Origin of the sequence: Bradyrhizobium sp. B120 (assembly GCF_049075665.1) — a bacterium.
Lineage (GTDB): Bacteria > Pseudomonadota > Alphaproteobacteria > Rhizobiales > Xanthobacteraceae > Bradyrhizobium.
In genome coordinates, this window is the sequence record NZ_CP185242.1 from 8,476,192 (window position 1) to 8,933,055 (window position 456,864).

Genomic DNA, 456,864 nt, shown 5'->3' on the forward strand with positions numbered 1-456,864 from the left:
GCCCCTGGATGCCGACCAGCGGATTGAGTGCCAGCGTATTCCTCGACGCCGCCTCGGACATGTCAGACGCCGAGGACTCCGGGCTGCGATTTTCCGTGCTCATTGCTTTGCTCCCGCCGCGGGAATCAGAAGGGCCAGCGTTTCGGCGATCAGCGCCGGCTTTTCGGAACCTTCGACCTCCAGCGTGTTGAGGGTTTTCATGATCACCTGGCCGCCGTCCCTCGGCTCAATGCCGGACAGCACGACCCGCAGCCGCACCCGCGCGCCTGATGGCACCGGCGCCAGGAAGCGCACCTTGTCGACGCCGTAGTTCAACCCGGCGGCGGCATCGCGCGGGATGATGCCGACCTGCATCGCCAGCGGCGCCACCATCGCGAGCGTCAGATAGCCATGCGCGATCGGACCGCGGAACGGACTCTCCCGTTTCGCTCGCTCGACGTCGACATGGATCCACTGGTGATCGCCGGTGCAGGACGCGAACGCGTCGATGCGTTGCTGATCGATCGTGACCCAATCGGAGAGCCCGAGCTCCTTTCCGAGGTGTTCGCCCAGGCCGGCAAGTGTGAGGTTGCTCATGACATCGTCCTCCACGATCTTTTCTCGACTGCACTCGAGCCGTCACATGTCGCCGTACAGCTCGCGGAGCTCCTTCTTGTTGATCTTGCCGACGCTGGTCTTGGGAATGCTGTCGATGAACAGGATCTTGCCGGGGATGCCGTATTTCGAGATCACGCCCTTGTCGGCGAACAGCTTGAGATGATCCTTGATGGCCTCGTCGCTGAGGCCGTCGGCACCCGACGGCTTCTTGACCACCAGCGCGAGCGGCCGCTCGCCCCATTTCTCGTCCTTGACGCCGATCACCGCGGCCTCGGCCACGCCGGCGCATTGCGAGATCAGATCCTCGATCTGCAGCGAGGAGACCCATTCGCCGCCGGTCTTGATCACATCCTTGATCCGGTCGGTGATCTGGACGTAGCCGCCCGGGCTGACCACGGCGATATCGCTGGTGTGCAGATAGCCGCCTTCCCAGAGCTGCTCCGAGCCTTCGGGGTTGTTGAAGTAGCCCTGGGTAAGCCAGGGCGCCCGCAGCACGATCTCGCCGGGCGACTTGCCGTCATGCGGCACGTCCTTCATGTCGGGATCGACGATGCGCAGGTCGACCAGCGGGCCGGCCATGCCGGCGCGGGTGCGGAATTCGACCTCGCCGTCAGGATCGCCGCTGAGATCCCTGGATTGCACATGGGACACCGCGGCAAGCGGACCGGTCTCCGACATGCCGTAACCCGCGAAGATGTCGATGCCGGCCTCCATCGCCTGCTTGGCCAGCGCCTTCGGCAACGCAGAGCCGCCGATCACCATCTTGAGGCCCTTGAGATCGACCTTGGCCGCAGCGGCGGCGTTGAGCAACATCTGCAGGATGGTCGGCACGCCGTGGGTGAAGGTGACGCCTTCGCTCTTGATCAGCTTGACCAGCATCGCCGGCTCGTAGCGGCCGGGATAGACCTGCTTGGTGCCGGCCAGCGTCGCCGACCATGGAAAGCCCCAGGCATGAACGTGGAACATCGGCGTGATCGGCATGTAGACGTCGTCGCGCGAGAAGCGCCCCTGCGACCCGGCCATGCCGAACAGTGCGAGACCGGCGATCGTGTGCAGCACGAGCTGGCGGTGGCTGTAATAGACGCCCTTGGGCAGACCGGTGGTGCCGGTCGTGTAGAAGGTGGTGGCCTGGGTGTTCTCGTCGAAATCGGGAAAGTCGTAATCCGGCGATGCCGCCGCAAGCAGGTTCTCATATTCGCCGATGAAGGACAGGCTGCCGGTCTGCGGCGACGGCTTGTCCGACATCACGATCATCCGCTTGACCTTGGGCAACTGCGCCTTGATGCCCTCAAGCAGTCCGACGAACTCCTCATTGACCAGCAGCGTCGACGCGCCGGCGTGATCGATCGTGTAGGCGATCTGCTCCGGCGACAGGCGGACGTTCACCGTCTGCAGCACGGCCCCCATCATCGGGATCGCGAAGAAGGCTTCGAGGAAGCGATGGCTGTCCCATTCGAGTACGCCGACGGTGTCGCCGGGCTCGACGCCGGCCTTGCTGAGTGCCGAGGCGAGGCGGCCGATCCGCTCTCGGGTCTGTCGATAGGTCTGACGCTTGAGATCGCGATAGACGATCTCCTGGTCCGGCGCCTGCACGCTCGGCGTGTGCCAAAGCTGCTTGAAGATGAGCGGATAGTGATAGGCGGATTGGGCAGTCTGAATCAGCCTTCCGACCATGGAAGCCTCCCTCGACCTGGCATGTCCTCCGACCGTTGCGTCCGCAGTTCTAAACGAGCGGATCGTGTGGTCTGCCGTGCTGCATCACGACGGTCTGACCGTGTGACATTAGGACGAAGCCTCGCGTGACGCCCGAGATTTGTGAAGGTCCGAAACGGACATCGGCGGGGTCTCAACCGGACAAGGTGCAATGGCGACGGTCTTGCTGCTGCGCAGCAAGGGAGGCCCATTGATGAGTCTTGGGTTTTGGCGCGAACCGGCTATGTTCCGAGGGCTCGCGAACGGAAATCCACCCGGGCCAGGTTTGCGGCGCACTGCTTTCCGACCGAAGGAAAGGCTGGTTCACTTTGCAACCAACCACGCGACTGAAGAGGCCTGTGGGCTCCCGCAACGATATCCTGACCGTCGGCACCGGCGACAAGGTCTATGAGACGACCAAGCTTGGCGCCGTCTTCGACATGCTGGCCGGCGCCGGCGTCCCGGCCGACGCCATCCTGCGCGACACCCGCATTCCGCTGGCCGATGTCCACTCACCGCAGGCGCGGATCTCGCTGACGCAGCTGATGACGGTTTGTCAAAACGCGCGGCGCCTGTCGACCGACCGTCATTTGCCCTATCGCATCGGCGCATCGATCCACATCTCGACCTACGGAATGTACGGCTATGCGCTGCTGTGCTGCCCGGACTTTCGCAAGGCAATGGAATTTGCGATGCGCTACCACGCGCTCGCCGCGCCGCTGGCGACGATCGAATTCAGCGAGGACAAGGCCCATGCGAGATGGATCATCGAGCCCAATCTGCACGCACTTTCTGATTCCGCGCTGTACCGGTTCGTCGCCGAGATGCAGATCGGCATCCACATTTCGCTGATGCGCGACATCATGGGACCAAGCTTCGCTCCCCTTGAAATCACGCTCGCCTATCCGCAGGCGCAGGACTTCGATCTTCCGCTCGATCATGTCGGGTGTCCGGTGCGCTTCGATCAGCCGGCCAACCAGATCGTGTTCAAGGCGCAGTTGCTGGACCGGAGAGCGGATCTCGGCAACAAGACGACGTATCCGACCATCGTCGCGCTCTGCGACGACTTGCTCGGAGACTTGAGATTGCGGACCGGCATTGCCGGAAAAATCCGCGCCATCCTGCTCCGCGACATCGCAAACCCGCCGACCTTCGAGGCCATCGCCAAGCTGCTCGGCGTGAACGACCGGTCGTTGCGCCGCCAGCTTCGTCAGCAGGGCTTTTCCTTCCGGGGACTGCACGACGAGCTGCGAACCCAGATTGCGCTGAAATATCTCCGCAGCACGACGCTGGCCAATGACGACATCGCATTGGCGCTCGGCTTCAGCGATGCGGCAAACTTCCGGCGCGCGTTTCACCGCTGGACCAACAAGGCCCCAAGCGACATCCGCGGCGAATAGCGTTCGTGCCCGCACGCTTTCAGGGGTGCCGGTCCTAAAACGCGTAGGAGTTCGTGTTGGGCTGTACCGTCAGGCGGAAAGCGACGTCGGTCGAACCGTCCATCCTCTCGAGGACTTCATGGCAAACCAGGCATAGAAACTCGCCTGCCGCGCCGCCCTTCGACGTCAGTTCGATCCGGCGATAGCCGGCTTGGCATTTTGGACACGTCACATCGGATTTACGCATGAAGTCAGCAAGCGGTTGAGAATCAGTAAGCGATTGCCGTCTTCATTTTCCCATACGCCACCATCGGAAATGTGACGAGTCGCATCACCAAGATCGAGCATCATCGGACATCGACGATCGTCACCGACGTCCGACCGGCGACGTGTAGACCGGCGCGGCCGGGCGATACGGAAACGCCGAGACCCCGAAGTTGCGGCCATATTGCTGCTGCACCGCCGGGATGTTGACCACGCCCACCTTGAGATCCTGCGATTTCGCGTCGATCGGCGGCGTGTTGGTGACGGGCGGATTGACCTGGTCGACCTGCTTCTTCAACCGCTCGTTGATGCAGCCAAGCGAGGCCGCATCGCCGCAGCCCCCGGCGGGCGCGCCGGCGGCGCTACCTCTTGCCGCGGCCCGGCCGGTGCCGCCACTGGTGTCGCGGTTGAGGTTGAGCGCCGGCGGCGGTGTGCCGACGACAATTTCCGGCAGCGGCGTGTGTTGCTGCGTCTGCGTCTGCGCCTGCGCCTGCATCGCCGACAATCCGGCAACGGCAATCGCCAACATGATCACTTTCATCGGTGCTGCTCCTTGCAGGACCAGAATTGTTCCAAACGATAGGAAGCCAAGGGCGGATATCAAGCGAGGATATCAAGGTAACGGTATGAATTCGGGCAGCCCGGCCTTGCTACTTCCCTCCCCGGACCTGGATCACAAGCGCGTTGAGCCGCGTGTTGAGTGCGACGAGATCGACGCGCCCGATGCGTCCGCCGCCGCCGAGGCATTTGCGGCCACATCCGCCGCCACCGCCGCCGGCACGGCCCGGTTCGCCGAAGGTCGCGACCGGCACGGTGCCGGTCACCCGAAAGCCGCGGGCAAACAGCCGGGCGCGCACCGCCACGCAATAATTCACCGACAGATAGGAGAAGCGGGTCTCGCCATGACCTGCGCGGTACTTCATGACCGCGGTGCACAGGTCGCCGCCGGCAAGGCGCCATGCCTGCGCAAGATACATGACGCCGAAGTGAATGTTGTTTTCGGGAATCGCGAGTTCGGCAAGCGAGCCGGAAAAGCCGAGCATGCGCGCGGTCGACGGCAGCAGCTGCATCAACCCGATTTCGCCGACGCCGCCGATCACGTCGGGATTGTAGCCGCTCTCGACGCCCATCACCGCCTCGGCGATCTCGGGCGCAAGCCCGCTTCCCGCCGCCTCCTTCTCGATCAGCGCGCGATAGCGCATGCGCGCGTCCGACACCGCGGGCTGGCTTACTGGCGGAGGCGGGAGCGTTTTCCCGCCGGCGTCCTTCGCCACATCTTTGGCCGGCACGGCCGGCTTCGCCGTGGCCTCGGCCGGCGGCTTTGCCGTGGCGTCGGCTGAAGGGTCGGCCGACTCGACGGCGGCAAAGCGCGTGCTGAAGGACGACGCCGGCCTCTCTCCCTCGGCATGGGCAGGCTGAACAAGACAAAGCGCGAGCACAATGCCGCCGGCTGCGATGCGGCTGCCCCGGTGACGAGCAGGATCGCGCCGCTTCCGCCATCGGCTGAAGCTGCTCGCCTTCATCGTTGAGGCGCCGTCATTCATCGGTCGCTTACGGCCCTGATCGTCGCGTGTCCGCATGATTTACTGGATGGTGGGAACTGCCCCCGCTTCCGCGGCGTGCTCATGCGCCGGCTGCTGGGCCGGCGCACTCGGCTGCGGGACAGCCGCCGCGCCATTGCGGGCGACGATCTTCGGCAGCTCCTCGCGCAGATAGGCGATCAGCTCCTGAACCAGCCGGTCCCAGACCTCGATCTGCGCCCGTACAAAGTCCGGCGCCACGCCGCCGGCCACGGAGACATCGAGGCAGAACATCAGGAACGGTTGGCTGAACTGCAGCCGCCCGAACCGCCGCGTCGTGTTCCAGCGATTGACGAGGTCGAGCGGCAGCTCGCCCTGCACCTGAAGCGTGGTGACCAGCGTGGCGTCGACAAAGCTGTGCTCCTCGCCGACGAGCTGGTTACCCGGCCGGATCTCGAAGCCGAGCCCCGCCGTCGCCGAGCGCAGATAGGTCGTGTTGGCGACCGGATCGGTCAGCGTTTCGACGCGATAGCCGACATTCTGGAAGCTGTCGCGCAATCCGTCGATGGTGAGCTTGGTGATGATCTCGGACATGTTGGTCTCCGTATTACTTTTTCGACGCGTCGAGCAGGCTCGACAGGGCAAGCTCGTTGAGGACGGGCGGATGTTGCTTCAGCAACTCGGCGAGATAGGCCCGCCGCATCATGTTCGACCGCTCGGAGCGGATCTGCAGCACCAGCTGGTCGCGCACTTCCGGCAAGGTGCGGGTATAGGACGCCTTGGTGTCGAGCAGCTTGATGATGTGCCAGCCGTCGTCGAGCTTGATCGGCTCGGACACGCTGTTCTTGGCGAGCCCCATCACCTGGTTGCGGATCTCCGGACGGATTTGGCTCTCGGCAACCCAGCCGAGGTCGCCGGCATCCTTGGCGGCGTTGTTGTCGCCGCGCGCGATCGCCGCGAAGTCGGCTCCCGGCGCCTTCAGCTTGCGCTGCACGTCGTCGAGCTCCTGCTTCGCCTTGTCCTCGGCGGCCTTGTCGCCCTCCTTCGGAGCGGCGACGAAGATCTGCGCGAGCTGGAACTGCCGCGGCATCAGGAATGCGGCGCGATTGGCCTCATAGACCTTCTGCAGATCGTCCTCGCTCGGAAAGTTCGCCGGCGGCGTCGACACCGATTGCAGGTAGAGCTCGACCACCGCGCCCTCGCGCGCCCGGTCGAGTTGCGCGGCGACGGCGGGTTGCTGATCCCACTTCTTCGCCACCGCCTCCTGCAGTACGAGGCGGTTGGCGAGCAGCAGCCGGACCGCCTGGCTCAGCATGGCCGGATCCTTGGCCAGCGCAGCCTGCTCGCGCGGGGCGAGGGCTGCGACATAGCTGCGGAGATCATCGGCCGAGATGTTGGTCTCGCCGACCCGCGCGATGACATTCTCGGGCGCGGCGGACTTCGCCGCAGCCGCGACCGGAGCCGGCGCGGGTGTGGCGGCGGCTTGCGCCTGCGCCGCGGGCTGGGGCTGCGGCTTCCTGACCGGAGCCTGCACGGCGCGCGGCGCGGGAGCCTGGGTCTGGGCCTGCGCCGAGGCATCGAGCGGCGCAACGAAAGCCGCAATGGCGACGGCGAGACCGATCGACCGGAGCGGCTTCACGATAGTGGCGGTCGTCATGGATTCACCTTCTGATCGAGGAACTTATCGGTGCTGTCCTGCAGCTGGTTCTGGATTTCGACGCGGCGCTGCTGAATCATCGGCTCACGCGAGACCACGATCTCGCCGATGGTCAGGTCCTTGTAGCGCTGCACCATCTCCTTGCCGGCCTTGATCAGCTGGGTGTTCTTGGCGACGCAGCTCTTGGTGCTGGCCTTGTAGGCGGTGGCCTCACCTTCGAACTTGGCGCGCTCGGCGTCCTTGGCGCGGGCAACGGTGGCCGCCTCCTCATAGGCCGACTTCCACTTCTCCAGCGTCTCGTCACGTTCGGCGAGCCGTTGATTGAACTCGTCGACGGCGTCGCGATGCTCCTTGTCGGCTTTCTTCAGCTGCGCCTTGAGGTCGTCGACCTCCTTCTTGGCCGCCGCCTTCTCGCGATCGGCGTCGGCGACCTTGGCCTGCAACGCCGTGCGCTGGTCTTCCAGCGCACGGGTCTGCGCCGTCGCGCTGCGCAGGGCGTCGCGCAGGCGGTCGGTCTCGGACTGGGCGAATGCGGTGCCGGAGCTCAATGCTCCGATCACCATCATCAGGACGAAGAGTGCGATGCGCATGGTCAGAACTTCGCGTTGAGGTCGACTTGCAGGACGTCGACGGCATAGGGGTTGCCGGCGATGCTGTTGGCGCTCATCCAGCGCAAGGTCGCCCAGACATTCTCGCCGAGACCGATATTGCCGCCGACGAAATAGCCCTTGAGGTTGGTGCCGCCGAGACCGAAGTCGGAGTCGGCGAAAGCATCGATGGTGGCGTCGGATTCGAGGTATTTGTAGCCGGCGTGGACGTTCCAATCCCAGAGATGCTTGATCTCCCTGTCGCCGACGGTGACGCGGCCGAGCCAACCCTGATTGCCGCCGTTGAACGCGCCGGGCGTGTTGCCGCCATCCGGGCTCGGCCCGCGATTGTTCACCGCCGCAGCGTTCATGAGGGAACGGCTGAACGCGGTGTTGTTGACGTATTCGCCGTCGAGCACGATGTGGGTCGGATGGAACTGTCCGAGATCGAGCTGTCCGCTGACGACCACCGGGCGATACTGGCCGACCAGTCCGAAATACTGGTACTTGAAGCTGGTGCCGCCATTGTTGCCCGTGCCAGGGGGATCGGGGATGATATTACGCAGCGCGAAATAGCTGTTTCCCTTCTGCGCAAAGGACGGCCGGGTCAGGTCGGTATCGCAAACGTCGGCTGCAACCTCGACGATGCAGGGACTGGAAAGCTGGCCCTGCACATTGTCGAAGTCGTAGTAGGCGACGCCGAACCGGAATGCATAGTCCTGATTGAATCGCGCATTGAAACCGACCTGGCCTCCGAACAGCCACTTGTCGTGGCTCGCGAACTTGGTTGGCGGAGTCGTCAGATTGATTCCGGCGTTGAAATCGGTGTTATAGATCGGGAATGCGCCGGCCACCGCGAATGGCGTGAAGCCCTCCCACACCTCGTGCTTGGCCTGAACGGCAAAACCGTCGAATCCAAGTTCGCGGTACCAGACCAGATCGGTCGGCGACCAGAACGGATTGTCGAAACGGCCCGCGGAGATTCTCAGATCGTCGCCCCAAGTCTGCCAGTTGATGTAGCCGCGATCCAGCCAAACGTCATATTTCGAGAAGTTGCCCCCGCTGCTGCCAAGCGTCTGATTGGTCGACACCGGCGAGTTGTTTTCGCCGGACGCAATGCGCAGGCCGGCCGTGAACCCGTATAGCAGGTCCGCTTCCATGCCGAGGCGGCCGCGGAACCGGAACTGGTTGCGATCCTGCAGGGCGTCATAAGTCGGCGCGGAATAAGGGTTCGTGATCGACGAAAGGTCGTACGGCGAACCGGTATTGATGGCGTTGAAATTGATGGCGCCGGCCTGGTCGTTGCCGGTCGGGAAATAGTTGCCCTGATAGCGTACGCGCGCATCGCCGTAGAAGCGGATGCGTTGCGCCCACTCCGGGTAGGTTCCGGGCGACGCCCAGTTTTCCTTCTGTGCCTTGGCCATCACCTCCTGCTTAATCTCTTCCCGTAACTGTCTTTTGACGACTTCGGGAACGTAGGTGACGTGCCTGGTGCCGGGCGGCTGCGCCGCCGCCGCGGCAGCGGTTGCGGCCTTGGTGGCATCGTCGGCCTTGGTGGTGGCATCCTTGGCGGCCTGGCGGGAGACATAGGCCTCGTCCTCGGCCTGCTTGATCAGCGCCTGGGCCTGCTCTTCCTTGAGGACACCCTGCTGCACCAAGAGATTGACGAGGTTGACGGTGGCATTCGACGATGTCGGCTTGGTGCTCGACACCTTTGGCTTCCTGGCATCGGTCCGCTTCGCCGCGGCGGCGGGACCCTGCTCGGCGGCCTGGTCCGCGGTCTGGGCCACGGCCGGCGTTGCGCAGGCGAGCGCGCTCAGCGACACCGCAAGCGGCAACGCGCGCCATTCTGCGTGAGCTCGTTTCTTAAACATCAGTCCCCCAGTTCTCACTCGCACATTGAAGTTCGTAGGTTGGTCGTTCGAATGTTGGTCGTTCGTCAGTCGGTCTCGTCAGCTCGGCCGTCGCGCGGTGACGCGCGTGACCACCGGCATCGGCATGTCCTTGGGTGGCGGCTCGCGCAGCGTCAGGCTGCCGATCACCTCGTTGCGAAGCGCCGCATCGATCTCCGGATTGCCGGAGGACGGCGTCAGGACGACGCGGGTGACGTGGCCGGAGCCATCCACCCACAGCCGCACCTGGATCTGCGTCGCCATGTTGCGGGTCTTCGGATTGGCGCGGATCGCCGCCTCGACCTGCGAGGTGATGATCGTGGTGTACCAACCCCAGCGGCTGCCACCGCCGCCGCCTCCGGCATACGGGTTGCCGCCGGGCTTGCCGCCGAGATTGAACAGATCGCCGGGTCCCGTCGGCTTGGCATCGAGCGACAGCGGACCGGGCGGCTCGTCGTTCTTGGCGTCATTGGCCGGCTCGTCCTTCGGCTTGTCGACCGGCTTCTCTTCCTTGAACTCGGGCTCCGCCATCTTGGGCTGCTCGATCATCTTCTGCTCGGGCTGCGGCTGTGGCGGCGGAGCCGGAGGTGGCGGCGGCAGCGTCACATTGACGATGGTGAGATCGCGCACCTGACGCGGCGGCGGCAGATCGTCGTGACCGAGAAAGAAGTAGACGATGCCGCCAAGAAACAGCGCGACCACCGCCACCACCGCGCCGTAGCGCAGCAGTGCACTGCGCTCGCCCTTCCGGGCGGCCGTGTTGCGGGCAGCCGTCGGCGGCGCCGCGGCTGTTGCGGGCGCGACGACACCATCGTGATCGTCGGCTGACGGCGCGGCACGCGCGTTCTGGTCCCGCATCGGCGCGTTCATGGCGCGGCCTCCAGCGAGGCGCGGTCGAGCAGCCTGTCATTGACGTATTGCATGACGAAGCTGGCAAGCGCGTCGAAGTCCGTGGTCTTCAGGATGACCTTGGTGTCGGGGCCTGCTTCGATCGCTGCGTGGAAGGTCTCAACCTCGCTCAAATAGTCGACATAGGCCATCGCGTCGATCGACAGGCGGGCCCACGGGCATCGCGAGATTGTCAGCCGCAGCGGGTTGTCGGCGGGCTCGCGGCCCGCGACGTGCCGGCGCAGCACATCGGCGAGCTTGACCAGCAGGGCCTCGCCATGAACGGGAAATGCCACCACCTCGCCGCGCGGCTCTTCGCGCACGTCCGCGGCGACCGGTACCACACCGAGTTCCGCGCCAATACCGGCGCGGATCGACACCTGCGAAGCGGGCTCGGCGCGCGTGACGTCCGCTGCACCGCAGCCGTGATCGAATGATCGCATCATGCCGCTCAGCCACGACCGCAACGTCCTGCGCTCGGTCAGCGGGAAAGGTGATGGCTGCGTGATCATGGCGTCGCTTCCCGACTGGCTCACTTCACGAGCGGCTTGGTGGCGAGCCCGACCTGGCTCAGGCCGATACGGCTGAGCAGATCGAACACATCCATGACGCTCTGGTACTGCGCCTGCGCATCGCCGCGCAGCACCACCGGAAACTCCGGCGTCAGCGCCTTCTGCTGGATCAGCCGCTGCTCGAGCTCGGCCAAGGTCACCGGTACAGTGTCGAGGAAGATCTTGCCGTCATTGGCGACTGTGATCGCCTTGGTGGTCTGGGTCGCAAGGCTCGGCGCCGCCGAGGCCTTCGGCAGATTGACCTTCTGGCCCTGCACGGTCGCCGTCGTCATGATGATGAAGATCACCAGCAGCACGTAGGCGAGGTCCAGCATCGGCGTGATGTTGATGTCGTCATAGGGCTTGGAGTCGGCCTGGATCTGCATGGCCGTTACTCCGCAGCGATGCGGTGTTCGATCGGGTCCGGCCGGTCGGCGGAATAGAATTCCGCCATCTTGGTCACGAACTCGTCGACGAAGACCTGGATGTCGTTGGTCAGGTCCTTGATCCGGGAGATCAGGTAGTTGTAGCCGAACAGCGCCGGGATCGCGACGCCGAGACCGGCGACGGTTGCGACCAGCGCCGCAGCGATGCCGGGCGCGATCGCGTTGACGTTGACATCGCCGCTCGCCGCGATCGCCGCGAAGGTGATCATGACGCCGACCACGGTGCCGAGCAGGCCGAGGAACGGTCCGCCTGATATCGCGATGGTCAGCACCACCATCAGGCGGTTGAGGCGCTGCATCTCCTTGACGACGCCGCTATCGAGCGCCGCGCGGATCGCCGCGATCGAGACCGCCGACAGCACCGGCGCGCGCTGCGAGTTGCTGAAGCGGTGACGGATTTCCGCGGCGCCGATGTGGTAGATGCGGTACAGCGAGGACGAGCGCATCATCTTGGCGTCGGCCTCGGTGAGGCGTCCGCCCAGCGTCGAGATGTCGTCGGCGTCGCCGCGATCCAGCATGGTGAGATCGGCCGCGATCTCGCGGAACCCCTTCATGAACTGGGCATTCGCCTTGGCCTGCTTGCTGAGATACGAGGCCCTGTCGAACATCACTACCCAGCTGACCGCGGCCATGATCAGGAGAATGCCGATCACCACCCAGCCGTCGAGCGTCACCGACTTCAGGATCACCGCGAAGTAGCCGGACAGCCAGCTTGCAGTCTCCTCGTCGACGCTGAAAGCCATCAGCTTGGCCTGGTCGGGGCCCTGCCCGATCGCCATCACCTTGATCAGTCCGGCGGGCCGCGCGACCTTGCTGATCTGCAGTTCGTCGATGTCGCCGACGAAGCCGGCCATCGCGGCGGCTACAGGCGCAGGCGCAGGTGCCGGCGTTGCCGCCGCATCCGGCGTCGCCGCGGGCGCGGCGCCACCGTCCGCAGCCGGCGCATCAGGGGGCACTGATGGTGTTGCTGCGGACGGGGCCGTCGCAGGCGCGATCGGAGAGGCACTGGAGGTCGACGAGTCTCCTCCGATCAGGCCAACGGTATTGAGGGCGGGCAGGCTCGCGCTGAGCGCGGCGTAGGATACGCCGTCGAGATAGAGCGTGACCTGACCGTTTCCGGCAACGACGGCGACATGATGCCAGCTGCCGGCCGCCACCGGCGCTCCGGCGCTCGTGCGCTGCACGGAGCCCGCATTGGTGACCTCCACAAACGGGCTGCCGTTGTCGACACCAACCACCAGCGCGTTGGCGCCGTCACGCCGGCTGAACAGCGCGGCGTTGGGCTGCAAGGCGGCCGGCTTGATCCAGGCCGACCACGTCAGCGCGGCACCATCGGGCGATGCGAGCGACGGCGAGGCCGGCATGGTCACCGGCGCGCGGCCGTCGAGCCGCAAGCCTGTCCCGATCAGCGAACCGTCCGCCGGCTGGCCGACGCTTTGGGCGTTATTGGCCCACACCGAGGAATCGATCGCCGGCGTGCCGCGCTCGTTGAAGTGATAGACCGTCAACGTATCCGGATCGTAAGTGCCCTTGGGATCGCTGGTCGCGAGCGCTTTCTTGTTTCCGTAATAGAGCCAGATATCGGTCCGCGCGCCCGGCGCGATGTTCGGCACCGCGACCCAGACCAGGCCTTCGCCGAGCAGCGAGTCGAACTTCTCGATGTGATGCTTCAGCGGCGTCTTGTCGTCACCGGCGACGAACCGCAGATCGCTGCCGTCGTCCTTCGCCGAGCTGAAGCGGAAGTTACCGACATGCAGCCGCACCAGCACCGGCACCCCGCCGATCGGATCGGTGACGTTGGCGCCCGACGCGCTGACGTCGACGGTGATCTTCTTGCGCAGCGACCATTCGTCGTTCCACCACGCATTGGCCGGCGCGAGCGACGCCACCAGGGCGACGAGCCCGAACAACAATGCCGTCGCGGCGTTCGCGATGCCTCGGCGCAGCGCCGGCCGGCGCGTGCCCCGCTCGAGAGTAAGACCCATCCCCATCAGAATTCACCCCAGATTCGGAAGTTCACGCGCGGACTGTTTGCGTGCGTGTATTGTTGAGCGACCCCAGGCACCGAAAGCGCGACCATGCCGTTGAAATACTCGAAGGTCTTGAATCGGGTGCCGAGGCCGTAGCTCCATGCGACGAATGACGATTGCTGATCAGGCAGCGGCTGCTGGATCGACGCGTAGCCGGCATCGAAGAACGTGAAGAAGCGCCAATCGTTGAAGGTGATGAAGCGCGGCTTGCCGTCGCCGGTTTCGCTCTTGAGCTCGCCTTGCAGCATGCTGCCGACATTGGGCGTGCGCAGCTCGAAATTGGCGACTGCGCCGTTGTCGCCGAGCACCTCGGATTCGAGATAGCCGCGAACGGTATCGAGGCCGCCGAGGCTGAACTGCTCGCTCGAGACCAGCGGGCCGTCGGCAATCTGGCCCTGCACCTTGCCGTAGAGCTGGAAGCCTTCCGGCAGTTCCTGGGTATGCGAGACGTCGAGGTTGAGGTGGGTGAAGCTCGGCGAGGCCTTGAAGCGCTTCGCGTCGAACTCGTCCCACGGGCTGCTCAGCGTCCGGATGTTGTAGGTGACGCCGGCATTGAACTGCGTCGTGAACTTCTCTTCCTGGAACGTCGCGCCATAGGTCGCGACGACAGGGTAGTAAGTGACAGGCGACGAGAACCCGTCGGTACCGAGCTTCACGGTCTGGTCGAAATGCTTGTAGTCCATGCCGACCGACAGCGTGTGGAACAGGCCCTCGCGCGTCGGCAGCGTGATCACGGCGCGCTCGCCGATGATCGTGCCGGGACCGACCACGTTGGTGCCGCCGATCGTCGCGACATTGCTGTTCGACTTGACGCTGTAGAACAGCAGACTGAGCCAATCGGCGTTCGGTATCCGCGCCATATACGAGCCGGAGAACACCTCGGCATCGCTCGGGCGTTCCGGCGCGACCTGATAGGTGAAGCTCAGGGAATGGCCGAGCTGCCACAGATTGTCGTAATGCACAGTGGCGGAGACGCGGCTCGCCGTGGTGGACGGCGATTGCCGGTTGTTGGCTTCGAGGCTGGCGTGGAACGGCGCCTTGTCCTCGACATTGAGGTCGACGTCGACGGTGCCCGGCGCGACGCCGGCGCGCAGCGCCGGAGTCACGCGGCGATCCGGCCACTGGTTGAGCGACACGATATCCTTGGTGACGTCACCGAAATTGGGAACGGTGCCCTCCTTCAGCGAAGGCGCACTGTCCTTGATCCGGTCGAGATCGAAATAACGCGAATTCTTCACCCGCAGCCGTCCGACCTTCAGCTCGGTCACCTTGAGGGTGACCACACCGCCGGTCACGTTCTGCTGCGGGACCGCGACGCTGACGGTCTGGAGGCCCTTGTCGTGATACGCCTTCTCCAGCGCGGCCCGCGCCTTCTCGACGTCCTCCGAGGTCTTGCCCGGACCGAGGAACGGATAGATCGCCTCCTCGATCTCGACCTGCGGCAGCTTATCGGCGCCCTGTACGGCGAAGTCGTCGATGTCGAAGCGCTGCAGCGGCGCCGACGGCTTTTGCGCCGGTGCATTCGCCTGCGCCGGCTGCTTGCCCGCCGCCGGCGCTGCGGCCGCCGCAGCGGCATCCTTCGCTGCTTCCTTCGCCGCACGCGCCGGAACGATGGCCGCCACGGAGCCAACCACGGTGAGTGCCGCAGCCGACACGCGCAACCCGATCCGGCATCGCTGACGATGCCCGAAAACCCGATGATCTCTTCGACTACGCACAGACGTCCCACTTACTTCGCGCAGACGCGCGCCATCGCGACAGGAAGGCCGCGATGACGACGCCTTACTCTGAAGACGATTGGGCGAACGCAAACCCGCAAAAGAATCTGCGGCGGCGCAAAAGAAATTTTTGGTTTGTTAGGAAATCGAGCGCGCGGCGCCGATTCGTTCGACTTTAGTCAGCTCATCAGCACCACACCGCCGGGCAGCGATGTGATCCGCGCGCCGAACAGTTGCTCGACCTGGGCGACGAAATTGTCGAGCTTGTCGACCTGGAATGTGCCGTTGACGAGCCGGCGTTTCAGTTCCGCGTTGGTAATGATGATCTTTCCGGCGCGGTACCGGTTCACTTCGTCGACGACGCTCGCTAGCGGCCGGTCGCGGAAGATCAACAATCCGGTCTGCCAGGCCGCGACCTGCTTGGCGTCGACCGGAAGCGATGCCTGTAGTCCCGCGCGCGAATAGGTGACCTGTTCTGCCTTGCGAAGCTGCACCGAGCGGCCGTCCTGCTCGACGGTGACGATGCCATCGAGGCATGTCACCGAGACGACGCCATCGAGGCAGCGCGCGTTGAAATCGGCCTGCAGCGCGCTGATGCGCCCGTCGCGCGCCAGCATCACCAGCGGCGTCGACGACGACCTTCGGGCGACCACCGAGGCTTCGCCCGAAATCAATTCGACCCGCGTTTCGTTCGGCGTGGGCCGCAGCGCCAGGCTGGTCTGGGTGTTCAATTCGACCGAAATGTCGGGCGCCAGCATCACCTTGCGCTGTTCGCCCTTTCCGGTCCGGTAATCGGCCGAGAGCTCGTCGATCGACGGCCACATGTCGAGTGGCGGGCGGATCATCACATAGCCGGCTGCGGCGGCGATCGCGCCGCCGAGCACGATGCGGCGCGTCAAGAAACGTGATGGCCGGGGCGGCAACGCCACCACGGGGGCCGCGGCGGCCTGCTCATCGGCGAGTTCCTTCGCCGCGGCGCTGGCGCTGCGGAGCAGCCGGGCAGCCGCCCTGAAAGCATCCTCGTGGTCGGGACTTTGCGCGCGCCAGCGTTGCAACGCGTCGACGTCGGCGCGGGTCGGCGCGCCGGCTTTCAGCCGAACTACCCAGTCAAGCGCCTCATCCAGCAACGGATCGGGCCCGGAAGTGCGGGTCGGCTCGGTCACGACGGATTGCTCATCACCCTGCTCGCCAAACCTCAACCTCCCGATCGCGTCGAGCACATAGCGAAGGACGCTATATAGACGATTCCGACGGCAGCAGGGCACCGCAATCGGCCGTTGCGCACAACGCAAGCAGAAACATCCGGCAATCGCAGCTTGCGCCGCATCGCACGCCAGGAGGCGGCGCGATGCTCGCATGCCGGGCCGATCAGGTCCGAACGTGTTTTCAAGCGGCGCAACACTTCCGGCGAACCTTTCCCAGGCACCCAAACGGTCCTTATGAGATCGCTCTCTACCCTATAGACGACGGAAAGCCCGCTATCCCGCAGAACAGAGGTTGAAAATCCTGCAGCTTGTGCCCCCTGATTTCAGGTCAAGCGTCTGCAGTTGTTGGAAATAGTTCCGGCAACAAATTTCGACGGCCGGCTGCGCGTGACCGCGCGCGTCGCGGCCGCGGCGAATGCGATCACGTACGGGGACGAGGACCGCCGAGACGACGGATCAGAGTATAGTCGAGGCAATCGGCACAATGGCTCAGGGCCAATTTCAAATCGCTTTCCACCGTTCGCACGCTGACACCGAGGCGGGTTGCCACGTCGCTCGGCGTCCGTCCCTCGATCGTAATGCTATAAAGCACATCGCGCGGCCGCTCCGGCAATTCGGCCAACGCCCGCTTGAAGGCATCAATATCGGAGCGCGCCTCGACGATTCGCGCCGGGCTCGGTCCGTCGTCGCTGACGTCGAGCAATGAATCGATTTCGGCCGCGCTGACGCGCAGATTCTGCGCCTTCTGGCGATCCCGGGCGATGTTGATCGCGATACGGAAGATATAGTCGGCGGGGCTGCGGATCGGCACCGCGTCAGTGACCCGCTCCAGCCGCAGGAACGTCTCGTGCAGGGCTTCGTATGCGAAGTCCGACGATCCCAGACGGCGGGTCAACTTCTTGACCAGCCCGTCGTAATTATCTGCAAGCTGGCCCCGCAGCCGCACTCGATTGATTTCAGCCACGTTCCGCGGCCTCCCAGACACCAGCCCGATATCCAGATTGAATTGTTCTTGAAGCTGCCCATCTCGTAACGGCCGCGCACAACACATTTATGACGGCAACAAGTCGACACCGAACGACGCGCAGGCTGGTGCATCGCGGTCACATCCAACCAATGAACTAGCGCTCGCGCGCTTGCGAAGCCGAGCAGGACCGCGCAACTGGATCAGGCCGGGTCGAAGACCAACGTGATCTGAATATTGAGCCGGTCGGGCAGCGCCGACGGGATCAACGGCAGCGGCTGCGCCCGCCGGATCGCGTCGACCGCAGCCTTGTCGAGCACGGCCTGTCCGGAACTGGTCTTGACCCAGACCTCGAGCAGGGTGCCGTCCCGCTGCATGGAGAACAGCGTTTCGACCGCCCCGTGCAACCGACCGAGCCGCGCCGCGTTCGGATAGCGCTGGTAGCGTGCCACGTGACGAAGCAGCGCCTGCTGAAATTTCACGGCGGCACTGTTGGGCGGCGCATCGGCGGGCGACGGCGTCGGACGCAGGCTCGGCACGGCCGGCTCCGCCGGCATCGGCTCCCGCGCCGGGGCCGCGGTCAGATTGTCGAGCGGCGGTTCGGAGTTCTCCGGTGACACGTCGGTCCGGCTGGCGACGGTCGCGGTTTGCGGCTGCGACACCGGTGCAACCGGAATCGGCGCAGGCGACGGGCTCGGCAGCAACCGAACCTGGACGATCGAGCTCTGCTCCCGGCTTGCCGGTCCAGCCGGCGGCTGCAGCCGGATCCAGTAGATTCCGCCGACGAACAACAGGGCCGCGATCGCCGGCACCAAGAGCAGACGCAGCACCTCGCCCGAGGTCCACGCGCTCGGATCCTCGGGATGAAACAGCAGCGTCATCGGCCTCAAGCCGCGCACGCCATCCGCTCCGCTGCTGTCGTTGTGAATCATTGGAACGATTTCACCCGGATCGCGATCCGCACCGGCTGCGACGCATTCGCAGGCGTCGTCCGGCTGACGGTCAATCCTTGCAGCGCCGCGGTCACGGCGGCATCACGGTTCTGATCGCCGGTCGATCGCAACAGCTGGGTTCGCTGGATCGTGCGCGAGGGATCGATCCACAGATCGACAACGAGCTGATAGCTGCCGCCGCGAGGTCCGATATTCTTCTGCAACACTTTTTGAATGTCGAGCTGCAGGCTTTCGCTGTAGTCGCGCAGCGCGCCGGTATCGTTGCCGTCACTGCTCGCGCGCACCTGCAGCGTGCCGAGCGACAGATCCGCGGTCGCAAGCGGGCTCGCCGGCGGATGGTCGGCGCGCGCGGCGCGCGAAGCAAGCGTGATGGCATCCGGGCGAATGTACTGGACCTTCAGATCGGTTCCCGCCAGCAGCACATTCAATGCATCCTCGGGCGTAAGGCTGCCTTCAACCGATGTCGACTTCCGGCCCGTCGCAGAATTGCTCTCATAGAGCACCTGAACGCCGGTTCGTTCGCCATAAGCCTGCAGCGCGCTCGCAAGCTGCTGGGCCGGGATGTTGAATTCGATCGCTGCGGGCGCCGTGACGATGTCGCGCTGCTGCGCGGCGACCGCGCAGATGCTGCCGATCAGCAGCGCAGCACAAATCCCGAACAGATACCGCGACGTTGCGGAGGCTCCCGGAGCGCCAGCGCCGATCGCAGCGCCCGCGCGTGCACCATATGATCCAACTGCCGTCATAACCTTGCTTCGGCCCAAAGTGACCGTGGGTGAAATTCGGCCAGCATGTCTGTGCGGTTGACCTTCCGGCCAGCGAGCCTGCGTTCTTTATATCTGGAATGTGACGGCCGTCTAACCGGCAACATGATCGGCCGGAGTGCCGGGAATTTGTGCTGACCTTTCAGCGCGAAAAGTTCCCGAACCGCGCCGGAGCGGCGCGCGGCTCCAGGCCAGCGACGCGGCGCGGGCCAAAAAACGAGCGAGCGCTCTCTCAGAAAAATTGATCATCCCCCTTTTCCGAACGGCAGTTCGTGGGCTAGGAATTGAGCAAGGGCGCAAAGCCCGGCCCGGATCGGCAACCAAATCAATGGTCCGGGGACATAGCCAGGGAGGCAACGTGGGTCTCGCGCGTCAGCGGCCGGGGACGAATGCGTTCGCGATGGACGTGCTTTGCGCACGCATTCTCGAACGTCATCGGGATTCCATCCGGGTCCAGAAGCCGCATCTCGCCGTTCCGAACCTCACGCGCATCATCGGCGCGACGCTGACGCTGTCCAACAAGCACGGCTTTCACGCCACCACGCTGCGCCAGCTCGCGGAGGCCTCCGGCCTCAGCATGGGCGGCCTCTATACTTATTTCGACAGCAAGCCGACGCTGCTGTCGATGATCCTCGGCGAGGTCGCCGAAACGGCCGCCGAGGTCCTCACCGCACCGCCCGCCAGCGTGAAGCAGGATGCGCGCAAGCACCTGCACTGGATCATCGCCACCCATGTTCGCATGAGCGAGGCGATGCAGCCCTGGTTCGTGTTCTCCTTCATGGAAGCAAAGTCGTTTCCGCCCGCGGAGCGCCAGCGCGCCATCGAGATGGAGGTGATGACCGAGAAGATCATCGCCGACGTCCTCAAACAAGGCGTCGCCAGCGGGGTGTTCGCCATCGACCAGGTCACGCTGACGGCCTCGCTGATCAAGCCACTGCTGCAGGACTGGTACGTCAAGCGCGCGAAGTACCGCAGACGCGGCACCTCGATCGAGGCCTACATCAACGCCGTCGGCGCCTTCGTCGACGCCGCGGTCGCCGGCAGGACGCGGCCCGGCCGCGTCACGACCGGCTCGCGCACGAGATCCAGGCCGACGGCGCAGCCATAGCAGCAGGAAGGACGAGGAATGAAGCGATTGCGGTTCAATCAACAGGAGATCGTCTTCGCCGTATTCGCCGTGCTTTTCCTGGCGTTCTCGATCTTCCTGCGCGGCTTTCTGACGCCGGAGAACATGCTGACGCTGCTGCAGAACGTGGCGGTGCTCGGCATTCTCGGGCTCGCCATGGCGCTGGTCGTGATCGGGCGCGGCATCGACATCTCGCTGATCGCAGCCCTCGCGGTCCCTCCGGGGCTCGTGCTGCAGATGGTGCAGAACGGCCACTCGCTGCCGGCCTCGCTACTGACGGCCGTGCTGCTGACGATCGCGTTCGGCCTGGTCAATGGCTGGCTGATCGCCTACGCCGAGGTGCCTTCGCTGTTTGCGACGCTGGCGACCGGCCTGCTGCTCGCCGGCCTCGGACAGGCCGCGCTGTTTCAGCTCGACGTCGTGCAGTGGAGCGACGGCATGCAGGGCTTCGAGCGGCTCGGACAAGGCACCATCCTTGGTATCCCGACCTCGATCGTGATGTTTGCGATCGCCTGCGTGGTGGTCGCCTTCCTGCTGCGCCAGACGCGCTGGGGCGCCTATATCTACGCGATCGGCGACAATCCCTATGCGGCCCGCGTCACCGGCATTCCCTCGCGGCCGATCATCGTGCTGCAATATGTCGTCGCGGCCCTGATCGGCTGCTTCGCGGGCCTCGTGATGGCGGCGTCGGTCAACTCGATGCCGACTCGGGTTTTCAATTCGACCCTGATCTACGACGTCATTCTCGTCGTCGTACTCGGCGGCATCGGCCTGTCGGGCGGCCGCGGCGGCGTGCTCAACGTCATCATCGGAACGCTGCTGATCGGCACCATGCTGAACGGCATGACCATCATGGACATCTCCTACGCCGGACAAAACCTCGTCAAGGGCGTCGTCCTGCTGCTCGCCGTCATCACGGATTCATTCCTGAATCCGCGCAACGAAGAAACCGCACAGCAGGGCGACATCTGAACCAGGCCACAAAAAGATCAATCACGACCAAGGAGGAAGCAATGAAGTACGCTGTCAGGACTGCCAAGGTGATCGCCGCAGCGCTCGGACTCGCGGCCATCGCCGCCCCGGCTCTGGCCCAGCAGGGCCTCGACGAGCCGTTCCAGAAGCCGTTCAAGGAGGCACTCGCCGGCAAGACGGTGGCCTATGTTCCGGTCGCCATGAACTTCGACCTCACCGAAGGCTGGTACGCCGGCATGAAGAAGGAGCTCGAACCGCTCGGCGTCAAGTTCGAGATCCGCGATCCCAACTGGAACACCAATGCCGGCGCGCAGGCGGTGACCTCGCTGATCTCGGAGAAGCCGGCCGTGATGGTGATCCACAATCCGGACGTGCAGACCTACGCCAAGCTGCTGCAGCGCGCCGAGAACGAAGGCATCTACGTCATCCAGATCAACATGGGATCAGCCTATCGCTCGTCGGCCTTCGTCGGCGCCAACTGGATCGAGATCGGCGAGAAGGACACTGAGGCCGTGGTGAAGGCCTGCCAGGGCAAGTCGAACAAGATCGCCATCGTGCAGGGTGCGCTCTCGGCGGCGGCCAGCGCCTACACGCTCAAGGGCGTCGAGAACGTGCTCGCCAAGCATCCCGAGATCAAGGTGGTCTCGAGCCAGGCCGCCGACTGGGATGCGGCAAAGGCCAAGGCGATCACCCAGACGGTACTGAAGCAGAATCCAGATCTCTGCGGCATCGTCGGCTTCTGGGACGGCATGGACATCGGCACCGCGGCGGCAGTCAAGGAAGCCGGCCTGACAGGCAAGGTGTTTGTTGCCACCTCAGGCGGCGGCGAGCGCAAGGGCGCCTGCGAGCTCGTGAAGTCCGGCGCCTTCGACCTCAACCTGAGCTACGACGTGCCGACCCAGGCCGCGCAGATGGCCGGCACGATCAAATGGCTGCTGTCGTCCGGCGCCAAGGCCGGTTCGATCAAGGGTTCGGAATACACCACCCTGATTCCGATCACCAAGGAGAACGCGGACAGCCAGACCGCGTGCTGGAATCTCAGTGACCTGAAGAAATAGCCCGGCCACGTCCGCTCGACGTCCCGGGCGCGCTCCGCCCGGGACGTCGATCTCCCGAAATCCAACGCCCTGCTGGAATGCCGATGCGCGATACCCTGACGAGCCTGCGTTACCGCTATTGGCCGGATCATCTCCTCGGCGAGATCCTGTCCAAGCGTTGGACCGAGACTGCCATTCCGGTGATCCTGCTCTTGATCGTCGGCTTCGCGCTGAGCCGCTCCATCGATCACTTCCTCTCGCCCGCGAGCCTTGCCGACACGGCGCGGCAGGCCGGCGAGATCGGCTTCATCGGGCTCGGCATGGCGCTGGTGGTCATCGTCGGCGGCATCGATCTGTCGGTCGGCTCGATCTTCGCGCTGACGGATTTCTGCGCGCTCTATCTGCTCGACGTGCTGAACTGGCCGGTGCCTGCGGTGGTGGTCGCCACCCTGCTCTGCGGCGCACTGCTCGGCGCCGTCAACGGCGTCCTGATCGGATATCTGCGGCTCCGCGCCTTCATCACAACGCTGATCACGTTGATCATCTACCGTTCCGCGTTCGATCTTCTGATCCAGCGCTACTCCAATTCGATCGCCGCGGCCTTTCCCGACATCCCGTCCTGGAATTTCATCGGCGGCGGCGACGTGTTCGGCATTCCGAGCGTCGCTTTGGTCTACATCGCGATCGCGATCTTCGGCCATATCTTCATGACGCGGCTGCGCCCGGGCTGGCACATCACCGCGATCGGCGGCTCGCGCCGTTCGGCCTACAATTCCGGCATTCCGGTTCGCCGCACCATCGCGCTCTGTTACGTCGCGAGCGGCGTGCTCACCAGCATCGCCGCATTATTCTTCGCGGCAAGGCTCGGCACCGTCGGCGGCGACATCGGCGTCGGCCTCGAGGTGATCGTGCTGACCGCGACCGTGCTCGGCGGCATCACGCTCGGCGGCGGCAAGGGCTCGGTCGCCAAATCGCTGGTCGGCGTGCTGATCGTGCTCCTGATCACCAACGGCCTGACCACGCTCAATGCGCGCGGCGGCATCAACCGCATGGCGCTCGCAGGCATCCTGCTGATCGCCGCGATGGTCGACATCCGCTGGCAGAAGAACCGCACCCGCATCATCAGCAAGGTCTATGTCGCGCCGACCTATCACGCGCTGCCGCCGCCCCCGGCCACCGAGATCGGCCAGGGCGGCCCGTTCGAGCAGAACGACAAGCTGCGCGACGTCGAACTGATCGGCCTCGGCCGCATCGAGGCGCCGGAAGACGTGATCCTCGATCGCAACAACAATCTCTACGCCGGCTCGCGCCATGGCGACATCATGCGCTTCTTCGCGCCCGATTATCAGCGCATGGAGGTGTTCGCCCATATCGGCGGTCAGCCGCTCGGCATGGCGTTCGACCGGCAGGACAATCTCTATGTCTGCATCGGCGGCATGGGCCTGTACCGGATCACCCCCGACGGCACCGTGGAAAAGGCGACCGACGAGACCAACCGCAGCATGCATTCGGTCAACGACGACAGCCGGCTGCGGCTCGCCGACGACCTCGACATCACCGATGACGGCCTGATCTTCTTCTCGGAAGCCACCGTGCGCTACGAGATGGACGAATGGCCGATCGACGGCCTCGAGGCGCGCGGCAACGGCCGCATCATCTGCTTCGACACCAAGACCGGCGCGACGCACACGGCGCTGCGCGGCCTCAAATTCCCCAACGGCATCTGCGTCGCCAGCGACGGCCAGTCGATCCTGTTCGCCGAAACCTTCGGCTGCTCGATCAAGCGGCTGTGGTTCGCAGGGCCGAAGAAGGGCCAGGTCGAGGTCGTGATGGACAATCTGCCGGGCTATCCCGACAACATCAACCTCGCCTCCGACGGCAATTACTGGCTGGCGCTGGTCGGCATGCGCAGCCCCTCGCTCGACCTCGCCTGGAAGATGCCGGGCTTCCGCCGCCGCATGGCGAAGCGCGTCCCGGTCGACGAATGGCTGTTCCCGAACATCAACACCGGCTGCGTCGTCAAGTTCAACGAGCAGGGCAAGATCCTCGAATCGTTCTGGGACCTGCGCGGCGAGAACCATCCGATGATCACCTCGATGCGCGAGCATCGCGGCTACCTCTATCTCGGCGGCATCATGAACAACCGGATCGGCCGTTACAAGCTCGACAATGCCGATCCGAACTTCGTGCAGTATGACAAGCGCTGGGGGAAAGCGTCGTGATCGCGGCCGTCAGGGAATTCGCCAACCGCTTTCTCGGCCGCGGCGAGGCCACCATCACCGTGCCGTCGTTCGACGGCGCGCTCAAGCCCAACCAGAAACTGGAGGCCGCGACCACCTTGCTGGAGTGCGAGGCGCTCGAGGATCTCGCAACCGATGGCCGCAATCTTTATGTCGCCGACGGCCGCCGCCTGCTGCGCCTCGACGGCGGCACTGCGACCGAGCTGCGCAGCTTCGAGCAGCCGATCTCGGCGCTCTGTGCACTCGCGGACGGCGGCCTCGCGGTCGCGCTCGGCGGCCGCGAGGTGCGCCTCTATGCCAATCCTTCGGCAGGCGAGCCAAGTGTGACGTTCAGCGACGCCACCTTTAATGCGATCAATGCACTGTCGCTGGCGGACGATGGAGCCTTGATCGCAACCGACGGCTCGACAAGCAGCGGCGTCGACGATTGGGCGCGCGATCTGTTGGAGCTCAACCGGAACGGCCGCGTGTTCCGGCTCGATCCGAAGACCCGATCGGTGAAGCCGCTGGCCTCGAAGCTCGGCTACGCCTTCGGCGCCTGCGCGCGCGGCGATGGCGTGCTGGTCAGCGAGAGCTGGCGGCATCGTCTCGTGCTGGTTGCGGATGGCAGGCCGCCGCAGATCGTGCTCGGCCACCTTCCGGTCTATCCGTCGCGGCTGTCGAAGGCTGCGGGCGGCGGCTACTGGCTCACGGCGTTCACCGCACGCACCCAGCTGATCGAATTCGTGCTGCGCGAGCCCGCCTACCGTCGCCGCATGATGGCCGAGATCGAGCCGGCCTATTGGGTGGCGCCGCGGCTGCGCTCGGGCTTCTCGTTCAAGGAGCCGATGCAGGGCGCGCACATCAAGACCATGGGTGTCATCAAGCCGTGGGCGCCGCCACGCTCCTACGGCCTCGTGATCCGGCTCGGCGAAGACGGCAAGCCGCTCTATTCGCTGCACAGCCGGGTCGACGGCGTCAATCACGGCGTCGTCGCGGCGCTCGAGCTCGGCAGCGACCTGGTGCTGATCGCCAAGGGACCGGGTCGCGTGCTGAAACTGCCCCTCGCCGGGCTCGCCGAGGAGGTCGGCTCATGAGCGACACCGTGCTGTCCCTGCGCAAGGCCACCAAGCTCTACGCCGGCGTGCCCGCCATCGAGGGCGTGGACTTCGAGCTTCGCCGCGGCGAGATCCACGCCCTGGTCGGCGAGAACGGCGCCGGCAAGTCGACGCTGACCAAGGTGATGGCAGGCGTCGTGACATTGACGTCGGGCAGCATGACGGTCGACGGCTCCGACGTCGCGCCGCGCACGCCGCTCGAGGCGCGCAATCTCGGCATCGCCATGGTGTTCCAGGAGAACAGCCTGGTGCCGACCATGACCGTGGCGCAGAACCTGTTTCTCGGGCAGGAGAAGTTCTACAACCGGCTGCGTGGCATCTACATCGCCGCCCAGCAATTCCTGCAATCGCTCAATTTCGACGTGACGCCGACCGCCACCGTGGGCGGGCTCGGCGCGGCCAAGAAGCAGATGGTGGAGATCGCGCGCGCGGTCCTGCACAAGGCCAAGGTCATCATCTTCGACGAGCCGACCGCGTCGCTGACACCCGAAGAGAAGAAATACTTCTTCGACCTCGTCCGTGACCTCAAGAAGCGCGGCGTCTCGATCATCTTCATCTCGCACGCGCTGGAAGAGGCCTTGCTGCTCGCCGACCGAATCACCGTGCTGCGCGACGGCAAGCACGTCGTCACCGACGATGCGGCGAAATTCGATCGCGCCGCGATCGTGCAGGCGATGGTCGGGCGCGACCTCTCCAACACGCTATACGGCGCGAGGAAGACCAGCGTGCGGCCCGCCGGCGCGCGCGTGCTCACGGTGCAGAACCTCAAGATGGCGCCGATGGTGAAGAACAATTCGCTGTCGGTGTTTGCCGGGCAGATCACCGGCGTGTTCGGCCTGGTCGGCGCGGGCCGCACCGAGACCTTCAAGATCGTATCCGGCGTGCTGAAGCGCGACTTCTTCCACGGCGGCGAGATCCTGTTGCATGACAAGCCGGTGCGCTACCGGGTGCCGGCGCCGGCGGTGAAGGCCGGCATCGCCTATGTGACCGAGGATCGCAAGGTCGAGGGCTTCTTCGAGACCGCCTCGATCGCCCGCAACATCTATCTCGGGCTGCTCTCGAAATTTCCCGGGGGCCGGATGATGTTGTCGCGGCGCGAGACCAACACGGTGGGCAAGACCTGGATCCAGCGGTTGAAGGTTCGCGCCATCGGCGACGAGGCCAGGGTGGTCGAGCTGTCAGGCGGCAACCAGCAGAAGGTGGTGATCGCCAAATCGTTGGTGCAGGAGCCGGAGCTGATCATCTTCGACGAGCCGACCCGCGGCGTCGACGTCGGCGCCATTGTTGAGATCCACGAGCTGATCAACCAGCTCGCCGATGAGGGCAAGGCGGTGGTGGTGATCTCATCCTATCTGCCCGAGATCATGGCCCTCTCCGACCGCATCCTGGTCTCGCGCCAGGGCAAGGTGGTCGAGGAATTCTCCGGGGTCGAGGCGACCGAGGAGAAGATCATGTACGCGGCGATCCATTGATGAATAAAGCGCGATGCGATTTTTCGTCATCGCGCTTTAGTCTGGTTATCTGAGCATGATCTCCGCGCAAACGCCTTGGTTTGTCGCGAGGGAAGACCGCTTCACACTCTTCCGGATCATGCTCATCGGGCGGACGGCCGCCTTGCGCGGAGCCTGCGCGTCAAACTGCGCTTGCGGCCCGCGTTGCAACATCTAGCACACCTGAATTGGCGGACACGCGCGTGCGTCGCGCGGGTGGCTGGGCTGGAAAGCAATATGCGCCATCTCGTTCAAGCAGGTGTGGCGCGGAAGGTCGCGCCCGCTGCGATCCCGGTCACATGCTCCTTTGGGCCGATGGTTCCGGTCACCTTCAATCGCGCCGACCGCACCCAACCCGAGACGTCGTTGCTCGTCCCCGGATTGAGATACATCACCGACGACCAGCCATCATTGGTCTGCGCGTAGGCAACAAGCGCATCGTTCGGAATGACGAACACGCCACTGATCGGGCAGTGAAGATTCGGTGCCGAGTAGAATTGCAGCCGTCCCTTGCCCGTCACCACATTGGCGAGCGGCGGCGACAGCATCGGGACGCGGCTGGTGCCCGTCCGCGGCTCCTTGCAGCTCGACGGCGTCTGCGCGTGCACGGTCGCACCGAGGGCCCCCAGGATCAGGGCACTACAGACGATGCAGGCGAGAATAAACCTGTCCGACATCACTCAATCTCCTGGACCGCCGGAACGCGATCATCGGTCATTCCAGGATGTTTGTCGTCGGACGATGCGGGCAGGTTCTGCGAGATGCGACGAAAGTCTGCGCGGCTGCCAAGGGCAATGAAAGTCCGCACAGGGCAACACTTCGCCAGTTGCGACAACTGACGAAGCGGCCGGCTCAGCTATTGCCCGCGATGACGACGAGGTTGTTCAGTACGGGCGTCGAACAGAAGGCGACGACGAGCGCGATGTTGTAGACGTTGTTGCTGCGCCAAAGCAGCCACGTGACGAGGAACGTCAAACCGAGCTTGGGGACCAGCCACCACACGCCGAACCATGTCTGCGCCAGATGCATGAACGGGTTCAACTCACCCAATCCGAGATCCAGGATCACATTGGTCGACACCAGGTCGGCGTATCCCAGCAACAACGCGAGGAACACCAAAAGACCTTTAACCCAATTCATTCCCAGACTCCCGATGGCGAAGATGCCGGATTGGCCAGATCACACTGTTGACAATGTCCACTCGCTCGGCAGGCACCAGGCCCGTTGCAGGATACTCGTCCGGCTTCGGCACCCAAGCTGTGCCGAACAGAATGTCCAGGAGTGGGAAGAAGGCTGCAAAGTTCTTGTCGCGATGCTCGGGATGGATCGAGTGATGGATCCGGTGCCATTGCGGATTGTTGACCCAGGTCACAAACCGGCCGAGCGGGATGCGGACGTTGAGATGGGCACATGAATCGGGGATGAAGAAGATAAATCCGACAGCTATCGCCATGTCCGGCGGGACGCGAAACAAGATCGCCATAATCGGAAGGAAGGCGTCGGACAGCACCCTCTCAAACCAGAAATGCCGACCGCCGGTAATGAACGTAACGCCGTTCGCGCTGTGATGGAACGAGTGCATCGCCCAAAGAAACGGGATCGCGTGTTGGAGGCGATGGTATGTGTACTTGTAGAGATCGAGCGCGACCACGACGATTGCGAGAGAGACGTACCACCAGTAACCGTCGGTCGGTAACTTGATCCAACCGACACCAGCATAGTTCGCAATTGCGCCCGCGCTGATCGCCGCGGCTGGAGCGAGCATGTGCGACAACCCGAGGCTTACGATCACCGCGAGCCAATCATCACGAAACTCGGGGTAAGGAACGTCCGCAATCGGCCACCTTTTTTCCAGGATGCGACTGCCATAGACGATGCCCAGAAATACCGCCGCGTAAAAGACGGCGTTTGCGATGTCACTCGGCATGAGGGATGACTCGCCGATTCAATAGGATGGACAAAAGGAATAAAAACACTCCGTCCCCTATAAGCTAAAAACCTTATTTTTTCTCAACGGTCGGGCGCGCGCAAGCAGGGTTTTTTACGGGCGTCCGCCTCGCCCTTGAGCCCGATTCCGACGGGCCGTCGCGGCTGATGCGGCTGCTGCCTGCTCGATCAAAAATGTCGGACGCGTTTGCTGCTTCTGCGGCGGCTACGGCAAACCGTTGGCCCGGAGATAACGGAGCTGATCGTTCTACGCGCGAGCTCAATTCTGTTTAAGCACGCCGCGACTTGTGCGGGACGAAAAAGCCCGCAACGTCGTCGCGGGCTCTCTCCAAGGTTCGGCGATGCCGGTTAGTGCAGCGAGCGGTCCGCCCGGACCGAAGCCCGTGCAGTCGTGACCTTGCTTCGCGGCGTCAGGACGTGGAGCTGATGCGGCGTGGCCGCCGTCGCTTCAGCCGTTGCCTGCTCGTGGACGTTGGCGGCGCCAAGCACGCCAGCCTGCACCGGCGAGATCGGCAATCCAGCGGCCTCGAACGTCGGAAGCTCGGCGGCGGACGCGACCGTTGCACTCGCGATCGCGAGGGTGGCGGCAATGATGGAAAGGGAAATCTTGGTCACTTGAAGGCTCCTCGATGGGTCTTGAGGAGCAGAGGTAGGCTCACTTTGTTGCAACGCAATAAAGATGATGCCGCATCGCACAAATATTTGATGGCCGCGACACCCCGACAGCTGGAAATCGCGGCGCGGCCAATGCACTTGCCGGGCAGCAAGCCCGGCACGCACCGCGAAAAACCCAATGGAAACAAAGTTGAATGGCGCGCCCGGAACGATTCGAACGTCCGACCCTCAGATTCGTAGTCTGATGCTCTATCCAGCTGAGCTACGGGCGCATTTTCGCGGTGGGCCTAAAACCCGCACGGCTCCGGGAGCCCCGGAGCGTCGCGAAAGAGCGCTCTAGCTACAGGCTCCCGGTCCGGTTGGCAAGGTCTGCAAGCGCCAATTTCGGCCGTGGTTTTAGCCGCGCCGGGTTACCGGAATGGCCTCAGGCCCTCGCCCGCTCACTGCGGACCGACAGCAGTTCCACCGGGCGATCCGGGATCGAGATCTGGAACGTGGCGCCGATGGTGCCCTCGACCAGATGGATATGGCCGCCATGGGCGCGGATCAGCTCGGCGGCAATCGCAAGGCCGAGCCCGCTGCCGCCGGGGCGGCCGGAGGTCTGGAACGCCTCGAACAGATGCTCGCGCGCCTTGGCCGGAACACCGGGACCGGTGTCGGAGACCTCGATGATCGCAACCGTCCCCTCGCGGCGGCCGGTGATGCGGATCTGCTGGGCACCGCCATCGCTGTCCGGCCGGCTTTCCAGCGCCTGCGTCGCGTTGCGCACCAAATTGAGCAGCACGCGGAACAGCTGGTCCGGATCGGCGTCGATGGTGAGGCCGCGCTCGATCGCGCAGATCCAGGTGATCGAGACATCGGTCGCAAGCCCAGCAGACTCGCGCACCTCGGCGACCGCAGGCTCCACCATGATCACGCGGCGGTCGGGTGCCGCCTCCTGCGCGCGGCCATAGGACAAGGTCGACTGGCAGAATGCGATGGCGCGCTCCAGCGAGCGCAGCAGTTTCGGCGCGAAGCGCTGCACCCGCGGGTCGGGCACACTGGCGAGCTGGTCCGACAGCAATTGCGAGGACGCCAGCAGGTTGCGCAGGTCGTGATTGATCTTGGAGACGGCGAGCCCGAGCGCGGCAAGCCGGCTCTTCTGATGCAGCATCGAGACGAGGTCGCGCTGCATGTCCGACAGTTCGCGCTCGGCAACGCCGATCTCGTCGCCGCGCTGGCTGGGCACGATGATTCGCGCCGAACTCTCCGGATTCTCGTGGAAGCCGACCAGGCTCGCGGTCAGCCGCCGCATCGGGCGGACGAACAGATAATGCAGCGCCAGATAGACCAAACCGGCGGTCAGGCCGGCGATCAGGAGCGCGACCACCAGAACGTTGCGCGAGAAACGGTACATCGCCTGGCGCAGCGGTTTCTCGTCGATCACGACCTCGATGAATTGCGCCTGGCCCGGCGCGGGTCCGACCACGCGGATGGTCTGGTCACCGTGCTCGAGCATGATCTCGAAGGCATCGACGATCGCCGACCACACCGTCATGGCCCGCATGTCGACATCATGGTCGATCGCGGCTGGCAGGTCAGCGCTGGCGAGCAGGCGGCGCTGCTGGCCAAGCTTGATGGCGACGGCGCGGGCGCCGATGCTGGTCAGTATCTGCCGCGCCAGCGAATCCGGCACCAGGCCGGAGGGGGCGGCATCGAGCACCAGCGCCGCGGTGTTGGCGGCAGCCAGGCGGTCATTGAGCCGGTTCATCCGGAAGTTGGCGATCGCCGGCACGTAGATCAGGAGCCCGGCGATCATCACCAGGGGGATCGTCAGCAGCAACAGCTTGCCGGACAGCCCGAGCCGAAGGGGCGGCTTGGGCCGCTGCTTCTGCGCGGTCGCCTGATCGTCAGTTAGAGCCACAAGATAAGGCCTTGTTGGGCTTAGGGGTCGGAAGATGCGGCCCGGCCCCCAAGCCGGTCAAATTACGGATCGCTAATGTCGGCGGTTCCCCGAACGCCCCAAAGCGCTCCTCACCGTCAAAAACCCCGCGAAAACAGTTATATTCGCCCCAATTGCGACGTTTCAAAGAAGCCTCTTTGCGACGCCCTGCGACATTGACGAAAACAGGGCGCTCGCTTATAAGCCGCGCCAACTGTCCGCGATGGCCCGGTTCTTGACCGGGGGCGGCTCATTTGGGGCCGTAATCGGCTCGCTTGGGCCTGCCAGCATCATCGGACTCCATCTCAATACAACGGCAAATTGCCCGGTCAGCGGAGAATTACCCGTGAAGCGGACTTATCAACCCAGCAAACTGGTGCGCAAGCGCCGTCACGGCTTCCGCGCCCGTCTCGCCACGGCCGGCGGCCGCAAGGTCCTCGCTGCGCGCCGTGCGCGCGGCCGCAAGCGCCTGAGCGCCTGAGCCCGGACGTCTCCTCTCCGGAGATACCCATTATGGATCGGCTGAGGCAGCGGGCGGATTTCCTCGCCGTTGCCAATGGCGCACGGGCGAATACCACAGCTTTTGTGCTGCAGGGCCGCCGTCGCGACGATCAGGGCCCGATCCGCGTCGGCTATACCGTCACCAAGAAGAACGGCACCGCGACCGAGCGCAATCGCATCCGCCGCCGACTTCGCGAAGTGATAAGACGGGTCGATGCCGTATTCATGCGGCCGCACCATGATTATGTGCTAGTCGGCCGTCGTGACGCGCTGACCCGCGACTTTGCGACCATGATTGACGACCTGCGGTCGGCGCTGCGCCGCCTCGACCGGCCTGCGCCCAAAACTGGTACCAACAAGACAGGTACCAATAAGACGGGTACCAACAAGGCGGGTAACAAGAGCGCTCCCAATCCGAATGGAATGACGAGACCCTAAGAGATGTCCGACAACCGCAACACGATCATCGCCGTCATTCTGTCGGGCCTCGTCCTGATCGCCTGGCAATATTTCTATAACGTGCCGCAGATGGAGAAGCAGCGCGAGGCGCAGCGCCAGGCCGAGCTGTTGAAGCCGGCACCGCAGGCGACCCCTGGTGCTGCTCCCGGCGCCGCGCCCGGAAGCTCGGCGACGCCCTCCCCGGCAGCACCGGGCACGCCCGGCGCCGACGCTCCGGTGGCGAGCCGCGAGACGGTGCTCGCGGCCGGCCCGCGCATCAAGATCGAGAGCCCGCGCGTCATCGGCAGCATCGCGCTGAAGGGCGCCCGGATCGACGATCTGGCGCTGGTCCAGTTCCGCGAGACCGTCGACCCCACATCTCCGGCCGTCGTGCTGCTGTCGCCGTCGGGCACCGCCGAGCCTTATTATGCCGAATTCCTGTGGCTGACCGCCAACGGCTCGTCGGTGAAGACGCCTGATGCCGAAACCGTCTGGCAGCAGGAAGGATCGAACAGCCTGTCGCCGAGCACCCCGGTGATTCTGAAATATGAGAACGGCCAGGGCCTGACCTTCCGCCGCACCATCTCGATCGACGATCGCTACCTCTTCAGCATCAAGGATGAGGTCAACAATCAAGGCAGCGCGCCGGTGACGCTGTATCCGTTCGGCCTGATCTCGCGCGGCGGCAAGCCGCCGGTCTCCGGCTACGCGATCCTGCACGAAGGCCCGATCGGCTATCTCGGCGAACAGGGCCTGCAGGAATACACCTACAAGAACCTCGACGAGGCCAAGACCCCGACCGGCGGAAATTCGCGCGGCGTCGTGTTCTCGAAGGTCACCGACGGCTGGCTCGGCATCACCGACAAATATTGGGCCACCGCGCTGCTGCCGGAAACCAATGCGACGCTGGACACCGCCCGCTTCACCACCGGCGACAAGCGCTATCAGGCCGACTACATGCTCGGCGCGCAGACCATTCCGATCGGCGGCACCGGCGCTGCCAATGCGCGGCTGTTCGCCGGCGCGAAGGAAGCCGCCACGGTCGGCCTCAACTTCCCGCTGGTCGGCTTCGGCGGCTACAACAAGCAGCTCGGCCTCAACCATTTCGATCTCCTGATCGACTGGGGCCATTTCTACTTCATCACCAAGCCGATGTTCCTGGCGCTCGACTGGTTCTATCGCCTGGTCGGCAATTTCGGCATCGCGATCCTGCTCGTGACGGTGATCGTGAAGCTGCTGTTCTTCCCGCTCGCCAACAAGTCCTACGCCTCGATGGCGAAGATGAAGTCGGTGCAGCCGCAGCTGGCCGCACTGAAGGAGCGCTATCCTGACGACCGCGTGAAGCAGCAGCAGGAGATGATGGAGATCTACAAGAAGGAGAAGATCAACCCGATCGCCGGTTGTCTTCCCGTCGCCTTGCAGATCCCGGTGTTCTTCTCGCTCTACAAGGTGCTGTTCATCACCATCGAAATGCGGCACGCGCCGTTCTTCGGCTGGATCAAGGATCTCTCCGCGCCCGATCCGACCAATCTGTTCACGCTGTTCGGGCTGGTTCCATTCGATCCGATCGCGCTGCTCGGACCGCATTTCGGCGCCTATCTGGTGATGGGCATCTGGCCGATCATCATGGGCATCACGATGTGGGTCCAGATGAAGCTCAACCCGGCGCCGCCGGATCCGACCCAGAAGATGATCTTCGACTGGATGCCGCTGATCTTCACCTTCATGCTGGCCGGCTTCCCGGCGGGTCTCGTGATCTACTGGGCCTGGAACAACACGCTCTCGGTGCTGCAGCAGAGCTTCATCATGCGCAAGAACGGCGTGAAGGTGGAGTTATTCGACAATCTGAAGTCGACCTTCGCCAAGAAGCCGACTTAACTTCCGCTGCTTATCCCGTCATTGCGAGGAGCAATGCGACGAAGCAATCCATTCTTCCCGTGCTGAGGAATGGATTGCTTCGCTCCGCTCGCAATGACGGCCAAGCCGCTTGCGCCTTGATGGGATCCTTCGCATGACCGCCGAACCTGATGCGGAGCTGATCGAGCAGGGGCGAAAGCTGTTCGCCGGCGACTGGCGCTTCATCTGGGCCTCGCCTTCGATCGAGACGCTGCCGCCGATGGCCGGCCTCGAGGTCGCCTTTGCCGGCCGCTCCAATGTCGGCAAGTCGAGCCTGATCAACGCGCTGACCGGCCGCAATGCGCTCGCTCGCACCTCGCATACGCCGGGCCGCACCCAGGAACTGATCTTCTTCGAGGGCCCGGAAAACGCCGACATTCGTCTCGTCGACATGCCCGGTTACGGCTACGCCTCGGCGCCGAAGACCAAGGTGGCGTCATGGACCGCGCTGATCCACAAATTCCTGCTCGGGCGCGCGACGCTGGCGCGGGTCTATGTGCTGATCGACGCCCGCCACGGCATCAAGGACGTCGATCAAGACGTGCTGAAGACGCTCGACAAGTCCGCGGTCAGCTACCAGGTCGTGCTGACCAAGGCCGACCAGGTCAAGGCCGGCGAACTCAAGACCGTCACCGCCGAAACCATCGCGACGCTGGCAAAACATCCCGCCGCGTTCCCAGAAGTGCTGGTGACCTCGTCTCGCACCGGCGACGGCATGCCGGAGCTGCGTGCCGCCATGGTTCGCCTGATCGAGGAGCGGCGCCGATGAACGCCGCATCCCGCCTCCTGATCGGCCTTGCCGCCATCATGGGCGCCTGCGGCGTGATCTTGGCGGCGGCCGCGGCCCATTTGCCGGACGCCACGCGACTGGCGGCAGCGTCCTCAATGCTGCTGTTCCATGCCACTGCCGCCATCGCGACCATTGCGGTCGCCGAGCGCGCGATCGTTCATGCAAAGCTCGGCATCGCGGCGGCGGCAGGCTTCGTCATCGCCGCGTCATTGTTCGCGGGCGATCTCACGCTGCGCCAATATGGCGGCCATGGCCTGTTTCCGATGGCGGCTCCATCAGGCGGAACGCTGCTGATCCTGAGCTGGCTGGTGCTGGCGGTTTCGGCCATGTGGCCGAGGCGCTGACCCGTAGCCCGGATGCAGCGAAGCGAAATCCGGGAATCGTGCCGCGGATGCGGGCCCCGGATTGCGCTTCGCTCCATCCGGGCTACGAATACCTCTCCCACTTTGCGCCCTGCCCGGCAATCAGATAGAAACGCGCCCGTCCCTCCGCTGACGTGAGACCAGCCCCATGACCGACCAGCACATCAGCCCGCTCGATCAGGCCCGCATCCTGTCCGAGGCGCTGCCGCACATGCAGGAATATGACGAGGAAACCATCGTCATTAAATATGGCGGCCATGCCATGGGCGCCGAGGACACCGCCAAGGCGTTCGCGCGCGACATCGTGCTGCTCGAGCAGACCGCGATCAATCCGGTGGTCGTGCATGGCGGCGGGCCGCAGATCGCGACCATGCTGAAGCGCCTCGGCATCCAGTCGGAATTCGCCGCGGGCCTGCGCATCACCGACGCCGCGACCATCGAGATCGTCGAGATGGTGCTGGCGGGCTCGGTCAACAAGCAGATCGTCGGCTACATCAACGAAGCCGGCGGCAAGGCCGTCGGCCTCTCCGGCAAGGACGGCAACATGGTGAAGGCGTCGAAGACGACGCGCACCATGGTCGATCCCGATTCCAACATCGAGAAGGCGGTCGATCTCGGTTTCGTCGGCGATCCTGAAAAGGTCGATCTCACGCTGCTCAATCAGCTGATCGGCTATGAGCTGATCCCGGTGCTGGCGCCGCTGGCGACCTCGCAGGACGGCCAGACGCTGAACGTCAACGCCGATACCTTTGCCGGCGCGATCGCGGGCGCGCTGAAAGCCAAGCGCCTGCTGCTGCTAACCGACGTGCCCGGCGTGCTCGACAAGTCCAAGAAGCTGATTCCGGATCTGTCGATCAAGGAAGCCCGCAAGCTGATCGCCGACGGCACGATTTCCGGCGGCATGATCCCGAAGGTCGAGACCTGCATCTACGCGCTCGAACAGGGCGTGCAGGGCGTCGTCATCATCGACGGCAAGACGCAGCACGCCGTGCTGCTCGAGCTCTTCACCAACCAGGGCACCGGCACGCTGATCCATAAGTAATGGCAAGGACGGCAACGCGCATATGGGCCGTCATGGCCGGGCTTGTCCCGGCCATCCACGTCTTGTTCGCCGGCCGAGAGAAAGACGTGGATGCCCGGGACAAGCCCGGGCATGACGACCAGAGGACGCCGCGACGTCGCCGCTCCGCGCTGACACGCATTCTGATGCCGCTGCCAGCTACTGCGGCTTCGTTCCTGTTCTCGGCCGCGCCGGCGCATGCCGATCTCAAGCTCTGCAACCGCATGAGCTATGTGATCGAGGCCGCGATCGGCATCGACGACAAGGCCGCGACGGCGACCCGCGGCTGGTTCCGGATCGATCCGGCGACCTGCCGCGTCGTGGTGCAGGGCGCGCTGACCGCGGACCGCGTGCTGCTCAATGCCCGCGCGCTCGGCGTCTACGGCGCGTCGCCGATCCCGCAGAACGGCACCGACACGCTGTGCGTCGCGCAGGACAATTTCGTGATCGCCGCCGCGCGCCAATGCCGCTCCGGCCAGACACCGGCGCAGTTCACCCAGATCACGCCGACGCAGAGCGATGACGGCAATCTTGTCGCCTACCTCGCCGAAGACAGCGAGTATGACGACGAGCAGGCCCGGCTCGCCGGCATCCAGCGTCTCTTGGTGATCGCAGGCTACGACGCGGCGCCGATCGACGGCGTCGACGGGCCGAAGACCCAGAGCGCGCTGTCGGCCTTCCTCAAGAGCCGCGGGCTCGGCAGCGACATCGTGCAGGCGCCGAACTTCTTCACCACCATGGTCGACGCCGTGCAGAAGCCGTCGCCGTCGGGGCTGACCTGGTGCAACGACACGCCGCACAAGGTGATGGCCGCGGTTGCGACCGACGACGGCAAGATGGTGACCAGCCGCGGCTGGTATCGGATCGACCCCGGCAAGTGCCTGCATCCCGACGTGTCGGGCACGCCGAAGCAGATCTATTCCTTCGCCGAAGCCGTCGACGGCGACAACCGCGCCATCCGCATCAAGGACAAGCCGCTGAACTGGGGCGGCGGGGTGCAGCTCTGCACCCGCGAAAGCAAGTTCGAGGTCAACGAGCAGGGCGACTGCGCCACCCGCGGCCTCACCGCGCTCGGCTTCACCACCGTCGACATGACCAGCGGCGGCAAGACGCTGCGCTTTGCGATGCCGTGATCGTTTCTTTCGTCGTCCCTGCGAAAGCAGGGACCCATAACCACCGGCCGGTGTTTTGTAGTTGTCTGCGGCCCCAAGCGAAGGTTACTTCCATCTTGCTCAACAATATCAGGCACGGCGTATGGGTCCCTGCTTTCGCAGGGACGACGCGTGGAGGAAGCCGATCATGAAAACTCCCCGCAGCTTCGGCCATGTCGAGACCTGGGTGTTCGACCTCGACAACACGCTGTATCCGCATCACGTCAATCTGTGGCAGCAGGTCGATGCGCGGATCGGCGAGTTCGTCGGCAACTGGCTTAAGATCTCGCCCGAGGAAGCACGGCGGCTGCAGAAGGACTATTACCTGCGCTACGGCACCACGATGCGCGGCATGATGACCGAGCACGGCGTGCAGGCGGACGACTATCTCGCCTATGTGCACAAGATCGACCATTCGCCGCTGCAGCCGAATCCGGCGATGGGCGCTGCGATCGCAAAACTGCCGGGGCGCAAGCTGATCCTGACCAATGGCTCGGTCGACCATGTCGATGCGGTGCTGGGCCGGCTCGGCATCTCCAACCATTTCGACGGCGTGTTCGATATCATCGCCGCCGATCTCGAGCCGAAGCCGGCGCCGCAGACCTATCAGAAGTTCCTGAGGCTCCACGACGTCGATCCGACCAAGGCTGCGATGTTCGAGGACCTCGCGCGCAATCTGGTGGTGCCGCATGAGCTCGGCATGACCACCGTGCTTGTGGTGCCCGACGGCAGCCAGGAGGTGGTGCGCGAGACCTGGGAGCTCGAAGGCCGCGACGCCGCTTATGTCGACCACGTCACGGACGATCTCACTGGATTCTTGCAGCGGCTGAAGCCCTGATCTCTCCCCACGTCGTCCCGGCGTAGGCCCCAAATCTACGCCTGGTTACGCGCCGTGGCCCCAGCGTGCCGCAACACTGGCATTCGTGGTTATGGGTCCCGGCTCGCGCTTCGCTTGGCCGGGACGACGGAGGAGAGAGGTCGCTCCGCCGGGAGAGGAGTTTGCCTTGACTCCACAGCCCCAAATTCCGAAAAAGCCCTGCAAAATTCCCTCATATCCCCGATACGCCCAAGGATTGTCCCGATGTCGCTGTCCGCCCTCGAAACCACCGTCAACACCGCGTTCGACGCCCGCGATGGCATTTCGACCTCGACCAAGGGTGAGGTCCGCGAGGCCGTCGACCACGCGCTGGAGCTGCTCGACAAGGGCGAGGCCCGCGTCGCCGAGCGCGAGGCCAATGGGAAGTGGAAGGTCAATCAGTGGCTGAAGAAGGCGGTGCTGCTCTCGTTCCGTCTCAACGACATGGGCCAGATCGCGGGCGGCCCGGGCCAGGCCTCGTGGTGGGACAAGGTGCCCTCGAAGTTCGAGGGCTGGGGCGAGAACCGCTTCCGCGACGCCGGCTTCCGCGCCGTGCCGGGCGCGATCGTCCGCCGCTCCGCCTTCATCGCGCGCAACGTCGTGCTGATGCCGTCGTTCGTCAATCTCGGCGCCTATGTCGATGAAGCCACCATGATCGACACCTGGTCGACCGTCGGCTCCTGCGCCCAGATCGGCAAGCGCGTGCACATCTCCGGCGGTGTCGGCATCGGCGGCGTGCTCGAGCCGCTGCAGGCCGAGCCCGTGATCGTCGAAGACGACTGCTTCATCGGCGCGCGCTCAGAGGTCGCCGAGGGCGTGATCGTGCGCAAGGGCGCGGTGCTGTCGATGGGCGTGTTCCTCGGCGCCTCGACCAAGATCGTCGACCGCGAGACCGGCGAGATCTTCGTCGGCGAGGTCCCGGAATATGCCGTCGTGGTGCCGGGCACGCTGCCGGCCAAGCCGCTGAAGAACGGCCAGCCCGGACCTGCCACCGCCTGCGCCGTGATCGTCAAGCGCGTCGACGAGCGCACCCGCGCCAAGACCAGCATCAACGAGCTGCTGCGGGACTGATCGGTCTTCCGCCGCAACAATCACCGTCACCCTGAGGTGGCCGCTTCTTCAGCGGCCCTCGAAGGGTCGACGGCCCGACTGTGGCCGTTCACCCTTCGAGACGCGCTACGCGCTCCTCAGGATGAGGGGCCGAGAGAATCGAACCAAATTCCATCTGACGCCGACAAAACTCCGGGCCGCGAAACATTGCCGCTGTCCGGAGTTTTTTCATGGATTGGGCCAATTACCTGTTCGGCTTCAAGGGCCGCGTCAACCGCGCCAAGTTCTGGCTCGCGGGGCTGATCATCGTGTGCTGGATGATTTTCCTTGCCGCACTGGTGATCTCAGCCGGCCTCGGCGGCAAGCATGGGTCGTTCGGCTTCAATGTCGACGACATCTTCCGGGCCTTCGACCCGGACAGCTACAAATCGCTGACCTCTGCCCGATTGCCCGCGCTGCTGGTCAAGGCCAGCGGAACGGCGTTGTTCGTCTGGGTCTATATCGCGGTCTCGATCAAGCGCCTGCACGACCGCGACAAGAGCGGCTGGTGGATGGTCCCGTTCTTCGCGATCCCGGGTCTCATGAGCCAATTCTCGGACCGGCTTCCCGATGAGTCCTATTGGGTGATGGCCGCGGGCGCGATCGTCTTCGTGCTCTATATCTGGGGCTTCATCGAGCTGGCGTTTCTGCCCGGCACCTCTTACCCCAATCGCTACGGTCCCAATCCGCTTGGAAAAACCCATGTGCGGCAAGGCGGCGACCGCGGCAACGGGTCGCGCTCCAGGCAGGGCTGGGATCAGCAGAGCGAGCTCGAATGATGCCGCGCAAAGCTGGTCCACCTACGGTGTGACGTGTTAAGCGAGGCGCATGAGTGATGCTGTCTCGATTGCCCGCGATCTGGTTCGCTGCCCCTCCGTCACCCCGGCCGACGCCGGCGCGCTTGGCGTTCTTGAAAATTTGCTGAAAAGCGCAGGGTTCGACGTTCACCGCGTGACGTTCTCCGAGCCCGGCACCGCCGATATCGACAACCTTTATGCCCGCATCGGCTCTTCGGCGCCGCATATCACTTTCGCCGGCCACACCGACGTGGTGCCGCCCGGCGATGAAGCGGCGTGGACGCTCGGCGCGTTCTCCGGCGAGGTCAAGGACGGCTATCTCTACGGCCGCGGCGCCGTCGACATGAAGGGCGGCATCGCCTGCAGCGTTGCCGCCGTGCTGCAATATCTCGGCGACCATGGTGGTAAGCCGCAAGAAAATGGCAACGGCTCGATCTCCTTCCTGATCACCGGCGATGAGGAAGATGTCTCGATCAACGGCACCGTCAAGCTTTTGAAATGGTGCGCCGAGCGCGGCGAGAAATTCGACCATTGCGTGCTCGGCGAGCCCTCCAACGTCGAGGTGCTCGGCGACATGATCAAGATCGGCCGGCGCGGCTCGCAATCCGGCACGCTCATCGTCGACGGTGTGCAGGGCCACGTCGCCTATCCGCACCGCGCCGCGAACCCGGTGCCGGATATCTCGCGGCTCATCGTGGCGCTGAGCGACGAGCCGCTCGATCACGGCAGCGCGCAATTCCAGGCCAGCAACCTCGAATTCACCACGGTCGATGTCGGCAACACCGCGAGCAATGTGATCCCAGGCCAGGCACGGGCGAAGTTCAACATCCGCTACAACGACAACCACACCCAGGAGAGCCTGCGGCAGCTGGTCGACGCGCGGCTGGCGAAAGCCTGCGGCAACCGCATCCGCGCCCACATCGATTGGCAGCCGTCGAACTCGAACGTGTTCGTCACCCAGCCCGGCCCGTTCACCGACCTCGCCGTCGCCGCGATCGAGGAGGTCACCGGCCGCAAGCCGGAGCTGTCCACCTCCGGCGGCACCTCGGATGCGCGCTTCATCTCGGGCTATTGCCCGGTGATCGAGTTCGGCCTGGTCGGCCAGACCATGCACCAGATCGACGAGCGCACGCCGGTGGCCGATCTGGAGAAGCTGACGAAGGTCTATCGGGGCGTGCTGGACCGGTATTTTGCATAGTCCAGCCGCTCGGCTGGACCAAAACATCGAAAACAACCCCATGCACAGTAGGGATTGGGGTTACGAGTAGTCCACCCGCACCAGATGCAGTCCGTAGGATGGGTAGAGCGCAGCGAAACCCATCCTACGAGATCATTCACACCGCCTAGTAATCCACCCGCATCAGATAGAGCCCGTCCGGCGGCGCCACGGGGCCGCAGGCGGCGCGGTTGCGGGCGGCGAGCGCACCAAAGAGATCGTCCGGGCTCCAGCGGCTTTCGCCGACCCAGACCAGCGAACCGACCATCGAGCGCACCTGGCTGTGCAGGAACGAGCGCGCCGACGTCACGATGTTGATGGCGTCGCCCTCGCGGGTGACGTCGAGCTGATCGAGCGTCTTCTCCGGCGACTTGGCCTGGCACTCGGTGTCGCGGAAGGTGGTGAAATCGTGCTTGCCGAGCAGCCGCTGCGCGGCCTCATGCATCGCGCCCGCATCGAGCGCGCGCGGCACGCGCCAGACGCGACCGATGTCGAGCGCGAGGTTCGCGCGGGTGTTGGTGATGCGATAGAGGTAGTGCCGCTTGATCGCCGAGAACCGCGCCTCGAAATCGTCGGGCACGATGTCAGCCGCCAGCACGCCGATCGGATTGGGCCGCAGATGCGCGTTCAGCCCGTCGCGAAAGCGGCCGGGCGGAAAATGCTTGGCGATGTCGCAATGCGCGACCTGGCCGCGCGCATGCACGCCGGCATCGGTACGCCCGGCGCCATGGACGCGCACGTCCTCGCCACAGATCGCCTTGACTGCCGTCTCCAGCGCGCCCTGCACGGTCGGCGCGGTGTCCTGGATCTGCCAGCCGGAGAACGGCGTGCCGTCATATTCGATGGTGAGCTTGTAGCGGGGCATCAGGCGAGCCGCGCCGGCGGCTTCAGCGGCGTGCCGCGCAGGAAGTCCGCGGCCTTCATCGGCGCCTTGCCGGCGCGCTGCAGTTCGAGGATCCGGACCGCGCCATCGCCGCAGGCGATCGCAAGATTGTCGTCGAGCACGTCGCCCGGTCGGCCCGAGCCTTTCGCCAATTCGCAACGCAGGATTTTCAGCCGCGCTGGCTCGCCGTCGCCCGCGAGCTCGCACCAGGCGCCGGGGAACGGCGAAAGCCCGTGAATGTGCCGCAGCACCGCGTGCGCCGACTGCTTCCAGTCGATCCGCGCCTCGGCCTTCTCGATCTTGGCGGCGTAGGTGACGCCGGCCTCGCTCTGCTTGGTCAGCTGCAAGCCGCCACGCTGCAGCCCGCCCATCGCGCGCACCATCAGATCGGCGCCGAGCGGCGCCAGCGCGTCGTGCAGGTCGGATGCCGTCATGCTGTCCGAGATCGGCAGCCGCTCGGCCATTGCGACGTCGCCGGTGTCGAGGCCGACGTCCATCTTCATCACCATCACGCCGCTTTCGGCATCGCCCGCCATGATGGCGCGGTTGATCGGCGCGGCGCCGCGCCAGCGTGGCAATAGCGAAGCATGCAGGTTGAAGCAGCCGAGTTTTGGTGCGTCGAGGATGGCCTGCGGCAGGATCATGCCATAGGCAACGACGACCGCGGCATCCGCGTCATGCGCGCGAAACTCCTCGAGCGCTTCCGGTGTCTTGAGGGTCTTCGGCGTCAGCACTGATATGCCGAGGCGGCGCGCCTCCTGCTCGACCGGCGTCGGCTGCAATTGCAGGCCGCGCCGCCCGCCCGGCTTCGGCGCGCGGGTATAGACCGCCACGACCTCGTGGCCATGGGCCACCAGCTCCAGCAGCGTCGGCACCGCGAAATCGGGCGTGCCCATGAAGATCAGGCGAAGAGGCATCAACAGCACTCGCTGCGTTCCCTCCCCCCTTGTGGGGGAGGGTTAGGGAGGGGGGTAGCCGCAACGGCGGTGTTTGCGGCTACCCCCCTCTCCAGCTCTCCCCCACAAGGGGGGAGAGAGCGCATCGTGCAAGCGGAAACGCTATTCACGCCACTCACTCCGCCGCGCGCTTGGCGGCCTTCTCGAATTTCTTGAAGACGCGGTCGCGCTTCAGCTTCGACAGGTAGTCCACGAACAGCACGCCGTTGAGGTGGTCGATCTCGTGCTGGATGCAGGTGGCATAGAGCCCCTCGGCATCCTCCTCGTGCAGCTTGCCGTCGAGGTCGGTGAAGCGCAGGCGCACCCGCGCCGGGCGCTCGACCTCCTCGTAATATTCGGGGATCGACAGGCAGCCCTCTTCGTAGACCGACAGCTCTTCCGAGTGCGAGATGATCTCCGGATTGATGAATACCCGCGGCTGCGGCGTGGTCTCGCCGTTCTCGTCGCGCTTGGCGAGGTCCATCGTGATCAGCCGTAGCGGCTGCGCGACCTGGATCGCCGCCAAGCCGATGCCCGGCGCGTCATACATGGTCTCGAGCATGTCGTCGGCGAGCTTGCGGATCTCCGGCGTCACCTTCTCGATTGGTTTCGACACCAGACGCAACTGCTTGTCCGGCAGGATGATGATTTCTCGTAATGCCATGGCGGCGATTTAAGCTGCTGACTTCATGGGGTCAATGCGCTCAGGAACCGGTTAACGCAGCCTTAACCACGTTTCTTCACGGAAGATTAACCAAGGAATTTAAGGGACTGTTTACCATAAATGTTCCCTTTTCGTTCGGTGGCGGCGCCGAATCGGCTACAACTGCCGGCATGAACGAGATTCTGCTCACGATCGGCGACCTTCCCCTCCGTGTCTCCGACGCGCTGATCGGCCTTGGCACGCTGGCGCTGGTCCTGCTGCTTGCCATCGCAATGGTGATCGCGCGCGCCAGCCGGCGCGGCGCGGAACTCGCGATGGCCCAGGCCATTCGCGCCGACGAGCTGGAGGAGCGGCTCGCCGACATGCTGCGGGCCCAGAGCGAGGCCTCAGGGCGGGTCGACGCGATGGGGCAGGCACTGGCCGGCCGCCAGGCGGAGATGGCCCGCGCGGTCAACGAGCGGCTGGATTCGGTGACCCACCGGGTCGGCCAATCGATGGAACAGACCACCCGCAACACGATGGATTCGCTGCGCGTGCTGCACGAGCGGCTCGGCATCATCGATCACGCCCACAAGAACCTCAACGAGCTCACCACCCAGGTCACGACCTTGCGCGACGTGCTCGCCAACAAGCAATCGCGCGGCGCGTTCGGCCAGGCGCGGATGGAGGCGATCGTCCAGGACGGCATGCCGAAGGGCTCGTTCGAGTTCCAGTACACGCTGACCACGGGCAAGCGGCCGGACTGCGTCGTGTTCCTGCCCGACCAGCGTCCGCTCTGCATCGACGCGAAATTCCCGCTGGAGGCCATGACCGCGCTGCACGATGCGCGCAGCGACGAGGAACGCAAATTTGCCAGCCAGCGGCTGCGCGCCGACGTGCTGAAGCATGTCAGCGACATCGCGGAGAAGTACCTGATCCCGGGCGAGACCCAGGACACCGCGCTGATGTTCGTGCCGTCGGAATCGGTCTATGCCGAAATCCATGACGGCTTCGACGACGTGATCCAGAAGGCCTATCGCGCCCGCGTCGTGCTGGTGTCGCCCTCGCTCTTGATGCTGGCGATCCAGGTGATGCAGCAGATCCTGAAGGATGCCCGCATCCGCGACGCCGCCGACCAGATCCGCAACGAAGTGATGCATCTCGGCGACGACCTCAGCCGCCTGCGCGAGCGCGTGCTCAAGCTGCAAAATCACTTCGGCCAGGTCAACGAGGACGTCAGGCAGATCCTGATCTCCGCCGACAAGATCGAGAAACGCGCCGGCCGCATCGAGGAACTCGACTTCAGCAAATCCGAGACCCCCATCGAGGTCCCGCGTTTCGTCAAGCCCGCCGCCACCGACCTGTTCCCCGCCCCGCGCAAGCTGCAGGCGGGGGAGTGACCATGATGCGTGCGCGGGTGATGACACCGCGCTTTTGACATCTTGAATCGAGAACCATCCTCATCGTCGTCCCGGCGCAGGCCGGGACCCATAACCACAAATGGTTTGTTGTGGTGCGGCGCTGGAACGGCGAATCCCGATTACAACATCCGCCGCGGCGTATGGGTCCCGGCCTGCGCCGGGACGACGCGTGAGGGGACCGCCCGGTATGCGTATTGGAGGTCACCCTTGCGTTCACCCGGGTCGCCCGGTCAAGCCGGGCGATGACACCGTCTTTGCGGCTCGAATCTGCTAACAGGGGGTATGACCGCGCCCGAAGCGACCGCGACAAAGCCGGAAAAGACCGCCCCCGCCGCCACCTCCTGGCGCGACAGCTTCGCCGTGTACTTGCAGCCGCGCGTCCTGATCGTGCTGCTGCTCGGCTTCTCCTCGGGCCTGCCGCTGGCGCTGTCGGGCTCGACGCTGCAGGTGTGGATGAAGGAGGCAGGGGTCGATCTCGGCACCATCGGGCTGCTCGCGCTGATCGGCACGCCATACACGCTGAAATTCCTCTGGGCGCCGCTGGTCGATGCGCTGCACGTACCGCTGTTCACGCAAGTGTTCGGTCGCCGCCGCGGCTGGCTATTGCTCTCGCAGCTGTTGCTGATCGCGACGATCCTGGTGCTGGCGCTGGCCGACCCGGCGCGGTCGCCATGGTTTGCGGCGTTCGCCGCGCTGATGGTCGCAACCGCCTCGTCGACCCAGGACATCGTGGTCGATGCCTTCCGCGTCGAAAGCCTGCCGGAGAGCGAGCAGGCCGCCGGCATGGCGTCCTATGTCGCGGCCTATCGTATCGGCATGCTGGTCTCGACCGCCGGCGCGCTGTTCATCGTCAGCGGTTTCGAGTCCGCCGGCCTTGCACGCCCGTCGGCGTGGATGTGGGGCTATGTGGTGATGGCCGCGCTGGTCGTGATCGGCATCGTCACGGCGCTGGCTGCGACCGAGCCGGCGCAATCGAAAGGCGCGGAGGCCGCCACGCATGCGCAGACCGCGGCCGAACGCGTGCTGCACGCGGCGCTCGGCGCGTTCTCCGAGTTCCTCAGCCGCAAGGACGCATTGGCGGCGCTCGCCTTTGTGGTGCTGTTCAAGTTCACCGACGCGTTCTCGGGCACCATGACGGCGCCGTTCGTGATCGACATCGGCTTTTCCAAGGTCGATTACGCCGCGATCGTGAAGGGCGTCGGCCTTGCCGCGACCTTGATCGGCGGCTTCGCCGGGGGCTTCGTGGCGCGGCGCTATTCGCTGGCGACCAGCCTGTGGATCGGCGGCGTGCTGCAGGCGGTCGCTAACCTCTCGTTCTCCTGGCTCGCGCATGTCGGCGTCGATCAATGGGCGCTCGCGCTTGCGATCACCGCGGAGAATTTCACCAGCGCGATCGGCACCGTGATCTTCGTCGCCTACCTGTCGGCGCTGTGCCGCAATCCGCTGCACACCGCGACCCAGTACGCGCTGCTCACGGCGCTCGCCGCGGTCGGCCGCACCTATCTGTCGTCGGGCGCGGGCTATGTGGCGAAGGCCGTCGGCTGGCAAATGTTCTTCGTGATCTGCGTGCTGGTCGCGATCCCGAGCCTGATCCTGCTCGCCTGGCTGCAGCGACGCGGGCATTTCGATGAATTGGGGCCGGTCAGGGTTTAGCCCAGCCGACGTAGCCCGGATGAAGCGAAGCGCAATCCGGGGAAGTCTCTCAATTTGCAAAACTGTCCCGGATTTCGCTTCGCTCCATCCGGGCTACGGGCTCCCTCCGTGCGTCGTCCTGGCGAAAGCCAGGACCCATACCCCAAATGCAAATTGTTGCGCGACGTTGAGGCCACAATCCATCCGACAACCAAGGCCGGTGGTTATGGGTCCTGGCCTTCGCCAGGACGACGATGAGGATGGGTCGCAACTCAAGAAACAGCGCGGTGTCATCACCCGCGCAGCCGGGAGCCGCAATTGGGGCAGCTACTTCGCCACCACGCTCCACTTGGTGACGATGGCTTCGCTCATCTCGCCGGCGTCCTGTGCGCAGGCAATCTCGTCGACCTTCACCGAGATGGCCTTGCCGGAGAGGCTCTTGAGCTGCGCGGCCTGGGCGTCGTTGGTCGGAACGAGCTGAAAGGTTTCCGGCCCGGTTTCGAGGTTGCAGAGACCGTTCGGCGGCGGCAATCGGCGCGGCTCGCTGGTGATCTGGTAGGTCGCGACGCGCTTGCCGCGGTTCTTGGTGTCGCGCACCTTCATGACGCCGAGTTCCCCCGACAGTACGTCGCCGGCCCGGATCATCTTGCCGGGCTTCTGCGGCGCGTCGCTCTGCTGCGCGAGCGCGCACGGCGCGGCGAATGTGGCCGCCAGAAGCGCAACGGCCAAGCGTACGCCGAATCGGTGTGTCGTCATTTGCAGTGGTTCCGTACTTGATTCGTCAGAGCGTGGATGACCGTCCCCAAATCGTCATCCACCCTATCATTTTGTTTCGGCGCGATCTTTTTGGATTGTCGCCGATCGCCTGGCGAACAATGCCGCGTCCGGCTCCCGGATCGCTTGCTAGAACAGCGTCCGCTGCCGCATCGCAGCCGATAGCGTACCTTCGTCGAGGTAATCAAGCTCTCCGCCGACCGGCACGCCATGCGCCAGCCGCGTCACCCGCACGTTGGCCTCCGACAACAGGTCGGTGATGTAATGCGCGGTGGTCTGGCCATCGACGGTGGCATTGAGCGCCAGAATGATCTCGCTGACCTCAGGCGCATGCGCGCGCGCCACCAGTTGATCGATGGTGAGGTCCTGCGGGCCGACGCCGTCGAGCGGCGACAGCGTTGCGCCGAGCACGTGATAGCGTCCATTGGTCGCATTGGCGCGTTCCAGCGCCCAGAGATCGGCGACATCGGCGACCACGACGATGATCGAGGGATCGCGGCGCGGATCGGTGCACACCGTGCAGGGGTTTTGTGTATCGATGTTTCCGCAGGTCTTGCAGACCTGGATCTTGTCGATCGCGACCTGCAGCGCCGCGGTCAGCGGCGTCATCAGGGCTTCGCGCTTCTTGATCAGATGCAGCGCCGCGCGCCGCGCCGAACGCGGCCCGAGCCCGGGCAGCCGCGCCAGCAGCTGGATCAGGCGTTCAATCTCGGGGCCGGCAACGCTCGAAGCCATTTAAGTCGGACCAAATCCCGGCGGCAGGCCGAGCCCGCCGGTGAGTGCCATCATCTTCTCCTGCATCGCCGTCTCGGCCTTGCGGCGGGCATCGCCATGCGCGGTGACGAGCAGATCCTCGAGCACCTCGCGCTCCTCCGGCTTCATCAGCGACGGATCGATCTTGATGCCCTTCACTTCCATCTTCGCGGTCATGCGCACGGCGACCAGGCCGCCGCCGGAGATGCCCTCGACCTCGACATTGCCGAGTTGCTCCTGCATCTCCTGCATCTTGGATTGCAGCTGCGCTGCCTGTTTCATCATGCCGAGAAAATCAGCCATGCGTGCGTTCCTATCGCCAGATCAATCGTCGTCGCTGTCGGAAGTTTCAATCGGGTCTTCGCCGGTGGCATCCGCGACCGGAACCTCTGCGGCAAGGCGGCGGACCTCGACCACCTTGGTGCCGGGGAAGCGCGCCAGCACCTCCTGCACGCGCGGATCGGCCTCGGCAGTACGCTGATGCTCGCTGCGCGCCAATTCGTTCTGCGAACGCACCGTGGGCTGGCCGGCCGCGTTGGAGATGATCACGGTCCAGCGCCGCCCGGTCCATAGTTCGAGCTTGCGCGACAGATCGGTGACGAGCGCGCGCTGCGCCTTCGGCTCGAGTGCGATCTCGAGCTGGCCATCCTCGATGCGCACCAGCCGCACATCGGCCTCCAGCGCGCTCTTGGTCATGATGTCGCGCTTCTCGCCGGCGAGCGCGATCAATTGCGGAAAGCTGGTGATGCGCAGCGCCGGCGCGGCATCGGCGACCGGCGCGGCCATCTGCGGACGCGCGGCGAGATCGGCGCGCGGCGCACCCTGCGGCGCGCGCGCCGGCACTGAGGACATCGCCGACATCGTCGAGGCGGGCGCGCCGCGCGGCGCTGACGATGCGACGGAGCCCGACGTCGCGGCAGCCGCGCCGCCGCCATTCTGCTCGATCATCATCCGGATCGCCTCATCCGGCGTCGGCAAGTCGGCGACATAGGCGATCCGCACCAGCACCATCTCGGCGGCAGCGGCCGGCCGCGTCGCGGTCTGCACCTCGGCGATGCCCTTGAGCAGCATCTGCCACATCCGCGACAACACCCGCGTCGACAGCTTTGCGGCGAATTCGCGCGCGCGCACCCGCTCGGTCTCGCCGAACGCGACGTTGTCCGCGGTTCCCGGCACGAATTTCACGCGGGTGACGAAGTTGACGAACTCGGCAAGGTCGGACAGCACCACCACCGGATCGGCGCCGACATCATACTGCGCGCGGAATTCGGCGAAAGCTGAGGCGAGATCGCCGCGCGCCAGCGAATCGAAGAGATCGATGACCCGGGTGCGGTCGGCGAGGCCGAGCATCTGCCTGACCGCATCGGCCTTCACGAGGCCTGCGGCATGCGCGATCGCCTGGTCGAACAGCGACAGCGAATCGCGCACCGAACCTTCGGCCGCGCGCGCGATGATGCCGAGCGCCTCGGGCTCGACCTCGACGTTTTCCTTGGCCGCGATGTTGCCGAGATGCTTCATCAGCACGTCGGCCTCGACCCGGCGCAGATCGAAGCGCTGGCAGCGCGACAGCACCGTGATCGGAACCTTGCGGATTTCGGTGGTGGCGAACACGAACTTGGCGTGCTCCGGCGGCTCCTCCAGCGTCTTCAGGAAGGCGTTGAAGGCCGCCGTCGACAGCATGTGGACTTCGTCGATGATGTAGACCTTGTAGCGCGCGCTGGCCGGCGCATAGCGCACGCTGTCATTGATCTGGCGGACATCGTCGACGCCGGTGTGGGAGGCGGCGTCCATCTCCAGCACGTCCATGTGCCGGCTTTCCATGATCGCCTGGCAGTGCACGCCGAGGTCGGGCATGTGGATGGTCGGCCCCTTCACCGAGCCGTCGGGCTTTTCGTAATTCAAGGCGCGGGCGAGGATGCGCGCGGTGGTGGTCTTGCCGACCCCGCGGACGCCGGTGAGGATCCAGGCCTGCGGAATCCGCCCGGTCTCGAACGCATTCGAGACGGTACGGACCATGGCCTCCTGGCCGATCAGATCCTCGAAGCTGGAGGGGCGGTATTTGCGGGCGAGAACGCGGTACGGCTTGGCCGCATCAGGCGCGCCACCCAAATCAAAGCCGCCGTCAAGGCTTGCTTTGCCTGCGCCGTCGGACGGTTGGGAGGGGTCGCCAGCGTCATTCATGCATCGATCCGCAACTAGGGAATTGTCTCTTCGGCCGGCGTGCGGATAGGAGCCAAAATCGAGCGCCGGGCGCGGAGACCGCCATTCCAGCGCGATTCGCTCGGAAAAACAGGTAGGAGACTGACGAGCGACCCGATCCGGACCTCGTTAGGGCTGCTTCCTTCCGGACCTGACCCGGTTGGCGAGTGGCTCGTCCACCGCCAATCTCCCGGTCCCTATTTGGGGCCAAAACCGTCGGAAAGCAAGCGGCCTGACCGGCTTTGTAAGGCTGGCTTTGTGGGGCTTGTCTGGGAACACGGAAAGGCATTACTTGCCCCTCATGCCCGCCTCCAACTGGTCGCTGCATTCGCAGCTCAAGAAAGACACCATCGACATCGGCGACCTGCCGCTGTGCAAGGTGCTCGTCATCAAGGATGCGCATTATCCCTGGCTGCTGCTGGTGCCGCGGCGCGACGGCGCGGTCGAGATCATCGACCTCGACGAGGTCGAGCAGGCGCAGCTGATGACGGAGATCACCCGCGTCTCGCGGGCCCTGAAAGAGGTCACCAAGTGCGACAAGCTGAATGTCGCAGCCCTCGGCAACCTCGTCCCGCAACTGCACGTCCACGTCATCGCGCGCCGTACCAGCGACGCTGCATGGCCGCGTCCCGTTTGGGGCGTAATGCCGCCGCTGGCGCATGACGCCGAGGAAGTGCAGAATTTCATCAGCGCGCTTCGCCGCAAGATCTGGTTGGGTTGATTTTCGATGTCTGCATCCGATTCTTTTCCGCTCGGCCAGCCGGCCTTCGTCACCCATGTGCTCGACCGCGCCGCGCATCTGCGCGGCAATGACGAGAAGCTGTTCGCGCTGGAAGGCCACCGCGAGGCCAGAGCCTACGTGATCTATCGCGACTCGCTGGTCGTGAAGCAGGAGGACGGCGGGGCCCGCGCCCTGCTCTCGCTGGAGGAGGCCCGCGGCTTTGGCGCCAATCCCGGCACGATTTTCCTCGGCCTGCGCGATGCCGCGCCGATCTTCGGCATGGGGATCGCGCCGCAGGCGGCCGAGAAGCTGGTCGGGCGTCCTGATGTTGCGATCACCGAATTGCGCGGCATGGCGATGCAGGGCGTGGTGCCGCCGGAGCAGCTTTCGGCCATCGCGATGGCGAAATCGATGGTGACCTGGCACCAGCGCCACGGCTTCTGCGCGAACTGCGGCACCCGCACGGCGATGAAGGAGGGCGGCTGGAAGCGCGAATGCCCGAGCTGCAAGGCCGAGCACTTTCCGCGCACCGATCCGGTCGTGATCATGCTGGTCACCTCGGGCGACAAGGTGCTGCTCGGCCGGCAGAAGCAGTTCATGCCCGGGATGTATTCCTGCCTCGCCGGCTTCGTCGAAGCCGCCGAGACCATCGAGGATGCGGTGCGGCGCGAGATTTTCGAGGAGTCCGGCATCCGCTGCACCGACGTCAATTATTACATGACGCAGCCCTGGCCCTACCCGTCATCGCTGATGATCGGCTGCACCGCGCGGGCGACCAACGAGGACATCGTGGTCGACCGCACCGAGCTCGAGGATGCACGCTGGTTCGACCATGCCGAGGCGACGCTGATGCTCAAGCGCCAGCATCCCGACGGCCTGGCCGGCCCGCATCCGTTCGCGATTGCCCATCATTTGCTCGGCCGCTGGGTGCACCACCGAAATCCGTTGGACCAATAGCGGGAACCGGACATCGTTCTGCCGATTAGACCTGCACACAGCTTGTGGCAGTTGACGGAACCATTGCGACGGACCCCTTCATGAATTTTCAAGACGGTGCCCCGAAAGTCCCGCCCCGCATCCTCTGCATCGGCCTGCCGGTGCGCGACCTGACCTTCCGCGTCAATGTTCCGGCGCGCGGCTCCAAGGAGAACGCCACCCATTTCGACGAGATCTGCGGCGGCAACGCGCTGAACGCCGCCATCGGCATCGCCCGGCTCGGCGGCCGCGCCTCGATCTGCGGGCCGATGGGCGATTCGCGGGAGACCTCGAGCCGCTTCATCTTCGACAAGATGGCCGAGGAGGGCATCGAGACCAACCATCTCATCCACATGCCGGACCTGGTCACCCCGATCTCGGCGATCATGATCGACGACACCGGCGAGCGCACCATCGTCACCTTCCGCGATCCCGAGCTCTGGAAGGTCAAGCTGCCGCCGACCGAGCTGCTGCTGGAGGATTGCGCGGCGATCCTGACCGAGAGCCGCTGCGCGCCGTTCTGCACCGAGCTGTGCGCCGAGGCGGTCAAACGCGGCATTCCCGTGGTGGTCGACGTCGACCGCGCGATGTCGATGCGGGAAGGACTGCTCACCGCCTCCACCCATCTGGTGTTCTCCAGCGAGCCGCTGCAGCAGACCGCCGACGTCACCGACGACGGCCAGGCACTGCAAAAGCTCGCCAAGCTCACGCCGTCCTTCCTGGCCGGCACCCGCGGCCCGAAGGGCACGATCTGGCTCAACGAGAAGGGCGGGCTCGAGGAGACGGCGGCCTTCCCGGTGCATACCGTCGACACGCTGGGCGCCGGCGACGTCTTCCACGGGGCGTTTGCCCTCGCCATCACCGAGAAGCAGGAGTTGCGGCAGGCGCTCCGCTTTGCCTCGGCCGCTGCAGCGCTGAAATGCACCCGCTTTGGGGGCGCTTATGCCGCACCGCAACGTACTGAAGTTGAAGCGTTTTTGGGCGAACACGCCGACGCGCGGCCGGCCTGACCGGCCACGACCCGCTTGATTTGGAAGATTTTTCTCTATATGAGGGAGTTTGAACCTTCATGTGGAACTTTCTTCTATGACCGATGTCGCCATTCAGCTTCATGACAACAGCCGCCGCCTCGACGCCATCGATCGCAAGATCCTGACCGTGTTGCAGGAGGACGCCTCGCTCTCCGTCGCCGAAATCGGCGACCGGGTCGGGCTGTCGTCGACGCCGTGCTGGAAGCGCATCCAGCGGCTCGAGGCCGACGGCGTCATCCTGCGCCGCGTGGCGCTGGTCGATCAGAACAAGATCGGGCTCGGGATTTCGGTGTTCGTCTCGGTCGAGAGCGCCGACCATTCGGAAGCCTGGCTGCGCAAATTCGCCGACGCCGTCAGCGCCATGCCCGAGGTGATGGAGTTCTACCGGATGGCCGGCGACGTCGATTACATGTTGCGCGTCGTGGTCGCCGACATGCAGGCCTACGACGTGTTCTACAAGAAGCTGATCTCGGCCGTGCCGCTGAAGAACGTCACCTCGCGCTTCGCGATGGAGAGGATCAAATCGGTGACGGCGCTGCCGGTGCCCGCGGCGTAAGTGCCACGCACAATCCCACGATAGTCGATACGCCCCCAGGTAGTCCGCCTGTCCGGCATTTACCGGAAGTTAGCGCCAGCGGCGGTATTCTGCTGCGATGGAGCCGGGGGAGATCATCCCAGCGAGGCGACGGCCCGCATGGCCAGGCGCGGCTGCATTGCTGATTGCGAGCTGGATCGCGATCGCGATGTTGTCGTTGCAGGTGCGTGCGGGCACCGACGTGGTGGCCGTGGCTTTTCCGCCGTGGTGGCGTGCCGAGCGCGCACTGGCGGCCGCCGCTGCCGCCAATGCGTCGATCGTTCGGATGACCGCCATTCCGGCCCTGCTGGTGGTGCGGCCTGACCGCGATGGCGGGCTGAGCCGGCTGTATGAGGCGGGCGCCTTGCTGACCATGGATCCGCAGGCGATCGCTGGCTGCTTCAAGGCGGACGACGATCTGGAGGTTGGGAATGACCTTCGAAGGCGATGAAATGGCCACGCTGCGCGAGACGGCCAGCAAGATCCTGCTCGTGGTGCTGTGGCTGCACGTTCCGATCGCGGTCATCGTCGGCATGACGCTCCACACCGACTGGCTGATCCCGGCCGGCTTCATGGTCGCGATGGCGCTCGCCGCGACGGTGTCGTGGCGGATGTCGGGCAACGGCGTCTCAACGCAACTGATCGTTGCCGTGGCCTTGATGGCCGGCGTATCGATGCTGGTCTACCAGTTCGCGGGCCACCGCTGGCAGGTCGACATGCACATGTACTTCTTCGCCGCGCTGGCGTGCCTGGTCGCCTATTGCGACTACCGGCCGATCGTCGCCGGCACGGTTGCGGTTGCCCTGCACCATTTGACGCTGAATTTCGTCCTGCCGGCCGCGATCTATCCCGGCGGCGCCGATTTCGGCCGCGTCGTTCTCCACGCCGTGATCCTGCTGATCGAGGCCGGCGTGCTGGTCTGGCTCGCGCACACGCTCGCCGAATTGTTCAAGACGTCGGCGCTGAAGGCGGCGGAGGCTGAGGCTGCGAGTGCCGCCGAAGCGCGCGCCAATGCCGAACGCATCGAGGCCGAACGGGCCAAGCACGACCGTGATGCCGCGCGGCGCGAGCTCGCCTTAGGCTTCGAGCGCAAGATCGGCGAGGTCGTCGAGGCCGTCGCGGTTGCGGCGAACGCGATGCAGGGCCTGTCGGCGACGATGGACGGCAGCAACGCGGAAACCATTCGTCAGGCAACGGCTGCCGCCTCCGCATCGACGCTGGCATCGAGCAACGTGGAAACCGTGGCGTCGGCGACCGAGGAACTGACGGCCTCGATCAACAACATCGCCGAGCAGGTGACGCGCTCGGCGCGGATCGCCGCCAAGGCCGCCGACGAGGCGCGCCGCACCAACACCGTGGTGCAAGGTCTTGCCGCCGGCACGCAGAAGATCGGCGAGGTGGTGACCCTGATCCAGAGCATCGCCAGCCAGACCAACCTGCTCGCCCTGAACGCAACCATCGAAGCGGCGCGCGCCGGCGAGCATGGCCGCGGGTTCGCAGTCGTCGCGAGCGAGGTCAAGGCGCTGGCCAATCAGACCGCAAAGGCGACCGAGGAGATTGCGGTTCAGATCCAGGATATCCAGAGCGCGACCGGCGCTGCCGTCAGCGCAATCGGCACTATCGGGACCACCATCGCGGAAATCGACCAGGTCTCCGGCGAGATCGCGGCCGCCGTCGATCAGCAGGGCGCGGCGACCCGCGAGATCTCCAGCAATCTGCAGCAGGCCGCCGATCGCACCCGCGACGTCAACAAGGGCATCCTCAACGTCAACCGCGCGTCCGAGCAGGCCGGCGGCGCCACCGCGCAATTGCTCGATGCGGCGAACGGCCTGTCGTCGCAGTCGGAATGGCTGAAGACGGAGCTCGACCGCTTCCTGGCCTCGCTGCGGGCGGCGTGAAGCCGTGTAGATAGGCCGTCACACGCGGGCTTGACCCGCGTGTCCATCGATCTTCACAAGAGTCGTTCGAAGATGGATTGCCGGGTCAAGCCCGGCAATGACGATCGGCGAGCAGTGCGCTCAAATCTTCTGATTGTATTCGCCGACCTCGGGGTGCGTGCGCAGCACCGAATCCATCGCCTCGAACATGTCGCGCATGCGCTGCTCGCTGACCGGGCTTTCCACCACGACCACGAGCTCCGGCTTGTTGGAGGACGCGCGCACCAGGCCCCAGCTGCCGTCCGCGACCGTGACGCGCACGCCGTTGACGGTGACGAGATCGCGGATGGTCTGGCCCGCGACCTGCGCGCCCTGCTGCTGCAGCGTCTCGAAGTGCTTCACGACAGCGTCGGCCACGCCGTATTTCGCCTCGTCGGCGCAATGCGGCGACATGGTCGGCGACGACCAGGTCTTCGGCAGCGCGTCCTTCAGGTCGGCCATCGACTTGCCGGGGGCGCGGTCGAGCATCTCGCAGATCGCGATCGCCGACACCAGGCCGTCGTCATAGCCGCGGCCGAACGGCTTGTTGAAGAAGAAGTGGCCGGACTTCTCGAACCCGGCGAGCGCGCCCAATTCGTTGGTGCGGCGCTTCATGTAGGAATGGCCGGTCTTCCAATAGACGGTTTTCGCACCCTGCTTCTGCAACACGGGATCGGTCACGAACAGCCCAGTCGACTTCACGTCGACGACGAACTGCGCGTTGGCGTTGATCGCCGACATGTCGCGCGCCAGCATGACGCCGACCTTGTCGGCAAAGATCTCCTCGCCGGTGTTGTCGACCACGCCGCAGCGGTCGCCGTCACCGTCGAAGCCGAGGCCGACATCGGCCTTGTGCGCCAGCACCGCATCGCGGATCGCGTGCAGCATCTCCATGTCTTCCGGATTCGGATTGTATTTCGGGAAGGTGTGATCGAGCTCGGTGTCGAGCGGGATCACCTCGCAGCCGATCGCCTCCATCACCTGCGGCGCGAACGCGCCCGCGGTGCCGTTGCCACAGGCCACCACGACCTTCAGTTTGCGCGTCAGTTTCGACCGGCTGGTGAGATCGGCGATGTAGCGCGCCGGAAAGTTTTCATGGAATTGATAGGAGCCGCCGGCCTTGTTGTTGAAGTCGGCGTTGAGCACGATCTCCTTCAGCCGCATCATCTCGTCGGGGCCGAAGGTGAGCGGACGGTTGGCGCCCATCTTGACGCCGGTCCAGCCATTGTCGTTGTGCGAGGCGGTGACCATGGCGACGCAGGGCACGTCGAGATCGAACTGCGCGAAATAGGCCATCGGCGTCACCGCGAGCCCGATGTCGTGCACCTTGCAGCCCGCCGCCATCAGGCCTGAAATCAGCGCGTATTTGATCGACGCGGAATAGCCGCGGAAATCGTGACCGGTGACGATCTCCTGCCTGACGCCGAGCTCCGCGATCAGCGCGCCGAGCCCCATGCCCAGCGCCTGCACGCCCATCAAATTGATTTCTTTGTTGAACAGCCAGCGCGCGTCGTATTCGCGAAACCCGGTCGGCTTCACCATCGGCTCGGATTCGAAGGCATAGGTGTTCGGGACCAGCGCGGATTTCGGCTTGGGAAACATCAGAAACGGCCTCGTGGAAATGCGGAGGAACAGTGCCGCTGGCTTTAGCGAATGCATCGCCGCAGCGGAAGGCAGGATTGACGGCTTGTGGCTAATAATTGCGGCAGATTTGGCGTCGGCGAAAGACCTGCACGCCGGCGCGATACGCCACGCTGTTGCGCCCTACGAGCCGCTTGACATCCAATCGCTCAGACCCAGCATCGTTTCTGCAGGGGTGGCGCCAGGCAAGGACAGGCATTGCCGTGCGGTTGTTATTTCAGCGGCTCCCGGCGCTCTGCAATCTGCGCGTCGAACAATGCGCGTCGAACAATTGACACGTCGGGCAACTCACCGGTATATTTTCATCGTCGCAACAATTGAGCCCGCACCGGAAAATCCGCTGCGGGCTTTTTGAATCGGACAGGCCGCTGTCGGCCAATCCATTGCCGAGCGCGCCGAGATTGGCCGCCGCAGCGAACCGAACTGGCTGACAGCCAGGGCCGACCCCGCCGACAGACGGACGCCCGGCAAAGACGATCGGCAAGCCGAACCGGAAGCGACACTTCCGCGCCGCCGCGCAAGCCAATCCTTCAAGCACTCGCCTTCAAACACAGAACGCCAACCCAGCCCTCTCCGCGAGGTGCGGTCACGCACGCACTCGCCCGAAGGCGTGCGCATATCTGTAGGTGATGATCAATGCCTGATTACTCTCTGGTGCCGGTGGACCATCAGCCGGATTTCGATGACTGCTCGCTCATTCCGGTTGACCACGATCCGTTCGCCGCGGATGGCGTAATTCAACAGGTGCAGATTCAACAGCCACCGACACCAACTCAACTAGCGCAGGAGCCACAGCCGCAAACCCAACAGCAACAGCCTTCGACCGGAGCCGGTCAGCCCGGCGTCAACGGGCCGGCGACTGGCAACAGCTCCAGCGGATCGGGTGGCATCGCCGGCATCAAGCGCTTTGGCGGCGCCGAAGGTGGCGACTATCCTAGCCGCAATGCGGGGATCGGGTTCGAGAGCGCGGAGCGCGCATGGGATGCTGCCCGTAAGGAAATGCTAGACCTTGGTGCCCAACATTACCCGGAAGAGACCAAGAGCAGGGGTTTTATCCCCGAACTGGGCGTGGAAATTCATAAGCGCGGCGGACTATATTACTTCGATCAGATCGCGCGCGGATTCCAGGACGGAGCGCTAGGCGGCGGTGTGGGGTTTGGCGATAGCGGTGCGGCGGCACGTGGGCACATGCACTGGGATAATCAGCTCGAGAGCGATGGAGATCGAGACAATGCGAAGGCTTATTCCCAGAAAACTCCAGATTATCGAGCGTGGGTTGGATCTTGGGATGGGAGCTATTTGTATTGGCATGACGGCAAGCCAACGGGGTCGAGAATGCCTGATTGGAATCGATACAAATATTGAGTGATGCCGATGAAAATGTTCGCGTTCGCGGGAGCCTTATGCCTTCTCCTCTCCAGTTCAACGGTATGCAAAGCAAACTCCGGCCCCTGGTGTAAGCCGGATGTCGTGACTTTGACCTTCAAAAATCAACAAGGCGGGGATCTTGCGAGGATCGAACTTCGCACCCTCAAGGCAGTTTGCGACCGAAACCCGGAAAAGAAAGGGTTTGGGGCAGGCTTGGAACGGTCGATGCGCATCGAACAGAATGGGCAATGGACTGATGTGCCGAAAGAGTGCCTATCCGTTTTTCCCTTTGGGGAAGATGAGGTGTCGCTATCGGGCGACGGTGCCGGCCTGGGCATAGCTATTATTGGGAAACCGACGGAGAAAGGCGAGCGTTTAAAAGTCTCGATATTTAAGCTGCATGATGAGATTTCATGTTCTGAGGTAGTGCGCTGCCCAAATGTCGGCGATCCGCCCGACTATATTAGAGAGTGCGCTAGGGATTTACGGTGAGCACGCCGGGAGGCCGGCTCGACACTCTGCGCAAGCGCTTCAGGTCCGATGTTGCCCGCGAACGTCCGGCGGACGGATATCCGACCAATGACCTATCTCAAGGTGAAATGGATTCACGCGCACGCCGATGAACCAGTGCTTATCTACAGTGAGTTGGATGACGAACGTTGGGAGCTTCGTAACGTCGAAATCTTTCCCGACGGAAGGATGCTGTATGCCGATACTGAAGTCGAGTTCGAGGAAACGGGCCTAGGTCAGATGCCATTGCCGTCCGTTGAGGAGATCGCCGCCAATCCCGTGGTCGAGCCGGAAGTGATATCGACGTCCGAGTTCGAAAAAATCTGGGCAATGGCGACGGCGTAAACGGGTTGCGCTGCTGCACGGCACGATCCGCAAGCACGGCCAACAGATCAAGACGGCGCGGCTTCGCAACGCCGCCGGCATTTAGCGAGTGCACCGCCGCAGCGGAAAGGTATCCGGCCTATGACCTATCTCAAGGTGAAATGAACTCTTCCGCTTTTGGCGCAATAGTGGACGTGGTCCGAACTCCTCCGATCTGGGGATATGGTCCGCATCACAGGCGAAGACATTGAGAGGTCTCATGAAGCTTTCGAGGACCGGGATACTCGCACTTTCGCTAACCGTGACATCGGCCGTTGGGTTCGCTGCGGATTACGAGTTTTCCGCTGAGTTTGCGACTGTGGAAACTGGGGTAAACCATTATGCTGTCGAACGCCTCGACCACAAGAACCAGAAGCTTCAGCATTGCACCGCAGTCCTCGACGCCGAGACCAAGCAATTGACCGGTCAATGCACCGAGAGGCCCGGCTTTCCAGAGAAACCAACCGGCAAAGGACCTAACGTACAGGGAGGGATTTCAAACATTTTTGGCGGATTGCCAGTGTTAGGCTCTTGGAAAATCGATCAGATTACCGGGAAAACTGAGTTCTGTATTACAGACCCCGCTCAGTGTGTGGAGGTAACTCCGCAATAGAGATTTACGGTGAGTCCGCCGGGAGACCGGCTCGACACTCTGCGAAAGCGCCTCAGGTCTGACGTTGCCCGCAAACGTCTGGCGGAAATGCCGCGCCGTTGCGAAGATCGACTCGACTATCCTCTCATTCCCGAAATGTGAACAAGCAGCGCCCTGAATTCCCTCGCGGTGCGAAAGTGCTGCCTATTGCTCCAGCAACAATTTGCCGTTGGCGTATTCGAAGCGCTTCAGCTTGGACAGGAAGGACAGGCCGAGCAGGTTTTCCGACAGCGCCTCGTCCGGCAGCACCAGGGCGTCGACGTCGCGTACGGTGATGCCGCCGATCTCGACCATGGCGAGGCGGGCTCGCGCGGCCTTGATGGTACCGTTCGCGGTGGTGACCCGCGAGGTGTAATCGCCCGGCACCGGGCGCAGGCCGAAGCGCGCGGCCGAGGTCTCGTTCAAAGCCACCACGGAGGCGCCGGTGTCGACCATGAAGTTGATGTGCTGGCCATCGATGCGGCCGTCGGTCGCGAAATGACCGCGCGGATCGGGCGCGATGCTGAGGGTGCGGGCGGCGCTGGCCTGCGCCATCGTGACGGCGGGGGCGATGGTCTGCTTCGTGGTGGTCGCGGCGGCGGGCGCCATCTTGCTGGCCATCTGGGCCATGAAGGTGCCCAGCCCGATCAGGATGGCCGCGAAAATCATCAGGTTACGCATGACACCATACTCGGAAAACCGAACACGCAATTTCACCACGCCGCCCGCCCCGCCGCGAGCGAGGGCGGGCGCACGAGCCTGCCATTTTGGCGAAAAGGATGAGCGAAGGGTTAAGATGACATGCGAGAGGCGGCCGAATGTCATCGGCCGCCTGCCCGGAGACGAATTTGCCGGCCCTCAGGCGGTCTTTCAGGCCGTTCTGGCGACCGGGCTCGGCATCGCCACCCGCAGCGCGTAATAGACCGCGCCCGCGATGGCGACCCCGAAGAACCAGCCATAGACCGCCCACCACGACGGCAGGATCGAGGTGAAATTCGGCAGCACCGACGAGAACAGCGCGCCGATCGCGGCCGCGATCAGGGCGCTGACGTTCCAGCCGTTCTGGAAGCGATATTCGCCGTCCTCCTGGTACAGCGCCGGCACGTTCACGCGACCTTTGGCAATCAGATAATAGTCGACCATCATGATCCCGTAGATCGGCCCCATGGTCGCGCCGATCAATCCGACGAACGAGGCGGCGCTGCCCTCCCAGGGCGCGAACGGATAGAGCGCGAGCGCGATCAGCGCCGCAATGTAGCCGCCCTTCTTGAAGTCGATATGGCGCGGAAACACGTTGGAGAAATCGAACGCCGGCGAGACGAAATTGGCGACCACGTTGATGCCGAGCGTTGCCACCGCGAAGGTGACCGCGGCGAGCAGCGCCAGGAACCAGCTGTCGAACTTCGCCGAGATCTGGTCGGGATGCAGCAGCACCTCGTGATAGACGTTGAACGCCGCGATCGTGGTGACCCCGGCGACCAGCGAGAACAGGATCAGGTTGACCGGCAAGCCCCAGATATTGCCCTTGCGCAGCGCGTGCACGTCGGGCGCGTAACGCGAGAAGTCGCAGAAGTTGAGATAGAGCGCGGCGAAATAGGTGATCCAGGTCGCAGCGACGGCGCAGAGCGCCGGGAACGAGCCGGGCACGCCGGGCACGCCGGCCTCCTTGGTCTTCTCCAGCAGCACGTCCTGCGGGATCGGCGCCGTCAGCGAGATGCCACCGGCGGCGATGCAGAGATAGATCGCAAGGACCAGCATCATCAGCCACACCGCGGGGCCTGCCCAATCCTGAAAGCGCCGCACCGTCTCCATGCCGCGCTGGATGATCAGGAGTTGCAGCGCCCAGATCACCACGAAGCAGATCACTTCGAGCCCGGAATGGCCGAGCACATGGCTGGACTGGTGGAACGCCTTGAAGCCGTCGATGCGCGTCAGCAGCGCGACGATCGCGCCCGAGGCCGCCGCGGTCTGCGCGCCGTACCAGAAGCAGGCGACGATGGCGCGCACCAGCGCCGGAATATTGGCGCCCCAGATCCCGAACGAGGCCCGCGCCAGCACCGGATAGGGCACGCCGGTCCTGACGCCGGCATTGCCGATCAGGCTCATCAGCACGAAGATCACCAGCGAGCCGGCGCCGATTGCGATGACGAAGTTGACGAAGCTGCCGCAGAGCAGGAACAGGCTGGCGGCGAGATAATAGCCCCACAGGCTGTGGACGTCAGAGGTCCAGACATTGAAGATGCTGAAGGCGCCCCAGTTGCGTTCTTTGGCCGGCGCGAGGTCTTCATTGTACAGCGACGGCGATGCGTTCTTGATCTCCAGATTCTTGAAGTCCATGGCGGCCTCCCCAAACTGCGAGCCCGTGATCCCATCCCAGCATGCAAATCTAACCACCGTTTGCCGACGCTCGCCAGCGCAACCGATCAGGCGTGAACGGGAAAAGAGAGACTCAGTGTCGTCCCGGCGAAGGCCGGGACCCATAACCACAAGTGTCTCTTATTGCGCGATGTTGGAACGACGAGTCCCGTCCACAACACCGGCCGCGGTGTATGGGTCCCGGCCTTCGCCGGGACGACGAATGAGAAACAACGCTGCGCGCTCGCGCTGATATCAAGTCCCGCGCGGCTTCACGCGCCGGGTCGGCATCGCGCTGGCGGGATCTTCCGGCCAGGGATGGCGCGGATAGCGGCCGCGCAGATCGGAACGCACGGCGGCGTAACTGCCGCGCCAAAAACCCGGCAGGTCGCGCGTCACCTGCACCGGCCGCTGCGCCGGCGACAGCAGTTCCAGCACCAACGGCACCGCACCCTTCGCGATCGAGGGATGGGTGTTGAGCCCGAACAGCTCCTGCAGCCGCACCGCGATGGTCGGGCCCTGCTCGGCCTCGTAGTCGATCGCAAGCTGCGTGCCGGTCGGCGCCTCGAAATGCGTCGGCGCCTCGCGCTCGAGCCGCGCCCGCAACTCCCACGGCAACAGCGCCATCAACGCGTCCGACAGGTCGCCGACGGACAGATCCTTGAGCGCGGTCTTGTCATAGAGCGCCGGCACCAGCCAGTCGTCGGCGCGCGCGGCAAGTGCCGCGTCCGACAGATCGGGCCAGCTTTCGTCCTCGGCCTTGCGCAGGAACATGATTCGGTCGCGCCACTGCTTGGAATGCTTCGACCACGGCAGCCGGTCGAGCCCGGCCGCGATCAGGCCGTCGGCGAAGACGCGCGCGGTCTCGGCCGATGGCTTGAGCGACATCGGCGCCTCCGACAGCGTGATCGCATGCAGCGAACGCCGGCGGCGCGCGCGCAACGCCATCGCGCCGCGGTCGAACGTCACCTCTTCGACGTTTTCGATCTGGTCGGCGAAGCGCTGCTCGATCTCGTCCTGGGTGATCGGCGCCGCCAGCAGGATGCGGCCGTTCGCAGCCGTCCCCGTCAGTTCGGCGACCGCGATATAAGGCAGCCGCGCCAGCGCCGCGGTCTGCTCCACGGCAGCGCCGCGGCCATTGGCCAGCACGAAGCTGCCATTGCCGCGATTCTTCGCGACGCGATCGGGAAACGCGAAGGCCAGCATGACGCCGGTGGAGAGATCCTTCGGCTCGCTCACCGCCACCTTCACCTGCGCAGCCCAGCGCGCGGCCATGCTGCGCGCGCTTGATGCCCGCTGCGAGCGGTCGCGGCGGAACTGGTCGAGCCTGTGGTCGAGATCGACGCTGTCGCCGCCGAGCCCGCGCTCGCTCAGCACGGCGGCGATCTCGGCCGCCTCCTCGCCTGCGCCGAAGCGCGCGGAATCCACGATCATGCGCGCCAGCCGCGGCGGCAGCGCCAGCGCGCGCAGGCTCTTGCCCTCCTCGGTGATACGGCCGTCGCCGTCGATCGCACCGAGCTCGTCGAGCAGCGATCTTGCTTCCTTCAGCGCCGGCCCGGGCGGTGGATCGAGGAAGGCCAGGCTTGCGGGATCGCTGACGCCCCATTGCGCGAGGTCAAGCACCAGCGAGGACAGGTCGGCGGAGAGGATCTCGGGCGCGGTGTAGGCCGGGAGCGATGCGGTCTGCGGCTCGTCCCACAGACGATAACAGACGCCGGGCTCGGTACGGCCGGCGCGGCCGCGCCGCTGATCGACCGCGGCGCGCGAGGCCCGCACCGTCTCGAGCCGGGTCAGCGCAATATCCGGCTCGTAGCGCGGCACCCGCGCCAGGCCCGAGTCCACCACAATGCGGACGCCCTCGATGGTCAGCGACGTCTCAGCGATCGAGGTCGCCAGCACCACCTTGCGGATCCCCGTCGGCGCCGGCGCAATGGCGCGATCCTGCACGGCGGCATCGAGCGCGCCGAACAGCGGCACGATCTCCACCGAGGCGTCATGCACGCGCTCGGCGAGAAATGTCTGGGTGCGGCGGATCTCGGCCGCGCCCGGCAGGAAGGCAAGCACCGAGCCGGCATCGGCGCGCAGCGCGGTCGCGATCGTCTCGGCCATCTGCCGCTCGACCGGCGCATCGACCTTGCGGCCGACATAGCGGGTCTCGACCGGAAAGGCGCGGCCCTCGCTCTCGACCACAGGCGCGTCGCCGAGCAGTTTTGCGACGCGCGCGCCGTCGAGCGTTGCCGACATCACGAGGATGCGCAGATCCTCGCGCAGGCCGGTCTGCGCGTCGCGCGCCAGCGCCAGCCCGAGATCGGCATCGAGCGAGCGCTCGTGGAATTCGTCGAACAGCACCGCGGCGACGCCGGTGAGCTCGGGATCGTCGAGGATCTGGCGCGAGAAGATGCCCTCGGTCACGACCTCGATCCGCGTCGCGCGCGACACCTTTGAGCCGAAGCGCACCCGATAGCCGACGGTCTCACCGGGACGTTCGCCGAGCGTCTTCGCCATCCGCTCGGCGCTGGCGCGCGCGGCGATGCGGCGCGGCTCCAGCACGATGATCTTCTTCCCCTTGGCCCAGGGCGCATCGAGCAACGCCAGCGGCACGCGCGTGGTCTTGCCGGCGCCGGGCGGCGCGACCAGCACGGCGGCATTGTGGCGATCGAGCGTGCGGTCGAGCTCATCGAGCACGGCATCGATCGGCAGCGGGCTATCGAAATGGTGCGGCAAGGAGTCTCATGCGGCAGCGGCGCTCGGCCGACCTGCGTCCTGTGGTTAACGAAGCACGGCTTCTTCTAGGATTTCCGGGCCTCTTAGACCATTCGCCTGTTGCAGGGAACCGGGGATAGGGCCGGCTTCGGCGGCACATCATTTGTATGGGTAAAGGAGAAAGCAAGAGATCGGGCCGATGATGCGCCCAATCACGCCGGAACGGGACAAGGATGACCACAAACGGCACAAAGGCTGCGACAGATCGTTCCGTTGATCGATCACTTGATCGATCACTTGGGAACGCGGCCGCGCGCGTCGATTGGGTCGACTATGCCAAGGGCATCTGCATCGTCATGGTCGTGATGATGCATTCGGTGCTGGGGGTCGAGAAGGCCGCCGAGCAGACCGGCTTCATGCATTATGTCGTGATGTTCGCAAAACCGTTCCGGATGCCGGACTTTTTCCTGATCTCGGGCCTGTTCCTGTCGGTCGTGATCGATCGCGACTGGCGCACCTATCTCGATCGCAAGGTGATGCACTTCGCCTACTTCTACGTGCTGTGGGTGACGATCCAGTTCGGCTTCAAGGCGCCGTCGCTGGCCGCCGAGGCCGGCTGGGCTGCGGTCGGGCTGCAATATCTCGAGGCCTTCATCGAGCCGTTCGGCACGCTGTGGTTCATCTATCTGCTGCCGATCTTCTTCGTCGTCACCAAGCTCACGCGCAACATCCACCCGCTCGCGATCTGGCTGATCGCGGCAGCTCTGGAGAGCGCGCATGTCGTGACCGGCTGGACCGTGATCGACGAGTTCTGCGCCCGCTTCGTCTACTTCTTCACCGGCTATGTGCTCGCTGCCTACGTGTTCGCGCTGTCGGACCGCGCGCGGGCGCGACCCGCATTTGCGCTGCTCGGGCTTGGGCTCTGGGCGCTCGTCAATGGCGGCCTGGTTGCGCTCGATATCAGCGAATGGCCGGTCGTCTCGCTGGCGCTCGGCCTCGCCGGTGCCTGCGCGATCATCGTGACCGGCACGCTGCTGGCGCGCGCGCACTGGCTCGGCTTCCTGCGCTTCTGCGGCGAGCACTCGATCGTGATCTACCTCGCCTTCTTCCTGCCGATGGCCGCGACCCGCACCCTGCTGCTGCGGTTGGATGTCATCCACGACATCGGCTGGGTCGCGCTGATCGTGACCGCGGTCGGCGTCGCCGGCGCGCTCCTGATCTGGCGGCTGGCGCTGGCGGCCCGGGCCAATTTCCTGTTCGAGCGGCCCGATGCGTTCTGGATTGCCCCGAAAAAGGCAGCGCCCGCTCTGCAAGCGGCCGAATAGTGCCAAAAGTCACGGCCCGGATTGGTTCCGACAGGGGCAAATCCGGCCGTTCGAATTTCCGCACATTGAAATAACTGGCTTTTTGGACCCGAATGTTTCGTCGCCAGGGCCGCGACGAAACAATTCTCCCGGTCACGAAACCATTTTCCACTTTTCGCGCAGACATCCGGAAACGGGCGCTAACTAACAATTCTCCCAACGAACCGCCGCCCAACGGCGAACTGGGAGCCTGTCATGCCGAACGTCATCGCCATCAACTCTGCAGCCAAGAAGCACATCGACGCTGCACGCGCGACCTCGGATGAAACGCTGCTCGCGCATATCGCCAAGAATAACCGCACCTCGATGCACACGCTCTATGCCCGTCACAACGTCCGGGTTTACCGCTTCGTGCTCCGCATGGTGCGCGACACCACGATGGCCGAGGACCTGGTCAGCCAGGTGTTCCTGGACGTCTGGCGCACCGCGGCCCAGTTCGAGGGCCGCTCGCAGGTCTCGACCTGGTTGCTGTCGATCGCCCGCTTCAAGGCGCTGACCGCGCTGCGCCAGCGCCGGCATGAGGACATCGACCAGGACGACGTGCTGGAGATCGCCGACGGCGCCGATACACCGGAAACCTCGCTCGATCGCGCCACCACCAGCGAGATCCTGCGCGCCTGCGTGGCCAAGCTGTCGCCGGCCCACCGCGAGATCATCAATCTGGTCTACTACCATGAGAAGTCGGTCGAGGAGGCCGGCCAGATCATCGGTATCCCGCAGAGCACGGTGAAGACCCGCATGTTCTATGCCCGCAAGCAGCTCGCCGACCTCCTGAGGGGCGCCGGCGTGGACAGCGTCGCGGCCTAAAGTAAAGCAAATTCAATAATTTAGGAGGAGATCAAGCAACCCGGGCAATTGTCCACGAAGCCAAAAAAGTTCGGCGACGAAACAATTGAAACAATCGACGACATCACCCGGAAAAACGCGATCTCTATACCCATATCCAACGACGCAACCCCAACCCCAATTCACTGACCCAGGTTTCGATACCTCCTTAAGTTCTAACCTCCCAAGTAACCTCCAACGACCCGGCCGGGATGCCCCCCAGCCGGGTCGCTCTGTTTTTGGCGCGCGGTCGTGAGGCCGATCACAATTCGTCTCACACGGACGTGACGGCGCTTGGGATCGCTCGGCTGTAACGGCCCACGCCGTCCTCGCGAAGAACATCAGGTGTACCCGGCACGGCCCTCTGGCGCGCCGGGAGTTCTGATGGACGGACGACGATGCTCAGCCTTGCCCTCGCCCTGCTTGCCGGTGTCGCCACCGTCGCCGCTCCTTGCACCCTGCCGATGCTGCCGATCCTGCTTGGGGTATCGATAGGCCAGACCGGCAAGGCGCGGCCCGCGATGATCGCGCTCGGCTTCGTGATGTCATTCTCTGCGGTGGCGTTGCTGCTGAGCGCGATCACGCGCGCCTTCGACTTCGATCCGAACCTGCTGCGGACCGGCGCGGCGATCCTGCTTGCGGGCTTCGGTCTGTTGATGATCTGGCCGGCGCCGTTCGAATGGCTGTCGATCCGGCTGACCGGCGCCGCCGGCAGCCTCGGTCAAGCCGGGCCGTCGCCGAGCCTGTTCGGCGGCTTCGTGCTCGGCTCGACGCTCGGCCTGGTGTGGACGCCGTGCGCCGGTCCCGTGCTCGGGTCGATCCTGACCATCGTCGCGACCTCGAAGGACACGGCGTGGGCGAGCCTGCAGCTCGTCACCTACGCGATCGGCGCCGCCATCCCGATGCTTGCCATTGCCTATGGCGGGCAGGCCGTCACCACCCGCGTGCGCAGCATGGCGCGGATCGCGCCGCGGCTCCAACAGGGATTCGGCGTCGTGATCATCGCCTTCGCCGCGCTGTCCTACCTGCAATACGACACGCTGATCGTGGCGTGGCTGACCCAGTTCTATCCCAACGGCCAGATCGGCCTGTGAGCTCATAAGGAGAGATCGATGTCCCTGCGCTTGATTGCTGTATCCACCCTGGTGGCGGGCCTTGGCCTCGGCGGCGCCGTCATCCCCGGCCTCTGCACCGAGTCCAACGCGCCGGCCGTGCCCGTTCCGATGGCCACCGCGATGACCACCGCGCAGAGCCAGACCGCGCCCGAATTCGCCGGGATCAGCAACTGGTTCAATTCGCAGCCGCTCAAGCTCGCCGATCTGCGCGGCAAGGTCGTGCTGGTGGACTTCTGGACCTATGGCTGCGTCAACTGCGTCAACACGCTGCCGCACGTCACCCAACTTTATTCAAAGTACCGGGATCGCGGCCTCGTCGTGATCGGGGTCCACACGCCGGAATTCCCGTTCGAGCATTCGGCCTCCAACGTGCAGGCGGCGCTGAAGCGGCACGGCATCCTCTATCCCGTGGCCCAGGACAACAATTCGCAGACCTGGAACGCCTACGGCAACCAGTATTGGCCGGCGCAATACATCATCGACCAGAACGGCAAGATCGTGTTCCAGCACGCCGGCGAGGGCCAGTACGACGAGATCGACCGTACCGTCGCCCGGCTGCTCAACGCCAATAGCTGATTGGACAATCCGCCCTGTGTCGTCGTCACACCTGGCGTGGTAAGGTCCACGCCAGGTCGACGGCAGGTGGTGGATCATGTTCGAAGGCTGGGATGCGGTCGTACTCGCCCGCGCGCAATTCGCTTTCACGATGTCGTTCCACATCGTGTTTCCCGCATTCTCGATCGGGCTTGCGAGCTATCTCGCCGTGCTCGAAGCGCTGTGGCTGGCCACCGGGCGCGAGGTCTACATCAACCTGTTCAATTACTGGCTGAAGATCTTCGCGGTCGCGTTCGGCATGGGCGTGGTCTCGGGCATCGTGATGTCCTACCAGTTCGGCACCAACTGGTCGTCGTTTGCCGACAAGACCGGGCCGGTGATCGGCCCGATGATGGCCTATGAGGTCTTGACCGCGTTCTTCCTCGAGGCCGGCTTCCTCGGCGTCATGCTGTTCGGGCTGGAGCGCGTCGGCCCCAGGCTGCATTTCGTGGCGACGTTGATGGTCGCGATCGGCACGCTGATCTCGGCGTTCTGGATCCTGTCGGCCAATTCCTGGATGCAGACGCCGACTGGCCATGCCGTCAATGCCGACGGCCAGTTCGTCGCCGCCGACTGGCTGAAGGTGATCTTCAACCCGTCATTCCCCTATCGCCTCGTACACATGGTGCTGGCGGCGTATCTCACCACCTCGCTGGTGGTCGGCGGGGTCGGCGCCTGGCACCTGCTGCGCGACCAGCATCTGGCCGGCCCGCGCGTGATGTTCTCGATGGCGATGTGGATGGCGACCCTGGTGGCGCCGATCCAGATCCTCGCCGGCGACCAGCACGGCCTCAACACGCTGGAGCACCAGCCGGCCAAGGTGATGGCGATGGAAGGCCATTACCAAAGCCACAAGGACGGTGCGCCGCTGATCCTGTTCGGCTGGCCCGACCAGCGTGAGGCGAAGGTGAAATATGCGATCGAGGTGCCGAAACTGTCGTCGCTGATCCTGAAGCATTCGCTCGATGCACCGCTCGCCGGCCTGGACACGGTGCCGCGTGAAAACTGGCCGCCGGTGCCGATCACCTTCTGGTCGTTCCGCATCATGGTCGGGCTCGGCTTCCTGATCCTCGGGCTCGGCCTGTTCAGCCTGCTGATGCGCTGGCGCGGCATGATGTACCAGTCACAGCTGCTGCATCGCTTCGCGGTCCTGATGGGCCCGGCCGGCTTCATTGCGGTGCTCGCCGGCTGGATCACCACCGAGACCGGGCGGCAGCCGTTCACCGTCTACGGGCTGCTGCGCACCACCGATTCGGTATCGCCGCTGGCGGCGCCGGCGGTGGGCTCCTCGCTGATCGCCTTCATCATCGTCTATTTTGCCGTGTTCACCGCGGGCGTGATCTACATCCTGCGGCTGATGGCGCAGCCGCCGCATCCCGGCGAGCAGGGCCCGACAAAAGACCTTCCCGCCCGTGCGGCCGGCATCACGCCGGCGGCAGGTGCAGCCGTGGGAGGCGCGCAATGAGCATTCCCATCGACCTCGCCACGATCTGGGCCTTCATCATCGCCTTTGCCGTGTTCGTCTATGTCGTGATGGACGGCTTCGACCTCGGCCTCGGCATCCTGTTTCCGCTGTTCCCGCAAAAGACCGATCGCGACGTCATCATGAACACGGTGGCGCCGGTGTGGGACGGCAACGAGACCTGGCTGGTGCTCGGCGGCGGCGGCATGATGGCGGCGTTTCCGCTGGCCTATGCGGTGCTGATGCCGGCGCTCTACACGCCCATGATCGCGATGCTGCTCGGCCTCGTGTTCCGCGGCGTCGCCTTCGAATTCCGCTGGCGGACCCAGAAGGCGCGCAACAAATGGGACCTCGCCTTCGCCGGCGGCTCGCTGGTCGCGACGCTGGCGCAGGGCATCGCGCTCGGCGCCATCCTGCAGGGCATCCATGTCGAGGGACGCCACTATGCCGGTGGCTGGTGGGATTGGCTGACGCCGTTCAGCGTCCTGACCGGCATTGCGCTCGTGATCGGCTATGCGCTGCTAGGCGCGACCTGGCTGGTGATGAAGACCGAAGGCGAGCTGCGCGAGCGCGCCTATCATCTGAGCTGGATGTTGTTGGTCGCGATGCTGTGTGCGATCGGCGCCGTCAGCATCGCAACGCCGTTCCTGGCCGTGCAGTACACCCAGCGCTGGTTCGCCTGGCCCAACATCATCCTCACCGCGCCGGTCCCGATCGCGGTCGCCGCCGTCACCGCGCTCTTGCTGCGCGCCCTCAGCAACAAGAACGACCACCAGCCGTTCTTCCTGACGCTCGCCCTGTTCGCACTGTCCTATGCCGGGCTCGGCATCAGCATGTATCCGTACATCGTGCCGCAGAGCATCACGATCTGGCAGGCGGCGTCGCCGGCGAACAGCCAGATCTTCATGCTGTTCGGGGTCTCGATCCTGGTGCCGCTGATCCTCGGCTACACCGCCTGGGCCTATTGGGTGTTCCGCGGCAAGGTGCGCCCCGGCCACGGATACCATTGATGCCGTCACCGGGCCCGAATCAGCGGCCGCTTGGGCAGCGTCTGCTGTGGTTCGCAGCGCTCTGGCTCGGCGGCGTCGGCACTGTGACCCTGGTCTCTTTCGCGTTGCGACTCTGGATTGCGCCGAAATAACGCAGCCCACGCGGCGTGCCATCGCCCCAATGACAAAAAACAGAAGCATTACAGTGATATAGTGTGATGCCCGCCCTAAACTTGCCATCAAGCTGCCGCTGAGATTTGATGCCTACCGCGATTTGGGTGGAGCAACCATTGGCCGCGCGCCACAAGGAGAGCTTTGCATGACGAAACTTCGTCACCTGGTCTGGATGTTGATCGCCACGGGCGCACTCGTGCTGTCGACGTCGCAAGGCTTTGCCCAGAGCCGCCCGGATGCCGACGAGCCGGGGCTGGTCGCCGACGACAGCTACGAGCTCGATCCGGAATGGCAGAAGCAGGTCGTGTACTACCGGACCAACGAGGCGCCGGGCACCATCATCGTCTCCACCGCCGAACGCCATCTCTACCTCGTGCAAGGCAACGGCCGTGCGCTCCGCTACGGCATCGGCGTCGGCCGCGACGGCTTCACGTGGCAGGGGCTGGTGACCATCACCCGCAAGGCCGAGTGGCCGGATTGGACCCCGCCGCCGGAAATGATCGCCCGCCAGCCCTATCTGCCGCGCTTCATGGCGGGCGGCCCGGGCAATCCGCTCGGCGCGCGCGCGATGTATCTCGGCACCACGGTGTACCGCATCCACGGCACCAACCGGCCCGACACCATCGGCACCGCGATCTCATCCGGCTGCTTCCGCCTGGTCAATGCCGACGTCGCCGATCTCTACAACCGCGTTCCCGTCGGCACCAAGGTGATCATCCGGCAGAAGCCCGAACTGTAATCTCGACCCACCCGCCTTCGATATCCGACCTGTTTTTCCCCGATCATTCGCGAGAGAGAACCCATGCGTACATTTCGAGGCGGCCTGACGATCGGGCTCGCGGTCGCCGCGCTGGTTGCGGCCGCCGCCATCACCTATGAGCGTTACGACACCCGCACGCTGAAGCGCACCGTCCGCCGCGGCGACGTGCTGTGCGGCGTCAACAAGGGCCTGCCGGGCTTCTCGATCCCGGACGACAAGGGCAACTGGACCGGCTTCGACGTCGACTTCTGCCGCGCGGTGGCTTCGGCGATCTTCGACGATCCGTCGAAGGCGAAGTTCGTTCCGCTCGACGCCAGCGAACGCTTCAAGGAGCTGCAGAACCGCAAGGTCGACATCCTCTCGCGCAACTCCACCTGGAGCATGTCGCGCGAGACCAATTACGACCTCTATTTCCCGGCGGTCGCCTATTATGACGGCCAGGGCTTCATGCTGCCGCGCTCGCGCAACATCGATTCGGCGCTCGACCTGAACGGCAGCAAGGTCTGCGTGCAGGCCAACACCACGACGCAGCTCAACCTCGCCGACTATTTCCGTGCCAACAACATGAAGTACACGGAGATGAAGTTCGACAAGCTGGAGGATGTCGTGAAGGCCTATGACACCGGCCAGTGCGACACGCTGACGTCGGACGCCTCGCAGCTCTATGCGCTGCGGCTCAACCTCGCCAAGCCGAGCGACCACACCATCCTGGCCGACATCATCTCCAAGGAGCCGCTGGCGCCGGTGGTGCGCTTACGCGACGACGACTGGATGATGATCGTGAAGTGGACGCTCTACGCCATGATCAACGCCGAAGAACTCGGCATCACCTCGAAGAATATCGACGAGGCGCTGAAGTCGAAGAAGCCGGAAGTGATGCGGCTGGTCGGCACCGAGGGCTCCTATGGCGAGGATCTCGGCCTGACCAAGGACTGGGCCGTGCGCATCATCCGCCATGTCGGCAATTACGGCGAGGTCTACGACCGCAACGTCGGCGCCGATTCCAGGCTGAAGATTCCGCGCGGCATGAACCAGCTCTGGAACGCCGGCGGCGTCCAGTACGCGCCGCCGATCCGGTAAACGGCGCGTAGCCAGGCCACAGCCGCCACCACACACAACGCCGTCGTCCCTGCCTAGTGCGCAATTGCGCACTAGGCAGGGACGACAGCGAATATGCTGCACGGCTTCGGTGTCATCGCCCGCGAAGGCGGGTGATCCAGTACGCCGCGGCCCATCGGCTCAAGCACAACCGCCTCTGGAATACTGGATCGCCCGGTCGCGTCTACGCCAAGGCTTCGACGAGGCTTTCGCTTTCAGGCGCGCCGAAGCTTTAGCGGAGGCGGCGAGTCGGGCGATGACAGTGTGTTGCGTGGCGATGACGGTGAGTTGCGCGGCGGCGCCGGCGCCCTCGCTCAGTAGCCCTTGCCGCTCGCAAGCTGGTCGGTGTGGAAATTGCTGTCACCGAACAGCTCCTGGCAGACGCGGGCGCGCTTCATGAAGAAGCCGATGTCGAACTGGTCGGTCATGCCCATGCCGCCATGCATCTGCACACCTTCCTGGACGGCCAGCGTCGCGGTGGTGCCGGCGCGGGCCTTGGCGACCGAGACCGCATTGCCCGCCTTGCCCAGATCGGCATCCAGCGCCTGCAGCGCCTTGAGAACGGCGGCGCGGGTGATCTCGATATCGATGTAGAGCTCGGCGGCGCGGTGCTGCAGCGCCTGGAATTCGCCGATCGCCTTGCCGAACTGCTTGCGCTCCTTCAGATAGGCCACGGTGCGGCCGAACACCTCGTCGGAGAGACCGACCATTTCGGACGCGACCGCGCCACAGCCGATATTGAGCACGCCCTCGAGCAGCCCAAAGCCCTGATCGACTTCGCCGAGCACGCTGTCGGCATTGACCTCGACATTGTCGAACACGATGCGCGCCGCATTGTGCGAATCGACCATCGCAGTGCGCTCGACCGCGAGGCCCTTGGCCTTCGGATCGACCAGGAATAGGGTCAACCCGTTCCTGTCACCGCCGCTGCCGGCCGTGCGCGCCGCGACGACCAAGAGATCGGCGGTGTGGCCGTCGACGACGAAGGCCTTGTCGCCGGACAGCTTGAAGCCGTTGCCGGAACGCGTCGCCTGCAATTTCGTCTGCAGCGGGCGATGCTTCGCGCCCTCATCGACCGCGAGCGCCGCGAGCAGCGAGCCGTCGGCAATTTTGGGCAGATGCTGCGCCTTCTGCGCCTCGCTGCCGCCGCGCGACAGCGCCGAGGCCGCAAGCACCGAGGTCGCAAGGAACGGCGAGGGCATCAAGGTGCGGCCGATCTCCTCCATGACGATCCCGGCCTCGACGCAGCCGAGCCCGCTGCCGCCGAACTGGTCCGGCACCAACAGGCCGGAGAAGCCCATCTCGGCAAAGGTCTTCCAGAGCTCGCGCGAGAAGCCGGTGGAGTCCTTGCTGTCGCGCAAGGCGCGCAGATGCGCCACCGGCGCCTTGTCGCTGATGAGACCGCGCGTACTGTCGCGCAGCATGGATTGTTCTTCGGTGAGGACGAGGGCCATAGGGAATCCGATCTAACGTTCGAAGCTAATATGTCTAAGTTCGTCATTCCGGGATGGCCCGAAGGGCCAGGCCCGGAATCCATAACCACGATCGGGGTTATGGATTCCGGGCTCGCGACTGCGTCGCGCCCCGGAATGACGGGGTGGTGAAACGGTGCCTCACGCCCCCGGCAGATCGAGGATGCGCTTGGCGACGATGCCGAGCATCACCTCCGAGGTGCCGCCCTCGATCGAGTTGGCCTTGGTGCGCAACCAGGCGCGCGGACGGGCGCCGCCCCTGGAGCGGTCGCTCTCCCATTCCAGCGCGTCGATGCCGCCCGCCGACATCAGGATCTCGTAGCGGCGCTTGTTGAGCTCGGTGCCGTAATATTTCATCGCCGACGAGAACGCCGGATGCGACTGGCCCGCCTTGGCGAGATCGACCGCGCGCTCCGCCGCAGCAGCAAGCGCGGCCTCGTCGACCTCGAAGCTCGCGATCTGGCTGCGCAGCTGGGCGTCGTCGAGCTTGCCTTGCGCGTCCGCGCCGACCGAGTCCGCCGCGATCTGGCCGAGCGGACGGCCGACGCCGCGCTCGCCCATGCCCGAGATCATCGCACGCTCATGCTGCAGCAGGTATTTCGCGACATCCCAGCCGCGATTGACGGTGCCCACGACATGCGACTTCGGCACGCGGACATTATCGAAGAAGGTTTCGCAGAACGGCGAATAGCCGGAGATCAGCAGGATCGGTTTCGTGGACACGCCCTTCGAGGTCATGTCGAAGAGAATAAAACTGATGCCGTCGTGCTTCTTGGCCGCGGGATCGGTGCGCACCAGGCAGAAGATCCAGTCGGCATAGTTGGCGTAGGAGGTCCAGATCTTCTGGCCGTTGATGATGTAGTCGTCGCCGTCGCCGACCGCGCGGGTCTGCAGCGAGGCGAGGTCGGAGCCGGCGTTCGGCTCGGAATAGCCCTGGCACCAGCGGATCAGGCCCGCGGTGATCTTCGGCAGATGCTCCTTCTTCTGCTCCTCGGTGCCGTATTGCAGCAGCGCCGGTCCGAGCATCGAGATGCCGAACGAGGTCAGCGGCTGGCGCGCGCCGATCGCCGCCATCTCCTGGCGCACGATCTTGGCTTCCTCGCCGTCGAGGCCGCCGCCGCCATATTGCTTCGGCCAATGCGGCACGGTCCAACCCTTGTCGCGCATCCGCTCGAACCAGACCCGCTGCGCGTCCGACGAGAATTTCGCGTTGCGGCCACCCCAGAAGGTGTCGCCGTCGGAGGTCATCGGTTTGCGCATCTCCGCCGGGCAGTTCTGCTCCAGCCAGGCGCGGGTCTCGGCGCGGAATTTCTCGAGGTCAGCCATGGTGCGTTTCCAGTCAAAATCGTCGAATTGGAATCGACCTTAGCCCTGCGCGGCCGCCGAGTTCAATATGCCTCGCAGCCGCGCCATGCTCTGGCGTCGCTACTCACCTTGCGCGATCGGGTGTATCGCCGAAGTGGGGTAACGATTGAAAAACAAGAGGAAACGGACATGCGGCTGAAGCTGCTTTCGCCTAGCGAAATGAACCCCGCCCAGAAAGAAACCTACGACGAGTCGATCTCCGGCAAGCGCGGCGCGCCACCGGCGCCGATGATGGCCTGGCTGAACAGCCCGGAGATGGCGCGGCATGCCACGCGGCTCGGCGAGGTGCTGCGCTTCGACACGGTCTTCCCGCCGAAGCTGTCGGAGATCGCGATCCTCGTCACCGCCCGGCACTGGACCGCGCATTACGAATGGTATGCCCACAAGCGCCTCGCGCTGAAGGGCGGCCTCGATCCGAAGATCATCGAGGACATTCGGGTGCGCCGGACTCCGACTTTTGACGATCCCAAGGCCAAGATGATCTACGACGTCGCCAAGGCGCTGCACGAAGGTCATGGCCTGCCGAAGGGACTGTATGACGAGGCGGTCGAGGTGCTGAGCCTGCGCGGGCTGGTCGAGGTGATCGGCCTCTGCGGCTACTACACCATGGTGTCGATGACGCTGAACACGTTCGATTTCCAGCTGCCGGGCGGCGAGTTGTCGGAGCTCTGCTAAAGCGCGATGAGATCAAGTTGAAACGTCATCGCGCTTTAGCTTCTTGTTTGAGCATGATCTTTTCGGAAAACCGCTTCACACTTTTCCGGATCATGCTCTAGGCTCAGCCGGCCGTGGCGCCGTTCGGAAACGCTGGGTTTCAGGATGGATTGCTCCGGCCCCGGCAAATCCGGACTATATCAGGCGGCGAAGCCTTGCCCCTGACGGCACGGCGTTGATGCCAACGGAGCCAGCTCATGCCGGAAAATCCCCCCATCATCGCGGGCACGCGGATCGGGCATGTCCACCTCAAGGTCGCCGATCTCGAGCGGGCGCTCGGCTTCTATTGCGGCGTGCTCGGCTTCGAGTTGCAGCAGCGCTTAGGGACCGATGCGGCTTTCATCTCGGCCGGCGGCTATCACCACCACATCGGCCTCAACACCTGGGAGAGCAAGGGCGGCCATCCGCCGCCGCCAGGCACCACCGGCCTGTTCCACACCGCCATCCTGTATCCGACCCGCCCGGCGCTCGCCGACGCGCTGCATCGCGTGCTGTCGGCCGGCATCCAGCTCGACGGCGCCAGCGACCACGGTGTCAGCCAGGCGCTCTATTTGCGCGATCCCGACGAGAACGGCGTCGAGCTCTATTGGGACCGCCCCGAGGCCGAATGGCCGCGCAGCGCGGATGGCAAGCTTTCGATGTTCACGCGGCGGCTGGACCTGGAGGATCTGCTGAAGCAGCGGGCGGTGTAATTCCGCAAGGCGGATTGTAGCCCGGATGAAGCGGAGCGAAATCCGGGGCTCGCTCCACGACGCGATACTGCCCCCGGATTACGCTTCGCTCCATCCGGGCTACAAATTTGTCAGACTGACGAGCCAGCCGACCGCGTAGAGCCCAACGCCGAACACCGCATGCGTCAGGAGGCTCTGCAGCCGCGCGGCCCATGGATGCGGCGTTCGGCTTGCGGCAAAGCCGGCGCCCATCGCCGGCTGCATCACCAGGAACGGCGCGGCCACGCTGGCGATCCCGACCATCAGGGCCGGAGCGATGCTGGGGTGCCGCACCCAATCAAGGCCGAAGACCGCAAGCAGCACGCCGGCAAAGCCGATCCCGATCAGGTAATGCGCCGCCCATCCGATCACCCGTTCGCCCGAGACCTGAGGCGACGCGGCGATGCGGTCGTGGCGCAGGCGCCCGGATGCGAGATGGCCGAGCCAGCGGCCGACCAGGGCATAGTCCAACGGCGGCATGCCGAGCAGGCGCTTGCGGACCCATCCCCAACTATCCATCACGACCGTCGCGCCGGTGCCGATCAGCACCGCGCGCGCCAGAAAGTCCACGGCGTCAGCCATGCGCGGCCTCCGCCGGTGCGCGTGCTGTGACCATCCAGCAGGCCGCGGTGAAGCGAATTTCATTGCCGTGGATGTAGCGATCGAAGGCGCCGCGCACGGCCTCGATCACCTGGGTGCGACGCGGCTCCTCCATCCCCTGCAACATCGTGCCGACCGGGCCGAGCCAGCTCACATAACGGGTCAGCTCCGATGCCGGAAAGCGCAAGGCGACATCGACCGGCTCGATCGCGATCGCGCCCCAGCCGCTGTCCTCCAGGATGCGCACGACCCGCTCCCGGTCGGCGAAGCCGAACTGCCCCGGCGCATCGGGACGCCGCGCCGGAAGATCCGGCAGCAGCGGCTTTGCCGCCCGCTCCGCCGTCGTCATGAATGGGTTCTCAACCGCACCGCGCCACGCGATGAAGCGGAGCGCAGCATCTGGCCGGGCCGCGCGGCGCAGATTGGCGAAGGCCTGCACCGGATCGGCAAAGAACATCACGCCGAGACGCGAGATGATCATGTCGAAGCGCGCCGGCGCAAGGCCATGGGTCTGCGCGTCGGCGCGGATGAAGTCGGTAGATAGCCCTTCCCGCTCCGCGCGGTCACGCGCCGCCGCGATCATCGGTTCGGAGATGTCGATGCCGGTGCAATGCCCCCGCGGTCCGAGGGCTTGCGCAATGGCGAATGTCGTGGCGCCCGTGCCGCAGCCGATATCCAGCACATAGCCGGCCGCGACGTCGACCACCGCCCGAACGAGCAGCTCCTCAAGCGGCTTGAACATCCCCTCCAGCACGTCGCGGGTCTCGACCCAGGCGCGTCCGGCAGCGCCGTTCCAGAGTTTGGCCTGCTCGTCCTCGGCCTGCGGTGCGATACTCATGATCTCGTCCTTTTGCGAATTGCCTGTCCTGATGCTTGCCTTCGGCAAGCGCCTGGCGGCACACTGCCAGTTCAAGTGAACTTGAGGTCAAGGCCATGCGGGACATCGACATCGCGGAGGTGGCGCAACTGTCGGGCGTTCGCGCCTCGACCTTGCGCTTCTACGAGGAAAAGGGACTGATCGCCTCGCATGGACGGCGCGGGCTGCGCCGGCTGTTCGATCCGGCCGTGCTGGACCGGCTGGCGCTGATCGCGCTCGGGCGCGCCTCCGGCTTCTCGCTCGACGAGATCGCGAGAATGTTCGCGCCCGACGGACGGCCGCGCATCGACCGGAAATTGCTGGCAGCCAAGGCCGACGACCTCGACCGCACCATCCGCCGGCTCAACGCGATGCGCGACGGCCTGCGCCACGCCGCCGTCTGTCCCGCGCCGAGCCATATGGAATGCCCGACCTTCCGCCGCCTGCTGCGGGTCGCCGCGGCCGGGAAGATCGGCGAGAAGAAGAAGGCGAGGAAGGCGCCGCGCAAGTCGAGATCGTAGCCCGGATGAAGCGCAGCGAAATCCGGGGAGTCCCTCCGCGGGTCGACCTGCCCCGGATTACGCTTCGCTCCATCCGGGCTACAGTCTTCCGCGGGTCATGATCGCCGCCGCCGCGATCAGCTCCAGGCCGATGCAGCCGTAGAACGGCAGCGTGTAGCTGCCCGAGAGGTCGTGCAGCAGCCCGATCACGCCGGGGCCGAACGCATAGGTGATCTGGTTGATCGCGGTGATCAGGCTGACCAGCACGCCGAACGCGCGCGGGTCGAACTCACGCTGCACGATCAGCGCCGGCAGCGTGATCAGATTGCCGACCGAGAAACCGAACAGCGCGCAGGCGGCAATCTGCGCGATGTCGTTGTGCACATTGATGATGATGACGAGCGCGATCGCCTGGCTGACAAAGGACAGCGCCGACGCCAGCCGCTGGTTGAGCCGGTCGATCACGAAGGAGAAGGAAACGCGGCCGACCACCGCCATCGCGGTCAACAGCGCCATCGCCACCGTGGCGCGCTCGCGGCCGATCACCTGATCGAGGTAGGCGATCAGGTGAACGATGAAGCCGACCTGGGCGAACAGCACCAGCGCGAAGGCAATCGAGACCGAGAGGAAACGGATGTCGCGCAGGGCCCGGGCGCGCACCTGGGTCGCCGACGGCGCATCGGCCGCCGCTGACGTCACTGCGTGCAGATGCACCGGCGGCCGCCCGACGAAGATCAGGATGACAGGCACCATCACCACGACGAGCGCCACCGCGGCCGCGATCATCGCACCGGAGAAGCCGAAAGCGCCGATCCCCGCCACCAGCAGCGGCACGCCGACGATGCCGCCGAAGCTCGCGCCGTTCAGCGCCAGGCTGATCGCCATGCCGCGCTTCTTGTCGAACCAGAGGCCGAGCGTGTTGGTGATGATGCCGAGGCTGGTGCCGGCCCAGCCGAACGCCAATAGCGCATCGGCGAGATAGAGCTGCCAGGGCTCGCGCACCTCGCCGATCGCAACACCAGCGACCGCCATCGCGAGGGTACCCGCGATCAGGCAGCTGCGCGCACCGAACGCCTTGATCGCCTCGCTGACAAAGGCCACCAGCGCGGCGCCGAACAGATAGAAGAAGGTGGTGCCCGACGAGATCAGCGACGCCGGCCAGCCGTGCAGCCGCTGCAGCTCGGCGACATAGACGCTCTGTCCGTAGAAGCCCAAACCCCAGCCGAAGGTCGCGAGCAGGAAGCAGACGACGACGATGCGCCAGCCCTCATAGCCGAGCGCGGATTCGTCATGCAGCGTGGGTGATGATGCGTCCATTTCTTGCTCTTGCTTCTCACATCGTCAGGACCGGATTAATCCGTTCCCACGATGTGAGCAGCCTTGCAAGCCGGTCATTTCGAAACCGGTCGAAGTGTCAGCAATTGGCAGCAGGGATCAAAGACTGAGATCCGGGATCTCTTCCACCGCACGCAATTTCGCCCGTCGCTTGGCGAATGACGCCAGCGACAGCACGGCAAGCCCGAGCAGCACCGGCGGAAACACCACCATGTTGACGGCGTTCCAGCCGTAATGCGCGAGCAGCTGGCCCGACGAGAACGAGCCGATCGCCATCATGCCGAACACGAGGAAATCGTTGAACGCCTGCACCTTGTTGCGCTCCTGCGGCCGGTGCGTCTCCAGCACCAGCGCGGAGGCGCCGACGAATGCGAAGTTCCAACCGATGCCGAGCACGAGCAGCGTCGCCCAGAAATGCGGTGCCGTGATGCCTGACAACCCGATCATCGCGGCGACAGCCTCGAGCGCCAGCCCGAGCGCGACGATGACGGGCGCACCGAACCGGGCGATCAGCGAGCCCGTGAAGAAGCTCGGGCCGTACATCGCCACGATGTGCCACTGGATGCCGAAATTGGAATCGCTGACCGACAATCCGCACATCTTCATGGCGAGCGGCGCCGAGGTCATTACCAGATTCATCATCGGATAGGCGATCACGCCGCACAGCGCGGCGGCGATGAAGCGCGGTTGCCTCGCGATCTCGCGCAGGGGGCGGCCGCCGTGCAGATCCGCCGCGGCGGGCTTCGGCGCGTCGACACCCGACAGCACCGCCATCGCCACCAGCGCGACCAGCGCCTGCATCACGAAGGAGAACGCGAACAGATAAGGCGGCCAGATGTCCATGGTCCATTGCACGAGCTGCGGCCCGAGCACGCCGGCGAATACACCGCCGGCCATCACCCACGACACCGCCTTGGGCCGGAACGCAACACTGGCGCCGTCGGCGGCGGCAAAGCGATAGGACTGCGCGACGGCACCGTAGAGGCCGCCGAGGAAGGTCGCGCCGCAGAACAGCCAGAACGACGAGTGCAGGATCGCCCAGGCGCCGAGCGCACCGGTGAGCGTGCCGCAGAAGGTGCCGACGATGAAGGCGACCCGCCTGCCATAGGCGCGCGAGATCGCGCCGGTCGGCAGCGTGCCTGCGGCAAGCCCCAGCACATACATCGAGAGCGGCACCGTCGCGAGCGAGATGTCGGGCGCCAGCGACGCACCGACGATCGAGCCGGTGGCGAAGATCACGGCCGAATTGGCGCCGGTCAGCGCCTGCGCCGCCGCAAGCCGCCACACATTGCTGCGCGCCCGCGCATCATCGCTCGCCTCATCCGCAGCCGTCACGTCGATCATCTGAAGTCCCGCCTCGAAGCCCCGGCGGGAGCCTCCAATCGCGCGCACTATGGAGAGCGGTCGCAGGCCGATCAACCGGCGCAAACGGACGTACGCCATGCGGGAGGCGCACGAGGGTTAGCCCTGCTCTCACGCGCTATCGCAGGCCCGCACTCTATTATTCCCGTCATCCTGAGGTGCGAGCGCAGCGAGCCTCGAAGGATGCACGGCCCCGCTGGTGGCCGTCGACCCTTCGAGACGGCCGCTGCGCGGCCTCCTCAGGGTGACGGTAAGAAAGTTTGTCGCTCGATGATCAATAGCCTACCGCGCAGGCTTCTTGCCCGGCCGCTTCTCGGCGCGCAGCGCGCCGGTCTTGTGAACCTTGGAGCGCGGCGCGATCGGGGCGCCGCGCGGATAGCCGCCCGGCCATTCGAGCGCGAGCGAGCTCGCAAAGCCGAAGAAGCTCGAACGGCTCATACCGAGCTCGGCGGCGCGCTTGTCGATGCGCGCGATCAGGCTCTTCGGCAGATAGACGTTCACCCGCTCGGACGGATCGGGCGGGTCGACGCCGACCATGAAGAAGGCGGCGACGTCGGAGCCCTTGGGCGGCACGATCCGCTCGATCGGCGTCGGCTCCGGCAGCGCGCGGCCCTGCTCGACCCAGCCGTCCACCGCCTGCGCCAGCGCATGCTCGGCACGCTCGATCGCCTCTTCCTGCGACTTGCCGCCGGCGACGCAGCCGGGAAAGTCCGGAAACCACGCCCCGAACGCGCCGCGCGGCCCGCGCTCCAGCACGGCCGGATAAAGCCGTCTCTTCATTCTGGCCTCCGTCGTTGGAGTATGCTATTTCACACACCTCGGTGTGTCAAATGACACAACACGCGATCGCAGGAGAGCGCGGCAATGGACCCGCAAGCCGAACTTCGCATCGTACGTGCCGCCTACGCCAGGCAGATCATGGCCGCCGCCAACATCGTCGATGCGCGGGTGATGGAGGCCTTCGCCGCCATTCCGCGCGAGGACTATGTCGGCCCGGGACCATGGATGATACTGCGATGGTGGACCCGCGACTATGTGCCAACGCCGGATGCCGATCCGGTCTATCTCTACACCAACGATCTGGTCGCTTTGCTGCCCGAGCGGCGCCTCAACAACGGCCAGCCGTCGCTGCACGCTCATCTCATGCACCAGGCCGCGCCCGCGGCCGGCGAGCATGTGGTGCATATCGGAACGGGCACGGGCTACTACACGGCGCTCCTCGCGCATCTGGCCGGACCGACCGGCCGCGTCACCGGCATCGAATACGACCCGGAGCTTGCCGCGCGCGCCCGCGCCAATCTCGCCCCCTATCCGAATGTCGAGATCATCGAGGGGGACGGCACGCGCGCATCGTTCGATCCAGCCGACGTGATCTACGTCAATGCCGGCTGCACCCGGCCGGCCGCGCGATGGCTCGACGGGCTTGCCGACGGCGGCCGCCTGATCCTGCCGCTGACATCGGATGAAGGATTCAAGGGCGGTGCGCCGGAGCAGATCGCGCGCTCCGGCGCGGTGTTCCGTGTCCGGCGCGAGGGCGCACAGTATCAAGCCACCTGGATCTCACCGGTCGCGATCATTCCCTGCGACGGTGGCCGCGACGAGGCGTCGGAAAAGCTGTTGGCCGAAGCCTTCGCGCGCGGCGGTTGGCAGAAGGTGACGCGGCTTTATCGCGATGCCGAGATTCCCGACGGACGCTGCTGGCTGCGCGGCGTCGGTTGGTGCCTGGCCTGGGACTGAGCCTCGCAACGCGCGTTAGCCGATCGGTCCGCGCAAAGCGCGGCCCGAGGATGGGCTCCTCGTCGCGCGCCGCTTTTCGCCATACCCGGGCAGGCGTCCGGTCCAGAAGGCTTTCAGCGCATCGGCCAGATCGCGCGGATTGTCTTCCTGAACATTGTGGCCCGCGCCCGCGATGCTGACGCACCGCCCCTCGCGGAAGCGCGCGGTGAATTCCTGGGCCGCATCTTCGCTGACGATGAGGCTTTCACCGCCGCGCGCCAGGAGAAACGGGACGGCGATATCCTGTACGCGTGCCTCGAAACCGGCGAGATGCTCCAGGATGGCCGCATAATCCGCCGGACGGCGCTGGTCGCGCTTCCACGTCAGGCGCCCGTCACGACCGCGCTTCAACAGGGCTCGCATCCGGTAACGAAGGCGTTCCGGATCGCTCCGCGGGCTCACCGCAAGCGCCATCTCGACCACATCGTCCACCGTCGCGGCACCGGGAAAATCCGCGATGAAGGCGCGCATCCGTGCCGTTGCGGCAAACACCGGCCGCGAGATCACATCGATCATCGCAAGGCTTTCGGTACGCTCCGGGTAGCACAGCGCAAATTCGCATCCGACCGTTCCACCGAGCGACATGCCGGCAATGTGTGCGCGCTCGATCTGCAGGCCGTCGAGGACCGCAACGAGATCCTTCGCATAACTCTCGATGGTGTAAGTGTCAGTCCAGTCGCTGGCGCCGTGACCGCGCATGTCCAGCGCAAGCAGGCGGAAATCGTCCCGTAACGCCACGGCGACATAGTCCCAGGTTTGGGCGGTGAGCGCGCCACCGTGCAGCAACACGGCCGGAGGTCCTTCGCCGCCCCAATCGAGCAGATGGATGTTCGGTCCATACGGCACGCGAAGCTTCCGCGAACGCGGTGGCGTGAGGTCGGTTGCGGCGATCCCGAGCCGATCGACTATTGTCGCCAGCGCCTCGGGATGCCATTCGTCCATGACCAATCCTCTTACTTAGGATACCCTAAGTAAGACTCACGAGATGCGGGAAGTCAATGGCCACGCGACAACGACGAACGCCGCAAGCGGCGAAGTTCGCGATCCTGGATGCCGCGGAACGGCGACTGCACGATGAGGGCCCCGAGGGCGTGCGCATCCAGCGCATCGCCGCCGATCTCGGCATGACCGATGCGGCCATCCATTACCACTTCGGCACAAGGGAAGCCCTGATGGACGCGCTCCTGCGCCGCATCGGCCGCCGACTGGTGGACGATATCGCGACGACCATCGAGTCCTGGGCGCCCGACGAGATCGACGTCGCTGCCCTCAGCCGCCTCTTTCAGCGCGCCTACGCGGACGAACGGGCCGCAAGGCTCGCGGTCTGGCTCAGCTTGGCCGGATGGCGACCAACGGGATCCGGCATGTTCAAGCCGCTGGTGGAACGGGTTCATCGGGCGCGGATCGAGGCCGCGCGCAAAGCCAAACGGCCCACGCCGAGGCTTTCTGACACGCAGTACGCCATCGCACTCCTGAGTGCGGCCCACATGCAAGCCGCATTGGCAGGCGACGCCTTGCTGGCCAGCGTCGCCGAGGACTCCAAAGGTCTCGACAATCGCGACTTCCTCAGTTTCTCGGTCGAATTGATCGCGCGTCGCCTCGCAGAAGCGTAATCAACCCCGCGCGCGCGGCTATCGCCGCACAAACATCAGGATCATGTTGTTGGCCGGCAACTCGAACGTCGCGGCCAGCTTCAGCCCGACGCTCTCCGCAAGCGTCTCGAGATCGGCGATGTCGCGGACGCCCCATTCGGCGTCGCGTTCGCGCAACGAGGTGTCAAACACGGCGTTGCTGAGCGCGGTGTGCTTGCCGCCGCGCTTGAACGGGCCGTAGAGGAACAGCCGACCGTCGGCGCGCAGATGCCGCGCGGCGCCGGCGAACAGGCCCTCGGCGACGCGCCACGGCGCGATGTGGATCACATTGGCGCAGAAGATCGCGAGCAGTTTGTCCGGACCTTTGCCGTCCGCTGGCGCCGGCGACCAGGCAGGGTCTGACAAATCGATCGGCTGCGGCGGCTGGATGTTGGCAAGGCCGGCATGCGCGCGCCAGGCTTCGATGCTGCGCAGGTGCGCGGCATGGAGGTCGCTCGGCCACCAAATGATGTCGGGCGTCTGGCCGGCGAAATAAACGACATGCTGGCCGGTACCGCTGCCGGCTTCCAGCACGTCGCCGGATCGGCCGGCAAGGTAATCCTTCAGGACCGCCCAGATCGGCTGGTGATTGCGGTGGAATGCCGCCGCGTCGAGCCGCCCATCCGCCTCGACCGGCCTGCCGTCCTTGCCGAACTCCACCACAAACTCCGCCACTACGCTTCTCCTGTTAGCCGAAAGTAGACCGCGCCGCTGCAGCCGGCAAAAGCGGAACTAGCATCGCGAAACTGCCCAACCCGTCCTCCTGAGGAGCGTGTAGCGCGTCTCGAAGGATTCACGGCCCCGATGGTGGCCGTCGACCCTTGGAGACGCCGCAAGAGCGCGCTCCTCCAGCGACAACGGCAAAGCCGTTGCGCGGGGATGACGGGTCTAATCTCGTCTGTGCTGACCACCTCTCTGGCATTAACCCCGTCGCAACGCGCCTATTCTCCGAGTTGCCAGCCGATGGCCTTTGTGCTTTCCACTCTTTATATTGCGATGGGATCATCGAGATTGAAGCCCGGGAAACGTCCTTGATCGCCACTTTCTTCAAGCCAGCCCTCGTCCTGGCGCTGCTGGCGGGTACCGCCATGGCCGCGCCCGCGCAGGCCCAGTCCGCCGCCGAGGGCCAGAAGCTCGCCTTCGACCGCGGCAAGGGCAATTGCCTGACCTGCCATGTCATCAAGGGCGGCGAGCTGCCCGGCACGATCGGCCCCGAATTGACCGGCCTCAAGGCGAAGTACAACCGCGACGAGCTGATCGCGATCGTGACCGACGAGACCAAGCGCAACCCGCAGACGGTGATGCCGCCGTTCGGCCGAAACCGGATTTTGAGCGAGAAGGAAATCGGCGCGGTGGTGGACTTCCTGCAGACGCTGTGACGCGGCGACATCAGCTTGAGGAGATTCTTTCGATGAACATCACGACCAGCGAATTTTCCGGAACGCGCCGCCTGGTGTTGAAGGGCGCGGGCGTCGCCGCGCTGATCGGCCTGGGCGTCATTCCGTTCGACGTGCCGCAGGCGCTCGCCGCCGCCAACGACAAATATCCGGAAGAGGCGTTCAAGCAGAAGAACGAGGCCGATGCGATCAAGGCGCTCTACGGCAAGACCGCCGAGCCCTCGGACAAGGTCAAGATGGACGCACCCGAGATCGCCGAGAACGGCGCTGTCGTGCCGATCTCCGCCACCACGACGCTAGCCGACGTCACCTCGATCTCGTTCCTGGTCAGCGAGAACCCGATCTCGCTGATCGCGACGTACAGGATTCCGGCCGGCACGCTGCCGAGCGTCGCCAACCGCATCAAGATGGCCAAGACCAGCAACGTCACCGTGATTGTCGAGGCCGGCGGCAAGCTCTACAGCGCCCAAAAGGAAATCAAGGTCACCGTCGGCGGCTGCGGCGGCTGAGCTCAATCAAGGGATAAACCAGATGGCATCGAGCATTCGCGTGCGCGCCACGTCAAACGGCGACACCACCGAGGTGCAGGCGCTGATCCAGCATCCGATGGATTCCGGCTTCGTCAAGGACGCCAAGGGCGAGATCATCCCGCCGCATTTCATCCAGGTGCTGACCTTCGAGTATGACGGCAAGCCGGTGTTCGTCGCCGACTGGGGCGGCGGCGTCTCCAAGGATCCCTATGTCAAGTTCGCCTTCAAGGGCGGCAAGAAGGGCGACGACCTGAAGGTCAGCTGGACTGACAACAAGGGCGCGACCGACACCACCACGGCGAAGATTCAATGACGCGGCGCTTCGCAATCCGCGCAGCAATCGCGGCGCTGGCGCTCGGTATGCTGGCGCCGGCCGCGCACGCAGCCGGCGCCGTCGATCCCGCCGCCGACAAGGCCGCCTTCCAGAAATTCTTCACCAACAAATTCCCCAAGCTGAAGCCCGAGGATTTCGTCAACGGTCCCTATTCGATGAATGAGGACCTGCACAAGCAGTGGGAAGAGAAGGAGCAGTTTCCGCCCTACGAGTTCTCGCTCGAGGCCGGCAAGGAAATGTTCTCGACGCCGTTCAAGAACGGCAAGACCTACGCCGACTGCTTCCCGAACCAGGGCATCGGCATCCGCCAGAACTATCCATATTTCGACGAGAAGGAAGGCAAGGTCGTCACGCTCGAGCTCGCGCTCAACCGTTGCCGCGAGGCCAATGGCGAGGCGCCGTTCTCCTATGTGAAGGACGACATGGCGGCGCTCACCGCCTACATGGCCTTCACCTCGCGCGGCAAGCCGATGGACATCAAGATCCCGGACGATCCGCGCGCGCTGGAGGCCTATCAGAAGGGCAAGGAGTATTTCTACACCCGCCGCGGCCAACTCAATTTCTCCTGCGCCACCTGCCACATCCAGAGCCCGGGCGAGCGGATCCGCGCCGAGGTGTTGGCGCCGGCGCTCGGCATCCTGAACGCGATGCCGATCTACCGCTCGGAATGGTCAGGCATGGGCACCACCAGCCGCCGCTTCACCACCTGCAACAGCCAGATCCGCGGCGTGCCGCTCAATCCGCAGGACGACGAGTACCGCAACCTCGAATATTACCTGTCCTATGTCAGCAATGGCCTGCCGATCTCGGGGCCGGGAGCAAGGCCATGAGCGCGGCGATGAGAGCCATCTTCGCGGCGTCGGCCCTGCTGATCGCAACGGTGACCACAGCCCTCGCCGCCTCCGAAGCCGACTACAAGGCGGCCTACGCCGCGGCTGAAGCCGCCAACAAGGAAGCAGGCCTGCTGCGCAACCAGTGGACCACGACAGCCTCGACGCTATCCGCCGCAAAAAAGGCCGGTGAGGCTGGTGATTTCGACACCGCAGTCGCCCAGGCTAAGGAGGCCGAGGCGCTGGCAAAGGCATCGATCTTCCAGGCCACCAGCGAAAAGGAACGCTGGAAAGACATGGAAGTTCGCTAAAGGCGCGCAGGCCACGGGGGCCGCGCGGAGAGAGTGATGATCATCCGCCGCCGGGATTTCCTGAAAGCTTCGGCCGCCGCGACGTTTGCGGCCGGCCTGCCCCGCCTCGCGCGCAGCGCCGATACCGCCAGCGTCTACGACTTCGAACGCTTCGGCAACGCCCGCATCCTGCACATGACCGACACCCATGCGCAGCTGAAGCCGGTGTTCTTCCGCGAGCCCGGCGTCAATATCGGCGTCGGCGCGATGGCCGGCCAGCCGCCGCACCTGGTCGGCAAGGCATTCCTCGACCGTTTCGGCATCCGGCCCGACAGCGCCGATGCCTATGCCTACACCTGCGTCGAGTTCGAGAAGGCCGCCGTCCGCTTCGGCCGGCTCGGCGGCTTTGCCCATCTGAAGACGCTGATCGACAAGCTGCGCGCCGATGTCGGCGAAAAGCGCTCGATCCTGCTCGACGGCGGCGACCTCTGGCAGGGCACCGGACTCGCCAATGCCATGAACGGCGCCGACATGGTGGAGGCCGCGAACCTGCTCGGCATCGAGGCGATGACCGGGCATTGGGAATTCACCTATGGCGAAGAGGTGCTGCGCGACAATCTCTCGCGCTTCAAGGGCGAGTTTTTGGCGCAGAACGTGTTCCTGACCGAGGAAGCCGCGTTCAACGACGCCAAGGCGTTCGATCCGGCCTCCGGGCGGGTGTTCAAGCCGTCCACGATCAAGGAGATCGGCGGCCATCGTGTTGCGATCATCGGCCAGGCCTTCCCCTATGTGCCGATCGCGCATCCCAAGCGCTTCACGCCGGACTGGAAGTTCGGCATCCGCGACGAGGAGCTGCAAAAACTCGTCGACGGCCATCGCAACAACGACAAGGTCGAGGCGGTGATCCTGCTGTCGCATAACGGCATGGACGTCGACCTCAAGCTCGCCAGCCGCGTCACCGGCATCGACGTCATCCTCGGCGGCCACACCCATGACGCGATCCCGATCCCGATCACGGTGACCAATGCCGGCGGCGTCACGCTGGTCACCAATGCCGGCTCCAACGGCAAGTTCATCGGCGTGCTCGATCTCGAACTCGCCAAGGGCAAGGTCGCCAATGTCCGCTACCGCCTGCTGCCGGTGTTCGCCGAGCTCCTGAAGCCCGATCCGGCGATGCAGACGCTGATCGACAAGATGCGCGATCCGCATGCCGACGAATGGAGCGACAAGCTCGGCACGGCCGATCGCCTGCTCTACCGGCGCGGCAATTTCACCGGCACCGTCGACCAGCTGATCTGCGATGCGCTGCTGAACGAGCTCAACGCCGAGATCGCGCTGTCGCCGGGCTTCCGCTGGGGCCTCACCACGCTCGCCGGCCAGCCGCTGACCATGGAGGACGTGCTGTCAGAAACCGCGATCACCTATCCCGAGACCTACATCGCGACGATGACCGGCAGCCAGATCAAGGATGTGCTGGAAGACGTCTGCGACAATTTGTTCAACGTCGATCCTTATTATCAGCAGGGCGGCGACATGGTCCGCGTCGGCGGCCTCGCCTACACCTGCACGCCGGGCGAGAGCGTCGGCAAGCGCATCTCCGAGCTGAAGCTCGGCAACGGCAAGCATCTCGATGCCGGCAAGCATTACAAGGTCGCGGGCTGGGCCTCGGTCAATCAGCAGACCGGCGCGCCGATCTGGGATGTCGTGGCCAAGCATATGCGCTCCGGCCGGCCGCCGAACCGCGACGAACCCGGCGTGACGCTGAAAGGCGTCGAGGACAACCCGGGCATTGCGAGGCACGGATGAGGCGGCGCGCGTTCATCGCCGCGCTCGGCCTTGCGGCGGTCGCACTGGCGACACCGCCGGCCCGCGCCCAGCTCGCGCCGTTGCAGGACAAGCCGTTCGCCGAGCACAAGGTCGTGCTGCAGCTGTCCGACAACGATCCGAAGAAGCAGGGCCTGGTCATCAGTGTCGCCAACAATCTGATGAAGCACTACGACCCCGACAAGGTCGCGGTCGAGATCGTCGCCTTCGGCCCGGGCATCGACCTGCTCAGGCCCGACAATGCCAACCGCAAGCTGGTCGAGAGCCTGGTCGCGCAGGGCGCGCGGGTCGACATCTGCCTCAACACCGTCGACACCATCGAGCGCGACACCGGCAAGCGGCCGGACTACATCGCCGCCGCCACCCCCGTGCAGGTCGGCGTCGCGCAGATCCTGCTTCTCACCGAGAGCGGCTACACGCTGGTCCGTCCCTAGGAGTCCTCCATGCTTCGCCGTCTCGTCACTGTGGCCGCGCTTTCGCTCGCCTTCGCAACCGGCGCACTCGCCGCCGACAAGCCGCACCACATCGCGATCCAGGTCGACCAGAACGACCCGCAGATCATGAATCTCGCGCTCAACAACGCGACCAACGTGATCGAATATTACCGCGCCAGGAACGAGGACGTGGAGGTCGACATCGTCACCTACGGCCCCGGCGTGCATATGCTGCGCAGCGATACCTCGCCGGTGCAGGATCGCATCAGGCGGCTCAAGGATTTCGTCTTCCCGGGCAAGATCCAGTTCTCCGCCTGCGACAACACCAGGCAGGGCATGGAGAAGGCCGAAGGCCACGCGATCTCCGTCGTCCCGGATGCCACCATCGTACCGTCAGGTGTGGTCCATCTGATGGAGCTGCAGGAACAGGGCTGGAGTTACGTTCGGCCGTGAGGCTCCAAAACTGCGGAGCATAGCCCGTCATCCCCGCGCAAAGGCTTCGCCTTTGTCGCTGGAGGAGCCGCGAAGCGGCGTCTCGAAGGATGCACGGCCCCGACGCCTCCGCGCGCTGCCATTCCTTCCGTGGAACGACCCGGGCCGTCCACCCTTCGAGACGGCTGCTGCGCAGCCTCCTCAGGGTGACGGGGCCGGGAGTCGCACGGGGATGGATTTACTTTGAATCGACCCTATCTATGGAATAATATCCTCTTCACGACTCGACCCGGAGAACAGGTAAGCCGTCATGATCTTTCGCCAGCTCTTCGACAGCGTGTCCGGCACCTACAGCTATCTGCTCGCGAGCCGCGCTGGCGGCGAGGCGCTGATCCTCGATCCGGTGCTGGAGAAGGCCGACCGCTACTGCAAGCTGCTGCAGGAACTCGACCTCCGGCTGGTCAAGGCCGTCGATACGCATCTCCACGCCGACCACGTCACCGGCCTCGGCGAGCTGCGCGACCGCACCCAGTGCATCACCATCATGGGCGAGCAGAGCAAGGCCGACGTGGTCTCGATGCGGGTCTCCGACGGCGACAGAGTGACGATCGAAGGTCTTTGCCTCGAGGCGCTGTACACGCCCGGCCACACCGACGATTCCTACAGCTATCTGATGGGCGACCGCGTCTTCACCGGCGATACGCTGTTGATCCGCGGCACCGGCCGCACCGATTTCCAGAACGGCAGCGCGCGGGCGCAGTATGATTCGATCTTCAACCGCCTGCTGAAGCTACCCGAGGAAACCCTGGTATTCCCCGCGCATGACTACAAGGGCGACACCGTCTCCACCATCGGCGAGGAGAAGCGTTACAATCCGCGGCTGCAGGTGAAATCAATCGACGACTATGTCGAGCTGATGAACAACCTCAATTTGCCGAACCCGAAGCTGATGGACGTGGTGGTGCCCGCCAACATGCATGTCGGCCTGCACCAGGACGAGCTGGCCAAGGAAGGCCTCTCTCTCAATGCGCGCGACGCCATCGCGAGCCTCGGCCGGCCCGATATCCTGCTGGTCGATCTGCGCGAGAGCGGCGAGCGCGCCAAGCACGGCACGCTCGCGGGCGCGCTGCACGCGCCCTATCCTGGGATTTGCGCCACCTTGCAGCCCGGCGGCATGCTGCGCGAAGTCGCGGCCGCGACCGGCCGCCGCGTCGTGTTCTTCTGCGCCTTCGGCGAGCGCTCCGCGATGGCGGTGGCGGCCGCGAAGAAGGCCGGGCTGGCGAACACCGCCCATATCGAGGGCGGCATGGATGCGTGGAAGAAGGCCGGCGGGCCGGTGGTGATGGGATAATCTCGTAGCCCGGATGAAGCGCAGCGAAATCCGGGGCCAATCCTTCCGCGGAACGACTTTCCCGGATTGCGCTTCGCTCCATCCGGGCTACGCGATCTACGTCGCTACCGCGTCACCCGCTTGAGTTCTTCCGTCAAGCGGTCCAGCGCATCAGCCAGCATCACGCCGCCGCACACCGTGAGCCGCTCGGGCAGCACGATGCGCTTGCTCTCCGGATAGAAGCGCTCCAGCGCCGGATGCAGCAGGAAGGCGCGGCCCTCGTCCTCGGCGCGGTCGCCGGCCTCCGACACCAGGATGAAATCCGGCCGCAGTTTCACGATCGCCTCCAGCGAAGCAAACCCGCCCGCGTCGAGCCCGAGCTCGCCGGCCGCATTGGTGAAGCCGGTCGCCGCCAGCAGCGAACTGATCAGGCTGCTGTCGCCCGAGACAAAGCCGCGCCGCTCCAGCGGCAGCACGCGATAATGATGGGCGCTCGCCACCGCCCGCGCCCGCGCGATCGCCGCATCGAGGCGCGCGATCTCGGCCCTTGCCCGATCCGGATGCTGCACCACATCGCCCATCGCACGGATCTGGTCCCTCACCTCGTCCAGCGTGCGCGGCACGGTGAACTCGACGAGGTGCAGCCCCTGCGCCTTCAAGAGATCGCGCGTCGCGCGCCTATCGAACAGGCTGACGACGACAAGGTCGGGCTTGAGCAGCAGCACATCCTCGGCCCCGCCCGACAGGCGCGGATAGTTTCGCGCTTTCTCGGCGGCCCAGGATTGCCAGGCATCGCGCGAAAAGCGGCTGAGGCCAAGGATCTGGTCCGGACCGGCCAGCGACAGCACGAGCTGGTCGCTGCAGACATTCATCGAGACGATACGCGGTCCAGCGGCGGACATGGGGCCGCACGACATCAGCCATGCCGCCGCGGCCAAAGCTGCGAGACGCCGCGTGCGCATCAGACATCCGCCCATGGCACGATGACGGCTTCGCGCTGGAATTCAGCGCGGTAGGCGCTGACCCGGAACACGCTGGCGAGAACTGCTTCCGACAACGCTTCAGCCGGCGCGCCCTGCGCCGCCAGCCGGCCCTCCGACAGCACCAGCACGTGGTCGGCAAAGCGCGCGGCGAGCCCGAGATCGTGGGTCACCACGATGACCAGCACGCCGGTGTCGGCGACGTTGCGCAGCTTCTGCATCACGTCGATCTGGTGACGCGGATCGAGCGAGGCGGTCGGCTCGTCGGCGAGGATCACCGGCGCCTCCACCGCCAGCACCCGGGCCAGTGCGACCCGGCTGCGCTCGCCGCCGGAGAGCTCGGTGACGCGGCGATCGCCGAACTCGGTGACGTCGACCGCCTGCATCGCCCGCAGCACCGCCTCGATATCCTTCGGCGACAGCCGCGCCGGATCGGTCGCGCCATGTGGATAGCGGCCGAGCGCCACGATATCGCGGGCCGGCAGCGGCCAATGCACCATGTGCCCCTGCGGCAGATACGCGAAACGCTTCGCCCGCTCGCGCAGCGGCAGCGACGCCAGCGCGTCGCCGCCGATCCTGATCTCGCCGTCGGAGGGGATCAGCCCGGCCAGCGCGCGCAGCAGCGTGGTCTTGCCCGCGCCGTTCGGGCCGACCAGCGCGACCAGATGGCCCGCTTCCAGCGATAGCGAAACATCGTGCAGCACTTCGCGGCTGCCGAGCGAGGCGTTGAGCGCGGTGGCGGACAGCAGCGTCATGCCACGCCTCCGCCGAGCGCGCGGCGTTCGCGCATGATCAGATAGAGGAAGAACGGCACGCCGATGATCGAGGTCAGCACGCCGACCTTGATGTCCGAGGTCGAAGGGATGATGCGCACCGCGATATCGGCCGCGAGCAGCAGCGCCGAGCCGGTGAGCGCGCTCGGCACCAGCAAACGCGCCGGATCGTGACCGATCAGAGGGCGCATCAGATGCGGCGCAATGAGACCGATGAAGCCGATCGTGCCTGACACCGCGACCGCGCCGCCGACGCCGAGCGCAGTCCCCGCGATCACGAGCAACCTTAGGCGTCCGACATCGACGCCGAGGCTCTGCGCCGCCTCCTCGCCGAGCGTCAGCGCGCGGAACGCGTTCGCCTGGCTGAGCAGGACGGCCGCGCCCGCGATGATGAAGGGCAGCGCCAGCGCCACGTGCTGGAAGCTGCGGTCCTCCAGCGAGCCGAGCAGCCAGAATGCGATCTCCAGCACCACGAACGGATTGCTGGAGAGATTCATCACCAGCGCCGTCGCAGCTCCGGCAAAGCTCGAGATCGCGAGTCCCGCGAGGATCAGAATCAGCAGCCCGGCATTCCGGCCGGCGATCGCGAGCAGCGCGAACACCGAGGCGAACGCGGCGATGATCGCCACCACCGGCAGTGCATAGGACCGCACATCGGCGAGGCCCAGCGCAATCACCAGCACCGCGCCGAATGCCGCCGATTGCGGCGCGCCGAACAGCGACGGCGAGGCCAGCGGATTGCGCAGCAGTCCCTGCAGCGCTGCACCCGATAGCCCGAGAATACCGCCGATCGCGAACGCCAGAATGGTGCGCGGCAACCGGATCTCGCGCACGATCACCTGCGCCACGTCGCTGCCGCCGCCGAACAGCGCCTCGATCACCGCAAGCGGCGACAGCCGCACCGGCCCGATGCCGAGCGAGAGCACCAGCAGCAGCACCACGAGCGCGAGCAGCGCCGCGGTGGCGCTCCACCGGCGCCGCGCCGCGACCTCGGCCGCCAAGGTAAAATCCTGCACGCTCATTGGATCCATGCTCTTACAGCGATCGCCGTGGCAGGCAAGCGACACCCGCCAAAAACCGTAGCCGCGCGACCGCTGCCCGACGTCCGCCGGGTTGACATTGCTGCCGAGCCGAACCCTAGATGAACATGACGGTTCTTTCACGAGATGAAAAGGGAATGCGGTGCGGGGAAACTTCCCCAACGCCGCGGCTGCCCCCGCAACTGTATGCGGTGAATCCTTCGTCAGATGCCACTGGGAATCTCGGTCCTGGGAAGGCGACGAAGGGTAACGACCCGCGAGCCAGGAGACCTGCCGTCAGCCGTGGTCACACGCGAAGATGCCGGTCGGGGAGTACAGGCATGAGCTTCACCTGATGCGAGAGCGCATGGTGAGACTGGTTCGCGGTGACGTGCCACTGACGTTACCGAGGTCTCACTTAGATGTTCTCCAACTCTTCCCCCCGGCGCCGCCGCGCGCTTTTGCTCGCGTCGACGATGATTGCGCCGACAATCGTTCCCTCGACCGCACGGGCGCAGCAGGCGCCCTCTCCCAATCAGCTGCCGGCGATCGAAATCACCAGACCCGGCGACCAGAATTTGACGCGCGCCAAGCCGGGCGCTGACGAAGCGCGGGCGCCGCGCCGCCCGGCGCCGGGCACCACGCAAGGCAACAATGTGGACAGCGGAGCAGGATCGAGCACGACAGGGACTGGACCGGCCACCGGAACGGGCGGCACAGGTGGCGGCGGCCGGCAGTTCGCCGGCATCGTCGGCTCTTCCTCGACCGTGATCACCGCCGACGACATCGCGCATTCGCCGGTGCAATCGCTGCCCGAGATTCTCGCGCAGGTACCCGGCGTGCAGCTGCAAACGCTTTACGGCGGGCCGAACGGCGCCAAGACCGCGGTCGACCTGCGCGGCTTCGGCGCGTTCGCCTCCGACAACACCCTGTTCCTGCTCAACGGCCGACGCCTCAACGACGTCGACAAGGCCGGCTTCGATCTCACTACGATCCCGCTCGATTCGATCGAGCGCATCGAGATCACGCGCGGCAATAGCGGCGCGGTGCTCTACGGCGACAACGCGGTGGGCGGCGTGGTCAACATCATCACCAAGACCGGCGCCGGCGGTCCGCCGGCCACGATCCGGGCCGAAGGCGGTTTCGGTTCGTTCAACACCCGCATGGCCGCGGTCTCCGCAGCGCTCAATGCGGGCCCGTGGTCGACCTCGTTCTACGGCAACGGCATCAAGTCCGACGGCTACCGCGTCAACAACGCGCTCGACCAGCGCAACGCCGTCGGCAACGTCAACTACACGACATCGGATCTCGCCGCCTTCCTCACCGTCACCGGCAGCGACCAGAAGCTCGGCCTGCCCGGCGGACGGCTGGTCGATCCGTCGATCGGCGTCAACGAGCTGCTCACCGATCGCCGCGGCGCCGCGACACCCTTCGACTATGCCAACCAGCAGACCGCCAGCGTCACCACCGGCTTCACCAAGACGCTGATGTATGGCGTCGACCTCATCGTCGACGGCGGCTGGCGCCAGCGCGAGACGCAAAGCGGCTTCTTCGGCACCGTGCCGACCATCAGCTTCGCCTCGACCTACAATGATGCCGCGCTGCAGACCTGGTCGATCACGCCGCGGCTCAGCGTCAAGAACGTGATGCTGGGCATGCCGTCGACGATCCTGACCGGCATCGACTATTACGATTCGACATTCCGCGAAGCGCGTGGCGCCTATCAAGGCGTCGATCCCACCCACATCTACAATATCGAGCAGCAGACCGTGGCCGGGTACTGGCAGCATACGATCGGCCTGCTGCCGACAACCGACTTCTCCTACGGCGCGCGCGTCCAGAACACCAGCGTGTCGGCACGCGATCGCTACGATCCGAGTGCGCCGTTTGCGTTCGACACACAGGCGGCGCCGCTCGACAGCAACGAGACGCAATACGCGCTGCATGTCGGCGCCGAGCATCGCTTCACCGACACCTTCTCGATGTTCGGCCGCGCCGCCCGCGCATTCCGCACGCCCGACGTCGACGAGCGCGTCGCCTCGGGTCCGTCATTCGACCCGCTGACCTTCGCCCCGATTCCGCAGAACTTCCAGCTCAAGACCCAGACCTCGCAGGACGTCGAGGGCGGCTTCCGGGTCAAGACCAACCTGTTTCAGGTGCAGACCAGCGTCTATCTGATGGATCTCGAGAACGAGATCCATTTCAACCCGGTGCTGTTCTACAACGTCAACCTCGACCCGACCCGCCGCTACGGCTCGGAGACCAGCGCCTCGCTCAGGGTTAGCGACAGCGTGACCCTGCGCGGCGGCATGGCGATCACCCGCGCCGTGTTCCGCGAAGGCATCTGGGCCGGCAACGACGTGCCGCTGGTGTCGCGCTACACCGGCAATCTCGGCGTGACCTGGAACATCTGGCAGAACTATCTGGTGTTCGATGCCACGGTGCGGGCCTGGAGCTCGCGCATCATGGACAACGACCAGGCCGGCACCCAGAGCCGGATTCCCGGCAACGCCACCGCCGATCTCAAGCTCAGCGGGCAAGTCGACCGCTTCTTCTGGTCGCTGAGCGTGAACAATCTGTTCAACGCGCTGTACTACGACTACGCCATTGCGAGCTCGTTCACGGCCGGCCGCTTCTCGGCCTATCCGCTGCCCGGCCGCACCTACATGGTCAGGGCGGGCGCGACGTTTTAGAGCTATCGGCGCGGCGGGTGTGACCCCGCCGTGCCACCTCCTCATATTACAAGCGGCCGCAAACTGGAGTAGAATTCCGGCAGATGATTTGACCCGCGCAGGGGAAACGCATGGCCAAGGCCGGAAAGAAGAGCAAGGGCAGCGGCAAGATCGACGACAAGACCGACGACAAGTCGAAAAAGCCTCCGCCTCCCGCGACGCCACAGGACGACGATTATTACGAGGACGGCGACATCGCCACGCCGAAGGTCGATCGCTACGGCAATGATGACGAGCCGTTGTGAGGGGTTGAGCGATATCCATCCCCCGTCGTCCCGGGCAAGCGAAGCGCGACCCGGGACCCATAACCACGAATGCCAATTGTCTCGCAATGCTGGGGCCACAGCCTTCTTCGACAACCCAATACTGTGGTTATGGGTCCTGGCTTTCGCCAGGACGACGTGGTGAGGTATCTCGCAGAAAATCCTCCCCCTCGATCGTCTTGATACTTGCGCGATCCAGCAGATGCGCACCGAAGCCGCCGCGCGCCAGCGATGCGGCGATCGGCGGCGATGCCAGCAGCAGCGCGGTCGTCATCGCGAGCGGTACGGCACTGAGCCAATCGAGCCGCACCGGCGTCAATTCCTCGGAGCTCGCCCGATAAAGACCTTCGCCCGCGGCGATGCGGCCACATTCCCTGATCAGGTCGCGCCGCGTGCCGTCGCGCGATGCGCTGCCGAGCAGCGCCTGCATGGCGAGATGCGTCCGCACCCCGGCACGGCCCTCGGGTAGCGGCGCCGGCGTCTCGCCCAGCGAGACGCGCAGCAGAAGATCGACCAGATCGGTGCCGGACCGGTACGCGTTGACAGGCTCGACCAGCCGCGGGTTGCAGTCGATCAGCAGCGGCGTTGCGCTGTCGAGCGGCATGATGACGTCGACCGAGAGTGCCCCGTGCCAGCCGAGCTGCGCGCCGATGGTCTCGAGCGCGGCGCGGATCGCCGGCCGGCTCACGCTCTCCTTGATCGCCTCGCCGCCGCCGACACCGGCCGCGATCTGCCGGTAGGCGTGGAAGCCGACCAGCCTGCCGCGGCAGAACACCGACTGGGCCTTCTCGACCGTGCCGGTGATGAGGTCCTGCGCCAGCACCTCGCCGGCAAAATCGCCGGCGGATTCGAGATCATAGAGCGCGCGGTTGAGATCGCCCGTGTCGCGCACGAACCAGACGCCGCGGCTTGCGGTGCCGACCGACGTCTTGACCACGGATGGAAACCGCAGGCCGTCGCGCAGTCCGTCGGCCGACGTCACGATCCGGGTCGGCGGCTGCGGCAGGCCGAGCTGGTCGAGCAGCCGGCTGAAGCCGGCCTTGCTATGCACGGCGCGATAGCTGTCGAAATCCGGCAGCGCGAGGCCGGTCCGTGATGTCAGCCGCGCCGCGGCGCGGGCGAACAGGAAGCCCTGCTCATGGGTCGGCAGCAGCACATCGAAATGCCGTGCCGCCAACAGGAGCTCGACGAAGCGGAGGAAGCCGGCCGGATCTGACCGCAGCGGCGGACAGTGATGGTATTTGCGGACAAAGCGGGAATAGCGCGCCAGGCACCAGCGCGAGGGGTCACAGACCTCGACGTGATGGCCGGCCAGCCCCAGGATCGTGATCGCCTCGCGGCCGGAGGTGCTGGAGCCCTCTGACACAAGCACCCGGAGCGGCTTTTTGGCGTCGATCATGGCCGATCATCACCGCAGGACCGCACTTTGTCGCCGCCTTTAATGCCGCATGTGTCGATCCGGCACGCCCGCGCCGGGGGCAGCCATGCGCCCGCGTTCATGGACAATTAGCGGCCAGCCTTTATTTTCTGCCGGCCCTGCCGGGCATTTTTTGACGCGTTTTCGTCACGCGAACCGGGACCACTTCGCTCGAAAACGCTTTGGAATTGGGGCTTCACTGACATGGTCGACATTCTGGCCGCACCGCAGCAAGCGAAAGCCGACAGCGCGCTGCGCACGTTGACGGGGATTTCGGTCGCCCATTGGGTCAGCCATTTCCATATCTTCGTGCTGCCGATGCTGTTCCCGTTCCTGAAGCAGCAGCTCGGCGTCGGCTATGTCGAACTCGGGTTCGCGCTGACGGTGTTTGCGGTGGTGTCGGGCCTGACCCAGGCGCCGATCGGCTACCTCGCGGACCATATCGGCGCGCGCAAGATCCTGCTGATCGGGCTGACCATCGGCGGCTGCGCGCTGATCGGGCTCGGCCTGCATCTGAGCTATACCTCGCTGATCGTCTGTGCCGTGGCGCTTGGCCTCGCCAACAGCGTCTATCATCCGGCTGACTACGCCATCCTCTCGGCCCACATGGACGAGGCGCGGATGGGCCGCGCCTTCTCGATCCACACCTTTGCCGGCTTCCTCGGCGGCGCGGTGGCGCCGGCGATCATGGCGGCGCTGGTCGCCTCGATCGGCGGCCTCGGCGCGCTGGTCGTCGCCGGCGCGGTCGGCCCGCTGGTGGCGCTGTTCCTGATGGTGCTCGGTATTCCCGATGCCGGCGCCAACAAGAACAAGCCGAAGGACGACGCAGCACCGAAGGCCAGCGTGATCACGCCGGCGCTGATGGTGCTGACGGCGTTCTTCACGCTGCTCAGCCTGTCGACCTCGGGCATCAATAATTTCGGCGTGGTCGCGCTGATGGGCGGCTACGGCGCGTCGTTCTCGACCGCCAACATCGCGCTCACCGCGTTCCTCGGCGCCAGCGCCGCGGGCGTGCTTGCCGGCGGCTATCTCGCCGACTGGACCCATCGCCACAGCCAGCTCGCCGCGGCCTGCTTCGCGGTCAATGCCGTGCTGGTGCTGCTGATTGCGCTGATGAACCTGCCGCCGGTGGCGCTCACCTTCGCGATGGGGCTCGCCGGATTCCTCGGCGGCGTGATCGCGCCGTCCCGCGACATGATGGTGCGCAACGCCGCGCCTCCAGGCGCGGCCGGCCGCGCCTTCGGCATCGTCTCCACCGGCTTCAACTTCGGCGGCATCGTCAGCCCGCTGCTGTTCGGCTGGATCATGGACCAGCACATGCCGCATTGGGTGTTCGGCGCGTCGGTCGGCTTCATGGTGCTGACCGTGCTGCTCGCGCTGGTCACCGAGCGCAAGCCGCAGGCCTCCGGGCTTGCGATCCAGGCGCAGCCCCGTTAGTCAACCCGCGCGGATCGCCTTCCGCCGCAGGACTCACCGGCCCCAGAATGGGGGCACCGTCTTGAACAGCCGCCAACTCTTGCGCAGCGTTTTCGCCATCGCGATCTGATCGCGGGCGAGCCAGCCGGCCATCGCGCCGATGCCGAGATGAAGCGCAGGCTGGTCGTCCTGCCGGATGGCATGGAGCAGCACGCGCGTGCTCCCGATGTCGCACACCCGCCCCAGACTGGTCTGCAGCCCGGCGAGCCGCTTCACGTAGCGCTTCGCCGGCGCGTGGGACACATAGAGCGGCAGGAAGAATTCCGCCGCATAGCGCAACTTCTTGAGGTTGATTCTGAGATTGTGCTGCGCGTGGATATCGAGCCGCCGGAAGCGCGCGCCGCGCTTCAATGTCTTGCGATGCAATCGTTCCAGAATTTGATCGGCGAGCACCGGCATTGGCTGCGACAGCACAGCCAGCGCTTCGCTGTCGATCTCGTTGCGCCAGCCGCGGCGTTCCACCAGATGTCCCAGCGAGAGCAGGAAGCGGCTGCATCGGGGGTCAGCCAGGACGCTTTGCAAGGTCCCGTAGCTCGACTTCCGTTGCTGTTGAACCGCCTGGCGGAGGCCATCCAGGTCGATATCCGGAACCGCGCTGACCAGGCGGTTGATCGTCGTCTCGGCGAAGACGTCCCAATCCCTCGCCTTGCCGAGTTGCCGCATCAGCCATTTTGCTTCGCCGTTGATCGCCAGGAATGCCGGCGATGGAATGTCGCGCCGGAACAGCGCGCAGATCGTCCGCAAGCGTCGCAAGGCCACGCGCATCTGGTGCACGCCCTCGGGATCCGATCCCTGCTCGGCCACCGCATGATTTCTCAGAAGATGGTGCCAGCAGGAGCCCACCAGCAGCGCGATGACGTCGTCGACCGCAAGCTCCGCGGTGATGCCCGGCAACTCGGCCTTCGCCGCCGATGGCGCGACGTCGAACGCGAGCGCATAGCCGCGTTCCGCCTTGCTGCGCGTGCCGATCTGCAGCGGTGCTGCATCGAGCAACTGGGTTCCGAGATCAAACAGGACGCCGGCATTGCCGCTCTTCAGTTCAAGCTCGATTTCCGACAGCACCTCCTGGCGCGCATCGGCCTCGATCGTCCCCTCGTCGAATGCGATCTCAACCGACGCATCGGGCAGATCGAGCTGCCGCGCGTGGCGGCGCACTTTTGTCGCGAACACCGGCACCAGCGCAACGTTGCTCAGCGCCGTCACGGGATCGCCGATCTCGTCGGCGGGGAACCGCGCCAGATCAGGGGCGATGCCTTCAACCGCCGCCTCCCATTGGCGTCGCATCAGAGGCTGCGCGCCGTTGGGCGAAAGCTTCAGCGTCTGGATGAAGGTCTTGCCGCTGCGTCGCACCCGCAGCGACATGCCATGCTGAAACAGCAGCCGCTCCGGCGTGTCGTAGTAGACCGTCTCCAGCCGGTGAAATGCGCCGCGATTGCGCGCATGCTGCACGATACAGGCTGCCTCGCGCAGTTTTTCGAGGCTTCCTTGCGGCGCAAGCAGCTTGAGTTCGATTTCCGCCTGATCGCCATGCCTGACGGCAATGGGAGTCCCCGCATCGGTCACGACCGGCCGCCGTCCATTCAATGATATCGCCCCCGCCATGGTCTATGAAGGTTTCATGACAATGACAAGGCATAACGCGCCATTGCAGCCTGCATTGGCCGCGAATTGTATCTAAAACCGCGCCTTTAAGTTGGATTTGGTCGCATCGCCATCCAAGCGCGAGAACCGCGCTGAAGCGTTATGCGCAGCAGGAATTCATTCCGATCGCCGCGACAGCACCTGCTTCAAGAGCGGCTCGATCCGCAACAACTCATCGAGATGAACCGCAGACAGTTCGACGAGATGATCGGCCGCGAGGCCGGTTAGCTTCAGCCGCACCCGCCGCCGGTCGGCGGGATCAAATTTCCGCAACGCGCAATCCCCGCGGCCAAATCATCGCCGGCGCATCCCAGAGCTTCACCGGCGATGGTTGACAGCATCAAGGGCTCACCCATGATGCCGGCAACCAAGAACAGCCCCGGGATGAAACGCCATGACCTCGACCCCAGACCTCGTGATCCGCGGCGGCAATATCGCCGACGGCAAGGGCGGCGATCTCTATGAAGCCGATGTTGCGATCTCCGGCGGCAAGATCACCGAGGTCGGCAAGGTCGCCGCAAAGGGCAAGGAAGAGATCGACGCGCGCGGCAAGCTCGTCGCGCCCGGCTTCGTCGACGTCCACACCCATTACGACGGCCAGGTGACCTGGAGCCAGGACATCACGCCGTCGTCGCAGAACGGCGTCACCACCGCGATCATGGGCAATTGCGGCGTCGGCTTCGCGCCGTGCCGGCCGAGCGATCACGGCAGGCTGATCGAACTGATGGAAGGCGTCGAGGACATTCCGGAGCCGGTGCTCTCCGCCGGCATTCCCTGGGCGTGGGAAAGCTTCCCCGACTACATGGAGTGGCTGTCGAAGCGCAGTTTCGACATGGACATCGGTGCGCAACTGCCGCACGCGGCGCTCCGGGTCTATGTGATGGGCGAGCGCGGCGCGCGCCGCGATCCCGCCACGCCCGAGGACAACAAGGCGATGGCCGCACTCGCCGGCGATGCGGTGCGATCCGGCGCGCTGGGCTTCTCGACCTCGCGCACGCTCAACCACCGCACCTCGACCGGCGACTACACGCCGACGCTGAAGGCGGGCGAGGATGAATTGACCGCGATCGCCGGCGCGATGCACGGCGTCGGCCGCAGCGTTCTGCAATTCGTGCTCGACCAGAGCACCGTGCACGAAGACCTGCCGATGATGCTGCGGGTCGCCGAGAACACGAGGTGCCCGATCTCGTTCTCGGTCGCCCAGGCCGACAAGGCGCCGCGGCGCTGGCGGCAGACCATGGACACCATCAATGAGGCCGCCGCCCGCGGCCTGTCGATCACGACCCAGATCGCGGCGCGGCCGGTCGGGCTGCTGCTCGGGCTCGAATTGTCGCGCAACCCGTTCCAGACCCATCCGAGCTATCGCGAAATCGCCAGGCTGCCGCTGGCCGAGCGGCTGACGCATCTGCGCCGGCCCGAGGTGCGCGCTGCGATCCTGCGCGAAACCGCGACCGCGACCGACGATCCGCTGTTCTTCCGGCCCAACTACGACAAGATGTATCTCTTAGGCAATCCGCCGGACTATGAGCAGCCGCCGGAAAACGCGCTCGGCCCGCAGGCGCGCCGCCAGGGCCGCCAGCCGGAAGAGCTCGCCTATGACGCGATGCTGACCGACGAGGGCCGCGGCATGCTCTATGTGCCGTTCCTGAATTATGCCGACGGCAATCTCGATGCCGTGCATGAGATGCTGCGCGAACCGAGCGCCGTGCCCGGCCTGTCCGACGGCGGCGCGCATTGCGGCATCATCTGCGATGCCAGCTTCCCGACCTATCTCTTGACGCACTGGACGCGCGACCGCAGCCGCGGCGAAAAACTCTCGATCCCGTTCGTGATCGCGGCGCAGTCGCGCAAGACCGCGCTGTCGGTCGGCCTCACCGATCGCGGCGTGATCGCGCCGGGCTTCAAGGCCGACGTCAACGTGATCGATTACGACCGGCTGCATCTGCATCCGCCGAAGGTGCATTACGACCTGCCGGTCGGCGGCCGCCGTCTCCTGCAACAGGTCGACGGCTACGATGCCACCATCGTCTCAGGTGTAGTGACCCAGCGCGAGGGCAAGGCCACCGGCGCACGGCCGGGCAGGCTGGTGCGCGGCGCGCAGGGGATGAATTGAGATAGACGCACCCTCCCCTGGAGGGGGGAGGGTCGGATCACATTGAGCGCAGCGAAATGTGAGACGGGGTGGGGTGACCTCTCAACACGGGCAGTGCCCGAATGGAGAGATCACCCCACCCCGCTGTGCATTCCGCTTCGCTACATGCTCAGCGACCCTCCCCCTCCAGGGGAGGGTCGAAGCTGCGCCCCTTACGTCGGCGACATCGCGCCCTTGATCGTGCCGGCGGGCTGCGACGTGCCGATCAGCCGCGCACGCTCGGTGTTGGGCCACAGCAGCAGCAATCCGAGCAGGCCGGAGCCGGCCATGATCGCGGCGTTGATGGTGAAGCCGCTCATGTAGCCGGCCATCGGCGTGACGGCGTGCTGGATCACACTGCCCATCACCATCGGCGCCATGATGCCCGAGATGGTGTACAGCGCGCCGTAGATCGCGATGATCGCGCCACGCTGCGACACCGGCGTGAACTCGCCGAGCATCGGCGGGCACACCACATAGATCGAGCCGCACAGGCCGGAGCCGATCACCAGCAGTGCGATCATCAGCGCGCCCGGCGGCGCATAGGGCAGCGCAGCGAGGATGCAGCCGCCGACGATCAGCGGTACCGAGCCGAGCACGCCGCGCGCGCCGCGGGTGGTGAAGCCGCGCGCCAGCATCAGCTGCGAGATCCAGCCGGTCAGGAGCACGATCGTCGCACCGAAGATCCAGGGCAGGATCGAGACGAAGCCGGCCTGCTGCTGCGAGAAGCCGAGTCCCTCGATGATGAACGACGTGAACCAGGTCAGGCCCAACGACAACGCCCAATAGGCGCCGAAGGTCGCGACCACGCAGCCGACGAAGGTGCGCGACGTCAGCAGCTTCCAGTAGGGAATCCGTGGTTCGTCGGCAACAACGGCAGCCGTCGACACCAGCGGCCCTTCCTTGCCGAGCGCGAACCAGGCGACGGTCCAGAGCAGGCCGACGATGCCGAGCGCGCCGAAAGCGTGATGCCAGCTGTGATTGACGATGATCCAGTTCAGCGCGGGCACCGCGAGGATCACGCCAAACGCCGAACCCTGCGACAGGATCGCGGTCGGCAGCGTGCGCTTCTCATCCGGAAACCATTTGTAGATCGCGTGCGCGGCGACCGAGAAGGCCGGTCCCTCGCCGGCGCCGAGGATGATGCGGCAGATCGTGAGCGTCGTGAGGCTGACGGTGCCGATCATCGGAAATTGCGTCAGCGACCAGATCACCGCCAGGATCAGCAGCACCCAACGCGTGTCGACGCGGTTGACGATGAAGCCGACCACGATCGCCGAGATCGAGAACAGATAGAAGAAGGATGAGCCGAGATCGCCGAACTGCTCCGGAGTGAGACCCATCTCCTTCCGGATCGGCACGCCGGCAAGCCCGACCACGATCTTGTCCGCAAAGTTCACCACCATGTACAGGAACAGAAGGAAGGTGATTTGCCAGGCGCCTTTGGGCGTCCCCGTTGACATCCCCTCTGACGTCCTCTTGGGCGTCGCTTGCGTCGTCATGTCTGGCTCCCCGTCGTTTCGTTTTTTGGCTCGTAAGATCGGCCCCGTCAGGCGATGCTAGCCACGCCTCGCCGCGCAACGCAACCCGCATTTGCTCGGGTTCTGTGGCCGGCGCGACACGATGGCCGGGCAAGCGCGCCCCGATCACGATCGCGTCGTCGCGGCCAGTGAAGCGGTGATCTGTCATGGGCCGGCTGCTATGCTTAGCGGCAACGAAAAGCCGAGGTTGTTGAAGGTTGGGTTATTTCATGAACAGATCGATCCTTCGCGTGGCCGCCTGCGCTGCGCTTGTATCCGCCGCACTACTCGCCGTGCCTCAAGTCCGCGCCGAGGACGCCGCCGGTCCCGACTATGCGGCGATCGTCGCCGCGCCCGATCGCAGCGATGCGGATCGCCAGGTCGACCAGCGCCGCCAGCCGGCCAAGATGCTGGCCTTTGCCGGCGTCAAACCCGGCATGACCATCCTCGACATGGCGGCGAGCGCCGGCTACAGCACCGAACTGTTGGCGCGTACCGTGGCTCCTTCGGGCAAGGTCTACGCGCAGGATTCGGCGACCGTGCTCGAGCGTTTCGTCAAGGACAAGTTCGACACCCGCGCCAAGGCGCCGGCGATGAAGAACGTCGTCCATGTGGTGCGCGACTACGACGATCCGATCCCGCCCGAGGTCAGCAACCTCGACATGATCACCTTGTTCTTTTTCTATCACGACATCAGCTATCTGCCGGTCGATCGCGCCGCGATGAACAAGAAGATGTTCGCCGCGCTGAAGCCGGGCGGCTTCCTCGTGATCGCGGACCACTCGGCCAAGCCAGGCGAAGGCGTAAGCGTCGCCAAGACGCTGCACCGGATCGAGGAGAGCACCCTGAAGCAGGAGATCGAGGCGGCCGGCTTCAAGCTGGTGGCCGAGGCCGATTTCCTGCATCATGCCGAGGACCCGAAGGACATTCCCGTCTTCAAGGCGCCGGTGCCGATCGACGAGTTCGTCCTGAAATACCAGAAGCCTTGAATGAGGCACGGCCATCGCTTCATCTGACCAGACCGCCGCGGTGCTTCGCGTCACCGGCCTGACCAAGAGTTACCGCTCTGCCGGTGAAGACGTCGCGGTGCTGCGCGGCGTCGATCTGGCCGTTGCAACCGGCGAGAGCGTAGCGCTGTCAGGCGAATCCGGCAGCGGCAAGAGCACGCTGCTGCATCTGATCGCGGGGCTCGATGCCGCCGACAGCGGCGAGATCGCCCTTGCCGATATCACGGTCTCCGCCCTCAACGATGCCGGCCGCGCCGAGCTGCGCCGCGACCGGCTCGGCCTCGTGTTCCAGCAGTTCAACCTGATCCCGAGCCTGACGGTTGCGGACAATCTCGTGTTCCAGTCGCGCATCGCCGGCCGGCACGATGCGGCCTGGCATGACGAGCTGGTCGAGCGCCTCGGGCTCAAGCCGCTGCTGAAGCGCTATCCCGAGCAATTGTCCGGCGGCCAGCAGCAGCGCGTCGCGATCGGCCGCGCGCTGGCGCCGAAGCCGCTGTTGCTGCTCGCCGACGAGCCGACCGGCAATCTCGACGAGGACACCGCCGACGAGGTGCTGCGACTGGCACGCGATCTGGTTGCTCGCACCGGCTGCGGCTTCCTGATGGTCACCCACAGCGCGCGGCTCGCCGCAACGCTCGACCGCCAGGTCACCCTGCATGCCGGGGTCATCGCATGAGACGGGCGTTGTGGATTCTTGCGGTGCTGCTCAGCCATTGGCGGCGGCATCCGATGCAGCTTGCAACGCTGCTGATCGGACTGATCTCGGCCACCGCGCTGTGGAGCGGTGTGCAGGCGCTGAACCAGCAGGCCCGCATCGCCTATGACCGCGCCGCCGCGACCTTCGGCGGCTCGCGCACCGCCATGCTGGTGAGCCGCGACAGCGCGACCTTCCCGCAAAAACTGTTCGTCGATCTGCGGCGCGCCGGCTGGCCGGTGTCACCGACACTGGAGGGCCGGATCCAGATCGACGGGCGCAGCTTGCGCCTGCTCGGCGTCGAGCCGGTGACGCTGCCGTCCGAGGTCGGTAACGCGCCGGCGGTCGGACGCGGCAGCCTGCTATCCTTCGTCACGCCGCCCGGCGAAATGCTGGTGGCGGCCGAGACGCTGCGCGATCTCGGCCTCAAGGAAGGCGAACGGCCGCAGGCCAACGGCACGAGCTTGCCGCCGCTGCGCGTGCAGGCGGAGCTCGCACCCGGCGCACTGGTGGTCGATATCGGCATCGCGCAGGACATCCTGAAGATGCCCGGCCAGGTGTCGCGCCTGCTGGTCGGCAAATCGAAAACGCCGCGCGCGACGCTTGAAAGCGTGGCCGGCGAAAAACTCCGCCTGGTCGAGCCGAGCGCCGAGAGCGACCTCGAACGGCTGACCGACAGTTTCCATCTCAACCTCACCGCATTCGGCCTGCTGTCGTTCTTCGTCGGCCTGTTCATCGTCAACTCCGCGATCGGCCTCGCCTTCGAGCAGCGGCTGCCGATGCTGCGCACCTTGCGCGCCTGCGGCGTCTCGGCGCGGCTGCTCAACACCGTGCTGGTGATCGAGCTGGTGTCGCTGGCACTGGTCGCCGGCCTGATTGGCCTGGTCTGCGGCTATTTCATTGCGGCAGCCTTGCTGCCCGATGTCGCGGCCTCGCTGCGCGGGCTCTATGGCGCGCAGATCCCCGGACAGCTTTCGCTCAAGCCCGTCTGGTGGTTCGCCGGCATCGCCATCAGCATCCTGGGCGCGCTCGCTGCCGCCGCCGCGAGCCTTGCCAAGGCGATCCGGATGCCGGTGCTGGCGACGGCGCAGCCGCAGGCCTGGCAGCAGGCGCAACGGCGTTGGCTGATGTTCCAGAGTGCTGCGGCGCTCGCGGTGTTTGCGGCCGCAGCGGCTCTCATTCAGTTCGGCGATTCCCTGATCGCGGGCTTTGCGGTATTGGCCGCGCTGATGCTCGGAGCGGCATTGATCCTGCCGATGGTGCTGCAGATCGCGCTCGCGTTCGGCCAGCGCAGCGCGCAGGCGCCGGTCGGCATCTGGTTCTGGGCCGACAGCCGCCAGCAGCTCTCGGGCCTGTCGCTGGCGCTGATGGCGCTGTTGCTCGCGCTCGCCGTCAATGTCGGCGTCAGCACCATGGTGGAGAGCTTTAGCCGCACCTTCCTGGTCTGGCTCGACGGCCGCCTCGCCGCCGACGTCTACGTCAGCGCCGCCAGCGATGCGCAGGCAAAGGGGATCAAAGCGTGGCTGCGCGACCGGCCCGAAGTCGAGGCGATCTTGCCCGGCGGCCGCGCCGATACGCAATTCGGCGGCGCGCCGATCGAGGTGCTCGGCCTGCCCGACCACGTCACCTATCGCGACAACTGGCCGTTGCTGGAGAGCACTGCGAATGCCTGGGTGCGCTTGCGTCCCGGCGACACCTGTCTGGTCAGCGAGCAGCTGTCGCGGCGGATGAAGCTTGGCCTCGGCGATCATATCGAGGTGCCTGCCCCCGCTGGCCCCTGGCCGCTCAAGATCGTCGGCATCTATGCCGATTACGGCAACCCCAAGGGCCAGATCGCGGTCAACTTCGCCGCGCTGACCCGGCGTTTCCCGCAGACGCCGCAGACCCGGCTCGGGCTCCGCGTCGAGCCGGAAAAGATCACGCCGCTGATTGTGGCGTTACAGGAGAAGTTCGGCCTCGACGACCGCAACGTTGCCGACCAGGCGACGATGAAGCGGGAATCCAGGCGGGTGTTCAACCGCACCTTCTCGGTGACCGCGGCGCTCAACGCCTTCACGCTCGGCGTCGCCGGCATCGCGCTCCTGACCAGCCTGCTGACCTTGGCCAATTCGCGGCTGCCGCAGCTGGCGCCGCTGTGGGCGATCGGCCTGACGCGGCGGCGGCTCGCGGCGCTCGAACTGTTGAAGACCATGGCGGTCGCCTTGATCACCGCGCTGTTCGCGCTGCCGCTCGGCCTTCTGGTCGCCTGGTGCCTGCTTGCGATCGTCAATGTGAAGGCGTTCGGCTGGCGGCTGCCGTTCCACATCTTCCCGTTGCAGCTGATCGAGCTGCTCGCGGTGGCACTCGCCGCCGCCTTCTGTGCGGCAGCGCTGCCGGTCGCTAGACTGGCGCGCATGCAGCCGGCCAGCCTGATCAGGATCTTCGTCAATGAGCGCTAGCAGCGCGATCACCCGCCGCGCCTTTGCCGGCGGCGCGCTGGCGCTCGCGCTCGGCGGCAAGAGCCGTGCGCAAGGCTTTGCCGGGCTCGGCGAGAATGCCGAAGGCTTTGCCGCCGTCACGCCGGGCAGGCCATTCGCATTCCCAATCGATCACGGCCCGCATCCGGAGTTCCGGATCGAATGGTGGTACGTGACGGCGAATCTCTCCGACGCGAATGGTGCGGCCTATGGCGCGCAATGGACGCTGTTCCGCCAGGCGATGAAGCCGGGCGGCCCCAGCGAGGGCTGGGCCAACCAACAGGTCTGGATGGGCCACGCCGCCGTGACCACCGCCACCACGCATCGCTTCAGCGAGACGTTTGCGCGCGGCGGCATCGGTCAGGCCGGTGTCGAGGCCACGCCGTTCCGAGCCTGGATCGACGCCTGGGAGATGCACGGGCTCGACCCGTTCGATGCGCAGCGCGTCGCGCCGCTCGAACTGAAGGCGTCGGCTGCCGACTTCAGCACCGCGCTCCGCCTCGACGCCGACCGACCGCTGGTGCTGCAAGGCGACCACGGCTACAGCCGCAAGTCGGATCGCGGGCAGGCCTCCTATTATTATAGCCAGCCGTTCTACCAGGCGTCCGGCCGTATCGTGATCGACGACAGACCGCTCGACGTCACGGGCATGGCCTGGATGGATCGCGAATGGAGCAGCCAGCCATTGGCGGCGGATCAAACCGGCTGGGACTGGTTCTCGCTGCATCTGCCCGGCGACGAGAAGCTGATGCTGTACCGGCTGCGCCAGAAGGATGGCCGCGAGAACCTGTTCGGCAACTGGTTCACGCCGGACGGCCGCTCGGCCGAGATCGCTGGCCCCGGCAACAGCATCACGCCGGTTGCAACCACCGAGATCGACGGCCGCAAGCTGCCGACGTCATGGCGCGTCGCCCTTCCGGCGCGCGGCCTTGCCATCGAGACCACGCCGGTCAATCCGAAGGCCTGGATGGGGACCAGCTTCCCCTATTGGGAAGGTCCGATCCGCTTCGCAGGCAGCCACGCGGGAATCGGCTATCTTGAGATGACCGGGTACTGAAACGCCGACAGAAGATCGGCGCGCCCAAAATCGTCCAGCCAGTCACACCGGTCGCGGCCGCCCCGTCATGACATCGGGGCCGATGAAACAAGAGGACACGCCCGACATGTACCACTACACGGCCATCGTCACCTGCCTTGCCGCCGCCTTCTATTTCTACACTTCGATCGAGGTTTCGCGCGCCCGCGTCGCCTATGGCGTCAAGCTGCCGGCGATTTCGGGCCATCCGGATTTCGAGCGCGTCTTCCGCATCCAGATGAACACGCTGGAGTGGATGCCGATCTTCCTGCCGTCGCTGTGGCTGTTTGCGATCTATGTCGGCGATGCCGCGGCGGCCGCGATCGGCGCGCTCTGGGTGATCGGCCGCATCGTCTACTTCATCGGCTATCGGGAAGCCGTGGCGAAGCGCAGCCGGGGTTTTGCCATTCAGGCCACCGCGTGCATCATCCTGTGGATCGGCGCGCTCGGCGGCGCGGTGTGGCGGCTGGTGCATTGAAGGCGCGATCGCGCCGCACACTCCGCTGTCGTCCCGGGCTTGACCCGGGACCCATACCCACAGGGTCGAGTTTTGCGATGGCTGGGGCCCCAGCGCGGCAGAATAGCTAACATCGGTGGTTATGGGTCCCGGCTTTCGCCGGGACGACACCGATATTTGTTGCCCTAGCTAGGCCTTACTTGGTCAGCGGGCAGCCGCTGTCCTTGGCGGTGAAGAACGCCTTGTCGCCCGGCACCACGGCGAGTTGCTTGTAATAGTCCCATGGCTTCTTCGATTCCGACGGCTTCTTGACCTCGAACAGATAGAGGTCGTGGACCATGCGGCCGTTGGCGAGCACCTTGCCCTTGGCAAAGGCGTCGTCGACCGGCAGCTCCTTCAGCTTCGCGGCGACCGCTTCACTGTCCTTGGTGCCGGCGGCCTTCACCGCCTTCAAATAGCTCAGCGTCGCCGAATAGGTGCCGGCATGGATCATGCTCGGCATGTGGCCGGTGCGCTTGATGAAGCGCTCGCTGAAAGCGCGCGAGGCGTCGTCGTGATCCCAGTAGAACCCTTCGGTGAGGACAAGACCCTGGGCTGCCTCCAACCCGAGACCGTGCACCTCCGACAGCGTCATCAGCAGGCCGGCGAGTTTCTGGCCGCCTCTGACGATGCCGAACTCGGCCGCCTGCTTGATCGAGTTGGTGGTGTCGAGCCCGGCATTGGCAAGCCCGATGATCTTGGCCTTCGAGCTCTGCGCCTGCAGCAGGAAGGACGAGAAGTCCGACGAGTTGAGCGGCACGCGGACCGAGCCGACCACCCTGCCGCCCTTCGAAGCGACGATGTCGCTGGTGTCCTTTTCCAGCGCGTAACCGAAGGCGTAGTCGGCGGTCAGAAAGAACCACGTGTCGCCGCCCGCTTCCGTCAGCGCCCCGCCGGTACCGACCGCCAGCGCGCGCGTGTCGTAGGCCCAGTGGAAGCTGTAGGGCGTGCAGGCATCGCCTGAAATGCGCGAGGTCGCCGCGCCCACCACGATGTCGATCTTCTTCTTTTCCTTGGACAGCTCCTGCACCGCGAGCGCGACCGACGAAGTGGTGAGCTCGGTGATCATGTCGACGTTCTCGACCTCGTACCAGCGCCGCGCGATTGCGGTCGCGAGGTCCGGCTTGTTCTGATGGTCGGCGGTGACGATCTCGATCTTCTGGCCCAGCACCTCGCCGCCGAAATCCTCGACCGCCATCCGCGCCGCCTCGAGCGAATACTTTCCGCCGTAGTCGGCGTAGACGCCGGACTGATCGTTCAGGATGCCGATCTTGACACCTTGTGCCGACGCCGGCGCCGCAAGCATCAAGCTGCAAGCCGCGACCGCAGCCAAAAATCCCGACTTCATTTTTGTGCTCTCCCAGTAACTTCTATCAGGAAAAATCGGCGCGACATTATTTTATAACCCCGCACCTGCCCATCTCTTTCCGCTCAGCCGTTAGTATGGGCTTGCCTCGTCATTCCGGGGCATCGCGAAGCGATGAGCCCGGAATCAATTTCTCCGCTTGGACATGCGGCCCGATGGATTCCGGGCTCGCGCTACGCGCGCCCCGGAATGACGGAGGAGAGGAGATGCCTCACCCCGCCACGTTCGCTGCGGGTTCCTTCGGCTTGCCCTCGTTCTTTCCTTCCGCGAGGTTGCGCACCACCATGTAGAAGATCGGCGTGAAGACGAGGCCGAACAGGGTGACGCCGAGCATGCCGAAGAACACGGCGACGCCGACCGCCTGGCGCATCTCCGAGCCCGAGCCGGTCGACAGCACCAGCGGCAGCACGCCGAGGATGAAGGCGAACGACGTCATCAGGATCGGCCGCAGGCGAAGCCGGCAGGCCTCGATGACCGCCTCCAGCCGTGGCCTGCCCTCGAGCTCGATATCGCGCGCGAACTCGACGATCAGGATCGCGTTCTTGGCGGCGAGCCCCACCAGCACCACGAAGCCGATCTGGGTCAGGATGTTGACGTCCTGGCCCATGATGCGCACGCCGATGGTGGCCGCGAACAGGCACATCGGCACGATCAGGATCACCGCAAACGGCAGTGTCCAGCTGCCATATTGCGCGGCCAGCACCAGATAGACGAACAGCACGCAGATCGGGAACACGTAGAGGCCGGCATTGGCGCCGTTGACCTGCTGGTAGGACAGGTCGGTCCATTCGAACGAGAAGCCGCTCGGCAAGGTTTCGTCGGCGAGCTTCTTGATGGTGTTGAGCGCCGTCGTCGAGCTGACTCCCGGCGCGGGCTCACCCTGCAGTTCGGACGCCGAGTAAAGATTGTAGCGTGCGACACGGTCGGGGCCCGAGATGTCCTTGAAGTCCACGACGCTGCCGAGCATCACCATGTCGCCGGCGGCGTTGCGGGTGCGCAGCCGCGAAAGATCGGTGGTCTCCTTGCGGAACGGCAGATCGGCCTGCGCGGTGACATGGTAGGTGCGCCCGAACAGGTTGAAGTCGTTGACATAGGTCGAGCCGAAATAGGTCTCGATCGTGTCGGTGATGTTGGCGATGGGAACGCCGAGCTTCTGCGCCTTGACGCGATCGATATCGACGAACAGCTGCGGGGTGTTCGCAGAGTACGGCGAGAACACCGATGTGAGGCTCGGCGACTTGCGGGCGGCCAACACCAGTTCGTCGGTCGCGGACGCCAGCAATTCGGGCCCGCGCCCCTGTCGGTCCTGGACGCGGATGGTGAAACCACCGCCGGTGCCGATACCGGGCACGGCGGGCGGCGGAATGACGATGATGAAGGCGCCCTGGATCACCGACAGGCGCTTGCGCAGGTCGGCCGTGATCGCAGTCGCCGTCAGTCCCTTCTTCAGGCGTACCTCCGGCTCGTCGAACACCGGGAACAACGCCGCGGCGTTACCCGCCTGCGTGCGCGTCGCGCCGGAGAAGCCGGCGAAGGCCGCAACGCGAACGATGCCGGGCGTATCCAGCGCGATCCGCTCGATCTCGCGCACCACAGCCGTGGTCCGCGCCAGCGACGCGGCGCCCGGCAGCTGTGCCGAGATGATGACGTAGCCGCGGTCCTGCGCCGGGATGAAGCCCTGCGAGGTGGTCGCGAGCAGCCAGCCGGCGCTGCCGATCAACACGAGGTAGATCGCGACCATCACCACCGTGTGCCGGATCACGAAGTCGGCGACCGCCGCATAGCCATGCGCCAGCCGATCGAACACGCGGTTGAACAGCGCGGTGAAGCTGTCCCAGCCGCGCGCGATGATGTTCCAGCGTGCCGGCGGGCGTTTCTCCTCGTGCGGGACCAGGATCTGCGAGGCCAGCGCGGGCGACAGCGTCAGCGAGCAGAAGCAGGAGATCGCGGTCGCGACCGCGATCGTCACCGCGAATTGCTGGAAGAACTGCCCGGAGATGCCGCCGAGGAAGGCGGTCGGCACGAACACCGCGCACAGCACCAGCGCGATCGAGACCAGCGCGCCGCCGACCTCCTCCATGGTCTTGAGCGCCGCCTCGCGCCGGCTCATGCCGTGCTCGAGATGCCGTTCGACATTCTCGACCACCACGATGGCGTCGTCGACCACGATGCCGACCGCGAGAACCAGGCCGAACAGCGTCAGATTGTTGATCGAGAAGCCGAGCGCGGCCATTACCGCGAAGGTGCCGACCAGCGACACCGGGATCGCGATGATCGGGATGATCGCAGGCCGCCATCCCTGCAGGAACACCAGTACCACGATGACGACGAGCGCCATCGCCTCGTAGATCGTCTTGATCAGCTCATGAACCGACTGGGCGATGAATTCGGTCGGGTTGTAACCGATGTTGTAGTCGAGCCCCTTCGGGAAACTCGCCTTCATGTGCTCCATCGTGTCGGAGATGCTCTTGGCGGTGGCGAGCGCGTTCGATCCGGGCCGCTGCGTCACCAGCAGCGCGACCGCCGATTTGCGCAGCAGGAAGCTGTTGGTGGCGTAGGACAGCGCACCGAGCTCGACGCGAGCGACGTCGCGCAGGCGCACGGTTCGGCCGTCGGAGCCAGCCTTCACCACGATGTCCTCGAACTGCCTGATGTCCTTGAGGCGGCCGGTGAAGACGAGGTTCGGCTGGAAGGCGCGATCGGCGATCGGCGGCTCGGCGATCTGGCCGCCCGCGATCTGCAGGTTCTGCGCCCGGATCGCCGCCAGCACCTCGCCCGAGGTCAGGCCGAGATTGGCGATCCGGTCGGGATCGAGCCACAGCCGCATCGAGTAGTCGCGCGCGCCGAACATCTGGATGTCGCCGACGCCGTCGAGCCGCAACAGCTGGTCACGGACCTGCAGCAGCGCGTAGTTGGAGATGTAGAGCTGGTCGAACGTGTCGTCGGGCGACAGCATGAACACGACCATCAGGATGTCGGGCGAGTTCTTGCGGGTGACGACGCCGTTGCGCTGGACTTCTTCAGGCAGCCGCGGCTGCGCGATCGCGACGCGGTTCTGCACCAGCACCTGGGCCTTGTCGAGGTCGGTGCCGAGCTTGAAGGTCGCGGTGATGGTGAGCTGGCCGTTCGAGGTCGCCTGGCTGTAGAGATACAGCATGTCCTCGACGCCGTTGATCTCCTGCTCGATCGGAGCGGCGACGGTGTCGGATACGGTCTGCGCCGAGGCGCCCGGGTACTGCGTGGTCACCGTGACGGTCGGCGGCACGACCTGCGGATATTCCGAGACCGGCAGCGTCGGATAGGCAATCGCGCCGACGATCAGCAGCACGATCGACAGCACCATCGCGAGGATGGGCTGGTTGATGGAGAGCCTGCCGAGATTCATGGCTTGGCACCTGCCGGGGTCTTGGCAGCTTCCGCGGGCTTGTCGCCTGCCGGAGGCTTATCGCCTGCCGGAGGTTTGGCTTCGGCCGGAGCCTGGGCCATTTTCGGCGTCACCTTGGCGCCGACGCGGGCGCGTTGCAGCCCGTCGACGATCACATGGTCCTCCGGCTTGAGGCCGTCGCGGATCACGCGCAGGCCCTCATCCAGCGGTCCGAGCGTGACCGTTCGTGCTTCCACCGTGTTGTCGTCCTTGACCACGAACACGATCTTGCGCGACTGGTCGGTGGCGATGGCGGTATCCGGGATCAGCAGCGCCTCATAGGGCGAGGAGCCGATCACGCGGACGCGGCCGAACTGGCCGGGCAGGATCGAGAGGTCCTTGTTCGGGATCACCGCGCGGCTGCGCAGTGTTGCGGTGGAGACGTCGAGGCGGTTGTCGAGGAAGTCCATCTTGCCCTCATGCGAAGGCTTGGTCTCGCCGGTCAGGGTCACCTGCACCGGGTTCGCCGTATCGCGCGAGCTCGGCCGCCGGCCTTCGAACCACAGCTTGCTGTTGCGCTGATAGGTCGCCTCGTCGACGTCGAAATAGATGTAGATCGGATCGAGCGACACGATCGAGGTCAGGAGCGTCGCTCCGCTCTCGCTGCCCTGCACCAGATTGCCCGGCGTCACCAGATGCCGGCTGACGCGGCCGGCGATCGGCGCCAGCACATGGCTGAATTCGACGTTGAGCTGCGCGGCCTTCAGCGTGCCCTCGGCCTGCGTTTCGGCGGCGCGCGCCGCCTGCAACGCCTGGCGGCGCTGGTCGACGACCTGCTCCGAGACCGCGCTGGTCTGCACCAGATTGAGCCCGCGCTCGAGATCGCGCTTGGCAAGCTCCCCCTTGGCGCGCGCGTCGGCGAGCTGGCCTTCGGCCTGCAGCACGACCGCCTCGAACGGCCGCGGATCGATGGTGTAAAGCAGATCGCCGGCGCGGACGATCGCACCATCCTTGAACTCGACACTGTTGACGAAGCCGCCGACGCGGGCACGGACCTGAACCTCCTCGATCGCCTCGAAGCGGCCGGTGAATTCGTCCCAGTCGGTGACGGTGCGCTTGACCGGCTGCGCGACGGTCACGGGCGGCGCCGGAGGCGCGGCCTGCGATTGCGCGCTCTTGTCGTCGCAGCCGCCGAGCGCCAGCGCGGCCAACAGCCCGATCGGCGCGAGGCCAAGCCGGCACGCCCTGACGAATCCCTGGCGGCGAAGCGAATGACGCTCGACACCGGTCACCGGAGCCGGACGCTCCGTTCTGTCAATCGAACTCAATTCCTTACTCCCCCAAAGACTACGAAGCACGCCGACCAAAGCAGGGCTACGAAAGTCGCAATTGAAACTTGCGGTGATTCAACACGGACGCACCACCGCAATGTCGCGGCAGCGGACGTCACAGATGTAGCCGCACCACAGTCTGTTCAAGATGGCCGCCGGATCAAGCAAATAGTTTCGTAGTCTGAAAGCCTTACGACACGCTCGCGAAGCCGGGACGACGAAAAGGGGCAGTTTGGCTGGCCTATCGAGGGCGCAAGGTCACAGACAGATCATCCCGAATCAATCACAACGCGAGTTCGTTTCACAGATTCGTCACACCGGCCCCGATTCTACTTTTGGCACAGGAACCTTTCGTCACGACCAGCCAGGCTCCCATACTCTACCTCCCGCTGCACGACGGAATCGTCGTTAACGTCGCGGTTGTCATCCGGACACACATTGACACCCGGTAGTATCGCCAATACGGTCATGGTTGCCAAAGCATGAATATTCTTGGCCGGCCGCATTTTTCTCGAACATTCATTGTGTTTTGTCGCGGCGCGAGTGTGTGAAAGCGACTACGTAAATGGCAAGCGCATTTGACCTTGCTGATGCCTCGGCTGCGCGCAGATCGCGGCTTTCCCGAATTGCAGGCGGCCTGGCGCCATCGCCGGTCGCGGCCGATCAACTTCAACGTGTGAACGGCTTCACACGTCATCGTCCCCAACAATTGTAAATATTGATCGGCTTCCACGCCGATCGCAGGAGTGCTCATGACGACCATACCTGCTTATTCAATCGGTGGTTTAACTCGCCCCGAACTTCACCTCGATCCGACCGGACATATCATTCTCGATCCGGCCGCGCAGGCGTTCGTCGACACGTATGGTCTGCAATATCTCTACCTCGGCTGCCCTCCCGGCACGCTCTGGCCGCCGGTCCAGGGCTTCCTGGCACCGCCGACCGATGCCAATTCCAGCGCCAACACGGTCGTTGAAGGCGCGGCAGCCAACACCTCGGTCGGCATCACCGCGCAGTCGAGCAGCCTGATCGGCCTTCCGGTCACCTATTCGCTGACGTCAGATTCCTCCCATGGCGGCTTCAAGGTCGATCCGAACACCGGCGTGATCTCGGTCGCCGATCCCACCAAGGTCGACTTCGAGAGCTCCGGCGGCAGCTACGTCGTCAATGTGCAGGCAACCGACGGCATCTTCGCCTCGTCGCAGAGCTTCGTGATCGCGGTCAGCAACGCGCCGCCATCGACACCGGTCGACAGCAACGCCGCCGCCAACGCCGTCAACGAGGGCGCCGCCGTCAATACCCTGGTCGGCATCACGGCATCGTCGGCCGATGTCAACGGCCCCGGCGTCACCTATTCGCTGACCGGCGATACGTCCGGCGGCGGCTTCAAGATCGATCCCAACACCGGCGTCGTCACCGTCGCCGATTCCGCCAAACTCGACTTCGAGACCGCGCCGGGCCACGCCTACACCATCACCGTGCAGGCCAGCGACGGCCATGGCGGCGTCAGCTCGCAGAGCTTCACGATCAACGTCAACGACGTTCCGGTCTCTACGCCGGTCGACACCAATCCCGCCGCCAACAGCGTCGTCGAAGGCGCCGCCGTCAATACGCTGGTCGGCATCACGGCGTCCGCAGTCGATCCGAACGGTCCCGCAAGCACCTACTCGCTGACCGGCGACACCTCCGGCGGCGGCTTCAAGATCGATCCCAATACCGGCGTCGTCACCGTCGCCGATCCGACCAAGCTCGACTACGAGAGCGCGCCCGGCCACGCCTACACCATCACCGTGCACGCGACCGCCGGTGCGACCTCGGCGACCCAGACCTTCACCATCGGTGTCACCGACGCGCCGCCGTCGGCACCCACTGATATCGACGGCACGGTCAATTCGGTGGTCGAAGGCGCCGCGATCGGCACCCTCATCGGCATCACCGCGCACGCCACCGACATTAACGGCGGCGCCGTGACCTATTCGCTGGTCGGCGATGCGCATGGCTTCACCATCGACGCTGCGACCGGCATCGTCACCGTCGCCGATCCGACCAAGATCGATTTCGAGACCGCTCCCGGCCACGCCTACACCATCACCGCGCAGGCCAGCGACGGCACGCTGACCAGCACGCAGAATTTCACCATCAACGTCACTGACGTTGCGCCGTCGACCCCGATCGACAGCGATGCCGCAACCAACACCGTGGTCGAAGGCGCAACCGCCGGCACCGCGGTCGGCATCACCGCGCATGCGGTCGACATCAATGGCCCGGCCGTGACCTATTCGCTGACCGGCGATACCTCCGGCGGCGCCTTCGCGATCGATCCGACAACCGGCATCATCACCGTCGCCGACCCGACCAAGATCAACTATGAAAGCGCGCCCGGCCACGCCTATACCGTAACGGCGACCGCCAGCGACGGCACGCTGGCGAGTTCGCAGAGCTTCACCATCGGCGTCACCAATGCCCCGCCGTCGGCCCCGATCGACGCCGACGCCACCCCCAATGCGATCGCCGAAGGCGCGGCCAACGGCTCGACGGTCGGCGTCACGGCGTCGTCGATCGACGTCAACGGCCCGCCGGTCACCTATTCGCTGGTCGGCGACACCTCCGGCGGCGGCTTCACCATCGACGCGACGACGGGTGTCGTCACCGTCGCCGACGGCACCAAGATCGATTACGAGAGCGCGCCCGGCCACGCCTACACCGTCACCGCGCAGGCCAGCGACGGCCAGGGCGGCACCAGCACGCAGAGCTTCACCATCGGCGTCACGGACGTCGCGCCATCGACCCCGGTCGACAGCGACCTCACCGCCAACAGCGTCGTCGAAGGCGCCGCCGCGGGCAGCACGGTCGGCATCACCGCGTCGGCGATCGACGTCAACGGCCCGGCTGTGACCTATTCGCTGGTCGGCGACACCTCGGGTGGCGGCTTCACCATCAACGCCGCAACCGGCGTCGTCACCGTCGCCGATCCCACCAAGATCGATTACGAAACCAGCGGCGCGGGTCACAGCTACACCATCACCGCACAGGCGAGCGACGGTACGCTGGCGAGTTCGCAGACCTTCACCATCGCAGTCAGCGACGCTGCGCCGTCGATTCCGATCGACAGCAATGCCGCCGCCAACAGCGTCGTCGAAGGCGCCGCCGCCGGCAGCACGGTTGGCGTCACCGCGTCATCGACCGACGTCAATGGCCCGGCCGTGACCTATTCGCTGGTCGGCGACACCTCCGGCGGCGGCTTCACCATCAACGCGGCAACGGGTGTCATCACCGTCGCCGATCCCACCAAGATCGACTACGAGAGCAGCGGCCCGACCCATTCTTACACGGTGACCGCGCAAGCCAGCGACGGCACGCTCACGAGCTCGCAGACCTTCACCATCGCCGTCGCCGATGCCCCGCCGTCGACCCCGGTCGATGCCGACGTCACCCCCAATACGATCACCGAAGGCGCCGCCGCCGGTTCGACCGTCGGCATCACCGCGTCGTCGACCGACGTCAACGGCCCAGCCGTGACCTATTCGCTGATCGGCGACACCTCCGGCGGCGGCTTCACCATCAACGCGACAACGGGTGTCATCACCGTCGCCGACCCGACCAAGATCGACTATGAAAGCGCGGCCGGGCACGCCTACACCGTCACCGCCCAGGCGAGCGACGGTACGCTCGCGAGCTCGCAGACCTTCACCATCGCTGTCACGGACGTCGCGCCATCGACCCCGGTCGACAGCGACGGCGCCATCAACCGCGTCGCGGTCGGCGCACCGGTCGGTTCCGGAACCGGCGTCACCGCATCCTCGACCGACGTCAACGGCCCGGCCGTGACCTATTCGCTGGTCGGCGACACCTCCGGCGGCGCCTTCACCATCAACGCGACCACCGGCAAGGTCACGGTCGCCGATCCCACCAAGATCGTCTTCAACCCTGCTAGCCCGTCTTACGACGTCACGATCGACTCCTCCGACGGCACGCTGCACAGCCAGCAGACCTTCACCATCGCCGTCGTCATCGACGCAGCCCCGGTCGTCACCGCCGGCCACACCCTGAACTACACCGAAAACCAGGTCGCGACCGCGATCGATTCGGCGATCACCGTCACCGATTCCGACAACGCCACGCTCGACCACGCGACGGTGCAGATCACCGACCACTATGTGAGCGGCGAGGACGTTCTCGGCTTCATTACTCAGAACGGCATCACAAGCTCGTTCGACACCGCAACCGGAACGCTGACGCTGACCGGCACGTCCAGCGTCGCCAACTACCAGGCCGCGCTGGCGTCGGTGACCTATTTCAACACCAGCGACAATCCGTCCGGGTTGGCGCGCACCGTCACGATCACCGCCAATGACGGCACGCTCGACAGCACGCCGGTCACCGACACCATCAACGTCACCCCGGTCAACGACCCGCCCGTCGTCACCGCCGGTCACACGCTGAACTACACCGAGAATCAGGTCGCGACGGCATTCGATCCGGCGATCACGGTCACCGACGTCGACAACACCACGCTGGCCGGCGCGACGGTGCAGATCACCGGCAACTATGCCAACGGCCAGGATGTGCTGGGCTTCACCACCATCGGCAACATCACCGGCACGTTCGATGCCGCGACCGGCAAGCTGACATTGACCGGCACCGACACGGTCGCCAACTACCAGGCCGCGCTGGCCTCGGTGACCTATTTCAACACCAGCGACAACCCGTCGGGCCTGGCGCGCACCGTCACGATCACAGCCAATGACGGCGCCGCGAACTCCACGGCGGTCACCGACACCATCAACGTCACGCCGGTCAACGATCCGCCGGTCACGTCGGCCGGCGGCACGCTGAACTACATCGAAAACCAGGCCGCGACCGCGATCGACACGTCGGTCAACGTGTCCGACGTCGACAGCGCCAACATGGCCGGCGCCACAATCGCGATTACCGGCGGCTTCGCCGCGGGCCAGGACGTGCTGGGCTTCAACCCCCAGAACGGCATCGTCGGTTCGTACAACGCTCTGACCGGCGTGTTGACGTTGACCGGCTCCTCCAGCGTCGCGAACTACAAGGCCGCGCTCGACTCCATCACCTATTTCAATAGCAGCGACAACCCGTCCGGGGCGGATCGCACCGTCAGCTTCAAGGTCAATGACGGCTCGCTGGACAGCAACACCTCGACCTCGACCATCCATGTCACGCCGGTCAACGATGCGCCGGTGATCAGCTTCGGCGCCATCGCCGGATTTACCGAACCGCCGAACGGCACGCCGGCGGCGAACTCGACGCCGGTGACGATCACGCCGAACCTGACGATCACTGACGCCGAAGGCAACAACCTGACCGATGCGACCTTCGTTCTGAACAATCTGGAGCCGTCGGACGCGCTCTCGATCGCGGGTCACGCCGGCACGAGCGGCGACATCGGCGGCATCCACTTCGACATCACCAGCACCGCCGGCACCGAAACGATCAGCTTCACGGGCACCGACACGCTGGCGCACTACAATGCGGCGCTCGACCTGATCCAGTTCAACAACACCAGCGAGAACCCCGACACCACCGCGCGCTCCTATACCCTGACCGTGCATGATGACGGCGGCACCACGAACGGCGGCAACAACACTGGAACGGCATCGACGACTGGAAGCGTGACCGCGGTCAACGATGCGCCCACCGCGACGGTGCCGGCGGACAATTCGATCGGCACCGCCTTCTCGCACACCAATCTCGCGATCTCCGGCCTGTCGGTCGCCGACGTCGACGCCGGCAGTGGCAACGTCACGGCGACGATCGCCTCAAACCACGCAGCCCTGAGCTTCGACACCACGGGGCTCGCGAGCTTCACCAACAACGCCAGCCACACCGTCACGCTCACCGGCACCATCGCGCAGGTCAACACCGCGCTGGCGACGCTGACCTACAACAGCGACGACGGCTTCACCGGCTCGGATACCGTCACGCTGAACGTCAACGACAACGGCCACACCGGCACACCCGGCGCGCAGGCCTCCGGCCCGCAGACCTTCCATGTCGGCGTCGTGCCGCAGGTGTTCTACATCGACAACTCGACGACAGGCACCAGCCTCAACCTCGGTACCCAACACGATCCCTACACCTCGATCGCCGCCTTCAACGCGGCGAATCCGGCCGGCTCCGGCGACTATGTCGTGCTCGAGCACGGCACCGGCACCTACAGCGAAGCCAACGGCATCAATCTCGCCAACGGCGTCAACCTGATCGGCGGCAGCCATACCCTGACGTTCACCAATCCGGTGACCAACCAGCTGGTCACCGCGAATGTCGGCTCCGGCACCGATCCGGTCATCCATGTCACCGGCGCCGACAACGGCATCGACCTGCTCGGCACCACGGGTCACACCATCACCGGCGTCAGCATCGACACCTCGGCCTCGACCGGCATCGGCATCAGCGACGACGGCAACAATGTCGGCACCGTCACGATGTCCGACATCACGGTCAAGACCGCCAGCGGCACCGGCATGAGCTTCACCCATGGCGGCACCATCACGCTGACCGGCACCGCCAACTCCATCACATCGGGCATCGGCACCGCGCTCGATGTCGAGAACACCCAGATCGGCTCTAACAACCTCACCTTCAAGAGCATCACCTCGAGCGGCGGCTCCGGCAACGGCATCATCCTGTCGAATACCGGCACCGCCGCCGGCAATGGCGGCCTGCACGTCACCGGCGACGGCTCGACCGCGGGCAGCGGCGGCACCATCGCCAGCAAGACCGGCGTCGACGGCAGCACCACGCAGGGCAGCGGCGTCTATCTGAACAACACCAAGGATGTGCAGATTTCCTTTGTGACGATGCACGACTTCCAGAACTACGGCATCGTCGGCACCAACGTCACCGGCTTTGCCCTCGGCAACACCACGGTGACCGGCACCAACGGCACCAGCGTCGGCGGCATCGGCGAGGGCGACGTCTACTTCACCGGCCTGTCCGGCACCGCGTCGATCACGAATTCGACCCTCACCGGCGCAGCCTTTGATGCCCTGCATGTGTTCAACGACGGCGGCCAGACGCTAAACCGCATTACCTTGACCGGCTCGACTTTCGCGACCAATTCTGCGGCCGGAAATGCGTCCAATGACGCGATCGGCTTCGAGGCCACCGGCGGCACGTTCAACGCCACGATCCAGAATTCGACCGTCACGTCCGCGCGCGGCGACATGTTCCAGCTCAATCTGCTCGGCACGGTGTCGTCGGACCTGGTCATGTCGGGCGACAATTTCAGCAACACCAACCAGAACATCGTCAGCGGCGGCGGCGGCATCACGATCGGCGGCGGCGGCCCAACCAACAATATCACGCTGACCTACGACATCGCGAACAACATCATCAAGGGCGCTCTCGGCGCCGCGCTCGCAGTCACCAAGGGCACCGGCACCGACGCGCACTTCACCGGCACGATCGACGGCAATACGATCGGCACGCAAGGCGTGGCCGGCAGCGGCTCTACTCAGGGCATCGGCATCAACGTCTTCCAGGATGGCGCGGGCACGTCGAGCACGACCATCACCAACAATCATATCTCCGGTGTCGTCGGCGGCATCTTTACCCTGAACCATAACGGCGCCGGCGGGGCGATGACCGCGGTGATCCAGGGCAACACGATCGATACGCTCGATTCGACGAACGGATTTGCCGGCATCGATGTGCAGAACGGATCGGCGACCGGAGCCGGCGGCGACAACAACCTGCTGAACGCCACGATCGGCGGCGCCGGCGCGTTGAAGAACAGCGTCGATCTCGGCGGCAACACGGGCCTCGGCCTGGTTGCCGGCGTCTTCCTCGAGCAGGAGGGCGTTTCGAAAACCGGCTTGATCGGCAGTCCCAACTATGCAGGTTCGCCCTATGACTTCACCGCGGTGGCGAACTACCTGGCGGGCAACAACACCGTGACCAACACCGGAAACGGGGCGGTCGGCACACAGGCCATCGGTGATCCCACCCATGCCGCAGGTGGCGGCTATTTCGGCGGCGCCCAGTTCATGGTCGCCGTCTCGGGCGGCGTCGAAGCGGCCTCGCCGACGGCGGGCGAAACCAACCTCACCCAGACGGAGCTGAATTCCGTCATCTCCGCGGCGATCGCGCAATGGGCCACGGCCGGTGCGACGGCAAGCCAGCTCGCCACCATGAAGGCGGTCACGTTCAGCGTCGCCAGTCTCGGCGGCAATGTCATCAGCGCGGAATCGAACGGCCACATCACGATCGATGCCGGCGCCGCCGGACACGGCTGGTTCGTCGACCCGACACCATCAGACAATTTCGAGTTTGCCCATGCCGCGACCGCGACCGACCTGTTCGCTGACCCGACCAGTGCGGCAGCCGGACATCTCGACCTTCTGACCGCGGTGGCGCATGAACTCGGTCACGTCGTCGGCCTGGCGGACGACACGACGCCGAGCCACTCCGGCGACCTGATGTACATCAACCTGGCCGATGGCGAGCGCCGGCTGCCGAGTGCCGCTGATGCCAACACGGCTGCGCCGCACGTCATGCCCACGCAGGGCACTGCGTCATCGCAGGTCAATCTGGCCACCCGTGACAGCTTCAACTTCTCGTCGTTCACCCAGTCGCCGCCGCCGACCCCGACCGGCGCAAGCCATGCGGACACCCAGAACCTGTCCGATCTGTTCAGCGGCCTTTCCAATACGGCAGCCCCGTGGTGGACCGGCCACGAGGCAGCGTTCGCTGCAATGGGCGGCATGCCGACCGACAATCACGTACACACCCAGGTGCATCACGACCTGATCGTCTGACCGGGCACCGTATCAACCACAACGCCTGCCGGATCATTCCGGCAGGCGTTGTTTGTTCAGGACGATCGAATCCGAATTGCCCGGAGCGGAGAACTCCGATCGTCGTGCACAGAGCACGCGCGCAGCTCTGTTTCATGACGCGAGTTCCGCAGTCAGCGATCGCGGTTCGCGGCTTGCGGACGCCATGCTCAACCGATGATTGAAGAAAAATTATCGGCTCGGCACAATCGTTTAGGTTGCACTCGGTGGAAAACACGCTATCGTGCACATGTTGATGACGCTGCGTCATTGTCTTGTATTTTTCACAAATCTTACGACGTATTCGCGGAGGGACTCATGGCCGATCCGTTTCTTTCCGAAATCCGCATGATGACCTTTAACTTTGCGCCCAAGGGCTGGGCGTTCTGCAACGGCCAGTTGCTTCCGCTCAATCAGAACCAACCGCTGTTTTCATTGCTCGGCACCGTCTATGGCGGCAACGGGCAGACCAACTTCGCCCTGCCCAATCTGCAGGGCCGCACCCCGATGCATGTCGGCAACGGCCATGTGCTCGGTGAACTCGGCGGCGAGCAGGCGCACACGCTGTCGATCAACGAAATGCCGCAGCACACCCACGTCGCGAACGCCACCAACACCAATGGCGCACTTCTGGTGCCGGCCAACAACGTTCTCGGCGCCTTGAACAACGCCTACGCCGCGCCCGCGGCGCTGACCGCGCTCGCGCCGGGCAGCATTTCCACGGTCGGCGGCAGCCAGGCGCATCAAAACATGCAACCGTTCCTGACGATCAATTTCTGCATCGCGCTGCAGGGCATCTTCCCTTCGCCGAATTGACGGAGACCTCTCATGCCGCAACCCTTTATCGGCGAAATCAAGATGTTCGCCGGCAATTTCGCGCCGGCCGGATGGCAGTTCTGCGATGGCAGGCTGGTGGCGATTTCCGAAAATGACGCGCTGTTCAACCTGATCGGCACCACCTATGGCGGCGACGGCCAATCGACCTTTGGGCTGCCAGACCTCCGCGGCCGGCTGCCGGTGCATATGGGCACCAATGCGGGCACCGCGTTCACGATTGGCGAAATCGGCGGCGTCGAGCAAGTCACCCTCACGACGCAGACGATTCCGGCACATACCCATACGATGCTGGCATCGCAGAACACCGGCACGAGCTCGAACCCGCAAGGCAACGTGCTCGACCAGATGAGCGGTGCGCTGCTGCTCTACAAGGAGCAAACGCCGACCACGCCGCTGAGCCCGGTGGTGATCGGACCGACCGGCGGCAGCCTGCCGCACAGCAACATCCAGCCCTTTCTGTGCATCGGTTTCATTATTTCGCTGTTCGGCATCTTCCCGAGCCAGAGCTAGGAGCGCGACACCATGGCTGACCCCTTCGTCGCCGAGATCCGCATCTTTCCGTTCAACTTCGCCCCCAACGGCTGGGCTTTCTGCAACGGTCAGCTTGTCCCGCTCTCGCAGAACACGGCGCTGTTCTCGCTGCTCGGCACCACCTATGGCGGCAACGGCACGTCGAACTTCGCGCTTCCGAACATGCAGGGCAACGCGCCACTGGCGCCAGGACAGGGACCCGGCCTCTCGCTGTACGACCTCGGCGAGAACGGTGGCTCCGACACGGTAACTCTGCTGCAATCGGAACTCGCCTCGCACCCCCACGACATGATGGCGATCAACCTGCAGGCCGACCAGGCAGCACCGGCATCGAACCGGGGCATCGCGCGATCACTCAACGGCGCGGCCTATGTCGCCGGCACTCCGACGCCCACGTTGGTGCAGATGAGCCCCAACATGATCGGACTGACGGGCTCCGGCCTGCCGCACAACAATCTGATGCCTTATCTGACGCTCAATTTCTGCATTGCGCTGCGGGGCGTGTACCCGCCGCGGAGCTGAGGTCGTTTTGACACTCGACGTTCTCTCACCCGGCGCGTGCACGTTCGGCTGGGCGCGTGCGACGCAAGCCGGCTGCGGCTTTCGCCGCCTCACGGAGGCCGATCTGCCGTTCCTCGGCCGGCTCTATGCGGCGACGCGCGCCGAGGAGCTGGCACCGGTGCCGTGGAGCGACGCGGACAAGGCCGCCTTTCTCGATCAGCAATTCCGTGCCCAACACGCGCACTACCAGCACTACTATCCGAACGCCGACTGGCTGATGATCGCGCGCAGGGATGAGGACATCGGCCGGTTCTATCTCGAGCGCTGGCCGAGCCAGCACCGCATCATCGACATTGCCTTCCTTCCCGAGCATCGCGGCAAGGGATATGGCGAGGCGCTATTGCGCGATGCGATGGATGAGGCAGCGGCCGCCGGCAAGGACGTCTCGATCCATGTCGAAAAACTCAATCCCGCGATGCGGCTCTACCGCCGGCTCGGCTTCGTCACCGAGGAAGACAAGGGCGTCTACGATCTGATGCGCTGGCGGGCGACGGGCGCTCCCGATCGTCAGGTAAAGATTGCCTGATAGCCGTTGCCGCCTCCGAGCGGACCGATCGGCACTATGAAGATCTCGATCACGCCCAGCGCTGGATGCCGCACCGGATAGATCGCCTGCGGCAACCATGCTCCCTTCGGCGTCGTGAACAGCAGCGAGAATGCACCGCCCGGCCGGCCGCTGTCGCCCACGGGCTCGACCTTGGCGAGCTTCAGCGGCACGACGCCTTCCGCCGTCTGCATCTCGAACTCCGCGCCCTGATGCGGCGTGAAGTCATCGATATGCAGTTTTGCCAGATCGACGGTGGATGACATGCGCACGTCCCTGTTGCCGTCGAGATGTAACACACGCCGCGGTGTTGCCGTCAAGATTTCTGCCGGTCATCCCGCGGTCTGAACCAAAGTGCACCCGGCTTTCGCTGCGCCCTCTGCTCAAGAGGAGGGTAAGTAAACGCAAGACTCGGGCGCATCGCGCCGCGAGGATGCGGATGTATGACATAAGCCGCGCAACATACTCCATCTCGTCCCGGGCAAGCCAACGGGTCGGCGCAAAGCGCCGCCCGATGACAGGCTCCGCGCGACCCGGGACCCATAACCACCAATGAAAGTTGTTTGGCCAGCGCTGGGGCCACAGCCCACTTCAACGACACGACCCTGTGGTTATGGGTCCCGGCCTTCGCCGGGACGACGACGGTGAACGCGGAGCCGCTGAACGTGCAACCCAGACCCCTGATGACGGCCCCGATTTCCTCCGCTAACCTCCCCGCAAAGCCCCGCCGGCAAGGCGGGCCATCTTGAAGGAGGACAGCCGCGTGCATCGAGGCCGTGTTGTATTCGGCGCCATGGACGAGGTCGTGTTCGGGCGGCCCGCCCGTGAGGCCATCGTCGAGCAACTGGACCGGCTTGGCGCCCAGCGCGCCTTCCTGATGGTGTCGGGGACGCTGAACCGCGAAACCGACGAGATTGAAAAGATCCGCGAGAAGCTCGGCCCCCGTTGTGTCGGCACCTTCGACCAGATGCCGGCGCACACGCCGCGCGCCGCGGTCATCGCGGCGGCGCAACAGGCGCGTGATGCGAAGGCCGATCTGATCGTCACCATCGGCGGCGGTTCGATCACCGACGGCGCCAAAGCGGTGCAGCTCTGCCTCGCCAACAACGTCATGACATCCGACGGCATCGACGCGATCCGCACCCGTGGCGGCGTCTCGCCCGAGATGAACCCTCCAACCGTGCGCCAGATCAGCGTGCCGACCACGATCGCCGGCGGCGAGTTCTCGTCGATCGCGGGCGTCACCAACGAGGCCAAGCGGCAGAAGGAGATGCTGCGCCATCCGCTGGTGATGCCGCGCGCCACCATCCTCGATCCGGACCTGTCGGTGCACACGCCGGACTGGCTGTTCCTGTCGACCGGCATCCGCGCGGTCGATCATTGCGTCGAGGGCATCTGCTCGCGTGAGGCGCATCCTTACGGCGATGCGCAGGCGCTGAAGGGGCTGGAGATGCTGGCGACCGGCCTGCCGCGGGTGAAGGCCGATCCGAAGGACATTTCGGCGCGGATGGATTGCCAGATCGGCACCTGGCTCTCGACCGGCCCGCTCGCCTCCGGCGTGCCGATGGGCGCGAGCCACGGCATCGGCTACGTGCTCGGCGCCGAGTTCGACGTGCCGCACGGCTACACCTCATGCGTAATGCTGCCGGCGGTGATGCACTGGAACAAACGCGACAACGCCGACCGGCAGGCCCTGGTCGCGGCCGCGATGGGACATCCGGGCGCGGACGCCGGCGACGTGCTCGACCGCTTCATCCGCGACCTCGGCATGCCGCGCAGTTTGCAGGAGGTCCACGTCGGACCCGAACATTTCGACCGCATCGCGGCGGGTGCGATGCGCACGCCCTGGGTGCCGCGCAACCCGCGCAAGATCGACGGTCCATCCCAGGTCCGCGAGATTCTGGTGATGGCCGCTTAGAGCATGATCCGGAAAAGTGCGAAGCGGTTTTCCGACAAGATCATGCTCAAACAGGAAGCAAATTAACACTGAGGGGAGATCTGAGCTTCGATGTACACCGGCAAGCATGCTTACCTGCGCCCGCTGCAACCGGCCTTCATCATGGCCGGGACCGGCGAGATCGTCACCTATCGCGAGCTCGAGGCACGCAACAACCGTCTCGCGCATCTGTTCCGCAACCGCGGCATGAAGCGGCTCGATCATTACTCGATCTTCATGGAGAACAACAACCGCTACCTCGAGGCCTGCGGCGCCGGTGAGCGTTCCGGCCTCTACTTCACCTGCGTCAATTCCTACCTCACGCCCAGTGAACTCGCCTACATCCTGACCAACAGCCAGTCGCGGATCCTGATCACCTCGAAGCTGAAGCTCGACATCGCGCGCGAGGCGCTGAAGGAGTGCCCGCAGGTCGAGCTCTGCATCGTGGTCGACGGCGACAGTGAGAGCGATCGCATCGTCGGCTTGCTGCAGGCGACCGCGGGGCTGCCGACGACACCGATTGCGGACGAATATGCCGGCACCGCGATGCTTTATTCGTCCGGCACGACCGGCCGGCCGAAGGGCATCGTGCGGCCGCTGCCCGAGCAGCCGCCGTCGCAAAACCTGCCGCTGTTCGATTTCCTGACCAAGCTCTGGCACTACCGCGAGGGCATGGTCTATCTGTCGCCGGCACCGCTCTATCACTCGGCGCCGCAGGCCGCGGTCAATCTCACCATCCGGATGGGCGGCACCGTCGTCATCATGGAGAGCTTCGATCCCGAGCGCTATCTCCAGCTCGTCGAAAAATGGGGCATCACCCACAGCCAGCTGGTGCCGACGATGTTCTCGCGCCTGCTGAAGCTGCCCGAGGAAGTTCGCAGCCGCTACGATCTGTCGACGCTCGAGATCGCGATCCATGCCGCGGCGCCCTGCCCCGCGCTGGTCAAGGACGACATGATCAAATGGTGGGGCCCGATCATCCACGAATATTACGGCGCGACCGAGGGCCTCGGCTTTACCGCCTGCAACAGCGAGGAATGGCTCGCGCATCGCGGCACCGTCGGCAAGGTGCTGCTCGGCGACCTGCATATCCTCGACGAGAACATGCAGCCCTGCCCGAAGGGCACGCCGGGCACGGTGTGGTTCAAGACCGCGACGCCGTTCGAATATTTCAACGATCCGGCCAAGACCAGCGAGGCGCGCTCGGCGGACGGCAGCATGAGCACGGTCGGCGACGTCGGCTATGTCGACGACGACAACTTCCTCTATCTGACCGACCGCGCCACCTTCATGATCATCTCCGGCGGCGTGAACATCTACCCGCAGGAATGCGAGAACCTCCTGATCACCCATCCCAAGGTCGCCGACGCCGCGGTGTTCGGCGTGCCCAATGTCGATCTCGGCGAGGAGGTGAAAGCGGTGGTGCAGCCGGTCGACGGCATCGCGCCGGGGCCTGATCTCGCCGAGGAGCTGATCGCGTTCTGCGCAAGCTCGCTGTCGCGCCAGAAGGTGCCGCGCTCGGTCGATTTCGAAGCCGAGCTGCCGCGGCTGCCGACCGGAAAACTCTACAAGCGCCTGCTGCGCGATCGCTATTGGGGCAACAAGACCTCGCGGATCGTCTGAACAGGTGATGCGGCGAGCCGGGCCGTCACAGCCGGGGACGCCCGGCGGCGTAACGGACTCGCTCCTCGCGCGGATTTCGCGCTATGCTCCAGGATCGCAAGCCAGCTTCGCCGGAGGCCGCCATGCCGTCGCCCCAGCCGCACGAGCCGGAGCCGGGACAGGCCGGAAGGCCCGAATTCACTGCCGCCGAGATCGGTGCGCTCGCCCATCTCTATCGTGGCGAGGTCTACCGCAGCACGGTCTGGCGCACCCGCCTCGACAGCTCCACCAACTGGGCGGTGGTCACGACCGGGATCGCGCTGTCGGCGACCTACAGCAGCGCGGAGGCCTCGCCTTTGCCGATGGTGCTGGTCGGGTTGCTGGTCACGGTGTTCCTGCTGTTCGAGGCGCGGCGCTATCGCTACTTCAACGTCTGGCGCGCCCGGGCGCGGTTGCTCGAAACCGATTTCTACGCGCCGATGATCCGCGGCGAAGGTCCCTCGCCGGGCTCGGCCTGGACCGAGCTGCTCGCCAACGACTACCGCCACCCGAGCTATCACATCAGCCTTGCCCGGGCGATCGGCCGGCGGCTGCGCCGGACCTATGGCTGGATCTTCGCGATCCAGGCCATCGCCTATTACGGCAAGCTGGCGATCCACCCCCTACCGCTGACCACGATCAGCGAGATCTGGGACCGCGCCGCGATCGGCCCGATTCCCGGAGCCATCGTGGTTCTGGCCGGCGTTGCCTTCCATTCCAGCTGGGCGCTGTTCGCCTTCGTCACGCATCGCATGGAGGCCGCCGACCGGCGGACGCGGCATAATCTGATCGCGATGGGGTGAGGCGGCGTGAGCCGCGTTGCCGCTGGCGGGCTTTTCCCCTAACCTCGCCTCAACAAGAAAAGTCAGGGAGGATTTGCCGATGGAAGTGATCCCACTGCGCGAGGGATTCGGAGCCGAACTGCGCGGCGTCACGCTTTCGGATGTTGCCGCCAGCGATGCCGCCTATGCGGCGGTGCGCGCGGCGTTCGAGGAACACTCGGTGCTGGTGTTCCGCGGCCAGGAGGTCAGCGACGACATCCAGCTCGCCTTCTCGCGCCGCTTCGGTCCGCCCGAGACGACCAAGGTCGGCTCGATGGGCACCGGCTCGCATTTCGTGATCCTCTCGACCTTCGGACCGGACGGCAAGGTGGTTCCGTCTGACCACCGGCAGCAGCTGCGCGCCAAGGCCAACCAGCTCTGGCACACCGACTCCTCCTTCAAGCGCGTGCCGGCGCTGACCTCGATCCTGTCCGCGCGCATCATCCCCGAACATGGCGGCGAGACCGAGTATGTCTCGATGCGCCTGGCCTTCGAGCGGCTCGACAAGGATGTGGCCAAGCGGCTGGAGAACTCGTTCGCCTGGCACTCCTACGCGCATTCGCGCAGCAAGGTGGCAACCGGGCTTGCAACGACTGAGGAGGTCGATGCACTGCCGCCGGTATGCTGGCGCATGGTCTGGCGCAATCCCGTCAACGGTCGCGGCGCGCTGTATCTGGCCTCCCACGCCTATGGCATCGAGGGTATGGATGCCGATGCCGGCAAGACGCTGATCGAGCAATTGACCGAAGCCGCCACCGCGCCCGGCGTCAGCTATCTGCATCAGTGGAAGCAGGGTGACGTCGTGATGTGGGACAACCGCGCCACCATGCATCGCGGCCGTCCCTGGCCGGCGCATGAGGGCCGCCTGATGATCCGCACCACGATCTCGGCAACCGAGGCTGATGGCGTCGCGAACATGCAGCCGCCCTCGACGCAGGCGGCGGAGTGATGCGAATGCTGCTTCCCCGTCATCCTGAGGAGCGCGAAGCGCGTCTCGAAGGATGCACGGCCACCGATCGGGCCGTGCATCCTTCGAGGCTCGCCCAGCGGCGCAATTGCGCCGCAAGGCTCGCACCTCAGGATGACGGGACGGACTTCGACGCTGCGTGGCGAGCAGAATCGGCGACAAACTGTCGCTGATAGCGAATCGCTTCACGCCGCGCACATCGGCAATAGCAATCGAATTCGAACGGAGAATAGTCCACGCATAGCAAAACAGACTGAGTTCCGTACAATCACGGTCATTATTCCCGGTCCGTAGAATTCCTAATGCTGCCACGTCATCCGAATTGCCAATCCCCGCACGGCCCTCGCTGGTTGCCCGACAGCCTCACCGTGGTATCGTCGATGCCAATCGGCCATTGAGACCGAAATTCGTGGAGGGGACCATGCGGAGCGTGCAAGCGCTGGCCGTCGCGGTGTTGTCTGTGCTGACCATCAGCGACGTTTCACGCGCAGCCGAGCCGAAATCCGGCGGCATCTTCAGGATCTATCACCGCGACAGCCCCGGCAGCGCCTCGATCCACGAGGGCGCGACCTATTCGGTGAACATTCCGTTCATGCCGATCTTCAACAACCTCGTCATCTTCGACCAGCACATCGCGCAGAACAGCGCGAGCACGATCCGGCCCGAGCTTGCGGAGAGCTGGGCCTGGAGCGGCGACAACAAGACGCTGACCTTCAAGCTGCGCAAGGACGTGAAATGGCATGACGGCAAGCCGTTCACCGCCGCTGACGTCAAATGCACCTTCGACATGCTGATGGGCAAGTCGCAGCAGAAGTTCCGACAGAACCCGCGCAAGTCCTGGTACGATCAGGTCGACGAGGTCACGACCAACGGCGACTATGAGGCATCGTTCAAGCTGAAGCGGCCGCAGCCGGCGCTGTTGTCGCTGCTCGCCTCGGGCTATTCGCCGGTCTATCCCTGCCACGTGTCGCCGGCGGAGATGCGCACCAAGCCCATCGGTACCGGCCCGTTCAAGTTCGTCGAGTTCAAGGCCAACGAATCGATCAAGCTCACCAAGAACCCCGATTACTTCAAGAAGGGCCTGCCCTATCTCGACGGCATCGAGTTCACCATTATCACCAACCGCTCGACGGCGGTCCTCGGCTTCGTGTCGGGCAAGTTCGACATGACGTTCCCGACCGAGGTCTCGATCCCGCTGCTCAAGGACGTCAAGTCGCAGGACCCCAAGGCGGTCTGCGTGGTGGAACCGAACAACGTCTCCACCAACATCATCATCAATTCGAGCGGACCACCGTTCGACAATCTCGACATCCGTCGCGCACTGGCGCTGGCGCTCGACCGCAAGGCGTTCATCCAGATCATGTTCGAGGGCCAGGGCGACATCGGCGGCACCATGGAGCCGGCACCCGACGGCCTGTGGGCGATGCCGAAGGAGATGCTGGAGCAGATTCCCGGCTACGGTCCCGACATCGAGAAGAACCGCGAGGAAGCCCGCAAGCTGATGCAGAAGGCGGGTTATGGCCCGGACAAGCACCTGCAGATCAAGGTGTCGACCCGCAACATCGCGGTCTACCGCGACCCCGCAATCATCCTGATCGACCAGATCAAGAGCATCTACATCGACGCAGAGCTCGACGTCGTCGACACCGCGCAATGGTTCCCGAAGGTCGCACGCAAGGACTATTCGCTCGGCCTCAACCTCACCGGCAACGCCGTCGACGAGCCCGATCAGTCCTTCTACGAGAACTATGCCTGCGGCTCGGAGCGCAACTACACCAATTATTGCAACAAGGACATCGAGAAGCTTTTCGACCAGCAGTCCGAGGAGACCAACCTCGACAAGCGCAAGAAGCTGGTCTGGGAGATCGACAAGAAGCTGCAGGAAGACGTCGCGCGTCCGATCATCTTCCATGCCCGGACCGGCACCTGCTGGAAGCCTTACGTGAAGAATGTCACGATCATGTCCAACAGCTCCTATAACGGCTATCGCTACGAGGACGTCTGGCTGGACAAGTAGCGAAGCGTTTTCGAGCGAAGTGGACACCGGCGCGCGTCAAGAAGACGCGTCAAAGAAGATTCGGGATCAGGGAGAGAGCCAGGGTGTTTGCCTATATCGTGCGGCGGCTGTTCCTGATGCTCGTGACCCTGTTCGGGATCTCGGTCATCATCTTCGTGCTGCTGCGCGTCGTTCCGGGCAATATCGTCGATATCCTGTTCGACGCCGCAGGCTTCGTCGACCCCGCCGACAAGGCCAATCTCGAGCGCGAGCTCGGCCTGAGCCAGCCGATCGCGATCCAGTATCTGCACTGGATCGGCGGCCTGCTGCACGGCGATCTCGGCTATTCGTATGTCTCGGAGAAGCCGGCGCTCGAGGAGATCCTGCCGCGGATTCCGATCACCGCACGGCTCGCGGGGCTGGCGCTATTGTTCTCCGCCTCGATCGGCATTCCTCTCGGCGTCATCAGCGCCGTGCACCAGGGTTCGAAGCTCGATTATGCGCTGCGCGTCGTCAGCCTCAGCGGTCTGTCGCTGCCGTCATTCTGGCTCGGCCTCTTGATCCTGATGGCCTCGGTCTCGCTGTTCGGCACCATGCCGATCTTCAATCCGAACCCGAAGACCTGGCTCGAGGCGCTGACCATCTATGCGGTGCCGGCGATGGCGGTTGGCTTCCGCAGCGCGGCGCTGACCATGCGCATCACCCGCTCCTCGATGCTGGAGATCCTGCGCCAGGACTACATCCGCACCGCGCGCGCCAAGGGCGCCTCCGAGGCCTCGGTGAACTATCACCACGCGCTCAAAAATGCCGTGCTGCCGGTCATCACCGTGATCGGCATCGAGGCCGCGTTCCTGATCGGCGGGCTTATCGTCACCGAAACCGTGTTCAACATCCCCGGCATCGCCCGCTTCCTGGTGGAGGCGCTGCGCTGGCGCGACTACCCGATCGTGCAGAACCTCGTGATGTTCATCGCGGTCGTCGTCGTGGTCGTGAATTTCATCGTCGACATGCTCTATGCGGCGATCGATCCGCGCATCCGGTTTGGGGACTAACCCGATGGCGACGATCAATTTCGACAGCGAGCTGCGCCGCGCCGGAGCCAACGCCACGGCCGGCTGGGGGCGGTTCGCGTTCCTCGCGCAGCGCCATGTGCTCGGCACCATCGGCCTGATCATCATGCTGCTGTTCCTGCTGACCGCGATCTTTGCCGACCTGATCAGCCGCTACGATCCGCTCACCGTCGATTCCGCGCACCGGCTGGCCGCGCCCTCTATGCTGCACTGGTTCGGCACCGATTCGTTCGGCCGCGACGTCTGGAGCCGCATCGTCCACGGCGCGCGGATCTCGCTTGCGGTCGGCATCGGCTCCACGACCTTGGGCGCCACGCTCGGCGTCATCGTGGGCCTCACCTCCGGCTATCTCTCCGGCTGGGTCGACCTCGTGTTCCAGCGGGTGACCGACATCCTGCAATCGCTGCCGCTCCTTGTGCTCGCGCTAGTGATGACCGCGGCGCTCGGCCCGTCGCTGCCGAACGTGATCCTTGCGATCGCAATTCCCCTGATCCCGACGGTTGCCCGCGTGATCCGCGCCAACACGCTGGCGCTGCGCGAGCAGCCGTTCGTGGAGGCCGCCAAATCAATCGGCATGAGCGAGACGCGGATCGCGCTGCGCCATGTGCTACCGAATACGATTGCGCCACTGATCGTGCTGGCCACTGCGCAGCTCGGCTCGACCATCCTGACCGAGGCGTCGCTGTCGTTCCTCGGCCTCGGCATTCCCGAGCCGTATCCGTCCTGGGGCCGCATGCTGTCGGAATCCGCCGCTGAATATGTCCGCACCGCGCCGTGGCTGGTGATCTTCCCTGGTATCGCGATCAGTCTCGCGGTGTTCGGCACCAACCTGTTCGGCGACGCGCTGCGCGACATCCTTGATCCGAGGCAGCGCGGCTGATGAGCGAGGCACCTCCGGCAGAGACGGTTCTCGACGTCAAGAACCTGGAGACGGTGTTCTTCACCAACTCCGGCCTGTTCCGCGCGGTCGACGACGTCTCGTTCTCGGTCCGCCGCGGCGAGACGCTCGCGATCGTCGGCGAATCCGGCTGCGGCAAGAGCGTCAGCGCGCTCTCGATCATGCGCCTGGTGCCCGATCCGCCCGGCCGCATCGTCGGCGGCTCGGTGACGCTCGAAGGCACCGACCTGCTGAAGCTCGACGATGCCGCGATGCGCGCCGTCAGGGGCAACCGCATCTCGATGATCTTCCAGGAGCCGATGACCTCGCTCAATCCGGTGATGCGGATCGGCGACCAGATCACCGAGGCCGTGCGCCTGCATCGGAAGATGAGCAGCAAGGAAGCCTGGAAGCAGGCGGTCGACATGCTAAAACTGGTGCGCATCCCCGAGCCGGAGCGTCGCGCGCAGGAGTACCCGCATCAGCTCTCCGGCGGCATGCGCCAGCGCGCCATGATCGCGATGGCACTGGCGTGCCGGCCGGCGCTCCTGATCGCGGACGAACCGACCACCGCGCTCGACGTCACCATCCAGGCGCAGATCCTTGCGCTGATCGTCGATTTGCAGCAGCGGCTCGGCACCGGGCTGATCCTGATCACCCATGACCTCGGCGTCGTCGCGCAGACCGCGCAGCGCGTGATCGTGATGTATGCCGGCAAGAAGGTCGAAGAGGCGACGGTCGAGTCGCTGTTCGAGACGCCGCTGCATCCCTATACGCGCGGGCTGATGGCCTCGATGCCGGCGGTGATCGCGCTCGGCGCGAAGACCGATGCGCGACTGACCGAAATTCCCGGCATGGTGCCGTCGCTGACCAATCTACCGCCCGGCTGCGCCTTCGCACCGCGCTGCAGGTTCGCGATCGACCGCTGCCTTAAGGAGTATCCGCCGCTCGACGAGGTCAAGAGCAAGCACTGGGCGGCATGCTGGCGCGCCGGCGAGATGCTGGAGGCGTCATGACCGAGCAACGCCCGCTTCTCGAGGTGACCGATCTCGTCAAGCACTACGCGGTGCGCGGCGGCGTGCTGCGCCGTCAGGTCGGCACCGTGCATGCGGTCGACGGCGTCAGCTTTTCGCTCGGCGCCGGCGAGACGCTCGGGCTGGTCGGCGAATCCGGCTGCGGCAAGTCGACGGTCGCGCGCACCGTGCTGCGGCTGGTCGAGCCGACCAGCGGCGCGATCAGGCTGGACGGCGAGGACATTGCGCCGCTCAGCAAGAGCGCGCTGCGGCCGTACCGCCGCTCAATGCAGATCGTGTTCCAGGACCCGTTCGCCTCACTCAACCCCCGCATGACGGCCGGCGACATCGTCGGTGAGCCCCTGATCGTGCATAGGCTCGCGACCGGCGCGAAGAAGCAGGAGCGCGTCGCGGAGCTGTTCCAGCAGGTCGGTCTCCGGCCCGACCAGATGAAGAACTTTCCGCATCAGTTCTCCGGCGGGCAGCGTCAACGCATCTGCATCGCGCGCGCGCTGTCGCTCGGCCCGCGGCTGATCGTCTGCGACGAGCCGGTTTCCGCGCTCGACGTCTCGATCCAGGCGCAGGTGATCAATCTGTTGATCGACCTGCAGCGCAAGCAGAACTTCTCCTACCTGTTCATCGCGCACGATCTCGCGGTCGTCGCCCATATCAGCCACCGCGTCGCCGTGATGTATCTCGGCCGCATTGTCGAGATCGCCGACAAGCACGAGCTGTTCGCCAATCCGCGTCACCCCTACACCCAGGCGCTGCTCGCCTCGGTGCCGATCGCCGCCCCCAAGGCCAGGCGGCTCGCGCCGATGATCGACGGTGACGTGCCGAGCCCGATCAATCCGCCGCCTGGCTGCGCCTTCCACACCCGCTGCCGCTACGCGATCGATCGCTGCAAGACGGAGCGTCCGGCGCTGCAAGCGGCCGGGCCGGCGCATCAGGTCGCCTGCTGGCTGAATGACGGAACGGGGCGTGCGGAGTGACTCCGCTGTCGTCCCTGCGAAAGCAGGGACCCGTAACCACGACCGCTCGATGTTGAGCGATGCTGCGGCTCCAGCGAAATCTCTCACCACATTCGGTGGTTATGGGTCCCGGGTCGCGCGGAGCCTGTCATCGGGCGGCGCTTCGCGCCGACCCGTTGGCTTGCCCGGGACGACGGCAGCTATGCCGCCGCCTCGATCTCCACCACGATCTTCCCGGTCGTCACCTGCTCGCCCTCGGCGACATCGATCGACGACACCGTGCCCGCGACGCCGGCAGTATGCACGTGCTCCATCTTCATCGCCTCCAGCGTCATCACCGGCTGGCCGGCCGCGACCTTGTCGCCGGCCTTCACCAGCACCGCGACAACCCGGCCGTTCATGGCGGCACGAACCTTGCCGTCACCGCCGGCGGCGGTCGCACTCTCCGGCGGCGCGAGCGTGAGGTCGCGCGCCGACAGTGTGACGCCGCGATGCAGGATGTAAAGCCGGTCGCCATCGCGCAGGAATTTGGCCTGCTCCATCAGGCCATCATGATGGAAGCGGATGCTGTCCCGACCGAGCTCATCGATCGTGAAGTTGAAGCGATCGCCATTGCGGGTCGCGAGGTAGCTGCCGTCGCGCTCGCGAAATATCTCGATCTCCTGCACGCCGTGGCCGAGGTCGATCCGCAAGCCGAGCGGGAATGTCGCCGACAGCGAGCGGCCGCGCTGCCATGGCGGCGCGTGCGGATTGGTGACGTAGAGCAGCAGCGCAGCGAGTGCGAGGTCGCTGCCGCGATCGGGCCGCGGCGCCAAAAGCACATCGCGGTTGTTGCCGATGAAGGCCGTGGTCGCCTCGCCCTTGGCAAAGACCGGATGACGCAGGCAATCGATCAGGAAGCCCTGATTGGTGGTGACGCCGAAGGCTGTGACCTGCTCCAGGGCGCAGATCAGCTTGCCGCGCGCCTCGTCGCGGGTTGCGCCGTAGCTGATCACCTTGGCGATCATCGAATCATAGAACGGCGGAATCTCCGAGCCTGACTGCAGCGCGTGCTCGACGCGGATGCCTTCAGGCATCCGCCACCGCGCCATCGTGCCGGATTGCGGCATGAAGTCATGCCCGGCATCCTCCGAGCAGAGCCGCACCTCGATGGCGTGACCGGAGAAGGCAATGTCCTCCTGCCTCAAGCCGAGCGGTTCGCCCCTGGCGACGCGAAGCTGCAATTCGACCAGATCGAGCCCGATAATCGCCTCGGTGACGGGATGCTCGACCTGCAGCCGCGTATTCATCTCCATGAAGTAGAAATTGCCGGCGCGATCGAGCAGGAACTCCAGCGTGCCGGCCCCCTCATAGCCGATCGCCTTAACCGCTTGCACGGCAACGGCGCCCATCCGCGCGCGCAGCTCCGGCGTCACCGCCGGCGACGGCGCTTCCTCGATCAGCTTCTGGTGCCGCCGCTGTACCGAGCAATCGCGTTCGCCGAGATGGACCGCATTGCCATAGCGATCGCCGAACACCTGGATCTCGATGTGGCGGGGATCGACGATCGCGCGCTCGAGGATGACGGTGGGATCGCCGAACGCGCCCTGCGCCTCCGACCGCGCACTGCGCAGCGCATCCGGAAACGCGGCGGCATCCGCTACCAGCCGCATGCCGCGGCCGCCGCCACCGGCCACCGCCTTGATCATGACCGGAAAGCCAATCGCCTTGGCTTCAGCCAGCATCACGGCATCGCTCTGGTCAGCGCCTTGATAGCCGGGCACGCAGGGCACACCAGCCTTCTGCATGATCTCCTTGGCGCCGGCCTTGTTGCCCATCGCCAGGATCGCCTTCGGCGACGGACCGATGAACACGAGCCCGGCATCGCGACAGGCCTGCGCAAAGTCCTCGTTCTCGGCGAGGAAGCCGTAGCCGGGATGCACCGCGCCGGCGCCGCTTGCCTTGGCGGCGGCGATGATCGCGTCGATCTTCAGATAGGATTGCGCCGGCAGCGCCTCGCCGATCCGCACCGCCTGATCGGCCTCGCGCACATGCAGGGCGTCGCGGTCGGCGTCGGAGTAGACCGCGACGACGCCATAGCCGAGCCGCCGCGCCGTATGCATGATACGCAGCGCGATCTCGCCGCGGTTGGCGATCAGGATCTTGAAGAACGGTGTCCGCTTCACGATGGTCCCGCTCATGGCCGCGCCACCGAGAACTGCATGCGTTGCGGGGAGCGTACTTCCGCCTCGCGGCAGATCGCGAGCACCTCTGACAGCACCGTCCGCGTATCGCGCGGATCGATCACCCCGTCGTCGAGCACGCGGGCGCTGGTCGAGAATACGTCCATCTGGCCGTCGAACACGCCGGTGATCTGCGCCTTCATCGCCTCCAGCTTCTCCTTCTCGATCGGCTTGCCGCGCCGGGCGGCGGCGGCTTCAGTGACGATCGCCATGGTTTCGGCGGCCTGCTCCCCGCCCATCACCGCGGTCTTGGCGTTCGGCCAGGAGAAGCAGAAACGCGGATGGAAGCCGCGGCCGCACATGCCGTAATTGCCGGCGCCGAACGAGGCGCCGCAATACAGCGTGATCTGCGGCACCGTCGCCGAGGTCACGGCCTGGATCATCTTCGAGCCGTGCTTGATCATGCCGGCCTCTTCATAGGCCTTGCCCACCATGTAGCCGGTGGTGTTGTTCATGTAGAGGATCGGCGTGCGCGACTGGCAGCACGCCTGGATGAAATGCGTCGCCTTGTTGGCGCCCGGCACATCGAGCGGCCCGTTGTTGGTGATGATGCCGATCGCCTGCCCTTCGATACGGGCATGGCCGCACACCGTCGCCGGGCCGTAATTGGCGCCGAACTCGCTGAAGTCGGAATCGTCGATGAAGCGCGCGATCGCCTGGCGCATGTCGACGGGACGCTTGTGGTCCATCGGCATGATGCCGAGCAATTCCTCGGCGTCATAACGCGGCGGCTTCACCGCAGCTGGCTCGCGCGCCGGACGGTCCCATGGCAGCTTGGCCATGATGTCGCGCGCGATGCGCAGCGCATCGCGATCGTCCTCGGCGAGATAATCGCCAAGGCCCGAGATCTGGGTGTGCATCTCGGCGCCGCCGAGCTCCTCCTCCGTCGCGATCTCGCCGGTGGCGGCCTTGAGCAAGGGCGGCCCGGCGAGGAAGGCACGGGTACGGCCGCGCACCATCACGATGTAATCGGAAAGGCCCGTCTGGTAGGCGCCGCCCGCGGTCGAGGAGCCGTGGGTGACGGTGACAACGGGAAGCCCCGCCGCCGACAACCGCGCCAAATTGCGGAAGATGTTGCCGCCGCGGACGAAATCCTCGACGCGGTAGCGCAGCAGATTGGCGCCCGCGCTTTCGACGAGCTGCACATAGGGCAGCTTGTTCTCCAGCGCGAGCTCCTGCACCCGCAGCGTCTTGTCGAGGCCGTAAGGTTGCAGCGCGCCGGCGTCGATGCCGGCATCATTGGCGCTGACCATGCAGCGGATGCCGGAGACGAAGCCGATGCCGGCAACCAGGCCGCCACCGGGCACGCTCTTGTCCGGGTCCGGCACATCGAACATATAGCCGGCGAGCGTCGACAGTTCGAGGAACGGCGAGCCGGGATCAAGCACCAGCGCGACGCGCTCGCGCGGCAGCAGCTGGCCGCGCTTGTGGAAGCGGTCCTTGGCCGCGGCGGAGGCCGCGCGCGTGCGCTCCTCCAGCCCCCGCATCCGGGCGATCAGCGCCAGCATGCCGTCGCGATTGCCCTGGAACGCGGCGCTGCCGGTGGAAATCGTGTTCTCGATGATGGCCATGATTCTAACCTTCTTCGTCATTCCGGGGCAGCCCGAAGGGCTGAGCCCGGAATCCATACTCTCGATCGTGGTTATGGATTCCGGGCTCGCGCTGCGCGCGCCCCGGAACGACGAGAATAGAGATAGCTATTATCATGCGCTATTTCCGTCGAAATATGCACTGTACTGCTGCCTCAGATCGACCTTGCGCAGCTTGCCGGTCGCGGTCATCGGCATCTCCTCGAGGATACGCACCAGCTTCGGCACCTGGAAGCCGCCGAGATGCTTTCTGCAGTGCGCCTCGATGCCGGCCTCGTCGGCCACTGCGCCGGGCTTCAGCTTGACGAAGGCGCAGACCGCCTCGCCCCATTGCGGATGCGGCAGGCCGACCACGGCGGCGTTCTGCACCGCTGGGTGCGCCAGCAACGTCTCCTCGATCTTGACGGACGCGACGTTCTCGCCGCCCGACTTGATCATGTCCTTCTTGCGATCGAGGAACAGCACCTCGCCGTTGGCGTCGATCAGGGCAAGATCGCCGGTATGGTGCCAGCCGAACTTGCGCGCCTCCTCGGTCGACTTCAGGTCCTTGTAATAGCCCATCATCACGTTGGGTCCGCGATGCACGAGCTCGCCGATCTCGCCGCGCGGCAGCAAGTTGCCGTTGTCATCCATGATCGCGGTCTCGTTGACGATCAGCGACTCGCCCCAGTAATTGCCGAAGCGGTCGAGCTGCACCTCCGGCCGCGACATCGTGGTCGCCGGGTACATTTCGGTCTGGCCGCTGGTCAGCACGAAGTTAGGGCACATGTCCGCCATCGCGCGTTCGAGCAGCGGCTTGCCCATCGGCGCCATGGTGTAGATGCAACAGCGCAGGCCCGACAGATCATATTCGCGTCGGCGCGGATGATCGAGGATCGCCAGGTACATCAGCGATAGCCCGACGAACACCGTGAGCTTGTCGCGGACGATCGCCTCCATGCAGACCACCGGATCGAAGCCGCGCATCAGCGCCATGCGGCCGCCGACCGAGAGATAGCTCAGCAGCAGCACGTGGCCGGCGCAGTGGAACAGCGGAAACTGCCCGGTGATCCCGTCGTCGCGCGAAAGCTGCATTTCGATGCAATTGCTCATGACAGCCATAACCACGGCGAGGTGACAGTGCATCGCACCCTTCGGCCGCGAGGTCGTGCCCGACGTATAGATGATCATCGCGAGATCGCGGTCGTTGATCTCGATGTCAGGCTCGATATCGGACTGCCCCTCGAGGAGGCCGTTGAACTCCTGCAATCCGGTCTTGCCGGCATTGCCGGTCAGATCGATCGCGATCATCTCCATGCCGCGCGCTTCCAGCGCGGCGCGTCGGTCGGCCTGACCGTGGAGATTGTCATCGATGACGGCAAAGCGCACCTCGGCATGGCCGAGGATATAGTCCATGTCCGTTGGGCCGAGCATGGTGTTGATCGGGACCCAGACCAGGCCGGCACGGTGGATGCCGAACAGCGCTTTGACGAACTCGACGGAGTTGTTGCAGATGGTCGAGATCTTCTCGCCCGGCTTCAACCCGCGCTGCACCAGATGATTGGCGAAGCGATTGGCGTCGCGCTCGAGCTCGGAGAAGGTGACCTGCCTATTGCCATCGGTCAGCGCGACGCGATCCGGAAACCGCCGCGCGGCGCGTTTGAGGAGATCGCCGATCGCGACCCGTCCGATGCGGCCCGGGCCGGTGACGCCGCCGGTTCCTGCGAGATTGTCCATTGTTCGTCTCTCCTCGCTGTCATTCCGGGGCAGCCCGCAGGGCTGAGCCCGGAATCCATACTCAGGATCGTGGTTATGGATTCCGGGCTCGCGCTGCGCGCGCCCCGGAATGACGTCAGTGCCTGACCCCAAAGATCTGCCGTGCCTCGGCAGGGCTCGCGATGTCGCGGCCGGCGCGGCGCGCGCAGGCGGCGAGCCCTTCGACGAGCTGCCCGTTCGACGTCACCTTGGTGCCGTCGCCGAGATAGAACGTGTCCTCGAGCCCGCTGCGCAGATGGCCGCCGAGATCGGCGGCGCGCTGGTGCAGCGGCCAGATCTCGGCGCGACCGATCGCGGTAACCTGCCAATGCGCATCCGGCGCCTTCAGCTTCAAGAGGATCGGCAACAGCTCCGGATCGGCCGGCATGCCCGAGGCGACGCCCATGACGAAGTTGTATTCGAGCGGGCCGGAATACATGCCGGTCTGCCGGTACATCCCGACGCAGCGCACGATGCCGACATCGAAGCACTCGAATTCGGGAATGGTGCCGGCCGCCTTCATCACGTCGAGATAATCCTGCACCTTCTCGACCGCGTTATCGAACATCATCGGCGGCCAGGCCCAGGTGTTGTCGGCCTTGACCTTGAGATAGTTCAGCGAGCCTGCGTTGCAGGCCGCGATCTCGGGCCTGGTCTCGCGCACGCAGTCGAGCGCGCCCTGGTAGTTCGGACCGGAGGTGCCGGTGGTGTGGTTGATGATCACGCCGGGGCAGGCCTCGCGGATCGCCTGCTGGATCTCCTTGCTGACGCCGACCTCCCATGACGGCAGGTGACCCTTGTTCGGCTGCTGTTGGCGCAAATGGATGTGCATGATGCTGGCGCCGGCGTTGAACGCGGCTTTGGCCTCGCGCGCCATCTCTTCCGGCGTCACTGGAACGTTGTGCTGCTTCGGGTCGGTAAGCACGCCGTTCAGCGCGCAGGTGATGACGGCCTTGTCGCTCATGAGTCTCTCATCCGGTTGCGGCGCACCTGCGCGGTTGATTTTGCCATGATGAGAAATTTGTCTGTGCGCCATCTTGCGTTGACTGGCTAAGTGGATGCGCTCACGACGGAATCCGCCGTCAGCCGGTTAACACAAGACGCGACGCCCACGCGGCGCATAGGCTCTGCTGTAAGCAGAAGCGGCGCAACTAGCCGGCATCACGGGGAGAAAATCATGGTCTCGATCAACCGGCGCAGATGGCTCACCGGCGCCGCCGGTGCGGGGCTTGCCGCAGTCGCGGGCCTCAAGCCCTCGCTTGCCGAAGATACGCCCGGCGTCACCGCGACCGAGATCAGGATCGGCAGCACCACCTCGCTGAGCGGCCCGGTGTCGGCGCTCGGCGTGCAGGCGCGCTGCCAGGAAGCCTATTTCAGGATGCTGAACGAGCAGGGCGGCATCGCCGGCCGGCAGATCAAATACATCTATTACGACGATGCGTTCAATCCGGCGAAGACCGTCGAGCAGGTGCGCCGCCTGATCGAAAGCGACAATGTCGCCTTCCTGTTCAACATGCTCGGCACCGCGCCGAATTCGTCGGTCGTCAAATACATCAACGCCGCCAAGGTGCCGCATCTGTTCCTGTCGGTGAACGGCGACAAATGGGGCGACTACAAGAGCTATCCCTGGACCATGGGCTTCGCGCCGAGCGCTCGGACCGAGGCGCAGGTGTTCGTCAAATATGCGCTGAGCCAGCACAAGGACGCGAAGTTCGCGGTGCTCTACCAGAACGACGATCTCGGCAAGGATTTCGTCGCCGGCACCAGGGATGTGCTCGGCGAGCGGTTCGCGACCTCAGTCGTGGTGGCCTCGCACGAGGTCACCGATCCCACGATCGATTCCCAGATCGTCGCGCTGCGCGGCGCCAATCCGGACGTGCTGATCTCGGGTACCACGGCAAAATTCTGCGCGCAGTCGATCCGCAAGATCTATGAGCTCGGCTGGAAGCCGATGCATTTCATCGCGAGCGGCGCGGCCTCGATCTCCTCGACCATCGCGCCTGTCGGCCTCGACAAGTCGCAGGGCACGATTTCGTCAGCCTATGTGAAGGACGTCGCCGATCCGGCCTGGGCCAACGACCCCGGCGTGAAGGATTTCCTCGCCTTCATGGGAAAATACTTCCCCGAAGGCAATCCGAAGGAGGGCTACAGTCTCTATGCCTACACGGTGGCGCAGGTGCTCAAGATCGTGCTCGAGCAGTGCAAGGGCAATTTCACCCGCGACAACATCATGGCGCAGGCGAACAACCTGAAAGACGTTGAGGTCCCGACGCTGTTGCCCGGCATTCGCGTCAACACCAGCCCGACCAATCACCACCCGCTGCAGCAGCTTCAGCTGCAACGGATCGAGGGGCCCGGCTGGTTGCGGTTCGGCGAGGTGATCCAGGGCGCAAATCTCTAACCGTCGTCCCGGCGAAGGCCGGGACCCATAACCACGGCCGTTCATTACTTCACGAGATCTCTGCCAGCCCGCATCACAGATAGATCACGCGGTATGGGTCTCGGCTTTCGCCGGGACGACAATTTACGTCAGCGCACGCTCCTGCCCGGTGCGATAGATCGCAAGATCCCGCGAGCCGGAGAAGATCGCGCGCGGCTTCAAGCCATAGAAGCGGCGGATCGAGTGGCTGAAATGGGTCGAGTCGGGATAGCCGATATCCTGCGCGAGATGCGCGAGGTTGATGTCCTGGTTGGCGAAGTGCAGCAGATGCCGCGCGCGCTTCCAGGCGCGGAAGGAGCGGAACGAAATTCCGGTCTCCTCCTTGAACAGATGCAGGAAACGTGACGGAGAAAGACCGGCCTCGGTGGCGCAACCTGCCGCGGTCACCGGCTCGCCGGAGAACTGCCCGATGCGGCTGATCGCGCGCACCACGCGCGGATCGAGCACACGCTGCGGCAGCGCATCGCCGAAGCACATGGTGTCGAACTCGGCATTCGCGATCGCGTCGCGATGCTGCATCTCGGCAAGCGTCGCATAGGCGTTGCGAATCCGGTTCGCGAACAAATGCGAGTCGGGTCCTTGCAGGCGGCGGGCGACGGCTTCGAGTGTGCCGTCAGGCACGCTCTCCGGCTCGATCGCAACGCAGATCGCGGATCGATATTCGCTGGTGATGGTGTGGCGCAGGTTCGGCATCGTCACCGCGAGCTCGCCGTGGGACTCGCGGCCTTCGCTGGTCAACAGATGCAAGCCGTCGCGGATCGCGACATAGACATGGAATGCGCCCGGACAGCGCTCGCGCGGGCGGCCGAGCAGCCCGGCATAGAACACCCGTTCCGGCGTGATCAGCATCCGGTGGCCGGACGGCTGGCCTGAGTTCTGGCACTTCGCGTCCACGATCGCGTCCATGGCGGTTCCTCCTCGCGCGGCTCTTTAGGCCGCTGCGGCGGAGCTACCATAGCGCAAATTCGCAAAAGCGATACGTCGTCATTCCGGGGCGATGCGACGCATCGCACCGGAACTACAGAACGTTACGGCCGCGCCCGCGGCGCAACGTTCTGTTCCTGCCCGGCTTTTTGCTCCGAAGCCACCGCGCGCTTGTAACCTTCGCGCTGTTGCAGCCGCGCCCAATAGGCCGCGACATTCGGCCCGAAATCCTTGGCGAGGCCGATATTGCTGGCGAGCCGGAGCGCGTACCCGTTGGTGATGTCTGCGGCGGTGAAGCGTTCCGCGCAGAGGAATTCAGAATTCGCGGCGGCCGCTTCCACCGCGCGCAGGCGGCCCAGGAACCATTTTGCATAGTCGCCCGAGACCTGCGGGTTGCGCCGCTCCTCCGGCTCGAGCTGACTGTAGCGAAGCACCAGTGTCTGCGGAAAGGTCAGCGTCGCATCGGAGAAATACATCCAGTTCAGGAACGCGCCATAGGCCGGCTCGTCGACACCTACGATCAGCGGCGTCGGGCCGTATTTGGTGCCGAGGTAATGGCAGATGCCGGAGGACTCCGTCATCTTCGTCTCGCCGTCGACCATGAACGGGATGGTGCCGAGCGGATTGATGCCGAGATATTCCTTGGCGAACACGCGCGGCGGGAACGGCAGCATCTTCAGCTCATAGGGCAGCCCGAGTTCCTCCAGCATCCACAGCGGACGGAACGAGCGCGCGGCATCGCAGTGATAGAGCGTGATCATCAGGCGTTTCCCTTTTGCTTCTGGCCAGGCAGCGTACCCATCATCTTGCACAATACCATCAGCATCACCTCGTCGGCGCCGCCGCCGATCGAGGTCAGGCGGCTGTCGCGATAGGCGCGGCTGACCGGCGTCTCGTTGGTAAAGCCCATGCCACCCCAATATTGCAGGCAGGCGTCGGTGAGCTCGCGGCCGAGCCGGCCGGCCTTCAATTTCGCCATGGTTGCGAGCCGCGTCACGTCCTCGCCCGCGACCAGCGCCTCGCCGGCGCGGTAGATCAGCGAGCGCAGCAGCTCGACCTCGGTCTGCATCTCCGCGAGCTTGAAGTGCACCACCTGGTTGTCGAGGATCGAGCCGCCGAACGCCTTGCGGTTGCGGGTGTAGTCGATGGTCTCGTTGATGATGAATTCATGCGCCTTCAGGCAGGCGGCCGCGCCCCACAGCCGCTCCTCCTGGAACTGGATCATCTGGTAGGTGAAACCTTGCCCCTCCTCGCCGATCCGATTGCGCTTCGGCACCCGGACATTGTCGAAGAAGATCTGCGCGGTGTCGGACGAGCGCATGCCGAGCTTGTCGAGCTTGCGCGCGACCTGCACGCCCTTGGTCTTCATCGGCACGCAGATCAGTGACTTGTTGCGATGAACCTGGCCGTCGCTGGTGTTGGCGAGCAGGCAGATCCAGTCGGCCTGGGTGCCGTTGGTGATCCACATCTTGCCGCCAGTGATGACGTAGTCGTCACCGTCGGAGCGCGCATTGGTCTTGATCGAGGCGACGTCGGAGCCGGCACCGGGCTCGGAGACGCCGATGCAGGCGACATGGTCGCCTGCAATCGCGGGCACCAGGAATTCGCGCCGCACCTCGTCGGAGCCGAACCGCGCCAGCGCGGGCGTCGCCATGTCGGTCTGCACCCCGATCGCCATCGGCACGCCGCCGCAGGTGATCGCCCCGAGCTCCTCGGCCATCATCAGAGCGTAGGAATAATCCAGCCCCTGGCCGCCGAACTCAACCGGCTTGTTGAGGCCGAGGAAGCCGAGATTGCCGAGCTTCTTGAACAGCTCATGCGCCGGGAAGATGTCGGCCTTCTCCCATTCATCGACATGGGGATTGATCTCGGCCGCAATGAATTTCTGCAAGAGCCGGCGCGGTTCGTCGTGGTCGGCGGTGAAGAACATTGTTCTTACCTCGTCATTCCGGGGCGACGCGAAGCGGCGAGCCCGGAATCCATTTCACATCGAATTTGCCGCCTGATGGATTCCGGGCTCGCGCGGAGCCTGTCATCGGGCCGCGCTCTGCGCGGACCCGTTGGCGCGCCCCGGAATGACGGCGACTGGATAGAACCGTTCACAATCCCATCTGCCTTGACGCGAGATCCTTCATGATCTCCTCGGTGCCGCCGCCGATCGCGTTGACCTTGACCTCGCGGTAGATGCGCTCGACCTTGATGCCGCGCATGAAGCCGGCGCCGCCGAAGATCTGCACCGCCTCGGAGGCGCAGTGCGCCATGGTCTGCGTGGCCTGGTTCTTCATCATGCAGATCTCGGCGACCGGGCTTTCGCCCTGGCCGAGCCGCCACGCCAGCATCTCCAGCATCGCCTGCGAGGCCGCGACCTTCTGCGCCATGTCGACGATCTTGTGCCTGATCACCTGGTGCTGGGCGATCGGCTTGCCGAACGTCTTGCGCTCCTTGGCATAGGCGACTGCTTCGTCCAGGCAGACGCGCGCATAGGCGGTACAGCCCGCCGCCATGCCCATGCGCTCGCTGTTGAAGTTCTGCATGATGATCTTGAAGCCCTGGCCTTCCTCGCCGATCAGGTTCTCGACCGGCACGCGGCATTCGTCGAAATGAAGTGTCGCGGTATCCGACGCCCACCAACCCATCTTCTTCAGCTTGGTGCGGGACAGGCCGGGCGTATCGCCCTCGATCAGGAGCAGGCTGACGCCACCGGGGCCTTCGCCGCCGGTGCGCACCGCGACCGTCAGATAGTCGGCGCGCATGCCCGAGGTGATGAAGGTCTTCTCGCCAGAGACGACATAATGGTCGCCGTCGCGCCGCGCCTTGGTGCGCAGGTTCGCGACATCGGAGCCGCCGCTCGGCTCGGTGATCGCCAGCGCGGAGATCTTCTTACCCGTAAGCACCTCCGGCAGCACCCGCGCCTTGACCTCCGGGCGGGCGGCGCGGGCGATCGGCGGCGAGCCGATGGTGTGGCTCATCAGGCTTGCGGAGACGCCGCCGGCGCCGGCGCGCGCCAGCTCCTGCGAGGCCACGATCTTCATGAACTGGTCGGCGGCGATCCCGCCATATTCCTCCGGGAAACCGAGGCCGAGTAGCCCGATTTCGGACGCCTTGGCATAGAGCGCGCGTGGAAACTCGCCCTCTTCGTCCCATTGGTGGGCATAAGGCTCGATTTCCTTGGCCACAAAGCGCCGCATCACCTCGCGAAAGGCCTCATGCTCGCTGGTGTAGAACGGGTTTGCCATCCGCGTGCTCCGTTGATTCCCACCTCCGACGATGTCCGGATTTTTCCCTGTTCACTTGCGTCGAGTGGCTGTTCGCCGGATCGGGTTTCCATCTGGCCACCCGCCAGCCACTAAACGCAAGACAGTATCCTAATACGCCCCCTCCACTGCCAATTCATGGCATCAATTGAGCCAGGAACAGGCGGCGCAAGACTGCCGTTCCGGAGGAGGGAAATTTGCCGGTTCGTTATTACGACTGGATCGCGCATCATCGCCGGCGCACGCCGGACAAGATGGCGCTTGTCGATCTCGCAAGCGGTCGCCGCTTTGGCTATGCGGAGCTCGACGAGCGCGTGTCGCGGCTCGCGGGCTATCTGCGCGACGAACTGAAGGTTGCCGGTGGCGACCGGGTCGCGGTGCTGGCGCTGAACACGACGGATACGCTGGAGGTACAGTTCGCCTGCTTCCGGATCGGGGCGGTCTTCCTGCCGCTCAACACCCGCCTCACCGTTCCCGAGCTGCGCTACATCACCGGCGACGCTTCGCCCAAGGTGATGATCCATGACGACGAGCTCGCCGAGACCGCGCTTGCGGTCGCCAAGCTCTGCGATGTCGCGTCGACCGTGCGGCTCGGCCCGGGCGGTGCCTATGAGGCCGGCATCGCGGCGGCGAAACCGCTCGAACGGTTCGAGGAGGTCACGCTCGATGACATCTCGACCATCATGTACACCTCGGGCACCACGGGCCAGCCCAAGGGCGCGATCATCACCCATGGGATGACGTTCTGGAATTGCGTCAATCTCGGCGGCCCCGCCTACATCTCGCCGGCCTCCGTGCTGCTGACGGTGCTGCCGCTGTTCCACACCGGCGGCCTGAATTGCTACACCAACCCGGTGCTGCATGCCGGCGGCACGGTGCTGATCATGCGCGCGTTCGATCCCGGCGAGGCGCTGAAGCTGATCGGCGATCCCGCGCAAGGCATCAACGTATTCTTCGGCGTGCCCGCGATCTACCAGTTCATGGCGCAGCATCCGGCCTTCGCATCAGTGGATTTCAGCCGCCTGATGATCGGCGGCGTCGGCGGCGCGCCGATGCCGGTGCCGCTGCTCAAGACCTGGGAGGCGCGCGGCGTGCCGCTGCAGCAGGGTTACGGCATGACCGAAACCTCGCCCGCGGTGATGGTGCTCGACCGCGAGGATGCTGCGCGCAAGGCCGGCTCGTCCGGCAAGCCGGTGCTCCATACCGAGGTTCGGATCGTGCGGCCCGACGGCAGCGATGCCGCGGTCGGCGAGCTCGGCGAACTCTGGGTCAAGGGCCCGAACATCACGCCGGGCTACTGGAACCGGCCGGACGCCAACGCCTCCTCCTTCACCGACGGCTGGCTGCACACCGGCGATGCCACGCGGATCGACGAGGAAGGCTTCTACTACATCGTCGACCGCTGGAAGGACATGTACATCTCCGGCGGCGAGAACGTCTATCCGGCCGAGGTCGAGAGCGTGCTGCATCAATTGGCCGCCGTTGCCGAGGCCGCCGTCATCGGCATCCCGAACGAGCAATGGGGCGAGGTCGGGATGGCCGTGATCGCCGTGAAGCCGGGCCACACGCTGACGCCGGCCGAGATCCACGCGCATTGCCAGGCCAATCTGGCGCGGTTCAAGTGCCCGCGTCTGATCGAATTCATCGATGCCCTGCCGCGAAATGCGACAGGCAAAATTCATAAGCCGACGCTGCGGCAGCAATTCAGCCAGCCGAAGCCGACTGATACCGCGGCGTGACCTTGAGCGTGCGTTGCGCGTTCCGGATCTCGCCGCGACAATTATTGCCCCGCAACCGTCTGCCGGGACCGGCTGCGGGTTCGTTGCGTAAGTCCCCAACCAGAATCAATCGAGGAAATTGCCTTTATGAAAACCACAAAATTGTCGCTGCTGGCCGCCGCCGCGGCGCTCTGCCTGCTCTCCACCCAGGCCGCCATTGCACAAAAGAAGTATGACACCGGCGCCTCCGACACCGAGATCAAGATCGGCAATGTCGAGGCCTATAGCGGTCCCGCTTCCGCCTACGGCGTCATCGGCAAGACCGAAGAAGCCTATTTCAAGATGATCAACGATTCCGGCGGCATCAACGGCCGCAAGATCAACTGGATCTCCTACGACGACGGCTACTCGCCGCCGAAGACCGTCGAGCAGATCCGCAAGCTGATCGAGAGCGACGAGGTGTTCCTGGTGTTCAACGCGCTGGGCACGCCGACCCAGACCGCGGTGCAGAAGTATCACAACGCCAAGAAGGTGCCGCAGCTGTTCCTCGCCACCGGCGCCAGCAAGTGGAACGATCCGAAGGATTTCCCGTGGACCATGGGCTTCCAGCCGAGCTATCGCGTCGAGGCGCGGATTTTCGGCAAGTACATCCTCAAGACCAAGCCGGATGCCAAGGTCGTGATCTTCTATGCCAATGACGATTTCGGCAAGGACTACCTGGTCGGCTTGAAAGAAGTGCTCGACAAGTCGAGCGTCAAGATCGTCGCCGAGGAAAGCTACGAGACGACCGAGCCGTCGATCGATTCCCACATCGTCAAGCTGAAGGACACCGGCGCCGACGTGTTCGTCAACATCTCGACGCCGAAATTCGCCGCACAGGCGATCAAGAAGATCGCCGAGCTCGGCTGGAAGCCGATGCACGTGATGACCGACGTCTCAATCTCGATCGGCGCTGTCATGAAGCCCGCCGGCCTTGAAGCGTCCGAAGGCGTACTGTCGGCCGGCTACCTGAAGGACGCGTCCGATCCGCAATGGAAGAATGACGAAGGCATGAAGAAGTTCATGGCCTTCGCCGAGAAATACATGCCTGGCGCCAATCTGTCCGACGCCAATCTGGTCTATGGCTACGCCGCGGCGCAGACCATGGTGCAGGTGCTGAAGCAGGCCGGCGACAACCTGACGCGTGAGAACGTGATGAAGCAGGCCGCCAGCCTGAAGGACTTCACGCCCGACACGCTGATCCCCGGCATCCGGATCAACACCAGCGCGACCGACTTCGCACCGGTCGAGCAACTCAAGATGATGCAGTTCAAGAACGGTCAGTGGGAGCTGTTCGGCGACATCATCAGCGCCGAGACCGGTGGCTAGCGCCAGCGGCTCGAGGAGTGAACGTTATTGCGAAGCCGCCCATTCGGGCGGCTTCGTTGTTTTGCAGGAGTGTTAGAGGCGAGGCAAAAGCGAGTGGCGCGCGCGCCCGTCTCTCTCACCGTCACCCTGAGGAGCCGCGAAGCGGCGTCTCGAAGGGTCGACGGCCCCGCCGCTGGCCGTGCATCCTTCGAGACGCGCTTCGCGCTCCTCAGGATGACGGGGCTAATTCTGTCGACGTTAACCCGGCAAAAAGATCGCAAACGGCTCGTCGATCGTGCGGCGCAGATGCTCGCGATAGAGGGCGTAGTTGGCATCATCAGTCGACACCCGGCCGAGGCTCGGCTTCGGCACGTTCTTGACAGGCAGGAACGCGATCGGCGCGGCGACCGGCGTCAGCAGCGAGCCGCGGCCGGCGAGCAGCGTCGTGATGATGCCGTACATCTCACCGGAATTGCGCGGGCGCGAGACCGTGATCACGCGATGCTGGCCATGCCGGTTGGTCACGAGATAGACAAAGCCCGATTCATTGGGCACCGCCACCTCGCCATATTGGGTGTAGTCGGCATCCTGCCGCTCGCCCTCGCGGAAGCCGAGCGCTGACGCCGCATCGTCCCAGGCGATCTCCGTCCGATAGGCATAGATCGCGCCCTGCTCACCGAACGACGGGCGCACCGTGATGTAAGTCCCTTCGATCCGCGCCACCGAGCGGCGCGAATAGGATCCGAGGCTATCGGGCGCGATCCCGCCATTGGCAGGCGCAGCCACGCTGATCACCTCCGGGAGCTTGCGCAAGGACACGCCGAGCGCCTGTTCGAGCCGCACAGTGGTCGCCAGCGTGAACGGGCGGCGGCCGCCGAGCACCTTCTCCAATGTCGACAGGCTGAGCTTGGCCTGCTCGGCCAGCGTCTGCCGCGAGATGCGGCGGCGCGCGATTTCCTCCCGAATGGTCTCGGCGACCTGCTGGCTCTGCTCGGCCGAAAGCTGCTTGTCAGGCGTCGACATCGTGGTCCTGCGCTGATTCCCGATCAATCTGCGCAGTCTAGCAGACCGGACAATCCATCACAAAACCGCACAAACCCGCCTCGGCCGGCGGCGGGCCGCGCCGGACGGCGGCCAATCATTGCCGATCATTCTGCTCGCGCCAAAACCGCCGCTCTCCATGATTGCGAAGCAGCGAAAGCCTCGCTCGGGAGTGACGAAAATGACGATTTACGATGCATGTGAGAGCGGCCCGCAGATCCGGCTGTCGCGCCGGATGCGCATTGCGCTGTTCTTCCTGGTGGAAGGTGTCGCCGCGCTGGCGATCGGCTTCGCGGCGCTGTTGGTGAGCTTTGATCCGGTGTGGTCGGCCGAGCTGCCGCAACAGGCGGTGCTGCGGCCGGGCGATGCGCGGTCCGGCTCACTGCTGTTCAAGACCGACGACGGCTATAGGGATGCGCTGAGGCTCGGCATCGATGTCGACCTCACCGTGTCGGGTCCGACCGTGCGAGCCCGCGTCACCCAGATCTTCCGCAACCCGACCAAGGACTGGGTGGAAGCGACCTATGTCTATCCGCTGCCGGCCGGCGGCGCGGTCGACACGCTGAAGATGGTGGTCGGCGACCGCATCGTGGTCGGCGATATCAAGGAGCGGCAGCAGGCCCGCGCGATCTACGAGCAGGCCAAGCAGAATGGCCAGAAGGCCGCGCTCACCGAGCAGGAGCGGCCGAACATCTTCACCAATTCGGTGGCCAATATCGGCCCCGGCGAAACCGTGCTGGTGCAGATCGAGTATCAGGAGCCGGTGCAGCAGAACGACAACGAGTTCTCGCTGCGGGTGCCGATGGTGGTCGGCCCGCGCTACAATCCGCGTCCGGTGGTGCAGAGCGTCGATCTCCGCGCCGATGGCAGCGGCTGGGGCGCCACCACGACCGATCCGGTGCCGGATCGCGATCGTATCGCCTCCGAAGTGCTCGATCCCGCGACGAATGCGCCGGTCAATCCGACCAACATCACCGTGCATCTCAACGCCGGCTTCGCGCTCGGCGAAGTGAAGAGCCATTTCCACCAGGTCAGGATCGAGGGCCCCGACAGCACGACGCGCGTCGTCAAGCTCGCCGAAGGCCCGGTGCCGGCCGATCGCGATTTCGAGCTGAGCTGGAAACCGGCCGCCGAGAAGGCGCCGTCGGTCGGGCTGTTCCGCGAGCATGTCGGCAATTCCGATTATCTGCTGGCCTTCGTCACCCCGCCCTCGGTCGAGCAGGCGCAACAGAAGGCCCTGTCGCGCGAAGTAATCTTCGTGATCGATAATTCCGGCTCGATGGGCGGCACCTCGATCATCCAGGCCAAGGCGAGCCTCATTTATGCGCTCGGCCGCCTGCAAACGACCGATCGCTTCAACGTGATCCGCTTCGACGACACCATGGACACCCTGTTCGCGTCGCCGGTCGCTGCCAACAGCACCAATATCGGCAACGCGACCTCGTTCGTCAGCGCGATACAGGCACGCGGCGGCACCGAGATGGTGCCGGCGATGCGCGCGGCGCTCTCCGACACCAACCATGACGATGCCGACCATGTCCGCCAGGTCGTATTCCTGACCGACGGCGCGATCGGCAACGAGCAGCAATTGTTCGAGACCATTAGCGCGCTGCGCGGCCGCTCACGAATCTTCATGGTCGGCATCGGCTCGGCGCCGAACACCTATCTGATGACGCGCGCCGCCGAGCTCGGCCGCGGCACCTTCACCCATATCGGTTCGGTCGAGCAGGTCGACGAACGGATGCGCGACCTGTTCGCCAAGCTGGAGAATCCCGCGGTGACCAACCTCGCCGCAAAATTCTCCGAGGCGACCGCCGACCTGACGCCGTCGGCACTGCCCGACGTCTACCGCGACGAGCCGCTGGTGCTGGCCGCGAAGCTCGACAAGCTCGCCGGCTCGGTCGAGATCAAAGGCCGCATCGGCGACCGTCCGTGGAGCGTGACGCTGCCGCTCGCGAATGCCGCCGAAGGCAAGGGCCTCTCCAAGTTGTGGGCTCGCCGCAAGATCGCGGATGCCGAGGTTGCGCGCACCACGCGGCAGGCGAGCCCCGAGGATGCCGACAAGACCATTCTTGCGCTGGCGCTGGAGCATCAGCTCGTGACGCGGCTGACCAGCCTCGTTGCGGTCGACAAGACGCCAAGCCGTCCCGAAGGCGCGCCGCTCAAACTCTCCGAACTGCCGCTCAACCTGCCCGCGGGTTGGGATTTCGCAAAGGTATTCGGCGAGCGTCCGCGCCTGCCGGCTGCACCGACCGAACGCCGCGCGGACAGAGGCGACGGCAAGCTGCAGCTCGCCGCACTGAAGCGGTCACCGGTCGCCGCGCAAGGTCCCGGCACGATCCAGCTGCCGAAGACCGCGACCGATGCCGAATTGAAGATGATCGCGGGTGTGATCCTGCTCACGGTCAGCCTTCTGCTTCTGGTGTTCAACCGGCGTCAGACGTCGTCCCACTGACGTCGGATGAAAGGAGGAGGTGCCCCCGACCTCCTCTTTCAAGAGCGCGCGCGGCCTTCTCACCCGTCCCCCGGGGGCCGCGCGCGCAGTTCTTCTCAACTGTCATTGCGAGGAGCGAAGCGACGAAGCAATCCATAGTTCCGCGCATGCAGCTCGATGGATTGCTTCGCTTCGCTCGCAATGACGAGGGATAACAAGATGCGCCGCTTCATCCTCCCCCTCCCCTTCGCCCTCATCGGCCTGATCCTGTTCGGCCAGGGCGCCTATATCCACGCCAAGGCGCTGCTCGCGCAGGTGCTGCTGGAGCGCGCTTTCGCACAGACCATCGCGACCGGACATCCCGTGAAGCCGTGGCGCTGGGCCGATACCTGGCCGGTGGCCCGGATCGAGGTGAAGCGCCTGCACGCTTCCGCGATTGCGCTTGCCGGCAGCAGCGGCCAGGCGCTGGCGTTCGGCCCCGGCCATGTCGAAGAGACCGTCGATGCCGGCGAGCCGGGCGCTGCGGTCTATTCCGCGCATCGCGACACCCATTTCCGGTTTCTGAAAGATGTCGCAATCGGTGACGAGATCGACGTCACGAGAAGCGACGGCAAGATTTTTCGCTACCTCGCCGATCGCAGTTCGGTCGTCCGCTTCGACCAGTCCGGCATCGATCCGCTCACCGACCGGTATGAGCTGGTGCTGTCGACCTGCTGGCCGTTTGACGCGCTGACATCCGGCCCCGAGCGTTATCTGTTGCACGCAACCATGATCGAACCGGATTCTCCCGAATCAGGTTCCTGATCCGCACCGATTTTGCGCCTGCCGGGATATTGCAAGCGATGCCCTGACTTGCAGCAGCGTGAGTTGCTACCCCCTTCCATCGGCCATAAAAACAATGAAAAATCGCGTTCTGCGGTGATCCGCCGTGGGCCAGAGGAAACAAGTAGAACAAGGATAAGGCAGGCTCCATGGAAGCTTTCGCAAGCACCGCGTCACATTCGTCCCGCAAATGGGCACCGCCCGCTGACGCCAGCGACATCGTCAAGAGCATCCATGCGATGCTGCACCCGCGCAACATCGTGCTGGTCGGCGCCACCGATAAGCCCGGCAACTACGCGGAACGGATCTGGAACAATCTGATCAAATACCAGTATGCCGGCGGCCTGTTTCCGATCAACGCCAAGCGCGAAACCATCTGGGGCGTCACCTGCTACAAGGATTTCGCCAGTCTTCCCGAAAAGCCCGACCATGTGCTGGTGCTGGTACCGGCCCGCTTTGCCGTGCAGGTGATCCGCGATGCGGCCGCCGCCGGCGCCCGCTCGGCGACCATCGTCACCTCCGGCTTCAGCGAGCTGCAGGACGAGGAGAGCCAGCGGCTCGCGGTCGAGCTGAAGCAGGCGATCAAGGAGACCGGACTTGCGGTCACCGGTCCGAATTGCCTCGGCAATCTCAGCGCCGGCGAGAACCTGTTCACCAATATCGACGACCGCATCGTCACCATGGAGCCGGGCGCGGTGGCGATCGCCGGCCAATCCGGCGCGATCGTGATGGCGATCCGCCAGGCGCTGGAGGATCGCGGCGTCGGCGTCGGCTACATGGTCACGACCGGCAATGAATCCGGCCTCGAGACCCCGGACCTGATGAGCTATTTCGCCGCCGATCCGAGCATCCGCGTCATCGTGGTCTATCTCGAAGGCGTCAGGAACACAAAGGTGTTCCGCGAAGCCTGCAAGGCTGCGCGCGCCGCCGGCAAGCCGGTGATCGCGCTCAAGCTCGGCTCCTCCGAAGGCGGTCGCGCCGCCGCGATGGCCCATACCGGCGCGCTGGCCGGCTCGATCGAGACATTCGATGCGATCTCGACCCGCGAAGGCGTGATCCGGGTGCGCGGGCTGGATGAATTGATCGAGACCACCGAGTGCTTCGTCCATGCCGATCCGCCGAAGGGCAACCGCCTCGCGGCGGTGTCGCTGTCGGGCGGCAAGCGCGGGCTGCTGATCGACGCGTTCTATTCCGCCGGCCTGAATTTCGCAGCCCTGAGCCCGAACGCGACGGAGCAGCTGGCGAAGATGCTCGGGCCCGGCAGCATCGTCGGCAACCCGCTCGACGCCGGCTTCGCCGCGGTGGTCGATCCCTCCGTCTACATGAAGTCGATCAAGATCATGATCGATGATCCCGATACCGACATCGTCATCATCGATGCCGAGCTGCCGAAGGCGCCGCATGAGCTGCGCGAGCGCAATCTGCGTATCGTCAACGAGATGGCGGGCCAGGCCAACAAGCCGGTGATCTATATCAGCGCGATGTCGATCGGCTTCACCGAGTTCACCAAGGGACTGCGCAAGTCGCTGCCCGATATCGCCGTCATGCAAGGTCTCGACCGCGCGGTCGGCGCGATCAAGTCGCTGATCGAATATGCCGGTCTGCGCAAGGAAGTGCCCGACATCGTGTCGAGCTCGAAGGCGTCCGCGCGCGCCGTGCTGGAGAAGACGTTGAAGGCCGCCAATGGCGCCGCCGCGCTCGACGAGGTCGCCTCGAAGCAGCTGCTCAAGGCCTACGGCATCCCGATCTCCAAGGAAGACGTCGCGCAGACCGCGGCGGAGGCGGTGAAGATCGCCAAGGCAATCGGCTTCCCGGTGGTCGCGAAAGTCGTCAGCCCCGATATCCTGCACAAGTCGGACGTCGGCGGCGTGGTGCTGAACCTCGGCAATGCAGCGGAGGTGAAGAAGGCGTTCAACGACATCACCGCGCGGGTGAAAAAGCTGAAGGGCAAGCCGAAGCTCGAGGGCATCCTGATTGCGCAACAGGTCAAGGCCGACCTCGAGCTCGTGGTCGGCGCCTCGCTCGATGCCGAGATGGGACCCGTGGTGCTGTTCGGCACCGGCGGCGTCGATATCGAGCTGCTGAAGGACGTCGCCCTTGCCGGCGCGCCGCTCGATGCCGCCGAAGCGAAAGAGCTGATCGCCAAGACCAAGGCCGGCGTCAAGCTGAAGGGCTATCGCGGCAAGCCCGCGCTGCACGAGCCGTCGGCGGTGAAGGCGCTGGTCGGGCTCTCCAACCTGATGGCCGACGCCAATGGCCGCATCGCCTCAATCGACGTCAATCCGTTCCTGATCAACAGCAAGCTCGGCGTCGCCGTCGACGGCCTGATCGTGCTGAACAACGCCGCCGCGAACAAGGCGGCGGGGCACTGAACTTCACACGGCTCGTCATAGTCTCCCCGTCATCCTGAGGTGCGAGCGGAGCGAGCCTCGAAGGATGAATCGGCCCGACTCTCGGCCGTGCATCCTTCGAGACGCGCTACGCGCTCCTCAGGATGACGGAACTACGCATCAGCGTGCGGCTCGATCAGGAAGCCGCGCTAAAAGCTCGCGCCCCACTGCAGCGCGGTCTGCATCACCCAGTCGCGATAGAGCGTGAGCGGCGTCACGCCGGTGATGCCGCCGCAGCCGGCGGTGCCGTTCGGGCCGGTGGACCAGCTCACCACGCCGACGATGACGGGGCCGCCTGGCTTGTCCTCGAACACCGGCGCACCGGAATCGCCGGTGCAGGCGCCGAGCCCGTCGCGCACGCCCTGCCCGACCGGATCGACCAGACGGATCTGCAGCGTGCCGGGCTTGCCGCTCGCGATCAGGCCGGCGACGCGAATGCTGCCGCCGCTCTTGCCGTCGCCGCGCACGGTGACACCGACGCCCGCGACGGTGAAGCGGCCGCCGACCCGGATCGGAATGTTGGGCATGCCGAGCACCGCCGGCGCCTTGCCTGCGGCCGGGTCCGCAAGCTGCAGCAGCGCGACATCGGCGGTCGCCACATGATTGGTCATCGCCTGCATCCGAAAGCCGGGATGGATCGCAACCGTCTTGACGTCCTGCAGCTTCGGCTGCCGGTCCGGCCCATAATCGACGATCTTGTAGTCGGCACCGGGCTGCACGCAATGCGCCGCGGTCAGCACCACCTTCGGCGCGATCAGCACGCCGGTGCAGAAATTGCCACGCGAGCCGACGATGGTGACGACGGCGCGCGCGACGCCATCGGTCGACGGCGCGCCACCACCGACGATCGCGAAGGCCGGCGTTACCATCAACAGGGTCAGAAAGACTGTCGCTCGAATCACGCTCGTCATGGAACCCTGTTGATCTGCATCTGTATTGAGCACATCCGAGGCGCGGCATTGCGTCGCTCACACTCGGCCGAAGAACACGCAATCTTGTACAGAGCACCCGGGCCCGCACGCGTCAATTATCTAAATATCTAGGCGTCGATCACTACGGCGTTGAAGTCGCCACGAGATTCCCTCCTGTCCCATGGAGCGCACGCGCTGCATCTCGCTACCTTGCCGCGATATCCATCACATCGTATCCTGCGTCGCGCTGCCGGCACGACGTTCGAATGTGAACTGTATCTCTTGATCACGCGCCTATCGGGGCCGTAGTTTCGACCAGATAATAATACAACCTCTGGCAGCATACCGCATACTTACCTTCATGACTTTCTGGATGCCGGTGCCGTTGACCTACAGACGGCTTTTCATCCGCCATTTCGTTGAGTTTCGAGGATAATGATGAGGATCGCGGTCGTCACGCCGATCAGGCTGTTCAGCGAGGGACTTGCCTCGAGTTTCCAGAACCACGCCGAGTTTGCCGTCGAAGCGGCGGTCGCCGATCTTGCCGGCCTGCGCGCGACCCTCGCGACCGGCAGTGTGAGTGTCATTCTGATCGACGTCACACAGGGCATCGATCTCGACGAGGTGCGCGTGATTGCGAGCGAGCATGCGGAGATCGCGCTGGTGGCGCTCGGCCTCAACGAGGACCGGCGCGACGTGGTCCGCTGCGGCCGGGCCGGATTCAGCGGCTACATTTCCCGGAATGCCAGCTTCGACGAGCTGTGCCGCGCACTGTCGGACGTGGCGTCAGGGCGGCTTGCCTGCAGCGCCGAGATTTCCGGCGGACTGCTGCGCGCGTTGTTTTGCATGGAACGTCAGGCGGATACGATCGATACCGACCAGGGACTGACGCGCCGCGAAGGCGAGGTTCTCAAGCTCATCGGGCAGGGCATGTCGAACAAGGAGATCGCGCGCGATCTCAAGCTCAGTCTTGCAACCGTCAAGCATCACGTCCATCACGTGCTGCAAAAGCTCGGCCTGCCGCGCCGGGCGCAGGCGATGCGGCGGGTCCGCGAAGCGCCGTGGCTCGCATCATCTGCGCCGGCTCTCGATCGTCGCCGCGAGCTCGACTGACACCAGCGACCTGAATTCCGTATTCGACTGACCGCAGCGCGCGCACGCATTGGTGCGCAGATGCGGCGCGGCTCTGCGCATGCGCGCCGCATCACACCGTGAGACCGATCCCGACTAAATCCTTTGATCGATCCTTCGAGGCGCAGGATCGATCTCATGGATCGGTCGATCCGTATCATCGGCCCGATCCTTTCTGATCCACCGCGGCGAATAGGCCTTTCACGGCACACCTGCCACAACAGCACCAACGCAGCGACATGCCACTCATTTCGTTCGCTGCGCGGTTGCAGATTGCCGTGGAAGACGGATCGGCTGCACGAATTCGCAGCAGACCGTCCAGGATCGATTTCATGAATCCAGTTGCCGACATCGCTGGTCTGGCTGCCTTGTGGCAGAGAACGTCGGGTGGCGACCCCGCGGTGAAGATCGCGATCATCGACGGCCCCGTCGATCTCAATCATCCCTCGCTAAGGCAGGCCCGTGTCGCCATGGGCGGCGATTTCGTCGCGCCGTCGTCATCGATCATCCAGTCCGAGCACGGCACCCATGTCACGAGCGTGCTGATGGGCACGCCCGGCAGCCCGGTGCTCGGCGTCGCGCCGAACTGCAGCGCAACCGTGTTCTCGATCTATCGCGAGAATGCTGCCGGACAGATCGAGCCGTCCTCGCAAAGCACCTTGGCGCTCGCGATCAACCAGGCGCTGGCGGTGGGCGCCGACATCATCAACATCAGCAGCGGCCAGCAATCCGCGACGGGACAGGCCGATCGCATTCTGGTCGACGCGGTGCGCGCCTGCGAACGCGCCGGCAAGCTGATCGTCGCCGCCGCCGGCAATGATGGCTGCCGCTGCGTTCAGGTGCCGGGCAGCCTCGCCTCGGTGCTTGCGGTCGGCGCGTGCGATCTGGCCGGCAACCCGCTGCCGTTCAGCAATTTCGGCGACGCCTATCTCGAGAACGGCATCCTGGCGCCGGGCGAGAACATCGCCGGCGCCTCGCCGGTCCGCAGCGTCAGCCTGCGTTCCGGAACGAGCTACGCGGCGCCGATCGTCACCGGCGTCGTCGCGCTGCTACTCTCATGCCTGCGCCAGAACGGACGCAAGGCCGATCCGCAAGCCGTCCGTGCCGCGCTGCTCGAGAGCGCAGTGCCGTGCCGCAACGATGGCAGCGCCTCGCGCTGTCTCGCCGGACGGCTCGATATTCCCGCGGCTGTCGCCGCCCTGCTTGGCGAGCAGGCGGACGCCGTCATGCCGTCGGGTGCCACGGCCGCGTCTCCCCGCTTCTGGGGAGTGTCCGCGCGCCCTTTCGTCCAACCGTCATCCGCCGCTCAGCCAACTGCAACCAGAGAGGGTTCCATGGGAGATCTATCAGCAATGTCTGCACCATCGGCTCCGCGCATATTCGGGCCGGACGGCTCGGTCCTGCGAAGCAACACCGGGATCATGCCAAGCGAGGCGCAGCCTGCCGCGCCGGCGGCACCTGCGGCCATGGCCGCTTCAGTTGATCACGGCGTCGTCGCCGCGCCGATCGCCGCACCCGCGCCTTATTATCCGTATCACGCCCCGCATGCGGGCGGCGACATGGTCTGGATGCCGGCACCGGCACCGCAGATGGTCATGCCGCCGATGATGATGCCGCAGATGGCGATGCCAACGGCCGGCATGATGCCGCAAACCTGGCTGCAGCCGCAGCAGCTGCACGCGCTGATGCCGAGCAATGCGCTTCCCGTCGCAATGCCCCAGGCGCTGCCGATGTACGAAGCCCCCGCGGTTCGAACCAGCGAGAAGAGCTGCGGCTGTGGCAACGGCATGCGTCCGCGGGGCGCTACGGCCGAGTCCACCGGACAGCTCGCCTTCCCGATCGGCCGGCTGTTCTATGATTTCGGCAAGGAAGCCCGCCTCGACTACTTCGTGCAGGCGATCGCCAACTGGCGCGACAGCCTGATCGGCCGCGGCGATCCGGCCTTCGGGCCCGAGCGCGACCACTCCGGCGATACCTCGGCGCCGTACAATCCGGCGATCATGGCGCGCTATCTGCTGAATCAGGCCGAGGGCGAGACCGCGACGCCGCCCGGCGCCGGCAACAACTTCCCCGACGCCGACGCCATCACCTGGACGATGACGATCGATTCGATCCCGATCTATGCGATCAAGCCGCTCGACGTGTTCGGTCTCGGGTTCTTCGCCGCGCTGATCCTGGCGCTGTGGCATCAGGAGGTTTCGCACGACGATCCCGCGACGACCCGCACCGTGGTGCTGGCGAATGCGGCTGCCGCCGGCGCCGACGCACGACCGATCACGCCCCCCGCATTCCCGCCGCGCGGCGGCGTCGCGCGGGTCTCGATGGCCGGTTGGGTCGACAGCACCAACACGACCAAACTGCTCAACGGCACGGTCGTTCCGACGCTGGTGACCGATTGGCGCGGCTTCTACCAGTGGGATCTCTACACGCTGTTCGGGCCCGACCCCACCACTTGGCCGGACGGCGCCGAGGGCTTCCTCGACCGGATCTACAACGAATTCCGCAATGTCGGTCTTTCGCCGCAGGATCGCGCGCTGAACTACTCGGCGATGAATGCCTACAATACGCGGAAGATCTTCACCGACGTCGCCAAGAAGGGCTTGCGGCTCGACACCGTCGAGGTCGACCAGAGCCTGATCTGCCGTCCGGAATCGATTTGCCACGACGTGACCTACCGCTTCTTCAACCCGACGCAGGTCCTGACCCAGGCGCGCGAAGTCTATCAGTACACGATCGACGTGAGCGACGTGGTGCCGGTGGCGGTCGGACCGCTGCGGCAGTGGCAGGTCTATTGACGCGATTGCTCCTCTGCGTCCGGAGGAGATCAGAACGTGGCGCGAATTAGCGTCACGTGGTCCAAGGGATCGACGCGATGAGCGATCCCCTGGGCGACGTCCAGCGACGGCTGCCCCGGTCGGTGCCCACCTCCCGTAGTTGCCGTCAATTCAAACCGAAAGAAGGAGCTGAACATGTACGCAAGGAACGACTTTGAGACCTTCGGCAGCGTGCGTAGCCCGATCCAGTGTGAGGGCATCGAGCGCGGTCCGAAGCGGATTGCCGAAGTGGCGACCAACGGGTCGGTCAACCCGCAGGGCTGGCAGGACATCCTCGGTACGGCCGTGCAGGCGCTGCCGGGCGTCCTCGGTGCCTTCGGCATCTGATCGCCAAACTCGGGGCCCGGCGCTGTCGGGCCCCACCCCTGCCCTCGAGGAGGACGACATGATGCAGAAATCCACCGCCGGCAGCCCACAGCTACAGCAGCAGAACGGTCGCCGGATCGAGCCGTCCGGAAAGATCGTCGTCTCGTCAGTCGTGACCCACGCCTCGCTGCTCGCCGCGATCAGCGACCGCAACCCGATCATCGCCAAACGCACCACATCCGACGAAGACAAATCCTGACGTCGTCGTCATCACCCAACCTATGGAGCCGATGCCATGGCAAAACCGCCCCGCAAATCCGGATCCGACAGCGCCGCCTCTCCGCCGCCCGCGGAAGCATCCGCAGCGTCAAGCCTTGCCGACGCGCGGCGCCCGTTGGAGGCGGCCGTTGTCACCCGTCCGAAGATCGCCACCACGCCCGCCCCGCCGACAACGTCGGCCTACATGGCGCCACCGCAGGGCCCCGGTGCTCCGCAGCAGATGCGCCATGATGGCTCGCCGCGTTCGGAGGAGCGGCTCAACACCGCGATGAAGATCCTGCTCGATCCCGCAGCCCGCGGGTTGCCGAGCAAGGTCTATTCCGGACAGGCGCGAAACTGGACCCGCAGATCGTAACCAGGTCCACGCACTGAGCGGCGCTTCGATCCGCTACCCGGACATGCAACGGCCGCCCGGTCCGGCGGCGCGGCCGTTGCCGCTCGTCGGAGAGAGACATGAACCAGAACGGCAATCCAAACTGCAATCCCGTTGGCATCAATCTGCGCCGCGCCGCCTGCACATTTGTGGGTCTCGGGACCCTCCTGTTTCTTGCGGCCGGCACCATGCGATGGGCCGGCGCCTGGATGTTCCTGCTCGAGATCACGATCGGCGGCCTGATCACCGAGGCATGGCTCGCCAGACATGATCCGGGGCTACTGGCGGAGCGCCGTACCGCGCGCGGCCAAGCCGGGTGGGATCGCATCATCACGACGATCATGCCGCTGTTGTGGCTGACATGGCTGCCGCTGATGGCGCTCGACGCGGAGCGCTACCAGACATCGTTCGTCCCGTTCTGGCTGCAATGCGCCGGCGCGGCGATGATCGCCGCATCGTTCTACATCGTCTACCGGACCTACCGCGAAAACAGCTACGCGGCCCCGGTCGTGAAGATCCAGCGCGAGCGCGGGCATGCTGCGGTGACCACGGGACCGTACGCCTATGTGCGGCACCCAATCTATGCCAGCGGTCTGTTGACCTATGTCGGCACGCCGCTGCTGCTCGGATCCTGGTGGGGCCTTGGCATCGTGCCTGTCATGGCGGCGCTGCTCGGCTTGCGGTCGCTGATGGAGGAGCGGATGCTCGCGGCCGAGCTCGACGGCTATGCCGAATATCTCGGGCGCGTGCGCTACCGCCTGGTTCCGATGGTCTGGTGAGCCCGTTCCGCGTGGCGGAGTTTGCCGCGAACTGGCGGCTTGCCTGATCGGCTGCAATTCCAATAAAGAAGGCTGAACGCGCGCTTCCCTGTCTTCGGCAAAACGGCCGGACGACCCGAGGCGAAGCGGCCGCTTTGCAACGGGCAGGACATCGATGATCGAGGCAGTGATCTGGGATTTCGGCGGCGTCTTGACCACCTCGCCGTTCGAGGCCTTCGCGCGCTACGAGACCGAGCGCGGCCTGCCCGTCGACATCATCCGCCGCACCAACGCCGCCAACCATCTCGAAAACGCCTGGGCCAAGTTCGAGCGCGCCGAGATCGGGATCGATGCGTTCGACGAGCTGTTCGCGACGGAATCGAAGGCGCTCGGCGCCGAGGTGCGCGGCAAGGACGTGCTGCCGTTGCTCTCCGGCGACCTGCGCCCCGAAATGGTCGAGGCGCTGAAGCGCATCAAGGCGAAATTCAAGACCGGGTGCATCACCAACAATCTGCCGTCGAATGCAATCGGCAGCCACAGCGGACGCACTCTTTATGTTGCCGAAGTGATGTCGCTGTTCGACCATGTCATCGAGTCCGCGAAGATCGGCCTGCGCAAGCCCGACCCGCGCATCTACCAGATGATGGTGGAGACGCTGCAAGTGAACCCGAAGGACTGCGTCTATCTCGACGATCTCGGCGTCAACCTGAAGCCGGCGCGCGAGATGGGCATGACCACGATCAAGGTCGCGAACGCCGCGCAGGCGATCTCCGAGCTCGAAGCGGCGACCGGCCTCACGCTGAGGTGAAGCGGCCTCGGAGCATATTCACTCCGCATTCAGGCGGCAGTCGCTAATTCTCAGCCTCCCCTTGGGTCACGGCGCGACCATGAAATCGCATCGTGATCCCATTCCTGGTCTGAGCATGACGTTCCGGAAAGGCGGACATCGCTTCTTCGGATCATGCCCGCGGAGGCACATCCCATGAAACATCTCGTCGTCGCCCTGGTCTCAGCTGGTTCGCTGCTGGTCTCGGTCGCAGCGTTCGCGCAATCGACTTCAACCCCCGCACCGGCAGCCGCGCCGGCGGCGGCTCCCGCGCAAGAGAACACGTCGGCGGCAGCGCCCGTCCCCGGTGCCAAGCGCGCGGCCTGCCAGAGCGCGGCGAAGGCGCTGAAGGGACAGGACCGGCATGACCAGATGCAGCTCTGCATGGCGCAGGCGCATCTCGACTGCCTGAAGCAGGCGATCGACCAGAAGATCACAGGCCCACAGCGCAAGGATTTCGTGAAGAGCTGCGCGGGCTAGAGGCTGCCGCTCGTCCCGTATTGCGCTCGGCGGAAATACCCCGGAACCATGCGCTAACCCCAGTCTTTACGCCATGCCTTTGCGGGCCAAACGAGCCTTGTGCTTTGCCCGCAACGGGAGCAGAACAGGTCCGAGTTCAAGGCAAATTCGGAGCTGATCCTCGTGGCTGACACCAGGCCCACCGCCTCGATCGAGGCCGTGGAAAGCGGCCTCGCCGCGCAAGGCTATATTGCGAGCCGGCAGATCGCGACGGCGGTCTATCTGTCGCAGCAGATCGAGAAGCCGATCCTGGTCGAAGGCCCTGCCGGCGTCGGCAAGACCGAGCTTGCGAAGGCGATCGCGGCCTGGCGCGGCCTGAAGATGATCCGCCTGCAGTGCTATGAGGGCCTCGACGAGGCCAAGGCGCTGTATGAGTGGAAATATGCCAAGCAGCTGCTCTACACCCAGATCCTGAAGGACAAGCTCGGCGAGGTGCTCGGCGGCGCGCAGACGCTGGCTGCAGCGCTCGACCAGCTCCACACCTTTGGCGACGTGTTCTTCTCCAAGGAATTCGTCGAGCCGCGGCCGCTGTTGCAGGCGCTGGAGCAAGAGGCCGGCTGCGTGCTCTTGATCGACGAGATCGACAAGTCGGATGCCGAATTCGAATCGCTGCTGCTGGAAATCCTCTCGGACTTCCAGGTCACGATCCCCGAGCTCGGCACCGTCTCCGCGGTGGCGCCGCCGACCGTGATCCTGACTTCGAACAGCGAACGAGACCTCGGCGATGCCTTGAAGCGGCGCTGCCTGCATCTGCATATCGGCTTCCCCGAGCAGAAGCTGGAAGAACGCATCGTCGAGAGCCGGGTGCCCGGCATCTCGCAGACATTGCGCAAGCAGATGGTCGGCTTCATCCACGAGATCCGCTCACTGGACCTGAAGAAGCTGCCCTCGGTCAGCGAGGCGATCGACTGGGCGCGCGTGCTGGTGTTGCTACAGGCCAGCGAGCTCGACACCGAGATCGTCAAGGACACGCTCAACGTGCTCCTGAAATACGAGGCCGACATCGAGGCCGCGACGCCGCAGATATCGTCCTTCATCGCCAAGGCGTCGCGCCAAGGCGTGTTCAGCTAAATCAACATGCGCGAGAACCTGCATCGCTTCTTTCGTGCGGCGCGGGGAGCCGGGGTCCGGGTCTCGCCCGCCGAAAGCATCGATGCGATGCGGGCGGTCGCCCAGGTCGGCTTTGCCGACCGCGACATCCTGCGCGACACGTTCCTGCTGACGCTTGCCAAGACCCAGGACGAGAAGCGCTCGCTCGGCGAATGCTTTGACCTGTTCTTCAGCCAGCCCGAGCCGCAGCAGGAAGGCGCCGAGCAGAACAAGGCCGACGACAGCAGCGAATCCGGCGCCAACCCGTCGGCCGATGAGCATGGCGATGCGGCGGGCGGCGCCGCCAACGAGAATGTCGGGCCGCTGGCGCAGATGCTGCTGTCGCAGGATCGCGCCGCGATATCGACGGCGATCGCCAACGCCTCCGGCGCCGCCTCGCTGCCCGACATCCGCTACTTCACCCAGCGCGGCATCTTCCAGACCCGCATCCTCGATGCGATGGGCATCCAGCGCCTGCGCGACGATATCGACGAGCAGACCACGCGCAATCCGGCGCTCGCCGAGCGGCTGCAGGAGGCGCTCAACGGCCTGCGCGGCACGGTTCGCGACGCGGTCTCGCAAGCTCTGCTGCTCTACGGGCGCGAAGAGACCGAAAATTTGCGCAACGAGATCCTGCGCAACGCCCCGCTGGCGCGGATCGAGCCGCGCCAGGTCGAGCAGATGCGCGCGCTGATCCGACAGATCGCGCGCCGGCTGCGCGAGCGCTATTCCAAGCCGCGCAAGCGTCAGCGCCGCGGCCATCTCGACGTCCGCCGCACGCTGCGCCGGAACGCGGCCTGGGGCGGTGTGCCGTTCCTCACCGCGTGGAAGCGCAAGCATCGCGACCGGCCGAAGATCATAGCGCTCTGCGACGTTTCGGGCTCGGTCGCCCGAGTCTCGGACTTCTTCCTGCTCCTGATCCACAGCCTGCACGAGGTGGTCGACGACGTCCGCTCGTTCGCCTTTTCGGGCCATTTGATCGAGGTCAGCGACATCCTGGAATCGAAATCGCCGGAGGAGGCGATGAAGGAGATCATGTCCAAGGTCGGCTTCGGCTCGTCCGACTACGGCAATTCCTTCGCCGATTTCGAGCACAATTGGATGAGCGCGATCACGCCGCAGACCACGGTGATCGTGCTCGGCGACGCCCGCAGCAACAATCTCGATCCGCGCGCCGACATCCTGCGCCGCATCGGCGAGCGCTCCAAGCGGCTGGTGTGGCTCAACCCCGAAGGCCGCATGGTCTGGGGATTTGGCGATTCAGAGATGCCGCGCTACGCGACCTTCTGCACCGTGGTGCGCCAATGCGCGACCGCCCGGCAGCTCGAGCGCGCCGTCTCCGACATCGTGTCGACATATCAGTAGACCGCCAGCCAGCCTTTAGAGCCGAAGCGAGTCGCTGTGAAATAGCCATCCGACGAACGCAACCAGCGTCAGCGCGATCGAGGCAAAGATGCTGACGAGCTTGATCGTCGTGATCGCCTTCAGGATCGAGACGGATCGTGCCGCCGCATGCGGGTCACCGCGCAGCAACAGCCAGGCCAGCAAGCAGTTCTCGATCAGGTCGCTGAGCAGATACACCGCCGGCACGACCAGGCCGAGCCACGCTGCAGTCGGATAGATCTGGTTGAGCCAATATGATGACGCCGCGCCCATTGCGCCCGCCAGCGCCAGCATGACGATGAGATCGAGCGGGAACAGGATCGGGAAGACATATTTCATCCGCAGATCGGATTGCACCAGCTCGCCGAGCTGATCGCCGCTGTAGCTCAGCGTCTTCTCCGGAAAGCGGGTGCGGAATCTGCCGACGAAAACGCGATCGGAGTAGCTGCCGACCCACCAGAACAGTCCGAACGCACTCACCACCAATCCCGCGAGAATGACCGTCACGAGAGCTTGTTGGCTCATGCCGATCCGTTCCTGTCCATGGCGTGGAAGCTACGGAAAGCAGCAGGCAAGATGATCGCGCGCACCGGCGAAATCCTGAAGGGGAGAAAAATATCGACGCGATATCGCAATGACTGACGATGAGATTTCCACCTTTTCCGAAGTGTTGCAATTGAATTCTGCGGACCGCTGTGGCGTGCGCGCACGCGCGCCCGACGCCGGCCGCAGACTCCGGAATGACAGTCGGCGTTCATGCCGCGTACACAGAACCGTCTTCAATTGGAGATTGAATCATCCCCGCGTTCTGCCGTACATTGAGGTCGCGAATTTTCACGGCGGCCGCGGGGGCAACGGATGCCGAAGGATATTGTGATTTGTTGCGACGGCACCGGCAACGAGATCGGCGCCAATATTTCCAACGTCCTGAAGCTGTTTCGCGTCGCCGATAAGGACGACCGGCAGCGGATCTACTATCATCCGGGTCTCGGCACGATCGGCCTGCAGAACAGCTGGGGCCGCTTCAAGCAGGAGGTGCGCGGCCTTTTCGGACTGGCCTTCGGCGCCGGTCTCGACGAGGACACGCTTGGCGCTTACCGGTTTTTGTGCCGGCTCTGGGAGCCCGGCGACCGGGTCTGGATGTTCGGCTTCAGCCGCGGCGCCTATACCGTGCGCACGCTGGCGGCCTTCGTCCATGTGATGGGCCTGTTGCCGATCGACCAGCTCGATATCGCGGACTACGCGTTCAACACCTACAAGAAAGCCAGCTCCGACTCCCAGAAATCGGACGGCACGTTCGACGATGCCCCGCTGAAGGAAGCCTGGCACTTCAGCCAGATCGCCGGCGGACGCAACATCGACATCGAGTTCGTCGGGGTCTGGGACACCGTCGCCTCGATCATCGTGCCGCGGCAGGACAACTTCCTGTTCGACATCCAGACGCTGCTATTCACCCGCACCAATTCCAGCGTCAGGCGATTCCGCCAGGCGATCTCGATCGATGAACGCAGGCGCATGTTTCGCCTCAACCGCTGGATTGAGCCGCAGAAATTCCGCTCCGATCCGTTCAATCCGGCAACGGAGGTGGAGCAGGACATTCGCCAGGTCTGGTTCGCCGGCGTGCACTCCGACGTCGGCGGCGGCTATCCCGAGGACCAGAGCGGGCCGTCAAAATTTCCGCTGATCTGGATGCTCGAGCAGGCCAGGTCCGCCGGGCTGCACATGGATCAGGCGCTGATCGATCATCTCGCCTGGGGGATGCCGCTGCCGCCGCACAAGTTCGACTACGTGCCGCCGAGCGCGACGGCCCCGCTGCACAATTCGCTGACCGCCGCCTGGGAAATCCTGGAATGGATTCCGAAGAGCGACAAATGGAAGGAATGGCCGGAACGGAAGTCTTTCCTCGGCTTCTATCTGCCGCGCGGCGAGCCGCGGCCGATTCCGGACGGCGCGACCATCCACGCCTCGGTGGTCGAGCGCATGGAGAAGGATCCGGCCTACCGGCCGATCAATCTGCCGAAGACCTACAAGGTCGAGCCAATGACGCCGCCGCCGGCGCCACCCGCTCCGACCGCCTGACAACGTCAGAGTTTCCTATCTTGAGGCGCTTTTCTTCACGCGAAGCGGCATCCACTTCGCTCGAAAGCGCTTTGCGCATCGATCGGCATCCTTGATCCGCGTGCGGCCGAGCTCAGCCGACCGCATCTGCGCGCGCGATAGCCGGCAGCCATTGCCTCAATTGAGTTTATCGCAGGACGGTGTATTAACACGTTTCGTTCCGGAATCGTTCGATCCGGGAACCCGAATCGCCCTCTCAGGGATCATGACTGCCCAACCAGCCCTCGATCATGCATCCGCTTCGCCTCGCGACGCGCGGTCCGTGCTCAGTTCCGTGTTCGGCCTGTCGGGCTTCCGCGGCGCGCAGGAGAAGATCGTCCGCCACGTCACCGATGGCGGCAATTGCCTGGTGCTGATGCCGACCGGCGGCGGCAAGTCGCTGTGCTACCAGCTGCCGTCGCTGCTGCGCGACGGCTGCGGCATCGTGGTGTCGCCCCTGATCGCGCTGATGCGCGACCAGGTCGCGGGCCTCACCGAGGCCGGCGTCAACGCCGCGGTGCTGAACTCGACGCTGTCCTATCAGGAAGCCTCCGAAGTCGAACGGCGGCTGCTCGCCGGCGATCTCGATTTGCTCTATGTCGCGCCGGAACGGCTGCTGACGCCGCGCTGCCTCAATCTGCTCAGCCAGGCGCAGATCGCGCTGTTTGCGATCGACGAGGCGCATTGCGTCTCGCAATGGGGCCATGACTTCCGCCCGGAATATATCGGCCTGTCCGCACTCGCCGAGCGCTTCCCGAAAGTGCCGCGCATCGCGCTGACGGCGACCGCGGACGCGCTGACGCGAAAGGAGATCGCCGAGCGGCTGTCACTCACCGACGCGCCGGAGTTCGTCGCAAGCTTCGACCGCCCCAACATCCGCTATGAGATCGTCGACAAGCAGAACGCCACCACGCAGCTGAAGTCCTTCATCAAGGAGCGCCATGCCGGCGACGCCGGCGTGGTCTATTGCCTGTCGCGCGCCAAGGTCGAGGACGTCGCGGCATCGCTGAGTGAGGCCGGGATTCCTGCGCTGCCCTATCACGCCGGGCTCGACGCCAGCGTGCGCGCCCGGCATCAGGACCGCTTCCTCAATGAGGACGGCATCGTGATCGTCGCCACGATCGCGTTCGGCATGGGCATCGACAAGCCCGACGTGCGCTTCGTCGCGCATCTCGATTTGCCGAAGAGCATCGAGGCCTACTACCAGGAGACCGGACGCGCCGGCCGTGACGGCAAGCCGTCGGCGGCGTGGATGGCCTATGGCCTTTCCGACATCGTGCAGCAGCGCCGCATGATCGACGAATCGACCGGCTCCGACGCCTTCAAGCGTGTCTCGATCGGCAAGCTCGACGCGCTGGTTGCGCTCGCCGAGACCGTGCATTGCCGGCGGCAGCGTCTGCTCGGCTATTTCGGTGAAACGCACGCGCACGAAAATTGCGGCAATTGCGACAACTGCCTGACGCCGCCGCGGGTCCGCGACGGCAAGGTGCTCGCACAGAAGCTATTGTCCTGCGTCTATCGCACCGGGCAGCGGTTTGGCGCCATGCACCTGATCGACGTGCTGGTCGGGCGGCTGACCGAACGCGTCAAGCAGTTCAGTCACGACCAATTGTCGGTGTTCGGCATCGGCCGCGAGCTCAACGAGAAGCAATGGCGCGCGGTGCTGCGCCAGCTGGTGGCGATGGGCCATCTGCGTGCCGACAGCGACGCCTTCGGCGCGCTGAAGCTGACCGACAGCGCCCGCGGCGTGCTGAAAGGCGAGACCGCGGTGATGCTGCGCGAGCAGCCGGAAGGCGCGCGCAACCGCGCGGTGCGCGGCAAGTCGCGCCGTGGCGAGCTCGCGCCCGCCGCCGACAGCCCCGGCGGGATCGCCAGCCCCGCCCTGCATGCGGCCCTGCGCGCCTGGCGCTCGGAGGTCGCGCGCCAGCGCGGCGTGCCGGCCTATGTGGTGCTGCACGATTCGACCATCGACGGCATCGCCGCGATGCGGCCGGACACGCTGGGCGAACTGCGCAACATCGCCGGGATCGGCGACAAGAAGCTCGAGCATTATGGCGACGAGCTGATCCGGATCGTGAAGGCCAACGACGACTGAACAGTCGGCCCTGGCGACTGCCCCGTCCTGGTGACGACAACGTGACGCCGGCGCGGTGCGGCCGCGCTTTGTCTCGTTGACGGCAGCCAGGCACCCGCTCATCCTGACCGCGTTTCCTTCACTCATCCACCAGAGGAGCCGAGCATGAGCAGCAAGCCGACGATCGTTCTGGTTCACGGATTCTGGGGAGGTGCGGCGCACTGGAGCAAGGTGATCGTTGCGCTCACGCGCAAGGGGTACACCGGCCTGCAAGCGGTCGAGATGCCGCTGACCTCGCTCGCCGACGATGCCGGGCGCCTGCGCAAGATGGTCAAGCAGCAGAGCGGTCCGGTGCTGCTGGTCGGCCATTCCTATGGCGGCGCCGTCATCACCGAGGCCGGCGACCTGCCCAATGTCGCGGGTCTCGTCTATATCGCCGCCTTCGCACCTGACGCCGGCGAGAGCCCAGGCGGTATCAGCCAGGCGCTTCCGCCGGCGGCGATCGCCAATCTTGCGCCCGACAGCGACGGCTATCTCTGGATCAAGCCCGACAAGTTTCACGAGAGCTTCTGCCAGGACCTGCCTGCCGACGAAGCGCTGGTGATGGCGGTCACGCAGAAGGCACCGCTTGCCAGCACCTTCGGAGACAACGTCACCGCGCCGGCCTGGCGCAAGAAGCCGGTCTGGTACCAGATTTCCAGCGAAGACCGGATGATCAACCCCGACAATCAGAAGCGGATGTCGGAACGGATGAAGCCCCGGAAGATCATCACGCTCGCTGCCGGCCACGCCTCGCTCGCTTCGAAGCCGGCCGAGGTGACCGCCTTCATCGACGAGGCCGCGACGAGCCTCGCGTGAGGCAGCGCCAGGATACCGCAGCGATCGGCACCGCGGCATAGGAGCCATACCCGGCGCGGCAACGCATGCGCTTGCGGGCCGCGCCACCCTCGCCCTAATCTTTCGGTCGTCGCGTCCAACGAGGCGCGGCCAGGACTGAACGACAAGATATAGGGAAGAGACGGGCCATGGCTCAGGAGAGCACCGCGCGCAAAGCCGCGCGCCCTGCCGAAACTGGAACGTTCGACGCCGTCGTGATCGGCGCAGGGTTCGCCGGGCTGTACATGTTGCATCGGCTGCGCGGGCTCGGCTTCACGGCGCGGGTCTATGAGGCCGGCGGTGGCGTCGGCGGCACCTGGTACTGGAATCGCTATCCCGGCGCGCGCTGCGACGTCGAGAGCCTGCAATACTCGTTCTCGTTCTCCGAGGAACTCGATCAGGACTGGAGCTGGTCGGAGAAATATTCTCCGCAGCCCGAAATTCTCGCTTACGCCAACCACGTCGCCGACCGCTTCGACCTGCGCAGCCAGATCGTGTTCGACACCCGCGTCACGGCGGCGACCTTCGACGAGCAGGCAGGTAGCTGGTCGATCGAAACCGATCGCGGCGACAAGGTCACCGCCAAATTCTGCATCATGGCGGTCGGCTGCCTGTCGGCGCCCAATCGACCCGCTTTCGCCGGGATGGCGGATTTCCGCGGGCCGATCTATCACACCGGCGAATGGCCGCATCAGGGCGTCGACTTCACCGGCCTGCGCATCGGCGTCATCGGCACCGGCTCGTCCGCGATCCAGTCGATCCCGATCATCGCGCAGCAGGCGTCCGAGCTCACCGTGTTCCAGCGCACCGCGACCTGGTCGGTGCCGGCATGGAACGAGCGGCTGTCGGCGGAGTATCTGAAGGAAGCCAAGGCGCATTATCCCGAGCTCCGCGCGAAGGCGCGCGCGCGCCCGACCGGCTTCTACTTTCAGTTCAACGCCCAGCCCGCATTGCAGGCAAGCGAGCATGAACGCGAGCGGCTCTATGAGGAAGCCTGGCAGCGCGGTGGCCTGCCCTTCCTCGGCGCGTTCGGCGACCTCTTGTTCGAGAAGGCCGCCAACAACACCATCGCCGATTTCGCGCGCGAGAAGATCCGCGGCATCGTCAAGGATCCCGCCACCGCCGAGCTGCTGTGCCCGCAAAACGTGTTCGGCTGCAAGCGGCTCTGCGTCGATACCAACTATTTCGAGACCTACAACCTGCCGCATGTGAAGCTGGTCGACGTGTCGAAGACACCGATCGAACGCTTCACCACCGAAGGCATCGTGGTCGACGGCACCGAATACAAGTTCGATGCGATCGTCTCCGCCACCGGCTTTGCCGCCATGACCGGCTCGTTCGACAAGATCGCGATCACCGGCCGCGGCGGGCAGACGCTCGCCGAAAAATGGCGGGCCGGCCCGCGCGCCTATCTCGGCCTCGCCTCGGAGGGATTTCCGAACCTGTTCATGATCACCGGGCCCGGTAGTCCGTCAGTGCTCGCGAGCATGATCCAGGCGATCGAGCAGCATGTCGACTGGCTAGCGGATTGCATCAGCCACATGCGCGACATCGGCGCCGGCACGATCGAGGCGGTCCGCGACGACGAGGACGCCTGGGTCGCCCATGTCAACGACGTCTCCACGGTCTCGCTGCGCTCGACCTGCAGCTCCTGGTATGTCGGCGCCAACATCCCGGGCCGTCCCCGCGTGTTCATGCCCTACATCGGCGGCTTCCCGATCTATGTGCAGAAATGCAATGAGGTGATGAATTCGGGCTATGACGGCTTCGTGCTGCAGGGTGCGCGCAAAGGCAACGCGCCGCCGCAGGTCCGCTTCACCGAGCGCTGGCAGGTGCCGCTCGACATCGAGGTGATCTCGCCGGCCGCGGTCGCCGCCAAGCGCGTCCCCATGGTCTGAGCCTCAGCGGTATCCCGGCCGGGATTGCGCGTGATAGTGTCCTTGCGTCCCGCGTTTCACACCGCGGGTCGCACGGGGGACGATGGCCGACACGGCATTGCAGGGATTGGTCGAGCGGATCGGCGCGGATCACGTCGTGCGCCGGCTTGGAATCGAGGCCGCGCACGAGAAGCAGCTGTTCGGCCAAGGCACACTCGTGTTCAATATCGAGAACTGGAAGCTGGCGCCGTGGGTCGTCGAAACCGCGCTCAAGCTGGCCGGCCTGCATGGCCGCGCGCGGCGCAACGCTGACCGGGTCGAGGTGCGGCGCAATCTGGTGACGTCGACACGCCTGCCGGCGGCGTTCGACGGCTTCACCATCCTTCAACTCAGCGATCTGCACGCCGACATCAGCCAGGGCGCGATGCTGCATCTGGCGGACATCGTCCGCTACATCACCTGCGACATCTGTGTCCTGACCGGCGATTATCGCGGCAAGACGTTTGGCCCGTTCGAGACCAGCCTCGCGCTGATGAAGGATCTCTGCGCGCGGATCAAGCTGCCGCTCTACGGCATCCTCGGCAATCACGACAGCATCCGCATGACGCCGGCGCTGGAAGCAATGGGCATCAGGATGCTGTTCAACGAGCAGGAGCCGATCACGCGCGATGGCGCGACGATCCATCTTGCCGGCATCGACGATGCGCATTTCTATCGCACCGACGACATTGCGAAGTCTGCCGCGGCGATCCCGCGCGATGTGTTCTCGATCCTGCTCGCGCATACGCCGGAATCCTATCGCGAGGCGGCGGCGGCCGGCTTCGACCTGATGCTGAGCGGCCATACCCATGGCGGCCAACTCTGCCTGCCCGGCGGCATCGCGATCAAGCTGGAGGCGCGGCTGCCGCGCAGGATGGGCCGGGGCGCCTGGCGCTTCCAGACACTTGCGGGTTACACGTCAACCGGCGCCGGCACCAGCCTCGCGCCGGTGCGGCTCAACTGCCCGGCCGAGATCACCGTGCACACGCTGCGGCGGCTCGGCGCGTGACTCGATAGAACGCCGCGCCAAGATCAATTCCCCGGCTTCTTCGCGCCGGCGCTTTGTTCGTTCACCTTGCACGTGACCAGGAGCGTATAGCCGCGCGCGTCCTTTGCGATCTCGGACGTCTCCCGCTTTGTCGCATCATGCCATTCGGCTACCTTGTACTGCACCGCGCTGTTGTCGAGGAAATCACGCAACGCCCCGGTCTTGATCGCGAAGTTGATGTTCTCCGGGATGGTTCCTGTTGCCCGCGCCATCCTGACCGCGTCGAGCTTGGCGGCCACCACGCCGACCACGCCGCCGCCGAAATCGAACAGCGGCCCACCGCTGTTGCCGGGCTGTACCGCGGCGCTGATCTGCAGATGACGCGTGTCGTTGAGGATGCCGCTCAGCGAAGAAACGATGCCCGTGGTCACGGTGAAATCTGACGTCAGCAGCCCGTGATAGGGGTATCCGATCGCCACCACGCCGTCGCCGACCAGAATGGCATTCTGCCTGATCTTGGCGACATCCTTGAACGGGGACGGCGCCTGCAGCAGCGCGAGATCGTTGGTCTCGTCGTCGGACACTAACCGCAATTTGACCGCCGCCGCGCCGCTCAGATTGCCCGTGATCTCGCTGCAACCATCGACCACATGATGGTTGGTGACGACGTGGCCGCTATCGCTGACGACGAAGCCGGTGCCGGTGCCTGATCTCGCCTGCTTCGCGGGCGGCGCGTTGGGTGCAGCAGCCTGCGGCGGCGCGGCCGCGGGCTTCGTCGCGACCGCAAATTCCCCGGCGCTGGCGACGCCGTTCTTCTTCACCGAGACCACGCAGTTGAGCAGTGCCGGCAGCAGCTGCGCGGTCTGATTGAGGTTGAACTGAAACAATTGCCCCTGCGCGAACGCAGTCATCTGGCGCGCCTTGCGGAACTGATTGATCAGGTTGGAGGTCACCGGCATCTCGATATTCACGAGCTTCTCGCCGAGCGGCATGCCGTAGACATTGAACGCGGGCTGGCCGTCGAAGGTCAGCGCCAGTGGAAAAGCCTCACCCGGCGACAGGCGCCAGCTTTCATGGGCAAAGCCCAGCCGCCAGCTGCCAGTCGCGGTAATCGCCACCACGAAGTAGATTCCGCTCTGATAGACGGACCCCGCCGAGCAATGCGTGAACGCACCGCTCTTGTCGTCGGTAAAGGCGCCGCCCTTCCAATTGCCGACCGTGATCGAGCCGTAGGGACCGCGGGCGCTCGATGGAGTTGCGGACGCAAACAGCCACGCGGCCACAACGGCCGCCCAGATCGCAACTCTCATGACATACACTCCCCAGCCACAACCCCTTATAGGAGGCGGAGAAATTCATCCGCAAGTGGTGCGCGGCTTGGCCTTTGGTCGAGCGGCCGCGTAATACCGCCGCGGATGAGGCAATCGCCACACCCTCTGGTTACAGATGGCATGTTCCTATTTTGTTCCTAAAATGTCAACCCGGACACATTCCAGCCGCCGCGCCAAGCGGGCGCTATTGCGGCTCCCGAACCGAAGACTGCGCCGGCGGATTTGGATCGCTGAACCAGTAGCGGGATGCCAGCCCATGAACGCCGACACCGATCAGGAAAATGCCGGCATAGAGTTCGACCGCGTGGTTCAGCGCCAACAGACGGGCGCGCAACACGGCGCCGTGGCCCGGGTAAGCCCAAAACCAATGCCCCACCGCGACGATGCCGACGCCGAGCGCGGCGATGGCTCGGCCGGCCGCATTCATCATCCTCACGCGAAGGTCTCCCGACTCGCCCGGCCTGGGCAGGATATCGGGAGAAGCTGACGCCGACCTGACGCAGTGGCGTAGCCCGGATGAAGCGCAGCGCAATCCGGGGCCAATCTCTCCGCGGCAAGAGTCCCGGATTTCGCTTCGCTCCATCCGGGCTACGAAATGAGAAGCGCCGCCCGACTCAGCCGTTCCTGAACGCGTAGGCGTAGCCGTTGAGCGCCGGCGCGCCGCCGAGATGGGCGTAGAGCACCTTCGATCCAGCCGGGAAGAAGCCCTTCTGCACCAGATCGATCATGCCCTGCATCGACTTCCCCTCATAGACGGGGTCGGTGATCATGCCTTCCAGCCGCGCGCTGAGCCGGATCGCCGCCTTGGTCTCCTCCGACGGCACGCCGTAGGCGGGATAGGCGTAGTCCTCGATCAGCACGACATCATCCTCGACGATGTCGCGGCCGAGCTCGACCAGTTTTGCGGTGTTCTGCGCGATCGACAGCACCTGTGCCTTGGTCTGCGCGGGTGTGAACGAGCCATCGATGCCGATCACGTTGCGCGCGCGCCCGTCGGCGGCGAAGCCGACCAGCATGCCGGCATGGGTCGAGCCGGTCACCGTGCAGACGATGATGTAGTCGAACTTGACGCCGAGCTGACGCTCCTGCGCGCGCACCTCTTCGGCGAAGCCGACATAGCCGAGCCCGCCATATTTGTGCACGGAGGCGCCGGCCGGGATCGCGTAGGGCTTGCCGCCCGCCGCCTTCACTTCCTCGATCGCCTGCTCCCAGCTCTGGCGAATGCCGATGTCAAAACCTTCGTCGACCAGGCGCACGTCCGCGCCCATCACGCGCGAGAGCAGGATGTTGCCGACGCGGTCATAGACTGCGTCCTCATGCGGCACCCAGCTTTCCTGCACCAGCCGGCACTTCATGCCGATCTTGGCCGCGACCGCTGCAACCATGCGGGTGTGGTTGGATTGCACGCCGCCGATCGAGACCAGCGTGTCGGCGTTGGAGGCGATCGCGTCGGGGATGATGTATTCGAGCTTGCGCAGCTTGTTGCCGCCGAAGGCGAGCCCTGAATTGCAATCCTCACGCTTGGCATAGAGCTCGACCTTGCCGCCGAGATGCTTTGACAGCCGATCGAGCTTCTCGATGGCCGTCGGCCCGAAGGTGAGCGGGTAGCGTGCGAACTTCTCCAGCATACTGGCATCCTCTTTGGTGGTCTGGAACGGCGGCCAGAACTATCACTACGGCTGCGAAAGGTGCTCTCTAAGTCAGGCCGCCCGATCGCCGAAGATTGCTGAATCTGCACCAGATGATATATTTTCTCTCACATTACTGGCTCGCAATGAGAGATTCTTCCATGTCCGCCCGGCTCGACCGTATCGACCTCAAGATGTTGAGATTGCTGCAAAAGAACGGCCGGCTCAGCAACGCCGAGCTGGCCGATCAGGTCGGCGTCAGCCCCGCCACCTGCCATCGCCGGACCCAGGCGCTGTTTGACGAGGGCTTTCTCAGCGGCGTCCGCGCCATGGTGGCGCCGCGTAAGGTCGGCATGGGCACGCTGGTGATGGTCGGCGTCGTGCTCGACCGCTCGACGCCGGAGAGCTTTGCGAGCTTCGAGCAGGCGGTGGCGAAACTCAAATGCGTGCTCGACTGCCACCTCGTCGCCGGCGACTTCGATTACTTCCTCAAGATCCGCGCCGGCGACATGGAGGATTTCAACCGCATCCATGGCGACCAGCTGATCGCGCTGCCAGGTGTGCGGCAGACCCGCACCTTCTTCGTGATGAAGGAAGTGGTGGACAATGCGGAGCTGGAGTTCTGAGCTTTAGCTGCGCTCGGCAACCTACTTCGACGCTTTGGCGATCTTGTGTGCGAGATGGCCGGTCTGATGATCTCTGCGGAGCTGGCTCAGCGAGGTCTCGTTCAGCGCAGCCAGGACATCGCCCAGCTTCTCGGTTTCGGGATAACCCGCCGCGAAACCTGGCCCGTAAACCTTGCGCAAGGTGCGGAGCAGCGTGTTTCCGTGCTTGCCGCTGATTTCGCCATCCTTGTTGGGATGCCGGTGATCGAGGCCTGCCTTGCTCATGTTGCTCTCCCTTGTACCGTTGGCCGGCAGCATCTGCCTGCGGAGATCAAATGGCAATTGAGGCCGCAAACGGCCGGGAACCCACCCAGCGCTCTCACTCATCCTTGGTCGAAGGCGAGTATTCGGTGGCTATTTGCGGCGGATTCGGTCAATGTAACCAACGTGCTCCTGCGGACTCCGGAGAGGCCTGACGCGGCCATCGAAGCAGCAAGTCGCGTCCATACGGGAAGCCACAGCTTCATTGCGTCACAGCACAGTCCTGCGTGAGAGCACCCCCAACTGCAGAGGTGGACAGATGTCATATGCCTACAAGCTGAATGAAGACGTTCACCACCGGGCTCAGGGGCCGCAAGGTCGTGCCGAGGCCGATGAGCCGGCGGTCTACACCATCATTCAACGCATGCCGATCGAAGCAGACGGGCGGCTTCGATACCGAATCAGGAGCAAGGCAGGCAATATCGAGCGCGTGGTGACGGAAGAGCAGCTGGCGTACTCGCAATAGGCAATGCGGCGCTCGAGTTCTGAGCCAGACGCGATCCCCAGCAGCTGCTGCGTCGGCCAGCCTGCCCGAGAGGAGTAGTCCTTTCATTCGACTTGATGGGCAGGGCAAATCGGCGCAGTCTCTCCCGGACTCCCCACAGAGCCGCAGGGTCGCACGCGCGGACGCGCGGGTCGATTCATCCGGGGATGACAGTCATGAACGTCACGGCGATGAGACTGGCCATACCGTTGCTGGCACTTGCGGCCGGCGGCACAGCTGCGTTCATCTTCGGCATCCACCAAACCCAGCAGATCCTGGGCGTGAACACCCGCTTGATGGCGACGGCGCCAGCGGCGACCGCGCAGGACCAAGACAAGACTGCGCTGGCAAAGACGCAGACCGAGACCGCGGCGTTGGCCAACGCTTTGGCAGGAGCCTCGCCAACACCGGGCGGCAACGCGGTGCCGGAGTTCGACGTCGTCAACATCGAGCCGACCGGTGCGACCGTTGTCGCCGGCCGGGCGCTACCCGGCGCGACGGTGGAATTGCTGCGCAATGGCGAGGTGCACGATCGCGCCGTGGCCGACAAGTCCGGCCAGTTCGTCATGGTGCCGCGCCCGCTTCCGCCGGGAAACTACGACCTCACCCTGCGCATCACGCATGACGGCAAGCAGGTGACCTCCAAGCAGAGCGTGGCAGTGGCGCTCGACGCTGCGGCCAGCGAGCGGCCGATGGTGGCGCTGATGGCGCCGGACAAGCCGATCCGCGTGCTGTCGCAACCTGCGGCGGCGACGCACGGGAAGGTGGCTGTCGAGGCCGTCGAGACCGAACCGGGCGGCAAGCTCCATGTCAGCGCTCAGGCAACGCCCGGCGCGAACGTCAGGCTCTATCTCAACGACAGTCTGATCACATCCGCGACTGCCGACGCGGCGGGGCACCTCTCGGTCACGATCAACAAGGGCGTCACGACCGGCGATTATCGGATCCGGCTTGACGACGTCGACCTTAGCTCCGGCAAGGTCCGCGCGCGTGCCGAGGTGCCGTTCAACGTTCCTGACACGACGACGACCGCATCGATCCCGGCGCCTGCGGCATCGTCCGGCCGTACGGATGGGACCACACCGCAGCTCGCGGCGGCAACCACCGCCGCATTGAGCTCACCCTCCGCCGTGATCGTGCCGAAGATCACCACGACCACCGTCGCCCGCGGCGACAGCCTGTGGCGGATCAGCCAGCGCGCATTGGGCGCCGGGCAGCGCTACGCGGTGATCTATCGGGCCAACATGCAGCAGATCCGCAATCCCAATTTGATCTATCCCGGCCAGGTGTTCGTCCTGCCGGCACGGTGACGTCGGCATTCCGCCAACGCTCATTTGCCGGGGGATTTCAGGAAGGCCACGATCCTGGCGCGATCCTCCGCCGAGCGCACGCCGGTGTACGGCTTCATGCCGTTGCCCGACACCACGGCTTCGGGATCCTCGATGAAGCGCAGCAGCGTGCGCTCATCCCAGACGATGTCCGATGATTTCATCGCCTCGGAGTAAGCAAAGTTCGCAACCGATCCGGCCTTGCGGCCGATGATGCCGTGCAGGTTCGGGCCGACACGATTGTCGCCGTCCTTGACGGTGTGGCAGGTGCGGCAGGAATTGTTGAACGCCTGCTCGTCGGACACGCCCGCATCCTGGCCATGGGACGGCGGCGACGGCAGGGACATCAGCCCGCAAACGACGACGATGAATCCTGGCCGCATCGGTCTCTCCGTCAGCGATTGCGCTAAGCAGGACAGTTTGCAACACCCTGCCCGGCCGCCATGCCGTCAACGCAGAGGCCACGTGAAAGGTCCTCATCTGGCAGACCCCACATCTGGCGCAGGCATGCCCGCCACACTAGATGTGCTGCCATGCAGCACCCCGCCCTCGAGGATTTCGTCGCCGGCCACCAGCGCCTGTTTGTCCTGACCGGGGCCGGCTGCAGCACCAATTCCGGCATTCCCGACTATCGCGACAGCGACGGCAACTGGAAGCGGACGCGGCCGGTGACGATCCAGGCATTTCTGGGTGAGGCGGCGATGCGCCAGCGCTACTGGGCGCGCAGCATGGTCGGCTGGCGGCGTTTCGGCCGCGCGGCGCCGAACGGCGCGCATCGCGCCCTGGCGAAGCTCGAACAACAAGGCCGCTGCGAGCTGCTCTTGACGCAGAATGTCGACCGCCTGCATCAGGCCGCGGGCAGCCAGCGGGTGATCGACCTGCACGGCCGGCTCGATGTGGTGCGCTGCCTCGGCTGCGGCGCGACGACGCCCCGCGAGCAGTTTCAGGGCGAGCTGGCGCGGCTGAATCCCGCCTGGCTCTCGCTCGATGCCGTCGATGCCCCTGACGGCGATGCCGATCTCGAGCAGGATTTTTCGTCGTTCGTGGTGCCGGCCTGCGAGGCCTGCGGCGGCGTGCTGAAACCCGACGTGGTGTTCTTCGGCGAGAACGTGCCGCGCGATACGGTCGCGTCGGCGCAGGCGCATCTCGAACAGGCCGACGCTCTGTTGATCGTCGGCTCCTCGCTGATGGTCTATTCCGGCTTTCGCTTCGTCCGCATGGCGGAGCAGCGCGGCCTGCCGATCGCCGCCGTCAATCTCGGCCGCACCCGCGCCGACGAGCTGCTCACGCTCAAGGTCGAGGATAGTTGCGAGACCGCGCTGGCGTTTTTGTTGTAGCGCGCCGCTCTCTCCGCGTCATTGCGAGCCAACGGGTCGCGCGAACGCACGCCCGATGACAAGCTCCGCGAAGCAATCCATCGTGCCGCACACGTTGAAGCATGGATTGCTTCGTCGCTATCGCTCCTCGCAATGACGACGAGCTAGATTATCGCCTCACGCGCGATGGCGCTGCGACTTGGCCATCGGCATGTTGGCGTTCCAGTGCGTCCAGCTGACGCTGGCGAGGCTGCCCCGGTCCGTTGCCAACGGACGACGCGTGCGGCGCTCGTACTCGGCGATGCAGCGGCCGGATTCGCCGATCTTGCGCTGCAATTCGTCGATCGTCATCTGCGTCGCGCGGCCGCAATTGGCCTTGCCGAGCTGATCGACCTCGATCGCCTTCAACGCCGCACGCAGCTTCTTCAGCTGCGCGCGCTGCCAGGCAATGTGACTGTTGCTGTCTGCTGTCATGTGGCCGCCACCATCTTCGATCGTTGCACGCCGTTGGGAACCTCGATGTCGACTTCCAACATCGAGACGAACTTGCCCCGGTCCATCCGGACCACGACCTTGTCGGGATCGACGTCGATATGCTTGGAGACCACGCCCAGGATTTCCGAGCGGAGCATTTCCAGAAGGTCCGGCGTGCCGGTCCGGCCGCGCTCATGCGAAAGCAGGATCTGCAACCGCTCCCGCGCGATGGGCGCCGATGCAGAGCGGCCGCCGAACAGCCGCATTACGTTCATCATGCCGCCCTCCGTCGCAGCAGCCGGTCCATCAGCCCCTTGCGTTCGACCGGCACAATCATCTCGACCTGCTCGCCCATCAGGCGCCGCACCGCGTCGGTATAGGCGCGCGCCGGCGCGCTGCTCGCAGCGTTCAGCGTGACCGGGCAGCCGACATTGGAGGCGCGCAGCACGTCCTGGCTTTCGGGGACGATGCCGAGCAGCGGTGTGGCAAGGATTTCCAGGATATCATCGATCGACAGCATCTCGCCGCGCGCGGCACGCGCGCTGTCGTAGCGGGTGACCAGCAGATGCTTCTCGACCCGCTCGCCACGCTCGGCGCGAGCGGTCTTGGAATCCAGCATGCCGATGATGCGGTCGGAATCGCGCACCGACGACACTTCCGGATTGGTGACGATGATGGCCTCGTCGGCGTAGCGCATCGCGAGCGTCGCGCCGCGTTCGATGCCGGCCGGGCTGTCGCACAGGATCCAGTCGAACTTGGTCTTGAGGTCGGCGATCACGCGCTTGACGCCCTCTTCGGTCAGCGCGTCCTTGTCGCGGGTCTGCGACGCCGGCAGCAGCCAGAGGTTTTCCAGCCGCTTGTCGCGGATCAGCGCCTGCGGCAGCTTGGCGACGCCCTGCACCACATTGATGAGGTCGAACACGACCCGCCGTTCCGCGCCCATCACCAAATCGAGGTTACGCAGGCCGACGTCGAAATCGATGACGACGACGTTCTGGCCCATTTGCGCGAGCGCCGCGCCAAGCGCAGCGGTGGAGGTCGTCTTGCCGACCCCGCCCTTCCCAGACGTCACGACCAATACCTTGGCCATTCTCTCTCTCCTTGTGGTCGATCAGTTCAAAGCTGTGATGCGCAGCATTTCGCCCTCGAGCCACGCCTGGGCGGGCCGGTTGCGCAAGCTGTCGGCGATTTCATCTGCGGTCTGGTAGTAGCCGTCGATGGCGAGCAGTTCGGCCTCGATCTTCTGGCAGAAGATCCGGGCCGCCGAATTGCCGTTGATGCCGGCCATCGCGCGGCCGCGTAGCGTGCCGTAGACATGGATCGAGCCGCCGGCGACGATCTCGGCGCCGGAGCCGACCGAGCCGAGCACGGTGACATCGCCCTCGGCGAACACGATCGACTGGCCGGAACGCACCGGGCTCTCCAGCAGCAGCGACGGCAGCTTGGTCTTGTCCTTGTCTTTGTTCTTTTCCTGCGCCGGCGGCGTCTTCGGCTCGACATGGGTGATCGCGCAGGCGCGGCCGCCGGTCAGAAGCGGCGGCAGGTTGGCGCCGAGCTTGGATTCGTCGACACCTTCGATGCCGAGGATGCGGATATTGCGTTCAGCGAGGCTGCCGACCAGATGCGCGATCGCCGCCTGGCTGAGGTCGACCGCCGAGAGGTCGAGCACCACAGGCTTGCCGGCGAAGAAGCCCGGCGACTTCCCGAGCGTCGCGTCGATCTCGGCGAGCCAGGACACGACCGGCACGACGGGCGAGAAAACGAACGCAACGTAGGAACGGCCCCGCATGCGGACCTGCTGACGTGCCACCTGTGGAGTTGCGTCCATCGCCTCTGACTCGGTTGTCTTGTCGAATGGTTAACAATCGGACCGCATGGTTAACCAAAGGTTAACAGAGGGGGGTGTTTTCACGGATTTGCGAGGGCCGTTCCTTTCGCACCGGTCGTTAGCGGCGACCTGTTGCCTGGACGCATGATTCTGGGACCGGCGGCGCGGATCAACGCCGCGACGACGGCGATCGCTCGGCCTGCACCGACGCATTGAACACCGCGCGGCATGACGGACTGAGCTGCTCGACTTGCGCGGCCATGCAGTCCCTGATCCGGCCGCGATCCGGAATGTAGGCGCCGCACAAGCGCACCGCGTCACCCATGCAGGCTTGGCGCTGCATCGATTCGTTTGGACCGGACTGGGCCATAACGGGCGCGATGGTTGCACCGAGAAGCACGAGGGCAAGACGAAGTTTCATGGATTCACTCTCTCACTGGCAGGTTGAAGTGTTGGTCGAGACTGGATGTCACGACAGCGGCGTGCGGCCGTTGCCGGCTGCGGGTTCGGCGTCGGCTTGCGACGGCGGAAGATGCAGAAGCGTTGCGATCGTCGTATCGAGCAGCTGCGTCCGCGCTGTCTCGGGATCGATCTCGGGCGCGAACCGGCCGAGCAGCATCGGAAAGGCCGGCGGCTGGTTGAGCGCCGCGTTGAGCAACGCAAAGAACAGCGCCGGATGGCTGCTGCGGATGATGCCCGCCGCGATGCCGGCCTCGAACAGCTCGCGCGCGCTCTCATAGGCCGGACGCAGCAGCTTTTCGGTCACCATTGCGGAGCGCTCCGGCGCTTCCGCGCCGTGGCGAACCACGAAGTCCCTCACCTGCGGATGCGCGGCATAGAAATTGGCGACGCGGATGATGAGATCGCGTAGCCGGTCGGCCAGCGAACGGCGCGTGTCGGTGGCGATCGCATGCACCTCGGCCATCACAGGCTCCGCAAGTGTCACGACGCGGTCGAGGCAGGCCTCCCACAGCGCGGCCTTGTTGCCGAAGTGGACGCGCACGAGATTCGGCGCGACGCCCGCCGCCGCAGCGACGCTGCGCAGGTCGGCGCCGTCGAAACCGAGACTCGCAAAGGCCTCGGTCGCCGCGATCAGCAGCGCCTGGCGGCCGTCGGGCATGTCCTTGCTGCGGCGTCCCTTGGGCCGGGAGGCCGGCAGCGCGGCGGCGGTCGTCGTTCCAATCATCGCTCACCAGATATGTTCAGGCGAACATATAAATTGGCAAGCCCGCATTTCAAGTTCGAGGCACGATCTAAAAGCTTATAAAATTCAGATAGATAGCTGAGATGACGCGGATGTGAGCGCGACGGCCAACCGCCAAAGAAAAAGCCGGCGTCAATCGACGCCGGCTTCATGCCATTGAGCGGATCCGAAAGGGGCAGCTCAGCTCTTGACGTCAGCAGCCCAGGTCTTCTCGATCTGCTTCACGACGCTGTCGGGCATCGGGATGTAGTCGAGTTCTTCCGCGCTCCTGGCGCCCTTATCGAAGGCGAACTTGAAGAACTTGAGCGCTTCCTTCGAGGCGGCCTTGTCGGTCGCATCCTTGTGCAACAGGATGAACGTCGAAGCGACGATCGGCCAGGACTTGTCGCCCGGCTGGTCGGTCAGGATCAGGTAGTAGCCGGGCGCGTTGGTCCAGTCGGCGTTCGACGCCGCAGCCTGGAACGCTTCGTTGGTCGGCTGAATGGCCTTGCCCGCCTTGTTGATCAACGCGGTGTAGGTCAGCTTGTTCTGCTTGGCGTAGGCATACTCGACATAGCCGATCGAGTTCTTGGCCTGCGCGATATTGCCCGCGACGCCTTCGTTGCCCTTGGCGCCGACGCCGACCGGCCATTCGACCACAGTGCCGGAACCGATCTTGCTCTTCCAATCCGGGCTGACCTTGCTCAGATAGTCGGTGAAGTTGAAAGTCGTTCCCGAACCGTCGGCGCGATGAACCACCGAAATCGCCTCGGACGGCAGCTTGGCCTTCGGATTGAGCTTCTTGATCGCGGCGTCATCCCACTTGGTGATCTTGCCGAGGAAAATGTTGGCGAGCGTCGGACCGTCGAGAACCAGATCGCCGGCCTTCACGCCGTCGAGGTTCACCACCGGAACGATCGCACCCATGATCATCGGCCACTGCGCAAGGCCGTCCTTCTGCAGCTGGTCGGACTTCAGCGGCGCATCGGTGGCACCGAAGGTCACGGTGTTGGCTTCGATCTGCTTGATGCCGGCACCCGAACCGATCGACTGGTAATTCACGCCACTGCCTGAATCCTTCTTGTAGGCGTCGGCCCATTTGGAGAGGACAGGGAAGATAAATGTCGAACCGGCACCGGTGATGTCGGCTGCGAAGCTCGGCGTCGCCATAGCCACCAGACTGGCGGCCACGATTGTCTTGACGAATTTCATGTTGATCTCCGTGGAAACGCGAGAGGTCTCGCGCGCTCGATGCTCTCGTAAGCAGCCGCAACGTTTTTTCGGAGGCCCATGACGACGGGATGACAGTGGCCGGTAACCTTCGGCCTACGTCAAAAGTTCGGAACCGCACGGGATACCGCCTGTCGCGGTTCCCCTGAGTTTGACGGAGCGGCGCGCTGGAAGTTACTCCGCCTTGATGTTGGCCGACTTGACGATCGGCCACCACTTCTCGACCTCGGCGGCCTGATGATCGCGCAGCGCAGCGGGGCTCTGTCTATCCGGTGACGGAATCTCCTGCCCGAGTTCGGCGAGGCGTTGCCGAACAACGGGCTCGGCGAGCGCCGACGTCACCGCCTTCGACAGAACAGACACGATATCGGCCGGTGTGCCCTTCGGTGCCCAGATGCCGTGCCAATACGCGATGTAGAGACCCGGCAATCCGGCTTCATCGACAGTTGGAATCTCGGGCGCCGATGCGAGCCGCGATGATGCGGTCACCGCAAAAGCCTTCACGGTTCCGCTCTTCACCTGCGGCAGCGAGTTGGTGGCCTGATCGAACATGATGTCGATATGCCCGGCCATCAGATCGTTCAGCGCGGGACCGGCGCCGCGATACGGCACGAAGGAGAAGTTCGTCCCCGTCAGCTGCTGGAAGAACACGCCCGCGACATGCGCGCCCGAACCCGGGCCCGCGGTGCCCGCGGTCGCCTTGTCGCCATTGGTCTTGAGCCAGGCGATCAGCTCTTTCAGATTCTTCGCCGGCAGATCGGGCCGTCCGATGATGAGCTGCGGTCCGCTCGCGATCAGCGCAATCGGCGCGAATTCGCGCACGTCATATTGCAGCTGATAGATCGCGCCGTTGAGGCAATGCGTGCCCCAATGCCCGATCGTGATCGTGGTGCCGTCCGGCGCCGCGCGCGAGGCGCGCAGCCCCGCGACAGTACCTGAGGCGCCCGTGACATTCTCGATGATGACGGGATGGCCGAGCGCATTGCGCATGTATTCGGCGAGGATCCGCGCCAGCACGTCGGTCGGCCCACCGGCAGCGAACGGCACGATCAAAGTGATGGGGCGCGCCATGGTCTCGGCGCGCGCGCGACGGGAAGCAAGCGGCAGCGTCGCCGCGCCGAGTGCGAGTTGCAGGAATGGCCGGCGAGACATGTTGGGCATGCGCGTTCCCCCTCATGCTGTCATAGAGCCGGCAGTGTCGCGCGGTCCAGCGTAAGACGTCAGAGACGCGATGTCCGTGCTTGAACGGCAAAAGCTTGCCGTTGCGCGGCGTCGCCCGGCCGGCGCGTCACCCAGATCAGGCAAATCCTGCAACCTTTGGATGCCGGTCAGCCCCGACCACGGTCATCGAACTCGCATGAAAGCGTCATCCCGCCGTCAATTGACCGCGACAAGTTGTCGCGGCCAGTGCAGGCGATTCCAAACTCACCGAAATTAAAGAGGGGCGAACTCATGAGTGGCTTTCGTGACTATTTCTTGTCAACTGCCGCGATAGCGGCAGCCATGCTGGCTTGCGGCGTCGCCGTCGCGCAAGCGGATGACGACAACGACCATTCGCAGCGACATGGCTACAAGCACGTCCTGCTGATCAGCGTCGACGGCATGCACGCCGTCGATTTGAAGCGTTGGGTCGAAAGCCGCCCCGGCGGCAACTTCGCGCAGCTCACCGGAAAGGGCGTCGTCTATCCGAACGCTTTGACCACCGCGCCATCCGACAGCTTTCCCGGCATGCTCGCGCAGGTGACGGGCGCTACGCCGAAGGGCGGCGGCCTGTTCTACGACGACAGCTATGATCGCACCGAATATCCGGCCAAGGCCTTCTATACCAGCCAGGGCCTTGCGGACCCCGGTTGCGTCGGCCCGGCGGGAACCGAGCTCACCAACTTCGAAGCGCTCGACAAGACCTACAATTACTCCAGCGGACTGGTAGCCGATTACACCGCCGGCGGCACGCTGGGTCAGGTCTACACGCAGCTCGATCCGGATCACATGCAGCGCAAGCTCGTGAACGGCCAGTGCGTGCCGGTCTATCCCCACGATTACGTCCGCACCAACACGGTCTTCGAAGTCATCAAGGAAGCCGGAATGCGCACGGCCTGGTCCGACAAGCATCCAGCCTATGAGGACCTTGCGGGCCCGTCGGGCAAGGGCCTCGACGAGCTCTTCACGCCGGAGATCAATTCGCAGGACACGATCGACGCGGGCGCCCAGCCCGGCGACGACTACACCAAGAGCTACACCGGTGTCCGCTCCTACGACTCGCTGAAAGTGAAGGCGGTGTTGAACTGGATCGATGGCTATGACGGCACGCGAACCCAGCGTCAGCCAGTGCCCGCGATCTTCGGCATGAACTTCCAGGCGGTCAGCGTCGGCCAGAAGCTCGCCAAGGCCGGCCACGCGGATGCCGACAAATCGCTCGTCGGCGGCTATGCCGACGGCAAGGCAACGCCCGGCAATGCGCTCACGCTGCAATTCCAGTTCGTGGACGATGCGCTCGGCAAGTTCGTCAACGAACTCAAGGCGCAAAACCTCTACGATTCGACGCTGATCATCGTCAGCGCCAAGCACGGCCAGTCACCGATCGACGTCAAGGACCGCGTGGCGATCTCCGACGCGCTGTACAGCAACGCGCCCGGTTTCGGCACCAACGGCTTCGAGATTTGCGATGACGAGGCGCTGGTCTGGTTGTCGCCGGAGCTGCAGCAGGCGACCAATCCGGCGACCGGCCATCCCTACTACGCAGATGCCAAGGCCTACATCCTCGCCCACGCCGCCGATCTGCATATCCAGAAGCTGCTCGACCGCGACGAACTGACCAAGCTCTACGAGGATCCGTTCCACAACAGCCGGGTGCCGGACTTCATCGCCATCACCGATCATGGCGTCATCTGCACCGGCGGCAGCAAGCTTGCCGAGCATGGCGGCTTCTCCAACGACGACCGCAACGTGCTGCTGCTGCTCTCTTCGCCGCACATCAAGCATGCGCGGGTCGTCGAGGAGACGGCTTTCACCACCCAGATCGCGCCGACGATCCTTCGTGCGCTCGACCTCAATCCGCGCAGCCTCCAGGCGGTTCGTGACGAAGGTGTCGAGGCCCTGAAGCTGAAGTAAAGCGCAAAGCGAGCAACGCACCGAATGGCCTACCTATCGGCGCCCCGGGCATGGGGCGCCGATATCTTTGCGGTGCGCCTCAAGAGGCGAACTTTCAGGCCGGGAAGCAGGCCGCGGCCGTCAGCGTGAACGGCGCCAGATTGAGGATCTGGGGAAACTGGAATTGATAGTTCGCGCTCACCTGGCTGCCGCACGCCGCGGCGCTGTAGGTGAACGTCGAGGACGGGAGGCTCAGTCCAAACGCTTGCTGGGTTGCGTAGGTGGCGATCGCGCTCGGATTGCCGGTCGGGCAAAGCGCGGTGTTGACGCTGGCGCATCGCGCCGTGACCGCGACCGCGTGCTGCATTCCCACCTGCGTCCACATCAACAGCCCGAACTCGATCACGCCGAACAGGAACGCGAAGAAGAGCGGCGCGATCAGGCCGAATTCGAGTGCCGACGCCCCGCTCCGGTCGGCCCAGAATGCGCGCTTCACTGCAGCCTCGCTGTCGACTGCGTGCTGATGATATAGGTGTTCGGAACGACCTGATAGTTGATGATGGTCGAGTAGCTGCCTTGCGCAGAGACGATGGTGTATGTGCCTGCCATTCCGCCTCCGGGACACACTGCCCCGCAGGTCATGCTGGTGACGCCCGAGCTGGTCGCACACCCGCAAAACTTGATCGGAACAGGCGAGGCGTTGATCACATTGGAATTCGTCGCGGCTGTCACGGCGGTCGAAATCGCATTGGCGTCGAACCCATGTGCGATGGCATACTCGACGCCTGCTTGCGACGACCCCTCCACCTGCATCTTGCGGTAGATCGCAAGGCCGATATCGGTCACCGAAACGACCATCAGCGAAAGCAGCGGAACCAGGACGCCGAATTCGATCGCCGCGACACCGCGCGTGTCTTTTCCGAACCTGCGACGGAAGAGTGTGCGGCGGCGTTGAGAACGACGCTCACTACCTATCGTGCCCGTTTTCATCTCATCCCTCCAGCTTACTCGACAAGCTGCGCTGTCGCCGTACCGATGGCATTACCGCCCATCGCAGCGCAATTGACCTGGACATTGGAATTTCCGACGATCGAGATCGTGTCGGCGATGATTTGCGTACATGTCGTGCTCGTGCCGTTACCGCCACTGAAGCTCAGCGCCGCCTTCGGCAAATAGACCGCTCCCTGCAGATTTTGCGTACCGCCGCCCGTCAGGTTGAAGCTGCTGCCGACCGGCATCCTGCGATCGCCATAGATCGCGATTCCCGAGGTCACTCCGCTCGTCGGCGCGGTGAGGCTGACATTGGCGTTGCTTCCGATCGTCGCCGAGCCCCAGTTGCCGGCCGAGCCGGTGAACACCAGGGTGACGCCGGTTCCCGTGATCGTAGCGTTGCCGGCCACCGACAAATTCGCGCCGTTGAAATAGTAGATCCCCGGATTGAATGTCAGCGTGGCACCTGCGGCCACCGAGATGTCGCCGCAATAGCTGCCCGGACTGAGGGTCGTCGTCCCCTTCACGTTGAACTTGTTCGAGTAGTCGCACCACGTCGGCATCGTGGGCGTGACGTTGGCATAGGGATCCGCGATCGCCCTGATGCCGGTCCGAATGCCATTGGTCGCCGTGATGCTGCTCGCCCCGGAAACCCCGCCGACGACGCCGACCATGGCCGCGGATATCGTTGCCGTCCCGCTGACATTGAGTGCCGAGCCGGCGTTGGAGTCGTCATAGAGATTGCAGTTGATCAGGTTGAGTTGGGTGTTGCCCTTCACGGTCACGGCAGGATTCGCGGTCGGGTCGAGCGCCAGCACGCAGCCTGTCCCGACATTGCCCAGTGCGACGGCACGGGCCGTGACCGGCACCGCCCCGGAGCCGAACAACGCCGACATGAGCCGCGCTTGCGGCTGGGTGATGATGACTTCGACCGCCTGGGAGCTGGAGGTGAAGCTTCCCGTGGACGGCGGCTGGTTCACAGTGACGGTGACGTTACCGATCCCGTTCGCGTAGCCGTAGAACGTCGTGATGGCGTTGGCTTCGGTCGCAAAATTGGTACCGGCGGTGGCTGCACTGACCGCCGCCGAGTCGGCCGCGCTCATCATGTTCTTGTGCTTGTAGAACCACCACGCGACCTCGGTACCGAGTCCTGCGGTTCCGACCAGGACTGGCATCAGCAAGGCGATGATAATCGCATAGCTGCCGGACTGGTCGCGCGCAAAGCGCTTCAGAACACCATCCGGGCACGCTTGGCACTCATCCGGTGCCGGCCTCATTTGCGAGGATATTCCAACTTCCGCCTTCCAAGTGATGAAGGCCGTCATGTTGTCCTCACGCCGCTTGTGGCAAGTCTCCCCAATTCCTACAGCGTGACAATTTAATGTCAGTTCTGCGCGATCGACGAAAATCGGACATGGCTCTTAACACTCCTTTAGCCAATCCGGGCCGTCCGATCCTCTGTCGTGCTGCAGCAAACATGACCGTCGAAGTTGGCCGCGCGCAGCTCTGCGCGCGCTCAGGAGCCGAGCTTCGCCCGTAGCATGGGGCCAAGGAGATTCGAGTAATCGTCCGTCCAGAGTGCGCTGGCGGGGTCCGGCGACATGGCGGCCCAATGCCGGGCCGCCTCGCCGACATCGTCAGGCGTGCGCGCAAGCATCACCACCCGGGACGCCGTCCTCAGCGTGGTCATGACGTCGCCGACGGGATGCCCTTCCTTGAAGAGTGCGATCAACCCTTGGGACTGCGCGATATTCGCCATGATCGGCGCGAGGTCGAGATGGCGGTTGGAGATATGTACGAGGATGACCCCGTGCGGCGCCAGCTTCGACAGATAGCCGGCGATCGCTTCACGCGTCAGCAGGTGGACAGGAATGCTATCGGACGAGAAGGCGTCCAGCACGATCAGGTCGTAGCGATCACGTGAGGCCTGCAGTGTGAGACGCGCATCGCCGAGCACGAGGCCGGCCTTCGGCGCGCAGCGCGACAGGAACGTGAAGAGGGTTGGATTGCTCGCGATCCGGATCACCTCGGGATCGATCTCGAAGAACGTCCAGTTCTCTGCGCCGCGACGGAGGCAGGCCAGCGTGCCGGTACCGAGACCGACGACCGCAACCCGTCCGAAGCTGCTGCGGGCGCTGCGTGCCGCCGCAACCCCCTCGGCCAGCGGGCTGCCCGGATAGTAGTAGCTCTGAGGCTGAGGCGCTCCGGAGACTGGCGTACCGTCGTCGTTGCGCAACCGCTCTGCGCCATGCATCGTGTTGCCGTGGAACAGCAGCCGCGCGCGGCCATCCGCGAGGTCGACCACGGTATGGACCCCGAAGAAGCTGCGCGCGGTCTCGATCGGGGCCATGCCGGGACGCCAGAACGTCGTCAGCATCAGGCCGGCGATCGCCAATCCGGCGAATGACACCGGCCGCTGGCGCAAAAAAATCATGCCGGCCGCCAGCACGACCAGCAAGACCCTGAACGGCAGCTCGAAGGAGGCCGGAAGCTGCAACTGGGTCACGTACCAGACCATGGCAAGCGCGATCGCCACCGCCAGCCACGGCGACGCCTTGATCAGCGCCTGGCGCGCGCCGCCGGCGAACATGCCGGGCAGCGCCAGCAATGCGAGCGCGATCAGGATCGGATATTCGTAGTTGCCGGAAAAGATCTGCGGCGCCAGCAGTCCCGCGAAGGCGCCGCCCAGTACACCGCCGAACGAGGTGCACAGGAAGAACTCCGTCAGCCGTTGCGGGTTCGGACGCCGGGCATAGAGTTCGCCATGACAGAGCAGCGCCAACAGCGTGAACACGACGAGATGGAGCATGATCGTCGTGAGCCAGAACACCTTGGCACCGACCAGACTGATCGCAAGCGGGGCCACGGCGAACGGAACGAGGCGCACCACGGTCGCGTGGCTGATCCACGGCCGGTCGCGGAACACGACAACGAAGGTGAACAGATAGAGCGCAAGCGGAATGACCCAGAGAAAGGGCGCTGCCGCGACGTCGGTCGTCAGATACGCGGTGACCGCGATGACCAGCCCGGACGGAATCGCCGCAAGCGCGATCCACCGCAGCCTGTCGGCCACGCTGATGACCGATGTCTCCGGCGACGGCGTCACGCTCACGGCGTCATTGCCCCGTCCGAGCACGAAGGCAACCGCCGTGATGAGCAGCGCGAGGACCGCAAAGCCGAACGACCAGATGCTCGCCTGCATATTGAGCGCCAGCAGTGGCTCGACAACGACAGGATAGGCAAACAGAGCCGCGAACGAGCCGAGATTCGACGCGGCATAGAGCACATAGGGATTGCTGGCATCGCGATGGCCGCTTCCGGCGAACCAGCTCTGCAGCAAGGGGGCGCTGGCCGACAACGCGAAGAACGGCAGGCCGATTGAGGCAGCGAACAGCCCGAACAGCCAGAGCGCGGTTCCATCTGCGGGTGGCGCACCCCAATTGGGCGCGATCGCGATCGGCAAGGTCATGGCCGTGACGGCGAGCAGCAGCAGGTGGACGAGCCCCGCGCGCTGCGGCCCGAACAACCGGCCGAGCAGATGTGCATAGGCATAGCCGGCGAGCAGGACGGCCTGGAAGAACACCATCGCCACCGACCAGACCGAGGGCGCGCCGCCAAGCTTCGGCAGCACCAGTTTCGCGAACATCGGCTGAATCAGGAACAGCAGCAGCGCAGATACGAACAACGTCGCCACGCTGAGAACCGGCAGCAGGCGCGTTTCATCGGCAGCACGCGATACCTCTGGGAGCGTGCGCTCCGGCGCGTTCTCGAAAAGTGACATCAGTTGATCCCTGCAATCCCTGCGTGCAGGGTAGATTAGCCGCGCCTAAGCAAGGGTTAATCGGAGTCAGGGAGCGTCTATCGGCCGCGGAAGGTCCGGCAATCTCGTTGAATGATAAAGTAGTCGAGCTGCTGGGAACCCATCCATTGAGCCATTGCCGGAAATACAGTTTTACCTACCGACAGGATCCTCGCCACTGGCCTTTCACTTCTTGTCCGGCGTCCCTTCAACACCGGAGCCAAATCGCACCCAGTTCTGCCCATCGAACTTCTGTAATTGCATTCGCTCGATCGGATAGTGGTCGCTCGGCGATGTCGTCAACGCGATATCCGGAAGCAGCATGTCGAGGTGCGCCCCGTTCAAAGCCTCGGCCTGCCTCATGACGTTGGCGCGCGTCAGGTCATCCCCGCATTGCTTGAGCACGTCAACCAGCGCCTGCGCAGCGTTGTATCCATAGACCACGTAAGAGTTGTCTTTGTCCTCGCCCGGCATGTGCTCGGCCATGAAATCGGAGAATTTCTTCAAGCCGGGGTCATCCTTCCAGGCCGCATCCGCGGGATCCTTGCTGTAACTTGCGGTGATGATGTCCCTGGCGTTCTCGAGGCCGGCGGGCTTCAGCACGGCGCTGATCGACTGCGAGTTTCCATGCAAAATCTGCACGGGCTTCCAGCCGATCTCTGCCGCCTTCTTGATGGCTTGCGCCGCGAATTTCGCGGAGGCGAAATTGACGAAGATGCTCGCGCCCGAGAACTTCAGCTTCACAAGCTCGGAATCGATCGTCGGTGCGCTTGTCTCATACGTGACCTCGGCGACGATGTTGCCGGCCGCTTCGCCCAGACCGTCTTTCAAGCCCTTGATGTTGTCCCGTCCGAAGTCGTCATTCGACGACAGCACGGCAATCTTTCCGTCGGGATAGTTTTCGCGCAGGTACTTCCCGTAGATGCGCGTTTCGCTCTGGTAGCTTGGCTGGAAGCCCATCGACCAGGGATATGCCTTGTGGTCGCCGAAGACGGTTGCTCCGGCCGCGATGAACAGCTGCGGCACCTTCCTGGCGTTGACATATTTGATGACCGACATGGTGGTCGGCGTACCCAGCTGATTGAAGAGCAGCAGCACCTCGTCGCTCTCGATCAGCTTGCGAGTCTGCTCGACGGTCTTCGGGGGACTATAGGCATCATCATAGGAGATGAACTCGATCTTGCGGCCGTTGACCCCGCCTTGATCGTTGATCATCTTGAAGTAGGCGGCTTCGGTCCTGGCGATGATGCCGTTCGAGGACAGCGGTCCACTGTAGGGGGCCGTGTTGCCGATCTTGATCGCCGTGTCGGATACGCCGGGATCGTAGCGCTTCTCCCCGTGAGCCGAGCCTGGCGCCGCAACGGCCAGGCCGGTCAGGATCGTCAGCGCGACACCCAAACAAGCAGATCTCGCCTCGCGCGCGTGCCGTGGCATCTCTTTCCTCGCAGTTTGGTTTTCGATCGGCAATCGGCCGGGCGCTACGCCGTCTTCAGGTCGAATTCGAAACGGGTTCCCCACGTCGTGAGCTGATCAATCGTCCACACACGCGGGCGTTGGGGAAATGCGTCGTGCCACGGCCGCGGTTCGAAAATATTGAGTTCTGGAACGAGCACGTCCATGTCGGAGTAGAGCTCGATCAGAAAGCGGCTGGGGTCATAGTGATAGGAGGCAAGGTTGTGGCCCGCGGTGTGCCGCGTCGGGCCCCAAAGCATCGGATGCCCTGTCGTCGCGAGAAAATCCGCAGCATCGTGATGCGCGGCGCGGCTGCGCAGCTCAAAGGCGAGATGGTGAACACGCGCCTCCGGTGCCGCGATGATATTGAGCACGTGGTGATCGTGGTTGCAGGTCAGGAACGTGGCTATGCCCTCGAACCAATCGGTCGCACGAAACCCGATAGCCGAACAGAATTTGATCAGCTTGTCCGCCTCCGGCGCCATCAGGGCGACGTGCCCGAGCCGCGTCGGAATGACGCCCGAGGTGCGGAAGCCAGGGCCGGGCATCGCCATCTCTGGCACGAGGTGAATCGTGTGCCCGGCGACGACGACCTCCACCAGCTCCGGAACGCCCGGCCGCGCATCGCTCTTCCTTTCGGCGGAAAGTCCGAGATCGCGCAGTGAGCGGATCGTCTCGTCGACCGTCTCCTGGCCGATCCTCAGGCCAAGCGCGGTGAGGCGTTTGTCGGACGCCGGCTTGATGGTGATGTTGTGGTGATCGACACCGAGGCTGAAATAAGTGCGGCCGTCGGAGCCGCGCTCGGTCGGCGTTGCGCCGATCACTTGATCATAATAGGCGATCTCCTGCTCTGCGGCAGGCGTATCGAGATCGACATAGGCGATTTGGAAAGCGCGGGTCATGGTTTTTCCTCCAGCGTCGCCGCGACGGCTTCTGCGTCGTAGCCATAAAGTCGGTTCATTGCCTCGGGGCTGCCGCGCACGCCGCGCGTGGCGAGGACGTGATCCCTCTCGATCTGCTGCGGTCCATCCGGCATGTGGAAGCTCGTGGAATTGGCGCGGGATCTTTCCTGCACCTCGGTCGCTCGCGGCTTGCGAAAGGCGACGTAATCCCGGAACGCCGACGGAATGTCGAAGGCGGTGTGTTTCAGGCAGGCCGCCAGCGCCGCGCCGTCCTCGATGGCCTGTGCGGCGCCTTGTGCCATGAACGGCAGCATCGGATGACAGGCGTCCCCAAGGAGCGCGATGCGCCCCTGCGTCCATTCCGGAAACGGATTGCGATCGAACAGCGCCCATTTGAATGTCTCGTCGACCGCGTTGAGGATCGTCGCAAGCTGCGGATGCCACCCTTCATAGATCTTCACGGCATCGGAGATCGAACCACGGTCGGACCATTGCTCCCGCGTCCACGTCGCCGCTTCGCTCACCGCCACAAAATTCAGAAAGCGACCGGCGGCGACGAAGTAATGGACAAAGTGTCCGCCCGGACCCACCCAGTTCGTGACATCGAGCGGCAGGTCGAGATGCGCGACGCGCTCCACAGGCGCGAGCCCCCGATATGCGATCTGCCCCGAGAACCTCGGCTTCTCCTCGCCGAACAGACACTCGCGAACCCTGGAGTGGATGCCGTCGGCTCCGATCAGGAGATCGCCGCGCGCGGACGTGCCGTCGTCAAAATGGGCAGTCACGCCATCGTCGTCTTGCGCGACATTGATCAGACGACGCCCGAGCTTGATCTCCTTGCGGCCGAACGCGTCCGCCAGGAGAGCGATGAGGTCCGCCCGGTGGAAATGGTAGTAGGGCGAACCGTAGCGGTCCTCGAGGACGTCGCCCAATTCTTCGCGCCCCAGCACACGGCCGTCCTGCCAGCGACGAAACACCACGGCGGCGGGACGAACGGCGGCTCGCGCCATGGCGTCGCCAAGCCCATAGCGGCGAAGCAGCCGGGAGGCGTTGGGGCTGATCTGGATGCCGGCGCCGACCTCGCGTTGCGCCGTCGTCTGCTCGAACAGGGAAACCTCGAGACCAGCCCGGCGCAGCGCAATGGCCGCGGCCGTGCCGCCGATGCCGGCCCCGATCACGAGAGCATGCAGCGGCTTCACCGCTCGCCTCCCCAGCCGAGAGCCGTCGCGAGGATCGCGTCAGCATTGGGTGCCTTGCCGCCCGTGCCGCGCCACGCGATGTGATGGTCGGGGCGGACCAGCAGCATGTCCCGGCCATAGACGCCCTTCAGATCGGGCTCGTCGAGTTGCAGGATCGACAGCGGAATCCGGCGTCGCGCCGCAGCGTCGACGAAGGCTGACGGGTCGGCGCCGCGGAAATCGATCAGCGTGAAATGCTGACCCAGCCGATCGTACAGCGCCGTCCCGTCCTTCAGATACGTGCTGGGCAGGCGGGCACCGGGCGTGCTCGTCGGCTTGTAGACGACCGGATCGAACGGAAACGGAGCGGCCGCGCCATCGGCGACGATCGGCGATCCCTCGTAGACGAAGCCGTGCTCGATCCCGAAAGATTCGTTCTCTGCGTTGCCAAGCCTGGCGAGCTCTGCACCGACTTCGGCGCGGCGCACCGGATTCTCGCTGTTGTCGCCTTGCAGCAGGTTTCCATAGGCTTCGGCAATCTGCATTCGCACCTGCATGTGGCGGCCGGACGCGTCGCGATTGCGCGCGGCGACTGGCCGTCGCTCGGCTTCGTATGAAGCAAGAAGACCGGGCCCGCCGAAACCTTGCAGGGTCGCCGCCAGTTTCCAGCCGAGGTCGATGGCGTCGCCGACTCCGGAGTTCATCCCGTAGCCGCCGGTCGGGATGAACTGATGTGCGGAGTCGCCGGCGAGGAGGACGCGTCCCTTGCCATAGGATTCAGCGACCAAAAGATGCGGCGTCCAGGCATTGGCGACCAGGATCTCGAACGCAAATGGCCGGCCGGCATAGGCCTCGACGAGCGCGCGTGGATCGAGCTTGGTCGCATCCTGGCCGGGCAGCACGGGAACATGCACGGTCCAGATATCATCGTCGTTCTGGGCAATCATGGTTCCAAGCGGCGACTGGTAGTGCCAGGCGACGCCCCAACGCTGCAGCAGCTCGCGCTCCGTCGATCGAAAGTGGATCATGTAGAGCTCGCCGACCCGCGACTGCCCCTCCAGCGCGATATCCAGTCCCGCGCGAACGCGGCTGGAGCCGCCGTCGCAACCGATCAGATACTGACAGCTGACCTGCTCTTGCGCGCCACTGCCCTGCTCTCGCAATGTCGCGACGACGCCATCGTCCTTCGCTTCAAAGCTTTCAAAGGCGACGCCGAACCGCACCTCGACTTCCGGACGGGCGTCGATGGCCTTCTTCAGGACAGGTTCGATCTCGACCTGCGAAACGCGCATCGGCGGTTCGAGCGGCTGGGTGCCATCGTTCCGGGTTCGGCTGTGCTTTCGAAACTCGCTCGGGCTCATGTACCGAAAACGATGCAGCTCATATCCCGCGAGGCTCGTGATCCAGGAGACGTCGAAGGGATGATCTTCCGCGACCGCGACCTTTCGCAACGCATCCGACAGGCCGAACCGGCGGAACAGCTCCATGCTGCGGCTGTTGGTGATGTCCATCTTCGGATGACGGGTCGTCGTCGCATTCCGCTCGACCAGCATGGAGCGAATGCCGAAATGGGCCAGGACGTTCGCAAGCGTCATCCCGACGGGACCGCCCCCTGCAATCAAAACCGGAACCGATTTCATTGTTTCCTCCCATAGGACCGGCGGCGGATTTTATGTTGTGTTGCCGCTTGCGCATGACACCAGATCAAGAACTGGTCTGATCGACTCCTCAACTCCGGGCAGTGTGCACCCGCGCGCAGCGATGCCGGCGAAGGTCAGGCAGCTGCGCGTACCGCATCATCGCCCTCTTGCACGATCGGATTGCGCAGCACCCCCAATCCCTCGATCTCGATCTCGCAGACGTCGCCGGGCTTCATGTAGAGCGGCGGCTTGCGTGCAGCGCCGACGCCGGACGGCGTGCCGGTCACGATCAGATCGCCCGGATACAACGTTATACCCTCGCTGATCAGCGCGACCAGCGTTGCGACATCGAAGATGAGGTCGGAGGTCGATGTCTTCTGCATCACCGTGCCGTTCAAGCGCGTCTCCAGCGTCAGGCCGTGGGCGCCGGGTGGAAGTTCGTCGGCCGTCACCAGCGCGGGCCCGAACGCACCGGTGCCGTCGAAGTTCTTGCCCATGGTCCATTGCGGCGTCCGGAACTGATAATCCCGGATCGTGCCGTCATTGAAGATCGAATAGCCGGCGACATGATCGAGCGCCGCGGACTGCGGGATATGGCGACCGCCGCGCCCGATGACTGCGACAAGCTCGCCTTCATAGTCGAGCGCTGCCGAAACCTTCGGCCGCACGATCGGCGCACCGTGCCCGATCAGGCTCGACGAGAACCGGCCGAACAGCGTCGGGTAGTCGGGCTGCTGGATGCTGCTTTCGGCGGTGTGGTCCGCATAGTTCAATCCAACACAGATGATCTTGCCGGGTGAGGACAGCGGGGGAAGGAAGGTCACGGCTTCCGGATCGAGCGGCTCGCCCTTGAGAAGCGCCGCTGCGAGATCCTTCAGTCCGTCATGCCCGCCCGCGAGGGCGCGCTCGAGCCGGCCGTGCGCGGCGCCATCATCAAGTCCCCGATATCGGCCGGCTGGATCGGCCACGGCGAGGCCGCGCTTCGCGTTTCTTTCGTAAGCGATGAACCGCATGGGGTGTTTCCTCCGTGTTCATCTGCTCTAGCACATAAAATGCACTTTGCAAATAAAAATGCATTATTATAGAAGCGTGCATATTTTGGATGACTCGGATCACCCCTTTTGTTATGGCTAAGCCCATGGAATCACCGACGAGTCTGACCCACGGGGCCTATGCCAAGCTTCGCTCGCAATTGCTGGCATGCCGCTTCGCGCCCGGAGAAAAGCTGAAGATCGACGATCTGTGCCGCCGCTTCGAGGTCGGATCGAGCGCCGTGCGCGAGGCACTGTCGCGCCTCGCTTCAGAAGGTTTTGTGGTCAGCGAACCGCAACGCGGCTTTCGCGTGGCGCCGTTGTCCGTCGACGCCCTCAGCGACCTCACCAATGTTCGATGCAGCATCGAGGCGCTGTGTCTTCAGGGTGCGATCGAGAAAGGCGGGATCGAGTGGCAGTCGCAGGTGGTCGCCGCGCTGCATCGCCTGTCGCACACGCCAGTGTGGGCCGATAAGGCCGCGCGACGCTACAGCGAAGAGTATTCGCGGGCGCACGAGATTTTTCATGAAGCGCTCGCGTCGGGATGCGGCAGCCCCTGGCTGCTCCACTTGCGCACGACACTTTACAATCACTCCGAACGCTACCGCGCGTTTTCCGGTCCTTTGTCCAAGGTGGACAGGGACCTCGACAGGGAACATCGGGAGATCGCTGAAGCCACTCTGGCGCGGGACAGCGAACGCGCCGTCACGCTGATGAACCAGCACCTGCAAACGACCACGAAGGTCATCCTCGATTCCGTATTGGCCGGGCGCGAGACGGCTCAGGAATCCGCAAAGGCGAAACCAGGCGAGGCTTATCTGCTCGAAAGCCTGCCTCGCAAACGCGGCGCGCCGGTCTGACGCGGTCGCATTTCGAACCGTTTCGGCGCAGCGTCATGGCTGCCTTCGACGCCGACCACCGTTTGGCTCCTTGCCGAAGACCATCTCCTCGACAAGCCGCCAATAGGCGGCAACAACCTTCGGGTCACCGGAGGACAGTCCGCTGGTCACCTGCATTTCGGGACCGAATTCCGAAAGCGTGGCGGTGAGACTGACCATCATGTAGTGAAACAGAATCGGGTCCGCGGCGGGAAGCAGACCCTGCTTCTGAGCCTCGGTGATCTGGGGCAATAGCCGGCCGAGAAGCGGGGCCAGGACCGCTTCTGCCACCCATTTCAGCCGCGGATTGTTGGTCAGGGTCTCCTGACGCATGAACCGATGAAATTCGGGAAATGCGACCGTGTAGCGAAACAGGGTCGTGTATTCCTGGCGCAGCCGCGCCAACGGTGATGGATCGATCCCCGCCTCCACCGACCTATCCCATTCGGCACGGATTTGCGTGAAGGCATGCTCGGCGGCGGCGCGCCACAGAATGTCCTTGCTTCGATAGTGATAGGTGATCAGCGGGTGTTGCAGCCCAAGCCGGTCGGCGATGGCGCGAATGCTGGCACCGTCGAAGCCTCGCTCGGCAAACTCCGCAATGGCGGCATCGAGGATCGCGGCGCGCGTCTCAATCGAACGCTGTTGTTCGGCCCTCTTGCGCGGCCGCTCCCGGCGTCCGGCTGCCGGCCTCGTTTTCTTCGCCATTTGGTCTTCGATTAACATGGTTCCGGACCGGCCGCCAAGCGGCGCGTCGAATGGCTTTCGCGCCGCATGAATCCCTCCGTCGCTTCAGCGCCCATCCTGCGCCGGCCTATTTTCCTTCGAAGACAAGTGTCGGCGGCTCGATGTCCTTGTTGAAGGCATCCGCCGTGCTCACAAAACCGCGCTGCGCATCCGCACCGTTATAGAGCTCCATCGCGACGTCGAGCATCACGAGGTCGGCGGCGGCGACGCCGCCGCTCGACCACGCCTTGAGCAGGGTGCGCGTCGCAGCGTATGACCTGGTCGGCCCTGTCGCGAGCTGCTGGGCCAATGCAGCCGCCGTCGCCGAAAGCTCGCTCTCGGCCACCACATGCGTCGCGATTCCGAGCGTGCCCGCTTCGTGTCCGGAGATCGGCTCGCCCAGCATCGCAAATCGCGATGCGCGAGCCCGGCCGGCGCGCTCCGCGAGCCGCTGCAGCGCGCCTGCGATCGGCAGCATCGCGGTCGTGACCTCGACGCAGCGGAAGGTGGCGTTGTCGGCCGCGACCAGAAAATCGCACGCCAACGCCAGCTCAAAGCCGCCGCCGAAGGCTATCCCCTGCACGACTGCGACCGTCGGGATCTTCAGCATCTCGATCGCCCGATAGGAGACGTTGACGTCCGCGACGAATGTTCGGAACCAGTTGATGTCCTTGCCCGGCCATTCCCGCACCTCACCGCCGAAGCTGAAATGCGGCCCCTCGGCGCGAACCACCAGCACGCGAATGTCGCTCTGACTGGCTTCATGCACCGCCGCTCGCAGGTTTTCCGCGAAGCGTGCGTCGAGGCGATTGAACGGCGGATTGGCCAGGACAATGTTGCCGACGGCGCCGTCTCGTTCAAAGCGGATCGTCTTCATGGTCGCGTTTCCTTCTATGGGGTGTCAGGCCGGACGCCGGTCGGCAGACTCGGGAATGATCGGCAGCAGCAGATGTGACGGCCGCTCCGCGTCGCGGTAGATTTTGTGAGTGACGGTCCTGCTGCTGCAGACGTGGTACGGGATGTACTCGACGTTGGTCATGGCTCCCGTCCCGGTCGGGACATCCATGGACGTGATGTCGAGGCATATCCGGTGGCCCGCCTTGAACTGGTTCGCGGTCGCCAGGATCTGGATCTGATACTCGACCACCTCGCCCGGCTTGACCGGCGCAATCGCATCCTGCGTCAGCTTGTGGAACGGCTCCCACGGCTTGGACCGCTTTTCGTCGAGCGCGCGATAGGATGCCTTCAGCCACCCCCGCGTCAGCTCGCGCTCGGGTAACGTCGACGGGACGTCCCGCTCGCCTTCCCGCGCGGTCCGAACCGAAACGTCGGGGCCGATGTCCTTGAGCACGACGATCCAGTTGGTGTCGTCCTGATCGATCGCCGCGTGAAGCGTCAGCGTGATCGGGCCGGCAACGGTGACGTCATGCGGCAACGGCTCGGTCATGTAGCGCAACCGCTCGATCTTGGTCGTGCGCGTGACGGGCATCTGGGTGAAGACGTCAGGCTCCCGTGCCGAAGCTCCGACCTCGGAGGCCGGCCGTGGCGGCTCGGTCGACAGCGTCTCCCAATGCGAGAGATAGTATTTGGTCCACTGCGTCTCCGGCAGCGGCCAGTTGGTTCCGGTTCGCCACTCGTTGGCTCCCATCAGCCAATAGCGCACCGGCGGCTCGTTCATGATGCCGGTGTCATGGCCCTTCAGCCAGTGGTCATACCAGCGGATGATCTCGTCGTGATATTGATGGAACGGCCGCTCGAGATGGGCCGGGCCGGTGAACAGCAGCTTCTTGGGTGCATCGACGTTCTGGAAATAGTGCTGCGCCCCGAGCCAGTGCAGCTTGTAGGTGTACGCATAGGCGCCGGAGCCGGTGTAGAATGGAATCTTGATCTTCTTGAAGACCTCCTCGGCGCGCTCGACAGTGCCGTCGAGCTCCCACGGATGGGTCATCATGAGATACATGACGAACGTCCGCTGCCCCTTCTGGGTGAGGATGTTGTAGAGGTTGATGTACTGCTTGAAGTCCGGATTCTGCATCGCCCGGCGCCAGAGCGCTTCTTCCGCGGCGGGCAGCTCGGCGGGACGGTCACGAGATTCGTGAACCGTGCTGAAGACATCGAGCAGATAGGGGAAGCTGTGCAGCACGCCGCCCGGATTGAAATCGCGGAATCCGAACATGCCGCCATAAGCGCTGCAGGCGTCGTAGGGGAAGATCGCCTTGAGCGCCGGATGTCCCTGGGCTGCAGCACGCCACTGTTCGCCGGCAAATCCGGAGATGCCGACCATCCCGACCTTGCCGTCCGACCAAGGCTGCTGCGTGATCCACTCGATCAGGTCGTAATGATCGGTGTCCTCATGGCCGTAATGCCCTTCCGACTTGGCTGAGCCGCGCGGCTGCGCGATCACATGGACATAGCCATTGGCGATGAAGCGCCGTGTATCGCCGGCCTCGATCGGACCGAACCAGAGCGGCGCATGCGCCGGCTGCGGCGGCAGGATGTCCGCGATGTCGGGCCCCTGGATGTCCTTGTTGTGCAGCGCTGACGCGTACAACACCGGGTACTTGCCGGTCGCATCCGGGCGGTAGACGTCGACCGCCAGCCGGGTGCCGTCCCGCATCACGACGCTGATGTCCCGCTCCTCGATCATCGTTTCTCCCCGGCGTTTCCGCGACGCTTTCCGTCGACTTCGACCATCAAAGGGAGAGGCAGGCCTCTCCCTTTGGCCGCACCAACCATCGCACTCTACTTTACGATCGTAAAGTATAATTTCCACGCCGCGGGGACCTCAAATGGAACGGTGTGTCCTGCAGGTGGAACAATTGGCGTCGGCAGACGCCGACCGATCCGTGCGGGAGGCCGCCCGCGCATTCGCGCAGCGGCGATCAGGAAGGCACCTTCACGCGTTCGGGCATCATGGGAAGTTCGCGCAACCGGCGCCCGGTCGCGTGAGCGGTTCGGCGGCGGCACCGGTGATCTCGGCGAGAACACCAATCGCTAGCCTCATTCGCGGCGACAAGCTCGCGCTCGGCGGGCGCGGCTCAACCTCCGACACCGGACTTTCGATAGCCTGACCTTGCGCAGTAATGCGTTGGTTTCGACGAGCAGATTCCCTATCCTCCGAACGGCCCTCCCGCCCAATGAATGAGGCCGCGCTCGACGGTCAGAAAAAGCCGGGCACGCTACTTGCACCCGCGACGACTTGGACGAACTCGCACGCGCCCCCTTTATTGAGAAAGCGATATCATGACCAAGAACGTGAACCTCGTCAGCCATCCCCTCGTCCAGCACAAGCTCTCGCTGATGCGCGACAAGGATCGTTCCACCAAGGGGTTTCGCGAGCTCCTGAACGAGATCGGAATGCTGCTCTGTTATGAGGTCACCCGGGATCTACCCCTGGAGATGGTCGACATCGATACGCCGCTCGCTGCAATGAGGACGCCCAAAATTGCGGGCAAGAAACTCACATTCGCTCCGATCTTGCGGGCGGGTGTCGGGTTTCTCGACGGAATGTTGGCGCTCGTCCCGTCAGCACGCGTCGCGCACATCGGCCTTTACCGGAATCCGGAAACACTTCAGGCCGTCGAGTATTTCTTCAAGGCGCCGCAGGATGTTTCGGAGCGCATCGTGATCTTGCTGGATCCCATGCTTGCTACGGGAAATTCCGCCAGCGCGGCGGCTCGCCTGCTCAAATCGCGAGGCGCGCAAGACATTCGGTTCGTCTGCCTGCTCGCAGCCCCCGAAGGAATTGCCCGCTTCCAGGACGAGTGTCCGGACGTTCCGATCTGGACCGCTGCGATCGACGAAAGACTGAATGATCACGGGTATATCGTGCCAGGCTTGGGCGATGCAGGTGACCGAATGTTCGGCACCAGGTGAGCCGTCGGCAGCGCTTTCGTGCTGAAGCGTGAACAGATGCCGTTCGTAACGGCACACGACGCCCGATGCTCAGTCGGACCCGTTTGCCGACAGTCGAGCGATGACGGCAACCGGCCCGCCACCTGGGGGTCCCTGATGTTCGGCTCCGCCGGAAACATACACAGCGCTGGTTCCCGACAAGCCGCTGATCAATCCGCCGACAGCGGCACGAGCGTGCCGGGTTGAGCTGATGTCGGTATCCTCAAGCATGATGTGACGAAATCCGCGGATGCTCCCGTTCGGCGCGGCTTCCGCCTTGGCAAAGATATTGACGAGCTGCCGCGACGCCGTCGGCGGCCTGGAGGCGTCGCCGATGTGCAGCCCCACGCTTTTCAACGCATCGATCACCGCTGCCGAATCGATGGCGTCGTTCATCACGGCGTGTCCGATCTCGAATGGAGCCGACGACGCCGTCGTATTGCCGAGCACGATGACCACGTTATGCATCAGTTCGATGCCCGCCGACGTGGAGGCGACCGACGAAAACAGATCGAACCGCCGGAGAACGTGTTCGTCGTCAATCTCGCTTTCAACCTCGCCAAGCGCGACGGCCACGCCCAGCGCTGACGCGCCACGGGAGTACGCCATCGAACCGTAAGCGCTGTTGGTCACGGTCTCATGCCCCCGCGCCACCGCTGCCTCGATGCGGTCGCTGGTCAGAAGCGGGCACTTGATCTGCACAAAATGGACGTCCTGCGGATCGACGATCCCGGCGTCGGCCATGGCGGCAGCCACCGCCGTTGCGGTTTCCCTGATCTGCACGTCGCGACCGATCTCCTCGGGCAGGAAATCCCGCGTCTGGGCCATCCCGATGCTAAGGCGTTTCCCGGAGACACCTGAATCGTGATTGGCGGCACCGTCACGCGTGAACACGGTGATATGTGGACTGAGCACACCTTCCGTCCCGCCCGACATCACGAACGCAATCCGCTGCTCAACGCGATGCGGCGGCAGATCTAGATAAGGCGCCAGGGTCGTACGGAGAGCCGAAACGGCGAACTCACGCGTGAAATCGTTGACGCCACCATTGCCCTCAGTCTTCCCCAGGATCGCGACGATCGACTTTGGATCGATCCTGCCTTGCTCGATCAGGCTCAGCAGGCCGGAGACATCACCGGGGCCCTTGGTGGAAATACGAACGACGTCGACCGATCTTGTGCGCATGCGCTTCCCCTCGGATATCTTCGGGCTCGCGAAAAGATATGGCAAGCCGGAACGTCTCCCGGCGCCCGCGGGCACGGCACCGGTTTTGATCGCATCGAGATGGCCTTGGCAAAGGGATCGACCTTCAACATCGCCTGGATCGCCCACATCCGGAACTCAAGCCTCGTAGACAGCGTATTGGCAACTGCCCCCGATCTCGGTCGGAGCGGCGCGGCCGACCTCGTCGGCCGGCGGAATCTGCCCAATTTTTGTCCGGCCTGTCGCAAGATTTGGCACATCTGTTGCATCGAAGTCCGGGTCGCGAGCCGGGGCGACAGTGTCGCTCAAGATCCCTGGCAAGACTATGCGGAATGGTGCGGATGACGACGACGGCGGCGCTCGAACTCGTGCAGTTGACCAAGATGTATGGCGGCGTCACCGCCGTTGACGCCATCAACCTCAAGATTCCGCCCGGCTCCTATTGCTGCCTGCTCGGGCCGTCCGGCTGCGGCAAGACATCGACGCTGCGCATGGTGGCCGGCCACGAATCGGTCACTTCGGGCGACATCCTGGTCGGGCCGAAGAATGTAACCGGCCTGCCCCCAGCCGATCGAAGCACGGCGATGATGTTCCAGTCTTACGCCCTGTTCCCCCATCTCTCGGTCATCGACAACGTTGCGTTCGCCTTGAAGATGAAAGGCGTCGCCAAGGTTGCACGCCATGCCGAGGCCAACAAGTTGCTGGAGCTCGTCGACATGCAGCCCTATGCGGCAAGGCTGCCAGGCCAGCTTTCCGGAGGCCAGCAGCAGCGGGTCGCCCTCGCGCGCGCGCTGATCACCTCTCCTCAAATCCTGCTCCTCGACGAGCCGCTATCGGCGCTCGATCCGTTCTTGCGGCTGCGGATGCGAGCCGAGCTGAAGAAGCTGCAGCGCGAGCTCGGACTCACCTTCATCCATGTGACGCATGGCCAGGACGAGGCGATGGCGCTGGCCGATATCGTGGTTCTCATGAACGCGGGCCGCATCGAGCAGCAGGGTTCGCCGCGTGAAATCTTCAACCACCCTCGAACCGAATTCACGGCGAAATTCATCGGCGGCCACAATGTCATTGTTGTCGGTCCCGAGACCTTCGCCGTTCGGGTTGACCGGCTGATGCTGAAGCGACTGAGCGAAGCCATCGCTGGTCCATCGGTAGCAGGCACCATCAGCGAGGTCGAATACCAGGGAACCTATGTCCGCATTGTCATTGCCGTCGAGGGTGGCTCCGAGATCTCGGCCCAGGTCACGGAAACCCAATTCGACGCGGCCAACTACGCTGTCGGTGAACGCGTCCTCGCCACATGGGACCCGACGCAGGCCAGCCTTCTCAAAACCACGAGTTCTGTAATCGCCCGATCGCCTGAAAGGGCGGCGTGACACCCAAGGAGACAATCATGAGCAAATCCTCGAAATTCGATCGTCGCATTAGCCGTCGCACCATGTTGAAGGGCGCGGCCGGAGCGGTCGGCCTTGCGGCGGGTTCGGGCGCGATTACCGGATTTCCCTACGTCCATTCAGCCGACCCGAAGGTTCTGCGCTATCTCGGAACGGCGGTGAACGAAGGTGACGAGATCTCAAAGAAGTGTCTGGAAGATACCGGAATCAAGATCGAATACATCACGGCAACCACCGACGACGTCACCAAACGTGTGATCACCCAGCCGAACTCGTTTGATGTGCTGGATACCGAATATTTCTCGCTGAGGAAGCTGGTGCCGTCGGGCAACATTTTTGCGCTGGACGCCAGGAAGATCAAGGAATTCGACAACATCACCCCGGTGTTCACCAAGGGTCAGCTGCCGAACGGCAAGAAGATCGGCGATCAGGGCACGGCGCCGTGGAAGGTGCTTTATCTTGAGGGGGCAAACTCCAAGACGTTCTCGAAGGCGCCGACCGAATTCGTGACGCTGATCCCGACGGTCTACAATGCCGATACGCTCGGCATCCGGCCGGATCTGATCAAGCGGCCTATTTCATCGTGGACCGAATTGCTCAATCCCGAATTCAAGGGCAAAGCCTCGATTCTCAACATTCCGTCGATCGGAATCATGGATGCCGCGATGGTGGTCGAAGCCAGCGGTCAGCACACCTATGCCGACAAGGGCAACATGACGAAGGCCGAGATTGATCTCACCATGAAGATCATGACGGAAGCCAAGAAGGCCGGCCAGTTCCGCGCGTTCTGGAAGGATTTCAACGAATCCGTCAACCTGATGGCCTCGGGTGAAACCGTCATCCAGTCGATGTGGTCGCCCGCTGTCACCAAGGTGCGCTCGATGGGGATCGCCTGCACATTCCAGCCGCTCAAGGAAGGCTATCGCTCGTGGGCGTCGGGGTTCTGCGTATCGAAGGCGGTTTCGGGGCCGAAGCTCGATTGGGCTTATGAGTTCGTGAACTGGTACTTGTCGGGTTGGGCCGGCGCCTATCTCAACCGTCAGGGCTACTATTCGGCTGTGCTGTCCACTGCGAAGGCCAACATGACGGCGGACGAGTGGGGCTACTGGATGGAAGGCAAGGCCGCCGTCAGCGACATCAAGGCTCCCGACGGCACGGTTCTCGAGAAGGCCGGCACCAAGCGCGACGGGGGATCCTACGAAGACCGCATGGGCGCGGTCGCCTGCTGGAACGCCGTGATGGACGAGAACGATTACATGGTGCGCAAGTGGAATGAATTCATCGCCGCCTGATGCAGGCCAAAGGAGGACAAGGCGTTTGACAAGTCCCGCTGCGCCATCACCGCGATTCACCGTTCGATGATGCAAGACCGCAAGACCTTCGTTGCCTGGCTCCAGGCTGCACCGATGATGCTCGTTTTCTCGGTGTTCTTTCTCTTGCCGCTGCTTCTTGTGACGATTGTCAGCGCGTGGGACTACAACGAGTATGAAATGATCCCGGCCTTTAGCCTGCGTGGCTACAGCGACACGTTCGAGGGATGCATCGCCGATCTACCCAACCTCTGCACCATCTTGAAGACCTATCTGAAGACGTTGAAATTGTGCCTGCTGACCTGGAGCCTGACCCTTCTGATCGGCTTCACCGTCGCCTATTTTCTCGCGTTCCACGTCCGGTCCAAAACCTGGCAGATCGTCCTTACCCTGCTTTGCACCATCCCGTTCTGGACGTCGAATGTGATCCGCATGATCGCATGGATTCCGCTGCTTGGCCGCAACGGGTTGGTCAACAGAGGCCTCGAGGGCGTCGGACTGATCCGCCAACCGCTGGAGTGGCTCTTGTTCTCGGAGTTCTCCGTCGTCCTTGCCCTCGTTCACCTCTTCACATTCTTCATGGTGGTGCCGATCTTCAACTCGATGATTCGCATCGACAAGCGTTTGATCGAAGCCGCCTATGACGCCGGCGCCACCGGATGGCAGACCCTGGTCAACGTCGTTATTCCGCTGGCAAAACCCGGAATCGTCATTGGTTCGATCTTCGTGATCACGATCGTAATGGGCGATTTTGTCACGATCGGCGTGATGGGCGGCCAGCAGATTGCATCTGCAGGCAAGATCATCGAGACGCGCCTGAATGCGCTGCAATTTCCGGCCGCGGCGGCCAATGCGGTCATCCTGCTCGGCATCACGATCCTGATCATTTCGGCGCTGACCCGGATCGTCGATGTTCGCAGGGAGCTGTGAGATGAACGAGAAGCGATCGCGATCCTTCTATCTTCTCGCCGCATTCTTCACCGCTTACGTCCTGTTTTTATACGGGCCGATGTTCGCGATCTACATCCTGTCGTTTCAGGGGCCGGATGGCGGCCTGACATTCCCCATGAATGGGGTGTCCCTGGTGTGGTTCGGCAAGGTGTTCTCCGGCTCAGGCATCGTCGACATCGCCGCGGCTTTCCGCCGATCGCTTCAGCTCGGCCTCGTCGTCATGGTGCTGACGGTCGTTCTCTCGGTTTCGGCAGGTCTGGCCTTCCGCAGATCGTTCCGCGGCGCGACCTTGCTATTCTACGTGGCCATTGCCAGCCTGATCATGCCATCGATTATTACCTCGCTCGGCATCGCCCTGGAATTCCGGCTGCTTGACGACTTCATCATCAAGAGCGGCGCCACGGATTGGACGACGGCAATGGGGCTTTTTACATCGGGCCTTGGTGCACATCTGACCTGGACCTTGCCTTTTGGTCTCCTGATCATGTTTGCGATCTTCAACAGGTTCGATGGCCGGCTTGAAGAAGCGGCACGCGACCTCGGCGCCACGCCGTGGCAGACATTTCGGCATGTTGTGCTGCCGATCATATTGCCATCGGTCGTCGGTATCGGCCTGTTCGGATTCACCTTGTCCTGGGACGAACTCGCGCGCTCGAGCCAGACCATCGGCCCTGTCAATACACTGCCCCTTGACCTGCAGGGCCTGACGACCACCGTCACGAAGCCGGATATCTATGCGCTCGGAACATTGACGAGCGCCGTTTCCTTTCTCGTCATCTTTCTGGCGCTGGTTGTCATTCTTGTGCTTCAGGCCCGGCAGCGACGTCACGGATCGGACGCGGGCAAGGGACTGGTGTAAAATCCTCACACGCATCCGGATCGTCGAATGGCACCGCCGCCTTGACCGGGAGAGAATGGCCGGGCCAGCGCCGCCATTGCAGCCGTGAGAGCCGAGATTGCCGTCGTCACGAGTTCAGGCAAGGAAGACGCCGGCCGGCAATTCGCAGCCGCCGCACAGATGTGACTGGTACGGAGATCGTTCATGAACGACGCGAACAACTCGAACCACCTGCTCGACGACGAGAGCTTTCTGCGGCACTCGTTCGCGGTTGCGCGCCGCGCGATCGGCCATGGCAATCATCCCTTCGGCGCCGTTCTCGTGAATCGCGAAGGCAGCGTCCTGCTCGAGGCCGAGAACGGCTTCATGCCGTCGCGCGACGGCACGGCCCACGCCGAGCGACTGCTGGCGACCCTGGCATGCACGACGTTGCCTGCGGAGGTCCTCGCGACTGCGACGCTGTATTCATCCGCTGAGCCGTGCGCGATGTGCGCCGGCGCGATCTACTGGGCCGGCATCGGCCGCGTCGTCTACGGACTGAGCGAACACCGCTTGCGCGAACTGACCGGCAATCACCCCGACAATCCGACGCTCGATCTGCCCTGCCGCAATGTGTTCGATAGCGGTCAACGCACAACCGAGGTCGTCGGCCCGTTGCTTGAAGACGAAGCCGCGGTCGTGCACGAGGGCATCTGGACCCGATAGTCGTGCGGCGACCCTGCCGGCCGGAATCCCGCCGTGCAGGAACGTGAAAAGTGGCGCCGCGGTGTGTCGCGGCGCCACCAGGAGCCACCCGTGGAACGGATCGGGTGGATCAGAACTTCACAGAGATACCGGAGTAGAGCGATTCTTCGGTACAGGAATGGTTGCTGACGCCTGGGGCTACGTTACAGACGACGCTCTTGGCGTGGTCGAGGCCGAACTTGTTCTGCCAATAGCGGTAGGCCACCCAGACATCCACGAAGTGCGAGTATTTCTGGCCCCAGAGCGCCTTGCTGGCGTCGAAGGTCAGACGGATCGGTTCGGAGTTGAGCTCGACCGCCGTGTTGACGTTGGTGACCGGATTGAACGCCATCGGTTCGTTCTCGGTGCCCTTCTTGCCGTACCAGCCTGCGCGACCACTGATCGAGAAGTACTGCATGCTCTCGGGCAAGAAGCCGAGATCCATGTAGTAGTTTACTTCGACGGCCCAGGTCGGCTTGAACTTGGTATTGCCGTCGCTGATGCAGCTCACGCCGGGCACACCCGGGCCGAACAGACCGCACTGGTCGAACGCATTGTGGTTATAGAACTCGTAGTACATCAACGGCGACACGTTGACGTAACCCTTGTACGGAAGATTGAACTCGAACTGAAGGCCGCCGACGACGTCGCGCTTGGCGGGCGCCAGGAAGTTGTTTTCCGTGTTGGCGTCCATGCCGACTTCGAACGAGATGTTGTTCAGCGGCCCCATGCTGAACGCCTTCGTGTTGAAGATCTGATTCCAGCCGAAGGTCGAGCGGAACAGGCCGTAGATCTCGGTCGCGCCGGCGCAGGTTGCCGGAGCTCCCGTGATGGTCACACCGACATTCGAGCACGGTGACGCCGGGTCGTTATGATCCGACTTGTACATCGAGATCGTGAAGAAGTTCTGGCCATAGGCCCAGATATCGAAGTGCGTGAACGAGTAGACTTGCTTGGCGGTCTTTCCGTTGATGCTGCCGTCAGGGCGGACGGAGAATACGCCCGGATCGGTGCCGGAGAAGATGTAGGAGTAGGTCACACGGTCGTCGATGACCAGGAAGAATGGCAGATCAGCTGCCGGCTTGGGTGCCTTGACTGGCAGATCTGCGGCGCTTGCAAGGTGAGCGACCGGCATCAACCCCAATGATAGTGCCGCGGCCGACAAGATTCGGCGGATGTTGAACATTGTGAAAGACCCCCAGGAGTGAACGCAACGAATTCGTGCTGATGCAGGAGCGTGGCGCAGCTTCGGGGCGAACGGGAAGCCCGAAGTTTCTCCACGCGCTGACGCGCGTTTGATCAACACCCTCCGCGAGATCCGTTTGATTGGGCCAGTCCTGTAGCGGTTGACGGCCGCAAAATTCGCTTCGACAGAATTCGGGATATTTCAAATTATGCCCATCATTGCTCGACTTCCGCGACATTTGCGCGCAGCGCGGGGACGTCCCGCCGGGGCGCGGAAAATCCGCTGGAATCCTGCAGCGATACGCTGCTCAACTTTGCGTCATCGTTGACCGCTCCACTTTCGAATTGGATCGACAGTCACATTTCTGCAACAACTTCCACGGACGTGGCAGCGAGGCCGACTGACAGTCGACCCCGCAAATTTACGGAGCGATTCAATCCTGCCGAAGCCTTGAGCAAGCACTGGCGCTTTTTCCCTACTTACGCGTGCGTGAAAACTGGCCCACTATTGCGGCTCCTCTCTCCACGCATGCGATATCCCGGGATGCCAGACACGACATCTGCCGCGCAGCACACAGGTGCCACGCCGCTTCTGCAGACGGTCGGCTTGACCAAGCGCTACGGTTCGTTTCTCGCCAACGACAAGATCGATCTCGATATTCGGCCGCAAGAGATCCACGCGTTGCTCGGCGAGAACGGCGCCGGAAAATCCACCCTGGTCAAGACCATCTACGGCCTGATCCAGCCGAGCGAGGGCGAGATCCGCTGGCAGGGCAGGACGATCGTGCTGTCTGGGCCATCGGATGCGCGGGCACATGGAATCGGCATGGTGTTCCAGCACTTCTCGCTGTTCGACAATCTGACGGTCGCCGAGAATGTTGCGCTCGGCCTCGACGGCAAGGAGCCGTTCAAGGACATGTCGGCACGCCTCGAGCAGGTGTCGCGTACATACGGACTTCCACTCGATCCGAAGCGGGAGGTCTGGCAGCTTTCGGTTGGCGAGCGGCAGCGTATCGAGATCGTGCGCGCGCTGATGCAGAATCCACAATTCCTGATCCTCGACGAGCCGACAGCCGTGCTGACACCTCAGGAGGCCGATCAGCTCTTCATCGTGCTCAATCGCCTCAAGGCCGAAGGCCGCGCGATTCTCTACATCAGCCACAAGCTGGACGAGGTGAAGCGGCTCTGCGACACGGCAACGATCCTGCGCGGCGGACGGAAGGTCGAGACCTGCAATCCCAGGGCTGAGACCGCGGCGTCACTTGCGCGCATGATGGTCGGCGGCGAGATCATGGAAGTGAAGGCTGCGGTGAACCGCCAGATCACCGTGCCTCGCCTGCTGGTCAACGATCTCAACCTCGCACCCGACGATCCGCACGGCATACGGCTCGAGCACATCTCGTTCGAGCTTCGGGGTGGTGAAATTCTAGGCATCGCCGGTGTTGCCGGTAACGGACAGGACGAACTGTTCGCAGCCCTTTCCGGCGAGCGGCTGGCGAAGGACCCGGGCACGATCGTGATCGACGGACACGCGGCGGGTCACCTGTCCATCACCAGGCGCCGCAAGCTGGGTGCGGCCTTCATCCCGGAGGAACGGCTCGGCCACGGCACGGCGCCGCGCATGCGGCTCTCGGAAAACGCCCTCCTGACCGGCCACGCCATCGGCAATATGGTGCTTCATGGCTTCGTGAACACGGCCGCAACCCTGAAGACCGTCGACCGCACCACCGAGACTTTCGACGTGCGCAAAGCCAAGCGCGACCCGGAGGCGGCGAGCCTGTCGGGCGGCAACCTGCAGAAATTCATCGTCGGCCGCGAAATCCTGCGCGATCCCGCCGTGCTGATCGTGAACCAGCCGACCTGGGGCGTCGACGCGGGCGCGGCCGCCGTGATCCGGCAGGCCCTGCTCGATCTTGCCGCGGGCGGCGCCGCGGTGCTGGTGACGAGCCAGGACCTCGATGAACTCGCCGAAATCACCGACCGCATCGCCGTGATGTTCCATGGCCGCCTGTCGGTCCCGGTGCCAACCGCCGAAGCCAGCCGCGAGACGCTCGGCCTGCTGATGGGCGGCAGCAGCATCGAAGCTCCGGAGGCACCTCATGCAACTCGTGCTTGAGAAGCGCGCCGAGCGTTCGGCCACGATCGCGCTCATCTCGCCGCTGATCGCTATCGGGCTGACGATCGCCACCTTGTGCATCGTGTTCGCAGTGCTCGGCAAGAATCCGATTGCCGCGCTCGCCGTTTACTTCATCTATCCTCTGACCGACGGCTACTCGCTGCAGGAAATCGCGGTCAAGGCGACGCCGCTGGTCATGATCGCGATCGGCCTGTCGTTGTGCTATCTCGCCAACGCCTGGAATATCGGTGCCGAAGGCCAATTCCTGATCGGCGCGGTGGCCGGGAGTTGGCTCGCGGTGAAGACCCAGGGCACCGATGCCGGCCACTGGGTGTTGCCGGCGATGCTCGTGCTCGGCGCGGCCGCAGGCGCGCTCTACGCACTGATTCCGGCGATCTGCAAGGTGCGGTTCGGCGCCAGCGAGATCCTGACCTCGCTGATGCTGGTCTATGTCGCCGACCTCCTGCTGGACTATCTCGTGCGCGGTCCCTGGCGTGATCCGCAAGGCTTCAACTTTCCGACCACGGCCGAGTTCGATCCGGTGGCGACCGTGCCGACGCTGATCGAAGGCGGCCGGCTGCATCTTGGCTCGATCATCGCATTGTTCGTGGTGGCCGCCGGCGCGGTGCTGCTCGGCAGGACCATCAAGGGCTTCGAGATCCGGGTCGTCGGCGCCGCGCCGCGGGCAGCGCGGTTCGGCGGGTTCAACGCCAATCAGCTGGTGCTGCTGACCTTTGCAATCTCCGGCGCGCTGGCCGGGCTCGCCGGCATCATCGAGGTAGCCGGCCCGGTCGGCCATCTGCAGCCCGGCATTTCGCCGGGTTATGGCTTCACTGCGATCATCGTCGCCTTCCTCGGGCGACTGAACCCAATTGGAATATTAATTGCAGGACTATTCCTCGCATTGACCTTTATCGGCGGCGAGCAGGCCCAGATCGCGATGAAAATCCCGTTGGACGTCACCAAGGTGTTCCAGGGCATCCTGCTGTTCTACGTGCTCGCCTGCGATTCCCTGATACTCTACCGCTTTCGGCTTATTTCCTCATCGCCAAAGGTGCAAAGTGGGGCTCATTGAGGCCATCATCCTGTCGGTGCTGGCGGCGTCCACGCCGCTGTTGCTCGCAGCCACCGGCGAACTCGTGACCGAGCGCTCGGGTGTGCTCAACCTCGGCGTCGAAGGCATGATGATCGTCGGCGCCGCCTGCGGCTTCGGCGGCGCGTGGCTCTCCGGTTCGATCATCGTCGGCGCGCTCTGCGGCATCGTCGCCGGCACCCTGATGTCGCTGATCTTTGCGCTGATGGCGCTCGGGCTCGCGGTCAACCAGGTCGCGACCGGCCTCGCGCTGACCATCCTCGGAATCGGATTGTCCGGCCTGATCGGCGCCGGCTTCGTCGGTGAACGCATCACGCCGGCACCGCATCTCTACATTCCGGGCCTCAGCGACATTCCGCTGGCCGGGCGAATCCTGTTTGGAGAGGACGGATTTGTCTATCTCTCGATTGCCCTGGTGGTCGGCGTCTGGTGGTTCCTGTATCGGACGCGGGCCGGGCTGATCTTGCGCGCCTGCGGCGACAACCACGTCTCCGCCCATGCGTTGGGCTATCCGGTGCTGCGGATCCGGCTCTATGCGGTGATGTTCGGCGGCGCCTGCGCCGGGCTTGCCGGGGCCTATTTGCCGCTCGCCTACACGCCCTTCTTCATTCCCGGCATGACGGCAGGCCGCGGCTGGATCGCGCTGGCCTTGACGGTCTTCGCGAGCTGGCGCCCGGCCCGGCTGGTCGTCGGCGCCTACCTGTTTGGCGCCGTCACCATTCTTCAGCTCCACGCGCAAGGCGCCGGCATCGGAAGTCCATCGCAGTTCATGTCGTCGCTGCCCTATCTCGCGACCATCATCGTTCTGGTTCTGCTCTCTCGCGCGCGCACCGGCGGCTCGACGGCGCCCGCTGCGCTCGGAACCGTATTCGTGCCGGACCGCTAGCTTGATGTCGGTACGTGCCGCGATGGGGCGCCCACGTTCCGAACTATGGTTCCCCTGTTTGGAGATTGAGATGAAGAGAACATTATTTGCGGCGGCAGCGATTCTCCTGGCCGGATGCATCAACAGCGGCGCCTGGGCCGCCGACAAGCTGAAGGTTGGCTTTATCTATCTCGGACCGGTCGGCGACCTTGGCTGGACCTATCAGCACGAACTGGCGCGCCAGGCTCTTGTGAAGGAACTTGGCGACAAGATCGAAACGACATTCCTCGAGAACGTGCCGGAAGGACCGGACGCCGAACGCGCGGTCGAACAGCTCGTGCGTGCCGGCAACAAGCTGATCTTCACCACATCCTTCGGCTACATGGATCCGACGCTGAAGGTCGCGAAGAAATATCCCAATGTGCACTTCGAACATTGCTCGGGATACAAGCGCGACAAGAACATGTCGACCTATTCGGCGCGCTGGTACCAGGGCCGCTACATCCAGGGCCAGATCGCGGCCAAGATGTCGAAGGCCGGCGTGCTCGGCTACATCGGCTCGTTCCCGATTCCGGAGGTCGTGTCGGGCATCAACGCGACGATGCTGGGCGCCCAGACCGTCAACCCGAACATCAAGGTCAAGATCATCTGGGTGAACTCCTGGTTCGATCCCGGCAAGGAAGCCGACGCCGCCAAGGCGCTGCTCGACCAGGGCGCCGATATGATCATGCAGCACACCGACAGCCCGGCTGCAATGCAGGTGTCAAGCGAACGCGGCAAGCTCGCATTCGGCCAGGACTCTGAAATGATCAAGTTCGGTCCCAAGGCACAGCTGACCTCGATCCTCGACACCTGGGCGCCCTACTACATTGAGCGCGTCAAGGCCGAGCTCGCCGGCACATGGAAATCCGAAGACACCTGGGGCGGCCTCGAAAGCAAGATGTTCGAGATGGCGCCCTATACCAACATGCCCGACGACGTGAAGAAGATGGCGGAGGACACTCAGGCCGCTATCGCCTCCGGCAAGCTGCATCCATTCAAGTGCCCCGTCGTCACGCAGGACGGCAAGGACGTCGAATGCAAGGGCGGCGATCACCTCGAGGACCCTCAGATCCTGGGCATGAATTTCTACGTCAAAGGGATCGACGACAAGCTCCCCGGGAAATAGACCCGATCACGACCAGGCTCGGGCTCGGGTGATCCGGCCCGAGTCTCCATGCGCGCTATCCCGCGTGCATTGCATTCGCCGCTGCGCTGTGACGTCGGATGAGGTCCGGGACATCGAGCCCGGGAATGGCTCCGTCGATCACGACCCATCTCCCTCCGACCATCACCCGATCCGCACGATGTGCGCCGCAAAGCACCAACGCGGCAAGCGGGTCGCCGGAGCCGGAGAAGCGTAGCTCATCAAGCTTGAACAGCGCGAGATCAGCCGCCTTACCGACCGCGATCTCGCCCAGTTCCGGACGGCCGACGCAGGCGGCCGAGCCCCTGGTCGCCCATCGCAACGCATCCTTGTGGCTGACCTTCGTGACGCCGTAACGGGCACGCTGCAGCAGGAACGCGGCGCGGACCTCCTGCATCAGGTTGGATCCGTCGTTCGACGCCGAGCCGTCGACACCCAGCCCGATCATCACGCCGGCCTCCTCCATCTCGCAGACCGGACAGCAACCGGACGCCAGGAGCTGGTTGCTGCAGGCGCAATGGCTGATGGTCGTTCCGGCCCCGGCCAGCCGTTTCATCTCCTGTGCATCGAAGAAGATGCCGTGAGCCAGCCAGGTCCGGGCATTCAGCCATCCGCACTGCTCGAGGTAATCGAGCGGGCGACAGCCATATATCTGCTGGCAAAACCTGTTCTCGTCCTCGGTCTCGGCAAGATGCGTGTGCAGCCGGACGTCGAGCCTCCCGGCGAGATCGGCGGTCGAGCGCATCAGCGACGTCGTCACCGAAAACGGCGAACACGGCGCCAGGGCGATCTGCACCATCGCGTCCTCGCCGCGCTCATGATGCTTCGACACCAGCCGCTCGCTGTCGGCAAGGATCGCATCCTCGTCCTGCACCACACTGTCTGGCGGCAACCCGCCGTCGCGCTGCGAGAGGTTCATCGAGCCGCGGGTGAGCAGCACACGGATACCCAGCCGCCTGGCCACCGCGACCTCGATGTCGATCGCCTCCTCGAGGCCCGCCGGAAACACGTAGTGGTGATCGGTGGTCGTGGTGCAACCGGACAGCAGCAGCTCGGACATCGCAACGATGACGCCGAGTTCGAGTGATTCCGGCGTCAGCCGCGCCCACACCGGATACAGCGCCTGCAGCCATGGAAACAGCTCGCGGTCCATCGCAGCGGGCAGCGCCCGCGTCAAAGTCTGGTAGAAATGGTGATGAGTGTTGATCAACCCGGGCAGCACGACATGGGCGCTCGCGTCGTAGACCGCAACATTCGCCGTCGTCGGCTGATGCCCGGCGCCCACGCACTCGACGATCTTGCCGCCATGAACCACAACGCCACGTTCGGCTCCGTTGGCCAGAATCGACAGGGGATCCTTGATCCAGATTGCCTGCATTTGATCCATCATTTTCGTCTCCCGAGCCGCCGAACGCCATTGCTGACCTGCAAGGACCGTCCCACGTCCCGCGAGACTTGGCGTTGCTCTTGCAGGACTTCATAGTCAATGATGCATCTCGTTGAAAGCGCTGGCGTATCCATGGACTTGAACACCATTACCGAAGTTGTCCATCCGCTCTCGCGGGCGCAACTGCCCGTTTGGACGGCAGGCGATGCCTGGCTCGCGGGCGGGACCTGGCTATTCTCGGAACCTCAGGCACATCTCACCCGCCTGGTCGATCTCGCTGAGCTGAATTGGCCGGCGCTTACGATTGATGGCACGCATCTGAGCATTGCGGCGACCTGTACGGTCGCGCAGCTCGATGCCTTGGCCTGCCCGCCGGACTGGATGGCCGCGCCGCTGATCAACCAGTGCTGCCGTGCTTTTCTCGCTTCGTTCAAGATCTGGAAGACCGCGACCGTCGGCGGCAATATCTGCATGTCGCTCCCGGCAGGACCGATGATTTCACTGACCTCGGCGCTCGATGGCGTGTGTACGATCTGGCCGGCCCGCGGCGGCGAGCGAACCATCCCGGTCATGGACTTCGTGACCGGCGATCATGCAAACGTGCTGGCCCCCGGTGACCTGCTGCGGCAAATCGATATCCCGATCGCTGCCCTGAAGCGGCGCTCGGCCTTCCGCCAGATTTCGCTGACGCCGGTCGGCCGCTCAGCCGCGCTGCTGATCGGCAGCGTCGACAACAACGGCAGCTTCACACTGACCGTCACCGCCTCGACGGTGCGGCCGGTGCAATTGTCGTTTCCGGCCGTACCCCGTGCGGACGAACTGAGCGACGCGATCCTGCGGCGCATCCCAGACCACCTCTACCATGCCGACGTCCATGGCAGACCGCTGTGGCGCAAGCACATGACGTTGCGGCTTGCCGAGGAGATCCGCGACGAATTGCAGGCACGTCCATGACGTTCGAGATCAACGGCAAGACGTTCTCGACCCACCCGCGTGCCGGACAATGCCTGCGCACGTTCCTGCGCGAGCTCGGCCATTTCGGCGTCAAGAAAGGTTGCGACGCCGGCGACTGCGGCGCCTGCACGGTGCTGCTCGACGGCGAGCCGGTCCATAGCTGCCTGATCCCGGCATTCCGCGCCGACGGCCATGCGATAACCACCATCGAGGGTTTTGCCGGCATCACCGGCACGCATCCGCTGCAGCAGGCGTTTCTCGATGCGCAGGGATTCCAGTGCGGCTTCTGCACTGCCGGCATGATCCTGACCTGTGCCTCGCTGAACCAGGCACAACGGCAGGACCTGGACGCGGCGTTGAAGGGCAATATCTGCCGCTGCACCGGCTATCGTTCGATCCAGGACGCGCTCGACGGCAAGATCAACATAGAGGATGCCACGGCCGGCACGGCCTTTGGCCGCAGCCTGCCCGCCCCCGCGGGCCCCCTGATCGTGCGCGGTGCAGCGCCCTATACCTTCGACACGACGATCGACGGCCTGCTGCACATCAAGCTGCTGCGCTCTCCTCACGCCCACGCGAGAATAGTCGCGATCGACAAGACGGATGCGCTGAAGGCCGCCGGCGTCCACGCGGTGCTGACGCATGAGGACGCGCCCGATTGCCTGTTCTCGACCGCGCGCCACGAGCGCGACTGGATGGATCCCGATGACACCAGGGTGCTCGACACCACCGTCCGCTTCATCGGTCAGAAGGTCGCAGCTGTCGTGGCGGACAGCGAAGCCGCCGCCGAAAATGCCTGCCGGCTGATCAAGGTCGCGTATGAGATCCTTCCCGCCGTGTTCGATCCCACCGAATCTATCGCCGCAGGCGCGCCGGCCATTCATCCCGACAAGACGACCGCGCATCGCGTCGCCAATGCCGCGCGCAACATTGTCGCCGAAAAGCATGGCGAATTTGGCGACGTCACACGCGGATTCGCCGAGGCGGCTGTCACCTATGAGGGGACCTTCACGACCCAGCGCGTCCAGCACGCCGCACTGGAGACCCATGGCGGGCTGGCATGGCTCGACGCCTCAGGCGTGCTCAACGTCCGTTCCAGCACGCAGGTCCCATTCCTGACCCGCCGCGCGCTGGCCAGCCTCTTCGAGCTGCCGACCGACAAGGTCCGGGTGTTCTGCGAGCGCGTCGGCGGCGGCTTCGGCGGCAAGCAGGAGATGCTCGTCGAGGATATCCTGGCGCTCGCCGCGCTCCGCACGGGACGGCCGGTCAAGCTCGAACTCACACGCGAAGAGCAATTCGCGGCGACCTCGACGCGGCATCCCATGCGGGTGACAGTCAAGGCGGGGGCAGACAAGGACGGCAATCTGACAGCCCTGCAGCTCGATGTGCTCTCGAACACGGGTGCCTATGGCAATCACGCAGGCCCTGTGCTCTTCCACGCGGTCAGCGAATGCATCAGCGTCTACAACTGCCCGAACAAGAAGGTTGATGCGATCGCCTGCTACACCAACACGCTGCCGGCCGGCGCCTTCCGCGGCTATGGTCTGCCGCAGACGCTGATCGCCGTCGAGGCGGCCATCGACGAACTCGCCAAACAGCTCGGCATCTCGCCGTTCGATATGCGCCGTCGCAATGTGGTCAGGCCAGGCGACCCGATGCTCGCGCCACCCGGCTCCGAATATCACGATGTAACGTACGGCTCCTACGGCCTCGACCAGTGTCTCGACCTGGTCGAGCGCGCGATGTCAGCGGAAACCCCGACACCGCAGCTCTCCGCCGACTGGCTGGTCGGCGACGGCATCGCGCTGACCATGATCGATACCGTACCACCCGCCGGCCACCTCGCGGATTGCAGGATCAGGCTCTGCGATGACGGGCATTTCGAGCTGACCGTCGGCACCGCGGAATTCGGTAACGGCACCAGCACGGTGCATCGCCAGATCGCGGCCACCGCGCTCGCCACTTCGGTCGATCGTATCCGCCTGAGACAATCCGACACCGCGCATGGCGGCCACGACACCGGCGCCTATGGCAGCGCGGGGATTTTCGTGGCCGGAAGCGCGACTCAGGCCGCGGCCGAGAATCTGGCGGCCGACCTGAAGGCGCTGGCCTGCCGTCTGGCCGGAGGTGATCCTGCTGCCTGCGTGCTGGAGGCCGATCACGCGGTCTGCGGCAGGCAGCGACTGCCCTATATCGAGCTTGCGCGCTCGGCGCGCGGCAGTGGCCAGGTCCTGCAAGCCAGCGGCACGTCGGAGGGAACGCCGCGTTCGGTCGCATTCAACGTGCAGGGGTTCCGTGTCGCAGTGAACAAGGGCACCGGCGCGCTCAAGATCCTGAGGAGCGTGCAGGCCGCCGATGCCGGCCGTGTCGCCAACCCGATGCAGTGCCGCGGTCAGGTCGAGGGCGGCGTGGCGCAATCGCTGGGCGCGGCACTCTTTGAGGAGTTGGTGATCGACGGCGGCGGCCGCGTGATCAATCCAAGTTTCCGGGACTATCACTTGCCATCTTTCGCAGACGTGCCGCGCACCGACGTCTATTTTGCCGACACCTCCGACAGCGTCGGCCCGATGGGAGCGAAATCGATGAGCGAGAGCCCCTACAACCCCGTCGCCGCCGCGCTCGGCAACGCCATCGCCGACGCCACCGGCATCCGCTTTACCGACGTTCCCTTCAAGCCGGACCGGCTGTTTCCGGAACTACTGAAGAAATTCGGTTAGGCTGTGTACCTATAAGCGCCACGCGGCGTGACGTGACTGGTGACGACGTCGCTTTCCCCATATAGCGACCAAGTTAGTGCGGCAGCGCAATATGTCGCGATGGGCCAAAAGCGCTAAGTTGGAAACAAATAGCCGCCCGGAATGCAGCCTCGTTTATGGCGAACCGGCTGCGACCAGCTTGCGCCGCGCCGCGACGAGGTCAATGAGCCTGGACCTGTTTTTCTTGTACGCCTTGTCGAGCTCACGAGCGTGGCCGAGCAACACCCACGGCGCCACTCTCCCCAAGTGCTCCATGACCTCAGCAGTTTGCGCCTTCCGGACAGGAGCCCGCATCTTCTGGTCGGAGAAGTAAAGCATCAGCGAATGCGAGCGGCTGGTCGGTATCACGCCGTACATCAGTGTCGTCGTCGTCATGCTATAGGCATAGAGCATGTCCGACAGCGGCATCAGTCGGAACCTGAACCAGCCCCTTTGCAACACGTGCGTGTCAGTAATCCGCACGTGGCCGCGAAGCTTCAAGGCAGATCTGGCTGTCGCAATGTCGTGCTCCAGCCGCGCGCTGAGCATTTCCAACGCATTGGCGGACTGGCTGCAGACCGCACGCAAATCGGGATGCGATGATGGCGCGTTTAATCGTGATAGTGCTCGCCCGCCGATCAAGGCAACGAGCACCAATGGTACCGCAATCAAGATCAGCACGGCCGCAACGGCGGCGGAGGTGTATTTCTCTGTGTCGAGCATGACCGGGAGGAACGCCGCGCCGGCATCGCCACTCCGCTTAACGAGGCGACTGATCCGGTCGATTGTCTCCATGTCGGCGGCAAGCAGGCCGCCGCTCAGCGCTCTCGCGTCGAGAACGCGATCCGGAGCCGCCTTGATCAAGAGCAAGCGGTCCCCGAGCTGAGCAATAGAGAATATCGCGTGGTCATATTTGTGCCGGGAGTAGACGCCGGTCGAAACGACTTTATCGGCCTGCAGCGCGACCCAGTTGCGCGATAGTTGCGGAAGACTCGTCACTGCGCGCACTTGGTCTTGCGACATCGCAACGACGCCTCTGGCGTAGTTGTCGAGAAACTGTACGTTTTCCAGCACCACCGCAGCCGCAAACGCGAGCATCAGAAGGCATGCGCCGAGCTGACGCAAGCTCGTGTTGCGTATCTGGCGCTCGACCCATGTCATGCTCATGCCTCTGCTTCCGGTCGGACCCGCCAAAAGTTCGGGCGTTTGTCTGCCTGGTCCTTCGAGGCAAGCACCCTGGGAATGTCGCGCGAATGCAATTTCCGATCGTTCGGGAAGCTCGCCAGCCTCAGCCGCGAAGCAGGCGACAAATCCGTCCACAGCCGCCGCGACGATCAATCTTCAGCGTATCGTCTTACTTCAGGACTGCTGCCGGAGACTGCCGCGCAGGCGATTAAAGCGACTTTAACGGCGGGGACCTGGCTTGGCGTCGGTCACGTTTCGATTGCTTAAACTCATAAAATTTGAGCTTTGGTCTTCCCCGCTTGTTAGAGCTCCGTTCCGATTCCATTGGAACGGAAATAGCTCCGGTGCCGGCGAGGAGGACACGATTTCGGAATATTAGAAGAATATTCCTGAGTTGCCCGACGTGTCAAGTTGCCTCGTCGAACGCCGGCAGCCACCAGCTACTTTGCATGGGGTTGTTTTCGATATTTTGGCAGCGCGCCTGCTGCGGGGTGGCCGCCGTCGACGCGGCCCGCAACGCGGGGCAGGAGCACCGGCCTACGTCCGCCCCACCGTACACTCGATCTGTCCATGAGGCTCGTCGGTGGGCAGGAAGACGTCGTTGTTGTTGTCCAGCCCGAAGGCAGAGAGATTGATCGGGATGAAGTGCATGTTTGGGCAGGCCATGCTGATCTCGGATATCTCAGGGACCGCGGCAAGCGCCGCCTCGCCCATGCGGTAAAGACTGTCCTGCACGCTCCTGCTGTAGGTCGTCGAGAAGACCCTTAGCATGGTGTCAAGGATCTTCGCGTTCGTCGCCGGATAGCTTTCGGGCTTTGCAGACCATGTCCACGACGCGACCATGCTGGTCGCGCAGATGCGATCCGCGGTCTCCGGGATCGTGGTGTAGCGATCCTTGACATAGTTCTCCCAGCCCGACTGGGTCGACTTCAGAAATGCGAATCCATCGACGCCCGAACTCAGCGTCGAGGAGCCATCACGCGTCATCGTGGCCTCGACCGTCGGGCGGCCGTTGCCATCGAGCACGAAACTGTGCGGGTGTGGCTTGCCGTCAAAACTCAGGCGGGTCCATTTGGTCTCGTGCGAGGTGATCGCGACGGATGAAACCTGCTGATAGGTGTCGAGATATTTTCTCGCCAACACCTGGCAGAACTCCTCGGCGCACAGACCGGTGTTTTCGCGCGCGACCACATTGACGATGTTCTTGATGGTGTCGGTCGAGACCGTCATGATATTGTCGGCGTCGGTGTAGGTGCGGGCGAAGTCGCCTTCGACCATCGCCTTGATGTTGAGCTGGCTGACCTCCTGCCGTTCCCCGTCGCGGTGAATCCGCATCACGCGCACGCGGCCCTTGCCATATCGGTTCTTGATCAGCGGCACGTCAAAGCCTCCAGCTATGGCCCCGGGGCTGGCATGGACCGCCGCCCGTCGTGGCCAGTATTGAGCAACGTTTGTGCCATCGGCAAGCTCGCGCCACCCACCGCGTCATGGATAGACCAGGTTCGATCACCGGGAGTGACACCCACGGTATGGCCTCGCTGCCGGAATCTTCACCATCCCTGCCGCACCTTTCAGCAGTCATCAACCGCTTGCGATTCCGTACCTAGCTTCCGCGATAGGTCGCGTAACTCCATGGCGTCACGAGGAGCGGTACATGCAAATGGCCTTCGGGTTCGCTGACTGAAAAGCGCAACGGTATCTTGTCCAGGAACGGCGGATCGGACAAGGGCACGCCACGCTTGGCGAAGTAATCGCCCACCTCGAACAGCAACTCGTACTGTCCTGCGGGAACGGGACGTCCACCGATCAAGGGGTGATCGGTGCGTCCGTCGGCGTTCGTCGCGGTACGCGTCACCGTGCGGCTCGCGCCCTGTTCGGCGAGTTCGATCAGTTCGACCGTAACCCCCGCCGCGGGCTTGCCGCTGTGAGTATCCAGCACATGGGTTGAAAGACGCCCATGCACGGCAAGCCTGTCGTCCGCCGCCACCGTCTGGTCGAGCCTCAGCGCCGCGATGCGGCAGATCTCCTCCACGGAGTTTTGCATCTCGACAGCGGCGTCGTTCGGCAGTCGGCGCGCGAAGTCACGCAGGATGGAATCCTTGGTGTGGCGGCGCACGCAGACGATGTAGGGGAAGCCGAACTTGGCGCGATAGGCACTATTGACGCGTTGAAACGCGTCGTACTCCGCCTCGGACAGCCGATCGAGCCCCACGGTGTTTTGCTCGGCATTGGACTCGCTGGTGAGGCCCGCCGCACACTGCGTCTTGTCGGCGAGATCGGGATGCGCCTTGATCAATGCCAATCGCAGTTCAGCCGGCGCGCGCTCGACGGCCGCTTTCATCGCCATGAACAATTGAGTGATGCCGGCATACGGCCGCTTCATCGAAACTTGCTCCGCAACCCAGGGCGAATGTTCGAAGACGTTGGCGAGAGCCGCGACAAAATCTTCTCGGCTGGCGTTGTTGAGATCGGGCAATGTCGTCATGGGTCGTCCGATTGTCCATTCGATGGATGACACTTCGACCTGGAGTGCGTTGGGCTGTCGTCGAAGGTGATACGCGCCGCTGTAGCGTGCCGGTCCTCCTGCTACCGCCGATCGTAGGACAAACCGAACAATCCGGTCCGCTGCGTTTCCGGCTCGGGCGGCGGCGCGGCTTGCTTGGCCTCGGCCGCCGGCGCGGCGGCCGGTGGCGGCGGCACATCCTCGCATTTCATCGAATAGACCAGCTCGCCTTTCGCAGTCCGGCCGATCGGGGCGCAAATGTCTGCTGGTACGGCCGCAGCTTTCGGAACGGCTTTGGGCGCCGGCCGCGTCTCGGCCGCCGCCGGCGAAGCGGCCAACAGCATGACTAACAAGATTTTCGTCTTCATCGGCTGTGTGTTCTCGGATGGTGCGTGCGATTGGAGTCTGCCAACGATAGACCCTGCCAAAAGTTTAGTCGCGCCCAATTATTTTGCGCACCACTTCGTGATCGCCGCCGGGCTAAGCAACGCTGTTGCAAGCACTATTTGCGGAAAACCAGGCCGAGCGATTCCTCCGGCCGGGAGCCCAAGGGAGAACCCAATGAAGAAAAACACTCGCGTTGTTTTCGCCGTTACAGCCGGTCTGCTGCTCGGATCGACCTTGCAAAGCGCCATGGCCTCGGAGCGCCATCGCAAGCCACAGGTTGCACCGGTTCAGCAATCGCAGTCCCGTCCGACCGACGCCTATGCGGCCTGGCAGCAGCCCAGGGTAAACAGCCCCGTTTCCTCTTATTACGCCGGCGGCTATTCGGCTCCGGCCGGACACTAGGCTCATTCCAGACTCTGGCGCGCCAAGACAACTTCGGCCTGATGCCTGCCCGTCCGGCCGAAGTCGCGTCCGCAACGGTTCGCTGCGCGAGCCGATCATCACCATCGCTTCACCGTCAAACATGGCTACTCTGCTTCGAGGTGGTACCACCGGAGCTTCTCACGTGTGATGCAGCGAATGGCGCGATCGGCGAGCCATTTTTTTGCAGTGCCGTACTGGACGACATGAACCGAGAAGCCGCCGCTGGGGTCTCCGAGCACCCCGACCTCCTCGACGGCTTCGCACCCAGGCCAGAGCCGGATCTCCCGAAGGCACTCCTGCACGAGCGCGGTCCGAACAACACCCGCCGTGTATCTCACAGAACCACTCCAAGTCCCGGGCGCATCGATCGGTCTATGCTCTGAGCGTCGCAGGCAGCGCGCGGCCGATCTTGTCGATGAATTGCCAGACCTGCTTCCGTCGAAGCAACGCAGGCTCTCCAGGCCTCGACGGCGGAAGTTCGCCTCGGTTCAAGCGACCCTCTCCCTCGGCTGCTCCTTTTCGTTGTGCTCACTCAGCAGCTCGAGCAGGCGCTTTCGCATGATCATTCCGGGCCGATCGGAAGGCATGTGCATTTCGAGCTTCCGGCTCATGTCGACGATCGCGTCAGGGTCGGTCGATTCGAGCATCTCGCGATCTTCTGCGATGATGGCGGCGTCCCAATCGATCAGTTCCTGGGTGGAGCAATCGGCTTCGGTATCGTTGCGGAACAGCAGCTGCACGACCTGGATCTGGCCATCGGAGATCGGCGTCGCGCAATTGAAGATGATGTGACGAATGCCGGACGGATACTCCATGTCGAGGCGGCGGCAGAACGGCATGAACCATTTGTTGCGCTGATGACGCTTCGTGGTTGGATCGGTTGTTCCGCTGATCCGGAAAGCGTTCGGCGGATTGCGGATGGTGATGATCGTCTCGGCGTCGAAGCCATCCTCGGTTTCGGTGATCTCGTACTTCTCGGGCTTTGGCTGATTGATGTCGCCGAACGTCCCCTTGTGCACAAATGCGAAATGGGCATTGTCGAACGAGTTTTCCATCAGGCGGAGCGCCGCCGTGTCCCACTTTTGATAAAACTGATGGATGCGGCGGTAGCCCGCCTCGTTCTCTTCGGCAATGTCGGGAATGCCGCGCAGCGGCTCATCCAGAGCGACCCAGACATAACCATACCGTGCGCTGGCCCGGAACGAGCGCGCCCTGGCGTCGGGAATCGGCTGCTCGAAGGGAAACTGCGGGACCATGACCAGCTTGCCGCCGCGGTCGTACTCCCAACCGTGATAGCCACAGACGATATTCCCGTTGTTGCACCAGCCTTTCGACAGCTTGGCGGTGCGATGGCAGCAGCGATCCTCGAGCGCGGCCGGCTCGCCATTGGCATCCAGGAACAGCACGATCGGCTCCCCGAGCAGGGTGAAGGGCTGCGGGCCCTCCCTGAGATGGTCGACGGGCATCGTTGCGTACCAGAAGCGGCGCAACACGGGTTGCTTGGTAGCGAGCATCATTTCCTCCGCGGTTCAGGCAGCCAGACGCGAGACAACGCGGGCCGCATCGAATTTCAGCTTCTGCATGTCGAGGCCGGGAATCGCGCCGTCCTCGACGACCGGGCGACCACCGACCAGCAAATGGCGAACGTGCGCCGAACCTGCGCACGTCACCGGCGCGATCATGGGATCGTGCATGCCGAAGTGGCGTGGCTGGTCCAGGCTGAAGATGGCGATATCGGCCTGCTGGCCCGGCGCCAGCGTACCGATCCGCGGCAGGCCCAGCACGCGCGCACCTCCCGCCGTGGCCCAATGCACCACGTCTTCCGCGGTCACCGCGTCGGCTCCCTTCACGGCGCGATGTGTGTGCCAGCAACTATGCATCTCGCTGATCATGTCGGCCGCCTCGTTGGAGGCTGCACCATCCACGCCGAGCGACACCGCGCCGCCCAGCCGGGCCATCGCGTCCGCCGGCGCGACACCGGAGCCGAGGCGGCAATTGGATTGCGGACAATGCGCCATGCCGGTGCCGGAGCGGGCCAGGATCGCCACCTCCTCCGGATCGAGATGTACGAGGTGCGCGAACCAGACGTCCTCGCCGAGCCAGTCGTGCTCCGCGAGCCAGTGGACCGGCCGTTTGCCATGAACCGACAAACAGAAGTCGACATAATCCGACGTCTCCGAAAGATGGCTGTGCAGCCGCAGCTTCATTCGCCGCGCGGCGGCGATCACCTCGCGCAACTCGCCCGGATCCAGCGACCAGGTGGGCGTGGTCGGCGCCAGCGCGACCTGGGTCAGGCTGTCCGGCGACGGATCGTGGAAGCGCTGCGCACAGGCCTCGACCGATTGCAGCATCCGGTCCAGCGTTTCGACCGGCATCGGCACGAACTGGTCGGTGTCGAAATGGCGGCTGACGGTGGCGCCCCCGCGGCAGAACACGAGGCGGACGCCGAGGCTGCGGGCAACATCGAAAATCACCTGCGCCGGATCGAAGCGAAACGTGTCGCTAAACAGATAGTGGTGATCGGCGACCGTGGTGGTGCCCGACAGAAGCAGTTCGGCGAGCGCAATCCGCGCGGCAACCGCCAACGCCTCCTCGTCGATGGCCGACCAGAAGCGGTAGGGCACCGAACGCAGCCAGCCTGCGAGCGGAAGATTGATGCCTTCGCGGACACCTTTCAGCACGCTCTGGAACATGTGGTGATGGGTCGATACGAGACCCGGATAGATCACGCAGTCCTTTGCGTCGAGCGTGCGCTCGCCTGGCTCCGGCTGCAGCATGCCGATTGCGACGATCACACCATTGCGAATCCGGATCGCACCCGTCGTTCGCATCGCATCGCCCGACAGGCCCGTGAAGATCCCGGCGGCATTCTCGATCAGCATTGATGTCATGTCTCGGCCCGGATCTCGCTTTCATGCCAGTTTGACAACGCAAACCGCGAAAGCGCCGCCATGACGCTGAACAGCACGACGCCGGTCAACGTGATCAGGAACAGCGCCGCGAACATGCGGGGAATATCGAGCGTGAAACCGGCATCGAGGATCTCATAGGCGAGGCCCGACGACCGCCCTCCCGTGCCCGCCACGAACTCCGCGACCACTGCGCCGATCAGCGCGAGGCCGCTCGAGATGCGCAGCCCGCCGAAAAAGTACGGCAACGCGCCGGGGATGCGAAGCTTGATCAAGGTCTTCAAGCGGCTCGCCCGGTTCATCCGAAAGTAATTGGCAAGGCCTGGATCGACACTGCGCAGACCCAACGTGGTGTTCGAGATGATCGGGAATAGCGCGACCAGGGTTGCGCAGATCGTCAGCGACAGCTGGGTGTTCTTCACGAGGATGATGATCAGCGGCGCAATCGCGACCACCGGCGTCACCTGCAGCAGCACCGCATAGGGAAACAGGCTGACCTCGATCGCCCGGCTCTGCACAAACATGAATGCGATCAGGGTGCCGAGCACGGTCGCCGCGATGAAGGCCTGCAGCGTCACCCGCAAGGTCACCAGCAGGGCACGCAGCAGCGACGGCCCGTGCTGCACAAGACTTATGAAGATATCACTCGGCTTGGGAAACAGGTACACGGGAACGGAGGCCAGGCGGAAACTGGCCTCCCACAGGGTGAACAGCACGATCCCGACGGCGACCGGAGCCGCGACCCGGACGAAGGCGTCCGATTGCAGGAGCGGCTTCATGCTTCGCCCCCGCCCGACCGCGGCAGCGAAGCTTCAGCGAGCCAGGTCGAGAGCTCCCGGCAATAGGCGGCGAACTTCGGGCTGTCGCGAAACCCGACTTCGCGCGGCTGCGGCTCGTCGATCGTCATGGTGCGGAAGATGCGGCCGGGACCGGCAGCCATGACGATGATCCGGGTCGAGAGGAACACAGCCTCATAGATCGAATGGGTGACGAACACCGTCGTAAGCTTGCGTTCCCACCACAGCCGAACGAGATCGTCGTCCAATCTGTTGCGCGTGAACTCGTCGAGCGCGCCGAACGGCTCGTCCATCAGGAGGAGGTTGGGCTGCGTCACCAGCGCCCTGGCGATCGATACCCGCATCCTCATGCCGCCCGACAGCTGCCGCGGGTAGTGTTGACTGAACGCCGATAAGCCGACACGCGCGATCGCATCCTCGACCAGCGGGGCCGCCTTCACCCTGGGCATGTCGGCAAGCTCCAGAGGCAGTCGGACATTGGCCTCGACACGCGCCCAGGGCATCAGCGTCGGCTCCTGGAACACGAAGGCGAGCCGCCTCCCCTGCTGCCCGACCTGGCGATGGTCGCCGCGCCACCACAACAGCCGACCGTCGGTTGGCTCGATCAAATTGGCGATCAGCTTGAGCAACGTACTCTTGCCGCAGCCGGAGGGGCCGATCAGCGTCAGAAATTCGCCGTCCGCGATCGTGAGATCGATCGGTGCAAGGCCCCGCGTGCCGTTCGGAAACAGCTTCTCCGCCGAGAGCACCTCGACGACGGGCGGGCGGCCTTCGGAGGTCGTCATCGGCTCGGTGTCGTCGTCGAACGTGTAGGGCGGCGGCAGAACGTTCATGGACGCTCCTATTTCACGCCAATCCTGAGATCCTTGACGAAACGGTCGTCAAACGACTTTTGCCACGCGGTCTTGGGATCGAGCAGTTCGCCGGCCACCAGGAAGTCGTAGACTTGCTTGTACCGCTCGGCGGTGATGATGCCGATGCCAAGCTTCGCTGCGTCGCCGCCGTCGACCGCTTTGCTCTCCTTGAGCTTCTCGATCGCAAATGCGATCTGCCCGTCGGTCATCTTGGGATTGTCGGCCTTGATCAGGCCGTTCGCCGGAGCAGGATTCTGCAGATAGTCGCGCCAACCTTCGAGCGACGCCTTGACGAAGCGAGCCACCACATCCGGCTTCTCGGCGACCATTTTCTCAGTCGTCACGATTGTCGAGCCATAGGGTGGATACCCGCCGTCAGCCAGCAGGAAGAACTTCACCTTCTCCTTTTGCTCCTGCGCCTGATATGGCTCGGATGACGGGTAGGCCTGCTGTGCCATGGTCTTGTCAGCGAAGAACGGCTGCAGGTTGAACGTGTAGGGCCGGATCTGGTCGTCGCTGTAACCGTACTTGGCCTTGAGCCACGGCCAGAACGTCACCCGCGAGGATCCCGCGATCAAGACCGGCCTGCCCTTCAGCGCGGCCAGGTCCGGCACGTCATCATGGGTCATGATCCCCTGCAGGTCGAACTGGAACGACGATGCGACAGTCACGAGCGGCAGGTTCTGCTCGCGTCCTTTCATCACCTGGATGTCGTAACCCATGATGAAGTCCGCATCGCCTGCGAGCAGGAGCTGCGTGCCGTTGACCTGGGGACCACCCATCTTGATGGTCACGTCGAGACCGGCCTTGTCATAGAGACCTGTCGCCTTGGCCTGGTAGAATCCGCCATGCTCGGCCTGCGCGAACCAGCTGGTGAGGAAGGTGACCTTGTCGGCGGCCAGGGCGGGTGCGAACGACATCGCAAACATGGCGGCCCCCACCAGGGCGGAGGCAATCGTTCGGGAGGCAATCGTCATGGCCATCGTGGCTACCTTTGATCGTCCGGTGAATGCCGGCTGCGGATGACGTCAATACTGTCTGGACGGGAATGTGCTCGCGCACGGACCGCATCCTCGATGAACTCAGGATGCACGCGACGACTGTCGCCCGAAAGCATTTTGATTCGAGCGATCCGTTGCCTTTCCGGCAACGCCGATTTTTTGAGCAAGCGGCACCAAATGGCGGCGCCGATCAGCCAAATTTCGGCATGCCGGGCATCGGCGTCTTGGCCTAAGCTCGCAGCAGCAATGACAACTTTTGAGCCTGTGGCGATGAGCTTGCGCGCGCTTTCCCCTCCTGCAATTCGTCCCCCGTTCGCACGATACAGCCACGGCATCGTCGTGCCGGCCGGACACCGCCTGGTGTTCACGTCCGGGCAGCTCGGCATCGCTGGCGACGAGACAATCCCTGCGGACAGCGAGGCGCAGTCCGATCTCTGTTTTGCGAACATCGCAGCGATCCTCGCCGAAGATCGGATGACACTGGCGGACATCGTCCGGCTCAACGCCTATGTGACGGCCCGCGAGCACATGCAGGGCTACATGCGGTCGCGTGACCGGCAATTTCCCGGGACGCCGCCGTCCTCGACCCTGATGATCGTGTCCGGCTTCAGCCGGCCGGAATTCCTGGTCGAGATCGAAGCGGTCGCGGCCGCGCCGGACCCGAGCTAGAGAGCTTCCGCGCGGAGTGCATCTCGTTTCGCGGAGAAAGCGCGTCTTCGGACGGAACAGGCTCTAGAACCGGCGCATTTCGTGCCTGACCTTGGCCAGAAAGTGCGCGCGCTTGGCCGGCGTGGCAACGTTCATGTGATAGAGCGCGTGATAGCGCGTCGTCGCCTTTGCCCCGGTGAACCACGGCAGATATCGCTTGATGAGCTTGCGCGGCGGATCGGCCATCGCAATCGCCTGCCAGCGCGGGCGGCCGTAGGTCGCAATGCCGGAGATGCGGCGAATGTGATGCAGCATCGGCCGCGCCCGCGCGGGATCGGACAGATCGAGCGCGATGCCGGGACCAAACATGCGATCGAACCAGCCCTTGAGCATGGCCGGTGGCCCGAACGACCAGGTCGGAAACTGTACGACGATCGCGTCGGCCGCCATCAGGCGATCGGCGTAGGCCTGATTGTTGTGCCGGTTGCGCACGGGATCATGGTAGTCGCGCCGACGTTCGGCCGTCAGGATCGGATCAAAGCCCTCCGCATAGAGATCGAGCAGATCAACGGCGTGGCCGGCTTCGGCAAGCCCGGCCAGCGCTTCCCCACGGATCGCGGCGTGGAAGCTGTCGGCAAGCGGATGGCAGTAGACATAGAGGACGCGCATGTCACGGCCCGGCAGCAACGAAACTCCGCATCTTGCCGGGATTAAGCAGATTGTGCGGATCGACCTCGCGCTTGAACCCCAGTTGATTGGCGTCAGCGCGCTTGTAGCGGCTGCCATCCTCGACCGTGTAGACGTGCGGATTGGCGATGAAAACACCGCGCTCCTCATGCATCCGGATGATCTCGTTCAGCCGTTCAGCGCCGCGGTAGCGCACGACCGGCAAGCCGCTGCAGGTGACCCGGCCGCCAAAGCGGATGAACTCGAGATGTTGCAGCACCTCATCGGGAAACAGCGCCCTCATCTCGGCAACTTTCTCCATCAGGGCATCATGCGGATAGAGACATTGCAGATAGGTGACGGTGCGATCGGACTTCAGGACCTGCAGCGTGGTGTGATTCCAGGTGTATTCGTAGAGCGGCACCCGGCCCGGGCTGTCATCGGTCGGGGTCTCCAGCGTGATGGTCCCGCGACGACCGAGCAACGATTTAAAGCTTTCGAGCGACGGCTCGGCGATCATCGCGATCAGGATGCTCTGACCCTCGGCCACGCATGGTCTCAACGCACCGAAGTAGGAGGGAAGCGGCCAGCTGACCGGCGACAGCACCTTCTTCGTGATGCCATCGGCAAGAGCTGCCTCGTAGCCGACCGCCACCGCATCCAGGAAGTCACCGAAGCAGACGACGACGTCGATCCAGCGCCAGGCCGGAGCCAGCGGCATTTCCAGTGCTGTGATGATCCCGGTGGTGCCATAGGCGCGGTTGATCTTTTGTGCCGCCTCGCCGCGCAATTCGATGATCCGGGGCGTTTCCTCGACGGTGACGACCCGGGCCGCCTGGATATTGCCCGGTTCGCGCAATCCGCCATACGTCACGGATCCGATGCCGCCGGAGCCGCCGGCAACGAAGCCACCGATCGTCGCCGTGCGCTTGGTGGACGGATGCATGCGCAGTTCCCAGCCCGTCGGCTGCAGGTCGGCGTCGATGGCATTGAGCTTGGCGCCCGCGCCAACTCGTATCGCTCCGGGCGCCGTCCATTCAATGGCTGACAACGCCATGATATCCAGCAGCACCCCGCCCTGGAGCGGCACGGCCTGACCATAGTTTCCCGTACCGCCGGCGCGGACTGTCAGCGGCACGCGATGGCGCGCGCAGGCCGCGGCGAGCCGAAGGACGTCGCGTTCGTCCCGCGGGACGACGATCAGGTCCGCTGATTTATCATTCAGCAGATCATTCAGGATGGGGCTGTACCAGAAGAAGTCACGCGAACGGCGCCGCACCACCTTGTGGTCGCTGATCACCGTCATGTCGCCGAGATCGGCGACCAGCCTGTCCAGTGCGCCGGCTGAAACTTCGCTCACGATGTCTCGCCCCGGCTGCATTGCACCTGGCTGAGCTCGGACAGGACCTCGTCCGACCTGACGACAAAGCCAAAGCACTGGCGAACGTTGTAGAGCGTGGCGGCAAGGCAATAATCCGGCGACGTCGTGGCCGTGCAATCCTGCAGCAGCAGGCAATCGTAGCCGCGGAAATTGGCGTCCTGCAGCGTGCACAACACACACTGGTCGGCGTTGACGCCGGCAAACATCAGCGTCGTGACGCCGAGATTGCGCAGAATGCTGTCGAGCTCGGTATCCTGGAAACCCGACATCCGGTATTTTGCGACCTCGATATCGGAGGAGCTGACGGCGAGCTCCTCGACGACGGCCGCAGACCAGCTGCCACGCTCCAGCACTCTCGCCCCGGAGCGCGGCAGCGCGTCGCCGAGCCCGACGCCGGCGCCGCTCGGCTTGTAGACATGCAGCAGTGCCGGGCTGAGATTGAGCCGGTCGGGCCGGTTACCCCAGTTGACCCAGATCACCGGCAGCCGGCAATCGCGCAGCACCGGCAGCAGACGCCGTAACGGTTCGATCGGTGCACGCGCCGGCGCAATGTCGACCCCGATATGGGCCAGCCATCCGTCCGGATGGCAGAAATCATTCTGCATATCGACGATGATGATGGCGCTGCGCGCAAGGTCGATCGAAATCACCTTGCCGTCGGTCCGGAGCGTAACCGGGCGCGGCGCGGCCGGCTGTCGTACCAAATCGGCGCGGCTGTCCGACACCAGCCAGCGGTTGCGCTCGCTCGAGCCCAACGGCGTCAGCGGTTCGGCGGCCGGGTCATGGCGGGGAGCGACGTTCATGCCTGGTGCCCCTGCAGCACGCGAAGATCCTCCGCATCGAGCTCGACCGGCTCGCCGCCACGGATCAGCTCCGCAAATCCTTCGTTCGGCGTCATCACCGTGAGCGTGTAGAGCTTGCCGGCCCCGGTATTCTCGATCACGTGCTCGGAGCCTGGATGCAGCAGCAGCGAATCGCCCTTCCGGATCGGCACCGTCCTGCCGTCGCAGCTGGCAAGTCCTTCGCCGTGCAGGACGTGGAAGAACTCATGCGCGATGGCGTGCTCGTTCGGCGGCGTGGCCCCGCCGGGCCGGAAAATCTCGATGACGAAGATGTTGTCTATTCGATCGGTCGTATGATCGAACAAGATTGCGAAATAGTTCGTGTCGTTCGGCGAGATGCGAAAGGCCTTGGCCTTGGCAAGTTGCGCGATACCGAATGCCATGCGTCGGCTCCTGTCGTGGTCAGATCGGCCGGGGCCGATCAAACGCGGTGCGGGTCGCAACCGCCGCCAGCGGATATCGGACGATCTCGTCGACGAGCGCGACCAGGCGCGCGGCCGCGCGCTCGACCACCATCCTGCCGAGCTCGGCGGTAGCCTTGGTGGCGTCGCCGCAGGCACCCTTGGGGTGGAGATCCTGGGTCTGCCAGCCGAATTTGACGGCGCCTTCGAGCCCCAGCATCTCGAAATCGCGCGCGATCCGTGTCGTCGCGGGCTCGAAGTTTTCGGCCCGGCCCATCACCACGGAATCCGGCGCCAGATGCAACATCACGCTGGTCTCGATCTGGCCGCCGTGAATCCCGTGACGGATCTCGTCCGCGTCGAACAGATCGGTCATGTCAATCAGTTGCGGCCACATCGCCGTCGCCGCAAACATGCCGAGGCGGACGCGAAGGTCGCGGCAAACGATCTCGAGCAGCTGCGGCTGACCGCCATGCGAGTTCAGGAACAGGATCTTGCGGATCCCGGCGCGGTACACCGACTCTCCGATCTCGGACCACACTTTCCCAAGCGTTTCATACGAGAGCGTCAGCGTGCCCGGAAACGCAAGGTGCTCGTCGGACTTGCCGTACGGCAACGGCGGAAGCACAAGCGCGGGACAATCAGGGCGCATCAACTCGACCGCGCGGGTCACGATCCCCCATCCGATCGCCGCATCGACCTTGACCGGCAGATGCGGTCCATGCTGCTCGACGGCGCCGACCGGAAGGATCGCCACCGCTCGTTCGCCATCGAGTTCGGCAAAGTCACGTGTCGAGAGATCCCACCACCAGCGAGATTTGACTGCCATTGCAAGACCCAAGCCGTTGGCCGGCCGCGCACATGCGTCGGCCACCGACGGAGGATTTTGCACGCGCATCCATCACTTCAAAGCGCTTAGATTCGGCAACCCTGTTGCCTTTTGGGCAACGCCACGCCAAGCTCCGCGCATCATCTTTCGGATCGGTAACCATGCTGCACAGCCGCCTCCTGAGCTACATCGACGAGGTCGCGCGGACCGGGTCGATCCGCAAGGCGGCAAACCACCTCAACGTCGCAGCCTCCGCCATCAGCCGCCAGATCCTCGCCCTCGAAACGCAACTGGGCACCCCGATCTTCCAGCGTCTGCCGAAGAAGCTGATCCTGACCGCCGCGGGCGAAGTCCTGATCGGGCACATCCGGCAGACGCTGAAGGAGTTGACGCGGGCTCAGGCAAAGATCGAGGAACTCAAGGGACTGCGCCGCGGCGAGATTACGGTCGCGATGATGAGCGGGCTCGCCTCCAACCTCGTACCGGGCACGGTGAAGGAATTCCGCCTCGCCAACCCCCGCGTCAAGCTGAACCTGACGCTCTTCAATACCGGAGCAGAGATCCAATCGGCGGTCGCAAACGGAGAGGCCGATCTCGGGATCGGCTTCGATTTCGCAAAAGATGCGAACCTGAAGTTGCTCGCGCGCGCGGTCGCCAAGCTTGGCGGGGTGATGGCCCCGGACCATCCATTGGCGAAACGCGCCAGTATTCGTCTCAACGACTGTGTCGACTTTCCGATTATCATTGCCGACACCAGCAGCGCGATACGGCCCTACCTCGACGCCGTTTTCACCAGAGCCGCACTGGATCTCCGGCCGATCATCGAGACAAATTCCATCGAGATCATGAGGCACGCCGCAATCCTGGACAACGGCATCACGTTCCTCACTCCGTTCGACATCGAGTTCGAACGCCGGGCGGGCCGGCTCGCTTACGTTCCGGTCCGCGAACTCACCAACGATGCCCAGGCGCTGATGCTGATCGGCCACGAGCGTGGCACCAGCGCCATTGCGAGTGTTCTCGCCGAGATGCTCAAGGCCATGATGCAGGATACGATCTTGTAGACCGACCACGGCGTTTTCGAACGAAGCGGACACCGGTTCGCGTGAGGAAAACGCGTCAATCCGACAAGCTGGAGCTTCGGCGCAAACTGATGCGCGACCGCATCGCGAACCCAACTCCCGATGCCTGGCCGTTATCGCGACCCCACCCCCGACGTGCTTGCATAAATGGCCGCACGATTGAATATTCGCTGCACTGTTTGCAATGATCAGGACCATGCCGATGAGCGCCAAGCTGGAGCCGCGCCGACTGCACTATTTCATGGAGGTGCTCAATAGCGGCTCCGTGCGCGGCGCCGCCGGTGCGCTCGGCATGGACGCCTCGGCGGTCAGCCGGGCACTCGGCCTGCTCGAGAAGGAGTATGGCGCGCGCCTGCTCGAGCGGCGGGGCCGCGGGGTAGCGCCGACCGACGCCGGCCAACTGCTGGCCGCCTACCTGCACCGCCAGCAGGGCGAACGACAGGCGCTGCTCGCGCAGATGGACAGCATCCGCAAGGTCGAGTCGGGTCATATCGATCTCGTGACGGGCGAAGGTTATGTCGACTGGCTGGCCAGGAGCTGCCTGTGCCGCTTCATGCAAAGCCATCCGAAGATCACGATCAGCCTCGACATCGGGAGCACCGACGAGATCGTCCAGCAGATCGTCGGAGAACGCGCGCATATCGGTGTCCTGTTCAATCCGCCTCGCGACGATCGACTGCGCTCGCATCATTCGCAGCCGCATCCGATCAGGGCCGTGGTGCCGCGCGGGCATCCGCTGACCCAGCTCGGTCGGCCGCTCAAGCTCGCCGACCTCGCACCCTACCCGGGCGCCGCAATGCATCCGAATTACGGCCTGCGCCAGCATGTCCAGGCCGCCGAGATCAGCGAAGGCGTCCGCCTCAATTTCGCGTTTACGACCGCCTCGTTCGACGCGCTCGCCCATTACGTGACCGCCGGACTTGGCTATGCGCTGGCATCGCGCCTTGCGATGCCGGAGGCCGACGCCGCCAAGGTGGTGGCGCTGCCGATGAAGAACGCGCTGCTGCATCGTGGCCGCACCCACGTGGTCTCGCGTCAGGGACGCACGTTGCCGCCCGCTGCGATGCAGCTGCTGCGGATGATGGTCGGCGAGATGCGATCATCGGGAAGCAGTGCGCGGTAGACTGTGGCAGGCCGCGCCTTTGCGATCTCAATCGCGACGCGTCGTTGCCGGAAACCAGATCGCGACCTGCGGAGGCGGTCGAAACGGCTTCCAGCTTCCCGTCGGCTGGGCGAGGCGATCGGCAATCACCCACAGCGCCGGCGCGTGAAAGCCAAGCCCGATATGCGTCGTGTTCACTTCGACGTTTTCGCGCTCCCCACCCTCCTGCTCCAGGCAGGCGCGCCACGCCACCACGCCATCGGTGCGGGTATAGATCGATGTTGTCGGCACGGGAATCGGTTGCGCGAGGCGACTGATCCGCTCGGCGGTCGGCGGCTCATATTTCTGGCCGGTCAGAAGCCGCCAGATCGCGCGGACATTGCTCGCACCCGGAGCCGCGAACGGACTGCCGAGCGTGATGACCATCCGCACCGCCGCGGGGATCTGCCGCGCAACCTCGCGCGCGATGATGCCGCCGCGGCTCCAGCCGACCAGACTGACCTTCGAGCCGCCCTGCTTTTCGAGTTCGATGACCCGAGCCACCACGGCGGAAAGGTCCGCGTCCGGCGCGCGCACATTGCGGCCGCGGCCCCATCCATGAACCTGATAACCGAGGAATTCGAGGAACGAGCGTATCGCCAACGTCGACCGGTCATCGGCGCCTAGCCCGGGCAGAACCATGACCGGATGCCGCTGCCCCCGCGGCGCGGTCGCCAGAAGCGGCGCCGCCACGGCAAGAAGCGCCGGGATGTCGAGAAAGCCGCGCCCTTCCGCGGCAAGCAGCGTGAGCGAGGGTGGTTCGACGGTCTGCTCGTCACGTCCCATGAGTAACGTCCCTTGTTGATGGTCGAGAACAGCCCCGCAACCGTGCATCGCCCGGCGAGCACGAGACGTCAGTTCGGCGGGGCGGTCTTTCCGAACACCCCGCCGATGGCCCGCAACAGCCAACTCGGCTGATACTTGATCCATTGGACCGCCAGCTCGTTGGCAAGTCCTGCGACATGCACCGGCTTTCCCGCCATGCAGGCGCGGTAGCCCTCCTGCGCGACGGTCTTCGCATCCATGATCATCATGCTCGGCATGTTGCCGAGATTGGTGCCGTGGACCATCCCGGTGTCGGTCACGCCGGGACATAACGTCGTCAGCGTGATCTTGCTGCCGCTCAATTCCTGGGACAATGCCTCGCCGAACGACAGCACATAGGCCTTTGACGCGGCATAGACCGCAAGGTTCGGCACCGGCATGAACGCCGCGACCGACGCAACGTTCAAGATCCGTCCACTGTTGCGCTCGAGCATCGGCGTGAGGAAGAGACGAGTCAATGCCGTCATGGCGACGACGTTGACCTGCAGCAGCCGCAACTGGTCATCGAGGCCGATTGCGCTGACGCGTCCTTCAAGCAAAAGGCCGGCATTGTTCACCAGCAGGTCGACCCGCACGCCGGCGTCCCTTAGCGAATCGAACACCGCCTGCGGCGCCGCCGGCTCGCTCAGATCGGCGGCAACGATGGTCACCTTGGTGCCATGATCGGCCTTGAGCTCGCGGGCGAGCTCCTGCAGCTTATCGCGGCTGCGAGCCAGCAGCACGAGGCTGAAGCGATTGGCCGCGAGCACGCGCGCGAGCTCGAGCCCAATGCCGCCCGATGCGCCGGTCACCAGCGCGCATTGACCTTCATTTGCGCTCACCGACATGAGGCGCCTCCCTTCGCTGCCAGAACGGTTCTGCGCAATCCACGAACGGCGCGCGCAACAAGCCGCCGCCGCGCCAGCCGGCGTTCGTCGCGCCGCGCCAGCTCGGCAGGCGTGCCGGCGCACTTCCGGTCGGCAGCATATGTGCGGGAGAACCGTTCGATCGCCCGCAGCAACGCCTGGGCCTGCTCGAATTGATCGGCCGTTTCGTTCACCTCGCCAAGCGACTTGCGCAACGGTTCCAGCACCTCGATCCGGTCGACATGGCCCGACAGTCGGGCTTGCAGATCGCGGTCTTGCGTCGACGGCATCACGTCACCGAACGATCTTGGCCGATCGCCCTGACGACGTCGAGGGCGACGGCCTCGACCGGCTGCAGTCCGTCGACGGTTCTGAGGATGTTCCGCGATCGATAGTAGTCGACCAACGGCGCGGTCTGCTCGTTGTAGGCGTCGATCCGCAGCTTGAGCGTTTCGTGGTTGTCGTCGGCGCGCACCGCGCCGCCCTGCTCTCGCGCTTCACGGGCCCGCGCCTCGATCCGGTCCAGCAACGCCGTCTCGTCGGCCTTCAGCTCGACGACGTGGTCGATCGCAAGATCTTCGGTATCGAGCAGATCGTCGAATCTGACCGCCTGTGCCATCGTCCGCGGGAAGCCGTCGAGCACAAAGCCACGCGTGGCATCCGCTTGCGAGATGCGTTCGATCACCGCGGCGATCACGAGCTGATCCGGAACCAGCCCACCACTCACCATGATATCCTTGACCTTCCGTCCGATGCCGGTGTCCGCGTCGACCGCAGCACGCAGCATGTCGCCTGTCGAAAGGTGCGGTATGTCGTACTCCTCGACCAGGCGCCTCGCCTGCGTTCCCTTGCCCGCACCGGGCGGCCCCAGCAGAACGATCCTCATCGCATGTGTCCCGATATTCGCTTGATCACCGGCAGCTTTCCGACGGGGCGTCGAGCAACCCGGCTCCGCGCGAGCCGGGCCGCTCGAATTGTCCTCACGCCATCGCCAGCCGCGCACTGGGGGCAGGCCGCATCGACAGCAGCAACAGCAATCCCGACAGCACGTAGAGCGCCATCACGAAGTACATGCTGTAGATGTTGTCGCCGGTGCCTCGCACGATCAGTCCGTTGATCGAAGGGCTGATCGCCGGACCGAGGTTGCCGAGACTGCTGATCAGCGCAAGCCCTCCGGCGGCGGCACCGGTGGACAGATATTCGCTGGTCAGCGCGAAGAACAGCGGCGTCGCCGACGCAATTCCGATCACTGCAAAGGACAACGCAAGGATTGATCCGACGAGGTTGCCTTGCAGCATCGTGGTAATGAACAGGCCGAACGCGGCGATCGCGACGCAGGCGGCATAGTGCCAGCGACGCTCGTGCCACTTGTCGGAGTGTCGGCCGATCAGGATCATGCCAATGACGCCGGCTGCATTCGGGATCGCAGCATAAACGCCGACAAGGAACAGATCCTTGACACCCCAGCTCTGGATCAGGGTCGGCATCCAGAACACCATCGTATAGGTCGCGCCGAGCAGGAGCAGATAGACGAACGACAGCACATAGACCTTGGGGTCCTTCAGCATCTGCCCGAACGTTCCCGAGGGTTCGCTCGCGATGTCTTTCTCGTCGTGCTGGAAGGTATCCTCGAGCAGGGCTTTCTCGTCCTTCGAGAGCCACGCGGCCTGCGCGGGCTTGTCCTCGAGCAAGGCGTAAACCAGGATGCCAAGAATCAACGCCGGTAGGCCCTGGACGAGGAACAGCCACTGCCAGCCATGAAGGCCGCCGGCACCGTCGAGATATTTCAAGATCGAGCCGCACAGCGGACCGGCGATCACAGACACGATCGTCGTCGCCGACATGAAGGTGGCGATCACCTGCCCGCGCCGCACCGATGGATACCAATAGGTGAAGTACAGGATCACGCCGGGAAAGAAGCCGGCCTCGAACACACCGAGCAGGAACCGGACGAGATAGAACTGGAACGGTGTCGACACGAACATCATGGCGGATGCCGCGAGCCCCCATAGCACCATGATGCGCAGCAGGGTCTTGCGCGCGCCGATCCGCTCCAGGAGCAGGTTGCTCGGCACCTCGAACAGGAAGTATCCGATGAAGAAGATGCCCGCGCCGAGACCGTAGACCGCATCGTCGAACGGCAGCGTCTGCTTCATCTGCAGCTGTGCGTAGCCGATGTTGATGCGGTCGAGATAGGCGATCATATAGGCGATCAACAAAAGCGGGATTAGGCGCCAATCGATCTTCGAGAACAGGGATTTGTGCGCCGGGCTTTCCAGTACCGACAGAGATCCCTTTGCGGCGGGTGGGTGCATCCTGGTGTCCTCCAATGTTCTTTTGATTCCGACGCCGAGCGGGAGACCGCGGTGACGTCCCCAGTTCCGGCGATGTGACGCGTTGAAGGCCCCGGCGCCTAGCTGGCCCGGCTCGCCTTGTCGTTTGCGGCGGCCGGCGGCACCTCGTCTGTCTGAATGACTGTCACCGACGCCGCGGCCGCCTTCGATTGAGCCGTAGCCGGCGTCGTCAGCTCGACGATCTCGGCCTCGACCGGCGGCAGGGCTTCGATCGCGCGTAAGGCCGCCCGGAGATGCTCGATCATCTCGTAGGACTCGTCCTGCGTGAGCACACGCCGGCATGCGGTCAGACCGAATTCGAGCAGGCCCGCATAGCTGTGCACCGTGATGTTCAGCGCGCTGCCGTGATAGGGGATCGAGACCGGGAAATAATGCACCATCCGTGCACCGGCCATGTACAGATTCTGCCCCGGTCCCGGCACATTGGAGATCAGCACGTTGCCCGCTGCCGGCATGCGGCTGGCGAGGTTGGAGCGGCCAAGCAGCGAGGCGAGCCCGGTCATCAGCCACGGCGAACCCGTGATCGGCACATCGACACCGAGCACCGGCTTGAGTTCGCGCACGACCGCCTTGGCCGCCTCGGATGACGCGTGGATCGCCTTGAAGCGGGTCGGCAGGTCATCGATATCGGTCGCCAGGTCGACGCGTACCGCGGAAACCTGGTTGTTCATCGCCTTGTCGCCTACCGCACGCAGGCTAACCGGCACCATCGCGATCAGGGCCTCCTTGGGCAGCAGGCCGCGCTCGGCGAGGAAGCGTTGCAACGCGATGCTGCACATCGCCATGACGATGGTGTTGACGGTGCCGCCGACACGCTTGCCCAGGACCTTGATGTCGGCAAGCGGCAACGACATCGTGCTGTAGGAGCGCTGATTGGTGATGGAGTCGTTGAACACCGTCTTCGGTGCCAGGCCAAGGCTCAGCGAGCGCTCCCCCTTCTGCGACCGCTGGCTGGCCACCACGCTCGCGGCCGTGCCGAGCGCCTTGGCCGCCGTCGGCAGGAGCTCCGCGAGCTTGCGATATTGTTGGGCCGCGTTGTTGGCCGCCGCCTGCAATAGCTCGGTCACGCCGAGCTGGTATTGCACGGCGGCGCGCTTGCGCCGTGGCGGCGGCACCTCGCGCATCTTGGGCGAGACATCATAGAGCACCTTGGCGAGTTCGACACCGGCCTTGCCGTCGACGCCGCTGTGATGCGCCTTGGTGTAGAACGCGACCTGGCCGTTCTCGAGGCCATCGATGACATACATCTCCCACAGCGGACGGCTGCGGTCGAGCAGCGAGGCGTGCAATCGCGCAACAAGTTGCTCGAGCTGCGCCATGGTGCCTGGCCGCCGCAAGGTGACGGTCCGCACATGATAATCGAGTTCGATATCATCGTCCTCGATCCAGACCGGTTCCGCGAGCTGGAAGGGCATCTGCGCCAGCTTGCGGTTCAGCAATGCCGAGAGATGGAGACGCTTGCCGAGCATCTCCTTGACATCCTCGTAGTAGTCGCCCTGATAGCCCTCGGGGAGATCGAAGATCATGAGGCTGCCGACATGCATCGGCGTCTCCGGCGTTTCGAGATGCAGGAACGATGCATCCATGCTGCTGAGTTGATCCATTCTTCCCTCCGATGACGTTGTGACGGCGATCGCCGTCTTGATGACCGTATGCCGATATCTCGCGCGTCACGGTCATTGCATTGCGGTCGGGCCTGACACCTCTCCGCAGCTTCACGCAGGCGCTCTCAGGCCTGCGCCCGGGCGGCGCGCTCTTCCTCGTCGTACAGCTCCTTCTTCGAAAGCTTGCCGACCGCGGTCTTCGGCAGTTCGGCGCGGATATCGAGCGCCTGCACCATTTCGTGCTTGCCGAGCTTGTCCTTGAGGAACGCCTGCAGCTCTTCGAGCTTGAACGGCTTGGCATCCGCCTTCAGCTTGATGAACGCCTTCGGCGACTGGCCGCGATACTCGTCGCGGATGCCGATGACGGCGACCTCCTCGACCGCGGGATATTTGTAGATCGCCTCTTCGAGGACACGCGGATACACATTGAACCCGCTGCACAGGAGCATGTCCTTGGTGCGGTCCACGATGAAGATGAAGCCATCCTCATCCATGTAGCCGACGTCGCCCGTGCGCAGGTAGCCGTCTGCGGTCGTCACTTCGGCAGTGGCGTCCGGCTTATTCCAGTAGCCCTTCATGACATTCGGGCCCTTGATGCAGATCTCGCCGCGCTCGCCGAGCGGGACGTATCCGCTGCCGTCGTCGACGTTGAGGAACTTGATGACGATGCCGGGCATCGGCATGCCACAGGAGCCGGCCTTGCGCATGGCGCCATGTTGCGCCGGCGTGTAGGTGCCGCTCGGCGAGGTCTCGGTCATACCCCAGCCTTCGCTCAAATTGCAGCCGGTGATCGAGGCGAATTGCTGTGCTACCTCAAGCGGCAACGGCGCGCCGCCGGATCCGCAGTATTTCAACGCGCGCAGGCTGTGCTTCGGCGTCTCTGGATGGTTGATCAGCGCGGTGAACATGGTCGGCACCCCGCAGAAGACACTGACCGACTTCGTCGAGATTTCCTCGAGCGCGGCTTTCGGATCGAAACGGACGTGCTGGATGATCTCCGCGCCCATCAAGACGCCGAACAGCACGTTCACGGAAAGCGCGTAGATGTGGAACGGTGGCAAGACAGCCAGGAAGCGCTCTTGCCCATCGACCAGCACCGGCGGCGAGCCGGCCGTCGTCGCCCGGTACTGCTGGCACGCGCTGGTCAGGTTGGCGTGGGTGAGCATCGCCCCCTTCGGCAACCCTGTCGTCCCGCCGGTGTATTGCAGCACGGCGATCGTCTCGCGCGGATCATCGATCGGATAGGCCCGGTAGGCGCCATCATTATGGGTCAGCTGGCCGAAGCTGATGTGATGATCATCCCAGGCGACTTCGCTCAGCTGCTTGGCCGCCTTCATCTCGTTGACGACGGTGTCGGGGTCGGCCGTGATCTCGCCAAGCGAGCCGACCACCAGCTTCTTCAATCTCGTCTTGCCCAGCATCGCCGCCATCTGCGGATAGAGCGAAACCATGTCGAGCGTGATCAGGATATCGGTCTTGCTGTCCTCGATCTTGTGTTCGAGCACCATGGCGGTGTCCAGCGGCGAGTAATTGACCGCCGTGCCGCCTGCCTTGAGGATGCCGAAGAACGAGATGATGTAGTGCGGCGTGTTGGGCAGATAGAGGCCGACATGAACGCCCGGCTTCACGCCGAGCAGCTGCAGGCCCTTGGCCACGCGATCGGTGAGCCGCCCGAGCTCGGCATAGCTGATCCGCTTGCCCATGAAATCGATCGCGGGACGATCCGGCCATTTGGCAACGGCATCGCCCAATATCTTCTGCACGGGTCCGGCAGCGATCTCGATGTCCCAGCGCACGCCGTCGGGATAGGATCGGATCCAGGGCATGTCGTTCATGAGATCTCTCCCTTTATGGTCTTTCGGATCAGACGGCGGTCACGCCGCCGTCGACCGCGATGGTCTGGCCGGTGATGAATGCACAGGCATCGGAGGCGAGGAGCGCGGCGACGCCCTTGAGATCTTCGGGGCCCCCTTCGCGATTCATCGGCGCCATATGCGCGGTCGCGCTCTGGTCGAGCTGCGCGGTCATCTTGGTCGGGAAATAGCCCGGCGCGATCGCGTTGACGTTGATCCCGAGCGGCGCCCATTCATTGGCGAGCGTGCGGGTCAGATTGACGACCGCGCCCTTGCTCGTGTTGTAGGCCAGTGTCGGCGTGCCTTCCGGATAGCAGCCGGTAAGGCCCTGGATCGACGCGATGTTGATCACCTTGCCGCTCCGCCGCGGCACCATGCAGCGGCGGCCGACCTCCTGGGTGGCGATGAAGATCGCGGTTACATTCAGGTTGATCACCTTGTTCCAGCCGTCGAGCGTATGCTCGATCGTGGCGGCACCCCAGGAAGTCCCGGCATTGTTGACGAGGATGTCGATCGGGCCCAGCGCGGCCACGACCTGCTCGATCATCGGCGCGATTGTCTCCAACCTGCCCATGTCGCAAACCACCGGAAGCGCCTCGATGCCAAGCCCTTTGAGGTGAGCAGCCGCGGCATCAAGCTCATCCCGCTTGCGCGCAGTGATCGCGACCTTAGCCCCGAGCTCGCCTAGCACCTCGGCGATCTGAAGACCGAGACCTCGCGATCCGCCCGTGACGAGCGCGACGCGACCCGTCAAGTCCTGCAACTTGGCCAGACTCATGGCTTTCCCCCGATGGTTGGCGCCTCACACGCGCAGCACTATTTCGGCTGCAACAGCTTCTGAAGATTCGTAAGGTTCTCCTGCATGCGCTCCTGCATGACCTTCCAGGCGTTGTTACGCGCCTGCGCCTCGAGCTGCGACAGCTCGCGGAAATCCGCGACCGCCTTCTCGACCTGCTGCCTGGCGGTCTCCGTCTGCTTCGTCATGCCTTCACCGCCCGCGAAGCCCTGCATCGCCGCCTGCCACTGCGCGAGCGTCTCCTGCAGGATCTCGTTGCGCCGGCTGACCAGCGCCTGGATGCCTTCGTAGGCCTGCCGGTTCGCCTCCACCAACGCTTCCATGTCCTTGCGCTGCCACTCGACCAACGCGGCCATATCGAACCCGGGCAGCGCGAACTTCTCGGCCATTTTCTTCAGATCCCCGAGCCACGGCATCGCGCCCGTGCCACCTGCGTCGGATTGCCTGTCATCGGTCCCCATCGACGTCCTCCTTCTGGTGTTTGGCTGGCGGCGGCGAAACGCCGACCCGTGGACTACGCGTCAGGCCGCCGGCCAACGCGGCCGAAACAGGGCGACGCTGTCATCGGCCCGATCCGGATCGGGGTACACCATGCCGCGGAGACCGCTGCGGTCGAATGGCGACCATTCTTCCTCCCCGAGCGCGAGGCGGTCCGCAATCGCATAGAGCACGGCCGGATTGTGTCCGAGCCCGCAATGACTGCCTTCGACCTCAATGTTCTGTGTCCGCTCAGCATGCTGCTCGCGGCAACCCCACCACGAGACGATGCCGTCGGTGCGTGAGTAGATCGCGGTGCTCGGTACCGGCGGCGGCGACTTCATCATGTCCCTGTCGGGCCAGTCGTCGACCTGGCGCTCGCTCAGGATCTCGTAGAGACGCCAGGCATTGCTTGCCTTCGGCTCGTTGGCGAACGGGCTGCCGAGCGTGATCACCTGGCGGACCAGATCGGGTGCGCGCCGTGCAATCTCGCGGGCAAAGACGCCGCCGAGGCTCCAGCCGATCAGGCTGACCTTGCGCTTGTATCGCTCGGCGAGCTCGGCCAGCCTTGCGTCCATGGCAGCCTCGACGCCGGGACGCGGTCCGCGATTGGGTCCAAGCTTCCAGCCATGTACCGCGTAGCCTTGCGCCTTCAGGTAGGCGCGCAACGGTCGCGTCGAGATATCGCTGGCGGAGAGCCCCGGCAATACGAGGACCGGATGTCCGTCGCCGCGCGGCGCGCGGCGAAGCAGCGGGTAGCTTGCGAAGAACGCCTGCAGCTCCCAGATCCCACGCACCTCGAGCGCGAGCAGCAATTGCGACGGCGGCGCAGAGCGGTCGACGACCGTATTCATGCAGAATGTCCCCTCCCGGATCATGCAGCGTGTCCCGCACGACCCGACATTTTATGATTGCTGCCTCGCTCCGCGAGCGGCTCCGTGCGGACCCGATCGCGCAGCCGCGCATCCTCTTGGTCTCAAAACGCTATCGAGCAGGTCAGACCCGTAAAAGGTGCAATTGGCCCGTTTGACCGGTTAGTTTGGGACATCCGCCAATAAATCTTGCGCCCCTGCTGCGATGCGTGATGCCCGACGCTCGCGGAAGTCCGAAGGGCTCTTGCCGGTCCAGCGGACAAAAGCGTGGCGGAAGTTCGCCGCGTCGCTGTAGGCGAGCCGCGCGGCGATCTCGTCATTGGTCATTTGCGTGTTGCGCAGATAGCCGACGGCGAGCTGCATACGGACCTCGGAGACGATCTGCCGGTAGGTTTTCCGCTGCAGCTGTAGCCTGCGGCGGAACGTCCGCGGATGAATCATGAGCTCCGCCGCCATTGCCTCGATGCTCGGAAAGCGGCCGGGATGCTCCACGAGCCGTCGCCGGATGTCGGCGGCGAGGCCGTCGTCCCCCGCGACATGATCGAAAAGCTGATCATAGAGCCGGCCTGCCATCGCCCTGGTCATCTCGTCGGGGCAGACCGCCGGATGGTCGATCCAGGCCGCGTCGAATTCCAGCGCGTTCCTGCACTGATCGAACTCGACCGGACACTGGAAGATGCGATCGTAGGTCCCGGCGTGCGGCGGCGGCGCATAGGCGGCGCTCAGCTTCGAGAAACGGAACGAGCTGCCATAGACGTCACGGCTCAGCGTCTGATAGGTCGCAAAGGCGAATTCAAGCGCAAACCGATAGACGTCATCGGCCGGATCGCGTGAGAGCAGAGGCTCGAGCAGGCAGCTCACCGTATCGTTCTTGCGGGCAAGGTCGATGTCGGCGACCGTTCCGAGGATGCGACCATACTTGGCCGCGAAGTCGATGACTTCGGCTCGGGTCCGGCTGCTCAGCATGGCATAGCCATACATGCCGTAAGCCATGACATGCATTCGTTCTCCGGCGCGAAACGCGACCGACGGATCCCGCGACAGCCGCATCGCATTGCGAAAGACCGTCCCGACCTGCCGATAGGAGACGCGTACCGACGAATCCCTCAGGTCGGCGCTCGTCAGATCGGCCCCGCCGAGCGTGCGTGACGCGGAGATCCCGTCCTCGGCCAGGACGTCCACCACCGCAGCGATCCGTTGCGGCGAATAGAGACACTGCAGGAGATTTGGTGACGGGTGATACACGAGCTTCCTCGTCCGCCTTGCGCGCCTGTTTCCGGTCCCGCAATCCGGGAGGGTAGTAAGCCGAACCAGGCAGCGGAAGGTTCGATTGGTCGCGTTTGGGGGTGAGTTCCGGACAAGACCGGCCAAAAAGAAAGACCGCCGAGGGAGGGCGGTCCAGGTTGGGAGAACGCGATCGCGAGCGCAACCACGGCGCCGAGCTTACGCGCGCTTCGGCCGCACAAAAGGTTCGATTGAACCGATTTGCCGGTGAACTACGGACAGAGCCGGCGAAGCGCCCCTCGGATATCTCGGGGTCTAAAGACCCTCGTCGCCCCGGAACTCGGATGGATTCCTGCCGGTCCAGCGCGAAAAGGCGTGGCGGAAGTTGGCCGCGTCGCTGTAGCCGAGGCGGCTCGCGATCTCCTCATTGGTCATGCGCGTCTTGCGCAGATACTCGATCGCGAGCCGCATCCGCACCTCGGCAAGCAGGCCGCGATATGAGGTTCCCTCCGCCTCGAGCCTGCGCCGCAGCGCGCGGGGATAGATGTCGAGCTGCTCGGCGATCGCCTCGATACTTGGATAACTGCCCGGCTGCTCGATCAGTAGCCGGCGGATATCGGCAGCAACGCCGCCGGCGCGGTTCACCTCGCCGAGGATCTCCTCGCACATCTCCCGCGCCATGGCGTGGGTACGCGGATTTGCGAGCGCCCGCGGGCCGTCATTGCGCGCGTATTCGTATCCACAATGATGCTGATTGAACAGGACCGGACATCCGAGAAGATCACGATACGCCGCTGTGGATGGCGGCGGTGCATAGTCGAGCAGCACGCGCGAGAACCCGAAGCCCTGACCGGAGCGGTCGCGAATGGTCGTCAGATGCGCGGCCAGTGCGAACTCCACCGCGAAGCGATGCACACTCTCGGTCGGATTCGGCCAGTGCATGGGCTGGAACGTCGCCACCACCGTCTCACCATCATAGGAGAGGCCGAAATCGCAGAACGGACCCACCACGCGGATGTATCGCGCGGCGAAGTCGCGGGCCTCCGCATGCGTTGCACTGCTCAGCAGCGCGTATCCGTACATGCCATAGGCGGTAACATGCATTCGCGCTCCGGAGCGCAGCGCGATGGCGGGGTCCCTTGCCAGTTGCAGCGCATTGCGGATCACCGTGTCGAGCTGCCGATAGGATATTCGCGTCGTATGCGACTCGAGCTGGCCGATCACAAGCCCGGTGCCATCGAGAACCTCAGCTGGATCAATGCCCTGCTCGCGAAGCTCGGCCGCGATGGCCGCGATCGAATGTGGCGGGAATATTCGCTGCGCGAAGCTGGGCAGCATTCGGCTCGGCGATTGGCTTGCGTGCGAGTCCTGCCTAGTCATTCCGATCGCATGTCCCTCGCATTCCGCGCGTTTCCGCTCCACGATGATCTACCGCTCCAAACGTAAGCCCGATCACGCAGGCGACGCAATGATCGGGTACCCGCGCGCTGCGCGCGCCGCATTCCGCGTCCGGAAGTCACCCGGTCGGCGGTCCAATCGCACCTTTCTCCGCCTCGCGAGATCGCTAGGCTCGCGATGCCTTGCTCGACAACCGGCACCCAGCCGGAGGCCCACACGGGCCGCGGCAAGCGCTATCAAGGGAGGAGCAGATGCGACGGGAGGACATTCTCAAGCAGCTGACGACGCCAATCGGCGCCCCGGCATTTCCCCGCGGACCGTTTCGCTTCACCAACCGCGAATACCTCAACATCCTGTATCGCACCGACATCGAGGCGTTGCGCGCCGTCGTTCCCGAGCCGCTGGAGATCGACGATCCGCTGGTCCGCTGGGAAATCATGCGGATGCCCGACACCTCCGGTCTCGGCGACTACACCGAATGCGGCCAGGCCGTCCAGGTGCGCCTTGGCGACGAAAAGGGTGAGTACCTTCACGCGATGTACCTCGATAGCTTGCCGGCGCTGGCGTCCGGCCGCGAAATCAGCGGCTATCCCAAGGTGATCGGCAAGCCGAGGCTCTATATCGATTCCGACACGCTGGTCGGCACAATGGATTATGGCAGCCTGCGCGTGGCCACCGCGACGATGGGTTACAAGCACCGCACGCTGGACCTCGAAAAGGCAAAGGCCGAGATCTGCGTACCGACCTTCATGCTGAAGATCCTGTGGACCTATGACAGTCCGAAGCCGGCGGGCGAGCCGCGCATCTGCGAGCTGCTGCGCTCCGAGATCACCGACATCACCGTCAAGGGCGCCTGGACCGGCCCGGCCCGGCTGGAGCTGTTCGCCCACGCATTGGCCCCGATGGCCGATTTTCCGGTGCGCGAGATCGTCGCGTGCAGCCACATCATGACCGACTTGACGCTGTCCCGCGCCAAGCGGTGCCACAACTATCTCGATCAGCCGCGGTAAGCGGACACATCGGAGCAAGCCATGCCATCATCCGCAGATCGCGCCGCGGCGCTCAACCGCTATCGCAATGTGTGCGTTATCGGGGCCGGCGTCATCGGCTCCTCCTGGGCAGCGCTGTTTCTCGCGCACGGGCTCAATGTCGTGATCAACGATCCGCAGCCCGGCATCGAGGCCACGACCAAGGACGCCCTGATCAAGATCGCGCCGACATTGCTGAAGCTCGGCCTGCCGCACGAGGGGTTGGAGCGCAACCTGCGCTTCGAGCCGGATCTCGCGCGCGCCGTCGCCGGTGCCGACCTCGTGCAGGAGAACGGCCCGGAGAAACCCGAATGGAAACAGCAGCTCTGGGCACAGATCGAGGCAGCGGTGCCGAGGCATGCGTTGCTGTTGTCGTCGAGCTCGGCGCGGCCGGCCACCGAGCAGGCGCAGGAGATGAAGGATGCCAGCCGGCTGCTCGTCGGTCATCCCTTCAACCCGCCGCATCTGATCCCGCTCGTCGAGGTCGTTCCCGGCGAGCAAACCGATCCGCAGGCCACCGCCGACGCCGTGGCGTTCTACGAGGCGCTCGGCAAGGTGCCGCGGGTGCTCAAAAAGGAGATTCAAGGCTTTGTCGCCAACCGGCTGCAGCGCGCGATCATGCGCGAGGCCTGCTATCTCGTGCAGGAAGGCGTCGTGACGGTCGACGAATTGGACGACATCGTCACCAGCTCGATCGGGCTACGCTGGGCCGTGAACGGGCCGTTCAGCTCGTTCCACATGGGCGGCGGACCGAAGGGACTCGAATCGTTCTTCCAGCACCTCGGCAAGAACATGGCCGCGTCGTTCAAGGTGATTCCGCAAGTCGATCTCGACGAGGCGCTACAGCGCAGGATCATCGACCAGGCTGCGGCATCTTTCGGCAGGACGCCGATCGCGCGGATGGAGCGCGAACGTGACGACACGCAGGTGGCGCTGCTGCACGTACTGGCGGCACGCAACGGCAAGGATCGCACATAGTCGAGCTCTCAAAGCTGCGCGCGCTCGCAGACACAGGCGGTCGCGATCTTTCGGAATCCAGACGCGCCCGGGGTGATCCTCGGGCATCAAGCGGAGACGGACGCTCATGAGCATCTTCGAGGGATTGAAGGTCATCGACTGCGGCAGCTTCATCGCCGCGCCAACCGCCGCGACACTGTTGGGAGACTTCGGCGCCGACGTGATCAAGATCGAGCCGCCCGGCGCAGGCGACGCCTTCCGTCAAGTGCCGAAGCTACCGGGCATGCCGAGATCCGACCAACCCTATGGCTGGCTGCTCGATAACCGCAACAAGCGCGGCCTTGCGCTCGATCTATCGAAACCCGAAGGCCAGGCGGTTCTGCATCGCCTGGCCTCCACCGCCGATGTATTCATCACCAATTATCCGCTCGCCGTCCGCAGGAAGCTCGCGATCAGCCACGAGCGACTTGCCGCGGCGAATGATCGGCTGATCTACGCATCCTTCACCGGCTATGGCGAAACCGGCGACGAGGCGGGAAAGCCGGGCTTCGATGTCACTGCCTACTGGGCGCGTTCAGGCCTGATGGACATGGTGCGAAGCGACGCCAGCACGCCGCCGGCGCGGGCGCTCGCCGGCATGGGCGATCACCCGTCGGGCGTTTCGCTGTTCGCGGCCGTCGCGGTGGCGCTGTATCAGCGCGAGCGGACCGGCCGCGGCACCCAGGTCGGCTCCTCGCTGCTCGCCAACGGCGTCTGGTCGAACGGCATCATGGCGCAGGCGGCGCTGTGCGGGGCGACGTTCACGCCGCGGCCACCGCGCGAGAATCTGTTCAATGCGCTCGGCTGCTACTACCGCTGCCGCGACGGCCGCTGGCTGCTGCTCGCGATCGTCAACGAGCAGCGCGACTTTCCGACCGCGGCGAAATGCCTGGGCCTCGGCGACCTGCTCACTGATCCACGCTTTGCCAAGCAGGCCGATCGCTTCGCCCGTTCGGCGGAGCTGATCGCTCTGTTCGACGCGGCATTCGCGACACGGGACCGGGACGAATGGCGGGCGTGCCTCGATGAAGCCGGCATCGTTTTCGAATGCGTTGCCGAGATGAGCGACCTGTGCGCCGACCGGCAAATGCTGGCAGCCGGCGTGCTGGTGCCGTTCGAGAACGACGAGATGCTGACCATCGACAGCCCGTTCTTTGTCGACGGTGCGACCAAGGTGAAGCCGCGCAAGGCGCCCGCGGTCGGCGAGCACAGCACGCAGATCCTGCGCGAGGCCGGCTACGATGACGCGGCCATCGCCGGGATGCGCGAAAGCAAGATCCTGGCATGATACGCTGACCACCGGCCGCTTTCATCGCGCGCACGAGAAAGGCCGCGCCCTCGGGTGAGGAGCGCGGCCAGTCTCGAGGCGCCCGAACCGGGGGGCACCACAGCGGCGATGCGGCGCAGCTGAGGTTCGGAGGACGCCTCCGAGCAGAAACGATCAGCGCCCGACGCGTCCGTTACTCCTTGACCAGCCATCGCGCTTACTGTCGATCGCCAATCTATGCGTGGAGTTCGACCACGAGGAGGTTTGACGAGGCCGGTTCGGAGGTGACTTATGGACAGCGCGACGTAACGAACGGCCAGACGGAGCGCCGTCCTGCCCGCACGGCCTTCACATCGGCGAAGAGACCCGGAAGTCGGAGGGGCTCTTACCGGTCCAGCGGATAAACGCATGCCGGAAGTTGGCGGCGTCGCTATAGCCCAGCCGGTTCGCGATCTCCTCATTGGTCATCGCGGTCTTGCGCAGATACTCGATCGCAAGCCGCGTCCGCACCTCGGCGAGCAGCTCACGATACGATGTATCTTCCGCTTCGAGCCTCCGCCGCAGCGCGCGAGGATGCATCGAAAGCCTCTCGGCGATCGCCTCGATGTTCGGATACCTGCCGGGCTGCTCGATCAGCACCCGCCTGACATCGGCAGCGATCCCGCCCGCATGATTGACCTCGGACAACACCTGCTCGCACATCTCGCGCGCCATTCCATGGGTGCGAGAATCCGCTAGCGCCACCGGCCCGTCGGCCTGCGACAGCTGGTACCTGTATTCGTTGCCGCGCTGGCGAAACAACACCGGACAGTCAAAGATCACCTGGTAGGCGCGCGCATGCGCCGGTTCGCCATAGGCGAGGGAAATCTGCGAGAAGCGAAATGACTCGCCCGCCAGGTCCTTCATCGTTGTCAAATGCGACGAAAGGGCGAACTCGGCCGCAAAGCGATGCACGTCCTGCGTCGGATTCGGCCAATGCAACGGCTCGAACGCACAGACGACCGCCGCGCCGTCATACGAGTATTTCGCATCGCACAGCGGGCCAACGACCCGAAGGTATCGATTGGCGAAGGCGCGCGCATCGTCATAGGTCGCGCTGCTCAGCAATGCATATCCGTACATTCCGTGCGCCGTCACCCGCATGCGCTGTCCGGCTAGGAGTGCGACGGTCGGTTCGTTCGACAGCCGCAATGCATTGCGAACCACGATGTCGATCTGCCGGTACGAGATCCGCGTCGTGTGGGCTTCGAGCTGATCCTCGGTCAAGCCGGTGCCCGCCAGCGCCACGGACGATCGAACCTGTTGCCTGCCGAGCTCGGCGATGATGGCAGCGATCAACTGCGCCGAATACACATGCTGGTCGAAATCCGGCGGCAATTGACATTCCGGCACGGCGTCTCGCAGGCGCCTTCCAGCGCTCATGTTCGTCTTCCTCCCTGGGCCTAAAGTCTTGCTCAAATCGAAATCATTCGCAATGCTGGCGGCAGCTGGCCGGCTACCCCTATCCCCAGCAACGGGCAGTGCACTCGCGGGTCGTCTGGTCGTATCCAGCGATGCCGAATTCGGTGGCGAGGTATTTCGTCGGCGCCGCCGTGCGTCTGGTCAGCACTCCACGACATTCACCGCGAGCCCGCCCAGCGACGTCTCCTTGTATTTGGACTTCATGTCCTCGCCGGTCTGCAGCATCGTCTTGATGACGGCATCAAGCGAGACATAGTGCTTGCCGTCGCCACGCAGTGCCATTCGGGCGGCGTTGATGGCCTTGACGGCCCCCATCGCATTGCGCTCGATGCAAGGGATCTGCACGAGGCCCCCAACCGGATCGCAGGTAAGACCGAGATTGTGCTCCATCCCGATCTCGGCGGCGTTCTCGACCTGGGCCGGCGCACCGCCGAGCACGGCCGTCAGGCCGCCTGCGGCCATCGAGCAGGCGACGCCGACCTCGCCCTGACAGCCGACTTCCGCGCCGGAGATCGAGGCATTCGCCTTGTAGAGCATGCCGATCGCAGCCGCGGTGAGCAGGAAGGTGACGACGCCGTCGTCGGTCGCGCCCGGACAGAACTTGACGTAGTAGTGCAGCACGGCCGGGATCACGCCGGCGGCGCCGTTGGTCGGCGCGGTCACGATCCGTCCACGCGCGGCATTCTCCTCGTTCACCGCCATCGCGAAGGCGTTGACCCAATCCATCGCCGCCAGCGGATCGACGCTCTCGGTGTCGCTGTTGCGGGCCGACAGTTCGCGATAGAGCGCCGGCGCGCGACGGCGAATGTTCAGCGGCCCAGGCAGCGGTTCAGCCGCGCCTGCATTGTCGATCCCGAAGCCGCGGTCGACACATTGCTTCATCGTCTCCCAGATCTTCAGGAGGCCGGCACGGACGTCAGCGTCGGTGCGATGCACGCACTCATTGGCCAGCACCATGTCGGCGATCGAGCGCCCGCTCGACTGCGCGCGTGCGACCAGCTCGGCGCCGGTTCCGAACGGATACGGCCAAACCGGAAGCTCGCCGCCTGCGCCGCCAGCCACGTCGCCCAAGCCACGTTCGATCACGAACCCGCCGCCGATCGAGAAGTAATAGCGCTCCGCCAGCAGACTGCCGTCGGCCGTGAGCGCCACAAGACGAATCCCGTTGGGGTGTTCCGGCAGCGCGCTGTCGGGTAGAAAGATGATATCGCGCCCGCGTCGGAACGGGACCGGGTGAACATTGAGCAGCCGCAACTCGCCGGAGCGCCGGATATCCGCAAGCTGTGGCGCTACCTGGGCCGGATCGACCGTATCGGGCTTTTCGCCGAGCAGGCCGAGGATCACGCCGAGATCGGTCGCATGCCCTCGCCCGGTCGCGCCCAGCGAGCCGTAGAGGTCGGCACGGACCTGTGCCGTGCTCGAAAGCAGGCCATCGCGCTCGAGCGCGCGGACGAATTGCCCGGCCGCGCGCATCGGCCCCACCGTATGCGAACTCGAGGGACCGATGCCGATCTTGAATATGTCGAAGACCGAAAGCATCAGGCAGCAGGCAGTTGTTGCTTTACCAGCTCGACCCAATAGGCGGCGCCGAGCGGCAGGATGGCGTCATTGAAATCGTAGTATGGATTGTGCAACGGCGGATCATTGACGGTCTCGCCCGCGCCGATGCAGATGTAAGCGCCCGGACACTCTTGCAACATGAAGGCGAAATCCTCCGATCCCATCGCCGGCTTGATGTCGGTTTGCACCTGTTCGACACCGACGAGGTTTGCGGCTGCCGACGCGGCGGCATCGGTTTCCGCGGGCGTGTTGATCACCCCCGGATAACCTCGCATGTAGCTCAGATCGATCTTTGCGCCATGGGTTTGCGCCACGCCGGCGCAGACCTGCTTCATGGCGGCCTCGACCTGATCCTGTATCTCGGCGTCCAGCGTTCTCACCGTGCCGCGCAGTGTAACGGTTTCGGGCACCACGTTCCAGGTGTCGCCGCCATGGATCTGGGTGACGCTCACGACAGCGGCGTCCATTGCGCCGATGCGGCGGCTCACGATGCCTTGCAGCGCGGAGACGAGATCAGCCGACACCAGGATCGGGTCGATGCCCTTCTCCGGCGTCGCGGCATGACAACCGCTCCCGGTCACGACGATCTCGAAGGTATCGAGAAAGGCCGTCGCGATGCCGGTCCGGATCGCGAATTTTCCGCGCGGGATATTCGGAATGTTGTGCATCCCGTAGACCGCGTCGGCCGGAAACATCTTGAACAACCCGTCCTCGACCATCTTCTTGCCGCCGCCTTCATTCTCCTCGGCGGGCTGGAAAACGAAATGGACCGTGCCGCGGAACGGCCGGTGACGGGCGAGCTGCACGGCAGCTCCGAGCAGCATTGTGGTGTGGCCATCATGGCCACAGCCGTGCATCTTGCCGGCGCGGGTTGACTTGTGGACGCGGCCCCCGAGTTCCTGGAGATCAAGCGCGTCCATGTCGGCGCGCAGCGCGATCGTCGGGCCTTCGCCATTCTTCAGCGTTCCGACCACGCCGGTTCCGCCGAGGCCGCGATGGATCGGGATCTGCATCTCCATCAGCGCATCGGCCACGAGCTGGGCAGTGCGGTGCTCCTGGAACGCGGTTTCCGGGTTGGCATGGATATCATGACGCCAATCCAGCATCCGGGCACAGATATCGTCGGCGATTCCAAACTTCTTTGACATGCGTTGGTCCACCTGTTCGTTGGTTAGCGATGGAAAAATTCGGCGATCAATGTCGCACCGAGGAACGTGCCCGAAGCGGCCGTCAGCGAGACCACCACGATACGCCAGCTCAGCTTCCTGAAGATCGGAAGATCCTTGGCGACCGAGAAGCCGGCGAGCGTCAGCACGGGGGTCGTGAAAGCCAGGAAGTTCAGCTTGTCGACCGAGCCGATCATCGCGTTGGAGAACGGCAGCAGGCCGGGAATGCCGAGCACGGTGGTGACCACGACCAGGATGAGGATGTGCGGCACCTTCGACAGCAGACGGGCCAGGACGTCGACCAGCAGCACGACCGCGAGCACGACCAGGAGGCCTGCGCCCGATCCCAGCAGCGGAACCTTGTAGGTTAGCGAATTGCCGATCAGGACGCCGCCCGCAACGGTAATCCAGGCGAGCAGCGAGTCGGAGAAGCCGAACGTTGCGTGCTTTGTCTCGCCGGCGCTGGCGATCGAGGGCCCGAGGTTTCCCGACGAGAAGTTCGAGAACCGGCCGAGCACGGGCTCCAGCCTGTCATACAGCCAGGAGCACACCGGCAGCGAGAAGAACAAGGCGAAATAGAAGCCGAGAACGGCGGTCATCAGGTTCGCCGCCGAGGCGATCGCAATCAGCTCCTTCGCCATCTCGGGCGGATTGTGGCCGTTGATGGTGCCGATCGCGGCCGCCATCATGCTGCCCGAGCCGACGCCGGCGCCCATCGCAAGCGACCGCGGATCGAAGATGTGCAGGCTGGCGACAAAGCCGGCCAATAGCGCGATGAACAGCGCGCCGAGCACGGTGCCGGTGATGTACTCGGCCAGCACGCCGCGCCCTTCGGCGGAGTTCATGCCGTATTTCTCGCCGATGATCACCATGTTGCCTTCACGGCCGATCGAGAAGGTCGCGCCGACCGCTTCGCGTTTGACCCCGAGCAGGAGCGCAATCGGCAGGCCGAGGACGAGCGTGCCGAAGGTGTGCCCAAGCTCCTGGAAGATCAACGCCCAGCCGGCCTTCTGCACCTCCGGCAGCGCGCCGCCGACCGTGAAAGCCATCTTGATCACGAACAGCAGCAGGCCTGCGTTGAGCAATTGCCCCGCATAGGTCTGCAGGGCGGGCCCGATCCGCGCGGCGGCGGGCAGATAACGCGCCGAGAGGCCCCATGCGGCCGCAATCAGCAGCGCCCACACCATCGGTTGAAGCAGCACCTTGCCCGGTCCGATCTGGAACTGGACGATCCCGACCGTCTCGGCGACGGCGACGATGATCAGAACGGCAACGAACAGCGTGAGCTTGCCGGTGCTTGCGGGATTGACCGCCGGGGCGGCCAGGTCGGCGGAAGGCGAAGAGGTCGACGTCATGATGCTGGACACCTCCAGAAAATGATTGCGAGGCAATGCGGTGAACGGTGAACCAACTTGCCCGCGCAGCATCGGGGAGAAAGCATCTTGCATCAATGATCGTGTCGTCCCGTTTCTGTTGCATTTTTTGCAACACTGGCGGGACGAAGATCCAGCCTGCGAAAGCCGGCGTGACCGCGACCGTTGCCGTCATGGATGCGAACGGTGCGAGGACGGCGAAGCCGTTCCTCGGCTAGCCCCCCGTGCTAGTCGATCGCTCCGGACGAGCCGCCCGGTTCGAGCTTCTGCACATCCGCCACGTTGACGCCAAGCACGACGATGTCGTGCGTCTTGCCCTGAAGGTCTTTCACCTGGTCGCGCAACAGAGCCTCGGCGCGGAAGCCGAGTGCTTCGAAAATCGCGATCGCGCGGGTCTGGTCGGACGTCATCTGCACGGTCAGGCGTTCCAGGCCCATCGACAGTGCGAGGTCAAACGCCTCGTTGGATAGAGCCCGTCCGATGCCGGTGCCGCGCACATGCGAGGCGATCACGGTCCTGATCTCGCCGACATGGGCCGACCACGACATGGGATCCCGCACGATCGTGCCGCACCCCACAACGATGTCGTCCTTGACCACCAGCAGGCTGACGATCGAACCGCGCTCGATCTCCTTGATCCATGCCGAGAGCACCTTCGGCTCGCGGATATTCCGCGGCAGGAACAGCATGTCGTGCACGGCAAGCGCGTTGGCAAACTTCAGGACGGCGGCCTCGTCGGCAGGCCCCATCAACCGAAACTCGACGTCCCCGCTCTCGAAGTTGACGCGACGCGGATAGGATCGCATCTTGGTGTTCCTCATGCAGATCGTTCACTCAATCCGAAATCCAGACTTCGCCGCAACCACCTTGCAGGATCGCAGCGTGTTTCCCGCCTGTCCTGCACGCAGGAGCCAGATCAGGCAAGCCGGGTGTACCAATGTCCTAATATAACTCCTGAAACGGCCCGTTTGCACCTTTCCGTCCCGATATGAGCACATAAGCCTGGCGACAATGACATGAGCGCTTCCAACGGCAACCTCGAACGACCGCTGCACGAAATACTGCGAAGGCATGCCCGTGAGCGGCCGGAGAAACCGGCCTGCATCTGGTATGGCCGCGCCATCACGTTCCTCGAGCTCGACCGCGCGAGTGATGCATTCGCGGCGCGCCTGCAACAGCTCGGTGTCGCCAAGGGCGAGCCGGTCGCGTTGTTCATGAACAACTGCCCGCAATATCTGATGGCGCAATACGGCATCCAGAAGATCGGCGCCATTGCCTCGCCCTGCGGGGCGTTGAACAAGGAGCACGAGCTCGCCTACCAGCTCGACGATCTCGGCGCGCGCGTGATCGTCGCGGCCGAACCGCTATTGCCGATCGTAGCTCAGGTCCGCGACAAGACGAAGCTCGAGCATGTCTTCGTGGTCCGCTACCCGGACCTGCTGCCCGAGCGGCCGCCGATCGGCGTTCCGGATGAATTGCTCGCATCCGGCTCCGAGCCGGCTGCTACGGCCGGCGAAACTGAGGACTTCCTCTCCGTCGCTGCAAGCGGCGCGTCGCCCCGCGATGTCGCGATCGACATGAACGATACGGCGCTGATGATCTACACGTCAGGCAGCACGGGCCGGCCCAAGGGCGCGATGCTGTCCTATCGCAACGTCATGTTCAAGACGGCCGCGACCGTGAACTGCAACGGGATCGGCGCCGATGACGTGCTGCTCTCGATCGCGCCGCTGTATCACATCGCCGGCATGGTGATGGGCGTGAATGCACCGGTCTATGCCGGCGCGACGTCCGTGCTGCTGTACCGGTTCGATCCGCTCGTGACGGCACAGGCGATCGACCGCTATCAGGTGAGCTGGTGGTACAGCGTGGCGCCGATGAACGTCGCGATCACGCAGCTCCCGAACATTTCCGACTTCGCTCTGAGGAGCCTCCGCGTCAATCCGGTGACCAGTTTCGGTATCGACTGGACCGAAGCGCTTGCCAGGCAATGGCAGGCCGTCGCGTCGAACTGCGAGAGCTTCGAGGCGGCGTACGGGCTGACCGAGACCCACACGGTCGACACCTTCATGCCGCGCAACGCGATACGCTGGGGTACCCATGGCCAGCCGGTGCCCGGCAACGAGATCCGGATCGTCGATCCCGACTCCGGCGCAGACAAGCCCGCCGGCGTCCCGGGCGAAATCGTGATCCGCGGCCCGGGCGTATTCAAGGGCTACCGCAATCGTCCCGATGCGACCGCGGAGGCGCTGCGCAATGGCTGGCTGCGCACCGGCGACATGGGCCGCCTCGATGCCGAAGGCTATCTGACCTTCATGGGACGCTTCAAGGAGATGATCAAGGTCTCCGGCTACAGCGTCTTCCCGGAAGAGGTCGAATCGATTCTGAACAAGCACCCCGACGTGGCGGCGTCAGCCGTGATCGGCGCGCCCGACGCAACCAAGGGCGAGGTGGTCAAGGCCTTCATCGTCCTGGTCCCGCGTGCCGAACTGGACACCGTCCAGCTCGTGGCATGGGCGCGTCAGAACATGGCGCCTTACAAGGTACCGCGCGATGTCAGCTTCGTTACCGAGTTGCCGCGCTCACCGGCCGGCAAGCTGTTGCGGCGGTTGCTCAAGGACTGACGCTGCAGCGAACTTGCCCCGACCGACCGACGGCGCCAGCCGGAAATCCCGATCGGCCATGTCCCAAAATCACTCCCGATTTGGTCTGACAGCACCTTTTCGGGAATCGATGTCCATTGGACATGTCAGTTTTTGGATCCCCGGCGATTCATCGATCAAGAGCAAATTGCAGCCTGCGACATGTTCAGTCACGACAACGAATGCTCGAGCATCAAGTACCAGCGACGCATGAAACGGATGATCGAAGCGCTCGCAGGAGAACTGACGCTACAAGGCATTATCGGTCAGGGGACCACCACGGATCTGCGAGTGGACATCGTCAGCCTGGCCGAAACCGCACTCATGGCGTGCGACTTCGATAAGGTCGCGGACTGATGCGGCCACCTGAGCAGAAAAACCTACCAATTGAGCTACTGCCGGAATCTGGCGTTTCGCTACAACACGCCGTCGTGATGCACGAGCGGTTGTGGGTGCAAGGTCGCGTGTCACTCCGGCCGGCCGCTGCCCAAGAGTCCGGAATCCCACCCCGCAGCGGTTGCGCCGGCGTGATAGGTGGATTCGAGGAAGCTCAGCAGGTCTCGTTCGGGATCACCGGACTGGCGAAGGTCATCGTAGTCGAGCAGGAACTCGCCCATGCCGGCGTCCCAGCGGGCGGCGGCCGGAGCGACCTTGGCGTTCTCGATGCCTTTCGGCTGCGGGTACGTGAAGGAATAGAACGCGGGTCTTGGATAAGAGGCATCGCCCGACCACCACCCCATCTCGATCAACTCCGCATTCATCGCATTGCGCCTGATGAAGCCGATATCTTGCGCGGGTGTGACGGGCTTGCCGTTGTAGAACACCACGCGAATGTCCAGCGTCCCCCACATCAGGCCGATGGGTTGCGTCTTGCCCGTGAACCGGCCCTGAAAGATCTGGAGAACGCGTTGCGTGCTGAGGAGGATGCGCCACCACGCGTTGACCAGGTCGCGATCGTACGGGCGCTGCTCCTTGTCCTCATTGAACGGGATCGGACGGGATCGTTCCTGCGGCAAGAGATTGATTGAAGCGTCAATGCCGCCGCCACGAAGCTGACCGAGCAGAGCCTCGACGAGCGCGGCAACGGATGTTGGCCCCAGCGGCAATTGTCCCGATGCGCCCGAACTCGTGAGCCACTGCAGCTCGTGCGAGATGAAGTCCGCGCGGACCTCGTAGGCGCCACCGGCATAACGGATCGGGCCGGTGGTCAGCCCTCGCGCGCTGAGCCACAACGGCACCTCGGCCCACTGCGCCTGAAACGGTTCGGCCAGCTTGAGCTTGCCAACTGCCTGTAGCGCCATGTGGAGAAGATTTCGCGTGGGCTCGAAGGCCGGGCTGGAAAGCGCCGGCCAGAAATCGGAAGTGCGGCTGCCAGCAGTCATGGCGTGTCCTCACACACGGCAATTGGACGGCCTGGCAGCTGGCTCGATTCAGCGAAACCTACGCTGCCGTGCAGCCTGCTCCAATGCGCCGTTTCCAGTTAACGGTTCGCATCAAGGTTATCGCTTATAACCTTGTCGATCACCCCTTCATTGTGCTGAATGAACTCGTCCCGCGACATCCCGGAGGCCTGCCACAAGGCCTGAAGGCCGGCGTCCCTGTGTAGCCATTCGTTTCGGGTCTGATGGTCGATCTTATGCCGCCGCGCGTCCTGTGATCCGTGGGAGGCTTTGTCATGATCCTTGGACATTGAGGTTCCTCCTGTGTCGCTATCAATGACGTTCAACGTTGCGCTCTACCGGATTGTTCGAACCAACAGGCGTTTCCGATCCGCCAGAGCATCGAAAGTCTTGATCGCAAAGAATGTGCCAACTTGGGCACGGAAACAATGTCAATGGCTTGGAAGCGAGACGCCTGGCGACGACGGACATTTTGTCCGCGCGGTCGAGGACAGGCTGTCCCTCGGCGATGCCCTCACCTGCCCCGCGCAACGCTTTTGTGAGGCACGCGCTCGGCATCTTCATTGCGAATCTGTCCCGAGCCTAATCGGCGTCGTCGAGAGGCGGTCGGCTCGCATGAAAGCCGTGCGCGTCCGCGAACCGTAGCGCGTCGACGATCATAGCCTTCATGGCCTCGGGTCCGTCATCGTGTGTGATCTCATACTCCAGGAGGAACGAGGCAAACGCATCCTCGTCGATCTTGTCGAGCGCGTCAGCGAGTTCATTCATCGTCATATGGCACCTCCTGGACCTCGATCCCACTCGGATGCGCTTACTCAGTATATGCTGATGGCAACCTTCATATGATGGTCGAGGCGTTGCGCCATAGAAGGGAATCTCGCGGTAACTTGCCTGGTCAGATGTTCCGCCTACTTCAGCACATTGTCACGCGGCGCATCGACCGATCGGCCGAGGCGCAATACGACGCCAGGCCTCAGCCAAGATTTGACGGCAGCATGAGCATCGAGACTTCGCGCGCGCTTGATCACAATGCGGCCGGTGTCTAGCGGCCGATGTGCCCTCGAAGGATGGCGGCGACGCCATGCTGACCACCCGCCGGATCCCGACACCTCGTCGACAATGCCAGGGTCCGCCGCCTGGTCATTTTCGCGGGTCGTAGGAAATCGCGCGAGATCGCAATCTGGCGTGCAAAATCGAGCGGTGGCGGAGAGAGTGGGATTCGAACCCACGGTACGGTTTCCCGCACACACGCTTTCCAAGCGTGCGCCTTAAGCCACTCGGCCATCTCTCCGGGAGGCCTCTCTTGAAGGGCTGAGGCGGATTTTGCAAGGGAGCGCGGGGCCGGACCGCGAAATTTCCCCAATGGATTGAAAATATTGGGTAAATTGGCGGTGCCTGCGGCCTCATCCGGCGGCCTTGCTTGCAACCGCGCGCGATTTTGGCCGGGGGCTGGTCCGGGACTGGCGCAAATCAGGCCACGCAATCGATCGGCCGATCCTCGTCACGCCCAGTTGCTCAATTGCGCACCTCGGGGCATGCGACTTTGCCCCGAGCTTTTCTACCTTTGCCCGGGGCCCCTGGGTGCGATCCGCACCCGGCTTTCCCTGTGCCCTCCTTTCAAGAGAGGGCAAAGCAAGATGCAAACTCGGACAGATCATGTCGCGAGAACGCGAATGCATGGCCTGCCGACTGTGCCACAACTTCGGTGTCGTCCCTGCGAAAGCAGGGACCCATGACCACAGACGGTTCTCATTGAGGGATGCTGGAACGACGAGTCCCGTTCACTACACAGGCCGCCGAGTATGGGTCCCTGCTTTCGCAGGGACGACGCCCGGAATAAGCCGCGGCCTCTCGGCTCAAGCACGGGCGTCTCTGGAACACTGGATCACCCGCATGCGCGGGTGATGACACCGAGTGGCAGTTTGACATTTTGAATCGGAAGACCTCGATGCACGAGGACGGGCAAAGCAAGCGTGCCCATCCTCGCTGTGCGCCGGCGAACTCGTGCTCGCTCAGTGATATCGCGCGGCAAGATCCGCCGTGCGGCGCGGCCACAGGCTTGGTGGCTCCGGCAGCGCCGCGGCACCCGCACTGTGCGTATCCTGCAGCGCCTCGATGAAATCGGCGAACCATTGCTGGATGGTGCCGCTGTTGAGCTTCTCCATCATGGCTTCCCAGCGCATCCGCCGCTCGGTCAGCGGCATCGCGAGCGCCGTTGCCAAGGTGCGCGCCATGCCGTCGATGTCATGCGGATTGACCAGCAGCGCGGCGTCGAGCTCGTTCGCGGCACCGGCGAATTTCGACAGCACCAGCACGCCGGGGTCGGCCGGATTCTGGGCCGCGACATATTCCTTGGCGACAAGGTTCATGCCGTCCTGCAGCGGCGTCACCACGCCGACCTGCGCGGTGCGGTAGAGCCCTGCGAGCACGCCCTGGCCAAAACCCTTGTTGAGATAGCGGATCGGCGTCCAATCGACCTCGCCATGCACGCCGTTGACGTCGGTGACGAGCTTTGCGACCTCACTCGCGAGATTGCCATAGGCCTCGATCGCACCGCGCGACGGCGTTGCGATCTGCAGCAGCGACACCGAACGCTTCAGGTTCGGATGCAGCGTCCACATCTTGTCAAACGCCTTGATGCGGTTGACGAGGCCCTTGGAATAGTCGAGCCGGTCGACGCCGATCGCGAGCTTCTCGCCGTTGAGGCTGCGCCGCAGCCGTGTCACGTCGGGATGCATCATCGCCTTGGTCGCCTGCTGCGCGAATTTTCCGGGATCGATCCCGATCGGAAACACCGCAGCGCGGGTGCGCCCGAACGGCGAATTGATCACGCCGTCGCGCACCGCGAAATCGAGATCGTTCTGCACGTAGCTCAGGAAGTTCTCGCAATCCTCATCGGTCTGGAAACCGATCAGATCATAAGACAGCATCGCTTCGATCAGCTCGCGATGATTGGGCACGCCGGCGATCACCGCGCGCGCCGGCCACGGCGTATGCAGGAAGAAGCCGACCGGCTGCGTGACGCCGAGATCGCGCAGCTCCGCGCCGAGCGCAAGGAAGTGATAGTCCTGGATCCAGAACACGGAATCAGGCTTGCGGAAGCGCAGCAGCGCGCGCGCCATGAACGCATTCACTTCGCGATAGCTGTTATAGTCCTCGTGCGACGCGCGGATCAGGTCGGCGCGCGAATGCATCGCGGGCCACAACGCCGAATTGGCAAAGCCTTCGTAGTAGCCGCCATAGTGCGCGGCCGGCAGATCGAGCATCGCCAACGCGCCGGCGCCGAGAGCTTCGACCTCCGCAAAAGGTTCCTTCAAGTTCCCGTCGCGAACACGTCCGCTGGAACCAACCCATATTGCCCCTGTCTTTTCCACCACCGGCAACAACGCCGCAGCCAGCCCCCCCGTCATGGGTTCATTGGGTTTTCCGCGCGAGACGCGGTTCGATACGACGACGAGGTTCACCCGGTCCCCTCCTGTTGGTCAACTCGCGTATTAACAACCATTCATCAAGATGGTTCCTGATCAAGGAATCTCCCAATTGAAACCAAATTCTGACAAACGCGTATGGAACTCACGGGAACTCGCGAAAAAGAAAAATTCACGCGAGACGTACGCCACGACGCAAAACGACCGCATTCGGCAAATGCGCGGCGCGACGTGCGATGCAGATGATTTGGTTAGGACAGGTTGACGTTCCTATCGTCATCGAGCAGCTGCGCGAGGAAGGTGCGCACATCGCTAGGTCCGTCGAAATGTCCGGCGACGCCGGTCGCACGACGTCCGACGGAGAACGAAAGACCGTTGAAATCCGGCATGATCGCGAACACGGTCTCGTCGGTGACGTCGTCGCCGATGAAGAACGGGCGGCGTCCCTTGAAGGGTTCATGCGTCATCAGCTCGCGCACGCCGGTCGCCTTGGTGAAGCCCGAATGCTTGATCTCGCAGACGCTCTTGCCCGGCAACACCTCGATCGGCGCAGTCGGCAGCTCGGCGCGGATCAGCGAGACCGCTTCATAGATCGCCCTCTCCGCGTGCGGCGCCAGCCGATAGTGCAGCGCCAGCGAATAGCCCTTGTCCTCGAGCAGAATGCCGGGGCTGAGCTTGGCGATCGCCGCGAGGCGGCGTTTCAATTCCTTGTCCAGCGGCGGCGCGTGCGCCGCGACCGCCTCGCTGTCCGGCTGCAGCCGCATCTCGGCGCCGTGGCCGCCGACCGCGGGAAACTGCTCGGGCGCGAAGATCAGATCGATATCGTTGAGCGAGCGGCCGCTGACCAGCGCCAGCGCGCCGCCGGTGCGATCATGCAATTGCTTCAACGTGGTCGCGAGCTCCGGCGGCACCCAGACCTCGCGCGGCGTCGGCGCGAAATCGAGCAAGGTGCCGTCGATGTCGAGCAGCACCGCGGTGCGATCCAGCGGGAGAATCAGCGATGCCGGCGCCGGCATGCCGCCGGTCCTAGCATCGGGGGTGATGTCGTCATCCAGGGGCATTTCGGCCAATTCATGCTTCGTCATAGTCTACTCCACAAATGCCAACGGCCGCGCCACAGATTCGAGCGGTTTTCGCTCGGCCGCGACGGCATAGCGCCATGCGACGGCAGCGGCGACCATCATGAGTGCCGACCCCAGCAGGTAGCCGGCGAAGACGCTGTTGCGCGATCCGGTGTCGATCAGCACGCCGAACAGCGCCGGTCCGATCACGCCGCCGATGCCGGTGCCGACAGCATAGAAGACGGCGATCGCGAGCGCGCGGACCTCCAGCGGAAACGTCTCGCTGACGGTGAGATAGGCGGCGCTCGCCGCCGGCGAGGCGAAGAAGAAGATCACCATCCAGGCGATGGTCTGGGTCTGCGCGCTGAGCACGCCGATCGAGAACAGATAGCCTGATAGCGCCAGCAGCACGCCCGAGATGCCATAGGTCAGCGCGATCATGGTGCGGCGGCCCAGCGTGTCGAACAGGCGGCCCAGCAGCAGCGGCCCAAGGAAGTTGCCGGCGGCGAAGGGCAGGATGTACCAGCCGACATTGCTGGCGGCGATGCCGAAGAAATCGGTCAGGATCAGCGCGAAGGTGAAGAAGATCGCGTTGTAGAAGAATGCCTGCGCGGCCATCAGCGTCAGCCCGACCAGCGAGCGCTGCCGGTAGGTGGAGAACAGCGTCACGGCAACCTCGCGCAGCGGCGTGTGATCGCGCATCCGGAGCCTGATCTTCTCAAAGCCTTCGCCCGGCTGTTCATGACCGAGCACGGAGGTTTCGATACCAGCGACGATCCTGTGGGCCTCTTCGGGGCGTCCATGGATCATCAGCCAGCGCGGGCTTTCCGGAATCCACATCCGCATCAACAGCACGACGAGGCCGAGCACCGCGCCGGTGAAATAGGCGATCCGCCAGCCGTGATCCGGCGCAAGCAACGCAGGATCGAGCAGGACGATGGCGCTCACCGCACCGATCGCAGCGCCGATCCAGAAGCTGCCGTTGATGACGAGATCGGTCCAGCCGCGATAGCGCGCCGGCACCAGTTCCTGGATGGTCGAATTGATCGCAGTGTATTCGCCGCCGATGCCGGCGCCGGTGAGAAAGCGAAACAGCGCGTAGCTCGCGACGTTCCACGACAGCGCGGTCGCGGCCGTCGCCGAGAGATAGAGCGCGAGCGTGATGAAGAACAGCTTCTTGCGGCCGATCCGGTCGGTGAGCCAGCCGAAGCCCAGCGCGCCGAGCACCGCGCCGGCGAGATAGGCGCTGCTGGCAAGCCCGACATCGGCGTTGGAAAAGCTCATCGTCGGGCTCTCCTTCAGCGCGCCTGACAAAGCACCGGCAAGCGTCACTTCGAGCCCGTCGAGAATCCAGGTGATGCCGAGCGCCAGCACGACGCGGGTGTGGAAGCCGCTCCAGCTGAGATTGTCGAGCCGAACCGGGATCGAGGTCTCGATGATACGGTCGTCATTTGGCGTGACTGGAGCCGCCGCCGCGTGCGTCGTCGCAGAGCTCAATTGTGTCCGCTGCAGTGTCATCAGAATGGACCAATGAGAAACGCCCCGGAACGCTGTGTTCCAAGGCTCTCCCTCCCAGGATTGCGGCAAACGGAGTGCCCGCCACGCGACGTCAACGCCGCAGGCAGTCAGGGGTTCCCGTAATGCGGGAGAGCGAGGGAAGGCGCTAGATCGCTAAAAGCAGTTCGTGTGGAATTGATTTTGTCGTCCCGGCGCAGGCCGGGACCCATACGCCGCGGCCATCGGAAAGGGCAAGCGGCTAGTTATCCGTGCGCCAACATGCAGCCGCGGTTATGGGTCCCGGCCTGCGCCGGGACGACGATAGTTGATAGGCCAGATCGCGCGCCGCTTACGCCGCGCGGATGTTTGCCATGAAGCGATCGAGCTCCTCGCGCAGCCGCGAGCTCTCGACCGACAGCGAGCGGGCCGAGTTCAGCACCTCTTCGGAGGCGACGCCGGTCTCGGTGGCGCCGCGGTTGACCTGGGTGACGCTGGAGGCGGCTTCCTGGGTGCCCTGCGCGACGTTCTGCACGCTGCGCGCGATCTCCTGCGTTGCCGCGCTCTGCTGCTCGACCGAGCTCGCGATGTTGGTGGCGATCCCGGAGATCTGCCCGATCGTGCCGCCGATCTCCTTGATCGCGGCGACCGATTCCTGCGTCGCGGCCTGCATGCCCGAGATGTGGGTCGAGATCTCGTCGGTGGCTCGCGCGGTCTGGCTCGCCAGCGACTTCACCTCGGCGGCGACCACCGCGAAGCCGCGGCCCGCATCGCCGGCACGCGCAGCCTCGATGGTGGCGTTCAGCGCCAGGAGGTTGGTCTGCTCGGCGATCGCCGTGATCAGCTTGACCACGTCGCCGATCTCCTGCGCGGCGCGCGAGAGCTTGCCGATCCGGGCGTCGGTCTGCTCGGCCTGACGCACGGCGGAATCGGCGATCTGGCTGGATTCCTTGGCACGGCGGCCGATCTCGTCGACCGACGCCGACAGCTCCTCGGTCGCGGAAGCAACCGACTGCATGTTGCTGGAGGCCTCCTCGGAGGCGCCGGCGACCTGGCTCGACAGGTTCTGCGTGGTCTCGGCAGTGCGGGTCAGCGTACCTGCCGCCGATTCGAGCTGCACGGCGGAAGCCGACACGTTGGAGACGATCGAGCCGACGGCGGATTCGAATTCGTCGGCGAAGCGAATCAGCTCGGTGCGCCGTGCGGCCGCGCTCGCCTTGTTCTGGGCTTCCTGGGTCGCGGCATCGCGCTCGGCCTTGGCGACCGCCTGGACCTTGAACTCTTCGACGGCGCCGGCCATCTCGCCAAGCTCGTCACGACGGCCGAGGCCCGGCAGCACCACGTCGAAATTGCCGGCCGCCAGCTCACGCATCGCCGCGCACATCGCCGCGATCGGCCGCGAAATGCCCTTGCCGAGCAGGAATGCCCAGCCGAGTCCGAGCACCAAGCTGCCGGCGGCAAGCATCAGGATCAGCTGCTCGGTTTCGCCGATCATGGAATGCGATTCGTTCTCGAGCCGCTTCTGGTCGGCGAGCAAGTCGGACTTCATCGCCGCCGCACCCTGGCTGATGGCGGCCGCGGATTCCGTCATCTCGACGGTCAATTCGTCGATCGACTTCGCATTCGCGATCAGCTTGGCCAGCGCCTCGCGGTACTCTTCAAGCAGCCCGGTGATGTCCTTCACGGCCTGGGCGATCCGCTCGTTCTTCGAGGTGATCCCCTTCACGAGATTGTCGGCGAATTTCAACCGGGCGAGCGCGCTGGTGGCAACGGTCTTGTCGCCGTTGACGACGAACGTGTTGACGGCGCCGGTGATCGACTGCAGCTGGTCGGCGACCTTCTTGGCGCCGAACTGAATCGACTGCAGCTCGGAATCGTCGGCATTGCTCGGCAGATCGTCGAGCTTGTAGCGCATCGAGGTCGCACTACGGACCAGTCTGTTCTGCGCAGTCTGGGCGCTCTCGTCCTTGATGCGGACGATCTCGGCAAAGATCTTGGTGAAGGCGCGGAATTCGCGCTCCAGCTTGGTGACCTGCTCGAGCCGGGCCGGATTGCTGGTGCCCTTCATCGACGCCACGATGGCGTCCTTCAGGCTGGCCTCGGCGGCGAGCGCGGCCTTGGCGTCGTCCTCCTTGCCGGTGGCGACGTAGTAGCGCGCCAGCGAACGGTAGGAGATCAATTCGCGATCGATGTTGCGGGCGAGGTCGGCTTCCGCGACGCTCTGGCGGTAGGAGCCGACACCGGCGGAGACCCGCTCGAAGCCCATATAGGCAAAGCCCATGGTCGCCGCCGACAGCGCCAGCGTGACGGCAAAGCCGAGCATGATCTTGGCTTGAAATCTGAGGGTTGGGAACCTGATCGACAGCGATCGCTTGAGTCCCGGCATTCCAACCCCCGTCTTCATTCTGAAAACCACGCGGGGTCCGGCAGCAACCCGCCCCAGCCCCCGGAGGGCAAAACTAAGGCAGAATCAATAAGGCCCGGTAAATGGGCAACAGGTCAGCCAGTTCGGCGCGCTACTACCTTGGTCGGGCTCGGAGGGAGGGCAAGGTGATTGACGCGCGGGTCCGGCCCGATACCTTAGAACCGATCAAACCTGTCCCTGCCCGGGCCGGGAGAACACATCGGGAGGTGTCCCATGTCATCGCGTCGAGCGGCGCCGTTGGCGCTTGCGGCGAGCGCAGCTGCCGGCGAAGTCGCCTGGCCCATGACATTTCCCCTCACGACCTAGAAGATACCGGCAGGCCTGACCGCAACCCATCGCGGCATGGCCCGTATGCCCTTACGACCCGCGCTGTCACGACAGGCCGCGCCAAGAAAAACAAGAAATTCTGGTCAGGGAGAACGCCTTTGGCGAAGCAGAACGGCAGCGCCACCGACAGCATTGTCGTGGTGCAGGCAAAGACCGACGGGCCGCGGCGAGCAGCCGACGAGATCGCGCGCCAATTGGCGGCGGCTGATCTCGCCATGCTCGTGGTGTTCGTGTCGCCGTTCTATGACCCGAAGGAATTCATTGCCGAGCTGTCGAGGCAGATGGGCGACGTTCCGATCTTCGGCTGCACCACGGCCGGCGAATTGTCGCCCGGCGGCTGGGACGAGGACAGCGTCGTCGCGATGGGCTTCAACGCCGCCGATTTCGTCATCGCGGCCCGGCCGCTGTTCGACCTCGCGACGTTCCGGGTCGATCATGGCCGCTCGATGTGCACCGAGTTGCAGAGCGAATTCGCGCAACGCACCGAGCATTGCGATCACACCGAGGATTCCTTCGGGCTGCTCTTCATCGATGGCATGTGCCAGCGTGAGGAGACCATCATGTCGGCGATCTACGCATCGCTCGGCGACATCCCGGTGGTCGGCGGCTCCGCCGGCGACGGCCTGCGCTTCGAGAGGTCCTGGGTCTTCCACGGCGGTCAGGCCCATACCGACGCGGCCGTCCTGATCCTGATCCGGACCCGGCTGCCGTTCCGCACCTTTAAGTGCGACCATTTCGAGCCGACCTCGACCAAGATGGTGGTGACCGAGGCCGACATCGAGCACCGCATCGTCAAGGAATTGAATGCCGAGCCCGCCGCGCTGGAATATTCCCGCGCCGTCGGCCTCAGCGACAGCAAGCTCGAATTGTTCTCGTTTGCCGCGCATCCGGTCCTGGTCCGCGTCGGCGGCGCCTATTACGCGCGGTCGATTCAGCGCACCAATCCGGACGGGTCGCTGCAATTCTTCTGCGCCATCGACGAGGGCATGGTGCTGACGGTGGCGCGCGAGCGCGACCCGATTGACGTGACAAGCCGCCTGCTCCAGGAGCTGACCGAGGAGCTCGGCGAGGTCTCGATGTTCATCGGCTTCGAATGCGTGCTGCGCCGGCTCGATGTCGAGCAGCGCCAGCTGTCGCGAGAGATGTCGGAGCTCTATCGCCGCAACAAAGTGATTGGCTTTCAGACCTATGGCGAGCAGTATCGCTCCATGCATGTCAACCAGACGCTGACCGGCATCGCCATCGGCAAGCGGGCTGTCGCGCCGCAATGACCGACAGCAAGACCACGCGCATTGCGGCCCTCGAACGCGAAGCCGAGAAGCTGCGCAAGATCAACGCGGCGCTGATGTCGCGCGTCGAACGTTCGACCGACCAGCAGCTCAACGCCTTTTCCCTGTTCGAAACCGCGATCGCGCTGGATCAGCAGGTGCGCGACCGCACCCAGCAGCTCAAGCAAGCGCTGCAATCGCTGGAGAAAACCAACGGACGCCTGCTGCAGGCCAAGCAGCAGGCCGAGGCGGCAAGCTCGCTGAAATCATCGGTGCTGGTTTCGGTGACCCACGACCTGTTGCAGCCGCTCAATGCGGCGCGGCTGACGCTGTCCGCGCTGACCGAGATGGCCAGCGAGCCCAAGAGCGGCGCGCTGACCGATCAGATCGACCGTTCGCTGGCGACGCTGGAAGACATGTTGCGGACGCTGCTCGACATCTCGAAGCTCGATGCCGGCGTGCTCCGGCCGGAATTCGGTCCGGTCGCGATCGCCTCGCTGTTCGAGCCGCTGGAGCAGGAATTTGTCGCAACCGCCGCCAAGCGCAACCTCGGCTTCAAGATCATGCCGTCGTCGGCGGTGGTGCGCTCCGATCCGCTGATGCTGCGCCGGATCCTGCAGAACCTTGTGGCCAATGCGCTGCGCTACACCCAGCGCGGCACCGTGCTGATGGGATGCCGCCTCAAGGGCGACGACATCTGCATCGAGGTGCATGACACCGGGCCGGGCATCCCGGAAGCCCAGCGCGAAGCCATCTTCGTCGAGTTTCAACGCGGCGACGCCGGCGCCGGCGACAAGGCGGGCATCGGGCTTGGCCTTTCGATCGTGCGCCGGTTTGCCGATTTGCTCGGCCACAACATCAGGCTGAGTTCGCGCGCCGGCAAGGGCTCGGTGTTCTCGGTCACCGTGCCCCGCACCTTCGATCCGGTTGCGATCCCCGTTCGCGAGCAGGTCAGCGTCGACTATCGCTATGGCGGCATGGAGGGCGCGAAGATCCTGCTGATCGAGAACGACCTCTCGAGCGCCGAGGGTCTCGCCCATCTGCTGGAGAAATGGGGCTGCGACGTCGCCGTAACGATCTCAAAGACCGAGGCGCTCGAGCGCATCCATGCGCTGGACGGGATTCCCGACGCCATCATCGCCGACCTGCACCTCGACAATGGCGAGACCGGCATCCAGGCCGTCGACGTGATCCGCGGCGAGATCAACGCCAAGGTTCCGGCGATCATCGTAACCGCAGACTACTCGGCCAAGGCCGCCTCGGACGTCTCAGCCTTCGGCCACGAACTCTTGAAGAAGCCGATCAAGCCGGCGGAGATGCGCTCGCTGCTGTCGTTCCTGCTGGCTGCGGAGCAGTCGGGCGCGCGGCTATGATTCCGCGCTATGTGGCGGCGGCGGGGCCGTCACCGGCGCATGATCGTGCTTGCCGAAATCCAGTTTCGACAGCGCAATAATGGCCTCGGTCCGGCTGCGCACGCCGAGCTTCCGCAGGATCTCCGAGACGTGCACCTTCACGGTGGTGACCGAGATATCGAGCTGATAGGCGATGTGCTTGTTCTGCAGGCCGCGGCAGATCATGTCGAGCACGCGAAGCTGCTGCGCGGTAAACTGGCCGAGCTGCTGCACCAGTTGCTTGGTGTCGGCCTGGCCCTTCCGTGCGGCAGCCGAATCGCGGAAGCGCGTCGGCAGGCACACCTCGCCTTCGAGAATCCCGCGCAGCAGCCGTGCCAGCTCGAGCTTCGGCGTCGACTTCGGAATGAATCCGGAAATCCCGAGCGAGATGGCGCCGCCGATGATCCGGGAATCGTCATGCGCTGAGACGATGACGAGCGCGCTGCGCGGCGCCGCGGCCCGCACCCGGTAGGCACCGAGCAGGCCCGTGGTGCCCGGCATCGACAGATCGAGCAGGATCAGATCGAAACCGTCGCGCGCGGCGATCACGTCGAGCGCGCCATCGATCGAGGTCGCCTGCAGCACCTCAGCATCGGGAAACTCGGCCCCGATCACACCGATCAGGGCAGCACGGAACAGCGGGTGATCCTCGACGATCAGCAGTCGAGGCGCACCCGCTTTATCGACCGGCGGCTCGTCCGCCAGGGGCGCGGTCGTGGTCAATGCTGCGCCGTCCTCCCTCGGATGCTCATGACAGCCATTGTATGCAGGACGTTATCTCAAAGCCGATCGTCAGCCTATAGGCGGATAGTCAATGCGCCCGCCTCGCAGTGCAGCAAGCTTACGGCGCCTTCTCTGCCTTCGCTCCGGCGCAGGCGTCAGGAACAGGCAGCGGAATCTTGCCGAGCTCGATGATCGCCTTGTTGCGGCTGAACAGCTTCAGCTTGCGCAGTATCTCGGTGACATGCGCCTTCACCGTGGATTCCGCGAGTTTGAGCTCGGAGGCGATCTCGCGGTTCTGCAGGCCGCGGATGATCAAGTGCAGCACGCGGATTTGCTGCGGTGTCAGCTTCTGGATGCGCTCGCGCAGCGTCCGCGCCGTCTCGGACTGATCCAGCGCGCCGACCGCGACGAAATCCCGCGGCGCCGAGACCGATCCGCTCAGCACGCGCGCGATCGCCTGTGACAGCTCGCCGAGCGAGGTCGATTTCGGCAGATAGCCGACCGCGCCCATCTCCAGCGCCTCGCGGATGGTGTGCTTGTCTTCTTCACTGGAGACGATGGCGATCGGCAGCCGCGGATAGCGATCCCTGATCTTCTGGAAGCCGGAGAAGCCGACGACGTCAGGCAGCAGCAGATCGAGCAGCGCGAGGTCGATATTCGGCTCGCTGGCGAGGATACCAAGGGCCCCTTTGATCGAGGTCGCCTCATAGATCCGGGCATCGGGATGCGAGATGCGGATGGCGTTGCCAAGCGCCTCCCCAAACAGGGGGTGATCGTCGATGATCAGGAACCCCATCATGAGGACCCTCGCATTGCTCGAGCCATTTCCGTTCCGCTTGAATCGGAACGGGGCTCGCGATTCATATTCTGACGCGTTTTCTTCACGCGAACCGGTATCCACTTCGCTCGAAACGCTTCAGTTGCGGATCGCGGCAGCTAGTTCGATCCGCCGCTATCCTGCACACTCTGCAGATAGGCATATACGTTTCTGAGCTCGTCGTCGCTGAAGACGTCCTTCCAGGCCGGCATGCCCTTGGCCGGCCGCCCGTCATGGACCGTCTTCCAGTATGTCTGCTCCATGTCGTCAGCATAGCGCTTCTTGAGCAGCCTGAGATCGATCTTTCGCTCGGCCTGCACCGCGTCCGGACCGTGGCAATGGGCGCAGGTGCCGTTGAAGACCTCCCGCCCCGCGGTGGCGTCTCCCTTGGCATCGCCTTTGGCATCTCCGGCGGTTGCGGCGGTCTGGACCGGTTTCTCGGCCGCAGCCGCCTGCCCGACCGTGACGGGTTCGCTGGCTCCGACCGACGACGTCGTTGCCCGATCTGCCTGGCCGAACTTCACCGGGGCACCGTCCGGCACGCCGTATTTGGCAAACAGGGCGGAAATCTCCGGCTGCAGCGACGGCAGCACGCCGTCGACTTCGTCGCGCAACGCGCCGGACGCCTTGGCGAAGCCGATCGCGGTCGCCCAGAGCAGGCCGTCGCCCTCGGTCGACACGATCTGGTACTTGTCGCCGTAGCTGGTCTTGTTGAGCCACCCCGCCACCGGCGCCCAGATGAAGGCGACGTCCGCCTTGCCCTGTTCGAGGGCCGCCATGCCCTCCTCCGGGCTCAGCACCGTGACCTTCTGGATGTCGTCACGCAGCGCCAGCAGGTTCTGCGGCGTCGATTGATACTGCACCGCAACCCGCAATCCCTTGAGGTCGTCGATGCCGGCAAGCTTGCGATCCTTGCCGCCGACCAGCGCGTAGCCTTCATGGGCAATCGGCTTCGAGAAGATCACCGCCGGGCCCATGAAATCGTCGATCAGCGGCAGCCCGACCATGGCGTCGCACTGCTTGCTGAGCAGCGTCTCCCGCACGGTGCGCTTGCCGAAATAGGACTTGTACCAGTTGGTGCTCACCGTACGGCCGAGCTTTTGCGCCACCGCCTGGCCGATCTCGAGATAGAGGCCGGGCTTGCCCGGGTCGTCACTCGAGAACGGCAGGTTGGTCGGGTCGGCGCAAAGCCGCAGCGGCGGTTTTGTCTCGTCGGCGCCGGCCGCCAAGGCCGGCACCATAAGCGCCGGCGCCATAAGGAAGGCGGAGAGCAGCACGGTCCGGATTGCATGTTCCAACCGCGTGTTGCGCGAGGGGGTGCGCAGTTCGTTTCGGGCGATGCAGGACACGGACAATGCTGCCTCCTTGGCGATCGTTTATTGCAGGGCGAACACGAACAGCGAGCCGCCCTCAGGCGCCGCGGCGACCATCTTCTTGCCGATGTCGCCGAGGAAAGCCGGCAGCGCCGCGGTGCGTCCCACCACGATCGCGACATACTGCTTGCCGTCGACCGAATAGGTCACTGGACCGGCACCGATGCCGCTACCGAGGTTCTTGCTCCACAGCACCTTGCCGTTCTTGGCATCGATGGCGCGGAAGTCGCCGTGCAGATTGCCCGAGAACACGAGGTTGCCGCCCGTCGTCAGCGTACCGCCGTTGAAGGGCAGGTCTTCCTTGATGCTCCACACCTTCTTGTTGGCGACCGGATCCCAGGCCACGAGCTCGCCGAGGAAGCCGCCGGGGCCTTCCTTGGTCGGGAATTCGGCGCCGAGATAGAACACGCCGCGCTTGTAGTTCACGTCAGAGACCGACCAATCCATGCAGACGTTATTGGTCGGGATGTAGACGAGGCCGGTCTGCGGGTTGAACGACATCGGCTGCCAGTTCTTGCCGCCGATCAGGTTCGGGCAGATATCCTTGGCGGGATGGCCGGGGCCGGGACGCTTGTCCGGATCCTCTTCCGCCCGCATCGTGTTGATGTCCCACTTCTTGGCCCAGTTGGCGAAGACGTACTTCTCGGCCGAGATCACCTTGCCGGTTTCGCGGTTGGCCACGAAGAAGAACCCGTTGCGGTCCGCCTTCATCAGAACCGGCGTCTCGGCGCCCTTGATCTTGAGGTCGGCGAGCAGCAGCTCGTTGACGCCGTCATAATCCCAGGCGTCGGCCGGCGTGCCCTGGATGTGCCACTTGATCTTGCCGGTGTTGGGATCGATCGCCAGCGTCGAGGCCGTGTAAAGGTTGGTCAGCTTGCCGAAATTGCCGTCGCCGGTGGAGCGCACGCCGGTATTCCACGGTCCCGGATTGCTGGTGCCCCAGTAGACCGTGTCGGACTTGGCGTCGTAGGAGCCGACCAGCCAGGCGGCGCCGCCGCCATGCAGCCCGGTGTCGCCCTTCCAGGTGTCGCTGCCGGGTTCGCCCGGCGCCGGCACCGTGAAGGTCTGCCAGAGCAGCTTGCCGTCCTTGAGATTGAAGGCCTGCAACGAGCCGCGGACGCCGTATTCGCCGCCGCCGAAGCCGGTGATCACCTTGTCGCGGACGATCAGCGGCGGCGAGGTGATGACCGAGCCCTGCTTGTAGTCGACCACGGTCGAGGTCCAGAGCTCCTTGCCGGTCTCGGCATCGAGCGCGGTCAGCTTGCCGTCGAGCCGGCCGACGAAGATCTTGCCGTCGGCATAGGACACGCCGCGATTGTTGACGTCGCAGCAGGCGTATTGCAGCACGTCATCCGGAATATCCGGCTGCCAGGTCCATTTGCGCGCGCCGGTCGCGGCATCGACCGCATAGACGTATTTCGGCCCCCACGACGTCGACACATACAGCGTCTTGCCGATCACCAGCGGCGACGATTCGTTGGAGCGCAGCGAGGCCAGCGACAGCGAATAGACCAGCTGCAGCTTGCCGGCATTCTCGGAATTGATCTGCTTCAGGGGGCTGAAGCGCGTATTGCCGTAGTCGTGGCCGGCGATCGCCCATCCGTTCGGATCGGACGCCGCCTTCACCACGGAATCATTCGCTTTCGACGCGCCAATGCTTGCCATCGCCATGGCGACCAGCGACACACCGGCAAAGAAAATCCCGCTCCTCAGCTTCATTGGCTTCCTCCAATATGGTTTCGTTGCCGCGATGGATGCATCGCGCGCGCGGATCGATACCCAATTTCATGAACCAGCGATCTTCTGTCGCTGCGTCGGCGATGAAAATGACAGCAACGCTTTTGCGTCGTTATAGGCGGAAGGTAGTAGCAATCGCGGCGGCGATTTTGGCGCGCCGCAGGCAGCATCGATCTGCCGAAAAACCGCTTGCACTGCGGGGTGATTTCATCGCGCCGGAGCATGCTCCCGGCAGCTTGCAAATTGCTCATTGAACGGCTGCCTGCTAGGATCGCAGGCACTGCCCGGCGCCTTCATGACAGGGCCGCACCTACGACTTTGATCGCGGTTACGTCCCATATGAAGCGTGGTCTACTGGGCCCATAACGAAGCTATTGGGAGAAACGCGTGTCTACAGTCAAACTGACGGTAAACGGCAGGGCGGTTTCGGTCGACGTCGAGGACCGGACCCTCCTCGTGCATCTCTTGCGCGAAAACCTCAACCTCACCGGCACCCATGTCGGCTGCGATACCAGCCAGTGCGGCGCCTGCGTCGTCCATGTCGACGGACGGGCGGTCAAATCCTGCACCATGCTGGCCGGCCAGGCCGCGGGCTCCAACGTCACCACGATCGAAGGCCTCGCCAGGGGCGACGAGCTGCACCCGATGCAGGCGGCATTCCGCGACAATCACGGCCTGCAGTGCGGCTATTGCACCCCCGGCATGATCATGTCCGCGGTCGATATCGTGCACCGCCATGGCGGCAAGCTCGACGAGGAAACGGTTCGCCACGAGCTCGAAGGCAACATCTGCCGCTGCACCGGCTACCACAACATCGTCAAGGCGGTGCTCGATGCAGCCGGCCGCATGAAGGTCGCGCAGGCGGCCGAATAGCCGGCCCACGCAGTACACACTAATCAAGCTCATCACCGCCGGTCTCGATGGAAACGGCGGCAAAATCGAATCTCCGTTGGGAGGACTAGACTATGGGTGTTGAAGGAATTGGCGCACGTGTCGTGCGCAAGGAAGATCGCCGGTTCATTACCGGCCAGGGTCGTTACGTCGACGACGTTAAAATGGTCGGCATGAGCTACGCTCACTTCATCCGCAGCCCGCATGCACATGCCAAGGTCAAGGGCATCAACTCCACCGAGGCCATGAAGATGCCCGGCGTGATCGCGGTGCTGACCGGACAGCAGATCGTCGACGACAAGGTCGGCAATCTGATCTGCGGCTGGGCCATCACCTCGAAAGACGGCTCGCCGATGAAAATGGGCGCGTGGCCAGCGATGGCGCCGGAGACCGTGCGCTTCGTCGGACAGGCGGTCGCGGTTGTGATCGCCGAGACCAAGAACCAGGCCAAGGACGCGGCGGAAGCCGTCGTCGTCGACTACGAAGAGCTTCCCGCGGCGGCCGACATCAAGGCCGCGATCAAGTCGGGCGCGCCGCAACTGCATCCCGAAGCCCCCGGCAACATCGTCTATGACTGGCACATCGGCGACGAAGCCGCGGTCGGCGATGCCTTCAGCAAGGCCGCCAACGTGGTGACGCTCGAGCTCACCAACAACCGCCTGGTGCCGAACGCGATGGAGCCGCGCGCGGCGATCGCACAGTATGACCAGGCCGAAGAGCACTACACGCTCTACACGACCTCGCAGAACCCGCACGTCGCCCGCCTCGTGCTGTCGGCGTTCTACAACATCGCGCCCGAGCACAAGCTCCGCGTGATCGCACCCGACGTCGGCGGCGGCTTCGGCTCCAAGATCTACATCTATCCGGAAGAGATGGTGGCGCTGTGGGCCTCGAAGAAGGTCAACCGCCCGGTGAAGTGGACCGGTGACCGTTCGGAGGCCTTCCTCACCGACGCACATGGCCGCGACCATGTCTCGAAGGCGGAGATGGCGTTCGACAAGGACAACAAGATCCTTGGCCTGCGGGTGAAGACCCACGCCAATTTCGGCGCCTACATGTCGCTGTTCTCCTCGGCGGTGCCGACCTATCTCTACGCGACGCTGCTGTCGGGCCAGTATGTGATCCCGACGATCTATGCCGAGGTGATCGGCGTCTACACCAACACCACGCCGGTCGACGCCTATCGCGGCGCGGGCCGTCCCGAGGCGAGCTATCTGCTCGAGCGGATGATGGAGACGGCGGCGCGGCAGCTGAAGGTCGATCCGACCGAGCTGCGCAAGAAGAACTTCATCAACCAGTTCCCGTATCAGACGCCTGTGATCATGGCGTATGATGTCGGCGACTTCCACGCCTCGATCGATACCGCGATGAAGGCGATCGACTATGCCGGCTTCCCCGCCCGCAAGGCCAAGGCGCAAGCCAGTGGCAAGCTGCGCGGCATCGGCGTCTCCTGCTACATCGAGGCCTGCGGCATCGCGCCGTCGAAGGCGGTCGGCAGCTTGGGGGCCGGCGTCGGCCTGTGGGAATCGGCCGAGATTCGCGTCAATCCGGTCGGCACCATCGAGGTGCTCACCGGCTCGCACAGCCACGGCCAGGGCCATGAGACGACGTTCTGCCAGATCATCGCGGAGCGGCTCGGCGTGCCGATCAGCCAGGTCTCGATCGTCCATGGCGACACCGACAAGGTGCAGTTCGGCATGGGCACCTACGGCTCGCGCTCGATTGCGGTCGGCGGTGCGGCGATCGTGAAGGCAATGGAGAAGGTCGAAGCGAAGGCCAAGAAGATCGCAGCGCATGCGCTCGAGGCGTCCGAGAGCGACATCGTGATCGAGAACGGCGAGTTCAAGGTCACCGGCACCGACAAGGCGATCGCGCTGCCGATGGTCGCGCTCGCGGCCTACACCGCGCACAACCTGCCCGACGGCATGGAGCCCGGCCTGAAGGAGACGGCGTTCTACGACCCGACCAACTTCACCTTCCCGGCCGGCGCCTATATCTGCGAGCTCGAGGTCGATCCCGGCACCGGCAAGACCACCTTCGTCGACTTCGTGGCAGCGGACGATTTCGGCCGGCTGATCAACCCGATGATCGTCGAGGGCCAGGTCCATGGCGGGCTGGCGCAGGGTATCGGCCAGGCGCTGCTCGAGGGCGCGGTCTATGACGACACCGGTCAGCTCGTGACCGCGTCGTTCATGGATTACACCATGCCGCGCGCCGACGACCTGCCGTCGTTCCAGCTCTCCCACACCACGACGCTGTGTCCGGGCAACCCGCTCGGCGTCAAGGGCTGCGGCGAAGCCGGCGCGATCGGTGCTTCCGCTGCCGTGATCAACGCGATCACGGACGCCATCGGCAACAACAAGCTGGAAATGCCGGCGACGCCCGATCGCGTCTGGCACGCCATTCACGGTTGAGGGAGGAAGAGCCATGTACGAGACAAATTATCACCGCGCTTCCTCGATCGCCGATGCCGCAGCCACGTTTGCCAAGGGCACGGAATCAAAATTCCTTGCCGGCGGACAAACCCTGCTTCCTGTGATGAAGCAGCGTCTCGCTGCACCGTCCGACGTGATCGACCTCTCCAAGGTGCAGGAGATGATCGGCATCGAGGTTTCGGGCGACACCGTCACCATCAAGGCAGCGACGCCGCATTACGATGTGGCGCAAAGCGATGCGGTCAGGAAGGCAATCCCCGCGCTTGCCAATCTGGCGTCGATGATCGGCGACCCCGCCGTGCGCTATCGCGGTACGATCGGCGGCTCGCTCGCCAACAACGACCCGGCGGCGGATTATCCGGCGGCGGTGCTGGCACTTGGCGCGACGATCAAGACCAACAAGCGGTCGATCGCGGCGGATGATTACTTCAAGGGCCTGTTCACGACGGCGCTCGAGGATGGTGAGATCATCACCGCGGTATCGTTCCCGATCCCGGCCAAGGCGGGTTATGCCAAGTTTCCGAACCCGGCCTCGCGCTTCGCCCTGACTGGCGTGTTCGTCGCCAAGACCAAGGCCGGTGACGTCCGCGTCACCGCGACCGGTGCATCGCAAAGCGGCGTCATGCGGGTGGGGCCGATCGAGCAGGCGCTGAAGGCGAACTGGGCGGCTTCGGCGCTCGACAGCGTCACGATCGCGGCGAGCGGCCTGCTCGCCGACATCCACGGCTCGGCGGATTACCGCGCCAATTTGGTGAAGGTGATGGGACAGCGCGCGGTGACTGCCGCCGGCTGATAGCGCCTAAACACAAGTCGAGCGGCGGCGCGCAGCGATGCGCGCCGTTCGCGTTTTACGGCGCCTCGTTTTACCGGCGCTTCGGGGCAAAAGACGCTTGCCTCATCGCGCGTTCGGCGAGACAATTTAGCTAATCAGCTAATTAAAAATACCGTCCCACGGACGGCTGGGGGAACGCATGACATTCGGCACCAAGCCAGCCGCAAACACCTCAGCCGCTTAACGCCCCACAACGAACGGATAACAACGTGCTCGATAAACCCGCCTCCCAAACCGCCGCTCGCACCTCGGGCCCGCTCGCCGGCTTCCGCATCGTCGAATTCGCCGGCATCGGCCCCGGCCCGTTCGCCTGCATGCTGCTCGCCGACATGGGCGCCGAGGTCATCACCCTCGATCGGGTCGGCGCGGGGAAGAATTTGAAGGCGGTGGCAACCCGCGGCCGCAAGGTCATCGAGCTCGACCTCAAGAACAAGGCGGCGATCGCTGAAGTGCTCGACCTGCTCAGCCATGCCGATGCACTGATTGAAGGCTTCCGACCCGGCGTGATGGAGCGTCTCGGTCTCGGCCCCGACGTCGTGCTCGCGCGCAATCCGAAGCTGGTCTTCGGCCGCATGACCGGCTGGGGCCAGGAAGGCCCGCTGGCGAACGCCGCCGGCCACGACATCAACTACATCTCGATCACCGGCGCACTGGCTGCGATCGGCACCAAGGAGAAGCCGGTGCCGCCGCTCAATTTGGTCGGCGATTTCGGCGGCGGCGCGCTGTATCTCGTGGTTGGCGTGCTCGCCGCGCTCTTGGAAGCGCAGAAGTCGGGCAAGGGCCAGGTGGTCGACACCGCGATGTGCGACGGCGCGGCCTCGCTGATGTCGATGTTCTACGACATGGCCGCGCAGGGCCGCTGGAGCGGCGGCCGCGACCAGAACTTCCTGGACGGCGGTGCGCATTTCTACGGCGTCTACGAATGCTCCTGCGGCAACTTCATCTCGATCGGCTCGATCGAGCCGCAGTTCTACGCGCTGCTGCGCAAGCATGCCGACCTGACCGACGCCGACTTCGACGCCCAGATGGACCGCAAGGCCTGGCCGGCGCTGAAGGCAAAGCTGGAAAAGGTCTTCAAGAGCAAGTCGCGCGCCGACTGGTGCACAATCATGGAAGGCACCGACATCTGCTTCGCGCCGATCCTGACCATGGAAGAGGCCCCGAAGCATCCGCACATGGCGGCACGCCAGGTGTTCGTCGAGCGTCACGGCGTCACTCAGCCCGCCCCCGCGCCACGCTTCTCGCGCACGCCGTCCGCAATCCGCGAGCCGGAGTTGGCAAGCATCGGGGACGTGACGAGTGCGTGGAAGGCGGGGAAGTAGACCCGTCGTCCCGGCGAAGGCCGGGACCCATAACCACGAAACGTGGTTATGACGCGCGATCTTTCCGCGGGACTACCATCCCGCACGCTCGATAGATTCCGCGGTATGGGTCCCGGCGTTCGCCGGGACGACACCTGTTGGCGGTGCGCTAGCGCGGCACCTCTACGACGTCTTCAAGCCGCGTGATCGACCTTCAGCACGCCGCGGCGGATCTGGTCTTCCTCGATCGATTCGAACAGCGCCTTGAAGTTGCCTTCGCCAAAGCCGTCGTCGCCCTTGCGCTGGATGAACTCGAAGAAGATCGGCCCGATCGCGTTGGCCGAGAAGATCTGCAGCAGCACCTTGGTCTGGCCGCCGTCGACGACGCCCTCGCCGTCGATCAGGATGCCGTTGGTCTTGAGCCGCGCCAGGTCCTCGCCATGCTGCGGCAGGCGGGCATCGATCCGCTCGAAATAGGTCTCGGGCGGCGACGGCATGAACGGCAGGCCATCCGCGCGCAGCGTCTCGACCGTCGAATAGATATCGCGCGCGCCGCAGGCGATGTGCTGGATGCCCTCGCCGTGATAAATGTTGAGATATTCCTCGATCTGCCCGGAATCGCCGGCGTCCTCGTTGATCGGAATCCGGATCTTGCCGTCCGGGCTGGTCAGCGCGCGCGAGAACAGGCCGGACGCGCGGCCCTCGATGTCGAAGAAACGGATCTGGCGGAAGTTGAACAGCTTGGCATAGAAGCCGGTCCAGACATCCATGCGGCCGCGGTGGACGTTGTGGGTGAGGTGATCGACGTAATAAAGGCCCGAGCCTGCGGGACGAGGATTCTCCTCTCCTAGCCACTCGAACTCGGCACCATAGGCCGAGCCCTTGGCACCATAGCGGTCGACGAAATACAGCAGGCTGCCGCCGATGCCCTTGATCGCGGGGACATCCAATGTCTTCTCCGCGGACGACACATCCGCCGGCTCCGCGCCGAGCGAGATCGCGCGCTCATAGGCGCGCTTCGCATCGACCACGCGGAACGCCATCGACGGCGCGCAGGGGCCATGCGCGGCGACGAAGTTGAAGCCGTGGCTCCCCGGCTCCTCATTGACGAGATAGTTGATGTCGCCCTGGCGATAGACCGTGATCTTCTTGGTCCTGTGGCGGGCGACCGCGACAAAGCCCATCAGCTTGAACAAAGCGTGCAGCTCGGCGGGATTGGGGTGGGCATATTCGACGAACTCGAAGCCGTCGGTGCCCATCGGATTCTCAGCGCTGATTTCGACCGGCGGCGCATCGTGCGGAAACGGACCCATGACGGTAACTCCCTGATTTGTCTGGAGATCAGTTTCCGTCACTTGTGGCGCAACGTGCGTGCAAAATGGCCCCTGATCTGCTAGAATCGCGCACAATCCGTGCATGAAATGGACCATATGCGCATGCCAGACGTCGATGCCTTCGACCTCAAGATGCTCGCCGCGCTGCAGGACGACGGGCGGCTGACCAACCAGCAGCTCGCCGACCTGGTCGGGCTCTCCGCCTCGCAATGCTCGCGGCGGCGGATGCGGCTGGAGGAGGAGAAGGTGATTTCGGGCTACCACGCCGATCTCGCCGGCGAGGCGCTCGGCTTCGGCCTGATCGCCTTCATCCACATCACGCTCGCGACCCACTCGCCGGACAACGCCAAACGGTTTCGCGAGCTCGTCAACCGCGTCGACGACATCCAGGAAGCCTACGCGCTGACCGGGGATGCCGATTACGTGCTCAAGGTGATGCTGCGCGACCTGAAGAGCCTGTCCGACATCGTCAACAACGTGCTGATGCCGCATCAGAGCGTGGCGCATGTGCGCTCCTCGATCGTGCTCGACCGCCTGAAGGAGAGCACCAAGTTGCCTCTGAAATCGCTGCCGACCTGACTGGCGCAAATCGAGGGAAATCCGTCATTCGCTTTCCCGGCCCGATTTGCGATCATTCCTCCAGCATCCCCCAGAGAGGCGACCATGGCGCTGCAGCTGCGACCGAACTGCGAATATTGCGACAAGGACCTGCCACCGAGCGCGCTGGAGGCGCGGATCTGCTCGTACGAATGCACGTTCTGTGCGGATTGTGCGGAGACCAAGCTCGGCAACGTCTGCCCGAACTGCGGCGGCGGCTTTGCACCGCGACCGATCCGCCCGGCCAAGCCGTGGCGGGTGGGTGTCTGCACCATAAACCAGCCGCCGTCCGACAAGCGGGTGCATCTGAAATACAGTCTCGAGGACTGCGCGGCCCATACGGCGCGACTGAGGGATGTCAGGCCCGAGGAGCGGTAAGGCTCCTCTCGTCATTGCGAGCGAAGCGAAGCAATCCATCCTCTCCGTGCGGGGATAGGTGGATTGCTTCGTCGCTTCGCTCCTCGCAATGACAACTTACTCCGCCGCGACGATCGTGCCCTCGACCTCGCCAAAACCGACGCGATAGCCGTCGCCCTGGCACCAGCCGCGCATGATGAGCGAGTCGCCGTTCTCCAGGAACGAGCGCGTCACGCCGCTGCCAAGCTCCACCGGCTCGGTGCCGTTCCAGCTGATTTCCAGGAGGCTGCCGCGCTGATGCTTTTCGGGACCGGAGATCGTGCCGCTGCCTAAGAGGTCGCCGACATTCATCGCGCAGCCGCTGGAGGCGTGGTGCACGAGTTGCTGCACCGACGACCAGTACATGTATTTGAAGTTGGTGCTGCAGATCGTCTTCGCTTCGTTCATCGCACCGGCGCGCAAGCTCACGTCGAGCTGCAAGTCGTAATTGTTCGGCTGCGCCTGCTTGAGATAAGCCAGTGGCTCCGGCTGCTGCGCCGGGCCCTGCATCCGGAACGGCTCCAGCGCCTCGCGCGTCACCACCCACGGGCTGATCGAGGTCGCGAACGCCTTGGCCTGGAACGGCCCGAGCGGCACATATTCCCACTGCTGGATGTCGCGCGCGCTCCAGTCGTTGAGGATGACGAAGCCGAAGATCATCTCCTCGGCCTGCTTCTCGGTGAGCATCTCGCCCATCGGCGAGGCCTGACCCACCACGACGCCCATCTCGAGCTCGAAGTCGAGCCGCTTGCACGCGCCGAAGCTCGGCACGTCTGTGGTCGGCGGCTTCAGCTGCCCGCGCGGCCGCCGCACCTTGGTGCCGCCAACCACCACCGTCGAGGCACGGCCATTGTAGCCGATCGGCATGTGCAGCCAGTTCGGCTGCAGCGCATTGTCCTTGCCGCGGAACATGACGCCGACATTGGTGGCGTGCTCCTTCGACGAATAGAAATCGGTATAGCCCGAGACGGCAAACGGCATGTGCAGCCGAACGTCGGCCATCGGCACCAGCGCCCGCGCCCGCAATTCCCTGTTGTCGCGCAATTCAGGATGATCTGATCGCAACAGCTCGCTGATCCGCGCCCGCGTCGCCGACCACACCTTCGGCCCGAGCGCCATGAAGGCGTTGAGCGATGGCTGCGAGAACACGCCGAGCGGCCCGACGTCGAGCCGCGAGTCCTGCTCGAGCTCCCAGAGGTCGAGCACATAGTCGCCGATCGCGACGCCGACACGCGGCGCGAGGCCATCCTTCGACGAGAACACGCCATAGGGCAGATTCTGGATCGGGAAGTCGGAGGTCGGGGCGACGTCGATGAAGGAGCGGAGGGATGGGTCGTTGGGGTGGGTCATCGTTTTCTCGATGCAATGATGGTGGTGCCACTTTCGCCACCCTCCCCTGGAGGGGGAGGGTCGGCTCGCATGGAGCGAAGCGAAATGCGAGACGGGGTGGGGTGATCCCTCCACTCGGGTACTGCCTCAAGGGAGAGACTGTCACCCCACCCCGCCGCTCATTTCATTCGCGTCGACCCTCCCCCTCCAGGGGAGGGTAAAATTACGGCTTGGTCGGGTCGAACTTCTTCTCGAGCCCCTTCCAGCAATCCGAGTAATCGTCCTGTAGCGTCGATGACGTCGCGGCGTGCTGCGTCACGCGTTGCGGGTAACGGGTCTCGAACATGAAGGCCATTGTGCCGGTCAGCTTCACCGGCTTCAGCTCGCTGTTGCTAGCATGCTCGAAGGCTTCGCGGTCGGGGCCGTGCGGCAGCATGCAATTGTGCAAGCTGATGCCGCCGGGCACGAAGCCCTGCGGCTTGGCGTCGTAGACGCCGTAGATCAGCCCCATGAACTCGGACATGATGTTCATGTGGTACCACGGCGGGCGGAAGGTGTTGTCGGCCACCATCCAGCGCTCCGGGAAGATCACGAAGTCGATGTTCGCGGTACCGGCAGTCTCCGACGGCGAGGTCAGCACCGTGAAGATCGACGGATCGGGATGATCGAACGCGATCGCGCCGACCGGCGAGAAGGTGCGCAGGTCGTATTTGTAGGGCGCGTAATTGCCGTGCCAGGCGACGACGTCGATCGGCGAATGCGGCAATGTGGTCTTGAACAGCGCGCCGCCCCACTTCACGTAGAGCTCGGTCGGGGTATCCTTGTCCTCGTAGCTTGCCACCGGCGTCAGGAAGTCGCGCGAATTGGCCAGGCAATTGGCACCGATCGGGCCGCGCTCCGGCAAGGTGAAGGCGCCGCCGTAATTCTCGCAGAGATAGCCGCGCGCGGGGCCATTCGAAATCTCAACGCGGAATTTGACGCCGCGCGGGATCACCACGATCTCGCCCGGCTCGGCATCGATGCGGCCGAACTCGGTGACGAGGCGCAGATTGCCCTGCTGCAGCACGAACATCATCTCGCCGTCGGCATTGTAGAAATGCTGATCGACCATCGATTTGGTGATGAGATAGATGTGCGCCGCCATGCCGGCTTGCGTATTCGCGTCACCCGCCGTGGTCATGGTCTGCACGCCCTGCAGGAAGGTCATGTCCTCTTTCGGGATCGGCGCCGGGTCCCAGCGCAGCTGCGCGATCGGCATGTCGTATTCGTGGCACGGCGCGGTGCGCCACAGCCCGCTATCTGCCTTGGCGAAACGGCCGGAATGCCGCACCGAGGGACGGATGCGGTAGAGCCAGGAGCGCTCATTGGTGCCGCGCGGCGCCGTGAACGGCGAGCCCGACAGCTGCTCGGCATAGAGCCCATAGGCGCAGCGCTGCGGCGAGTTGCGGCCCATCGGCAGCGCGCCGGGCAATGCTTCGGTCTCGAAGCTGTTGCCGAAGCCGGACATGTAGCCCGGCGTGACCTGCCCCGAGCTGCGAACGATCTGATCAGGCGAGGTGTTGATGTTCATCGCTATCCTCCTTGCAGGGCGGCCCACATTTCCTGGTCGCGCTTGTCGGTCCAGATCACGGGATCGTCGATCCCGGACGCTTCGTCATAGGCGCGCGAAACGTTGAACGGCAGGCAGTGCTCATAGATCGCGAATTTCGAGAATTTCGGATCCATCACCTCGCGTGTCGCCGCCATCGATTCCTTCAGGCTGCGGCCCTTGGCGACGGACGATTCGGCGGCACCATAGAGCGTGGTGACGAAATCGCGGGTCATCGCGATCGCATCGCGCCCGGTCTCGAGGCCCTTCAGCGCATCGCCGCGGCCCGGCGCGATCGCCTTCGGATTGAAGGCGCGGATCTCGTTCAGCGTCATCGGCCATTCGCGCAAATGCGCATCGCCGCAATAGCAGGCCGAGTGATATTCGATCAGGTCGCCGGAGAACATCACCTCGGCATCCGGCACCCAGGCGACGATATCGCCCGAAGTGTGGCCGGCGCCGAGCTGCATCAGCCGCACCTCGCGCTTGCCGAGATAGATCGACATCTCGCCTTCGAAGGTCAGCGTCGGCCAAGTCAGGCCGGGAATGCTCGCCGCGTCCTGAAACAGCCGCGGGAAGCGGCCATATTCGGAATCCCAATCCTGCTGGCCACGCTCCTGGATCAGGCGATAGGTCTCCTGCGAGGCGACGATGCCCTGCGCGTGATAGGCGGAGGCGCCGAGCACGCGCACCGCGTGATAATGCGACAGCACGACGTATTTGATCGGCTTATCGGTGACGGTCTTGACCCGCTCGATCACCTTGTTGGCCATCGCAGGCGTTGCCTGTGCGTCGAACACCAGGCAGCCGTCCTCGCCGACGATGACGGCGGTGTTGGGATCGCCCTCGGCGGTGAAGGCGTAGAGATCGGTGCCGATCTCGGAGAAGGTGACCTTCTTCTCCGCGAGATCCGTGGTCGATGCGAAACCTTTGGCCATCAGTTCAATCCTGTCCGTTGATCAGTGCTATTGTTGTTGCTGTTGTTGCTGCTGGCTCGCGTCCAGCGTCCGCCGCTTCGCCAGCGCGATCGCCTCGCGCAGCACGTCGAGATCGCCGATATGGTTGGCGAGCACCAGAACCAGCGCGGCATCGAGATCGGCGCTCTGCGCCTCGGTGAGGCCGCGATGCGCCTCGACGATGGCGCGGAAGGCATCGTCGGGTTTAGCAAAGTTCGAACTGGTCGACAGCGCCATCGCAAATCCTCAGTTCAGGCCGGCGGCGCGCGCCAGCGCCGCATCGAGTGCGGGCCGCGCGGCGTTCCGGAAGCGCGCCGCGACATAGCCGTCCGGCCGCAGCAGATAGGCGGTGCCGGGCTCGGCGTCGTAGCGCTTGCCGGCAAGGCCCCGCACATCGATCAGCCCGCCCTCACCACCGACCCGGATGCTCCCGACGCCGTCAGGCACATCGACAGCCGCGCCATTACCAAACTCCAGCAGCGTGAACCGCGTTCCCTGCCTGATGAAAACGTCGGTCAGATAGCTGGAACCACCGCCCTGCTCGGTCACCGGTGCATCCGGCATCGAGGCGCCCGGCCGCGGGCCGCCGCGCCAGTTGTCGCGATCGCTGCTCGACAGTGGCGTGTCGTAGACCGACGGCACCGACAGCCGGCCGCCATTGACCATGCGTTTGCCGAACTCGGTGTCCTTGGCGAGCGACAGCACCGCTTCGCGCAGCCGCGCCTCCTGCCGGGTCACCGGCGCCATGAAATCGGTCGAGCGGGTGGACTCGCGGATGTTCTCGTCCGCCGCCGCGCTACGCTCGATGTGATAGGTCTCCAGCAAGCCCTCCGGCGACAGCCGGCGCAGCACGCGATCGAGCTTCCACGCCAGATTCTCGGCGTCCTCGAGCCCGGAATTGGCGCCACGCGCGCCGAACGGCGAGACTTGATGTGCGGAATCGCCGGCAAAGATCACGCGGCCGTGGATGAATTTTGCCATCCGCCGGCACTGGAACTTGTACAGCGAGATCCATTCGAACTCGAACTTGTCGTGCCCGAGCATGCGCTCGATCCGCGGCCGCACGTTCTCGGGCTGCTTCTCGGCCACCGGATCCGCATCCGGATTGAGCTGCAGGTCGATCCGCCAGATGTCGTCCGGCTGCTTGTGCAACAGCGCCGAGCGTCCGGCGTGGAACGGCGGATCGAACCAGAACCAGCGTTCGGTCGGGAATGCCGCGGTCATCTTGACGTCGGCGATCAGGAACTGGTCCTCGAACACCTGCCCCGCAAAGTCCGCACCGACCATCTGCCGCAGCGAGGAACGGGCGCCGTCGCAGGCGACGACAAAGGAGGCATGTATCTGGTAGGAGCCTTCGGGGGTCGCGATCGTCAGCGCGACGCCATCGTTGCGGCTCTCCAGCGCGATCACCTTGTTGCGCCAGCGCAGGTCGATTTCAGGCAGCTGCTCGACCCGGTCGACCAGATAGGCCTCGGCATAGAACTGCTGCAGGTTGATGAAGGCGGGCCGCTTGTGACCCTCTTCGGGCAGCAAATTGAACTGGTAGAGCTGCGAGGCGCCGTGGAAGATCTTGCCGACGCTCCACACCACACCCTTCTCGACCATGCGGTCGCCGACGCCGAGGCGATCCCAGAACTCCAGCGAGCGTTTCGAGAAGCAGATCGCGCGCGAGCCCTCGCCGATCCGGTCGGCATCGTCGAGCAGCACCACGCGCTGGCCGCGCTGCGCGAGGTCGATCGCGAGCGACAATCCCACCGGCCCGGCGCCGACCACCACGACCGGATGCTCCGCGACGTTGGCGCCCGACCGCTCCTGGTCGGGGTGACGGCGATAGCCGAACTGGGTTTTGGCCTGTGCCGTATTGGCTGCCATTGCTTGACCCTGGATGTTCCCTGACGCCGGCCCTTGTCTGTGGCTCGGACTGCGGCTTGTGTGACCGGCTGGCAACCAGCACCTTGCGGGCTGGGCGCGACCTTGCTAAATTAGTCTCACTTGCAACTATCTTAAACTCCCAGTCGGGCTCGCCGTCAACTCAAATTGGAGGAATTTTTGGCCAGGACCTCTGCAAGCCAGCCTCCGATGCGGCCGCGCAGCGCCGTGGAAGCGGACGCGCGCGACAACGTCGCGCCGACCAAGAAGCGCCTCGACCTGTTCCACTTCATGCCGTTCCGCCTGAACCGGCTGGCGGCGGAGGTGTCCTCGGCGCTGTCGAGCGAATATCAGGCGCGCTACGGCCTCGACATTCCGGAATGGCGGGTGCTCGCGACGCTCGGCTTCCGCAGCGATCCCTGCAGCGCGCAATACATCGCGCATTGCACCCGCACGCACAAATCCACCATCAGCCGCGCGGTATCGGCCTTGATGGAGCGCGAGATCGTCGAGCGTGTCGAGAACGCCGACGACCGCCGTGAATTCCGCCTGCGCCTGACGAAGAAGGGCCAGGTACTCTACGAAGAGCTGATCCCGCGCCTGCTGCGCAAGGAGCAGGAGATCCTTTCCTGCCTGTCCGCACAGGAGCGCCGCGATCTCGCACGCCTGCTCGGCAAGGTCGAGACAAGCCTCGAGCTGGTGCAGACCAGCGAAGAGGCCGACGCGAAGGACGTGTATTAGGATTTGTCATTCCGGGGCGTGCGCAGCACGAGCCCGGAATCCATTTATCCACCAAACGTGCGGCCCGATAGATTCCGGGCTCTCGCTTCGCGAGCCCTGGAATGACGATGGAGGGATTTACGCCTGATCGATATGCTTCGCGATCACAGGGAAATAATTATCCCTCGATCCCTTGTCGATCGCCTCCTGCAGCACCGTGCCGATCAGCTCCGCGCCACGGATCTTGATGCCGGCGTCGGCGGCGAGCTCCAGCGCGTAGGACAGATCCTTCAGCGCATATTCGGTCGAGAACGCACGCTCCGGAAACACGCCCGGCACGATCGCCTTCATGCCGTGGTTGCGCAGCGCAAAGCTGTCGGCCGAGCCCTTCGACAGGGTTTCCAGCAAGAGCTTCGGATCGACGCCATTGCGCTTCGCGACCGCAACCGCCTCGGCCAGCGCGTTCACGGTCTCGAACAGCACCATGTTGTTGAGGATCTTGGTCACCTGTCCCGCGCCGACCTCGCCGCAATTGGTGACGTCGGTGGCAAAGCAGCGGATCAAGGGCTCGATCGCGGCATAGAGCGCGGGCACCGCGCCGACCATCACGCTGAGCGTGCCGTCCTGCGCCGCCTGCCGGGTGCGTGCGATCGGCGCGTCGGCCCAGGCCGCGCCCTTGGCCTGCAACTGCCCGGCGAAGTCGCGGGTCTGGCTGACCGAAGACGTGCCGAGATCGACCACGACCTGGCCGCTTCTGATGTTCTTCAGAATGCCGTCGCCCTCGAACACCGCGCGCACATGTTTGGCGCTCGGCAGGCAGAGGAACAGCACGTCGCTCTGCTTGATGGCATCGGCGACCGTTTCAGCCACATCGGCGCCGTCGGCGCGTAGCCGTTGCAGCGGCTCAGTCGCGAGGTCGAACACGACGACGCGCTTGCCGCTCTTCTTGACCAGGTTGCGGCAAATCGGCTCACCCATCACGCCGAGGCCGATGAACCCGAGAGTCTTGTATTCAGTCATATCGCTGCTTCTTTTTGACGTTTCTTGACGTGTTGCAGATGCGCCTCGCCCAAACCGGCGAGGCTATTTCGCGAACGATCGCGACGGCGCCAGATGCAGCGCGAACGCATCGACCTTGTCGCTGGCGCGCGGATAGATCTCGCTGACGATCGGATCGTGGCCGGGGATGAAGCGGTCGGGATGACCGGCGAGCCGCTCGACCGTCTCCCAGCCCTGCGCCATGTCGCCGACATTGTAGACGATCGGGAATGGGCTCTTCTTGTGCAGGTTCGCATAATAATGCGCGGCATCCGACGCCAGCACGACCGGACCGCGCGCGGTCTCGACCCGCACCACCTGCAGGCCGTCGGAATGGCCGCCGACGCGATGCACGGTGACGCCGGGCGCGATCTCGCCGTCGCCGGAATGGAAGGTGACGCGCTCGCCATAGACGTGGCGCACCATCTGGGTGACGTGCTCGATCGAGAACGGATGGCGCAGCATGCCGTTGCACATGCAGCGACCGGTCGCGTAGCTCATCTCGCGTTCCTGCAGATGGAATTTGGCGCTCGGGAAGCGATCCAGGTTGCCGGCGTGGTCATAATGCAGATGGGTGACGATGACGTCGCGGATCGCATCGGCGCTGACGCCGAAGGCGGCCAGCGCATCGACCGGGTTGAGCGTCAGCTTGCGGGCGCGCGCCTTGGCCTCCTCGGCGTTGAAGCCGGTGTCGACCAGGATGTCGCGGCCGTGGCCGCGGATCAGCCAGACGAAATAATCGAGATCCTGCGCCGTGGTGTCGTGCGGATCGGGCACCAGGAAGTTGAGGTGGGGCGTGCGCGGCGACATCGTCGCATAGCGCAGGGCGTAGATTTCGTAGGCGTTTCCCATCGGTATCGCTCTTGTTGGGTGTTCTTGATTGGCTTGGCGTCCCGACCACAAAGCCATCGCCTCGCGCAAAGGTCAAACCGCGCGGAGTGCGACGAGCGCATGACGGGTCAGCCCATGCCACTGTGAATGCAATCACATTATCGGCTCATGGGAACCGGCACCATGCCGTGTTGGCGATGGCCGCTATGACCGCATGCTGTTGCACTGCGGTCTCGCAGTCGTCATTGCAATAAGCGATGGTGCAGCAAGCCGTTGACGGGGGTTTGGCCGTGGTTTGATAATGGATTTTCGCTAGAGTAAGGTCCCCGGGGCGCAGGCTGAAAGCGGCGCCATTTCATTGCAATGCCGCGATCTGGATTAGCTGCGATTATGAAAATCCGCCTTGCCTTGCTCGCCACGCTGATTTTTTCAATCGCGTCGCCCACCCTGTCCGTCGCTGCCGGCGATCGTTTCGCGCTGGTCATCGGCAACGCCAAATATCCCGACGCCGACGCACCGCTGAAGGAGCCGGTCAACGACGCCCGTGACGTCGCCGACGAGCTCAAGCGTGACGGCTTCACCGTCGAGGTCGGCGAGAACCTGACCGGCGACGGCATGCGCCGCGCCTTCGACCGGCTCTATGGCAAGATCAAGCCGGGCTCGGTCGCGCTGATCTTCTTCTCGGGTTACGGCATCCAGTCGAACCGGCAGAGCTATATGATCCCGATCGACGCCCAGATCTGGGCCGAGGCCGACGTCCGCCGCGACGGCTTCAGCCTCGAGACCGTGCTCGGCGAGATCAACAGCCGCGGCGCCGGGGTGAAGATCGCCCTGGTCGACGCCTCGCGGCGCAACCCGTTCGAACGCCGTTTCCGCAGCTTCTCGGCGGGGCTCGCCCCGGTGATCGCACCCAACGGAACGTTGGTGATGTATTCGGCCGCGCTGTCGTCCGTGGTCTCGGACAATGGCAGCGACCGCAGCCTGTTCGTGCGGGAACTGCTGAAGGAGATCCGCACCCCCGACCTGATGGCGGAGGAAACGCTGAACCGCACCCGCGTCGGCGTCACCCGCGCCTCGCGGCAGGAACAGGTGCCGTGGATCTCGTCGTCGCTGGCCGAGGATTTCTCGTTCAGTCCAGCCGGCGCCACCACGCCAAGCGCCGCAGCCACACCAGGCGGCGCGGCCATCCCAGGCGGCGCGCCGGGACCGTCGAGCGCAGCGCCCGCGCCGGCCGCGTCGCCGTCGACCGAGGTGGCAACGGCACCGCCAGTTGCACCTCCGCCAGCCCCGCCCGCTGCAACGCTGAAGCCGACACCGACGCCGACGCCTCCCGCGGCAACCGCGCCGACGCCGCCACCTGCACCGCCGAAACCGCCCGTCGCGACAGCGCCGACGGCGCCGCCGCCTGCGCCAAAAGCGCCCGAGATCGCGCTGCCGCCTCCCGCGCCTCCGCCGCCGGTGGTGATCCAGCCCACGCCGGCTCCGAGCAATTCGCCTGTTCTCGCCGATGATCCGACGATCAAGGGCCTGAACGAAAAGCTCGACAAGAACCCGGATGACGCGGCTGCGCTGTATCGCCGCGGCCAGGTCTTTGCCAGCAAGGGCGCCTACGACCTCGCGGTGAAGGATTTTACCAACTCGCTGCGGCTGAACCCGAAGGATGTCGAGGCCTATAACAACCGCTGCTGGGTGCGCACCGTGATCGGCGACCTGCAGGCGGCGCTGAAGGACTGCAACGAGGCGCTGCGGCTGCGCCCGAATTTCGTCGATGCGCTCGACAGCCGCGGGCTGATGAACCTGAAGGGCGGGCAGAACAAGAACGCCATCGCCGATTTCGACGCTGCGCTGAAGATCAACCCGCGGCTGACCTCGTCGCTGTACGGGCGCGGCCTCGCCAAGAAGCGCAACGGCGCGGTCGCGGAAGGCGATCTCGACATCGCCAACGCCAAGGCGATGGACCCGAACATCGTCAAGGAATTCGCCGACTACGGCGTGCAGTGACAAATGGACGAGGCCTGCCCGCGGCTCGAACCACCGATGAAATTGCGCGACTAATCAGAGGGTGTGTGCCGGGCAGCGATGCCCGCGATCAATCCGAAGCGCTGCATGGAACCGCGCCGGCCGGCGCAGGAGGAACCGAAATGTTCAAGCCGTCGGCAAGAGCCGCGATGCTTTCGATCGTGACCGTCGGCGCCGTGCTGTTATCAGGCATGGCGGCCGCCCGCGCTGGTGACGTGACCGAGGATCAGATCATCAAGGCGCTGACGCCCGAGAAGAAGCCGCTGACCCGCGGCCTCTCGGTCGGCCCGCAGACCTCGTCCGGGCTGAACGCCGACCAGGCCAAATTCGTGCAGAGCGTCCGCGGCCGCGCCACCCGCTCGCTGTCCTCGACCGAGCGCGAGGAAATCGCGACCATCGTCCAGGACAAGCCGAAGATCGATCTCGAGATCAACTTCGATTACAACTCCGCCGACATCAGCGCCAAGTCGCTGCCCTCAGTGCAGGCGCTCGGCCGCGCCTTGACCAATCAGGACCTGAAGGGCTCGACCTTCGTGGTCGCCGGCCACACCGACGCCGCCGGTGGCGAGGACTACAATCAAGGCCTGTCGGAGCGCCGCGCCGACGCCATCAAGCGCTATCTGGTCGACAAATATGGCATCAACGGCACCGATCTCGTCACCGTCGGCTATGGCAAGAGCAAGTTGAAGGACCCGAGCCACCCGATGGCGGACGTCAACCGGCGCGTGCAGGTCGTGAACGTCGAAAACAAGGACACCGCCTCCAAGTGATGGGCGGTGGCGTGGCTCCTTTTTGAGGTTACAATGCGTCCCGCACCCCGGCGGGGCGCATTTGCTTGAGGGCCGAGCCCCAAGACGGCCCACAGGTGACCCGCCTCACATGACGTCACGGCATGATCCGGGACAGTGGACCCCGGCTCGATCGATGTCTGGACAATACGGCGGCGAGATGAGACTTCGACGAGCGCCCAAGACAATCACTGTCGATACGCGCCAAGCTCTGGATTGATCAGGCGATGAATTTCTCCCAGTACCTCAAGCCTGCGCTCGGCACGGTGGTTTTCCTCGCGCTGGCTGTCGCCTATTACGCCTTCGAGCACCGCTCCCATCCGGAGGAGAAGGAGACGCCGGGCCAGGCGCTGGTCGTGGTGACGAAGTCGACCAATGCCTGCTTCTCCGACATGGTCCGCGTCACCGGCTTCATCGTGCCGCGCCGCGAGGCGCAGGTGAATGTCGACCAGGACGGCTCCAAGGTCACCGACGTGCTGGTCCGCGAGGGTGACATCGTGACCGAGAACCAGGAACTGGCGCGGTTGACCCCGCCGCCACAGCAGGCGGCGCAGGGCAATGCCAAGCCGATCGTGCTGCGCGCGCCGGCTGCCGGCCTCGTCACCGAGGTGCGCACCGCGCCCGGCGCCCCGGCCTCGCCGCAGGCGCCGGCGATGTTCAAGATCTCCGTCAACAACGAGATCGAGCTCGACGCCGAGGTGCCGGGCTTCCAGCTCCTGAAGCTCAATCCCGGCGCCAATGTCCGGATCAGCCGCGACGACGCACCCGACATCGTCGGCAAGGTCCGCCAGATCTCGCCGCAGATCGACCGCGCCACCCAGCTCGGGCATGTCCGCATCACCATCAACAACAATCCGACGCTGAAGGTCGGCATGTTCGCGCGCGCCAATATCGACGCCAAGCGCTCCTGCGGCGTCGCGGTGCCGCGCACCGCGATCGACCGCCTGACCCTGCAGGTCGTGAAGGGCAACACGGTCGAGACCCGCAGGGTGCGCGTCGGGCTGACCTCCGACACCTCGACCGAAATCCTTGAAGGCCTCGACGTCGGCGAAATCGTCGTGGCCGATGCTGGCACCTCGCTGCATGACGGCGACCAGATCAAGACCATGTTCGCCGACGAACTCGATCGCACGCGGTCACGCTAATTCGGATACGCTAATGGCTTTGAACATCTCGGCATGGTCGATCCGGAACCCACTTCCCTCGATCGTCTTCTCGATCATCCTGCTGGTGTTGGGCTGGGTGTCCTTCACCAAGCTCGCCGTGACGCGGCTGCCGAGCGCCGACATTCCGGTGATCTCGGTCGCGGTCTCGCAATTCGGCGCCGCGCCCTCGGAACTCGAGTCGCAGGTCACCAAGACGATCGAGGACGGCGTCTCCGGCGTCGAGGGTGTGCGCCACATCTCGTCCTCGATCACCGACGGCCTGTCGGTGACCACGATCCAGTTCGCGTTGGAGACCAACACCGACCGCGCGCTCAACGACGTCAAGGACGCGGTCACCCGCGTGCGCGCCAACCTGCCGCAGAACGTCACCGAGCCCCTGATCCAGCGCGTCGACGTGATCGGCCTGCCGATCGTGACCTATGCCGCGATCTCGCCCGGCAAGACGCCGGAGCAGCTCTCATATTTCGTCGACGACGTGGTCAAGCGCGCGCTGCAGGGCGTGCGCGGCGTCGCCCAGGTCGAGCGCATCGGCGGTGTCGAGCGCGAGATCCTGGTCTCGCTCGATCCCGACAAGCTGCAGGCGGTGGGGCTCACCGCGGTCAATGTCAGCCAGATCCTGCGCGGCACCAATGTCGACGTCGCCGGCGGCCGCGCCGAGATCGGCAAGAACGACCAGGCGATCCGGACGCTTGCCGGCGCCAAGACGCTGAACGAACTCGCCGGCACGATGATTCCGCTGTTCGGCGGCGGCGAGATCCGCCTCGACGATCTCGGCACCGTCACCGACACCATCGCCGACCGGCGCACCTTCGCCCGTTTCAACGGCGAGCCGGTGGTGGCGCTCGGCATCAAGCGCTCCAAGGGCGCCAGCGACGTCGTCGTCGCGGCCGCGGTGCAGAAGCGGATCGACGCCCTCAAGGTCTCCTATCCCGACGTCGACCTCAAGCTGATCGACACCTCGGTCGAGTTCACCAAGGGCAATTACGAGGCCGCGATCTCGACCCTGTTCGAGGGCGCGATCCTCGCCGTTATCATTGTGCTGCTGTTCCTGCGTGACATGCGCGCCACGATCATCGCGGCGGTCTCGCTGCCGCTGTCGATCTTCCCGGCATTCTGGGCGATGGACCTGCTCGGCTTCTCGCTCAACCTGGTGTCCTTCCTCGCCATCACGCTGTCGACCGGCATCCTCGTCGACGACGCCATCGTCGAGATCGAGAACATCGTCCGCCACATGCGGATGGGCAAGACGCCCTACCGGGCCGCGCTTGAGGCCGCCGACGAGATCGGCCTTGCGGTGATCGCGATCTCGCTCACCATCATCGCGATCTTCGCGCCGGCAAGCTTCATGTCGGGAATCGCCGGGCAGTTCTTCAAGCAGTTCGGCATCACCGTGTCGGTGCAGGTGTTCTTCTCGCTGCTCGCCGCGCGCTTCGTGACGCCGATGCTGGCCGCCTATTTCCTCAAGCATCATGACCACGACGACCCGCCGCCCGGCCGGATCCTGCGCAGCTATCACGGCCTCGTCACCTGGTCGGTGAAGCACCATTACATCACCGTGCTGATCGGCTTTGCGGTGTTCGCCGCGTCGATCTGGAGCATCACGCTGCTGCCGCAGGGCTTCCTGCCGGCGCAGGACACCGCGCGCTCGCTGCTGGCGATGGAGCTGCCGCCCGGCTCGCAGCTGGCCTACACCGAGAAGGTCACCGAGGAGATCGTCGCGCGGCTGCGCAAGCGGCCCGAAGTGCGCAGCGTGTTCGTCGACGGCGGCCGGGTGCCGCCCGGCATCCAGGAAGTGCGCCGCGCCGCTTTGATCATCAACTACACGCCAAAGGCGGACCGCAGGATCACCCAGCGCGAGCTGGAGCTGTCGATCGGCAAGGAGCTCGATAACGTCCCCGATATCAGGTTCTGGTTCCTCGACGAGAACGGCCTGCGCGCCATCTCGCTGGTGGTCACCGGCACCGACAGCAACATCGTCAACAACGTCGCCAGCGAACTGGCGACGCAGATGAAACGAATCCCGATCATCGCCAACGTGATCTCAGAGACCGCGCTCGACCGGCCCGAGCTGCGCATCCGTCCGCGCGCCGAGCTCGCGGCGCGGCTCGGCGTCTCGACCGAAAGCCTGTCGCAGACCATCCGCGTCGCCACCATCGGCGACGTCGGCCCGGCGCTGGCGAAATTCGACGCCGGCGACCGCCAGGTGCCGATCCGCGTCCAGCTCGAGGACAATGCGCGCAGCGATTTGCAGATGCTGGAGCAGCTGCGGGTGCCGCTCGGCGCGCGTGGCGAACGCGGCGGCGTGCCGCTGTCCGTCGTCGCCGACATCCAGCTCGACCAGGGCCCGACCAGCATCAACCGCTACGACCGCGAGCGGCAGGCGACCGTCGCGGCCGACCTCGTCGGCAATGCCGCGCTCGGCGACGCCACCAAGCTGATCTACGACCTGCCTGTCATGAAGAGCCTGCCGAAGGGCGTGAGGGTCAGCCCGTCCGGCGACGCCGAGAGCCTCGCCGAACTCTCCGACGGCTTCGCCACCGCGATCACCGCTGGCCTGATGATGGTCTACGCCGTGCTGGTGCTGCTGTTCGGCACCTTCCTGCAGCCGATCACCATCCTGTTCTCGCTGCCGCTCTCGATCGGCGGTGCGATCGGCGCGCTGCTGCTGACCGGCAAACAGCTCACCACGCCGGTGTGGATCGGCATCCTGATGCTGATGGGCATCGTCACCAAGAACGCCATCATGCTGGTGGAATTCGCGGTGGAGGCGATTCGCGACGGCAAGGCGCGCGAGGAAGCCATGATCGACGCCGGCATGAAGCGCGCCCGCCCGATCGTGATGACCACGATCGCAATGGCCGCAGGCATGATGCCCTCGGCGCTGGCGTTCGGCGCCGGCGGCGAATTCCGCTCGCCGATGGCGCTCGCGGTGATCGGCGGCCTGATCTTCTCGACCGTGCTGTCGCTGGTGTTCGTGCCGGCGATGTTCATGGTGATGGACGATATCGGCAACCTGATCTGGCGCTTCGGCAAGCGGCTCGTGGTCTCACATGCCGACCACGAGCTGACCCCGAGCGAGCACCAGACCGACCAGACCAAGCGGCCGCCCGGCCCGCCGAGCGTGATCTCACCCGCCGCGGAATGAACCAAGGGCGCGGCGCGTCAGCGCACGATGAAGGGGTGCCCACCAAAATATCGAAAACAACCCCATGCACAGTAGCCGGCGGCTGCCGGCGTGCGACACGGCAGCTTGACTCGTCGGGCAACTCAGCGGTATTCTTCTATTATTCCGAAATCTTGATGCGAATTGGCGACCCCGCCATCTGTCGTCCCTGCGAAAGCAGGGACCCATACTCCGCGGCGGGTGTTGCGAATGGGACCCGTCGTTCCAGCATCGCCCAACAATGACCATCGGTGGTTATGGGTCCCTGCTTTCGCAGGGACGACGATGAGGATGGTTCTCGATTCAAGTCTTCACACAAGGCGGTGTCATCGCCCGCGCAGGCGGGTGATCTCAAGCTCTAATACAGCCGCGTGCGATAGGCCTCTTCCATCGTCTTCTCGGCGACCTCGACCTCGACGGCGGCGGTCTGCTCGGCGATGATGCGGCCGAGCGTCGGGAAGCTGTGACGCTCGACCTGCGCGGCGGGATTCCAGAGCTTTGAGCGCATCAGCGCCTTGCCGCAATGGAAGTAGGTCTCATCGACATGCACCTTGATGCCGATGATCGGGGTGACGTTCTGCACCGTCAGCGGCGTCAGGAGATCCGGCTCCTGCGAGATCTCGGCCCGCCCGTTGATCCGCAGGGTCTCGTTGATGCCCGGCACCATGAAGATCAGGCCGATCCCGGGTGAAGCGATGATATTGCCGAACGTATCGACGCGGTTGTTGCCTCGGCGGTCCGGAATCAGCAGCGTCTTTTCGTCGAGCACCGAGACGAAGCCGGGCGCATCGCCGCGCGGGCTGGCGTCGGCATGGCCCTTGCCGTCGCTGGAGGCGATGACGAGGAACGGCGACAGCGCGATGAAGTCGCAGCAGAACTTGTCGAGATGGTTGAGCACCTTCTTCTCGGCGAGCGGGCTCAACTGCCCGAAATGCGCGCGAAGATCCTCCTGCGATTTGACAGGCGGCTTGCCGCCCGCGCCCTCGTGACCCATAGCGAACCTCCCTTTGTTGTTAGTCTATACCGCGTCGATGCCGGAATCGATCCTTGCCGCATTGCGTGGATCAGCCGCGGCGGCAAAGCCCGGCTGGTCGAAGAAATCGCGGCCCGGGATCGCATCGAGCAGGTCGCGGGTATAGGCTTGGCGCGGCGCGGTGAAGACCTCGGCCGTGGTGCCCTCCTCGACGATACGCCCCTTCTGCAAGACGATGACGCGATCGGCGATCTCGGCGGCGATCCGCAGATCGTGGGTGATGAAGATCATCGCGAGCCGCATCTCCTGGCGCAGCTCGGCGAGCAGCGCCAGCACCTGGGCCTGCACCGAGACATCGAGCGCCGACACCGCCTCGTCGGCGATCAACACCCGCGGCTTCAGCGCAAGCGCCCGCGCGATGCAGATGCGCTGGCGCTGGCCGCCCGAGAATTCGTGCGGGTAGCGATCCGCGGCGGTCTCCGACAATCCGACCCGTGCCAGCAACTTCCTTGCCTGCGCCATCGCCTCGGTGCGCGAGGCGCCATACGCCATCGGGCCGCGCGCGATGGCATCGCCGACCTTCTGGCGCGGATCGAGGCTGGCAAACGGATCCTGGAACACGATCTGGAGCCGCCGCCGCGCCTGGCGCAACGCTTCATCACGCAACAGCCGAAGGTCGGCGCCACCGAAGCGGATGGCGCCGGCATCCGGCTCAGTCAGCCGCATGATCATGCGCCCGAGCGTCGACTTGCCGGAGCCGGATTCGCCGACGACGGCCAGCGTCTCGCCCTCGTGCAAAGTTAGCGAGATGCCGTCCGCGGCGACGACTTCACGCGGCGGCTGCAACCAGCCGCGCTTGACCCGAAAGGTCTTCTGCAGGCCGACGACTTGCAGCAGCGGCTCCGGTCGCACGATCGTGTCATGGATGTCGGCGAGCCGCGCCTTCGGCACCGCGTCGATCAGTTCGCGCGTGTAGGCCGCCTGTGGATTGCGCAGCACCTCGCTGGCCGTGCCCTGCTCGACCACTTTGCCGTGGCGCAGCACCACGACGCGGTCGGCGACATCGGCGACGACGCCGAAATCATGGGTGATCAGCAGCACGCCCATGCCGCGCTCGCGCCGGAGATCGTCGATCAGGCGCAGGATCTGGCGCTGGGTCGTGACATCGAGCGCGGTGGTCGGCTCGTCCGCGATCAAGAGCGCGGGCCGGTTGGCCATCGCCATCGCGATCATCACGCGCTGGCGCTGGCCGCCGGATAGCTCGAACGGGTAGCTCTTTTCCAGCAGAAGCGGATTCGGCAGCCCCACCTGCGTCAGAAGGGTCTGCACCCGTTCGCGGACCTTCGCCATCGACGGCGTCGGCCGCTGGTGCGCCAGGATCATCTCCTCGATCTGCTTGCCGACCCGCTTGAGCGGATTGAGCGAGGACAGCGGCTCCTGAAAGATCATCGCGGCATTGCCGCCGCGCAAATTCCGCAGGCCGCGACCGTCAAGCTTCGACGGATCCTGCCCTGCGACCGTCACGGCACCGGACGCGATATCGACGCCCCGCGGCAACAGCTGCAGCACCGCATGGGCGATCATCGACTTGCCGGAGCCGGATTCGCCGACCAGACAGACCACCTCGTTCGGCTTGAGCTCAAACGAGACATTCTCGACCGCAAAGGGCCGGTCGCCGCCTTTCGGAAGCGCAATCGAGAGGTCCTTGACCGCAAGAACCGGAGCGTTGCTCTGCATGGCTTCGCTCATGACCGGCGCCTCGAGACGCGCGGGTTGAGGACGTCGGACAGTCCCTCGCCGAACAGGTTGATCGCCAGCACGGTGACGAGGATGGCAAGCCCGGGAAATACGCTCATCCACCACGCATTCCGGATCGCGGTGCGCCCCGCGCCGATCATGAAGCCCCACGACATCAAATTGGGGTCGCCAAGCCCCATGAAGGACAGCGCGCTTTCCAGCAGGATCGCGGTGGCGACCGTCAGCGACGTCACGACCAGGATCGGTGAGATCGCATTCGGCAGGATATGGCCGAGCACGATGCGCCAGGTGCGCTCGCCCTGGCACAACGCCGCCTCGACGAACTCACGATGGCGCAGGCGCAGGAACTCGGCGCGCGTCAGCCGCGCCAGCGGCGGCCAGCTCACCGCCCCGATGGTCAGGATGATCGTCAGCAGCGACGGATTGAAGGTTGCGACCAACAGGATGGCCAGCACGAAGGCCGGAATGGTCTGAAACAGTTCCGTCATCCGCATCAGCACCAGATCGACCTTGCCGCCGAAATAACCCGAGATCGCGCCGACCACGACGCCGATCGCCATCGCCGCGAGCGCCGACGCGATGCCGATTAGGAGCGAAACCCGCGCGCCATAGGCGACACCGGCCGCGACATCACGGCCGAGCGTATCGCCGCCGAGCCACAAGCCGTCCTCGCCGGGCGGCGTGAACGGCGCACCGACCATCTCCCAGGGAGAGACCGGAAACACGATCGGCGCGATGATCGCGACGACGACAACGACGAGCAGCAAGACGAGGCCGATCATGCCGCTGGGATGACGCAGGAAGGCGCGCACCGTCTCCATCACGCGGCTCCCGTGGTCATGCGCGGGTCGATCAGCCGGTAGACCAGGTCGGTCAGAAGGTTGAGCGCGATCACGACGATCGAGAGGATCAGGAAGATCCCGAGCAGGACCGGATAGTCGCGCTGCAGCAGCGCCTCGAAGGTCAGGCGGCCGAGGCCGGGCCAGGCAAACACCGTCTCGATCACCACGGCGCCGCCGACCAGCGCGCCGGCCTGCATGCCGGCCACGGTGACGACCGGCACCAGCGCATTGCGCAGCATATGGCCGACCACGATACGCGTGCCGGACAGGCCCTTGGCGCGCGCCGTCTTGATGAAGTCCTGCTGCGCCACCTCGATGATCGAGGAACGCATCAGCCGCGCATAGATCGCCAGATAAATCGCCGCTAGCGACGTCACCGGCATGATCATGTGCTTCATGATGTCGAGCGCATGTTCGATCGGCGAGAGCTGGACGTTGATGGTCTCGTAGCCGAACGGCGGCAGCCAGCCGAGCGTCACCGAGAACACCAGCACCAGCATCAGGCCAAGCCAGAACACCGGCGTCGCATAGAGCACGAGCGAGAGCACGGTGAACACCGTATCGAGCACGCTGCCGGCCGCGAGCCCCGCCAGCGCGCCGAGCGCTGTGCCGATCAAGAGCGCGAGACAGAACGCCGTCACCGTCAGCAACAGCGTCGCCGGCAGCCGTTCGAGGATCAGATCGACGACGGGGCGGCGCTGCCGATAGGAATAGCCGAGATCGAGCCTGACGACGCGGCCGAGGTGGCTCACGAGCTGCACGAAATACGGCTTGTCGAGCCCGTACTCCTTGCGCAGATCGTCGAGCAGTTTTGGATCGGACGCGCCGGATTGCCCGGCCATCACCTGCGCCGGGTCGCCGGGGGCGGCCCGCACCAGCACGAAGTTGAACGTCGCGATGACGAGGATCACGGCGACGAGCTGCGCGATACGGCTGATCGCCTGGAGCCCGATCGCCGCTGCGCTCCCGAGTGGCGTCACGATTTGTAGACCGACCCGAAGGTTTCGTGCGAGCCGATGCCCGTCGTCACCACGTTCTTGAACGCCTTGTCGTAGATGATGGGATATTCGATCTCGAGCGTCCAGGCCACCGGCACATCCTCGACCAGGATCTGCTGCACCTTGCTGTAGAGCTCCTGCCGCTTGGCTTCATCGAGCGTGATTGCCGCCTCGTCGAACAGTTTGTCGACCTCGGGATTCGAGTACCCCTGCGTGTTCGAGAACAGGATGCCCTTCTTGATGTTCGACGAGATATAGGTGCGCGCCACGCCGAGCGCGGGATCGCCGAGCTGGTAGAGCAGGTTCTGGGTCATCTCGTAGTCCCAGTTGCCGACCTTCTCGGCCCAGCCGGCCATGTCGGTGCCGACCAGCACGAGGTCGATACCGACGCGTGCAAAGCTCTGCCGGAAGAACTCGCCGGCGCGCTGATAGGACTCGCCATAGGGCGGCACGATGTACTTGATCTCGGCCCGCTTGCCGTTGGCGCCCGCCTTCAGTCCCATGTCGTCGAGCAGCGCCTTGGCCTTGTCGACAGAGAACTCGTAGCGCTTCACGTTCGGATCGTAGAACCGTGTCTTCGACGAGATCGGGCCGGTCGCAATCTTGGCGTTGCCGAAATACACGCGCTTGCTGAACGCCTCGCGATCGATCAGGTGCATCACCGCCTGCCGGAACCGCTTGTCGTTCATCGGCGCGATGCGGTTGTTCATTTCGAGCCATTGATGCGGCGCGAAATACTCGTAGCCCTTGGTGGTGAATTCGAGGTTCTTCTGCGTCTTGAAGCGCTGCACGTCATAGAATTCGACGTCGGACCATTGCACCAGCTGCACCGTGCCGTTCTCCAGCGCCAGCGCACGCGACGCCGCGTCCGGAATCACGCGGTAGACGATCTCGTCGAGATAGGGCTCGTCCTTCAGATAGTAGCCATCGTGGCGGACGAGGTGAACGTGCGAGCCGCGCACCCATTCCTTCAGCTTGAAGGGGCCGGTACCGATCGCCTTGTCGTTCTCCGGGTTCTTGCGATAGTCGGTGCCGTCGTAGATGTGCTTGGGCACGATCGGGGCGGATGTGCAATCGAAGCAGCCGATGAACGGCGCGAACGGCTGCTTGAGCTTGAACACGACGGTGAGCGGATCGGGCGCTTCGGCCGTTGCCACGCGGGCGAAGTTCTGCCGCGCGCGCGGATGGGTCTCCACCAGCAGCTTCATGCAGCTGAACACCACGTCCTCCGAGGTCATCGGCTTGCCGTCGTGGAAGGTGATGCCGGGAAACAGCTTGAATGTGTAGGTCAGGCCGTCGGGCGAGACCTCCCAGGACTGCGCCATGCCGGGCATCGGCTTGAGGTCGGCGCCGTATTTCAGCAGGCCCTCATAGATCTTGCCGCCGAGCGTCAGGGTCGGCTGCTGCTGGTTCAGCGCGGTCACCAGAACCGGCGGCTCCGGCTGGATGATGGTGTTGAGCGTTCCACCGCGGGTCTGGCCCGCCGCCCGCGTGATACCGAACGGGATGGCTGCACCGCAGGCCAGCATCGCCTTGGTGAATTCGCGTCTGTTCATCGGACCTCTCCGTCGCCGCGCGTCAGGCATTCGATTTCGGCGAATGTCGCGGGGTGAGGCATTGTTGCCAAACGCCGTATCCCGCGCTACCTGAATGGGGACAACAACCATCGCGATCGGGCCAACTGGCCCGGAAGATGCATGAGCACCCTGCGAAAACGACGATCGATCAGGAGCTCACGACACTTGAAAGTCGCAGCGCGACGAAATGACACCGGCTTGCGCGTGTGCCGCAAGCAATCCGGTCCCGTAGCCGCCGCGCATTATGCCGGACAACTGCAACAGGTCGAACGGCCGCTCGCGGCGATGGCGGCCTCTTATCCGAACGAAAGCACGAGCGCGCGACACGCGCATCGCCGCGATCAGTTCATCCTGCAAACCGCAGGCGTGACCTCGATGATGACCGAGCGCGGTCATTTCGTCGTGCCGCCCGGACATGGCCTGTGGATTCCGGCCGGCGTCGCGCACCAATCGCGTGCATGGGGCGAGGTCGAGATCCAGACCATCTATGTCACGCCGGACCGCGTGCGGAATGCGCCGGCAACCTGCCGCCTGATCAGGGTCTCCGCGCTGGTCGAAGCACTGATGGAAGAAGCGGTGCATATGCCGACCCGTTACGATCCGGAAGGGCGCGACGGCCGGCTGGTCGATTTCCTGCTCGATGAGATCGGCAGGATGCCCGAAGTGTCGTTGCATGTGCAGGTGCCGCCCGATCCGCGGCTCGCCGCGATCTGCGAAGCGGTGCTGATCGATCCGAGTTCCGATCTCACGCTCGACGATTGGGCCGATCGCAGCCAGCTCAGCCGGCGAACCTTGACGCGGCTGTTCCGTCGCGAGACCGGACAGAGCTTTGCGGCCTGGCGCCAGCGGGTGCGGCTGCTCGAAGCGCTGGCGCGGCTCGGCGCCGGCGAAGCCGTCACCTGCGTTGCGCTCGACGTCGGCTATGACAGCCCGAGCGCGTTCGCCGCGATGTTCAAGCGCGAGCTCGGCGCCGCGCCGCGCCAGTATCTGCGCTGGGCCAATCCCGAAGTGGTGATGAGGTAGGCGAATTCGCGTCGCGCACGCGCGGAACGCAAAACCCCTGCGGTCAACGGGAAAGACCGCAGGGGTTTGCAGGTGGATGGCGTGAGGCCAGCAAGGCTGGGTGTCACCCCAAGGACCGGCACGCGGATGAAAGCGGCTCCGGCCTGTTCCCGCAAGCAAGTCTTTTGGGCAGCGCAAGCAAGGCGCGCGTGAGGACACGATCCTCACGCGCGCGTTGCATGCATTCCGCTTGGCTTCTCGTTTGACGCGTTTTCTTCGCGCGAACCGGTATCCACTTCGCTCGAAAACGCACTAATCGTTACGTGCAACCGCGGTCAGCTTGGTCATGTTGTGCAGCATGATCCGGCCGCGCTGCAGGTCGACGATGCCGTCCTTGCGCCAGGTCTGCAGTTGCCGGTTGACGCTCTCGCGTGCCGCGCCGACGAAGATGCCGAGCTGCTCCTGCGAGATGTGCACCTCGGAACCGAAATCCTCGGCCAGCGCGCACAGCCGGCGTGCGAGGCGGACCGGCAACGGCTGCAGCACGGATTCTTCCATCCGCTCGCTCTGCCAGCGGATGCGCTGGCACAGCAATTCGATCAGCCGGACCGCGACCTTCGGCTCGCGCTCGAGGAAGCCCAGGAAATCCTCCCGTCGCAGGACGAACAATTCGGTGGGCTCGCCTGCGGTCGCATCCGCGGTGCGCTCCTGACCGTCGAGGACGGCGACTTCGCCGAACAGGTCGCCGGATCCCATGAAGTTCAGTGTGAGCCGGCTGCCGTCGGAGGCACCGGTTTCGATGCGCATCTGGCCGCGGCGGACCCCAAACAGGGCGTCGCCGGGATCGCCTTTCTGGAACAGCACCTCGCCGGTGGCGAGCTGCTGGGTGTGGCAGAGGCCCGAAAGCCGCGCCAATTCGTCCGCACCGAGATCGGCGAACATAGGGTTCATTTTCAGAATGACCGCAAATTCGGCCTGTTTGCTCATTGTATTGCCTTCCAAATCCATCCGAGCGGTCCCCTCCGCCCGGTTAGCAACAATCACCCTCATAAGAGTGTGTGAGAGGTCACATAAGTTCATGCTGGTAACGGATTATTTTTCACCTCGTTGGAGCGAGGTCCCGTTTGCGGGATAATCTCGTGCGATCGGCCGTGCCTTTCCGCGGCGGAACCCTGTCTGCCCGGCCTGGAATATCGAGATGAGAGCACTGAAATTCGCCGGGGCCGCCATCGCTGTCGTGATCGTGATCATCGCGCTGGTGGCCGCGGTCGGGATTCCGTCCTCGTTCCTCACGTCGGCCATCACCGAGCGGGTCGAGCGGGAGACCGGCTACACGCTCAGCATCAATGGCGGCGCCAGGATTGGCCTCTGGCCGACCGTCAGTCTGACGCTGCGCGACGTCGTGTTGCAGGACCCGCGCGAGCGCGAGGCCAACAACCGGTTCGCGGCTGATCGGGTCGAAGCCGAGATGACGCTGTCGAGCCTGTGGTCGGGCCGGCCCGACATCACCGACCTCGTGATCGAGAAGCCGGTGATCAATCTGCCGCTGCAGCGCGAGCGCACCCGCGACCACAATCCGCCGGCGAAATCGTCCGCCTCCGACAGCGGCGGCCTCACGATCCGGCATGTCAGCGTCACTGGCGGCACCATCGTGTTCGCCAATGTGCGTGACCGGGTCGAGAACCGGATCGAGACGCTCAATGCCGATGCGACCATCGGCAGCGACCGCAAGATCGTCGTCACGGGGAGTGCGAGCACCGGTGACAAGCCGCTGAAGTTCGAGATCCGCGCGACCGCGCCGCAGGCGCCGCTGGAACGCCAAAACGTGCCGGCCGAGTTCAACATCGACGCACCCGGCCTGTTGCCTGCAGCGATCAAGGCGAATGCGGAAGTGCGCCTGAACGGCACGGTGGTGATGTTCAACGGCGTATCCGGCACGCTCGGCGATGGCGGCTTCACCGGCTGGGCCTCGGTCGACTTCGCCAGCAACAAGCCGCTGGTGAAGCTCGATCTCGACTTCCAGCGCATGACATTGGCGCTGCCGCCGAGCCAGCCCGATGCGGCGCAGCCATTGGGCACCAACATTTGGAGCAATGCGTCGATCGACCTTGGCGGGCTCAATTATGTCGACGCGCAGGCGCGCATCTCGGCGGCGGAACTCGTGATCGGCGACGGCCACTTCGTACAGGCGGCGATCGATGCATCCGTTGACAGCGGCGTGCTGAAGGCCCGGCTCGCCGATCTCGGCGCCTATGAGGGCACCGCCAATGGCGACGTCACGATCGATGCGAGAACCACTACTCCGACCTACGCGCTGCGGCTCGATCTCGCCGGCGTGCGCGCGCTGCCGGTGCTGAAGAGCCTCGCCGAATTCGACAAGCTTGACGGCAAGATGCAGGCGAAGATCGCGCTGACCTCGCAAGGCACCAGCGCGCGCGCCATCGTCGGCAATCTCGGCGGTACCGCCTTCGTCGTATTCCAGGACGGCAAGATCCTCGGCCTCAACGTCGCGCAGATGATCCGCAACCTCACCACCAGCACCTTGTCGGGCTGGCAGCAGAGCGGGGAGCTGTCGACCGATCTCAGCCAGCTGTCGGCCTCGTTCAAGCTCGACAAGGGTCAGGCCGTCACCACCGATCTCAATCTGATCGGCCCGCTGGTGAAGATGGGCGGGGTCGGCACCATCGATCTCAACACCCGCCAGATCGGGTTCCGCGTCGAGCCGCAGCTCGTGATGACCACCGAGGGCCAGGGCCGCACCGGCAACCCGGTCGGCCTCGGCATCCCCGTGATGATCGAGGGTCCGTGGGTGTCCCCGCGGATCTATCCGGAGATGCAGGGCATCCTCGATAATCCAGAGGCCGCCTACGCCAAGCTCAAGGAGATGGGCAAGGGCCTGTTCGGGACGAATGGCCAGGGGCTGAGCCAGGGCCTGAACGGGCTCACCAACCTCCTCAACGGCGTGCAGGGCGGCGGGACCGGCGCGCAGCCCGGCACGGGCCAGGCGCCTGGCGGCGCGGCCGCCGGCCCGAACAACCCGCTCGGCGGGCAGCTTGGCGACACCATCGGGAACCTGCTGCAGCAGGGCCTCTCCACCCTCAATCAGGGCAACGCCTCCCGCCCGAGCCGCAGCCTGGCCCAGCCCACGCCGGACGCGCCGCCCGCCGCCGCACCGCCGCCGCCCGCCCCGCCACCGGCCGACACCGCCGAGCAGCACGACAATCCCGCGATGAACGACGTGCTGCGGCAGCTGTTCAACCGCTGAATATTCCCGGATATCCCCCGCCGGAATGCAGGGCTAACCATGCGACGGGAGGCCCCGCTTTGCCCGGCCGATCCGTGCTAAACAGCAGCGATACAGTGGCGCACCCGACTGATCGGAGGGGAACGGACGAGGCTGGATGAACGGGGCACCGGACAAGGGCAAGAACTGGTTCCTGCGCGGCGGCCTGTTCGCCAAATACGTCCTCGCGCTGGTCGGCCTCGTCGTGTTCGTGCTGGCGGTCAACGGCGCGCTCGAGACCTGGATCAGCTACCGCGGCATCAGGAGCACGCTGACCGACGCGATGAGCGAGAAGGCGGACGCCACCGCCAAGCACATCGAGCAATCGATTTCCGATCTCGAGCGGCAGATCTCCTGGGTGACCCGCGCCTCCTCCAACACGATCGAGCTTCGCCGCGCCGACTATGCCCAGCTGCTCGGCCAGGTGCCGGCGGTGAACCAGCTCACTTTGATCAACGGCCAGGGCCGCGAAGTGCTGCGGCTGTCGCGCCAGACCTACACGCTGAATTCCAATGCCGACTTCTCCCGCGACCTCCGCTTCACCGAGGCGATCGAGCGCGGCACTGCCTACGCGCCGGCGTATTTTCGCGACGAGCGGCCTTATATGTCGATCGGCGAGCAGCATTCCGGCTTCAATGCCGGCGTCACGGTGGCCGAGATCGACCTGCGTTTCCTTAACGACTATTTCGGCGATTCCCAGGTCGGCCGCACCGCCTATGCCTATCTCGTCGACGCCAAGGGCCGCGTGCTGGCGAGCTCGTCGAAGGGCCCCGAAATCGGCAAGGACCTCGCCGCACTGCCGCAGGTCGCCGCGGTGCTGTCGCCGAGCGGCAGACGGATCGCCTCCGGCAAGGATGTCGACGGCAACGCGGTGCTGACGACCGCAACCGCAGCGCCGGACCTCGGCTGGCACGTCTTTGTCGAGCAGCCGACCGCGCAGGCGCTCTCGCCGATCCGCGACCAGCTGGTGCGCATCGCACTCTTGATCGCGCTCGGCCTCGTGGTCGCGATCATCGCCGGCACGATTCTGGCGCGGCGCATGCTGGTGCCGATCACCGCGCTGCGTACCGGCGCGCGGCGGCTTGGCGATGGCGATTTCGGCCACCGCATCGAGGTGAAGACCGCGGATGAGCTGGAAGAGCTCGCCGGGCAATTCAACAGCATGGCCTCGCAGCTTGCCGAGACCTATTCCGGCCTCGAAGGCAAGGTGAAGGAGCGCACGCGGGATCTCGCGCAATCGATCAACGAGCTGAAGGTGCTGGAGGAGGTCGGCCGCGCGGTGGCGTCCTCGCTCGACCTCAACGCCGTGTTGCCGACGGTCGCCGCCCGCGCGCTCGAGATCACCCATGCCGACGCCGTGCTGATCTATGGTTATGACGCCGCACAGCGCACGTTCAACCTGACGCAGTCGATCGGCATCGATGGCGAAGCCGAGGGCCATCATCGCGCGATCGATGCGGCGAACAGCCCGCTCGGCGAAGCCGCGGCGAAGGGCGAGCCGCTGGCCTTCCCCGATCTCGCCGCAAGTCCCGATCATGCGCCCGGTCATCCGCTGCGCGACGTCGTGGTCGGCGCCGGCTTCCACTCGGTGCTGGTGGTGCCGCTGGTCGACCAGCAGGGCGTGCTCGGCGCGCTGGTGGTGCTGCGGAAGGTGGCCGGCGATTTCCCCGCGAGCCTGATCGGCCTGATGAAGACTTTTGCGCACCAGGCGGTGCTCGCGATGCGCAATGCGCGGCTGTTCACTGAAGTCGACCAGAAGAGCCACGCGCTGGAGCTGGCCAACACCACCGTGCGCGAGCAGGCGGACAAGCTCAGGCAGCAGACCGAAGAGCTCACCGACTGGAACAAGTCGCTGGAGCAGCGGGTCGAGACCCAGCTCGGCGAGATCGAGCGCATCCGAAGGCTCGAGCGCTTCCTGGCGCCGCAGGTGGCGCAGCTGATCGCCTCCTCCGACAATCCCGAGGGCCTGCTCGACAGCCACCGGCGCGAAGTCACCGTCGTGTTCTGCGACCTGCGCGGCTTCACCGCCTTCACCGAGGCGACCGAGCCGGAAGAGGCGATGAACGTGCTGCGCGAATATCACGCGGCGCTCGGCAAGCTGATCTTCAAGTACGAGGGCACGCTCGACAAATATGCCGGCGACGGCGTGATGATCCTGTTCAACGCGCCGATCCAGCTCGCCGACCACACCGCGCGCGCCGTGCGGATGGCGGTGGAGATGCGCGACACGGTTGGTCCCCTGACCGAGAAGTGGCGCAACCGCGGGCATACCCTGGGCTTCGGCATCGGCATCGCGCTCGGCTATGCCACGCTCGGCCAGGTCGGCTTCGAGCAGCGGCTGGAATATGCCGCGATCGGCAGCGTCACCAACCTTGCCTCCCGCCTGTGCGGCGAGGCCAAGGCCGGCCAGATCGTGGTGAGCCGCCGCGTCTACGGCATGGTCGAGCCCCATGTCGAAGGCCGCGCCATCGACGACCTCGTGCTGAAGGGCTTTAATCACCCGATCCTGGCCGCGGAGATCCTGAGCTGGAAGGGCGAGCCGTCAGCGGAAGCGGCAGCGGAGTGAGCGACACGCTCATGTCGTCCGCGCAAACTACCGGTCCCGTCATCCCCGCGCAAAGGCTTCGCCTTTGTCGCTGAAGGTGCGAGCGGAGCGAGCCTCGGAGGATGCACGGCCCCGCTCGTACCCCGTCGACCCTTCGAGACGCGCGCAAGAGCGCGCTCCTCAGGGTGGCGGTTCGGGAGTCCGTTTCGCTGCGGCGCTGTCGCGAGGAAAGACTGTCCGCCCCGTCTATCAGCGGGAACCCGCTACCGCCCGAACCTTGCATTCGCGCGGAAAGTGTGTATATTGGGGCCATTCGATTAGCCGTTGCGCCTTGTTGAATGGTCAGAACGGCCCTCCTCCAAAGACATCGTCAGTTGAATGGATGGCGCGCGATTCTGCGCAACACATGCGCAGACGCGCAATTTGGAGAAGAGAAGATGGCGACAGGTACTGTGAAGTGGTTCAACGGCCAGAAGGGCTTTGGTTTCATCGAGCCGAGCGATGGCAGCAAGGATGTGTTCGTTCACATCAGCGCAGTCGAGCGTGCCGGTCTGACCGGCCTCGCCGAAGGCCAGAAGGTCTCGTTCGAGCTGAAGACCGACAAGATGCGCGGCAAGACCAGCGCTGAGAATCTTCAGATCGTCTGAGTTTCTTACTTGGGCATGATATCCGCGCAAACGCGTTCCGCGTTTGTCGCGATCATGCCAGTTCGTCATTCCACGGATGTACTGGGATGGCGTTGCGGCCCGCTCGATCCACCCGGATTGGGCGGGTTTTAGCATGTCTTGCTGCGCGTGATCCCAAAGCACGCCGCATCGCGCCGTTCCGTGCAACAGCCGCGAAGCGTTCGCAGAGGATCATGCCTTGGAGAGAATGCCGATGACCGCCAGGAAGCCTGATCCATCGCCTGCAAGCCTCGCCAGGGCCGACCGCCAGCGGCTGGCGGCCGAGGAAGGCGCGCGCGCCATCGCCGAGGTCGAGCGCGACGCAGCCTCGATCCGCAAGAACATGGAGCGCCTGCGCGCGCTGCGCGAAGCGCGCGAGGCCAAGGCTGCGGCCGAAGCCGAGCTGGCGCCGGCACCCATCGCCAAGAAGAAAGCGCGCGTGAAGCGCATCGTGCGCTGACGCTGCGGTCGCGCTGTTTTGATTGCGGCGATAGCCGAATGAGCCGCCTGCCTCCACCGTCTTGCGAGCGAAGCGAAGCAATCCATAGTTCAGCATGCGCGGAGTCATGGATTGCGGCGTCGCTTGCGCTCCTCGCGATGACAGCTTTGCGCGACCGTTAGTCCCGTCATCCTGAGGTGCGAGCGCAGCGAGCCTCGAAGGATGCACGGCCACCAGCCGGGCCGCGCCTAGTCTAGTCTAGTCTAGTCTAGTCTAGTCTAGTCTAGTCTCCGATCAACATTGTCAAACAGCTGAGAGATACGAGCTCGCGGAACGAGAGTTGGGGGTGACGCCAAGTCAAATTCTGATATTCAGAACAATGCAAGTGGTAGAAAATAGCGGCCGTTGCGACATTGCTTTCATTTCCGCGAACTCCCACGAGCCTCAAATCACCATCCAGTGAATCTGGTTGCCTCCGCAATCACGATCACGACCCCCGCCACCCCTCCCAGGAATAACCCATCCCCCACCTCGCTCGCGTCATGACGGGCGCGCGGACACGTGCGCTCCGAGAACAAGAACACGCGAGGATTGGGTTTGATGACAGGATTGGACGGGACACACGCTGTGGCGTCGGTGGTGGCGCTGCACTGCTCGCTGGGGTCGGGACGGCAATGGACGAAGCTTGCGGGCGCGCTCAGTGGCACGCCGTTCATGGCGCCGGATATTTCCGGCTATGGCGTCGCCGCCTGCGGGCGCGACTGGCCGCGGACGCTGGATGGCGAGATCGCGCGGCTCGAGCCCTGGCTCGCCAAGGCCACCGGGCCGATCCATCTGGTCGGGCATTCCTTTGGCGGGGCGATCGCGTTTCGGCTGGCGACCGCGTCACCTTATGCGCAGCGCATCCGCAGCCTGACATTGATCGAGCCGGTACTACCGACGTTGCTGCGCGACGGCTCCGCCGACGTGCGGCTGTACGATCGCTTCGCGCGGATCGCGCAGGTGGTGTCGCAGGATATTTTCGACGGCGCGGCGCTGGAGGCGGTCGAGGCGTTCACCGCGTTCTGGGCCGGCTCCGGTCCGCGCGAGCAGTTCTCGCCGAGCGGGCGGCTGCGGATGATCGAACAGGCCGACAAGCTGCCTTACGATTTCAACGCCGCGCTCGATCTCGACGGCGTGGCGGCCGCCGCGCGTGCCTTGCGGGTGCCGACGCTCTTGGTGTCGGGCGGGCTGTCGCCCTATGTGACGCAGCGCATTGTCGCAAAACTCGCCGCGATCATTGATGGCGCCGAGATGCGGCATCTGCCGGCGGCCGGCCACATGCTGCCGGTGACGCATGCCGAGCGGGTCAATCCGGAGATCCTGCGGCACATCTGGCGTGCCGAGGAGCTGGCGAAGCTGGAGCTCGCCGCGTGTGCCGGGCCGACCGAGTCGGCTGCCGCCGCGGCGCAGCCGTCTGGCTCGGCGAGGCCGCATCTGGTATTCAGGAGGCCCTCATTTTGGGAATAGTTTGCCGATGATTTTGCCTCGCTTGCGCGCTGCCGCCCTCGCCGCTTCCGCGCTGCTTCTGCTCGCAGCCTCTCCCGCGCTTGCCGCGGGCGAGGCCGACGCTGTGCCGAAGGGCGCGGCGGTGACGGTGCTGAAGGCCTCGAAGTTCTGCTTCGGCAATATCGTCGAGGTGTCCGGCATCGTGCTGCCGCGCGACGAGCAGCAGATCCGGCCCGACCGCTTTGGCTTGAAGGTGGCGGAGGTGAAGGCCGATCCCGGCGACACCGTCACCGCGGGCCAGGTGCTGGCGCGGCTGACCGACGGCGCCAACGCGATCAACCTCACGGCGCCGGTCGCGGGCACCATCTCGGCGTCCTCGGCGATTGTCGGCGCGCCGGCATCGGGCAAGGATGCGCTGTTCTCGATCATCGCCAAGAGCGAGTACGATCTGGTCGGCATGGTGCCGACCCGCGACATCGCCAAGCTGAAGACCGAGCAGACCGCGCGGCTGAAGATCATCGGCGCCGGCGAGATGGACGGCAAGGTGCGGACGATCGCGCCGACCATCGAGCCGAACAGCCAGCTCGGCCAGGTGTTCGTCGGCATCACCTCCAACAAGCGGCTGCTGGTGAATTCGTCCGGCCGCGCGCAGATCAAGACCGGGCAGAGCTGCGGCGTCGCCGTACCGCTGACCGCGATCCTCTATTCCACCGCCGGCACCGTGGTGCAGGTGGTGCGCGGCGGCCGCGTCGAGACGCGGCGGGTCGAGACCGGATTGATGTCGGCCGGCCAGGTCGAGATCCGCGACGGCATTTTGGAAGGCGACATCGTCGTCGCCCGCGCCGGCGCGCTGCTGCGCGAAGGCGATCCGGTGCGGCCGGTGGGCGCGAGCGCGGACGCGAAGTAGCTGGCGCTGCATCCACAGCGTCGTCCCGGCGAAGGCCGGGACCCATAACCACCGGCAGGAATTTTGCGAAGACTTGCAGTGAATACGCGCCGCGGTACACGCAGCACGCTTCATCGATAGATCACGCGGTATGGGTCCCGGCTTTCGCCGGGACGACGTGGGGAGAGAGCTGGGGCTCAGCCGCCGAGCTTGATGTCTTCCAGCAGCGAGGACGACACGCTCGGCACCTGCTCGCCTTCAGAGGCGCGGGAGATCGCGACGCGGGTCTTGTTGAAGGCGGTCTCTGCGCCGGCCTGGGCTTTCAGGTTGTTGATCAGCTCGGAAACCAGGACGCTGTTCGCGCCCTTGGAATCGTCGGCGACCTTGCCCGGCGTTGCCGAGGTCAGCACGATCGTGTTCTCCGGCGGGCTGATCGGGGCGAGGCCGTGCGAGAAGGCACGGAAGCGGCGCTCATAGGGATTGCGGCGCGAGGCATCGAGCACGACAAGCTTGGCCTTGGCGCCGCGCTCCTTCATCGCATCGAGCACGGACTCGACGCTGACGCCGGTGCGCTTGACGTCGGCTTCCTTCCAGATCGTGGCATCGACCGGGATCATGTAGCTCTCACGGCCGACCTGGACGCCGTAGCCGCCGAAGAACAGCATCACGACGGTGTCGGGGCGGATCTTGGCCTTCATGCGCTCGACCGCGCGGAACATGTCGTCCTTGGTCGCATCCTCGACCACGTCGACGTCAAAGCCCTCGCGGCGCAGCGCCGACGACAAAGTGCGGGCATCGTTGATCGGCTGGGCCAAAGGCGCCGCAGCGTCCGGATAATGGCCGTTGCCGATGATCAGCGCGAGGCGGGAGGAGCCGCCCGCAATGCTGCCGGTCTGCCCGACGCTAACGGCGCCTGCGACCGTCTCCTTGGCAACATCCGGTGTCCGCTTGTTGAGCGCGGCGTGGGCGCCAATCGCCAGCGACACCGTGCCGGCCACCGCCACGCAGACGGCGATGGTGCGACGGGAAATATGAAGCTGCCTAAGGTTCATAACGTTCTAGTCCCAATCTCTATCCCGATGGCGTTCGAACGAAATCGCGCCAGTTAGTCGCGTCAGTGACGATCAGGTTTAATGGGGTTGAGGTGTGTGTGCCGTTGAATTCAGCTCAATTTGCGGCGCCGCAACAAACACTCCCTTAACCCGGCTGGACCGCCGGAGCAACCCGGTTTGCAGCATGCTGCCGCCCGGCACAGGCCATTGACGCCGTTAAGATCCCGTTACGTGACTTCGATCACATTTGTATTTTGTAGGGATTCATGTAGCTTTCCAAAGGCTTGCGAGTTTGGGGAAGGACCGGAGGAAACACCGCCGGGGGCGGCGGCGTTAACCGGTTCCTTGAGAAAGGGATTCATGAGCCTTCATGAGATCGCGGGCGCGGTGTGCCGGGCGCTGACCGCCAAGAAGGACGGCCCGTCGCTTTACGACGTCTGCGACCCCGTGCTGCAGACCTATTGCGGCGGCGATGCCCATCTCGGAAAATTCTACCGGACCGCGCTCGGCAATCCGCCGCTGCGCGCGTTGCTCCGCCGCACCGGCCTGCCGGCGCTGAACGACCCCGACCGCTTGGCCGGCCTGCGCGCCGCGTTGACCGAGGCGCGCGACGCCGCGGCGCCGGACTGGACCGCGATCGGCGCCCCGGTCGCCGACCTGATGGACGGCATCGGCGTGCGCCACCCCGCCCCGCCGGCCGCAACCGCCCCTCACCATCCGCCGGCGACGGCGGAGATCGACCGCGTGATCCGCTTGACCGGCGCGCATCTGCTCGGCTCGTTCGGCAGATGCGGTTTCATTCCGACCTATGCCGCGTTCAATTTGATCGGCGACCCCGACATCAGCGGGCGCGAGATGCTGATGGCGCTGACCGGGCTGAACGCCCGCGGCTACAAGAACTCGACCTTGCTGTTCAGCCTGGCGCGGGTCTTCATCGCGCATTCGCCGGCGCGCGCGCTGATCAACCCGCCATGGCGCGGCATCGCCGAGCCGATGTGGGAGCCGGTGCAGATCCGCCACCGCTCGGCCTATTACGACGCCTTCTTCACCGAGGCGCTGCTCGGCTTTGTCGAGACCGGACTTGCGTCTCCAGATGAGGCGGGCGCGGCGCGGCGCGCGGTCGCCGAGATGGTGGATTTCTGCCTGAAGACCAGCGCCGAGGAGGTGCCCTCGCATGACGGCTCGGTCGTGAAGGTGATCACCGCGCTGGCGCCGGGACGGCATCCGCGCTTCTCGCGCTTCTTCGCTCAGATCAAGCAGGACCTCGGCTTCGGCGTCTATGTGCCAGACTGCGACACCACGGCGTGCGCGTTCTCGGCCGCGACGCAGGCCGGCTCCGACGATCCGATCCTGCAGCAGCCGCTGCTGGATTTCTACCGCGGCTACCAGGTGCGATCCGGCGCCAACGAGCCGCGCGTCACCGTGCCGCTCAACGATCACATCGACTATGAGGGCGGCGTCGTCACCTGGATCGACAATCTCAAGGGCGAGCGGCCCTACGGCAACGACCTCGATCCGACGCTGAACCTCGACATCCTCGAGGTCTCGTTCCGCAACCTCGCCCGCTGGCGGATCATCGAGACGCCGCAGCGGCTTGAGACGGTGCATCGCATCATCGCCTTCCAGAAGAATCTGGTCGAAAGCGGCGCGTTCAGGAATCCGCGTTCGCACATCTATTATCTTCCGGAGCTCTATTCGGCCTATTTCGGCCGCTGCTACGCCGCCTTCATCGCGCTGCCGCTGGCCGCGCAGCGCGTCATTGATCCCGGCAATGTGTTCGCACTGATCCGTGCCCGTGTGCTCGGCTACGTCCAGGGCGAGCTGATCGCGCATGAGATGAACCCGTTCGACGCGGCGCTCGCGCTGATGGCGCTGGCGCATCTTGGCGCCGAGGTCTCGACCTTCACGCCGGCGCTGCACTGCATCGTGCAGGGCCTCGGCGAAGGCGGCCGCAAGGGGCCCTACAGGGCCTATGAATGGAACAAGATGAAGACGCCGACGCGGATCCTGGTCGGCGGGCCCGAGGTGACCTCGGCCTTCGTGCTGATGGCCCTCACGCTGGCCAGGAAGCGGATGGTTGCGGTGTAGGATGGGCAGAGCGCAGTCGCCCGGTTCACCCTCCCCTGGAGGGGGAGGGTCGTATCGCATCACGCGAAGCAAGATGCGATACGGGGTGGGTGATCCCTCCACACGGGCACCGTTTCTACGGCGAGACTGTCACCCCACCTCGGTTCGCATTGCGCTACGCTTCATGCGAACCGATCCCAGAGCGAGCTTCGCTCGTCTCTGCCCCTGCAGGGGAGGATGACATCGCGGAGCGGGATGACGCGAAGTTGAAACTGGCGGAAACACAACACCACTGGCAGGGTTGCCCAATTGCCCGCACAATCCTCGCCGATCCTTTGGGCCCTGAACGCTGAACGAAAGACTGGCCGGAAACGCCGATGCTCAAGACGCTGCTCACTGCTGGCCTGCTGCTGTCGCTGCCGACGCTGGCTGTCGCCGCCGACATCACTGGCGTGCCGAAGATCCGCGACGGCGACCAGCTCATGATCGGCAGCGTCAAGATCCGGCTCGGCGGCATCGACGCGCCGTCGACCGACCAGCTCTGCCTCAACACCAAGGGTGAGCGCTGGACCTGCGGCGTCGCCGCGCGCGACGAGCTGATCAAGCATGCCGGCAACAAGAGCTGGACCTGCCACGCCCGTTCGGTCGATCGCCGCGGCCGCACCATTGCGCGCTGCGAGGTCGACGGCGAGGACATCCAGAAATGGATGGTCAGCAATGGCTGGGCACTGGCCTACACCCGCATCTCGCATGACTACGAGCCGGACGAGAAGGCGGCGCGCGAGGCCAAGGCCGGAATGTGGCAGGGCGCGTTCATCGCGCCGTGGGACTGGCGCGTGCGCAACAAGAAGACCACCGTGCTCGGCACCGTGAAGCCGCCGGAAGGTGCCCACGCGATCCTGCTCGCCTCCGCCTCCGGCCCGGTCGCGCCCTCGCCCGACTGCACCATCAAGGGCAACGTCAACCGCTCCGGCGAATGCATCTTTCACCAGCCGACCAGCCGCTGGTACGCCAAGATCGAGATGAAGATCAGCAAGGGCACGCGCTGGTTCTGCTCGGTCGAGGAAGCCGAAGCCGCCGGCTGCCGCGAGACGCGGCGCTAGAGCATGATCCGGAAAAGTGCGAAGCGGTTTTCCGACAAGATCATGCTCAAACAAAGAGCTAAGGCGCGATGACGATTCAACCCAATCTCATCGAGCTTTAGGGCGCCACGCATTGATCCGGAAGCGTGTGCCGTGACTGACGTCGAAATCAACCCGCCTGCGGCGCGCCGTCGCAAACGCGTTCGCTATCTGCAGCTGCTGCTGTTCGTGCTGGTCACCTATCTGATCGCGGCCTATCTGGTGCTGCCGGCGCTGTGGACGCATTACGAGCACCAGAAGGGCCTCGCCAATCTGCCGATGGTGACCCGCACCGCGCAGGGCATTCCCGGCGACCCCATGAATGTCGGGCTGATCGGCGACACCAAGGACGTGGTCTGCGCGATGCACGAGGCCGGCTGGTTCCCGGCCGATCCGGTCACGCTGAAATCCTCGATCGAAATCGTCGGCTCCGTGCTGCTCGACCGTCCCTACAAGGCGGCGCCGGTGAGCAGCCTATTCTATCTCGGTCGCCGCGAAGACCTCGCCTTCGAGCGGCCGGTCGGATCGAGCGCGGATCGCCGCAACCATGTCCGTTTCTGGCGGGTGCTCGATCAGGGTCAGGAGAAGCGCCCGGTGTGGCTTGGCGCTGCGACGCTCGACCGCAGTGTCGGCATCAGTAGCTACACCGGCGCGGTGACGCATCACATCGCGGCCGACCTTGACGCCGAACGCGCGCTGCTCGCGACCGACCTCGAATCCGCCGGCATGGTCACCGCGAAATACCAGGTCACCGGCATCGGCCCGACCTTCGACGGACATAATGGCGGCGGCGACCTCTATTACACCGACGGTGAAATCTGGGTGATGCGGCTGGTCGAGGCCTGCCGCAAGAACGACGGCACCGTCGAGCAGATTCCAAGCCCCGCCGCGACCCAGTTCAAGGACCAGATCTGGCGCGCTGTGGTCGAGACCATCGACAAATAAGGCTGTGTCCCGCGCTTTTGGAAACGCTGGATTGCTTCGTCCGGCTCGCAATCGCGGCCGCGATGGCATATCCTCCACCCTTGACCCCTCAGACGCATGATTTGCGTAGCTTTACCCAAAAGGAACAGGACGATGACCGTTCGCGCGGGCCGGGAATTTCTGGCCATCCCCGGGCCCACCACGATGCCTGATCAGGTGCTGCAGGCGATGCATCGCCCGGCGCTCGATATCTACTCCGCCGAGATGTTCGAACTGACCGAAAGCCTGCTGCGCGATCTCTCGAAGCTGTTCGCCACCATGGGCAAGTCCTACATCTACATCGCCAACGGCCACGGCGCCTGGGAGGCGACGCTCTCCAACGTGCTGTCGCGCGGCGACAAGGTGCTGGTGCTGGAGAGCGGGCGCTTCGCGATCGGCTGGGGCCAGGCGGCGGCCGCGATGGGCGCCGATGTCGAGGTGCTGAAGGGCGATTGGCGCCGCGCGATCCGCCCCGCGGAGGTCGAGGAGCGGCTGCGCCGCGACAAGGAGCACAAGATCAAGGCGATCCTCGCCGTGCAGGTCGACACCGCGTCGGGCGCCTATAACGACATCGAGGCGATCGGCAAGGCGATCAAGGCGGCAGGCCATCCCGCGCTGTTCATGGTCGACACGGTCGCCTCGCTCGGCTGCATGCCGTTCGAGATGGACAAATGGTATGTCGACGTCGCGATGTCCGGCTCGCAGAAGGGCCTGATGACGCCGCCCGGCCTCGGCTTCGTCGCCGCCAATGACCGCGCCTGGGACGCACACAAGAAGGCCGATCTGCGCACGCCGTATTGGGACTGGACCGAGCGCGAAGGCTCCGAGCACTACCGCAAATATGCCGGCACCGCGCCGGTGCATCTGTTGTTCGCGCTGCGCGAGGCGATCAACATGCTGCACGCCGAGGGCCTGGAGAACGCCTTCGAACGGCACCGGCTGCTCGGCGAAGCGGTGCGCCGCGCCGTCGCCGTCTGGGGCGAGGGCCAGGTGCTCGGCTTCAACATCACTGAAGCCGCCGAGCGCTCCAACACGGTGACCACCGTGACCGTGAAGGGCGCCGATCCCGCCGCGATCCAGCGCTACGCCAAGGAGAAATGCGGCGTCGTGCTCGGCACCGGCATCGGCGATTTGCAGGGCCAGGCGTTCCGCATCGCGCATATGGGCCACGTCAACGCACCGATGATCCTCGGCACGCTCGGCGTCGTCGAGGTCGCGCTCACCGCGCTGAACATCCCGCACGGCAAAGCCGGCGCCGACGCCGCCATCCAGTGGCTCGGCGAAAACGTGAAGGCGTAGGCTTCCTGGCGACGTGGCTGCGGGATGAGCATGCTCATCCCGTCATCCTGAGGAGGCCGCAAGGCGGCCGTCTCGAAGGATCGACGGCCACGCTCTCGCCGCAAGCGAGTCGGAGCACGCCGAGATATCCGGGCCGTGCATCCTTCGAGACGCGCTGCGCGCTCCTCAGGATGACGGGAAAGGGTTCGCCGAGTGACCAAACGCGGCGAATATTCGCCCATTGACGCTCGCAATGCTTGCTTCATGATCGATGCGCGATACGCGCGAGATCATCACGATGGGCATCTACGTCTACATGCTTCGCTGCGCCGACAACTCGTTCTACGTCGGCAGCGCCACAGGTGACGATCTCGCGCCGCGCATCGAACAGCACAATACGGGTGCCTTCCCAGGCTACACTCATAATCGCCGACCCGTCGTCCTCGTCTGGTCACAGCATTTCGATCGCATCACCGACGGCATCGCGGCCGAACGGCAGGTCAAGGGCTGGAATCGGGCGAAGAAGGAAGCGCTGATTCGGTCGGACTGGGCCACGATCAGCCGACTGGCTCATCGACGCGGAGCAACCCCTTCCCCGTCATCCTGAGGAGGCCGCGGAGCCGCCGTCTCGAAGGATCGATGGCCGTGCTCCAGCCGCGAGAGAATCGGAATGCGTGGAAATAGCCGGGCCGTCGATCCCTTCGAGACGCGCGCAAGAGCACGCTCCTCAGGATGACGGGAGAAATGACCGGAGACGCAACGAAGCGGCACCTCGACTATTTGACGGGGCCCGAACACTTTTCGTCGTCATCGTTTTCCGCTTTACTGCCGGCAACGGCCGGGCACGGATCCCTGCGACAGAACAAGATGGAGGGATCGCTTGGCATCGGTGGAACTGCGCGGCCTGGTCAAGCGGTTCGGATCGTTTGTCGCGGTTGATGACGTCTCGCTCACGATCGACCACGGCCGGCTGGTCTGCCTGCTCGGGCCGTCCGGCTGCGGCAAGACCACGACGCTGCGGCTGATCGCCGGGTTCCTCGAGCCGTCCGGCGGCGAGATCCGCGTCGGTGACCGCGTCGTGTCGTCGAAGGCGCGCACGCTGCCGCCCGAGCAGCGCAACATGTCGATGATCTTCCAGAGCTACGCGCTGTGGCCGCATATGACGGTGGCCGAGAACATCGTCTATGGCCTGCGCTTGCGCAAAATGGATCGCGACACCATCGCGAAAAAACTCGCCGCGATCCTGGCGACCACCAAGCTGGAGCCGCTGGCGCAGCGCTATCCGGGTGAGCTCTCCGGCGGTCAACAACAGCGCGTCGCGCTGGCACGCGCGCTGATCGTCGGTCCCGAGACGCTGCTGCTCGACGAGCCGCTGTCCAATCTCGACGCCAATCTGCGCGAGGAGATGCGGTTCGAAATCCGCCGCCTGCACGACGAATATCGCTACACCACGGTCTACGTCACCCACGATCAATCCGAGGCCATGACCACGGCCGACCTGATCGCGGTGATGAATGCCGGCAAGATCGACCAGCTCGGCAGCCCTGAGGACATCTATGCGCGGCCGGAATCCGAATTCGTCGCGCGCTTCATTGGCGCGGCCAATGTGATCAAGGGCACCGCGCGCGATGCGAGCCATGTCGAGTTCGCCGGCGCTGTTCTCGCGGTGGTCGGTGCCAGGCTCACGGCCGGCCAGAGTGCGCCGGTGGCGATCCGCCAGCATGAAATCCAGCTCTCGACGCAAGCCCCCGCGGCAGTGCAGAACACCCTCAAGGCCGTCGTGACGCGACAGGTCTATCTCGGCATGAACCGCGACTACATGGTGGAAACGCCTGACGGCACCTCGCTGCGGGTGACCACGCCGACCGAGACCGCGGTCGAAAAGGGCAGCGAGGTCTGGCTGACCTTACCGCCCGAGCGCTGCCGGGCACTTAGCCGGTAAACAACAAGAAACGGAGGGACGCGATGCGGAAACCAATTTCCAGACGCCACGTCCTGAAAGGCTCTGCGGCGCTTGCAGCGGGTGCGGTGTTCGCGTCGCCCGCGCGCGCCGCGGCACCCGAGCCGGTCGCGATCACGCCCGACCTGATTGCGGCCGCGACCAAAGAAGGCAAGCTCGTGTTCTATTCGTCGATGGACCTGCCGGTCGGCGAGAAACTCGGCAAGGCGTTCGAGACCGCCTATCCCGGCATCGCGGTGCAGATCGAGCGCTCCGGCTCGGAGCGGCTGTTCCAGCGCGTGGCGCAGAAGTTCGATTCCAACATCCACGCCGCCGACGTCGTCAACAGCGCCGATGCCTCGCACTTCATCCCATGGAAGAAGAGCGGCTGGCTGATGCCGTTCGTCCCCGAGGACGTCGCCAAGCATTTTCCCGACGGAAATCGCGACCCGGACGGCATGGCCGTGACCACGCGGCTGTGGCTGTCGTCGATCGCCTACAACACCAATCTGGTGAAGGCGGAGGATGCGCCGAAGAGCTTTGCCGACCTGCTCGACCCAAAGTGGATGGGCAAGATGGTGAAGGGCCATCCGGCCTATAGCGGCACCATCATGACCACCACGTTCCAGATCGTGCGCGAGCTCGGCTGGCCGTATCTGGAGAAGCTTGCCAAGCAACGCGTGATGCAGGTGCAGTCCTCGACCGATCCGCCGAAGAAGCTCTCGCTCGGCGAGCGCGCGGTGATGGCCGACGGCAATGAATACGGCATCGTGCTCTTGAAGGAGGCCGGACAGCCGGTCGAGCCGGTCTATCCGACCGAGGGCACGCCGACGATCTCGGGTCCGACCGGCATCTTCGCCGGCGCGCCGCACCCGAGCGCCGCAAGGCTGTTCCAGGCCTGGCTGCACACCCGGCAGACCCAGCAATTCTTCGTCGACTTCACCGGGCAGTATTCGGTGCACGCGCAGGTGCAGCCGAAGGCCGGCCGGCGCAAGCTGGCCGACATCAAGCTGATGAAGGAAGATCCGGCGGGGGTCGAAGCGATGACCGAAGAGATCAAGACGCGCTATGCGCGACTGTTCAGGGTTTGAGCGATGCGACACAGCTCTCACCATCGTCATTCCGGGGCGCGCGCAGCGCGAGCCCGGAATCCATTTCTCCGCCGACGCATGCGGCCCAGTGGATTCCGGGCTCATCGCTTCGCGATGCCCCGGAATGACGAGGAGAGAATCTTCGCGTGACCACAACCGCTCCCACCTCCCCCACCGCCCGCCCCCGCATCGACTGGACGCGCCCCGTGCTGTGGCTGTTCGCCGCGGTTCTCATTCTCCTGATCCTGCTGCCGCTGTCGTGGCTCGCGGTCTACGCCTTCACCGACAAGAACCGCCATCCGACGCTGCAGAACTTCGTCACGCTGTTCAGCAATCCGGATTACCTCGATCCACTGCTGACGACCGCGATTATCGCAACGACCTCGGCGCTGATCTGCTGCATCGTCGCGGCGCCGCTCAGCTGGCTGGTGTCGCGCACCGACATGCCGGGCCGGCAGACCATCCGCGCGCTGGTCACGGCCTCGTTCGTGACCCCACCGTTCCTCGGCGCGGTCGCCTGGGAACTGCTCGCCGCGCCGAATTCGGGGCTGTTGAACCAGCTCTACCGGCTGTTCGCGGGCGAAGATGCCGACGCGCTGTTCAACATCTATTCGATGACCGGGATCATCTTCGTGATCTCCTGCTACACGTTCCCGTTCGTGTTCGTGCTGGTGGCCAATGCGCTCGACACCATGCCGGGCGAACTCGAAGACGCCTCCGCGATCCTCGGCGGCAATGCCTGGACCACGGCGCGAAGGGTGACCATCCCGCTCGCGCTGCCCGCTTTGGTCGCGGGCGCGCTGATTGCCTTCCTGCAGGCGATGACGCTGTTCGGCTCGCCGGCGATCCTGGCGCTGCCGGCCGGCTTCCACACCATGACGACCAAGATCTGGAGCCTGTTCCAGTATCCGCCGAAGCTCGAGCTCGCGGCCGCCGCCGCGGTGCCGCTGCTGGTGCTGACCATCCTGCTGCTGCAAGGCCAGAAGGCGCTGCTCGGCCGCCGCGGCTATTCGGTGATCGGCGGCAAATACGGCGCGCCGCGCCGGGTCGAGTTGCGCGGCTGGCGCTGGGCCGCGCTCGGCTTCTGCCTTTTGGTCCTGCTCAACCCCGTGTTCCTGCCCTACCTCGCGCTGCTCAACGCCGCGTTCTCGCCCAACGCGACCACGCTGGTGACGCCGTCGACGGCAACGCTGCACAACATCGTCTTCGTGTTCACCGAACTGTCGTCGACCCAGCTCGCGCTGAAGAACACCGTGATCCTCGGCGCCGCGACCGCGACGATCGGCACCATCCTCGCGCTGGTCATCGCCTATGTGACGACGCGGAAGGTGATCGCGGGCCACCGCGTGCTCGGCTTCCTCGCCACCGCGCCGGTGGCCGTTCCCGGCATCGTGCTCGGCGTCGGTCTGTTCCTGAGCTACACGCGGCCGCCCTTCGTGCTCTACGGCACGCTGTGGATCCTGCTGCTGGCGTTCCTCACCATCAATTTGCCGTCGGCCTATCAGCAATTGCAGGCGGCATTCACGACCATTCATCCCGAGCTCGAGGAAGCGAGCCGCATCCTCGGCGCGACGCGGCTGCAGGCGCTACGCCAGATCACCGCGCCCCTGCTGCGCACCGGCGTGATCGCAACCTGGTGCTTCATTTTCATCGGCGTGATGCGGGAACTGTCGGCCGCGATCGTGCTGTTCACCTCGCAGACCAAGGTGCTGTCGGTCCTGATCTACGATCTCAACGAGGGCGGCGACCTCGCCGCGATCGCGGTGCTCGGCATCGCGATGCTGGTGATCACCTTCGCCGTGGTGCTGGCGGTGAACCAGATCCCGATGTCCGGCGGCAATGCGGGCGCGAAGCTGCGGAACGGGTAACCAGCGCTCGCGTCCCGGACGCGCTGCGGCGTGACAACGCTGCTGCGCTGAGCCGGGACCCAGCAACCATTGGCCCCGGCTCAGCAGTGCACCGCTACGCGCTGCACTGCGTCCGGGGCACGAACAACACCCATCTGGCAATCGCCACATTCATCCCGATATAAAGCGGAACCCCGCACCATGAGGATCGTGTGACAAAATCCGCCACCACAACATCGCCCCCTGTCGCGCCGCGCCGGCCGCATTCCTTCACCACCCATGGCATCACGGTGACCGACGACTATGCGTGGATCAAGGATCCGAAATGGCAGGAGGTGCTGCGCGATCCCTCGATCCTCGATCCCGACATCCGCAGCTATCTCGAAGCCGAGAACGGCTACACCGAGAGCCTGCTCGGCCATACCGACGGCTTGCAGAAACGGCTGGTCAAGGAGATGCGCGGGCGGATCAAGGAGGATGATTCCAGCGTGCCGTCGCCGGACGGCCCGTTCGCCTATTTCCGCAAGTTCCGCGAGGGCGGCCAGCATGAGCTGTACTGCCGCACGCCGCGCGACGGTGGCGACGCACATGTCGTGCTCGACGGCGACGCGCTGGCGAAGGACCACAAATATTTCAAGTTCGGCGGCAGCCGGCATTCCAACGACCATCGCCTGCATGCCTGGAGCGCCGACACCAAGGGTTCCGAATATTTCTCGATCCGCGTGCGCGACTGGGCCACCGGCGGCGACCTCGACGACCTCGTCGAGGAGACCGACGGCAGCGTGGTCTGGGCCGCGGATTCCAGGAGTTTCTTCTACGTCAAGCTCGACGACAATCACCGCCCGATGCAGGTGTGGCGGCACAGGCTCGGCACCAGGCAGGCCGACGACACCCTGATCTATGAGGAGCAGGATTCCGGCTGGTTCACCCATCTGCACGAGAGCGCGAGCGGCCGCTTCTGCGTGATCGCCGGCGGCGATCACGAGACCTCCGAGCAGCGATTGATCGACCTCTCCAATCCCGACGCGCCGCCGCGGCTGGTCGCGGCGCGCGAGGAGGGCGTGCAATATTCGATCGCCGACCGCGGCGATGAGCTGTTCATCCTGACCAATGCCGACGACGCCATCGACTTCAAGGTCGTCACCGCGCCGCTGGCCGCGCCCGAGCGCACCAATTGGCGCGACCTGATTCCGTATCGCGAGGGCGTCTATGTGCTCGACGTCGAGCTCTATGCCGGCCACATGGTGCGGCTGGAGCGCGCCAACGCGTTGCCGGCGATCATCATCCGCGACCTCAAGAGCGGCGAGGAGCACGCCATCGCGTTCGATGAGGCAGCCTATTCGCTCGACACCATGGGCGGCTACGAATTCGACACCACCAACCTGCGTTTTGCCTATTCGTCGATGACGACGCCATCGGAAGTCTATGACTACGACATGGCGACGCGGGCGCGTGTCCTGCGCAAACGGCAGGAGATTCCGTCCGGCCACAACCCGGCCGACTACGTCACCACGCGCATCATGGCGACCTCGCATGACGGCGCGCAGGTGCCGGTCTCGATCCTGCACCGCAAGGACTTTGCCCGCGACGGCAAAGCGCCGCTCTTGCTCTATGGCTACGGCTCCTACGGCATGGCGATGCCGGCGTCGTTTGCCGCCAACCGGCTGTCGCTGGTCGACCGCGGCTTCGTCTACGCGATCGCGCATATCCGCGGCGGCGCCGACAAGGGCTGGGGCTGGTATCTCGACGGCAAGCGCGAGAAGAAGACCAACACGTTCGACGATTTCGCCGCCGCAGGCCGTGCGCTGATCGAGGCGAAATACACGGATGAGAAGCGCATCGTCGGCCATGGCGGCTCGGCGGGCGGCATGCTGATGGGCGCCGTCGCCAACCGCGCCGGCGAGCTGTTCGCCGGCATCGTCGCCGAAGTGCCATTCGTCGACGTGCTCAACACCATGCTCGACGACACCCTGCCGCTGACGCCGCCGGAATGGCCGGAATGGGGCAACCCGATCGAGAGCGAGAAGGATTTCCGCACCATCCTGTCCTATTCGCCCTACGACAATGTCGCGGCAAAGGACTATCCGCCGATCCTCGCGATGGGCGGCTTGACCGATCCGCGCGTGACTTACTGGGAGCCGGCGAAATGGATCGCACGGCTGCGCGCCACCATGCGCGGCGGCGGCCCGGTGCTGCTGCGCACCAACATGGGCGCCGGCCACGGCGGCGCCTCCGGCCGCTTCAACCGGCTTGATGAAGTCGCGATCGTCTATGCCTTCGCGCTGTGGGCGGTCGGGATGGCGGAGAGAGCGGAGGTGTAGGGTGCCGGTTGGCTTGCGCGGTCCCTCCCCATCGTCGTCCCGGCGAAAGCAGGGACCCATACCGCGTGATCTATCGAGCAGGGAAGTCGCAGTACCACGGCACGCAACGCAACTGCCAGTCTTCGCCAAAACTCCTCCCTGTGGTTATGGGTCCCTGCTTTCGCAGGGACGACAGCGGAATGTATGGCGATCGCTCATCAAGAACGACGGCGGAGAGTGGAGGCGCTACCGCCCCTTCGCCTTCCGCCAGGCCGCAAAATCCTTCAGCGTCTGCTCGTCGGTCGCGGGATAGAGGCCGAAGATGCCGCGGCCGTTCTGGACCTGCTCGGTGACGAAATCCTCGAACGCGGTCATCTCGAAAGTCTCGTTCGCGATCTCGTCGGCGAGATGCGCAGGGATCACGATGACGCCATCGCTGTCGCCGAGGATCACGTCGCCGGGAAACACGGGCGCATCGCCGCAGCCGATCGGGACATTGATCTCGATCGCCTGATGCAGCGTCAGATTGGTCGGCGCGCTCGGGCGATGATGAAACGCCGGGAAGCCGAGCCGCGCGATCTCGGCCGAATCGCGGAAGCCGCCATCGGTGACGACGCCGGCGCAGCCGCGCTTCATCAGCCGCGTCACCAGGATCGCGCCGGCCGAGGCCGCGCGCGCATCCTTGCGGCTGTCCATCACCAGCACGCTGCCAGGCGGGCAATCCTCGATCGCCTTGCGCTGCGGATGCGCGCGATCGCGGAACACCTCGATCGTGTTGAGATCCTCGCGCGCCGGCATGTAGCGCAGCGTGAAGGCCTCGCCGACCATGGTCGGCTGATCAGGGCTCAAGGGGTGAACATCCTGGATCATCTGGATCCGCAAGCCGCGCTTGAACAGCGCGGTCGCAACAGTGGCGGTGGAGACGGATTTCAGCTTGTTGCGGGTGGCGTCGCTGAGTTTTGACATGACTTGCTCTTTTCTTTCGTCATTCCGGGGCGCCGCGTAGCGGCGAGCCCGGAATCCATTTCACCGCAACGCATGCGGCCCGATGGATTCCGGGCTCGCGCTCCGCGCGCCCCGGAATGACGGGGGCTAATAAATCGACGGCTCGCCCACCGGTTTGCCGAAACCGGTCTCGAGGAAATCGAAGTCGCAGCCTTCGTTGGCCTGCTTGATGTGCTTCGAGAACATCCAGCCATAGCCGCGCTCGAAGCGTTTTTCTGGCTGCTTCCATTCGGCGCGGCGCCCGGCCAGCTCCGCCTCCGACACATCGAGATCGATGGTGCGCGCGGCGACGTCGAGCGTGATGCGGTCGCCGTTCCGCACCAGCGCCAGCGGGCCTCCGATGAAGGATTCCGGCGAGACGTGCAGGATGCAGGCGCCGTAGCTGGTGCCGCTCATCCGCGCGTCCGACAGCCGCACCATGTCGCGCACGCCCTGCTTCACGAGCTTGGTCGGGATCGGCAGCATGCCCCATTCCGGCATGCCCGGGCCGCCCTGCGGGCCGGCGTTGCGCAGGATCAGCACGTGATCGGCCGTGACGTCGAGATCGGGGTCGTCGACCGCCTTCTTCATCGAGGGATAGTCGTCGAACACCAGCGCAGGTCCAGTGTGCTTGAGGAAGCGCGGATCGCAGGCGCTCGGCTTGATCACGCAGCCGTCCGGCGCGAGATTGCCTTTCAGCACCGCGAGCGCGCCCTCCTTGTAGATCGGGTTGTCGACGGTGCGGATGACGTCGTCGTTGTGGACCTCGGCGCCTGCGATGTTCTCGCCAAGAGTCTTGCCCGTGACGGTCATGCAGTCGAGATGCAGATGCTGCTTGATCCGGTTCATCAGGCCGGGCAGCCCGCCGGCATAGAAGAAGTCCTCCATCAGATAGAGGTCGCCGCTCGGCCGCACATTAGCGATCACAGGCACCTTGCGGCTCGCGATCTCGAAATCGTCGAGCGAGATGTCCTGGCCGGCGCGCCGCGCCTGCGCAATCAGGTGAATGATGGCGTTGGTCGAGCAGCCCATCGCCATCGCGACCGTGATCGCATTCTCGAATGCTCTCCGCGTCTGGATCTTCTGCGGGGTGAGATCCTCCCACACCATCTCGACGATGCGACGGCCGGCTTCCGAGCTCATCCGGATATGGGTGGCGTCGGCCGCGGGGATCGACGAGGCGCCGGGCAGCGTCATGCCGATGGCTTCGGCGATCGCGGTCATGGTCGAAGCCGTGCCCATGGTCATGCAGGTGCCATAGCTGCGGGCGATGCCGGCCTCCATGTCGACCCAGTCCTTGTCGGAGATCTTGCCGGCGCGGCGCTCGTCCCAGTATTTCCAGGCGTCCGAGCCGGAGCCGAGCGTCCGGCCCTTCCAGTTGCCGCGCAGCATCGGTCCGGCCGGCAGATAGATCGCCGGCAGGTTCATGCTGGTGGCCCCGAGCAGCAGGCCGGGCGTGGTCTTGTCGCAACCGCCCATCAGCACCACGCCGTCAACCGGATGGCCGCGCAACAGCTCCTCGGCATCCATCGCCAGCATGTTGCGATAGAGCATCGTGGTCGGCTTCAGCAACGATTCCGACAGCGACAATGCCGGCAGCTCTAGCGGAAAGCCGCCGGCCATCAGCACGCCGCGCTTGACGTCGTCGACCCGGCTCTTGAAGTGCATGTGGCAGGGCTGCGCGTCCGACCAGGTGTTGATGATCGCGATCACCGGCCGGTCGCGCCATTCCTCCGGCGCGTAGCCCATCTGCATCGCGCGCGATCTGTGGCCGAAGGCGCGCAAATCATCGGGCGCAAACCAGCGCGCGCTGCGCAATTGATCCGGGGTCTTGTTCTTCTTGGTCATCTTGGTTGCGCCATATGCTTCGATATTGCGTGTTACGATATCGCGTGTCTCGACATAGCTCGCACGCGCGCGGTCTCGGCACGCATGCCCTGCGCCACGCATATACAGGATTTCCTGACGTCTCGTCCCGCGCGCGGCGCAGACGTGCCGTTCGCTGCCCGTGTGCCGGGCGTGCGGCGCACAACCCCGCGATGTGGGAATCGGAGCGTAAACCGGGCTTGGCCGGCCTTTGCTTTCCTTGGCTTACTTCTGCTGCGCCGTCATCACGATGCGGACGAGGTCGGCGGCGTTGCGCGCGCCGAGCTTTTTCATGATGTTGGCGCGGTGATCCTCGATCGTGCGCGGGCTGATCCCGAGGTGACGCCCGGCCTCCTTGTTGGAGGCGCCCGCGGTGAACTGCTCGAGCACCTCGCGTTCGCGGCGGGTCAGCGGCTCGCGGCCGGGAAAGTGCAGCGCGGCGATGCGCGATGCCGAGGTCTCGGCCTGGCGCCTGGTATAGGCGTCGATCGCCTCATTGAGGCGGCTGACGATCTCGTTGCCGCGGAACGGCTTTTCGATGAAGTCGAGCGCGCCGTTCTTGATGGCGCTGACCGCCATCGTGATGTCGCCCTGGCCGGAGATCATGAAGATCGGCGCCGGATAATCCTCGCCGTGCAGCTCCTTCAGGATGTCGAGACCGGATTTGCCGGGGATATGCACGTCGAGCAGGATACAGGCCGGGGTCCGGCTGCGCGCCACCGCGAGCAGCGCGGCGCCGTCCGCAAAGCAGATCACCTTGTAGCCGGCGGTCGACAGGACCACGGACAGCGTCTCGCGAACGGCGGGGTCGTCGTCGACTACAAAGATTTCCCCGCGAGGAGCGCCATTCTCAACCATATGTCTCGTCCATCAGTGGTGAAGCGTGCTGGCCAGACTGCACAAGAAGTAACTCGACCATCTCGATCAATGGACCCGTATTTGTACGGGACGTCCGCTTAACGCACAAGTAGCACCGCGGTCCCTAAAAGTGGGGGCAGTGGAGAAACATGCATGGAAAATGCAGCGGCGGACGGCGTTGCGGTGTGCCTGGACGAGGGCAGCGATCCCTACAGCCTGATCGTGACGGACCTGGTCGCGCTGATCGGCCATGTCCAGGCGAGCCTGCGGCTGATCGAGGCGGCGATTGCGCGCGAGGCATTTCTGGCCGAGCAGGACGCCGCCGCCGACATCTTCGTGCTGGACGACGTCACCCCGCGCTATGCCGTGGCGTCCACGGCCCTGAAAGCCTGCGACGCCGGCCTCGGCATGGCGCTCGATCGGCTGTGCGATCCAGAGGCCCCGGCGCGCCTCCTGAACTGACCGGCCGGACCGGTCCCGACAACGCCCCAACCCACGAGGCGACGATCCGTTCCACGTTCGGATTGGCGGCAGGCATCGCCCGCCCGGCCGGATCAGGCCTTCGTCACGTCAGGCCTTCTTGATATCAGGCTCTGGCCCGCTCTTCGTCGGAGCCCGACCGCCGCTTGCTCGGCTTGCCCTTGAGGAAGCTGATGTCCATTTCGGTGCCGTTGACGCGGACCAGCTCGCAGCGACGATAGGCAAGCCCGGTCGACGACAGCAAAAGGAAGAACTCCTTCAGGTTGAGCCCCTGAATGGAACCCTCGACGGTCAACGCCGCGTCATTGTCGGAGATGGCATTGAGCTGGCAGTCGCGCCGCCAGGTGCCGTCGATGGCCATGATGCAGACATCGACGCCCCGGCTGAACGTGACACGCTCAATTGATTTGCCGTCCTCCGTCATCGCTCAATATCCGACCGCCATGGCAGGCCTCGGCATTGCAAGCGCTGGCCGCACCCCGCTCGGCCGGTACAGGCCACGCCGTTCGGGAATCGGCTTGAACGTGTCGGTCAGGCCGACCACGGTTTCGGCGGCGCCGAGCACCAGGAAGCCGTCGGCCTCCATCAACCGGGCGAGCCGGTTGAAGATGTTGATCTTGGTGTCCTGGTCGAAATAGATCAGCACGTTGCGGCAGAAGATCACATCGAAGGTGCCGAGCTGGGAGAAATCGTGCAGCAGATTGAGCTGACGGTGCTGCACCATCGCGCGCAATTCGGGATTGATCTGCCAGAGTTCGCCCGACTGCTTGAAATACTTGACCAGCAGCTGGATCGGCAGCCCGCGCTGCACCTCGAACTGGCTGTAGATGCCGGCCTTCGACTTCTCCAGCACCTCCTGCGACAGGTCGGTCGCTGTGATCTCGACCCGCCATCCCGCAAGCGCGGTGCCCATCTCCTTGAGGCACATCGCCAGCGAATAGGGCTCCTGGCCGGTCGAGCCGGCGGCGCACCAGATCCGGATGCTGCGGCGCGCGGCACGCGCTTTCAGAACCTCGGGCATGATGGTGTCGCGGAAATGGTCGAACGGCACCTTGTCGCGGAAGAAGAACGTCTCGTTGGTGGTCATCGCCTCGACCACCTGGACGGTGTGCGTCGATGAGCCGGCCCTGATCTTGGCGATCAGGTCGGGGATGCCGGACAGGCCGCATTTGCGGGCCAGCGGCAGCAGGCGGCTCTCGATCAGATATTGCTTGTCCGCGGACAGATCGAGACCGGAATGGTCCTTCAGGAGCTTACGCAGATACTCGTAGTCGGGGGGCGTCACGGGAGCCTCGCAAAGGCAAAGGGTGAAACTGGGTATCAGGCTTCGGCCGACGCATCGAGCGCCAGCAAACCCACTTCCTGGAATTTCGCGATGACGATGTCCTTGTCGAACGGCTTCATGATGTACTCGTTGGCGCCGGCATGCAGCGCCCGCGAGATGTGGTCGATGCCGTTCTCGGTGGTGCAGAACACCACCTTCGGCACATCGCCGCCGGGCATGCGGCGGAGCTGCACGAGGAATTCGAAGCCGTCCATGACCGGCATGTTCCAGTCGAGCAGCACCGCGTCCGGCAGCGCCTGCTTGCAGGCTTCGAGCGCGACCGCGCCGTCCTCGGCTTCGATGACGGTGAATTCCATTCCTTCGAGGATGCGGCGTGCGATTTTTCGCACCACACCGGAATCGTCGACGACAAGACATGTCTTCATATGTTGGCCTCCTTGTAGAGTCCGCCGTCTCCGCGGCGGAGCGTTACGCTGCAGCAAGTGTCTTCGGCACCAGTTCGAGCACGCGATCGACATCGAGGACGACCATGAGCTGGCCGTCGAGGCGGTGAACGCCGCCGGCGAGCCTCGCCATGCGGGGATCGAGGTTGACCGGGTTGTCCTGGCGGCTGTCGTCGGGCAGCCGCAGCACCTCGCCGATCTGATCGATCAGCAGACCATAGGATTCACCGCGCTGGTCGACGCCGACCGCCATCGGCGGCTTGCCGTCGTCGGCCTTCGGCAGGCCGAGCCGGGCCCGCATGTCGACCACGGTGACGATGCGGCCGCGCAGATTGAGCACGCCGGCGATCTCGCTGGAGGCCAGCGGTACCCGCGTGAGCCGCTCCGGCATGAACACGTCCTGCACCCGCGAGATCGGCAGGCCGAACAGCTGTCCGCCGATCACGGCGGTGACGTATTCGGCCATCGCACCTTCACTGGTCTCGGTCTTGCTGGTCATCCTCTGGTTTCCTTTAGGCCGCCCGGCGCAGTTCGGCGGTCTGCTCTTTCAGCGCTGCGATCAGCCCGGGACGATCAAACTTGGCGACATAGTCGTGGAAGCCGGCCTGCCGGCCGCGCTCGATCGCCGCCGGCGACACCATCGCCGACAGCGCGATGATCGGCAGCCCGGTGAGGTTGTGGTCGCTTCGGATGTTCTCGGCGAACTCAAAGCCGTTCATCTCGGGCATCTCAATGTCGGTCAGCACGACGTCGAAGGCCTGTCCCGAGCGCAGCGCGGCGAGCCCTTCCTGGGCATTGGGCGCGGTCCGCACCTTGTAGCCGGCGGCTTTCAGCACCGGCGCCAGCATGTTGCGGAAGAACGCGCTGTCGTCGACCAGCAGCACCGACTGCGCCGAGGCCGACGGGCGCATCTCCTTGCGCGAGAACCAGTCGGCAAACGCCATCGGCAGGAAGTGGCCGACGTCGATCACCTCGGTGGCCTGGCCCTTGATCACGGCCGAGCCCAAAATGCCGTCCTGCGAGCCCGCCACTTCGATGTTGAGCCGCTCCTCGACGATGTCGATGATCTCGTCGACCACGAGCCCCATCGAGCGGCCGTCGTCGGCGAACACCAGGATCGGCTGCGCCCCTTGCGTCTGCACCTCGACGCCTATCATCTGCACCAGCGGCATCAGCTGCTCGCGGTACTGCACCATGTAGCGGCCGTTGGAGAGCTCGATCTTGTCGGTTGCGATCTCTTCCAGCCGGGTGACGAGGCCGAGCGGCACCGCCTTGGGCTGCGAGGTGCCGGCGCGGAACACCAGCAGCGAGGTCAGCTGCTCGCCGCTCGTGGCATGGCCGCTCGCATTGTCGTCGGCCATGTCATGGGCCGAGGAGCCGGACGCGCCCAAGGCCTTGGCAATCCCGTTGGGGTCGATGATCATGATGACGGCGCCATCGCCCAGAATGGTGTTGCCGGAGAACATGTCGATGTGCCGCAGCTTGGTCGACATCGGCTTGACCACGATCTCCTCGGTGTGGAACACGCCGTCGACCACGATGCCGAAGGTCTGGCTGCCGACTTGGGTGACCACGATGAAGCCGTTCTCGGCATCTGAGGTGGCGCCGTCGTCGATCTTGAGCAGCTTCTTGAGGTGGATCAGCGGCAGCAGCTTGTTGCGCAGCCGCAAGACCGCGGTGTCCTTGATCCGCTCGATGCGGTGCTCGGAGTTGGCGCGGGCCCGCACCAGCTCGACCACCGAGAGCTGCGGGATGGCAAAGCGGTCGCCGCCGGCTTCCACGATCAGCGCGGAGACGATCGCCAGTGTCAGCGGGATCTTGATGGTGACGGAGGCGCCCTCGCCGGCCACGCTCTTGATGTCGATGGTGCCGCCGATCTGGTCGATATTGGTGCGCACCACGTCCATGCCGACGCCGCGGCCGGACACCGAGGTGACTTGCGCCGCGGTCGAGAAGCCCGGCGCGAAGATGAACTTGTGGATCTGGGCCTCGGTCATCTTCTCGAGCTCAGCCTCGGTGACGAGACCGTTCTGGAGCGCCTTGGCCTTGGTCCGCTCGGTGTTGAGCCCGCGGCCATTGTCGGCGATGCAGATGATGATGTGGCCGCCTTCGTGATAGGCGCTTAGGCGAATGGTGCCCTGCTCGGGCTTGCCGCTAGCGACCCGCTCGGCGGTGGTCTCGAGGCCATGATCGGCGGAGTTGCGCACCATGTGCGTCAACGGATCCTTGATCAGGTCGAGCACCTGGCGGTCGAGCTCGGTGTCGGCGCCGTGCATCTCCAGCTCGATCTGCTTGCCGAGTTCGCCGGAGAGATCGCGGACGATGCGCGGCAGCTTCTGCCAGGCATTGCCGATCGGCTGCATGCGCGTCTTCATGACGCCTTCCTGCAGCTCGGCGGTGACGTTGGAGAGCCGCTGCAGCGGCACCTTGAACTCGGTGTCCTCGTTGCGGCGTGAGATCTCCAAAAGCTGGTTGCGGGTCAGGACCAGCTCGGAGACCATGGTCATGAGGTGTTCGAGGGTATCGACGTTGACCCGGATCGACTGGTTGGCGATCTTGTCGCCTTCCTGGACAACATCCTCGGTGGCGGCCTTGCGGGCCGGCTTCTTTGCGGCCTCGGCCGGCTCGGCTGCGGGGGCAGCGGCGACGGGCTTGGCGACCGGCGCGGGCGCGGGCGCTGCGACTTCGATCTCGGTCTCGCGGAAGGCGCGCTCGAGCTCGTCGAGCGAGACCTCGCCCGGACGCAGCGGGCGCTCCAGCGTCTGCACCACCAGCGTGCCTTCGGTCATCGCCGCCTGCACGGATGGAGATTCAACGACAGGCACATCTTCTTCAGCAGCAGCCATGGCGGCCATGCCGCGCTCGACCATCGCCTCGAGCTGATCGATCAGGTCGCGGTCGTTGCCCTCAGGCTCGGCCTCGGTCGCCTCGAGCCCGCCGAGGATCTCCTTGATGCGGTCGATCGAGGACAGGATCAGCGTCACGGCTTCCGCCTTCACCGGCATGCCGTCGCGGAATTTGCCCATCAACGTCTCGCCGGCATGCGCCAGCGCTTCCAGCCGCGGCAGCCCGAGGAAGCCGCAGGTCCCCTTGATCGTGTGCACAAGCCGGAAAATGTTGTCCAGGATCTTCGCGTTGTTCGGATCCTGCTCGAACTGCACCAGCTGGTTATCGACCGTATCCAGGCTCTCGCTGCTCTCCGTCAGGAACTCGCGCAACAGATCGTCCATGGACAGGTCCCCTCAAGGTGCTACGGAACGCACGCCTCGCATCGATAACTTGGCCGGCTTCACGGCGACGTTAATTTCGTCGTCCGTGCAAATACGGACGATAAAGCCCTTCAAGGACGACGCATCACGACATCGCGGCCAGTTTCACAGGAGCAGGCCTTACCACCCGGACGGGAAAGAGCCCGTTCCACCCGTCGTCGCAATTTGAACGAAATAAGATCGAGGGACCGTCAAATCCAGCGAAACGCTGGCGGCCGTGACATCCGCCTGCATCAGGACGGGATCGCCCAAGAGTTGAACATGGGTTGAACGTGGGTTGAACATGGGTTGAAACCGGCGAGATGGTTAAGCGAACCCAAAAGCAAAGGCGGCGGAGTTTCCTCCGCCGCCTCGATAGTCGTTGTCTGTCGCGGCTACGCTTAGCGGAGCAGCTGCAGAACGCTCTGCTGCGACTGGTTGGCCAGCGCCAGCGCGGACACCGCGATCGACTGGCGGGTCGACAGCGCCTGGCTGTTGGCCGCTTCCTCGTTGGTGTCGGCCAGCGTCAGGTTAGACGAGCCGGTCTGCAGCACGTTGATCAGGTTCTTCGAGAAGTCCTGGCGGATCTGCACGATCGACAGGTTCGAACCGAGGGTCGAAGCCTGGGTGCGCAGCAGGCCGCTCGCGCTGTTGAGCGTCTTCAGCGTGGCGTTGGCCGAAGCGTTGTCGATGAAGTCCGTGCCGGCGGTCAGCTTGGTGAGGTTGAGGCCGGAGGCATCGAAGGTAACGCCCTGGATCTTCAGCGTCGAGGAGCCCGTCTCGTTGAAGGTCAGCTTGAGCTGATCGCCATTGAGCAGGTTGATGCCGTTGTAGGAGGCGTCCTGGGCGGTCGTGGTGATCTGGTCCAGGATGTTGTTGTACTGGTTGACCAGGTTGGCGCGGTTCGACAACCCATTCGGATCCTGCACCGGGGCGCTGCCCGCGAGGCCGTTGAACAGCTTGCCGGAAGCAGCTGCCGTGCCACCGATCGTGCCGATGGTCGAAGACGCAGCATCGTTGGTGGTGCTGATGGTGAGCGCACCGCTTGCGCTGAGCGACGCCTGCAGGTTGTTGGCCGACAGAGCGTTGTTCAGGTCGTTGAGCGACTTCACCTGGCCCGCGCCGCTACCGAACGTAATGTTGGTCGCCTTGCCGTTGCCGGTCGCGCCGATCGTCAGCGTCAAGCCATCCAGCGGCGAAGGCGTTGCCACGGTGCGTGCCTTGGTTCCGGCGGTAAGGCCGAAAGCGGCGAGGCCCGAGCCGGAGATGTTGAGGTCCTGGTTGACGCCGGTGCTGATCTGGAGCGCACCAGCCGTAATGGTGGAAGCGGTGGTCGTTCCGGTGATGCCGTCGATCGCGGTGAGCAGGTCGCCGACGGTCAGGTTGCTGCCAGCGCCGGTGCCGAGGGTGACGTTGCCGGACGAATCGGTCGTCGAAGTGGTCTGCGAGGTCGAGAACGTGATCGACTTGCCGTTGACGTTGATCGTGCCGGTCGGGGTCGCCGCCAGGGTATCGGAGTTGGTCGCAGTGACGAGCTTGGTGGCGGTGGTGATCGCCGCGGGCGTCGTGAGATTGTTGTTGACGGCCGTACCAGCGAGGGTGGCATTGCTGTAGGTGGCGGTGCCACGGATATCGTCGGTCGTGGCGCCAGTGACCACGGCGGTCGTCACCTGCGACTTCTGGGAAAAGCCGACCGCAGCCTGCAGGGCCTGGTTGGCGACCGACTTGGCGCTGTCAACGAGCTTCTGCAGCGAGGTGATGCCGGTGTTGGCGGCCTGCAGCACCTGCACGCCGTTGCCGATTCCGTCCAGCAGGTTGTTGATGTCGCTGGCGCGGTTGTCGAGCGACTGCGCCGTGAAGAAGTTGGTCGGATTGTCGAGAGCGGTGTTGACCTTCTTGCCGGTGGACAAGCGGTTCTGCGTGGTGGCGAGCAGGTCGGCCGTCGACTGCAGCGAAAGCAGGTTCTGACGGACCGATGACGAAAGGACGATGCCGGACATACTGGTACCCTTCTGGATGAACACGAATGACGCGACGCCGTAAATTTCGCACGGCGACCGATGCCACACTGGTCTGTCCGCGCTACCCGTTCGTTAAAGGGCCGCTCCGTACAAATACCCAGGATGGCTTTGCCGGTAATTCTAGGGCCGCGGCGCAGAGGCCCGGCTGAGCGGCGCGTGTTCGCCGCCGGGTCAATCTCGTGACAGCGAATTTGTTCTCGTATTTGCGGGACTTGGCGCGTGCTCGCGCTGCCGACCGGGGGCTTCGACATCCGCAATGGCCGTCGCGACCGCGCACGCTTGGGTAGGCATCAGAGTTAATGGAAATCAATAAATGCGAGACAATGCCGCAACCGTCTCGTCCGGGATGCGCGGCATTCGAATCGCCTCGAACGCCGCGCAGGCCGATGCGATTGCCGACCGTCTGCCCCCTAGAGGGTATAGAGTCCGCACCACAACCCTTGTGCTATTGGACAGGCAAGCTATGTTCGCACTCCACACGCCAAGAGTAGGTGATGCGAGACCGTAGTGCTCCCGCCCTCGGCAGGAGCTCCAATGTCCGCGGTATCGCGTCCGCCCAATCGCCTGTTGCAAGCACTTCCCTCCACGGAATACGCGCAACTTCATCCCGTTCTGGAAACCGTCGACCTGATCAAGGAAACGGTGCTCGCCGATGCCGGCGCGCCGGTGCAGCGGGTCTATTTCCCGCACGGCGGGGTGGTCTCGATGATGGTCAATCTGTCCGACGGGCAGTCCGTCGAGATTGCAACCATCGGTCGTGACGGCATCGTCGGCGCATCCGCCGCCCTGCACGAGCGGCCGCTGCTCGCCGACGCGATTGTCGTGGTGCCGGGCACGGCGTCGATGGTGCGGGCGGAAGATTTCCGCGAGGCCGCCAATCGCAGCGCGGAGTTCCGGACCCTGGTTGCTCTCTATGAGCAGGCGCTGATGGCGCAGACCCAGCAATCCGTCGCCTGCAACGTGTCGCATCCGGTGGAGGCACGGCTGTCGCGCTGGCTGCTGCGCGCGCGCGACCTGTGCGGCAGCGAAGCCCTGCCGTTGACCCAGGAGATGCTGGCGCAGATGATCGGTGTGCGGCGCAATGCGGTTTCGATCGTCGCGCATGGGTTTCAGCAAGCCGGTATCCTGCGCTATAGCCGCGGCCATATCGAAATCACCGATATCGACGGTCTGCGGAAAGCGGCGTGTGAATGCTATGCGACCGTCAAGGCGCACGCCGAACAATTGATCGGGCCCGAAGATTGATCGCCGCGACCTGCTGCAACCGCGGATAACGTGATGTTGCGGCGATCGGCGTATTCCTAATGGAACCAAGATATGTTTCCATTGGAACCCAAGACGTGCCAGAATAGGTTGCATAACGACCCAACTGCACGCATCGGCTTTGATGACCAGAGACAAGCTTTGCCGGAAGGCAGGAGGTTGCTTTGGATACGGTTCCGCGATCGCCCAACGGATTTCTGTCTTCGCTCTCGGAGAGCGATTTTGGGCTGATCCGGCCCTATTTGCGGACGATCGACCTCGCCGCCGATTCGGTCCTGATCGAGACCGACGAGATGCTCAAGCGGACATACATGCCGCACAAAGGGGTGATCTCGCTGGTGGTCAGGCTGGCAAGAGGCGTGTGCGTGCAGATCGCGATGGTCGGCCGCGGCAGCATCTATGGTGCGTTCGCAGGGCTTGGTGAAGCCCCCACGCAGAACAGCGCCGTGGTGCTGGTGCCGGGCGTCGCTTCGACGATCGAGGTCGAAGCCTTGCGGACGGCCGCCGGCCAGAGCCCGACGCTGCGAGCGATGCTGATTCGGCACGGTCTCGCCGTCTATGCCCAGATCCAGCAGACGGCCGGCTGCAACGCCGCGCACACCGTGGAGTCGCGGCTGGCGCGATGCCTGCTGCACACCCGCGATCTCTCCGGCAGCAACAAGATCGCCCTGACGCAGGAGGCGATGGCCCAGATGATCGGCGCACGCCGCAACAGCGTGTCGCTGGTCGCGCATACCTTGCAACAGGCCAATTTCATCCACTACAGCCGCGGCCACATCGAGATCACCAATGCGGATGGACTGATCCGGACCGCGTGCGAATGCTATGCTACGGTCAAGGCGCAGTATGCGGAGCTGCTGAGTTGGCAGCAAACCGGCGGCTAGAGCTTGCTATTCTTGACGCGTCTTGTTCACGCGAAGCGCTACCCACTTCGCGCGAAACCGCTCCCGCCGGCGCACAAGCCGTACTTCTACGGCGTACGATTTTCACCGTCGGATAACGCTGCATCCGCAAAGTCGCGTCGACGCACGGGGGAGCCGATGTTCACGTACGAGACGACCGACCGGAAGGAAGCCCGGCGCTTCCGCATGGCCCAGTTCAACGGCCGGCCCGCCACCGTCAGGTCCGCCGGCGCGACGGTCACGGGACGTGTGCGCGCGATCGTCGAAAGCAAGTCCGGCGCGACGGCGGCATGGGTGGTCACGATCGTTCCGGACGAGCCGAAGGCAGCCGCCTCCGCCGCGCGGTTCGCGCCGCGCCTGTGCTTCGCCGCGGAAGACGATTTCTGAGAACCGCGAACACCGCTCATAGCCCGCTCCGATCGAATCGGAACGGGACTCTGGACTTTGGTTTTGATGCGCTTCTCTACGCGAAACGGCACCCACCCCGCATCAGGTGCGGGGCAGGCTTCGCCTGAAAACGCTCTATGCGGAATGCAACAAGGCCTTGCGGACGAGATCTGCGGTGTTGCGCGCACCCAGTTTGCGCATGGCTTCGGCGCGATGGCTCTCGAAGGTGCGCGGGCTGATGTTCATCCGCAGCGCGCCCTGCTTGTTGGAATAGCCGTCGCTAATCAGGCTGAGCACCTCACGTTCGCGCTTGGTCAGCGGCTTGCGCCCCGCCTCCGGCGTGAACATGACATCGGGTGACCGGGCGCCTGGCGGCTTATCGTCAAGCGGCGGCCTGAGATCGGTGGCCGGTATCGCATTCGGATAAAGATCGGAGATCTGCTTCAGCATCGCGGACACCCGCTCGGTCTGCTCGAGCGCGTTCTCGATCACCTGCCGCAGATAGACGCCGTTGCCGGGCGCATGCGCGAACTGCTGACTGTGCTGTTTGAGTTCGTTCATGTAGAGCAGCAACGCCGTCACCGGCCCGTTGAATTGCCGGACGATCGCCGCCCCGGCGTCCGCGGTCACCTGCGGTCGCGGCACGGCGGCTCCCTGAATCTCGGGCGGCTGCGTCTCGAGCGTCGCGGTTCCGCCCATCCATGGCGGAAGGCGCGCCTCGGCTCGATTGTCATGTTGCGTCATAAGTATGGTTTACCGAAGGTGAACTTGTGGCCGCGTTAACACGGGGCTCCGTAAAACTACGGGTGACGCAACTGTGACCTCGGGCCCCGACCTGCCAAGCAGGCGCAGATTACCGCTGATTTGGCAACGAATCTCGCTTGTTTGAGCCAAAGGACAGTAGTCTTACGGGACGGCGAGGCGTTTCAGCCTGACGATCCCCGCAGGTGGGCCTTTACCTTCCCGACGCGCTCCCGGGCGCGTCCGCACCCACATCCGCCGGCTGGCCTCAGGTTGAAATGGGCAAGATGCGCGCCGCCCCTCAGACATCAAGGGCGCCGCAGCCGGAGGAATTTCTGCAGGAAGCGTCCCGAAAGGACGATCCTGAACCACCAATACGCCATTCGCCGGGTCGTCATCGATCAACCCTCCGGGCATCGGGATCGCATCGGCTTACCGCACGCCGGCCGACGCGCGTATGAGACGGATCACATCGGCCCAGGGGCGCGTGGGTGGGCGTTGGGTCAGGCGAATGTCAATTTACAGCCCCAGCATGCGCCGCGATGATCGCCGCCTCTCGATCAACAACAAAAGGGCGCGACAATGAAGCGAGGGCGGAACGGGCGGAATGGATCCTGGATGACGATTGCGGCGCTCGCCGCAGCACTGCTGTCCGGCACCGGCGCGCAGGGCCAGACCACGCCGACCGGCAATGCCGCGCCGACGTCAGACAACGCGATCATGGTCACCATCTTCTTCAAGCATGATCAGTCACGCCCACTCAGCGAGTTGAATGCGCAGCTCGAGCGGCAGGGCTTCTACAAGGCGTTTCCGCCCGAGGGTGTCGAGGTGGTGAGCTGGTACGTGATGATGGGGGTCGGCCAGGTGGTGACCCTGCGGCTGCCGGCCTCGCGATTGCGCGAGGTCAACCGCGTCATCGAGAACAGTGCCTGGGGCGCCTACCACACCGAGTTCTATCCGACCTACGACTACAAGGCGGTTGGGATCGGCAATCACGAGAAGGCGAAGCAGTAACCGATCGGGTCAAGCGCGCTTGCTGGACTTTTCCCGCTTCGGTAGAGAAGACCATCGAGGCGACGGAAGTCCTGTCATGACAAGAACCGAGCACCGCCCAAGCGCACCCCGCACGCGCCGGCTGCGCGGCCGACTGGCGTTTGCGCTTGCCTTGCTGGCGTCGATTGCCATCCATCCCGGCAGAGTACATGCCGCTGCGGACGACACAGCGCCGTCCGCCGCCTGGGCCGTGCTGTTCGAGGAGGATACGAGCGATCCGTATGGCCGGAAGCTTCTGGGCTCGGTCGTCTGGCACACCGATACGATCAAATCGGTTGGAGCGCCCGATGAAACCATCGTGCTCGCCGACGTCGATATCCCAAAACGGTTCAAGATGACGCTGACGCTCAAGCGCAACACGGATAAGGCTCTTCCGGCCAGCCATCTGATTGAGCTGACATTCGTGCCGGTCCCGGGGCAGCGCATCAACAATGTGGCGGGGATGCTGACGAAATCGACCGAGCAGGGACGTGGGATCGCGCTCGCCGGCATTTCCGCCAGGGTCACCGATAATATGTTCATGATCGGCCTATCGAATGGCCAGGCGGACCGGCAGCGCAACCTCCAGGCGCTCAAGGAGCGACCTTGGTTCGATATCGCGATCGTTGACGGCAATCAGCATCGCGCGATCCTCGCGGTGGAAAAAGGATCGGCGGGAGATTCAGCCTTCACCACGGCATTGACCGCCTGGGGGCAGAACTAAATAAAGACGCATACTTTAGCTCGCATGATCTCCGCGCAAACGCGTTCCGCGTTTGTCGCGAAGGAAACCGCTTCGCACTTCTCCGGATCATGCTCTAGGCGTGAGCCCGCGAACGCTGGCTCAGCCGCTTCGCCAATGTCCGCAAATCCTGGCGGCGTCCGCTGCAAAGCAGGCGGCTGAATTCGTCGGGATCGATGGAGGCAGGCGGCAAATCGGCTGGGTGGCGTGCGACGCGGCGTAGCCAGGTCAATCGGAAGAGACGCTTGAGCATCTTCATGGTTGTTAGCCCCGATGAGCGTCTTTGTTAAATCGCGGCAATGAAATTTGGTTCCGCTCTCTATGGTCGGCCGGCAGAAAATTTGGTTCAATGCCGTCAGGCGAGCAGTGCCTTGCGCTGTTGCACCCGCGCAATGGAGCGCTGCACCGCGGCCTGATCCAGTGATCCGTCCTGCACCGCACCCGCGACCGCGGTGGCGATGCCGGCCATCGCCTGCTCCTGGTCGAGCAGATTGTTGCCGATGCAGACCATGTCCATGCCGGCGGCGATCGCCTGCAGGCTGGCCGCGCTGGTGCCGAGCGCCTTCTGCAGCCCCTGCATCTGCATGTCGTCGGTGATCAGCAGCGTCTCGGGCAGCCGGTGGCGAAGGCGGCCGATCCCCGCCGATGACAGTGTCATCGGATGCTGCGCGTCCCACTGGCGGACAATGGCGTGGCTGACCAGCACCGCATCGCCGAAGATGTGCGGCGCCAGCGTGTAGAACAGCTCTTCCTGCTCCGGCCGCAGCGCATCGGAAATATCCATGAACTCCAGATGCGAATCGACGTGCGCGCCGCCGATGCCGGGATAATGCTTCAGGCAAAGGCCCACCCCTGCCTGCCGTGCCGCGGCGTCGACCAGGCGGGCATTGGCCGCGACCTCGCCGATCTCGGACGAATAGGATCGCTTGATCCTACCGATGTTGGGATTGTCGGGGTTGAAATCGACGTCGATGACGGGCGCGAAATTGTAGCGGATGCCGAGCCGACCCAGCTCGCCATAGCTCGCTGCCAGGATCGTCTGCTTTTCTGCATGCCCGAGCCGGTTGAAATCCTTCGCGCTCGGCAACGGCTGAAAGCCCAAGCCATCCTTGAGCCGGCGCACCAGACCGCCCTCCTGGTCGATGAAGACCAGCGGCTGCGACGGCAGGCCTGCGATCTCGGCGCACAGCGACTGCAGCTGCGTGGGCGAGGCGATATTGTTGTCGTATTGCCGGGTCTGGCAGGAGTAATCGAACAGAATCACCCCGCCGAGCCCGAACTGCGCGGCAAATTCCGTCAGCCAGGGCGGGATGACCTTGCCATGGAAGCCGAGGATGAAAAGTTCGCCGACGGACATGGCCGCTCGCTATCGGATAGGCATGGAATCAGCCCCGCACCCAACGCAATAGCACGCTGCGGCGGCGGTAAGAATATGACGCAAGCCGCGACCTCGACTGCGTTCCCCGCGCTCGCATCACTATGTTAAGACACGAAGGCTTGCCTCGATCGCGCATGCCACAACACAAGAGATTCCGGAAACGCCCATGACCGCACCTTACGTCCCGCAAATGGCCCTTTACCGCGACTGGCTGAAGGAAACGCGCGGCCTCGCGTTTGCGGATTTCGAGGCAATGCGGCGCTGGTCGGTCACCGATGTCGACGGCTTCTGGCAGAGCGTCTGGGATTATTTCGATCTGCGCTCGCCGACGCCGCATTCGGCAGTGCTGGCCGAGCGCAAGATGCCGGGCGCGGTGTGGTTTCCCGGCACTTCGGTGAATTACGCGCGCCAGGTTTTCCGGCACGTCGCGCCGGCGCATGCCGCCGGCCTGCCGGCCCTGATCTCGAGCGGCGAGGACGGCAAGCTTTCGGAGACGAGCTGGCCGGAGCTGCAGCGCAAATCGGCGGCGCTCGCGCTGCATCTGAAGGCCAAGGGCGTCCGCGCCGGCGATCGCGTCGCGGCATACTTGCCGAACATCCCGGAAACGATCATCGCGTTTCTCGCGACCGCGAGCCTGGGTGCGATCTGGAGCGTCTGCGCACCCGACATGGCCGCCCCCGCGGTGATCGACCGCTTCAAGCAGATTGAGCCGAAAGTGCTGATCGCCTGCGACGCCGTGACCTATGCCGGCAAGCGCCATGACCGGAGGTCGGTGATCGAGGAATTGCGGCGCGCGCTGCCGACGGTCGAGCATGTCATCCTGCACAGCGATGCCGCGCCGTCCGAAACCCGACTGTCGTCCATTCTTGCGGGCCAGAGCGCGGAGATCGACGCCTTCGAGCCGGAATGGCTGCCGTTCGACCATCCGCTTTGGATCGTCTACTCCTCGGGCACCACCGGATTGCCGAAACCGATCCTGCACAGCCATGGCGGCATCATCGTCGTGGCGCTGCCGCTCTCAACGCTGCACAACGACATCGGCTGCAGCTACCACCCGAATTCGTTCGGCGAGCGCTTCCACTGGTACTCGTCGACCGGCTGGATCATGTGGAACTGCCAGGCCAACGGTCTGCTCAACGGCACGACCTGCTGCATTTTCGACGGCAGTCCCGGCGGCACCAAGGACAAGCCGGACTGGACCACGCTGTGGCGCTTCGTCGCCGACGCCAAGGCCACTTTCTTCGGCGCGGGCGCGGCGTTCTTCGCCAATTGCACCAAGGCCGAGATCGATCTCGCAGATGCCGGCGACCTCTCGGGTCTGCGCGCGCTCGGCTCGACCGGCTCGCCGCTCAGCGCCGACACGCAGGCCTGGTTCAACGAACGCTTCGCCGCGCTTTCGATACGCAACGGGAATGCCACGCAGGCCGACATGTGGTGGGCCAATATCTCCGGCGGTACGGATTTTGCCGGCGCCTTCATCGGCGGCAATCGCGAGCTGCCGCAGACCCCGGGCATCATGCAATGCCGCCTGCTCGGCTGTGCGGTGGAAGCGTTCGACGAGCAGGGCGGCGCCGTGATCGACGAGGTCGGCGAGCTCGTCTGCACCGAGCCGCTGCCCTCGATGCCGCTGCGCTTCTGGAACGATCCCGGCAATGCGCGCTATCTGTCGAGCTATTTTGAGACCTATCCCGACAATTTCGACGGAAGTGGCCGCGGCCCGGTGTGGCGGCACGGCGACTGGCTCAAGATCAACCCCGACGGATCCTGCGTGATCTACGGCCGCAGCGATGCCACCATCAACCGCCACGGCTTGCGGATGGGCACCAGCGAGCTCTATTCGGCGATCGAGGCGCTGCCGGAGGTGCTGGATTCGATGGTCGTCGACCTCGAATATCTCGGCCGCGACAGCTACATGCCGCTGTTCGTGGTGCTGCGCGAGGGCATTGTCCTCGATGCCGCGATGAAGGCGAAGATCAACAAGGCCGTGGAAGCCGGCCTGTCGCGCCGCTTCCTGCCCAACGACATCTTCGTCGTGGCGGAAATTCCGCGCACGCTGTCCGGCAAGAAGCAGGAACTGCCGGTCAAGAAGCTTCTGCTCGGCCACCCAGTCGAGAAGGTCATCAACCGCGATGCGATGGCCAATCCCGGCTGCCTCGACTGGTATCTCGACTTTGCCAAGGGCTACCTGAACAGGCAGGCCGGCGCGGCGTAAGCGATCGCGCCGTCCGTCATCGCGGCCTGTTGCGCCACGGCGGCGGCGCGAGGGCGGCGCGCAACTGCTCGACGAAAGCCTGCGTACGCCTGGCCCGGCCACTGCGACCCGGATTGAGCAGCGCGACGATGTCAGCCGGCGGCAGGCGGAAGTTCGGCAGGACCCGCACCAGCCGGCCACCGGCGAGATCCTCGGCGACATCCCACTCCGACCTGACGATCAGGCCGTGATCCGCCAGCGCCCAGGCCTTCACGACCTCGCCGTCATTGCTCGACAGCATCGGCTCGATCCTGATGACGTCGGGCTCCGCCGGCGCCCGCCGGCGCGAGAAGCGCCAGAGCGTCACGTCCTCCTCGTTTTCGCGGAGCGCAATGCATTGATGCCCGCGTAGCTCCTGCGGGCCCGCCGGCGTTCCGCGGTGCTTCAGATAGGCCGGCGAAGCGCATAGAAAGCGTTCATTGGGCGCAAGGCGCTGCAAACGAAGCGTGGAGTCCTTCAACGCGCCGATATGGATCATGACGTCCCATGCGCTTGCGGCGGCACGTCCCGGCCGATCGGACAGTTCGAGCTCGACCGACACGTCCGGGTGGCGGGATCGGAAGGCGGCAACGACCGGGGCGATGTAGCGGCGTCCGAAGCCGAGCGGCGCGAGAATCTTCAGGTGGCCGGCGATGGTTCCGCGACGCGCCTGCAGCGCTTCCGTCAACTCCGTCGCCTCGTCGAGCAGCGTACCGCCGCGCAGCACCAGCAGCTCGCCCTCATCGGTCAATGTCAGCCGCCGGGCCGAACGGCTGACCAGTTGAACGCCCAGACGCTGCTCGAGACTCTGCAGCCGCTGCGACACCGCCGATGGCGTCACGTCGAGCGCCCGCGCCGCGGCCGCGAGCGACCGGGCCGCGGCGATGGCCAGGAAGAAGCGGATGTCGTCGGTCGAGAGCATTAAGTTCAGGCTTAATCTAAGAATGACATTCGGTAAATTGTACTTAGCATGGAAACGGCTAGTCTCGCCCGATGTCATCAGCCCCCGCCTTGAACGCACCGCATCCGCTTGCCGGGATCGAGACGCCCTGCCTGGTCCTCGACGAAGACCGGATGCTGCACAACATCGCCCGCCTGAAGACGCGGCTTTCGCGGCTCGGCGTACCGCTGCGCCCGCATCTGAAGACCGCGAAATCGATTCCGGCGGCGCGCGCCGTGATGGACGGCCCGGGCGGCCCCGCTGCGGTCTCGACCTTGCAGGAGGCCGAGGCCTTTGCCGCGGCAGGCGTCAAGGACATCCTCTATGCCGTCGGCATCGCGCCGCAAAAGCTCGATCGCGTCGCGGCGCTGCGGCGGGAGGGCGTGGACCTGTCCGTGGTGCTCGACAGCATGGAGCAAGCGGCCGCCGTCACCGCGATGGCCCGTGCAACGAACGACCGCATTCCCGTTCTGATCGAGATCGATTGCGACGGCCATCGCGCCGGGGTCGGCGCGCACGACCCGCTGCTGGTCGAGATCGGCCGCGCGTTGCATCAAGGCGGCGCTGAACTGCGCGGCGTCATGGCGCATGCCGGCGAATCCTATTCCTGCCGCAGCGTGGCGGCGCTCGAGCAGGCGGCCGAGCAGGAGCGCGCCGCCGCGGTCGCCTGCGCCGAGGCGTTGCGTGCAGCCGCACTGCCCTGCCCCGTGGTCAGCGTCGGCTCGACGCCGACGGCGCATTTCGCGCGCCGGCTCGATGGCGTCACCGAGGTGCGCGCCGGCGTTTTCGTGATGTTCGACCTTGTGATGGCCGGGATCGGGGTCTGCGCGGTCGAGGACATTGCGCTGTCGGTGCTCGCGACGGTGATCGGCCATCGCGCCGACCGCGGCTGGACCTTCATCGACGCCGGCTGGATGGCGCTGTCGCGCGATCGCGGCACCGCGAAGCAGCCGATCGACCAGGGTTACGGCATCGTCTGCGATATCGATGGACGGCCCTACCCCGATTTGATTGAGACCGAGACCAATCAGGAGCACGGCATCATTGCGCTCCGACCCGGCAGCACAGCGCCGCAAGTGACGCTGCCGGTCGGGACCAAGGTGCGGATCCTGCCCAACCATGCCTGCGCGACCGGAGCCCAGCACGACCGCTACCATGTCGTCGCCGCCGGCTCCGGCTCGGTCCGGCAATGGGAGCGGTTTCGCGGATGGTAGCAGACGGAGCGCAGCCGATGACCCGAGCCTATGACGCCGTTCTGTTCGATCTGCTGACCGCGCTGCTCGACAGCTGGACGCTCTGGAACAAGGTCGCGGGCTCCGACGAAGCCGGGCTGCGCTGGCGGGCCGAATATCTCAGAAACACCTATGCCACCGGACGCTACCGTCCCTATGAGGATCTGGTGGGCGAGGCGGCGCGCAATGTCGGCCTGCCGTTCGAACGGGCCGCGGAGCTTGGCGCACGCTATGCGGAGCTCGATCCCTGGCCCGAGGTTTTCGATGTCCTGCAAACGCTGCACGAGGCCGGCATCGCGCTCGGCGTCGTGACGAACTGCTCGGAACGGCTCGGCCGCATCGCCGCCGATCGCATCGGCGTTCCCTTCACCGTGTTCGTGACGGCCGAGCGCGCCGGCTATTACAAGCCGCAGCCGCAACCCTATCAGCTCGCGCTCGACGAACTGCCGGTCCCGGCCGATCGATGCCTGTTCGTCGCGGGATCGGGCTATGATCTATTCGGCACGGCACGTGTGCGCTTGCCGACTTGGTGGCATAATCGGGCCGGAATGAACCCGCCGGAAGGGGCGCCCGCCCCGATCGTGGTTCGTGACAACCTTGCGACCTTGCCGGCTTTCGTGCTCGGCCGCGACTTGTCCGGCCGGCGCGCCCCTTGAGGACTGAACCGAGATGCCATCACCCAGCTACATCGACCCGCTCAACGGCAAGCTCTATCCGCTGGAGGTCCCGCGCTGGTGCTCCGACGAGGGCAAGCCGCTGCTCGTCACGCCGCTGCCCGGCATCTCCCGCGACGAGGTCGAGCGCGGGACGCGCTCGCTGTGGCGCTATCGCGCGGCGCTGCCGGTCGAGATCAGGCAGCCGATCACGATGGGCGAAGGCTGCACGCCCGCGGTCGAGAAGCCGTGGGGCGATCTGCGGCCGCATTTCAAGCTCGAATGGTTCAATCCGACCGCAAGCTTCAAGGATCGTGGCACCACCGTGATGCTGTCCTTCCTGCGCGAGCTCGGCGTCGACGCGGTGTTGGAGGACTCTTCCGGCAATGGCGGCGCGTCGGTCTCGGCCTATGGCGCGGCGGGCGACATGCGAGTCAGGATCCTTGCGCCGGCGACGACATCGCCGATGAAGGTGGCGCAGATGCATGCCTTCGGCGCCGAGGTGCAGCTCGTCGAAGGCCCGCGCGAAGAGTCTGAGGCGGAAGCGATCCGCCAGTCGAAGCAGATCTTCTACTCCAGCCACAACTGGCAGCCGTTCTTCCTGCAAGGCACCAAGTCGCTGGCCTACGAGATCTGGGAAGACTTCGGCTTCACCGCGCCCGACAATGTCATCATGCCGGTCGGCGCCGGCAGCAGCCTGCTCGGCTGCTATATCGGCTTCAAGGAACTGCTCGCGGCCGGGCAAATCACGCGGCTGCCGCGCCTCTTTGCCGCCCAACCACTCAATTGCTCGCCGGTCGATGCCAGCTTCGCCGCCGGCGTCGACACGCCGGTCGACCGCGCGGTCCGCAAGACCATCGCCGAGGGCACCGCGATCAAGCATCCGCTGCGCCTGAAGCAGATGATCGCGGCGCTGAAGGAGAGCGGCGGCGGCACTGTCGCGATTCCCGAAGACGGCATTGTCGCCGCATTGAAGCGGCTGGCGCGGACCGGCCTGTTCGTCGAGCCGACCTCGGCCTCGGCCGCCGCCGCGCTCGACGTCCTAGCGGCGCGCGGCGCGATCCGGCCGGCGGAGCGCACCGTCGTCATCATCAGCGGCACCGGGATCAAGGCAGCCGGACTGATCACGGAGCTGCTCGGCAGCTAGCTGCAATCGCCGGCGGCTTCATCCTCCTGCAACGGCTGCGCGCGCCCGCGTCGCGTGCGCCCGCCCGATATTGTCGAGGAACTGCCGCACGCTTTCCTGCCAGGTGAAGGTCAGGGCGTGGGCGCGGCATTTCTCGCGCGGCACCAGCAGCGCGCCGAGCGCCGCGCGGCGCAGATCGTGATCGAGACAGCCGCAGCCTGACTTGCCGATCACATCGAGCGGCCCCATCACGGGAAAGGCCGCAACCGGCAGGCCGCTGGCCAGCGCCTCCAAGATCACCATCCCGAACGTATCGGTCAGGCTTGGAAACACCATGACATCGGCGGACGCATAGACGTCGGCGAGCGCCCGGCCGGTCCGTGTGCCAAGGAAATGCACGTGAGGAAACCGGGCCTGCAAACTGCTGCGCTGCGGCCCGTCCCCGACCACGACCTTCGAGCCCGGCAGGTCGAGACCGAGAAAGGCATCCAGATTCTTCTCGACCGCAACGCGGCCGACATAGAGGAACACCGGCGCCGGGAAGGCGATCGGCCGCTCTGTACGCGGGCAAAACAGCTCGGCATCGACGCCGCGCGACCATGGCATCAATTTGCGGAAGCCATGCGCCTGCAGCGTCTGCTCGAGCGACGGCGAGCCGACCATGATGCCGTCTCCGCTATTATGGAAACGGCGCAACGCCGCGTAGCTCCACCGCAGCGGGACCGGCAGCCGTGCGGCGAGATATTCGGGAAAGCGCGTGTGGTAGCTGGTCGTGAACGGATAGCCGCGGGTCTGGCAGACGTGCCGGCTGATCCAGCCGATCGGGCCCTCGGTCGCGATGTGCACCGAGTCCGGGCGGGCAGCCGCGATGGCGCGCGCGATACGCCCGATCGTCGGCAGCGCGAGCCGGATCTCCGGATAGCCGGGCAGCGGCACGGTGCGGAAATCGGCCGGCGTCAAGAAGCTGATCTCGGCGCCGAGCGACGGCGCTTCACTGGCGAGATATTCGAGCGAGCGGACCACACCATTGATTTGCGGCCGCCAGGCATCGGTTGCGACCAGCACGCGCATCAGGCGGCCGCCTGCGCGAGCGGCGCAAGCTCCGCCGCATCGAGCGTCGTTCGCGCCTCCGTCCATCGGATGATTTCAAACTGCCCATCATAGCGCTCGACCACGCCCGTGCACGACTCAACCCAATCCCCGGTGTTGATGTAGCGGACGCCGAAATCGTCGTGCAGCGCCGCGTGGTGGATGTGACCGCAGATCACGCCTTGAACGTTGCTGCGCGCGGCCTCCGATGCCAGCACCTCTTCGAACCGGCCGATGTGGTTGACCGCATTCTTGACCCGCAACTTCGCCCAGGACGAGAACGACCAATAGCCGAACCCAAATCGGCGCCTGATCCAGTTGAGCCAGACGTTGCAGGCCAGCGCGGCCCGATAGCCGACATCGCCGATCAGCGCGAGCCAGCGCGCATGCCGCACCACGAGATCAAAATGATCGCCGTGCACGACGAGATAGTCGCGGCCGTCGAGGCCGCGATGGATCGCCCGTTCGACAATCTCGACGCCGCAGAACGCCGCGCCGGCATAGTCACGCAGGAACTCGTCGTGATTGCCGGGAATGTAGACCAGGCGCCGGCCCCGTTGCGCGAGCTCGATCAACTCCCGCACAACGGCATTGTGCGCCGTGGGCCAGTACCAGCTCGACCGCAGACACCAGCCATCGACGATGTCGCCGACCAGGAACACGGTTTCGGCATCATGGTGACGAAGGAAGTCGATGAACCGCTCGGCCTGGCATCCCCGGGTCCCGAGATGGACGTCGGAGACGAACAGGCTCCTGACCTTGACGACATCCCGCGGCGCGACCCGCCTCGCTTCCGCGCGATCGCCATATCCATGCATACCGCCGTCCGGCCGAAACGCCGCCGCCATGGCCTCGGCCAATCCCGCGAGAACCTTCGTGACATCGCGGCTGGCGCATCGCCTGAAGATCGAGCGGTGCCAATAGATGCCTGCGATCAGCACCAGCAGCGCGAACTCGGCGGCGCGATATCGCCCGCCGGAAGCCGCGTGACCGAACTGATAGCTCGCGGCCAGCACCAGCAGGGTCGCGGCAGCGCGCTCGAGCGTATCGGAGCCCGGCCGCAGGCGGGACAACAGGGTTCTCATGCACCTTCCTCCACCGGCAAGCGTGAGGGTAGCAAGCGCGGCTCCCCAAGAGGGCGCGGCGCGAGCGAACGCTTGTAGAAGCGAAATCCTAGAAGCAGCGCGACCTCCACGGCGATCAGAATGACCACCACCCAGAAGCCGAGGCTGACCGGATCGTGGCTGCTGCCGCGCAGGGCATAGCCGAGCGTGAGGAACGGCATGTTCCAGATCACGGTGCCGATCGCCGTCGCCATCACGAAGGCGCGCGGCTCCAGCCGCAGCACGCCGGCCGGGAGAGCTAGGTAGATCCGCACGGTGGGCAGGGTCTGACCGATCAGCGTCACCCAGAAATGATTGCCGCGATAGGCGTCGGTGAGCTGTCGATAGAGCGAGGGCCGCAGCAACACGAACTTGCCATAGCGTGCCACCAGTCCCTCGATGCGCCGCGAGCCGAGCACGCGCCCGAGCCCGTACCAGCCGATGGCACCGACGACCGACCCGACGCTGGTTGCCAGAATGGTCATCGCGAGCATCGTGCCGTCGGAGACCGTCAAGCCGAGCAGCATCAGCAGCACGTAGGACGGCAGCAACGGAATGAACTTCTCGGCGACGGCGAGGCAGCCGATACCCACCAGGCCGAAGTGCAGAAACATCGCGATCGTGCTCGACGTGTCCATAGCGTCTCGATCAAGCGTGGGAGTGGCGGCGGCTGATCCGGTACACGGAAGCCGGAGGCAGGTTGAAGAATGTCTGCCCGATGCAGCTCGCCTGCAGATCGAGGCGATCCAGGACCGCGTCTGCGACAGGACAACGCGGACCATAGGTGATCTGGTAGAACGCCCCGCCGGCGCGGAGATAGCCGAAGGCGCCGTGGAGGATGGTTATGACTTTCTCCGGCGGCATCATGAGGAGCCCGAGGCCGCTCACGACCGCACCGACCGGCGCCCCGTCGAACAGCCTTTCCCTCCGCAGCCAGGCCGCGTCCATCCACAGCACCCGCGCGCCCGGGAAGCGCCGCTGCAGCAGCGGGATGAACTCGGAGCCGTATTCCACCAGCGTCAGATCGTGCTGCCTGACGCCGCGCTTCAGCAACGCGCGGGTGAAGACGCCCGTGCCGGGGCCAAGCTCGAGCACGGGACCGGTGTCCGCGGTGATCTCCTGCGCCATGAGCGACGAGACAGCGGGCCCGGACGGCGCGACCGCGGCGACACGCAACGGATTACGCACCCAGGCGCGGACGAACGGCAGGATGTCAGCGGCCGACATGCTGGAGCTCCCGCACGATAAGCGCACAATCGGTCTGGCGCCACGGATTCATTAACAAGGCCATTCGCGTGTCTTTCGCATTGCGGGTGCCCACCATCATGCGTGGCAGGCTCCCGCCGGTTGAGCAGTGTCGGTCGGTGTCGAGACGATTCGACCGTCCCGATGCACGCCTCTGTCTCATGCGAAGCTTGCGTCAGCATGGCGCGAATGCGCGCGCGTGCGAAATTTCGCTCCGCGACGCATTCGCGCGGAGAAAACCGCAAGGTTGCCGCAATGAATCGGGCATAAAGCCGGCGGATCGAATGACGAACCAAGGCAGAGGTAAGGACGACGAATGCGCGTGCTGTTGGTGGAGGACCAGCCGGATATGGTCGCGGCGCTGCGTGCGGCACTCGCGCGCCACGACATGCTGGTCGATCACGCACCGGATCTTTTGGAAGCCGAGGCGATTGCCGCTGCGGGAAGTTACGACGCGATCGTACTGGATCGCCAGTTGCCCGACGGCGACGGGCTGTCGCTGATTCCGAAACTGCGTGCGAGCGGCAACACCGTGCCGGTGCTGGTGCTGACTGCCCGCGGCGAGCTCGCGGACCGGGTCTCGGGCCTCGACAGCGGCGCCGACGATTATCTCGGCAAGCCGTTTGCATTCGAGGAGTTGCTGGCACGGTTGCGCGCGCTGTTGCGCCGGCCCGCGAGCGTGCAGGAGCATGCCGCGCGGATCGGGCGCCTGTCGTTCGACTTCACCCATCGCGAGGCGAGCGTCGACGGACGGCCCCTGGAGATGCCGCGTCGCGAGCGGCTGGTGCTCGAGACGTTGCTGCATCGGATGGGGCGCATGGTGCAACGCTCCGCGCTGATGGAGGCGGTCTACGGCCTCGACGACGAGGTGCAGCCCAATGCGCTCGACACCCATGTGTCGCGTCTGCGCCGCAGGCTCACCGAGGCCGACGCCGGCGTCACCATCAACGGCGTTCGTGGCCTCGGCTATGTACTGCGGGAGACACCGTGAGCGTGCTGCGACCGCGATCCCTCACCTGGCGCCTGATCGGACGCCTCGCGGGCCTGCAGGCCGTGACGCTGACTCTCCTGATCCTGCTGATCGGAGCCGCAGCCATGGGGCTGCTGCGGGCGGGACTGCTGATCGGCGAGTACGAAGGCAGCACGCTCGATACGCTGCGCGATGCCGTCACGCGCGATGAAGCGGGCGGACTGACGCTGCGGCAAACGCCGGAGCTGGCCGCCCTGCGCGCCGAGCACGCCGACCTCTGGTTCGTCATCCGCGACGCTGAGGGCCATCAGCTCGCCGAAGGCGCCGTGCCCGCGCAATTCGCGCCGATCGCATCAAGCCTCGATCATATCAGCGAGGCGCGGCTCAAATGGAATGCAGCGGAAGCCACGCGGCCCGCGGGTCTCGTCAAATGGGTCGACACCGCGGCAGGGCAGATTCAGATCCTGACCGGCACCTACGGCCAGCTCTCGATGTGGCGCGCGCTGGAGAGCACACCGCTGCTGTTCCTCAACATGATCCTCCCGATCGTCGTGCTGATGACGCTGGCGACGCTGGTCGCGACCCCGTTCGTGGTGCGCCGGGCCATGAAGGGCCTCGCACAGGTCGCGGCGCAGGCCGAGCGCATCGACATCGACCAGCGCGGCGCGCAGTTGCCGCTCGACGAGGTGCCGATCGAGATCACCCCGCTGGTCAAGGCCATCAATGCCGCACTCGACCGCCTCGACAAGGGTTACGAACGCCACCGGCGTTTCCTCGCCGATGCCGCACACGAGCTGCGCACGCCGATCGCGATTCTCTCGACACGGGTCGCTTCGCTGGAGGCCGGACCGGAGAAGACCCATCTGCTCGAGGACGCCACCCGCCTCAGCGTCATGGCGGGTCAACTGCTGGACCTGCAGCGGCTCGATCAGCGCGCCGACACGTTCGACCCCGTCAATCTCGTCGGCATCGCGCGGCAGGTCGTGCTCGACCTCGCACCGCTGGGTTTCGCGGCAGGATATGAAATGTCCTTCGAGCACGACAGCGAGACGGTCATGGTGACCGGCGACCAGACCTCGCTCGAACGCGCCCTCACCAATCTCGTGCAGAACGCCGTCGACCACGGCCAGCGACGCGGCACGATCCTGGTTCGGGTCGCGACAGCCGGCCGGATCGAGGTCTGCGATGATGGCGACGGCATTCCGCCCGACGAGCGCGAGCAGATCCTGGAGCCGTTCCGCCGGCTGCATCCGGGCGGGCGCGGCGCCGGCCTCGGCCTCGATCTGGTGCAGAGCATCATGCGTCTGCACGGCGGCCGGATCGAGGTCGATCAAGCCCCGTCCGGTGGCGCCTGCATGCGCATGGTGTTCCCGAAGGTTTAACCCGCCTTGCGCAGTTTCAGGGCCTCGTAGAATGAGGTCTCGAAATTGATGTAGCCGATGAAGGATGTCGGATCACCAAACGGCAGGATCTGCGTCGCCCAGAATCCGCCGAAACCGTTCTGGCGATCGATCCAGTAGAACAGGTTGGCGAGGCCGGCCCAGCCGAGCGCGCCGGCCGGGCGGCCGGTCGGAGCCTGCTCGTCATTGATCATGAAGCTCAGCGCCCATGATTTCGACTGGCCGGGGAAGAACTCGGCGTCGTTGGCAAGCGAGGTGATCACGCCGGTGATGGCCGTCACCTTGTTGTTGCCGAGATGATTCTTCTCCGCCATCCGCACGGTTTCGGCTTTCAGGACCCGGCCATGCTCGCCGGCGCCGTCGTTCAGCCACATCCGGATGAAGCGCATATAGTCACCGATGGTGCCGTAGAGTCCGTGGCCGCCCATATGGATCTCCGGATTGGCCGGCAGCTCGAAATCCATCGGCGTGAGCGAGCCGTCGGCGTTGCGGGCGTGAATGCCGGCGAGCCGGCGGCGCATCGCGTCGGTGAGCTCAAATGCCGTGTCCTGGATTCCGAGCGGCTCGAAGATCCGCGTCTTGAAGACCTCGCCAAGCCGGCGGCCGGCGATCGACTCGACGATCTGGCCGCACCAATCCAGGTTGGTGCCGTACTCCCATCGCTCGCCGGGATCGAACAGCAGCGGCGTCATCAACGAAGCCTTGGACGCCGTGATCACGCTGGGCTGCCCCTTCTCCTGCGCGAGGCGATTATAGGTGTGATTGATGAAGTCGTAGCTGAGGCCCGCGCTGTGAACCATGAGCATGCGCGTGGTGATGTCGCGCTTGGGCGCCCGCAGCCGCGGCTCGCCGTTGTCGTCAAAACCCTCGATAACCCTGAGCTTGCCGAGGTCGGGCGCGTAGGTCTTGGCCGGCGCGTCGAGATCGAGCTTGCCCTCCTCGACGAGTTGCAGGACTGCCGTCCCGGTGATCGCCTTGGTGGTCGAGAAGATGGCGAACACACTGTCGGTCGTCATGTCCGCGGCCTGGTCGTGACGGCGCTTGCCGGCGGCGCCTTCGTAGATGTTGCGATGGCGGTCGGTCACCATGGCAACGACGCCGGGAACGCGCGGGTTGGATGTCACGACGCCGTCGAGAATCGCATCTGCTGCCGCACCAAAATTCATGCTCATTGTCGTCCTCCCATACTTTGTGATGTTGACCTGCGTGGCCCGGATGGAGCGAAGCGAAATCCGGGGCTGATGCAGCCGGTGACACCGGCCCCGGATTGCGCTTCGCTCCATCCGGGCTACAAATCCAGTTCCGATCAGGCGCTACTGAATGGCAAAGCCCTGATAGCCGCTCGCGGCGACCTCGTCGCATTTCTGGCGATAGGTGCCGACGCCGCCGCAATAGGACAGCACCCGGCGCGGCTTGCCCGCGACATTCGAGCCGAGGTACCAGGAGTTGGTCTTGGCGATCAGCGTTGCGTTGGCGGTCTCGTCATGATGCGCCACCCACTGATCCTCGGCGTCCCTGGTCGGCTCGATGACGTTGAGGTTCTTGCCGCGCAGATACTTGATGCAATCGGCGATCCACTCGACCTGCTGCTGCAGGCAGGTCGTCATGTTGCAAAGCGCGGCCGAGGGCGCGAGCGGCACCGCTGTCGTGAACAGGTTCGGATAGCCGTGGACCTGCAGGCCCATCGTGGTGCGGATGTCCCTGCCCCAATCGTCCTTCAGCGATCGTCCCTCGCGACCGCGGATGTCGATCCGCGTCAACGCCCCCGTTCCGGCGTCGAAGCCGGTGGCCAGGATGATGACGTCGAACGCGTGCACCGTGCCGTCTGCGGTCTGGATACCTTCGGACGTGATGCGGGCGATCGGATTGTTCTTGACGCCGACGATCTGGACATTGGGCCGGTGGAAGGCCTCGAGGAAATTGCTTTCCAGCGGCACCCGGTGCGTGCCGAAACCGTAATCGGAGGGAATCAGCTGTTCGCACAGCTTGGGGTCCTTGATCCGCTCCCGCATCTTCTCGCGCACGAATTCGGTGATCTCGGCGTTGATGGCTTCGTCGAAGAACAATTCGGCGAAGGACGAAACCCAGAGCTTGAGCGATCCGTCATTCCAGCAGTCCTCGATCACCTGACGGCGCTGCTGCGGCGTCAGGTCGGCCCAGGCGTGCTCGAAGTCGAACTCAAATCCGGTAAACGTCTTCGGCAGCCGTTCGGTGAGGAACTTGAATTTCGACTTGTAGGCCTCGGCATCGGCTGCGTCCCATTTCGGGTTCTTCATCGGAATGATGTATTGCGGCGTGCGGATGAACACCTTGAGATGACCGACCTCGCTGGCGATCGACTGGATCACCTGGATTCCGGTCGCGCCGTTGCCGACCACGCCGACACGCTTTCCCGCGAGTTCGATCGGCCCCTTGGGCCAGCGCGCGGTGTGGAACAGCTCGCCCTTGAAGGTCTCCTGTCCCGGGAAGGATACGTGCGGCGCCGACAGCATGCCGCAGCAGGTGACCAGGAATTGGGTATCGATCACGTCGCCCTGGTCGGTCGTCACGAGCCAGCGTTGCGTCGCCTCATTGAAATGCGCGCTCTTGACCGTGGTGCCGAACTGGATGTCCTTCCTGAGGTCGAGGCGGTCGGCCACGTAGTTCAGCCAGCGCTCGATCTCCGGCTGGCCCGGGAACCGCTCGCTCCAACTCCAGCCTTTGTAGAGTTCTTCGGAGAACAGGTACTGATAGGTGTGGCCTTCGGAATCGAAGCGCGCGCCGGGGTAGCGGTTCCAGTACCAGGTGCCGCCGACGCTTGAACCGGCATCGATCGCCTTCACGCTCAGCCCCTGCTCGCGCAGACGGAACAGTTGGTAAAGACCGGCGACGCCGGCGCCGACGACCACGGCGTCGAGCTTGGTCGTTGCACGCGCACCATTGCTTCCATTCGACCTTGTGACGGTCTCGGTCATCGTTTCCTCCTGTTGCCTTGCTCGCACGCGCTCATGCCCGCCGTGTCGCCGGGTGATGGTGCGTTGCGTCAATTGGGTCTCGGCCGCTGACGCTGTCGCCGAGACGCAGAGCAGGCTACGGGTCGTGCGACCGAGCGGCTTGGATGAAACCGACAATCTCTGGAACGCGGCCGTGCAATCGAGCCATCGGCCGTTGGTCGCCTTGGCAAACCGCGAAAGCGGCCTATCCTGCGCTCAGACGTCCAGCCAACAAGAAGCGCTCAACCGCGCCACGGATTCCACGGAGGAGGCTCGCACAATGGGCCAATTGATCACGGTCGAGGAGCTGCCGCGCTATGCGCCCGGTGAGCTGAAGCTGGACAGCGCCTCAGTCGGGAGGAGCGACTTCCGGCTGCGGATTTTCCGGTATGAACCATCGGATATCTGGGTTCCCCCGTCGGAAAACTTCCTGCTCGTACTCTATCGCGACGGCGTGACGTCGATGAACCGTCGCGTCACCGGTGCATGGAAGCAGGATCACGTCGGTCGCGGCGTCACGTCATTGCTGACCCGCGCCGAGCCATCGAGCTGGCACTGGAAGAACGACATCGAGGTCACCCACTTCTATATCGCCCCTGCCCTCATGATGAAGACCGCGAGCGATGCCTTCGACCGCGACGCCGAGGCGATCGAGCTTCACGACCTGCTCAAGGCCGAAGACCCGATGCTGACCTGGATCAACGACCAGATGGTTCAGGAGGTTGCCGCAGGCGGTCCGGGCGGACGCCTCTGCTATGACGCGTTGGCGCTGCAGGCGAGCGTGCACATCCTGCGGAAATATGCGGCGATCGAATTCAAGATGCCGTGCGCGCAAGGACGCTTTCGCCCTGCGCACGCCCGGCTGATCGAGGACTATATCGAGCAGAACATCTTCCGGAACATCACGCTGGAGGAGCTGGCGAACATCTGCAATTGCACGCCGATCCAGTTCGCCCGCAAGTTCCGTGTGCATTACGGCACGCGGCCGCATGCCTATGTCCTGCGGCGCAAGGTGGAGCACGCGTGTCAGCATCTGCGCAAGGACCGCGTTGCGCTGAAGGAGATCGCGCTGCTGAGCGGCTTTGCCGATCAGAGCCACCTCAATCGTGTGTTCCGGCAGCACATGAACGTCACGCCGGCGGAATATCGCCGGCAAGTCTGCAAACATTCCGCGCAAGCGTGAGACCATGACGCCGGCGGTCCGGCGGCCGGCTCACACCGGCGGCGGATTGAGCCGCGCAAAACCTTGCTGGATCCGGTAAGGGTAGTACGGATAAGCCGGCATCACCGCGCTCGCTTTGTCGAGACGCGCGATCTGGTCCGCCGAGAGCGACCATCCGACTGCGCCGAGATTGTCGCGAAGCTGCGCCTCGTCGCGTGCGCCAATGATCACCGAGGACACGCTGGGACGCGCCAGCAGCCAGGCAATCGCAACCTGCGGCACGCTGCGGCCGGTCTCGGTGGCGACGACGTCCAGCGCGTCGACGATCGCGTAAAGCTTCTCGTCGTCGACCGGCGGTCCGAACTGCGCGGTCTCGTGCAGGCGGCTGTTCGCCGGCAAGGGCTGCCCGCGCCTGATCCTGCCGGTGAGGCGGCCCCAGCCGAGCGGACTCCAGACCAGCGCGCCGACGCCCTGGTCGAGCGCGAGCGGCATCAGCTCGGATTCATAGTCACGGCCGACCAGCGAATAATAGACCTGGTGCGCGACGTAGCGCGGCCAGCCGTGCCGCTCGGCGATGCCGAGCGATTTCATCAGATGCCAGCCGGAGAAGTTCGAGGCGCCGACATAGCGCAGCTTGCCGGCGCGCACCAGCGCATCGAGGGTCGACAGCACCTCGTCGATCGGCGTGAAGGCGTCGAAGGCATGAGGTTGCAGGAGGTCGATGTGGTCGGTGTTGAGCCGGCGCAGCGCCGCATCGACCGAAGCGACAAGGCGATAGCGCGACGTACCGGCATCGAGCGGACCGTCGCCCACCGGCAGGCCGGTCTTGGTCGAGATCAAGACCCTGTCGCGGCGGCCCTTGATCGCGGCGCCGAGGATCTCCTCCGACGCACCGTTCGAATAGACATCGGCGGTGTCGAACGAATTGACGCCGGCCTCGAGGCAGATGTCGATCAGCCGCCGCGCCTCGCTGGCGTCGCTGCGGCCCCAGGCCGAGAACAAAGGTCCGTGGCCGCCGAAGGTGCCGGTGCCGAAGCTGAGCACCGGGACCTTCAGGCCGGACGCGCCGAGATTGCGATATTCCATGGTCATGCTCCCTTGATCCGGTTCATTCGGCCGGGCATTGCGTGGCAAGCACGACCGGCCGGTCGAGGCGCAGGCTCCACAGCGCGAGCAGCAGCCCGACCGCGGTGATGACGGCGGCCACCAGCGGCAGCGCACCGAGGCCGAAGCCGCGATCGATGGTGACGCCGCCGGCCCAGGCGCCGAGCGCGTTGCCGAGATTGAAGGCCGCGATGTTCAGGCTGGACGCCAGCGTCCGTCCTTCGACACCGGCGGCTTCGAGCACCCGAAGCTGCAGCGGCGCCACGGTTGCGAACGCTGCGATGCCGAGCACGAACAACAGTGCGACTGCCAATGCCTTGATCGAGATCACCGCCGCCAGCGCGACCAAGACGGCGGCGAGGCCGCCGAGCGACACCAGCAGCGCACGCGCAACTCCCTTGTCGGCGAGCCGCCCGCCCGCGACATTGCCGATCGCAAGGCCGGCGCCGAACACCAGCAGGATCGGCGACACCGCGGCGTCGGAAAATCCGGTGAGCCGCGTCAGGATCGGCTGCACATAGGTGAAGACCGCGAACAGCCCGCCGAAGCCGAACACCGTCATGGCAAGCCCGAGCAGGACCTGCGGGCGGCCGAGCACAGCGAGTTCGTCGCGCAGCGGCACGGGCTTGTCGTTGGCACCGACATGGCCGGGGACCAGCACGGCCAGCACGACGAACGCGATCACGCCGATCACCGCCACGGCCCAGAACGCCGCGCGCCAGCCGAGCATCAGGCCGAACCACGCGCCGAAGGGAACGCCGAGCAAGGTCGCGACCGTCAGGCCGATGAACATCGTGGCGATCGCCGACGCGCGCTTGTCCTCCGGGACGAGGCTTGTCGCGACCACCGAGCCGACGCCGAAGAAGGTGCCGTGCGCCAGCGAGGTCAGGATGCGCGCCGCCATCAGCAATTCGTAGTTCGGCGCCAGCGCACAGGCCGCGTTGCCGAGCGTGAAGATCGCCATCAGCGCCAGCAGCACCGCCTTGCGCGGCATCCGCCGCGTGGCCAGCGTCAGGATCGGCGCGCCGACGAACACGCCGAGCGCGTAGCCGGAAATCAACAACCCCGCAGCGGACACGGATACCTGCATGTCGGCGGCGACCTGCAGCAACAGCCCCATGATGAGGAATTCGGTGGTGCCGATGCCAAAGGCACCGGCGGTCAAGGCAAGGACTGCGAGAGGCATGTGTCGCTCCGGAGGGAAAGGATTCCGCAATGCGAGATAGCGGTCCGGACCGATAAGGATTAGAATGGCCGCAATCCAATCATTTGTGACGTGAATTCAAGATGTCCCGAACAGACACCAACCGCTCCGGCGAGATGGACGTGTTCGTCCGCGTCGTCGATCTCGGCGGCTTCACGGCTGCGGCGAACAGCCTTCGCCAGACGCCATCGGGCGTCAGCAAGCTGGTCTCCCGGCTCGAGACGCGGCTCGGCACGCGGCTGGTCAACCGCACCACCCGCAAGCTGCAACTGACCGAGGAGGGCCAGGCGTTCTATCAGCGCGCCCAGCGCATCCTTGCCGATATCGACGAGGCCGAACGCGAGGCCGCGTCCTGCGTGCCACGGGGCCATCTCACCGTGAACAGCAACATCCCGTTCGGCATGCTGCATGTGATGCCGCTGCTGCCGCGCTTCATGGGCGAGCATCCCGACATCACGCTCGACATCGTGCTGACCGACACGCTGGTCGATCTGATGCAGGCGCGCGCCGACGTCGCGATCCGCGTCGGCCCGCTCGGCGCCTCGCGGCTGATCGCACGCAAGCTCGGCACCAGCCGCATGGTGGTGGTCGCCGCACCGTCCTATCTCGCGCGCTTCGGCACGCCGAAGACGCCGGCCGATCTTGCTACCCATCGCGGCATCGGCTGGACCTTTCCGCGCAGCATCCGCGGCTGGCCGTTCCGCCGCGCTGAGAAAATCGAGGAGGCACTGCCGCCGCCGGTCGCCCGCGTCAGCGACGGCGAGGCCGCGCGCCAGCTCACGCTCGGCGGCATCGGGCTCGGACGGCTGGCGCTGTTTCACATCGGTCCGGATATCGAAGCCGGGCGCCTGGTGCCGGTGCTGCAAAATCTCAATCCGGGCGATCGCGAGGACGTCCATGCGGTCTATGTCGGCCATGCCGGTCCGCTGCCGGCGCGGGTGCGCGCCTTCATCGATTTTCTCGCGCAACACATCCGGATCGGTGATCCAGCGTTGCGGCGTGGCGCGGATGGGAAATGGAAAGTCGTGGGTGACAAGTGAGCATTCGATGACGGATGAACCCCTGGACTTCCAGACTGTCACCGAGTCGATCCGCATCGCCGCGCAGCCAAGGCATGTATGGGACGCGATCATCGATCCCAACGCCGGCGAGACATGGCGCAACGCGCATTTCAACACCGATTGGCAGGTCGGTGCACCAATCGAGATCGAGGCGGAGATCGGCGCGAAGCGCTATCGCGACAAGGGCCGCGTCCTCCATGTCGAGCCGCCGTCACGGCTCGCATATTCCTATTGGTCGCAGGTCTCGGGCCTGCCGGATATTCCGCAGTCTTATGCGACGGTCACGATGACGCTCGCGGCCGACGGCGGCGAGACGCTGCTGACCGTCACCCAGCAGGTGCCGCCGTCGCCGATCCGGCGCGGGGACGGTTGGGAAATCGGCGCCGAGTCCGGAGCGAAACATGTCGCGTTCTACTGGCGCATGGCGCTGCCGCGCCTGAAGCAGACCATCGAGCAAGGACGCGCCGCGCAATAGCGCGGTCTCGAAAGCGCTCTAGACCCGCTTCAGCAAAAAGAGCTGCGTGACATAAGGAAACACCACCTCGTCGGCGTCACCGAGGCCGGCCTCACGCAGGATGGCGTCGGTCCTGTCGCGAAGGACCGCCTTTTCGGCGTCGGGAAGATTGGCGACATAGCTCGTCGACACGACGCGCTCATAGACACCGCGGCGCGCCATCCGGTGCGGATGGTCCTGCACGATTTCCTTCTCGAGCACGAAGCGGGGATCCTGCAAGATCCAGCGCCAGTGCCCCGAGCGTTGCCGCGGCGTGTCGCCCGCGTATTTCTCGATCATGACCGACAAGGCGTCGACCCACGGTGCGCGGTCATCCCTGTTGTTCCAGACCAGCGCCAGCGTACCGCCGGGACGCAGCAGTCGTGCGATCTCGGCGACGGACGGCTCGTTGTCGAACCAGTGAAACGCCTGCGCGCAGGTCACGAGATCGACGCTGCCGGTTTCGAGGCCGATCGCATCGGCGCGGGTGTTGATGACCTCGATCCCCGCTTCGTTGGCGAGCTTCGCCGACATCTCGGCGACCGGCTCGATCGCGACCAGACGCGCCGTCTCGGACAAATGCGGCAGCAGCAGGCGGGTGAACTTGCCGGTTCCGGCTCCGAGATCGACGACACAGCGCGCGGCCTGCAGCGGCAGCGCGGCGACGATCTCCGTCGGATAGCTCGGTCGGCCCGCCTCGTAGGCTGCGACCGCGACGCGATAATTCCTGGCCGTAGGGTTCAGTGTCATTCGTGCTTCTCCTGCGCGCCGGGCATCTGCGATGAGATCTGCGGAACGGTATAAAGCAGCGCCGGCGCAGAACTGGAAGAGCGCGTCGAGTCAAGATTCGCTGAGAACCCGTCACCTCTGCGTCAGTGCCGGGCGCCTGGCGTTGCGCCTTGTTGAACAAAGTGCGCGCAGTTTGAATGATCCTGCTTCGGCAAGAATTGATATCGCAACTTTGCGCGCTTGTGTTGCACCAACGTCGCAGTTCCCCGTTGCAAGTTACGGTTGATTGAACCACAGTTCTTGAGAGCGGACGCGGCCTGTTGCGCTTGCGCAGGACAAGCCCGGTGCCTCTTCCGCACTGGTGCAGCCATGCAGCGATCCAGGGCCGTCTTTATCACGGGTATCGTCTACGCCTTGATTGGTCTGGTCCTCGCGGGCGGCGGCATCTGGCTCGCCGCGCTCGGTGGATCGATCTCTTACATTGTTATCGGCATCGGCATTCTCGCCACGGCTGCGTTGTTGTTGGCGCAGCGCCGTTCTGCGCTCTGGCTGTTTGCGATCGTGCTGGTCGGCACGCTCGCATGGGCCGTCTATGAGGTGAAATTCGACTGGTGGCCGCTCGCGGCGCGCGGCGACATCATCTTCCCGATGGCACTCTGGCTGCTGACGCCGGTGATCGTTCGCCGGCTAGTCCGAAACGAGCCGGTGTCCTACAGGCGTGCGACCGCGCCACTCTGGGTCGGCGTCGTGGCGGCAGCAGTCGTCCTCGTGGCCGGGCTGCTGTCGAGCTATCACGACATCAATGGCACGATTGCCGAAGTCGGTCCTGCTGTGCAGCAAAGCGAAGCCGACCCGCAACCGGATGGCGATTGGCGCGCCTATGGACGCACGCAATTCGGACAGCGCTATTCGCCGCTGAAGCAGATCACGCCAGACAATGTCGGCAAGCTCAAGGTTGCCTGGACCTTCCGCACCGGCGACGTGAAGACACCGGAGGATTCCGGCGAGACCACCTTCGAGGTCACCCCGATCAAGGTGCGCGACACGCTCTATCTCTGCTCGCAGCACCAGGTGCTGTTTGCGCTCGACGCCAGGACCGGCACCGAGCGCTGGCGATACGACCCCAAGCTGGTGCACAACAAGACGTTCCAGCACATGACCTGCCGCGGGGTCTCCTATCACGAGACCGCGGCTGGCGCCGTCGACTCTGGCGGCAATCCGGCCCCCGCCGAATGCCCGCGCCGGATCTTCCTGCCCGTCAACGACGGCCGCATGATCGCGCTCGATGCCGACAGCGGCAAACTCTGCGATGGCTTTGCCGATCACGGCGTCCTCGACCTGCAGCAAGGGATGGGGATCAAGACCGCCGGCTTCTTCGAGCCGACCTCGCCGCCGGTCGTCAGTGACAGGATCCTGGTCGTCGCCGCCGCGGTGATCGACAATTACGCCGTCGAAGTGCCGTCGGGCGTGATCCGCGGCTTCGATGTCTACACCGGCAAACTGGTCTGGGCCTGGGACTCCGCCGCAGCCGACGAGAACGCGCTGCCGTCGCCGACGCGGCATTACACCAACGGCTCGCCGAATTCCTGGATCACGGCCTCGTTCGATCCGAAATTGAATCTGGTCTACATCCCGACCGGCAATAACGGACCCGACATCTGGGGCGGCAATCGCGATGCGCTGGTCGAGCGCTATTCCAGCTCGATCGTCGCGCTGGATGTCGACACCGGCAAGCGCGTCTGGTCGTACCAGACCGTGCATCATGATCTCTGGGACATGGACGTTCCCTCGCAACCGAGCCTGGTCGATGTGACGACGGCCAAGGGCGTCGTCCCCGCGATCATCCAGCCGACCAAGGTGGGCAACATCTTCGTGCTCGATCGCAGGACCGGCGAATTGATCGTGCCGGCGCCGGAACGTGCGGTGCCGCAGGGCCCCGCGCCCGGCGACCGCTCCGCACCGACCCAGCCGTTTTCCGAGCTGACGTTCCGGCCGGAGGCCAAGCTGACCGGCGCCGACATGTGGGGCGGCACGCTCTTCGACCAGTTGCTGTGCCGGATCATGTTCCACCGGCTGCGCTACGAGGGCACCTTCACGCCGCCGTCGCTGCAGGGCACGCTGGTCTTCCCCGGCAATCTCGGGATGTTCGAATGGGGCGGCATCGCGGTCGATCCCGTCAGGCAGATCGCGATCGCCAATCCGATGTCGCTGCCGTTCGCCTCCAGGCTGATTCCGCGCGGCCCGCAAAATCCTCCGGCGCCGACCGCCGAGAAGCCGGTCGGCAGCGAGGTCGGGACGCAGCCGATGTACGGCACGCCGTTCGGGGTCGATATCTCGAGCTTCCTGTCGCCGCTCTCCGTGCCGTGCTACCGGCCGCCATGGGGCTCGATGGCCGCCATCGATCTCAGGACGATGAAGATCGTCTGGCAGCATCCGAACGGCACGATCCGGGACACCACGCCGCTGCCGCTTCCGTTCAAGATGGGCGTGCCGATGCTCGGCGGGCCGATCACCACCGCCGGCGGCGTCGCCTTCTACACCGGCACCTATGAGTACACGATCCGCGCCTACGACGTGCGCGACGGCAAGGTGCTCTGGGAAGATCGCCTGCCTGCCGGCGCCCAATCGACGCCGATGAGCTACGAGGCCGGCGGCAAGCAGTACGTCGTCACCGCGGCCGGCGGCCACGGTTCGTTCGGCACCAAGCGCGGCGACTATGTCATCGCCTACGCGTTGAAGGATTGAAGTCATTGAAGCATTGAATCCGGGAGCGTCGTCATGCTTGCGTCATCCGGCGACCGAACGCAGCATCCGACCGCGTTCTGTCTCTGGCTGGGTCTCGCGGCGATATCGGTCTCCGCAGGCGGTGAGGTCGCACGTGCCGCCGATCTGACAACTCCCGTCGCTGCGAGCGGTCCGACAGCCGCACCGGTTCCTTGGCTGCTCGGCGATTGGGACGGCGCGCGCACCCGGCTGTTGAATGCCGGCATCGATTTTCAGTTCGGCTACACCAGCGAGCTTGCCGGCAACGCAACGGGCGGCCAGCGGCAGCAGGTCGCCTACACCGATCAATGGACCTTCGGCACCACGTTCGATCTTGCAAAGCTCGGCGTCGTGCCCGGCGGCACGATCCAGGTCACATGGACCGACCGCAACGGCAGCAATCTGAGCGATGACGCGCGGCTCGGCACGCTGCAGCAGGTGCAGGAGCTGTTCGGACGCGGCCAGACGCTGCGGCTCACGCAATTCTGGTACGACCAGAAATTCATCGACGGCCTGGTCGACTGGAAGATCGGACGCATCACCTTCGGCGAGGACTTCGCATCGTTCGCATGCGACTTCCAGAACCTGACCTTCTGCGGCGCGCAGCCCGGCAACCTCGTCGGCAACTACATCTACAACTGGCCCGTCAGCCAATGGGCCACGCGGCTGAAGTTCAACCTGCAGGGCTTCGGTTATTTTCAGTTCGGTGTGTATGACGCCAATCCCAATTACCTGAAGGTCTCGCAATCGGCGCTTCCGGTGTTCTACTCGGGATCCACCGGCCTGCTGATTCCGGCCGAGATCGCCTGGCTGCCGAAGTTCGGCAATCTGCAGGGCAGCTACAAGTTCGGTGGCTGGTACGATACGTCGACCGCCCCCGATGTGGTCACCGACGTCAACGGCAACCCGGCCGTCCTCAGCGGACAACCGCTGCTACAGAGCCGCGGACGTTACGGTGCCTATGTCAGCTTCGTTCAGCAGGTGATCCGCTCGTCGCAAGCGAGCTCCGCCGGCATGGTCAGCCTGTTCTTCAATGCGACAATGGCCGACCGCCGCACGGCCACCACCGATTATCAAATCGCCGGCGGCCTGACCTATACCGGACCATTCCAGTCGCGCCCCGAGGACGACATCGGATTTGCGGTCGGCACCACCCATGTCAACAGCCGCATCGCCTGGTCGGAAGAGCTGCAGAATCTCGCCGGCCTCGGTCCCGTCGCCGTCCAGGGCAATGAATACGTCATGGAACTGTACTACACCTACCGGCCGCTCGCCGGCCTGCAGGTGCGGCCGAACATCCAGTACGTGATCGACCCCGGCGGCACCAGCCGGAACGCAAACGCTTTGGTGTTCGGCCTGAAGACGGTTGCGAATTTCTGACACGCGCATGACGCCCGTGTCACTCCGCGGATCGTGAACTTTGTGATGTTCAGACGGGTTGGCAAACGTGGCCAAAGCCGCTAAAGGTCCGCCCCCTTTCACAGACAATCCGAGCATGACATGACGAGCGCCCCGCCCGCCGTCTCGATTGGCGTCGATTTTGGCACCAGCAACACCGTGGTCGCGCTGTCCGATGGCGACGGCCGCGTCGAGGCTGTTCGATTCGACCATGGCGGCCGCACGCATAGCGTCTATGTCTCCGCGCTGTGCTTCTGGGAGGACCGGCCCGGCGCCGGCCTGCATCCGCGCGCCGAGGGCGGCCCGTGGGCGATCGAGCAGTTCCTCGAGGGACGCACGATCCATCGCTTCATCCAGTCGTTCAAGACCTTTGCGGCAAGCTCGGCGTTCAACACCACCCAGATCTTCCGGCAGCGCTACAAGTTCGAGGATTTGCTCGCGGCGTTCCTGCGCACGCTGACGCGCCATGCCGGCGAAGGCTTCGACTTGGGCGCGCCGACCATCATGGTCGGCCGCCCGGTGAAATTTGCCGGCGGCAATCCCAATGACGAGCTTGCGATGCAGCGCTACCGGGCCGCGTTCGAGCGGCTCGGCGCCGGCCACGCGCGCTATGTCTACGAGCCGGTCGGCGCCGCATTCTCCTTCGCGCGCAGCCTCGATCACGATGCGACGGTGCTGGTCGCCGATTTCGGCGGCGGCACCAGCGACTTTTCCGTGATGCGCTTCTCGCGCAAGGGCGGCGTGCTGCGCGCCGAGCCGCTTGGACATTCCGGCATCGGCATCGCCGGCGACACCTTCGACTACCGCATCGTCGACCACATCGTGTCGCCACGGCTCGGCAAGGGCACCAACTACCGCTCGTTCGACAAGGTGCTGCCGATCCCCAATCACTATTATTCGAGCCTCGCCCGCTGGCATCAGCTCGCGATGATGCGAGGCAATGGCGATTTGCGCGAGTTGCAGCAGCTCGCGCGCACCGCGATCGATCCGGCGCCGCTGCACGACTTCATCACCATCGTCGACCACGATCTCGGCTTTGCGCTGTACCGCGCCGTCTCCGACACCAAGGTCGCGCTGTCGAGCCGCGACCGCGTCGAGTTCCGCTTTGCCCGCCAGGGCATCGATATCGGCGCGACCGTGACGCGCGACGATTTCGAATCCTGGATCGCCGACGACATCGAGCGGCTCGGTGCGACGGTGGACGAGGCGCTGGCGAAATCCGGCATCACCGCGCGCGACGTGGAGAAGGTATTCCTGACCGGCGGCACCTCGTTCGTGCCGGCGGTGCAGCGCCTGTTCGCCGAGCGTTTCGGCGAAGCGCGGCTGACCTCGGCGGATCAGTTCGAGTCGATCGCCTATGGTCTCGCGCTGATCGGCCACACGCCGGATCCAGACCGCTGGACCTTCGCGGAAGCGGCGTGACGGTTTGCTTCGCGCCTTGATCCCGGCCCAATGTGCGGCTACATCGCTTCAACCATCAATTCGAGAGGATGCCGACAGCCATGGATTTCATCCGGACCGCAACGCCCATCAGCCTTGCCCACCGGGATATCCATTGCCATGCCTGCATCGATCACGCTCTCCCATCTGACCCTGTCCGCGCCTGACGGCCGGGTTCTCCTTTCCAACATCGATCTGAACTTCGGACCCGAACGGACCGGCCTTGTCGGCAGGAACGGCGTCGGCAAGACGACGCTGCTCGGCCTGATCGCAGTCGCGCGCGCGCCGCAATCCGGCACGGTCGCGGTTCAGGGACGCGTCGCGATGCTGCATCAGACGGTTCAGGTGACGCCGGACGAAAGCGTCGTCGATCTATTCGGCGCACGCGGTGCGCTGGCCGCGTTGCGCCGGGCCGAACAGGGCCTTGCGAGCACTGAAGAGCTTGCGGATATCGACTGGACGCTCGACACCCGCATCGCATCCGCGCTCGCGCGTGTCGGACTGAACGATGTGCTCGAAGCCCCGCTGGCGGCGCTGTCCGGCGGACAGGCCACCAGGGCGCGCCTTGCCGCACTGACCTTCGCGCAACCCGACTTTCTGCTGCTCGATGAACCCACCAACAATCTCGATCGCGCGGGGCGCCAGGCGGTGATCGACCTGCTCGCCGACTGGCGGCATGGCGCCATCATCGTCAGCCACGACCGCGAGCTGCTCGAGACCATGGATGCGATCGTCGAACTGACCTCGCTGGAAGCCCGACGCTACGGCGGCAATTGGAGCCAGTACCGTGCGCGTAAGTCCGTCGAGCTGTCGGCGGCACGACACGATCTGGCCGATGCCGAGAAGCGTGTCGCCGAGATCGACCGCAAGGCGAGGGAAACGTCTGAACGGCAGGCGCGCAAGGACGGCGCCGGCGCGAGGAAGCACGCCAACGGCGATCTGCCGCGCATCGCCGCCGGACTGCGCAAGGATCGCAGCGAGGACACCGGCGGCGAGAACGCCCGCCTCGCCGAGCGGCGGCGGACGCAAGCGCTCGAACTCGCCACCGCGGCGCGCCAGCGCATCGAGGTGCTGCAACCGTTCTCGGTGCAACTGCCGTCGACGCAGCTGCCTGCGAGCCGGATGGTGCTGCGGATCGAAGGTGCCGATGCCGGCTACGCCGCTGAAACGCCGATCCTGCGTAACCTCACCTTCTCTATGTCAGGACCGGAGCGCGTCGCGATTGTCGGTCCTAACGGCGCCGGCAAGACGACGCTGCTCAAGCTCATCAGCGGCGATCTGACCGCGGCGCGCGGCACCGTCGAGGTGATGACCCGCTTTGCGATGTTCGACCAGGCGGTCAGCCTGCTCGATCCGTCAGTCTCCATCCTGGACAATTTCCGGCGCATCAATCCGGATGCGAGCGAGAACGCCTGTCGGGCGGCGCTGGCGCGCTTCATGTTTCGCGCTGATGCAGCCCTGCAAATCGTCGCGAGCCTGAGCGGCGGCCAGTTGCTGCGCGCCGGCCTCGCCTGCGTTCTCGGCGGCGTGAGCCCGCCGCCGCTCCTGATCCTGGATGAGCCGACCAATCACCTCGACATCGAATCGATGGAAGCGGTCGAGGCCGGACTGCGCGCCTATGACGGCGCGCTGCTGGTCGTCAGCCACGATGAGACCTTCCTCGAGGCCATCGCGATCACCCGCAGGTTGGATCTCGCTTCGTCGAGGTGATGCGACGCAGCTCAATGTTTCGAACGACAAAGGCTGGTCACGAAGTGAACAGCCGAGCACGCGTCGCCAGGGGCAGGATGTAGGCGCGGTGCTCGGCTGTCAGGCCGCGCGGCGGTGCGGCCATTCCGCCAACCTCGCTCGTCCCCACGAGCGAGGCCGTCGGAGCTGAATCTCGCCGGTTGCTAAATCCGCGCCGTCGAATGGAGTGCGTTTCTCCAAAGGGCAAATGCGGCGAAGCCTGCCAGCAACAAAAAGCCGCCGCCGACCGCGATCAAAAAATGCGCGAACGTCATCTTGGAAATCCCAATTGAGAAGCATCCTGCGGCGCGACACGCACTGCAGCCTGGCAATCAAATGCACTTCACAAATTGATTTGCCCCGCCGGCCGACGCCGGACAGCCCGAAAGGTGGCTGGCACTACGCTCTGCCCACCCTTCGATTCCAGAGAGGTCGTCAAGCCACTCGGCTGCGGCCTCTCATCGTGCGGCTCGTCACGCCGCTCAACTGTCACGAGGATAATCGATAAAACTTTATCGACAATCGAAACGGAAAATTAAGGTTACCGGCCCGCGGCCGGCCGCGGCCTCCACCAAAATATCGAAAACAACCCCATGCAAAGTAGCCGGCAGCCACCGCTCCAGCCTGAGCGGCCATCAATTGGAGCAGACATCCCCGGACGAAGGTTCGGGTGGCTTGGTCGGGAACCCACGGTCCGAACTACTAGACCAGGTGCGTATTCATGAATTTCGCCATGTCTGCGGCGATGCCGGATCGCGACTTCTCCGCGCGCTCCCGTCCATCTCGAAAGAAGTTGGCTGGCACGCCCTCGCCAGAGGCAGCGGCTGCTATTCAAGCCCGCCAGAAGGGCTTCGTGACTTCCAGAGCGATGTCGCTCCAGGAAAGCCCGACATCATGCAAGTCGCGGTCTGTCCATTCCGCCAAGTCGCGACGCTGCCGAACACGGTCGCGCCAAGTGCTCAAGGTGTCGCTGACCTGCTTCACAAGACCCCAACCACGATGATTTCTCATCGACGCCCTGGTGTTCGGTCTCCGGGCACCACACGGACTCGACCTGCACCTCCCCTTCATCGTCCCACCTTTGCCCGGCCCTGCAAGATCGCGACCGCACCTGCGAGCAACACAGCGGCCGATATCACGAGCGAGGCATGCGCGCCTGCCACGAACGCGTTGTTCCCTCCGACCAGCGAACCGAACAGGGCAACGCCAACCACGCTGCCGGTCTGCCGCGTCGCGTTCAATACACCCGCGGCGATGCCGGATCGCGACTTCTCGACACTGCCGAGCAGCGTCGAAGTCAAAGACGGCACGAGCAGGCCGAGCCCGCCGCCGAGGATGATGAGCTGAGCGCCGATCGCCCAGTAGCTGGTGCCTGAGGCCATAGGCAGCAGCGCAACGCAGCCCGCGGCGGTGATCATACAAGCCAGCGCGATGGTTCGCGGCGCGCCAAGGCGCTCGCTGACCGACGCGGCGATCAGGTTGGCGGGGAGCACCATGGCCATCATGGGTACGAAGGCGAGGCCCGTCGCGAACGGCGACCAGCCATTGACGTTCTGGAAGTAGAGACTGAGCACGAAGATCAGGCCGTAGAAGGCGATGTTGAAGAGAAGCCCGACCAGAGCGGTCAGCGCGAACATGCGATGGCGGAACAGCGACAGCGGCAGCATGGGTTGCAGCGCGCGCGCCTCGCGCCATACGAACAGGAGTCCGATGACGGCCGCCCCGGCGAAGCCCGTGATGACGAGCGGATGGCTCCAGCCGAGCACGCCGCCCTCGATCAGCGCACCGGCCAGCGTGCCGAGGGTTGCAATCGCCGCGATCTGTCCCGGCAGATCAATCTCTCGCTGCGCGAGCCGCGGCGTCTCCTCGGCGTAACGCCAGGCGAGCCAGAGGCCGGCGGCGCCAATCGGCAAGTTGACCAGAAAGATCGCGCGCCAGCCGACCAGCGCGATCAGCGCGCCGCCAACTAGCGGCCCCGCAGTCAGTGCGACGCTCGCACCTGCGGCCCAGAAGCCGACCGCGCGGCCGCGCGCCTTCGGATCGGTATAGGCATGATTGAGCAGCGTCAGCGAGTTCGGCACCAGGATTGCCGCCGCCAAGCCCTGCACGGAGCGGGCAACGATCAGGAACATCGCCGACGGAGCCAATGCGCAGGCGAGCGAAGCCAACGTGAAGATTGCAAAGCCCCCTATGAATATCCGTTTGGCGCCAACGCGATCACCGAGCGCACCAGCGGTCAAAATGAAGGCAGCGAATGCGATGGTATAGGCGGTCACCACCCATTGCAGCTCGGCCACGCTGCCGCCGAGCGAGGTGCTGATGCTGCTCAGCGCTGTATTAACGATGGTGATGTCCAGCTGCACGACGCCGAGGCCGAGGCTCGTGGCGGCAAGCGCCAACGCTGCGGCGAGCGGCGAACGGGATGACGCGCTGTCAGAGCCGGCTTGTCCGGCTTGTTCCGGCTGCCTTGTGTTGAGCGAAGTTGCTTGCATTGATCACACTCGGTTGTCCGTGAGATTTTGATGGCTCAGACCAGCCCGCTTTTTCGGCTATCATTCGATGCCAATCGAATACTTGGAGCCGCGAGACGATCTTTCGTCCCGTCGCGGCGATGCCTTTCGCTGGGACTTAGTGGCGTCCAGACAACCTATGTCCCGCGATTGAATCGGTCTTGCAGAAACACTACGGTCTTGGCCGAAGTATTCGTGCTTGGCACTGCGTGCTCGTCGGCGTAAAACAAGACATGGACACGGGACCCAAGATCGCCCAAGTCGCGGCACTCATCGGCGATCCGGCGCGCGCCAACATGCTCAGCGCACTGATGGATGGTCGAACGTTGACTGCCTCCGAGCTCGCCTATGTGTCTGGCGTGGCGCCGCAGACAGCGAGTGGCCATCTTGCGAAACTCAGCGACGCCGGACTGCTTGCGCTCGCAAAGCGGGGCCGACGACGATATTTTCGCTTGGCCTCTCCGCACGTCGCGCGCGTGCTGGAAGGTCTCATGGTCGTGGCCCAGGAAGGGCCCGCTCGGCAGCGCAATCTCTGGCGCGGCGGAGAGACGCTTCGACACGCGCGCACGTGCTATGACCACATGGCCGGCCGCATCGCCGTCGCGATCGCCGACCGGCTTGTCCAACAGTCGTTTATTCTGCTCGACGAGGATGGCGGACAACTGACCGATGCCGGTCGGTCATTCTTCGATGAATTCGGCGTTGATCTTCGCCTCGCCTCCAAGCGCCGAGTGTTCTGTCGCCCCTGTCTCGACTGGAGCGAGCGCCGGCCGCATCTGGCCGGGGCGCTCGGCGCTGCCATCCTTCATCACGCTCTCGAGCACGATTGGGTTGAGCATGTCCGGGATAGCCGCGCGCTCGTCGTGACGCCTGCCGGTGTCAGAGGACTTGCCACAACGTTCGGCATCGAGGGCGCCCCCTCGATGGATGGCCGCGAACGGCAGGTTGCATCACTGTCCGGAGGCCGGGTAACAGTTATCTCGGGTTGAGTCAGCGCCCCCGGACGGTCTCGGCCGCGACCCGCGGCTTCTTCGCGCTTATCGCCTTGGATCAGTCGCATATCGCGATCCCAGCCGCATCCCTGTGCGCCAGCGCGAGGTGTTCCTCCTGCGTGTAACGGGGCGTTGTCTTAAGTTCGCCGCGGAATGGCGTCCGCGAAGAAATCGGTCACTTGCCGGACTCGGGCCGGGACGAAACGGCGTTTCGGCCAAACGAGACTTATATCTCTGACATCGTCCATAAATTCCCCGAGGATCGTAATGACATCGGGATGGCTGAGTTCATCGGCAAGGGAAACCTTGGCGAACAGGCCAATTCCAACATCGCGGAGAACCGCGGCCCGGATCGTTTCGACACTGTTGGACCAGAGGTTCCCTCGAACCGGGACGCTGAATCGACCTTCTCGCCCCACGAACGGCCAATTCGCCGCCTCTGTCAGGCCACCATACAAAAGGCAATTGTGCTCAACGAGCTCCGCAGGTGTCTTTGGTATCCCGTGGCGCTCGAAATAACGGCGAGATCCGACGCATACGAGGGGAGTGATTGCAACGCGCCTCACAACCGCGTCGGGCTCAGTGACGGGCCCAAGTCGTATTGCCAGGTCGATCCGATCTTCCACCATATCTCGCACGATGTCGGAGAGAACGAGATCCACCTGAAGGCCGGGATTGAGCGACAACAGGTTGGGGATGAGCGGCAAAACATGAAGACGGCCGAAAGTACCAGATGCGGCGATCCTGATTAAACCCGAAACACCCAGCGTGCTTCTGGTCAGTTCGCTATCAGCGTCCTGCATCTCGTCAATAAGCGGCTTTGTCCGATCATAGTATCTCCGCCCCTGATCCGTCAGGGTCACGCGGCGTGTGCTTCTGTTAAACAGCATCACGCCCAGGCGTTTTTCCAACGCACCGATGGCTTTGCTGACGGCGGACTGTGAGTCCCCGGTTGTGCGCGCGGCGGCGGAAAAACCGCCTGCTTCAACCACGGCTATGAAGGCGTTCAATTCGTTGAACCGATCCATCCCATTCCTCCGGGGAATTAATGTTATGGCAACTTAGGCCATTATCGTTGGTTCTGACATCACCCACATCCAGATCTCTCCGCAGTAGAAGGAAGGGTGTCATGAATATCGAACTGACTGGCCGCAGGGCGGTCGTTACTGGGTCCACGGCAGGTATCGGCCGAGCCATTGCAGAAGGGTTGGCGCGTGCAGGCGCTGCGGTCGTGATCAACGGCCGCCGCGAGGACAGGGTCGCCGCAACGCTTCGCGAGTTGCGCAAGCTTTTCCCAAAGGGTGAGTTCACCGGCGTCACCGCCGATCTTGCGACCCCGGAAGGTGCCGCGGAGTTGTTCGCGCGGGCGCCGGATGCGGACATTCTCGTCAACAATGTGGGCACGGGGCGCGCGAAGCCCTTCTTCGAAATTGGCGACAGCGAGTGGATCGATCTCTTCCAGCTGAACGTCATGAGCGGCGTCCGGGCCTCCCGCCACTATGTGCCGGACATGATGAAGCGCGGCTGGGGTCGCGTCGTCTTCATCAGTAGCGAGTCCGCGCTCGCAATCCCCGTAGACTTGATCGACTACGCTATGACCAAGACCGCTCAGCTCGCCGTTTCGAGGGGCTTGGCCGAGGTGGTCGGCGGAACAGGCGTCACCGTCAATTCGGTCCTGCCTGGTCCGACCAATTCGGAGATCATGGGCGGTTGGATGAAGGCGGCTGCGGAGGCACAAGGCATTACGCAAGAGGAAGCCGAGCAGCAGTTCCTCAAAACGACGCGCCCGACAACGCTCATCAAGCGCTTCGCGACAACCGAAGAAGTCGCAAACCTGGTCGTCTATATCTGCTCAGAGCAGGCTTCGGCGACGACAGGTTCTTCCTTGCGTGTCGACGGCGGCGTCGTTCGGACAATTGCATAGGCCGCCCGAGGCGATCGCGCAGCAAGCCAGGGCGATCGGGCCAACTGTGACGGCGAACTCGCTGCAAGACGCGCTCAAGGCCCAGGGCGCCATCTTGGCGATTCCCTTTTCGGCAATTGCCGGACTTGCCGCCATGACGAACTGGAGCGAAAAACGGTCGTCGATCCAACTAACGCGATCAACTTTCCGGATTTCACCCCGACGGACTTGGGCGGCAAGTTCGCGTCACGCCTCGTTCAAGAGGCCCTGAGCGGAGCGCGGGTGGCCAAAGCCTTCAACACAATACAAGCAGCAATTCTGGCGCAGAGCCCCGAAGAAGATGGCGGAGAGGGGGGGATTCGAACCCCCGATAGGCTTGCACCTATGCCGCATTTCGAGTGCGGTACAATCAACCACTCTGCCACCTCTCCAGCGGCCCAGGTGATTTGCACCACCCGCGGTCGGGCGTGTTCTAGGCGAGGATGGCGGGCCAGACAAGGCACTGCAATAATATTTCCGTCACCGGGGGCCTCGCCCCATCGAAGCGCCGGGGTGACGCGAGAAAGCGCGCGGAAACAAAGCGCTAGCGGGACGGTTCTGGTCCGGTCGGCGCGCGGGCGAAGCAAAAACAGCAGGAGCGGCCCATGGAGCATGCGACGATTCGAGCCAACGGCGCGGCGTTCCACGTCGCGCGGACCGGGAGCGGCCCGCCGCTGCTGCTGTTGCACGGCTGGCCGGAATTCTGGCTGACCTGGAAGCCTGTCATGGCGCGCCTCGCCGACCGCTACACCCTGATCGCGCCCGATCTGCGCGGCTTCGGCGACAGCGACAAGCCGCAAGGCTCGTTTGGCCCCGATCAGCATACCGACGACATGCTGGCGCTGCTGGACGCGCTCGGGATCGACAAGGCCGGCGTGGTCGGCCACGACGTCGGCGGCGCGGTGATGCAGCCGCTCGCCCGCAAGGCGCCAGAGCGCATCGCCGGGCTGTTCTTCTTCGATTTCGTCTATCCCGGCATCGGTCCGCGGATGGCCGCGCCCGACCGGCTGAATCACATCTGGTACCAGTCGTTCCACCAGATGGAGATGGCGCCCGCCCTGGTCGGCGCTAACAGAGAGACCTGCCGCACCTACATCGGCCATTTCCTGCACGACTGGACGCACCGCAAGGCCGCGTTCGACGACGTGATCGAGGACTTCGCCGACAACTTCTACAAGCCCGGCAACCTCGCCGGCGGCTTTGCGCATTATCGCGCGTCGCATGCGGGGCGCGTGAAGATGATGCAGGGCGAGGCGCCTGCGCTGCCGCCGATCACGGTGCCGACCTGCATCCGCTGGGCCGAGCACGACCCGCTGTTTCCCTATGCCTGGACCGACCAGCTGGGTGAGACCTTCTCGAATCTGGACCTGAAGATGTTTCCCGATGTCGGGCATTTCCCGCATCGCGAGGACCCCGACCAAGCCGCCGCCGAGATCGCCGGCTTCTTCGGGCGGATCAATTGGAAGTAGAAAGTGGTGGGACCGCCAGGACGCGACAAAAACTGGCGGTCCCGTGCCGCTTTTCAGTATGCTGGCCGGGAAGTGCGGCTTCGCCGGTCGGCGGGAGCGACACGGTCCACGGTAGCGGCCGGCGCCCAAACGGCAACGCGATCCCGATCTTAACCTAACCGATCAACCTTACCGCGCGATCGGCTAGCCCAAGCGGCTCAGGCGTCGGCCTTCTTCGCCTTCTTGGCCCTTTTCTCGCTCTTTTCGTCCTCGTCGTCCTTGTCCTTTTTCTCGGCTTTCTTGTCGTCCTTGCCGTTGTCTTTCTTGCGGTTGGTGTAGCGAGCATTGCCGAGCCCGGTTCCGATCGTCAGCACGCCCCAGCGCGCGACATCCTGCATGAACGGCACCTCGGCCAGTCCCTGCGCCACACCGTCATTATGCATCACGATCGCGGTGTCATGATCGCCGATCTGCGGGATCGCCTCGACCAGGCTCGCCGGCAGGTTGAATTTGCTGCTCTCCCAATTGCCCGGCAAATTCTGTGCGCCCTTCTCGATCGAGCCGTCCTCGTTGATGACGCCGGGACAAGAGATGCCGATGAACGGCGCGAGCTTGAGGTTCTCCTTCTCGGCGGCGGCGATCAGATCCTTCAGCATCTTCACCAGCCGCTTCACCGCGCCTTCGCGCGTCGGCTCGTCATTGGCATGGCGCCACAGCTCCGATTTCCAGACCGTTGCCTTGGAGAGATCGGGCGCCTTCTTCCAGCGCGTCTCGACGACGCCGCAGCGGATATTGGTGCCGCCGATATCGACGGCGAGCACGCCGTCATGGGCCTCGAAAATCCACGACGGCGCCAGATGCAGCGTGCCGATCAGGCCGGCATCATCGGGATGAAAGCGGATCGGTACCATGTCGACCTTGAAATCCTCCGACTTCAGGATGATGTCGGTGCGCGCGATGGCGAGCTCGCCGAGCCTGGAGTCGCGGAAGCCGCCGCCGACCACGATGCGCTCGGTCTTGGCCCAGGCCTTGGTGCCGAGGAAGCGCCGCGTCACATAAGCGAGCTCCTGCGCAAACTCCTCGATTGCGCTGTGCACGATCGCAGAGGCCTCCGTGTCGTCGCCGACCAGCAACTCGTCGAGCTTCTTCTTGCTGATCTGGTCCGAGGGCTCCTCGCCGAACGGATCCTCGTCCGATTTGCGCAGCGGCTTGCGCCAGCGGTCGAGGATCTTGCGGAAAGCGCCCTTGGAGGCGCGATCGCCGAGAAAACCCTCGTCGTCCTTCAGCTCGATGTTGAAGCTGTCGATGTCGACGGAGGGCAGCCGCACGGCACCGTGGTGCGCGATTCCCGTGGTCAGTCCGGTGTCTTCGGCCATTCGCCCTGCCCGCTAGAGATTCCCTGCACTAACGGCCGGGAACTCAATTGGTTGCGTCCCGCACGGCAGCGCGAGGCCGGTGCGGGACGCCATATCGCAAAGGTCTCAGGCCGCATTCACCCCATAACGCGCCGCGGGCATGCTGCGCGACAGGTTCGGCATCAGCTTCTGGCGGGCCGCCTCATAGGCCTGCCAATCCGCGGCATCCGGCAGCGACGGCACGGTGAAGACTTCGCCCTGGTCGAAGCCGGCCAGCGCAGCGTTCACCATGTCCTCGGCCTTCATCACGATCTCGCCGGGCAGATGCGCGACCGGCGTGCCGGCGATGTCCCAGAACTCGGTCGCCGTGGCCCCCGGCAGCACGGCCTGGACGCGAATGTTCTTGTCCTTCAGCTCGTGCTGTAGCGAGTGGGTCAGCGCCAACACGAAGGCCTTGCTGCCGCCGTAGACGCCGTTGAGCAGTTCCGGCTGAACGCCGACGACCGAGGCGATATTGATGATGGTGCCGCCGCCGCGCGCGACGAATCCCGGCACCGCCGCATAGGTCAGGCGCATCAGCGCGTCGACATTGAGCGCGATCATGTCGCTCATCTTGTCGACATCGGATGCGAGCAGCGGCGCTGTGGCGCCGACGCCGGCATTGTTCACGAGCACGCTGATGCCTTCGTTGCTGCGCAGAATGGATTCGATCCGTGCGACATCGCCGCGCTTGGCGAGGTCGGCGGCAACGATCTCGATCGATCGGCCTGTCTCCTGCGAAAGACGCTTGGCAAGCCCATTGAGGCGCTCGCGGTTGCGTGCGACGAGGATCAGATCGTAGCCACGCCGTGCGAGCCGGTCCGCGTAGATGGCACCGATTCCGGACGACGCACCGGTAACGAGCGCCGTTCCTTTGGCTGACTTGGTCATGTTGGTCTCCTGTTTGACCTTGGACGGCCTGACTTGGCCGCTGCTCAGGTTCTACAGGCCCCCTTGCGTGTCTCAAATGTCATATATACACCTTTTTAGGACACAGACTCGGTCGGAGGGTTCCATGCAGGAGATCGGCTTCGTCATCTTCCCGGAGTTCCAAGTGATGGGCTTTACCGCCATCACCGCCTTCGAGGTCGCCAATTTGATCGCAGGCGCGCCCTTCTATGAGGTCACGCTGCTGTCCGAGAATGGTGGCCCGGTGCGATCCTCCGCCGGCTTCAATGTCGAAACCGAAGCCTTTGGCGAGCGCAGCTTCGACACGCTGTTCATCGGCGCCGGCCACGAGCTTCATCCGGCATCCCCGAAGTTGATCGACTATATGCGACGCGCCATGACGACATCGCAGCGTATCGCCGCGCCCTGCATCGGCGCCTTCTCACTGGCTGAAGCCGGCCTGCTCGACGGCCGGCGCGTCTCCACGCACTGGCAATTCGCCCCGGAATTGCAGGCCCGGTTTCCCGGGCTCAAGGTCGAGCAGGACCGCATCTACATCGTCGACGGGCCGATCTGGACCTCGGCCGGCATGACCGCGACGATCGATCTGGCGCTGGCGATGATCGAGCATGATTTGGGCGTCGAGGTCGCCCGTTCGGTGGCCCGCAAGCTCGTCGTCTATCATCGCCGCACCGGCGGACAGTCGCAGTTCTCGGCGCTGCTCGAGCTCGACCCGAAATCCGACCGCGTCCAGAACGCTCTCCACTACGCCAAGGCGCATCTGCGCAACGAGCTCTCGGTCGAGGAATTGGCCGAGGTGGCACGGCTCAGTCCGCGCCAGTTCAGCCGCGCCTTCCGCGCCGAGACCGGCCAGTCGCCGGCCAAGGCGATCGAACAGCTCCGGGTCGAGGCGGCCAGAGAATTGATCGGCGATGGCCGCCATTCGATGGACGAAATTGCCGGTGAGACCGGCTTTGCCGATCGGGAACGAATGCGGCGGGCGTTCCTGCGAGTGCTGGGCCAGCCGCCCCAGACCATCCGCCGGCACGCGCGGGCCGCGGCAAAGACCGCGGCCTGAGGGTCAATCCAGGCCAAAATCGCGCCAAACCCTTCATTTTTGGCCGGTTTTTGCCCTGCTTTACCTTGACTCCGCGCCGTCAGCAGCTATAAGTCCGCCCATCCGGCGCGGAGTTTTCTCGCGCCGATTGTTTTTGTGCGATCCAGTTTGGGAATTCATTCCCTTCGCGCGAAACACATAACCCATAGCGACTGAACAAAAAGCCGACCCGGGCTAACCGTCCGAGGCCGGAACCGAACACGAAGGAATCAAACGATGTTCGCAGTCATCAAAACCGGCGGCCGGCAGTACCGTGTCGTTCCGAATGATGTACTCGAGATTGGCAAGATCGCCGGCGATGTCGGCACGATCGTGCAGCTAGGCGAAGTTCTGGTGCTCGGCGGTGACACGCCGGTGCTGGGAACGCCCACCGTGGCAGGCGCCACCGTTGCGGCCGAAGTGCTGCAGCACAAGCGCGGCGCCAAGGTGATCGCGTTCAAGAAGCGTCGCCGCAAGAATTCACGCCGCAAGCGCGGCTATCGCGACGAGCTCACGGTGCTTCGCATCACCGAGATCCTCGCCGATAACGCCAAGCCGACCGTCGGCCCGCGGCCGAAGAAGGAAAAGGTCGCAGCGCCCGCCGATGATGGCGAGGACGCAGCACCGAAGGCGGCCAAGAAGAAGGCGCCCGCGAAGGCGCCGGCCGCGAAGAAGGCTCCGGCCAAGAAGGCTGCGGCCAAGAGCGAGAAGTGATCGTCGCGCTTTCAGATTTGAAGCGTGACAAAACGTGAAATGATTCCGTCAAGGAATTGATCTAGAGATCAAAGCGAAGTCGGAGACGAGCTATGGCTCATAAAAAAGCAGGCGGTTCATCGCGCAACGGACGTGATTCCAAGGGCAAGCGCCTTGGCATCAAGGCGTTCGGTGGCGAGCGCGTGATCCCCGGAAACATCATCGCGCGTCAGCGCGGCACCACCTGGCATCCTGGCCTTAATGTCGGCATGGGCACCGATCATACTCTCTTCGCCAAGGTCGAGGGTCATGTCGAGTTCCGTGCCAAAGCCAATGGCCGCACGTTCATATCGGTTATTCCGATGGCACAGGCGGCCGAGTAGACGGTGGACACACATGAGTCCGCCGGGTCCTGTTGAACCGGCGGAGTCGCAAAGGGCTCTAAGGGGAGGCGGGATGACCGGCCTCCCCTTTTCGTTGCGCGCGATCCGGTTCGACCGCGCGCGACGTTCCAAGCGTTGCGTACCGATTGTCGCATCACAGGAGCTCGACATGTTGCAGGACATCCCGACGCCGACCTTGCGCGAGGCAAGAGCTTGCGTCCTCGAGACCGAACGGCTGACCTTGCGCAAGCCGACGCTCGCGGACGTAAAAGCCATCGCACGCCTCGCCAATGACCGCCGCATCGCGGAGAACACCCGCCGCCTGCCGCATCCCTATACCCAGGACGACGCCATCGACTTCGTGCGCGCGCTCGGCGCGGGCGGACGCGAAACGGTCTTCCTGATCGAGAACAATCACACGCCGATCGGCATGGTCGGCATTGACTGGCGCAAGCCTGACGGCATCGACTGGCGCGAGGAGACCGCGGCCGAACTCGGCTACTGGCTCGGCGTCGACCATTGGGGCCAGGGCTTTGGCACCGAGGCCGCGCGCGCCGTCATCGACTACTTCTTCGAGGAATTCGATCTCGACCAGTTGATCGCGGGCGCCCGCGTCGTCAACCCGTCGTCGCGCAACATCCTCGAGAAGTGCGGCTTCCAGTGGAGCGGCGTCGAGCTGCACCGCTTCGAGGCGCTGGGCTCATCGAGCCCGGTGGATGCCTTCCGGCTGTCGCGCGGCGTCTGGGCCTCGCTGAAGAGCTGGAACAACTCGACCCGGCGGGAGAGCTGAGGCTCGATCCACAACAACGGTCGTCGTCCCCGCGAACGCGGGGACCCATAACCACAAATGGTCATTGTTCGGCCGAGCTGCGGCTCCAGCGTAGGTGACGACAAGCAACGGTGGTTATGGGTCCCTGCTTTCGCAGGGACGACAGCTGTTATGCGGGTGCGCCTTTGCGCACCCTGCACCGTTACGCCGGCGGATTCACTGAGGACTGCTCACGTCCGAGCTGTTGCTCGCGCACGAAGATGTAGAGGCCGGCCGCGATGATGATGGCGGCGCCGATGATCGTGGCCCAGGACGGCACGTCGCCGAATACCACGAAGCCGAAGATCACCGCCCACACGATCATCGAATATTGGTACGGCACCACCACGCTTGCCGGCGCGAGTTTCAGCGACCGATTCACGCACAGCAGCGCCGCGACCGAGATGATGCCGGCGGTGAAGAACAGCACGAGGCTGCTAGGGGCCGGCGTCACCCAGCCGATCGGCGAGAGCACGAGACCCAGGATGAACGTGCCGCCGAATTGCGTGGTCGCGAGTACGATGTCGGGCGTCGCGCGCAGCGAGCGCGTGATCAGCATCAGCACCGCAAACGACAGACTGCCGCCGAGCGCGATCATCGCCGGCCAGCTGATGGTCTGCGCCGACGGCCGCAGCGCGATCAGCACCCCGCAAAAGCCGACCAGGATCGCGGTCCAGCGCCGCCAGCCGATATGCTCGCCGAGCACGAGGCCCGACATCGCGGTGACGAAGATCGGTCCGGCCAAATAGTAGGTGATGACGTCGGCGAGCGGCAGATAGACGGTTGCCAGGAAGAACGCCGCGACCTCCAGCGTCGACAGCGTGACGCGCAGCAATTGCAGCCACGGGCGCTCCAGATGCAGGAAATCCGCACGCCGCTTCCACACGATCGGCAGCAGCACCAGCAGCGCCGCGCAGGCGCGCAGCCACAGCAATTGCCCGACCGAATAGGTGGCGACGAGGAATTTGCCCATCGCATCGCCGAACGAGAACATGAAGATCGACAGCAGCATCAGGCCAATGCCGGCAAGCCGCGCCGATCGATCGTCGTAGGAGGACAGTTTTGCGAACAGGCTCATGAATGGACTTGCGTTTTTTTTGTCATGGCCGGGCTTGTCCCGGCCATCCACGTCTTCGCTCCGAGTCGTCCGGTTTTAAAGACGTGGATGCCCGGGACAAGCCCGGGCATGACGAATTGAACGGATTGCCGCACCTGCACTGCTGCGATACCGGTAAGTCATCCCGGCAACAAAAAGAGCAGGAAACGCCGCATGAGCGAATTCGACCCCACCCAGCATCGCATGGTCCCCGCGCAGCGGTGGTTCGAGGATTTCGTGCTCGGCGAGCGCTTCGTGATTCCGAGCCGAACCCAGACCTCGGCCGTGTTCGCGGCGTTCCAGACCGCCAGCGGCGACACCCATCCGATCCATTACGACGTCGAATATTGCCGCGCCCGCGGCATGCCGGACCTGCTCGCCCACGGCTTCCAGACCCTGGTGCACACCGCACCCGGCGCCGGGCTGTTTCCCTATGTCGTGGAGGAGTCGCTGGTCGGCTTCCTGGAACAGTCGAGCAAGTTCCTGAAACCGGTCTATGCCGGCGATACCATCTACCCCGCGCTGGAGGTGATCGAGCTCGCCCCGGGTAAGACCACCGGCGTCGTGACGCTGCGCTCGACCGTGCACAACCAGCGCCGCGAGCTGGTGCTGGAGGGGATGCAGAAATTCCTGGTGCGCCGACGCCCTGTTTAGCCGCCAAGGGCCGCAAAAAGGCCCGAAAATTAAGGCTTTTCGCCGAAGTCGGCGCGCTTGCGGGTTGCCGCGGCGGCCCCCCTGCCCTAACTAGAGCACACCGGTCCTGATGACAGAACCGGTGCGCTCTCGATTCTCATTTTGACGCGTTTTCTTCACGCGAACCGGCGACCACTTCGCTCGAAAACGCTATAGTAACGGATCATGAAATTCCTCGATGAAGCCAAGGTCTATATTCGCTCCGGCGACGGCGGCAACGGCTGCGTCGCGTTCCGGCGCGAGAAGTTCATCGAGTTCGGCGGTCCCTCCGGCGGCAATGGCGGCCGCGGCGGCGACGTCATCATCGAGTCCGTCGACGGGCTGAACACGCTGATCGACTACCGCTACCAGCAGCACTTCAAGGCGCAAAAAGGCACCAATGGCATGGGCAAGGACCGCCATGGCGCCAACGGCAAGCCGATCGTGCTGAAAGTGCCCGTCGGCACCCAGGTGTTCGACGAGGACCGCGAGACGCTGCTGCACGATTTCACCGAACTCGGCGAGAAATTCGTGTTGGCTGAAGGCGGCAATGGCGGCTTCGGCAATGCGCATTTCAAGTCTTCCACCAACCGCACGCCGCGCAACGCCAATCCCGGCGCGCCGGGTGAAGAACGATGGATCTGGCTGCGGCTGAAGCTGATCGCCGATGCCGGCCTCGTCGGCCTGCCCAACGCCGGCAAATCGACCTTCCTGTCCGTGGTCAGCGCGGCGCGGCCGAAGATCGCCGACTATCCTTTCACCACGCTGCATCCGCAGCTCGGCGTGGTGAACTATGGCGGCCGCGAATTCGTGCTCGCCGACATCCCCGGCCTGATCGAAGGCGCGCATGAGGGCGCGGGCCTCGGCGATCGCTTCCTCGGCCATGTCGAGCGCTGCCGCGTGCTGCTGCATCTGGTCGATGCGACCTGCGAACATGCCGGCAAGGCCTACAAGACGGTGCGCACCGAGCTTGAAGCCTACGAAGGCCATCTCGCCGACAAGATCGAGATCGTCGCGCTGAACAAGATCGACGCGGTGGAGCCGGACGAGTTGAAGAAGCAGAAGGATCGCCTCAAGCGAGCGGCGAAGAAGACGCCGCTGCTGGTCTCAGGCGTGACCGGCGAAGGCGTGCAGGACGCGCTGCGCGCGCTGGTCGAGGTGATCGGCGAGGCGCCGGTGTCGAACAAGGCCAAGGCTCAGTCGGAACCGTGGGCGACGCCGCTGCCGCAGGGTTGAACGGCAAGTCCGAACAACGCCTGCGCCTCACAAGCACTTCCCAGCCACCTCGTGGCACATGCTGCCGCCACCTTCCTGCCAGACCGAACCCATGAAACGCCCCGCGCTCAAGAACTTTCGCCGCATCGTCGTCAAGGTCGGCTCGTCGCTATTGGTCGACTCGCAGGCCGGCGAGGTCCGCGCATCCTGGCTCGCCGCGCTGGTCGACGACATCGCAAAACTCCACAAGCGAGGCTGCGAGGTCATGGTGGTGTCGTCGGGCTCGATCGCGCTCGGCCGCAGCCGCCTGAAGCTGCCGCGCGGCCCGCTGAAGCTTGAAGAGAGCCAGGCTGCCGCCGCGGTCGGCCAGATCGCACTGGCGCGGACCTGGTCGGAGGTGCTCGGCCATCACGGCATCGGCGCCGGGCAGATCCTCGTGACCTTGCAGGACACCGAAGAGCGCCGTCGCTATCTCAATGCGCGCTCGACCATCGCCAAGCTGCTGGAATGGCGCGCGGTGCCCGTGATCAACGAGAACGACACGGTCGCGACCACCGAGATCCGCTACGGCGACAATGATCGCCTCGCCGCCCGCGTCGCCACGATGGCGAGCGCGGATCTGTTGATCCTGCTGTCCGATATCGACGGCCTCTACACCGCGCCGCCCGCGGTCGATCCCGATGCCAAGCTGATCCCGGTGGTCGAAAGCATCACCTCGGAGATCGAGGGGATGGCCGGCTCGGCCGGCTCCGAGTTGTCGCGCGGCGGCATGACCACCAAGATCGAGGCCGCGAAGATCGCGACCACCGCCGGCACCCACATGCTGATCGCCTCCGGCAAGATCGAGCATCCCTTGCAGGCGATCGCCGACGGCGGCCGCTGCACCTGGTTCCTGACCCCGGCCAATCCCGTCACCGCGCGCAAGCGCTGGATCGCGGGCTCGCTCGAGCCGAAGGGCACGCTGACCATCGATGCCGGGGCGGTGGCGGCGCTGCGCGCCGGCAAGAGCCTGCTGCCGGCCGGCGTGATCCGGGTCGACGGCCAGTTCGCCCGCGGCGACGCCGTGGTGGTGCGCGGCCCCGACACCCATGAGATCGGCCGCGGCCTGGTCGCCTACGACGCCGAGAACGCCGAGAAGATCAAGGGCCGCTCCTCGCCGGACGTGATGGCCATTCTGGGCATCAGCGGCCGGTCCGAGATGATCCACCGCGACGACCTCGTGATCGGTCCGGCCGGGGCGATCCCGGCCAAGTAGAGCATTGGATAGGCCATTGGCCGACAGGCTGGGCCTGCCGCCCACCTGCCATGCCGGTTCCGCGCCTCGCCACCCCTCAATTGCCATGCTAGAACATGGCCTTAATCCAAAGCCGGGACTTCCATGAGCGCCCCCCTGAAGGCGATCGACGGCAACGCCGATCTCGCCGCCCTGATGACCGACCTCGCCGCCAAGGCCCGCGCCGCCGCGCGCGTGCTGGCGCTGGCGCCGCCGGAGCAGAAGAACCGGGCGCTTGCCGCAATCGAACGCGCGATCCGCGCCAACGCGCCGGCCATTCTCGCCGCCAATGCCGAGGATGTCGCCGAGGCGCGCGCGGGTGGCATGACCGCTGCCTTCGTCGACCGCCTGACGCTGACGCCGGCGCGCGTCGCCGGCATGGCCGATGGCGTAGCTACCGTGCGCGAAATTGTCGATCCGGTCGGCGCCGTCACCGAAAGCTGGCAGCGGCCGAACGGCATGACCATCGAGCGCGTCCGCGTGCCGCTCGGCGTGATCGGCGTGATCTTCGAGAGCCGCCCCAACGTCGCCGCCGATGCCGGCGTGCTGTGCCTGAAGTCCGGCAACGCCGTGATCCTGCGCGGTGGCTCCGACAGCTTCCGCTCGTGCCGCGCGATCCATGATTGCCTGGTGCAGGGCCTGCGTGAGGCCGGTCTGCCTGAGGCCGCGATCACCCTGGTGCCGACCCGTGACCGCACGGCCGTCGGCCTGATGCTGACGGGATTGAACGGTGGCATCGACGTGATCGTGCCGCGCGGCGGCAAGAGCCTGGTCGCGCGCGTCGAGGCTGAGGCACGCGTTCCGGTGTTCGCGCACCTCGAGGGCGTCAACCACATCTATGTCGATGCCAGCGCCAGACTCGATATGGCCAAGGAGGTCGTGCTGAACGCCAAGATGCGCCGCCCCGGCGTCTGCGGCGCCGTCGAGACCCTGCTGATCGATCGCAACGCCGCCGCGACGAAGCTGAAACCGCTGGTCGCGTTGTTGATCGATGCCGGTTGCGAGGTGCGCGGCGACGACATCGTGCAAGGCGCCGATGCCAGGGTGAAGCCCGCGTCCGACGAGGACTGGAACACCGAATATGAGGACGCGATCATCTCGGCGAAGATCGTCGGCAGTCTCGATGAAGCGATCGCGCACATTCAGAATCACGGCTCGCATCACACCGATGCGATCGTGACGGAGGATGCCGCTGCCGCGCAGAGATTTCTCAACGAGGTCGACTCGGCGATCGTGCTGCACAACGCCTCGACCCAGTTCGCCGACGGCGGCGAGTTCGGCTTCGGCGCCGAGATCGGAATTGCCACCGGCAAATTCCACGCCCGCGGGCCGGTCGGCGCCGAGCAGCTGACGAGCTTCAAGTACCGCGTCCACGGCACCGGGCAGACACGGCCGTGATCATTGTCGCACGCGCACGGTAGACCATTGCAACAAGCTTCCACCGTGCCGTTATCTCCAGCGCAGGCGCTTCCGTTCTATACCAACGGCATGCGCATCGGGCTGCTCGGCGGCTCGTTCAATCCGCCGCACGCCGCGCATCGCGCCATCAGCCAGTTCGCGCTCAAGCGTTTGCAGCTCGACCGCGTGTGGTGGCTGCTGACGCCGGGCAATCCGCTGAAGAACCATGACGGCCTGCATGCGCTCAACGAGCGCGCTGCGGCCGCGCGCCGCGTGGCCGACGATCCGCGCATCGACATCAGCTGTCTCGAAGCTGTCATCGGTGTTCGCTACACTGTCGACACGATCATCCACTTGCGCCGCCGTGTCTCCGGCGTGCACTTCGTCTGGATCATGGGCGCTGACAATCTCGCGCAATTTCATCGCTGGAAAGATTGGCGGCGCATCGCGTCCGATGTGCCGATTGCCGTGATCGACCGTCCGCCCCAGAGTTTCCGCGCCCTTGCCGCACCGGCGGCGCAGGCGCTCATGCGCTATCGCTTGCCTGAAAATCAGGCGACACGGCTGGCCGACCAACAGGCGCCGGCCTGGGTGTTCCTGACAGGAATGAAATCCAATCTGTCTTCGACCGGACTGCGGAACCCGGACGGGAGCTGGAGAACGGCGTGAGGCGCAAAAGGGTTACTGGAATATTGAAACCATTAACCCCACATGCGTAATATGGTGCGTGGGGCCGGATTCGGCACCCGCGATACAGTGAAAGGAATGGTCCCTGGCCACATCTGTATTGTCAAAGTCTGTTTTACCCAAGGTTCCAAAGACTGCGCGTAAAACATCGACGAAAACCGCGGCCTTGCAGGCGCAACCGGACGCCGACAAACCGGATGCCAACAAGACGCTGAGCCTGATCCTCTCCCGCCTCGACGACATGAAAGCGGAAGAGACGGTCACCATCGACCTTCGCGGCAAATCCGCATATTCCGACTACATGATCGTCACCACCGGCCGGGTTAACCGGCACGTTGGCGCGATCGCGGAAAATGTGACGAAGAGCCTCAAGGAAAACGGGGTCAAGAACATCCACGTCGAGGGCATGCCCAATTGCGACTGGGTGCTGATCGATTCCGGCGAGGTGATCGTGCACGTGTTCAGGCCTGAGGTGCGTGAGTTCTACAATCTCGAGCGGTTGTGGACTCAGAACCCGGCGGTCGCGGCGGTCTAAAGCGTATCGAAGCCGATGCGAATCGGCTGCAGCGCAGCTAGTCTGCGTTGATGCGTTTTGTCGTGATCTGCATCGGCCGTCTGAAACAGGGCCCTGAACGGGAGCTCGCCGAGCGTTACCGCGAGCGCTTCGAGGATATCGGCCGCAAGCTCGGCTTTCGCGGCCTCGAGATCCATGAGATTGCGGAGAGCCGCGCGCGTGACACGGCCGCGCGCATCGCCGAGGAGGCCGCGGCGATCGCGGCGCTGCTGCCGGAAAAGCACATGCTGGTCGCGCTCGATGAACGCGGCAAGAGCATCGACAGCGCGAGCTTTGCGCAGCAGCTCGGCCGCTGGCGAGACGAGGGGGCAGCACATACTGTCTTCGTGATCGGCGGCGCGGACGGACTTTCGCCTGAATTGCAGCGCAAGGCATCGTTGCGTATTGCATTCGGCTCCGCGACCTGGCCGCACCAAATGGTCCGCGTCATGCTTCTGGAACAGATTTATCGGGCCGCGACCATTTTGGCCGGCCACCCCTACCATCGCGCCTGAGGCGCGGTGACGGACAGTCGAAAGCGCTGAACGCACGCGAATGCAGCACAAGCGGGACACAGCTTCGGATTCGCTTCTCGGCACCGCGCGCCGCCGCTGGTTGCCCGCATCCCTGCCTCTGTCGATCGCCATGCTCGCTGTGTATCCGCTGGCGGCGGCGCATGCGCAAGCGACTCCACCCGCGCAACAGTCCGCCCCGCCGGCACAGCAGGCCGCGACGGCAGAGACATCACCCGACGCCATCAAGCAGCGCGAGCAGGAGCTCGAGGCCGCGCGCGAACAGCAGCGCAAGGCCACCGAACTGCAGGAGAAGCTGAAGGCCGACATCGCCGCGATCGGCCAGGACCGCAGCAAGCTCAATCAGCAGCTGATCGACATTGCCGGCCAAGTGCGCGGCGTCGAGACGCGGATCGCCGACGCCGAGGCACGCCTGCAGCCGCTCGACGGCCGCGAGCGCGACATCCGCGGCTCGCTCGATTCACGCCGCTCCGAAGTGATCGAGGTGCTGGCCGCGCTGCAGCGCGCCGGACGGCGCACGCCGCCGGCGCTGCTGGTGCGGCCCGAGGACGCGCTGCAATCGCTGCGCACCGCGATGCTGCTCGGCGCGGTGGTGCCGGAATTGCGCGTCCGCGCCGAGAAGCTTGCGGCCGATCTCGGCGAACTGGTGGCGCTGCGCAAGACCATCTCGACCGAGCGCGATGCGCTGGCGGGCGACCGCGACAAACTGAGGGAAGACCAGACCCGCCTGGCGGCGCTGGTCGACGAACGGCAGCGCCAGCAAAGCGCGGCCGAAAAGGACATGGAGGCCGAAGGCGCCCGCGCCATCGCGCTGTCGAAGCAGGCGGCCGATCTGCAGGGCCTGATCGCCAAGATGGAGCAGGATCTCAAGAGCGCGGCCAAGGCCGCCGCCACGGCCAGCCTCCAGGGGGCCCCGGCGACCGTTAACGGCAAGCCCAATCTGGGGGCGCTCAAGGACCCGGCCCGCATGAGCCCGGCGGTCGCCTTCGCCTCGGCCAAAGGCCTGTTCTCCTATCCCGTGAATGGCACCAAGATTCGCGAATTTGGCGGTTCCGACGGCGCAGGGGGCGTACAAAAGGGCATTTCCTTGGCCGCCAAACCGGGCGCGCAGGTCACAACCCCGTGTGACGGCTGGGTTGTTTACGCTGGTCCTTTCCGCAGCTACGGACAACTCTTGATCCTCAATGCCGGGGGCGGGTATCATGTCCTGATCGCCGGGATGGAGCGTATTTCGGTAAACATCGGCCAGTTTGTGCTAACCGGGGAGCCGGTTGCGACCATGGGGTCGACATCCCAGGTTGCATCGATTCTCGCAACCAACGCGAGCCAGCCAGTGCTCTATGTCGAGTTCCGGAAAGACGGCACTCCAATCGATCCAGGTCCATGGTGGGCCGCAAATGAAGGCGAAAAGGTTCGCGGATGATGCGCAAGACTTCGGTAATTCTCCTTAGCGCCGCCACCGGCGCGGCCCTGACGCTTTTCGTCACGCAGCCTCGCGCTGTGCTGATGGGATCGAGCGCGCGCGCCGCGACGTCGGACACCTACCGCCAGCTCAATCTGTTCGGCGACGTGTTCGAACGGGTGCGCAGCGACTATGTCGAGAAGCCGGATGACAGCAAGCTCGTCGAGTCCGCGATCTCGGGCATGCTATCCGGCCTCGATCCGCATTCGAGCTACATGGACGCCAAGAGCTTCCGCGACATGCAGGTGCAGACCCGCGGCGAGTTCGGCGGCCTCGGCATCGAGGTCACGATGGAAGACGGCCTGATCAAGGTGGTCTCGCCGATCGACGACACCCCGGCCTCGAAGGCCGGCATCATGGCCAACGACATCATCACCAATCTCGACGACGAAGCCGTGCAAGGTCTGACGCTGAACCAGGCCGTCGAGAAGATGCGCGGTCCGGTCAACACCAAGATCAAGCTCAAGATCATCCGCAAGGGCCAGGACAATCCGATCGACGTCACGCTGGTGCGCGACAACATCCGCGTCCGCTCGGTGCGTGCGCGCGTCGAGGCCGATGACATCGCCTATATCCGCATCACCACCTTCAACGAGCAGACCACCGAAGGCCTGAAGAAGGAAGTCGCCAACCTGCAGAGCCAGATCGGCGACAAGCTGAAAGGCTACATCATCGATCTCCGAAACAACCCCGGCGGCCTGCTTGAAGAAGCCGTCACGGTGTCCGACTCCTTCCTGGAGCGCGGCGAGATCGTCTCGACCCGCGGACGCAATGCCGAGGAAACCCAGCGCCGCGCCGCGCACCCGGGCGACCTGACCAAGGGCAAGCCGGTCATCGTGCTGATCAACGGCGGCTCGGCCTCGGCCTCCGAAATCGTCGCCGGCGCACTGCAGGACCACAAGCGCGCGACGCTGGTCGGGACCCGCTCGTTCGGCAAGGGCTCCGTGCAGACCATCATCCCGCTCGGCTCGGGCAACGGCGCGCTGCGCCTGACCACCGCGCGCTATTACACGCCGTCGGGCAAGTCGATCCAGGCCAAGGGCATCGTGCCCGACATCGAGGTGCTGCAGGACGTGCCGGAAGAGCTGAAGGCGCGCACCGACACCAAGGGCGAGGCTTCGCTTCGCGGCCATCTGAAGAACGATGGCGACGAGAAGACCGGCTCGCAGTCCTACGTCCCGCCGGACGCCAAGGACGACAAGGCGCTGAAGATGGCCGACGACCTCTTGCACGGCATCAAGTCGACCTCGAATGCCACGCCGGCACCGGCCACCGCATCCGGTGACAAGGCGACCGCCGACAAGGCCGCCGCCGACAAGCCGGCCAACAAGTCCGCGAACTGATCCGATCCAATGGTTTAGGCGAACAGGGCGGCCCTCGGGCCGCCCTTTCTGCTTTCGCCGTCCACCGCCAGCCGCGCTTTGACCGGGAGGCCGGCGCGCGGGAATGCACCGCATCGTGCTATCGTTCGCGCTGTTGATTCGGGGAGGGTCATGGCAGAAGCGGCCGACGAACTGAGCACGCCGCTTGGGCAGAACACCGCGGGCAAGACGCGTCGTGTCCGCTTGCCATTCACGGCGATGCAGGCGCTCGCCGTACTGCTGGGCCTCGTGCTGGTCGGCTTCGCCGGCGTCGCCCTGTTCAACGACAATCCGCTCGGCGGCGAACCGATTGCCCGCATCACGCTCCGTAATCCCGCGCCCGCAGCCGCCGACGATAAACACGCCCCGGCCGAACCGGTGGTCAAATCCGCCGCCAAGTCGCCGGCTGCAGCCGGCGATTCCAAGACCGTCACCATCATCGACGGCTCCAGCGGCAAGCGCCAGGACGTGGTGATCGGCGCCGGCGATCCGGCCGAAAAGACGACGGATGGCGATGCGCCGCCGCTCGCGATGACCGGGATCGACCCGCGCCTGCTGGAAAAGTCGCGCTACGGCATGATCCCGGCGGTTGCCGACGGCCTGAAGCCGTTCACGGTCTATGCGGGCGAAGCCGACCGCGCCAAGGCGGCCCGGATGCCCGTGGTCGCCATCGTGGTCGCCGGCCTCGGGGTCGGCGCCGCCAAGACCACTGACGCCATCATGAAGCTGCCGCCGGCCGTGACGCTGGCCTTCACGCCATACGGCGCCGATCCCGGCAAGCTCGCAGAACGCGCCCGGACGCAGCGCCACGAGATCCTGCTGCAGATCCCGATGGAGCCGTTCGACTATCCCGACAACGATCCGGGCCCGCAGACCCTGCTGACCACCTTGAGCAGCGAGCAGAACCTCGACCGTCTCTATTGGCACCTCAGCCGCCTGCAGGGATATGCCGGGATCGCCAATTTCATGGGAGCCCGGTTCGTCGCGACCGATCCCGTGATGCAGCCCATCGTGCGCGAGGCCGCCAAGCGCGGCCTGAGCTTCTTCGACGACGGTTCCATCCCGCGCAGCGTCGCGCAGAGCCTCTCGGCCGGCCAATCGTTGCCGTTCGCCAAGGCCGATTTCGCCATCGACGTGGTGCCGACATCGGCGGAAATCGACCGCGCGCTGGTCAAGCTGGAAACAATCGCCAAGGAACGCGGCACGGCCGTGGGCGTCGCTTCGGCGCTGCCGGTCTCGATCGAGCGGCTCGGCGCCTGGCTCAAGACACTGGACTCCAAGGGTATCATGCTTGTGCCATTGACAACGGCGATGCTGAAATCAAAATCGGGCTAGAGATCAATCTGTTGGCGCAACCTAAGACCTTGCCGGGGGGCCGGGTCGGGTGACGCCAGGAACTGTGCGAGGTAGCGGCGGCATGGCACGTTATGAAGACCTGCCCTATCGAACCTGCGTCGGCATCATGCTGCTCAATACGGCGGGACTGGTCTTCATCGGACGCCGCGCCGGCGGCATCGAGCATGTCGACGACGCGCATGTCTGGCAGATGCCGCAGGGCGGCGTCGATCCCGGCGAGGATACGTTTCAGGCCGCACGGCGCGAGCTCTATGAAGAGACCAGCGTCAAGTCGGTGGAAAAGCTCGGCGAGGTCTCGGACTGGCTGATCTATGATATCCCGCGCACCGTCGCAGGCCGCGCCTGGAAGGGCCGCTATCGCGGCCAGCGGCAGAAGTGGTTCGCATTGCGCTTCACCGGCAACGAGAACGAGATCAACGTCGCCCACCCCGGCGGCGGCCACAAGGCCGAGTTCGTCACCTGGCGCTGGGAGCCGATGAAGAATCTTCCGGAGCTGATTGTGCCGTTCAAGCGTCCGGTCTATGAGCGCGTCGTGAAGGAATTCGCCGGTCTGGCGGCCAAGTAATTGGCCGGATGATCGGCCAGATCAACGCGCGGCGCACCGGTCGAGAATGTCATCAGATAAGCCCTACCGCCCCAATGTGGGCATCGCGCTGTTCAACGGCGACGGACGCGTGCTGATCGGCCACCGGATCAAGGACGACGGTCCGGAGATCGTGCTGCCCGGCCTCGAATGGCAGATGCCACAAGGCGGCATCGACGACGGCGAGGACCCGCGCCAGGCCGTGATGCGCGAATTGTGGGAAGAAACTGGAGCGGTCAACGCCGAATATCTCGGCGAGACCGACTGGATGACCTACGAATTCCCGGCCTATGACGGGCCGGCCTCGCATCGGCTGGCCAAATTCCGCGGCCAGCGGCAGAAATGGTTTGCGCTGCGCTTCACCGGGCGCGACGAGCAGATCGATCCATTGACGCCGCGCAACGGCCAGCCCGCCGAGTTCGATCAATGGCGCTGGGAGCGTCTTGATCGCGTCGCCGATCTGGTGGTGCCGTTCCGCCGCGACGTCTATCGCGCGGTCGCGATCCGGTTCGCGGAATTCGCTAAAGCGCGATGAGATTAGGTTGAATCGTCATCGCGCTTTAGATTCTCGTTCGAGCATGATCTTTTCGGAAAACCGCTTCACACTTTTCCGGATCATGCTCTAGCTGATCCTGCGGCGGAACGCGCCGCGCATCGCCGGGCGTCATGCCGTAGGTCGCGCGGAACACGCGATAGAAGGTCGCGATGCTGTCGAAGCCGCATGAGAACGCGATCTCGTCGATGCCGCGCTCCTGCATCGATGAGAGAAGCCGCCTCGCCTCCTTCAACCTCGCTGCCGTCAGCGTTCGCGCGAATGACAGGCCGGTCGGCTCGAACAGCGCATGCAACTGCCGGAGCGAAATGCCGAGCTCGGTGGCGACCGCGGCCGGCGTGAGCGAGGCGCGATGCAGATCGCGCAGCAGGATTTCGCGCGCGGCATGAAGGTAGCCCGCATGCAGCGCGGCACGGATCTCATCCTGGCGCGGCCGCAGGCGTCCGCGCGCAAGCAGCGCCAGCCGCACCATATGCGTGACCTCGCCGGCGAACTGCCCGGCGTGCGCCGGATCGCGCGTCATGGAGCGGAACATGGCGCCGACAAGCCGGGTCAGGCTCGCATCACGCGCCAGCGCGACCAGCGGCACGTCCTCGATCCGCGCACCGAGCACGAGCTCGTCGGTGACGGGAATCTTGAGGCTGAAGAAGCGAAAGCCGTCGGTCCGATCTGGCGTCGACGCAAACGGAAGATTGGAATGGCCGAACACCATATCTCCGTTGCCGACCCACTGGATGCGATCACGGCCGATATTCATGTGGCCGGGGCCGCGCACCTGCCAGCCGAGATGCAGGCTGTTGCTCGGAACACGTCCGATGTCGGATGACGTCCGGCTGACGCGGTAGGACGACGCCGACATTTCTGCCAGCACGGCGCCACCGACCTGCGTCGCAGAAAAGCTCCCGTGGAAATCGGGCCGCTTGTCGCGCTCGAGCTCGATAGTAACCCCAAACAGGTTTTTGCCGCGCACGTCGCACCAATGCTCAAAGCGGTCCTGCGGGCGGAGAGCGTCGGTCGAGAAAGTCAGCACAGCATCTTGTCCGTTATTTCGGGGATAGAATCGCGACGCAATCGGGTCAATTCGTCATCGCGCCGCAGCTTGTCATCGGTAGGCGATCCCTGCTGTTAGCTGCGTCACATTTGTCGGATCGCGCTTCAGTTCGGGCCGACCGTGAACGGACCGACCGCGATGACATGGCAATCGCTGTCGCGCCTGGCGCAGTCACCGAGCGCGGCGTTGACCGCGCCCTGCTCGTTCTCCGCCTTCAATCCCAGTCCCGGCCGTCCCTGCGTCCCGACCGCAACCGCATTCCAGCCTGCCGTCGCATCGGCAAGCTTCCGCGCGACGTCGCTCCGCTCGCCCGGCGTGATGACCGAGCTGTCGGCGGCCTTGAAGAAACCGGTCACGCGCAACGTGGCCGGAATCGGCACCACGAAAACATCGTCGACCACGACGATCGTGCAGGGCACGCCCGCGACCGCGCCGCAGGCCTGCAGATTGCGCCGCGCCGATTCCTCGAGCGAATCGATGCCCGCGTTGAAGAAGTAATGACCGCCCGGACCGAGCGCGATGGTTCGCGTCTTGCGCCCCGGCACAAACAGGCTGTCGAGCCGGGCCTTGGCCGCCTCGCGCAGCAGCGGAACGTCCTTGGTCGCGTACGGCTTCTCGATCAGCGCATCACGCTTGACCCACGGCAAGGGCGGCACCGGCGGCTGGCCATGGGCATACACCACGGCATTGCCGACCGCGTACAGTTCGCACTTGCGCGGCGAGCCTGCATTATCGGCGCGCTTCTGGCACAGATCGAGTGCTGCCGTCTTCGCCGCGTCCTCGCTCGGCTGCGCCACGCTCCAGCCGACGAAGCCGTTGATGTTGAGGGCAATCGCCTTGGAATTGCCTGCCGGCAAATACTCGGTCGCGAGTGCGATGCGGGTGCGGTCGCTGACGAACGGAACAATGTCGGTGGCGAGCTTGTCGCCTGATGCGATCGGAGGCGGCAGCGAGGCTGCCGGTGCAGCCGGCACAGGCGGTGCGGGCTTCGCGGACGGCACGCTCGATGCCGGCGGCGACGGTGCGACCAACGGTGCCGGTGAATCTGATACCAAGGGCGCGGGTGCCGGAGTGGGGCTTGCCACGACGGCAGGCTTCGTCGCCGATGTCTCCAGCTTGGTGTAATAGAGGAAGCCGCCGACGCCGATCGCGGCGAGCAGCACCACGGTGATAGCAGCGGGCCACATCCAGGCCGGTGCGCCCGCAGCCGCGGCCTTGGTCGGCTTCTTGAGCTGCGGCGTCGCGTAGGTGCCGTCCTCGCGCCGCATCGCCACCATGTAGGCGTGCACGGGGGTCGGGATGTTCTTCACTTCCTGCGCGCCGATATCGGCGAATTGCACCGACAGCTTGTTGACGACCTGCTCATGCACGGCGCGCGACACGCAGATGCCGCCGACCTCGGCGAGGCCCTCGAGCCTTGCCGCGATATTGACGCCATCACCCAGCAGATCGCCGTCGCGCTCGACCACGTCGCCGATGGTGATGCCGATCCGGAACGACATCTGCCGGCTCGGCGGATAGGCCATGTTGCGCGTGCGCAGGCTTTCCTGGATGTCGATCGCGCAACGCACGGCTTCGACGGCGCTGGGAAATTCCGCGAGCACCGCATCGCCGGCGGTGTTGAAGATGCGGCCGCCGCATTTTGCAATGAAGTCGTCGGTGACCTGACGATAGGAGGCGAGCCGCCGCAGCGTCTCTTCCTCATCCTCGGCAACCAATCGACTATAGCCTGCAATATCGGCCGCAAAGATCGCTGCGATCTTGCGCTTCATGAGCACCAGCCCCGGAACCCAAATATGCCGGGCAGAATGCCGCCAGACGCTTCCGGGCGCAACAAGCATTCACCGCCCGCCGGGCTACGGCGAGCGTTGAATGCTTCAAGTCTTGGCAGACGATGACTGGAAAAGTGTGAGCGATTTCACAAAGGAGCCGGCTCACTCGACGCTACAGCGCGATCGCTGGTCAGCAACCGCGCCTCAGTGCATAGCCGTCGCGTTGAGCTCGTGCTGGATGCTCTTGAAGTGGTCGAGCCGCTCGATCGCGTGGTCGAGCTCGGAGCCCTCCTTCTCGGCGAGCTTCTCCTGCATCTCGTTGATCGTCTCAGCGAACTTCGCCCGATCGAGCTCTGCAATCGCGGTCGCGACGTCGGCGAGCACGGTGAGGCCCTTGTCCGACACCTCGGCAAGGCCGCCGAGCACGATCACCTTCTCGCGCTTGCCGGCAGTCGTGATGGTCAGGATACCCGGACGAATCGTGGCGACGACCGGCGCGTGTCCGGCTAGCACACCGAAATCACCCTCCACACCGGGGACGTCAACCTGATCGACCTCGCCGGAGAAGGCGAGCTTTTCGGGAGAGACGAGATCGAAGTGGAAGGTGGCCATGATCTTTCCGTTCTTTGCGCTGTCACCCGCGGGCTCGACCCGCGGGTCCATCAGTCAAAACAGTTCTCGTTCGATGGATCGCCGGATCAAGTCCGGCGATGACGATATCCCAAAGCTTAGGCCGCTTCGGCGGCGAGCTTCTTGCCCTTCTCGACGGCTTCTTCGATCGTGCCAACCATGTAGAACGCCGCTTCCGGCAGATGGTCGTACTTGCCCTGGCAGAGATCGCGGAAGCCCTTGATGGTGTCGGCGAGGTCGACGAACTTGCCCGGCGAGCCGGTGAAGACTTCGGCGACGTGGAACGGCTGCGACAGGAAGCGCTCGACCTTACGGGCGCGGGCGACCGTCAGCTTGTCCTCTTCCGACAGTTCGTCCATGCCGAGAATGGCGATGATGTCCTGCAGCGACTTGTAGCGCTGCAGGATCTGCTGGACCATACGCGCGGTGTTGTAGTGCTCTTCGCCGACGACCAGCGCCGACAGCATGCGCGAGGTCGAGTCGAGCGGGTCCACCGCCGGGTAGATGCCCTTTTCCGAGATCGCGCGCGACAGCACCGTGGTGGCGTCCAAGTGCGCGAACGAGGTCGCGGGCGCCGGGTCGGTCAAGTCGTCGGCCGGCACGTAGATCGCCTGCACCGAGGTGATCGAGCCCTTCTGGGTGGTGGTGATGCGCTCCTGCAGCGCGCCCATGTCGGTCGCGAGCGTCGGCTGATAACCCACCGCCGAAGGAATACGGCCGAGCAGCGCCGACACTTCCGAACCCGCCTGGGTGAAGCGGAAGATGTTGTCGACGAAGAACAGCACGTCCTGGCCCTGGTCGCGGAAGTGCTCGGCGACCGTCAGACCGGTCAGACCGACGCGGGCGCGGGCGCCCGGCGGTTCGTTCATCTGGCCGAACACCAGCGCGCACTTCGACTTGACGCTCGGATCCGGATTGTGCGGATCGGCGTTGACCTTCGATTCGATGAACTCGTGATAGAGGTCGTTGCCTTCACGGGTCCGCTCGCCGACGCCGGCGAACACGGAGTAACCACCGTGCGCCTTCGCGACGTTGTTGATCAGCTCCTGAATCAGCACCGTCTTGCCGACGCCGGCGCCGCCGAACAGGCCGATCTTGCCGCCCTTCGCGTACGGAGCAAGAAGGTCGACGACCTTGATGCCGGTGACGAGGATTTCCGCTTCGGTCGACTGGTCGGTGTAGCTCGGCGCTTCCTGGTGGATGGCGCGCAGGCCTTCGGACTTGATCGGGCCGGCTTCGTCGATCGGCTCGCCGATGACGTTGATGATGCGGCCGAGCGTGCCTTCGCCGACCGGCACCCGGATCGGCTCACCGGTGTCGGTGACTTCCTGGCCGCGCACCAGACCTTCGGTGATATCCATCGCGATGGTGCGGACGGTCGATTCACCGAGATGCTGGGCGACTTCGAGTACCAGGCGGTTGCCGCCGTTCTTGGTCTCGAGCGCATTCAGAATCGCCGGAAGGTGGCCTTCGAACTGCACGTCGACCACGGCGCCCGTGACCTGGGTAACGCGACCGATCTGGTTGGCTGCTGTAGCCATGGACTGTTCTCCTTCGAAATCTGTCTTAGACCGCCTCAGCGCCGGAGATGATTTCAATCAGCTCCTTCGTGATCTGGGCCTGACGGGTCCGGTTGTAAATCAGGGTTTGCTTGCGGATCATCTCGCCGGCGTTGCGCGTCGCGCTGTCCATCGCGCTCATCTGCGCGCCGTAGAACGAGGCGTTGTTCTCCAGCAATGCACGGAAGACCTGCACCGCGAGGTTGCGCGGCAGCAGGCTGCCGAGAATCTGGTCCTCTTCCGGCTCGTATTCGTACGAGGTCGCGGGAGCCACGCTGGCCGCGGGTGCAGTCACCTCGAGCGGGATGATCTGCTGCGCGGTCGGGATCTGCGCGATCACCGACTGGAAGCGCGAATAGAACAGCGTGCAGACATCGAACTCACCGGCCTCGAACCGCGCCAGCACCTTGTTGGCGATGTCCTCGGCGTTGACGAAGCCGATCTGCCGCACCGAACGCAGGTCGAGGTGCTCGACAATCCGCTTCTCGAAGGTCCGCCGCAGCTGCTCGTAGCCCTTGCGGCCGACGCAGAAGAATTTGACTTCCTTGCCTTGCGCGAGCAGCGCGTTCGCCCGCTCGCGTGCCAGACGCACGATGGCTGAGTTGAAAGCGCCGGACAGGCCGCGCTCGCCGGTGCAGACCAGAAGCAGGTGCACCTGGTCGTTGCCGGTGCCTGCCAGCAGCGCCGGCGCACCGGGCGAGCCGTTGGTCGCGGCGGCGATGTTGGAAATCACCGCGTCCATCTTGGTGGCATAGGGCCGCGCCGCTTCGGCGGCGTTCTGCGCACGGCGCAGCTTCGAAGCTGCGACCATCTGCATGGCCTTGGTGATCTTCTGCGTCGCCTTGGTCGAGGCGATGCGGACCCGCATGTCTTTCAGTGACGCCATTCTTCGTCCACCCCGGCAATCCGACCGCAGGGGTCAGATCGCAAGCCTCTCTGTTCCTATCGCCCGGCCAGCGGCCAGGCGATGCCCTTATGCGAAGGTCTTCTTACGCAAACGTCTTGGCGAAGCCCTCGACCACCGTCTTGAGCTTGGCTGCGGTGTCGTCGGACAAATCGCGGCTGGTGCGGATCGCGTCGAGGATTTCGACGTTCTTGCCGCGCAGCAGCGAGAGCAGGCCGTCCTCGAACGCCTTCACCTTGTTGAGCGGCAGCGGATCGAGATAGCCGTTGGTGCCGGCCCAGATCACGCAGACCTGCTCTTCCATCTTCAGCGGCGAGAACTGCGGCTGCTTCAGGAGTTCGGTCAGGCGCGAGCCGCGGTTGAGCAGGCGCTGGGTCGAGGCGTCGAGATCCGAGCCGAACTGCGCGAACGCCGCCATTTCGCGGTATTGCGCGAGCTCGCCCTTGATCTTGCCGGCGACCTTCTTGGTTGCCTTGGTCTGCGCCGACGAACCGACGCGCGACACCGACAGACCGACGTTCACCGCGGGACGGATGCCCTGGAAGAACAGGTCGGTTTCCAGGAAGATCTGGCCGTCGGTGATCGAAATCACGTTGGTCGGAATGTAGGCCGACACGTCGTTGGCCTGGGTTTCGATGACCGGCAGCGCCGTCAGCGAACCCAAGCCATGCTCCTTGTTGAGCTTGGCGGCGCGCTCGAGCAGGCGGGAATGCAGGTAGAACACGTCGCCCGGGTAGGCTTCGCGGCCCGGCGGGCGGCGCAGCAGCAGCGACATCTGGCGATAGGCGACGGCCTGCTTGGACAGATCGTCATAGATGATCACGGCGTGCATGCCGTTGTCGCGGAAGTACTCGCCCATGGTGCAGGCGGTGAACGGCGCGATGTACTGCATCGGCGCCGGATCGGACGCGGTGGCCGCGACGATGATCGAGTATTCCAGCGCGCCCTGCTCTTCGAGCACCTTCACGAACTGCGCGACGGTGGAGCGCTTCTGGCCGATCGCGACGTAGACGCAATACAGCTTGAGGTTTTCGTCCGGCTGGGCGTTCAGCGGCTTCTGGTTCAGGATGGTGTCGAGCGCGATCGCGGTCTTGCCGGTCTGACGATCGCCGATGATCAGCTCGCGCTGGCCGCGGCCGATCGGAATCAGCGCATCGATCGCCTTCAGGCCGGTGGCCATCGGCTCGTTCACCGACTTGCGCGGAATGATGCCGGGCGCCTTGACGTCGACGCGCTTGCGTTCGGTGGCCTGGATCGGGCCCTTGCCGTCGATCGGGTTGCCGAGCGCGTCGACGACGCGGCCGAGCAGGCCCTTGCCGATCGGGGCGTCCACGATCGCGCGGGTACGCTTGACGGTCTGGCCTTCCTTGATCTCACGGTCGGCGCCGAAAATCACGATACCGACGTTGTCGGTTTCGAGGTTGAGCGCCATGCCGCGCGTGCCATTCTCGAACTCGACCATTTCACCGGCCTGGACGTTGTCGAGACCGTAGACGCGAGCGATACCGTCACCGACCGACAGCACCTGGCCAACTTCGGTGACTTCGGCTTCCTGGCCGAAATTCTTGATCTGGTCCTTGAGGATCGCAGAAATTTCTGCGGCGCGGATGTCCATCAGCCTGCCTCTTTCATCGCGTTCTTGATCGAATTGAGTTTGGTGCGAAGCGAACTATCCACCATCCGGCTGCCGAGCTTGACCACCAGGCCACCAATAATGGAGGGATCGACCTTCACGTTGAGCGCGACGTCCTTGCCCGTCACTGATTTCAGTGCGGCCTTCAGCCCGTCGAGATTCTTGTCACTGAGCTGCTCGGCGACGGTGACTTCCGCAGTCGCCTCGCCCTTGAACTTCGCCACCAGCGCGCGATAGGCGCGGATCACATCGGCCACGGCAAACAGCCGGCGATTGGCGGTGAGCACCTTGAGGAATTTTGCCGACGTGCCGGCGATGCCGGCCTTGTCGAGCACTGCGGTCAGCGCCTTCAACTGGGCGTCCGCGGCAAACACCGGGCTGCGGACCAGGCGCTTGAGATCGGCGCTCTCGTCGAGCATGGCTTCGAATTTGTCGAGGTCGGCCCGGACTTGATCGACGGATTGCTCGTCGCGCGCCAACTCGAACAGGGCCGTTGCGTAACGACCGGACACTCCCGAAACGGACGGATCTTCAGCAGCCACGAGCTCGCTCTTTTTTGCTGTCAAATTCGCAAGGGAAAAACCGTCGCCACCAAAGCAGCGCCTAGCGATCCAAGCCCTTGGAATTCAAGCGGGACTTCGATTTTCGACCGGCACAGGACGTGCCGGGATCGTTAAAATCGCGGCTTTGCTAACATAGCAATCGCGCAGGTGCAACATGACGGCATCGTGCGAGCCGCCTTGTCGCATGCGGTTTTTGGCGACCGCAGCCGGCGCTCGAATCAGAAAAATTCGGCGCGCGGAAATTCGGCGCGGGGGCTCCGATTCGCGTCACCGCGGATTTGTTCCAACGAAATTTGCATGGGCCCATGGCCGAGCGCGCAAGGAACCCGAAACGCGCCGCGGTTTCATTTGGCGATTACTTACTGAAAACTTACCGCTGGCCTACTAATCAGTATTCATAAGTATATTATTGGTTAAAAATTCGTTAAAGGCCAAGGTTACGGAACCTCGATTGAATACCCCAAAGCGGTAACAAGATATTTCAACCCGAGACAATCGGGAATTACTGCCCAATTCGTGCCTCATTGCGAAACCAAACGGCTTTGGTCAACGAAGGGACGGGGGTCCACTTGCCGCGCTTGCGGCAATACTGTCTGAGGGTCTTATCAATGCTGAATATCAAGAAGGCGGCGGGCAATATAACCCGCTCGCGTACGGCGCTTGCGTTTGTCGCCGCAACTCTCCTGGTCGGGGGCAGCGTGACGGAGGCGTCCGCGAAGTCCAGGCACCACCATCATCGCCACCACCATCATCACCAGGCCCGCGCTGAAGGTTCGTCCTGGCGCGACGCCAATGCATCGATCCAGCCGTCCGGCGGCCACACGTTCTCGGGGATGGCCTCGTTCTACGGCAATGAGTCGGGCAGCCGCACCGCTTCCGGCCAGCGCTTCAACCAGAACGCCATGACCGCCGCCCACCGCTCGCTGCCGTTCGGCACCAAGCTCCGCGTCACCCATGGCGGCCGCAGCGTCGTCGTCACCATCAACGATCGTGGCCCGTTCATCCGCGGCCGCGTGCTCGACCTCTCCACCGGCGCAGCCCGCGCCATCGGCCTGACCGGTGCCGGCGTCGGCCGCGTCACCGCCGAGGTCGTCTCGTAAGCGCTTCAGTAAGCGTTGCGTTGCGTAACGGCCGCGAGGCCTGCCTCGCGCCAAAGGGCCTGCCGTCGCGAATGACGGCAGGCTTTTTCTTTACAGGCATCCCTACAAGAAGCTCTGCGGATCGACGTCGACCTCGAGCTTCAGATTGCCTTTGGTCTTCGGACCGGCTTCCAGCCATTCGCGCAGATATTGTGACAGGTCGACATTGCGCAGCGACTTCACCAGCAGGCGGAAGCGGTAGCGGCCCTTGATGACGGCAAGCGGCGCCTCGGCGGGGCCCAGCACTTGGATCCGCTCGTCGAGCGGCGCCATCGTGGCGAGCTTGCGCGCAAATCCTTCTGCTGTCGGACGGTCGCCGGCGGAGACGATCAGGCTCGCCAGCCGGCCGAACGGCGGATAGCCGGTGCGCTCGCGGATATCGATCTCGCTGGCGTAGAACGCCTCGCGATCGTTCGCGATCAAGGCCTTGATGACCGGATGTTCCGGCTGATGGGTCTGCAGATAGCCGACGCCACGGCCCTGCTCGCGGCCGGCACGGCCGACCACCTGGTTCAGCAGTTGGAACGTCCGCTCGGCTGCGCGCGGATCGCCGTTGCTCAAGCCGAGATCGGCATCGATGACCCCGACCAGATTGAGCCGCGGGAAGTTGTGTCCCTTGGCCACCAGCTGGGTGCCTATGATGATGTCGACGCGGCCTTCGGCGATCTCGTTGAGCTCGCTGCGCATGGTCTCGATCGAGGTGATGAGATCGCTCGACAGCACCATGGTGCGGGCCTCGGGGAAGATACTCGCGGCCTCCTCCTGCAGGCGCTCGACACCGGGGCCGACCGCGACCAGCGACTCCTCGGCCGCGCAATGCGGGCAGATGTTCGGGCGCGGCATCGAGAAGCCGCAGTGATGGCAAACCAGCCGCTGCCGAAACCGGTGATCGACCAGCCAGGCGTCGCAGATCGTGCAGGCGAAGCGGTGGCCGCAGGCGCGGCACAGCGTCAGCGGCGCATAGCCGCGACGGTTGAGGAACAGCAGCGCCTGCTCGCGGCGCTCGATCGCATGGCGGATCTGCTCGGCCAGAACCGGCGAAATGAAGCGCCCGCGCGGCGGCGGCGCGCGGCGCATGTCGATCGCCTCGATATGCGGCATGTGCTGGCCGCCGAACCGCGACGGCAGCGCGACGCGCTGGTAGCGCCCCTTGCGCGCATTGACCTCGCTCTCGACCGAGGGCGTCGCCGACGCCAGCACGATCGGGATTTTTGCGATATGGGCGCGGACCACCGCCATGTCGCGCGCATGGTAATGCGCGCCCTCGTCCTGCTTGTAGGCCTGGTCGTGCTCCTCATCGACGATGATGAGACCAAGATCGGCATAAGGCAGAAACAGCGCGGAGCGGGCGCCGACCACGACCGGCGCCTTGCCCTCGGAGATCGCCGCCCAGTTTCGTGCCCGCGTGCGCGGCGTGAGCTCCGAATGCCATTCCAGCGGCCGCACGCCGAAGCGCTGCGCGAAACGGTCGAGGAACTGGCCGGTCAGCGCGATTTCGGGCATCAGGATCAGGGTCTGCTTGCCGCGGCGGATATTCTCCGCGATCGCCTCGAAATAGACCTCGGTCTTGCCGGAACCGGTGACGCCGTCGAGCAATGCGACGTGAAAGCTGCCGCTCGCCGCCAGCGTCCGCATCATATCGACCGCACTGCGCTGCTCGCGCGAGAAATCCGGCTGCGCGTAGGCGGGATCGGGAATGGGCGGCGGTGCGGGCGGCGGCATCGCCTCGACCGTCAGCGTGCCCTCGTCGACCAGGCCGTCGACCACGCCCGAGCTGACGCCGGCCTCCCGCGCCGCCTCGGACTTGCCGTGCAGCAAGCCGTCCGACAGCACCTCGATCAGCCGGCGGCGCGCCGGTGTCAGGCGCCGTGGCGGCTCGCCCACGAGGCGGACCCCGAGCCGCATCCGCTCCGGCCCAAGGTTCTCGCCCATCCGCAGCGTCATCCGCAGCACCATGCCGCGCGCCGACAATGTGTAAGTGGAGACCCAATCGACGAGCTGGCGCAGCTCGGCCCTGAGCGGCGGAACGTCGAGCTTCTCGCTGACGTCCTTCAGCCGGTTGTGCAGCCGCGGATCCGGCTTGGCATTCTCGGCCCACACCACCGCGACGACCTCGCGCGGACCGAGCGGAACGCAGATCACGTCGCCGGGCGCAAGCTCCATGCCGCGCGGCACGCGGTAGGAATAGGTCTGGTTCAGCGCGACAGGCACCAGCACGTCGACGATTCGGGTCGTCGATGCGGGGGCTGGGCTGGGGCGTGTGGTGTGGTCCATTGAATCAGAGCTTTGAGTCGGGCTAGCACCGCTGCGCGGTCTTAGCGAACGGTAAACGAAGGCAGTGCGATATAATCAGGAGAATCGCAGCGCCAATAGCCCTCAACACATGGCCCGGACCGATCAGCCCATGCAACCGCTCGAGCTCGACTGCGCCGACGTGTCGGTCACGCAGGAGATGACGCGCTGGCTGTCGCATCTGCGCGCCGAGCGGCGGCTGTCGCCGAAGACGCTCGAGGCCTACGCCCGCGATGTGCGTCAATGCCTGACCTTCCTGGCCGAGCACTGGGGCGCGCGCGTGACGCTTGCGGCATTTTCCGCGCTCGATGCCAGTGATGTCCGCGCCTTCATGGCGATGCGCCGCGCCGACGAAATCGGCGGGCGATCGCTGATGCGGGCGCTGGCCGGCCTGCGCTCGTTCGGACGTTTCCTGGAACGCGAAGGCAAGGGCAAGGTCGGGGCGCTCTCGGCGATCCGCGCCCCCAAGGTGGCGAAGAGCCTGCCGAAGCCGATCCACATGGAAGCGGCGAAACGCTTTGCCGATGCCGACGAGCGCGCCGGCGAAACCCGCGAGACGTGGATCCTGGTGCGTGACGCCGCCGTGATGGCGCTGCTCTATGGCTCCGGTCTGCGCATCTCCGAGGCGCTGGGGCTGAAGCGGCGGGACGTGCCGAAGCCGGGCGAGGGCGATGTGCTCGTGGTCACGGGCAAGGGCAACAAGACCCGCATGGTGCCGGTGCTGCACAACGTGCTGCAATTGATCGCGGACTATGCGGCGATCTGTCCGCATCAGCTCGGCCCGACCGGGCCGATGTTCGTCGGTGCGCGCGGCGGACCCTTAAGCCCGCGCATCATCCAGCTCACCATGGAGCGGCTGCGCGGCGCGCTCGGCCTGCCCGACAGCGCAACGCCGCATGCGTTGCGGCACTCCTTCGCCACCCATCTGCTCAGCCGCGGCGGCGATTTGCGCGCGATCCAGGAATTGCTCGGCCACGCATCGCTGTCGACCACGCAGATCTACACCGGCATCGACAGCGAGCGCCTGCTCGAAGTCTATCGCTCCGCGCACCCGCGCGGCTGAACGTCCGGACCGAGTTCAAAATACGGCGCGGGGCCGGCATCAATGCGCCGTTCATCTTGCGCCGTTCATATTCATACGGCTGCCACAAATCGCTCGGCACTTGCCTTGTGCGCCGCATTCGGCAATCGTGGCGCCGTCTCATCCGGAGGGGAATCATGAGCGCACAAGAAAGTATGGAGCACGCGGAGCATGCCGAGCATGCGTCGGGCGAAAACAAGAAGATCGCCCTCCTGATCGCCGTGATCGCGCTCTGCCTGGCGCTGTCGGAAACGCTCGGCAAGGGCGCTCAGACCGAATCGATCAGCAAGAACGTCGAAGCCTCCAACCTCTGGGCCTTCTTCCAGGCCAAGAGCATCCGCCGCACCGCGGTGCAGACCGCAGCCGAACAGGGCAAGCTGAACCTCGCGACCACCACCGACGAGGCGGCCAAGGCCGCGCTGCAGAAGCAGATCGACGATTGGCAGAAGACCGCGGCACGCTACCGCTCGGAGCCGGAGACCGGCGAGGGTTCAGAGCAACTCTCCGAACGCGCCAAGCACTCCGAGCATGAGCGCGACGAGGCCACCGCGAAATATCATCACTTCGAGCTTGCCTCCGCCGCGTTCCAGATCGCCATCGTGCTGGCGTCCGCGACCATCATCACCGGCATCGCCGCGCTGGCCTGGGTGTCCGGCCTGGTAACGCTCGCCGGCGTCGTGATGACCTTGCTCGGCCTGTTCCAGCCGCATCTGCTGCATCTGCATTGAAGCTGCACATCTCCGGCACCGTCATCCTGAGGAGCGCGTAGCGCGTCTCGAAGGATGAACGGCCCGGCTGGTGGCCGTCGATCCTTCGAGACGCGCGCAAGGGCGCGCTCCTCAGGATGACGGGACTGAAAGTTCAGTCAAAGAACCTTGCTGGTCTGGTGAACGCTTTTGCGGAAGCGCGCGATCAGGCGCAGCGTGCGCGCGGTCCAGCCGTCACCGTCGCCGCTGATCATCTCGAGGATACGCCGCTTGACCGGCTCGACCAGCGCGGTGGCCTTGGCCCGCAACCCCATCACGAAATTATAGAGCGCCTCGAACCAGGGCATCTCCAGCAGTTTCGATCGCGTCACGTCGAACAGGAAAGCCGTGACGCCGACGCCGACGATCTTGGCGAACAGGATCAGCGAGACCGCGCTGAACCAGTATTGGTTCGCCAACAGCCAGAGTCCGACCAGCTTGAGCGGAAACAGCGGGATCAGCGGCACGACGAAGACGATCAGCGTCATCGCCGGCGACAGCGAATCGACCCGTTCGGCAAGCCATTGCTTGAGCGCGCGCAGCGGGATCCACGCCACCACCCGGGCCACGATCGGCTCGACGTGATCCCATAGCCAAGCCTCGATCAGGAAGATGATCGCAAGCAGGACCCAGAAAGGCTGAAGCAGGCGGCGCAACATCGCTATGATCTCTACCCGGCTCGCGCGCGGGATGTTCGATCACATATGGATGGCGCGCTTGCCCACCGCAAGCGCGGCTTCCTTGATGGCTTCGGAACGGGTCGGATGTGCGTGGCAGGTGCGCGCCAGATCCTCGGCCGAACCGCCGAATTCCATCAGGACGCAGGCTTCGTGGATCATTTCGCCGGCTTCCCGGCCGACAATGTGCACGCCGAGCACCCGGTCCGTCTTCGCATCTGCGAGAACCTTCACGAAGCCGTCGGTGGTCTGGTTGACCTTGGAGCGGCCGTTCGCGGTGAACGGGAATTTGCCGACGGTATAAGCGACGCCGGCCTGCTTGAGATCTTCCTCGGTCTTGCCGACCGACGACACTTCCGGCGTGGTATACACAACACCTGGAATGACGTCGTAGTTCACATGGCCGGCCTGGCCCGCGATGATCTCCGCGCAGGCAACGCCTTCGTCTTCCGCCTTGTGCGCCAGCATCGGCCCGGCCACGACGTCGCCGATCGCGTAGATGCCCTTCACATTGGTCGAGAAGTGCGCGTCGATCTCGACGCGGCCGCGATTGTCGAGCGCAACGCCGGCTTCCTTCAGCCCGAGGCCCTCGGTGTACGGCACGCGGCCGATGCACACGAGCACGACGTCGGCTTCGATGGTTTCGGCAGCGCCGCCCGCGGCCGGCTCGATCTTGGCCTGGAGCGTCTTGCCCGAGGTGTCGACCGCGGTGACCTTGGCGCCGAGCTTGAAGGCAAAACCCTGCTTTTCCAGGATGCGCTGGAATTGCTTCGCCACTTCGCCGTCCATGCCGGGCAGGATGCGGTCGAGGAATTCCACCACGGTGACCTTGGCACCGAGGCGGTGCCAGACCGAACCGAGCTCGAGCCCGATCACGCCGGCGCCGACGATCAAGAGGCTCGACGGCACCTTCTCCAGCGACAGCGCGCCGGTCGACGACACGATGCGCTTCTCGTCGATGTCGATGCCCTTCAACCGCGCGATGTCGGAGCCGGTCGCGATCACGATGTTCTTGGTCTCGACGATCTCGGACTTGCCGTCGCCGGAAACCTCGACCTTGCCGGCGCCGAGGATCTTGCCGGTGCCCTTGAGGACGTCGATCTTGTTCTTCTTCATCAGGAACTCGACGCCCTTGACGTTGCCGTCGATGCCCTGCTGCTTGAAGTCCATCATCGCGGGCAGATCGAGCTTCGGCGCGGAGACGCTGACGCCCATCTTGGCGAAGGAGTGCGCAGCTTCCTCGAACATCTCGGAGGCGTGCAGCAGCGCCTTCGACGGCATGCAGCCGACATTGAGGCAGGTGCCGCCCAGCGTCGCGTTCTTCTCGACGACGGCAACCTTCATGCCGAGCTGCGCCGCGCGGATCGCGCAGACGTAACCGCCGGGGCCAGTGCCGATGACGACGAGATCGTAAGAAGCCATGATTGAGGTCCTGTAGCTAAACTCGGTGACAGTTAGGCGGGCGCGCGATCTCGTCGGAGACCGCTTCCCGCTTGATCGTGATCTAGCGACCGCCCGACACGTCGAGGATCGCGCTGGTGACGTAGGAAGCCTCATCCGAGATCAGCCAGACGATGGCGTTGGCGATCTCGTCCGCGGTGCCGACGCGCTTCATCGGCACCATATGGGCCAGCCGATGCGCGCGATCGGGCTCGCCGCCCGCGGCGTGGATGTCGGTGTCGATCAGGCCGGGCCGGATGCCGGCGACGCGGATGCCTTCACCCGCGACTTCGTAGCCGAGGCCGATCGTGAAGGAATCGATCGCGCCCTTGGAGGCGGCATAGTCGACATAGGTGTTGGGCGCGCCGAGCCTTGCCGCGACCGAGGAGAGGTTGACGATGACGCCGCCCTGGCCGCCGTGCTTGGTCGACATGCGCTTCACCGCCTCGCGCGCGCACAGGATGCTGCCGGTGACGTTGACCGCCATCATCTGCTGGATGCGCTCGGCCGACATCTCGTCGACACGCACGCCGCTCTTGCCGACGATGCCGGCATTGTTGACGAGCGCGCCGAGCGTGCCGAACCCATCGGCTGCCTTGAACAGCGCCAGGATATCCTGCTCGCTGCCGACGTCGCACTTCACCGCGATCGCCTTGCCGTTCCTGGCCTCGATCGCGGCGACGACCTCGTTGGCCGCAGCCTGGTTGGACGCATACCCGACCACGATGCGGTAGCCCCGCGCCGCAGCGGCAAGTGCGGTGGCGCGGCCGATGCCGCGGCTGCCGCCGGTGATGACAACGACCTTGTCCGTCACATTGATCCCCAAACGTAAGCACCCAACAAATCGCGACGCCCGAGCCGATCGGGCGCCGCGCGCGATATGACCTTAGAGATCCAGCACCAGGCGAGCCGGATCTTCCAGGCTCTCCTTGACGCGAACCAGGAAGGTGACCGCTTCCTTGCCGTCGATGACGCGGTGATCGTAGGACAGCGCCAGATACATCATCGGGCGCACCTCGATCTTGCCGCCGACCACCATCGGCCGCTCCTGGATCTTGTGCATGCCGAGGATGCCGGACTGCGGCGCATTCAGGATCGGCGTCGACATCAGCGAGCCGTAGATGCCGCCATTGGTGATGGTGAAGGTGCCGCCCTGCATCTCGTCGATCTTGAGCTGACCGTCGCGGGCGCGGCGGCCGTAATCGGCGATCGACTTCTCGATCTCGGCGATCGACTTGTGGTCGCAGTCGCGCACCACAGGCACCACCAGGCCGCGGTCGGTGCCGACCGCAACGCCGATGTGGTAGTAGTTCTTGTAGATCAGGTCAGAGCCGTCGATCTCGGCGTTGACGGCCGGAATGTCCTTCAGCCCCTGCACGACCGCCTTGGTGAAGAAGCCCATGAAGCCGAGCTTCGAGCCGTGCTTCTTCTCGAACGTATCCTTGTAGAGGGCCCGCAGCTTCATCACCTCGGTCATGTCGACCTCGTTGAAGGTCGTCAGCATCGCGGCGGTGTTCTGCACGTCCTTGAGGCGGCGCGCGATGGTCTGGCGCAGCCGGGTCATCTTCACGCGCTCCTCACGTGCCGCATCGTCCGCCGGCGACGGCGCACGGACCTGCACGGCGGCGGCCGGCTGGTTGACCGGGGTCGGCGCCGAGGCGGCCTTCTCGATCGCAGCCAGCATGTCGCCCTTGGTCACGCGGCCATCCTTGCCCGAGCCCGGAACGGTGGAAGCGTCGACGCCGCTTTCGGCGGACAGCTTGCGCACCGAAGGCGCCAGCGGCGCATCCGCCGGCGGCACCTTGGGCGCGGCAGGAGCCGGTGCGGGAGCGGCGGCAGGCGCCGCAGCGGCAGCCTTGGCGGGAGCTGCGGCAGCCGCGGACTTGGCCGGGGCAGCGCCGTCATTGATCTGGCCGAGCAGCGCGCCGACAGCGACGGTCTCGCCATCCTTGGCGATGATCTCGCCGAGCGTGCCGGCGACCGGCGCGGGCACCTCGATGGTGACCTTGTCGGTCTCCAGCTCCACCAACGGCTCGTCCACCGCGACGGCCTCACCGGCCTTCTTGAACCAGCGGCCGATCGTGGCCTCAGTTACGGATTCACCGAGCGTTGGAACGCGAATTTCAGTCATGATCTTTTCCCCGATAACCTTGCGGTCGCAAATTTGGCAGTCGCAAACCTTGTCCGCCACCGTCCGCCAAAGCGAACGACCCGGTACTCCGTGACGACAGCGGTGAGGCTGGATGACGCGGGATACCGGATGCCCCGCTCCAGTGCGCAATTGCGCACAAGGCGGGGCATGGCTTCAGTGAAGGCCGTTAGTTCAGTGCGTCGTCGAGCAGCGCCTTGAGCTGCGCCAGATGTTTCGACATCAAACCGGTGGCAGTTGCCGCCGATGCCGGACGGCCGGCATAGCGCGGACGCTTGTTGGCTGCGTTGGTCTGGTTCAGCACCCACTCCAGATAGGGCTCGATGAAGTGCCAGGAGCCCATGTTGCGGGGCTCTTCCTGGCACCAGACCACCTCGGCACCCTTGAAGCGGCTAAGCTCCTGCACCAGCGCCTTCAGCGGCACCGGATACAGCTGCTCGATGCGCATCAGATAGATGTCGTCGACGCCGCGCTTCTCGCGCTCTTCGTACAGGTCGTAATAGACCTTCCCGGAGCACAGCACGACGCGACGGATCTTGTCGTCCGGCACCAGCTTGATCTTCTCGTCCGGCAGCATCTGCGCGTCATCGTACAGGATGCGGTGGAAGGTGGCGTTCTCGCCGAGCTCGTCGAGCCGCGACACGGCGCGCTTGTGACGCAGCAGCGACTTCGGCGTCATCAGGATCAGCGGCTTGCGGATTTCGCGATGCAGCTGGCGCCGCAGCACGTGGAAGTAGTTTGCCGGCGTGGTCGGATTGACCACCTGCATGTTGTCCTCGGCGCACATCTGCAAATAGCGCTCGAGGCGCGCGGAGGAGTGCTCCGGTCCCTGCCCCTCGTAGCCGTGCGGCAGCAGGCAGACGAGGCCCGACATGCGCAGCCATTTGCGTTCGCCCGAGGAGATGAACTGGTCGAACACCACCTGCGCACCATTGGCGAAGTCGCCGAACTGGGCTTCCCAGAGCGCCAGCGCATTCGGCTCGGCCAGCGAGTAGCCGTACTCGAAGCCGAGCACCGCCTCTTCCGACAGCAGCGAGTTGATGACCTCGTAATGGCCGGTGTCTTCGCCACCGAGATGGTTGAACGGCGTGTAGCGGCTCTCGTCCTCCTGGTCGATCAGGACCGAATGGCGCTGCGAGAAGGTGCCGCGCTCGGAATCCTGGCCGGACAGGCGCACATGATGGCCCTCCTGCAGCAGCGTGCAGAACGCCAGCGCCTCGCCGGTCGCCCAGTCGATGCCGACGCCGGTGTCGATCGCCTTGGCGCGATTGTCGAGGAAGCGCTGAATGGTGCGGTGGGCGCGGAAGCCGTCCGGCACCTTGGTGATCTTGCGGCCGATCTCCTTGAGCACGGCGACATCGACACCGGTGACGCCACGGCGGGCGTCTTCTTCCTGATCGGCCGACTTGAAGCCGGCCCATTTGCCGTCGAGCCAGTCGGCCTTGTTCGGCTTGTAGCCCGAGCCGGCTTCGAGCTCGGCATCGAGCCGTGCGCGCCAATCGGCCTTGGCCTTCTCGACCTCGCCCTCGGTCAGCACGCCGTCGGCGACCAGCCGCTTGGCGTAGATCTCCAGCGTCGACGGATGCGAGGCGATCCGCTTGTACATCACCGGCTGGGTGAACGCCGGCTCGTCGCCCTCGTTATGGCCGTGGCGACGGTAGCAGAACATGTCGATGACGACCGGCTTGTGGAATTTCTGCCGGAACTCGATCGCGACCTTGGCCGCGAACACCACGGCCTCCGGATCGTCGCCATTGACGTGGAAGATCGGCGCATCGATCATCTTCGCCACGTCGGACGGATAGGGCGACGAACGCGAGTAGCGCGGATAGGTGGTGAAGCCTATCTGGTTGTTGACGATGAAGTGCAGCGAGCCGCCGGTCCGGTAGCCCTTCAGGTCGGACAGGCTGAAGCATTCCGCCACCACGCCCTGGCCCGCGAACGCCGCGTCGCCGTGCATCAAGAGCGGCAGGACCGAGATGCGCATGTCCGGCGGATCGCCGTGCTGATCCTGCTTGGCGCGCACCTTGCCCATCACGACCGGATCGACGATCTCGAGATGCGACGGGTTGGCGGTCAGCGACAGATGGATGTTGTTGCCGTCGAACTCGCGGTCCGAGGACGCGCCGAGGTGATACTTGACGTCACCGGAGCCCTCGACATCGTCGGGATTGGCCGAGCCGCCCTTGAACTCATGGAACAGCGCGCGGTGCGACTTGCCCATCACTTGGGTCAGCACGTTGAGGCGGCCGCGATGCGGCATGCCGACGACGATCTCCTTCACGCCGAGATTGCCGCCGCGCTTGATGATCTGCTCGAGCGCCGGGATCAGCGATTCGCCGCCGTCGAGGCCGAAGCGCTTGGTGCCGGTGAACTTGGTGTCGCAGAACTTCTCGAAGCCGTCGGCCTCGATCAGCTTGTTGAGGATCGCGCGGCGGCCCTCGGGGGTGAAGCTGATCTCCTTGTCCGGACCTTCGATGCGCTCCTGGATCCACGCCTTTTGCGCGGCATTGGAGATGTGCATGAACTCGACGCCGAGCGTCTGGCAGTAGGTGCGCTCGCAGATCTGCACGATCTCGCGCAGCGTGCCGTATTCGAGGCCGAGCACGTGGTCGAGGAAGATCTTGCGGTCGAAGTCGGCCTCGGTGAAGCCGTAGGAGCGCGGATCGAGCTCCTCGCGGTCGCGCGGCGCCTCGATGCCGAGCGGATCGAGCTTGGCGTGGAAATGACCCCGCATGCGATAGGCGCGGATCAGCATCAGCGCGCGAACCGAATCGCGGGTGGCCTGATGCACGTCGGCGTCGGACAGTTCGGCGCCCTTGGCCTGCGCCTTGGCGGCGAGCTTGGTGCCGACCGCCTTCTCGACCTGGGCCCAGTTGCCGTCGAGCGCCGAGGTCAGCTCGTCGCGGGGCGTCACCGGCCAGTTGGCGCGGCCCCATGAGGCACCGTCGGCATTCTTCTGGACGTCCGCGGGGGCGTCTTTCAGGCTCTTGAAGAAGTCCTGCCATTCGGCGTCGACCGACGACGGATCCTGCTCGTAGCGGGCATAGAGATCGTCGATGTAGGTGGCGTTGGCGCCTTGCAGGAATGATGAGAGAGCAAAAGCAGCATTCGCGTCTTGGCGAGACATGGGGCAGTCCTGGTGATTTTTTTCGGTTCGCGCGTAGGAGACGGCGCTGGTGCCGGTCTGGAAGTGCGCCGGCTGGATTGATACCCTTTACCCTATCTAGGACAGATATTCCTGCCTAAAAGAACCAAGAAATGAACTTATTTTCATATTTTATTGATCAGCATTCTGGTGACAAAACGCAGTAAAAGGGCGGGTTCCCTCATGAGAACCCGCCCAAAACCACATCAAACCTCGAAGGGAACTTCGCCTGACGGAGGTTACTTGAGCATCTCCGCGAGCGTGTGCCCGAGCCGCGCCGGGGACGGCGACACCTTGATGCCGGCGGCTTCCATCGCCGCGGTCTTGGAACCGGCATCGCCCTTGCCGCCGGAGATGATCGCGCCGGCATGACCCATGCGGCGGCCGGGGGGTGCGGTGACACCGGCAATGAAGCCGACCATCGGCTTCTTGCGGCCGCGCTTGGCCTCGTCCTTGAGGAACTGGGCGGCGTCTTCCTCGGCGGAGCCGCCGATTTCGCCGATCATGACGATCGACTTGGTCTTCTCGTCGGCCAGGAACATCTCCAGCACGTCGATGAACTCGGTGCCCTTGACCGGATCGCCGCCGATGCCGACCGCGGTGGTCTGGCCGAGGCCCTCCTGGGTGGTCTGGAACACCGCTTCATAAGTCAGGGTGCCGGAGCGGGAGACGATGCCGACCGAGCCGGGCTTGAAGATGTTGGCCGGCATGATGCCGATCTTGCACTCGCCGGCGGTCATCACGCCGGGGCAGTTCGGCCCGATCAGCCGCGACTTCGAACCCGACAGCGAGCGCTTGACGCGCACCATGTCGAGCACCGGAATGCCCTCGGTGATGCAGACGATCAGCGGGATCTCCGCATCGATCGCCTCGCAGATCGCGTCGGCCGCGCCCGGCGGCGGGACATAGACCACGCTGGCGTCGGCGCCGGTCTTGGCACGCGCGTCCGCGACGGTGTCGAACACCGGCAGGTTGAGATGGGTCGAGCCGCCTTTGCCCGGCGCCACGCCGCCGACCATCTTGGTGCCGTAAGCGATCGCCGCTTCCGAATGGAACGTGCCGTTCTTGCCGGTGAAGCCCTGGCAGATGACCTTGGTGTTCTTGTCGATCAGAATGGACATGGTTCGAGATGCTTTCGCGAGACGGTCGGTGAAGGGTTTAGTGGATACGCCGGTACACGCCGGTGAGCACGTCGGCCCACCCTTCCGCGTCAGGCGAGAATTGGATCTTCATGTTGTAGGTGTTGTCGTCGACGACCTCGTAGACGTGACGGGCATTGCCGCGCAGCGAGCCGCGCACCAGGATCAGCGACTTGCCTGCCCAGCCGCCGGACGCCGGCGACGGCGGGTAGTAGCCGAGTGAATCGTGCCAGAACAATCGGTAGGCGCGATCCTCGCGGTCGTAGGTGAAGACGCCGTGGGTGGCGAAGCTCTCCTTGCCGTCGCGGGTCTGCACGGTGTCCTGGATCAGGTAGAACCCGTTGAGCGCGATGCGCGCGACGACATGCGAGGTGGCCGGACCGCCAGCGGTCCAGCGCGACGGATAGACCATCTCGTCGCCGTTCCACTCGCCCGCGAAAACCGCGAGCTTGCGGTGTTCGTCCAGCGGGGTCGGAGCGTCGAGATGATCGGCCATCGTTAGCCTCCCTTGACGGCTTTCACGATCTTCTGTGCGGCGTCATCGAGATTGTCGGCGGGCACGACGTTGAGGCCGCTGTCGCGGATGATCTTCTTGCCCAGTTCGACATTGGTGCCTTCGAGGCGCACCACCAGCGGCACCTTGAGACCGACCTGCTTCACCGCGGCGACCACGCCCTCGGCGATCACGTCGCACTTCATGATGCCGCCGAAGATGTTGACCAGGATGCCCTTCACGTTCGGATCGGCGGTGATGATCTTGAACGCAGCTGCAACCTTCTCCGCGCTGGCGCCGCCGCCGACGTCGAGGAAGTTCGCCGGCTCCATGCCGTAGAGCTTGATGATGTCCATCGTCGCCATGGCGAGGCCGGCGCCGTTGACCATGCAGCCGATCGTGCCGTCGAGCGCGACATAGTTGAGGTCATATTTCGACGCCTCGATCTCCTTGGCGTCCTCCTCGGACTCGTCGCGCAGCGCGACCACGTCCGGGTGACGGTAGAGCGCGTTGCTGTCGAACGACACCTTGGCATCGAGCACGCGGAGCTGGCCCTGCTTGGTGACGACGAGCGGATTGATCTCGAGCATCGCCATGTCCTTGGCGGCGAACGCGGCATAGAGCTGGCCGGTCAGCTTCTCGGCCTGCTTGGCGAGATCGCCCTTCAGCTTCAGCGCCTCGGCGACCGTGCGGCCGTGGTGAGCCATGATGCCGGTGGCGGGATCGACCGAGAACGAGACGATCTTTTCCGGGGTCGAATGCGCGACGTCCTCGATGTTGACGCCGCCTTCGGTCGACACCACGAAGGAGATCTCGGAGGTCTCGCGATTGACCAGGATCGAGAGGTAGAACTCCTTGTCGATGTCGGAGCCTTCCTCGATGTAGAGGCGGTTGACCTGCTTGCCGTGCGGGCCGGTCTGCACCGTGACCAGCGTCGCGCCGAGCATCTGCTTGGCGAACTCATCGACCTCGGCAACCGACTTGGCGATGCGGACACCGCCCTTGTCGCCGGCGGATGCTTCCTTGAACTTGCCCTTGCCGCGACCGCCGGCATGGATCTGGCTCTTCACCACCCAGATCGGGCCGGGGAGCTGCTTGGCCGCCGCGTCGGCATCTTCCGGCTTCAGCACCGGCACGCCGCGCGAGATCGGCACGCCGAATTCGTGCAGCAGAGCCTTGGCCTGGTATTCGTGGATATTCATGGAAAGACGCTCCCAAACCCTCGTGCGGCGAACTTCAAGTCAGCCTTGACGCTGGTATACCATATACCAAAGCTCGCGCAACTACAAAATCCGCCGGAATTTCATCACCTTGACCCGACAGGCGATTGAAATCGCCTATCGGGCCATTGTCGATTGAGATTACTTGCCCAGCAGATCGGGCGCGATCTTCTTGCAGGCGTCGACCAGGCCCTGCACCGCGCCGACCGACTTGTCGAAGGCTTCACGGTCCTTGCCGGCGAGCTCGATCTCGACGATGCGCTCGACACCCTTGGAGCCGATCACGGTCGGCACGCCGACATACATGTCCTTCACGCCGTATTCGCCGTTGAGATAGGCGGCGCAGGGCAGCACGCGCTTCTTGTCCCTCAGATAGCTCTCGGCCATCTGGATCGCGGACGCCGCCGGCGCGTAGAAGGCCGAGCCGGTCTTGAGCAGGTTGACGATCTCGGCGCCGCCGTTGCGGGTGCGGTCGACGATCTCGTCGATGCGCGCCTGCGAGGTCCAGCCCATCTTGACGAGGTCGGGCAGCGGAATGCCGGCGACGGTCGAGTAGCGGGTCAGCGGCACCATGGTGTCGCCGTGGCCGCCGAGCACGAAGGCGGTGACGTCTTCGACCGAGACGTTGAATTCGTCGGCCAGGAAATACCGGAAGCGCGCGGAGTCGAGCACGCCGGCCATGCCGACTACCTTCTTGTGCGGCAGGCCCGAGGCCTTCTGCAGCGCCCAGACCATCGCGTCCAGCGGGTTGGTGATGCAGATGACGAAGGCGTCGGGCGCGTACTTCTTGATGCCGGCGCCGACCTGCTCCATGACCTTGAGGTTGATCGACAGCAGATCGTCGCGGCTCATGCCGGGCTTGCGCGGCACGCCCGCAGTGACGATGCAGACCTTGGCGCCGTCGAGCGCTTCATAGGAGTTGGCGCCGACCAGGTTGGAGTCGAAGCCGTCGACCGGCGACGACTGCGCGATGTCGAGCGCTTTGCCCTGCGGCACGCCCTCGGCGATATCGAACAGCACGACGTCTCCGAGTTCCTTGAGGCCAACGAGGTGCGCCAGCGTTCCGCCGATCTGTCCGGAGCCAATCAGTGCAATCTTGTCGCGTGCCATGGGAAATCAGTCCTTTGAACTGGTGCAGGAGGGAGGGAAGTCGGTTGCAAGGGTGGTTATCCCTTTCGAATGATCCATTCAAGTCGCGGCCTGCCCGATTGGAGGCCTTGCCTGGATTTCGATCAGGCATGCCAGCAACATCCGTCCCGGAGACACGAAAAGTTGCTCCGAACCGGACCGCGCGCAAGACCGAATTTCGAGACCGAATTTCAGGACCGAATTTCGAGGCCGAAATTTCAAGGCTGAATTTCAGGTCTCGACCAGGCCGGTCGACGAGCCGCTGGCCGAGGAGTCCTTGCGGCCGTGCGGCAGCGCCAGATAGGATTCCGAGCTCATCTCGATCAGGCGCGAGGACGTGCGCTTGAACTCCATCGCCTCGATGCCATCGTCCGCAAGGTACAACGACACCGGATCGGCCTCAGCCGAGGCCATCAGCTTCACGGCATTGTCATAGAGCGTGTCGATCAGCGAGATGAAGCGCTTGGCGGCGTTGCGCTCGGCGTAGTCCATCACCGGAATGTGGTCGATCAGGATCGTGTGGTAGTCGTGCGCAAGCCTGAGGTAATCGGACGCGGCAAGCGGCTTCTCGCAGAGATCGGCGAAGCTGAAGCGCGCGACGCCATGCGACGAGCACGGCACAGTCAGCAAACGCTTCTTGATCTCGATAAGGCGCGCCTTGCACGGCGCGTTGCCAGTCATCTTGCGCCACGCCGCATTGAGCACATCGCGAGCCGCGTCATCCGCGGGCACCAGCCACATCTTCACGCCGACGAGCTTCTCGAGCCGGAAGTCGGTACGTGCATCGAGCCGCAGCACATCCATGTGGTCGGAGATCTGCGCGATGAACGGCAGGAACAGCGCGCGATTGAGACCGCCCTTGTAGAGATCGTCGGGCGCGACGTTCGAGGTCGCGACCACGACGGTGCCGAGATCGAACAGCTTTGCGAACAGCCGCCCGAGGATCATCGCATCCGCGATGTCGGTGACGTGGAATTCGTCGAAGCAGAGCAGCCAGGCTTCGTCGAAGATCGCCTGCGCGGTGAGCGCGATCACGTCGCCGTCCGCGATCTCGCCGCGCGCGATCTGCTGGCGGTAACCGTAGATGCGCTCATGCGCCTCGGCCATGAATTCGTGGAAATGCGCGCGACGCTTGTGCTCGACCGGGCTCTGCTGGAAGAACAGGTCCATCAGCATGGTCTTGCCGCGACCGACCTCGCCATGGATGTAGAGCCCGCGCGGCTTGTCGTCCTTGTCGCCGCCGAACAGCCGTCCGAGCAGGCTCTGCTTGCGCTGCGGCTTGTAGCTCGCAAGCCGCTCCTCCAGCGCGCCGAACGCCTCGGCGGCTTGCGCCTGCGCCGGATCGGCCTCGATCGCGCCGGAGGCGACCAGGGCGTTGTAGTGTTCGAGAAAGGAACTCGGCGAGGTGGACAGCATGGGCCCACCTTACGGCCCTACTGCGCGGAAAATTGCAAGCCGTGAATTGTGCCAATGGGGTATGCAAGCGCAAGCCCTTGCATACCCACGGCCGACCGCACCGGCCGCTGCCCGACACCTCAAGCCGCGATCTGCGATGCCTCACGCGCAGAGCGCGTAGGAATCCTCGACCACGTAGGGGCCGCCGCCCGTCGACGCGCGCGACGAGAACAGCACGAAGCGGTCCGCCATGAAGCTGCGGCTCGGGAAGTAGCCGCGCACCGACAGATAATCCGCGACGTCCTGGCTCGATGCGTCATGCAGACGCGCGAGCGTGACATGGGGCGTGAATTTCCTGCCCTCGGGATCGAGCCCCATCCGCTGCATCATCCGCTCGAGCTCGGCCTGCAGTTCGATCAGCGGCCGACTGGGCTCGACGGCGGCAACCACCGCGCGCGGCTTGCGTCCACCGAAGCTCGACAGGCCCTGCAGTTTGACCTCGAACGGTTTTCGGTTCACCCGAAACAACATCGTTGCGATCTCGTTGGCCCAGAGGCCATCGATATCGCCGATGAAGCGCAGCGTGACATGATAATTTTCGGGATCGATCCAGCGTGCGCCGGGAAGGCCGCCACGCAAGCTGGACAGGGTTTGGCCGATCTCGGCCGGAATTTCCAGACCAGTGAACAGACGCGGCATCGCAATAATCCTCGATGCTTGGCGCGGGTTTTGGGAGCCCGCCCCTGTAACAAGCCCGGCGACGAATCACCGATGCCTATTTGTACCCGAGATATGTGACTCTGCGAAGCATGACCCGTTAACAGCTCGTAAACCTACGGGCACAACTCGGCGCGCTGCCTGCATTTCAACTGCGTTGCCCTGATAATGCGCCGAGAAATGCCTCCACCGTGGGCAGCATGTTCTTGACGACGATGTCCACACCTTCCGCCGTCGGATGCATGCCGTCGGCCTGATTGAGCTTGGCATCGGCAGCCACGCCATCGAGGAAGAACGGATAGAGCGGCACGCGAAGGGACTTCGAGAGATCCGGATAGATCGCGTTGAACTTCGCTGCATACTCACTGCCATAGTTCGGTGGCGCGAGCATGCCGCACAAGAGCACGGCGATCTTGCGGGCCTGCAACTTTGTGATGATGTCGGTGAGCGCGGCACGCGTGACCGCGGGATCGATGCCGCGCAGCGCATCGTTGGCGCCGAGCTCGACGATCACGGCGTCAGTTCCGTCAGCCACCGACCAGTCGAGCCGCTCGCGGCCCCCTGAGGCGGTGTCGCCGGATACCCCGGCATTGGTCATACTGACCTTTATCCCCTTGGTCTCCAAGGCTTTTTGTAGCCGGACCGGAAATGCCGCGGCGGCCGGAAGGCCGTAACCGGCGCTCAGGGAATCGCCCAGAACCACCATCTTGATCGGTTTCGCCGAGCCTTGTGCCGGGCCATTCTCCGGTCCCGGCGTCTGCGCACTTGCCGCCGTCATCAAGCCCATAAGCAACACGAGTATGTGCACGAAGATCCTCAACCGGCTCTCGACCGCAGCAGCGGAAGTGCCATATGACCGAACCATGGACAGTCTCATCGAATCCTCTTCACTGACCGACGTCGAGCCGGACACCATTGCCGTCAGGAACGTCAATCTCTCGCTCGGCACCGGCGCGGCACGGGTCCATATCCTCAAAGATATCAGCCTTCGTGTGGCAGCGGGTGAGGCCATCGGCCTGATCGGCCCGTCGGGTTCGGGCAAGTCGACCTTGCTGATGGTGATGGCGGGGCTTGAACGTCCTGACAGCGGAGAAGTGGTCGTCAACGGCACGTCGTTCAATGCCCTCGATGAAGATGCGCTGGCGCGCTTCCGCGGCCGTCAGGTCGGCATCGTCTTCCAGTCGTTCCATCTGATCCCGACCATGACGGCGCTGGAGAACGTCGCCGTGCCGCTCGAGCTCGCCGGCAATCCCGATGCCGCCGCGCGCGCGGCGCAGGAGCTGCAATCGGTCGGGCTCGGCGAACGGCTGCATCACTACCCGACGCAGCTGTCCGGCGGCGAGCAGCAGCGCGTCGCGATCGCGCGTGCGCTGGCGCCCGATCCCGCGATCCTGGTTGCCGACGAGCCGACCGGAAATCTCGACGAGACGACGGGAAAGCAGATCATCGACCTGCTCTTCACCAAGCACACCGAGCGCGGCATGACGCTGGTGCTGGTGACGCACGACCTCTCGCTCGCGCAGCGCTGCGATCGCGTGGTGCGGCTGCGTTCCGGCCGCATCGACGGACAATCCACCACATGAGCATTGCGTCCGAAGTCGCGGTGCAGGGCCGCGCGTCGTCGCTTGCCTTCCGCTACGCGCTGCGCGAATTGCGCGGCGGCCTGCGCGGCTTCTACGTCTTCATCGCCTGCATCGCGCTCGGCGTGATGGCGATTGCCGGCGTCGGCTCGGTCGCCGCGAGCCTCGGCGACGGCCTGTCGCGCGAGGGACGCACGCTGCTCGGCGGCGACGTCGCCTTCTCGCTGATCTCGCGCGAGGCCAAGCCCGACGAGGTCGCGTATCTGCGCACCCGCGGCGAGGTTTCGGTGGCAGCCACGCTGCGCGCGATGGCCCGCAGCGGCGACGGCAAGCTGGCGCTGGTCGAGCTCAAGGCGGTTGACGGCAAATATCCGATGCTCGGCGAGCTGACGCTCGAGCCGAACATGCCGACAGCCGATCTGCTCGCCGAACGTGATGGCGTCTATGGCGCGGCCGCCGATTCAACGCTGTTGGCGCGGCTCGACCTGAAGCTCGGCGACCGCGTCACCATCGGCAGCGCGACCTACCAGATCCGCAGCGTGGTGGCGGCCGAGCCCGACAAGCTTGCCGGCGGCGTCGGCCTTGGCCCGCGCTTCCTGATCAGCGAAGCTAGCCTGCGCGCCACTGATCTCTTGCAGCCGGGCAGCCTGGTGCGCTGGATCTACCGGGTGAAGCTGCCCGACGGCGCCAACGACGATCGCGCCACCACCGCACTGATCGACGGCGCACGGGCTGCGGCGCCGGAGGCCGGCTGGGAAGTTCGCAGCCGCAACAACGCCTCGCCGCAGCTTGAACGCACCATCAACCGCTTCACCCAGTTCCTGACCCTGGTCGGCCTCGCCGCACTGCTGGTCGGCGGCGTCGGCGTCGCCAACGCGGTGAAGAGCCATATCGACCGGCGCCGCGACGTCATCGCCTCGTTCAAGGCGCTCGGCGCCACCGGCCGCGACGTCTTCACGATCTACTGCACGCAAGTGGTGGTGCTGGCCGGGATCGGTTCGGTGATCGGGCTGGTGCTCGGCGCCGCGCTGCCTTTCGTCATCGTCGGCCTGTTCGGCAAGCTGCTGCCGCTGCCGGTTGTGCCGGCGCTGCATCCCGACGAGCTCGCGCTCTCCTTCCTCTACGGCCAGCTCACCGCGCTGGCGTTCGGGCTGTGGCCGCTCGGCCGGGTCCACGACGTGCCGGTCGCCGCGCTGTTCCGCGAGACCGTCGCCAGCGAGTGGCATCGCCCGCGCTGGAGCTATCTGGCGCTGATGGCCGTGGTGGTCGCGCTCCTGATCGGGGTTGCGATCGGGCTCGCCTATGACAAGCGGGTCGCCACCGTGTTCGTTGCCTCGTCGATCGCGGTGTTCCTGCTGCTGCGCGGAATCGCCGAAATCCTGATGGCGGTGGCGCGGCGGCTGCCGCGCAGCCGCATCACCATGCTGCGGCTCGCAATCGCCAACATCCACCGGCCGGGCGCGCTGACGCCGTCGGTGGTGCTTTCGCTGGGCCTCGGACTCGCGGTGCTCGTCACCATCACCCAGATCGACGGCAATCTGCGCCGGCAATTCCTGGCCGCCTTGCCGGAACGGGCGCCGTCGTTCTTCTTCATCGATATCCCCTCCACGGAAGCCGACCGCTTTGGTGCTTTCCTCAAGCAGATCGCTCCGGACTCGACCATCGAGGACGTGGCGATGCTGCGCGGGCGCATCGTCGCCGCGCGCGGCGTCAAGGCCGACCAGCTCAAGCCGTCGGTCGATTCGGAATGGGTGCTGCAAAGCGACCGCGGCCTGACCTACACCGGCGAAATTCCCAAGGGCTCGAAGATCGTCGAGGGCGAATGGTGGGGACCGGACTACAGCGGACCTCCGCTGGTCTCGATGGAGAAGAAGATCGCCGACGGCCTGTCCTTGAAGATCGGCGACGAGATCGTGGTCAACGTGCTCGGCCGCGATGTTCCGGCCAAGATCGCCAATCTGCGCAACATCGACTGGCAGGGCCTCGGCATCAACTTCGTGCTGGTGTTCTCGCCGAATGCCTTCAGGGGCGCCCCGCATAGCCACGTCGCGACCCTGACGGAACCCCATGCCGGCGCCACCGATGATGCGCGCGTCATCAAGCAGGTCGCCGACGCGTTCCCGATGGTGACCAGCGTCCGGGTCCGCGAGGCGCTGGAGACGGTCGGCGCCGTGGTCAGCAATCTGGTGCTGGCAATCCGCGGCGCCAGCGCCGTGACGCTGATCTCGGCGATCCTGGTGCTGGGCGGCGCGCTCGCCGCCGGCCACCGCCACCGCGTCTATGACGCCGTGATCCTCAAGACGCTCGGCGCCACCCGGGTGCGATTGCTCGGCGCCTACGCGCTGGAGTATCTGATGATCGGCTTTGCAACCGCAATCTTCGGGGTGATCGCCGGTTCGGTCGCGGCCTGGCTGATCGTGACGCGGCTGATGACGCTGAGTTTCATCTGGCAGGCCGGCAGCGCAGCGCTGGTCGTGGTCGCCGCGCTGGTCGTCACCGTCGGATTGGGGCTGGCGGGAACGCTGCTCGCGCTGAACCAGAAGCCGGCCTCGGTGCTGCGGAATTTGTGACAATTTGTAGCGGCGGCAGCGCCGTTTTGCCTACAAATGCTAGGCTAGAGCGACATTCGGCCGCGCGTGGAAGCTTGCGTCGGATGTGTTAATTTCCCACATACCACTCGGGTCGGATAGTCGGTTTGAATGACACGCAATTAATGTTCCGCAAACCGAGCCATCTGAGATAGATTTAGAACCGGCGCCGCAAATCCCTTGCGCTCCACCGGGACCAACCACGGGAATTCGACCATGTCGGACCTAGACCGCAACTACGCTTCTCCTTTCGGCCGGGCCGCCGGGCGCATTGACGCTGCGGCCGTCGACGCCGGTCTGCGCGCCTACATGCTGCGCATCTACAACTACATGAGCATCGGCCTCGCCATCACCGGCTTGGCCGCGCTCGGTGTCTACATGGGTGCGGTGACCACTGATCAGTCCGCCGCCGTCGCCAAGTTCGGCAACGCCTATCTGACGCAGTTCGGCTACGCGATGTTCGTGAGCCCGCTGAAGTGGCTGTTCATCCTCGCCCCTCTGGCGATGGTGTTCGTCATCTCGGCCGGCATCAACCGCCTGCAGCCCGCGACCGCCCAGCTGCTGTTCTGGGTGTTCTCGGCGCTGATGGGCCTGTCGCTGTCGTCGATCTTCCTGGTGTACACGCACACCTCGATCGTGCGCGTGTTCTTCATCACCGCGGCAACGTTCGGTGCGCTGAGCCTCTACGGCTACACCACCAAGCGTGACATGAGCGGCATGGGCTCGTTCCTGTTCATGGGCCTGATCGGCATCATCATCGCGAGCCTGGTCAACCTGTTCCTGGCGAGCTCGGCGCTGCAGTTCATCGTCTCGGTGGTCGGCGTGCTGGTGTTCGCGGGCCTCACCGCCTGGGACACCCAGCGGCTGAAGAACGACTACATCTACGGCTACGCCTCGCAGGGTGGCGTGATGGCAGAGCGTGCGGCAATCACTGGTGCGCTGTCGCTCTACCTGAACTTCATCAACCTGTTCACGCTGCTGCTGCAGCTGCTCGGACAGCGCGACTAAGCGCCTCGAGCGAACCGATCGACCAGAGCCCCGGCCTTGCGGCCGGGGCTTTTCTTTTGCGCAGGGCAAAAATACGCTCACGGCATGTCCAACGCTGCTCTGCCCGATCCGGAAATCAGGCCGACCGCCGAGGCGGACCTGCCCGCCATCACTGCGATCTATGAGCACGCGGTGCGCTTCGGCACCGCAACCTTCGAGCTGATCCCGCCCGACCTTGCCGAGATGACCCGCCGCTACAGGGCGCTGATCGATGGCGGCTTCCCCTATTTCGTCGCCGTGCTCGATGGCCGCGTCGCCGGCTATGCCTATGCCGGCCCCTTTCGGCCGCGGCCGGCCTATCGCTTCACGGTCGAGAACTCGGTCTATCTGGACCCCGCGGTCCATCGCCGCGGCATCGGCCTCCGGCTGATGGAGCGCCTGATCGCCGAATGCGACGCGCGCGGCTTCCGGCAGATGATCGCGGTGATCGGGGACCAGGCCAATGCCGGCTCGATCGGGCTGCACCGCCGCTGCGGCTTTCAGATGATCGGGACGCACCCGAATGTCGGCCTGAAATTCGGCCGCTGGCTCGATACCGTGATGATGCAGCGGGCGCTCGGCGAAGGCGCGGCGACGGTGCCGGCGGACTAGACGGGATCCGTAGCCCGGATGAAGCGCAGCGCAATCCGGGGCCGTCGAAACCGCGGATGAACTTGTCCCGGATTACGCTTCGCTTCATCCGGGCTACGACACTGAATTTGCCGCGCCTACACCAGCGACAGCTTGCGATCGATCACGAGCAGCACCCGTTCGAGTTCGTGGCCGCGGCGCAGGATCAGGCCGGTCGCCGAAATCACGCTGTACATGCCCTGCTTGCGTGCCAGCCGGGGATCCTTCTCGATCCGGTAGATCGGCATTTCGGATGCGCGCCGGAACACCGAGAACACGGCGCGGTCCTTCAGGAAGTCGATCGCATAATCGCGCCACTCGCCGTCGGCGACCATGCGGCCGTAGAGATTGAGAATGCGGTTGAGCTCAAGTCGATTGAATGTCACGCGGTTGGGCTGAGGGGTCGCGGCGGCGGGACGCGCCGCGGCACGATTCCCACTCGGATCACTATCCTCCGAGATCAAACTCATCGAGCGCCTCCTGTCATCCCGGTGACGATCGGGTGCCGAAGGCCGGTGCCCCCACTTCGGGATCGTCACGAGAGTGACATGATTGCGCTAAGCGCAGGACGCCGCAAGGGGCCATTCGCAACGCAACCAGGCCTTAACCACGGCCAGGCGCGGCGGATTGTCCGGAAAACCGAAGAGTCACGGGAACGTTAGAGGAATCATATTGCTGCCCCACTTCCGCCCATCGCCCGCCCCGCTGCCCTGCGAAAAGAAAATCCTGCGTTGGCCCGGTCCTTTCGGTTCCGGATTCCTCAGCCCCCAGCCCCCCGGGGCCGTCGGGATCGGGCCTGTTCGCAGGGGAGTCAAATCCCAACACACTGGGCCAACGAAAGTTGGTCCTTTTTGTTTTTTGGGCCCTGCTCGATTACGCGCGATCAAGACCCGCAAAGCCTCGGCGCTCTTCTTTCAGCAACTCAGTGGATGCACGGCTTGCCGCCGTGCGAAGCCGCACGACTACATGCGTGCGGCCCAATGACGCGACTGATGGAAGCTAGCGCAGCAGCGCGCTAGTGAAGCGAGGTGAATGCAGCGCCGAGCATCGGGCCCGGCTTGTCACGATTGCCGTCCTGGACGTACACGGCCGCAGCATCGACGCCATCGCGCGTGATGTTCTCCAGCGGCACGGTCCAGCTCCCGGACGAGCCGTTCCAGTCACCGACCTTCAGGAGATTGCGCACCACGTTGTGGTAGGTGATCTCGTGGCCACGATTCTCGCCGCGCGAGATCGAGATCGGCACCGACTTCGAGATCGAGCAGATCCAGACTTCACCGCGCGACACCGCGGGCGATTTCGATGCGGCCACCGACACGTTGATCTGCTTGCCGGTCAGCGTCATCGTCACCGGCACCGACATCACGCTGCCGCTCTTCTCGGTGTCCTTGATGGCATCCTCGATGCTGGCGCGGTCGCTGCCGATCACATGGGCGGAGCCGTTGATCACGGCCTGCGGCGTGTAGACGTCGCGGTCGCCGCGCATGTGCGAATAGGCTTTCTGGCGCGCGCTGAAACGGGAATCGGCCAGCGTGTCCTTCCAGCCGAGGTAGTCCCAATAGTCGATCGGCATGCTCAGCGCGATGACGTTGGGGTCCTTCGCGAGATCACCGATGATCTTGTCCGCGGGCGGACAGGACGAGCATCCCTGCGAGGTGAAGAGCTCGACGACAGCACGCGGATCGGCGTGAGCGGGGCGGATGATCGCAACGATCGCGCAGAAACCGAGGGCGCTGGACCATCGCGAGATAGAATTATAGGCCATCATCGCTGTCATACTGCGAACCAGTCGTGATGATTTCTATCCGTAATTGTACGGAGCATGAAGTTGTCCCTTGAACTTGCGTGCCCCAGAACGCCAGAAGGCGGCCTTGTCATAGGCCGCCTTCTTTTTAGCCGCTACTCACTAAGCAGTGAGGCACCGATCACAAATCCGCGCTAGGCCGCGAGCTTGCGCAGCACGTAGTGCAGGATGCCACCGTTGCGATAGTAGTCGAGCTCGTCCAGCGTATCGATGCGGCAGAGCAGCGGGACGTCCCGCTTGCCGCCGTCGGCGGAGACGATTTCGGCCGTCAGCGTCTGGCGCGGCTTCAAATCACCCTGCAGCCCGCGGATCGTGACCTTCTCGTCGCCCTTGAGGCCGAGCGAGGACCACGACGTGCCGTCCTGGAAGGTGAGCGGAAGCACGCCCATGCCGACCAGGTTGGAGCGATGGATGCGTTCGAAGCTCTGGCAGATCACCGCGCGCACGCCGAGCAGGCGGGTGCCCTTCGCGGCCCAGTCGCGCGACGAGCCGTTGCCGTATTCGGCGCCGGCGAACACCACCAGTGGCACGTTCTCCTGCTGGTACTTCATCGCGGCGTCGTAGATCGACATCTGCGCGCCGTCGGGCCAGTGCTTGGTCAGACCGCCTTCCGGAATATTGCCGTCGGCGCCCTTCAGCATGAAGTTCTTGATGCGGATATTGGCGAAGGTGCCGCGCATCATCACTTCATGGTTGCCGCGCCGCGTGCCGTACTGGTTAAAGTCGGCGGGGCGCACCTGGTGCTCGCTGAGGAACTTGCCGGCGGGCGAAGTCAGCTTGATCGAACCGGCCGGCGAGATGTGGTCGGTGGTGATCTTGTCGCCGAACATCGCGAGGATCCGCGCGTCGACCACGTCGACGATCGGCTCCGGCTGCTTCTTCATGCCTTCGAAATAGGGCGGGTTCTGCACATAGGTCGAGCTCATGTTCCAGCGATAGGTCTCGCTTTCCGTGGTCTTGATCTTGCGCCAGTTGGTATCGCCCTTGAACACGTCGGCGTACTTCTTCTTGAAGATCGTCGCGGTGACGTACTTCTTCATGAAGGCGTTGATCTCCTTGGTGGTCGGCCAGATGTCCTTGAGGAACACCGGCTTGCCGTCCTTGCCGATGCCGATCGGCTCGACCGCGAGATCCTTGGTCACGGTACCGGCGAGCGCATGCGCGACCACCAGCGGCGGCGAGGCGAGGTAGTTGGCCTGCACGTCCGGCGAGACGCGGCCTTCGAAGTTGCGGTTGCCCGACAGCACAGCGGCGGCGACGATGCCGTTGTCGTTGATCGACTTCGAGATGTCTTCCGGCAGCGGGCCGGAATTGCCGATGCAGGTGGTGCAGCCGAAGCCGACCAGATTGAAGCCAACTTTGTCGAGATCGGCCTGCAGGCCGGAATTGGCGAGATATTCCGCCACCACCTGGCTGCCCGGCGCGAGCGAGGTCTTCACCCACGGCTTGGCCTTCAGGCCCTTGGCGGCCGCCTTGCGCGCCAGCAGGCCGGCGCCGATCAGCACGCTCGGGTTCGAGGTGTTGGTGCAGGAGGTGATCGCGGCGATCACGACGTCGCCATGGCCGAGATCGAAGTTGCGGCCCTCGACCGCGAAGCGCTTCTGCTCACCGTCGGGCTTCTTGTACTCGTTGACCAGCGCGGTCGCGAAGCCGGTCGACACCGCTGGCAGCGCGATGCGGCCTTCGGGGCGCTTCGGTCCGGCCATCGACGGCACGACGTCGGCGAGATCGAGCGTCAGCGTGGTGGTGAACACCGGGTCAGTCGACTTGGCGGTGCGGAACAGGCCCTGCGCCTTGGCATAGGCCTGCACCAGCTTGACGCGATCGGCCTTGCGGCCCGAGGTCTTCAGGTAATCGATGGTCGCGGCGTCGACCGGGAAGAAGCCGCAGGTCGCGCCGTATTCGGGCGCCATGTTGCCGATGGTCGCCTTGTCCGCGACCGACAGGAAATCGAGGCCCGGGCCGAAGAACTCGACGAACTTGCCGACCACGCCGAGCTTGCGCAGCATCTGGGTGACGGTGAGCACGAGGTCGGTCGCGGTGACGCCTTCCTTGAGCTGGCCCTTGAGCTTGAAGCCGACCACCTCAGGCAGCAGCATCGACAGCGGCTGGCCGAGCATGCAGGCTTCCGCCTCGATGCCGCCGACGCCCCAGCCGAGCACGGCGAGGCCGTTGACCATGGTGGTGTGCGAGTCGGTGCCGACGAGCGAGTCGGGATAGGCGATCTCGAAGGTGCCGGTCTTCTTACCGACCGTCATCTTCTCTTTCTTAGTCCACACCGTCTGGGCGAGATATTCGAGATTGACCTGGTGGCAGATGCCGGTGCCGGGCGGCACCACCGAGAAGTTCGAGAACGCCTTCTGGCCCCACTTCAGGAACTCGTAGCGCTCCTGGTTCTGCTTGTATTCCTCGGTGACGTTCTTCGCGAACGCCTTGTTGTCACCGAAGAAGTTGACGATCACCGAGTGGTCGATGACGAGATCGACCGGCACCAGCGGGTTGATCTTCTCGGCGTCGCCGCCGAGGTTCTGCATCGCGTTGCGCATCGCGGCGAGGTCGACCACGGCCGGAACGCCGGTGAAATCCTGCATCAGCACGCGCGCCGGGCGGAACGCGATTTCGTGCTCGAGCTGGCGCTTCTTCAGCCACTTCGACACCGCAACGATGTCTTCCTTCTTGACGGTGCGGCCGTCCTCATTGCGCAGCAGGTTCTCGAGCAGAACCTTCATCGAATACGGCAGCTTCGAGATACCCTTCAGTCCGTTCTTCTCTGCCTGGGGCAGGCTGTAATAGACGTAGGACTTGCCGCCGACCTTCATGGTCTTGCGGCATTTGAAGCTGTCGAGTGAGGTCATGCGGAGGATCCCAATTCTCAGTTATACCCGGCAAGGGTAACTAAACACCGGCGATCGACACGGGCCAAGGGATGGCCTGGATGGCTTGCGGCCGCCGATTGTGTGTGCTGCATCAAGTTCCGGGCTTATAGAACCTTTCTAGAAGCACCGCCACACCGACAAGCGTGCGACAGCGTTGCGCGACCCAAAAATTCTCACGCGGTAGCGAAAGATTTCAGAGGGCTGTGACACAACGAACCATGCGGCTCTCGGGACGAAATCTGAAATGCGTGCGCGGCGGACGCGAGGTGTTTGCTGGCCTCGATCTGTCGGCGGTGGCCGGCGAGGCGCTTGCCGTCACCGGCCCGAACGGCGCGGGCAAGACCTCGCTGCTGCGCGTCCTCGCCGGGCTGCTGGTTCCAGCCGAAGGCTCGATCGCGCTCGAGGGCGGCGATGCCGAACTCAGCCTGCCCGAACAGGCCCACTATCTCGGCCATCGCGACGCGCTGAAGCCGGCGCTGAGCGTCGCGGAAAATCTTTCCTTCTGGCGGGATTTCCTCGGCGGCAAGACGCAGGACGCCGGCCACTGCCTTGCCGCCGTGGCGCTCGACCACGCCGCGCGTCTGCCGGCGGCCTATCTCTCGGCCGGTCAGCGCCGCCGCCTGTCGATCGCGCGCCTGCTTTCGGTGCGGCGGCCGGTCTGGCTGCTGGACGAGCCGACGTCGGCGCTCGATGCGGCCGGACAGGCGCTGTTCGTCGGCCTGATGCGCGACCATCTCGCAAGCGGCGGCCTGATCGTCGCCGCGACGCACCTTCCGCTCGGCATCGATGCGCGCGATTTGCGGATGGGAGGCGTGGCATGAGCGCGCTCCAGCTCTTATCATTGGACACGAGTTTAACCGTTCCCTCCCCCCTTGTGGGGGAGGGTCAGGGAGGGGGGTGCCACACGACGTGCTGCATCCGTCAATCTCTCCACGACAAGCAACCTAGATTGCAAAAGCGACACTTCCGCCGAACATCTCGCCCGGGGCCACCCCTCTCCCCAACCCTCCCCCACAAGGGGGGAGGGAGCGCACCGTTTGCGCGGCAAGACAGCGACTCACACGGCAACTACAGCAGAGGCGCAGCATGAGCGCGCTGGCCGCATTGATCCGCCGCGACATCCGCATTGCGCTGCGCGTCGGCGGCGGGGCGCTGATCGGCGTGCTGTTCTTCCTCACCGTCACGGTGCTGATGCCGTTTGCGGTCGGGCCCGATCTGGCGCTGCTGTCGCGGCTCGGCCCCGCCATCCTCTGGCTCGGCGCGCTGCTGGCGAGCCTGCTCACCCTCGACCGGCTGTTCACGGCCGATCACGAGGACGGCTCGCTCGACCTGATCGTGATGAGCCGGACACCGCTGGAACTCGCCTGCGCGGCCAAAGCGCTGGCGCATTGGATCGCCGCGGGGCTGCCGCTGATCATCGCGACGCCGGTGCTCGGCCTGCTGCTCAATCTCGACGGCACGGCGACGCTGGCGGTCGCCGCGACCCTGCTGGCGGGAACACCGGCACTGACCTTCACCGGCATGATCGGCGCGGCATTAGCGGTGACGCTGCATCGCGGCGGGCTGCTGCTCGCGGTGCTGGTGCTGCCGCTGTCGATTCCGGTGCTGATCTTCGGTGTCGCGGCCTCGCAGGCGGCAATCTCAGGTCCCCTGCCCTTTGGAACACCGTTCTCGATCCTCTGCGCGCTGTCGCTTGCCAGCCTCGTGATCGGCCCGTTTGCCGCCGCCGCGAGCCTGCGGCACGGGTTGGACTGAGATGGCCCCGATCAAATCTCGCCGAGAGCAGTTCGGCCAATTGCCTCGCTCACATCGGGCGATTATCAGGGTGCCATGAAGCTGACCGAGACGCTGACCGACCTCGCCAATCCGACCAGGTTTCTGGCGCTGACCGCGCGCATCCTGCCGTGGCTCGCGGGCGTGACCGCGGTCCTGCTCGCGATCGGGCTCTACCAGTCGGCCATGGCACCCGACGACTACCAGCAGGGCGCCACGGTCAAGATCATGTTCATCCACGTCCCGAATGCGTGGCTGTCGATGTTCGTCTGGGGCGTCATGAGCGTGGCCGCGCTCGGCACGCTGGTGTGGCGGCATCCGCTCGCCGACGTCGCCGCGAAGGCCGCAGCTCCGATCGGCGCCGCCTTCACCTTCCTTGCGCTGGTCACCGGCTCGCTGTGGGGCCGGCCGATGTGGGGCACCTACTGGGAGTGGGACGCACGGCTGACCTCGGTGCTGATCCTGTTCCTGATGTATCTCGGCCTGATGGCGCTGTGGCGCGCGGTGGAGGATCCTTCGCGCGCGGCGCGGGCGGCGGCGGTCCTGACCCTGGTCGGTGCGATCAATATCCCGATCATCAAGTTCTCGGTCGACTGGTGGAACACGCTGCATCAGCCGGCCTCGGTGCTCCGGGTGGGCGGGTCGACCCTCGACAAGGCCTTCCTGTGGCCGCTCTTGGTGATGGCGATCGCGTTTTCGCTGCTCTTCATCACCTTGCACCTGGCGGCGATGCGCAACGAGATCCTGCGCCGGCGCGTGCGCAGCCTGCAGATGATGCAGGCCAGCCGCGTCGCGTTCACCAGCGAAGCGGCCGCCGGTCCAAAAGAAATTGGAGCGGCGTGACGCGATGTCGCTTGGTCCCTACGCCTCTTTCATCGTGACGTCCTATGCGCTGGTCGCGGCGGTCGTACTGCTCCTGATCGTCTGGATCATCGCCGACTATCGCCGCCAGCAGGCACGCCTCAAGGAGATCGAGGCCAGTGGCATCACGCGCCGCTCCGGCCGCAGCGCGGCGGACATCAGATGAGCGAGCAGGCGACCAACAGTCCGCCGCAAGCCCGCCGCCTGCTGGTGGTGCTGCCGCTGCTGGTTTTCCTCGGGCTTGCCGGACTGTTCCTGCTGCGGCTCTATGGCGGCGATCCCTCCAAAATTCCGTCGGCGCTGATCGGCCGGCCGGCACCGCAGACCGTCCTGCCCGCGCTCGACGGCCTCGTGAAGGACGGCGCGCCGGTCCCCGGCCTCGATCCCGCAGCCTTCAAAGGCAAGGTCTCAATCGTCAACGTCTGGGCGTCCTGGTGCGTGCCCTGCCATGACGAAGCGCCGCTGCTGACCGAGCTCGGCCGCGACAAGCGCTTCCAGATCATCGGCATCAACTACAAGGACTCGCCCGAGAACGCGCGGCGCTTCCTTGGCCGCTACGGTAATCCGTTCGGCATCGTCGGCGTCGACGGCAACGGCCGCGCCTCCATCGAGTGGGGCGTCTACGGCGTGCCCGAGACCTTCCTGGTCGGGCGCGAGGGCACGATCGTCTACAAGCTGGTCGGCCCGGTGACGCCTGATAACGTCAACACCGTGCTCAAGACCGAGATCGAGAAAGCGCTACGCGCAGACAAGTAACCGCATCGGCACGCCACGACTCGCGAACATGAATCGGGCATGAACGACGCGAGAAAACGCCTGCGGCATAATACTTCGACGGATTTATCTGCGGTTCATTTCACGGCCACGGCGACGCCACGAACGCAACCCTAACTCCATGGCGTGACTTCACTCATTCCTCGGAGAGGACATATGCGCAAGACCACGCTCGCTTCACTTCTTGCTACCGCACTCACGCTCGGCCTGATGACGGCTACGCCGTCGATGGCCCAATCGCCGCAGCCGGCCGCGCCCGCCGCGAAATCCGAGAGCCACATGGCGCCAGCGCCGAAAGCGGCGGCCCCTGATCTGAAGACGACGGGGATGGCGAAGGACGACCTGCTCGACATCAACAGCGCCGGCGCCGACCAGCTCGACGCGCTGCCTGGTGTCGGCAAGGCCTATTCGGCCGCGATCATCAAGGGCCGCCCCTACAAGGGCAAGGATGAACTGGTGCAGAAGAACATCCTGCCGCAGCCGACCTACGACAAGATCAAGGACAAGATCGTCGCCAAGCAGAAGAGCTGAGCTCTGTCTCGTGCCCCGGACGCAGCGCAGCACGCAAGTGATGCGCTGCAGAGCCGGGGCCTGCAGCTCAACGAATCCTGCCTGGCGAGATAGGTCCCGGCTCTGCGGAGCGGCGCCGCCCACTGCACCGCGTCCGGGACAAGAGATCAGTCACTTCCGCAGGTCGCCGGCGTCCGCCTCGCTGGTTTCCAGCGAGACCGGCTCCAGATGATAGCGCTTGGTCAGCGGCATCTGGGCGATGGCGAAGACCATGGTCAGCGGCGTCACGCCGAACACCTTGAAGTTCACCCAGAAATCCGTGGTCTGCGTCCGCCAGACGATCTCGTTGAGAATAGCCATCCCGGCGAAGAACAGCGCCCAGCGCATGGTGAGGATGCGCCAGCCCTGCGGCGTCAGATTGAACATCTGGTCGAACATCACGGCGATGAAGGAGCGGCCGAACAGCAGCCCGCCACCGAGCACGGCCGCGAACAGGCCGTAGATGATGGTCGGCTTGACCTTGATGAAGGTCTCGTCGTGCAACACAAGGGTCAGGGTGCCGAACACCAGCACGACCGCGCCGGTCACCAGCGCCATGATCGGCACGTGCTTTGTCACCACATAGGAGGCGATCATGGCAGCTACGATCGCGACCATGAACGCGCCGGTCGCGAAGAACAAATGGTATTTGGCGTTCGCGATGAAGAACACGAGCAGCGGGCCGAGCTCGGTCGCAAGCTTGAACAGCGGATGTGGCTGGGTCTTGTCCATCAATTCAGTCCATTGAACTCGTGTCTTGGCCATCCTTCGAGACGGCGCTCCGCGCCTCCTCAGGATGACGACCTTTCGTATCCCACCGTCATCCCTGCACAACGGCTTTGCCGTTGTTGCGGAGCAGCGCGCACCAGCGCGCGTCTCGAAGGATGAATTATTCGATCCCGGCAATCGCCTTGGCAAAATCCTTCGCCGTGAAGGGCGCGAGGTCCTCGACGCCTTCGCCGACGCCAATGAAATGCACCGGCAGCTTGTGCTTCTCCGACAGCGCGACAAGGATGCCGCCGCGCGCGGTGCCGTCAAGCTTGGTCATCACGAGGCCGGTGACGCCTGCCGTACGATGAAATGCCTCGACCTGCGACAGCGCATTTTGTCCCACCGTGGCGTCGAGCACGAGCAGCACCGCATGCGGCGCCGACGCATCGACCTTCTTGATGACGCGCACGACCTTTTCGAGCTCGTTCATCAGCTCGGACTTGTTCTGCAGCCGGCCGGCGGTGTCGATCAGCAGCACGTCGCGCGCCTGCTCCCTCGCCGCGGTCAGCGCGTTGAAGGCGAGGCTTGCCGAATCCGAGCCCTGGGCCCCGGCGATGACCGGAGATTTGGTCCGCTCGCCCCAGACCTTGAGCTGCTCGATCGCCGCGGCACGGAAGGTGTCGCCGGCGGCCAGCATGACCTTGCGGCCCTCGGCGGAGAATTTCGCGGCCAGCTTGCCGATCGTCGTGGTCTTGCCGGAGCCATTGACGCCGACGACGAGGATCACAAACGGCTTCAACGTCGCATCGATCTCGAGCGGCTTGGCCACCGGCGCCAGCACCTTCTCGACCTCGGTCGCAACGACGTCCTTGACCTCGTCGGCCGAGATCGCCTTGTCGTAGCGGCCCTTGCCGACCGCCTCCGCAATCCGGACCGCGACATCGGTGCCGAGGTCGGCGCGCAGCAGCACATCCTCGA

At 64.7% G+C, this 456,864-nt stretch carries 410 protein-coding genes, 3 tRNA genes, 1 other RNA gene and 1 riboswitch (2 of these 415 cut by a window edge); of the genes, 206 read left to right on the plus strand and 208 right to left on the minus strand.

The features are described 5' to 3' along the window. The 3 genes in view from ACOIX3_RS39320 to ACOIX3_RS39330 are tightly spaced (at most 42 nt apart) and all read right to left on the minus strand, a layout consistent with a single transcriptional unit that may run on beyond the window. Positions 1-103: the 5' portion of an alpha/beta fold hydrolase gene (locus ACOIX3_RS39320; protein ID WP_420967361.1), read on the minus strand. The gene continues 1,601 nt to the left of window position 1, outside the view; the window shows 103 of its 1,704 coding nt (coding positions 1-103); its start codon is at positions 101-103; its stop codon lies off the left edge, out of view. Then, positions 100-576 (minus strand): MaoC family dehydratase, encoded by a 477-nt coding sequence (locus ACOIX3_RS39325; RefSeq protein WP_420967362.1) that lies wholly within the window; start codon positions 574-576, stop codon positions 100-102. The genes ACOIX3_RS39320 and ACOIX3_RS39325 overlap by 4 nt, the downstream gene beginning before the upstream one ends. Before the next feature lie 42 nt (positions 577-618). Continuing rightward, entirely contained in the window at positions 619-2,271 is a 1,653-nt protein-coding gene (locus ACOIX3_RS39330) for a fatty acid--CoA ligase (protein ID WP_420967363.1), read from the minus strand. Between the two features lie 377 nt (positions 2,272-2,648). Between ACOIX3_RS39330 and ACOIX3_RS39335 the strand changes: the two genes are divergently transcribed. Further along, positions 2,649-3,689 (plus strand): AraC family transcriptional regulator, encoded by a 1,041-nt coding sequence (locus ACOIX3_RS39335; protein ID WP_420967364.1) that lies wholly within the window; start codon positions 2,649-2,651, stop codon positions 3,687-3,689. Positions 3,690-4,035: 346 nt separating this feature from the next. Here the strand turns inward: ACOIX3_RS39335 and ACOIX3_RS39340 are convergent, their stop codons facing one another. From ACOIX3_RS39340 to ACOIX3_RS39410, 15 genes are all read right to left on the minus strand, one after another. Beyond that, a complete protein-coding gene (locus ACOIX3_RS39340; protein WP_420967365.1) occupies positions 4,036-4,473 on the minus strand; it encodes a hypothetical protein in 438 nt (145 codons plus the stop codon). Between the two features lie 109 nt (positions 4,474-4,582). Next, positions 4,583-5,476 carry a lytic transglycosylase domain-containing protein gene (locus ACOIX3_RS39345; protein ID WP_420967366.1) on the minus strand — a complete coding sequence of 298 codons (894 nt, stop codon included), beginning with the start codon at positions 5,474-5,476 and terminating at the stop codon, positions 4,583-4,585. 39 nt (positions 5,477-5,515) lie between these two features. Further along, on the minus strand, positions 5,516-6,046 hold the full coding sequence (locus ACOIX3_RS39350; protein WP_420967367.1) for a YbjN domain-containing protein: 531 nt from the start codon (positions 6,044-6,046) through the stop codon (positions 5,516-5,518). Between the two features lie 13 nt (positions 6,047-6,059). Continuing rightward, positions 6,060-7,109, minus strand: a complete 1,050-nt coding sequence (locus ACOIX3_RS39355; RefSeq protein WP_420967368.1) for a peptidylprolyl isomerase — start codon at positions 7,107-7,109, stop codon at positions 6,060-6,062. Next, positions 7,106-7,699, minus strand: a complete 594-nt coding sequence (locus tag ACOIX3_RS39360) for a hypothetical protein (RefSeq protein WP_420967370.1) — start codon at positions 7,697-7,699, stop codon at positions 7,106-7,108. The genes ACOIX3_RS39355 and ACOIX3_RS39360 overlap by 4 nt, the downstream gene beginning before the upstream one ends. Positions 7,700-7,701: 2 nt before the next feature. Further along, a complete protein-coding gene (locus ACOIX3_RS39365; protein ID WP_420967371.1) occupies positions 7,702-9,570 on the minus strand; it encodes a putative porin in 1,869 nt (622 codons plus the stop codon). A gap of 78 nt (positions 9,571-9,648) precedes the next feature. Further along, entirely contained in the window at positions 9,649-10,458 is an 810-nt protein-coding gene (locus ACOIX3_RS39370) for a TonB C-terminal domain-containing protein (protein ID WP_420967372.1), read from the minus strand. Then, positions 10,455-10,988 (minus strand): hypothetical protein, encoded by a 534-nt coding sequence (locus ACOIX3_RS39375; RefSeq protein WP_420967373.1) that lies wholly within the window; start codon positions 10,986-10,988, stop codon positions 10,455-10,457. The genes ACOIX3_RS39370 and ACOIX3_RS39375 overlap by 4 nt, the downstream gene beginning before the upstream one ends. 20 nt (positions 10,989-11,008) lie before the next feature. Further along, positions 11,009-11,413: an ExbD/TolR family protein gene (locus tag ACOIX3_RS39380; protein ID WP_244067991.1), complete on the minus strand. Its 405-nt coding sequence runs from the start codon at positions 11,411-11,413 to the stop codon at positions 11,009-11,011. Positions 11,414-11,418: 5 nt separating this feature from the next. Then, entirely contained in the window at positions 11,419-13,464 is a 2,046-nt protein-coding gene (locus ACOIX3_RS39385) for a DUF2341 domain-containing protein (RefSeq protein ID WP_420967374.1), read from the minus strand. After that, a complete protein-coding gene (locus ACOIX3_RS39390; protein WP_420967375.1) occupies positions 13,464-15,125 on the minus strand; it encodes a ShlB/FhaC/HecB family hemolysin secretion/activation protein in 1,662 nt (553 codons plus the stop codon). Before ACOIX3_RS39390 ends, ACOIX3_RS39385 begins: the two co-directional genes overlap by 1 nt. Positions 15,126-15,400: 275 nt before the next feature. Beyond that, positions 15,401-16,384 carry a FecR family protein gene (locus ACOIX3_RS39395; protein ID WP_420967376.1) on the minus strand — a complete coding sequence of 328 codons (984 nt, stop codon included), beginning with the start codon at positions 16,382-16,384 and terminating at the stop codon, positions 15,401-15,403. A gap of 463 nt (positions 16,385-16,847) precedes the next feature. Next, a complete protein-coding gene (locus ACOIX3_RS39400; protein WP_420967377.1) occupies positions 16,848-17,477 on the minus strand; it encodes an RNA polymerase sigma factor in 630 nt (209 codons plus the stop codon). 116 nt (positions 17,478-17,593) lie between these two features. Next, positions 17,594-18,322: a TonB family protein gene (locus ACOIX3_RS39405; RefSeq protein ID WP_420967378.1), complete on the minus strand. Its 729-nt coding sequence runs from the start codon at positions 18,320-18,322 to the stop codon at positions 17,594-17,596. Further along, positions 18,319-19,089 carry an STN domain-containing protein gene (locus ACOIX3_RS39410; protein ID WP_420967379.1) on the minus strand — a complete coding sequence of 257 codons (771 nt, stop codon included), beginning with the start codon at positions 19,087-19,089 and terminating at the stop codon, positions 18,319-18,321. The genes ACOIX3_RS39405 and ACOIX3_RS39410 overlap by 4 nt, the downstream gene beginning before the upstream one ends. Positions 19,090-19,507: 418 nt before the next feature. Here ACOIX3_RS39410 and ACOIX3_RS39415 point away from each other — a divergent pair, with 418 nt between their 5' ends. The 6 genes from ACOIX3_RS39415 to ACOIX3_RS39440 all read left to right on the plus strand — a co-directional run bounded on the left by ACOIX3_RS39415 (position 19,508) and on the right by ACOIX3_RS39440 (position 27,051). Further along, positions 19,508-20,215 carry a TetR/AcrR family transcriptional regulator gene (locus tag ACOIX3_RS39415; RefSeq protein ID WP_420971906.1) on the plus strand — a complete coding sequence of 236 codons (708 nt, stop codon included), beginning with the start codon at positions 19,508-19,510 and terminating at the stop codon, positions 20,213-20,215. 18 nt (positions 20,216-20,233) lie between these two features. Next, complete coding sequence (locus ACOIX3_RS39420; RefSeq protein WP_207833677.1) at positions 20,234-21,205, plus strand: ABC transporter permease; 972 nt, start codon at positions 20,234-20,236, stop codon at positions 21,203-21,205. 41 nt (positions 21,206-21,246) lie between these two features. After that, a complete protein-coding gene (locus tag ACOIX3_RS39425; RefSeq protein ID WP_092122674.1) occupies positions 21,247-22,263 on the plus strand; it encodes a sugar ABC transporter substrate-binding protein in 1,017 nt (338 codons plus the stop codon). Between the two features lie 77 nt (positions 22,264-22,340). Then, complete coding sequence (locus ACOIX3_RS39430) at positions 22,341-24,464, plus strand: ABC transporter permease (RefSeq protein ID WP_420967380.1); 2,124 nt, start codon at positions 22,341-22,343, stop codon at positions 24,462-24,464. Then, positions 24,461-25,558, plus strand: a complete 1,098-nt coding sequence (locus ACOIX3_RS39435) for a hypothetical protein (protein WP_420967381.1) — start codon at positions 24,461-24,463, stop codon at positions 25,556-25,558. The genes ACOIX3_RS39430 and ACOIX3_RS39435 overlap by 4 nt, the downstream gene beginning before the upstream one ends. Next, positions 25,555-27,051 (plus strand): sugar ABC transporter ATP-binding protein, encoded by a 1,497-nt coding sequence (locus ACOIX3_RS39440; RefSeq protein WP_420967382.1) that lies wholly within the window; start codon positions 25,555-25,557, stop codon positions 27,049-27,051. Before ACOIX3_RS39435 ends, ACOIX3_RS39440 begins: the two co-directional genes overlap by 4 nt. 269 nt (positions 27,052-27,320) lie before the next feature. On the opposite strand, the gene ACOIX3_RS39445 is transcribed toward ACOIX3_RS39440, so the two are convergent. From ACOIX3_RS39445 to ACOIX3_RS39470, 6 genes are all read right to left on the minus strand, one after another. Continuing rightward, positions 27,321-27,746, minus strand: coding sequence for a hypothetical protein (locus tag ACOIX3_RS39445; protein WP_420967383.1), 426 nt, complete (start codon positions 27,744-27,746; stop codon positions 27,321-27,323). Between the two features lie 175 nt (positions 27,747-27,921). Continuing rightward, complete coding sequence (locus ACOIX3_RS39450; RefSeq protein WP_342725972.1) at positions 27,922-28,209, minus strand: DUF5658 family protein; 288 nt, start codon at positions 28,207-28,209, stop codon at positions 27,922-27,924. Next, complete coding sequence (locus tag ACOIX3_RS39455; RefSeq protein WP_420967384.1) at positions 28,196-28,996, minus strand: sterol desaturase family protein; 801 nt, start codon at positions 28,994-28,996, stop codon at positions 28,196-28,198. Before ACOIX3_RS39455 ends, ACOIX3_RS39450 begins: the two co-directional genes overlap by 14 nt. 368 nt (positions 28,997-29,364) lie before the next feature. After that, entirely contained in the window at positions 29,365-29,631 is a 267-nt protein-coding gene (locus ACOIX3_RS39460; RefSeq protein WP_420967385.1) for a hypothetical protein, read from the minus strand. 195 nt (positions 29,632-29,826) lie between these two features. Beyond that, positions 29,827-29,903, minus strand: a tRNA-Arg gene (locus tag ACOIX3_RS39465). 152 nt (positions 29,904-30,055) lie between these two features. Next, a complete protein-coding gene (locus ACOIX3_RS39470) occupies positions 30,056-31,534 on the minus strand; it encodes a HAMP domain-containing sensor histidine kinase (RefSeq protein WP_342725969.1) in 1,479 nt (492 codons plus the stop codon). 364 nt (positions 31,535-31,898) lie between these two features. Here ACOIX3_RS39470 and rpmH point away from each other — a divergent pair, with 364 nt between their 5' ends. The 11 genes from rpmH (at position 31,899) to dapE (ending at position 41,690) form a co-directional block, all read left to right on the plus strand. Beyond that, a complete protein-coding gene (gene rpmH, locus ACOIX3_RS39475) occupies positions 31,899-32,033 on the plus strand; it encodes a 50S ribosomal protein L34 (RefSeq protein ID WP_008542748.1) in 135 nt (44 codons plus the stop codon). A gap of 32 nt (positions 32,034-32,065) precedes the next feature. Further along, entirely contained in the window at positions 32,066-32,491 is a 426-nt protein-coding gene (rnpA, locus tag ACOIX3_RS39480; RefSeq protein WP_420967386.1) for a ribonuclease P protein component, read from the plus strand. A 3-nt stretch (positions 32,492-32,494) separates the two neighbouring features. Continuing rightward, positions 32,495-34,369, plus strand: a complete 1,875-nt coding sequence (gene yidC, locus ACOIX3_RS39485; RefSeq protein WP_420967387.1) for a membrane protein insertase YidC — start codon at positions 32,495-32,497, stop codon at positions 34,367-34,369. Between the two features lie 133 nt (positions 34,370-34,502). Then, positions 34,503-35,156: a ribosome biogenesis GTP-binding protein YihA/YsxC gene (gene yihA / locus ACOIX3_RS39490; RefSeq protein WP_420967389.1), complete on the plus strand. Its 654-nt coding sequence runs from the start codon at positions 34,503-34,505 to the stop codon at positions 35,154-35,156. Beyond that, complete coding sequence (locus ACOIX3_RS39495) at positions 35,153-35,521, plus strand: DUF423 domain-containing protein (protein WP_420967390.1); 369 nt, start codon at positions 35,153-35,155, stop codon at positions 35,519-35,521. The genes yihA and ACOIX3_RS39495 overlap by 4 nt, the downstream gene beginning before the upstream one ends. A gap of 166 nt (positions 35,522-35,687) precedes the next feature. Continuing rightward, entirely contained in the window at positions 35,688-36,581 is an 894-nt protein-coding gene (argB, locus tag ACOIX3_RS39500; protein WP_163158486.1) for an acetylglutamate kinase, read from the plus strand. 164 nt (positions 36,582-36,745) lie between these two features. Beyond that, positions 36,746-37,732, plus strand: a complete 987-nt coding sequence (locus ACOIX3_RS39505) for a DUF1036 domain-containing protein (protein WP_420971907.1) — start codon at positions 36,746-36,748, stop codon at positions 37,730-37,732. Between the two features lie 163 nt (positions 37,733-37,895). Then, positions 37,896-38,588 (plus strand): pyrimidine 5'-nucleotidase, encoded by a 693-nt coding sequence (locus ACOIX3_RS39510; protein WP_420971908.1) that lies wholly within the window; start codon positions 37,896-37,898, stop codon positions 38,586-38,588. A gap of 243 nt (positions 38,589-38,831) precedes the next feature. Continuing rightward, positions 38,832-39,677, plus strand: coding sequence for a 2,3,4,5-tetrahydropyridine-2,6-dicarboxylate N-succinyltransferase (gene dapD, locus ACOIX3_RS39515; protein ID WP_420967391.1), 846 nt, complete (start codon positions 38,832-38,834; stop codon positions 39,675-39,677). Positions 39,678-39,886: 209 nt separating this feature from the next. Beyond that, positions 39,887-40,474, plus strand: a complete 588-nt coding sequence (locus ACOIX3_RS39520; protein ID WP_420967392.1) for a DUF805 domain-containing protein — start codon at positions 39,887-39,889, stop codon at positions 40,472-40,474. A gap of 49 nt (positions 40,475-40,523) precedes the next feature. After that, positions 40,524-41,690, plus strand: a complete 1,167-nt coding sequence (gene dapE, locus ACOIX3_RS39525) for a succinyl-diaminopimelate desuccinylase (RefSeq protein ID WP_420967393.1) — start codon at positions 40,524-40,526, stop codon at positions 41,688-41,690. Positions 41,691-41,835: 145 nt separating this feature from the next. On the opposite strand, the gene truA is transcribed toward dapE, so the two are convergent. From truA to def, 3 genes are all read right to left on the minus strand, one after another. Beyond that, complete coding sequence (gene truA, locus ACOIX3_RS39530; protein ID WP_420967394.1) at positions 41,836-42,573, minus strand: tRNA pseudouridine(38-40) synthase TruA; 738 nt, start codon at positions 42,571-42,573, stop codon at positions 41,836-41,838. Beyond that, positions 42,573-43,508 (minus strand): methionyl-tRNA formyltransferase, encoded by a 936-nt coding sequence (gene fmt, locus ACOIX3_RS39535; protein WP_420967395.1) that lies wholly within the window; start codon positions 43,506-43,508, stop codon positions 42,573-42,575. The genes truA and fmt overlap by 1 nt, the downstream gene beginning before the upstream one ends. A 154-nt stretch (positions 43,509-43,662) precedes the next feature. Then, a complete protein-coding gene (gene def, locus ACOIX3_RS39540; RefSeq protein WP_076864526.1) occupies positions 43,663-44,190 on the minus strand; it encodes a peptide deformylase in 528 nt (175 codons plus the stop codon). A gap of 170 nt (positions 44,191-44,360) precedes the next feature. On the opposite strand from def, the gene ACOIX3_RS39545 reads away from it, so the two are divergent. Further along, the gene (locus ACOIX3_RS39545; RefSeq protein ID WP_420967396.1) at positions 44,361-45,569 is read left to right on the plus strand and encodes a DNA recombination protein RmuC; all 1,209 of its coding nucleotides are present in this window, start codon (positions 44,361-44,363) and stop codon (positions 45,567-45,569) included. A gap of 303 nt (positions 45,570-45,872) precedes the next feature. After that, complete coding sequence (locus tag ACOIX3_RS39550) at positions 45,873-47,243, plus strand: AmpG family muropeptide MFS transporter (protein WP_420967397.1); 1,371 nt, start codon at positions 45,873-45,875, stop codon at positions 47,241-47,243. 306 nt (positions 47,244-47,549) lie between these two features. Here the strand turns inward: ACOIX3_RS39550 and ACOIX3_RS39555 are convergent, their stop codons facing one another. From ACOIX3_RS39555 to ffs, 5 genes are all read right to left on the minus strand, one after another. Then, positions 47,550-47,978 carry a hypothetical protein gene (locus ACOIX3_RS39555; protein WP_420967398.1) on the minus strand — a complete coding sequence of 143 codons (429 nt, stop codon included), beginning with the start codon at positions 47,976-47,978 and terminating at the stop codon, positions 47,550-47,552. A gap of 147 nt (positions 47,979-48,125) precedes the next feature. Continuing rightward, on the minus strand, positions 48,126-48,731 hold the full coding sequence (gene recR, locus ACOIX3_RS39560; RefSeq protein ID WP_420967399.1) for a recombination mediator RecR: 606 nt from the start codon (positions 48,729-48,731) through the stop codon (positions 48,126-48,128). Then, positions 48,732-49,052: a YbaB/EbfC family nucleoid-associated protein gene (locus ACOIX3_RS39565; RefSeq protein WP_018269493.1), complete on the minus strand. Its 321-nt coding sequence runs from the start codon at positions 49,050-49,052 to the stop codon at positions 48,732-48,734. Between the two features lie 21 nt (positions 49,053-49,073). Beyond that, positions 49,074-50,930, minus strand: a complete 1,857-nt coding sequence (locus ACOIX3_RS39570; RefSeq protein WP_420967400.1) for a DNA polymerase III subunit gamma/tau — start codon at positions 50,928-50,930, stop codon at positions 49,074-49,076. 112 nt (positions 50,931-51,042) lie between these two features. After that, positions 51,043-51,139, minus strand: an RNA gene (gene ffs / locus ACOIX3_RS39575) — signal recognition particle sRNA small type. 110 nt (positions 51,140-51,249) lie between these two features. On the opposite strand from ffs, the gene ACOIX3_RS39580 reads away from it, so the two are divergent. The 6 genes from ACOIX3_RS39580 (at position 51,250) to ACOIX3_RS39605 (ending at position 56,147) form a co-directional block, all read left to right on the plus strand. Beyond that, the gene (locus ACOIX3_RS39580; RefSeq protein WP_028335945.1) at positions 51,250-51,669 is read left to right on the plus strand and encodes an HIT domain-containing protein; all 420 of its coding nucleotides are present in this window, start codon (positions 51,250-51,252) and stop codon (positions 51,667-51,669) included. A gap of 6 nt (positions 51,670-51,675) precedes the next feature. Then, the gene (gene nudC / locus ACOIX3_RS39585; RefSeq protein WP_420967401.1) at positions 51,676-52,626 is read left to right on the plus strand and encodes an NAD(+) diphosphatase; all 951 of its coding nucleotides are present in this window, start codon (positions 51,676-51,678) and stop codon (positions 52,624-52,626) included. Between the two features lie 80 nt (positions 52,627-52,706). Then, on the plus strand, positions 52,707-53,654 hold the full coding sequence (locus ACOIX3_RS39590; RefSeq protein ID WP_420967402.1) for a sugar kinase: 948 nt from the start codon (positions 52,707-52,709) through the stop codon (positions 53,652-53,654). Positions 53,655-53,730: 76 nt separating this feature from the next. Next, a complete protein-coding gene (locus ACOIX3_RS39595) occupies positions 53,731-54,231 on the plus strand; it encodes an Lrp/AsnC family transcriptional regulator (protein WP_420967403.1) in 501 nt (166 codons plus the stop codon). Between the two features lie 157 nt (positions 54,232-54,388). After that, positions 54,389-54,700: a hypothetical protein gene (locus ACOIX3_RS39600; protein ID WP_420967404.1), complete on the plus strand. Its 312-nt coding sequence runs from the start codon at positions 54,389-54,391 to the stop codon at positions 54,698-54,700. Beyond that, positions 54,681-56,147, plus strand: a complete 1,467-nt coding sequence (locus tag ACOIX3_RS39605; protein WP_420967405.1) for a methyl-accepting chemotaxis protein — start codon at positions 54,681-54,683, stop codon at positions 56,145-56,147. Before ACOIX3_RS39600 ends, ACOIX3_RS39605 begins: the two co-directional genes overlap by 20 nt. Before the next feature lie 120 nt (positions 56,148-56,267). Here the strand turns inward: ACOIX3_RS39605 and ACOIX3_RS39610 are convergent, their stop codons facing one another. Continuing rightward, positions 56,268-57,767 carry a phosphomannomutase/phosphoglucomutase gene (locus ACOIX3_RS39610; protein WP_420967406.1) on the minus strand — a complete coding sequence of 500 codons (1,500 nt, stop codon included), beginning with the start codon at positions 57,765-57,767 and terminating at the stop codon, positions 56,268-56,270. Here ACOIX3_RS39610 and ACOIX3_RS39615 point away from each other — a divergent pair. The 5 genes from ACOIX3_RS39615 to ACOIX3_RS39635 all read left to right on the plus strand — a co-directional run bounded on the left by ACOIX3_RS39615 (position 57,757) and on the right by ACOIX3_RS39635 (position 60,660). Next, positions 57,757-58,161 (plus strand): hypothetical protein, encoded by a 405-nt coding sequence (locus ACOIX3_RS39615; protein ID WP_420967407.1) that lies wholly within the window; start codon positions 57,757-57,759, stop codon positions 58,159-58,161. The genes ACOIX3_RS39610 and ACOIX3_RS39615 overlap by 11 nt on opposite strands. A gap of 281 nt (positions 58,162-58,442) precedes the next feature. Next, positions 58,443-59,171 (plus strand): hypothetical protein, encoded by a 729-nt coding sequence (locus tag ACOIX3_RS39620; RefSeq protein ID WP_420967408.1) that lies wholly within the window; start codon positions 58,443-58,445, stop codon positions 59,169-59,171. A gap of 9 nt (positions 59,172-59,180) precedes the next feature. Then, the gene (locus tag ACOIX3_RS39625; protein ID WP_420967409.1) at positions 59,181-59,666 is read left to right on the plus strand and encodes a hypothetical protein; all 486 of its coding nucleotides are present in this window, start codon (positions 59,181-59,183) and stop codon (positions 59,664-59,666) included. A gap of 87 nt (positions 59,667-59,753) precedes the next feature. After that, the gene (locus ACOIX3_RS39630; protein ID WP_420967410.1) at positions 59,754-60,029 is read left to right on the plus strand and encodes a DUF6881 domain-containing protein; all 276 of its coding nucleotides are present in this window, start codon (positions 59,754-59,756) and stop codon (positions 60,027-60,029) included. 238 nt (positions 60,030-60,267) lie between these two features. Further along, positions 60,268-60,660 carry a hypothetical protein gene (locus ACOIX3_RS39635; RefSeq protein WP_420967411.1) on the plus strand — a complete coding sequence of 131 codons (393 nt, stop codon included), beginning with the start codon at positions 60,268-60,270 and terminating at the stop codon, positions 60,658-60,660. 183 nt (positions 60,661-60,843) lie between these two features. Here the strand turns inward: ACOIX3_RS39635 and ACOIX3_RS39640 are convergent, their stop codons facing one another. The 3 genes from ACOIX3_RS39640 to hrpB form a co-directional block, all read right to left on the minus strand. Further along, entirely contained in the window at positions 60,844-61,359 is a 516-nt protein-coding gene (locus ACOIX3_RS39640) for a TIGR02281 family clan AA aspartic protease (RefSeq protein WP_420971909.1), read from the minus strand. Positions 61,360-61,548: 189 nt separating this feature from the next. After that, on the minus strand, positions 61,549-63,015 hold the full coding sequence (locus ACOIX3_RS39645; RefSeq protein WP_420967412.1) for an NCS1 family nucleobase:cation symporter-1: 1,467 nt from the start codon (positions 63,013-63,015) through the stop codon (positions 61,549-61,551). Positions 63,016-63,288: 273 nt separating this feature from the next. Next, complete coding sequence (hrpB, locus tag ACOIX3_RS39650; protein WP_420967413.1) at positions 63,289-65,757, minus strand: ATP-dependent helicase HrpB; 2,469 nt, start codon at positions 65,755-65,757, stop codon at positions 63,289-63,291. 212 nt (positions 65,758-65,969) lie between these two features. Between hrpB and ACOIX3_RS39655 the strand changes: the two genes are divergently transcribed. From ACOIX3_RS39655 to ACOIX3_RS39695, 9 genes are all read left to right on the plus strand, one after another. Then, positions 65,970-67,061 carry an acyltransferase family protein gene (locus tag ACOIX3_RS39655; protein ID WP_420967415.1) on the plus strand — a complete coding sequence of 364 codons (1,092 nt, stop codon included), beginning with the start codon at positions 65,970-65,972 and terminating at the stop codon, positions 67,059-67,061. Positions 67,062-67,295: 234 nt separating this feature from the next. Next, a complete protein-coding gene (locus ACOIX3_RS39660) occupies positions 67,296-67,907 on the plus strand; it encodes a sigma-70 family RNA polymerase sigma factor (RefSeq protein ID WP_092122590.1) in 612 nt (203 codons plus the stop codon). Between the two features lie 416 nt (positions 67,908-68,323). Next, positions 68,324-69,019 carry a cytochrome c biogenesis CcdA family protein gene (locus ACOIX3_RS39665; RefSeq protein ID WP_420967416.1) on the plus strand — a complete coding sequence of 232 codons (696 nt, stop codon included), beginning with the start codon at positions 68,324-68,326 and terminating at the stop codon, positions 69,017-69,019. A gap of 18 nt (positions 69,020-69,037) precedes the next feature. Beyond that, on the plus strand, positions 69,038-69,616 hold the full coding sequence (locus ACOIX3_RS39670) for a redoxin domain-containing protein (protein WP_420967417.1): 579 nt from the start codon (positions 69,038-69,040) through the stop codon (positions 69,614-69,616). Between the two features lie 76 nt (positions 69,617-69,692). Next, the gene (locus tag ACOIX3_RS39675; RefSeq protein WP_420967418.1) at positions 69,693-71,099 is read left to right on the plus strand and encodes a cytochrome ubiquinol oxidase subunit I; all 1,407 of its coding nucleotides are present in this window, start codon (positions 69,693-69,695) and stop codon (positions 71,097-71,099) included. Continuing rightward, positions 71,096-72,106 carry a cytochrome d ubiquinol oxidase subunit II gene (cydB, locus tag ACOIX3_RS39680; protein ID WP_420967419.1) on the plus strand — a complete coding sequence of 337 codons (1,011 nt, stop codon included), beginning with the start codon at positions 71,096-71,098 and terminating at the stop codon, positions 72,104-72,106. The genes ACOIX3_RS39675 and cydB overlap by 4 nt, the downstream gene beginning before the upstream one ends. Beyond that, positions 72,106-72,237, plus strand: a complete 132-nt coding sequence (locus ACOIX3_RS39685; RefSeq protein ID WP_097674366.1) for a DUF2474 domain-containing protein — start codon at positions 72,106-72,108, stop codon at positions 72,235-72,237. The genes cydB and ACOIX3_RS39685 overlap by 1 nt, the downstream gene beginning before the upstream one ends. 167 nt (positions 72,238-72,404) lie before the next feature. Next, complete coding sequence (locus ACOIX3_RS39690) at positions 72,405-72,998, plus strand: L,D-transpeptidase (protein WP_229167489.1); 594 nt, start codon at positions 72,405-72,407, stop codon at positions 72,996-72,998. Positions 72,999-73,061: 63 nt separating this feature from the next. Further along, positions 73,062-74,099, plus strand: a complete 1,038-nt coding sequence (locus tag ACOIX3_RS39695) for an amino acid ABC transporter substrate-binding protein (RefSeq protein WP_420967420.1) — start codon at positions 73,062-73,064, stop codon at positions 74,097-74,099. Positions 74,100-74,431: 332 nt separating this feature from the next. Here ACOIX3_RS39695 and ACOIX3_RS39700 read toward each other — a convergent pair whose 3' ends face one another. Continuing rightward, positions 74,432-75,571, minus strand: a complete 1,140-nt coding sequence (locus tag ACOIX3_RS39700) for an acyl-CoA dehydrogenase family protein (RefSeq protein ID WP_420967421.1) — start codon at positions 75,569-75,571, stop codon at positions 74,432-74,434. Between the two features lie 159 nt (positions 75,572-75,730). After that, the gene (locus ACOIX3_RS39705; RefSeq protein WP_420967422.1) at positions 75,731-76,915 is read right to left on the minus strand and encodes an acyl-CoA dehydrogenase family protein; all 1,185 of its coding nucleotides are present in this window, start codon (positions 76,913-76,915) and stop codon (positions 75,731-75,733) included. Positions 76,916-77,083: 168 nt separating this feature from the next. Between ACOIX3_RS39705 and ACOIX3_RS39710 the strand changes: the two genes are divergently transcribed. Both ACOIX3_RS39710 and ACOIX3_RS39715 read left to right on the plus strand, forming a co-directional pair. Beyond that, positions 77,084-77,629: a carboxymuconolactone decarboxylase family protein gene (locus ACOIX3_RS39710; protein WP_420967424.1), complete on the plus strand. Its 546-nt coding sequence runs from the start codon at positions 77,084-77,086 to the stop codon at positions 77,627-77,629. Positions 77,630-77,865: 236 nt separating this feature from the next. Then, positions 77,866-78,360, plus strand: coding sequence for a VOC family protein (locus tag ACOIX3_RS39715; protein WP_420967425.1), 495 nt, complete (start codon positions 77,866-77,868; stop codon positions 78,358-78,360). A 99-nt stretch (positions 78,361-78,459) separates the two neighbouring features. On the opposite strand, the gene ACOIX3_RS39720 is transcribed toward ACOIX3_RS39715, so the two are convergent. Together ACOIX3_RS39720 and ACOIX3_RS39725 are read right to left on the minus strand one after the other, a co-directional pair. Further along, complete coding sequence (locus ACOIX3_RS39720) at positions 78,460-78,960, minus strand: DUF2938 domain-containing protein (RefSeq protein ID WP_420967426.1); 501 nt, start codon at positions 78,958-78,960, stop codon at positions 78,460-78,462. Then, on the minus strand, positions 78,953-79,816 hold the full coding sequence (locus tag ACOIX3_RS39725; RefSeq protein WP_420967427.1) for a class I SAM-dependent methyltransferase: 864 nt from the start codon (positions 79,814-79,816) through the stop codon (positions 78,953-78,955). Before ACOIX3_RS39725 ends, ACOIX3_RS39720 begins: the two co-directional genes overlap by 8 nt. A 95-nt stretch (positions 79,817-79,911) precedes the next feature. Between ACOIX3_RS39725 and ACOIX3_RS39730 the strand changes: the two genes are divergently transcribed. Further along, positions 79,912-80,355: a helix-turn-helix domain-containing protein gene (locus ACOIX3_RS39730; protein WP_420967428.1), complete on the plus strand. Its 444-nt coding sequence runs from the start codon at positions 79,912-79,914 to the stop codon at positions 80,353-80,355. Between the two features lie 78 nt (positions 80,356-80,433). On the opposite strand, the gene ACOIX3_RS39735 is transcribed toward ACOIX3_RS39730, so the two are convergent. From ACOIX3_RS39735 to ACOIX3_RS39745, 3 genes are all read right to left on the minus strand, one after another. Then, complete coding sequence (locus ACOIX3_RS39735; RefSeq protein ID WP_420967429.1) at positions 80,434-81,651, minus strand: MFS transporter; 1,218 nt, start codon at positions 81,649-81,651, stop codon at positions 80,434-80,436. A 117-nt stretch (positions 81,652-81,768) separates the two neighbouring features. Further along, positions 81,769-83,013 carry an MFS transporter gene (locus ACOIX3_RS39740; protein WP_420967430.1) on the minus strand — a complete coding sequence of 415 codons (1,245 nt, stop codon included), beginning with the start codon at positions 83,011-83,013 and terminating at the stop codon, positions 81,769-81,771. 300 nt (positions 83,014-83,313) lie between these two features. Continuing rightward, the gene (locus tag ACOIX3_RS39745; RefSeq protein WP_420967432.1) at positions 83,314-83,811 is read right to left on the minus strand and encodes a type II toxin-antitoxin system HicB family antitoxin; all 498 of its coding nucleotides are present in this window, start codon (positions 83,809-83,811) and stop codon (positions 83,314-83,316) included. Positions 83,812-83,895: 84 nt separating this feature from the next. On the opposite strand from ACOIX3_RS39745, the gene ACOIX3_RS39750 reads away from it, so the two are divergent. Beyond that, complete coding sequence (locus ACOIX3_RS39750) at positions 83,896-84,768, plus strand: protein-L-isoaspartate O-methyltransferase family protein (protein WP_420967434.1); 873 nt, start codon at positions 83,896-83,898, stop codon at positions 84,766-84,768. A gap of 15 nt (positions 84,769-84,783) precedes the next feature. On the opposite strand, the gene ACOIX3_RS39755 is transcribed toward ACOIX3_RS39750, so the two are convergent. Further along, positions 84,784-85,749 carry an alpha/beta fold hydrolase gene (locus ACOIX3_RS39755; RefSeq protein ID WP_420967435.1) on the minus strand — a complete coding sequence of 322 codons (966 nt, stop codon included), beginning with the start codon at positions 85,747-85,749 and terminating at the stop codon, positions 84,784-84,786. Between the two features lie 56 nt (positions 85,750-85,805). Here ACOIX3_RS39755 and ACOIX3_RS39760 point away from each other — a divergent pair, with 56 nt between their 5' ends. Next, on the plus strand, positions 85,806-86,420 hold the full coding sequence (locus ACOIX3_RS39760; protein WP_420967436.1) for a TetR/AcrR family transcriptional regulator: 615 nt from the start codon (positions 85,806-85,808) through the stop codon (positions 86,418-86,420). 18 nt (positions 86,421-86,438) lie between these two features. On the opposite strand, the gene ACOIX3_RS39765 is transcribed toward ACOIX3_RS39760, so the two are convergent. Next, positions 86,439-87,113, minus strand: coding sequence for a DUF938 domain-containing protein (locus tag ACOIX3_RS39765; protein ID WP_420967437.1), 675 nt, complete (start codon positions 87,111-87,113; stop codon positions 86,439-86,441). Positions 87,114-87,526: 413 nt separating this feature from the next. Here ACOIX3_RS39765 and soxX point away from each other — a divergent pair, with 413 nt between their 5' ends. The 9 genes from soxX to ACOIX3_RS39810 all read left to right on the plus strand — a co-directional run bounded on the left by soxX (position 87,527) and on the right by ACOIX3_RS39810 (position 93,860). After that, on the plus strand, positions 87,527-87,817 hold the full coding sequence (soxX, locus tag ACOIX3_RS39770) for a sulfur oxidation c-type cytochrome SoxX (RefSeq protein ID WP_420971910.1): 291 nt from the start codon (positions 87,527-87,529) through the stop codon (positions 87,815-87,817). A gap of 32 nt (positions 87,818-87,849) precedes the next feature. Further along, positions 87,850-88,344 carry a thiosulfate oxidation carrier protein SoxY gene (soxY, locus tag ACOIX3_RS39775; protein ID WP_212316861.1) on the plus strand — a complete coding sequence of 165 codons (495 nt, stop codon included), beginning with the start codon at positions 87,850-87,852 and terminating at the stop codon, positions 88,342-88,344. A gap of 22 nt (positions 88,345-88,366) precedes the next feature. Further along, complete coding sequence (soxZ, locus tag ACOIX3_RS39780; protein WP_420967438.1) at positions 88,367-88,678, plus strand: thiosulfate oxidation carrier complex protein SoxZ; 312 nt, start codon at positions 88,367-88,369, stop codon at positions 88,676-88,678. Then, entirely contained in the window at positions 88,675-89,529 is an 855-nt protein-coding gene (gene soxA, locus ACOIX3_RS39785; RefSeq protein ID WP_420967439.1) for a sulfur oxidation c-type cytochrome SoxA, read from the plus strand. Before soxZ ends, soxA begins: the two co-directional genes overlap by 4 nt. A gap of 8 nt (positions 89,530-89,537) precedes the next feature. Further along, positions 89,538-89,840, plus strand: coding sequence for a hypothetical protein (locus tag ACOIX3_RS39790; protein WP_420971911.1), 303 nt, complete (start codon positions 89,538-89,540; stop codon positions 89,838-89,840). 36 nt (positions 89,841-89,876) lie between these two features. After that, positions 89,877-91,625, plus strand: a complete 1,749-nt coding sequence (gene soxB, locus ACOIX3_RS39795) for a thiosulfohydrolase SoxB (RefSeq protein ID WP_420967440.1) — start codon at positions 89,877-89,879, stop codon at positions 91,623-91,625. Then, on the plus strand, positions 91,622-92,077 hold the full coding sequence (locus ACOIX3_RS39800) for a hypothetical protein (RefSeq protein WP_420967441.1): 456 nt from the start codon (positions 91,622-91,624) through the stop codon (positions 92,075-92,077). The genes soxB and ACOIX3_RS39800 overlap by 4 nt, the downstream gene beginning before the upstream one ends. 9 nt (positions 92,078-92,086) lie before the next feature. Next, complete coding sequence (locus ACOIX3_RS39805; protein WP_420967442.1) at positions 92,087-92,530, plus strand: DsrE family protein; 444 nt, start codon at positions 92,087-92,089, stop codon at positions 92,528-92,530. A 289-nt stretch (positions 92,531-92,819) separates the two neighbouring features. Then, entirely contained in the window at positions 92,820-93,860 is a 1,041-nt protein-coding gene (locus ACOIX3_RS39810) for an MBL fold metallo-hydrolase (protein ID WP_420967443.1), read from the plus strand. Positions 93,861-93,964: 104 nt separating this feature from the next. Here the strand turns inward: ACOIX3_RS39810 and ACOIX3_RS39815 are convergent, their stop codons facing one another. Genes ACOIX3_RS39815 through ACOIX3_RS39825 form a run of 3 tightly spaced genes read right to left on the minus strand, consistent with a single transcriptional unit; the run spans position 93,965 to position 96,614 of the window. Then, the gene (locus ACOIX3_RS39815) at positions 93,965-94,741 is read right to left on the minus strand and encodes an ABC transporter substrate-binding protein (protein ID WP_420967444.1); all 777 of its coding nucleotides are present in this window, start codon (positions 94,739-94,741) and stop codon (positions 93,965-93,967) included. Between the two features lie 59 nt (positions 94,742-94,800). Further along, a complete protein-coding gene (locus ACOIX3_RS39820; protein WP_420967446.1) occupies positions 94,801-95,574 on the minus strand; it encodes an ABC transporter ATP-binding protein in 774 nt (257 codons plus the stop codon). Next, positions 95,571-96,614, minus strand: coding sequence for a FecCD family ABC transporter permease (locus tag ACOIX3_RS39825; protein WP_420967447.1), 1,044 nt, complete (start codon positions 96,612-96,614; stop codon positions 95,571-95,573). The genes ACOIX3_RS39820 and ACOIX3_RS39825 overlap by 4 nt, the downstream gene beginning before the upstream one ends. 112 nt (positions 96,615-96,726) lie before the next feature. Beyond that, positions 96,727-96,925, plus strand: a riboswitch (cobalamin riboswitch). A 162-nt stretch (positions 96,926-97,087) separates the two neighbouring features. On the opposite strand from ACOIX3_RS39825, the gene ACOIX3_RS39830 reads away from it, so the two are divergent. Continuing rightward, entirely contained in the window at positions 97,088-99,304 is a 2,217-nt protein-coding gene (locus ACOIX3_RS39830) for a TonB-dependent receptor (protein ID WP_420967448.1), read from the plus strand. A 110-nt stretch (positions 99,305-99,414) separates the two neighbouring features. After that, positions 99,415-99,588, plus strand: coding sequence for a hypothetical protein (locus ACOIX3_RS39835; RefSeq protein WP_420967449.1), 174 nt, complete (start codon positions 99,415-99,417; stop codon positions 99,586-99,588). Between the two features lie 127 nt (positions 99,589-99,715). Here ACOIX3_RS39835 and ACOIX3_RS39840 read toward each other — a convergent pair whose 3' ends face one another. Further along, positions 99,716-101,005 carry a hypothetical protein gene (locus tag ACOIX3_RS39840; RefSeq protein ID WP_420967450.1) on the minus strand — a complete coding sequence of 430 codons (1,290 nt, stop codon included), beginning with the start codon at positions 101,003-101,005 and terminating at the stop codon, positions 99,716-99,718. A 222-nt stretch (positions 101,006-101,227) separates the two neighbouring features. Here ACOIX3_RS39840 and ACOIX3_RS39845 point away from each other — a divergent pair, with 222 nt between their 5' ends. Next, positions 101,228-102,460 (plus strand): MFS transporter, encoded by a 1,233-nt coding sequence (locus ACOIX3_RS39845; RefSeq protein WP_420967451.1) that lies wholly within the window; start codon positions 101,228-101,230, stop codon positions 102,458-102,460. Positions 102,461-102,493: 33 nt separating this feature from the next. Here ACOIX3_RS39845 and ACOIX3_RS39850 read toward each other — a convergent pair whose 3' ends face one another. Then, positions 102,494-104,062, minus strand: a complete 1,569-nt coding sequence (locus ACOIX3_RS39850) for a CHAD domain-containing protein (protein WP_420967452.1) — start codon at positions 104,060-104,062, stop codon at positions 102,494-102,496. A 195-nt stretch (positions 104,063-104,257) separates the two neighbouring features. Next, complete coding sequence (locus ACOIX3_RS39855; RefSeq protein WP_420967453.1) at positions 104,258-104,413, minus strand: hypothetical protein; 156 nt, start codon at positions 104,411-104,413, stop codon at positions 104,258-104,260. Positions 104,414-104,534: 121 nt separating this feature from the next. Here ACOIX3_RS39855 and ACOIX3_RS39860 point away from each other — a divergent pair, with 121 nt between their 5' ends. Next, a complete protein-coding gene (locus ACOIX3_RS39860; RefSeq protein WP_420967454.1) occupies positions 104,535-106,253 on the plus strand; it encodes an N-acyl-D-amino-acid deacylase family protein in 1,719 nt (572 codons plus the stop codon). A 191-nt stretch (positions 106,254-106,444) separates the two neighbouring features. Here ACOIX3_RS39860 and ACOIX3_RS39865 read toward each other — a convergent pair whose 3' ends face one another. After that, positions 106,445-107,773 carry an MFS transporter gene (locus ACOIX3_RS39865; protein ID WP_420967455.1) on the minus strand — a complete coding sequence of 443 codons (1,329 nt, stop codon included), beginning with the start codon at positions 107,771-107,773 and terminating at the stop codon, positions 106,445-106,447. A 248-nt stretch (positions 107,774-108,021) separates the two neighbouring features. Here ACOIX3_RS39865 and ACOIX3_RS39870 point away from each other — a divergent pair, with 248 nt between their 5' ends. The 5 genes from ACOIX3_RS39870 (at position 108,022) to ACOIX3_RS39890 (ending at position 113,501) form a co-directional block, all read left to right on the plus strand. Beyond that, positions 108,022-108,780 (plus strand): class I SAM-dependent methyltransferase, encoded by a 759-nt coding sequence (locus ACOIX3_RS39870; RefSeq protein ID WP_420967456.1) that lies wholly within the window; start codon positions 108,022-108,024, stop codon positions 108,778-108,780. Between the two features lie 40 nt (positions 108,781-108,820). Further along, entirely contained in the window at positions 108,821-109,474 is a 654-nt protein-coding gene (locus tag ACOIX3_RS39875; RefSeq protein WP_420967457.1) for an ABC transporter ATP-binding protein, read from the plus strand. Next, on the plus strand, positions 109,471-111,930 hold the full coding sequence (locus ACOIX3_RS39880; protein ID WP_420967458.1) for an FtsX-like permease family protein: 2,460 nt from the start codon (positions 109,471-109,473) through the stop codon (positions 111,928-111,930). The genes ACOIX3_RS39875 and ACOIX3_RS39880 overlap by 4 nt, the downstream gene beginning before the upstream one ends. After that, a complete protein-coding gene (locus tag ACOIX3_RS39885; protein WP_420967459.1) occupies positions 111,920-113,005 on the plus strand; it encodes a lipocalin-like domain-containing protein in 1,086 nt (361 codons plus the stop codon). Before ACOIX3_RS39880 ends, ACOIX3_RS39885 begins: the two co-directional genes overlap by 11 nt. Positions 113,006-113,111: 106 nt before the next feature. Then, positions 113,112-113,501 (plus strand): MAPEG family protein, encoded by a 390-nt coding sequence (locus ACOIX3_RS39890; RefSeq protein WP_420971912.1) that lies wholly within the window; start codon positions 113,112-113,114, stop codon positions 113,499-113,501. A gap of 175 nt (positions 113,502-113,676) precedes the next feature. Here the strand turns inward: ACOIX3_RS39890 and ACOIX3_RS39895 are convergent, their stop codons facing one another. The 3 genes from ACOIX3_RS39895 to ACOIX3_RS39905 all read right to left on the minus strand — a co-directional run bounded on the left by ACOIX3_RS39895 (position 113,677) and on the right by ACOIX3_RS39905 (position 119,469). Further along, the gene (locus ACOIX3_RS39895) at positions 113,677-114,867 is read right to left on the minus strand and encodes an ABC transporter substrate-binding protein (protein WP_420967460.1); all 1,191 of its coding nucleotides are present in this window, start codon (positions 114,865-114,867) and stop codon (positions 113,677-113,679) included. Positions 114,868-115,096: 229 nt separating this feature from the next. Continuing rightward, positions 115,097-118,270, minus strand: coding sequence for an efflux RND transporter permease subunit (locus ACOIX3_RS39900; RefSeq protein WP_420967461.1), 3,174 nt, complete (start codon positions 118,268-118,270; stop codon positions 115,097-115,099). After that, positions 118,267-119,469 (minus strand): efflux RND transporter periplasmic adaptor subunit, encoded by a 1,203-nt coding sequence (locus ACOIX3_RS39905; protein ID WP_420971913.1) that lies wholly within the window; start codon positions 119,467-119,469, stop codon positions 118,267-118,269. Before ACOIX3_RS39905 ends, ACOIX3_RS39900 begins: the two co-directional genes overlap by 4 nt. Positions 119,470-120,332: 863 nt before the next feature. Here ACOIX3_RS39905 and ACOIX3_RS39910 point away from each other — a divergent pair. From ACOIX3_RS39910 to ACOIX3_RS39930, 5 genes are all read left to right on the plus strand, one after another. Next, entirely contained in the window at positions 120,333-128,363 is an 8,031-nt protein-coding gene (locus ACOIX3_RS39910; RefSeq protein ID WP_420967462.1) for a cadherin domain-containing protein, read from the plus strand. Positions 128,364-128,558: 195 nt separating this feature from the next. After that, entirely contained in the window at positions 128,559-129,197 is a 639-nt protein-coding gene (locus ACOIX3_RS39915; RefSeq protein ID WP_420967463.1) for a phage tail protein, read from the plus strand. Between the two features lie 12 nt (positions 129,198-129,209). Further along, positions 129,210-129,728, plus strand: a complete 519-nt coding sequence (locus tag ACOIX3_RS39920; RefSeq protein WP_420967464.1) for a phage tail protein — start codon at positions 129,210-129,212, stop codon at positions 129,726-129,728. 12 nt (positions 129,729-129,740) lie between these two features. Next, on the plus strand, positions 129,741-130,271 hold the full coding sequence (locus tag ACOIX3_RS39925; RefSeq protein WP_420967465.1) for a phage tail protein: 531 nt from the start codon (positions 129,741-129,743) through the stop codon (positions 130,269-130,271). 7 nt (positions 130,272-130,278) lie between these two features. Beyond that, positions 130,279-130,836 (plus strand): GNAT family N-acetyltransferase, encoded by a 558-nt coding sequence (locus tag ACOIX3_RS39930; RefSeq protein ID WP_420967466.1) that lies wholly within the window; start codon positions 130,279-130,281, stop codon positions 130,834-130,836. Here ACOIX3_RS39930 and ACOIX3_RS39935 read toward each other — a convergent pair. Next, complete coding sequence (locus ACOIX3_RS39935) at positions 130,818-131,120, minus strand: DUF6916 family protein (RefSeq protein WP_420967467.1); 303 nt, start codon at positions 131,118-131,120, stop codon at positions 130,818-130,820. The genes ACOIX3_RS39930 and ACOIX3_RS39935 overlap by 19 nt on opposite strands. 497 nt (positions 131,121-131,617) lie before the next feature. Between ACOIX3_RS39935 and ACOIX3_RS39940 the strand changes: the two genes are divergently transcribed. The 9 genes from ACOIX3_RS39940 (at position 131,618) to ACOIX3_RS39980 (ending at position 142,167) form a co-directional block, all read left to right on the plus strand. Beyond that, entirely contained in the window at positions 131,618-132,772 is a 1,155-nt protein-coding gene (locus tag ACOIX3_RS39940) for an iron-containing alcohol dehydrogenase (RefSeq protein WP_420967468.1), read from the plus strand. A 90-nt stretch (positions 132,773-132,862) separates the two neighbouring features. Continuing rightward, entirely contained in the window at positions 132,863-134,413 is a 1,551-nt protein-coding gene (locus ACOIX3_RS39945; protein WP_420967469.1) for an AMP-binding protein, read from the plus strand. Between the two features lie 122 nt (positions 134,414-134,535). Beyond that, positions 134,536-135,234, plus strand: a complete 699-nt coding sequence (locus tag ACOIX3_RS39950) for a DUF2270 domain-containing protein (RefSeq protein WP_420967470.1) — start codon at positions 134,536-134,538, stop codon at positions 135,232-135,234. Positions 135,235-135,313: 79 nt separating this feature from the next. Continuing rightward, the gene (locus ACOIX3_RS39955) at positions 135,314-136,201 is read left to right on the plus strand and encodes a TauD/TfdA dioxygenase family protein (protein WP_420967471.1); all 888 of its coding nucleotides are present in this window, start codon (positions 135,314-135,316) and stop codon (positions 136,199-136,201) included. A gap of 439 nt (positions 136,202-136,640) precedes the next feature. Next, complete coding sequence (locus tag ACOIX3_RS39960) at positions 136,641-138,236, plus strand: ABC transporter substrate-binding protein (protein ID WP_420967472.1); 1,596 nt, start codon at positions 136,641-136,643, stop codon at positions 138,234-138,236. An 83-nt stretch (positions 138,237-138,319) separates the two neighbouring features. Continuing rightward, the gene (locus ACOIX3_RS39965) at positions 138,320-139,267 is read left to right on the plus strand and encodes an ABC transporter permease (RefSeq protein WP_420967473.1); all 948 of its coding nucleotides are present in this window, start codon (positions 138,320-138,322) and stop codon (positions 139,265-139,267) included. A 4-nt stretch (positions 139,268-139,271) separates the two neighbouring features. Then, positions 139,272-140,165, plus strand: coding sequence for an ABC transporter permease (locus ACOIX3_RS39970; RefSeq protein ID WP_420967474.1), 894 nt, complete (start codon positions 139,272-139,274; stop codon positions 140,163-140,165). Beyond that, the gene (locus tag ACOIX3_RS39975; RefSeq protein WP_420967475.1) at positions 140,165-141,178 is read left to right on the plus strand and encodes an ABC transporter ATP-binding protein; all 1,014 of its coding nucleotides are present in this window, start codon (positions 140,165-140,167) and stop codon (positions 141,176-141,178) included. Before ACOIX3_RS39970 ends, ACOIX3_RS39975 begins: the two co-directional genes overlap by 1 nt. After that, positions 141,175-142,167: an ABC transporter ATP-binding protein gene (locus ACOIX3_RS39980; RefSeq protein ID WP_420967476.1), complete on the plus strand. Its 993-nt coding sequence runs from the start codon at positions 141,175-141,177 to the stop codon at positions 142,165-142,167. The genes ACOIX3_RS39975 and ACOIX3_RS39980 overlap by 4 nt, the downstream gene beginning before the upstream one ends. 179 nt (positions 142,168-142,346) lie before the next feature. Here the strand turns inward: ACOIX3_RS39980 and ACOIX3_RS39985 are convergent, their stop codons facing one another. The 4 genes from ACOIX3_RS39985 to ACOIX3_RS40000 all read right to left on the minus strand — a co-directional run bounded on the left by ACOIX3_RS39985 (position 142,347) and on the right by ACOIX3_RS40000 (position 148,655). Then, complete coding sequence (locus ACOIX3_RS39985) at positions 142,347-144,326, minus strand: acetyl/propionyl/methylcrotonyl-CoA carboxylase subunit alpha (RefSeq protein WP_420967477.1); 1,980 nt, start codon at positions 144,324-144,326, stop codon at positions 142,347-142,349. Next, complete coding sequence (locus ACOIX3_RS39990) at positions 144,323-145,939, minus strand: acyl-CoA carboxylase subunit beta (protein ID WP_420967478.1); 1,617 nt, start codon at positions 145,937-145,939, stop codon at positions 144,323-144,325. Before ACOIX3_RS39990 ends, ACOIX3_RS39985 begins: the two co-directional genes overlap by 4 nt. Before the next feature lie 132 nt (positions 145,940-146,071). Continuing rightward, complete coding sequence (locus ACOIX3_RS39995) at positions 146,072-147,673, minus strand: AMP-binding protein (RefSeq protein WP_420967479.1); 1,602 nt, start codon at positions 147,671-147,673, stop codon at positions 146,072-146,074. A gap of 115 nt (positions 147,674-147,788) precedes the next feature. Next, positions 147,789-148,655, minus strand: a complete 867-nt coding sequence (locus ACOIX3_RS40000; protein ID WP_420967480.1) for a 3-keto-5-aminohexanoate cleavage protein — start codon at positions 148,653-148,655, stop codon at positions 147,789-147,791. A 213-nt stretch (positions 148,656-148,868) separates the two neighbouring features. Here ACOIX3_RS40000 and ACOIX3_RS40005 point away from each other — a divergent pair, with 213 nt between their 5' ends. Next, a complete protein-coding gene (locus tag ACOIX3_RS40005; RefSeq protein ID WP_420967481.1) occupies positions 148,869-150,092 on the plus strand; it encodes an ABC transporter substrate-binding protein in 1,224 nt (407 codons plus the stop codon). Positions 150,093-150,215: 123 nt separating this feature from the next. Here ACOIX3_RS40005 and ACOIX3_RS40010 read toward each other — a convergent pair whose 3' ends face one another. The 4 genes from ACOIX3_RS40010 to ACOIX3_RS40025 form a co-directional block, all read right to left on the minus strand. Beyond that, entirely contained in the window at positions 150,216-151,037 is an 822-nt protein-coding gene (locus tag ACOIX3_RS40010; RefSeq protein ID WP_420967482.1) for a helix-turn-helix domain-containing protein, read from the minus strand. Between the two features lie 122 nt (positions 151,038-151,159). Further along, on the minus strand, positions 151,160-151,816 hold the full coding sequence (locus ACOIX3_RS40015; RefSeq protein ID WP_420967484.1) for a glutathione S-transferase family protein: 657 nt from the start codon (positions 151,814-151,816) through the stop codon (positions 151,160-151,162). Beyond that, entirely contained in the window at positions 151,816-152,985 is a 1,170-nt protein-coding gene (locus ACOIX3_RS40020; protein ID WP_420967485.1) for an acyl-CoA dehydrogenase family protein, read from the minus strand. The genes ACOIX3_RS40015 and ACOIX3_RS40020 overlap by 1 nt, the downstream gene beginning before the upstream one ends. Before the next feature lie 169 nt (positions 152,986-153,154). Then, entirely contained in the window at positions 153,155-154,291 is a 1,137-nt protein-coding gene (locus tag ACOIX3_RS40025) for an acyl-CoA dehydrogenase family protein (RefSeq protein WP_420967486.1), read from the minus strand. A gap of 215 nt (positions 154,292-154,506) precedes the next feature. Between ACOIX3_RS40025 and ACOIX3_RS40030 the strand changes: the two genes are divergently transcribed. Together ACOIX3_RS40030 and ACOIX3_RS40035 are read left to right on the plus strand one after the other, a co-directional pair. Further along, a complete protein-coding gene (locus tag ACOIX3_RS40030; RefSeq protein ID WP_420967487.1) occupies positions 154,507-156,048 on the plus strand; it encodes an acyl-CoA synthetase in 1,542 nt (513 codons plus the stop codon). A 126-nt stretch (positions 156,049-156,174) separates the two neighbouring features. Then, positions 156,175-157,395 carry an ABC transporter substrate-binding protein gene (locus ACOIX3_RS40035; RefSeq protein WP_420967488.1) on the plus strand — a complete coding sequence of 407 codons (1,221 nt, stop codon included), beginning with the start codon at positions 156,175-156,177 and terminating at the stop codon, positions 157,393-157,395. Positions 157,396-157,632: 237 nt separating this feature from the next. On the opposite strand, the gene ACOIX3_RS40040 is transcribed toward ACOIX3_RS40035, so the two are convergent. Continuing rightward, on the minus strand, positions 157,633-158,397 hold the full coding sequence (locus ACOIX3_RS40040) for a helix-turn-helix domain-containing protein (RefSeq protein ID WP_420967489.1): 765 nt from the start codon (positions 158,395-158,397) through the stop codon (positions 157,633-157,635). A gap of 253 nt (positions 158,398-158,650) precedes the next feature. On the opposite strand from ACOIX3_RS40040, the gene ACOIX3_RS40045 reads away from it, so the two are divergent. From ACOIX3_RS40045 to ACOIX3_RS40055, 3 genes are all read left to right on the plus strand, one after another. Next, positions 158,651-160,870: a marine proteobacterial sortase target protein gene (locus ACOIX3_RS40045; protein ID WP_420971914.1), complete on the plus strand. Its 2,220-nt coding sequence runs from the start codon at positions 158,651-158,653 to the stop codon at positions 160,868-160,870. A gap of 198 nt (positions 160,871-161,068) precedes the next feature. Next, positions 161,069-161,653 carry a class GN sortase gene (locus ACOIX3_RS40050; protein WP_420967490.1) on the plus strand — a complete coding sequence of 195 codons (585 nt, stop codon included), beginning with the start codon at positions 161,069-161,071 and terminating at the stop codon, positions 161,651-161,653. Between the two features lie 167 nt (positions 161,654-161,820). Then, complete coding sequence (locus tag ACOIX3_RS40055) at positions 161,821-164,043, plus strand: acetate--CoA ligase family protein (RefSeq protein WP_420967491.1); 2,223 nt, start codon at positions 161,821-161,823, stop codon at positions 164,041-164,043. 167 nt (positions 164,044-164,210) lie between these two features. On the opposite strand, the gene ACOIX3_RS40060 is transcribed toward ACOIX3_RS40055, so the two are convergent. Further along, positions 164,211-164,972 carry a S1 family peptidase gene (locus ACOIX3_RS40060; RefSeq protein ID WP_420967492.1) on the minus strand — a complete coding sequence of 254 codons (762 nt, stop codon included), beginning with the start codon at positions 164,970-164,972 and terminating at the stop codon, positions 164,211-164,213. Between the two features lie 438 nt (positions 164,973-165,410). Between ACOIX3_RS40060 and ACOIX3_RS40065 the strand changes: the two genes are divergently transcribed. From ACOIX3_RS40065 to ACOIX3_RS40110, 10 genes are all read left to right on the plus strand, one after another. Next, positions 165,411-166,085: a LuxR C-terminal-related transcriptional regulator gene (locus ACOIX3_RS40065; RefSeq protein WP_420967493.1), complete on the plus strand. Its 675-nt coding sequence runs from the start codon at positions 165,411-165,413 to the stop codon at positions 166,083-166,085. A gap of 350 nt (positions 166,086-166,435) precedes the next feature. Further along, positions 166,436-168,898 (plus strand): S8 family serine peptidase, encoded by a 2,463-nt coding sequence (locus ACOIX3_RS40070; protein WP_420967494.1) that lies wholly within the window; start codon positions 166,436-166,438, stop codon positions 168,896-168,898. 174 nt (positions 168,899-169,072) lie between these two features. Beyond that, positions 169,073-169,264: a hypothetical protein gene (locus tag ACOIX3_RS40075; protein WP_029080476.1), complete on the plus strand. Its 192-nt coding sequence runs from the start codon at positions 169,073-169,075 to the stop codon at positions 169,262-169,264. Positions 169,265-169,322: 58 nt separating this feature from the next. Then, positions 169,323-169,502 carry a hypothetical protein gene (locus ACOIX3_RS40080; RefSeq protein ID WP_420967495.1) on the plus strand — a complete coding sequence of 60 codons (180 nt, stop codon included), beginning with the start codon at positions 169,323-169,325 and terminating at the stop codon, positions 169,500-169,502. Between the two features lie 36 nt (positions 169,503-169,538). After that, positions 169,539-169,877, plus strand: coding sequence for a hypothetical protein (locus tag ACOIX3_RS40085; RefSeq protein WP_420967496.1), 339 nt, complete (start codon positions 169,539-169,541; stop codon positions 169,875-169,877). Between the two features lie 98 nt (positions 169,878-169,975). Further along, positions 169,976-170,674, plus strand: a complete 699-nt coding sequence (locus ACOIX3_RS40090) for a methyltransferase family protein (protein WP_420967497.1) — start codon at positions 169,976-169,978, stop codon at positions 170,672-170,674. Positions 170,675-170,828: 154 nt separating this feature from the next. Next, positions 170,829-171,461 carry an HAD-IA family hydrolase gene (locus tag ACOIX3_RS40095; protein ID WP_420967498.1) on the plus strand — a complete coding sequence of 211 codons (633 nt, stop codon included), beginning with the start codon at positions 170,829-170,831 and terminating at the stop codon, positions 171,459-171,461. A gap of 174 nt (positions 171,462-171,635) precedes the next feature. Beyond that, positions 171,636-171,959 (plus strand): hypothetical protein, encoded by a 324-nt coding sequence (locus tag ACOIX3_RS40100; protein WP_420967499.1) that lies wholly within the window; start codon positions 171,636-171,638, stop codon positions 171,957-171,959. A 162-nt stretch (positions 171,960-172,121) separates the two neighbouring features. Further along, a complete protein-coding gene (locus tag ACOIX3_RS40105) occupies positions 172,122-173,069 on the plus strand; it encodes an AAA family ATPase (protein ID WP_420967500.1) in 948 nt (315 codons plus the stop codon). A gap of 6 nt (positions 173,070-173,075) precedes the next feature. Beyond that, positions 173,076-174,452 carry a vWA domain-containing protein gene (locus tag ACOIX3_RS40110; RefSeq protein ID WP_420967501.1) on the plus strand — a complete coding sequence of 459 codons (1,377 nt, stop codon included), beginning with the start codon at positions 173,076-173,078 and terminating at the stop codon, positions 174,450-174,452. Between the two features lie 15 nt (positions 174,453-174,467). Here ACOIX3_RS40110 and ACOIX3_RS40115 read toward each other — a convergent pair whose 3' ends face one another. Continuing rightward, positions 174,468-174,995, minus strand: a complete 528-nt coding sequence (locus ACOIX3_RS40115) for a hypothetical protein (protein ID WP_420967502.1) — start codon at positions 174,993-174,995, stop codon at positions 174,468-174,470. Positions 174,996-175,328: 333 nt separating this feature from the next. On the opposite strand from ACOIX3_RS40115, the gene ACOIX3_RS40120 reads away from it, so the two are divergent. The 5 genes from ACOIX3_RS40120 to ACOIX3_RS40140 all read left to right on the plus strand — a co-directional run bounded on the left by ACOIX3_RS40120 (position 175,329) and on the right by ACOIX3_RS40140 (position 182,442). Then, complete coding sequence (locus ACOIX3_RS40120; protein ID WP_420967503.1) at positions 175,329-176,549, plus strand: DUF2235 domain-containing protein; 1,221 nt, start codon at positions 175,329-175,331, stop codon at positions 176,547-176,549. Between the two features lie 244 nt (positions 176,550-176,793). Continuing rightward, positions 176,794-178,662, plus strand: coding sequence for a DNA helicase RecQ (recQ, locus tag ACOIX3_RS40125; RefSeq protein WP_420967504.1), 1,869 nt, complete (start codon positions 176,794-176,796; stop codon positions 178,660-178,662). Positions 178,663-178,806: 144 nt separating this feature from the next. After that, on the plus strand, positions 178,807-179,499 hold the full coding sequence (locus ACOIX3_RS40130) for an alpha/beta hydrolase (protein ID WP_420967505.1): 693 nt from the start codon (positions 178,807-178,809) through the stop codon (positions 179,497-179,499). 167 nt (positions 179,500-179,666) lie between these two features. Then, positions 179,667-181,415, plus strand: a complete 1,749-nt coding sequence (locus tag ACOIX3_RS40135; protein WP_420967506.1) for a flavin-containing monooxygenase — start codon at positions 179,667-179,669, stop codon at positions 181,413-181,415. Between the two features lie 82 nt (positions 181,416-181,497). Continuing rightward, positions 181,498-182,442 (plus strand): metallophosphoesterase, encoded by a 945-nt coding sequence (locus tag ACOIX3_RS40140; RefSeq protein WP_420967507.1) that lies wholly within the window; start codon positions 181,498-181,500, stop codon positions 182,440-182,442. A 23-nt stretch (positions 182,443-182,465) separates the two neighbouring features. Here ACOIX3_RS40140 and ACOIX3_RS40145 read toward each other — a convergent pair whose 3' ends face one another. The 3 genes from ACOIX3_RS40145 to ACOIX3_RS40155 form a co-directional block, all read right to left on the minus strand. Beyond that, positions 182,466-183,731 (minus strand): S1C family serine protease, encoded by a 1,266-nt coding sequence (locus tag ACOIX3_RS40145; protein WP_420967508.1) that lies wholly within the window; start codon positions 183,729-183,731, stop codon positions 182,466-182,468. Between the two features lie 205 nt (positions 183,732-183,936). After that, positions 183,937-184,182, minus strand: a complete 246-nt coding sequence (locus ACOIX3_RS40150) for a hypothetical protein (protein ID WP_342729438.1) — start codon at positions 184,180-184,182, stop codon at positions 183,937-183,939. A gap of 184 nt (positions 184,183-184,366) precedes the next feature. Further along, positions 184,367-185,380, minus strand: coding sequence for a 1-aminocyclopropane-1-carboxylate deaminase (locus tag ACOIX3_RS40155; protein ID WP_420967509.1), 1,014 nt, complete (start codon positions 185,378-185,380; stop codon positions 184,367-184,369). Between the two features lie 161 nt (positions 185,381-185,541). On the opposite strand from ACOIX3_RS40155, the gene ACOIX3_RS40160 reads away from it, so the two are divergent. Then, complete coding sequence (locus ACOIX3_RS40160; protein WP_420967510.1) at positions 185,542-186,006, plus strand: Lrp/AsnC family transcriptional regulator; 465 nt, start codon at positions 185,542-185,544, stop codon at positions 186,004-186,006. Positions 186,007-186,027: 21 nt separating this feature from the next. Here the strand turns inward: ACOIX3_RS40160 and ACOIX3_RS40165 are convergent, their stop codons facing one another. Continuing rightward, complete coding sequence (locus ACOIX3_RS40165) at positions 186,028-186,270, minus strand: hypothetical protein (RefSeq protein ID WP_420967511.1); 243 nt, start codon at positions 186,268-186,270, stop codon at positions 186,028-186,030. 295 nt (positions 186,271-186,565) lie between these two features. On the opposite strand from ACOIX3_RS40165, the gene ACOIX3_RS40170 reads away from it, so the two are divergent. Both ACOIX3_RS40170 and ACOIX3_RS40175 read left to right on the plus strand, forming a co-directional pair. Beyond that, a complete protein-coding gene (locus tag ACOIX3_RS40170) occupies positions 186,566-186,772 on the plus strand; it encodes a hypothetical protein (RefSeq protein WP_420967512.1) in 207 nt (68 codons plus the stop codon). Positions 186,773-186,966: 194 nt separating this feature from the next. Further along, positions 186,967-188,100, plus strand: coding sequence for a LysM peptidoglycan-binding domain-containing protein (locus ACOIX3_RS40175; RefSeq protein WP_420967513.1), 1,134 nt, complete (start codon positions 186,967-186,969; stop codon positions 188,098-188,100). Positions 188,101-188,120: 20 nt separating this feature from the next. On the opposite strand, the gene ACOIX3_RS40180 is transcribed toward ACOIX3_RS40175, so the two are convergent. After that, positions 188,121-188,501, minus strand: a complete 381-nt coding sequence (locus ACOIX3_RS40180; RefSeq protein ID WP_420967514.1) for a c-type cytochrome — start codon at positions 188,499-188,501, stop codon at positions 188,121-188,123. A 150-nt stretch (positions 188,502-188,651) separates the two neighbouring features. Here ACOIX3_RS40180 and ACOIX3_RS40185 point away from each other — a divergent pair, with 150 nt between their 5' ends. Beyond that, positions 188,652-189,455 carry an NAD-dependent protein deacetylase gene (locus ACOIX3_RS40185; RefSeq protein WP_420967515.1) on the plus strand — a complete coding sequence of 268 codons (804 nt, stop codon included), beginning with the start codon at positions 188,652-188,654 and terminating at the stop codon, positions 189,453-189,455. A gap of 156 nt (positions 189,456-189,611) precedes the next feature. Here ACOIX3_RS40185 and ACOIX3_RS40190 read toward each other — a convergent pair whose 3' ends face one another. The 8 genes from ACOIX3_RS40190 to ACOIX3_RS40225 form a co-directional block, all read right to left on the minus strand. Continuing rightward, positions 189,612-189,908 carry a hypothetical protein gene (locus ACOIX3_RS40190; protein WP_092122321.1) on the minus strand — a complete coding sequence of 99 codons (297 nt, stop codon included), beginning with the start codon at positions 189,906-189,908 and terminating at the stop codon, positions 189,612-189,614. Beyond that, positions 189,905-190,183, minus strand: a complete 279-nt coding sequence (minE, locus tag ACOIX3_RS40195) for a cell division topological specificity factor MinE (RefSeq protein ID WP_420971915.1) — start codon at positions 190,181-190,183, stop codon at positions 189,905-189,907. Before minE ends, ACOIX3_RS40190 begins: the two co-directional genes overlap by 4 nt. Further along, a complete protein-coding gene (minD, locus tag ACOIX3_RS40200) occupies positions 190,183-190,998 on the minus strand; it encodes a septum site-determining protein MinD (protein ID WP_420967517.1) in 816 nt (271 codons plus the stop codon). The genes minE and minD overlap by 1 nt, the downstream gene beginning before the upstream one ends. Before the next feature lie 21 nt (positions 190,999-191,019). Further along, positions 191,020-191,736 (minus strand): septum site-determining protein MinC, encoded by a 717-nt coding sequence (gene minC / locus ACOIX3_RS40205; protein ID WP_420967518.1) that lies wholly within the window; start codon positions 191,734-191,736, stop codon positions 191,020-191,022. Between the two features lie 169 nt (positions 191,737-191,905). Next, complete coding sequence (locus ACOIX3_RS40210) at positions 191,906-192,157, minus strand: hypothetical protein (RefSeq protein WP_420967519.1); 252 nt, start codon at positions 192,155-192,157, stop codon at positions 191,906-191,908. Positions 192,158-192,205: 48 nt separating this feature from the next. After that, positions 192,206-192,922 (minus strand): TetR/AcrR family transcriptional regulator, encoded by a 717-nt coding sequence (locus ACOIX3_RS40215; RefSeq protein ID WP_420967520.1) that lies wholly within the window; start codon positions 192,920-192,922, stop codon positions 192,206-192,208. 198 nt (positions 192,923-193,120) lie between these two features. Beyond that, positions 193,121-194,131 carry a phosphate ABC transporter substrate-binding protein PstS gene (pstS, locus tag ACOIX3_RS40220; RefSeq protein ID WP_420967521.1) on the minus strand — a complete coding sequence of 337 codons (1,011 nt, stop codon included), beginning with the start codon at positions 194,129-194,131 and terminating at the stop codon, positions 193,121-193,123. Positions 194,132-194,323: 192 nt separating this feature from the next. After that, positions 194,324-195,220 (minus strand): tripartite tricarboxylate transporter substrate-binding protein, encoded by an 897-nt coding sequence (locus ACOIX3_RS40225; protein WP_420971916.1) that lies wholly within the window; start codon positions 195,218-195,220, stop codon positions 194,324-194,326. A 381-nt stretch (positions 195,221-195,601) separates the two neighbouring features. Here ACOIX3_RS40225 and ACOIX3_RS40230 point away from each other — a divergent pair, with 381 nt between their 5' ends. Then, on the plus strand, positions 195,602-197,260 hold the full coding sequence (locus ACOIX3_RS40230; RefSeq protein ID WP_420967522.1) for an alkaline phosphatase family protein: 1,659 nt from the start codon (positions 195,602-195,604) through the stop codon (positions 197,258-197,260). Positions 197,261-197,354: 94 nt separating this feature from the next. On the opposite strand, the gene ACOIX3_RS40235 is transcribed toward ACOIX3_RS40230, so the two are convergent. The 9 genes from ACOIX3_RS40235 to ACOIX3_RS40275 form a co-directional block, all read right to left on the minus strand. Beyond that, positions 197,355-197,735 carry a TadE/TadG family type IV pilus assembly protein gene (locus ACOIX3_RS40235; protein WP_420967523.1) on the minus strand — a complete coding sequence of 127 codons (381 nt, stop codon included), beginning with the start codon at positions 197,733-197,735 and terminating at the stop codon, positions 197,355-197,357. Continuing rightward, positions 197,732-198,229: a TadE/TadG family type IV pilus assembly protein gene (locus tag ACOIX3_RS40240; protein ID WP_420967524.1), complete on the minus strand. Its 498-nt coding sequence runs from the start codon at positions 198,227-198,229 to the stop codon at positions 197,732-197,734. The genes ACOIX3_RS40235 and ACOIX3_RS40240 overlap by 4 nt, the downstream gene beginning before the upstream one ends. Before the next feature lie 14 nt (positions 198,230-198,243). Next, complete coding sequence (locus tag ACOIX3_RS40245) at positions 198,244-199,506, minus strand: TadE/TadG family type IV pilus assembly protein (RefSeq protein WP_420967525.1); 1,263 nt, start codon at positions 199,504-199,506, stop codon at positions 198,244-198,246. Positions 199,507-199,745: 239 nt separating this feature from the next. After that, the gene (locus tag ACOIX3_RS40250) at positions 199,746-202,010 is read right to left on the minus strand and encodes a spermidine synthase (protein WP_420967526.1); all 2,265 of its coding nucleotides are present in this window, start codon (positions 202,008-202,010) and stop codon (positions 199,746-199,748) included. A gap of 204 nt (positions 202,011-202,214) precedes the next feature. Then, on the minus strand, positions 202,215-203,462 hold the full coding sequence (locus ACOIX3_RS40255) for an ABC transporter substrate-binding protein (protein ID WP_420967527.1): 1,248 nt from the start codon (positions 203,460-203,462) through the stop codon (positions 202,215-202,217). 44 nt (positions 203,463-203,506) lie between these two features. Continuing rightward, the gene (locus ACOIX3_RS40260) at positions 203,507-204,382 is read right to left on the minus strand and encodes a VOC family protein (protein ID WP_420967528.1); all 876 of its coding nucleotides are present in this window, start codon (positions 204,380-204,382) and stop codon (positions 203,507-203,509) included. Continuing rightward, positions 204,379-205,581, minus strand: a complete 1,203-nt coding sequence (locus ACOIX3_RS40265; RefSeq protein ID WP_420967529.1) for an FAD-dependent monooxygenase — start codon at positions 205,579-205,581, stop codon at positions 204,379-204,381. The genes ACOIX3_RS40260 and ACOIX3_RS40265 overlap by 4 nt, the downstream gene beginning before the upstream one ends. Beyond that, entirely contained in the window at positions 205,578-207,200 is a 1,623-nt protein-coding gene (locus ACOIX3_RS40270; protein WP_420967530.1) for an FAD-dependent monooxygenase, read from the minus strand. The genes ACOIX3_RS40265 and ACOIX3_RS40270 overlap by 4 nt, the downstream gene beginning before the upstream one ends. Before the next feature lie 134 nt (positions 207,201-207,334). Further along, positions 207,335-208,213: a fumarylacetoacetate hydrolase family protein gene (locus ACOIX3_RS40275; RefSeq protein ID WP_420967532.1), complete on the minus strand. Its 879-nt coding sequence runs from the start codon at positions 208,211-208,213 to the stop codon at positions 207,335-207,337. Between the two features lie 125 nt (positions 208,214-208,338). Between ACOIX3_RS40275 and ACOIX3_RS40280 the strand changes: the two genes are divergently transcribed. Beyond that, a complete protein-coding gene (locus ACOIX3_RS40280; RefSeq protein ID WP_420967533.1) occupies positions 208,339-209,091 on the plus strand; it encodes a GntR family transcriptional regulator in 753 nt (250 codons plus the stop codon). Between the two features lie 33 nt (positions 209,092-209,124). Here ACOIX3_RS40280 and ACOIX3_RS40285 read toward each other — a convergent pair whose 3' ends face one another. The 3 genes from ACOIX3_RS40285 to ACOIX3_RS40295 form a co-directional block, all read right to left on the minus strand. Continuing rightward, complete coding sequence (locus tag ACOIX3_RS40285) at positions 209,125-209,817, minus strand: TetR/AcrR family transcriptional regulator (RefSeq protein WP_420967534.1); 693 nt, start codon at positions 209,815-209,817, stop codon at positions 209,125-209,127. A 106-nt stretch (positions 209,818-209,923) separates the two neighbouring features. After that, a complete protein-coding gene (locus tag ACOIX3_RS40290) occupies positions 209,924-210,712 on the minus strand; it encodes an enoyl-CoA hydratase/isomerase family protein (RefSeq protein WP_420967535.1) in 789 nt (262 codons plus the stop codon). Positions 210,713-210,736: 24 nt separating this feature from the next. Further along, positions 210,737-212,482: a CocE/NonD family hydrolase gene (locus tag ACOIX3_RS40295; protein WP_420967536.1), complete on the minus strand. Its 1,746-nt coding sequence runs from the start codon at positions 212,480-212,482 to the stop codon at positions 210,737-210,739. A 596-nt stretch (positions 212,483-213,078) separates the two neighbouring features. Between ACOIX3_RS40295 and upp the strand changes: the two genes are divergently transcribed. Beyond that, positions 213,079-213,711 carry a uracil phosphoribosyltransferase gene (gene upp, locus ACOIX3_RS40300; protein WP_249132048.1) on the plus strand — a complete coding sequence of 211 codons (633 nt, stop codon included), beginning with the start codon at positions 213,079-213,081 and terminating at the stop codon, positions 213,709-213,711. 69 nt (positions 213,712-213,780) lie between these two features. Here the strand turns inward: upp and ACOIX3_RS40305 are convergent, their stop codons facing one another. Then, complete coding sequence (locus tag ACOIX3_RS40305) at positions 213,781-214,914, minus strand: ring-opening amidohydrolase (protein WP_420967538.1); 1,134 nt, start codon at positions 214,912-214,914, stop codon at positions 213,781-213,783. Positions 214,915-215,273: 359 nt separating this feature from the next. On the opposite strand from ACOIX3_RS40305, the gene ACOIX3_RS40310 reads away from it, so the two are divergent. From ACOIX3_RS40310 to ACOIX3_RS40330, 5 genes are all read left to right on the plus strand, one after another. Further along, positions 215,274-216,308 carry an ABC transporter ATP-binding protein gene (locus tag ACOIX3_RS40310; protein WP_420971917.1) on the plus strand — a complete coding sequence of 345 codons (1,035 nt, stop codon included), beginning with the start codon at positions 215,274-215,276 and terminating at the stop codon, positions 216,306-216,308. Positions 216,309-216,325: 17 nt separating this feature from the next. Continuing rightward, positions 216,326-217,618: an ABC transporter substrate-binding protein gene (locus ACOIX3_RS40315; RefSeq protein WP_420967539.1), complete on the plus strand. Its 1,293-nt coding sequence runs from the start codon at positions 216,326-216,328 to the stop codon at positions 217,616-217,618. A gap of 66 nt (positions 217,619-217,684) precedes the next feature. Next, entirely contained in the window at positions 217,685-218,566 is an 882-nt protein-coding gene (locus ACOIX3_RS40320) for an ABC transporter permease (protein WP_420967540.1), read from the plus strand. A 1-nt stretch (position 218,567) separates the two neighbouring features. Beyond that, positions 218,568-219,446, plus strand: coding sequence for an ABC transporter permease (locus ACOIX3_RS40325; protein WP_420967541.1), 879 nt, complete (start codon positions 218,568-218,570; stop codon positions 219,444-219,446). Positions 219,447-219,629: 183 nt separating this feature from the next. After that, the gene (locus tag ACOIX3_RS40330; protein ID WP_420967542.1) at positions 219,630-220,130 is read left to right on the plus strand and encodes a nucleoside deaminase; all 501 of its coding nucleotides are present in this window, start codon (positions 219,630-219,632) and stop codon (positions 220,128-220,130) included. A gap of 109 nt (positions 220,131-220,239) precedes the next feature. On the opposite strand, the gene ACOIX3_RS40335 is transcribed toward ACOIX3_RS40330, so the two are convergent. Further along, the gene (locus tag ACOIX3_RS40335; protein ID WP_420967543.1) at positions 220,240-221,334 is read right to left on the minus strand and encodes a hypothetical protein; all 1,095 of its coding nucleotides are present in this window, start codon (positions 221,332-221,334) and stop codon (positions 220,240-220,242) included. Positions 221,335-221,877: 543 nt separating this feature from the next. Between ACOIX3_RS40335 and ACOIX3_RS40340 the strand changes: the two genes are divergently transcribed. From ACOIX3_RS40340 to ACOIX3_RS40355, 4 genes are all read left to right on the plus strand, one after another. Further along, positions 221,878-223,449, plus strand: a complete 1,572-nt coding sequence (locus tag ACOIX3_RS40340) for an ABC transporter ATP-binding protein (protein ID WP_420967544.1) — start codon at positions 221,878-221,880, stop codon at positions 223,447-223,449. Further along, positions 223,433-224,524 carry an ABC transporter permease gene (locus tag ACOIX3_RS40345; protein WP_420967545.1) on the plus strand — a complete coding sequence of 364 codons (1,092 nt, stop codon included), beginning with the start codon at positions 223,433-223,435 and terminating at the stop codon, positions 224,522-224,524. The genes ACOIX3_RS40340 and ACOIX3_RS40345 overlap by 17 nt, the downstream gene beginning before the upstream one ends. Beyond that, the gene (locus ACOIX3_RS40350; RefSeq protein ID WP_420967546.1) at positions 224,511-225,428 is read left to right on the plus strand and encodes an ABC transporter permease; all 918 of its coding nucleotides are present in this window, start codon (positions 224,511-224,513) and stop codon (positions 225,426-225,428) included. The genes ACOIX3_RS40345 and ACOIX3_RS40350 overlap by 14 nt, the downstream gene beginning before the upstream one ends. Before the next feature lie 70 nt (positions 225,429-225,498). After that, positions 225,499-226,575 carry a BMP family ABC transporter substrate-binding protein gene (locus ACOIX3_RS40355; protein WP_420967547.1) on the plus strand — a complete coding sequence of 359 codons (1,077 nt, stop codon included), beginning with the start codon at positions 225,499-225,501 and terminating at the stop codon, positions 226,573-226,575. Between the two features lie 55 nt (positions 226,576-226,630). Here ACOIX3_RS40355 and ACOIX3_RS40360 read toward each other — a convergent pair whose 3' ends face one another. After that, positions 226,631-227,980 (minus strand): 8-oxoguanine deaminase, encoded by a 1,350-nt coding sequence (locus tag ACOIX3_RS40360; protein ID WP_420971918.1) that lies wholly within the window; start codon positions 227,978-227,980, stop codon positions 226,631-226,633. Positions 227,981-228,112: 132 nt separating this feature from the next. Here ACOIX3_RS40360 and ACOIX3_RS40365 point away from each other — a divergent pair, with 132 nt between their 5' ends. Then, positions 228,113-228,934 (plus strand): FAD binding domain-containing protein, encoded by an 822-nt coding sequence (locus ACOIX3_RS40365; protein WP_420967548.1) that lies wholly within the window; start codon positions 228,113-228,115, stop codon positions 228,932-228,934. Next, positions 228,931-231,651: a molybdopterin-dependent oxidoreductase gene (locus ACOIX3_RS40370; protein ID WP_420967549.1), complete on the plus strand. Its 2,721-nt coding sequence runs from the start codon at positions 228,931-228,933 to the stop codon at positions 231,649-231,651. The genes ACOIX3_RS40365 and ACOIX3_RS40370 overlap by 4 nt, the downstream gene beginning before the upstream one ends. 153 nt (positions 231,652-231,804) lie before the next feature. On the opposite strand, the gene ACOIX3_RS40375 is transcribed toward ACOIX3_RS40370, so the two are convergent. The 4 genes from ACOIX3_RS40375 to ACOIX3_RS40390 all read right to left on the minus strand — a co-directional run bounded on the left by ACOIX3_RS40375 (position 231,805) and on the right by ACOIX3_RS40390 (position 235,725). Continuing rightward, the gene (locus ACOIX3_RS40375) at positions 231,805-232,836 is read right to left on the minus strand and encodes a DUF6709 family protein (RefSeq protein WP_420967550.1); all 1,032 of its coding nucleotides are present in this window, start codon (positions 232,834-232,836) and stop codon (positions 231,805-231,807) included. Positions 232,837-233,391: 555 nt separating this feature from the next. Further along, entirely contained in the window at positions 233,392-234,234 is an 843-nt protein-coding gene (gene pucL / locus ACOIX3_RS40380; protein ID WP_420967551.1) for a factor-independent urate hydroxylase, read from the minus strand. Between the two features lie 223 nt (positions 234,235-234,457). Then, a complete protein-coding gene (gene uraD, locus ACOIX3_RS40385) occupies positions 234,458-235,339 on the minus strand; it encodes a 2-oxo-4-hydroxy-4-carboxy-5-ureidoimidazoline decarboxylase (protein WP_420967552.1) in 882 nt (293 codons plus the stop codon). Positions 235,340-235,440: 101 nt separating this feature from the next. Beyond that, positions 235,441-235,725 carry a hypothetical protein gene (locus ACOIX3_RS40390; protein WP_420967553.1) on the minus strand — a complete coding sequence of 95 codons (285 nt, stop codon included), beginning with the start codon at positions 235,723-235,725 and terminating at the stop codon, positions 235,441-235,443. A 193-nt stretch (positions 235,726-235,918) separates the two neighbouring features. On the opposite strand from ACOIX3_RS40390, the gene ACOIX3_RS40395 reads away from it, so the two are divergent. Further along, positions 235,919-236,146 carry a hypothetical protein gene (locus tag ACOIX3_RS40395; RefSeq protein ID WP_420967554.1) on the plus strand — a complete coding sequence of 76 codons (228 nt, stop codon included), beginning with the start codon at positions 235,919-235,921 and terminating at the stop codon, positions 236,144-236,146. A 509-nt stretch (positions 236,147-236,655) separates the two neighbouring features. Here ACOIX3_RS40395 and ACOIX3_RS40400 read toward each other — a convergent pair. From ACOIX3_RS40400 to ACOIX3_RS40425, 6 genes are read right to left on the minus strand one after another with little or no spacing between them, the layout of a single operon-like run. Beyond that, positions 236,656-237,681 (minus strand): Rieske 2Fe-2S domain-containing protein, encoded by a 1,026-nt coding sequence (locus ACOIX3_RS40400; protein WP_420967555.1) that lies wholly within the window; start codon positions 237,679-237,681, stop codon positions 236,656-236,658. Between the two features lie 15 nt (positions 237,682-237,696). Beyond that, a complete protein-coding gene (locus ACOIX3_RS40405; protein WP_420967557.1) occupies positions 237,697-239,058 on the minus strand; it encodes an amidohydrolase family protein in 1,362 nt (453 codons plus the stop codon). Further along, positions 239,055-239,855 carry an ABC transporter permease gene (locus tag ACOIX3_RS40410; RefSeq protein WP_420967558.1) on the minus strand — a complete coding sequence of 267 codons (801 nt, stop codon included), beginning with the start codon at positions 239,853-239,855 and terminating at the stop codon, positions 239,055-239,057. The genes ACOIX3_RS40405 and ACOIX3_RS40410 overlap by 4 nt, the downstream gene beginning before the upstream one ends. After that, complete coding sequence (locus ACOIX3_RS40415; protein WP_244549983.1) at positions 239,852-240,658, minus strand: ABC transporter ATP-binding protein; 807 nt, start codon at positions 240,656-240,658, stop codon at positions 239,852-239,854. Before ACOIX3_RS40415 ends, ACOIX3_RS40410 begins: the two co-directional genes overlap by 4 nt. Positions 240,659-240,714: 56 nt before the next feature. Then, positions 240,715-241,710, minus strand: a complete 996-nt coding sequence (locus tag ACOIX3_RS40420) for an ABC transporter substrate-binding protein (RefSeq protein ID WP_420967559.1) — start codon at positions 241,708-241,710, stop codon at positions 240,715-240,717. 5 nt (positions 241,711-241,715) lie between these two features. Next, positions 241,716-242,063, minus strand: coding sequence for a hypothetical protein (locus ACOIX3_RS40425; RefSeq protein WP_420971982.1), 348 nt, complete (start codon positions 242,061-242,063; stop codon positions 241,716-241,718). Here ACOIX3_RS40425 and ACOIX3_RS40430 point away from each other — a divergent pair. Next, positions 241,999-242,397: a RidA family protein gene (locus ACOIX3_RS40430; RefSeq protein ID WP_420967560.1), complete on the plus strand. Its 399-nt coding sequence runs from the start codon at positions 241,999-242,001 to the stop codon at positions 242,395-242,397. The two genes, ACOIX3_RS40425 and ACOIX3_RS40430, sit on opposite strands and share 65 nt — an antisense overlap. Positions 242,398-242,460: 63 nt before the next feature. Here ACOIX3_RS40430 and ACOIX3_RS40435 read toward each other — a convergent pair whose 3' ends face one another. Genes ACOIX3_RS40435 through ACOIX3_RS40455 form a run of 5 tightly spaced genes read right to left on the minus strand, consistent with a single transcriptional unit; the run spans position 242,461 to position 246,495 of the window. After that, positions 242,461-243,045, minus strand: a complete 585-nt coding sequence (locus tag ACOIX3_RS40435) for an NAD(P)H-dependent oxidoreductase (protein ID WP_420967561.1) — start codon at positions 243,043-243,045, stop codon at positions 242,461-242,463. A 1-nt stretch (position 243,046) separates the two neighbouring features. Beyond that, the gene (locus ACOIX3_RS40440; protein WP_420971919.1) at positions 243,047-244,405 is read right to left on the minus strand and encodes an FAD-binding oxidoreductase; all 1,359 of its coding nucleotides are present in this window, start codon (positions 244,403-244,405) and stop codon (positions 243,047-243,049) included. Further along, on the minus strand, positions 244,399-245,226 hold the full coding sequence (locus ACOIX3_RS40445; protein WP_420967562.1) for a cysteine hydrolase family protein: 828 nt from the start codon (positions 245,224-245,226) through the stop codon (positions 244,399-244,401). The genes ACOIX3_RS40440 and ACOIX3_RS40445 overlap by 7 nt, the downstream gene beginning before the upstream one ends. After that, entirely contained in the window at positions 245,223-245,648 is a 426-nt protein-coding gene (locus ACOIX3_RS40450; RefSeq protein WP_420967563.1) for a cupin domain-containing protein, read from the minus strand. Before ACOIX3_RS40450 ends, ACOIX3_RS40445 begins: the two co-directional genes overlap by 4 nt. A gap of 19 nt (positions 245,649-245,667) precedes the next feature. Then, positions 245,668-246,495 carry a creatininase family protein gene (locus ACOIX3_RS40455; RefSeq protein ID WP_420967564.1) on the minus strand — a complete coding sequence of 276 codons (828 nt, stop codon included), beginning with the start codon at positions 246,493-246,495 and terminating at the stop codon, positions 245,668-245,670. 161 nt (positions 246,496-246,656) lie between these two features. Here ACOIX3_RS40455 and ACOIX3_RS40460 point away from each other — a divergent pair, with 161 nt between their 5' ends. After that, positions 246,657-247,559 (plus strand): LysR family transcriptional regulator, encoded by a 903-nt coding sequence (locus tag ACOIX3_RS40460; RefSeq protein ID WP_420967565.1) that lies wholly within the window; start codon positions 246,657-246,659, stop codon positions 247,557-247,559. Positions 247,560-247,779: 220 nt separating this feature from the next. Continuing rightward, complete coding sequence (locus ACOIX3_RS40465; RefSeq protein WP_420967566.1) at positions 247,780-248,700, plus strand: LysR family transcriptional regulator; 921 nt, start codon at positions 247,780-247,782, stop codon at positions 248,698-248,700. Between the two features lie 27 nt (positions 248,701-248,727). On the opposite strand, the gene ACOIX3_RS40470 is transcribed toward ACOIX3_RS40465, so the two are convergent. The 12 genes from ACOIX3_RS40470 to ACOIX3_RS40525 form a co-directional block, all read right to left on the minus strand. Next, positions 248,728-249,627, minus strand: coding sequence for an esterase/lipase family protein (locus ACOIX3_RS40470; protein ID WP_420967567.1), 900 nt, complete (start codon positions 249,625-249,627; stop codon positions 248,728-248,730). After that, positions 249,573-250,370 (minus strand): SDR family NAD(P)-dependent oxidoreductase, encoded by a 798-nt coding sequence (locus ACOIX3_RS40475; protein WP_420967568.1) that lies wholly within the window; start codon positions 250,368-250,370, stop codon positions 249,573-249,575. The genes ACOIX3_RS40470 and ACOIX3_RS40475 overlap by 55 nt, the downstream gene beginning before the upstream one ends. Then, positions 250,361-250,681: a hypothetical protein gene (locus ACOIX3_RS40480; RefSeq protein WP_420967569.1), complete on the minus strand. Its 321-nt coding sequence runs from the start codon at positions 250,679-250,681 to the stop codon at positions 250,361-250,363. Before ACOIX3_RS40480 ends, ACOIX3_RS40475 begins: the two co-directional genes overlap by 10 nt. Beyond that, entirely contained in the window at positions 250,678-251,274 is a 597-nt protein-coding gene (locus ACOIX3_RS40485) for an adenylate kinase (protein ID WP_420967571.1), read from the minus strand. The genes ACOIX3_RS40480 and ACOIX3_RS40485 overlap by 4 nt, the downstream gene beginning before the upstream one ends. Before the next feature lie 94 nt (positions 251,275-251,368). Beyond that, on the minus strand, positions 251,369-252,703 hold the full coding sequence (locus tag ACOIX3_RS40490) for an MFS transporter (RefSeq protein ID WP_420967572.1): 1,335 nt from the start codon (positions 252,701-252,703) through the stop codon (positions 251,369-251,371). A gap of 98 nt (positions 252,704-252,801) precedes the next feature. Beyond that, positions 252,802-254,346, minus strand: coding sequence for a WS/DGAT/MGAT family O-acyltransferase (locus tag ACOIX3_RS40495; protein ID WP_420967573.1), 1,545 nt, complete (start codon positions 254,344-254,346; stop codon positions 252,802-252,804). Positions 254,347-254,471: 125 nt separating this feature from the next. Beyond that, positions 254,472-256,181, minus strand: a complete 1,710-nt coding sequence (locus ACOIX3_RS40500) for a long-chain-fatty-acid--CoA ligase (protein ID WP_420967574.1) — start codon at positions 256,179-256,181, stop codon at positions 254,472-254,474. A 28-nt stretch (positions 256,182-256,209) separates the two neighbouring features. Next, positions 256,210-256,977: an SDR family oxidoreductase gene (locus ACOIX3_RS40505; protein WP_342708499.1), complete on the minus strand. Its 768-nt coding sequence runs from the start codon at positions 256,975-256,977 to the stop codon at positions 256,210-256,212. Positions 256,978-257,015: 38 nt separating this feature from the next. Next, the gene (gene phaP / locus ACOIX3_RS40510) at positions 257,016-257,456 is read right to left on the minus strand and encodes a TIGR01841 family phasin (protein WP_420967575.1); all 441 of its coding nucleotides are present in this window, start codon (positions 257,454-257,456) and stop codon (positions 257,016-257,018) included. A 60-nt stretch (positions 257,457-257,516) separates the two neighbouring features. Beyond that, positions 257,517-258,326, minus strand: a complete 810-nt coding sequence (locus tag ACOIX3_RS40515; RefSeq protein ID WP_420967576.1) for an esterase/lipase family protein — start codon at positions 258,324-258,326, stop codon at positions 257,517-257,519. 180 nt (positions 258,327-258,506) lie between these two features. Then, positions 258,507-259,589, minus strand: coding sequence for an AraC family transcriptional regulator (locus ACOIX3_RS40520; protein ID WP_420967577.1), 1,083 nt, complete (start codon positions 259,587-259,589; stop codon positions 258,507-258,509). 294 nt (positions 259,590-259,883) lie between these two features. Then, a complete protein-coding gene (locus ACOIX3_RS40525) occupies positions 259,884-260,906 on the minus strand; it encodes an AraC family transcriptional regulator (protein WP_420967578.1) in 1,023 nt (340 codons plus the stop codon). Positions 260,907-261,217: 311 nt separating this feature from the next. Here ACOIX3_RS40525 and ACOIX3_RS40530 point away from each other — a divergent pair, with 311 nt between their 5' ends. The 3 genes from ACOIX3_RS40530 to ACOIX3_RS40540 all read left to right on the plus strand — a co-directional run bounded on the left by ACOIX3_RS40530 (position 261,218) and on the right by ACOIX3_RS40540 (position 264,278). After that, positions 261,218-261,976: an acetoacetate decarboxylase gene (locus ACOIX3_RS40530; protein WP_420967579.1), complete on the plus strand. Its 759-nt coding sequence runs from the start codon at positions 261,218-261,220 to the stop codon at positions 261,974-261,976. 21 nt (positions 261,977-261,997) lie between these two features. Next, a complete protein-coding gene (locus ACOIX3_RS40535) occupies positions 261,998-262,972 on the plus strand; it encodes a 3-hydroxyacyl-CoA dehydrogenase NAD-binding domain-containing protein (protein ID WP_420967580.1) in 975 nt (324 codons plus the stop codon). 106 nt (positions 262,973-263,078) lie between these two features. Further along, complete coding sequence (locus ACOIX3_RS40540; RefSeq protein WP_420967581.1) at positions 263,079-264,278, plus strand: CaiB/BaiF CoA transferase family protein; 1,200 nt, start codon at positions 263,079-263,081, stop codon at positions 264,276-264,278. A gap of 327 nt (positions 264,279-264,605) precedes the next feature. Here the strand turns inward: ACOIX3_RS40540 and ACOIX3_RS40545 are convergent, their stop codons facing one another. The 5 genes from ACOIX3_RS40545 to ACOIX3_RS40565 all read right to left on the minus strand — a co-directional run bounded on the left by ACOIX3_RS40545 (position 264,606) and on the right by ACOIX3_RS40565 (position 270,638). Beyond that, positions 264,606-265,679, minus strand: a complete 1,074-nt coding sequence (locus ACOIX3_RS40545; RefSeq protein WP_420967582.1) for an AraC family transcriptional regulator — start codon at positions 265,677-265,679, stop codon at positions 264,606-264,608. 180 nt (positions 265,680-265,859) lie between these two features. After that, positions 265,860-267,260 carry an L-serine ammonia-lyase gene (locus ACOIX3_RS40550; protein WP_420971920.1) on the minus strand — a complete coding sequence of 467 codons (1,401 nt, stop codon included), beginning with the start codon at positions 267,258-267,260 and terminating at the stop codon, positions 265,860-265,862. After that, positions 267,257-268,426 carry a M20 aminoacylase family protein gene (locus tag ACOIX3_RS40555; RefSeq protein ID WP_420967583.1) on the minus strand — a complete coding sequence of 390 codons (1,170 nt, stop codon included), beginning with the start codon at positions 268,424-268,426 and terminating at the stop codon, positions 267,257-267,259. Before ACOIX3_RS40555 ends, ACOIX3_RS40550 begins: the two co-directional genes overlap by 4 nt. 23 nt (positions 268,427-268,449) lie before the next feature. Beyond that, a complete protein-coding gene (locus ACOIX3_RS40560; protein ID WP_420967584.1) occupies positions 268,450-269,799 on the minus strand; it encodes a DUF3100 domain-containing protein in 1,350 nt (449 codons plus the stop codon). A 245-nt stretch (positions 269,800-270,044) separates the two neighbouring features. After that, positions 270,045-270,638, minus strand: coding sequence for a GNAT family N-acetyltransferase (locus ACOIX3_RS40565; protein WP_420967585.1), 594 nt, complete (start codon positions 270,636-270,638; stop codon positions 270,045-270,047). Between the two features lie 195 nt (positions 270,639-270,833). Between ACOIX3_RS40565 and ACOIX3_RS40570 the strand changes: the two genes are divergently transcribed. Both ACOIX3_RS40570 and ACOIX3_RS40575 read left to right on the plus strand, forming a co-directional pair. Further along, positions 270,834-272,441: an AMP-binding protein gene (locus ACOIX3_RS40570; RefSeq protein ID WP_420967586.1), complete on the plus strand. Its 1,608-nt coding sequence runs from the start codon at positions 270,834-270,836 to the stop codon at positions 272,439-272,441. A gap of 180 nt (positions 272,442-272,621) precedes the next feature. Beyond that, positions 272,622-272,816: a hypothetical protein gene (locus ACOIX3_RS40575; RefSeq protein ID WP_420967587.1), complete on the plus strand. Its 195-nt coding sequence runs from the start codon at positions 272,622-272,624 to the stop codon at positions 272,814-272,816. Positions 272,817-272,926: 110 nt separating this feature from the next. Here the strand turns inward: ACOIX3_RS40575 and ACOIX3_RS40580 are convergent, their stop codons facing one another. The 8 genes from ACOIX3_RS40580 to ACOIX3_RS40615 form a co-directional block, all read right to left on the minus strand. Beyond that, entirely contained in the window at positions 272,927-273,841 is a 915-nt protein-coding gene (locus tag ACOIX3_RS40580) for a DUF5996 family protein (RefSeq protein ID WP_420967588.1), read from the minus strand. Between the two features lie 98 nt (positions 273,842-273,939). After that, positions 273,940-274,149: a hypothetical protein gene (locus ACOIX3_RS40585; protein ID WP_212316660.1), complete on the minus strand. Its 210-nt coding sequence runs from the start codon at positions 274,147-274,149 to the stop codon at positions 273,940-273,942. A gap of 292 nt (positions 274,150-274,441) precedes the next feature. Continuing rightward, positions 274,442-274,633, minus strand: a complete 192-nt coding sequence (locus ACOIX3_RS40590; protein ID WP_420967589.1) for a hypothetical protein — start codon at positions 274,631-274,633, stop codon at positions 274,442-274,444. 427 nt (positions 274,634-275,060) lie between these two features. Beyond that, positions 275,061-275,150: transfer RNA gene (locus ACOIX3_RS40595), tRNA-Ser, on the minus strand. Positions 275,151-275,871: 721 nt separating this feature from the next. Then, positions 275,872-277,323: a trehalose-6-phosphate synthase gene (locus ACOIX3_RS40600; RefSeq protein ID WP_420967590.1), complete on the minus strand. Its 1,452-nt coding sequence runs from the start codon at positions 277,321-277,323 to the stop codon at positions 275,872-275,874. 215 nt (positions 277,324-277,538) lie between these two features. Beyond that, positions 277,539-278,372 carry a trehalose-phosphatase gene (gene otsB, locus ACOIX3_RS40605; protein WP_420967591.1) on the minus strand — a complete coding sequence of 278 codons (834 nt, stop codon included), beginning with the start codon at positions 278,370-278,372 and terminating at the stop codon, positions 277,539-277,541. 3 nt (positions 278,373-278,375) lie between these two features. Beyond that, positions 278,376-279,866, minus strand: coding sequence for an MFS transporter (locus tag ACOIX3_RS40610; protein ID WP_420967592.1), 1,491 nt, complete (start codon positions 279,864-279,866; stop codon positions 278,376-278,378). 328 nt (positions 279,867-280,194) lie between these two features. Beyond that, a complete protein-coding gene (locus tag ACOIX3_RS40615) occupies positions 280,195-282,228 on the minus strand; it encodes a methyl-accepting chemotaxis protein (protein ID WP_420967593.1) in 2,034 nt (677 codons plus the stop codon). Positions 282,229-282,692: 464 nt separating this feature from the next. On the opposite strand from ACOIX3_RS40615, the gene ACOIX3_RS40620 reads away from it, so the two are divergent. Both ACOIX3_RS40620 and ACOIX3_RS40625 read left to right on the plus strand, forming a co-directional pair. After that, on the plus strand, positions 282,693-283,865 hold the full coding sequence (locus ACOIX3_RS40620) for an FIST N-terminal domain-containing protein (protein WP_420967594.1): 1,173 nt from the start codon (positions 282,693-282,695) through the stop codon (positions 283,863-283,865). Beyond that, positions 283,862-285,235, plus strand: coding sequence for a hybrid sensor histidine kinase/response regulator (locus ACOIX3_RS40625; RefSeq protein WP_420967595.1), 1,374 nt, complete (start codon positions 283,862-283,864; stop codon positions 285,233-285,235). The genes ACOIX3_RS40620 and ACOIX3_RS40625 overlap by 4 nt, the downstream gene beginning before the upstream one ends. On the opposite strand, the gene ACOIX3_RS40630 is transcribed toward ACOIX3_RS40625, so the two are convergent. From ACOIX3_RS40630 to ACOIX3_RS40645, 4 genes are all read right to left on the minus strand, one after another. Continuing rightward, positions 285,230-285,976: a LuxR C-terminal-related transcriptional regulator gene (locus ACOIX3_RS40630; protein WP_420967596.1), complete on the minus strand. Its 747-nt coding sequence runs from the start codon at positions 285,974-285,976 to the stop codon at positions 285,230-285,232. The two genes, ACOIX3_RS40625 and ACOIX3_RS40630, sit on opposite strands and share 6 nt — an antisense overlap. A gap of 118 nt (positions 285,977-286,094) precedes the next feature. Beyond that, positions 286,095-286,775 carry a response regulator gene (locus ACOIX3_RS40635; RefSeq protein ID WP_092121932.1) on the minus strand — a complete coding sequence of 227 codons (681 nt, stop codon included), beginning with the start codon at positions 286,773-286,775 and terminating at the stop codon, positions 286,095-286,097. A 137-nt stretch (positions 286,776-286,912) separates the two neighbouring features. Continuing rightward, complete coding sequence (locus ACOIX3_RS40640; RefSeq protein WP_420971921.1) at positions 286,913-288,142, minus strand: c-type cytochrome; 1,230 nt, start codon at positions 288,140-288,142, stop codon at positions 286,913-286,915. A 27-nt stretch (positions 288,143-288,169) separates the two neighbouring features. Next, positions 288,170-289,885 (minus strand): PQQ-dependent dehydrogenase, methanol/ethanol family, encoded by a 1,716-nt coding sequence (locus ACOIX3_RS40645; RefSeq protein WP_420967597.1) that lies wholly within the window; start codon positions 289,883-289,885, stop codon positions 288,170-288,172. A gap of 68 nt (positions 289,886-289,953) precedes the next feature. Between ACOIX3_RS40645 and ACOIX3_RS40650 the strand changes: the two genes are divergently transcribed. The 5 genes from ACOIX3_RS40650 (at position 289,954) to ACOIX3_RS40670 (ending at position 295,383) form a co-directional block, all read left to right on the plus strand. Continuing rightward, the gene (locus ACOIX3_RS40650; protein ID WP_420967598.1) at positions 289,954-290,157 is read left to right on the plus strand and encodes a hypothetical protein; all 204 of its coding nucleotides are present in this window, start codon (positions 289,954-289,956) and stop codon (positions 290,155-290,157) included. Positions 290,158-290,290: 133 nt separating this feature from the next. Beyond that, positions 290,291-290,776, plus strand: coding sequence for a (2Fe-2S)-binding protein (locus ACOIX3_RS40655; RefSeq protein WP_420967599.1), 486 nt, complete (start codon positions 290,291-290,293; stop codon positions 290,774-290,776). A gap of 92 nt (positions 290,777-290,868) precedes the next feature. Then, positions 290,869-293,208 carry a xanthine dehydrogenase family protein molybdopterin-binding subunit gene (locus tag ACOIX3_RS40660; protein ID WP_420967601.1) on the plus strand — a complete coding sequence of 780 codons (2,340 nt, stop codon included), beginning with the start codon at positions 290,869-290,871 and terminating at the stop codon, positions 293,206-293,208. A gap of 13 nt (positions 293,209-293,221) precedes the next feature. Further along, positions 293,222-294,022, plus strand: coding sequence for an FAD binding domain-containing protein (locus ACOIX3_RS40665; protein WP_420967602.1), 801 nt, complete (start codon positions 293,222-293,224; stop codon positions 294,020-294,022). 248 nt (positions 294,023-294,270) lie between these two features. Then, entirely contained in the window at positions 294,271-295,383 is a 1,113-nt protein-coding gene (locus ACOIX3_RS40670; protein WP_420967603.1) for a CaiB/BaiF CoA transferase family protein, read from the plus strand. Positions 295,384-295,556: 173 nt separating this feature from the next. Here the strand turns inward: ACOIX3_RS40670 and hppD are convergent, their stop codons facing one another. Further along, positions 295,557-296,675, minus strand: coding sequence for a 4-hydroxyphenylpyruvate dioxygenase (gene hppD / locus ACOIX3_RS40675; RefSeq protein WP_420967604.1), 1,119 nt, complete (start codon positions 296,673-296,675; stop codon positions 295,557-295,559). Between the two features lie 123 nt (positions 296,676-296,798). Between hppD and ACOIX3_RS40680 the strand changes: the two genes are divergently transcribed. Both ACOIX3_RS40680 and ACOIX3_RS40685 read left to right on the plus strand, forming a co-directional pair. After that, a complete protein-coding gene (locus ACOIX3_RS40680; protein ID WP_212316585.1) occupies positions 296,799-297,275 on the plus strand; it encodes an Lrp/AsnC family transcriptional regulator in 477 nt (158 codons plus the stop codon). Between the two features lie 84 nt (positions 297,276-297,359). Then, complete coding sequence (locus tag ACOIX3_RS40685) at positions 297,360-297,671, plus strand: DUF1272 domain-containing protein (RefSeq protein ID WP_420967605.1); 312 nt, start codon at positions 297,360-297,362, stop codon at positions 297,669-297,671. Positions 297,672-297,767: 96 nt separating this feature from the next. Here ACOIX3_RS40685 and fahA read toward each other — a convergent pair whose 3' ends face one another. The 5 genes from fahA to ACOIX3_RS40710 form a co-directional block, all read right to left on the minus strand. Further along, positions 297,768-299,039 (minus strand): fumarylacetoacetase, encoded by a 1,272-nt coding sequence (gene fahA, locus ACOIX3_RS40690; protein ID WP_420967606.1) that lies wholly within the window; start codon positions 299,037-299,039, stop codon positions 297,768-297,770. Positions 299,040-299,241: 202 nt separating this feature from the next. Further along, positions 299,242-300,588 carry a homogentisate 1,2-dioxygenase gene (gene hmgA / locus ACOIX3_RS40695; protein WP_420967607.1) on the minus strand — a complete coding sequence of 449 codons (1,347 nt, stop codon included), beginning with the start codon at positions 300,586-300,588 and terminating at the stop codon, positions 299,242-299,244. A gap of 2 nt (positions 300,589-300,590) precedes the next feature. Continuing rightward, positions 300,591-301,544, minus strand: coding sequence for an MBL fold metallo-hydrolase (locus ACOIX3_RS40700; RefSeq protein WP_097675815.1), 954 nt, complete (start codon positions 301,542-301,544; stop codon positions 300,591-300,593). 27 nt (positions 301,545-301,571) lie between these two features. After that, positions 301,572-301,799, minus strand: coding sequence for a DUF2783 domain-containing protein (locus tag ACOIX3_RS40705; protein WP_092121894.1), 228 nt, complete (start codon positions 301,797-301,799; stop codon positions 301,572-301,574). A gap of 9 nt (positions 301,800-301,808) precedes the next feature. Continuing rightward, positions 301,809-303,434 carry an FAD-dependent oxidoreductase gene (locus ACOIX3_RS40710; protein WP_420967608.1) on the minus strand — a complete coding sequence of 542 codons (1,626 nt, stop codon included), beginning with the start codon at positions 303,432-303,434 and terminating at the stop codon, positions 301,809-301,811. Between the two features lie 177 nt (positions 303,435-303,611). On the opposite strand from ACOIX3_RS40710, the gene ACOIX3_RS40715 reads away from it, so the two are divergent. Then, positions 303,612-304,172, plus strand: a complete 561-nt coding sequence (locus ACOIX3_RS40715) for a MarR family winged helix-turn-helix transcriptional regulator (RefSeq protein WP_420967609.1) — start codon at positions 303,612-303,614, stop codon at positions 304,170-304,172. A 117-nt stretch (positions 304,173-304,289) separates the two neighbouring features. Here the strand turns inward: ACOIX3_RS40715 and ACOIX3_RS40720 are convergent, their stop codons facing one another. Both ACOIX3_RS40720 and ACOIX3_RS40725 read right to left on the minus strand, forming a co-directional pair. Further along, positions 304,290-305,171: an NAD(P)-dependent oxidoreductase gene (locus ACOIX3_RS40720; protein WP_420967610.1), complete on the minus strand. Its 882-nt coding sequence runs from the start codon at positions 305,169-305,171 to the stop codon at positions 304,290-304,292. Positions 305,172-305,234: 63 nt separating this feature from the next. Then, the gene (locus tag ACOIX3_RS40725; protein ID WP_420967611.1) at positions 305,235-306,041 is read right to left on the minus strand and encodes an N-acyl homoserine lactonase family protein; all 807 of its coding nucleotides are present in this window, start codon (positions 306,039-306,041) and stop codon (positions 305,235-305,237) included. A 369-nt stretch (positions 306,042-306,410) separates the two neighbouring features. On the opposite strand from ACOIX3_RS40725, the gene ACOIX3_RS40730 reads away from it, so the two are divergent. From ACOIX3_RS40730 to ACOIX3_RS40745, 4 genes are all read left to right on the plus strand, one after another. Then, entirely contained in the window at positions 306,411-308,021 is a 1,611-nt protein-coding gene (locus tag ACOIX3_RS40730; RefSeq protein WP_420967612.1) for a caspase family protein, read from the plus strand. Positions 308,022-308,161: 140 nt separating this feature from the next. Beyond that, positions 308,162-308,809, plus strand: coding sequence for an OmpA family protein (locus ACOIX3_RS40735; RefSeq protein ID WP_420967613.1), 648 nt, complete (start codon positions 308,162-308,164; stop codon positions 308,807-308,809). Between the two features lie 245 nt (positions 308,810-309,054). Continuing rightward, on the plus strand, positions 309,055-309,972 hold the full coding sequence (locus ACOIX3_RS40740; RefSeq protein WP_420967614.1) for an efflux RND transporter periplasmic adaptor subunit: 918 nt from the start codon (positions 309,055-309,057) through the stop codon (positions 309,970-309,972). Between the two features lie 13 nt (positions 309,973-309,985). Beyond that, positions 309,986-313,138: an efflux RND transporter permease subunit gene (locus tag ACOIX3_RS40745; protein WP_420967615.1), complete on the plus strand. Its 3,153-nt coding sequence runs from the start codon at positions 309,986-309,988 to the stop codon at positions 313,136-313,138. 376 nt (positions 313,139-313,514) lie between these two features. Here ACOIX3_RS40745 and ACOIX3_RS40750 read toward each other — a convergent pair whose 3' ends face one another. From ACOIX3_RS40750 to ACOIX3_RS40770, 5 genes are read right to left on the minus strand one after another with little or no spacing between them, the layout of a single operon-like run. Beyond that, complete coding sequence (locus tag ACOIX3_RS40750; RefSeq protein WP_420967616.1) at positions 313,515-314,150, minus strand: pyridoxamine 5'-phosphate oxidase family protein; 636 nt, start codon at positions 314,148-314,150, stop codon at positions 313,515-313,517. Between the two features lie 24 nt (positions 314,151-314,174). Continuing rightward, positions 314,175-315,878: a dipeptide ABC transporter ATP-binding protein gene (locus ACOIX3_RS40755; protein ID WP_420967617.1), complete on the minus strand. Its 1,704-nt coding sequence runs from the start codon at positions 315,876-315,878 to the stop codon at positions 314,175-314,177. Continuing rightward, entirely contained in the window at positions 315,875-316,708 is an 834-nt protein-coding gene (locus ACOIX3_RS40760) for an ABC transporter permease (RefSeq protein WP_176534272.1), read from the minus strand. Before ACOIX3_RS40760 ends, ACOIX3_RS40755 begins: the two co-directional genes overlap by 4 nt. After that, positions 316,708-317,709 carry an ABC transporter permease gene (locus tag ACOIX3_RS40765; RefSeq protein ID WP_420967618.1) on the minus strand — a complete coding sequence of 334 codons (1,002 nt, stop codon included), beginning with the start codon at positions 317,707-317,709 and terminating at the stop codon, positions 316,708-316,710. Before ACOIX3_RS40765 ends, ACOIX3_RS40760 begins: the two co-directional genes overlap by 1 nt. After that, complete coding sequence (locus ACOIX3_RS40770; RefSeq protein WP_420967619.1) at positions 317,706-319,283, minus strand: ABC transporter substrate-binding protein; 1,578 nt, start codon at positions 319,281-319,283, stop codon at positions 317,706-317,708. Before ACOIX3_RS40770 ends, ACOIX3_RS40765 begins: the two co-directional genes overlap by 4 nt. A 186-nt stretch (positions 319,284-319,469) precedes the next feature. Here ACOIX3_RS40770 and ACOIX3_RS40775 point away from each other — a divergent pair, with 186 nt between their 5' ends. Next, positions 319,470-320,327 (plus strand): AraC family transcriptional regulator, encoded by an 858-nt coding sequence (locus ACOIX3_RS40775; RefSeq protein WP_420967620.1) that lies wholly within the window; start codon positions 319,470-319,472, stop codon positions 320,325-320,327. 291 nt (positions 320,328-320,618) lie between these two features. Here the strand turns inward: ACOIX3_RS40775 and ACOIX3_RS40780 are convergent, their stop codons facing one another. Continuing rightward, a complete protein-coding gene (locus ACOIX3_RS40780) occupies positions 320,619-321,293 on the minus strand; it encodes a Crp/Fnr family transcriptional regulator (protein WP_176534276.1) in 675 nt (224 codons plus the stop codon). A gap of 211 nt (positions 321,294-321,504) precedes the next feature. On the opposite strand from ACOIX3_RS40780, the gene ACOIX3_RS40785 reads away from it, so the two are divergent. The 6 genes from ACOIX3_RS40785 (at position 321,505) to ACOIX3_RS40810 (ending at position 329,633) form a co-directional block, all read left to right on the plus strand. Beyond that, positions 321,505-323,571, plus strand: coding sequence for an AsmA family protein (locus ACOIX3_RS40785; protein ID WP_420967621.1), 2,067 nt, complete (start codon positions 321,505-321,507; stop codon positions 323,569-323,571). A gap of 136 nt (positions 323,572-323,707) precedes the next feature. After that, the gene (locus ACOIX3_RS40790; RefSeq protein WP_420967622.1) at positions 323,708-326,155 is read left to right on the plus strand and encodes an adenylate/guanylate cyclase domain-containing protein; all 2,448 of its coding nucleotides are present in this window, start codon (positions 323,708-323,710) and stop codon (positions 326,153-326,155) included. A gap of 416 nt (positions 326,156-326,571) precedes the next feature. Further along, positions 326,572-326,781 (plus strand): cold-shock protein, encoded by a 210-nt coding sequence (locus ACOIX3_RS40795; protein WP_029084280.1) that lies wholly within the window; start codon positions 326,572-326,574, stop codon positions 326,779-326,781. A 232-nt stretch (positions 326,782-327,013) separates the two neighbouring features. Next, a complete protein-coding gene (locus ACOIX3_RS40800) occupies positions 327,014-327,259 on the plus strand; it encodes a hypothetical protein (protein WP_420967623.1) in 246 nt (81 codons plus the stop codon). A 579-nt stretch (positions 327,260-327,838) separates the two neighbouring features. After that, a complete protein-coding gene (locus ACOIX3_RS40805; RefSeq protein WP_420967624.1) occupies positions 327,839-328,747 on the plus strand; it encodes an alpha/beta fold hydrolase in 909 nt (302 codons plus the stop codon). A gap of 7 nt (positions 328,748-328,754) precedes the next feature. Beyond that, positions 328,755-329,633 (plus strand): efflux RND transporter periplasmic adaptor subunit, encoded by an 879-nt coding sequence (locus tag ACOIX3_RS40810; protein WP_420967625.1) that lies wholly within the window; start codon positions 328,755-328,757, stop codon positions 329,631-329,633. A gap of 176 nt (positions 329,634-329,809) precedes the next feature. On the opposite strand, the gene ACOIX3_RS40815 is transcribed toward ACOIX3_RS40810, so the two are convergent. Beyond that, positions 329,810-330,664: a caspase family protein gene (locus tag ACOIX3_RS40815; protein ID WP_420967626.1), complete on the minus strand. Its 855-nt coding sequence runs from the start codon at positions 330,662-330,664 to the stop codon at positions 329,810-329,812. A 360-nt stretch (positions 330,665-331,024) separates the two neighbouring features. Between ACOIX3_RS40815 and ACOIX3_RS40820 the strand changes: the two genes are divergently transcribed. The 9 genes from ACOIX3_RS40820 to ACOIX3_RS40860 all read left to right on the plus strand — a co-directional run bounded on the left by ACOIX3_RS40820 (position 331,025) and on the right by ACOIX3_RS40860 (position 343,291). Continuing rightward, complete coding sequence (locus ACOIX3_RS40820) at positions 331,025-332,752, plus strand: hypothetical protein (protein WP_420967627.1); 1,728 nt, start codon at positions 331,025-331,027, stop codon at positions 332,750-332,752. A 356-nt stretch (positions 332,753-333,108) separates the two neighbouring features. After that, positions 333,109-333,834: a thermonuclease family protein gene (locus ACOIX3_RS40825; protein WP_212316539.1), complete on the plus strand. Its 726-nt coding sequence runs from the start codon at positions 333,109-333,111 to the stop codon at positions 333,832-333,834. Between the two features lie 132 nt (positions 333,835-333,966). Next, a complete protein-coding gene (locus tag ACOIX3_RS40830) occupies positions 333,967-334,797 on the plus strand; it encodes an LssY C-terminal domain-containing protein (RefSeq protein WP_092121831.1) in 831 nt (276 codons plus the stop codon). A gap of 132 nt (positions 334,798-334,929) precedes the next feature. After that, positions 334,930-336,114, plus strand: coding sequence for a pyridoxal-phosphate-dependent aminotransferase family protein (locus ACOIX3_RS40835; protein ID WP_229172006.1), 1,185 nt, complete (start codon positions 334,930-334,932; stop codon positions 336,112-336,114). A 277-nt stretch (positions 336,115-336,391) separates the two neighbouring features. Continuing rightward, positions 336,392-336,700, plus strand: a complete 309-nt coding sequence (locus ACOIX3_RS40840) for a GIY-YIG nuclease family protein (RefSeq protein ID WP_420971922.1) — start codon at positions 336,392-336,394, stop codon at positions 336,698-336,700. 282 nt (positions 336,701-336,982) lie between these two features. Beyond that, positions 336,983-338,035, plus strand: a complete 1,053-nt coding sequence (locus ACOIX3_RS40845; protein WP_420971923.1) for an ABC transporter ATP-binding protein — start codon at positions 336,983-336,985, stop codon at positions 338,033-338,035. 23 nt (positions 338,036-338,058) lie between these two features. Continuing rightward, positions 338,059-339,123: an ABC transporter substrate-binding protein gene (locus ACOIX3_RS40850; RefSeq protein ID WP_420967628.1), complete on the plus strand. Its 1,065-nt coding sequence runs from the start codon at positions 338,059-338,061 to the stop codon at positions 339,121-339,123. Between the two features lie 146 nt (positions 339,124-339,269). After that, positions 339,270-340,991, plus strand: coding sequence for an ABC transporter permease (locus ACOIX3_RS40855; protein ID WP_420967629.1), 1,722 nt, complete (start codon positions 339,270-339,272; stop codon positions 340,989-340,991). A gap of 191 nt (positions 340,992-341,182) precedes the next feature. Beyond that, the gene (locus tag ACOIX3_RS40860) at positions 341,183-343,291 is read left to right on the plus strand and encodes a S9 family peptidase (protein ID WP_420967630.1); all 2,109 of its coding nucleotides are present in this window, start codon (positions 341,183-341,185) and stop codon (positions 343,289-343,291) included. A gap of 225 nt (positions 343,292-343,516) precedes the next feature. Here ACOIX3_RS40860 and ACOIX3_RS40865 read toward each other — a convergent pair whose 3' ends face one another. The 3 genes from ACOIX3_RS40865 to ACOIX3_RS40875 all read right to left on the minus strand — a co-directional run bounded on the left by ACOIX3_RS40865 (position 343,517) and on the right by ACOIX3_RS40875 (position 346,978). Further along, the gene (locus ACOIX3_RS40865; protein ID WP_375785863.1) at positions 343,517-344,236 is read right to left on the minus strand and encodes a ribonuclease activity regulator RraA; all 720 of its coding nucleotides are present in this window, start codon (positions 344,234-344,236) and stop codon (positions 343,517-343,519) included. A 126-nt stretch (positions 344,237-344,362) separates the two neighbouring features. Next, positions 344,363-346,102 carry an L-arabinonate dehydratase gene (gene araD, locus ACOIX3_RS40870; RefSeq protein WP_420967631.1) on the minus strand — a complete coding sequence of 580 codons (1,740 nt, stop codon included), beginning with the start codon at positions 346,100-346,102 and terminating at the stop codon, positions 344,363-344,365. 243 nt (positions 346,103-346,345) lie between these two features. Further along, entirely contained in the window at positions 346,346-346,978 is a 633-nt protein-coding gene (locus ACOIX3_RS40875; protein ID WP_092121810.1) for a response regulator transcription factor, read from the minus strand. Between the two features lie 153 nt (positions 346,979-347,131). Here ACOIX3_RS40875 and ACOIX3_RS40880 point away from each other — a divergent pair, with 153 nt between their 5' ends. Continuing rightward, positions 347,132-347,440, plus strand: a complete 309-nt coding sequence (locus ACOIX3_RS40880; protein ID WP_420967632.1) for a hypothetical protein — start codon at positions 347,132-347,134, stop codon at positions 347,438-347,440. Between the two features lie 124 nt (positions 347,441-347,564). Here ACOIX3_RS40880 and ACOIX3_RS40885 read toward each other — a convergent pair whose 3' ends face one another. From ACOIX3_RS40885 to ACOIX3_RS40910, 6 genes are all read right to left on the minus strand, one after another. After that, positions 347,565-347,882, minus strand: a complete 318-nt coding sequence (locus tag ACOIX3_RS40885; RefSeq protein WP_050404430.1) for a hypothetical protein — start codon at positions 347,880-347,882, stop codon at positions 347,565-347,567. A gap of 3 nt (positions 347,883-347,885) precedes the next feature. After that, positions 347,886-348,743: a CheR family methyltransferase gene (locus ACOIX3_RS40890; RefSeq protein WP_420967633.1), complete on the minus strand. Its 858-nt coding sequence runs from the start codon at positions 348,741-348,743 to the stop codon at positions 347,886-347,888. 35 nt (positions 348,744-348,778) lie between these two features. Then, on the minus strand, positions 348,779-349,168 hold the full coding sequence (locus tag ACOIX3_RS40895; protein ID WP_212316523.1) for a response regulator: 390 nt from the start codon (positions 349,166-349,168) through the stop codon (positions 348,779-348,781). 43 nt (positions 349,169-349,211) lie between these two features. Next, positions 349,212-349,685: a chemotaxis protein CheW gene (locus ACOIX3_RS40900; RefSeq protein ID WP_176534295.1), complete on the minus strand. Its 474-nt coding sequence runs from the start codon at positions 349,683-349,685 to the stop codon at positions 349,212-349,214. Between the two features lie 13 nt (positions 349,686-349,698). After that, complete coding sequence (locus ACOIX3_RS40905; RefSeq protein ID WP_420967634.1) at positions 349,699-352,416, minus strand: hybrid sensor histidine kinase/response regulator; 2,718 nt, start codon at positions 352,414-352,416, stop codon at positions 349,699-349,701. A gap of 419 nt (positions 352,417-352,835) precedes the next feature. Continuing rightward, a complete protein-coding gene (locus ACOIX3_RS40910; protein WP_420967635.1) occupies positions 352,836-354,434 on the minus strand; it encodes a flagellin in 1,599 nt (532 codons plus the stop codon). A 555-nt stretch (positions 354,435-354,989) separates the two neighbouring features. Here ACOIX3_RS40910 and ACOIX3_RS40915 point away from each other — a divergent pair. The 3 genes from ACOIX3_RS40915 (at position 354,990) to ACOIX3_RS40925 (ending at position 357,007) form a co-directional block, all read left to right on the plus strand. Further along, complete coding sequence (locus ACOIX3_RS40915) at positions 354,990-355,700, plus strand: Crp/Fnr family transcriptional regulator (RefSeq protein WP_229170507.1); 711 nt, start codon at positions 354,990-354,992, stop codon at positions 355,698-355,700. A 182-nt stretch (positions 355,701-355,882) separates the two neighbouring features. Beyond that, positions 355,883-356,602 carry a Crp/Fnr family transcriptional regulator gene (locus tag ACOIX3_RS40920; protein WP_420967636.1) on the plus strand — a complete coding sequence of 240 codons (720 nt, stop codon included), beginning with the start codon at positions 355,883-355,885 and terminating at the stop codon, positions 356,600-356,602. A gap of 156 nt (positions 356,603-356,758) precedes the next feature. Further along, entirely contained in the window at positions 356,759-357,007 is a 249-nt protein-coding gene (locus ACOIX3_RS40925; RefSeq protein ID WP_420967637.1) for a hypothetical protein, read from the plus strand. A gap of 135 nt (positions 357,008-357,142) precedes the next feature. Here the strand turns inward: ACOIX3_RS40925 and ACOIX3_RS40930 are convergent, their stop codons facing one another. Further along, the gene (locus ACOIX3_RS40930; RefSeq protein WP_420967638.1) at positions 357,143-357,751 is read right to left on the minus strand and encodes a LuxR C-terminal-related transcriptional regulator; all 609 of its coding nucleotides are present in this window, start codon (positions 357,749-357,751) and stop codon (positions 357,143-357,145) included. 579 nt (positions 357,752-358,330) lie between these two features. Here ACOIX3_RS40930 and ACOIX3_RS40935 point away from each other — a divergent pair. Both ACOIX3_RS40935 and ACOIX3_RS40940 read left to right on the plus strand, forming a co-directional pair. Beyond that, positions 358,331-358,762: a hypothetical protein gene (locus tag ACOIX3_RS40935; protein ID WP_420967639.1), complete on the plus strand. Its 432-nt coding sequence runs from the start codon at positions 358,331-358,333 to the stop codon at positions 358,760-358,762. A 76-nt stretch (positions 358,763-358,838) separates the two neighbouring features. After that, positions 358,839-359,504 carry a hypothetical protein gene (locus ACOIX3_RS40940; RefSeq protein WP_420967640.1) on the plus strand — a complete coding sequence of 222 codons (666 nt, stop codon included), beginning with the start codon at positions 358,839-358,841 and terminating at the stop codon, positions 359,502-359,504. Positions 359,505-359,598: 94 nt separating this feature from the next. Here ACOIX3_RS40940 and ACOIX3_RS40945 read toward each other — a convergent pair whose 3' ends face one another. Together ACOIX3_RS40945 and ACOIX3_RS40950 are read right to left on the minus strand one after the other, a co-directional pair. After that, positions 359,599-359,781 (minus strand): hypothetical protein, encoded by a 183-nt coding sequence (locus ACOIX3_RS40945; RefSeq protein WP_420967641.1) that lies wholly within the window; start codon positions 359,779-359,781, stop codon positions 359,599-359,601. Positions 359,782-359,877: 96 nt separating this feature from the next. Continuing rightward, positions 359,878-360,879 carry a glycoside hydrolase family 3 N-terminal domain-containing protein gene (locus tag ACOIX3_RS40950; RefSeq protein ID WP_420967642.1) on the minus strand — a complete coding sequence of 334 codons (1,002 nt, stop codon included), beginning with the start codon at positions 360,877-360,879 and terminating at the stop codon, positions 359,878-359,880. Between the two features lie 187 nt (positions 360,880-361,066). On the opposite strand from ACOIX3_RS40950, the gene ACOIX3_RS40955 reads away from it, so the two are divergent. Further along, positions 361,067-363,112 (plus strand): acetoacetate--CoA ligase, encoded by a 2,046-nt coding sequence (locus tag ACOIX3_RS40955; RefSeq protein WP_420967643.1) that lies wholly within the window; start codon positions 361,067-361,069, stop codon positions 363,110-363,112. 16 nt (positions 363,113-363,128) lie between these two features. Here the strand turns inward: ACOIX3_RS40955 and ACOIX3_RS40960 are convergent, their stop codons facing one another. Continuing rightward, complete coding sequence (locus ACOIX3_RS40960) at positions 363,129-364,130, minus strand: LysR substrate-binding domain-containing protein (protein WP_420967644.1); 1,002 nt, start codon at positions 364,128-364,130, stop codon at positions 363,129-363,131. Between ACOIX3_RS40960 and ACOIX3_RS40965 the strand changes: the two genes are divergently transcribed. The 3 genes from ACOIX3_RS40965 to ACOIX3_RS40975 are packed head-to-tail and all read left to right on the plus strand — an operon-like array spanning position 364,124 to position 367,102. After that, positions 364,124-365,284, plus strand: coding sequence for an alanine racemase (locus tag ACOIX3_RS40965; RefSeq protein WP_420967645.1), 1,161 nt, complete (start codon positions 364,124-364,126; stop codon positions 365,282-365,284). The two genes, ACOIX3_RS40960 and ACOIX3_RS40965, sit on opposite strands and share 7 nt — an antisense overlap. 17 nt (positions 365,285-365,301) lie before the next feature. Further along, complete coding sequence (locus ACOIX3_RS40970) at positions 365,302-365,958, plus strand: HAD-IA family hydrolase (RefSeq protein WP_420967646.1); 657 nt, start codon at positions 365,302-365,304, stop codon at positions 365,956-365,958. 13 nt (positions 365,959-365,971) lie between these two features. Next, a complete protein-coding gene (locus ACOIX3_RS40975; RefSeq protein ID WP_420967647.1) occupies positions 365,972-367,102 on the plus strand; it encodes a threonine synthase in 1,131 nt (376 codons plus the stop codon). An 18-nt stretch (positions 367,103-367,120) separates the two neighbouring features. Here ACOIX3_RS40975 and ACOIX3_RS40980 read toward each other — a convergent pair whose 3' ends face one another. From ACOIX3_RS40980 to ACOIX3_RS40995, 4 genes are all read right to left on the minus strand, one after another. Beyond that, positions 367,121-368,152, minus strand: coding sequence for a glycosyltransferase family 4 protein (locus tag ACOIX3_RS40980; protein WP_420967648.1), 1,032 nt, complete (start codon positions 368,150-368,152; stop codon positions 367,121-367,123). Beyond that, entirely contained in the window at positions 368,152-368,988 is an 837-nt protein-coding gene (locus ACOIX3_RS40985) for a UDP-2,3-diacylglucosamine diphosphatase (RefSeq protein ID WP_420971924.1), read from the minus strand. The genes ACOIX3_RS40980 and ACOIX3_RS40985 overlap by 1 nt, the downstream gene beginning before the upstream one ends. Before the next feature lie 263 nt (positions 368,989-369,251). Then, complete coding sequence (locus ACOIX3_RS40990; protein ID WP_420967649.1) at positions 369,252-369,911, minus strand: DedA family protein; 660 nt, start codon at positions 369,909-369,911, stop codon at positions 369,252-369,254. 10 nt (positions 369,912-369,921) lie between these two features. Further along, positions 369,922-370,500: a class I SAM-dependent methyltransferase gene (locus ACOIX3_RS40995; RefSeq protein WP_420967650.1), complete on the minus strand. Its 579-nt coding sequence runs from the start codon at positions 370,498-370,500 to the stop codon at positions 369,922-369,924. 334 nt (positions 370,501-370,834) lie between these two features. Between ACOIX3_RS40995 and ACOIX3_RS41000 the strand changes: the two genes are divergently transcribed. Together ACOIX3_RS41000 and ACOIX3_RS41005 are read left to right on the plus strand one after the other, a co-directional pair. Then, positions 370,835-371,509 carry a response regulator transcription factor gene (locus ACOIX3_RS41000; protein WP_420967651.1) on the plus strand — a complete coding sequence of 225 codons (675 nt, stop codon included), beginning with the start codon at positions 370,835-370,837 and terminating at the stop codon, positions 371,507-371,509. A gap of 5 nt (positions 371,510-371,514) precedes the next feature. Then, positions 371,515-372,870: a sensor histidine kinase gene (locus tag ACOIX3_RS41005; protein WP_420971925.1), complete on the plus strand. Its 1,356-nt coding sequence runs from the start codon at positions 371,515-371,517 to the stop codon at positions 372,868-372,870. Here ACOIX3_RS41005 and ACOIX3_RS41010 read toward each other — a convergent pair. Beyond that, positions 372,867-374,060, minus strand: coding sequence for a serine hydrolase domain-containing protein (locus ACOIX3_RS41010; protein ID WP_420967652.1), 1,194 nt, complete (start codon positions 374,058-374,060; stop codon positions 372,867-372,869). The two genes, ACOIX3_RS41005 and ACOIX3_RS41010, sit on opposite strands and share 4 nt — an antisense overlap. A gap of 141 nt (positions 374,061-374,201) precedes the next feature. Further along, entirely contained in the window at positions 374,202-375,842 is a 1,641-nt protein-coding gene (locus tag ACOIX3_RS41015) for a flavin-containing monooxygenase (RefSeq protein ID WP_420967653.1), read from the minus strand. Between the two features lie 298 nt (positions 375,843-376,140). Here ACOIX3_RS41015 and ACOIX3_RS41020 point away from each other — a divergent pair, with 298 nt between their 5' ends. Beyond that, positions 376,141-377,043, plus strand: coding sequence for a helix-turn-helix transcriptional regulator (locus ACOIX3_RS41020; RefSeq protein ID WP_176534312.1), 903 nt, complete (start codon positions 376,141-376,143; stop codon positions 377,041-377,043). Positions 377,044-377,073: 30 nt separating this feature from the next. Here ACOIX3_RS41020 and ACOIX3_RS41025 read toward each other — a convergent pair whose 3' ends face one another. Together ACOIX3_RS41025 and ACOIX3_RS41030 are read right to left on the minus strand one after the other, a co-directional pair. Then, a complete protein-coding gene (locus ACOIX3_RS41025; protein ID WP_420967654.1) occupies positions 377,074-378,108 on the minus strand; it encodes an aldo/keto reductase in 1,035 nt (344 codons plus the stop codon). Positions 378,109-378,130: 22 nt separating this feature from the next. Beyond that, positions 378,131-379,312, minus strand: coding sequence for an MFS transporter (locus ACOIX3_RS41030; protein WP_420967655.1), 1,182 nt, complete (start codon positions 379,310-379,312; stop codon positions 378,131-378,133). Between the two features lie 101 nt (positions 379,313-379,413). On the opposite strand from ACOIX3_RS41030, the gene ACOIX3_RS41035 reads away from it, so the two are divergent. Both ACOIX3_RS41035 and ACOIX3_RS41040 read left to right on the plus strand, forming a co-directional pair. Continuing rightward, positions 379,414-380,370, plus strand: coding sequence for a LysR family transcriptional regulator (locus ACOIX3_RS41035; protein ID WP_420967656.1), 957 nt, complete (start codon positions 379,414-379,416; stop codon positions 380,368-380,370). 7 nt (positions 380,371-380,377) lie between these two features. Beyond that, positions 380,378-380,866 (plus strand): SRPBCC family protein, encoded by a 489-nt coding sequence (locus tag ACOIX3_RS41040; protein ID WP_420967657.1) that lies wholly within the window; start codon positions 380,378-380,380, stop codon positions 380,864-380,866. An 18-nt stretch (positions 380,867-380,884) separates the two neighbouring features. Here the strand turns inward: ACOIX3_RS41040 and ACOIX3_RS41045 are convergent, their stop codons facing one another. Then, complete coding sequence (locus ACOIX3_RS41045; protein WP_420967658.1) at positions 380,885-381,634, minus strand: class I SAM-dependent methyltransferase; 750 nt, start codon at positions 381,632-381,634, stop codon at positions 380,885-380,887. A gap of 348 nt (positions 381,635-381,982) precedes the next feature. Here ACOIX3_RS41045 and ACOIX3_RS41050 point away from each other — a divergent pair, with 348 nt between their 5' ends. The 4 genes from ACOIX3_RS41050 (at position 381,983) to ACOIX3_RS41065 (ending at position 388,924) form a co-directional block, all read left to right on the plus strand. Continuing rightward, positions 381,983-384,358 carry a glucose/quinate/shikimate family membrane-bound PQQ-dependent dehydrogenase gene (locus tag ACOIX3_RS41050; protein ID WP_420967659.1) on the plus strand — a complete coding sequence of 792 codons (2,376 nt, stop codon included), beginning with the start codon at positions 381,983-381,985 and terminating at the stop codon, positions 384,356-384,358. Positions 384,359-384,391: 33 nt separating this feature from the next. Then, entirely contained in the window at positions 384,392-385,756 is a 1,365-nt protein-coding gene (locus tag ACOIX3_RS41055; protein WP_420967660.1) for a carbohydrate porin, read from the plus strand. 120 nt (positions 385,757-385,876) lie between these two features. After that, positions 385,877-387,196: an Hsp70 family protein gene (locus ACOIX3_RS41060; protein ID WP_420967661.1), complete on the plus strand. Its 1,320-nt coding sequence runs from the start codon at positions 385,877-385,879 to the stop codon at positions 387,194-387,196. A 138-nt stretch (positions 387,197-387,334) separates the two neighbouring features. Continuing rightward, complete coding sequence (locus ACOIX3_RS41065) at positions 387,335-388,924, plus strand: ABC-F family ATP-binding cassette domain-containing protein (protein WP_420967662.1); 1,590 nt, start codon at positions 387,335-387,337, stop codon at positions 388,922-388,924. 849 nt (positions 388,925-389,773) lie between these two features. Here ACOIX3_RS41065 and ACOIX3_RS41070 read toward each other — a convergent pair. Together ACOIX3_RS41070 and ACOIX3_RS41075 are read right to left on the minus strand one after the other, a co-directional pair. After that, positions 389,774-390,013, minus strand: coding sequence for a DUF1127 domain-containing protein (locus ACOIX3_RS41070; RefSeq protein WP_420967663.1), 240 nt, complete (start codon positions 390,011-390,013; stop codon positions 389,774-389,776). Next, the gene (locus ACOIX3_RS41075; RefSeq protein WP_420967664.1) at positions 390,010-391,434 is read right to left on the minus strand and encodes an MFS transporter; all 1,425 of its coding nucleotides are present in this window, start codon (positions 391,432-391,434) and stop codon (positions 390,010-390,012) included. The genes ACOIX3_RS41070 and ACOIX3_RS41075 overlap by 4 nt, the downstream gene beginning before the upstream one ends. 179 nt (positions 391,435-391,613) lie before the next feature. Between ACOIX3_RS41075 and ACOIX3_RS41080 the strand changes: the two genes are divergently transcribed. Further along, positions 391,614-392,441, plus strand: a complete 828-nt coding sequence (locus ACOIX3_RS41080; RefSeq protein WP_420967665.1) for an ArsR/SmtB family transcription factor — start codon at positions 391,614-391,616, stop codon at positions 392,439-392,441. 140 nt (positions 392,442-392,581) lie between these two features. On the opposite strand, the gene ACOIX3_RS41085 is transcribed toward ACOIX3_RS41080, so the two are convergent. After that, a complete protein-coding gene (locus ACOIX3_RS41085; protein ID WP_420967666.1) occupies positions 392,582-393,472 on the minus strand; it encodes a LysR family transcriptional regulator in 891 nt (296 codons plus the stop codon). A 101-nt stretch (positions 393,473-393,573) separates the two neighbouring features. Here ACOIX3_RS41085 and ACOIX3_RS41090 point away from each other — a divergent pair, with 101 nt between their 5' ends. After that, positions 393,574-394,368, plus strand: a complete 795-nt coding sequence (locus ACOIX3_RS41090; protein WP_420967667.1) for an SDR family NAD(P)-dependent oxidoreductase — start codon at positions 393,574-393,576, stop codon at positions 394,366-394,368. Between the two features lie 320 nt (positions 394,369-394,688). Here the strand turns inward: ACOIX3_RS41090 and ACOIX3_RS41095 are convergent. After that, positions 394,689-394,778, minus strand: a tRNA-Ser gene (locus ACOIX3_RS41095). 213 nt (positions 394,779-394,991) lie between these two features. On the opposite strand from ACOIX3_RS41095, the gene ACOIX3_RS41100 reads away from it, so the two are divergent. Next, complete coding sequence (locus ACOIX3_RS41100; protein WP_420967668.1) at positions 394,992-395,855, plus strand: alpha/beta fold hydrolase; 864 nt, start codon at positions 394,992-394,994, stop codon at positions 395,853-395,855. Between the two features lie 197 nt (positions 395,856-396,052). Here the strand turns inward: ACOIX3_RS41100 and ACOIX3_RS41105 are convergent, their stop codons facing one another. Beyond that, the gene (locus tag ACOIX3_RS41105; RefSeq protein ID WP_420967669.1) at positions 396,053-397,210 is read right to left on the minus strand and encodes an ROK family protein; all 1,158 of its coding nucleotides are present in this window, start codon (positions 397,208-397,210) and stop codon (positions 396,053-396,055) included. A gap of 105 nt (positions 397,211-397,315) precedes the next feature. Continuing rightward, the gene (locus ACOIX3_RS41110; protein WP_420967670.1) at positions 397,316-398,119 is read right to left on the minus strand and encodes an SDR family NAD(P)-dependent oxidoreductase; all 804 of its coding nucleotides are present in this window, start codon (positions 398,117-398,119) and stop codon (positions 397,316-397,318) included. A 124-nt stretch (positions 398,120-398,243) separates the two neighbouring features. Here ACOIX3_RS41110 and ACOIX3_RS41115 point away from each other — a divergent pair, with 124 nt between their 5' ends. From ACOIX3_RS41115 to ACOIX3_RS41130, 4 genes are all read left to right on the plus strand, one after another. Beyond that, the gene (locus tag ACOIX3_RS41115) at positions 398,244-399,194 is read left to right on the plus strand and encodes a GlxA family transcriptional regulator (protein WP_420967671.1); all 951 of its coding nucleotides are present in this window, start codon (positions 398,244-398,246) and stop codon (positions 399,192-399,194) included. A gap of 255 nt (positions 399,195-399,449) precedes the next feature. Continuing rightward, a complete protein-coding gene (gene rplU, locus ACOIX3_RS41120) occupies positions 399,450-399,926 on the plus strand; it encodes a 50S ribosomal protein L21 (RefSeq protein ID WP_342725645.1) in 477 nt (158 codons plus the stop codon). A 92-nt stretch (positions 399,927-400,018) separates the two neighbouring features. Further along, positions 400,019-400,288 (plus strand): 50S ribosomal protein L27, encoded by a 270-nt coding sequence (rpmA, locus tag ACOIX3_RS41125; RefSeq protein ID WP_342725644.1) that lies wholly within the window; start codon positions 400,019-400,021, stop codon positions 400,286-400,288. A 169-nt stretch (positions 400,289-400,457) separates the two neighbouring features. Continuing rightward, positions 400,458-401,078 carry a GNAT family N-acetyltransferase gene (locus ACOIX3_RS41130; protein WP_420967672.1) on the plus strand — a complete coding sequence of 207 codons (621 nt, stop codon included), beginning with the start codon at positions 400,458-400,460 and terminating at the stop codon, positions 401,076-401,078. Positions 401,079-401,259: 181 nt separating this feature from the next. Here the strand turns inward: ACOIX3_RS41130 and ACOIX3_RS41135 are convergent, their stop codons facing one another. Continuing rightward, the gene (locus ACOIX3_RS41135) at positions 401,260-402,174 is read right to left on the minus strand and encodes a DMT family transporter (RefSeq protein WP_420967673.1); all 915 of its coding nucleotides are present in this window, start codon (positions 402,172-402,174) and stop codon (positions 401,260-401,262) included. Between the two features lie 192 nt (positions 402,175-402,366). Between ACOIX3_RS41135 and ACOIX3_RS41140 the strand changes: the two genes are divergently transcribed. From ACOIX3_RS41140 to ACOIX3_RS41195, 12 genes are all read left to right on the plus strand, one after another. Beyond that, positions 402,367-402,846, plus strand: a complete 480-nt coding sequence (locus ACOIX3_RS41140; protein ID WP_420967674.1) for a MaoC family dehydratase — start codon at positions 402,367-402,369, stop codon at positions 402,844-402,846. 204 nt (positions 402,847-403,050) lie between these two features. Next, positions 403,051-404,100 (plus strand): GTPase ObgE, encoded by a 1,050-nt coding sequence (gene obgE / locus ACOIX3_RS41145; protein ID WP_420967675.1) that lies wholly within the window; start codon positions 403,051-403,053, stop codon positions 404,098-404,100. Between the two features lie 91 nt (positions 404,101-404,191). Next, a complete protein-coding gene (proB, locus tag ACOIX3_RS41150) occupies positions 404,192-405,334 on the plus strand; it encodes a glutamate 5-kinase (RefSeq protein WP_420967676.1) in 1,143 nt (380 codons plus the stop codon). 123 nt (positions 405,335-405,457) lie between these two features. Then, positions 405,458-406,750, plus strand: a complete 1,293-nt coding sequence (locus ACOIX3_RS41155) for a glutamate-5-semialdehyde dehydrogenase (RefSeq protein ID WP_420967677.1) — start codon at positions 405,458-405,460, stop codon at positions 406,748-406,750. 90 nt (positions 406,751-406,840) lie between these two features. Beyond that, positions 406,841-407,419, plus strand: a complete 579-nt coding sequence (locus ACOIX3_RS41160) for a nicotinate-nucleotide adenylyltransferase (protein WP_229165810.1) — start codon at positions 406,841-406,843, stop codon at positions 407,417-407,419. Between the two features lie 184 nt (positions 407,420-407,603). Further along, the gene (gene rsfS, locus ACOIX3_RS41165; protein ID WP_092121653.1) at positions 407,604-407,972 is read left to right on the plus strand and encodes a ribosome silencing factor; all 369 of its coding nucleotides are present in this window, start codon (positions 407,604-407,606) and stop codon (positions 407,970-407,972) included. A gap of 50 nt (positions 407,973-408,022) precedes the next feature. After that, positions 408,023-408,505, plus strand: a complete 483-nt coding sequence (gene rlmH / locus ACOIX3_RS41170; RefSeq protein ID WP_420967678.1) for a 23S rRNA (pseudouridine(1915)-N(3))-methyltransferase RlmH — start codon at positions 408,023-408,025, stop codon at positions 408,503-408,505. A 40-nt stretch (positions 408,506-408,545) separates the two neighbouring features. Beyond that, on the plus strand, positions 408,546-409,946 hold the full coding sequence (locus tag ACOIX3_RS41175) for a murein hydrolase activator EnvC family protein (RefSeq protein WP_420967679.1): 1,401 nt from the start codon (positions 408,546-408,548) through the stop codon (positions 409,944-409,946). Continuing rightward, positions 409,943-411,328, plus strand: a complete 1,386-nt coding sequence (locus ACOIX3_RS41180; RefSeq protein ID WP_420967680.1) for a S41 family peptidase — start codon at positions 409,943-409,945, stop codon at positions 411,326-411,328. Before ACOIX3_RS41175 ends, ACOIX3_RS41180 begins: the two co-directional genes overlap by 4 nt. A 150-nt stretch (positions 411,329-411,478) precedes the next feature. Further along, positions 411,479-412,681: a divergent polysaccharide deacetylase family protein gene (locus ACOIX3_RS41185; protein ID WP_420967681.1), complete on the plus strand. Its 1,203-nt coding sequence runs from the start codon at positions 411,479-411,481 to the stop codon at positions 412,679-412,681. A gap of 82 nt (positions 412,682-412,763) precedes the next feature. Further along, positions 412,764-413,267: an RNA pyrophosphohydrolase gene (locus ACOIX3_RS41190; protein ID WP_223977761.1), complete on the plus strand. Its 504-nt coding sequence runs from the start codon at positions 412,764-412,766 to the stop codon at positions 413,265-413,267. A 46-nt stretch (positions 413,268-413,313) separates the two neighbouring features. Beyond that, complete coding sequence (locus tag ACOIX3_RS41195; RefSeq protein ID WP_420967682.1) at positions 413,314-413,820, plus strand: RNA pyrophosphohydrolase; 507 nt, start codon at positions 413,314-413,316, stop codon at positions 413,818-413,820. A gap of 25 nt (positions 413,821-413,845) precedes the next feature. Here the strand turns inward: ACOIX3_RS41195 and ACOIX3_RS41200 are convergent, their stop codons facing one another. From ACOIX3_RS41200 to ACOIX3_RS41230, 7 genes are all read right to left on the minus strand, one after another. Next, positions 413,846-414,868, minus strand: a complete 1,023-nt coding sequence (locus ACOIX3_RS41200; protein WP_420967683.1) for a helix-turn-helix domain-containing protein — start codon at positions 414,866-414,868, stop codon at positions 413,846-413,848. 125 nt (positions 414,869-414,993) lie between these two features. Continuing rightward, entirely contained in the window at positions 414,994-416,661 is a 1,668-nt protein-coding gene (locus ACOIX3_RS41205; RefSeq protein ID WP_420967684.1) for an adenylate/guanylate cyclase domain-containing protein, read from the minus strand. A 204-nt stretch (positions 416,662-416,865) separates the two neighbouring features. Next, a complete protein-coding gene (locus ACOIX3_RS41210; protein ID WP_229165774.1) occupies positions 416,866-417,273 on the minus strand; it encodes a F0F1 ATP synthase subunit epsilon in 408 nt (135 codons plus the stop codon). A 116-nt stretch (positions 417,274-417,389) separates the two neighbouring features. Beyond that, positions 417,390-418,832 (minus strand): F0F1 ATP synthase subunit beta, encoded by a 1,443-nt coding sequence (gene atpD / locus ACOIX3_RS41215; RefSeq protein WP_092121637.1) that lies wholly within the window; start codon positions 418,830-418,832, stop codon positions 417,390-417,392. A 25-nt stretch (positions 418,833-418,857) separates the two neighbouring features. Further along, positions 418,858-419,736 (minus strand): F0F1 ATP synthase subunit gamma, encoded by an 879-nt coding sequence (locus tag ACOIX3_RS41220; RefSeq protein WP_420967685.1) that lies wholly within the window; start codon positions 419,734-419,736, stop codon positions 418,858-418,860. A 103-nt stretch (positions 419,737-419,839) separates the two neighbouring features. Beyond that, positions 419,840-421,369, minus strand: a complete 1,530-nt coding sequence (atpA, locus tag ACOIX3_RS41225) for a F0F1 ATP synthase subunit alpha (RefSeq protein ID WP_092121635.1) — start codon at positions 421,367-421,369, stop codon at positions 419,840-419,842. Continuing rightward, positions 421,369-421,929, minus strand: coding sequence for a F0F1 ATP synthase subunit delta (locus tag ACOIX3_RS41230; RefSeq protein ID WP_420967686.1), 561 nt, complete (start codon positions 421,927-421,929; stop codon positions 421,369-421,371). Before ACOIX3_RS41230 ends, atpA begins: the two co-directional genes overlap by 1 nt. A gap of 629 nt (positions 421,930-422,558) precedes the next feature. Between ACOIX3_RS41230 and ACOIX3_RS41235 the strand changes: the two genes are divergently transcribed. Beyond that, complete coding sequence (locus ACOIX3_RS41235; protein ID WP_420967687.1) at positions 422,559-423,050, plus strand: septal ring lytic transglycosylase RlpA family protein; 492 nt, start codon at positions 422,559-422,561, stop codon at positions 423,048-423,050. Positions 423,051-423,152: 102 nt separating this feature from the next. On the opposite strand, the gene ACOIX3_RS41240 is transcribed toward ACOIX3_RS41235, so the two are convergent. Beyond that, complete coding sequence (locus ACOIX3_RS41240; RefSeq protein ID WP_420967688.1) at positions 423,153-425,363, minus strand: primosomal protein N'; 2,211 nt, start codon at positions 425,361-425,363, stop codon at positions 423,153-423,155. A gap of 130 nt (positions 425,364-425,493) precedes the next feature. On the opposite strand from ACOIX3_RS41240, the gene ACOIX3_RS41245 reads away from it, so the two are divergent. Together ACOIX3_RS41245 and ACOIX3_RS41250 are read left to right on the plus strand one after the other, a co-directional pair. Beyond that, positions 425,494-426,444 (plus strand): tyrosine recombinase XerC, encoded by a 951-nt coding sequence (locus ACOIX3_RS41245; protein ID WP_420967689.1) that lies wholly within the window; start codon positions 425,494-425,496, stop codon positions 426,442-426,444. Between the two features lie 155 nt (positions 426,445-426,599). Next, positions 426,600-427,190, plus strand: a complete 591-nt coding sequence (locus ACOIX3_RS41250; RefSeq protein ID WP_212318924.1) for a DUF4337 domain-containing protein — start codon at positions 426,600-426,602, stop codon at positions 427,188-427,190. Between the two features lie 137 nt (positions 427,191-427,327). Here ACOIX3_RS41250 and ACOIX3_RS41255 read toward each other — a convergent pair whose 3' ends face one another. The 12 genes from ACOIX3_RS41255 to ACOIX3_RS41310 all read right to left on the minus strand — a co-directional run bounded on the left by ACOIX3_RS41255 (position 427,328) and on the right by ACOIX3_RS41310 (position 441,522). Further along, positions 427,328-427,867, minus strand: coding sequence for a hypothetical protein (locus ACOIX3_RS41255; RefSeq protein ID WP_092121615.1), 540 nt, complete (start codon positions 427,865-427,867; stop codon positions 427,328-427,330). 39 nt (positions 427,868-427,906) lie between these two features. Then, positions 427,907-429,307: a dihydrolipoyl dehydrogenase gene (gene lpdA, locus ACOIX3_RS41260; RefSeq protein ID WP_420967690.1), complete on the minus strand. Its 1,401-nt coding sequence runs from the start codon at positions 429,305-429,307 to the stop codon at positions 427,907-427,909. Between the two features lie 82 nt (positions 429,308-429,389). Next, a complete protein-coding gene (locus tag ACOIX3_RS41265) occupies positions 429,390-430,139 on the minus strand; it encodes an SDR family oxidoreductase (RefSeq protein WP_420967691.1) in 750 nt (249 codons plus the stop codon). 72 nt (positions 430,140-430,211) lie between these two features. Then, positions 430,212-431,456: a 2-oxoglutarate dehydrogenase complex dihydrolipoyllysine-residue succinyltransferase gene (gene odhB / locus ACOIX3_RS41270; protein WP_092121612.1), complete on the minus strand. Its 1,245-nt coding sequence runs from the start codon at positions 431,454-431,456 to the stop codon at positions 430,212-430,214. A 187-nt stretch (positions 431,457-431,643) separates the two neighbouring features. Then, entirely contained in the window at positions 431,644-434,604 is a 2,961-nt protein-coding gene (locus ACOIX3_RS41275; RefSeq protein ID WP_420967692.1) for a 2-oxoglutarate dehydrogenase E1 component, read from the minus strand. A gap of 257 nt (positions 434,605-434,861) precedes the next feature. Next, positions 434,862-435,743, minus strand: coding sequence for a succinate--CoA ligase subunit alpha (gene sucD, locus ACOIX3_RS41280; protein WP_092121610.1), 882 nt, complete (start codon positions 435,741-435,743; stop codon positions 434,862-434,864). 37 nt (positions 435,744-435,780) lie between these two features. Continuing rightward, positions 435,781-436,257, minus strand: coding sequence for a DUF1579 family protein (locus ACOIX3_RS41285; protein WP_342725621.1), 477 nt, complete (start codon positions 436,255-436,257; stop codon positions 435,781-435,783). Between the two features lie 2 nt (positions 436,258-436,259). Continuing rightward, positions 436,260-437,456 carry an ADP-forming succinate--CoA ligase subunit beta gene (gene sucC / locus ACOIX3_RS41290; protein WP_420967693.1) on the minus strand — a complete coding sequence of 399 codons (1,197 nt, stop codon included), beginning with the start codon at positions 437,454-437,456 and terminating at the stop codon, positions 436,260-436,262. Positions 437,457-437,615: 159 nt separating this feature from the next. Next, positions 437,616-438,584, minus strand: coding sequence for a malate dehydrogenase (gene mdh, locus ACOIX3_RS41295; protein WP_092121604.1), 969 nt, complete (start codon positions 438,582-438,584; stop codon positions 437,616-437,618). 249 nt (positions 438,585-438,833) lie between these two features. Next, positions 438,834-440,018 (minus strand): cell division protein ZapE, encoded by a 1,185-nt coding sequence (gene zapE, locus ACOIX3_RS41300; protein ID WP_420967694.1) that lies wholly within the window; start codon positions 440,016-440,018, stop codon positions 438,834-438,836. Positions 440,019-440,159: 141 nt separating this feature from the next. Then, entirely contained in the window at positions 440,160-440,696 is a 537-nt protein-coding gene (gene thpR, locus ACOIX3_RS41305) for an RNA 2',3'-cyclic phosphodiesterase (RefSeq protein WP_420967695.1), read from the minus strand. Between the two features lie 166 nt (positions 440,697-440,862). Further along, positions 440,863-441,522 (minus strand): arylesterase, encoded by a 660-nt coding sequence (locus tag ACOIX3_RS41310; RefSeq protein WP_420971927.1) that lies wholly within the window; start codon positions 441,520-441,522, stop codon positions 440,863-440,865. A 55-nt stretch (positions 441,523-441,577) separates the two neighbouring features. Here ACOIX3_RS41310 and ACOIX3_RS41315 point away from each other — a divergent pair, with 55 nt between their 5' ends. From ACOIX3_RS41315 to ACOIX3_RS41330, 4 genes are all read left to right on the plus strand, one after another. After that, positions 441,578-442,297, plus strand: a complete 720-nt coding sequence (locus ACOIX3_RS41315) for an ABC transporter ATP-binding protein (protein ID WP_212318910.1) — start codon at positions 441,578-441,580, stop codon at positions 442,295-442,297. Next, on the plus strand, positions 442,294-444,864 hold the full coding sequence (locus ACOIX3_RS41320) for an ABC transporter permease (RefSeq protein WP_420967696.1): 2,571 nt from the start codon (positions 442,294-442,296) through the stop codon (positions 444,862-444,864). The genes ACOIX3_RS41315 and ACOIX3_RS41320 overlap by 4 nt, the downstream gene beginning before the upstream one ends. A gap of 234 nt (positions 444,865-445,098) precedes the next feature. Then, positions 445,099-445,890 (plus strand): Bax inhibitor-1/YccA family protein, encoded by a 792-nt coding sequence (locus ACOIX3_RS41325; protein ID WP_021078796.1) that lies wholly within the window; start codon positions 445,099-445,101, stop codon positions 445,888-445,890. A 99-nt stretch (positions 445,891-445,989) separates the two neighbouring features. Further along, positions 445,990-446,520, plus strand: coding sequence for a GNAT family N-acetyltransferase (locus ACOIX3_RS41330; protein WP_420971928.1), 531 nt, complete (start codon positions 445,990-445,992; stop codon positions 446,518-446,520). 116 nt (positions 446,521-446,636) lie between these two features. Here the strand turns inward: ACOIX3_RS41330 and ACOIX3_RS41335 are convergent, their stop codons facing one another. The 3 genes from ACOIX3_RS41335 to acnA all read right to left on the minus strand — a co-directional run bounded on the left by ACOIX3_RS41335 (position 446,637) and on the right by acnA (position 451,197). Then, entirely contained in the window at positions 446,637-447,008 is a 372-nt protein-coding gene (locus ACOIX3_RS41335) for a DUF2794 domain-containing protein (RefSeq protein WP_420967697.1), read from the minus strand. A gap of 545 nt (positions 447,009-447,553) precedes the next feature. Further along, positions 447,554-448,315: a DUF1223 domain-containing protein gene (locus ACOIX3_RS41340; protein WP_420967698.1), complete on the minus strand. Its 762-nt coding sequence runs from the start codon at positions 448,313-448,315 to the stop codon at positions 447,554-447,556. Positions 448,316-448,476: 161 nt separating this feature from the next. Next, on the minus strand, positions 448,477-451,197 hold the full coding sequence (gene acnA, locus ACOIX3_RS41345) for an aconitate hydratase AcnA (RefSeq protein ID WP_420967699.1): 2,721 nt from the start codon (positions 451,195-451,197) through the stop codon (positions 448,477-448,479). A 239-nt stretch (positions 451,198-451,436) separates the two neighbouring features. Here acnA and ccmA point away from each other — a divergent pair, with 239 nt between their 5' ends. The 6 genes from ccmA (at position 451,437) to ACOIX3_RS41375 (ending at position 455,157) form a co-directional block, all read left to right on the plus strand. Beyond that, positions 451,437-452,039, plus strand: a complete 603-nt coding sequence (gene ccmA, locus ACOIX3_RS41350; RefSeq protein WP_420971929.1) for a heme ABC exporter ATP-binding protein CcmA — start codon at positions 451,437-451,439, stop codon at positions 452,037-452,039. A gap of 265 nt (positions 452,040-452,304) precedes the next feature. Next, a complete protein-coding gene (gene ccmB, locus ACOIX3_RS41355; RefSeq protein ID WP_021078801.1) occupies positions 452,305-452,973 on the plus strand; it encodes a heme exporter protein CcmB in 669 nt (222 codons plus the stop codon). Positions 452,974-453,048: 75 nt separating this feature from the next. Next, positions 453,049-453,834 (plus strand): heme ABC transporter permease, encoded by a 786-nt coding sequence (locus tag ACOIX3_RS41360; protein WP_420967700.1) that lies wholly within the window; start codon positions 453,049-453,051, stop codon positions 453,832-453,834. Between the two features lie 4 nt (positions 453,835-453,838). Further along, on the plus strand, positions 453,839-454,018 hold the full coding sequence (gene ccmD / locus ACOIX3_RS41365) for a heme exporter protein CcmD (RefSeq protein WP_229171244.1): 180 nt from the start codon (positions 453,839-453,841) through the stop codon (positions 454,016-454,018). Then, positions 454,015-454,608: a DsbE family thiol:disulfide interchange protein gene (locus tag ACOIX3_RS41370; RefSeq protein WP_420967701.1), complete on the plus strand. Its 594-nt coding sequence runs from the start codon at positions 454,015-454,017 to the stop codon at positions 454,606-454,608. The genes ccmD and ACOIX3_RS41370 overlap by 4 nt, the downstream gene beginning before the upstream one ends. Positions 454,609-454,782: 174 nt before the next feature. Beyond that, a complete protein-coding gene (locus ACOIX3_RS41375; protein ID WP_420967702.1) occupies positions 454,783-455,157 on the plus strand; it encodes a ComEA family DNA-binding protein in 375 nt (124 codons plus the stop codon). A 150-nt stretch (positions 455,158-455,307) separates the two neighbouring features. Here the strand turns inward: ACOIX3_RS41375 and ACOIX3_RS41380 are convergent, their stop codons facing one another. Both ACOIX3_RS41380 and ftsY read right to left on the minus strand, forming a co-directional pair. Then, complete coding sequence (locus ACOIX3_RS41380) at positions 455,308-455,907, minus strand: septation protein A (RefSeq protein ID WP_092121525.1); 600 nt, start codon at positions 455,905-455,907, stop codon at positions 455,308-455,310. A gap of 157 nt (positions 455,908-456,064) precedes the next feature. Continuing rightward, positions 456,065-456,864: the 3' portion of a signal recognition particle-docking protein FtsY gene (gene ftsY / locus ACOIX3_RS41385; RefSeq protein WP_420967703.1), read on the minus strand. 145 nt of this gene lie beyond the right edge of the window; 800 of the gene's 945 nt are visible here — the last part of the coding sequence; its start codon lies off the right edge, out of view; its stop codon occupies positions 456,065-456,067.

Coding starts and splice junctions, on each gene's coding strand:
- fmt (WP_420967395.1), bottom strand. CDS start 43,508: ATGCCTCTTCGCCTGATCTTCATGGGCACGCCCGATTTCGCGGTGCCG.
- ACOIX3_RS40635 (WP_092121932.1), bottom strand. CDS start 286,775: ATGATGGGGTTCCTGATCATCGACGATCACCCCCTGTTTGGGGAGGCG.
- ACOIX3_RS39340 (WP_420967365.1), bottom strand. CDS start 4,473: ATGAAAGTGATCATGTTGGCGATTGCCGTTGCCGGATTGTCGGCGATG.
- ACOIX3_RS40025 (WP_420967486.1), bottom strand. CDS start 154,291: ATGGCAAACCCGTTCTACACCAGCGAGCATGAGGCCTTTCGCGAGGTG.
- ACOIX3_RS39705 (WP_420967422.1), bottom strand. CDS start 76,915: ATGGCTGACCTCGAGAAATTCCGCGCCGAGACCCGCGCCTGGCTGGAG.
- ACOIX3_RS40305 (WP_420967538.1), bottom strand. CDS start 214,914: ATGCGCACAAGATCGGTCGACGTCGTTCGTATTTCCACCAAGGGCCCC.
- ACOIX3_RS40530 (WP_420967579.1), top strand. CDS start 261,218: ATGCGACGGGAGGACATTCTCAAGCAGCTGACGACGCCAATCGGCGCC.
- ACOIX3_RS40255 (WP_420967527.1), bottom strand. CDS start 203,462: ATGCCACGGCACGCGCGCGAGGCGAGATCTGCTTGTTTGGGTGTCGCG.
- ACOIX3_RS39840 (WP_420967450.1), bottom strand. CDS start 101,005: ATGATCGACGCCAAAAAGCCGCTCCGGGTGCTTGTGTCAGAGGGCTCC.
- ACOIX3_RS41030 (WP_420967655.1), bottom strand. CDS start 379,312: ATGCCTCTCGCAGTCCTTGCCTTGACCGCCGGTGCCTTTGGCATCGGC.
- ACOIX3_RS40900 (WP_176534295.1), bottom strand. CDS start 349,685: ATGACCAGCAAGACCGAGACCAGTGAAGGTGCGATGGCCGAATACGTC.
- ACOIX3_RS39955 (WP_420967471.1), top strand. CDS start 135,314: ATGGAAGTGATCCCACTGCGCGAGGGATTCGGAGCCGAACTGCGCGGC.
- ACOIX3_RS41130 (WP_420967672.1), top strand. CDS start 400,458: ATGTTGCAGGACATCCCGACGCCGACCTTGCGCGAGGCAAGAGCTTGC.
- ACOIX3_RS39345 (WP_420967366.1), bottom strand. CDS start 5,476: ATGAATGACGGCGCCTCAACGATGAAGGCGAGCAGCTTCAGCCGATGG.
- ACOIX3_RS40780 (WP_176534276.1), bottom strand. CDS start 321,293: ATGAGCAAACAGGCCGAATTTGCGGTCATTCTGAAAATGAACCCTATG.
- ACOIX3_RS40340 (WP_420967544.1), top strand. CDS start 221,878: ATGCCAGACACGACATCTGCCGCGCAGCACACAGGTGCCACGCCGCTT.
- ACOIX3_RS41235 (WP_420967687.1), top strand. CDS start 422,559: ATGCTGAATATCAAGAAGGCGGCGGGCAATATAACCCGCTCGCGTACG.
- ACOIX3_RS41210 (WP_229165774.1), bottom strand. CDS start 417,273: ATGGCCACCTTCCACTTCGATCTCGTCTCTCCCGAAAAGCTCGCCTTC.
- ACOIX3_RS40700 (WP_097675815.1), bottom strand. CDS start 301,544: ATGGCCAAAGGTTTCGCATCGACCACGGATCTCGCGGAGAAGAAGGTC.
- ACOIX3_RS40610 (WP_420967592.1), bottom strand. CDS start 279,866: ATGACACTGCAGCGGACACAATTGAGCTCTGCGACGACGCACGCGGCG.
- ACOIX3_RS40805 (WP_420967624.1), top strand. CDS start 327,839: ATGACAGGATTGGACGGGACACACGCTGTGGCGTCGGTGGTGGCGCTG.
- ACOIX3_RS40365 (WP_420967548.1), top strand. CDS start 228,113: ATGGACTTGAACACCATTACCGAAGTTGTCCATCCGCTCTCGCGGGCG.
- ACOIX3_RS39660 (WP_092122590.1), top strand. CDS start 67,296: ATGCCGAACGTCATCGCCATCAACTCTGCAGCCAAGAAGCACATCGAC.
- soxX (WP_420971910.1), top strand. CDS start 87,527: ATGGCCGCGCCCGCGCAGGCCCAGTCCGCCGCCGAGGGCCAGAAGCTC.
- ACOIX3_RS39860 (WP_420967454.1), top strand. CDS start 104,535: ATGACCTCGACCCCAGACCTCGTGATCCGCGGCGGCAATATCGCCGAC.
- ACOIX3_RS41190 (WP_223977761.1), top strand. CDS start 412,764: ATGGCACGTTATGAAGACCTGCCCTATCGAACCTGCGTCGGCATCATG.
- otsB (WP_420967591.1), bottom strand. CDS start 278,372: ATGACGAAGCATGAATTGGCCGAAATGCCCCTGGATGACGACATCACC.
- ACOIX3_RS41285 (WP_342725621.1), bottom strand. CDS start 436,257: ATGGCCGATCATCTCGACGCTCCGACCCCGCTGGACGAACACCGCAAG.
- ACOIX3_RS40275 (WP_420967532.1), bottom strand. CDS start 208,213: ATGCGGTTCATCGCTTACGAAAGAAACGCGAAGCGCGGCCTCGCCGTG.
- atpA (WP_092121635.1), bottom strand. CDS start 421,369: ATGGACATCCGCGCCGCAGAAATTTCTGCGATCCTCAAGGACCAGATC.
- ACOIX3_RS39925 (WP_420967465.1), top strand. CDS start 129,741: ATGGCTGACCCCTTCGTCGCCGAGATCCGCATCTTTCCGTTCAACTTC.
- ACOIX3_RS40085 (WP_420967496.1), top strand. CDS start 169,539: ATGGCAAAACCGCCCCGCAAATCCGGATCCGACAGCGCCGCCTCTCCG.
- ACOIX3_RS39845 (WP_420967451.1), top strand. CDS start 101,228: ATGGTCGACATTCTGGCCGCACCGCAGCAAGCGAAAGCCGACAGCGCG.
- ACOIX3_RS40060 (WP_420967492.1), bottom strand. CDS start 164,972: ATGACGAGCGTGATTCGAGCGACAGTCTTTCTGACCCTGTTGATGGTA.
- ACOIX3_RS41105 (WP_420967669.1), bottom strand. CDS start 397,210: ATGGCCGAAGACACCGGACTGACCACGGGAATCGCGCACCACGGTGCC.
- odhB (WP_092121612.1), bottom strand. CDS start 431,456: ATGACTGAAATTCGCGTTCCAACGCTCGGTGAATCCGTAACTGAGGCC.
- ACOIX3_RS40355 (WP_420967547.1), top strand. CDS start 225,499: ATGAAGAGAACATTATTTGCGGCGGCAGCGATTCTCCTGGCCGGATGC.
- ACOIX3_RS40240 (WP_420967524.1), bottom strand. CDS start 198,229: ATGAAAACGGGCACGATAGGTAGTGAGCGTCGTTCTCAACGCCGCCGC.
- minD (WP_420967517.1), bottom strand. CDS start 190,998: ATGGCCAAGGTATTGGTCGTGACGTCTGGGAAGGGCGGGGTCGGCAAG.
- ACOIX3_RS39725 (WP_420967427.1), bottom strand. CDS start 79,816: ATGAGTATCGCACCGCAGGCCGAGGACGAGCAGGCCAAACTCTGGAAC.
- ACOIX3_RS39565 (WP_018269493.1), bottom strand. CDS start 49,052: ATGGCTGATTTTCTCGGCATGATGAAACAGGCAGCGCAGCTGCAATCC.
- ACOIX3_RS40580 (WP_420967588.1), bottom strand. CDS start 273,841: ATGACTGCTGGCAGCCGCACTTCCGATTTCTGGCCGGCGCTTTCCAGC.
- ACOIX3_RS41160 (WP_229165810.1), top strand. CDS start 406,841: ATGCGCATCGGGCTGCTCGGCGGCTCGTTCAATCCGCCGCACGCCGCG.
- ACOIX3_RS39640 (WP_420971909.1), bottom strand. CDS start 61,359: ATGCGTAACCTGATGATTTTCGCGGCCATCCTGATCGGGCTGGGCACC.
- ACOIX3_RS39675 (WP_420967418.1), top strand. CDS start 69,693: ATGTTCGAAGGCTGGGATGCGGTCGTACTCGCCCGCGCGCAATTCGCT.
- ACOIX3_RS40515 (WP_420967576.1), bottom strand. CDS start 258,326: ATGAATACGGTCGTCGACCGCTCTGCGCCGCCGTCGCAATTGCTGCTC.
- ACOIX3_RS41375 (WP_420967702.1), top strand. CDS start 454,783: ATGCGCAAGACCACGCTCGCTTCACTTCTTGCTACCGCACTCACGCTC.
- ACOIX3_RS39960 (WP_420967472.1), top strand. CDS start 136,641: ATGCGGAGCGTGCAAGCGCTGGCCGTCGCGGTGTTGTCTGTGCTGACC.
- ACOIX3_RS40945 (WP_420967641.1), bottom strand. CDS start 359,781: ATGAAGATGCTCAAGCGTCTCTTCCGATTGACCTGGCTACGCCGCGTC.
- mdh (WP_092121604.1), bottom strand. CDS start 438,584: ATGGCACGCGACAAGATTGCACTGATTGGCTCCGGACAGATCGGCGGA.
- ACOIX3_RS40095 (WP_420967498.1), top strand. CDS start 170,829: ATGATCGAGGCAGTGATCTGGGATTTCGGCGGCGTCTTGACCACCTCG.
- minE (WP_420971915.1), bottom strand. CDS start 190,183: ATGAACGTAATGCGGCTGTTCGGCGGCCGCTCTGCATCGGCGCCCATC.
- ACOIX3_RS40955 (WP_420967643.1), top strand. CDS start 361,067: ATGACCGCACCTTACGTCCCGCAAATGGCCCTTTACCGCGACTGGCTG.
- ACOIX3_RS39415 (WP_420971906.1), top strand. CDS start 19,508: ATGGACGTGCTTTGCGCACGCATTCTCGAACGTCATCGGGATTCCATC.
- ACOIX3_RS40435 (WP_420967561.1), bottom strand. CDS start 243,045: ATGCGCGTCCTCTATGTCTACTGCCATCCGCTTGCCGACAGCTTCCAC.
- ACOIX3_RS39980 (WP_420967476.1), top strand. CDS start 141,175: ATGACCGAGCAACGCCCGCTTCTCGAGGTGACCGATCTCGTCAAGCAC.
- ACOIX3_RS40315 (WP_420967539.1), top strand. CDS start 216,326: ATGAGCAAATCCTCGAAATTCGATCGTCGCATTAGCCGTCGCACCATG.
- ACOIX3_RS40790 (WP_420967622.1), top strand. CDS start 323,708: ATGAACGGGGCACCGGACAAGGGCAAGAACTGGTTCCTGCGCGGCGGC.
- ACOIX3_RS39635 (WP_420967411.1), top strand. CDS start 60,268: ATGAAGCTTTCGAGGACCGGGATACTCGCACTTTCGCTAACCGTGACA.
- araD (WP_420967631.1), bottom strand. CDS start 346,102: ATGACCAAGAAGAACAAGACCCCGGATCAATTGCGCAGCGCGCGCTGG.
- ACOIX3_RS39370 (WP_420967372.1), bottom strand. CDS start 10,458: ATGAACGCGCCGATGCGGGACCAGAACGCGCGTGCCGCGCCGTCAGCC.
- ACOIX3_RS40010 (WP_420967482.1), bottom strand. CDS start 151,037: ATGGACGCGATCGTGGACGCGAAGTGCCAGAACTCAGGCCAGCCGTCC.
- ACOIX3_RS39870 (WP_420967456.1), top strand. CDS start 108,022: ATGAACAGATCGATCCTTCGCGTGGCCGCCTGCGCTGCGCTTGTATCC.
- proB (WP_420967676.1), top strand. CDS start 404,192: ATGAAACGCCCCGCGCTCAAGAACTTTCGCCGCATCGTCGTCAAGGTC.
- ACOIX3_RS41185 (WP_420967681.1), top strand. CDS start 411,479: ATGGCAGAAGCGGCCGACGAACTGAGCACGCCGCTTGGGCAGAACACC.
- ACOIX3_RS41040 (WP_420967657.1), top strand. CDS start 380,378: ATGACGGATGAACCCCTGGACTTCCAGACTGTCACCGAGTCGATCCGC.
- ACOIX3_RS39325 (WP_420967362.1), bottom strand. CDS start 576: ATGAGCAACCTCACACTTGCCGGCCTGGGCGAACACCTCGGAAAGGAG.
- ACOIX3_RS39520 (WP_420967392.1), top strand. CDS start 39,887: ATGGATTGGGCCAATTACCTGTTCGGCTTCAAGGGCCGCGTCAACCGC.
- ACOIX3_RS39595 (WP_420967403.1), top strand. CDS start 53,731: ATGACCGATGTCGCCATTCAGCTTCATGACAACAGCCGCCGCCTCGAC.
- ACOIX3_RS39685 (WP_097674366.1), top strand. CDS start 72,106: ATGCCGTCACCGGGCCCGAATCAGCGGCCGCTTGGGCAGCGTCTGCTG.
- ACOIX3_RS40710 (WP_420967608.1), bottom strand. CDS start 303,434: ATGGCAGCCAATACGGCACAGGCCAAAACCCAGTTCGGCTATCGCCGT.
- ACOIX3_RS40040 (WP_420967489.1), bottom strand. CDS start 158,397: ATGTCGACGCCTGACAAGCAGCTTTCGGCCGAGCAGAGCCAGCAGGTC.
- ACOIX3_RS40565 (WP_420967585.1), bottom strand. CDS start 270,638: ATGAGGAACACCAAGATGCGATCCTATCCGCGTCGCGTCAACTTCGAG.
- ACOIX3_RS39455 (WP_420967384.1), bottom strand. CDS start 28,996: ATGCCGAGTGACATCGCAAACGCCGTCTTTTACGCGGCGGTATTTCTG.
- rpmA (WP_342725644.1), top strand. CDS start 400,019: ATGGCTCATAAAAAAGCAGGCGGTTCATCGCGCAACGGACGTGATTCC.
- ACOIX3_RS39590 (WP_420967402.1), top strand. CDS start 52,707: ATGAATTTTCAAGACGGTGCCCCGAAAGTCCCGCCCCGCATCCTCTGC.
- argB (WP_163158486.1), top strand. CDS start 35,688: ATGACCGACCAGCACATCAGCCCGCTCGATCAGGCCCGCATCCTGTCC.
- ACOIX3_RS40115 (WP_420967502.1), bottom strand. CDS start 174,995: ATGAGCCAACAAGCTCTCGTGACGGTCATTCTCGCGGGATTGGTGGTG.
- ACOIX3_RS39570 (WP_420967400.1), bottom strand. CDS start 50,930: ATGAATGACGCTGGCGACCCCTCCCAACCGTCCGACGGCGCAGGCAAA.
- ACOIX3_RS41010 (WP_420967652.1), bottom strand. CDS start 374,060: ATGAGCATGAATTTTGGTGCGGCAGCAGATGCGATTCTCGACGGCGTC.
- pstS (WP_420967521.1), bottom strand. CDS start 194,131: ATGAAATTCGTCAAGACAATCGTGGCCGCCAGTCTGGTGGCTATGGCG.
- ACOIX3_RS40285 (WP_420967534.1), bottom strand. CDS start 209,817: ATGGCGAAGAAAACGAGGCCGGCAGCCGGACGCCGGGAGCGGCCGCGC.
- ACOIX3_RS39630 (WP_420967410.1), top strand. CDS start 59,754: ATGACCTATCTCAAGGTGAAATGGATTCACGCGCACGCCGATGAACCA.
- ccmB (WP_021078801.1), top strand. CDS start 452,305: ATGAGCGCGCTGGCCGCATTGATCCGCCGCGACATCCGCATTGCGCTG.
- obgE (WP_420967675.1), top strand. CDS start 403,051: ATGAAATTCCTCGATGAAGCCAAGGTCTATATTCGCTCCGGCGACGGC.
- ACOIX3_RS40995 (WP_420967650.1), bottom strand. CDS start 370,500: ATGTCGGCCGCTGACATCCTGCCGTTCGTCCGCGCCTGGGTGCGTAAT.
- ACOIX3_RS40400 (WP_420967555.1), bottom strand. CDS start 237,681: ATGCTCGCTACCAAGCAACCCGTGTTGCGCCGCTTCTGGTACGCAACG.
- ACOIX3_RS40090 (WP_420967497.1), top strand. CDS start 169,976: ATGAACCAGAACGGCAATCCAAACTGCAATCCCGTTGGCATCAATCTG.
- ACOIX3_RS40485 (WP_420967571.1), bottom strand. CDS start 251,274: ATGAGGATCGTTCTGCTGGGGCCGCCCGGTGCGGGCAAGGGAACGCAG.
- ACOIX3_RS40680 (WP_212316585.1), top strand. CDS start 296,799: ATGCCAGACGTCGATGCCTTCGACCTCAAGATGCTCGCCGCGCTGCAG.
- ACOIX3_RS40215 (WP_420967520.1), bottom strand. CDS start 192,922: ATGATTGGAACGACGACCGCCGCCGCGCTGCCGGCCTCCCGGCCCAAG.
- yidC (WP_420967387.1), top strand. CDS start 32,495: ATGTCCGACAACCGCAACACGATCATCGCCGTCATTCTGTCGGGCCTC.
- ACOIX3_RS39425 (WP_092122674.1), top strand. CDS start 21,247: ATGAAGTACGCTGTCAGGACTGCCAAGGTGATCGCCGCAGCGCTCGGA.
- ACOIX3_RS40445 (WP_420967562.1), bottom strand. CDS start 245,226: ATGAACGTCGCTCCCCGCCATGACCCGGCCGCCGAACCGCTGACGCCG.
- ACOIX3_RS39890 (WP_420971912.1), top strand. CDS start 113,112: ATGTACCACTACACGGCCATCGTCACCTGCCTTGCCGCCGCCTTCTAT.
- ACOIX3_RS39825 (WP_420967447.1), bottom strand. CDS start 96,614: ATGAGCGTGCAGGATTTTACCTTGGCGGCCGAGGTCGCGGCGCGGCGC.
- truA (WP_420967394.1), bottom strand. CDS start 42,573: ATGCCCCGCTACAAGCTCACCATCGAATATGACGGCACGCCGTTCTCC.
- ACOIX3_RS41060 (WP_420967661.1), top strand. CDS start 385,877: ATGACGAGCGCCCCGCCCGCCGTCTCGATTGGCGTCGATTTTGGCACC.
- def (WP_076864526.1), bottom strand. CDS start 44,190: ATGGCATTACGAGAAATCATCATCCTGCCGGACAAGCAGTTGCGTCTG.
- hppD (WP_420967604.1), bottom strand. CDS start 296,675: ATGGGTCCGTTTCCGCACGATGCGCCGCCGGTCGAAATCAGCGCTGAG.
- ACOIX3_RS40230 (WP_420967522.1), top strand. CDS start 195,602: ATGAGTGGCTTTCGTGACTATTTCTTGTCAACTGCCGCGATAGCGGCA.
- ACOIX3_RS41320 (WP_420967696.1), top strand. CDS start 442,294: ATGAGCATTGCGTCCGAAGTCGCGGTGCAGGGCCGCGCGTCGTCGCTT.
- ACOIX3_RS40335 (WP_420967543.1), bottom strand. CDS start 221,334: ATGTTCAACATCCGCCGAATCTTGTCGGCCGCGGCACTATCATTGGGG.
- ACOIX3_RS39385 (WP_420967374.1), bottom strand. CDS start 13,464: ATGGGGATGGGTCTTACTCTCGAGCGGGGCACGCGCCGGCCGGCGCTG.
- ACOIX3_RS40425 (WP_420971982.1), bottom strand. CDS start 242,063: ATGCCGTGGCTGTATCGTGCGAACGGGGGACGAATTGCAGGAGGGGAA.
- ACOIX3_RS39410 (WP_420967379.1), bottom strand. CDS start 19,089: ATGACGGCAGTTGGATCATATGGTGCACGCGCGGGCGCTGCGATCGGC.
- ACOIX3_RS40175 (WP_420967513.1), top strand. CDS start 186,967: ATGAACGTCACGGCGATGAGACTGGCCATACCGTTGCTGGCACTTGCG.
- ACOIX3_RS39865 (WP_420967455.1), bottom strand. CDS start 107,773: ATGACGACGCAAGCGACGCCCAAGAGGACGTCAGAGGGGATGTCAACG.
- ACOIX3_RS39695 (WP_420967420.1), top strand. CDS start 73,062: ATGCGTACATTTCGAGGCGGCCTGACGATCGGGCTCGCGGTCGCCGCG.
- ACOIX3_RS41155 (WP_420967677.1), top strand. CDS start 405,458: ATGAGCGCCCCCCTGAAGGCGATCGACGGCAACGCCGATCTCGCCGCC.
- ACOIX3_RS41360 (WP_420967700.1), top strand. CDS start 453,049: ATGAAGCTGACCGAGACGCTGACCGACCTCGCCAATCCGACCAGGTTT.
- hmgA (WP_420967607.1), bottom strand. CDS start 300,588: ATGAACATCAACACCTCGCCTGATCAGATCGTTCGCAGCTCGGGGCAG.
- ACOIX3_RS41070 (WP_420967663.1), bottom strand. CDS start 390,013: ATGAAGGGGAGGTGCAGGTCGAGTCCGTGTGGTGCCCGGAGACCGAAC.
- ACOIX3_RS40850 (WP_420967628.1), top strand. CDS start 338,059: ATGCGGAAACCAATTTCCAGACGCCACGTCCTGAAAGGCTCTGCGGCG.
- ACOIX3_RS41025 (WP_420967654.1), bottom strand. CDS start 378,108: ATGGAATATCGCAATCTCGGCGCGTCCGGCCTGAAGGTCCCGGTGCTC.
- ACOIX3_RS39715 (WP_420967425.1), top strand. CDS start 77,866: ATGCCGGAAAATCCCCCCATCATCGCGGGCACGCGGATCGGGCATGTC.
- ACOIX3_RS40720 (WP_420967610.1), bottom strand. CDS start 305,171: ATGACTGAATACAAGACTCTCGGGTTCATCGGCCTCGGCGTGATGGGT.
- cydB (WP_420967419.1), top strand. CDS start 71,096: ATGAGCATTCCCATCGACCTCGCCACGATCTGGGCCTTCATCATCGCC.
- ACOIX3_RS40150 (WP_342729438.1), bottom strand. CDS start 184,182: ATGATGAATGCGGCCGGCCGAGCCATCGCCGCGCTCGGCGTCGGCATC.
- ACOIX3_RS40535 (WP_420967580.1), top strand. CDS start 261,998: ATGCCATCATCCGCAGATCGCGCCGCGGCGCTCAACCGCTATCGCAAT.
- ACOIX3_RS40050 (WP_420967490.1), top strand. CDS start 161,069: ATGCGCCGCTTCATCCTCCCCCTCCCCTTCGCCCTCATCGGCCTGATC.
- ACOIX3_RS40960 (WP_420967644.1), bottom strand. CDS start 364,130: ATGACATCGGGCGAGACTAGCCGTTTCCATGCTAAGTACAATTTACCG.
- ACOIX3_RS39995 (WP_420967479.1), bottom strand. CDS start 147,673: ATGGACAATCTCGCAGGAACCGGCGGCGTCACCGGCCCGGGCCGCATC.
- rlmH (WP_420967678.1), top strand. CDS start 408,023: ATGCGTTTTGTCGTGATCTGCATCGGCCGTCTGAAACAGGGCCCTGAA.
- ACOIX3_RS39920 (WP_420967464.1), top strand. CDS start 129,210: ATGCCGCAACCCTTTATCGGCGAAATCAAGATGTTCGCCGGCAATTTC.
- ACOIX3_RS40555 (WP_420967583.1), bottom strand. CDS start 268,426: ATGTCAAAGAAGTTTGGAATCGCCGACGATATCTGTGCCCGGATGCTG.
- ACOIX3_RS40645 (WP_420967597.1), bottom strand. CDS start 289,885: ATGAAGCTGAGGAGCGGGATTTTCTTTGCCGGTGTGTCGCTGGTCGCC.
- ACOIX3_RS40770 (WP_420967619.1), bottom strand. CDS start 319,283: ATGAACAGACGCGAATTCACCAAGGCGATGCTGGCCTGCGGTGCAGCC.
- ACOIX3_RS39710 (WP_420967424.1), top strand. CDS start 77,084: ATGCGGCTGAAGCTGCTTTCGCCTAGCGAAATGAACCCCGCCCAGAAA.
- ACOIX3_RS40395 (WP_420967554.1), top strand. CDS start 235,919: ATGAAGAAAAACACTCGCGTTGTTTTCGCCGTTACAGCCGGTCTGCTG.
- uraD (WP_420967552.1), bottom strand. CDS start 235,339: ATGACGACATTGCCCGATCTCAACAACGCCAGCCGAGAAGATTTTGTC.
- ACOIX3_RS41045 (WP_420967658.1), bottom strand. CDS start 381,634: ATGACACTGAACCCTACGGCCAGGAATTATCGCGTCGCGGTCGCAGCC.
- ACOIX3_RS39760 (WP_420967436.1), top strand. CDS start 85,806: ATGGCCACGCGACAACGACGAACGCCGCAAGCGGCGAAGTTCGCGATC.
- ACOIX3_RS39365 (WP_420967371.1), bottom strand. CDS start 9,570: ATGTTTAAGAAACGAGCTCACGCAGAATGGCGCGCGTTGCCGCTTGCG.
- ACOIX3_RS40625 (WP_420967595.1), top strand. CDS start 283,862: ATGACCGACAGCAAGACCACGCGCATTGCGGCCCTCGAACGCGAAGCC.
- ACOIX3_RS39755 (WP_420967435.1), bottom strand. CDS start 85,749: ATGGACGAATGGCATCCCGAGGCGCTGGCGACAATAGTCGATCGGCTC.
- ACOIX3_RS39555 (WP_420967398.1), bottom strand. CDS start 47,978: ATGACGACACACCGATTCGGCGTACGCTTGGCCGTTGCGCTTCTGGCG.
- ACOIX3_RS39375 (WP_420967373.1), bottom strand. CDS start 10,988: ATGATCACGCAGCCATCACCTTTCCCGCTGACCGAGCGCAGGACGTTG.
- ACOIX3_RS41050 (WP_420967659.1), top strand. CDS start 381,983: ATGCAGCGATCCAGGGCCGTCTTTATCACGGGTATCGTCTACGCCTTG.
- ACOIX3_RS40465 (WP_420967566.1), top strand. CDS start 247,780: ATGAGCGCCAAGCTGGAGCCGCGCCGACTGCACTATTTCATGGAGGTG.
- ACOIX3_RS39545 (WP_420967396.1), top strand. CDS start 44,361: ATGAACGAGATTCTGCTCACGATCGGCGACCTTCCCCTCCGTGTCTCC.
- ACOIX3_RS40210 (WP_420967519.1), bottom strand. CDS start 192,157: ATGAAACTTCGTCTTGCCCTCGTGCTTCTCGGTGCAACCATCGCGCCC.
- ACOIX3_RS40835 (WP_229172006.1), top strand. CDS start 334,930: ATGACCGTTCGCGCGGGCCGGGAATTTCTGGCCATCCCCGGGCCCACC.
- ACOIX3_RS40260 (WP_420967528.1), bottom strand. CDS start 204,382: ATGACCCGCGCTTTCCAAATCGCCTATGTCGATCTCGATACGCCTGCC.
- ACOIX3_RS40735 (WP_420967613.1), top strand. CDS start 308,162: ATGTTCAAGCCGTCGGCAAGAGCCGCGATGCTTTCGATCGTGACCGTC.
- ACOIX3_RS39835 (WP_420967449.1), top strand. CDS start 99,415: ATGGCCAAGGCCGGAAAGAAGAGCAAGGGCAGCGGCAAGATCGACGAC.
- ACOIX3_RS40885 (WP_050404430.1), bottom strand. CDS start 347,882: ATGACGGAGGACGGCAAATCAATTGAGCGTGTCACGTTCAGCCGGGGC.
- ACOIX3_RS41015 (WP_420967653.1), bottom strand. CDS start 375,842: ATGACCGAGACCGTCACAAGGTCGAATGGAAGCAATGGTGCGCGTGCA.
- ACOIX3_RS40080 (WP_420967495.1), top strand. CDS start 169,323: ATGATGCAGAAATCCACCGCCGGCAGCCCACAGCTACAGCAGCAGAAC.
- dapE (WP_420967393.1), top strand. CDS start 40,524: ATGAGTGATGCTGTCTCGATTGCCCGCGATCTGGTTCGCTGCCCCTCC.
- ACOIX3_RS41020 (WP_176534312.1), top strand. CDS start 376,141: ATGGGCCAATTGATCACGGTCGAGGAGCTGCCGCGCTATGCGCCCGGT.
- ACOIX3_RS41000 (WP_420967651.1), top strand. CDS start 370,835: ATGCGCGTGCTGTTGGTGGAGGACCAGCCGGATATGGTCGCGGCGCTG.
- ACOIX3_RS40815 (WP_420967626.1), bottom strand. CDS start 330,664: ATGAACCTTAGGCAGCTTCATATTTCCCGTCGCACCATCGCCGTCTGC.
- ACOIX3_RS41135 (WP_420967673.1), bottom strand. CDS start 402,174: ATGAGCCTGTTCGCAAAACTGTCCTCCTACGACGATCGATCGGCGCGG.
- ACOIX3_RS40280 (WP_420967533.1), top strand. CDS start 208,339: ATGGAATCACCGACGAGTCTGACCCACGGGGCCTATGCCAAGCTTCGC.
- ACOIX3_RS40055 (WP_420967491.1), top strand. CDS start 161,821: ATGGAAGCTTTCGCAAGCACCGCGTCACATTCGTCCCGCAAATGGGCA.
- ACOIX3_RS40360 (WP_420971918.1), bottom strand. CDS start 227,980: ATGGATCAAATGCAGGCAATCTGGATCAAGGATCCCCTGTCGATTCTG.
- ACOIX3_RS40140 (WP_420967507.1), top strand. CDS start 181,498: ATGGCCGACACGGCATTGCAGGGATTGGTCGAGCGGATCGGCGCGGAT.
- rnpA (WP_420967386.1), top strand. CDS start 32,066: ATGGATCGGCTGAGGCAGCGGGCGGATTTCCTCGCCGTTGCCAATGGC.
- soxB (WP_420967440.1), top strand. CDS start 89,877: ATGATCATCCGCCGCCGGGATTTCCTGAAAGCTTCGGCCGCCGCGACG.
- ACOIX3_RS41250 (WP_212318924.1), top strand. CDS start 426,600: ATGAGCGCACAAGAAAGTATGGAGCACGCGGAGCATGCCGAGCATGCG.
- ACOIX3_RS41255 (WP_092121615.1), bottom strand. CDS start 427,867: ATGTTGCGCCGCCTGCTTCAGCCTTTCTGGGTCCTGCTTGCGATCATC.
- ACOIX3_RS40615 (WP_420967593.1), bottom strand. CDS start 282,228: ATGCCGGGACTCAAGCGATCGCTGTCGATCAGGTTCCCAACCCTCAGA.
- ACOIX3_RS39550 (WP_420967397.1), top strand. CDS start 45,873: ATGACCGCGCCCGAAGCGACCGCGACAAAGCCGGAAAAGACCGCCCCC.
- ACOIX3_RS40110 (WP_420967501.1), top strand. CDS start 173,076: ATGCGCGAGAACCTGCATCGCTTCTTTCGTGCGGCGCGGGGAGCCGGG.
- sucD (WP_092121610.1), bottom strand. CDS start 435,743: ATGTCCATTCTGATCGACAAGAACACCAAGGTCATCTGCCAGGGCTTC.
- ACOIX3_RS40925 (WP_420967637.1), top strand. CDS start 356,759: ATGTTCACGTACGAGACGACCGACCGGAAGGAAGCCCGGCGCTTCCGC.
- ACOIX3_RS39505 (WP_420971907.1), top strand. CDS start 36,746: ATGCCGCTGCCAGCTACTGCGGCTTCGTTCCTGTTCTCGGCCGCGCCG.
- ACOIX3_RS40905 (WP_420967634.1), bottom strand. CDS start 352,416: ATGGACGATCTGTTGCGCGAGTTCCTGACGGAGAGCAGCGAGAGCCTG.
- ACOIX3_RS40045 (WP_420971914.1), top strand. CDS start 158,651: ATGCGCATTGCGCTGTTCTTCCTGGTGGAAGGTGTCGCCGCGCTGGCG.
- ACOIX3_RS39900 (WP_420967461.1), bottom strand. CDS start 118,270: ATGAATCTCGGCAGGCTCTCCATCAACCAGCCCATCCTCGCGATGGTG.
- ACOIX3_RS40820 (WP_420967627.1), top strand. CDS start 331,025: ATGAGCCTTCATGAGATCGCGGGCGCGGTGTGCCGGGCGCTGACCGCC.
- ACOIX3_RS40940 (WP_420967640.1), top strand. CDS start 358,839: ATGACAAGAACCGAGCACCGCCCAAGCGCACCCCGCACGCGCCGGCTG.
- ACOIX3_RS40370 (WP_420967549.1), top strand. CDS start 228,931: ATGACGTTCGAGATCAACGGCAAGACGTTCTCGACCCACCCGCGTGCC.
- ACOIX3_RS40290 (WP_420967535.1), bottom strand. CDS start 210,712: ATGAAGACGATCCGCTTTGAACGAGACGGCGCCGTCGGCAACATTGTC.
- ACOIX3_RS39830 (WP_420967448.1), top strand. CDS start 97,088: ATGATTGCGCCGACAATCGTTCCCTCGACCGCACGGGCGCAGCAGGCG.
- ACOIX3_RS40750 (WP_420967616.1), bottom strand. CDS start 314,150: ATGGGTCACGAGGGCGCGGGCGGCAAGCCGCCTGTCAAATCGCAGGAG.
- acnA (WP_420967699.1), bottom strand. CDS start 451,197: ATGACCTCACTCGACAGCTTCAAATGCCGCAAGACCATGAAGGTCGGC.
- ACOIX3_RS41110 (WP_420967670.1), bottom strand. CDS start 398,119: ATGACCAAGTCAGCCAAAGGAACGGCGCTCGTTACCGGTGCGTCGTCC.
- ACOIX3_RS39895 (WP_420967460.1), bottom strand. CDS start 114,867: ATGAAGTCGGGATTTTTGGCTGCGGTCGCGGCTTGCAGCTTGATGCTT.
- ACOIX3_RS39730 (WP_420967428.1), top strand. CDS start 79,912: ATGCGGGACATCGACATCGCGGAGGTGGCGCAACTGTCGGGCGTTCGC.
- ACOIX3_RS40320 (WP_420967540.1), top strand. CDS start 217,685: ATGATGCAAGACCGCAAGACCTTCGTTGCCTGGCTCCAGGCTGCACCG.
- ACOIX3_RS41140 (WP_420967674.1), top strand. CDS start 402,367: ATGAGCGAATTCGACCCCACCCAGCATCGCATGGTCCCCGCGCAGCGG.
- ACOIX3_RS40985 (WP_420971924.1), bottom strand. CDS start 368,988: ATGCATGGATATGGCGATCGCGCGGAAGCGAGGCGGGTCGCGCCGCGG.
- ACOIX3_RS39885 (WP_420967459.1), top strand. CDS start 111,920: ATGAGCGCTAGCAGCGCGATCACCCGCCGCGCCTTTGCCGGCGGCGCG.
- ACOIX3_RS40430 (WP_420967560.1), top strand. CDS start 241,999: ATGAGCTTGCGCGCGCTTTCCCCTCCTGCAATTCGTCCCCCGTTCGCA.
- zapE (WP_420967694.1), bottom strand. CDS start 440,018: ATGCTGTCCACCTCGCCGAGTTCCTTTCTCGAACACTACAACGCCCTG.
- ACOIX3_RS39700 (WP_420967421.1), bottom strand. CDS start 75,571: ATGGCCCTCGTCCTCACCGAAGAACAATCCATGCTGCGCGACAGTACG.
- ACOIX3_RS40495 (WP_420967573.1), bottom strand. CDS start 254,346: ATGGATCAACTCAGCAGCATGGATGCATCGTTCCTGCATCTCGAAACG.
- lpdA (WP_420967690.1), bottom strand. CDS start 429,307: ATGGCTTCTTACGATCTCGTCGTCATCGGCACTGGCCCCGGCGGTTAC.
- ACOIX3_RS41065 (WP_420967662.1), top strand. CDS start 387,335: ATGCCTGCATCGATCACGCTCTCCCATCTGACCCTGTCCGCGCCTGAC.
- ACOIX3_RS39605 (WP_420967405.1), top strand. CDS start 54,681: ATGACCTTCGAAGGCGATGAAATGGCCACGCTGCGCGAGACGGCCAGC.
- ACOIX3_RS40865 (WP_375785863.1), bottom strand. CDS start 344,236: ATGTCAAAACTCAGCGACGCCACCCGCAACAAGCTGAAATCCGTCTCC.
- ACOIX3_RS40800 (WP_420967623.1), top strand. CDS start 327,014: ATGACCGCCAGGAAGCCTGATCCATCGCCTGCAAGCCTCGCCAGGGCC.
- ACOIX3_RS40490 (WP_420967572.1), bottom strand. CDS start 252,703: ATGCACCCACCCGCCGCAAAGGGATCTCTGTCGGTACTGGAAAGCCCG.
- ACOIX3_RS40225 (WP_420971916.1), bottom strand. CDS start 195,220: ATGGCGCGCCCCATCACTTTGATCGTGCCGTTCGCTGCCGGTGGGCCG.
- ACOIX3_RS41085 (WP_420967666.1), bottom strand. CDS start 393,472: ATGGATCGGTTCAACGAATTGAACGCCTTCATAGCCGTGGTTGAAGCA.
- atpD (WP_092121637.1), bottom strand. CDS start 418,832: ATGGCTACAGCAGCCAACCAGATCGGTCGCGTTACCCAGGTCACGGGC.
- ACOIX3_RS40100 (WP_420967499.1), top strand. CDS start 171,636: ATGAAACATCTCGTCGTCGCCCTGGTCTCAGCTGGTTCGCTGCTGGTC.
- thpR (WP_420967695.1), bottom strand. CDS start 440,696: ATGCCGCGTCTGTTCACTGGTCTGGAAATTCCGGCCGAGATCGGCCAA.
- ACOIX3_RS40330 (WP_420967542.1), top strand. CDS start 219,630: ATGAACGACGCGAACAACTCGAACCACCTGCTCGACGACGAGAGCTTT.
- ACOIX3_RS39745 (WP_420967432.1), bottom strand. CDS start 83,811: ATGAAGAGACGGCTTTATCCGGCCGTGCTGGAGCGCGGGCCGCGCGGC.
- ACOIX3_RS41195 (WP_420967682.1), top strand. CDS start 413,314: ATGTCATCAGATAAGCCCTACCGCCCCAATGTGGGCATCGCGCTGTTC.
- ACOIX3_RS40685 (WP_420967605.1), top strand. CDS start 297,360: ATGGCGCTGCAGCTGCGACCGAACTGCGAATATTGCGACAAGGACCTG.
- ACOIX3_RS40345 (WP_420967545.1), top strand. CDS start 223,433: ATGCAACTCGTGCTTGAGAAGCGCGCCGAGCGTTCGGCCACGATCGCG.
- ACOIX3_RS41115 (WP_420967671.1), top strand. CDS start 398,244: ATGCAGGAGATCGGCTTCGTCATCTTCCCGGAGTTCCAAGTGATGGGC.
- ACOIX3_RS40310 (WP_420971917.1), top strand. CDS start 215,274: ATGACGACGACGGCGGCGCTCGAACTCGTGCAGTTGACCAAGATGTAT.
- ACOIX3_RS39800 (WP_420967441.1), top strand. CDS start 91,622: ATGAGGCGGCGCGCGTTCATCGCCGCGCTCGGCCTTGCGGCGGTCGCA.
- recR (WP_420967399.1), bottom strand. CDS start 48,731: ATGGCTTCGAGCGTTGCCGGCCCCGAGATTGAACGCCTGATCCAGCTG.
- ACOIX3_RS39820 (WP_420967446.1), bottom strand. CDS start 95,574: ATGACGCTGCTGTCCGCCACCGCGCTCAACGCCTCGCTCGGCAGCCGC.
- ACOIX3_RS40915 (WP_229170507.1), top strand. CDS start 354,990: ATGTCCGCGGTATCGCGTCCGCCCAATCGCCTGTTGCAAGCACTTCCC.
- ACOIX3_RS40405 (WP_420967557.1), bottom strand. CDS start 239,058: ATGACATCAATGCTGATCGAGAATGCCGCCGGGATCTTCACGGGCCTG.
- ACOIX3_RS40795 (WP_029084280.1), top strand. CDS start 326,572: ATGGCGACAGGTACTGTGAAGTGGTTCAACGGCCAGAAGGGCTTTGGT.
- ACOIX3_RS40500 (WP_420967574.1), bottom strand. CDS start 256,181: ATGAACGACATGCCCTGGATCCGATCCTATCCCGACGGCGTGCGCTGG.
- ACOIX3_RS40785 (WP_420967621.1), top strand. CDS start 321,505: ATGAGAGCACTGAAATTCGCCGGGGCCGCCATCGCTGTCGTGATCGTG.
- ccmD (WP_229171244.1), top strand. CDS start 453,839: ATGTCGCTTGGTCCCTACGCCTCTTTCATCGTGACGTCCTATGCGCTG.
- soxZ (WP_420967438.1), top strand. CDS start 88,367: ATGGCATCGAGCATTCGCGTGCGCGCCACGTCAAACGGCGACACCACC.
- ACOIX3_RS40165 (WP_420967511.1), bottom strand. CDS start 186,270: ATGAGCAAGGCAGGCCTCGATCACCGGCATCCCAACAAGGATGGCGAA.
- ACOIX3_RS40970 (WP_420967646.1), top strand. CDS start 365,302: ATGACCCGAGCCTATGACGCCGTTCTGTTCGATCTGCTGACCGCGCTG.
- ACOIX3_RS39625 (WP_420967409.1), top strand. CDS start 59,181: ATGAAAATGTTCGCGTTCGCGGGAGCCTTATGCCTTCTCCTCTCCAGT.
- ACOIX3_RS40560 (WP_420967584.1), bottom strand. CDS start 269,799: ATGACGTCGACCTCTTCGCCTTCCGCCGACCTGGCCGCCCCGGCGGTC.
- ACOIX3_RS40975 (WP_420967647.1), top strand. CDS start 365,972: ATGCCATCACCCAGCTACATCGACCCGCTCAACGGCAAGCTCTATCCG.
- ACOIX3_RS40475 (WP_420967568.1), bottom strand. CDS start 250,370: ATGTCGGTGAGCGCAAATGAAGGTCAATGCGCGCTGGTGACCGGCGCA.
- ACOIX3_RS39350 (WP_420967367.1), bottom strand. CDS start 6,046: ATGTCCGAGATCATCACCAAGCTCACCATCGACGGATTGCGCGACAGC.
- ACOIX3_RS41205 (WP_420967684.1), bottom strand. CDS start 416,661: ATGAAGCGCAAGATCGCAGCGATCTTTGCGGCCGATATTGCAGGCTAT.
- ACOIX3_RS40455 (WP_420967564.1), bottom strand. CDS start 246,495: ATGGCAGTCAAATCTCGCTGGTGGTGGGATCTCTCGACACGTGACTTT.
- soxY (WP_212316861.1), top strand. CDS start 87,850: ATGAACATCACGACCAGCGAATTTTCCGGAACGCGCCGCCTGGTGTTG.
- ACOIX3_RS40705 (WP_092121894.1), bottom strand. CDS start 301,799: ATGGCGCTGTCGACCAGTTCGAACTTTGCTAAACCCGACGATGCCTTC.
- ACOIX3_RS40420 (WP_420967559.1), bottom strand. CDS start 241,710: ATGGCCATGACGATTGCCTCCCGAACGATTGCCTCCGCCCTGGTGGGG.
- ACOIX3_RS39735 (WP_420967429.1), bottom strand. CDS start 81,651: ATGGACGCATCATCACCCACGCTGCATGACGAATCCGCGCTCGGCTAT.
- ACOIX3_RS40585 (WP_212316660.1), bottom strand. CDS start 274,149: ATGTCCAAGGATCATGACAAAGCCTCCCACGGATCACAGGACGCGCGG.
- ACOIX3_RS40190 (WP_092122321.1), bottom strand. CDS start 189,908: ATGACAGCAGACAGCAACAGTCACATTGCCTGGCAGCGCGCGCAGCTG.
- ACOIX3_RS39445 (WP_420967383.1), bottom strand. CDS start 27,746: ATGTCGGACAGGTTTATTCTCGCCTGCATCGTCTGTAGTGCCCTGATC.
- ACOIX3_RS41325 (WP_021078796.1), top strand. CDS start 445,099: ATGTCGGACCTAGACCGCAACTACGCTTCTCCTTTCGGCCGGGCCGCC.
- ACOIX3_RS39330 (WP_420967363.1), bottom strand. CDS start 2,271: ATGGTCGGAAGGCTGATTCAGACTGCCCAATCCGCCTATCACTATCCG.
- ACOIX3_RS40745 (WP_420967615.1), top strand. CDS start 309,986: ATGGCTTTGAACATCTCGGCATGGTCGATCCGGAACCCACTTCCCTCG.
- ACOIX3_RS40450 (WP_420967563.1), bottom strand. CDS start 245,648: ATGGCATTCGGTATCGCGCAACTTGCCAAGGCCAAGGCCTTTCGCATC.
- ACOIX3_RS41100 (WP_420967668.1), top strand. CDS start 394,992: ATGGAGCATGCGACGATTCGAGCCAACGGCGCGGCGTTCCACGTCGCG.
- ACOIX3_RS41335 (WP_420967697.1), bottom strand. CDS start 447,008: ATGAGTTTGATCTCGGAGGATAGTGATCCGAGTGGGAATCGTGCCGCG.
- ACOIX3_RS41380 (WP_092121525.1), bottom strand. CDS start 455,907: ATGGACAAGACCCAGCCACATCCGCTGTTCAAGCTTGCGACCGAGCTC.
- ACOIX3_RS40950 (WP_420967642.1), bottom strand. CDS start 360,879: ATGTCCGTCGGCGAACTTTTCATCCTCGGCTTCCATGGCAAGGTCATC.
- ACOIX3_RS40270 (WP_420967530.1), bottom strand. CDS start 207,200: ATGAAATCGGTTCCGGTTTTGATTGCAGGGGGCGGTCCCGTCGGGATG.
- ACOIX3_RS40540 (WP_420967581.1), top strand. CDS start 263,079: ATGAGCATCTTCGAGGGATTGAAGGTCATCGACTGCGGCAGCTTCATC.
- ACOIX3_RS40590 (WP_420967589.1), bottom strand. CDS start 274,633: ATGACGATGAATGAACTCGCTGACGCGCTCGACAAGATCGACGAGGAT.
- ACOIX3_RS40505 (WP_342708499.1), bottom strand. CDS start 256,977: ATGAGTCTGGCCAAGTTGCAGGACTTGACGGGTCGCGTCGCGCTCGTC.
- ACOIX3_RS39440 (WP_420967382.1), top strand. CDS start 25,555: ATGAGCGACACCGTGCTGTCCCTGCGCAAGGCCACCAAGCTCTACGCC.
- ACOIX3_RS41055 (WP_420967660.1), top strand. CDS start 384,392: ATGCTTGCGTCATCCGGCGACCGAACGCAGCATCCGACCGCGTTCTGT.
- ACOIX3_RS40160 (WP_420967510.1), top strand. CDS start 185,542: ATGTCCGCCCGGCTCGACCGTATCGACCTCAAGATGTTGAGATTGCTG.
- ACOIX3_RS40930 (WP_420967638.1), bottom strand. CDS start 357,751: ATGACGCAACATGACAATCGAGCCGAGGCGCGCCTTCCGCCATGGATG.
- ACOIX3_RS40145 (WP_420967508.1), bottom strand. CDS start 183,731: ATGAGAGTTGCGATCTGGGCGGCCGTTGTGGCCGCGTGGCTGTTTGCG.
- ACOIX3_RS41220 (WP_420967685.1), bottom strand. CDS start 419,736: ATGGCGTCACTGAAAGACATGCGGGTCCGCATCGCCTCGACCAAGGCG.
- ACOIX3_RS40760 (WP_176534272.1), bottom strand. CDS start 316,708: ATGGAGACGGTGCGCGCCTTCCTGCGTCATCCCAGCGGCATGATCGGC.
- ACOIX3_RS40120 (WP_420967503.1), top strand. CDS start 175,329: ATGCCGAAGGATATTGTGATTTGTTGCGACGGCACCGGCAACGAGATC.
- ACOIX3_RS39805 (WP_420967442.1), top strand. CDS start 92,087: ATGCTTCGCCGTCTCGTCACTGTGGCCGCGCTTTCGCTCGCCTTCGCA.
- ACOIX3_RS40070 (WP_420967494.1), top strand. CDS start 166,436: ATGAATCCAGTTGCCGACATCGCTGGTCTGGCTGCCTTGTGGCAGAGA.
- ACOIX3_RS40020 (WP_420967485.1), bottom strand. CDS start 152,985: ATGTTCTTCACCGCCGACCACGACGAACCGCGCCGGCTCTTGCAGAAA.
- ACOIX3_RS39750 (WP_420967434.1), top strand. CDS start 83,896: ATGGACCCGCAAGCCGAACTTCGCATCGTACGTGCCGCCTACGCCAGG.
- minC (WP_420967518.1), bottom strand. CDS start 191,736: ATGGACGCAACTCCACAGGTGGCACGTCAGCAGGTCCGCATGCGGGGC.
- dapD (WP_420967391.1), top strand. CDS start 38,832: ATGTCGCTGTCCGCCCTCGAAACCACCGTCAACACCGCGTTCGACGCC.
- ACOIX3_RS40650 (WP_420967598.1), top strand. CDS start 289,954: ATGAACCAGCGATCTTCTGTCGCTGCGTCGGCGATGAAAATGACAGCA.
- ACOIX3_RS39975 (WP_420967475.1), top strand. CDS start 140,165: ATGAGCGAGGCACCTCCGGCAGAGACGGTTCTCGACGTCAAGAACCTG.
- ccmA (WP_420971929.1), top strand. CDS start 451,437: ATGCGGCTCTCGGGACGAAATCTGAAATGCGTGCGCGGCGGACGCGAG.
- phaP (WP_420967575.1), bottom strand. CDS start 257,456: ATGGGGACCGATGACAGGCAATCCGACGCAGGTGGCACGGGCGCGATG.
- ACOIX3_RS41075 (WP_420967664.1), bottom strand. CDS start 391,434: ATGCAAGCAACTTCGCTCAACACAAGGCAGCCGGAACAAGCCGGACAA.
- ACOIX3_RS40965 (WP_420967645.1), top strand. CDS start 364,124: ATGTCATCAGCCCCCGCCTTGAACGCACCGCATCCGCTTGCCGGGATC.
- ACOIX3_RS41275 (WP_420967692.1), bottom strand. CDS start 434,604: ATGTCTCGCCAAGACGCGAATGCTGCTTTTGCTCTCTCATCATTCCTG.
- ACOIX3_RS39580 (WP_028335945.1), top strand. CDS start 51,250: ATGCCCGCCTCCAACTGGTCGCTGCATTCGCAGCTCAAGAAAGACACC.
- ACOIX3_RS40460 (WP_420967565.1), top strand. CDS start 246,657: ATGCTGCACAGCCGCCTCCTGAGCTACATCGACGAGGTCGCGCGGACC.
- ACOIX3_RS39495 (WP_420967390.1), top strand. CDS start 35,153: ATGAACGCCGCATCCCGCCTCCTGATCGGCCTTGCCGCCATCATGGGC.
- ACOIX3_RS40135 (WP_420967506.1), top strand. CDS start 179,667: ATGGCTCAGGAGAGCACCGCGCGCAAAGCCGCGCGCCCTGCCGAAACT.
- ACOIX3_RS40545 (WP_420967582.1), bottom strand. CDS start 265,679: ATGAGCGCTGGAAGGCGCCTGCGAGACGCCGTGCCGGAATGTCAATTG.
- ACOIX3_RS40295 (WP_420967536.1), bottom strand. CDS start 212,482: ATGATCGAGGAGCGGGACATCAGCGTCGTGATGCGGGACGGCACCCGG.
- ACOIX3_RS40075 (WP_029080476.1), top strand. CDS start 169,073: ATGTACGCAAGGAACGACTTTGAGACCTTCGGCAGCGTGCGTAGCCCG.
- ACOIX3_RS39620 (WP_420967408.1), top strand. CDS start 58,443: ATGCCTGATTACTCTCTGGTGCCGGTGGACCATCAGCCGGATTTCGAT.
- ACOIX3_RS40810 (WP_420967625.1), top strand. CDS start 328,755: ATGATTTTGCCTCGCTTGCGCGCTGCCGCCCTCGCCGCTTCCGCGCTG.
- ACOIX3_RS41340 (WP_420967698.1), bottom strand. CDS start 448,315: ATGACAGCGATGATGGCCTATAATTCTATCTCGCGATGGTCCAGCGCC.
- ACOIX3_RS40250 (WP_420967526.1), bottom strand. CDS start 202,010: ATGTCACTTTTCGAGAACGCGCCGGAGCGCACGCTCCCAGAGGTATCG.
- ACOIX3_RS40005 (WP_420967481.1), top strand. CDS start 148,869: ATGGTCTCGATCAACCGGCGCAGATGGCTCACCGGCGCCGCCGGTGCG.
- ACOIX3_RS40980 (WP_420967648.1), bottom strand. CDS start 368,152: ATGCGCGTGCTGGTCGCAACCGATGCCTGGCGGCCGCAAATCAATGGT.
- ACOIX3_RS39610 (WP_420967406.1), bottom strand. CDS start 57,767: ATGTTTCCCAAGCCGAAATCCGCGCTGGTCCCGAACACCTATGCCTTC.
- upp (WP_249132048.1), top strand. CDS start 213,079: ATGACCAAGAACGTGAACCTCGTCAGCCATCCCCTCGTCCAGCACAAG.
- ACOIX3_RS40375 (WP_420967550.1), bottom strand. CDS start 232,836: ATGAGCATGACATGGGTCGAGCGCCAGATACGCAACACGAGCTTGCGT.
- ACOIX3_RS39790 (WP_420971911.1), top strand. CDS start 89,538: ATGAGAGCCATCTTCGCGGCGTCGGCCCTGCTGATCGCAACGGTGACC.
- ACOIX3_RS39405 (WP_420967378.1), bottom strand. CDS start 18,322: ATGATTCACAACGACAGCAGCGGAGCGGATGGCGTGCGCGGCTTGAGG.
- ACOIX3_RS39400 (WP_420967377.1), bottom strand. CDS start 17,477: ATGTGTTGTGCGCGGCCGTTACGAGATGGGCAGCTTCAAGAACAATTC.
- ACOIX3_RS39450 (WP_342725972.1), bottom strand. CDS start 28,209: ATGAATTGGGTTAAAGGTCTTTTGGTGTTCCTCGCGTTGTTGCTGGGA.
- ACOIX3_RS40525 (WP_420967578.1), bottom strand. CDS start 260,906: ATGCTGCCCAGCTTCGCGCAGCGAATATTCCCGCCACATTCGATCGCG.
- fahA (WP_420967606.1), bottom strand. CDS start 299,039: ATGACCCACCCCAACGACCCATCCCTCCGCTCCTTCATCGACGTCGCC.
- ACOIX3_RS40840 (WP_420971922.1), top strand. CDS start 336,392: ATGGGCATCTACGTCTACATGCTTCGCTGCGCCGACAACTCGTTCTAC.
- ACOIX3_RS39420 (WP_207833677.1), top strand. CDS start 20,234: ATGAAGCGATTGCGGTTCAATCAACAGGAGATCGTCTTCGCCGTATTC.
- ACOIX3_RS40410 (WP_420967558.1), bottom strand. CDS start 239,855: ATGAAGCCGCTCCTGCAATCGGACGCCTTCGTCCGGGTCGCGGCTCCG.
- ACOIX3_RS39815 (WP_420967444.1), bottom strand. CDS start 94,741: ATGTCCGCCGCTGGACCGCGTATCGTCTCGATGAATGTCTGCAGCGAC.
- ACOIX3_RS39360 (WP_420967370.1), bottom strand. CDS start 7,699: ATGCGCATCGCACTCTTCGTCCTGATGATGGTGATCGGAGCATTGAGC.
- ACOIX3_RS40570 (WP_420967586.1), top strand. CDS start 270,834: ATGAGCGCTTCCAACGGCAACCTCGAACGACCGCTGCACGAAATACTG.
- ACOIX3_RS39935 (WP_420967467.1), bottom strand. CDS start 131,120: ATGTCATCCACCGTCGATCTGGCAAAACTGCATATCGATGACTTCACG.
- ACOIX3_RS39945 (WP_420967469.1), top strand. CDS start 132,863: ATGTACACCGGCAAGCATGCTTACCTGCGCCCGCTGCAACCGGCCTTC.
- ACOIX3_RS40740 (WP_420967614.1), top strand. CDS start 309,055: ATGAATTTCTCCCAGTACCTCAAGCCTGCGCTCGGCACGGTGGTTTTC.
- ACOIX3_RS40185 (WP_420967515.1), top strand. CDS start 188,652: ATGCAGCACCCCGCCCTCGAGGATTTCGTCGCCGGCCACCAGCGCCTG.
- ACOIX3_RS40725 (WP_420967611.1), bottom strand. CDS start 306,041: ATGGGAAACGCCTACGAAATCTACGCCCTGCGCTATGCGACGATGTCG.
- ACOIX3_RS39970 (WP_420967474.1), top strand. CDS start 139,272: ATGGCGACGATCAATTTCGACAGCGAGCTGCGCCGCGCCGGAGCCAAC.
- ACOIX3_RS40575 (WP_420967587.1), top strand. CDS start 272,622: ATGTTCAGTCACGACAACGAATGCTCGAGCATCAAGTACCAGCGACGC.
- ACOIX3_RS40880 (WP_420967632.1), top strand. CDS start 347,132: ATGGAAAATGCAGCGGCGGACGGCGTTGCGGTGTGCCTGGACGAGGGC.
- ACOIX3_RS39670 (WP_420967417.1), top strand. CDS start 69,038: ATGTCCCTGCGCTTGATTGCTGTATCCACCCTGGTGGCGGGCCTTGGC.
- ACOIX3_RS41175 (WP_420967679.1), top strand. CDS start 408,546: ATGCAGCACAAGCGGGACACAGCTTCGGATTCGCTTCTCGGCACCGCG.
- ACOIX3_RS41315 (WP_212318910.1), top strand. CDS start 441,578: ATGGACAGTCTCATCGAATCCTCTTCACTGACCGACGTCGAGCCGGAC.
- ACOIX3_RS39720 (WP_420967426.1), bottom strand. CDS start 78,960: ATGGCTGACGCCGTGGACTTTCTGGCGCGCGCGGTGCTGATCGGCACC.
- ACOIX3_RS39665 (WP_420967416.1), top strand. CDS start 68,324: ATGCTCAGCCTTGCCCTCGCCCTGCTTGCCGGTGTCGCCACCGTCGCC.
- rplU (WP_342725645.1), top strand. CDS start 399,450: ATGTTCGCAGTCATCAAAACCGGCGGCCGGCAGTACCGTGTCGTTCCG.
- ACOIX3_RS40015 (WP_420967484.1), bottom strand. CDS start 151,816: ATGATCACGCTCTATCACTGCGATGCCGCGCGCTCGTTCCGTCCGCTG.
- ACOIX3_RS40170 (WP_420967512.1), top strand. CDS start 186,566: ATGTCATATGCCTACAAGCTGAATGAAGACGTTCACCACCGGGCTCAG.
- ACOIX3_RS41180 (WP_420967680.1), top strand. CDS start 409,943: ATGATGCGCAAGACTTCGGTAATTCTCCTTAGCGCCGCCACCGGCGCG.
- ACOIX3_RS40730 (WP_420967612.1), top strand. CDS start 306,411: ATGAAAATCCGCCTTGCCTTGCTCGCCACGCTGATTTTTTCAATCGCG.
- ACOIX3_RS39645 (WP_420967412.1), bottom strand. CDS start 63,015: ATGGACTTCAAGAATCTGGAGATCAAGAACGCATCGCCGTCGCTGTAC.
- ACOIX3_RS40755 (WP_420967617.1), bottom strand. CDS start 315,878: ATGAGCGAAGCCATGCAGAGCAACGCTCCGGTTCTTGCGGTCAAGGAC.
- ACOIX3_RS40875 (WP_092121810.1), bottom strand. CDS start 346,978: ATGGTTGAGAATGGCGCTCCTCGCGGGGAAATCTTTGTAGTCGACGAC.
- ACOIX3_RS39690 (WP_229167489.1), top strand. CDS start 72,405: ATGACGAAACTTCGTCACCTGGTCTGGATGTTGATCGCCACGGGCGCA.
- ACOIX3_RS40035 (WP_420967488.1), top strand. CDS start 156,175: ATGAAAACCACAAAATTGTCGCTGCTGGCCGCCGCCGCGGCGCTCTGC.
- ACOIX3_RS40665 (WP_420967602.1), top strand. CDS start 293,222: ATGTACGAGACAAATTATCACCGCGCTTCCTCGATCGCCGATGCCGCA.
- ACOIX3_RS41370 (WP_420967701.1), top strand. CDS start 454,015: ATGAGCGAGCAGGCGACCAACAGTCCGCCGCAAGCCCGCCGCCTGCTG.
- ACOIX3_RS39355 (WP_420967368.1), bottom strand. CDS start 7,109: ATGACGACCGCCACTATCGTGAAGCCGCTCCGGTCGATCGGTCTCGCC.
- soxA (WP_420967439.1), top strand. CDS start 88,675: ATGACGCGGCGCTTCGCAATCCGCGCAGCAATCGCGGCGCTGGCGCTC.
- ACOIX3_RS40825 (WP_212316539.1), top strand. CDS start 333,109: ATGCTCAAGACGCTGCTCACTGCTGGCCTGCTGCTGTCGCTGCCGACG.
- sucC (WP_420967693.1), bottom strand. CDS start 437,456: ATGAATATCCACGAATACCAGGCCAAGGCTCTGCTGCACGAATTCGGC.
- ACOIX3_RS40415 (WP_244549983.1), bottom strand. CDS start 240,658: ATGACGACCTCCGAAGGCCGCCCGCCCGTCGTCGAGGTGCTCTCGGCG.
- ACOIX3_RS40065 (WP_420967493.1), top strand. CDS start 165,411: ATGAGGATCGCGGTCGTCACGCCGATCAGGCTGTTCAGCGAGGGACTT.
- ACOIX3_RS40910 (WP_420967635.1), bottom strand. CDS start 354,434: ATGTCCGGCATCGTCCTTTCGTCATCGGTCCGTCAGAACCTGCTTTCG.
- ACOIX3_RS40180 (WP_420967514.1), bottom strand. CDS start 188,501: ATGCGGCCAGGATTCATCGTCGTCGTTTGCGGGCTGATGTCCCTGCCG.
- ACOIX3_RS40325 (WP_420967541.1), top strand. CDS start 218,568: ATGAACGAGAAGCGATCGCGATCCTTCTATCTTCTCGCCGCATTCTTC.
- ACOIX3_RS40130 (WP_420967505.1), top strand. CDS start 178,807: ATGAGCAGCAAGCCGACGATCGTTCTGGTTCACGGATTCTGGGGAGGT.
- ACOIX3_RS39380 (WP_244067991.1), bottom strand. CDS start 11,413: ATGCAGATCCAGGCCGACTCCAAGCCCTATGACGACATCAACATCACG.
- ACOIX3_RS39950 (WP_420967470.1), top strand. CDS start 134,536: ATGCCGTCGCCCCAGCCGCACGAGCCGGAGCCGGGACAGGCCGGAAGG.
- ACOIX3_RS41245 (WP_420967689.1), top strand. CDS start 425,494: ATGCAACCGCTCGAGCTCGACTGCGCCGACGTGTCGGTCACGCAGGAG.
- ACOIX3_RS41240 (WP_420967688.1), bottom strand. CDS start 425,363: ATGGACCACACCACACGCCCCAGCCCAGCCCCCGCATCGACGACCCGA.
- ACOIX3_RS40660 (WP_420967601.1), top strand. CDS start 290,869: ATGGGTGTTGAAGGAATTGGCGCACGTGTCGTGCGCAAGGAAGATCGC.
- ACOIX3_RS39880 (WP_420967458.1), top strand. CDS start 109,471: ATGAGACGGGCGTTGTGGATTCTTGCGGTGCTGCTCAGCCATTGGCGG.
- ACOIX3_RS40155 (WP_420967509.1), bottom strand. CDS start 185,380: ATGCTGGAGAAGTTCGCACGCTACCCGCTCACCTTCGGGCCGACGGCC.
- ACOIX3_RS40000 (WP_420967480.1), bottom strand. CDS start 148,655: ATGAGCGACAAGGCCGTCATCACCTGCGCGCTGAACGGCGTGCTTACC.
- ACOIX3_RS41035 (WP_420967656.1), top strand. CDS start 379,414: ATGTCCCGAACAGACACCAACCGCTCCGGCGAGATGGACGTGTTCGTC.
- nudC (WP_420967401.1), top strand. CDS start 51,676: ATGTCTGCATCCGATTCTTTTCCGCTCGGCCAGCCGGCCTTCGTCACC.
- ACOIX3_RS40990 (WP_420967649.1), bottom strand. CDS start 369,911: ATGGACACGTCGAGCACGATCGCGATGTTTCTGCACTTCGGCCTGGTG.
- ACOIX3_RS41090 (WP_420967667.1), top strand. CDS start 393,574: ATGAATATCGAACTGACTGGCCGCAGGGCGGTCGTTACTGGGTCCACG.
- ACOIX3_RS39915 (WP_420967463.1), top strand. CDS start 128,559: ATGATTGAAGAAAAATTATCGGCTCGGCACAATCGTTTAGGTTGCACT.
- yihA (WP_420967389.1), top strand. CDS start 34,503: ATGACCGCCGAACCTGATGCGGAGCTGATCGAGCAGGGGCGAAAGCTG.
- ACOIX3_RS40935 (WP_420967639.1), top strand. CDS start 358,331: ATGAAGCGAGGGCGGAACGGGCGGAATGGATCCTGGATGACGATTGCG.
- ACOIX3_RS39990 (WP_420967478.1), bottom strand. CDS start 145,939: ATGGCCATCATCGAGAACACGATTTCCACCGGCAGCGCCGCGTTCCAG.
- ACOIX3_RS39740 (WP_420967430.1), bottom strand. CDS start 83,013: ATGATCGACGTGACGGCTGCGGATGAGGCGAGCGATGATGCGCGGGCG.
- ACOIX3_RS39655 (WP_420967415.1), top strand. CDS start 65,970: ATGACCACAAACGGCACAAAGGCTGCGACAGATCGTTCCGTTGATCGA.
- recQ (WP_420967504.1), top strand. CDS start 176,794: ATGACTGCCCAACCAGCCCTCGATCATGCATCCGCTTCGCCTCGCGAC.
- ACOIX3_RS40895 (WP_212316523.1), bottom strand. CDS start 349,168: ATGAAGACATGTCTTGTCGTCGACGATTCCGGTGTGGTGCGAAAAATC.
- ACOIX3_RS39430 (WP_420967380.1), top strand. CDS start 22,341: ATGCCGATGCGCGATACCCTGACGAGCCTGCGTTACCGCTATTGGCCG.
- ACOIX3_RS39910 (WP_420967462.1), top strand. CDS start 120,333: ATGACGACCATACCTGCTTATTCAATCGGTGGTTTAACTCGCCCCGAA.
- ACOIX3_RS40390 (WP_420967553.1), bottom strand. CDS start 235,725: ATGAAGACGAAAATCTTGTTAGTCATGCTGTTGGCCGCTTCGCCGGCG.
- ACOIX3_RS39985 (WP_420967477.1), bottom strand. CDS start 144,326: ATGAGCGGGACCATCGTGAAGCGGACACCGTTCTTCAAGATCCTGATC.
- ACOIX3_RS39810 (WP_420967443.1), top strand. CDS start 92,820: ATGATCTTTCGCCAGCTCTTCGACAGCGTGTCCGGCACCTACAGCTAT.
- ACOIX3_RS40245 (WP_420967525.1), bottom strand. CDS start 199,506: ATGAGGCCGGCACCGGATGAGTGCCAAGCGTGCCCGGATGGTGTTCTG.